This is a genomic window from Terrabacter sp. MAHUQ-38, from assembly GCF_014518425.1.
Classification (GTDB): domain Bacteria; phylum Actinomycetota; class Actinomycetes; order Actinomycetales; family Dermatophilaceae; genus Terrabacter.
Map to the genome: position 1 here is coordinate 114,318 of NZ_JACVCU010000002.1, position 461,373 is coordinate 575,690.

The 461,373-nt window shown below is 70.6% G+C and carries 421 protein-coding genes, 5 tRNA genes, 1 other RNA gene, 7 pseudogenes and 2 riboswitches (2 of these 436 running past the window's edge); of the genes and pseudogenes, 154 read left to right on the top strand and 280 right to left on the bottom strand.

The genetic code is table 11. The features are described 5' to 3' along the window. Positions 1–545 carry the 5' portion of a glycerophosphodiester phosphodiesterase family protein gene (locus tag H9I49_RS23775; protein ID WP_255523776.1) on the bottom strand. The gene continues 94 nt to the left of window position 1, outside the view, so the window shows 545 of its 639 coding nt (coding positions 1–545); the start codon lies at positions 543–545; its stop codon lies beyond the left edge, outside the window. 213 nt (positions 546–758) lie between these two features. Between H9I49_RS23775 and H9I49_RS07505 the strand changes: the two genes are divergently transcribed. Together H9I49_RS07505 and H9I49_RS07510 are read left to right on the top strand one after the other, a co-directional pair. Further along, entirely contained in the window at positions 759–4,670 is a 3,912-nt protein-coding gene (locus tag H9I49_RS07505; RefSeq protein WP_188029752.1) for a Pls/PosA family non-ribosomal peptide synthetase, read from the top strand. Next, on the top strand, positions 4,667–6,028 hold the full coding sequence (locus H9I49_RS07510) for a M1 family metallopeptidase (protein ID WP_188029753.1): 1,362 nt from the start codon (positions 4,667–4,669) through the stop codon (positions 6,026–6,028). Before H9I49_RS07505 ends, H9I49_RS07510 begins: the two co-directional genes overlap by 4 nt. Positions 6,029–6,076: 48 nt before the next feature. Here H9I49_RS07510 and H9I49_RS07515 read toward each other — a convergent pair whose 3' ends face one another. Together H9I49_RS07515 and H9I49_RS07520 are read right to left on the bottom strand one after the other, a co-directional pair. Further along, positions 6,077–6,724, bottom strand: a complete 648-nt coding sequence (locus H9I49_RS07515; RefSeq protein WP_188029754.1) for a 4'-phosphopantetheinyl transferase superfamily protein — start codon at positions 6,722–6,724, stop codon at positions 6,077–6,079. A gap of 49 nt (positions 6,725–6,773) precedes the next feature. Further along, on the bottom strand, positions 6,774–7,022 hold the full coding sequence (locus H9I49_RS07520) for a three-helix bundle dimerization domain-containing protein (RefSeq protein ID WP_188029755.1): 249 nt from the start codon (positions 7,020–7,022) through the stop codon (positions 6,774–6,776). Between the two features lie 215 nt (positions 7,023–7,237). Between H9I49_RS07520 and H9I49_RS07525 the strand changes: the two genes are divergently transcribed. Then, complete coding sequence (locus tag H9I49_RS07525; protein ID WP_188029756.1) at positions 7,238–8,707, top strand: glycoside hydrolase family 3 N-terminal domain-containing protein; 1,470 nt, start codon at positions 7,238–7,240, stop codon at positions 8,705–8,707. A 32-nt stretch (positions 8,708–8,739) separates the two neighbouring features. On the opposite strand, the gene H9I49_RS07530 is transcribed toward H9I49_RS07525, so the two are convergent. The 8 genes and pseudogenes from H9I49_RS07530 to H9I49_RS07555 all read right to left on the bottom strand — a co-directional run bounded on the left by H9I49_RS07530 (position 8,740) and on the right by H9I49_RS07555 (position 15,475). Then, the gene (locus tag H9I49_RS07530; RefSeq protein ID WP_188029757.1) at positions 8,740–9,309 is read right to left on the bottom strand and encodes a dihydrofolate reductase family protein; all 570 of its coding nucleotides are present in this window, start codon (positions 9,307–9,309) and stop codon (positions 8,740–8,742) included. Positions 9,310–9,653: 344 nt separating this feature from the next. Further along, a complete protein-coding gene (locus H9I49_RS23780) occupies positions 9,654–10,289 on the bottom strand; it encodes a transposase (RefSeq protein WP_370587470.1) in 636 nt (211 codons plus the stop codon). Between the two features lie 58 nt (positions 10,290–10,347). After that, complete coding sequence (locus H9I49_RS23785; RefSeq protein ID WP_370587471.1) at positions 10,348–10,656, bottom strand: transposase; 309 nt, start codon at positions 10,654–10,656, stop codon at positions 10,348–10,350. Next, entirely contained in the window at positions 10,649–10,792 is a 144-nt protein-coding gene (locus H9I49_RS23790) for a hypothetical protein (protein ID WP_255523777.1), read from the bottom strand. The genes H9I49_RS23785 and H9I49_RS23790 overlap by 8 nt, the downstream gene beginning before the upstream one ends. Positions 10,793–11,081: 289 nt before the next feature. After that, positions 11,082–11,856 (bottom strand): annotated as a pseudogene (locus tag H9I49_RS07540) (SDR family oxidoreductase). A gap of 166 nt (positions 11,857–12,022) precedes the next feature. After that, positions 12,023–12,841, bottom strand: a complete 819-nt coding sequence (locus H9I49_RS07545; protein WP_188029758.1) for a hypothetical protein — start codon at positions 12,839–12,841, stop codon at positions 12,023–12,025. 459 nt (positions 12,842–13,300) lie between these two features. Then, on the bottom strand, positions 13,301–14,659 hold the full coding sequence (locus H9I49_RS07550; protein WP_188029759.1) for an IS110 family transposase: 1,359 nt from the start codon (positions 14,657–14,659) through the stop codon (positions 13,301–13,303). 435 nt (positions 14,660–15,094) lie between these two features. Continuing rightward, complete coding sequence (locus H9I49_RS07555; protein WP_188029760.1) at positions 15,095–15,475, bottom strand: hypothetical protein; 381 nt, start codon at positions 15,473–15,475, stop codon at positions 15,095–15,097. A 52-nt stretch (positions 15,476–15,527) separates the two neighbouring features. Between H9I49_RS07555 and H9I49_RS07560 the strand changes: the two genes are divergently transcribed. Next, positions 15,528–16,118: a hypothetical protein gene (locus H9I49_RS07560; protein ID WP_188029761.1), complete on the top strand. Its 591-nt coding sequence runs from the start codon at positions 15,528–15,530 to the stop codon at positions 16,116–16,118. A gap of 9 nt (positions 16,119–16,127) precedes the next feature. Here the strand turns inward: H9I49_RS07560 and H9I49_RS07565 are convergent, their stop codons facing one another. Further along, on the bottom strand, positions 16,128–16,547 hold the full coding sequence (locus H9I49_RS07565; RefSeq protein ID WP_370587473.1) for an ATP-binding protein: 420 nt from the start codon (positions 16,545–16,547) through the stop codon (positions 16,128–16,130). Between the two features lie 252 nt (positions 16,548–16,799). Between H9I49_RS07565 and H9I49_RS07570 the strand changes: the two genes are divergently transcribed. Further along, on the top strand, positions 16,800–17,456 hold the full coding sequence (locus H9I49_RS07570; RefSeq protein ID WP_188029763.1) for a hypothetical protein: 657 nt from the start codon (positions 16,800–16,802) through the stop codon (positions 17,454–17,456). Between the two features lie 558 nt (positions 17,457–18,014). Then, positions 18,015–18,776, top strand: a complete 762-nt coding sequence (locus tag H9I49_RS07575; RefSeq protein ID WP_188029764.1) for a class I SAM-dependent methyltransferase — start codon at positions 18,015–18,017, stop codon at positions 18,774–18,776. Positions 18,777–18,851: 75 nt separating this feature from the next. On the opposite strand, the gene H9I49_RS07580 is transcribed toward H9I49_RS07575, so the two are convergent. Both H9I49_RS07580 and H9I49_RS07585 read right to left on the bottom strand, forming a co-directional pair. Next, the gene (locus H9I49_RS07580) at positions 18,852–19,454 is read right to left on the bottom strand and encodes a class I SAM-dependent methyltransferase (RefSeq protein ID WP_188029765.1); all 603 of its coding nucleotides are present in this window, start codon (positions 19,452–19,454) and stop codon (positions 18,852–18,854) included. 221 nt (positions 19,455–19,675) lie between these two features. Further along, a complete protein-coding gene (locus H9I49_RS07585) occupies positions 19,676–19,858 on the bottom strand; it encodes a hypothetical protein (RefSeq protein WP_188029766.1) in 183 nt (60 codons plus the stop codon). A 766-nt stretch (positions 19,859–20,624) separates the two neighbouring features. Here H9I49_RS07585 and H9I49_RS07590 point away from each other — a divergent pair. Next, the gene (locus H9I49_RS07590; protein WP_188029767.1) at positions 20,625–21,434 is read left to right on the top strand and encodes an LLM class flavin-dependent oxidoreductase; all 810 of its coding nucleotides are present in this window, start codon (positions 20,625–20,627) and stop codon (positions 21,432–21,434) included. A gap of 113 nt (positions 21,435–21,547) precedes the next feature. On the opposite strand, the gene H9I49_RS07595 is transcribed toward H9I49_RS07590, so the two are convergent. The 4 genes from H9I49_RS07595 to H9I49_RS07610 all read right to left on the bottom strand — a co-directional run bounded on the left by H9I49_RS07595 (position 21,548) and on the right by H9I49_RS07610 (position 24,823). After that, on the bottom strand, positions 21,548–22,090 hold the full coding sequence (locus tag H9I49_RS07595) for an AAA family ATPase (protein ID WP_370587474.1): 543 nt from the start codon (positions 22,088–22,090) through the stop codon (positions 21,548–21,550). Positions 22,091–22,199: 109 nt separating this feature from the next. Next, the gene (locus H9I49_RS07600) at positions 22,200–22,349 is read right to left on the bottom strand and encodes a hypothetical protein (RefSeq protein WP_188029768.1); all 150 of its coding nucleotides are present in this window, start codon (positions 22,347–22,349) and stop codon (positions 22,200–22,202) included. Positions 22,350–22,775: 426 nt separating this feature from the next. Then, a complete protein-coding gene (locus tag H9I49_RS24375) occupies positions 22,776–24,176 on the bottom strand; it encodes a HAMP domain-containing sensor histidine kinase (RefSeq protein ID WP_223128453.1) in 1,401 nt (466 codons plus the stop codon). Then, entirely contained in the window at positions 24,173–24,823 is a 651-nt protein-coding gene (locus tag H9I49_RS07610; protein ID WP_188029769.1) for a response regulator transcription factor, read from the bottom strand. The genes H9I49_RS24375 and H9I49_RS07610 overlap by 4 nt, the downstream gene beginning before the upstream one ends. A gap of 94 nt (positions 24,824–24,917) precedes the next feature. Here H9I49_RS07610 and H9I49_RS07615 point away from each other — a divergent pair, with 94 nt between their 5' ends. From H9I49_RS07615 to H9I49_RS07625, 3 genes are read left to right on the top strand one after another with little or no spacing between them, the layout of a single operon-like run. Then, on the top strand, positions 24,918–26,120 hold the full coding sequence (locus H9I49_RS07615; protein WP_188029770.1) for a hypothetical protein: 1,203 nt from the start codon (positions 24,918–24,920) through the stop codon (positions 26,118–26,120). Between the two features lie 17 nt (positions 26,121–26,137). Further along, a complete protein-coding gene (locus tag H9I49_RS07620; RefSeq protein ID WP_370587475.1) occupies positions 26,138–27,088 on the top strand; it encodes an ATP-binding cassette domain-containing protein in 951 nt (316 codons plus the stop codon). After that, positions 27,075–27,959, top strand: a complete 885-nt coding sequence (locus tag H9I49_RS07625) for an ABC transporter permease (protein WP_188029772.1) — start codon at positions 27,075–27,077, stop codon at positions 27,957–27,959. The genes H9I49_RS07620 and H9I49_RS07625 overlap by 14 nt, the downstream gene beginning before the upstream one ends. 156 nt (positions 27,960–28,115) lie before the next feature. Here the strand turns inward: H9I49_RS07625 and H9I49_RS07630 are convergent, their stop codons facing one another. After that, positions 28,116–28,445, bottom strand: coding sequence for a hypothetical protein (locus H9I49_RS07630; protein ID WP_188029773.1), 330 nt, complete (start codon positions 28,443–28,445; stop codon positions 28,116–28,118). A gap of 207 nt (positions 28,446–28,652) precedes the next feature. Between H9I49_RS07630 and H9I49_RS07635 the strand changes: the two genes are divergently transcribed. From H9I49_RS07635 to H9I49_RS07650, 4 genes are all read left to right on the top strand, one after another. After that, the gene (locus H9I49_RS07635; protein ID WP_188029774.1) at positions 28,653–28,973 is read left to right on the top strand and encodes a hypothetical protein; all 321 of its coding nucleotides are present in this window, start codon (positions 28,653–28,655) and stop codon (positions 28,971–28,973) included. Positions 28,974–29,056: 83 nt separating this feature from the next. Further along, positions 29,057–29,884 (top strand): membrane protein insertase YidC, encoded by an 828-nt coding sequence (yidC, locus tag H9I49_RS07640; protein ID WP_188029775.1) that lies wholly within the window; start codon positions 29,057–29,059, stop codon positions 29,882–29,884. A 170-nt stretch (positions 29,885–30,054) separates the two neighbouring features. Then, entirely contained in the window at positions 30,055–30,888 is an 834-nt protein-coding gene (locus tag H9I49_RS07645) for an SGNH/GDSL hydrolase family protein (protein WP_188029776.1), read from the top strand. A gap of 608 nt (positions 30,889–31,496) precedes the next feature. After that, positions 31,497–32,051: a nitroreductase family protein gene (locus H9I49_RS07650; RefSeq protein ID WP_255523778.1), complete on the top strand. Its 555-nt coding sequence runs from the start codon at positions 31,497–31,499 to the stop codon at positions 32,049–32,051. Positions 32,052–32,159: 108 nt separating this feature from the next. Here the strand turns inward: H9I49_RS07650 and H9I49_RS07655 are convergent, their stop codons facing one another. Next, complete coding sequence (locus H9I49_RS07655; protein WP_188030414.1) at positions 32,160–35,615, bottom strand: ABC transporter ATP-binding protein; 3,456 nt, start codon at positions 35,613–35,615, stop codon at positions 32,160–32,162. A 903-nt stretch (positions 35,616–36,518) separates the two neighbouring features. Here H9I49_RS07655 and H9I49_RS07660 point away from each other — a divergent pair. Further along, complete coding sequence (locus H9I49_RS07660) at positions 36,519–36,776, top strand: three-helix bundle dimerization domain-containing protein (RefSeq protein ID WP_188029778.1); 258 nt, start codon at positions 36,519–36,521, stop codon at positions 36,774–36,776. A gap of 553 nt (positions 36,777–37,329) precedes the next feature. Here H9I49_RS07660 and H9I49_RS07665 read toward each other — a convergent pair. Beyond that, complete coding sequence (locus tag H9I49_RS07665; protein ID WP_188029779.1) at positions 37,330–37,791, bottom strand: MarR family winged helix-turn-helix transcriptional regulator; 462 nt, start codon at positions 37,789–37,791, stop codon at positions 37,330–37,332. 66 nt (positions 37,792–37,857) lie between these two features. Here H9I49_RS07665 and H9I49_RS07670 point away from each other — a divergent pair, with 66 nt between their 5' ends. Beyond that, a complete protein-coding gene (locus H9I49_RS07670) occupies positions 37,858–38,226 on the top strand; it encodes a VOC family protein (protein WP_188029780.1) in 369 nt (122 codons plus the stop codon). Between the two features lie 853 nt (positions 38,227–39,079). Here the strand turns inward: H9I49_RS07670 and H9I49_RS07675 are convergent. From H9I49_RS07675 to H9I49_RS07720, 11 genes are all read right to left on the bottom strand, one after another. Next, complete coding sequence (locus tag H9I49_RS07675; protein WP_188029781.1) at positions 39,080–40,306, bottom strand: MFS transporter; 1,227 nt, start codon at positions 40,304–40,306, stop codon at positions 39,080–39,082. 28 nt (positions 40,307–40,334) lie between these two features. After that, on the bottom strand, positions 40,335–41,084 hold the full coding sequence (gene narI / locus H9I49_RS07680; RefSeq protein WP_188029782.1) for a respiratory nitrate reductase subunit gamma: 750 nt from the start codon (positions 41,082–41,084) through the stop codon (positions 40,335–40,337). Continuing rightward, entirely contained in the window at positions 41,081–41,770 is a 690-nt protein-coding gene (gene narJ / locus H9I49_RS07685; protein ID WP_188029783.1) for a nitrate reductase molybdenum cofactor assembly chaperone, read from the bottom strand. Before narJ ends, narI begins: the two co-directional genes overlap by 4 nt. After that, a complete protein-coding gene (narH, locus tag H9I49_RS07690; RefSeq protein WP_188029784.1) occupies positions 41,767–43,473 on the bottom strand; it encodes a nitrate reductase subunit beta in 1,707 nt (568 codons plus the stop codon). The genes narJ and narH overlap by 4 nt, the downstream gene beginning before the upstream one ends. Continuing rightward, positions 43,473–47,234: a nitrate reductase subunit alpha gene (locus tag H9I49_RS07695; RefSeq protein WP_188029785.1), complete on the bottom strand. Its 3,762-nt coding sequence runs from the start codon at positions 47,232–47,234 to the stop codon at positions 43,473–43,475. Before H9I49_RS07695 ends, narH begins: the two co-directional genes overlap by 1 nt. Before the next feature lie 98 nt (positions 47,235–47,332). Beyond that, the gene (locus H9I49_RS23800; RefSeq protein WP_255523779.1) at positions 47,333–47,929 is read right to left on the bottom strand and encodes an acetyl-CoA hydrolase/transferase C-terminal domain-containing protein; all 597 of its coding nucleotides are present in this window, start codon (positions 47,927–47,929) and stop codon (positions 47,333–47,335) included. Then, positions 47,850–48,299, bottom strand: coding sequence for a hypothetical protein (locus H9I49_RS23805; protein WP_255523780.1), 450 nt, complete (start codon positions 48,297–48,299; stop codon positions 47,850–47,852). Before H9I49_RS23805 ends, H9I49_RS23800 begins: the two co-directional genes overlap by 80 nt. A 166-nt stretch (positions 48,300–48,465) precedes the next feature. After that, positions 48,466–49,872 (bottom strand): wax ester/triacylglycerol synthase domain-containing protein, encoded by a 1,407-nt coding sequence (locus H9I49_RS07705; RefSeq protein ID WP_188029786.1) that lies wholly within the window; start codon positions 49,870–49,872, stop codon positions 48,466–48,468. A 217-nt stretch (positions 49,873–50,089) separates the two neighbouring features. Then, a complete protein-coding gene (locus H9I49_RS07710; RefSeq protein WP_188029787.1) occupies positions 50,090–50,890 on the bottom strand; it encodes a hypothetical protein in 801 nt (266 codons plus the stop codon). Between the two features lie 152 nt (positions 50,891–51,042). Continuing rightward, positions 51,043–52,185, bottom strand: coding sequence for a DUF6544 family protein (locus H9I49_RS07715; protein WP_188029788.1), 1,143 nt, complete (start codon positions 52,183–52,185; stop codon positions 51,043–51,045). A 157-nt stretch (positions 52,186–52,342) separates the two neighbouring features. After that, on the bottom strand, positions 52,343–52,786 hold the full coding sequence (locus H9I49_RS07720) for a hypothetical protein (protein ID WP_188029789.1): 444 nt from the start codon (positions 52,784–52,786) through the stop codon (positions 52,343–52,345). Positions 52,787–53,235: 449 nt separating this feature from the next. Between H9I49_RS07720 and H9I49_RS07725 the strand changes: the two genes are divergently transcribed. Further along, a complete protein-coding gene (locus tag H9I49_RS07725; RefSeq protein ID WP_188029790.1) occupies positions 53,236–54,606 on the top strand; it encodes an MBL fold metallo-hydrolase RNA specificity domain-containing protein in 1,371 nt (456 codons plus the stop codon). Between the two features lie 120 nt (positions 54,607–54,726). Here the strand turns inward: H9I49_RS07725 and H9I49_RS07730 are convergent, their stop codons facing one another. Beyond that, on the bottom strand, positions 54,727–55,035 hold the full coding sequence (locus H9I49_RS07730; RefSeq protein WP_223128456.1) for a 2TM domain-containing protein: 309 nt from the start codon (positions 55,033–55,035) through the stop codon (positions 54,727–54,729). Between the two features lie 164 nt (positions 55,036–55,199). Next, a complete protein-coding gene (locus tag H9I49_RS07735) occupies positions 55,200–55,592 on the bottom strand; it encodes a hypothetical protein (protein WP_223128457.1) in 393 nt (130 codons plus the stop codon). A 377-nt stretch (positions 55,593–55,969) separates the two neighbouring features. On the opposite strand from H9I49_RS07735, the pseudogene H9I49_RS23810 reads away from it, so the two are divergent. From H9I49_RS23810 to H9I49_RS07755, 4 genes and pseudogenes are all read left to right on the top strand, one after another. Beyond that, positions 55,970–56,606 (top strand): annotated as a pseudogene (locus tag H9I49_RS23810) (DUF4389 domain-containing protein); the annotation flags it as partial. Between the two features lie 897 nt (positions 56,607–57,503). Further along, the gene (locus H9I49_RS07745; RefSeq protein ID WP_188029793.1) at positions 57,504–58,022 is read left to right on the top strand and encodes a flavodoxin family protein; all 519 of its coding nucleotides are present in this window, start codon (positions 57,504–57,506) and stop codon (positions 58,020–58,022) included. A 128-nt stretch (positions 58,023–58,150) separates the two neighbouring features. Continuing rightward, positions 58,151–59,041 carry a universal stress protein gene (locus tag H9I49_RS07750; protein WP_188029794.1) on the top strand — a complete coding sequence of 297 codons (891 nt, stop codon included), beginning with the start codon at positions 58,151–58,153 and terminating at the stop codon, positions 59,039–59,041. A gap of 5 nt (positions 59,042–59,046) precedes the next feature. Beyond that, positions 59,047–59,487 carry a pyridoxamine 5'-phosphate oxidase family protein gene (locus H9I49_RS07755; RefSeq protein ID WP_188029795.1) on the top strand — a complete coding sequence of 147 codons (441 nt, stop codon included), beginning with the start codon at positions 59,047–59,049 and terminating at the stop codon, positions 59,485–59,487. A 57-nt stretch (positions 59,488–59,544) separates the two neighbouring features. Here H9I49_RS07755 and H9I49_RS07760 read toward each other — a convergent pair whose 3' ends face one another. From H9I49_RS07760 to H9I49_RS07780, 5 genes are all read right to left on the bottom strand, one after another. Beyond that, the gene (locus H9I49_RS07760) at positions 59,545–61,998 is read right to left on the bottom strand and encodes an HAD-IC family P-type ATPase (protein WP_188029796.1); all 2,454 of its coding nucleotides are present in this window, start codon (positions 61,996–61,998) and stop codon (positions 59,545–59,547) included. A gap of 116 nt (positions 61,999–62,114) precedes the next feature. Then, positions 62,115–62,822 (bottom strand): BON domain-containing protein, encoded by a 708-nt coding sequence (locus tag H9I49_RS07765; RefSeq protein ID WP_188029797.1) that lies wholly within the window; start codon positions 62,820–62,822, stop codon positions 62,115–62,117. 72 nt (positions 62,823–62,894) lie between these two features. Next, positions 62,895–63,590 carry a polysaccharide deacetylase family protein gene (locus tag H9I49_RS07770; RefSeq protein WP_188029798.1) on the bottom strand — a complete coding sequence of 232 codons (696 nt, stop codon included), beginning with the start codon at positions 63,588–63,590 and terminating at the stop codon, positions 62,895–62,897. Between the two features lie 216 nt (positions 63,591–63,806). Beyond that, positions 63,807–65,972, bottom strand: coding sequence for a multicopper oxidase family protein (locus H9I49_RS07775; protein ID WP_188029799.1), 2,166 nt, complete (start codon positions 65,970–65,972; stop codon positions 63,807–63,809). Positions 65,973–66,111: 139 nt separating this feature from the next. Then, on the bottom strand, positions 66,112–66,873 hold the full coding sequence (locus tag H9I49_RS07780; protein WP_188029800.1) for an SDR family NAD(P)-dependent oxidoreductase: 762 nt from the start codon (positions 66,871–66,873) through the stop codon (positions 66,112–66,114). A 259-nt stretch (positions 66,874–67,132) separates the two neighbouring features. Here H9I49_RS07780 and H9I49_RS07785 point away from each other — a divergent pair, with 259 nt between their 5' ends. Then, on the top strand, positions 67,133–67,645 hold the full coding sequence (locus H9I49_RS07785) for a DUF6448 family protein (protein ID WP_188029801.1): 513 nt from the start codon (positions 67,133–67,135) through the stop codon (positions 67,643–67,645). Positions 67,646–67,698: 53 nt separating this feature from the next. On the opposite strand, the gene H9I49_RS24380 is transcribed toward H9I49_RS07785, so the two are convergent. Continuing rightward, a complete protein-coding gene (locus H9I49_RS24380; protein ID WP_370587477.1) occupies positions 67,699–67,992 on the bottom strand; it encodes a cation transporting ATPase C-terminal domain-containing protein in 294 nt (97 codons plus the stop codon). Positions 67,993–68,009: 17 nt separating this feature from the next. After that, complete coding sequence (locus tag H9I49_RS07795) at positions 68,010–68,591, bottom strand: dsRBD fold-containing protein (protein WP_255523781.1); 582 nt, start codon at positions 68,589–68,591, stop codon at positions 68,010–68,012. A gap of 312 nt (positions 68,592–68,903) precedes the next feature. On the opposite strand from H9I49_RS07795, the gene H9I49_RS07800 reads away from it, so the two are divergent. After that, positions 68,904–70,493, top strand: a complete 1,590-nt coding sequence (locus tag H9I49_RS07800) for an AAA family ATPase (protein ID WP_188030417.1) — start codon at positions 68,904–68,906, stop codon at positions 70,491–70,493. Between the two features lie 19 nt (positions 70,494–70,512). On the opposite strand, the gene H9I49_RS07805 is transcribed toward H9I49_RS07800, so the two are convergent. Both H9I49_RS07805 and H9I49_RS07810 read right to left on the bottom strand, forming a co-directional pair. Then, complete coding sequence (locus tag H9I49_RS07805; protein ID WP_188029802.1) at positions 70,513–70,749, bottom strand: PLDc N-terminal domain-containing protein; 237 nt, start codon at positions 70,747–70,749, stop codon at positions 70,513–70,515. A 119-nt stretch (positions 70,750–70,868) separates the two neighbouring features. Continuing rightward, entirely contained in the window at positions 70,869–71,462 is a 594-nt protein-coding gene (locus tag H9I49_RS07810; RefSeq protein WP_188029803.1) for a hypothetical protein, read from the bottom strand. Between the two features lie 119 nt (positions 71,463–71,581). On the opposite strand from H9I49_RS07810, the gene H9I49_RS07815 reads away from it, so the two are divergent. From H9I49_RS07815 to H9I49_RS07825, 3 genes are all read left to right on the top strand, one after another. Continuing rightward, positions 71,582–71,944 carry a hypothetical protein gene (locus H9I49_RS07815; RefSeq protein WP_188029804.1) on the top strand — a complete coding sequence of 121 codons (363 nt, stop codon included), beginning with the start codon at positions 71,582–71,584 and terminating at the stop codon, positions 71,942–71,944. Positions 71,945–72,095: 151 nt separating this feature from the next. Then, complete coding sequence (locus tag H9I49_RS07820; protein ID WP_188029805.1) at positions 72,096–73,871, top strand: GAF domain-containing sensor histidine kinase; 1,776 nt, start codon at positions 72,096–72,098, stop codon at positions 73,869–73,871. A gap of 95 nt (positions 73,872–73,966) precedes the next feature. Beyond that, complete coding sequence (locus tag H9I49_RS07825) at positions 73,967–74,614, top strand: response regulator transcription factor (protein ID WP_188029806.1); 648 nt, start codon at positions 73,967–73,969, stop codon at positions 74,612–74,614. A 9-nt stretch (positions 74,615–74,623) separates the two neighbouring features. Here the strand turns inward: H9I49_RS07825 and H9I49_RS07830 are convergent, their stop codons facing one another. From H9I49_RS07830 to H9I49_RS07850, 5 genes are all read right to left on the bottom strand, one after another. Then, positions 74,624–76,195, bottom strand: a complete 1,572-nt coding sequence (locus H9I49_RS07830) for an FAD-dependent oxidoreductase (protein WP_188029807.1) — start codon at positions 76,193–76,195, stop codon at positions 74,624–74,626. Further along, a complete protein-coding gene (locus H9I49_RS07835; protein ID WP_370587478.1) occupies positions 76,192–76,641 on the bottom strand; it encodes a hypothetical protein in 450 nt (149 codons plus the stop codon). The genes H9I49_RS07830 and H9I49_RS07835 overlap by 4 nt, the downstream gene beginning before the upstream one ends. A 106-nt stretch (positions 76,642–76,747) precedes the next feature. Further along, positions 76,748–77,173, bottom strand: coding sequence for a DUF1003 domain-containing protein (locus H9I49_RS07840; protein ID WP_255523782.1), 426 nt, complete (start codon positions 77,171–77,173; stop codon positions 76,748–76,750). A 200-nt stretch (positions 77,174–77,373) separates the two neighbouring features. Then, on the bottom strand, positions 77,374–77,805 hold the full coding sequence (locus tag H9I49_RS07845) for a universal stress protein (protein WP_188029809.1): 432 nt from the start codon (positions 77,803–77,805) through the stop codon (positions 77,374–77,376). 269 nt (positions 77,806–78,074) lie between these two features. Further along, positions 78,075–78,563 (bottom strand): universal stress protein, encoded by a 489-nt coding sequence (locus tag H9I49_RS07850; protein WP_188029810.1) that lies wholly within the window; start codon positions 78,561–78,563, stop codon positions 78,075–78,077. Between the two features lie 260 nt (positions 78,564–78,823). On the opposite strand from H9I49_RS07850, the gene H9I49_RS07855 reads away from it, so the two are divergent. After that, entirely contained in the window at positions 78,824–79,744 is a 921-nt protein-coding gene (locus tag H9I49_RS07855; protein WP_188029811.1) for a CPBP family intramembrane glutamic endopeptidase, read from the top strand. A gap of 628 nt (positions 79,745–80,372) precedes the next feature. On the opposite strand, the gene H9I49_RS07860 is transcribed toward H9I49_RS07855, so the two are convergent. The 4 genes from H9I49_RS07860 to H9I49_RS23815 form a co-directional block, all read right to left on the bottom strand. Further along, entirely contained in the window at positions 80,373–80,753 is a 381-nt protein-coding gene (locus H9I49_RS07860) for a hypothetical protein (RefSeq protein WP_188029812.1), read from the bottom strand. A 135-nt stretch (positions 80,754–80,888) separates the two neighbouring features. Next, positions 80,889–81,575: a CPBP family intramembrane glutamic endopeptidase gene (locus H9I49_RS07865; RefSeq protein ID WP_188029813.1), complete on the bottom strand. Its 687-nt coding sequence runs from the start codon at positions 81,573–81,575 to the stop codon at positions 80,889–80,891. A gap of 202 nt (positions 81,576–81,777) precedes the next feature. Beyond that, a complete protein-coding gene (locus H9I49_RS07870) occupies positions 81,778–82,023 on the bottom strand; it encodes a PLDc N-terminal domain-containing protein (protein ID WP_188029814.1) in 246 nt (81 codons plus the stop codon). Between the two features lie 138 nt (positions 82,024–82,161). Further along, positions 82,162–83,268: a CBS domain-containing protein gene (locus H9I49_RS23815; RefSeq protein WP_370587479.1), complete on the bottom strand. Its 1,107-nt coding sequence runs from the start codon at positions 83,266–83,268 to the stop codon at positions 82,162–82,164. 65 nt (positions 83,269–83,333) lie between these two features. Here H9I49_RS23815 and H9I49_RS07890 point away from each other — a divergent pair. Then, a pseudogene (locus tag H9I49_RS07890) lies at positions 83,334–83,528 on the top strand (putative PEP-binding protein); the annotation flags it as partial. 57 nt (positions 83,529–83,585) lie between these two features. Here H9I49_RS07890 and H9I49_RS07895 read toward each other — a convergent pair. After that, the gene (locus tag H9I49_RS07895) at positions 83,586–84,065 is read right to left on the bottom strand and encodes a pyridoxamine 5'-phosphate oxidase family protein (protein ID WP_188029815.1); all 480 of its coding nucleotides are present in this window, start codon (positions 84,063–84,065) and stop codon (positions 83,586–83,588) included. Between the two features lie 443 nt (positions 84,066–84,508). Here H9I49_RS07895 and H9I49_RS07900 point away from each other — a divergent pair, with 443 nt between their 5' ends. Together H9I49_RS07900 and H9I49_RS07905 are read left to right on the top strand one after the other, a co-directional pair. Beyond that, positions 84,509–87,163 carry a cation-translocating P-type ATPase gene (locus tag H9I49_RS07900; RefSeq protein WP_370587533.1) on the top strand — a complete coding sequence of 885 codons (2,655 nt, stop codon included), beginning with the start codon at positions 84,509–84,511 and terminating at the stop codon, positions 87,161–87,163. A gap of 213 nt (positions 87,164–87,376) precedes the next feature. Next, on the top strand, positions 87,377–88,519 hold the full coding sequence (locus H9I49_RS07905) for a DUF2157 domain-containing protein (RefSeq protein ID WP_188029817.1): 1,143 nt from the start codon (positions 87,377–87,379) through the stop codon (positions 88,517–88,519). Between the two features lie 78 nt (positions 88,520–88,597). On the opposite strand, the gene H9I49_RS07910 is transcribed toward H9I49_RS07905, so the two are convergent. The 3 genes from H9I49_RS07910 to H9I49_RS07920 all read right to left on the bottom strand — a co-directional run bounded on the left by H9I49_RS07910 (position 88,598) and on the right by H9I49_RS07920 (position 91,940). Beyond that, a complete protein-coding gene (locus H9I49_RS07910) occupies positions 88,598–89,590 on the bottom strand; it encodes a polysaccharide deacetylase family protein (RefSeq protein WP_370587534.1) in 993 nt (330 codons plus the stop codon). Between the two features lie 443 nt (positions 89,591–90,033). Further along, positions 90,034–90,813, bottom strand: a complete 780-nt coding sequence (locus H9I49_RS07915; RefSeq protein ID WP_188029819.1) for a C40 family peptidase — start codon at positions 90,811–90,813, stop codon at positions 90,034–90,036. Between the two features lie 482 nt (positions 90,814–91,295). Further along, positions 91,296–91,940: a GyrI-like domain-containing protein gene (locus H9I49_RS07920; RefSeq protein WP_188029820.1), complete on the bottom strand. Its 645-nt coding sequence runs from the start codon at positions 91,938–91,940 to the stop codon at positions 91,296–91,298. Between the two features lie 178 nt (positions 91,941–92,118). On the opposite strand from H9I49_RS07920, the gene H9I49_RS07925 reads away from it, so the two are divergent. The 11 genes and pseudogenes from H9I49_RS07925 to H9I49_RS07975 all read left to right on the top strand — a co-directional run bounded on the left by H9I49_RS07925 (position 92,119) and on the right by H9I49_RS07975 (position 106,488). Next, the gene (locus tag H9I49_RS07925) at positions 92,119–92,661 is read left to right on the top strand and encodes a hypothetical protein (protein WP_188029821.1); all 543 of its coding nucleotides are present in this window, start codon (positions 92,119–92,121) and stop codon (positions 92,659–92,661) included. 20 nt (positions 92,662–92,681) lie between these two features. Beyond that, positions 92,682–93,893: an acyltransferase gene (locus tag H9I49_RS07930; RefSeq protein WP_255523785.1), complete on the top strand. Its 1,212-nt coding sequence runs from the start codon at positions 92,682–92,684 to the stop codon at positions 93,891–93,893. 113 nt (positions 93,894–94,006) lie between these two features. Further along, complete coding sequence (locus H9I49_RS07935) at positions 94,007–97,129, top strand: HAD-IA family hydrolase (RefSeq protein WP_188029823.1); 3,123 nt, start codon at positions 94,007–94,009, stop codon at positions 97,127–97,129. Next, entirely contained in the window at positions 97,126–97,815 is a 690-nt protein-coding gene (locus tag H9I49_RS07940) for a universal stress protein (protein ID WP_188029824.1), read from the top strand. Before H9I49_RS07935 ends, H9I49_RS07940 begins: the two co-directional genes overlap by 4 nt. Positions 97,816–97,916: 101 nt before the next feature. Then, the gene (locus H9I49_RS07945; RefSeq protein WP_188029825.1) at positions 97,917–98,972 is read left to right on the top strand and encodes a glycosyltransferase family 4 protein; all 1,056 of its coding nucleotides are present in this window, start codon (positions 97,917–97,919) and stop codon (positions 98,970–98,972) included. 250 nt (positions 98,973–99,222) lie between these two features. Next, positions 99,223–99,339, top strand: a pseudogene (locus H9I49_RS07950) (universal stress protein); the annotation flags it as partial. Between the two features lie 918 nt (positions 99,340–100,257). Then, positions 100,258–100,851, top strand: a complete 594-nt coding sequence (locus tag H9I49_RS07955; RefSeq protein ID WP_188029826.1) for a DoxX family membrane protein — start codon at positions 100,258–100,260, stop codon at positions 100,849–100,851. 179 nt (positions 100,852–101,030) lie between these two features. Next, entirely contained in the window at positions 101,031–101,285 is a 255-nt protein-coding gene (locus H9I49_RS07960; RefSeq protein ID WP_188029827.1) for a hypothetical protein, read from the top strand. A gap of 446 nt (positions 101,286–101,731) precedes the next feature. Next, a complete protein-coding gene (locus H9I49_RS07965) occupies positions 101,732–104,158 on the top strand; it encodes a heavy metal translocating P-type ATPase (RefSeq protein WP_188029828.1) in 2,427 nt (808 codons plus the stop codon). 246 nt (positions 104,159–104,404) lie between these two features. Beyond that, entirely contained in the window at positions 104,405–105,310 is a 906-nt protein-coding gene (locus H9I49_RS07970) for an ATP-binding cassette domain-containing protein (RefSeq protein WP_188029829.1), read from the top strand. 56 nt (positions 105,311–105,366) lie between these two features. Next, positions 105,367–106,488 carry an ABC transporter permease gene (locus H9I49_RS07975; protein WP_188029830.1) on the top strand — a complete coding sequence of 374 codons (1,122 nt, stop codon included), beginning with the start codon at positions 105,367–105,369 and terminating at the stop codon, positions 106,486–106,488. A 100-nt stretch (positions 106,489–106,588) separates the two neighbouring features. On the opposite strand, the gene H9I49_RS07980 is transcribed toward H9I49_RS07975, so the two are convergent. The 3 genes from H9I49_RS07980 to H9I49_RS07990 form a co-directional block, all read right to left on the bottom strand. Then, entirely contained in the window at positions 106,589–107,479 is an 891-nt protein-coding gene (locus tag H9I49_RS07980; RefSeq protein ID WP_188029831.1) for a universal stress protein, read from the bottom strand. Positions 107,480–107,571: 92 nt separating this feature from the next. Beyond that, the gene (locus H9I49_RS07985; RefSeq protein WP_370587480.1) at positions 107,572–108,750 is read right to left on the bottom strand and encodes a sensor histidine kinase; all 1,179 of its coding nucleotides are present in this window, start codon (positions 108,748–108,750) and stop codon (positions 107,572–107,574) included. Positions 108,751–108,818: 68 nt separating this feature from the next. Then, the gene (locus H9I49_RS07990) at positions 108,819–109,490 is read right to left on the bottom strand and encodes a response regulator transcription factor (protein WP_188029833.1); all 672 of its coding nucleotides are present in this window, start codon (positions 109,488–109,490) and stop codon (positions 108,819–108,821) included. 192 nt (positions 109,491–109,682) lie between these two features. Between H9I49_RS07990 and H9I49_RS07995 the strand changes: the two genes are divergently transcribed. Further along, positions 109,683–111,047, top strand: a complete 1,365-nt coding sequence (locus H9I49_RS07995) for a ferric reductase-like transmembrane domain-containing protein (RefSeq protein ID WP_370587481.1) — start codon at positions 109,683–109,685, stop codon at positions 111,045–111,047. Positions 111,048–111,238: 191 nt separating this feature from the next. Next, positions 111,239–111,574, top strand: a complete 336-nt coding sequence (locus tag H9I49_RS08000; protein ID WP_255523787.1) for an FMN-binding protein — start codon at positions 111,239–111,241, stop codon at positions 111,572–111,574. Between the two features lie 260 nt (positions 111,575–111,834). Here the strand turns inward: H9I49_RS08000 and H9I49_RS08005 are convergent, their stop codons facing one another. Further along, positions 111,835–112,764 (bottom strand): universal stress protein, encoded by a 930-nt coding sequence (locus H9I49_RS08005; protein ID WP_188029835.1) that lies wholly within the window; start codon positions 112,762–112,764, stop codon positions 111,835–111,837. A gap of 84 nt (positions 112,765–112,848) precedes the next feature. Further along, on the bottom strand, positions 112,849–113,220 hold the full coding sequence (locus H9I49_RS24385; protein ID WP_370587482.1) for a universal stress protein: 372 nt from the start codon (positions 113,218–113,220) through the stop codon (positions 112,849–112,851). Between H9I49_RS24385 and H9I49_RS08015 the strand changes: the two genes are divergently transcribed. Next, positions 113,177–113,689, top strand: coding sequence for a hypothetical protein (locus H9I49_RS08015; protein WP_188029837.1), 513 nt, complete (start codon positions 113,177–113,179; stop codon positions 113,687–113,689). The genes H9I49_RS24385 and H9I49_RS08015 overlap by 44 nt on opposite strands. Before the next feature lie 8 nt (positions 113,690–113,697). Further along, entirely contained in the window at positions 113,698–114,069 is a 372-nt protein-coding gene (locus H9I49_RS08020; RefSeq protein ID WP_188029838.1) for a hypothetical protein, read from the top strand. A gap of 231 nt (positions 114,070–114,300) precedes the next feature. On the opposite strand, the gene H9I49_RS08025 is transcribed toward H9I49_RS08020, so the two are convergent. Next, positions 114,301–114,888, bottom strand: a complete 588-nt coding sequence (locus H9I49_RS08025) for an erythromycin esterase family protein (protein ID WP_188029839.1) — start codon at positions 114,886–114,888, stop codon at positions 114,301–114,303. A gap of 241 nt (positions 114,889–115,129) precedes the next feature. Between H9I49_RS08025 and H9I49_RS08030 the strand changes: the two genes are divergently transcribed. After that, a complete protein-coding gene (locus H9I49_RS08030; protein ID WP_188029840.1) occupies positions 115,130–115,558 on the top strand; it encodes a GTP cyclohydrolase I in 429 nt (142 codons plus the stop codon). A gap of 710 nt (positions 115,559–116,268) precedes the next feature. Here the strand turns inward: H9I49_RS08030 and H9I49_RS08035 are convergent. Beyond that, positions 116,269–116,631 carry a DUF1622 domain-containing protein gene (locus tag H9I49_RS08035; RefSeq protein ID WP_188029841.1) on the bottom strand — a complete coding sequence of 121 codons (363 nt, stop codon included), beginning with the start codon at positions 116,629–116,631 and terminating at the stop codon, positions 116,269–116,271. Positions 116,632–117,276: 645 nt separating this feature from the next. On the opposite strand from H9I49_RS08035, the gene H9I49_RS08040 reads away from it, so the two are divergent. Further along, complete coding sequence (locus tag H9I49_RS08040) at positions 117,277–118,641, top strand: DNRLRE domain-containing protein (RefSeq protein WP_188029842.1); 1,365 nt, start codon at positions 117,277–117,279, stop codon at positions 118,639–118,641. 584 nt (positions 118,642–119,225) lie between these two features. On the opposite strand, the gene H9I49_RS08045 is transcribed toward H9I49_RS08040, so the two are convergent. Next, complete coding sequence (locus H9I49_RS08045; protein ID WP_188029843.1) at positions 119,226–120,581, bottom strand: alkaline phosphatase PhoX; 1,356 nt, start codon at positions 120,579–120,581, stop codon at positions 119,226–119,228. A 655-nt stretch (positions 120,582–121,236) separates the two neighbouring features. On the opposite strand from H9I49_RS08045, the pseudogene H9I49_RS08050 reads away from it, so the two are divergent. Next, a pseudogene (locus H9I49_RS08050) lies at positions 121,237–122,795 on the top strand (alkaline phosphatase). 373 nt (positions 122,796–123,168) lie between these two features. Here the strand turns inward: H9I49_RS08050 and H9I49_RS08055 are convergent. The 6 genes from H9I49_RS08055 to H9I49_RS08075 all read right to left on the bottom strand — a co-directional run bounded on the left by H9I49_RS08055 (position 123,169) and on the right by H9I49_RS08075 (position 129,491). Further along, positions 123,169–124,137, bottom strand: coding sequence for a TauD/TfdA family dioxygenase (locus tag H9I49_RS08055; RefSeq protein WP_188029844.1), 969 nt, complete (start codon positions 124,135–124,137; stop codon positions 123,169–123,171). 81 nt (positions 124,138–124,218) lie between these two features. Next, positions 124,219–125,157, bottom strand: coding sequence for an ABC transporter permease (locus H9I49_RS08060; RefSeq protein WP_188029845.1), 939 nt, complete (start codon positions 125,155–125,157; stop codon positions 124,219–124,221). After that, positions 125,157–126,053: an ABC transporter ATP-binding protein gene (locus H9I49_RS08065; protein ID WP_188029846.1), complete on the bottom strand. Its 897-nt coding sequence runs from the start codon at positions 126,051–126,053 to the stop codon at positions 125,157–125,159. Before H9I49_RS08065 ends, H9I49_RS08060 begins: the two co-directional genes overlap by 1 nt. 5 nt (positions 126,054–126,058) lie before the next feature. Next, positions 126,059–127,081, bottom strand: a complete 1,023-nt coding sequence (locus H9I49_RS08070) for an ABC transporter substrate-binding protein (protein WP_188029847.1) — start codon at positions 127,079–127,081, stop codon at positions 126,059–126,061. Between the two features lie 330 nt (positions 127,082–127,411). Further along, a complete protein-coding gene (locus tag H9I49_RS24390) occupies positions 127,412–127,483 on the bottom strand; it encodes a putative leader peptide (protein ID WP_370587535.1) in 72 nt (23 codons plus the stop codon). A gap of 34 nt (positions 127,484–127,517) precedes the next feature. Continuing rightward, positions 127,518–127,629: riboswitch (SAM riboswitch) on the bottom strand. A gap of 929 nt (positions 127,630–128,558) precedes the next feature. Further along, a complete protein-coding gene (locus H9I49_RS08075) occupies positions 128,559–129,491 on the bottom strand; it encodes a LysR family transcriptional regulator (RefSeq protein WP_188029848.1) in 933 nt (310 codons plus the stop codon). Between the two features lie 182 nt (positions 129,492–129,673). Here H9I49_RS08075 and H9I49_RS08080 point away from each other — a divergent pair, with 182 nt between their 5' ends. From H9I49_RS08080 to H9I49_RS08095, 4 genes are all read left to right on the top strand, one after another. Continuing rightward, on the top strand, positions 129,674–130,876 hold the full coding sequence (locus H9I49_RS08080) for a PrpF domain-containing protein (protein ID WP_223128461.1): 1,203 nt from the start codon (positions 129,674–129,676) through the stop codon (positions 130,874–130,876). 156 nt (positions 130,877–131,032) lie between these two features. After that, a complete protein-coding gene (locus tag H9I49_RS08085; RefSeq protein ID WP_370587483.1) occupies positions 131,033–132,235 on the top strand; it encodes a Bug family tripartite tricarboxylate transporter substrate binding protein in 1,203 nt (400 codons plus the stop codon). A 7-nt stretch (positions 132,236–132,242) separates the two neighbouring features. After that, positions 132,243–134,225, top strand: coding sequence for a tripartite tricarboxylate transporter permease (locus H9I49_RS08090; protein WP_188029850.1), 1,983 nt, complete (start codon positions 132,243–132,245; stop codon positions 134,223–134,225). Between the two features lie 65 nt (positions 134,226–134,290). Next, positions 134,291–134,671, top strand: coding sequence for a universal stress protein (locus H9I49_RS08095; protein ID WP_188029851.1), 381 nt, complete (start codon positions 134,291–134,293; stop codon positions 134,669–134,671). 1,215 nt (positions 134,672–135,886) lie between these two features. On the opposite strand, the gene H9I49_RS08105 is transcribed toward H9I49_RS08095, so the two are convergent. Next, positions 135,887–136,171, bottom strand: coding sequence for a signal peptidase I (locus H9I49_RS08105; protein WP_370587484.1), 285 nt, complete (start codon positions 136,169–136,171; stop codon positions 135,887–135,889). A 29-nt stretch (positions 136,172–136,200) separates the two neighbouring features. Here H9I49_RS08105 and H9I49_RS23820 point away from each other — a divergent pair. Next, positions 136,201–136,413, top strand: a pseudogene (locus tag H9I49_RS23820) (hypothetical protein); the annotation flags it as partial. A 23-nt stretch (positions 136,414–136,436) separates the two neighbouring features. Here H9I49_RS23820 and H9I49_RS08110 read toward each other — a convergent pair. Next, complete coding sequence (locus H9I49_RS08110; RefSeq protein ID WP_188029853.1) at positions 136,437–138,389, bottom strand: amino acid transporter; 1,953 nt, start codon at positions 138,387–138,389, stop codon at positions 136,437–136,439. Between the two features lie 1,235 nt (positions 138,390–139,624). On the opposite strand from H9I49_RS08110, the gene H9I49_RS08115 reads away from it, so the two are divergent. From H9I49_RS08115 to H9I49_RS24395, 4 genes and pseudogenes are all read left to right on the top strand, one after another. Beyond that, entirely contained in the window at positions 139,625–140,575 is a 951-nt protein-coding gene (locus H9I49_RS08115) for an ATP-dependent DNA ligase (RefSeq protein ID WP_188029854.1), read from the top strand. 214 nt (positions 140,576–140,789) lie between these two features. Further along, the gene (locus H9I49_RS08120; protein WP_188029855.1) at positions 140,790–141,200 is read left to right on the top strand and encodes an MmcQ/YjbR family DNA-binding protein; all 411 of its coding nucleotides are present in this window, start codon (positions 140,790–140,792) and stop codon (positions 141,198–141,200) included. Between the two features lie 242 nt (positions 141,201–141,442). Then, a complete protein-coding gene (locus H9I49_RS08125) occupies positions 141,443–141,646 on the top strand; it encodes a hypothetical protein (protein WP_188029856.1) in 204 nt (67 codons plus the stop codon). 8 nt (positions 141,647–141,654) lie between these two features. Further along, a pseudogene (locus H9I49_RS24395) lies at positions 141,655–142,383 on the top strand (tyrosine-type recombinase/integrase); the annotation flags it as partial. Between the two features lie 180 nt (positions 142,384–142,563). Here the strand turns inward: H9I49_RS24395 and rnpB are convergent. Beyond that, an RNA gene (gene rnpB, locus H9I49_RS08135) (RNase P RNA component class A) lies at positions 142,564–142,940 on the bottom strand. Between the two features lie 87 nt (positions 142,941–143,027). Continuing rightward, the gene (locus H9I49_RS08140) at positions 143,028–144,833 is read right to left on the bottom strand and encodes a GAF domain-containing SpoIIE family protein phosphatase (protein WP_188029857.1); all 1,806 of its coding nucleotides are present in this window, start codon (positions 144,831–144,833) and stop codon (positions 143,028–143,030) included. A gap of 68 nt (positions 144,834–144,901) precedes the next feature. Here H9I49_RS08140 and H9I49_RS08145 point away from each other — a divergent pair, with 68 nt between their 5' ends. Beyond that, a complete protein-coding gene (locus tag H9I49_RS08145; RefSeq protein WP_188029858.1) occupies positions 144,902–145,309 on the top strand; it encodes an ATP-binding protein in 408 nt (135 codons plus the stop codon). Positions 145,310–145,323: 14 nt separating this feature from the next. On the opposite strand, the gene H9I49_RS08150 is transcribed toward H9I49_RS08145, so the two are convergent. Next, a complete protein-coding gene (locus H9I49_RS08150) occupies positions 145,324–145,668 on the bottom strand; it encodes an STAS domain-containing protein (RefSeq protein WP_188029859.1) in 345 nt (114 codons plus the stop codon). A gap of 211 nt (positions 145,669–145,879) precedes the next feature. Between H9I49_RS08150 and H9I49_RS08155 the strand changes: the two genes are divergently transcribed. Continuing rightward, the gene (locus H9I49_RS08155; RefSeq protein ID WP_188029860.1) at positions 145,880–146,701 is read left to right on the top strand and encodes a hypothetical protein; all 822 of its coding nucleotides are present in this window, start codon (positions 145,880–145,882) and stop codon (positions 146,699–146,701) included. 67 nt (positions 146,702–146,768) lie between these two features. Here H9I49_RS08155 and H9I49_RS08160 read toward each other — a convergent pair whose 3' ends face one another. Then, positions 146,769–148,205 carry an RNB domain-containing ribonuclease gene (locus tag H9I49_RS08160; RefSeq protein ID WP_188029861.1) on the bottom strand — a complete coding sequence of 479 codons (1,437 nt, stop codon included), beginning with the start codon at positions 148,203–148,205 and terminating at the stop codon, positions 146,769–146,771. Between the two features lie 111 nt (positions 148,206–148,316). Between H9I49_RS08160 and H9I49_RS08165 the strand changes: the two genes are divergently transcribed. Both H9I49_RS08165 and H9I49_RS08170 read left to right on the top strand, forming a co-directional pair. Continuing rightward, positions 148,317–149,066 carry a peroxide stress protein YaaA gene (locus H9I49_RS08165; RefSeq protein ID WP_188029862.1) on the top strand — a complete coding sequence of 250 codons (750 nt, stop codon included), beginning with the start codon at positions 148,317–148,319 and terminating at the stop codon, positions 149,064–149,066. Position 149,067: 1 nt separating this feature from the next. Beyond that, complete coding sequence (locus tag H9I49_RS08170) at positions 149,068–150,162, top strand: SLC13 family permease (RefSeq protein WP_188029863.1); 1,095 nt, start codon at positions 149,068–149,070, stop codon at positions 150,160–150,162. 40 nt (positions 150,163–150,202) lie between these two features. Here H9I49_RS08170 and H9I49_RS08175 read toward each other — a convergent pair whose 3' ends face one another. From H9I49_RS08175 to H9I49_RS08210, 8 genes are all read right to left on the bottom strand, one after another. Continuing rightward, positions 150,203–151,390, bottom strand: a complete 1,188-nt coding sequence (locus H9I49_RS08175; protein ID WP_188029864.1) for an O-succinylhomoserine sulfhydrylase — start codon at positions 151,388–151,390, stop codon at positions 150,203–150,205. After that, the gene (locus H9I49_RS08180; RefSeq protein ID WP_188029865.1) at positions 151,387–151,800 is read right to left on the bottom strand and encodes a rhodanese-like domain-containing protein; all 414 of its coding nucleotides are present in this window, start codon (positions 151,798–151,800) and stop codon (positions 151,387–151,389) included. Before H9I49_RS08180 ends, H9I49_RS08175 begins: the two co-directional genes overlap by 4 nt. Positions 151,801–151,824: 24 nt before the next feature. Continuing rightward, positions 151,825–152,817: a reverse transcriptase-like protein gene (locus tag H9I49_RS08185; protein WP_188029866.1), complete on the bottom strand. Its 993-nt coding sequence runs from the start codon at positions 152,815–152,817 to the stop codon at positions 151,825–151,827. Beyond that, the gene (locus H9I49_RS08190; RefSeq protein WP_370587485.1) at positions 152,814–153,623 is read right to left on the bottom strand and encodes a zinc ribbon domain-containing protein; all 810 of its coding nucleotides are present in this window, start codon (positions 153,621–153,623) and stop codon (positions 152,814–152,816) included. The genes H9I49_RS08185 and H9I49_RS08190 overlap by 4 nt, the downstream gene beginning before the upstream one ends. Continuing rightward, positions 153,551–154,453: a Nif3-like dinuclear metal center hexameric protein gene (locus H9I49_RS08195; protein WP_188029867.1), complete on the bottom strand. Its 903-nt coding sequence runs from the start codon at positions 154,451–154,453 to the stop codon at positions 153,551–153,553. Before H9I49_RS08195 ends, H9I49_RS08190 begins: the two co-directional genes overlap by 73 nt. A gap of 1 nt (position 154,454) precedes the next feature. Beyond that, positions 154,455–154,527 (bottom strand) — tRNA-Val (locus H9I49_RS08200). A 33-nt stretch (positions 154,528–154,560) separates the two neighbouring features. Further along, a complete protein-coding gene (locus H9I49_RS08205) occupies positions 154,561–155,088 on the bottom strand; it encodes a peroxiredoxin (RefSeq protein ID WP_188029868.1) in 528 nt (175 codons plus the stop codon). Positions 155,089–155,118: 30 nt separating this feature from the next. Further along, complete coding sequence (locus H9I49_RS08210; RefSeq protein WP_188029869.1) at positions 155,119–155,535, bottom strand: DUF3052 domain-containing protein; 417 nt, start codon at positions 155,533–155,535, stop codon at positions 155,119–155,121. A 315-nt stretch (positions 155,536–155,850) separates the two neighbouring features. Between H9I49_RS08210 and aceE the strand changes: the two genes are divergently transcribed. Next, entirely contained in the window at positions 155,851–158,622 is a 2,772-nt protein-coding gene (gene aceE / locus H9I49_RS08215; RefSeq protein ID WP_188029870.1) for a pyruvate dehydrogenase (acetyl-transferring), homodimeric type, read from the top strand. Between the two features lie 163 nt (positions 158,623–158,785). On the opposite strand, the gene H9I49_RS08220 is transcribed toward aceE, so the two are convergent. Beyond that, entirely contained in the window at positions 158,786–159,736 is a 951-nt protein-coding gene (locus H9I49_RS08220) for a type IV toxin-antitoxin system AbiEi family antitoxin domain-containing protein (protein ID WP_188029871.1), read from the bottom strand. Between the two features lie 280 nt (positions 159,737–160,016). On the opposite strand from H9I49_RS08220, the gene argG reads away from it, so the two are divergent. From argG to fabF, 7 genes are all read left to right on the top strand, one after another. Then, positions 160,017–161,441, top strand: coding sequence for an argininosuccinate synthase (argG, locus tag H9I49_RS08225; protein ID WP_188029872.1), 1,425 nt, complete (start codon positions 160,017–160,019; stop codon positions 161,439–161,441). Positions 161,442–161,496: 55 nt separating this feature from the next. After that, positions 161,497–162,213: a class I SAM-dependent methyltransferase gene (locus H9I49_RS08230; protein WP_188029873.1), complete on the top strand. Its 717-nt coding sequence runs from the start codon at positions 161,497–161,499 to the stop codon at positions 162,211–162,213. Between the two features lie 91 nt (positions 162,214–162,304). After that, a complete protein-coding gene (locus tag H9I49_RS08235; RefSeq protein ID WP_188029874.1) occupies positions 162,305–163,618 on the top strand; it encodes a helix-turn-helix domain-containing protein in 1,314 nt (437 codons plus the stop codon). A gap of 46 nt (positions 163,619–163,664) precedes the next feature. Next, positions 163,665–164,594 (top strand): ACP S-malonyltransferase, encoded by a 930-nt coding sequence (locus tag H9I49_RS08240; protein WP_188029875.1) that lies wholly within the window; start codon positions 163,665–163,667, stop codon positions 164,592–164,594. A gap of 143 nt (positions 164,595–164,737) precedes the next feature. Beyond that, complete coding sequence (locus H9I49_RS08245; RefSeq protein ID WP_188029876.1) at positions 164,738–165,790, top strand: beta-ketoacyl-ACP synthase III; 1,053 nt, start codon at positions 164,738–164,740, stop codon at positions 165,788–165,790. 127 nt (positions 165,791–165,917) lie between these two features. After that, positions 165,918–166,166: an acyl carrier protein gene (locus H9I49_RS08250; RefSeq protein WP_026864933.1), complete on the top strand. Its 249-nt coding sequence runs from the start codon at positions 165,918–165,920 to the stop codon at positions 166,164–166,166. Positions 166,167–166,307: 141 nt separating this feature from the next. Further along, positions 166,308–167,558 carry a beta-ketoacyl-ACP synthase II gene (gene fabF / locus H9I49_RS08255; protein WP_188029877.1) on the top strand — a complete coding sequence of 417 codons (1,251 nt, stop codon included), beginning with the start codon at positions 166,308–166,310 and terminating at the stop codon, positions 167,556–167,558. A 97-nt stretch (positions 167,559–167,655) separates the two neighbouring features. Here the strand turns inward: fabF and H9I49_RS08260 are convergent, their stop codons facing one another. The 5 genes from H9I49_RS08260 to H9I49_RS08280 form a co-directional block, all read right to left on the bottom strand. Beyond that, a complete protein-coding gene (locus tag H9I49_RS08260; protein WP_188029878.1) occupies positions 167,656–168,864 on the bottom strand; it encodes an RtcB family protein in 1,209 nt (402 codons plus the stop codon). Positions 168,865–169,003: 139 nt separating this feature from the next. Further along, positions 169,004–169,378, bottom strand: coding sequence for a WhiB family transcriptional regulator (locus tag H9I49_RS08265; RefSeq protein WP_188029879.1), 375 nt, complete (start codon positions 169,376–169,378; stop codon positions 169,004–169,006). Further along, positions 169,375–169,914, bottom strand: coding sequence for an HNH endonuclease (locus H9I49_RS08270; protein WP_255523790.1), 540 nt, complete (start codon positions 169,912–169,914; stop codon positions 169,375–169,377). The genes H9I49_RS08265 and H9I49_RS08270 overlap by 4 nt, the downstream gene beginning before the upstream one ends. Positions 169,915–170,374: 460 nt before the next feature. Continuing rightward, the gene (locus H9I49_RS08275) at positions 170,375–170,890 is read right to left on the bottom strand and encodes a DUF3145 domain-containing protein (RefSeq protein WP_188029880.1); all 516 of its coding nucleotides are present in this window, start codon (positions 170,888–170,890) and stop codon (positions 170,375–170,377) included. 187 nt (positions 170,891–171,077) lie between these two features. Continuing rightward, on the bottom strand, positions 171,078–171,419 hold the full coding sequence (locus H9I49_RS08280; RefSeq protein ID WP_188029881.1) for a bifunctional 3-phenylpropionate/cinnamic acid dioxygenase ferredoxin subunit: 342 nt from the start codon (positions 171,417–171,419) through the stop codon (positions 171,078–171,080). Positions 171,420–171,551: 132 nt separating this feature from the next. On the opposite strand from H9I49_RS08280, the gene H9I49_RS08285 reads away from it, so the two are divergent. The 6 genes from H9I49_RS08285 (at position 171,552) to H9I49_RS08310 (ending at position 177,152) form a co-directional block, all read left to right on the top strand. Next, positions 171,552–171,628, top strand: a tRNA-Ile gene (locus H9I49_RS08285). Between the two features lie 575 nt (positions 171,629–172,203). Beyond that, the gene (locus tag H9I49_RS08290) at positions 172,204–173,598 is read left to right on the top strand and encodes a M23 family metallopeptidase (protein WP_188029882.1); all 1,395 of its coding nucleotides are present in this window, start codon (positions 172,204–172,206) and stop codon (positions 173,596–173,598) included. Positions 173,599–173,822: 224 nt separating this feature from the next. Further along, positions 173,823–174,551: an amino acid ABC transporter ATP-binding protein gene (locus H9I49_RS08295; RefSeq protein WP_188030426.1), complete on the top strand. Its 729-nt coding sequence runs from the start codon at positions 173,823–173,825 to the stop codon at positions 174,549–174,551. Positions 174,552–174,616: 65 nt separating this feature from the next. Then, positions 174,617–175,453 carry a glutamate ABC transporter substrate-binding protein gene (locus tag H9I49_RS08300; RefSeq protein WP_188029883.1) on the top strand — a complete coding sequence of 279 codons (837 nt, stop codon included), beginning with the start codon at positions 174,617–174,619 and terminating at the stop codon, positions 175,451–175,453. Positions 175,454–175,542: 89 nt separating this feature from the next. Further along, positions 175,543–176,220, top strand: a complete 678-nt coding sequence (locus tag H9I49_RS08305; RefSeq protein ID WP_188029884.1) for an amino acid ABC transporter permease — start codon at positions 175,543–175,545, stop codon at positions 176,218–176,220. Further along, entirely contained in the window at positions 176,217–177,152 is a 936-nt protein-coding gene (locus H9I49_RS08310; protein ID WP_188029885.1) for an amino acid ABC transporter permease, read from the top strand. The genes H9I49_RS08305 and H9I49_RS08310 overlap by 4 nt, the downstream gene beginning before the upstream one ends. A 165-nt stretch (positions 177,153–177,317) precedes the next feature. Here the strand turns inward: H9I49_RS08310 and H9I49_RS08315 are convergent. From H9I49_RS08315 to H9I49_RS08330, 4 genes are all read right to left on the bottom strand, one after another. After that, positions 177,318–177,390, bottom strand: a tRNA-Asn gene (locus tag H9I49_RS08315). A 106-nt stretch (positions 177,391–177,496) separates the two neighbouring features. Then, positions 177,497–178,015, bottom strand: coding sequence for a hypothetical protein (locus tag H9I49_RS08320; protein ID WP_188029886.1), 519 nt, complete (start codon positions 178,013–178,015; stop codon positions 177,497–177,499). Beyond that, the gene (gene dnaG, locus H9I49_RS08325; RefSeq protein ID WP_188029887.1) at positions 178,015–179,943 is read right to left on the bottom strand and encodes a DNA primase; all 1,929 of its coding nucleotides are present in this window, start codon (positions 179,941–179,943) and stop codon (positions 178,015–178,017) included. The genes H9I49_RS08320 and dnaG overlap by 1 nt, the downstream gene beginning before the upstream one ends. A 51-nt stretch (positions 179,944–179,994) precedes the next feature. Then, positions 179,995–181,224: a deoxyguanosinetriphosphate triphosphohydrolase gene (locus H9I49_RS08330; protein WP_188029888.1), complete on the bottom strand. Its 1,230-nt coding sequence runs from the start codon at positions 181,222–181,224 to the stop codon at positions 179,995–179,997. A gap of 160 nt (positions 181,225–181,384) precedes the next feature. Here H9I49_RS08330 and H9I49_RS23830 point away from each other — a divergent pair, with 160 nt between their 5' ends. Beyond that, on the top strand, positions 181,385–181,516 hold the full coding sequence (locus H9I49_RS23830; protein ID WP_255523791.1) for a hypothetical protein: 132 nt from the start codon (positions 181,385–181,387) through the stop codon (positions 181,514–181,516). A 69-nt stretch (positions 181,517–181,585) separates the two neighbouring features. On the opposite strand, the gene H9I49_RS08335 is transcribed toward H9I49_RS23830, so the two are convergent. Further along, on the bottom strand, positions 181,586–182,224 hold the full coding sequence (locus tag H9I49_RS08335) for a YdeI family protein (RefSeq protein ID WP_188029889.1): 639 nt from the start codon (positions 182,222–182,224) through the stop codon (positions 181,586–181,588). A 69-nt stretch (positions 182,225–182,293) separates the two neighbouring features. Between H9I49_RS08335 and H9I49_RS08340 the strand changes: the two genes are divergently transcribed. Next, positions 182,294–182,998 (top strand): hypothetical protein, encoded by a 705-nt coding sequence (locus H9I49_RS08340; RefSeq protein ID WP_188029890.1) that lies wholly within the window; start codon positions 182,294–182,296, stop codon positions 182,996–182,998. A 3-nt stretch (positions 182,999–183,001) separates the two neighbouring features. Here the strand turns inward: H9I49_RS08340 and dusB are convergent, their stop codons facing one another. Both dusB and H9I49_RS08350 read right to left on the bottom strand, forming a co-directional pair. Beyond that, complete coding sequence (gene dusB / locus H9I49_RS08345; RefSeq protein WP_188030427.1) at positions 183,002–184,240, bottom strand: tRNA dihydrouridine synthase DusB; 1,239 nt, start codon at positions 184,238–184,240, stop codon at positions 183,002–183,004. A gap of 30 nt (positions 184,241–184,270) precedes the next feature. Continuing rightward, entirely contained in the window at positions 184,271–184,999 is a 729-nt protein-coding gene (locus tag H9I49_RS08350) for an alpha/beta fold hydrolase (RefSeq protein ID WP_188029891.1), read from the bottom strand. 25 nt (positions 185,000–185,024) lie between these two features. On the opposite strand from H9I49_RS08350, the gene H9I49_RS24400 reads away from it, so the two are divergent. After that, on the top strand, positions 185,025–185,855 hold the full coding sequence (locus H9I49_RS24400; protein WP_188029892.1) for a sulfurtransferase: 831 nt from the start codon (positions 185,025–185,027) through the stop codon (positions 185,853–185,855). Positions 185,856–185,916: 61 nt separating this feature from the next. Here H9I49_RS24400 and H9I49_RS08360 read toward each other — a convergent pair whose 3' ends face one another. The 3 genes from H9I49_RS08360 to H9I49_RS08370 form a co-directional block, all read right to left on the bottom strand. Continuing rightward, positions 185,917–186,480: a HEAT repeat domain-containing protein gene (locus H9I49_RS08360; RefSeq protein WP_188029893.1), complete on the bottom strand. Its 564-nt coding sequence runs from the start codon at positions 186,478–186,480 to the stop codon at positions 185,917–185,919. Between the two features lie 84 nt (positions 186,481–186,564). Then, positions 186,565–187,764, bottom strand: coding sequence for a S1 family peptidase (locus H9I49_RS08365; RefSeq protein ID WP_188029894.1), 1,200 nt, complete (start codon positions 187,762–187,764; stop codon positions 186,565–186,567). 283 nt (positions 187,765–188,047) lie between these two features. Then, positions 188,048–189,442 carry a glycine--tRNA ligase gene (locus H9I49_RS08370; protein WP_188029895.1) on the bottom strand — a complete coding sequence of 465 codons (1,395 nt, stop codon included), beginning with the start codon at positions 189,440–189,442 and terminating at the stop codon, positions 188,048–188,050. A 79-nt stretch (positions 189,443–189,521) separates the two neighbouring features. Here H9I49_RS08370 and H9I49_RS08375 point away from each other — a divergent pair, with 79 nt between their 5' ends. From H9I49_RS08375 to H9I49_RS08395, 5 genes are all read left to right on the top strand, one after another. After that, positions 189,522–189,812 carry a DUF6703 family protein gene (locus tag H9I49_RS08375; protein ID WP_188029896.1) on the top strand — a complete coding sequence of 97 codons (291 nt, stop codon included), beginning with the start codon at positions 189,522–189,524 and terminating at the stop codon, positions 189,810–189,812. Positions 189,813–189,877: 65 nt separating this feature from the next. Further along, a complete protein-coding gene (locus tag H9I49_RS08380) occupies positions 189,878–190,843 on the top strand; it encodes a metal ABC transporter substrate-binding protein (protein ID WP_188029897.1) in 966 nt (321 codons plus the stop codon). Beyond that, positions 190,840–191,682 carry a metal ABC transporter ATP-binding protein gene (locus tag H9I49_RS08385; protein ID WP_370587486.1) on the top strand — a complete coding sequence of 281 codons (843 nt, stop codon included), beginning with the start codon at positions 190,840–190,842 and terminating at the stop codon, positions 191,680–191,682. The genes H9I49_RS08380 and H9I49_RS08385 overlap by 4 nt, the downstream gene beginning before the upstream one ends. Next, positions 191,679–192,719 carry a metal ABC transporter permease gene (locus H9I49_RS08390; RefSeq protein WP_370587487.1) on the top strand — a complete coding sequence of 347 codons (1,041 nt, stop codon included), beginning with the start codon at positions 191,679–191,681 and terminating at the stop codon, positions 192,717–192,719. The genes H9I49_RS08385 and H9I49_RS08390 overlap by 4 nt, the downstream gene beginning before the upstream one ends. Further along, entirely contained in the window at positions 192,716–193,171 is a 456-nt protein-coding gene (locus tag H9I49_RS08395; RefSeq protein WP_223128466.1) for a Fur family transcriptional regulator, read from the top strand. The genes H9I49_RS08390 and H9I49_RS08395 overlap by 4 nt, the downstream gene beginning before the upstream one ends. Before the next feature lie 133 nt (positions 193,172–193,304). Here the strand turns inward: H9I49_RS08395 and H9I49_RS08400 are convergent, their stop codons facing one another. Then, on the bottom strand, positions 193,305–194,084 hold the full coding sequence (locus H9I49_RS08400) for an isoprenyl transferase (RefSeq protein WP_188029898.1): 780 nt from the start codon (positions 194,082–194,084) through the stop codon (positions 193,305–193,307). A 33-nt stretch (positions 194,085–194,117) separates the two neighbouring features. Further along, positions 194,118–194,846 carry a DNA repair protein RecO gene (gene recO / locus H9I49_RS08405; protein WP_188029899.1) on the bottom strand — a complete coding sequence of 243 codons (729 nt, stop codon included), beginning with the start codon at positions 194,844–194,846 and terminating at the stop codon, positions 194,118–194,120. A 120-nt stretch (positions 194,847–194,966) separates the two neighbouring features. Between recO and H9I49_RS08410 the strand changes: the two genes are divergently transcribed. Continuing rightward, complete coding sequence (locus H9I49_RS08410) at positions 194,967–195,617, top strand: alpha-ketoglutarate-dependent dioxygenase AlkB (RefSeq protein WP_188029900.1); 651 nt, start codon at positions 194,967–194,969, stop codon at positions 195,615–195,617. A gap of 13 nt (positions 195,618–195,630) precedes the next feature. Next, positions 195,631–196,449, top strand: a complete 819-nt coding sequence (locus H9I49_RS08415) for a maleylpyruvate isomerase family mycothiol-dependent enzyme (protein WP_188029901.1) — start codon at positions 195,631–195,633, stop codon at positions 196,447–196,449. Between the two features lie 145 nt (positions 196,450–196,594). Here the strand turns inward: H9I49_RS08415 and H9I49_RS08420 are convergent, their stop codons facing one another. The 12 genes from H9I49_RS08420 to H9I49_RS08475 all read right to left on the bottom strand — a co-directional run bounded on the left by H9I49_RS08420 (position 196,595) and on the right by H9I49_RS08475 (position 209,476). Beyond that, on the bottom strand, positions 196,595–198,115 hold the full coding sequence (locus H9I49_RS08420) for a hypothetical protein (protein ID WP_188029902.1): 1,521 nt from the start codon (positions 198,113–198,115) through the stop codon (positions 196,595–196,597). A gap of 48 nt (positions 198,116–198,163) precedes the next feature. Next, complete coding sequence (gene leuA, locus H9I49_RS08425; RefSeq protein WP_188029903.1) at positions 198,164–199,897, bottom strand: 2-isopropylmalate synthase; 1,734 nt, start codon at positions 199,895–199,897, stop codon at positions 198,164–198,166. Positions 199,898–200,121: 224 nt separating this feature from the next. Then, complete coding sequence (locus H9I49_RS08430) at positions 200,122–200,937, bottom strand: hypothetical protein (RefSeq protein ID WP_188029904.1); 816 nt, start codon at positions 200,935–200,937, stop codon at positions 200,122–200,124. Between the two features lie 100 nt (positions 200,938–201,037). Then, positions 201,038–202,432 carry a hypothetical protein gene (locus H9I49_RS08435; protein WP_188029905.1) on the bottom strand — a complete coding sequence of 465 codons (1,395 nt, stop codon included), beginning with the start codon at positions 202,430–202,432 and terminating at the stop codon, positions 201,038–201,040. Beyond that, a complete protein-coding gene (locus H9I49_RS08440) occupies positions 202,429–202,581 on the bottom strand; it encodes a hypothetical protein (protein WP_188029906.1) in 153 nt (50 codons plus the stop codon). The genes H9I49_RS08435 and H9I49_RS08440 overlap by 4 nt, the downstream gene beginning before the upstream one ends. A gap of 55 nt (positions 202,582–202,636) precedes the next feature. Then, on the bottom strand, positions 202,637–203,584 hold the full coding sequence (gene era / locus H9I49_RS08445; RefSeq protein WP_188029907.1) for a GTPase Era: 948 nt from the start codon (positions 203,582–203,584) through the stop codon (positions 202,637–202,639). Continuing rightward, positions 203,565–204,878, bottom strand: a complete 1,314-nt coding sequence (locus H9I49_RS08450) for a hemolysin family protein (protein WP_188029908.1) — start codon at positions 204,876–204,878, stop codon at positions 203,565–203,567. Before H9I49_RS08450 ends, era begins: the two co-directional genes overlap by 20 nt. Positions 204,879–204,897: 19 nt before the next feature. Continuing rightward, on the bottom strand, positions 204,898–205,365 hold the full coding sequence (ybeY, locus tag H9I49_RS08455; RefSeq protein ID WP_188029909.1) for an rRNA maturation RNase YbeY: 468 nt from the start codon (positions 205,363–205,365) through the stop codon (positions 204,898–204,900). Then, a complete protein-coding gene (locus H9I49_RS08460; RefSeq protein ID WP_188029910.1) occupies positions 205,362–206,522 on the bottom strand; it encodes a PhoH family protein in 1,161 nt (386 codons plus the stop codon). Before H9I49_RS08460 ends, ybeY begins: the two co-directional genes overlap by 4 nt. A 13-nt stretch (positions 206,523–206,535) precedes the next feature. Beyond that, on the bottom strand, positions 206,536–208,071 hold the full coding sequence (locus tag H9I49_RS08465) for a peptidase S10 (RefSeq protein ID WP_188029911.1): 1,536 nt from the start codon (positions 208,069–208,071) through the stop codon (positions 206,536–206,538). Next, positions 208,068–208,427: a histidine triad nucleotide-binding protein gene (locus H9I49_RS08470; RefSeq protein WP_188029912.1), complete on the bottom strand. Its 360-nt coding sequence runs from the start codon at positions 208,425–208,427 to the stop codon at positions 208,068–208,070. Before H9I49_RS08470 ends, H9I49_RS08465 begins: the two co-directional genes overlap by 4 nt. Further along, a complete protein-coding gene (locus H9I49_RS08475; protein WP_255523793.1) occupies positions 208,424–209,476 on the bottom strand; it encodes a LacI family DNA-binding transcriptional regulator in 1,053 nt (350 codons plus the stop codon). The genes H9I49_RS08470 and H9I49_RS08475 overlap by 4 nt, the downstream gene beginning before the upstream one ends. A 216-nt stretch (positions 209,477–209,692) precedes the next feature. On the opposite strand from H9I49_RS08475, the gene H9I49_RS08480 reads away from it, so the two are divergent. From H9I49_RS08480 to H9I49_RS08490, 3 genes are all read left to right on the top strand, one after another. Then, on the top strand, positions 209,693–212,659 hold the full coding sequence (locus H9I49_RS08480) for a glycoside hydrolase (RefSeq protein ID WP_188029913.1): 2,967 nt from the start codon (positions 209,693–209,695) through the stop codon (positions 212,657–212,659). A gap of 145 nt (positions 212,660–212,804) precedes the next feature. Further along, positions 212,805–213,431 carry an RNA polymerase sigma factor gene (locus H9I49_RS08485; protein ID WP_188029914.1) on the top strand — a complete coding sequence of 209 codons (627 nt, stop codon included), beginning with the start codon at positions 212,805–212,807 and terminating at the stop codon, positions 213,429–213,431. Further along, entirely contained in the window at positions 213,428–214,612 is a 1,185-nt protein-coding gene (locus H9I49_RS08490) for a Gmad2 immunoglobulin-like domain-containing protein (RefSeq protein WP_188029915.1), read from the top strand. The genes H9I49_RS08485 and H9I49_RS08490 overlap by 4 nt, the downstream gene beginning before the upstream one ends. A gap of 45 nt (positions 214,613–214,657) precedes the next feature. On the opposite strand, the gene H9I49_RS08495 is transcribed toward H9I49_RS08490, so the two are convergent. From H9I49_RS08495 to hrcA, 3 genes are all read right to left on the bottom strand, one after another. Beyond that, positions 214,658–215,401, bottom strand: a complete 744-nt coding sequence (locus tag H9I49_RS08495) for a 16S rRNA (uracil(1498)-N(3))-methyltransferase (protein WP_188029916.1) — start codon at positions 215,399–215,401, stop codon at positions 214,658–214,660. Between the two features lie 19 nt (positions 215,402–215,420). After that, entirely contained in the window at positions 215,421–216,554 is a 1,134-nt protein-coding gene (gene dnaJ / locus H9I49_RS08500) for a molecular chaperone DnaJ (protein ID WP_188029917.1), read from the bottom strand. Between the two features lie 79 nt (positions 216,555–216,633). Further along, a complete protein-coding gene (hrcA, locus tag H9I49_RS08505) occupies positions 216,634–217,677 on the bottom strand; it encodes a heat-inducible transcriptional repressor HrcA (RefSeq protein WP_188029918.1) in 1,044 nt (347 codons plus the stop codon). A gap of 231 nt (positions 217,678–217,908) precedes the next feature. Here hrcA and H9I49_RS08510 point away from each other — a divergent pair, with 231 nt between their 5' ends. Further along, positions 217,909–218,793, top strand: a complete 885-nt coding sequence (locus H9I49_RS08510; protein ID WP_370587488.1) for a DUF3097 domain-containing protein — start codon at positions 217,909–217,911, stop codon at positions 218,791–218,793. A gap of 19 nt (positions 218,794–218,812) precedes the next feature. Here H9I49_RS08510 and H9I49_RS08515 read toward each other — a convergent pair whose 3' ends face one another. From H9I49_RS08515 to H9I49_RS08530, 4 genes are all read right to left on the bottom strand, one after another. Further along, a complete protein-coding gene (locus tag H9I49_RS08515; RefSeq protein WP_188029920.1) occupies positions 218,813–220,501 on the bottom strand; it encodes a CHAP domain-containing protein in 1,689 nt (562 codons plus the stop codon). 141 nt (positions 220,502–220,642) lie between these two features. After that, positions 220,643–222,127 carry an aldehyde dehydrogenase family protein gene (locus tag H9I49_RS08520; protein ID WP_188029921.1) on the bottom strand — a complete coding sequence of 495 codons (1,485 nt, stop codon included), beginning with the start codon at positions 222,125–222,127 and terminating at the stop codon, positions 220,643–220,645. A gap of 40 nt (positions 222,128–222,167) precedes the next feature. Continuing rightward, a complete protein-coding gene (gene hemW, locus H9I49_RS08525; protein ID WP_188029922.1) occupies positions 222,168–223,403 on the bottom strand; it encodes a radical SAM family heme chaperone HemW in 1,236 nt (411 codons plus the stop codon). 45 nt (positions 223,404–223,448) lie between these two features. Next, entirely contained in the window at positions 223,449–224,702 is a 1,254-nt protein-coding gene (locus H9I49_RS08530) for an MFS transporter (protein WP_188029923.1), read from the bottom strand. A gap of 99 nt (positions 224,703–224,801) precedes the next feature. Here H9I49_RS08530 and H9I49_RS08535 point away from each other — a divergent pair, with 99 nt between their 5' ends. Then, complete coding sequence (locus tag H9I49_RS08535) at positions 224,802–225,626, top strand: tyrosine-protein phosphatase (RefSeq protein ID WP_188029924.1); 825 nt, start codon at positions 224,802–224,804, stop codon at positions 225,624–225,626. Between the two features lie 10 nt (positions 225,627–225,636). On the opposite strand, the gene lepA is transcribed toward H9I49_RS08535, so the two are convergent. Then, on the bottom strand, positions 225,637–227,475 hold the full coding sequence (gene lepA / locus H9I49_RS08540) for a translation elongation factor 4 (protein WP_188029925.1): 1,839 nt from the start codon (positions 227,473–227,475) through the stop codon (positions 225,637–225,639). A 187-nt stretch (positions 227,476–227,662) separates the two neighbouring features. Here lepA and H9I49_RS08545 point away from each other — a divergent pair, with 187 nt between their 5' ends. After that, a complete protein-coding gene (locus H9I49_RS08545) occupies positions 227,663–228,766 on the top strand; it encodes a M48 family metallopeptidase (RefSeq protein WP_255523794.1) in 1,104 nt (367 codons plus the stop codon). Further along, positions 228,754–229,107, top strand: a complete 354-nt coding sequence (locus H9I49_RS08550) for a cupin domain-containing protein (protein ID WP_188029927.1) — start codon at positions 228,754–228,756, stop codon at positions 229,105–229,107. The genes H9I49_RS08545 and H9I49_RS08550 overlap by 13 nt, the downstream gene beginning before the upstream one ends. A 112-nt stretch (positions 229,108–229,219) precedes the next feature. Here the strand turns inward: H9I49_RS08550 and H9I49_RS08555 are convergent, their stop codons facing one another. From H9I49_RS08555 to H9I49_RS08570, 4 genes are all read right to left on the bottom strand, one after another. Then, positions 229,220–230,287 (bottom strand): ABC transporter ATP-binding protein, encoded by a 1,068-nt coding sequence (locus H9I49_RS08555; protein WP_188029928.1) that lies wholly within the window; start codon positions 230,285–230,287, stop codon positions 229,220–229,222. A 37-nt stretch (positions 230,288–230,324) separates the two neighbouring features. Next, positions 230,325–231,773 (bottom strand): ABC transporter permease, encoded by a 1,449-nt coding sequence (locus H9I49_RS08560; RefSeq protein WP_370587489.1) that lies wholly within the window; start codon positions 231,771–231,773, stop codon positions 230,325–230,327. Between the two features lie 128 nt (positions 231,774–231,901). Next, positions 231,902–232,942, bottom strand: coding sequence for an extracellular solute-binding protein (locus H9I49_RS08565; RefSeq protein WP_188029929.1), 1,041 nt, complete (start codon positions 232,940–232,942; stop codon positions 231,902–231,904). 143 nt (positions 232,943–233,085) lie between these two features. Continuing rightward, the gene (locus H9I49_RS08570) at positions 233,086–234,312 is read right to left on the bottom strand and encodes an MFS transporter (RefSeq protein WP_370587490.1); all 1,227 of its coding nucleotides are present in this window, start codon (positions 234,310–234,312) and stop codon (positions 233,086–233,088) included. 129 nt (positions 234,313–234,441) lie between these two features. Here H9I49_RS08570 and H9I49_RS08575 point away from each other — a divergent pair, with 129 nt between their 5' ends. Next, complete coding sequence (locus H9I49_RS08575) at positions 234,442–234,996, top strand: type II toxin-antitoxin system PemK/MazF family toxin (RefSeq protein WP_188029931.1); 555 nt, start codon at positions 234,442–234,444, stop codon at positions 234,994–234,996. Between the two features lie 81 nt (positions 234,997–235,077). Here the strand turns inward: H9I49_RS08575 and rpsT are convergent, their stop codons facing one another. Then, positions 235,078–235,338 (bottom strand): 30S ribosomal protein S20, encoded by a 261-nt coding sequence (rpsT, locus tag H9I49_RS08580; RefSeq protein WP_188029932.1) that lies wholly within the window; start codon positions 235,336–235,338, stop codon positions 235,078–235,080. Positions 235,339–235,610: 272 nt separating this feature from the next. Further along, the gene (gene holA / locus H9I49_RS08585; protein WP_188029933.1) at positions 235,611–236,570 is read right to left on the bottom strand and encodes a DNA polymerase III subunit delta; all 960 of its coding nucleotides are present in this window, start codon (positions 236,568–236,570) and stop codon (positions 235,611–235,613) included. Between the two features lie 65 nt (positions 236,571–236,635). On the opposite strand from holA, the gene H9I49_RS08590 reads away from it, so the two are divergent. Further along, on the top strand, positions 236,636–237,625 hold the full coding sequence (locus tag H9I49_RS08590) for a prohibitin family protein (RefSeq protein ID WP_188029934.1): 990 nt from the start codon (positions 236,636–236,638) through the stop codon (positions 237,623–237,625). 29 nt (positions 237,626–237,654) lie between these two features. Here H9I49_RS08590 and H9I49_RS08595 read toward each other — a convergent pair whose 3' ends face one another. After that, on the bottom strand, positions 237,655–239,895 hold the full coding sequence (locus H9I49_RS08595; RefSeq protein ID WP_188029935.1) for an ATP-dependent DNA helicase: 2,241 nt from the start codon (positions 239,893–239,895) through the stop codon (positions 237,655–237,657). A 68-nt stretch (positions 239,896–239,963) separates the two neighbouring features. Continuing rightward, entirely contained in the window at positions 239,964–240,626 is a 663-nt protein-coding gene (locus tag H9I49_RS08600; RefSeq protein ID WP_188029936.1) for a TetR/AcrR family transcriptional regulator, read from the bottom strand. An 82-nt stretch (positions 240,627–240,708) separates the two neighbouring features. Here H9I49_RS08600 and H9I49_RS08605 point away from each other — a divergent pair, with 82 nt between their 5' ends. Further along, on the top strand, positions 240,709–241,296 hold the full coding sequence (locus H9I49_RS08605; RefSeq protein WP_188029937.1) for a maleylpyruvate isomerase family mycothiol-dependent enzyme: 588 nt from the start codon (positions 240,709–240,711) through the stop codon (positions 241,294–241,296). A gap of 46 nt (positions 241,297–241,342) precedes the next feature. On the opposite strand, the gene H9I49_RS08610 is transcribed toward H9I49_RS08605, so the two are convergent. From H9I49_RS08610 to hflX, 3 genes are all read right to left on the bottom strand, one after another. Continuing rightward, the gene (locus H9I49_RS08610) at positions 241,343–242,437 is read right to left on the bottom strand and encodes a GNAT family N-acetyltransferase (protein ID WP_188029938.1); all 1,095 of its coding nucleotides are present in this window, start codon (positions 242,435–242,437) and stop codon (positions 241,343–241,345) included. Further along, positions 242,434–242,589 carry a hypothetical protein gene (locus H9I49_RS08615; protein WP_188029939.1) on the bottom strand — a complete coding sequence of 52 codons (156 nt, stop codon included), beginning with the start codon at positions 242,587–242,589 and terminating at the stop codon, positions 242,434–242,436. Before H9I49_RS08615 ends, H9I49_RS08610 begins: the two co-directional genes overlap by 4 nt. A gap of 72 nt (positions 242,590–242,661) precedes the next feature. Continuing rightward, on the bottom strand, positions 242,662–244,167 hold the full coding sequence (gene hflX / locus H9I49_RS08620) for a GTPase HflX (protein WP_188029940.1): 1,506 nt from the start codon (positions 244,165–244,167) through the stop codon (positions 242,662–242,664). 131 nt (positions 244,168–244,298) lie between these two features. On the opposite strand from hflX, the gene H9I49_RS08625 reads away from it, so the two are divergent. After that, positions 244,299–244,910 (top strand): class I SAM-dependent methyltransferase, encoded by a 612-nt coding sequence (locus H9I49_RS08625; RefSeq protein ID WP_188029941.1) that lies wholly within the window; start codon positions 244,299–244,301, stop codon positions 244,908–244,910. Further along, complete coding sequence (locus H9I49_RS08630) at positions 244,903–245,733, top strand: nucleotidyltransferase domain-containing protein (RefSeq protein WP_188029942.1); 831 nt, start codon at positions 244,903–244,905, stop codon at positions 245,731–245,733. Before H9I49_RS08625 ends, H9I49_RS08630 begins: the two co-directional genes overlap by 8 nt. On the opposite strand, the gene dapF is transcribed toward H9I49_RS08630, so the two are convergent. From dapF to miaB, 4 genes are all read right to left on the bottom strand, one after another. Then, complete coding sequence (gene dapF, locus H9I49_RS08635) at positions 245,673–246,524, bottom strand: diaminopimelate epimerase (protein ID WP_188029943.1); 852 nt, start codon at positions 246,522–246,524, stop codon at positions 245,673–245,675. The two genes, H9I49_RS08630 and dapF, sit on opposite strands and share 61 nt — an antisense overlap. A 1-nt stretch (position 246,525) precedes the next feature. After that, positions 246,526–247,491 carry a tRNA (adenosine(37)-N6)-dimethylallyltransferase MiaA gene (gene miaA / locus H9I49_RS08640; RefSeq protein ID WP_370587491.1) on the bottom strand — a complete coding sequence of 322 codons (966 nt, stop codon included), beginning with the start codon at positions 247,489–247,491 and terminating at the stop codon, positions 246,526–246,528. Between the two features lie 53 nt (positions 247,492–247,544). Continuing rightward, positions 247,545–248,156, bottom strand: coding sequence for a peptide deformylase (gene def / locus H9I49_RS08645; protein ID WP_188029944.1), 612 nt, complete (start codon positions 248,154–248,156; stop codon positions 247,545–247,547). Between the two features lie 153 nt (positions 248,157–248,309). Continuing rightward, on the bottom strand, positions 248,310–249,866 hold the full coding sequence (gene miaB, locus H9I49_RS08650) for a tRNA (N6-isopentenyl adenosine(37)-C2)-methylthiotransferase MiaB (protein ID WP_188029945.1): 1,557 nt from the start codon (positions 249,864–249,866) through the stop codon (positions 248,310–248,312). A gap of 230 nt (positions 249,867–250,096) precedes the next feature. Between miaB and H9I49_RS08655 the strand changes: the two genes are divergently transcribed. Continuing rightward, the gene (locus H9I49_RS08655; RefSeq protein ID WP_188029946.1) at positions 250,097–250,714 is read left to right on the top strand and encodes a YceI family protein; all 618 of its coding nucleotides are present in this window, start codon (positions 250,097–250,099) and stop codon (positions 250,712–250,714) included. Positions 250,715–250,822: 108 nt separating this feature from the next. Here H9I49_RS08655 and H9I49_RS08660 read toward each other — a convergent pair whose 3' ends face one another. From H9I49_RS08660 to H9I49_RS23425, 4 genes are all read right to left on the bottom strand, one after another. After that, positions 250,823–251,479: a regulatory protein RecX gene (locus H9I49_RS08660; RefSeq protein ID WP_188029947.1), complete on the bottom strand. Its 657-nt coding sequence runs from the start codon at positions 251,477–251,479 to the stop codon at positions 250,823–250,825. 2 nt (positions 251,480–251,481) lie between these two features. After that, the gene (recA, locus tag H9I49_RS08665) at positions 251,482–252,531 is read right to left on the bottom strand and encodes a recombinase RecA (protein ID WP_188029948.1); all 1,050 of its coding nucleotides are present in this window, start codon (positions 252,529–252,531) and stop codon (positions 251,482–251,484) included. A gap of 229 nt (positions 252,532–252,760) precedes the next feature. Next, positions 252,761–253,297, bottom strand: coding sequence for an O-acetyl-ADP-ribose deacetylase (locus tag H9I49_RS08670; RefSeq protein ID WP_370587492.1), 537 nt, complete (start codon positions 253,295–253,297; stop codon positions 252,761–252,763). Beyond that, the gene (locus tag H9I49_RS23425) at positions 253,294–253,539 is read right to left on the bottom strand and encodes a DUF3046 domain-containing protein (RefSeq protein WP_223128467.1); all 246 of its coding nucleotides are present in this window, start codon (positions 253,537–253,539) and stop codon (positions 253,294–253,296) included. The genes H9I49_RS08670 and H9I49_RS23425 overlap by 4 nt, the downstream gene beginning before the upstream one ends. Before the next feature lie 159 nt (positions 253,540–253,698). Between H9I49_RS23425 and H9I49_RS08675 the strand changes: the two genes are divergently transcribed. Continuing rightward, positions 253,699–255,315 carry a DUF3352 domain-containing protein gene (locus H9I49_RS08675; protein WP_188029949.1) on the top strand — a complete coding sequence of 539 codons (1,617 nt, stop codon included), beginning with the start codon at positions 253,699–253,701 and terminating at the stop codon, positions 255,313–255,315. Between the two features lie 58 nt (positions 255,316–255,373). On the opposite strand, the gene H9I49_RS08680 is transcribed toward H9I49_RS08675, so the two are convergent. The 6 genes from H9I49_RS08680 to rimO are packed head-to-tail and all read right to left on the bottom strand — an operon-like array spanning position 255,374 to position 260,604. Beyond that, positions 255,374–256,495 carry a dipeptide epimerase gene (locus H9I49_RS08680; RefSeq protein WP_188029950.1) on the bottom strand — a complete coding sequence of 374 codons (1,122 nt, stop codon included), beginning with the start codon at positions 256,493–256,495 and terminating at the stop codon, positions 255,374–255,376. Then, positions 256,492–257,430, bottom strand: a complete 939-nt coding sequence (locus H9I49_RS08685) for a serine hydrolase (protein ID WP_188029951.1) — start codon at positions 257,428–257,430, stop codon at positions 256,492–256,494. The genes H9I49_RS08680 and H9I49_RS08685 overlap by 4 nt, the downstream gene beginning before the upstream one ends. A 17-nt stretch (positions 257,431–257,447) precedes the next feature. After that, positions 257,448–257,750 (bottom strand): helix-turn-helix domain-containing protein, encoded by a 303-nt coding sequence (locus tag H9I49_RS08690; RefSeq protein ID WP_188029952.1) that lies wholly within the window; start codon positions 257,748–257,750, stop codon positions 257,448–257,450. 10 nt (positions 257,751–257,760) lie between these two features. After that, entirely contained in the window at positions 257,761–258,378 is a 618-nt protein-coding gene (locus tag H9I49_RS08695; RefSeq protein WP_188029953.1) for a CinA family protein, read from the bottom strand. Between the two features lies 1 nt (position 258,379). After that, complete coding sequence (pgsA, locus tag H9I49_RS08700; protein WP_188029954.1) at positions 258,380–259,141, bottom strand: CDP-diacylglycerol--glycerol-3-phosphate 3-phosphatidyltransferase; 762 nt, start codon at positions 259,139–259,141, stop codon at positions 258,380–258,382. After that, on the bottom strand, positions 259,138–260,604 hold the full coding sequence (rimO, locus tag H9I49_RS08705) for a 30S ribosomal protein S12 methylthiotransferase RimO (protein ID WP_188029955.1): 1,467 nt from the start codon (positions 260,602–260,604) through the stop codon (positions 259,138–259,140). The genes pgsA and rimO overlap by 4 nt, the downstream gene beginning before the upstream one ends. Before the next feature lie 28 nt (positions 260,605–260,632). On the opposite strand from rimO, the gene H9I49_RS08710 reads away from it, so the two are divergent. Continuing rightward, positions 260,633–261,853 carry a dipeptidase gene (locus tag H9I49_RS08710; RefSeq protein ID WP_188029956.1) on the top strand — a complete coding sequence of 407 codons (1,221 nt, stop codon included), beginning with the start codon at positions 260,633–260,635 and terminating at the stop codon, positions 261,851–261,853. 39 nt (positions 261,854–261,892) lie between these two features. Here the strand turns inward: H9I49_RS08710 and H9I49_RS08715 are convergent, their stop codons facing one another. Further along, positions 261,893–262,639, bottom strand: a complete 747-nt coding sequence (locus H9I49_RS08715; protein WP_223128468.1) for an ion channel — start codon at positions 262,637–262,639, stop codon at positions 261,893–261,895. 135 nt (positions 262,640–262,774) lie between these two features. Here H9I49_RS08715 and H9I49_RS08720 point away from each other — a divergent pair, with 135 nt between their 5' ends. Further along, the gene (locus tag H9I49_RS08720) at positions 262,775–263,224 is read left to right on the top strand and encodes a PPOX class F420-dependent oxidoreductase (protein ID WP_188029958.1); all 450 of its coding nucleotides are present in this window, start codon (positions 262,775–262,777) and stop codon (positions 263,222–263,224) included. Positions 263,225–263,240: 16 nt separating this feature from the next. Here H9I49_RS08720 and H9I49_RS08725 read toward each other — a convergent pair whose 3' ends face one another. Then, complete coding sequence (locus H9I49_RS08725) at positions 263,241–266,141, bottom strand: DNA translocase FtsK 4TM domain-containing protein (RefSeq protein WP_370587493.1); 2,901 nt, start codon at positions 266,139–266,141, stop codon at positions 263,241–263,243. A gap of 180 nt (positions 266,142–266,321) precedes the next feature. Next, a riboswitch (SAM riboswitch) is annotated at positions 266,322–266,447 on the top strand. 36 nt (positions 266,448–266,483) lie between these two features. Here H9I49_RS08725 and H9I49_RS08730 point away from each other — a divergent pair. Further along, positions 266,484–267,869, top strand: a complete 1,386-nt coding sequence (locus H9I49_RS08730) for an aminotransferase class V-fold PLP-dependent enzyme (protein WP_188029960.1) — start codon at positions 266,484–266,486, stop codon at positions 267,867–267,869. A 24-nt stretch (positions 267,870–267,893) separates the two neighbouring features. Here the strand turns inward: H9I49_RS08730 and H9I49_RS24405 are convergent, their stop codons facing one another. From H9I49_RS24405 to H9I49_RS08755, 5 genes are all read right to left on the bottom strand, one after another. Beyond that, a complete protein-coding gene (locus H9I49_RS24405; protein WP_188029961.1) occupies positions 267,894–268,988 on the bottom strand; it encodes an endonuclease/exonuclease/phosphatase family protein in 1,095 nt (364 codons plus the stop codon). A 1-nt stretch (position 268,989) separates the two neighbouring features. Continuing rightward, positions 268,990–270,675, bottom strand: coding sequence for a ribonuclease J (locus H9I49_RS08740; RefSeq protein WP_188029962.1), 1,686 nt, complete (start codon positions 270,673–270,675; stop codon positions 268,990–268,992). A gap of 66 nt (positions 270,676–270,741) precedes the next feature. Beyond that, on the bottom strand, positions 270,742–271,626 hold the full coding sequence (dapA, locus tag H9I49_RS08745; protein ID WP_188029963.1) for a 4-hydroxy-tetrahydrodipicolinate synthase: 885 nt from the start codon (positions 271,624–271,626) through the stop codon (positions 270,742–270,744). A 213-nt stretch (positions 271,627–271,839) separates the two neighbouring features. Continuing rightward, positions 271,840–272,319: a dihydrofolate reductase gene (locus tag H9I49_RS08750; protein WP_188029964.1), complete on the bottom strand. Its 480-nt coding sequence runs from the start codon at positions 272,317–272,319 to the stop codon at positions 271,840–271,842. Positions 272,320–272,346: 27 nt separating this feature from the next. Next, on the bottom strand, positions 272,347–273,159 hold the full coding sequence (locus tag H9I49_RS08755) for a thymidylate synthase (protein ID WP_188029965.1): 813 nt from the start codon (positions 273,157–273,159) through the stop codon (positions 272,347–272,349). Between the two features lie 130 nt (positions 273,160–273,289). On the opposite strand from H9I49_RS08755, the gene ilvA reads away from it, so the two are divergent. Continuing rightward, entirely contained in the window at positions 273,290–274,876 is a 1,587-nt protein-coding gene (gene ilvA / locus H9I49_RS08760; RefSeq protein ID WP_188029966.1) for a threonine ammonia-lyase, biosynthetic, read from the top strand. Here ilvA and H9I49_RS08765 read toward each other — a convergent pair. The 6 genes from H9I49_RS08765 to paaA all read right to left on the bottom strand — a co-directional run bounded on the left by H9I49_RS08765 (position 274,873) and on the right by paaA (position 279,938). Further along, a complete protein-coding gene (locus H9I49_RS08765; RefSeq protein WP_188029967.1) occupies positions 274,873–275,961 on the bottom strand; it encodes an NAD(P)/FAD-dependent oxidoreductase in 1,089 nt (362 codons plus the stop codon). The two genes, ilvA and H9I49_RS08765, sit on opposite strands and share 4 nt — an antisense overlap. Positions 275,962–276,044: 83 nt before the next feature. Next, a complete protein-coding gene (gene paaE / locus H9I49_RS08770; RefSeq protein ID WP_188029968.1) occupies positions 276,045–277,220 on the bottom strand; it encodes a 1,2-phenylacetyl-CoA epoxidase subunit PaaE in 1,176 nt (391 codons plus the stop codon). Continuing rightward, the gene (gene paaD, locus H9I49_RS08775) at positions 277,221–277,724 is read right to left on the bottom strand and encodes a 1,2-phenylacetyl-CoA epoxidase subunit PaaD (protein WP_188029969.1); all 504 of its coding nucleotides are present in this window, start codon (positions 277,722–277,724) and stop codon (positions 277,221–277,223) included. Next, positions 277,724–278,539, bottom strand: a complete 816-nt coding sequence (gene paaC, locus H9I49_RS08780) for a 1,2-phenylacetyl-CoA epoxidase subunit PaaC (protein WP_188029970.1) — start codon at positions 278,537–278,539, stop codon at positions 277,724–277,726. The genes paaD and paaC overlap by 1 nt, the downstream gene beginning before the upstream one ends. Further along, on the bottom strand, positions 278,536–278,889 hold the full coding sequence (gene paaB, locus H9I49_RS08785) for a 1,2-phenylacetyl-CoA epoxidase subunit PaaB (protein WP_188029971.1): 354 nt from the start codon (positions 278,887–278,889) through the stop codon (positions 278,536–278,538). The genes paaC and paaB overlap by 4 nt, the downstream gene beginning before the upstream one ends. Next, a complete protein-coding gene (gene paaA / locus H9I49_RS08790) occupies positions 278,886–279,938 on the bottom strand; it encodes a 1,2-phenylacetyl-CoA epoxidase subunit PaaA (RefSeq protein WP_188029972.1) in 1,053 nt (350 codons plus the stop codon). Before paaA ends, paaB begins: the two co-directional genes overlap by 4 nt. A gap of 102 nt (positions 279,939–280,040) precedes the next feature. On the opposite strand from paaA, the gene H9I49_RS08795 reads away from it, so the two are divergent. Genes H9I49_RS08795 through H9I49_RS08810 form a run of 4 tightly spaced genes read left to right on the top strand, consistent with a single transcriptional unit; the run spans position 280,041 to position 282,111 of the window. Further along, entirely contained in the window at positions 280,041–280,742 is a 702-nt protein-coding gene (locus tag H9I49_RS08795; protein ID WP_370587494.1) for an N-acetyltransferase family protein, read from the top strand. After that, positions 280,739–281,428, top strand: coding sequence for an AzlC family ABC transporter permease (locus H9I49_RS08800; RefSeq protein ID WP_188029973.1), 690 nt, complete (start codon positions 280,739–280,741; stop codon positions 281,426–281,428). The genes H9I49_RS08795 and H9I49_RS08800 overlap by 4 nt, the downstream gene beginning before the upstream one ends. 2 nt (positions 281,429–281,430) lie before the next feature. Continuing rightward, positions 281,431–281,739 (top strand): AzlD domain-containing protein, encoded by a 309-nt coding sequence (locus tag H9I49_RS08805; protein ID WP_223128537.1) that lies wholly within the window; start codon positions 281,431–281,433, stop codon positions 281,737–281,739. Positions 281,740–281,742: 3 nt separating this feature from the next. Continuing rightward, positions 281,743–282,111 (top strand): MmcQ/YjbR family DNA-binding protein, encoded by a 369-nt coding sequence (locus H9I49_RS08810; protein ID WP_188029975.1) that lies wholly within the window; start codon positions 281,743–281,745, stop codon positions 282,109–282,111. A 70-nt stretch (positions 282,112–282,181) separates the two neighbouring features. Here H9I49_RS08810 and H9I49_RS08815 read toward each other — a convergent pair whose 3' ends face one another. The 3 genes from H9I49_RS08815 to dapB all read right to left on the bottom strand — a co-directional run bounded on the left by H9I49_RS08815 (position 282,182) and on the right by dapB (position 285,642). Continuing rightward, positions 282,182–283,240: a hypothetical protein gene (locus H9I49_RS08815; RefSeq protein ID WP_188029976.1), complete on the bottom strand. Its 1,059-nt coding sequence runs from the start codon at positions 283,238–283,240 to the stop codon at positions 282,182–282,184. Between the two features lie 79 nt (positions 283,241–283,319). Further along, positions 283,320–284,183 (bottom strand): rhodanese-related sulfurtransferase, encoded by an 864-nt coding sequence (locus H9I49_RS08820; RefSeq protein WP_188029977.1) that lies wholly within the window; start codon positions 284,181–284,183, stop codon positions 283,320–283,322. A 670-nt stretch (positions 284,184–284,853) separates the two neighbouring features. Continuing rightward, the gene (gene dapB / locus H9I49_RS08825; RefSeq protein ID WP_188029978.1) at positions 284,854–285,642 is read right to left on the bottom strand and encodes a 4-hydroxy-tetrahydrodipicolinate reductase; all 789 of its coding nucleotides are present in this window, start codon (positions 285,640–285,642) and stop codon (positions 284,854–284,856) included. A 131-nt stretch (positions 285,643–285,773) separates the two neighbouring features. Here dapB and H9I49_RS08830 point away from each other — a divergent pair, with 131 nt between their 5' ends. Then, positions 285,774–287,387, top strand: a complete 1,614-nt coding sequence (locus tag H9I49_RS08830) for an FG-GAP-like repeat-containing protein (RefSeq protein ID WP_188029979.1) — start codon at positions 285,774–285,776, stop codon at positions 287,385–287,387. 159 nt (positions 287,388–287,546) lie between these two features. Here the strand turns inward: H9I49_RS08830 and H9I49_RS08835 are convergent, their stop codons facing one another. Further along, entirely contained in the window at positions 287,547–289,808 is a 2,262-nt protein-coding gene (locus H9I49_RS08835) for a polyribonucleotide nucleotidyltransferase (protein WP_188029980.1), read from the bottom strand. Between the two features lie 174 nt (positions 289,809–289,982). Next, complete coding sequence (rpsO, locus tag H9I49_RS08840; RefSeq protein WP_188029981.1) at positions 289,983–290,252, bottom strand: 30S ribosomal protein S15; 270 nt, start codon at positions 290,250–290,252, stop codon at positions 289,983–289,985. A gap of 233 nt (positions 290,253–290,485) precedes the next feature. Here rpsO and H9I49_RS08845 point away from each other — a divergent pair, with 233 nt between their 5' ends. Then, positions 290,486–290,641, top strand: a complete 156-nt coding sequence (locus H9I49_RS08845) for a DUF6131 family protein (protein ID WP_188029982.1) — start codon at positions 290,486–290,488, stop codon at positions 290,639–290,641. Positions 290,642–290,709: 68 nt separating this feature from the next. Here the strand turns inward: H9I49_RS08845 and lpdA are convergent, their stop codons facing one another. Then, complete coding sequence (gene lpdA, locus H9I49_RS08850) at positions 290,710–292,107, bottom strand: dihydrolipoyl dehydrogenase (protein WP_188029983.1); 1,398 nt, start codon at positions 292,105–292,107, stop codon at positions 290,710–290,712. Between the two features lie 183 nt (positions 292,108–292,290). Between lpdA and H9I49_RS24410 the strand changes: the two genes are divergently transcribed. Next, a complete protein-coding gene (locus H9I49_RS24410; RefSeq protein ID WP_223128469.1) occupies positions 292,291–292,602 on the top strand; it encodes a DUF3311 domain-containing protein in 312 nt (103 codons plus the stop codon). Next, positions 292,599–294,254: a monocarboxylate uptake permease MctP gene (gene mctP, locus H9I49_RS08860; protein ID WP_188029984.1), complete on the top strand. Its 1,656-nt coding sequence runs from the start codon at positions 292,599–292,601 to the stop codon at positions 294,252–294,254. The genes H9I49_RS24410 and mctP overlap by 4 nt, the downstream gene beginning before the upstream one ends. A gap of 114 nt (positions 294,255–294,368) precedes the next feature. On the opposite strand, the gene H9I49_RS08865 is transcribed toward mctP, so the two are convergent. The 12 genes from H9I49_RS08865 to H9I49_RS08920 form a co-directional block, all read right to left on the bottom strand. Then, the gene (locus tag H9I49_RS08865) at positions 294,369–295,505 is read right to left on the bottom strand and encodes an FUSC family protein (RefSeq protein ID WP_188029985.1); all 1,137 of its coding nucleotides are present in this window, start codon (positions 295,503–295,505) and stop codon (positions 294,369–294,371) included. 33 nt (positions 295,506–295,538) lie between these two features. Further along, on the bottom strand, positions 295,539–297,566 hold the full coding sequence (gene mrdA / locus H9I49_RS08870) for a penicillin-binding protein 2 (protein WP_370587495.1): 2,028 nt from the start codon (positions 297,564–297,566) through the stop codon (positions 295,539–295,541). Further along, positions 297,563–298,063 carry a rod shape-determining protein MreD gene (locus H9I49_RS08875; protein WP_370587496.1) on the bottom strand — a complete coding sequence of 167 codons (501 nt, stop codon included), beginning with the start codon at positions 298,061–298,063 and terminating at the stop codon, positions 297,563–297,565. Before H9I49_RS08875 ends, mrdA begins: the two co-directional genes overlap by 4 nt. Beyond that, positions 298,060–298,893 carry a rod shape-determining protein MreC gene (gene mreC, locus H9I49_RS08880; protein ID WP_188029986.1) on the bottom strand — a complete coding sequence of 278 codons (834 nt, stop codon included), beginning with the start codon at positions 298,891–298,893 and terminating at the stop codon, positions 298,060–298,062. The genes H9I49_RS08875 and mreC overlap by 4 nt, the downstream gene beginning before the upstream one ends. A gap of 4 nt (positions 298,894–298,897) precedes the next feature. Beyond that, positions 298,898–299,932 carry a rod shape-determining protein gene (locus H9I49_RS08885; RefSeq protein ID WP_188029987.1) on the bottom strand — a complete coding sequence of 345 codons (1,035 nt, stop codon included), beginning with the start codon at positions 299,930–299,932 and terminating at the stop codon, positions 298,898–298,900. 18 nt (positions 299,933–299,950) lie between these two features. Beyond that, entirely contained in the window at positions 299,951–300,379 is a 429-nt protein-coding gene (ndk, locus tag H9I49_RS08890; RefSeq protein WP_188029988.1) for a nucleoside-diphosphate kinase, read from the bottom strand. Next, entirely contained in the window at positions 300,376–300,795 is a 420-nt protein-coding gene (locus H9I49_RS08895; protein WP_188029989.1) for a DUF4233 domain-containing protein, read from the bottom strand. The genes ndk and H9I49_RS08895 overlap by 4 nt, the downstream gene beginning before the upstream one ends. 63 nt (positions 300,796–300,858) lie before the next feature. Further along, complete coding sequence (locus H9I49_RS08900) at positions 300,859–301,305, bottom strand: hypothetical protein (RefSeq protein ID WP_188029990.1); 447 nt, start codon at positions 301,303–301,305, stop codon at positions 300,859–300,861. Positions 301,306–301,364: 59 nt separating this feature from the next. Further along, entirely contained in the window at positions 301,365–302,756 is a 1,392-nt protein-coding gene (locus H9I49_RS08905) for a folylpolyglutamate synthase/dihydrofolate synthase family protein (protein WP_188029991.1), read from the bottom strand. Further along, positions 302,753–303,346, bottom strand: a complete 594-nt coding sequence (locus tag H9I49_RS08910) for a GNAT family N-acetyltransferase (protein ID WP_188029992.1) — start codon at positions 303,344–303,346, stop codon at positions 302,753–302,755. Before H9I49_RS08910 ends, H9I49_RS08905 begins: the two co-directional genes overlap by 4 nt. Further along, complete coding sequence (ileS, locus tag H9I49_RS08915) at positions 303,343–306,609, bottom strand: isoleucine--tRNA ligase (RefSeq protein WP_188029993.1); 3,267 nt, start codon at positions 306,607–306,609, stop codon at positions 303,343–303,345. Before ileS ends, H9I49_RS08910 begins: the two co-directional genes overlap by 4 nt. A gap of 352 nt (positions 306,610–306,961) precedes the next feature. Then, a complete protein-coding gene (locus H9I49_RS08920) occupies positions 306,962–307,267 on the bottom strand; it encodes a hypothetical protein (RefSeq protein ID WP_188029994.1) in 306 nt (101 codons plus the stop codon). 16 nt (positions 307,268–307,283) lie between these two features. Between H9I49_RS08920 and H9I49_RS08925 the strand changes: the two genes are divergently transcribed. The 4 genes from H9I49_RS08925 (at position 307,284) to H9I49_RS08940 (ending at position 311,609) form a co-directional block, all read left to right on the top strand. Then, a complete protein-coding gene (locus H9I49_RS08925) occupies positions 307,284–308,033 on the top strand; it encodes a M28 family metallopeptidase (protein ID WP_223128470.1) in 750 nt (249 codons plus the stop codon). Between the two features lie 61 nt (positions 308,034–308,094). Beyond that, positions 308,095–308,628: an NUDIX hydrolase family protein gene (locus H9I49_RS08930; protein WP_188029996.1), complete on the top strand. Its 534-nt coding sequence runs from the start codon at positions 308,095–308,097 to the stop codon at positions 308,626–308,628. Positions 308,629–308,990: 362 nt separating this feature from the next. After that, positions 308,991–310,865: a hemagglutinin gene (locus H9I49_RS08935; protein WP_188029997.1), complete on the top strand. Its 1,875-nt coding sequence runs from the start codon at positions 308,991–308,993 to the stop codon at positions 310,863–310,865. A 261-nt stretch (positions 310,866–311,126) separates the two neighbouring features. Further along, positions 311,127–311,609: a hypothetical protein gene (locus tag H9I49_RS08940; protein ID WP_188029998.1), complete on the top strand. Its 483-nt coding sequence runs from the start codon at positions 311,127–311,129 to the stop codon at positions 311,607–311,609. 158 nt (positions 311,610–311,767) lie between these two features. Here H9I49_RS08940 and H9I49_RS08945 read toward each other — a convergent pair whose 3' ends face one another. The 10 genes from H9I49_RS08945 to rimP form a co-directional block, all read right to left on the bottom strand. Then, entirely contained in the window at positions 311,768–313,759 is a 1,992-nt protein-coding gene (locus H9I49_RS08945) for a TIGR03960 family B12-binding radical SAM protein (protein WP_188029999.1), read from the bottom strand. Between the two features lie 72 nt (positions 313,760–313,831). Further along, a complete protein-coding gene (locus tag H9I49_RS08950) occupies positions 313,832–315,685 on the bottom strand; it encodes a long-chain fatty acid--CoA ligase (RefSeq protein ID WP_188030000.1) in 1,854 nt (617 codons plus the stop codon). Positions 315,686–315,839: 154 nt separating this feature from the next. Continuing rightward, positions 315,840–317,045: a rod shape-determining protein RodA gene (rodA, locus tag H9I49_RS08955; protein ID WP_188030001.1), complete on the bottom strand. Its 1,206-nt coding sequence runs from the start codon at positions 317,043–317,045 to the stop codon at positions 315,840–315,842. Beyond that, a complete protein-coding gene (locus H9I49_RS08960; protein WP_188030002.1) occupies positions 317,009–317,980 on the bottom strand; it encodes a bifunctional riboflavin kinase/FAD synthetase in 972 nt (323 codons plus the stop codon). The genes rodA and H9I49_RS08960 overlap by 37 nt, the downstream gene beginning before the upstream one ends. Positions 317,981–318,024: 44 nt before the next feature. Beyond that, positions 318,025–318,981 (bottom strand): tRNA pseudouridine(55) synthase TruB, encoded by a 957-nt coding sequence (gene truB, locus H9I49_RS08965; protein ID WP_188030003.1) that lies wholly within the window; start codon positions 318,979–318,981, stop codon positions 318,025–318,027. After that, positions 318,978–319,466 carry a 30S ribosome-binding factor RbfA gene (gene rbfA / locus H9I49_RS08970; RefSeq protein ID WP_188030004.1) on the bottom strand — a complete coding sequence of 163 codons (489 nt, stop codon included), beginning with the start codon at positions 319,464–319,466 and terminating at the stop codon, positions 318,978–318,980. Before rbfA ends, truB begins: the two co-directional genes overlap by 4 nt. A gap of 175 nt (positions 319,467–319,641) precedes the next feature. Next, on the bottom strand, positions 319,642–322,560 hold the full coding sequence (gene infB / locus H9I49_RS08975) for a translation initiation factor IF-2 (RefSeq protein WP_188030005.1): 2,919 nt from the start codon (positions 322,558–322,560) through the stop codon (positions 319,642–319,644). Positions 322,561–322,737: 177 nt separating this feature from the next. After that, complete coding sequence (locus tag H9I49_RS08980) at positions 322,738–323,118, bottom strand: YlxR family protein (protein WP_370587497.1); 381 nt, start codon at positions 323,116–323,118, stop codon at positions 322,738–322,740. Positions 323,119–323,156: 38 nt separating this feature from the next. Beyond that, the gene (nusA, locus tag H9I49_RS08985) at positions 323,157–324,206 is read right to left on the bottom strand and encodes a transcription termination factor NusA (RefSeq protein ID WP_188030007.1); all 1,050 of its coding nucleotides are present in this window, start codon (positions 324,204–324,206) and stop codon (positions 323,157–323,159) included. Next, positions 324,206–324,781 carry a ribosome maturation factor RimP gene (rimP, locus tag H9I49_RS08990; protein ID WP_188030008.1) on the bottom strand — a complete coding sequence of 192 codons (576 nt, stop codon included), beginning with the start codon at positions 324,779–324,781 and terminating at the stop codon, positions 324,206–324,208. The genes nusA and rimP overlap by 1 nt, the downstream gene beginning before the upstream one ends. A 132-nt stretch (positions 324,782–324,913) precedes the next feature. Between rimP and H9I49_RS08995 the strand changes: the two genes are divergently transcribed. From H9I49_RS08995 to H9I49_RS09015, 5 genes are all read left to right on the top strand, one after another. Then, positions 324,914–325,939, top strand: coding sequence for a hypothetical protein (locus H9I49_RS08995; protein ID WP_188030009.1), 1,026 nt, complete (start codon positions 324,914–324,916; stop codon positions 325,937–325,939). Beyond that, positions 325,936–326,904: an aminoglycoside phosphotransferase family protein gene (locus H9I49_RS09000; protein ID WP_370587498.1), complete on the top strand. Its 969-nt coding sequence runs from the start codon at positions 325,936–325,938 to the stop codon at positions 326,902–326,904. The genes H9I49_RS08995 and H9I49_RS09000 overlap by 4 nt, the downstream gene beginning before the upstream one ends. Before the next feature lie 112 nt (positions 326,905–327,016). Then, entirely contained in the window at positions 327,017–328,402 is a 1,386-nt protein-coding gene (locus H9I49_RS09005; RefSeq protein WP_255523797.1) for an MATE family efflux transporter, read from the top strand. Between the two features lie 34 nt (positions 328,403–328,436). After that, positions 328,437–330,440, top strand: coding sequence for a thioredoxin domain-containing protein (locus H9I49_RS09010; protein ID WP_188030011.1), 2,004 nt, complete (start codon positions 328,437–328,439; stop codon positions 330,438–330,440). Positions 330,441–330,504: 64 nt separating this feature from the next. Further along, entirely contained in the window at positions 330,505–331,287 is a 783-nt protein-coding gene (locus H9I49_RS09015; RefSeq protein WP_188030012.1) for a response regulator transcription factor, read from the top strand. 31 nt (positions 331,288–331,318) lie between these two features. Here the strand turns inward: H9I49_RS09015 and H9I49_RS09020 are convergent, their stop codons facing one another. The 7 genes from H9I49_RS09020 to H9I49_RS09050 form a co-directional block, all read right to left on the bottom strand. Further along, positions 331,319–331,747 (bottom strand): hypothetical protein, encoded by a 429-nt coding sequence (locus tag H9I49_RS09020; protein ID WP_188030013.1) that lies wholly within the window; start codon positions 331,745–331,747, stop codon positions 331,319–331,321. A 476-nt stretch (positions 331,748–332,223) separates the two neighbouring features. Beyond that, positions 332,224–332,931 (bottom strand): FAD:protein FMN transferase, encoded by a 708-nt coding sequence (locus H9I49_RS09025; protein ID WP_255523798.1) that lies wholly within the window; start codon positions 332,929–332,931, stop codon positions 332,224–332,226. Between the two features lie 62 nt (positions 332,932–332,993). Beyond that, positions 332,994–333,485: an FMN-binding protein gene (locus tag H9I49_RS09030; RefSeq protein ID WP_188030015.1), complete on the bottom strand. Its 492-nt coding sequence runs from the start codon at positions 333,483–333,485 to the stop codon at positions 332,994–332,996. 40 nt (positions 333,486–333,525) lie between these two features. Then, the gene (locus H9I49_RS09035; RefSeq protein WP_188030016.1) at positions 333,526–334,956 is read right to left on the bottom strand and encodes a ferric reductase-like transmembrane domain-containing protein; all 1,431 of its coding nucleotides are present in this window, start codon (positions 334,954–334,956) and stop codon (positions 333,526–333,528) included. Positions 334,957–335,066: 110 nt separating this feature from the next. Beyond that, complete coding sequence (locus tag H9I49_RS09040; RefSeq protein WP_188030017.1) at positions 335,067–335,849, bottom strand: TSUP family transporter; 783 nt, start codon at positions 335,847–335,849, stop codon at positions 335,067–335,069. After that, entirely contained in the window at positions 335,846–336,595 is a 750-nt protein-coding gene (locus H9I49_RS09045) for an HAD family hydrolase (RefSeq protein ID WP_188030018.1), read from the bottom strand. The genes H9I49_RS09040 and H9I49_RS09045 overlap by 4 nt, the downstream gene beginning before the upstream one ends. Beyond that, positions 336,592–338,358: a proline--tRNA ligase gene (locus H9I49_RS09050; protein ID WP_223128471.1), complete on the bottom strand. Its 1,767-nt coding sequence runs from the start codon at positions 338,356–338,358 to the stop codon at positions 336,592–336,594. The genes H9I49_RS09045 and H9I49_RS09050 overlap by 4 nt, the downstream gene beginning before the upstream one ends. A 374-nt stretch (positions 338,359–338,732) precedes the next feature. Here H9I49_RS09050 and mmsA point away from each other — a divergent pair, with 374 nt between their 5' ends. The 5 genes from mmsA (at position 338,733) to H9I49_RS09075 (ending at position 344,904) form a co-directional block, all read left to right on the top strand. Then, positions 338,733–340,367 carry a multiple monosaccharide ABC transporter ATP-binding protein gene (mmsA, locus tag H9I49_RS09055; RefSeq protein ID WP_188030020.1) on the top strand — a complete coding sequence of 545 codons (1,635 nt, stop codon included), beginning with the start codon at positions 338,733–338,735 and terminating at the stop codon, positions 340,365–340,367. Positions 340,368–340,439: 72 nt separating this feature from the next. After that, positions 340,440–341,735, top strand: coding sequence for a multiple monosaccharide ABC transporter permease (gene mmsB, locus H9I49_RS09060; RefSeq protein ID WP_188030021.1), 1,296 nt, complete (start codon positions 340,440–340,442; stop codon positions 341,733–341,735). A gap of 135 nt (positions 341,736–341,870) precedes the next feature. After that, entirely contained in the window at positions 341,871–342,974 is a 1,104-nt protein-coding gene (locus tag H9I49_RS09065) for a sugar-binding protein (protein ID WP_188030022.1), read from the top strand. A gap of 129 nt (positions 342,975–343,103) precedes the next feature. Then, positions 343,104–343,907 (top strand): methyltransferase domain-containing protein, encoded by an 804-nt coding sequence (locus H9I49_RS09070; RefSeq protein ID WP_188030023.1) that lies wholly within the window; start codon positions 343,104–343,106, stop codon positions 343,905–343,907. A gap of 148 nt (positions 343,908–344,055) precedes the next feature. Next, positions 344,056–344,904, top strand: a complete 849-nt coding sequence (locus H9I49_RS09075; RefSeq protein WP_188030024.1) for a GNAT family N-acetyltransferase — start codon at positions 344,056–344,058, stop codon at positions 344,902–344,904. An 89-nt stretch (positions 344,905–344,993) separates the two neighbouring features. On the opposite strand, the gene H9I49_RS09080 is transcribed toward H9I49_RS09075, so the two are convergent. The 4 genes from H9I49_RS09080 to H9I49_RS09095 form a co-directional block, all read right to left on the bottom strand. Further along, positions 344,994–345,839, bottom strand: a complete 846-nt coding sequence (locus tag H9I49_RS09080) for a GNAT family N-acetyltransferase (RefSeq protein WP_370587499.1) — start codon at positions 345,837–345,839, stop codon at positions 344,994–344,996. Between the two features lie 68 nt (positions 345,840–345,907). After that, complete coding sequence (locus H9I49_RS09085; RefSeq protein ID WP_188030025.1) at positions 345,908–346,576, bottom strand: uridine kinase; 669 nt, start codon at positions 346,574–346,576, stop codon at positions 345,908–345,910. Next, a complete protein-coding gene (gene ispG / locus H9I49_RS09090) occupies positions 346,577–347,737 on the bottom strand; it encodes a flavodoxin-dependent (E)-4-hydroxy-3-methylbut-2-enyl-diphosphate synthase (protein WP_188030026.1) in 1,161 nt (386 codons plus the stop codon). An 89-nt stretch (positions 347,738–347,826) separates the two neighbouring features. Next, on the bottom strand, positions 347,827–349,173 hold the full coding sequence (locus H9I49_RS09095) for a site-2 protease family protein (RefSeq protein WP_188030027.1): 1,347 nt from the start codon (positions 349,171–349,173) through the stop codon (positions 347,827–347,829). Positions 349,174–349,355: 182 nt separating this feature from the next. On the opposite strand from H9I49_RS09095, the gene H9I49_RS09100 reads away from it, so the two are divergent. Further along, the gene (locus H9I49_RS09100; RefSeq protein ID WP_188030028.1) at positions 349,356–350,273 is read left to right on the top strand and encodes a hypothetical protein; all 918 of its coding nucleotides are present in this window, start codon (positions 349,356–349,358) and stop codon (positions 350,271–350,273) included. A gap of 91 nt (positions 350,274–350,364) precedes the next feature. On the opposite strand, the gene dxr is transcribed toward H9I49_RS09100, so the two are convergent. The 11 genes from dxr to H9I49_RS09155 all read right to left on the bottom strand — a co-directional run bounded on the left by dxr (position 350,365) and on the right by H9I49_RS09155 (position 363,076). Next, complete coding sequence (gene dxr / locus H9I49_RS09105; protein ID WP_188030029.1) at positions 350,365–351,576, bottom strand: 1-deoxy-D-xylulose-5-phosphate reductoisomerase; 1,212 nt, start codon at positions 351,574–351,576, stop codon at positions 350,365–350,367. Between the two features lie 25 nt (positions 351,577–351,601). Further along, a complete protein-coding gene (locus H9I49_RS09110; RefSeq protein ID WP_188030030.1) occupies positions 351,602–352,123 on the bottom strand; it encodes a pyridoxamine 5'-phosphate oxidase family protein in 522 nt (173 codons plus the stop codon). 62 nt (positions 352,124–352,185) lie between these two features. Further along, complete coding sequence (locus H9I49_RS09115; RefSeq protein WP_188030031.1) at positions 352,186–353,451, bottom strand: SRPBCC family protein; 1,266 nt, start codon at positions 353,449–353,451, stop codon at positions 352,186–352,188. A gap of 136 nt (positions 353,452–353,587) precedes the next feature. Next, positions 353,588–354,604, bottom strand: a complete 1,017-nt coding sequence (locus tag H9I49_RS09120) for a DnaB-like helicase C-terminal domain-containing protein (RefSeq protein WP_188030032.1) — start codon at positions 354,602–354,604, stop codon at positions 353,588–353,590. A gap of 49 nt (positions 354,605–354,653) precedes the next feature. Further along, positions 354,654–356,123, bottom strand: a complete 1,470-nt coding sequence (locus H9I49_RS09125) for an NAD-dependent succinate-semialdehyde dehydrogenase (protein WP_188030033.1) — start codon at positions 356,121–356,123, stop codon at positions 354,654–354,656. Between the two features lie 60 nt (positions 356,124–356,183). Further along, positions 356,184–357,431 carry a saccharopine dehydrogenase family protein gene (locus H9I49_RS09130; protein WP_188030034.1) on the bottom strand — a complete coding sequence of 416 codons (1,248 nt, stop codon included), beginning with the start codon at positions 357,429–357,431 and terminating at the stop codon, positions 356,184–356,186. A 6-nt stretch (positions 357,432–357,437) separates the two neighbouring features. Then, positions 357,438–358,232 carry an ABC transporter permease gene (locus H9I49_RS09135; RefSeq protein ID WP_188030035.1) on the bottom strand — a complete coding sequence of 265 codons (795 nt, stop codon included), beginning with the start codon at positions 358,230–358,232 and terminating at the stop codon, positions 357,438–357,440. A 1-nt stretch (position 358,233) separates the two neighbouring features. After that, positions 358,234–359,148: an ABC transporter permease gene (locus H9I49_RS09140; RefSeq protein WP_188030036.1), complete on the bottom strand. Its 915-nt coding sequence runs from the start codon at positions 359,146–359,148 to the stop codon at positions 358,234–358,236. Further along, positions 359,141–360,256 (bottom strand): ABC transporter ATP-binding protein, encoded by a 1,116-nt coding sequence (locus tag H9I49_RS09145; protein WP_188030037.1) that lies wholly within the window; start codon positions 360,254–360,256, stop codon positions 359,141–359,143. The genes H9I49_RS09140 and H9I49_RS09145 overlap by 8 nt, the downstream gene beginning before the upstream one ends. Further along, positions 360,256–361,506 (bottom strand): PotD/PotF family extracellular solute-binding protein, encoded by a 1,251-nt coding sequence (locus H9I49_RS09150; RefSeq protein WP_188030038.1) that lies wholly within the window; start codon positions 361,504–361,506, stop codon positions 360,256–360,258. Before H9I49_RS09150 ends, H9I49_RS09145 begins: the two co-directional genes overlap by 1 nt. A gap of 121 nt (positions 361,507–361,627) precedes the next feature. Then, positions 361,628–363,076, bottom strand: a complete 1,449-nt coding sequence (locus H9I49_RS09155; protein ID WP_188030039.1) for a gamma-aminobutyraldehyde dehydrogenase — start codon at positions 363,074–363,076, stop codon at positions 361,628–361,630. Between the two features lie 113 nt (positions 363,077–363,189). Here H9I49_RS09155 and H9I49_RS09160 point away from each other — a divergent pair, with 113 nt between their 5' ends. The 4 genes from H9I49_RS09160 (at position 363,190) to H9I49_RS09175 (ending at position 366,471) form a co-directional block, all read left to right on the top strand. Then, positions 363,190–363,693 carry an Lrp/AsnC family transcriptional regulator gene (locus tag H9I49_RS09160; protein ID WP_188030040.1) on the top strand — a complete coding sequence of 168 codons (504 nt, stop codon included), beginning with the start codon at positions 363,190–363,192 and terminating at the stop codon, positions 363,691–363,693. Next, a complete protein-coding gene (locus H9I49_RS09165; protein ID WP_188030041.1) occupies positions 363,690–365,129 on the top strand; it encodes an aspartate aminotransferase family protein in 1,440 nt (479 codons plus the stop codon). Before H9I49_RS09160 ends, H9I49_RS09165 begins: the two co-directional genes overlap by 4 nt. Before the next feature lie 142 nt (positions 365,130–365,271). Next, positions 365,272–365,922 (top strand): hypothetical protein, encoded by a 651-nt coding sequence (locus tag H9I49_RS09170; RefSeq protein WP_188030042.1) that lies wholly within the window; start codon positions 365,272–365,274, stop codon positions 365,920–365,922. 177 nt (positions 365,923–366,099) lie between these two features. Then, positions 366,100–366,471, top strand: a complete 372-nt coding sequence (locus H9I49_RS09175) for a VOC family protein (RefSeq protein WP_188030043.1) — start codon at positions 366,100–366,102, stop codon at positions 366,469–366,471. A 21-nt stretch (positions 366,472–366,492) separates the two neighbouring features. On the opposite strand, the gene H9I49_RS09180 is transcribed toward H9I49_RS09175, so the two are convergent. Then, complete coding sequence (locus tag H9I49_RS09180) at positions 366,493–367,431, bottom strand: AEC family transporter (RefSeq protein WP_188030044.1); 939 nt, start codon at positions 367,429–367,431, stop codon at positions 366,493–366,495. A gap of 89 nt (positions 367,432–367,520) precedes the next feature. On the opposite strand from H9I49_RS09180, the gene H9I49_RS09185 reads away from it, so the two are divergent. Continuing rightward, on the top strand, positions 367,521–368,642 hold the full coding sequence (locus H9I49_RS09185; protein WP_188030045.1) for an LOG family protein: 1,122 nt from the start codon (positions 367,521–367,523) through the stop codon (positions 368,640–368,642). A 94-nt stretch (positions 368,643–368,736) separates the two neighbouring features. Here the strand turns inward: H9I49_RS09185 and H9I49_RS09190 are convergent, their stop codons facing one another. Continuing rightward, entirely contained in the window at positions 368,737–370,644 is a 1,908-nt protein-coding gene (locus H9I49_RS09190) for a propionyl-CoA synthetase (protein ID WP_188030046.1), read from the bottom strand. Between the two features lie 4 nt (positions 370,645–370,648). Beyond that, positions 370,649–371,986: an MFS transporter gene (locus H9I49_RS09195; RefSeq protein WP_370587500.1), complete on the bottom strand. Its 1,338-nt coding sequence runs from the start codon at positions 371,984–371,986 to the stop codon at positions 370,649–370,651. Between the two features lie 71 nt (positions 371,987–372,057). Here H9I49_RS09195 and H9I49_RS09200 point away from each other — a divergent pair, with 71 nt between their 5' ends. Beyond that, the gene (locus tag H9I49_RS09200) at positions 372,058–373,062 is read left to right on the top strand and encodes a GlxA family transcriptional regulator (protein WP_223128472.1); all 1,005 of its coding nucleotides are present in this window, start codon (positions 372,058–372,060) and stop codon (positions 373,060–373,062) included. Here the strand turns inward: H9I49_RS09200 and H9I49_RS09205 are convergent. The 12 genes from H9I49_RS09205 to rpsB form a co-directional block, all read right to left on the bottom strand. Further along, positions 373,018–373,626 carry an AAA family ATPase gene (locus tag H9I49_RS09205; protein WP_188030049.1) on the bottom strand — a complete coding sequence of 203 codons (609 nt, stop codon included), beginning with the start codon at positions 373,624–373,626 and terminating at the stop codon, positions 373,018–373,020. The two genes, H9I49_RS09200 and H9I49_RS09205, sit on opposite strands and share 45 nt — an antisense overlap. Before the next feature lie 140 nt (positions 373,627–373,766). Continuing rightward, the gene (gene rlmN, locus H9I49_RS09210) at positions 373,767–374,966 is read right to left on the bottom strand and encodes a 23S rRNA (adenine(2503)-C(2))-methyltransferase RlmN (RefSeq protein WP_188030050.1); all 1,200 of its coding nucleotides are present in this window, start codon (positions 374,964–374,966) and stop codon (positions 373,767–373,769) included. Positions 374,967–375,069: 103 nt separating this feature from the next. After that, on the bottom strand, positions 375,070–376,038 hold the full coding sequence (locus tag H9I49_RS09215) for a phosphatidate cytidylyltransferase (protein ID WP_188030051.1): 969 nt from the start codon (positions 376,036–376,038) through the stop codon (positions 375,070–375,072). A gap of 17 nt (positions 376,039–376,055) precedes the next feature. After that, positions 376,056–376,613, bottom strand: a complete 558-nt coding sequence (frr, locus tag H9I49_RS09220; protein ID WP_188030052.1) for a ribosome recycling factor — start codon at positions 376,611–376,613, stop codon at positions 376,056–376,058. 70 nt (positions 376,614–376,683) lie between these two features. Further along, complete coding sequence (gene pyrH / locus H9I49_RS09225) at positions 376,684–377,412, bottom strand: UMP kinase (protein ID WP_188030053.1); 729 nt, start codon at positions 377,410–377,412, stop codon at positions 376,684–376,686. An 82-nt stretch (positions 377,413–377,494) separates the two neighbouring features. After that, positions 377,495–378,622 (bottom strand): aminotransferase class V-fold PLP-dependent enzyme, encoded by a 1,128-nt coding sequence (locus H9I49_RS09230; RefSeq protein ID WP_188030054.1) that lies wholly within the window; start codon positions 378,620–378,622, stop codon positions 377,495–377,497. A 14-nt stretch (positions 378,623–378,636) separates the two neighbouring features. Then, the gene (locus H9I49_RS09235) at positions 378,637–381,339 is read right to left on the bottom strand and encodes a DUF4153 domain-containing protein (RefSeq protein WP_188030055.1); all 2,703 of its coding nucleotides are present in this window, start codon (positions 381,337–381,339) and stop codon (positions 378,637–378,639) included. Continuing rightward, positions 381,336–382,070 (bottom strand): response regulator transcription factor, encoded by a 735-nt coding sequence (locus tag H9I49_RS09240; RefSeq protein ID WP_188030056.1) that lies wholly within the window; start codon positions 382,068–382,070, stop codon positions 381,336–381,338. The genes H9I49_RS09235 and H9I49_RS09240 overlap by 4 nt, the downstream gene beginning before the upstream one ends. 27 nt (positions 382,071–382,097) lie before the next feature. After that, entirely contained in the window at positions 382,098–382,292 is a 195-nt protein-coding gene (locus H9I49_RS09245; protein ID WP_188030057.1) for a hypothetical protein, read from the bottom strand. A gap of 38 nt (positions 382,293–382,330) precedes the next feature. Next, complete coding sequence (locus H9I49_RS09250; RefSeq protein ID WP_188030058.1) at positions 382,331–382,921, bottom strand: antibiotic biosynthesis monooxygenase; 591 nt, start codon at positions 382,919–382,921, stop codon at positions 382,331–382,333. A 138-nt stretch (positions 382,922–383,059) separates the two neighbouring features. Continuing rightward, complete coding sequence (tsf, locus tag H9I49_RS09255; protein ID WP_188030059.1) at positions 383,060–383,890, bottom strand: translation elongation factor Ts; 831 nt, start codon at positions 383,888–383,890, stop codon at positions 383,060–383,062. A 58-nt stretch (positions 383,891–383,948) separates the two neighbouring features. Then, positions 383,949–384,893 carry a 30S ribosomal protein S2 gene (gene rpsB, locus H9I49_RS09260; RefSeq protein WP_188030060.1) on the bottom strand — a complete coding sequence of 315 codons (945 nt, stop codon included), beginning with the start codon at positions 384,891–384,893 and terminating at the stop codon, positions 383,949–383,951. Between the two features lie 286 nt (positions 384,894–385,179). Here rpsB and H9I49_RS09265 point away from each other — a divergent pair, with 286 nt between their 5' ends. The 3 genes from H9I49_RS09265 to H9I49_RS09275 all read left to right on the top strand — a co-directional run bounded on the left by H9I49_RS09265 (position 385,180) and on the right by H9I49_RS09275 (position 389,276). Continuing rightward, entirely contained in the window at positions 385,180–387,096 is a 1,917-nt protein-coding gene (locus H9I49_RS09265) for a DUF6541 family protein (RefSeq protein WP_188030061.1), read from the top strand. 278 nt (positions 387,097–387,374) lie between these two features. Continuing rightward, entirely contained in the window at positions 387,375–388,553 is a 1,179-nt protein-coding gene (locus tag H9I49_RS09270) for a pyridoxal phosphate-dependent aminotransferase (protein WP_188030062.1), read from the top strand. 183 nt (positions 388,554–388,736) lie between these two features. Further along, complete coding sequence (locus H9I49_RS09275; RefSeq protein ID WP_188030063.1) at positions 388,737–389,276, top strand: M23 family metallopeptidase; 540 nt, start codon at positions 388,737–388,739, stop codon at positions 389,274–389,276. A 3-nt stretch (positions 389,277–389,279) separates the two neighbouring features. Here H9I49_RS09275 and H9I49_RS09280 read toward each other — a convergent pair whose 3' ends face one another. From H9I49_RS09280 to rplS, 9 genes are all read right to left on the bottom strand, one after another. Continuing rightward, positions 389,280–390,221: a tyrosine recombinase XerC gene (locus tag H9I49_RS09280; RefSeq protein ID WP_188030440.1), complete on the bottom strand. Its 942-nt coding sequence runs from the start codon at positions 390,219–390,221 to the stop codon at positions 389,280–389,282. Between the two features lie 162 nt (positions 390,222–390,383). Further along, positions 390,384–391,481 (bottom strand): DNA-processing protein DprA, encoded by a 1,098-nt coding sequence (gene dprA, locus H9I49_RS09285; RefSeq protein WP_188030064.1) that lies wholly within the window; start codon positions 391,479–391,481, stop codon positions 390,384–390,386. Between the two features lie 27 nt (positions 391,482–391,508). Beyond that, the gene (locus tag H9I49_RS09290; RefSeq protein ID WP_188030065.1) at positions 391,509–393,071 is read right to left on the bottom strand and encodes a YifB family Mg chelatase-like AAA ATPase; all 1,563 of its coding nucleotides are present in this window, start codon (positions 393,069–393,071) and stop codon (positions 391,509–391,511) included. Beyond that, entirely contained in the window at positions 393,071–393,436 is a 366-nt protein-coding gene (locus H9I49_RS09295) for a YraN family protein (RefSeq protein ID WP_188030066.1), read from the bottom strand. Before H9I49_RS09295 ends, H9I49_RS09290 begins: the two co-directional genes overlap by 1 nt. 114 nt (positions 393,437–393,550) lie before the next feature. Next, a complete protein-coding gene (locus H9I49_RS09300) occupies positions 393,551–393,871 on the bottom strand; it encodes a DUF2469 domain-containing protein (RefSeq protein ID WP_030146655.1) in 321 nt (106 codons plus the stop codon). Then, a complete protein-coding gene (locus H9I49_RS09305; RefSeq protein ID WP_188030067.1) occupies positions 393,868–394,638 on the bottom strand; it encodes a ribonuclease HII in 771 nt (256 codons plus the stop codon). The genes H9I49_RS09300 and H9I49_RS09305 overlap by 4 nt, the downstream gene beginning before the upstream one ends. Positions 394,639–394,655: 17 nt before the next feature. Next, complete coding sequence (gene lepB, locus H9I49_RS09310; protein ID WP_188030068.1) at positions 394,656–395,549, bottom strand: signal peptidase I; 894 nt, start codon at positions 395,547–395,549, stop codon at positions 394,656–394,658. Next, positions 395,549–396,295, bottom strand: coding sequence for a signal peptidase I (gene lepB, locus H9I49_RS09315; RefSeq protein WP_188030069.1), 747 nt, complete (start codon positions 396,293–396,295; stop codon positions 395,549–395,551). The genes lepB (H9I49_RS09310) and lepB (H9I49_RS09315) overlap by 1 nt, the downstream gene beginning before the upstream one ends. 42 nt (positions 396,296–396,337) lie before the next feature. After that, the gene (gene rplS, locus H9I49_RS09320) at positions 396,338–396,712 is read right to left on the bottom strand and encodes a 50S ribosomal protein L19 (RefSeq protein ID WP_188030070.1); all 375 of its coding nucleotides are present in this window, start codon (positions 396,710–396,712) and stop codon (positions 396,338–396,340) included. Positions 396,713–396,941: 229 nt separating this feature from the next. On the opposite strand from rplS, the gene H9I49_RS09325 reads away from it, so the two are divergent. Further along, the gene (locus tag H9I49_RS09325) at positions 396,942–397,700 is read left to right on the top strand and encodes an ABC transporter permease (RefSeq protein ID WP_188030071.1); all 759 of its coding nucleotides are present in this window, start codon (positions 396,942–396,944) and stop codon (positions 397,698–397,700) included. Positions 397,701–397,706: 6 nt separating this feature from the next. Here the strand turns inward: H9I49_RS09325 and trmD are convergent, their stop codons facing one another. From trmD to smc, 15 genes are all read right to left on the bottom strand, one after another. Next, on the bottom strand, positions 397,707–398,891 hold the full coding sequence (gene trmD, locus H9I49_RS09330; protein WP_188030441.1) for a tRNA (guanosine(37)-N1)-methyltransferase TrmD: 1,185 nt from the start codon (positions 398,889–398,891) through the stop codon (positions 397,707–397,709). A 23-nt stretch (positions 398,892–398,914) separates the two neighbouring features. Next, positions 398,915–399,442 carry a ribosome maturation factor RimM gene (gene rimM / locus H9I49_RS09335; RefSeq protein WP_188030072.1) on the bottom strand — a complete coding sequence of 176 codons (528 nt, stop codon included), beginning with the start codon at positions 399,440–399,442 and terminating at the stop codon, positions 398,915–398,917. A gap of 128 nt (positions 399,443–399,570) precedes the next feature. After that, complete coding sequence (locus H9I49_RS09340) at positions 399,571–399,813, bottom strand: RNA-binding protein (RefSeq protein ID WP_142184219.1); 243 nt, start codon at positions 399,811–399,813, stop codon at positions 399,571–399,573. A 2-nt stretch (positions 399,814–399,815) separates the two neighbouring features. Further along, the gene (gene rpsP / locus H9I49_RS09345; protein WP_188030073.1) at positions 399,816–400,289 is read right to left on the bottom strand and encodes a 30S ribosomal protein S16; all 474 of its coding nucleotides are present in this window, start codon (positions 400,287–400,289) and stop codon (positions 399,816–399,818) included. Between the two features lie 196 nt (positions 400,290–400,485). Continuing rightward, complete coding sequence (locus tag H9I49_RS09350; RefSeq protein ID WP_370587501.1) at positions 400,486–401,370, bottom strand: GNAT family N-acetyltransferase; 885 nt, start codon at positions 401,368–401,370, stop codon at positions 400,486–400,488. 52 nt (positions 401,371–401,422) lie between these two features. Then, positions 401,423–402,511 carry an amidohydrolase family protein gene (locus H9I49_RS09355; RefSeq protein WP_188030075.1) on the bottom strand — a complete coding sequence of 363 codons (1,089 nt, stop codon included), beginning with the start codon at positions 402,509–402,511 and terminating at the stop codon, positions 401,423–401,425. Between the two features lie 37 nt (positions 402,512–402,548). Beyond that, complete coding sequence (locus tag H9I49_RS09360; RefSeq protein WP_188030076.1) at positions 402,549–403,430, bottom strand: alpha/beta fold hydrolase; 882 nt, start codon at positions 403,428–403,430, stop codon at positions 402,549–402,551. Positions 403,431–403,513: 83 nt separating this feature from the next. Further along, positions 403,514–404,488, bottom strand: coding sequence for a S1C family serine protease (locus H9I49_RS09365; RefSeq protein WP_255523799.1), 975 nt, complete (start codon positions 404,486–404,488; stop codon positions 403,514–403,516). Positions 404,489–404,609: 121 nt separating this feature from the next. Continuing rightward, a complete protein-coding gene (gene ffh / locus H9I49_RS09370) occupies positions 404,610–406,247 on the bottom strand; it encodes a signal recognition particle protein (RefSeq protein ID WP_188030077.1) in 1,638 nt (545 codons plus the stop codon). Positions 406,248–406,407: 160 nt separating this feature from the next. After that, positions 406,408–408,771, bottom strand: coding sequence for a [protein-PII] uridylyltransferase (locus H9I49_RS09375; protein WP_188030078.1), 2,364 nt, complete (start codon positions 408,769–408,771; stop codon positions 406,408–406,410). A 75-nt stretch (positions 408,772–408,846) separates the two neighbouring features. Next, entirely contained in the window at positions 408,847–409,185 is a 339-nt protein-coding gene (locus H9I49_RS09380; RefSeq protein ID WP_188030079.1) for a P-II family nitrogen regulator, read from the bottom strand. Next, on the bottom strand, positions 409,182–410,591 hold the full coding sequence (locus H9I49_RS09385; RefSeq protein ID WP_188030080.1) for an ammonium transporter: 1,410 nt from the start codon (positions 410,589–410,591) through the stop codon (positions 409,182–409,184). Before H9I49_RS09385 ends, H9I49_RS09380 begins: the two co-directional genes overlap by 4 nt. 250 nt (positions 410,592–410,841) lie before the next feature. Next, positions 410,842–412,053 carry a signal recognition particle-docking protein FtsY gene (gene ftsY, locus H9I49_RS09390; RefSeq protein ID WP_188030081.1) on the bottom strand — a complete coding sequence of 404 codons (1,212 nt, stop codon included), beginning with the start codon at positions 412,051–412,053 and terminating at the stop codon, positions 410,842–410,844. Between the two features lie 101 nt (positions 412,054–412,154). Continuing rightward, positions 412,155–412,331 (bottom strand): hypothetical protein, encoded by a 177-nt coding sequence (locus tag H9I49_RS09395; RefSeq protein WP_255523800.1) that lies wholly within the window; start codon positions 412,329–412,331, stop codon positions 412,155–412,157. Between the two features lie 139 nt (positions 412,332–412,470). Then, positions 412,471–416,049, bottom strand: a complete 3,579-nt coding sequence (gene smc / locus H9I49_RS09400; protein ID WP_188030083.1) for a chromosome segregation protein SMC — start codon at positions 416,047–416,049, stop codon at positions 412,471–412,473. A 546-nt stretch (positions 416,050–416,595) separates the two neighbouring features. Here smc and H9I49_RS09405 point away from each other — a divergent pair. Next, on the top strand, positions 416,596–417,225 hold the full coding sequence (locus tag H9I49_RS09405; protein WP_188030084.1) for an MSMEG_1061 family FMN-dependent PPOX-type flavoprotein: 630 nt from the start codon (positions 416,596–416,598) through the stop codon (positions 417,223–417,225). A gap of 21 nt (positions 417,226–417,246) precedes the next feature. Here H9I49_RS09405 and H9I49_RS09410 read toward each other — a convergent pair whose 3' ends face one another. Both H9I49_RS09410 and H9I49_RS09415 read right to left on the bottom strand, forming a co-directional pair. Continuing rightward, on the bottom strand, positions 417,247–417,549 hold the full coding sequence (locus tag H9I49_RS09410; RefSeq protein WP_188030085.1) for a chorismate mutase: 303 nt from the start codon (positions 417,547–417,549) through the stop codon (positions 417,247–417,249). Positions 417,550–417,567: 18 nt separating this feature from the next. Continuing rightward, on the bottom strand, positions 417,568–417,903 hold the full coding sequence (locus H9I49_RS09415) for an acylphosphatase (protein WP_370587502.1): 336 nt from the start codon (positions 417,901–417,903) through the stop codon (positions 417,568–417,570). A 108-nt stretch (positions 417,904–418,011) separates the two neighbouring features. Here H9I49_RS09415 and H9I49_RS09420 point away from each other — a divergent pair, with 108 nt between their 5' ends. Both H9I49_RS09420 and H9I49_RS24415 read left to right on the top strand, forming a co-directional pair. Next, positions 418,012–419,982: an acyltransferase family protein gene (locus H9I49_RS09420; protein ID WP_188030086.1), complete on the top strand. Its 1,971-nt coding sequence runs from the start codon at positions 418,012–418,014 to the stop codon at positions 419,980–419,982. After that, positions 419,979–420,917: an NAD(P)-dependent oxidoreductase gene (locus H9I49_RS24415; protein WP_223128474.1), complete on the top strand. Its 939-nt coding sequence runs from the start codon at positions 419,979–419,981 to the stop codon at positions 420,915–420,917. The genes H9I49_RS09420 and H9I49_RS24415 overlap by 4 nt, the downstream gene beginning before the upstream one ends. Positions 420,918–420,972: 55 nt before the next feature. On the opposite strand, the gene H9I49_RS09430 is transcribed toward H9I49_RS24415, so the two are convergent. The 3 genes from H9I49_RS09430 to H9I49_RS09440 all read right to left on the bottom strand — a co-directional run bounded on the left by H9I49_RS09430 (position 420,973) and on the right by H9I49_RS09440 (position 425,102). Further along, positions 420,973–421,806: an MOSC N-terminal beta barrel domain-containing protein gene (locus tag H9I49_RS09430; RefSeq protein WP_188030087.1), complete on the bottom strand. Its 834-nt coding sequence runs from the start codon at positions 421,804–421,806 to the stop codon at positions 420,973–420,975. Between the two features lie 4 nt (positions 421,807–421,810). Then, positions 421,811–423,736 carry a M3 family metallopeptidase gene (locus H9I49_RS09435; protein WP_188030088.1) on the bottom strand — a complete coding sequence of 642 codons (1,926 nt, stop codon included), beginning with the start codon at positions 423,734–423,736 and terminating at the stop codon, positions 421,811–421,813. Positions 423,737–423,806: 70 nt separating this feature from the next. Further along, positions 423,807–425,102, bottom strand: a complete 1,296-nt coding sequence (locus tag H9I49_RS09440; RefSeq protein WP_188030089.1) for a hydroxyacid-oxoacid transhydrogenase — start codon at positions 425,100–425,102, stop codon at positions 423,807–423,809. Between the two features lie 23 nt (positions 425,103–425,125). Between H9I49_RS09440 and H9I49_RS09445 the strand changes: the two genes are divergently transcribed. From H9I49_RS09445 to H9I49_RS09455, 3 genes are all read left to right on the top strand, one after another. Further along, positions 425,126–426,397 (top strand): NAD(P)/FAD-dependent oxidoreductase, encoded by a 1,272-nt coding sequence (locus H9I49_RS09445; protein ID WP_188030090.1) that lies wholly within the window; start codon positions 425,126–425,128, stop codon positions 426,395–426,397. Positions 426,398–426,461: 64 nt separating this feature from the next. Next, a complete protein-coding gene (locus H9I49_RS09450) occupies positions 426,462–428,219 on the top strand; it encodes a sodium:solute symporter family protein (protein ID WP_188030091.1) in 1,758 nt (585 codons plus the stop codon). Positions 428,220–428,232: 13 nt separating this feature from the next. After that, positions 428,233–428,559 (top strand): hypothetical protein, encoded by a 327-nt coding sequence (locus H9I49_RS09455; RefSeq protein ID WP_188030092.1) that lies wholly within the window; start codon positions 428,233–428,235, stop codon positions 428,557–428,559. A 35-nt stretch (positions 428,560–428,594) separates the two neighbouring features. On the opposite strand, the gene mutM is transcribed toward H9I49_RS09455, so the two are convergent. The 8 genes from mutM to H9I49_RS09495 form a co-directional block, all read right to left on the bottom strand. Continuing rightward, complete coding sequence (mutM, locus tag H9I49_RS09460) at positions 428,595–429,455, bottom strand: bifunctional DNA-formamidopyrimidine glycosylase/DNA-(apurinic or apyrimidinic site) lyase (RefSeq protein WP_188030093.1); 861 nt, start codon at positions 429,453–429,455, stop codon at positions 428,595–428,597. A 6-nt stretch (positions 429,456–429,461) separates the two neighbouring features. After that, entirely contained in the window at positions 429,462–430,280 is an 819-nt protein-coding gene (gene rnc / locus H9I49_RS09465) for a ribonuclease III (protein ID WP_370587536.1), read from the bottom strand. A gap of 52 nt (positions 430,281–430,332) precedes the next feature. After that, the gene (gene rpmF, locus H9I49_RS09470) at positions 430,333–430,527 is read right to left on the bottom strand and encodes a 50S ribosomal protein L32 (protein ID WP_045191645.1); all 195 of its coding nucleotides are present in this window, start codon (positions 430,525–430,527) and stop codon (positions 430,333–430,335) included. A 1-nt stretch (position 430,528) separates the two neighbouring features. After that, on the bottom strand, positions 430,529–431,104 hold the full coding sequence (locus H9I49_RS09475) for a DUF177 domain-containing protein (protein WP_188030095.1): 576 nt from the start codon (positions 431,102–431,104) through the stop codon (positions 430,529–430,531). A gap of 89 nt (positions 431,105–431,193) precedes the next feature. Beyond that, positions 431,194–431,682, bottom strand: a complete 489-nt coding sequence (gene coaD, locus H9I49_RS09480) for a pantetheine-phosphate adenylyltransferase (protein WP_188030096.1) — start codon at positions 431,680–431,682, stop codon at positions 431,194–431,196. A gap of 78 nt (positions 431,683–431,760) precedes the next feature. Continuing rightward, complete coding sequence (gene rsmD / locus H9I49_RS09485; RefSeq protein WP_188030097.1) at positions 431,761–432,342, bottom strand: 16S rRNA (guanine(966)-N(2))-methyltransferase RsmD; 582 nt, start codon at positions 432,340–432,342, stop codon at positions 431,761–431,763. A 1-nt stretch (position 432,343) separates the two neighbouring features. Further along, positions 432,344–434,584: an ATP-dependent DNA helicase RecG gene (locus tag H9I49_RS09490; RefSeq protein ID WP_188030098.1), complete on the bottom strand. Its 2,241-nt coding sequence runs from the start codon at positions 434,582–434,584 to the stop codon at positions 432,344–432,346. A 4-nt stretch (positions 434,585–434,588) separates the two neighbouring features. Continuing rightward, complete coding sequence (locus H9I49_RS09495) at positions 434,589–436,334, bottom strand: DAK2 domain-containing protein (protein ID WP_188030099.1); 1,746 nt, start codon at positions 436,332–436,334, stop codon at positions 434,589–434,591. 143 nt (positions 436,335–436,477) lie between these two features. Between H9I49_RS09495 and H9I49_RS09500 the strand changes: the two genes are divergently transcribed. Beyond that, a complete protein-coding gene (locus H9I49_RS09500; RefSeq protein ID WP_370587504.1) occupies positions 436,478–437,254 on the top strand; it encodes a fructosamine kinase family protein in 777 nt (258 codons plus the stop codon). A 167-nt stretch (positions 437,255–437,421) separates the two neighbouring features. After that, positions 437,422–437,610: a 50S ribosomal protein L28 gene (rpmB, locus tag H9I49_RS09505; RefSeq protein ID WP_020142801.1), complete on the top strand. Its 189-nt coding sequence runs from the start codon at positions 437,422–437,424 to the stop codon at positions 437,608–437,610. Positions 437,611–437,743: 133 nt separating this feature from the next. Here the strand turns inward: rpmB and thiL are convergent, their stop codons facing one another. Then, on the bottom strand, positions 437,744–438,712 hold the full coding sequence (thiL, locus tag H9I49_RS09510; protein ID WP_188030445.1) for a thiamine-phosphate kinase: 969 nt from the start codon (positions 438,710–438,712) through the stop codon (positions 437,744–437,746). A gap of 218 nt (positions 438,713–438,930) precedes the next feature. Between thiL and H9I49_RS09515 the strand changes: the two genes are divergently transcribed. Both H9I49_RS09515 and H9I49_RS09520 read left to right on the top strand, forming a co-directional pair. Further along, positions 438,931–439,164, top strand: coding sequence for an Lrp/AsnC family transcriptional regulator (locus H9I49_RS09515; RefSeq protein ID WP_030146698.1), 234 nt, complete (start codon positions 438,931–438,933; stop codon positions 439,162–439,164). A gap of 119 nt (positions 439,165–439,283) precedes the next feature. Next, on the top strand, positions 439,284–439,619 hold the full coding sequence (locus H9I49_RS09520) for a DUF3515 family protein (protein WP_370587505.1): 336 nt from the start codon (positions 439,284–439,286) through the stop codon (positions 439,617–439,619). A gap of 32 nt (positions 439,620–439,651) precedes the next feature. Here the strand turns inward: H9I49_RS09520 and H9I49_RS09525 are convergent, their stop codons facing one another. After that, entirely contained in the window at positions 439,652–440,791 is a 1,140-nt protein-coding gene (locus H9I49_RS09525) for a D-alanine--D-alanine ligase family protein (RefSeq protein ID WP_188030102.1), read from the bottom strand. 49 nt (positions 440,792–440,840) lie between these two features. On the opposite strand from H9I49_RS09525, the gene H9I49_RS09530 reads away from it, so the two are divergent. Beyond that, on the top strand, positions 440,841–441,923 hold the full coding sequence (locus H9I49_RS09530) for a PLP-dependent aspartate aminotransferase family protein (RefSeq protein WP_370587506.1): 1,083 nt from the start codon (positions 440,841–440,843) through the stop codon (positions 441,921–441,923). A gap of 51 nt (positions 441,924–441,974) precedes the next feature. Here the strand turns inward: H9I49_RS09530 and H9I49_RS09535 are convergent, their stop codons facing one another. Genes H9I49_RS09535 through H9I49_RS09545 form a run of 3 tightly spaced genes read right to left on the bottom strand, consistent with a single transcriptional unit; the run spans position 441,975 to position 444,214 of the window. Beyond that, entirely contained in the window at positions 441,975–442,367 is a 393-nt protein-coding gene (locus H9I49_RS09535; protein ID WP_188030104.1) for a YciI family protein, read from the bottom strand. Between the two features lie 48 nt (positions 442,368–442,415). Further along, positions 442,416–443,420: an NAD(P)H-dependent glycerol-3-phosphate dehydrogenase gene (locus tag H9I49_RS09540; RefSeq protein WP_370587507.1), complete on the bottom strand. Its 1,005-nt coding sequence runs from the start codon at positions 443,418–443,420 to the stop codon at positions 442,416–442,418. Next, positions 443,417–444,214 (bottom strand): lysophospholipid acyltransferase family protein, encoded by a 798-nt coding sequence (locus tag H9I49_RS09545; RefSeq protein WP_370587508.1) that lies wholly within the window; start codon positions 444,212–444,214, stop codon positions 443,417–443,419. The genes H9I49_RS09540 and H9I49_RS09545 overlap by 4 nt, the downstream gene beginning before the upstream one ends. A 113-nt stretch (positions 444,215–444,327) precedes the next feature. Here H9I49_RS09545 and cofC point away from each other — a divergent pair, with 113 nt between their 5' ends. Next, on the top strand, positions 444,328–445,206 hold the full coding sequence (cofC, locus tag H9I49_RS09550) for a 2-phospho-L-lactate guanylyltransferase (RefSeq protein ID WP_188030105.1): 879 nt from the start codon (positions 444,328–444,330) through the stop codon (positions 445,204–445,206). Positions 445,207–445,453: 247 nt separating this feature from the next. Here cofC and H9I49_RS09555 read toward each other — a convergent pair whose 3' ends face one another. The 3 genes from H9I49_RS09555 to leuC all read right to left on the bottom strand — a co-directional run bounded on the left by H9I49_RS09555 (position 445,454) and on the right by leuC (position 448,507). Next, positions 445,454–446,179 (bottom strand): HU family DNA-binding protein, encoded by a 726-nt coding sequence (locus tag H9I49_RS09555; protein WP_188030106.1) that lies wholly within the window; start codon positions 446,177–446,179, stop codon positions 445,454–445,456. Between the two features lie 285 nt (positions 446,180–446,464). Next, positions 446,465–447,058: a 3-isopropylmalate dehydratase small subunit gene (leuD, locus tag H9I49_RS09560; RefSeq protein WP_188030107.1), complete on the bottom strand. Its 594-nt coding sequence runs from the start codon at positions 447,056–447,058 to the stop codon at positions 446,465–446,467. Between the two features lie 3 nt (positions 447,059–447,061). Beyond that, complete coding sequence (leuC, locus tag H9I49_RS09565) at positions 447,062–448,507, bottom strand: 3-isopropylmalate dehydratase large subunit (protein WP_188030108.1); 1,446 nt, start codon at positions 448,505–448,507, stop codon at positions 447,062–447,064. 142 nt (positions 448,508–448,649) lie between these two features. On the opposite strand from leuC, the gene H9I49_RS09570 reads away from it, so the two are divergent. The 3 genes from H9I49_RS09570 to fgd all read left to right on the top strand — a co-directional run bounded on the left by H9I49_RS09570 (position 448,650) and on the right by fgd (position 451,680). Continuing rightward, the gene (locus H9I49_RS09570; RefSeq protein ID WP_045191628.1) at positions 448,650–449,402 is read left to right on the top strand and encodes an IclR family transcriptional regulator; all 753 of its coding nucleotides are present in this window, start codon (positions 448,650–448,652) and stop codon (positions 449,400–449,402) included. A gap of 236 nt (positions 449,403–449,638) precedes the next feature. Beyond that, a complete protein-coding gene (locus H9I49_RS09575; protein WP_188030109.1) occupies positions 449,639–450,598 on the top strand; it encodes a L,D-transpeptidase family protein in 960 nt (319 codons plus the stop codon). A 74-nt stretch (positions 450,599–450,672) separates the two neighbouring features. Then, positions 450,673–451,680, top strand: coding sequence for a glucose-6-phosphate dehydrogenase (coenzyme-F420) (gene fgd, locus H9I49_RS09580; protein ID WP_188030110.1), 1,008 nt, complete (start codon positions 450,673–450,675; stop codon positions 451,678–451,680). Here fgd and H9I49_RS09585 read toward each other — a convergent pair. Further along, positions 451,673–452,221 (bottom strand): DUF4188 domain-containing protein, encoded by a 549-nt coding sequence (locus tag H9I49_RS09585; RefSeq protein ID WP_188030111.1) that lies wholly within the window; start codon positions 452,219–452,221, stop codon positions 451,673–451,675. The two genes, fgd and H9I49_RS09585, sit on opposite strands and share 8 nt — an antisense overlap. Positions 452,222–452,294: 73 nt before the next feature. Here H9I49_RS09585 and H9I49_RS09590 point away from each other — a divergent pair, with 73 nt between their 5' ends. Beyond that, the gene (locus H9I49_RS09590; protein WP_188030112.1) at positions 452,295–452,927 is read left to right on the top strand and encodes a MerR family transcriptional regulator; all 633 of its coding nucleotides are present in this window, start codon (positions 452,295–452,297) and stop codon (positions 452,925–452,927) included. Between the two features lie 106 nt (positions 452,928–453,033). Here the strand turns inward: H9I49_RS09590 and H9I49_RS09595 are convergent. The 7 genes from H9I49_RS09595 to H9I49_RS09625 form a co-directional block, all read right to left on the bottom strand. Further along, a tRNA-Glu gene (locus tag H9I49_RS09595) sits at positions 453,034–453,106 on the bottom strand. Positions 453,107–453,197: 91 nt separating this feature from the next. Beyond that, positions 453,198–453,269: transfer RNA gene (locus tag H9I49_RS09600), tRNA-Gln, on the bottom strand. A gap of 58 nt (positions 453,270–453,327) precedes the next feature. Then, a complete protein-coding gene (locus tag H9I49_RS09605) occupies positions 453,328–454,083 on the bottom strand; it encodes an HAD family hydrolase (RefSeq protein ID WP_188030113.1) in 756 nt (251 codons plus the stop codon). Further along, on the bottom strand, positions 454,080–454,712 hold the full coding sequence (locus tag H9I49_RS09610) for a GNAT family N-acetyltransferase (RefSeq protein WP_188030114.1): 633 nt from the start codon (positions 454,710–454,712) through the stop codon (positions 454,080–454,082). Before H9I49_RS09610 ends, H9I49_RS09605 begins: the two co-directional genes overlap by 4 nt. Before the next feature lie 27 nt (positions 454,713–454,739). Continuing rightward, positions 454,740–456,359: a glutamate--tRNA ligase gene (gene gltX / locus H9I49_RS09615; protein ID WP_255523803.1), complete on the bottom strand. Its 1,620-nt coding sequence runs from the start codon at positions 456,357–456,359 to the stop codon at positions 454,740–454,742. A gap of 32 nt (positions 456,360–456,391) precedes the next feature. Continuing rightward, positions 456,392–457,171 (bottom strand): fumarylacetoacetate hydrolase family protein, encoded by a 780-nt coding sequence (locus H9I49_RS09620; RefSeq protein WP_188030115.1) that lies wholly within the window; start codon positions 457,169–457,171, stop codon positions 456,392–456,394. 43 nt (positions 457,172–457,214) lie between these two features. Then, entirely contained in the window at positions 457,215–458,678 is a 1,464-nt protein-coding gene (locus H9I49_RS09625) for a SagB/ThcOx family dehydrogenase (RefSeq protein ID WP_188030116.1), read from the bottom strand. A gap of 70 nt (positions 458,679–458,748) precedes the next feature. On the opposite strand from H9I49_RS09625, the gene H9I49_RS09630 reads away from it, so the two are divergent. Further along, positions 458,749–459,627, top strand: a complete 879-nt coding sequence (locus H9I49_RS09630; protein WP_188030117.1) for a 3-methyladenine DNA glycosylase — start codon at positions 458,749–458,751, stop codon at positions 459,625–459,627. 19 nt (positions 459,628–459,646) lie between these two features. Here H9I49_RS09630 and H9I49_RS09635 read toward each other — a convergent pair whose 3' ends face one another. After that, positions 459,647–460,057 (bottom strand): VOC family protein, encoded by a 411-nt coding sequence (locus tag H9I49_RS09635; protein ID WP_188030118.1) that lies wholly within the window; start codon positions 460,055–460,057, stop codon positions 459,647–459,649. A gap of 178 nt (positions 460,058–460,235) precedes the next feature. Next, entirely contained in the window at positions 460,236–460,796 is a 561-nt protein-coding gene (locus H9I49_RS09640; RefSeq protein ID WP_188030119.1) for a TetR/AcrR family transcriptional regulator, read from the bottom strand. Positions 460,797–460,926: 130 nt separating this feature from the next. Between H9I49_RS09640 and bioB the strand changes: the two genes are divergently transcribed. After that, on the top strand, positions 460,927–461,373 hold the beginning of the coding sequence (bioB, locus tag H9I49_RS09645; RefSeq protein WP_188030120.1) for a biotin synthase BioB. Its footprint extends 630 nt past the window's final position; the window shows 447 of its 1,077 coding nt (coding positions 1–447); the start codon lies at positions 460,927–460,929; the stop codon falls past the right edge of the window.

A 461,373-nucleotide genomic window follows, 5' to 3' on the forward strand; every position in this document is an offset into this window, starting at 1 on the left:
GCGCCCGCCTCGACCTTGGTCTCGATGTTCAGCGTGACCTGCTTGGCGTCGTAGGCCTTGACCAGGTTGAGAACGTCCTTCAGCTCGGCCATCCGGAAACCGGCGATCTGCTCCTGCTCCGGGAACTCGGGCAGCTGCTGGTAGCCGCAGTCCATGGTCTTGACCTGGGCAAGGGTGAGGTCCTTGATGTACTTGCCGACGTAGGGATATGTCGGGTCGCCCACCGTGACGGGCGTGGTGTCGCGACACTTCTGTGCGCTCACCCGGCGGTCGTGCGTGACGACGACCTTCGCGTCCTTGGTGACCTGCGTGTCGAGCTCGAGAGTGGTCACGCCCAGACGCATGGCCTTCGCGAAGCCTTCGAGGGACTCCTCGGTCGTCATGCCGATGCCGCCGCGGTGGGCCTGGAGGTCGAACTGGGTCTTCTGCGGCAGAACCCCGGGACCCGCCCCCACTTCTCTTGCGCTCGCCGGTGCTGTGCCCGCCGCGCCGGCGACGAGCGGGCCCGCAAGAGCCAGGGTGATCAGGAGCTGACGGACGTGCATCGGCGATTCCTCCGCTGGTCGGTTGCAACGGTTCGACGCTAGGGAGCCCGGCGTTGCTGAGGGTGCCCTCGACGCGGCTGTGCCGTGAACCCTTGCCGAACGCCGACGAACGTCGCGGGGCGGGACGTGGCGGCACCGTCCGTTCACCCAGCGGGTCTACCTTCCGGGTGTGGTCGGCGACGCGAGTGGCGTTGGGCCACTCGAGGAGTACGCGTGAACGACCCCTTGCTCGCTGGTGACCGCGCGGCGCCGCCGCGGACACTGATCGACGTCCTGGCCGAGGTCACGGCGCGCCATCCGGACGCCCCGGCGCTCGATGACACAGAGTCCGTCCTGACCTACACGCAGCTCACGGAGCGCGCTGAGCGCATGGCGTCGTCCCTCGCTGCGGTGGGGGTGCGCAGGGGCGACCGCGTGGGGGTGCGCATCCCGTCGGGCACGACCGACCTCTACGTCGCCATCCTCGGGATCCTGTACGCCGGGGCAGCGTACGTCCCGGTCGACATGGATGACCCGCAGGAGCGGGCCGACCTGGTCTTCTCCGAGGCCAAGGTCGCGGCCGTCGTCGGTGCCAGGCGACAGATCGTGACAGCAGCCGGCGCCACGACCTCCCGCCGAGCCGTGGGCACGTCGCCGGACGCCGGGCGTCCGCCGGTGACCGGCGACGACGACGCGTGGGTGATCTTCACGTCGGGGTCGACGGGCGTGCCCAAGGGAGTCGCCGTCTCACACCGCTCCGCTGCCGCCTTCGTCGATGCCGAAGCGCGGATGTTTCTGCATGACCAGCCCATCGGCCCCGGAGACCGGGTACTCGCCGGACTGTCCGTGGCGTTCGACGCGTCGTGCGAGGAGATGTGGCTCGCGTGGGGTCACGGCGCCTGCCTCGTCCCGGCACCGCGCAGCCTCGTGCGCACCGGGATGGACCTCGGCCCGTGGCTCGTGGCCCAGGACGTGACGGTGGTGTCCACGGTGCCGACGCTGGCGGCGCTGTGGCCTGCCGAGGCCCTCGAGCCGGTGCGCCTGCTCATCTTCGGCGGCGAGGCGTGCCCGCCGGAACTGGCTCAGCGCCTCGTGGGCCCGGACCGCGAGGTGTGGAACACCTACGGGCCGACCGAGGCCACTGTCGTGGCCTGCGGCGCGAGACTCGACGGCACGACACCGATCCGCATCGGGCTCCCGCTCGACGGATGGGACCTCGCCGTCGTCGGCCCGGACGACCGGCCGGTGCTGCCGGGAGAGACGGGCCAGCTCATCATCGGCGGGGTCGGTCTCGCCCGCTACCTGGACCCGGCCAACGACGCCGAGAAGTACGCGCCCATGCCCACGTTGGGTTGGGACCGCGCGTACCGGTCGGGCGACCTCGTGGTCAACGATCCCGAGGGACTCGTCTTCGTCGGCCGCGCCGACGAGCAGGTCAAGCTCGGCGGACGACGGATCGAGCTCGGCGAGGTCGACGCGGCGCTGCAGTCGCTCCCCCACGTGTCGGGCGCCGCGGCCGCCGTCAAGACGACGAGCGCCGGCACGCAGGTCCTCGTCGGCTACGTCGTGACTGACGACACGTTCGACCGGAGCGAGGCACTGGGCCGGCTCCACGAAGAGCTGCCCGCGGCACTCATCCCGGTGCTCGCCGTCGTCGACGACCTGCCGACCCGGACCTCCGGCAAGGTGGACCGGGCGGCGCTGCCCTGGCCACTTCCGGGCACTGGCGACGACGAGCCGACCGACCTCTCCGGCACGGCCGCGTGGCTCGCCGGGCACTGGGCCGCGGTCCTCGGTACCGACGTCCGCTCCGTCGAGGCCGACTTCTTCGACCACGGCGGCGGCAGCCTCACCTCGGCGCGGCTGGTCTCGATCCTGCGCGAGCACTACCCGACCGTCACCGTCGCCGACGTCCACGCCCACCCACGCCTCGGCGCCCAGGCCGAGCTCCTCGAGACGATGACGCCGACGGACGGCTCACCGATGGACCGGACCGTGCGCCGCATCCCGCGCCGCACCCAGCTGGTACAGACCCTGTTGTCCGTCGTCCTGCTCACGGTCAAGGGGCTGCAGTGGCTCGTGGGCCTGGCGACGGTCACCGAGCTGCTTCGGGTCGTCGATCTCGCTGACTGGTCGGTGCCGGTCTCCTGGTGGGCGCTCGCCGTGGGCTGGCTGGCGTTCGTCACCCCGATCGGCCGGATGGGCTTGTCGGCCTTGGCTGCTCGGGCCCTGCTGGCCGGCGTCCGGCCGGGCAGCTACCCGCGCGGCGGCAACGTGCAGCTGCGTCTCTGGGCGGCCGAACGTTTCGCCGACGCCATGGGGGCCGTGACGATGGCGGGCGCGCCGTGGATCGTCTACTACGCCAGGCTGCTCGGGGCCTCTGTCGGCACGGGCATCGACCTGCACTCCGTGCCGCCGGTCACCGGGATGCTGACCATCGGATCCGGCGCGAGCATCGAGCCGGAGGTCGACCTGTCCGGCTACTGGCTCGACGGCGACGTCGTGCACGTCGGCGCCGTGCACATCGGTCGTGACGCCGTGATCGGGGCCCGCAGCACCATCGGACCCGACGTGCACATCGGCCGCGGTGCCGTCGTCGAGGCCGGCTCGACAGTCCTGAAGTCCGTACGCCCGGGACGCGTCGTGGCGGGATCCCCGGCGGGACGCGTCACCCGCACCGGCGAGGACACCTGGCCCACCGCGCGTCCGGCCGATGCGCCGGCGTGGGTCGCCGTCTACGCGCTGTCCGGCGTCCTCCTCACCGTCCTGCCGTTCCTCGCCCTGGCGCCGGCCGTCGCGCTCGTGGGAGGAGCGGTCGCCCGCGCCACGAGCGCGGACCAGGCCGTCGCCACCGCATACGCCGCGGTCCCCGTCGTGACCGCGCTCGGCCTCCTCACCCTCGCCGCGATGACGATCGCCCTCGTCCGAGCACTGGGGCTTGGCCTGCGGGAGGGCTACTTCCCGGTGCGCAGCCGTGTGGGCTGGCAGGTCTGGGCCACCGAGCGCCTGCTCGACCAGGCCCGCACTCTCCTCTTCCCCGTCTACGCGAGCCTGCTCACCCCGATGTGGCTGCGGGCACTGGGCGCCAAGGTCGGGCGTGACGTCGAGGCCTCGACCGTACTGCTGCTGCCCTCGATGACGTCCGTCGCCGACGGCGCCTTCCTCGCCGACGACACGATGGTCGCGAGCTACGAGCTGGCCCACGGCTGGGTGCACATCGCGCCGGCCAAGATCGGCAGACGCGCCTTCCTCGGCAACAGCGGGATGACCGCGCCCGGTCGGCGTGTGCCCAAGCACGGGCTGGTCGCCGTACTCTCTGCAGCACCCGCGAAGGCCAAGGCCGGCTCCAGCTGGCTGGGCAGCCCTCCGGTGCGTCTGCGCCGCCCGCCGCAAGGCTCGGACGACGAACGGACCTTTGCACCGCCCCTGCGGCTCAAGGTGATTCGCGCACTAGTCGAGCTGTGCCGAATCTTTCCCGTCATGGTCACGGTCGCCATCGGAGTCGGCGTGCTCGTCGTGCTCGAGTGGCTCGCCGCGAGCGTAGGGCTTGCGGGCGCGGCCGCCCTCGGCGGTGTGGTGCTCGCCGCGGCCGGTGCCGTCGCAGCCGCGGTCACGACCGCTGCAAAGTGGGTCGTCGTCGGCCGCATCGGTGCCGTCGAGCATCCGCTGTGGAGCCCGTTCGTGTGGCGCAACGAGGTCGTCGACACGTTCGTCGAGATGGTCGCCGGGCCGTGGTTCGCCTGGACCGCGACGGGCACGCCCGCGATCAACGTCTGGCTGCGGACCCTGGGGGCTCGCATCGGCCACGGCGTCTGGTGCGAGACGTACTGGCTGCCCGAGGCCGACCTCGTCACGCTGGGTGACGGTGTGACCGTCAACCGCGGCTGCGTGCTCCAGACCCACCTGTTCCATGATCGAATCATGAGCATGGACACGGTCACGCTCGAGGACGGCGCCACGCTCGGCCCCAACGGGGTCATCCTTCCCGCCGCCACCATCGGCGCCGCCGCGACGGTCGGCCCCGGCTCTCTGGTGCTCCGGGGCGAGGCGGTTCCGCGTGGATCCCGGTGGACGGGCAACCCGATCGCGCCCTGGACGAGCAGCACCACCCCGGCGTCGGAGCCGGTCGGGAACCGCGCCCGATGAGCAGTGGCGTCACCCACGAGGTCCATGCACTCGCCGACCCGTACACGCCCGACCGGGGCGACCCCGCGTACGCGGTGACCCACTACGACCTCGACCTCGGCTACAAGGTCTCGAGCAACCGGCTCTCCGGGAGGGCCGTCCTGGACGTGGTCGCTCTCGAGGACGTGCGCCGCCTCGTCGTGGACCTCGTCGGCCTGCGCGTCCTCAAGGTCAGTGTCGGTGGGGCGGCCGCCCGGTGGACGCACCGCGGACCCCGCGTCGCGATCACGCCCCTCTCGCCGCTCACCCGGGGCGACCGCACCCAGGTGACGATCACGTATGCCGGCACGCCCGGTCCCGCATCGACGCGCTGGGGCGACGTCGGCTGGGAAGAGCTCACCGAGGGCGCGCTCGTCGCCGCCCAGCCCAACGGCGCGGCCACCTGGTTCCCCTGCAACGACCACCCCCGGACCAAGTCGACCTACCGGCTCGCCTTCGAGTGCGACTCTCCCTACGACGTCCTGGCCACCGGCGCGCTCACGTCCACGAGCGTGCGCGGGAGCCGGACCCGGCGCGTTTTCGAGCAGCACGTGCCGATGGCGACCTACCTGGCAACGGTGCACGTCGGGCGCTACGTCCGCCGGGACCTCGCGCCGGCCGCCGTGCCCGTCACGGTGGCACTGCCCGCGGCGCTGGAGCGCACCGTCATGCACGACCTGGGGCGCCTGCCCGAGATGACCCGCCACTTCGAGGACCTCTTCGGCGACTACCCGTTCCACGACTACACGGTCGTGGTCACCGCCGACGACCTCGAGATCCCGCTCGAGGCGCACGCGCTCGCCACGTTCGGCCCCAACTGGCTCGACGGCCAACGCCGGCACGAACGGCTCGTCGCGCACGAGCTGGCGCACCAGTGGTTCGGCAACAGCCTCACCACCTCGACCTGGGCGGACATCTGGCTCAACGAGGGGTTCGCCTGCTACGCCGAGTGGCTGTGGGCCGAGCACGCCGACGGGGTGCCCGTCCACGACAACGCCATGACGCACTGGGCGCGCCTGTCCCGGCTCCCGCAGGACCTCGTGCTCGGCGACCCGGGCCCGGACCTCATGTTCGACGACCGCGTGTACAAGAGGGGTGCCCTGACGGTCCACGCGCTGCGGCTGCACCTGGGAGACACGGCGTTCTTCGAGCTGCTGCGTGACTGGGTGGCCACCCACCGGCACGGCTCCGTCACGACGGACGCGTTCGTCGACCACGCCGAGGCACACGCCGTGCGCGCCGGCGCAGCGCGAGCCGCGGAGTCCGGGAAGGCGGCTCGCGACCTGCTCGAGACCTGGCTGTGGACCACGCGGCTGCCCGGGCTCCAAGCCCCGTCTTGAGCGAGACACTCGCCGAAGCCCCGACTCGGATGCCGGGCAGCGCGTCGGTCAGTGCAGGTGGACCTTCACGGAGACGGCATTCGTCACCAGCGCGACGGCGGCGGAATGCCATGCGTCCACGTCGGGGTCCAGGTCGAGTGCGAGGTCGATGACGTTGACCGGCTGCAGGCCGGGCACGACCACGACAGGCTTTCCCGGCGCAGGCGTGCGGACGCTCGCCGGGTCGACCCGCAAGCCCACGCCGAGCGCCTTGAGGGCGGCCTCCTTGCGCACCCAGGCCGTCGCGTCCGGGACGGCGTCCCGCTCGCGGCGGCGGCGCCCACGATCGTCGCTGTGCAGTGCGACCTCCTCGAAGCCCGCGAAGGCGACAGCATCGTCACGCTCGACATCCACGCCCACAGGTCCGGCGCGGCTCGTCGCCAGCACGACGACAGAGCGCGTGCGGCTGAGTGAGAGCCGCAGGGTCGGGTCGTCGATGAGCCGCGGTCGTCCGTGCTGCAGGCCACAGACGACACACGACCGGTCGAAGCGCAGCGCGGCCGGGTCGCGGCCGACGATCGGGCCGATGACCGTGCGCGCGAGGATGTGCAGCGCTGCGTAGGACCGGGCTGCGCCGGGGTCCGTGAACCGCCTCCACCGATCGCGCTCGACGTCATCGAGAACCCGGGTGCGCGCTCCCGGTTCGACGGCAGCCATGGACTCACGCGACTCGTGGACCCGAGCGACCCAGACATCGACGGCCGCGTCAGCCGTCGGGACCGACACCCGGCTCCGGCTCGGAGTCGCCCCGTGCGTTCTCGCGGATCGCGAACGACAGGCGGTCGCGCGCCGAGTGCTCGACGAGCAGCGGCACGAAGTCACGCACCCCACCCGTCAACTGCGAGTAGGAGACGCGAACCGCGGCCTCGACGACGTCTGCGTCGAGCTCGGGGAAGCGCTCTCGCAGGCGCTCCTCTACGTCCGCCAGGGCCCTCAGCTCGTCGGCGCGGCTCATGCGTCAAGGATGGGGGCGGTGGCGCAGCCGAGGCAAGCCTTGTCCGCAAGCGCACGGCGGCAGGCGGCCACACGCGGCGGCACGCGTAAAGGGGCCGACCGTGACGACGCCGATCGACCGGCCTGCGGGCGATGGATCGCTGTCCGGGACTGTGCGCGGCGGCCTACACTGGAAGAGCGTCGCGCTGAGTCCCCTTGAATGGTAGGTGGATCGCAATGCGTTCCCGCCCCGTGTCTCTCCTCGCGGCTAGCCTCGGCGCCGCCCTGGCCCTCGTCGGCGTCGGTGTGCTCGCCTTCCCCGCCGCCCCGGTCGTCTCGGCCAGTCCAGCCTCGCCCCCTTTGGTGGCCGCCGGCCCGGTGGCCCTCGCCCTGACGCCGGCGGCAGCGGCCCAGGCCGTCTACGACCGGATGACGACCGCACAGCGGATCGGTCAGCTCTTCATGGTCGGAGGTGCTGTGACCGGCTTAGGGTCAGCCACGACGACGGCGATCAGCACGTACCACGTCGGCAACCTGGTCCTCACCGGCCGCACGACAACAGGCACACCGCCGGTGCGGTACCTGACGGGTAGAGTCGACACCTTGACCACCGCCGCCGCGACGAGCGGGGTGCCGTTGTTCATCGCCTCCGACCAGGAGGGCGGCTACGTCCAGGTCCTCCAGGGGCCGGGCTTCTCGCGGATGCCGACCGCCCTGACTCAGGGCACGTGGTCCGACACGACGCTCACGGCATACGCCCGGACGTGGGGCACCCAGGTGATGCGCTCGGGCGTCGACGTGGACCTCGCTCCGGTGATGGACACGGTCGCGAAGAGCTTCGCGAGCCTGAACCGGCCCATCGGCTACTACCAGCGGGAGTACGGGTACACACCGACCGCCGTCGCCGACAAGGGCACGACCTTCCTCGAGGGCATGAAGGCGTCCGGTCTCGCGATGACGGCCAAGCACTTCCCCGGCCTCGGGCGCGTGACCGGAAACACGGACACGACCGCCGGGGTGACCGACACGGTGACCACCCGCACGTCTGCCGACCTCGTGCCGTTCCGGGCGGCCATCAGTGCCGGTGCGCGCCTGCTCATGGTGTCGTCCGCCTACTACGCGCGCATCGACGCATCGCACCCGGCAGCCTTCTCCCCCACGGTGATCCGCGGCATGATCCGCGGCGACCTGGCCTTCTCCGGCATCGTCATCAGTGACGACCTCGGCAACGCCAAGCAGGTGGCCGCGTGGTCGCCCGGCGCTCGCGCCGTCGGTTTCATCGGCTCGGGCGGTGACGTCGTCCTGACCGTCAACCCCTACGTGATCCCCGCGATGGTGAATGCCGTGACCGCGCGAGCCGCCTCCGACAGCGTGTTTCGTGGCAGGGTCCAGGCGGCGGTCCTGCGCGTCCTGACGGTCAAGGCGCAATACGGGCTGCTGTCGGCACGGCTGCCGATCACCGGTTACTTCGGTCCGCTCACGAAGACGGCCCTACAGCGCTGGCTCGGGATCACGCCGACCGGCATCTTCGACAGCGCGACGATCCGTGCCCTGCAGGCCAGGATCGGCGCCCCTGCCGTCGGCGTCTGGGGGCCGCGCTCGATGGCGGCCATGCAGAGCTACCTCGGCCTCTACCTCGACGGCGCCACGACGTGGAACACACGGACCGTCGCCGGACTACAGCGTTACCTCAACACCCAGCTCTGACGCGATCCCAGGAGGCTCTGCCGCATCGGCGCTCAGGATGCGACCGGTGGTCCGTCCAACACCGTGGGGACGTACTCGACCAGCTGGATCCGCCCGTCGAACGTGCGGCTGTCGACCATGTCGAGAGCGACGTCTGGGTAGCCGTCGTAGATTCGCTCCCGGCCGGTGGCTCCCGTGATGACTGGGAACATCACGACCCGGAACCGGTCGACGACGCCGGCTTTGATCAGCGAGCGGCACAATGTGAGGCTCCCGATGGTGCGCATCGACCTGTCGCCGGTGTCTCTCATCGTCCGAACAGCCTCGACCGCGTCGCCGGCGACCAAGGTCGAGCTCTCCCACTCCAGCGGTTCCGTCAGCGTGTTGGAGAAGACGATCTTGGACATCCCTCCCAGCACGTCGGTCCCCGGCTCGCCCTCCTTCGTAAAGGAGTACATGAGCCGGTAGGTGTTCGCTCCCATCAGGACCTTGTAGCTTCCTTCAGGGCTCTCAGCCAACCAGGCAAGGTACTCCGGCCCTTGCAGGCCCCACCAGCCCGGCCAGCCCTCCGCGGACGCGTACCCGTCGAGCGAGGTGATGAAGTCGACCACAAGCTCAGTCATCCGAATTCCCCTCTCTGTAAGCAGCCCAGTCTGCCTCCGGCAGCCACATCAGACCCGGTTCGCGTCAGGGGCAACCGATGCGTGTGAGACCTCGCGCGTCTTCGGGCCACCGCTGTCGGACGCCTCACCGGCATGGCCAGCACACCTCTGTCACGTGTTTCGGATCGTAGCCGTCTCGGCGTTCCGGCGATCCGTGATGCGGTAGGTCTGGGTCGTCAGTCCCTTCGTGATGGACTGCAAGTCGACCAGCTCGAGTCGGATTTCGGGGCCGGCCACCCGGGTCATGCCGCCTCCGATGCGGGACGGCCATCTAACTTGGTTACCGGATCTGGCTCCCCTCTGTGTCAAGACGCCGCCGGCAGGGCCGTTCTGGGGTGGGTGGTGGCGGGTCCGGGAAGTGGCTTGTCCGAAGAGTTGGTGTGGGGTTGTGAGCCGGCCGCGCTGGAGTCAGAGTCGTCACCCTGGTGCCCTCCCGGGCCCGTCGTCATGTGCCGGGCGGCGTCGGCGAGCATGGTGCGGTACACGATGTCGGACAGGCGTCGTTTCAGCAGCCGCATCGCTTCGTTCGATGTTTTGCCTCGGGCTTTGGTTCGGTCGAAGTAGGCGCGCCCTTCGGTCGGGTTGCGCAGCTGCACGGTGGCCATGATGTGCAGCACCCGGTTGATCTGACGGTTCCCGCCGCGAGAGAGCCGGTGCCGGGTGTGATCACCGGAGGACGCGTCGATGGGCGCGGTGCCGGTCCAGGAGGCGAAGTGGTTGTTGTCCGGGAACCGGGTGATGTCCCCGACCTCGACCAGTAACCGGGCTGCGCCGGAGGGGCCGATGCCGTGCAGGTCGGTCAGGGTCGTGCCCGTGGCTGCGAGTAGCTCCGTGAGCTCTTTGTCCGCGGCCTTCTTCCGGGCGTAGATCCGTTCGAGGTCGCCGACCAACTCGGCCGCGACCCGACGACGGGCCTTGCCGGCGACGTCGCGCGGGCGCACCGTCGCCAGGAGCTTCTCGCCTGCGCCGCGGACAGGTCCTTCTTCGCTCCGCCCGGAATCAGTTCGAGCAGAAGATGATGCAGCTGAGAGACCATCCGCGTGTGGTCCTCCCCCAGGGCCGGCGCCGGTCGGCCAGCACCCGCAGGACCGCCAGTTGCTCGTCGTTGATGACCGGGCGCAGCCCGGCCATCCGGACCCCGACCAGGGCGATGGAGTGCGCGTCCGTCGCGTCGGTCTTGCGGCCCTGCCCGGTCGCGAACATCCGTACCCGGGCGGACAGCTTCGGCGGGACATCGATGACCTGCTCACCGTCAGCGAGCAGCCGCAACGCGACGTGGCGGCCGATGCCGTTACACCCCTCAACCACCCAGACCCGCTCCGGACAGACCCACCTCGAGCATGGCCCGGTAACCGGCTTGGTCGGTGTCGAACCGGCCCCCACTCAGGACGGACTCCTCGGGGCCCATCACCTCGATCGTGACCGACGTCTTATGCGGATCCATCCCAATCACCACACGCCTTGATCCACGCTCGTGCACGTCCCTCTCCTTCATCGAACCGAAACTGGTCGTCGAGCCGGGAGGGCAACGCTGCTTCGAGCTGGGGCATACCCCTCTTGAGCCTCTCCTTGCCCTGGCGACGTCCGGGCTGCGCAGGCCAGATGAGAGCCACACCAGCAGGGTGAGCAGCCGAATTGAGAGCGACAGCCCGGACGCCTGGACCGAGCCTTGCCAGGCACCGATCCTGCGTCAATGAAACAAGCAGCCGATGAGCGGATGTGCATGCGTGTCGTCAGCAGCTGGTCTTGAAGCCGCCGTTGCTGTACAGGATCTGACCCGTGATCCACGACCCTGCGTCGGACATGAGGAAGCGGACCAGATCGCCGGTGTCCTGCGGCGAACCGAGCCGGCCGACGGGGGTCTGCTTCGTTCCCAGTTCACGGATCTCCGGTGTCATCCAGCCGGTGTCGATCGGCCCCGGGTTGATGACATTGGCACGGATTCCGCGCGGGCCGAGCTCGACCGCAGCGGCGATCACCACACGATCGAGGGCGCCCTTGCTGGCGCCATACGGCAGGTTGTCCACCGTGTGGTCGCTGGTGAGTGCGACAATCCGCGCGGTCACCTCCGTGGTCTGTAGGTCAGGGACTCGATCCGCGACAGCCTTGATGAGCAGCCAGGTAGCGCGAGCGTTGACGGCGAAGTGCCGTTCCCAGCTCTCGACGCTGGTGTCCAGGATCGAGCTGTTGACGCTCTCGCAATGTGACATGACCAAGCCCGCGAGATCACCATGGGCTGCCGCTGCCTGCACTAGCCGACCAGGCTCCTCGATGTCGGCCAGGTCTCCTGGGAATAGGTCGACGCGCCGCCCCAGTGCCCGGCATGCGTCGGCGACGCCTTCGGGGTCGTTTCCTTGGCGTTCGAGGCCTACGCGCTCGTCATAGGGGCGCCCAGTAGCTGATCGCCAGATCCCATCCGTCCCGGGCCAGAGCTAGCGCGATTCCGGCACCGATCGACCGCTGCCTGCCGACGCCGGTCAGTAGAACCGTCCCTCGCCCATCCGACATGGCGGCTCCCAATCACTGGCCGGGTAATGACATGGACAACCTCATCGGGCCGCAGCTGATCCCTGCAACTTAGTTTCCGGCCGATGCCCTCTTCTGCCGCGGTGAGCGTGAGCGTTCAGGTGCTTAGGCGCGGTGAGAGTCGCCGATCGGACCGGGCGGTCTTCGATTAAGCATGGGGAAGCCGCTGTTGCGGTTCCTCGAAGATGAGCATCGGCGGGGGCGGCGGTGCATGTCCTGGCAGGAACCAAGGCATCGGTTCAGGTGCCTGGGCCGGCAGGAGCGGTGACAGCGCCTCGAACACTCGCCGCACAGCCAGCTCGTCGTAGTCCTCGGGCCGCTCAGTCGCCTGCAGCCGTACAAGACCGTGAGGAAGCTCCCCTACCGAGAAGAGGCTCGCGCGCGCGTACTTCCGGTGGGCCTCGTCGAGTTGTTCCCATAGGTCCGGACGGACGAGGGTGAGCCAGTCGTACCCGCGCAACGCGTGACGTCGCCAGGCCTGGCGAGGACCCAGCGCCATGGGTAGGTGATCCTCCAGCATGGTCCCCGAGCCGGGAGTCATGGGCTCGCCGATCTGCCCATAGATCAGGTCGTGTTCGTCCGCAAACCTCGCAGCGACGTCCACGAGAGACTCGCGAGCAGCATCAGGCAGCCCTCGAAGGGAGCACTCCAGATGAACCTGCCGCCCCTCGAGCTGCTCCCCGGGATCGGCCGGCAACTCGTGCACGGCGTAGGACAGTCGGACCCGAACCGAGGCGGATAGGAACCAGTGCACGGACCCACCCGCTGGGTACCGGAACCGGCGGACCGCCTCCACGATGCTCTGCTCCCGCCTGATTTCTCGGGTGGTCACTGAGCCACTCGCCGAAAACTTCATCACGTGGCGGGTCACGCTCGGGACCGGGTACGGCTCGCTGCCCTCGGCGCCCTCCATGCCTTCGGGCACAGGAACGATGGCCGGCTCGGCAGTAGCAACCAACCGGTCCATGACGTCGGCCTCGACTCGCCGTACTCAGCTCTCAGCAACCTGCCAGGCGGTGTCATCCTTCGGTACACCGAACCAGAGCGACACAGCCAGACGCTGCAACCACCTCTGCGCAGATTCAGACTTCGGCACGGCGCTCCCCTGTCACAACTCCGGACATGCGGCGATCCTCTCAGCGACGGCTACTGAAAGAGCTTGAGCCGTTGACCGGACATCAGCGTGAGGTGTTTAGCGTCAAGGGCTGGGCGGGTGCCGGTGTCTGGTCGTCGGTCCCTGCATAGCGGTAATCGAGCTCGTGCTCGGCAGCGTGTGATCGGGTTGTGTCGACGACGGGACGGGGCGGCCTGTGATGTCCGACGAGATACCTGATGGTTCTCAATGCCGCGGAAGGCTCACCCCGCCCCAGCTCTTGAACGCCGGACCTCGCGTGAGGACGGGCGGGGCAGAGAGGCTCGAATCTCGTTAGGCCGCAGTCACTTCCTCCAAGGCTTTGGTGCCGTGCACGGCGATGGCCGGGTCCCGCGCCTGTTGGTGGACGACGACGGCGTACAGCTGTCGCAGGATCGCGCCGGCGACCGCGGTCTGGGCCTGGGTCGGGGTGAGGCGGTGGTGCTCGCGGCCGGTCAGGTGCCGGTAGCTGGCGGCGTACACCCGGTTCGTCTGCAGGCATCCCCACACCGCGCGCCAGGCCGCGACCCGCAGCCCGGGCCGTCCCGCGCCGGTAACCCTGGCCCGTCCGATGAACGTGCCCGACATCCGCTCGCGCGGCGCGAGCCCGGCGTGCTTGACCACGGCCCGGGCGGAGGTGAACCGGTGCAGGTCCCCGGTCTGCGCGAGGATCGCCGCAGCCCCGACCGGCGACAGCCCGTCGATGCTCGTGACCAGCCTCGTCAGGCCCAGCTCGTCGAGCACGCCCGTCATCCGCGCCTCGGTCTCCTCGAGCTTGGTTCGGGCCTGGTCCCAGTCCGCCAGGGTCCACTCGATGCGTTCGAACACCGCGGGACGATGCGCGAGGACCCCGGCGCCATCGTCGAGTGCCGCGAACAGGCGGCGCACGATCCGCAGGCACGGGCGGACCCCGCCACGACGGGCCACCTCGGCGCGCACGGCACGTTCGAACCGGGCCGGTCCGAGCCGACGAGTCCGGGCCAGGTCACCACCATCACGCCCGATCACCACGGCCATCGCCGCGACCCACGTGCTCGACCGGAACGGCCACTTCGCCGCCTCGAGCGCGGCCGGCCACACACACTCGAGCAGGTCCCGCACCGTCTGCACGCACGCCACGTGCTCCTCCAGCAGCTCCTCGCGGCGAGCCCCCAGATGCCGCAGCCGAGCCCACTCGGCGCTGGCCTCGTCGACCGGTTCGGGCAGGTAGCAGCGCAGCTGCGCCGTCAACCGGGCGATGAGCACGGCGTCCTTGTCGTCGGTCTTGTCCGTGGTCAGGTCCTCGGTCTTGCGCACCCACGACGACAGTGCAGGCTGCACGCACACGAACGACATGCCCCGCCCGGCCGCGAGCTGCGCCAGCACCATCCACCGGTGCCCGGTCGGCTCACACGCCACCGTCGTCCCACCGAACCCGGCCCTTGCCGCGCGTTCGCTCGCCCAGTCCAGAGCCGCCCCCAGGTCCCACGCCTTGCACCGGAACGTCCGACGCGCCAGGACCTTCGAGTCGTGGTCGGTCACCACCAGCATCTGCGTGCGGTCGGCCAGGTCGATCCCCACGATCGCGTTCGTGACCGGGACCGCCTCCCGCAGCCGGGAAAGGCGTGCGTTGCGGTTGCGATCCCCACGAGACACGCCACTACCGTTGTTCATGAACGTCCTCCTTTTCGCGCTGGGACACCAAGCCCGACAAGCGCATCAGGAGGACGTTCCCCACGCCAGACCCGACCGCGCAGAACGTCTTTCTATGCCGCTGTCCGCGCGTTCCCGTGCCACCAACGTGCTGAAACAAGACAGCTAGCTGAGGGTAGCCAGGAGTCTGGAGGTGTCTCGGGCCCCTCGACAGGTGCAGAGAACGCTCTGGGTTCGACCCGACATCTCCGCAGTCTCTCGAAGCGAACGGCCGTCGAGACACTCTCGGCTCGCGAACGTGAGTAGCGCGACGCGCTGCTCAGGAGTCTGTCGAGTGTTGCCGTGCCGACGAACTCAGGGAGCACGGGCAAGGTCGGTCGAGACGGATAGGCCATCCGCCTGCCCCTTACCGAGGGGATCAGTAGGAGCACAGCCGCCTGAGCCGCGCGAGGCCGGTCAAGACGTGAACCAGTCGTTCCTACAGCCAGTGGTCGTCCGCATCTGCTGTGCCTGTGACCAGACCCAATCGCAGACCGTCATCCTGACGCTCACACCATCGGCGATCCCACCTTCTGACACGCAGCCGTTGTAGACGATGTTGCCACCCCAGGCCCATCCACCCCCTTGGATCGAGGCATTCGCCCCGTCGCCGTCCCCACTGGCCATGTCGCAGATAACGAGTCGATTGTTCGAATCGTCGTACCAGCCGTAGGCCTTCCCGCTCGCCGAGAACAAGGTGTGGTCTGCTGCATGGGCCGGCGCTGCCATCGTCACCACCGTTACGGACGCCGTGGCCGCGGCCACGGCAACAGAGGCGAACTTCGAGACCAACTTCATGTGCTACTCCCTGTGATTGGTTGCGGGGGCGGGGGCACGCTCGCTGACAGAGGTGGACGGATGGCTGCGGTACGACCATGACCCCGGCGGGGAGCCTATCGCCTCCAGGAGCGCGTACTGCGGCTTCGAGTTCGGCTCACTGCTCACCGTCGACTACCGCGACGGCAGCAACGAGCCGGCCTACGTGGAGTCGGGGTTGAGCATCCCGGGCCTCGAGCGAGGGGAGATCCGGCCTGATTTAGAAATGGGATTCCCTCGTCCATCCGTCTACGCCCTCCAAGGCGCGCTCGCAGCGATGGAAAAGAGGCGTTCCGGCACGCTGACTCAAGACGCACTCTTATGCCGAAGTCAGCTGGAATCAGGGCTTCCACCAAGCCGGTCGTTTGGCCAGATCCCCACGCTGCAGGGCTGCGGCCAGGTGGTCCGTCACCGTGTCAGCAAGGAAGCCGAGCTCCTCTTCGGTCGTGGGCGGCGACTCAAGCAGATTCGCATCGTGCAAGCCGGCCTCCACAACCTCGTTGATGGCTACCCAGTCGTGATCAGTGCCCACAGCCAGATGATTCCAGACGAGCGCTGCGTCGACATCCGGATCTGCCGCTGCGAGGACGGCTACGCTCGTCCGACTTTGCCGCCGATCGGATGATCAGCCCCTTCACGAGTCCTGCCACTTGACCATCGTGATCGTCGTTCCCTGACCCGGCTCGCTCACGACCGTGAAGTCGTCCATGAGGCGACACATGCCGGGCAGGCCGAGCCCCAGTGCTCCGCAGCTGCTGAACCCCTCGACCATTGCCTGCCCCATATCTTCGATGCCGGGCCCGTCGTCGTGCGCGGTGACCTTGATCCCAGGCCGCGGCTGCTCGAGAAGCTGGGCGACGAGCTCTCCCTGTCCGGCGAAGCGGACGATGTTGCGGCACGCCTCCGAGACGGCGGTGGCGACGCCGGTGAGGTCGGTCTGCGGGAGGGCCAGGTCCGACGCGAGATCGCGCACCGCCGCCCGAGCCGCGACGATGTCGGCATCCGCCGTGATCACCAACCGCAGTCGCGTCAGGTGGTGCCGGGCGGCACTCACCGCTTGACCGGTTGGGTGTAGAGGGGGCATGGGGGTGACCCTCGTTGCTCAGGAGCGATTCGGACTTTCCTCGAGGGGGACCCCGCCCACGACCCCATACTCATACCCCGCCTCCGGCCAACGCAACGGAGACGGCGACACTGCCGCGCCGACAGTCGCCGTGCACACGAACGATCCTCGCCATCGGCGGCTGGCTCGAGGATCGGGACAGTGCCCTGGGGTCGTGCTCAGGGATCAGGAATTGGTGAACTCATGGGCCCGAACGGGCACGCGAGCTCCCAAGGTGTACTCGTACGCGGCATCCACAGGCATCACGAGCGTGCCACCGTCGACCTGGGTTGCCAGATCAAGCAGGCGAGGGGAAACGTCCGCTACTGCCGCGATCTGCTCGAGCCCGCTGGCGTCGGGTGCTGCATTCGCAGCTGCCGAGAGGTGATCGTGACTGCAGAGGCGGCCGACCGGGAAGCAATCTCGGGCTACCGTCCCGTCATGAGGCTGTCGAGCCGTGAGGAAGCAACGCGCGCCGGGGCGCTGGCTCTCGTCGCTGCGCTGAGCGGGTGCGGTGCCTTCACACCACATGGCTGCACTGCCATTGGCGCAGACCCCGGCGTCACCGTCACCCTCGCAGGCAACGGGTGGACGGTGCCACTCACCGTTGAGGTGTGCGTGACCGACAACTGTTCCTCCAGCCCTGCCGTCACCAGCACGGCGCACGCGATCTTCATCCGAAATACCGGCCTCACCTCGCGAAAGCCCACTGACGTCGTGATCACGGTCCGCGCTGAAGACGGCACCATCCTGGCGCCACCCACGCACTCCATCGTGAGCCCGAATGAGTTCCAACCGAACGGCCCCGGCTGCGAGCCGACGGTCTGGGTCGCCGCGGTCACCGTCACACGGCAGACGTAGACGTCCGCAATTGCTGCGTTCCGGCCCCGATCGCCGGTATGTGGGAGACTGCCATCGTGAACGAGGCCGACGACCACGAGGGCGCGGTCTGCCGCGAAGCCGATCGCGTGATCGATGGCCTTCGGGTCGGTTCGCCTGCCTACCCGATGGATTGCTGATGCGAATCCCTCGGCGTGCAAAGGTGATTGGCGTCATCGTCGCCGTGGCGATCGCGGGTTTCCTTGCGGCGGCTGCGAATTCGTCCACACCCGATGACCAGTGCAGTCGTCCCATTTCCGAGCGTGTCGGAGGTTGGGTATGCCCCAGTGGCGATCGGCCTGAACCCGTGAGCACTCACTCGACGTAAGAGGGCCTGCCGACGCCTCACGCCCGCGCGGCGCAACCCATGAGAGAGCCACACGACAAGGCGTGGGCAGCAGCGTATGCGAGCGACGAGCGCGGGAACCTGACGAGAGCCTGCGCAGCACCGGTCCTGCCGTCAATGAAACAAGTAGCCGCGATCCGCTCTTTGCTGATGTGCGGGGCCCCAGACACGCACGACTGGGCGACACTTGAGGCGTGCCGCTGGAGCATCTGCACCCCGATCGCGACCGTGCCGTGTCGTTCGGGTCGAGCGCCGGGGCCTATGACCGGTTCCGGCCCGGCTATCCGTCTGCTTTGTTCGACGACCTCTTGGCCACGCGCGTCAGCGCGGCTCTCGACGTGGGCTGCGGGACCGGCAAGGTCGCCATCGACCTCCTCGGGCGAGGCGTCCCCACGCTGGGCATCGATCCGGATCCTCGGATGGTTGATGTAGCCCGCAGACGCGGCGCTGTCGTCGAGGTCAGCTGCTTCGAGGATTGGGAGGATGCGGGACGCCGCTTCGACCTGATCACCTGTGGCCATGCCTGGCACTGGATCGAGCCGGCCAGGGGCTTGGACAAGGCCGTGCGGCTGCTGGAGAGGGGTGGACGTATCGCCCGGTTCTGGAACTTCCACGCCGTGCAGCCAGACCTGCTCGCCGAGTTCGAGACCATCTACGCCGACGTCGCCCCATCGATCACGGTCATCGGCCGCGACCCCAGCCACGATGACGACGCGCCCGATCCGTTCGCTACACACGCCGCCTTCACCGCCGCCTCGCCGCGCGTCTACCGGTGGCGCCGGCGGATGACAAGCGCCCAGTGGGCAGGCCTGGTCGCGACCTTTGCCGATCACCGGCACCTCGGCTCAGAAACGCTGGCGCGGTTGACCTCCGCGCTACAGGACGCGGTCGAACGCCAAAACGGCGTCGTGCGAGTCCATGGCGGCACCTACCTCCTGTCTGCCCGACGTCGCTGATGCACCAACACCGCCCAGCGGACATGCCGGTGACCGAGCTTCTCCGCCGATGTCGGTGCGGCGCCGCCAACGCCACTAGACGGCCCGGGCAGCGATGACCGCATGGGGACGTCGCTCCCCCTCCTGCTCCCGCTGCGAGCGTTCTACTTCCACGAACCCGACCGAAGCCAGCCGCCCAGCTACCTCGTCCATCGGCCATCGGTATGCCGTGATGACCTTGTGCTCGAAGGGCTCGCAGACCAGGCCTCTGAAAAAGCCCATGACCAGGGCACCGCCGGGCGTCAAGACGCGGCGGATCGCGGCCAGGACGCGATCCAGCTCATCGGGGTGGACATGGATCAGGGAGTACCACGCCAGCACCCCTGCCACCGAGGCGTCCGGGCGAGTCCCGTCGGCCATGAACCCCACCTCGAAGCGCGCCTCAGGGTAGGTCTGACGCGCGTGCGCGATGAACTCCGGCACCGGGTCGATCCCCGTCACGTCGCAGCCGGCAGAGCGTAAGAAGGCGGTCAGGTGCCCGGGCCCACATCCGGCGTCCAGAACCGGGCCTTCCAGATGACCCAGGTGTCGCTCGATCAGCAGCAAGTCGTCGGGGTGGACGATCTCCACCGATCCGAGCAGGTCGATGTACTGCTGTGCGAGTGAGGAGTAGGCGTGCCGGACATCGCGGGAGTTCACCGGGCACACCGTACTAACGGCGATCGCCAGTCCGCCTGGGCACGGTGGCTAACGCGCCTCTCGCTCATACCGCGGCTGGCGCGATCCACCTATCCGATCTGCGCGCAACTGGGGTCGCCGGTCCGGCAGACCCTCGACCTATGAGCTCTGGAGAAGGCGCGGCGAACGCCAACCATGCCCCCCTGTCCAGTGAGGTTCCCTCAACCATCTCAACAACGTCGTCAAACCTCGTCCGGCGTCTGCGTGGACTCGTGTCGGGTGCGCTCGGGGTCCTCGGTGCGCTCGTCCGACTCGGCAAGGATTGCGCAAGCCTGCATCTCGGGGTCCTCACTGCCCGCGGCCTGTTCCTCCGGCAGGAGCTCAGCGCGCGCTTCGATGCGGTCCTTGGCGGGTCCTTGGGTCATCGTTCGACGATACCCGGGGGACGTGCCCAGGCGCGCTCGACGCGACCCTCGCCCTCGAGCCCGGCGTCGAGGCCGTCGACAACCCCAGGAGACCCAGGCCACACGCGCAGAACGTCCTTTCTATGCCGCGATTCGCCCGGTCGTCCGGAGGTCTAGGGAGTCTCCAAGCTGGCTGCCCAGCTTTCGAGCATCGATGTTCTGAGCGGCGTGCTGCGCAGGAGACCGTCAGGGATATCACGAAGCGCAGCTGGCTCGTCTGGTGGAACGAGCGGCCACCGAGATCGACCGCTTCCGGGCCGGGCAGCTGGACGCGTTCGAGGCAGACGAAGCCCTTTTCCAGTACTCCCGCGCGGCGAAAGAGCCGTGGACGTTCTGCAACAGCGGGGACGTCGAGTAGGTAGCGCAGGACATCCGCGAGCAGGCACCGAGCCAGTGGTGGGAGCGCGGAGCACCGAGGCGACCCTGATCGAGCGTGCCCGACCTCCCGCGGCAGACGCCGCCTGGTACCTCTCCGGGCGGATCTTGATGTTGTCGCTGCCAGCCAGCGCCGGTGACCCTGCGAAGATGGCTACTCACGAGAACGTCTTGCTGCCCGCCCTTCTCCCACCCGAGTCAGACCGCCCCCACTTGCCGTGGCGGCGTACCTGACCGCGTTGAAAGGCCAGTGGCGTGTCCACACCGAGTCCGCCGCACACGCCTACCTAGCCTGGTGCAGCGGTCATCGCCTGCCAGACGGGCGTCCTACCTGTGTGAACGGAGTCCAGACATGACCAGACCGTTTCGATTCGGCGTCGTCGCCCCAGTGCTGACAGACCTGCCCACGTGGCGGGACCGCGTACGCCGCATCGCCGACAGCGGCTACTCGACACTGCTGATGCCCGACGTACCGCAATGGCAGCCTGCGCCCGCCCCTACGCTCGCGATCGCAGCCGCCCACACGGACCTGCGTGTCGGCACCTGGGTCTACGCCTCGCCACTGCGCCCAGCCTGGAGCACAGCGTGGGAGGCGCACTCGATGTCGGTGCTTACCGAGGGCCGCTTCGAGATGGGCATCGGCACCGGGCGGCCCGGCATCGAGGACGAACTTCGGGAGCTTGGCATGCCCGTGGCCCCACCAAGAGAGCGGTTGGCCCAGGTGCGTGAGACCGTGGCGAGGCTGCGAGATCTGGACGGCCCAGATGCTCACACGCCCGTAGTCATGACCGTTCGGGGACCGCACGCCCGAGCGCTGGCCGTCGAAGTCGCCGACACGGTTACCGTCGCAGTGCATTCGGGCGACACGCGCGCAGACGTCGCCCGCACGGCACGGGACCTCAGTGCAGCGCGCGACATCGAGCTCGCGCTCCACGTCCCCGTCGTCGGCGACGACATCGCCCCGTTCATGGCGTCCGTGCGAGACACCGATCCAGAGGCGCTGCGGAAGGCGGACTCGCTGGCCATACTCCCCGATGACCCAGGGGCAGCCGCCGAGGAGATCCAGCGGCGGCGCGAGGAGATCGGCTACTCCTACTTCGTCTTTGGCGCCGACTCCGCCGAGGCGTTGGCCCCGGTTGTCGCCGAGCTGGCCGGTCAGTAGTCCACGCAGCCTTGGGAGCCGTCACCGTGCGGCATACCGCCACTCGGTCAGGGTCACACGGCCGCCGAGCGCCAATCAGCCCCGCCGCGCGCAGACGAAGAGAGGAGCAGGCGTCAGGAGACCGACGGCGGCCAGCGATGTCCCCGCCACTCCTCCCATGTCGCGAACCCAGCCGGTGGGTCGTCCAGAGGTTCACTGCCGTCGAGTTCGCCTGGCGTTGGGACGTCGATGCTGGCATCCCACCCGACGAGTTCCTCCTCGGACATGTGCCAAGTCGTGTGTGACGCCTCGGCCAGGCGCTGGTCAAGTCGACTCCGCTGCTCAGCTGGGGTGAGCTCGAAGTAGCACATCTCGACCTTCGCGCCGAGGTCTGCTGCTGCGTGCCGCAGCGCGGAGCGCTCATCTCGACCCCAGAGGCCATAGTCGATCACGACGTTGTTGCCGAGTTCGAGGACGCGGAGGCCGATCTGGATCAGCCGCCCTTCGATCACGTCCTGGGCCGACGACGGATTTTCTTGCCCGTAGAGAGCTTTCACCCATTCGTCCTTGGTGAGACGAAGGGCCTTCTGCTCCACCTCTATTCGCCGCGCCGCAGTCGTCTTCCCGGTGCCTGGGAGTCCCACAGTCAAGAACAGTGTTGGTTGTCTCACGATCACCTCCTCTCCGGAGCGAACGCCCCATCGTCTGCTGACGTCCGACGTCACTGGAAGGCGAAGGGCGCCGGCGTATCGTGACGAGGTCCGGTCGGTCACCGATGCGCGGTTCTCAACCGGCGTGACCCTCGGGGTCTTCCTCGGGCTCGAACGTGCTGCCTTCACCGTCGGTGTTGCCGATCTCGACGCCGGTGGCTTCCTGGTCCTCAGCTCTTTCGTGCTCAGGCTGTTCGACGTCGGGATGGTTCGAATTGGCGCTCATCAGTCATGTCCTTGCCTCGATGTCGGTGTACCCCTCCAACATGCGGGATCCGTGAGGAGCCCACAAGAGCTACCGCGTGGACTGCGCTCCTGCTCCCGGGATGGGGTCACCGCCGCCGCACTCGTGGCAGGCAGCGCCTACCGGGGCCGGGCGACGCGCGTTGGCGCGGGGCGTTCCCGACCGCGTTCGACGATGCCGCCCCGTCACGTGGGACGAGGGGCGCGCGCTGACAAGACCCCGCTGCTGCCCGCAGGGCCGAGGGCGAGCCCCGGTCGAGAAGCGATCCGGCCTAGGCGACGGCCGTGCCCGCAAACGGCGTCGGGGTCGGGGACGCTGCACAGGACCAGGCTGGAGATGACGGCATCGGCGCTGGTGTCGGGCAAGTCGATCCGTTCGCCGACGAAACTGCTTCTGTACCAACCAGGCTCAATGGTTCGTCGGGAGGCGGACCACGGCTCGCAGCCCCGGGGCGGCGTCCTCGAGGCGCACGTCGCCCCCGATGCGCCGCAGCAGCGCCCGAGTGATCGACAGGCCGAGTCCGCTGCCCCCGCTGTCCCGGTCACGTGCCTCGTCGAGCCTCGTGAACCGGTCGAAGACCCGCTCCCGCTCGTCGACGGGGATGCCGTGGCCGTCGTCGGTGACGGTCACCTCGACCTGGTGGCCGACCGAGGTGGCGTCGAGAAGGACTCGGGTCCGAGCATGTCGGACCGCGTTGTCGACGAGGTTCGTCAGGGCTCGCGTCACATCGGTCCTCTGCCCCCGTGTCTGCAGTGGGCGACCGGCGAGACCGGGCGAGACGCGCACCGGGACGCGGGCGCCGCCGTAACGGCTCGCGAGGTCCGTGAGGAGCGCCGTGACGTCGACCCCGGCGGACTGGCGTGTCGCCGCGGCCGCGTCATCGGCACGCGCCAGGAGTAGGAGGTCGTCCACGAGCATCGTCAGGCGGTGCACGTCGGCGAGCAGCTCCGCCGGCAGGTCGCCGCCCTCACCGAGCCGCTGTGCCACTTCGAGCTGTGTGCGCATGCTGGCGAGCGGACTGCGCAGCTCGTGGGCCGCGTCGGCGACGAAGGCGCGCTGCTTGCGCCGAGCGATCGTGATCCGGTCGAGCATCGCGTTGAGGGTCGCCGCGAGGGCGCTGACCTCGTCACGGGTCGGTGGCACGGGCAGGCGCTCGCTCTCCGACGACGACTCGTCGATGCGCTCGGCACCGCGCCGGAGCGCCTCGACCGGAGTAAGGGCCGCGCCGATCACGCGCCATGCGATGACCGCCAGGACAGCGAGCAGCAGCGGAAAGATCCACAGCAACAGGGTGCGAAGGGTTCTCGCGCTCTGCTCGATGTCCCCGGTGGGCGCCGCTGCGACCACCGAGTACTCCCGGCCCGTCCGCACGGCCGGTCCCGCCGGGACCACCGCGACCTGTAGGCGGCCCGAGAGTCCGGACCGACTGCCCGGGACGATCACCTGCTCCCCCGCCAAGGCGCGCCGCAGCTCGTCGGGCGTGACGAGAGAGGTCAGCCGGTCGGCCGTCACGGACCCGGCAACCACCCGTCCTCGGGCATCGAGGACCTGGACGACCTGGGCCCCGGACACCGGGACCGGGTCGGGCGTGCGGCCCGAGTCGACGAGCAGGGCCACCTGCTGGGCGCTGGCCCGGGCCGTCCCCTCGATGGAGCGGCCGAGCGAGGCGCTGAGGACTGCGTAGAGCAGGAGGCCACCGATGAGGAGTGCGCCTGCGAGGCCTGCGAGGCCGATCAGCAGCAGCCGGGCCCGGATGCTCAGCCGGGCGAACCGGTGCCGCACCGACCGGTGGCGTGCGTCGACGGTCACGGCGCCATCCGGTAGCCGACGCCGCGGACGGTCTCGATGCGCGTCCTGCCCAGCTTGCGGCGCAGGTAGCCGATGTAGACCTCGACCACGTTGGCATCGTCGAGGTCCCCCCAGACCTTCTCGAGAAGGTCCTCCTTGTGGACCGCGGCGGGATACGCGCGGAGGAGGTGCTCGAGAACGAGGAACTCTCTCGGGGCCAGCGACACCTCCGAACCGTCGGCTTCGACGCGGTGGGCTGCTGGATCGAGCATTACGCCGGCGGCCGCGAGGACCGTGGGACGCGGCGCGGGGTCGCGGCGGAGCAAGGCTCGCAGCCGGGCCACGAGGACGACGAAGGAGAACGGCTTGGTCAGGTAGTCGTCCGCGCCGTAGTCGAGCCCGTCGGCCTCGTCGTACTCCCCGTCCTTCGCCGTGAGCAGCAGCACCGGCACCCAGTTCTCCTCGGCCCGAAGAGTCTTGACGACGGTGTAGCCGGACATGCGCGGCAGCATGATGTCGAGGACGACGACGTCGTAGGCGCCGAACCGTGCCGCCTCGAGCCCTGCCTGGCCGTCCCCGACATGGTCGACGACGAACCCCTCGGCCGTCAGCCCGCGCACGATGGCAGCGGCCATCCGGGCCTCGTCCTCCACCAGCAGCACCCGCACACCGCCACGATGCCACGGGGTGACGGCGACGCGCGGCTCCTCGCGGCTGCACGGTCTCAGTCGGCTCTCAGCAGGCAGGGCGCAGGATGGGGACATGAGCTTCTTCAGCGACCACCCCAAGGCCCGCTGGGCCCTACCCGTCGCGGCGGTCGGGGTCATCGGCGCCACGGCCCTCACCGTCAACCAGACGGCCAACGCCGACAGCGGACTACCGTCCCGCACCGCGGCCCAGCTGCTTGCCGACGTCCGCTCGGCGAACGTCTCCAGCCTCTCCGGGACCGTCGTCCAGACGTCGGACCTCGGCCTGCCCGACATCCCCGGACTGGGCAGCTCCGGACGGCCCGGATCCGCGAGCAGCTCGCTGACCTCACTCATCTCCGGCACGCACACCTGGCGGGTCTGGCTCGACGGTCCCACACGTCAACGGCTCGCCCTGGTCGGCAGCAACGGCGAGTCCGACGTCATCCACAACGGCACGGACGTCTGGCTGTGGTCCAGCGCCGACAAGTCCGCGGTGCACCACAAGCTGAGCACCGACCAGGTGCGTGCCGGCTCGGCCGCCGAGCACCTGCCGAGCGGGCTCCCGAGCGAAGTCCCCAGCACGCTGCCGTCGGGCGCTCCCCGCACCCCCGACGAAGCGGCCGCTGCAGCCTTGGCCCTGATGGGCAAGCACACCTCGGTGACGACGTCGGGCACGGCCTCGGTCGCGGGCCGATCCGCCTACGAGCTGGCCCTCACCCCGAAGGACAAGACGACCCTCGTCGGGTCCGTGCGGATCGCCATCGACAGTCAGGAACACGTCCCGCTGCGCGTGCAGGTCTACTCCAAGAAGCTGGCGAACCCTGCGTTCGAGGTCGGCTTCACGGCCGTCGACTTCGCGAAGCCCGACGCTCGGCAGTTCGCGTTCACGCCGCCGGCCGGCACCAAGGTCACCGAGTCCGACGAGATGGCCGCTCGCAAGGGCGACGCCAACGCCGGCCCGACCCCGATCAAGCCGCCCGCAGACGCGCTGGCCAGGATGCAGGGAGCGCCGACGGTCGTCGGCTCCGGGTGGAGCACGGTCGTCGTGGCCCCGTTCACCCTTCCGACCTCGCAGCAGGGCGCCGGCGGCTCCGCGGCTGACAGCACGGCCCAGCTGAACGGCATACTCAAGGCGCTCCCAACCACGTCGGGTGCTTGGGGCAGCGGGCACGTCCTCCAAGGCACGCTGTTCTCGCTCGTCCTGACGAACGACGGCCGCATCGCCGTCGGAGCAGTCCCGCCGGACCAGCTGTACAGCGCACTGGCAGCGAAGTGACCCAACCACTCGAACGTGTGCAGACGTCAGCCTCCGAGCGTGATCTCGCGATCGCGACCCGGGGGCTGACGAAGCGTTTCGGCGCTCGGGCCGCCGTCGACGGCATCGACCTCGTCGTGCCGCGGGGCTCCGTATACGGCTTCCTCGGGCCGAACGGCTCCGGCAAGACGACGACGATACGGATGCTGCTCGGTCTCGTTCGGCCGTCCGCCGGCACCAGCAGCCTTCTGGGGCAACCGATTCCAAAGGGTGCCCAGGCTGTGCTGCCTCGCGTCGGATCCCTCGTCGAGGGTCCCGCCTTCCATCCCTACCTGTCGGGCCGGGCCAACCTGCGGCGCCTCGACGCCGCCGACCTCGCCGCGGACCCGCGTACCTCGCGGCAGCGGATCGACGCCGCCCTGGACCGGGTCGGCCTCCTCGCGACCGCGGGCAAGCGCTACCGCGCGTACTCCTTGGGGATGCGCCAGCGGCTGGCCATCGCCGCCGCGCTACTCATGCCGCGGGAGCTGCTCGTGCTCGACGAGCCGACGAACGGCCTTGACCCACAAGGAACTCGCGAGGTTCGTCACCTCGTCGCGTCGCTGGCGTCGGACGGGACAACGGTTTTCGTGTCGAGCCACCTGCTGTCCGAGGTGGAACAGATGTGCACCCATCTCGGCGTCATGAGTGACGGTCGGCTCGTCACCCAGGGCTCGACCTTCGAGGTCCGCGGAGGGGCGGCCCCGACGGCTCGCGTCCTCACGGATCAACCCACCGTGGCGGCGCGGATCCTGTCCGAGCTCGGGCTCAACGGCGTCGAGGCGGTGCCTGGCGGGGTCCGTGGGACGCCGGACGGCGTCGCGCCGGAGAAGATCGTCGCGGCGCTCGTCGAGGGCGGCGTCGGCGTCAAGGAGTTCACCGTGACGAGTCCCAGCCTCGAGGACCTGTTCGTCTCGCTCACCGGGGAGGGTTTCGATGTCAGCGGCTGAGCCGGTTCTCGCCGACGTTCCCGAGAGGGGTCCGGGCGGTCGCGTTCCCCCGTCGAGGTGGCTGTCCGCACGCCTGCTGCGATCGGAGCTGCGGCTGATCGCCGGCCGCCGGCGCAACCAGATGGGACTGCTCGTCCTCGCCGCGGTGCCGGTCCTCATCGCCGTCGCAGTCCGGCTCTCGTCGCCGCGCGAAGGGCGCGGGCCGGACTTCCTGTCCTCGATCACCTCGAACGGGCTGTTCGTGCCGCTCGCGGCGCTCGGCGTCGAACTGGGGCTCTTCCTTCCCCTCGCCATCGCGATGCTCGCCGGTGACGCGGTGGCCGGTGAGGCGAACCTCGGCACGCTCCGGTACCTGCTGACCGTGCCGGTGGGACGGACCCGGCTGCTCGTCACGAAGTACGCGTCTCTCATGATCGGCGCCCTGTGGGGAGTCGCCGTCGTGGTCCTCGCCGGCGCCATCGCCGGGATCGCACTCTTCGGCACCGGACCGATGCTGACGCTGTCCGGCACCGAGATCTCGTTCGGCTCGGCGGTCTGGCGGGTGGTGCTGGTCAGCCTCTACATCGCTGCGGGGTTGGCCGCCCTCGGTGCCGTTGGGCTGTTCATCTCGACGCTCACCGAGCAACCGCTGGCCGCCACCGTCGCGCTCATGATCTTCACCATCCTGTCGTGGATCGCCGACTCGGTGCCGCAGATCTCCTGGCTGCACCCGTGGCTCCTCGTCGACCAGTGGATGGCGTTCGGCGACCTGCTGCGCGACCCGCCGTTCTGGGACAACATCGCCCGGGGTCTGTGGGTCGACGTGGCGTATGCCGTCGTGTTCGGGCTGCTCGCCTGGGCCCGGTTCGCGGGAAAGGACATCACGAGCTGACACGCCACTGGAACGGCGACCCCGTCACGGGCCACACCCCGGCTGCCACGACCTTCTGCCCGCGGGTCTCGAGCGCGGCCGCTTCGGCGAGGTGGGCCGACCGCGGAGAGCCTCCGCGTCGCGCGGTCGGCCCAGGTGCGGTGGTGCGAATGTCGGTCAGATCGTTGCGCGTGTCGCGTTGAGCGTGAGCGACATTTCATTGTGGAGCTGCCGCTTCTCGGTGAGCGGCGCCTCCGCGTAGCTTTCCGCCAACGTCAGAATGGCCCGGCCGACGTCGAGTATCGGAAACCTCACCGGCGGAGGAGGCAAGGGCATGAGCGCCGCGGCCGAGTGCGGCACCGCGACGGCACCAAGGGCGACGAGGACCATCACCGAGACGCGATGACGCAGCCGCGATGATGTCGCCTTCCTCGCGCCACTCATCCGGCTGCCTGCCGACATAGAGCTCGCACAACAAGTGCGCTGAGGTCGCGTCGTGATGTTCATCGGAGTCCACCTCCTGTGTCGCGAGAACTTCCGATCAACAGCCAATGTGAACCGCAGCTGGGTTGCCGTCTGTGCGCGCGACGACACAGCGATACAGCGGCCAGAGTCGGGCCGCTGCGCGGGGGCGGTGCGGCGCGCCGACCCGACCCGTGACGTACGCTCGTTGTGGATCGACGACCCGTCCGACGGACGACGAGAGGAGACGACGTGAGCGCCCTGCGTCAGCACGTGTCCTCCGTCGCCGAGCCGGCCTTCGTGGCGAGCGTCGCGCTGACGGTCGTCGTCCTCCTCGGGTCACTGACGGCGTCGTTCACGGACGCGGGTGTCGTTCAGGTCCTCCTCACCACAGCCGCGGTCGGTGTCCTCACCGCGGTGCTGGCCTCCGCCGGCCGGCATGTCGTCCAGCCGCTACCGGTGCGCGCCAACCCCACCGGGGTGGCCGGCGCCGTCGCCTCGTCGTCGGCGTACTGGTGCGCTCTCGACGCGCCGAGCTGCCCGCACCGCCCTCGAGCTCCGGGTCGGCACTGATCCCGTCCGCCGCCCACGCGGCGTCCGGGCCACTGCCCTGACCCATCCACGGCCCTGACCGGGCCCAGCCGAGGAGCTCATCCATGCCTGATCTGCTGTCCCCTGTCGTCCATGCCCTCGCCGCGGTCCTCGCGGCCACCCACGACGTCGCCTGCGCCCTTGGCCTCAGCCCAGGGTCTGCCGGCGCCTGGCTGTTCGCCGTGCTACTGCTCGTCGTCGCCGTGCGCACCCTCCTGCTGCCGGTGGCGCTGCACAGCGTGCGCTCGTCACACGCCCGCGCTCACGCCGCGCCCCAGCTGCGTGAGCTGCGCCAAAGGTATGCCGGCACCCGCGACCTCGAGCAGCTGAGCGCGATGCGCGTCGAGCAGAAGGCCATCCATGCCGAGCACGGCGTCTCGGCGTGGAGTCTCGCGCCGGCCCTGCTGCAGCTGCCGCTCTTCTACGCGCTCTACCGCGTCGTCTCCGACCTCACCGCCGGACACTCGGTGGGCGCACTCGACGCCGGACTGGTCGCGTCGACATCGGCGGCATCCGTCGCGGGCCTGCACCTGACGAGCCACCTCGGCACGATCCTCCGGCAGAACATCGCGGCCGGCCTCCTCATGATGGCGGTCGCCGTCGCGGCAGGGCTGCTCAGCCTTCTCACCCAACGCTGGTTCGTGCAGCCGATGACCGATGTGAACGACCTGCCCGCGAGCATGGCGACCGCCCAGCGCCTCATGCCATGGCTCGGCGCGGCGGGCGTCCTCGCCGCGGCAGCCTTCGTCCCAGCCGGGCTCATCGTCTACTGGCTCTTCAACAACGCGTGGACCTTCGCGCAACAGGGCCTCATCTGTCGCTTCGCCCCGACCCCCGGCTCAGCGGCAGCCGCTCGACGGGATGCGAGGCTGCTCGACGGCGCCAAGTCCTGAACCGCGGGCGACGCGGCATACAGGCCCGGCGTTGGGCGTCCGGCGTGGCAGTGGCCGCACGAGCCCACCCCGGCGGAATTACGTAGTGAACTACGTACCTTCCACGATGCAGCAACGCCCCCCGCCGACGACTCTGGAACCCAGGTTCGAGCAGCGACGAGGTGACGGTCATGGATGACTACCAAGCACGACGTCAGGGTGACGGGTCCGCGCCGGCGCCGCAGCAGGGCGCCCGCGACTACATCCGATTCGTCGCCTTGGGGGACTCAGCCTCGTGTGGCGTGGGAGACCTGACGCCCGACGGGTGGCGCGGCTGGGCCCGAATCCTGGCCGACTCGATAGCGACCGATCACTATGTCTCCTTCTGCAAGCTCGCCGTTCCCGGCGCCACGGTGGCCGACGTCCGGTGCCAGCAGCTCCCCCAGGCGCTTGACCACCGCCCGGTTCTGGCCTCCCTGGTGGTCGGGCTCAACGACGTCTTTCGTTCCACCTGGCACCCCGAGCAGATCCGCCGAGACCTGCTGCACTGCGCGGGTGAGCTGGCCCGTCAGGGCGCCCTTCTGATCACCGCCCGGTTCCACGACCACTCCCTCGTGCTGGGCCTGCCGCAGCTGCTGGCTCGCCCGGTGCGACGTCGGATCCAGGTCCTCAACGAGATCTACGACGAGGTGCACGAGAAGTACGGCGTGCTACAGGTCGACCTGGCCGCCGACCCGGCCATCTACTCCCGTGCGTTCTGGGCCGTCGACCGGCAGCACCCCTCCGAGCTCGGGCATCGACGGCTGGCCCGGCTCGCCGGCGAACTGCTCGTTCAGGAGGGCCTCGAGTTCAACCTTCCCTCGTTGACCTGCACCGGCAACCCTCCAAACCTCAGAGACTCTGCGCGCACTCTGGTTGCCGACGTCGCCCCCTGGATCGCACGCCGGGTCCGCGACCTCGCCCCCTGGTTCTTCCGCGAAGCAGCACGCCGCACCCGAGGTTTGCTCCCAAGGCCAACCATCTGAAGCTTGAGCTGCTCACGTCTGAACGGCTCAGATCAGACACAGGAGTCGGTCGTCGAGGCGCCCATGAACGCTTCAGGTCAGGGGCGCTACCAGCTCGTAGGGCGGTGCGAGGCGGTGACGGCGCCGATGGCAGCTCTGACCGGGATGCCGGAGTGGCTGACTGTCGCCGAACCAGAGACACACCAGGTCGTCTCCAGACACAGGGGCACTTCGGCCCTCCAACCGTGGTCGGTCCATTTCAAGGCTCCCGAGCCTGGCCAGATGGTCGAGGCTGAAGGGTGGCTCCAGGTCATGGCTCAGCACGAGTGGGCCTTACCCGTTCCCGACTCGCGGATGGACTGGCGCATCCGAGGCATACGGCTTCTCCGACATCGCATGGTGCCCGTCCCTGACGAGCAGACCGACGTCTTCACCTTCGGGCCCGTCGTCAAGGTCACCGAGCTCGAACGGTTGGACCCGGCAGCAGAGAGGCTCAGGGGTGCGCACCACCTGCTCGATCTCACACCGGCCCAGCGGACCCATCTTCGGCATCCGCTCGCCAAAGGCGCTGGGTGCGAGGCGCGTCCTCCCGCGGGCGCAAACCGCTGGCTGCAAAGCCGGCGCGGCAGATGGTGGCCACACCGGCGCGTGGGGCGCAGGATGTGATCGTGGAGACGTGGGACCCCTTGCGGGCGCGGCGAAACGTTCGGCAGTTCACAGAGCAGCCAGTCCCTGACGAGGCCCTCGACCGAATCCTCGAGGCTGGGCGACGGGCCCCATCGGCGGGCAACTGGCAGCCGTGGGACTTCGTGGTCGTCACGGACCGGGCGCAGCTGGTCGAGCTGGCGAAGGTTTGGCAGGGTGCAAGGCACGTCGCCGGAGCGGCGGCCGCGATCGCGATCGTCGCGCCGGATCCGCAGGACGATCGGCAGTCGGCTCTCCTCCAGTACGACCTTGGCCAGGCCACGTATGCGATGACCATTGCCGCGGCCGACTTGGGGGTCGGCACGGGCCACGCTGCAGCCACCGACCAGGACCAAGCCAGGGCCGTCCTGGGCTTTCCCGAAGGACGCTTCCTGGCCTACCTCCTGTCGGTCGGCTATCCGTCGGACAAGCCGTTGGCCGTCATCGAACGGCTGAACCGACGCCCCTTCGACGAGGTGGTGCACCGCGGAGGCTGGTGACCGGCCTGACGCCGCGCCCGCACCGCCGGGTCGCAACGAGCTGCCACCGTGTCACTCCCCGCGCGGCCGGCGTAGCGCCGCCGCAGCCGGCAGGTCGTGGCGCCAGGATCACCCGGCGAGGTGGCCCCACCTCTGGGAGAGCTCGCGCCACGGAGCGGCCTCGGCCACCCGGCCACCGTCGAGGACGACGACTCGGTCGGCTTGTGCCAGCGCGGCCGCCTTGCTGGTCGCACCGATGACGGTCGACCCGCCGGAGCGCAGCGCAGTCCAGAGCTCGATCTCGGTGGCCGCATCGAGCGCCGAGGACACGTCATCGGCGAGTAGCAGGTCAGCCTCGCAGGCGAGCGCCCGGGCTAGCGCCAGCCGCTGCACCTGTCCCCCCGAGAGCCGGACCCCTCGGTGGCCGACGAGCGCGTCGGGGCCGCCGGCCTCGGCGACGTCCCGTTCCATGCGAGCCGTCGCCAGGGCTGACTCGACCTGTCGGTCGGCGTGGTCGAGGGCGATGTTGTCGATGAAGGTGCCGGACAGCACCCGCGGCACCTGGGCGATGTGGGACACGCGGCCGGGCCGCAGCTCGACCTCGGGTTCCGCGAGGGCGCGGCCGTTCCAGAGGATCTGGCCGGTGTAGGAGGTCAACCCTGCCAGCGAGGAGAGCAGGCTCGACTTGCCCGAGCCCACCTGGCCGAGCAGGAGCACCAGCTCACCCGCCTCCACGATGAGGTCGACGTCCTGCACGCCGATGGTGCCGTCGTCGTGGACTGCGGTCAGACCTCGCAGGCTGAGCGTCCGCAACGGCTCACGCGGCCCCGGCTGCGGCTCGTCCGCCGTGCCGTGCACCAGGTCGGTGCCCGGCGGCAGGTCCATCAGGTCGCCACCACCGGCGAGCTCGCTCCTGGCGTTCATCCACGACCGCACGCCGGGCGCCTCGGTCACGACCGAGCCGGCGACCCGGCCGAACCAGTCGAAGCCGCTGACGGCGTTGGCGACGAGCAGAGTGATGGCGAGGGTCCACGTGCCGTGGAGGAAGCCCGCCCAGGCGGCGACGACACCGCCCTGGACCATGACGATCGGCACGCCGTCGAGCAGTGCCTGGACCCGGTGCTCGCGGACCGCCGCGTCGACCCGGCCGCCGTCGACCTGGCGCAGGTGCTTGTGCACCTGCGGGGTGGCAGCGGCGAGCTTGACCGTGCGGATCGACTCAAGGGCGGAGACCAGCGATCGCCCGAAGTTGGCCCGCGCCGTCGAGGCGGCCGCTGCAGAACGTCCGGCCACCGGTCGGCCGAGAGTCGAGGCCAGCGCCGAGGTGACCATCACCACGAGCAGGACCGCGCCGGCCAGCCACGTGCCGGCGATCATTGCCGTCATCGAGGCGACGACGAGGCCGTTGACGAAGTCGACCCAGCGGTCGGCGTAACGCGCCAGGCGGTCGGCATCCATCGTGCGAGCGACCACCTCGCCGGGAGGAGTGCGCACGAGCCGGCGCTGCGCGGTCTGGCCGGCGAGCACCGTGGCGCGCACCCGGAGCCGAACCTCGATCCACCAGTGGGGGTAGGTCCGGAATGCCTGCGACAGGACGAGCGGGCCGACGACGAGCGAGGCGACCAGGGCCGCGGTGAGCCAGCCGGGGTTGTGCCCGGCCTGCAGCTCGGTGACGACGAGCCCCCAGGTCCAGCCAGTGACGGCCCCGAACGCGCCGGTCAGCGATGCGGCGAGGAAGAGGGAGGCGCCCAGCAGACCCCACTGCGGCTGGATGCGCATGGCGTGCAGCACCTGCCGGGCCAGGCTCGGGGTCGGAGCCAACGCCGGGGGAGGCGGCGGGGTGGTGCTGCGACGCACCGAGCCGATCGCTGTGTCCTGGTGGGCGTGCTCCTCCAGGGCCACCTCGTGGGCGGCCGCCTCGAGCAGGCGGCGGAACGGCCCGTCGTCGGCGGCCAGCCCGCCGCGCGGACCCTGCTGGACGACGCGACCCGAATCGAGGACGGCCACCTGTTCGGCCCGCTCGGTCGTCGAGAGCCGGTGGGCGACGAGGATGCCCGTGCGCCCCGAGATCAGCCGGTCCGCAGCCCGGACCACCCGTGCTTCGGTGACAGGGTCCATCCGGGCCGTCGCCTCGTCGAGCACGACGACGCGCACGTCACGCACGAGCAGTCGGGCGAACGCCACGAGCTGCTCCTCGCCCGCCGACAGGGTCGTGCCGCCCGGGCCGAGCATGGTGTCCAGACCGTCGGGCAGCCCGGCCACCCAGTCAGTGAGGCCCAGCTCGGCGACCGCGGCCGCGACCTGGGCCCGGGACACGTCACCGAAGAGCGTCAGGTTCTCCGCGAGGGTGCCGGCGAGCACCTCGGTGCGCTGGGTGACGACGCCGACCGCGGCCCGTAGCTGCTGCAGGTCCAGGTCGCGGACGTCGACCCCGCCCAGCATCACGGTGCCGCGGGGCGGCTCGACGGCCCGCGACAGGAGCGAGGCGAGCGTGGACTTGCCGGATCCGGTGCGCCCGACGAGCGCGCAGGTATGCCCCGCCGGGACGATCAGGTTGACGTCCCGCAGCGCGAAGGTGCCGGTGCCGTAGCTGAACTCGAGGCCGCGGTATGCGACGTCGAGCGGCCCGTCAGGCAGTGGCAACCCGCCGGTCGGCTCCGCCGGAGAGGCGAGCATGGCCCTCAGGCGCAGGACCGCGCCGAAGCCCTCCTGCAGGTCGGGCAGGTGACGCGCCAGCATGTCGACGCCGCCGACGAACATCGTCGTGACGAGAAAGAGAGTGACCAGCCGGGCGGTCGACAGGTCGCCGGCGAGCACGACGCCGGTGCCGACCACTGCGACGGCGGCCAGCGCGCCGTGGAGCAGCCCGCCACTGCGCCGGGTGATCCGGACCTCGACCTCGAGCACCTTGTCCAGTGCCGCGTGGACGCGGGCGGCCATCTGGGCGTTGCGGCGCAGCACATGCGCCTGGCCCAGTGCGGTGCGCAGGTCGTCGCGGGCGGCGACGCCCTCCTCGGTGGAGGCTGCATGGTCGGTCCACGCCGCTTCCTCGACGACCTTGCGTTCGGCGACCTGCGGCAGCAGCCGGCGAACGACCCAGTAGGTCGCGAATCCTGTCAGGGGGAAGAGGAAGGCGGCGGGCCACCAGGCGAGGCTCGCGACCACCCACAGCGGCCCGGAGGCGAGGAAGGTGCGCACGGCCTGCCACACGCCCCAGCGCATCAGCTGGCCGACCTCCCAGGTGTCGTCGTCGATGCGGTCGAGCACCTCACCGACGGCCTGCTCGGACAGCTCGGAGAGTGGCTGGGCCATTGCGGCGTCGAGCAGGTCGGCGCGCAGCTTCCCCTCGGCACGGTCGCACACGCTCGCCCATATCGTCTTGGCGACCGTGTCGATGACCGCCCCGCCCACGACGCACAGCGCGAGCAGGACGACCAGAGTCGAGGTGGCGTGCTCGGCGAGCCGGCCGGCAACCATCGACCCGAGTGATGCCGCGACGGCACCCAGAAGGGACATCGTGAAGCACACGACCGTGAGCGGGCGACGGACCCGGCGCCAGTCGACCGGGGCGCGATCCACCGGCATCCCCGCACCCGGAAGGGCCCCGCCCTGGCTCGTGCCCGCTGCCTCGTCGTACCCCAGCTTGGTGATCGTCACAGTGATCGAACGCTACCCACCACCACCGACAGCGCGCCTCCCGTTTTCCGTCGCAGATCAGAGGCCTGAAATAGATGACTCGGCCGACCCGCGCGGGCTGTCGGCGGCACGAAGATCGCCATCCCGACACTGACCGGCCCGAGCCGTCAGGCGCCCATCGCCGGCCTGACCTTCTCCCGACGGCAGCACCCTTCGGACTCATCGGCCCCGACCGTGGCGCACTCGTCGCGGTCCGCGGGACTGGACCACCCGGACACAGTCGTCTACGTCGGCATCTTGCACGTGCTCCCCACTCTGGACACCTGCGCCGTCCTCCAGGGCGTGAGACCGAAGGTCGCCTGGCACCTGTACCTCATGGCACAACCCTCTGTCATGCCCGAGAAGATGATCGCTGCCGTCGCCCCTGAGTTCTTCGGATCCTTCCTCGATGCCTGGGATCCCACCAGAACGACGTTCACCATCCAGGAGCGCGACTACAAGGTCACCAGCTCCGTCCCGCCTCGACCGTGGCCGACTACCGCGCAACCGCCGGGATCGACCTCGACATGGACCTCGCCGACCGGGACGCAGATGATCCCCTCGACTCATCGAAGGACCCCAGGTCAGCCCCCGATACCGCACTCACCCCCCGCCATCGACTCAAGGTCGCCCGACTCGTCATCGACGGCGGTCGGCCGATCAGCGAGGTCACCGCCCGCTTCCAGTTGTTCCGGGCAGGCAGCGGCGCAGCTGTGGCTCGCAGCCGAGCAGGTGCAGCCGGTCCGATGACGACTTGACCGCTCGTTGGCCCGGGTCTTGCGACTGCGGGTTGTTAACGCTCACAATCAGCGGATGGATGACCGGCACGAGGCGGAAGCGTTACGAGCAGTCCAGCAACGGCTGAACGACGAGTTCTCGCTCCTGGGCGACGAGGTCGTCGAGGCGGCGATCCGGCTGGCCCATTCGCAGCTAGGCGGCCCCATCCGGGACTTCGTGCCCGTGTTGGTCGAGCGCATCGCTCGGGAGCGCCTTACTGAGCTGAGGGACCAGCCCTCGCCTGCGACCCCGGCGCCAGCCGCGCCGGCCCGCCAGTCGGTCCAACTGGTCTAGCACGCCCCTGGGCACCGGCCGACCGTGACCGGGTGGGTCGAGCGCCCTCTTGTCTGCAGAGGTCGCGTCCGCGGCCTTGGCGAGGAAGTTCATGACGCTGCTGAACCAGGCGGCTTTCCGACGACGTCTTCATGGGTCACCATCACACTCCGGATGGGCCGAACATCCTGTCGAGGAACGTCCGCCATGGCCACGCGAAAGATCATGTAGGCCGTCGCGCCCGGCACCATGCTGGCGCTGATGCCCGTCACCGGCGCGTCGGCACACGTTCACCTCATCACTCCGCTTCGGTGCACCGCGGCACCGGACAACGCCGGTGGCAACCAGACGAACACCACCCCGGCTTCCGCTGCCAACGGCGGTCCGATCAGCGGAGTGATCCCGATCAGCATGGGCGGTGCTGTACAACCACGCGAGCCGGAACACTTCGGCGTGTGCCGCTGAGTCCACTGCTCGAGTCTTCACTGCGGCTCACAAGTGCCTCGGCGGCCCTGCGCCGAAGGTAGGCCAAGAGCGTGGCCGGGGACACGGCAAGTCGCAAGTTCCGGAGCAGCTACGTCGCCGAGGCGGGCGGTTCTTTCAGCGAGGCGATGCACGTCGTGAGCAGGCGCCGCATCTGATCCTGTTCGTTGGCATCCAGATTGGTCAGCATGGCTTGCTCGACGCGGCGAACCGCGGCGCTGGCCATCTCGAGCTGGTGGCGTCCACGGTCGGTCAGCTCGGTCGGCAGGGCCCTGCCCACGGGTGCCCGCGCTGGGCGGATGACGAGTCCCTGACGTTCGAGGGCCTGCAGGAGCACATTCATGGACTGCCGGGTGACGAAGGCGCCGCGAGCAAGCTCGGAGTTCGACAGACCGGGTCGCTGGGCGAGCAGCTCCAGGCAGGAGTAGTGGGTGATCGTCATGCCAAGCGGACTCAGCACGGCCTCCAGGGCGGAGTGCAGAGCGCTCGCGGCCGCCTTCAGCATGTACCCGAGCGATGTGTCCAGCTCGATTCCCGGCTCGCTTTGACTCATGTCAGGAGTCTGACATACATTTTCTCATGTCAGACTCCTGACATACCCATGAGGAGGTTAAGAATCGTGGCCGTAACTGGACCCGACTTCATTTCACTGCAGGTGCGCGACCTGGAGCGCTCGGCCGTCTTCTACGAGCAGCATTTGGGGCTGAAGCGCTCCGAGGCAGGGCCGCCGCACGCCGTCGTGTTCGACACGAAGCCCATCGCGTTCGCTGTCCGCGACGTCGTCGCGGAGATCGACCTGGACGCGATCGCGCAGCCGGGCCAGGGGATGGCGCTGTGGCTGCACGCCCCCGACGCGCAGGGCATCCACGACGCCCTCGCCGCCGCCGGCACGACGATCGTCTCAGCACCTGTCGACGGGCCATTCGGCCGCACCTTCACGTTCGCGGACCCCGACGGCTACCAGGTGACCGTCCACGACCGCGCCTGAGCAGGACGGGCTGGTCTGCGGCGCGGCAGGCGCCCTGAGCGGGCTTCTCGCACCCGCAGGCCAGCCACCCAAGGAACCGCCTTGCCGTCCGGAGATCGTGTGTGCGGCCCAGGCCGTACGACGTCAAGGTGCTCACGCACGATCAGCGGACTTCGCGTTCGCGGTTCAGTGCAGCGACGGTTGCAGCGGGGCCGACCGCGCCGGCTTGACGTTGCGGAGGCGATCACCAGTCGCGGACCAGCGTGGGGGCGAGCCCGACGAAAGTGGATGGGTCGGCCGGTACGCCGGGGATCGCCGCGGGGCGACGCCTTGCTGCTGCCCATGGCGCCCCAGGCCCCTGACCTGCGGAAACGCCTAGTTGGCCGAGTTGGTCGCGCTGCCTGCAGATGGCGATTCTCGAACCTCTTGCGGACTTTTCGCGGACTGAGGGGCCGCAGCCGCTCAACAGAACATCGTCCACTCGAAGGGCACTCGGATCAGGTCTCAGACCACATCTGGCAGCGCCCAGGGCCGCCGCATGGGGCACGGCCCCGGTCGACCTGGTTCTGGCCTCCGTCCCTGGGGCAGCTGAGCGCCGAGGCCTGGGCACTCCCCCGTCCCCAGTACTTCACCCGAGCCGGGCAGCTCGCCTGCGATGGCCGTGGTCCGGCGCCAGACAGGACGTCCCGCGGTCGGGGCCAGGCCGATCACGGTGTGACGCCTAGGAGTGGCGTCGGCTCCCCACTCGAGGTCCCCGTCGTTGCCGGAAACCGCGCCGCCGCCGGACCCATCGGGGGCCGCGGTCCTGACTCCCGAACCACGAGCAGACCCCGCTCGTGGATCTCCAGGTGCCTGCACGCCCCTGTACCGTCGGTCAGCGTTGCTGCAGCGTCGCCCTTCTCGGCGCCGCGGTCCTGATGCCCACGTAGGTGAACAGGAGAGCACCCAGTGCCACCAGGCACAGCAGCGCGAGGCCGAACCCGTAGCCGGGGAACACCTTGCCGAAGGTGGCCCCCATGACCAGCGGCGGGAAGTAGCCCCCGAGACCACCTGCAGCGCCGACGAGGCCAGTGACCGACCCGACGCGCTCGGCCGGAGCCTGCAATGCCACCCAGGCGAACACGCCACCGGTGCCGAGGCCGAGGAAGAACGCGATCGCGACGAAGGACACCCCCGCCGGCACCTCCAGCGGAGGGCGGAACGCCAGCACGAGGGCCAGGACGGCGGTGCCGGCGAGTGAGATGCCGACGACCGTCCGTGGCCCGAGGCGGTCCGAGAGCATGCCGCCGACCGGACGCGCGACCACGGCTGCGATGGCGAATCCGGCGGTGCGGGTGCCGGCAGCGGTGAGGTCGAACGAGTAGACGTCCTTGAGGAACGTCGGCAGGTAGGTCGAGAAGGCCACGAACCCGCCGAACGCGACGGCGTACAGGAACGACATCTGCCAGGTGACCGGCAGGCGCAGGGCCGCCGCGAGCTTCGGGACCACCGGATCCGTGTTCGGCTTCCATACCGGCGAGTTGCGCATCGCCAACCAGCACAGGGCCGCGGTCGCGACGAGCGCGAGGGCCATGATGACGTGGGTGGTCGTGTAGCCGAACCACGTCACGAAGCGTGGGGTCAGGAACGCGGAGAGCGCGGTGCCGCCCATGCCGGCGCCGAAGACACCCGTGGCGAAGCCGCGACGGTCGGCCTCGAACCACGAGTTCACGAAGGGGATGCCGACCGCGAAGGTCGTGCCGGCGATCCCGAGGAAGAAGCCGAACAGCAGCATGAGCGGGAACGACCTTGCATTGCCGGCCAGCGCCACGAGCAGCACGAACGGCACGGTGATGAGCGTCAGCGCCGGGAACATGACCCTGCCTCCGTGACGGTCGGTCAACGCCCCGACGGGGATGCGTCCCACCGATCCGACGAGCACCGGCGTCGCCACGAGCAGGGCCTTCTGGGTGCCGGACAGCTGCATGGCGTCGGTGTACCGCACCGCCAAGGGGCCGACGAGGTTCCACGCCCAGAACGTCACGGCGAAGGCGAAGGTGGCCAGGGCGAGGTTCTTGGTCCGGTCACGGGGGTCGATCACGGCAGGGGCGGTGGCGCTCATCTGTTCCCCTCGGTTCTCTCGTCGGTCGTCACGGGCGTCGTTCGCGGTCGGACGTGCCCACGCTGGACCAGCCGGGCCGCGGAGAGCGCGAGCCCTGGCCGCGCTGGTCGCGTGACCGGTACACGATGTACGGACGGAAGAGGTAGTGCAGGGGCGCGGTGAAGGCGTGCACGAGGCGCGTGAAGGGCCACAGCGCGAACAGGAGCATGCCGACGATGGAGTGGATGTGGAACTGGATCGGGGCGGCTGCCATCGCAGCGTCGTCGGGCCGCAGGAGGAACACCGAGCGGAACCACGGTGAGACCGTCTCGCGGTAGTTGTGGGCTTCGTGGCCGGCGCCGACGCTGACGAGCGTGGTCCAGAGGCCGAGGAGGATGGCCGCGACGAGCAGGACGTACATCAGCTTGTCGTTCTTCGTCGTCGCCATGAAGACCGGGCCGGTCGTGCGCCGGCGGTAGACGAGGATGAGGATGCCCACGAGGGTGCAGACGCCGGCGATGCCGCCGAAGAGCAGCGCGTTGAAGTGGTAGAGGCCCTCGCCGACGCCGACGGCCTCGGTCCACGACTCGGGGATGACGAGCCCACCGACGTGGCCGATGAAGACGAGCAGGATGCCGAAGTGGAAGAGCGGCGAGCCGATGCGCAGCAGCCGCGACTCGTAGAGCTGCGACGAGCGCGTCGTCCACCCGAACTTGTCGTAGCGGTAGCGCCAGATCGTGCCGCCGACGAGGCTCGCGATGCAGAGGTAGGGCAACACGCCCCAGAGGAAGGTGCTCACGAGCGCACTCCTGTCGACGAGGTGGGGACCGGTTGCAGCGGGAGGAGTCGCGGGTCGTACGGGTCGAGACCGACCGCCTCGGTCGGCTGCGGCCCAGCCATCCCGACCATGGCCATGACAGCCGCGCGGTCGGTCGGCGACTCACCCGGCAGCGTGGCGCACACGGCAACTGCCGCCGCGGCATACGGACTCTGCTTCTCCTGCAAAGCGATTCGCAGCAGCTCGAGGCTGGCACGGTAGCCCTGCAGCAGCTCCGACCCGGCTGCCGCATCGGCGCACGCCGCGAACTCCAGGACCATGGGCAGGTAGTCGGGCAGCTCGCCGTGCGTGTCGACGACGAACCCGCTGCGCCGGTACGCCGTCTTGAACCGTCCCAGCACCTCGCCGCGTCGGCGCGTGTCACCGTCCGTCCAGTAGGACAGGTAGAGCGCGTGCTTGCGACTGAGGTCGAAGGTGTCGACGTACGCGCGTTGCAGGTCGGGCAGGGGCACGGAACCGAGGTGGTCGACGAGCGGGAACAGCTCCCGCGCACCTGGCGAGTCCCCTTGCTCCGCAAGGGCATCGAGCATCGTCGAGAGGGACCCGACGAGCTCGTCACGCGGGTAGTCGAGGCAGCGGGCCGCCACGAGGTGCACGACGCGGTGGTCGCTGGGGCGGCGGTCGGCCCGGCGTCGCAGCCCCATCATCGCTGCTCCTCCGCGGTGGTCGCCTCTCGCGGGGTGTCGGGGAAGAGCCCGTCGGGGGCGCCGTTGCCGTCCCAGTTGAGCAGGTTGACCCTTCCGCGCAGCTCTCCGCTCGCCGTCGTCGACGTCGGGGAGTCGCTGGTCTGGCGTTGACGCAGCGCGTTGAACGTCTCGACGGCTACGGGCGCGGGACGCCCGCTCGCCTCGCCGAACGGGCCGGACTCGTACATGCCCGGCCCCTCGTCGTAGTCGAGCGAGCAGCCGAGCTCCTCGAGCTCGTGGGCGCGCTCGACGTGGGCGCTCGGGATGACGTAGCGGTCGGCGTACTTCGCGATGGCCATGAGGCGGTACATCTCGTAGAGCGCCTCCTCGCTCATGCCGACGGCCTCGGGGATCGAGGGGTCGCCGTCTCGCCCGAGGGAGACGTCGCGCATGTAGGCGCGCATCGCCGCGAGCTTCTGCAGCACGGCGGTGACGATGTCGGTACGGCCCGCGGTGAACAGCTCCGCGAGGTAGTCGACGGGGATGCGCAGCGCCTCGATCGCACCGAAGAGCACGCCCTGGTCCTCAGCGTCGTGCCCCTGCGACGACAGCACGTCGACGATGGGAGACAGTGGCGGGACGTACCAGACCATCGGCATCGTGCGGTACTCCGGGTGCAGGGGCAGCGCCACCCGGTACGTCTTCGCGAGCGCGTAGACGGGCGAGCGCCGCGCGGCGTCCATCCAGTCGTCCGGTATGCCGTCGCGCCGGGCGGCGGCGACGACCTCTGGGTCGTTGGGGTCGAGCAGCAGGTCCAGCTGCGCCTCGTAGAGGTCACCCTCGTCCGGTGTCGTGGCCGCCTCGGTGACGCGGTCTGCGTCGTAGAGGAAGAGACCGAGGTAGCGCAGCCGGCCGACGCACGTCTCGGAGCACACCGTGGGAAGGCCGACCTCGATGCGCGGGTAGCAGAAGGTGCACTTCTCGGCCTTGCCGCTCTTGTGGTTGAAGTAGATCTTCTTGTAGGGGCAGCCGGTGATGCACTGGCGCCAGCCGCGGCACCGGTCCTGGTCGACGAGGACGATGCCGTCCTCCTCGCGCTTGTAGATGGCGCCGGACGGGCACGACGCCATGCACGAGGGGTTGAGGCAGTGCTCGCAGATGCGCGGCAGGTAGAACATGAAGGTCTGCTCGAGCTCGAACCGGACCTTGTCCTCGGATGCGCGACGCACCTTCTCGTTCAGCGTGGCAACGATCGGGTCGAGGTGGCCCATCTCGCTGGAACCGCCGAGGTTGTCGTCCCAGTTGGCCGACCACGTGATCTTGGTGTTGTCGCCGGTGATCAGCGACTTGGGTCGCGCGACCGGGAAGTCGTCGCCGAGGGGCGCCTCCACGAGCGTCTGGTAGTCGTAGGTCCACGGCTCGTAGTAGTCGGCGAGCTTGGGCTGCACGGGGCTGGCGAAGATGCCGAGCAGCTTCTGCACCCGTCCGCCGGCCTTGAGCTTGAGGTTGCCGCGGTGGGTCAGCTCCCAGCCGCCCTTCCACGTCTCCTGGTCCTCGTAACGGCGCGGGTAGCCCTGTCCCGGACGGGTCTCCACGTTGTTGAACCAGACGTACTCGGTGCCGGCGCGGTTGGTCCATGCCTGCTTGCACGTGACCGAGCACGTGTGGCAGCCGATGCACTTGTCGAGGTTCATGACCATGCCCATCTGGGCCATGACACGCATCAGTACGTCACCTCCTGCGAGCGCTTGCGCACCGTCGAGACCATGTCGCGCTGGTTGCCCGTCGGGCCCAGGTAGTTGAACGTGTAGGACAGCTGCGCGTACCCGCCGATGAGGTGGGTCGGCTTGACGAGGAGGCGGGTCACCGAGTTGTGGATGCCTCCGCGCCGGCCGGTCGCCTCGGACTTGGGGACGTCGATGGTGCGCTCCTGCGCGTGGTACACGTAGACGACGCCCTCCGGCATGCGGTGGCTGACGATGGCCCGGGCGACGAGCACGCCGTTGGCGTTGGTGCACTCGACCCAGTCGTTGTCGTGCACGTCGATGGACTCCGCGTCCTGCGGGCTCATCCAGACGGTCGGCCCGCCTCGTGAGAGCGAGAGCATGAGCAGGTTGTCCTGGTACTCCGAGTGGATCGACCACTTGGAGTGCGGCGTGAGGTAGCGGACGGTCACCTGCTTGGCCCCGTCGGCGCCGAGACGAGGTTCGCCGAAGAGGCGGTGCATGTCGAGCGGTGGTCGGTAGATCGGCAGCGCCTCACCGACGTCCTGCATCCAGTCGTGGTCGAGGTAGAAGTGCATGCGCCCCGTCAGCGTGTGGAACGGCTTGAGCCGCTCGATGTTGACGGTGAAGGGGGCGTAGCGCCGACCGCCGGTCTCCGAGCCCGACCACTCGGGTGAGGTGATGACCGGGACGGGCTGGACCTGCGTGTCGGCGAAGGAGATCCGCTTCTCCTCCGCACCCTCGGCGAGGTCGACCAGCTTCTTGCCGACCCGCTCTTCGAGGGTCCTGAAGCCCTGCACGGCGAGGTGGCCGTTCGTCGTGCCGGAGAAGGAGAGGATGGCCTCGGCCATCTTCGAGTCGGTGTCGATCGCGGGCCGGCCGTCACCTGCGCCGCCGAGCATGACGCCGTTCCTGGCCGCGAGCCGAGCCGTCTCCTCCTCGACTCGGTACGTGACGTTCTTGACGGTGAAGCCGAGCGAGTCGGCGAGCGGGCCCACGGTAGCGAGCTTCTCGGCGATCGCGGTGTAGTCGCGTTCGACGACCTGGAAGACCGGCATCGACTGCCCGGGCGCGCCCGGCGCGCCGCTCGTTCGCCAGTCGACGACTCGACCACCCGGCTGGGCGGTCTCGCCAGGCGTGTCGTGCATGAGAGGCACGCTGACGAGGTCCTTGACGACGCCGAGGTGGGTCTTCGACAGGTCCGAGAACCTTTGGGCCAGAAGGTGGAACAGCTCGAAGTCGCTCTTGGCCTCCCACGGCGGGTCGATGGCCGGGGTGAACGCGTGCACGAAGGGATGCATGTCGGTGGAGCTGAGGTCGTGCTTCTCGTACCACGTGGCCGCCGGCAGGACGATGTCCGACAGCAGGGTCGTCGACGTCATGCGGAAGTCGGCCGAGAGCAGCAGGTCGAGCTTGCCCTCGGGCGCCTCGTCGTGCCACCTGACGTCGGACGGCCTTGGAGCCTCTGGGTTCTCGCTGCCCATGACGTTGGAGTGGGTGCCCAGCAGGTGCTTGAGGAAGTACTCGTTGCCCTTGGCCGACGAACCCATGAGGTTGCTGCGCCAGAGCACGAGCGTGCGGGGCCAGTTCTCCGGTGCGTCGACGTCCTCGATGGAGGCCGTGAGCGTGCCGTCGTGGAGCGCACCGGCGACGTATGCCGCCGGGCTGGCAGCGGTGCCAGCCTCGACGGCGGCCTCGGCGTCCTGCGCCACGTGGAGCGGGTTCGTGCCGAACTGCGGGTAGAACGGCATCCAGCCCATCCGTGCGGACTGGGCGATGGTGTCGGCCGTGTGCTTGCCCGCGAGGTGCCCCTTGGCGAGGGGTGAGCTGAGCGAGCCGGCGGAGTAGCCGTCGTTGCGCCACTGGTCGGTGTGCATGTACCAGTACGCCGTGCCGATCATGGTGCGCGGCGGCCGGCTCCAGTCGAGCGCGTTGGCGAGCGAGATCCAGCCGGTGATGGGACGGCACTTCTCCTGGCCGACGTAGTGCGCCCAGCCACCGCCGTTGCGGCCCATGCAGCCGGTGAGCACGAGCAGGGACAGGATCGACCGGTAGGTGGCGTCGCCATGGAACCACTGGCAGATGCCGGCGCCCATGATGACCATCGAGCGGCCTTGCGACTGTTCGGCATTCGTCGCGAACTCGCGCGCGACCCGGATGCACTGCTCGGCCGGCACGCCGGTGACCTCGGCCTGCCAGGCCGGCGTGTAGGGCGTCGAGACGTCGTCGTAGCCGCTCGCCCACTCCCCCGGCAGACCGTCCCGCGGGACGCCGTACTGGGCGAGCATGAGGTCGAAGACCGTGGTCACGAGGTGCCCGCCGATCCGCCGTGCGGGCACGCCGCGGCGCAGCACCGAGCCGGAGCCGTCCGGCTCGACGAAGGCGGGCAGCAGCACCTCGACAGCGGTCGAGTCGGCGCCAGCCATCGTCAGGGCGGGGGTGACCCCGTCGAGGTCGAGGTTCCAGCGGCCCTTGCCGGAGTCGGCGTAGCGGAAGCCCATCGACCCGTTCGGCACGACCGGCTGACCCGTGGCTTCGTCGAGCAGCACCGTCTTCCAGGCGTCCTCGTCGGGTACGTGCGCGCCGTCGGCGGCCAGATCAGCAGCGGTGAGGAACTTGCCCGGCACGACGGCTCCGTCGCCGCTCTCAGCCGGCGCGGCGGCATACGCCCCCTCGGCGGGGTCGAGGCGCACGAGGAAGGGCAGGTCGGTGTACGTCCTGACGTAGTCGACGAAGAACGGGACCTCGCGCTCGACGAAGAACTCCTTGAGCAGCACGTGCCCCATCGCCATCGCGAGGGCCGCGTCGGTTCCGGCCTGCGCCGGCATCCACTCGTCGGCGAACTTCGTGTTGTCGGCGTAGTCGGGGCTGACCGTGACCACCTTCGTGCCGCGGTAGCGGACCTCGGCCATCCAGTGCGCGTCGGGCGTGCGGGTCACGGGGACGTTGGAGCCCCACATCATGAGGTAGGTCGCGTCCCACCAGTCACCCGACTCGGGCACGTCGGTCTGGTCGCCGAAGACCTGCGGGCTCGCGACCGGCAGGTCGGCGTACCAGTCGTAGAAGCTCGTCATGACCCCGCCGATGAGCTGGATGAAGCGGGTGCCGACGCAGTGCGACACCATCGACATGGCCGGGATCGGCGAGAAACCCGCCACCCGGTCGGGCCCGTACTCCTTGATCGTGTGCACGTGCGCGGCGGCCGCGATCTCGACAGCCTCGCCCCACGATGCGCGCACCAGCCCGCCCTTGCCGCGGGCGCTCTGGTAGCGGCGGCGCTTGTCCGGGTCGGTCGTGATCTCGTGCCAGGCCGCGACGGGGTCGCCGAGGCGGCCCTTCGCCTCGCGGTACATCTCGAGGAGGACGCCGCGCACGTACGGGTAGCGCACGCGCGTGGGCGAGTAGGTGTACCAGGAGAAAGCGGCGCCGCGGGGGCAGCCGCGCGGCTCGTACTCCGGGCGATCGGGGCCGACGGAGGGGTAGTCGGTCTGCTGCGTCTCCCACGTGATGATCCCGTCCTTGACGTAGACCTTCCACGAGCAGGACCCGGTGCAGTTGACGCCGTGGGTCGACCTCACGACCTTGTCGTGGCTCCACCGGTCGCGGTAGAAGACGTCGCCGGCCCGACCGCCCTCCCGGAAGACGGCGCGTCCGTCGGCGGACTCCTCCCACCGGGTGAAGAACCTCCCGGCCCTCAGCAGTGCTGCAGAGGCGGGCCCGTCGATGCCAGGCGATGCGCTCCCCTGGACTCGCTCAGCCACGGTCGGAACTCCTTCGTATGTCGGTTCCCGGACAGACAGCCGTGGAGCTCGGCATGACCAGCAGGATGGCACGCGTGTGACGCGTGTGACCAGATCTCCTACGGGCTGTAGTGCTCAATGTGGTCCTCCGATCGGCGCAGGGGTGAGGCGTTCGACCTCGTCCCATTCGGGGCCTCCGAGTTGAATCGCCGCAGCAGCAAAGGGGCCGTCTTAGCGCACCCGCGAGGTCGAGTCTCCGGCGGGCGGGAATGCAGCCACCAGTGCCAAAGGTCCCGTGCTGCACGGGGCTGCGAGGGATATCTCCGAAGCTGAGAAGCGCAATGGCCACAGGCAAACCTGCGGGCCCGAGCCATCCGGCCCCGCTGGTCTCGGCCGAAGAGTGGTGCGACACCGTGCTCGGTCACGACCGCGCTGGGCTGGAACGAGGTCACCGGCTCGTCGAGCAGGGGCACGATCGTCGACACGTCCGCCTTGGGATGCCAGCTGCGCAGGGCGATGAGGGCCTGCCCACCGCTGGAGTGCACGGCTCCGACGATGAAGTCGGTCTGACCGCCATGTCCGGAGTGGATCCGGCCCGCCACGCGCGAGGCGTTCGCCTGCCCGTAGAGGTCCACCTCAAGGGCCGTGTTGATGCTCGTCATCGCCGGGTTGGCGGCGATGAGCGTTGGGCTGTTCGTCTTCTCGGTGCGCAGCATCCGGATGCGCGGGTTGTGGTCGACAATGCTCGTAGAGCTCGGCCGAGCCGAACCAGAACGACGCCGTGACCGGACGATCCGGGTCGAGCACGCCGGCCCGCTCGAGCGTCAGCAGCCCGTCGGAGAACATCTCCGTCCAGACCCCCAGGCCCTGGCGGCCGGTGAGTCCGCCGATGGCGGCGTCGGGCACGGCTCCGATGCCCATCTGCAGCGTCGCACCGTCACCTACCCGCGCGGCGACCCGTTCGGCCACTGCCAGGCTGGCTTCGTCGGATGCCTGCGGGTCCCTCGACGGGAGCGGCGCGTCCACCTCCACCGCCATGTCGACCGACGCCTCGTCGAGCAGAGCGTCGCCGAAGGTGTACGGCATCGAGGGTTCACGAGAGCGACGACGAGTGCCCCACGGGCGCGACATGCATCGAAGGCCCAAGCCAGCACGTTGACCTCGGTGCCCAGGTTGAGTGGCCGTTCGCCGGTGGGGGCAGTGGACGGCAACCACTTCCGGCGGGGTGCTGGCTGTAACAGCAGCGCGGCCCTTACGCGGAGAGCCGTGACAGCTCGCTCTGCACGCCCGCAGCGATGCTGGCGTGCTCGGAAACGACCACGGGGTCGGCGACGACCGTGACGACGAGACGCCCCGCATAGGAGAGCACGTCGAAGCTCACGCCGACGTTCCCCGGCGTGACGGCCGCCGGCACGATGCCCGCCACGCGGTGCCCCGCGAACGACAGCTCTGTCGCGGGCCCGCGCACGTTCGTCACGAAGGTGTGCACGAGGCGCTGCCGGTCGATGAACGCCTGGAAGAGGCCGACACGGGCGAGCGCCCGGAACGCGACACCGAGGGGTGCGGCCGACGTGCCGCGCGCCGGGCCTCGGCGAGCTGCCGTGAGGGCGGAGATGCGCCGCAGCCGTTCGTCGCCGTCGGCGAGCAGCGGCAGGGCCAAAGGCACGACACCGGTCTCGTTGCCGAGCCGGTCGGCCGTCGCGGCACGTCGCGACGAGATGGGCACCGAGACGACGAGCTCGGTCAGCCCCTCCCCGCGCGCCTGCAGCGTCGATCGCATCGCGCCCGACACCGCGCAGAGCACGAGGTCGTTGACGGTGCAGCCGCGCCGGTGGGCGGCCTCGAGCAGGCCCTTCAGGGGAACCGTGGCGGTCGAGAGCCGGCGGCGTGCTCCGGTCGGACGGTCGAGCGAGGAGCGGACGGCGAGCCGCGTGCGGTGCGGGCCGCCCATGAGCTCCCTCGTACCGGATGCCGTACGGCGCAGAGTCGCGGGAAGGCGCCGCCAGGCCGCGAGCCGGGACTGCCACGCCTCGCGGGCCAACGAAGCTACGGAGGGTGCTGCCGCCGGGAAGGTGTCGTCCAGCGGGTCAACCTGGTCGGCGCCGTCGTCCGCTAGAGCGGCGAGCACAGCGATCCCGCCGAGCCCGTCCGCGAGGCAGTGGTGGACGACGAGGACGAGCGCCGCGTCGCCGTCAGGCAGCCCGGTGACCCAGCGGGCAGACCACAGCGGGCGGTCGCGGGGCAGACGGGTGCACACGACCGCCACGGCGACGTCGAGCAGGTCGCTTCCCGGGAAGTGCAGAGCGCCGGTCATCGGGACGTCATCTTCCGGGTGTGAGGGGGTGGCGGCCAGCCGGATCTCCTCGACCTGTCGCGCCACGTCGAACGCCGCGTCGTCGACCCACACCGGTCGCCCGCACCCGGGCGGCGTCCGCACGAGCCGTTGACGCAGGCGCCGTACCCGCGGGACGCGTGCCGCCAACACCGAGCGCACGGCCTCGACACCCACCGAGGAGCCGCCCTCGACGACGAGCACCGCGCCGATGTTCATCGGTGTCGGGCCGCGGTCGGTGACCAACGTCGTCAGATCGTTGGCACTGACGCGCTCGACCCGCCCCCGCTCCCCCGCAACCGTGTTCGTCGCGCTCTCAGTGGGCATGTGGGCACCCTTTCCGTGGCCCTCGTTTCCACGAGGGCACACGGCGGCCCCGCGGTAGCGGTTCATAACCGCGTTCGAGGCGGGGGCGTCAGTCAGGCGGCAATCAGGTATGCCGACCGGGTTGAGTAGGTCTGTCCCCGCACCCCCTAACGGGTCGGAGCGAGATCGGCGCAGTCTGCTGCGCCAGAAGTTGAGGCGTCGTTCGGGTCCTCGTACGTCATGCATCCCTGGACCACCACCCGGCTCGCAGCCATGGTGACGTCACGGCGCCGAGCGTGCGGCCGCCTCGCACCAGCAGCCAGGCCTCGACCGCGAACAACGCGGCGAACACGATGGTGAACACCGTGATCTGGGCGCCGACCTCGGCGTCGGTGTGCAGACCTGCCGCCAACGCGAAGGGCGTGACCAGCAACATCGATGCGGAGAGGATCAGCAGGGCGACGAGTATGACAGCGGCGAGGAACGGCCCTGCCGGGTGGTGTCGGCGTAGGAGTACCGCTGCGGCAAGGCACATCGGGATGATCCATGCGAGGTCGAGGACCCAGGTGGGGTTCGGCAGCTGCGAGAGGTGGATGTTCGGTGGCATGGCGTCGGGCCAAGCGGCGATGATCTCGCTCAACCACAACGCGCCGATGCCGACACCGCCGAGGGCGAGGAACCAGCCAGCCGCACGGAGCGGCGCGCGGACGAAGGCTGGCCGGGCAGCGACGACGTCGAGGCGTACCAGGCCGTCCAGCGTCGCGAAGCCGGCTAGAGCCAGAATCGACAGGTAGACCAAGAACATCGGGTTGAGCGGTACGCCGATCGACAGATGGGCATAGGAGTACGCCACCCAGAGGAGGATGCCAGTGGTGACGAGGTGAGCGCTGAGGGAGCCGGTCCGGGCGCGGCGGCTCGACCACAGCAGCAGCGGCACCGAGAACAGGGTGATGGCATCCTGCGCGCGCCACGTCTCGCGCGTCATGTCCGACACGAGCCGGTACGCGTGCTCGACGAGCAGCCCGTACCCGGTTGCCACGACCACCAGGGCGCCGAGGATGCCGAAGTACGCAGGCGGAAGGGGCTTCCCCTCTGCGCCCGACGCCTGCCGAGCCGCGCGGGTGCCGCCTGGAGTCTGCGTTGCGCGTCGTCCGAGATGCTCGGTTAGGCGGTTGCCGAGGCGGGGGTCCATCAGTTCCTCCGGTGATCTGCGTTGGCGAGGTGGCGCCTGACGCCACTGGGGGCCTGGCGGCCGACGTCGTAGTGGATGTCGTCGATCTGGAACTCCAAGTAGGCGAAGCGACCCTCCGGGTCAGGTGCGTCCCAGATCGCCTGTCCCGTGGTGGCCACGAGGCGTCCTTCGAACGCTGCGTACTGACCCACCGGGGTGGACCACCCGAGCCGCGTGAAGCTCTCGCCGTCGGCCGAGGCCCGCAGCCGGTCCTCGGACACGAAGTCAACGAGGTCGCCGTCCTCGTTGAACACCAGGACCGCGCTGACCTCCTGGTGCCCCAAGCCGAACGTCCCGCGGACGGCGTGCGAGTCGACGGCGTCCCAGGTGACGCTTGCGTCAGGCAACGCAGCAGGCGCCATGATGCACAGGTCGTTGAAGACGGTCACGGTCTCCGCACGCGTCATGTCCGCTCCCGAGGCGTCCAGAATGGGGACCAGAGAACAGAGCCGACCGCGCATCGTCGCGGCGCCGCCGCTGAACGTATGGAGGATGTCGACCGGTAGCCCGAGCATGGTCGCGTCCATGAAGAACAACCGACTCGGATCCGGCCCGAAAGTGTTGACCTGCTGTCCGGTGAACGACATCCACGCCTTGTCCGGTCCACCACGGATGCGCCCGTGTACTGTCGCCCGGAAGCTCGTGACCTTCGGCCGACCGACCGCACCGGCTCGACGCACGTACGTGGCCAACGGCTCCGGCAGTCTCGCCAATTCGCGCTCGGTCACCACGCCGCTCGATTGCAGACCGGTCAGCGCCTCACGCGCCTGTCGCGCGTACTCGGCCCTGAGGCTGGCAGGGCCGTCGGCCCGGTATCCATAGACGGCGGCGAGGAGCATCACCGCGTTGACCACGGTGCCGACCTTGGCGTCGGCCCAGCTCGTGACGACGACGGCCTGCGAGAGCAGCGCCGCGGCGGCGAGCGCCAGCCACCAGCCCCGAAGGCGCCTGGCGGCCATCACGCTCGCAGTGAGAACCAGCCCGGCCGCAGCCAGCCAGACCATCCCCGCGCCAGCGCTGGTCGGTCCGTCGAGCTCGTCCACCTCTGCCCAGCGCAGTCCCTTGGCGGCACCGATCAGGTGGATCAGACCATGCACCGCCACGAGGACTGCAAAACCCCAGCGCAACGTTCTTCGCATTGCCTTGTGACTCCTCTCTCAGATCTCGTCGAGCCGCGGTAGCGCCCCCAACTGACGGCATGACCGGGTGTACGCCCGCCGTTCAAGCCCCTAATGCGGGTTTGCGGGGCCGGTGAGACGTTCACTGCCTCCACTGCCTCCACTGCCCCAGTGCGTCGCGCCCCCAAGCGATCAGGCCGAGACCGACGACGACGTAGATGACGTGGAAGTAGCTCAGCTCGCGGATGAACGCCAGCTCCACGACGATCCACCCGATCAGGAGGAGCCCTTCGATCACTGCCGCGAGATCGGCACCACGGTGGGCCAGCCACGCCAGGACCGCGACCACCGTGGCCGGAACAGCCACGATCACGGTCAGCGCGATACCGCCGAGCACGGGACTCGCGAACGGCAGTCGCTCCTCCAAGTCCGGCGGCAAGCGCAGGAACCCGGACACGAGTCCCAAGGCCCCGGCATACGCGCCGACGGCGATGAGGACCGCGTAGACCGCGAGCGGGACGCGGCGCCCTCTTCCACCTTCACCTTTGACCGTATGGTCGCTCTGCTGCATCGTCCGGCCAACCATGACCGCCTCCCTCTCACGCCTCTCTCACCAACGTGCGCTGCGCATGGCGCGCTCCGGAAGGGGCGAACGTCCCGCCCGACCTCCACAGGACATCAATGCGGTTGCCGCCTGCGGTCGATGCCGGGGTCACAGCGATCACTTCACTACGGCTGCCCCGCGACCGTGGCGGGGGCGCCGAGGCCCCACTCGCACGCCTGCCGACACTGCCTGCCAGCAGAACGTTTGCAACGTAGACGGCCCATTGGTGCGGCCGGAAGGCGGTGGCGGTGACGCCAAGTGACCGCTCGGGCCCCAGGGGGTGTGGTGGCGGTGCTCCAGCCTGCAGGCCCTTGGACCCTGGTCGGCTCGTTGCCACCACGTAGCGTCATGGCTGACGGTCAGATATGACGACCACGAAGCACGACTCTCACCACGGCGGAGCCGGTGGACACCTACGCTGAGGAGCAGCCATGACCACACTCACGTTCCTGGGCGCAGCCGGAACCGTCACCGGCAGCAAGTTCCTCCTCGAGGACGAAGACCGACGGGTGCTCGTGGACTGCGGTTTATACCAGGGCGAGCGCCAGTGGCGCCGACTCAACTGGGAGGACCCCGGCGTGGAGGCCGGCGCCTTGACGGACGTCGTGCTCACTCACACCCACCTCGACCACTGTGGCTACCTACCGGCCCTCGTGCACCACGGCTACACCGGACCGGTCTGGGCCACGGCAGGCACGGCTGCATTGGCCGACATCGTGCTGCACGACGCCGCGAAGCTCCAGGAAGAGGACGCGGCCAACGCGCAGGCATGGGGTTACTCCAAGCACCACCCCCCACTCCCCCTGTACACGTGGACCGATGCCGATCGCGCCATCGAGCTGATGCGGATCTGCGAGTTCGGGAAGCCGACGACGCTGGAGTCCGAGGCCGTGCTCACCTTCGTCCGGGCCGGCCATGTTCTCGGGTCCGCGTCGGCACACGTCGCCCTCGGCGCCGCCAGTGTTCTCTTCTCAGGCGATCTCGGACGTCCCAGCCACCCCTTGCTGCTCCCCCGCGACCGACCGCCGGCGGCCCGCACCGTAGTGGTGGAGTCGACGTACGGCGACCGCGTGCACCCCGACGAGCATGAGGGACACCAGGTACTCGGCGACGCCGTGCGCCGGACGATCGGTCGTGGCGGCTCGGTTCTGATCCCGGCGTTTGCCGTCGATCGCACCGAGCTGGTCCTGTTGGCTCTGGCGCACCTCCGCAAGCAGCACGCGATCCCCGATGTGCCGATCTACGTCGACAGCCCAATGGCTCTGGCTGCGCTTGACGTCTACCAGCGGCCGGAGCACCAGGCCGAGCTGCGTTCTGACTCCCTGACCGCGCTCAGCGCTCTGTCCCGGCTCCGCACCGCGCGCACCTCCGAGGAGTCGAAGCGGCTCAACACGCCAGGCACACCGTGCATCATCGTCTCGGCCTCGGGCATGGCCACCGGTGGGCGCGTGGTGCACCACCTCCGCTCGCTGCTCCCCAACCCGCGGAACACCGTCGTCCTCACCGGGTACCAGGCTGCCGGCACTCGCGGGCGCCTGCTGCAAGAGGGAGCACGAGAGCTCAAGATGATGGGCCAGTACGTTCGAGCACGGGCTGAGATCGTCACTGACGAAGGCTTCTCCGTTCATGCGGACTCCGCCGAGCTCCTGCAGTGGCTCGGCCAGCTACCTGAACCTCCGAAAGCGGTGTACGTCGTCCACGGTGAGCCCCGCGCCAGCTCCGCGCTTGCCGATGCCATCGGCGACGTGCTCGATTGTCCGGTCGTGGTGCCGAGGCGTGGTGAGCGGGTGCTCGTCGACTAGGGCTCCTCGACTAGGCAGCCGCCGGCGCTCAGTTGCTCAGGTTGACCAGTGAAGCGTGTGCTCGGCCACACATGCGTTCGGTGAACAGTCGTCGGACTGCTCACCGAACAGTGCTCTGCTCTACCGCTGTGTGTGGCGCAGCCGTTCCATCTCCGCTTCGATCTGGCGTGGTCCCGGTGCGGGCGAAAGGACGTCCCAGGTGTGGAACGCCAGCCCGATGCCCCACCCGAAGATCGGGAACACGGGCCAGAAGAAGGCAGCACCCGTGACGTACCAGAGCGCAACCAAAAGCAGGTTGACCGTGAAGTACGCAAGGGCGTGCGCCATCAAGCCGCGCTTGTCCTCCAGCCGCTTGACGGCTTGTCGACGCAGCTCAGGCTCGTCGTCGACGAGCTCGGGCATGTGCTCCGGTGTGACTCTCTCAGTCATCTACGACACCTCCTCTCTCCCTTCAGCCTTACGTCGGCAGACGCCCCCGGCGGGGCCGAACGTCCCGCCATCAGGGCCTGCTGGCGAGTGAAGTCCGCGACACGACAGCGATCCGGCGTTGCACTGGACGCGTCGGGCGAGGGACGGAAAGGATTGGCATACCGTCAGCCTTGCGGAGGCTGCGGCCGCGGCGCCTCCGAGGCTCGCGCGAGGGCCATCAGGCCTACCAGGACGCCGATGCCGCTTCCCGCCATGCCAACCCCTATCACCCAGCGAGCGAGCAGATCCCAGTCAAAGCTGCTGTCGCCGAAGTCGAAGGGGAAGACCTGCCAGATGCGTACCAGCGCAGCGATTCCCACGACGTTCTGGGTGATGTCACCCAAGGCCTTGAACCACGGAGGGTCGCTCATGACATAGAGGGCGTTCGCAACAAGGCCGACCACGATCGACGCGTTGACGAGGCCGAGCACGCGTGGAGTGTCGCCGGTCAGGAACGGCACAGCAGTCCAGCCCGGCCACTCGTTGATGGCGAACAGCAGGCCCGCGTTGACCACCAAGCCCACGGTGTAACCCAGGCGACGGGACGCCAACGACGGACGCTGTCGGCGCCGCTGTGCGGTTGTAAGAGACGACATGGCGGACCCTTTCGTAAAGCAGCTCCCTCCAGCGAACAACCTTCAGCCACCCCGAAACAGGGACGAAGGTCCGCGCAAAGCAGCCACTGCCGGGGCCGCACGGCGAACGCACCTTCGTGCTGCCTTGAACCTGCTGCGTCCGCTCGAGCAGCGAGCTTCAAGGACGTCGATGTGATCGAGACATCAACCGGGTCGGGCCTTTCGGCCCTGATCCTGCGGTCGGTCGGCGATGGAACCTGTTGAGGAATGGGCCGATCGATCGACCAACGGAGGCGAAGACGATGAGCACATCAACGTATCCCGTGCACGTTCAGGCGCACCTGGATCCCGGGCTGAGCCGAGGGCTCTGGCTGGTGAAGTGGCTGCTCGTGGTGCCGCACTACGTTGTGTTGGCGTTCCTCTGGCTCGCGTTCGGCGTGCTCAGCGTGGCGGCCTTCTTCGCCATTCTCTTCACGGGGCGCTACCCGAGAGCCATCTTCGAGTTCAACGTGGGGGTGCTGCGGTGGACGTGGCGAGTCTCCTACTACGCGTATGGCGCCTTGGGCACGGACCGCTACCCTCCTTTCTCGCTCAAGGACGACCCCACCTACCCCGCACGGCTCGACGTCGACTACCCACAGCGCCTGTCGCGTGGCCTCGTCCTGGTCAAGTGGTGGCTCCTCGCCTTGCCGCACTACCTCATCGTGGGCGTGCTGATCGGCAGCGGCGCGTACGTCGTGGCACAGAGGTCCGGCCTCGACCGGACTCCCTTGGTGTGGGGCGGCGGTCTCATCGGTCTTCTGGTCCTGATCGCGGCCGTCGCCCTTCTCTTCACCGGTCGCTACCCCCGACCGCTCTTCGACCTGATCCTCGGCCTCAACCGGTGGGTCCTGCGGGTCGCCGGCTATGCGGCCCTCATGACAGACGAGTACCCGCCCTTCCGCCTCGACCACGGTGGCGACGACCGGGGCGCTTCCGAACAGCTCGCGCTTCCACTCAGCCCGACGACGAACCTCCCGGCACGGAATGCACCCGCGACCGCCGATCCGTGGACCGCGGGACGCGTGACAGCGCTCGTCGTCGGGGCGGCCGGCGTGATCCTGTCCGTCGGGCTTGCAGGTGCCGGAGGCGCCCTCGCCTACGCGGACACCGCCATGCGCGACAGCGGCGGCTACGTCATGAGCGGCAGCATGCGACTCAGCACCCAGACGTACGCGGTGACCTCCGCGAACGTCGAGCTGCACGCCGCCGACGTCTTCAGGGCGATCCCCGCTGACGCGATCGGCGACGTCAAGATCACCGTGACGGCAGCCTCGGAGAAGCCGGTGTTCGTGGGCATCGCACCGACCCGTGCCGTCCAGAGCTACCTTCACGGCGTCGCGCGGGCGCAGCTGAGGTCACTACCCGGCGACGCAGCGGGATACACCACGATGTCCGGGACCGCGCCCACCCGTTCACCCGCCGAGGCCCTGTCCTGGGCGGCGCAGAGCGCCGGCACTGGCACGCACTCCATGGTCTGGCCTGTCGAAGCCGGCGACTGGACGGTCGTGGTCATGAACGCTGACCGGTCCGCCGGAGTGGACGCGGCAATCGCCTACGGCGCAACCGTCCCCGCCCTGCGGTGGCTCGTCCCGCTCCTCCTCACGCTCGGCGCCACGGGCCTGCTGGTCGCCATCGCACTTCTCGTCGGCGCAATCGCCACGGCGGCTCGTTCCAGCGAAGCGAGCCAACGACCATGACCGGCCGCTCGGAGCGTTCAGGCATGTCTCGCTCGACTGACCACGCACCGGGCCGCACCCTTACCACTGCCCACCCGGGGCCGCGAACAACGGCCCCACCTGAAAGGAGCCGGACATGAGCCGTGCGATTGTCGTATTCGAGTCGCTGTGGGGTAACACCGAGAAGGTGGCCCGCGCGGTGGCAGACGGGCTCGCTGAGTCCATGGATGTCGAGGTGCTCGACGTCAGCACGCAACCCTCCCCTCCGTCCGATGACGTGGACCTCCTCGTCGCAGGCGGTCCCACCCACGCCTTCTCGATGACGCGGCCCCGCACTCGTGCGGACGCGCGCAGTCAGGGCGCCACCCAAGGATGCGAGGGCCCCGGGCTTCGCGAGTGGCTCGACGAGCTTCCGAGTGGTCGCCACCACCAACGGGTCGCGACGTTCGACACGCGCGTAGGCAAGGCGCGCCACCTCCCCGGGTCGGCGGCGAAGAGCGCCGGCAAGGAGGCGCGACGGCACGGGTACGAGACGGTGACTCGGCAGAGCTTCTGGGTGCGCGACGTCGCAGGCCCTCTCTTCGACGGGGAGCTCGAGCGGGCGACCGCGTGGGGTCGCGATCTGGCCGTGAGAATGGGTGAGCCGGCGAGATGACCGCCCGGCAAGCCCGCGGTGCGGCTCCACTTTCCGGGTCCTAGGTCCCAGCCGTTCAGGTGGGAGCGACCCGATGCTGGACGTACCGGCCGCGCACGTCGCGTGACCGACGATCTCAGGAGGACACCATGTCAACCCGACTCACCTCACGTCCGGTCGTGGTCGGCCTCGACGGCCGACAGCCGGGTCGCATCGCCCTGGACTGGGCCATCGATGAGGCGCGCTGGCGGCGTACATCCCTTCGCCTGCTGCACGCGACGCCGATGCCGCTACGCGGCCGCGCTCCGGAGCCCTCGTCCGAGGTAGCCGCGGGTGATGAGCAGAGCGCCCGCATTCTCGACGAGGCGGTCGACCGGGTGCGCGCCCTGTCACCGGCCACGCCTGTCTCCACGTCGACCGGGCACGGCAATGCCGCGGTCATGCTGGTAGAGGCTTCGAAAGACGCGTCGTGCGTCGTCGTCGGCGCACGGACGCGCGGCGCCCTGGCGTCTGCGTTCATGGGGTCCACGTCCGTCGACGTCGCGGCACACGCTGCCGCACCGGTCGTCGTCGTCCGGCAGCTGCCGGTGGTCCGGCCCAACCGTCCCGGTGTGGTAGTCGGCTCCGACGGGTCGGCGCTGTCGACGGCAGCCATCGCTGAGGGCTTCAGGCAGGCCGACGAGCGCGGACTGCCGCTCACCGTGGTGCACGCGTGGTTCCTCGACCCCGGCCTGGGCTTGGCGGCATTGCAGTCCGAAGACGCCCTGCGCGCGGCCGGCGATGCTGAGCACGCACTGGCGGCGGAGGCGCTCGCAGGGTGGTCCGAGAAGTACCCCGACGTCATGCTGCGCCACCACGTCATCAACGCCCACCCGGTGCAGGCCCTGGTAGAGCACTCGGACGGCGCGGAGCTCGTCATCGTGGGCAGCCGCGGGCGCGGGGGCTTCGGAGGCCTGCTCATGGGCTCGGTGAGCCAAGGAGTGCTGCATCATGCGCACTGCCCGGTGATGGTGGTCAAGGCGCCCGCAGACGAAAGGTGACCACCGTGAACGGCGACATTCTGCCTACCGACCACACCGGGCTGCAGGTCTTGGACACCGAGAGCTGCCTCGAACGGGTGCGGCGCACGCCCGTGGGTCGCATCGCGTTCGAGCTCGACGGCGAGATCGCCGTTCTGCCTGTGGTTCACACCGTGGACGGGCTCGACATCTGCTTCCGCACCGCGGGCAACGCCAAGCTCGAGATGGCGCTGGAGCACGACCGCGTGGCCTACGAGGTCGACCAGTGGGACCCGGATTCACACAGCGGGTGGAGCGTGCTCGTGCAAGGCACGGCCTCGATCGTCGACGACGAGGACGAGGTGCGTCGGCTCGAGCAGGTCTCGGGTGGTTCCTGGATCCCCCAACATCGGCAGGGCTACCGCTGGGTCCGTGTCCGGGCCCACACCATCACCGGGCGCTTGCTGGAGCCGCCCGCCGATGGATGACGCGCTGGGTGTGCGTGCCACATCGAGGGCCGGACGGGGCCGAGGCCGCGGCGCCGGTCAGTCTCGGACGTGGTGCGCGTGCCGGACCGACGGCGAAAGACGGTAGACCGCCTCCACCGCCGCCGCCCCCGCAGCACCGACAGCCAGCGAGCGCCACAGCATCGGCAGCGGCACGTCGAAGGTGAAGAAGCGTGCCGCGATCGGCAGGACGAACGCGAGCACGGCCAGCAGAACCATCGCGCCGACGAGCGCGACCTTCCACGGGCGGAACGGTCGCGCCAGCACGACGAGGATCCAGAAGAAGGCGAGGAGCAACGTGACTGTCGCGCCGCTCCCGGGCTGCCAGCACGCCACGTCGGCGACAGCCCCCACGCCGGCCTCGAGTCCGCACCGGTCAGCGAGCTGTTCACGGGACACACCGTGGTTGGCGCCGGCGAAGAGGTAGGACACGATGACCGCGAGGCCCGCTACCGCTCCCGAAGGCACGGCGAAGCGCAGAATGCGGCCGAGGAAGCCGGGCAGGTAGCGGCGCCTGTTGGGTCCCAGGGCGAGGAAGAACGCCGGGATGCCGATCGTCACCGCCGACACGAGCGTGAGATGGCGCGGCAGGAAGGGGAATGGCAGCGAGGCGAGAGCCGCGGCCAGGATCGCGACGAGGCTCATCGCGTTCTTCGCGACGAAGAGGTTGGCCACCCGCTCGACGTTGCCGATGACGCGGCGACCCTCCGCGAGCACGTCGGGCAGGTGGGAAAAGCGCCCGTCGAGAAGGACCAGCTCAGCGACGGCCTTCGTGGCCTGCGCGCCGTTACCCATGGCCACGCCGATGTCGGCGTCCTTGAGGGCGAGGGCGTCGTTGACGCCATCGCCCGTCATCGCGACGACGTGCCCGTCGGCCTGCAGCGCGTGGACGAAGGCCCTCTTCTGCTCAGGCGTGACACGCCCGAAGACGGTGTGCGCGGCGAGCGCTCGACGCAGGACATCTGGGTCGGCCGCGGCGTCGGGCAGGGTGCGGGCGTCGATCGGCTCGCCCACGTCGAGGCCGACCGCCCGGGCGACGGCCGCGACCGTGACGGGGTTGTCGCCGGAGATGACCTTGATGGCGACGTCTTGCTCCGCGAAGTAGGCGAGCGTGTCGCGAGCGTCCGGCCGCACCTGCTCGGTGAGCGTGACGAGGGCCGCCGGCACGAGGTCGGCGGGCAGCCTCGCGCCGTCGAGCTGCTCCTCGCTGCGGGCGAGCAGAACGACGCGGCGGCCGGAGTCGGCGAGGGCGGCCACGCGGACCCGGATCGCCTCGAGCGCCGCGTCGGTCGGCTGTGGGTCGGCGGCGAGCAACACCTCCGGAGCCCCGAGCACCCACGTCGAGCGCTCGGCGAAGCAGGCGGCGCTCCACTTGCGGGCAGAGCTGAACGGGATGGTCCGGGTGCGCTGCCAGCCCGGCGAGGCGAGCGCCGCGGCGACCGCGGTCAGGGTGCCGTTGGCATTGGGGTCATCCGCGAGGGCACCCAGAGCGCAGCGGATCTCCCCGAGCTCCTGTCCCTCGAGCGGCACGACGTCCTCGTACGCGATCTCGCCGACCGTCAGCGTCCCGGTCTTGTCGATGCACACGACGTCGACGCGCGCGAGGCCCTCGACTGCCGGCAGCTGCTGCACGAGGACGTCGCTCCGCGTCAGCTGTACCGCAGACAGGAGGAACGCCACCGACGTGAGCAGCACGAGGCCCTCGGGGACGAGGCCGACAACCCCCGCCGCCGAACGGATGACGACCTCCTGCCATCCCCGGTCGCCGACGGTGCGCCACTGCGACCAGAGCGCAATCGGCAGGGCCGTGACGATGACCCACGTGATGTAACGCAGAAGCCGGTTGACCGACTCTTGGATCTCCGAGTGGGTGCGGGTGAACTTCCTTGCGTCTGCAGCGATTTGGTTGACGTAGGCGTCCGCGCCGACCCGCCTGGCGTGGTAGCGGCCCGAGCCGGCGACGACGTTGGTACCCGACAGAACGTCATCCCCTTCGTCGTGCGCCACCGGGTCGGACTCGCCAGTCAGGTTCGCCTCGTTGAGCTCGAGGCCGGCGCTCGAGACGAGGGTCCCGTCGGCGGGCACCTCGTCCCCGGTGCGCAGCTCGATGAGGTCGTCCTGGACGACCTCGGTCGTGGGGACGACCCGCACCTGGCCCTCGCGCACGACCCGCGTCGTGGGCGCGTTGAGCAGGGCGAGCCGGTCGAGCTTGCGTTTGGCAAGGTACTCCTGGGTGGTGCCGATGGCGGAGTTGACGACGAGGACCAGCCCGAAGAGCCCGTCGGCGTAGGACCCCGTCACCAGAATGAGGACGAACAGCGCGCCCAGGATCGCGTTGAACCGGGTCAGCACATTGGCACGCACGATCTCGGCGATGGAGCGCGACGTCCGCTCGTCCAGCCGGTTCACCGCCCCGCGCGAGACGCGTTCCGCCACCTCGGCACTCGTCAGCCCCGTGGGCCTGGTCAGCGTCGCGTCCCCGTAGGTTGTCACCGAGCCATTCTCGTGGTGGGACACGAGTATGGCGGGCCTTCGAGCGACCGCATCGACGGCGTCGTCCCCATGGTGGGTGCTCTCGCTGCTGTCCCAGAGATGTCCGCGGCGGGGTGTCAACCAGAGAGCACCATGCTGGTCTCTCCCGGCTCGGGGTGCGACACATGCAGGTTGTTGCGGACGGCTGTGACACCCGGCGTCGACCATGCGGCATCACCTGCCTGTTCGAACTCGTCCCACGTGAGTACCGTGCCGGTCAGCTCGATCGTGGTGCCGCGCACCGCGACGTGGATGTTTGCGGCGTCGTCCTCGGCGTTGCGGAGCAGAGCCGCAAGGATCCTGCGTTTGGCCTCCTCTGCGGCCATGGGCAGCTCGGGCTTGATCTCTATGATGTTGTGGACCGACCTGACGCCCGGAGTGCTTCGAACCGCCCTGTCGGCCTCATCAAGCTGGTAGCGCCACGGAAGCGACCCGCTGAGCAGTACGCACCCGTCGTGGACGGCGAGGTGGACGGCACCCTTGGGGATGGTGGGGTGCGCAGCCATTGCCTTGGCGGCGGCACGGACGATGTCGACGTCCTCGCGACCGGAGGAGCGGTTCTTGACGACGAGCTCGTCCGCGACCCCCGTCACGCCCTCGACACGATATGCCGCGTCCAAGGCTGCTTCCTTCTGGGCATAGGTCTCGACCTCCCCTGAGAGCGTGACGGCGCCCTCGGTGACGGCGACGCCGACGTGGTCGGCATCGACGTCGGGCGACCACCGCAGCTCCTCGCTGACGCGGGTCTTCAGGCTGTGGTCGGTGCTGTGGAGTTTCTGGGTCATACCTTGAGCGTGCGACGGAAAGACCTTCCTGAGAAGGGACCAAGGGCCCGCACTCACCGCCCTGGGCAGGCTTCAGCAGGCCATCAGGCCGACGACGAAGCCCCGGGCGCGCAGTCGTGGGATGAGCAGGTCGAGAGCAGCGACAGTCTGGGAGCGGTCTCCACCGCCGTCGTGCAGCAGGATCCTGGAGCCACCACGCACGTTTGCGAGCACGCGGCTCACGATGCTCCACGTGCCAGGGCGCGACCAGTCGCGCGGGTCTACAGTCCAGAGGATCTGGCGCTGACCGCGGCTGGCGATGATCGAGGCGACGCGGGAGCTCGTGGCACCGTACGGGGGCCGGACACAGCGCGGCCGATATCCGAGCGCCCCCTCCATCTTGTTCAGCTGCCAGTTGACCCAGTAGTTGGACAGGTAGGTCAGGTTCGGGTGGTTCCACGTGTGGTTGCCGATGAGGTTGCCGTTCGCCCGGACTGACCGTGTGACCGATGGGTACCACGAGATGTTCTGCCCCAGCTCGAAGAACACCGCGCGCACTCCGTACTTCCGCAGGATCGAGACGACCTTCGGCGTCCACGTGGGGTGGGGGCCGTCGTCGAAGGTGAGGTAGACGGTGCCCGCGTATGCCACTGGAACGGCCTCGAGTGCGGTGCCCACCGGCGCGCGAGCCATCTGCGCCGCGCTCGTATCCGCCTGTCCAGCAGGCACGGTCACGACGGTCAAGGAGACGGCGACTGCCGTGAGTGCAGCTGTGAAGAAGGCTTTCATGATGTCCCCAGTCCACTACTCCCCTACTCCGATTGTTCGCCTCCTCGGTGGGCGGAACAGGGCCCTCCGTCCCGTCGTCCGTAACCTCGTGCCGGCGGTCAAAGGCACCGTCGTGCTGCCGTTCCTCTGGTCATCTCGCTGGTGGCAGCCGTCGGCGTCGTGGCCCTCGCGCGTGCGGGAGGAAGAGCCGTCGTCGTCGCGTGGTGTACTGCGCGTTCAGCCGCGGGGCTGTCCGGACTGGGACGGACCGATCCGGTACGGGCGCATCATCTCGTTGTCCTCGTGCTCGACGATGTGGCAGTGCCACACGTACTGGCCCGGTGTCGCGAACTGCGCCCGGACCCGGGTCACCTGTCCGGGGTAGGCGATCACCGTGTCCTTGACCCCGGTCTCCCACGCCTCGGGCGGGGTTACGGCTCCGTCGAGTCGCAGCGGCAGGATCACCTCATCCTCGTCGTCGAGGGCCAGGGCCTGGCGGTTGACCACCTCGAAGGCCACCTCATGGACGTGCATCGGGTGGGCATCGGCCGTGGTGTTGTAGAACTCCCAGACCTCCGTATCGCCGACGGCTGGGTTCTCGCTGGGCGGGTCCATCCAGAGCCGCTCGACGAGCGCCCCGGAATCAGCCGTGCCCAGCACGGCCTCCACGGGCCCCTCCACCTCCGCGCCCCCGGCATCGGTGCCGACGCCAGCCTTCTCGATCAGGGCCAGCGGACGGCTTCGCACCTCAGCCGGCAGGGACGTGAGCGCGGGCAGCTGCAGGAACTCGGGTGGGGTGGTGGGGTCCGGGCCGACAGCTGGCACGACCCGGAACTGCAGGAGCTGCCCGGTCGAATCCGGGTCGGCAACCTCGAACCCGTCGGGCGGATCGCCACCGGGCTCGCCGCCGCCGAACGGCTCGTCGGGGCCGACGTTGCGCAGCACGTAGTTCCCGACGGGCACGTCGGTGAAGTCGACGATGAGATCGGCGCGCTCGGCCAACGCCATGAGCAGTCGGTTCCCGTGGCCCGCAGTGAGGTTCACCGGTGCGGACAGGAACCCGCCCTCGTTGCCGATGACCCAGACCCGCACGCCGGGGATCTGGCTGAAGTCCAGGATGAGGAAGCGGGACTGGCAGCCGTTGAGGAAGCGCAGCCGGTAGCGCCGCTGCTCCACCCGCTGGAACGGCCACGTCGCGCCATTGGCCATGATCGTGTTGCCGAAGAACTCCGGGTTCCAGATCGGTGAGAACTCGCCTGTGGGGATGTAGTGGGCCACGAGGCCGTCGAAGAAGTCACGGGAGCTCGGGTAGAACAGCGACCCGTCGGCGTCGAACGAACGGTCCTGCAGCGCGATCGGGATCTCGTAGTAGCTCTTGTTCGACGGGAACCGGTCGCCTTCTCTGGGTGCCGGGCCCGGCAGGACTGCCGCCCTGCCGCTGCGGCTGTCCAGGACAGCCTTGTCGCCGTGCGGCCCGCCGCGGATGATGTAGAACCCAGCCGGCCCCGCGTAGACGTTGAGACGGGTCATGCCGAGGGTGTGGTCGTGGTACCACTTCGTCGATGCCCGATCCGGGTTCGGGTACTGGAAGGTGGCGAAGCCGGGCCCCCATGCCACGCCGTAGCGGGACTGGGCCTTGCCGGCGAAGAAGTCGTACCAGCTGCCGACGGTGGCGTAGCCCGCGGGGATGTTGGTGGCCGCCGGGAGGTACCAGGCCTCGGCGTACCCGTCGCTCTCGTCTCCCACGTGGAGCGATCCGTGGACGTGGGTCACCATCGGCACCGGTCCCGGGTATGGCCCGGGGGTCGCGGCGAACGCGGGCCGCGAGTCGCGGCCCGCGGGTCCGCCGGGTGGGTTGGCCCAGTGCAGCGTGGGATCGACGGGCAGCAGGTGTGGCAGGTAGCCACCATCTGGCCGGACCAGCTCGTTGACCCACTTCACCCGCACCGGTCGTCCCGTTCGGGCCTCGATCGTCAGCGACGGCGCGTGGTGGAGCAGGGTCCCGCGGCTGCTCTGGGCCGTAACGGGGCCGTATCCCCACACCGTGGTGGCTGGCAAGCCCGCCGGCAGGATCTGCTGCTGGAACTGGCGAACGGAGATCTCGTAGTAGTCGGCCGGCTTACCGCCTGGCAGGGTGAGCGTCGCTGCTCGTGGCATGACAGGCGGGATGAGCAGGGGCGTGACGAACTTGGGGATGGCGGAGGGATGCAGAGTGCCGCCGGGCACCTCGGCGAGCGCCACCTTCGTGCCGTTCGGCAGGTAGGCGTAGAGGACGAAGCCGAACCCGGCTCCTCCCGCCGCCCTGATGAATGTCCGCCGACTAAAGACGGAGCGTCCGTTGCCGAGCGGCCGTCCAGCGGCGGCCGCCACGGGGCCATCATGAGAGCCACCGTATGCGGCCATGGGATCTCCTCTTTCCGTGTGGTGGCTCACGGCGACCCCCAGGAGGTCGCGGCTGCTTGGAACAGGAGCGAGAATCGCCCGGGAGCTGTCGTCTGCAACGCCGTTGGTGCGACACGGCGCGCCGTGTCGCCCGGACCGCTCAACGGGCCAGGTAGCCGCCGTCGATCGGGTAGTACGCGCCGGTGGCGAAGGACGCGGCATCGCTGGCGAGCCACGCCACGAGCTCAGCGACCTCATGGGGTTCGCCGATGCGCTGGAGGGCATGTTGCCCGGCAAGGACCTGCAGCGTTGCCTCGTCCAGGTTGCGCTCCAGCAACGGCGTGCGGATGAAGCCGGGGCCCACCGCGTTCACCCTGATCCCGTCGGCGGCATGGTCCCAAGCCGCCACCTGCGTGAGACCGACGACGGCGTGCTTGGCCGCCGTGTACGCGCTCGCAGTCGGGAAACCCACGGCACCCAGGATCGACGCCATGTTGATGATGGAGCCGCCGCGCCCGCTCGCTTTCATCGCTCTGATAGCGGCACGCTGGGTGTAGAAGACGCCGTCGAGGTTCACGCGGATGACCTCCCGCCAGGCCTCATCGCTGTAGTCACCGCTCGTCAGGGCGGCGCCGCCGATGCCCGCGTTGCAGACCGCGACGTCGACGTGGCCGAGGGCGCTGAGTGTCCCAGCTATCGCGGCGTCCACCGAGGCCGGGTCGCCCACGTCCACCACCACGCCGTGTGTCCGACACTCGACAGCGTCCAGCTCCTTGAGCACCAGCTCGATCTGGTCCCAGTCCTGGTCCCAGATCGAGATGTCAGCGCCCGAACGAGCCATCGTGCCGGCACAGGCACGTCCGATGCCGGACGCCCCACCGGTGATGACAGCAACCTTGCCTCCGAGACCGTATGTGTTCATCGTGCCCTTCCTCTCTGCGTCAGCCACCACTCTGCGACGGCATGAAGCGGCGGGGCAGGGCCATTGGTCCCTCGTGCACCCAGCGGCAGCCACCTCCAGGGAGACGCCGACACGGGTTGTCCGCCACCACGAGCTCCTCGCTCCGGGTGCGGCGTCTTCTCAGGACCAGTGGCCCTCCCGCGACGCAGGATCGGATGCCAGGCTCGGTGAATGGCGTAGGGCCGCTCTCGATGCATCGCGACGACACCTGGAGGAGACCATGCCCCCGCACTGTGACACGTTGGATGGGCCGGTGGTGGTTGCTGCCCGCCAAGCCCTTGAGTCAGGCGACCTCACGAGGGTCCTTCCGTTCGTACCGGAAGCCGCCGAGGAGGAGGTGCGGGACACCTTCCTGGCCACGCTTCGCGTGCGCCCGATGGGTGTCGACGCGCGAGACCTGGCCGACCGGCTGTTCTTCGAGACGGTGGTTCGCCTCCATCGCCTCGGCGAGGGTGAGCCCTACACGGGGGTCAAACCGGCGGGTCAGCCGGAGGGGCCGGTGATCCCGCTGGCCGAGGAAGCTGTCGAGTCGGGCTCCGCCCAGCAGGTGGCCGCATTCCTGACCCGCGTGCTCGAGACCGAGCTCGATACGCGGCTGGAGCAGGTCCGCGAGCTGCGCGAACGCCGCGGCCGCTCGGTGCCGGATGACCGCCGCTACGTCGAGGCGATGCTTGGTTTCGAGGTGTACACGCACCACGTTCTCGAGGCCATGCACGGGTCGGCCCACGGGTGAAGCTCGTCATGCCGGTCGTGAAGGCGGCCGGACTCGACCACCAGCCCGCCACCTCAAGCCAGAGGCGAGCGGAGTTTCGGCAGTGGTCGTGGGCCGCGTAGGAGCGCTCGGCTGTCCGCCGGCTGAACCGCGAGACCTGCGCCGGCGAAGGAGTGGGTCAACAGGTTGAGCCACAAGATCTGGGCGGGGAGCAGGAGCAGCGGCACTCCGAAGAATGGGCCCGAGCAGCATGAGGACCACTTCGGACCCACCACCGGAGTTCGGTCCGACGAGGCGCAGGCGAAGGGCGGCCACGGCGGCCGAGAGCCGCGGGGGCTGCCCTCGGAGACGGTGCCAGTTGCAGCCACGGCACCTTGCTACCCCGTCATGTGGCCTCCAGGGTGACGTCGTGCTCACCGGTGAACTGCTCGATGTCGCCTGCCGCCGTGGCGAGGAGCTCGTCCGCCAGCCGCCGCAACGCCCTGGCAACGGCTACCTCGTCCCCGATCTCCGGAACCGTGGGGTCGCCAGGGCTCCGGTGGCTGTGGCCCGCCGCAGTGAGGTGGCGTTGAGAGTCAGCCAGCAGAACCACTTTCGCGTCGGTGTCCTCGTCTGACTCGAAGATCGTGATCCGCACCTGCCAGTCGCGCACTCGGCGCCACTCGTGGGTGGTCGCAGGTTGTGGCGTGGCGGCTGTGAGTGGCGCGGTGCTGGAAGACGCGGGCGGGCCGGCCTCAACCGGCACCGGCGCGTTCTGCTCTCGCACCGAGGCGCTCGCTTCCTGCGGTCCGATGCGCAGGACGGAGCCGTGTCCCGGGAAGAACAGCCCGACGTGGCCATCACTCCAGCGGACGAGGAACGGCGGTGTGCCGTCCGGACCGCGCGCCTCGAGGACCTCCCCGTCGTGTAGCGGCGCCGAGACGGTGGGAGGAGCGAGGATGATGCGGTCGCCGACATGCGCTTTCATGAGTGCCTCCATGGGTGCGAGCGCTCAGTCATGCGGGGCCTTGTCCGGGCGCCGAGCTGGCGCTGGTGTTCTCTGCCGACGCCAGTCTGAGACCGTGCGAGCCCCGACTGCAGGGCCGTAGGTCCCGCGACCCGGAATGTGCCCAGCCACGCGGCGCCGAGAGGCGGGGACGCGGCGGGCCTTCCTGCAGGCCCGACGAAGGTGCGTGCGCCCATGGCAGGGACGAAAGCCCCTGATCAGTCTCGGTCAAGAGAGAGCAGGCTGGGGGTGTCAGAGCTTGAGTGTCGGTACGGCGCCGAGGAGTGAGGCGTGATGAGTGACTGGGGTGCGACGGTGCGCGAGACCCACTCTGCGGTGGTTCTGCTGATGGGCGAGCACGCATACAAGATCAAGAAGCCGGTCGACCTGGGCTTCCTGGACTTCACGACGCGGGCGTCGCGTGAGCACGCGTGCCACCGCGAGCTGGTTCTCAATCGACGGATGGCTGCGGATGTCTACGAAGGAGTGGCCGACGTACTCGGGCCTGACGGCCGACCGTGCGAACACGTCCTGGTGATGCGGCGGATGCCTGACGAACTGCGGTTGAGCACATTGGTTGACCAAGGTGTCGACGTGACCGCCGCACTCCGGCACCTCGCCCGAGATCTAGCCGCCTTCCACGCGACCGCAAGGACGAACAGCGAGATCAGCGCCTGCGGGGCCCCCGACGCGCTCCGAAAGCGTTGGCTGGACAACGTCGGTGCCCTACGACGTCTGGGCGTCACCCTGAATACGCCTGTTGAGCCTTGGATGACCGACCGCATCGAGCTCCTGGCGCTGCGTTACCTGGCCGGTCGGGAACCGCTGCTGCATTCACGCATGGCGGCACGTCATGTCCGGGACGGTCATGGCGACCTGCTCGCCGACGACATCTTCTGCCTCCCTGACGGTCCGCGGACGCTGGACTGCCTCGACTTCGACGACCGGCTCCGCTGGATGGACGTTGTCGACGATGTGGCATCTCTGGCCATGGACCTCGAGCGCCTCGGGAGCCCCGCTGCCGCCATGACCCTGCTGCGCTTCTACGAAGAGTTCTCCGGGGATCGGCAACCACGCAGCCTGCAACACCACTACATCGCGTACCGAGCCGTGATGCGCGCCAAGGTGGCCGCCATTCGGGCGGCTGAGCGAGGTGGTGGCGACGACGAATCCGCTGAGACGAGGCGGCTGTGCGCCATCGGTTTGGACCACCTGGAGAAGGCCAAGGTTCGTCTGGTCCTCGTCGGCGGATCCCCCGCCTCCGGCAAGACGACGCTCGCCGAGGCCTTGGGTGCTGCAATGCCCGCCGCGGTCCTGTCGAGTGACCGCGCACGCAAGGAGCTGAGCGGGATGTCGCCGAAGGAGCATGCGCCCGCGGCATTCCAACAGGGCATCTACCGGCCGGAGACAACCGGCGAGACCTACGCATGGCTAGCGGACCACGCTCACGCCATGCTCGCGATGGGTGAGAACGTCGTGGTGGACGCATCGTTCGCCGCGGACGTGCTACGCGTGCCGTTCCGCAAGGCATCGGCGGACTCCAACGCCGATCTCGTGGAGCTCTGCTGTCGGCTCCCGGATGCGGTACGCGAGGCACGATTGACCTCGCGTGCAGCCTTTCCCGACGACCTCAGCGACGCCGACCTCGCGGTCGGCCGCGAGCTCCACGCCTTGGCGGACCCCTGGCCAGAGGCGGTGGAGGTGCCGACCGGGGGCTCCGGGGCCAACGCCGTCAGGTCGGCGTTGCTGTCCGTCGAGGGGGCAGCACGTTCCCAGTCCACGCGGACGGAGTCCAGCCACGTCGATGCGGGTCTGGAAAGTCACCGGGCTCAGCGGCGGACGGATCCGTCGTGGGGAGCGTGCCGTACCTCTCCCCCACGATGACGCGTTCAGCACTGGTGCATTAGTCCAGCGGGAGCAGGTTCGGGCGGCGACGGCCGAACACGAAGTAGGCCAGAGGTCCCACAGTGTTGACGAAGGTGGCGCAGGCCCATGCCCAGCCGGGTCCGTTGAGTTCTTCCGGCCGACGGTGACGCAGGTCTCGGAGAGCGACAAGCTGAAGACCCACCTGCACGACTGCTCCGATCACGACCCAGCCACGCTGCGGGTTGCTCAGGTCACCCCAGGACTTCTTTCTCATGATGCCTCTCCTCCACGGGCCAACGGACGATCCTCGACCAGCGGTCCGGGAACTGGCCCCGCCGTGCCTGCCTGCGACAAGAGGCCCGAGCCAAGTGGACCCGGACCTCTGTGGCTTGGTCACTTGAGGACGGGGAAGCGCTGGACCAGGTGCAGGCTCTCCCAGGCGCGACCGAGACCGAACGTGTGGCCGGCCTTCCCGAGCAGAAGCAGGACCAGCACCAGGGCGTAGATCAGGTGGTCATCCATGAACGGGTTGTTCTCGGGCCAGAGCGCCGCACTCCACATCATCAGCATCAGGGCAACTCCGGAAACGGTCGCGATGCGCATGCAGATGCCGAGCATCAGCGCGGCGCCGATGCCGGCCAGGGCGACCATGAAGAGCCAGTTGGCCCAGGCAGCGCCGGCAAAGCTCTGGTAGAAGTCCGCCAGCGGCCCCTTCGTCCCGAACTGGAGGAAGCCCAACGTCGGCGATCCTTCGTTGATCCAGGCCGCGGGGCCGAAGGTGTCGACCGCGCCCGTCTCGGGATCCCGACCCGTCGCGAAGCCGAGGGCCAGCAGCTTGTCGAGGAAGGCCCAGGCGAAGATCCAGCCCAGGGACAGACGTGTCGCGGCAGCGACATAGCGGAAGGCCTGGCTCTTGGGAACGGCCGCGCTCTCTTCCGCGAGAACGTCCTGCCCGGTGGTCGGCGTGTGACGGGCGATGGTGCTCATCGTCGTCTCCCTTCATGTGACTCAGTCGATGGTGCGTTGTTGGTCGTGCGTCCCACGATCGGGCGGCTCACGTCGTCCGTGTAGGGACCAATGGCCCGCGTTGAGCTGGATTCCACGACGTGAAGTGGGCACCGCGCACGTGCAGCGCAGTAGGCGGCGACGGGGGCCGGTTCGTCGAGGGCGCTCGGACGATCCGCTGCCACAACGAGCCCCACGGCTCCCCGAGCTCGGGCGACGAGTACCTCGCAGGGATCTCTGCTCGGCGTCTCGAAGGTCGCGTGGATCCGGGGTCTTCCCTGCAGCGCCCTCAAGGCAGCCTCGAAGATGGCGGTATCCGCTTCGGCACGGTCGTGCGGCTGCAGCCCTTCAGGCAGCACCTGTACGAAGCGCACCGCCACACGGAGCTCGCGCGCCAGACGTACCGCCTCGAGTGCGACCTCATGGGCAGACCCGTCAACGCCGAGGCCGGCCACGACCTCTGAGTAGAAGCCGGGCCTCGGACGGGCCTTCCGCGGCACTGGAACATTCCTCACCTGCCAACGGTGACTGGGTGGCGGGCGACCGAGCTGGGCCAACAGTCCCGGACTCGTGTCCGTCTTTTGTCCGTCGGGTCTGACCGAGGCTCGGTCGCGAGTGCCAGCAGCGGCCTATCCTCGAAGCGTGGCATCGGAGACCAGTTCAGGTCGCGGCCCGCGGCGGTGGGCCGACGGTATGTCGCTGCACGTCGACGACCTCATGGAAGAGCTTCGGTCCAGGGCGGATGCGGCGCAGCGGTCTCATGCCCAGTTCGAGGAGCTGCTCGACGCGGTGACCGCCATCAGCGAGGACCTGGAGCTGTCCGAGGTCCTGGGACGGATCGTGCGATCCGCCTGCGCTCTGGTCAACGCCCGCTACGGGGCCCTTGGCGTCCTGGGTCCGGACGGCGAGCACCTCATGGAGTTCATCACCCACGGCGTGAGCGCGGAGGAGCGAGCGCGGATCGGAGATATTCCCTCCGGGCACGGCATTCTCGGCCTCCTGATCCGAGACCCGCGTCCACGGCGGTTGTCCGACATCGGCGCCCACCCCGACTCAGTCGGCTTCCCGCCGAACCATCCGCCGATGACGAGCTTCCTGGGTACTCCTGTACGGATCCGCGACGAGGTCTTCGGCAACCTCTATCTCGCTGAGCGTCAGGGCGAGAAGGAGTTCTCGGAGGCCGACGAGGCGATGCTGGTGGCACTGGCCGGGGCTGCCGGCTTCGCCATCGAGAACGCACGCCTCTATGAGCGCAGCCGGCAGCAGCGGATGTGGGCACAGGCCATCGGCGAGCTGACCCAGAGCCTCCTGGAGAGCGCGGACGAGGACACGGCCCTGATGCTTCTGGTGGAGCAGGTCGTTCATCTCTCAGAGGCCCAGGTATGTCTGGTGGCCCTACGCGACGAGGAGGGCGCGCCCACGCGCGTGCGAGCTCTGCACCGTCGTGATGAGGCCGCGCCGCAGCCTGGATGGAGCAAGTGGCCCCCGCTGGAGACCCGGGAACACTGGTCGCAGGTTCTGGGCTCAGACCAACACCTCCTGTTGATTCCCGGATCACAGGGCGGCGCGACCGGACGCGTACCAGCAGATCTGGCGCAGCTGGCCGGGCTTGCCGCAGCCGGGCCGACAGCCCTGCTGACCATGTCCGCCGGTCGCGGCGACATCGGCCACCTGATCGTGCAGTGGCCGGCGGGGCACGAGGACTCCGCGGCGCAGGGGATGCCGGCGCTGTCCACTTTCGCGCAGCAGGCGGCGCTCGGGCTCGTAGCCTCCCGGGCACAGCACGACCGCCAGCTGCTGGCGATGCTCGAGGACCGGGACCGGATCGCGCGCGACATGCACGACCACGTCATCCAACGTCTCTTTGCGACGGGACTGTCCCTGCAAGCCGCGGCCAGACTGGCGGTCCACCCCGTGGTGAAGTCGCGATTGGACGAGGCGGTGGACAGCCTCGACGAAGCCATCAAGGTCATCCGCTCCACCATCTTCGAGCTCCACACGATGGCCGCAGATCGCACCGTCGAAGAGGAGCTCGCAGATGTGGTGACGTCGTACGCCGGCAGCCTCGGGTTCACCCCCCTGCTCGAGGTTCACGGAAAGCCGGAGCTCGACGACGCAGGCCTGCGGGCGGACCTGCTCGCCGTCGTGCGGGAGGCGCTCGCCAACGTCTCGCGGCACGCCGGCGCGAAGTCTACGACGGTGGTGGTCAGCTTTGGAGCCTCCTTGCGGGTCGAGGTCACCGACGACGGTGTCGGCGTCGCCGTCACTGGCCGCCGCAGTGGGCTGGCGAACTTGAGCCAGAGGGCAACGTCGCGTTCGGGAACTCTCCGGTTGGCGGCCGCTGAGCCGAGCGGAACCCGCCTCGCCTGGGAGGTGCCCTTGGCAGGCTGAATCCATGGGACCTACGTCCCGGGGCGAGCAGCCCGTCGTGTCTAGTGTCAAGGCCTCATGTGGGTTCGCGTCGATGAGCGAGAGGTGAAGTGGCTGTGACGATCAGGGTGTTTCTGCTGGATGACCACGAGATCGTCCGACGTGGGCTCCGGGAGCTGCTCGAGGACACGCCGGGCTTCGAGGTCGTCGGCGAGTCCGGGCTTGCCCAGGAGGCGGCGAGGCGGATCCCCGCCATCCGACCCGACGTCGCGGTCTTCGACGTGAGGCTCCCCGACGGCTCGGGGATCGAGGCATGCCGCCAGGTCCGCTCCGTTGATCCCTCCATCGCAGGTCTGATCCTCACCTCCTTCGACGACGACGAGGCGTTGGCCACCGCAGTCCTCGCCGGCGCCTCGGGCTTTCTGCTCAAGAACATCAAGGGCCACGGCCTCGTCGAGGCGATTCAGCGGGTGGCGGCCGGAGAGAACCTGCTCGACACCGCACGTGCCCGTCGCGTGCGCGCCAGTTGGAGGAATGGTCAGGAGACCGACCCGAGGCTCAGGGCGCTCAGCCCACAAGAACGCCGAATCCTCGATCACGTGGCTCAGGGCTTGACCAACCGCCAGATCGCGGACGCCATGTCGCTGGCCGAGAAGACCGTCAAGAACTACATCACGTCGGTCCTGTCGAAGCTCGGGATGGAGCGGCGCACCCAAGCAGCCGTCTATGTCGCCACCCACCAGCCGCCGGAACGCACCGGCTGACGGTGCCCTCTACATCGGTAGTGCACCCACGAGGCGGAGCCAGCATCGGAGCTGGCGGTCCAGCACGCCGCAGCGGAATCCGACGTAACCGTCGGGCCGCACTCCTACGGCGCCGCGGCCGTCGCGGTCCCGAAGTCGGTGAACGTGGACCAGTGGGCCCGTTGGCAGCGTTCCGAGAACCGCAGTCTCCCAGCTGGCCTCGCGTTCGAGCAGGACGTGGACGCCCGGCGTTGCCGTCAGCTCGTGGAGGCGCACGGGGCCGCTGGCAGTGACCACCTGCTGATCCGGCAGCCGGTACCCGGGTCGTGGCCAGCGGCTGGTGCTGCGGACGCCATCCTGGGACAAGGGGCTGTGCGGGTAGCGCACGAAAGGTTGCGCGAGCATCCTGACCCCTGCCGCCACCAAGGGTCTCCGGTGTAGCAGTGGTGGAAGCAGAGGAGCGGCGTACGGCAGAAGCCCGGCGCGGAACAACCTGGCGGCCGGGTGGGGCGACGCCTCACCGAAGAAGATGATGTGTGTCAGGGCAAGGACCTGATGGGCGGCTCGACGGCGTTCCTGCTCGTACGAGCGGAGCAGCTGCTCCGGTGCTCCACTGGCGGAGGCGAGTCCCAGCTTCCAGCCGAGGTTGACGGCGTCGAGGATCCCGTTGTTCATCCCCTGCCCTCCGGCCGGTGAGTGGGCGTGCGCGGCGTCGCCGGCCAGGAACAGCGGGCCGCGACGGAACCTGCTGGCCACCCGGTGTTGGAGCGGCACCCGGGCAGACCAGCGAACGTCGTCGACGGTCGCTCCCAGGCGTGACTCGTCAACGAGCCGGCGCACTTCGTGCGGCGGTACGGCGGGCCCCAGCTGTCCGAACGCCTCGTTGGGTCCTGGGTTCGCGGGGCGCGTGGCCAGCAACCGCCAGGTGGCGGCGCCCTCGCCGAGCGCAAAGAGGAACGCCGGCCCCGAAGCTCCCACCGCGACGTGGAGAACGCCGGGCTCGAGGGGTCGGCTGAGCTCAACGTCGGCGAGGACGGCCTCCACCCTGTACGGCGCACCCCGCCAGGCCGCCTGGATGAGACCGCGCACCGTACTCGACTGCCCGTCGCACCCCGCGACGAACCGGCAAAGGTGATGCTCAACCCGATCGTCCGAGGTGCGAAGGGCGGCGGAGACCAGGGCCTCGCCCGCTGGCCGGGAGCCCAGTCCCACGAACTCGACGCCCCAGTCCACGCGGACACCGCGTTGGTACAGGGCGGACGACAACACCTCCTCGATGTCAGCCTGCGGAAGGAGCGTCAGGTGGGGGAAGGCGGTGTCAGGAAGATCGACCTGGCCGAGTCCCACCTGCACCACTCGCCCGCCAAGGTGGAGCCGCACCTCGGGGGCGGTGTCCGCGCGGTCGAGGAGTGCGGACGTGACGCCGAGCGGACGCAGGCACTCGAGCGCTCGGGCGTGGAGCATCATCGCTCGGGAGGGCTGGAAGGGATGTGGATGGCGATCGACCACCCGCACGCTCGCACCGTGCGCGTACGCCTCGAGGGCGGTCGTCAGGCCGGTTGGGCCGGCCCCCACCACCAGCACGTCCGTGGCGGTGGTCATGCTGCGGCCACGAGAACCCACCACGCGTCGTCTGGGGTTCGTGGTGTCTGCATGAGCGCCGGGTCGGCAAGCACGTCATCGCGATGCAGGCCAGGCAGCACCTGGTAGCGGATCGAGCCCGGGACGCTCACCAGCTCGAGCACCCGCCAGAGCGCCGACGCATAGTCCTGCGCCCGCTGTGGCCCGTCCCACTCGTAGAACCCCCGATAGACGCCGAAGGCGTCATGGGCACACCAGAGCTTGGACACGTACCCGGGGAACCCCACGAAGAGCGGCGTGTTGAGAAGGCTTTCGGCTTCGAAGAGACGATGCGCCGCGCCACGCACGAGGCGCAGCTTGAAGGCGACCACCAGAACGCAGGGCTCCGCGGCCGCGCCGCGCGAGACCGTTGTCTCCCGGTAGACGCGCGCACTGCCGCCATCCGCGAAGCGCAGGACCCGGCCCACATTGCCTCGTGGGAAGTGCACCTCCCTCCGCAAGAGCATCACCAGGCTGGTCCCCACACAGCGAGCCACCGCCCGCCAAGCTCGGCCCCTCGGGGCCGGTGTCGACTCACCGATCATGGTGTTCCCTCTCCCCCTCATTAACGACGGGCGGGCGCAGATCTGCGGGACCATTGCCGCTCCAGGGACGCCCTTGACCTTGCCCTGTTGGAGCGCTCGGAGCGCTACCGCGAGCGCCCACTTCCTGCTGTGAGCCTTCCGCCGTGCGGACCATGTGCTGGTACAGCACGGTGGTGAGTGCGTGGATCTGGCGGGTGAGCTCGGTGTTGGTCTTGAGCTCGAGCTCCGACTCCTGGAAGTCGTGGTCGGCCTTCGCCTGCTGAAATGCGGCCTGCCGGTTCTGGCCGATCATCACGAAGGTCGAAAGGAAGATCGCCTCGAGCGAGACAACGAGGGTCAGGGTCGGCCACGGGCTGCGTTCGAAGACCACCATCCAGACCGCGAACACCCCGGCGTGGATGTAGACGAAGGGCATCGACCCGGCAAAGCGGGTGATGCGGTCAGCGAGACGTAGGTGCGGGCTCGCAGACCGGTTGCGCTGCTCAGCATCGACGACCGGATGTCGCCGGTCGGTCTCGGGCCGCGTCCCAAGTTCCGGAGTCGCATGCTGTCGTGTCGCCCTGCGCGAGGTCAGATTCGGTGGGTCCATGGCATCCTCACATCGAGGCTTCGTCGTCACCGCACGACGACGACGGTGCAGCCGCTGTGATTGAGCACATGCCGGCTGGTGGACCCCAGCAGCATGCCGAGGAAGCCTCCGTGGCCCTGTGCTCCCACCACCAACATGGCCGCTCCTTCCGAGAGGGTGATGAGCTGTTCGGCCGGGTGACCCGCGATGACCTTGGGGGTCACGTCGATGTCGGGGTGCCGCTGGCGCGCCTCGGTCACGAACTGACTCAGCGTCTCCTTCGTGGTCCGCTCGGGATCCACCGCGTCGAATGCCGCGGTTCCGAGCAGAGGGTCAGTGGTGACGGGAAAGACGTTCCAGACGGCGACCGCCAGCACGTGGTGCTTGCGCAGGCTCGCTTCCTCGCACGCCCAGCGCAGTGCTTCACGACTCTCCTTGGATCCGTCGATGCCGACGACGATGGTTCCCGCCTGGGTCATTTCAAACTCCTTCGTGTCGAAGATGCGCAGCTCCAGAGAAGGCAACGACGAGGGCGTGGCACCAACGGCTCCCCTGGCTGTCGGGGAACACGTGCCATCGCGACGAGGTGGCGCGGTCGCCGCCAGGCTGCTCGCACGCCGAGACCAGCACCTTGCGGCATTCGGGTGGCCCGTCCACGCCGACGATGACTGGGTGGCGTGACCGGCGGTCGGCCGGGCGGGCTGTGGTTCCCGCGACGCACGGTTCGGCCATGGCTGCGCTCCGACCCTCATCGCACGATGACGACGGTGCAATGACTGTGGGAGACCAAGTGCTGACTCACTGAGCCCATCAGCATGCCAGTGAACGCTCCGTGTCCGCGCGCGCCGACGACGATCAGGTCGGTGGTCTGCGAAAGGCGGATGAGCTCCTGTGCCGGATGGCCGTGAAGCAGCCGACGCAGGATGGTTACCTCGGGAAACTCGGCCTCGGCCTGCTCCGCCATGTCGTCCAACATTGAACGGACGGGCGCGTCAGGGTCGTCAGCGTCGGCGAGTTCGTCCCATGGCGATGCCCCGATCATGAGGTCGTCGGGCAGTGGGGCCAGGGCGCGCACACAGACGGCGAGCACCTCGCGAGCACCGGCCTTCGCATGCTCACACGCCCACGAGAGGGCCAGAGCACTGGGTTTCGAACCGTCGACTCCGACGACCACCGGCGCGACGGAAGGGGTGGGATCCCGGTCCGCGTTGGGCCGGTGCCTCTGGGGGTGAGTCATGTCCTGGTCCCTTCTCGCGGCTGGTACGAGGCAGTGCGTTGGTAGTACCAGCGTGACGAAAAGGACCGCTTCAACGTTAGGTCCATTGGTCCCGAGACCCAGGATCAGCGTGCCCCAACAGGCCGGCCAAGAGGAGATCCGCGCGGCGCTTGGCCACTTCGCGCTCTGCGGTGAGCCACGTGGCACGGGACCTTTGGGACTGTTGCGTGGCGGCCGCCTGCCGGTACTCCGGAGTGAGACGACATCCGAAGGAGACCCCCATGAACGCCCTTCCATACAAGTTGGCGTGGCCCTCGTTCCTCATTCTTGCCCTGCTCTTTCTGAGCACGGGCAACGGCACGTTGTACGGCATCGCCGTACCGTTGACAGCTCTGGTCATCGCCCTGCTCGTGCCGGGTGCGCGGCCTGCCACGAAAGGCGTCATCGACCGCCAGGACCTCGCGGTCATCGGCGCTCTCTACATCGGCGTGGTGGCCACGTTCTTCGTCGCGTTCCGGGTGTTCACCCAGGACCGCGTTCTCGGCCTGTTCCTGACCTTCGCCGCAGGCATGCTCCTCGGCGTGGTCGGTCCGATCGTGTACACGGTGTGGGTGCGTCACCGGCCACTGGAAGACCTCGGCCTGTCACGCCGACAGCTGCGCCCAGCCATCGCACTGGGACTCGTCCTCGGCGCCGTCCAGTACGCCATGACCCTGTGGGGCTACCCCCTGCCCCAGCCCGTGGGTTGGGTACCACTGCTGGTGCTGTCGCTCACGGTGGGCTTCTTCGAGGCGGTGTTCTTCCGCGGCTTCGTCCAGACCCGCCTCGAGGGCAGCCTTGGGCCCGTCGCCGGTGTCGGCGGCGCCTCCGCGCTCTACGCCGCGTACCACGTCGGCTACGGGATGGGCATCGGCGAGATGCTCTTCCTGTTCGGGCTCGGCGTCGCCTACGGCGTCGCGTTCGCGGTCGTCCACAACGTCGCCGTTCTCTGGCCGTTGCTGATTCCGCTCGGCTCGTTCTACAACAACATGGAGTCTGGCGACATCAGTATGCCGTGGGCCGCCATCCTCGGTTTCGTCGACGTGTTGGCGCTGATGGCCACGGCGGTGTGGCTGGCCGCGAGGCACCAGCGGCGTGCTACCACCCATGTTGCGGGTGGCCGGCGCCTGCCGCCGCGGACGGTTCCCAAGGTCCGCGACTAAGGCGGGCAACGAGCTCCTCGCCCGAGGCGGAGCGGGGGCATCGAGTCCGCGGACCCGTGCAAGCGAAGCATCCGTGCCGGGGCTCCCAACCCCGGCACATGAACGCCCCGGCACCTGCACCGAGTGGGGGACCAAAGGCCCTGCGCGGCCCCTCCCGCAGACGGCAGATTCGCAGGCATTGGTCAGGCCGGTGTGCAGCGTGAGCGGGTGTGGCTGTCCGCACCCGAGTTGTCCGTGTGGCTGGTGCGTCTGGAGCTCCGCCGGAGAGCTCGCGGGATTCCTTGTCCCGCGGTCGCCGCAGTTCTGATCGCGTCGGCACCAGCTCCGGTGGCCGTGCCGGTCCTGGTGGCAGCCGTCGGACTCGAGGGTGCGGTCCTTGGCTTGGCCCCGGGAAGGGCGCTCCTCCCGGTACTGCCAATCCTTAGCCTGCGTCATTTCGTGGCGGGAACCACGTCCGCTGCGGCGCTCGCGTACGCGCTGGCCATCGCTGCCTCAGTCCTGGCTGGACCGTCGCGGGCGCCATCGGCTCTTGCCACGGGACGATCCGGGTGCACCGAGGTGCACCCGGATCGCACGCGGCCCGACTGTGGGTCTGGGGCCGCTCGTGGACCCTCAACGGGTCCGCCGGTCAGGCGTGGGTCGCCGGTGCGTCGTGCGCGTGCACGAGGCCGGCGTGGTCGACGATCTCCAACAGCCACACGACGAGGATCGAGCCCATGAACACGGCGAGCAGGACCTCTGCGACGGCAGCTTCAGCCAGAGCCAGAGCTACCAGTCCGAGGACCAGCGAGACGGCGGCAACGCCGGTACCCACTTTGCCCACTCGGTCAAAGGCGTCGCCGCTCCTCAACACGAGAAACGCGACGGTGCCCAGAACCAGACCGATGCCGGACATTCCTCGAGGGTCCTGGACGAACGGCATCTCGCCGTTGACCAGGTAGCCGACGTATGGGACGCCGATGGCGATGACCAAGACGGTCCCGACCAGGTCTTTCAGCTTCAGTCTCATGAATCACACCTCCTTCCACCTTCAACTCTTGCCCACGCTCGACCCGAGCAGCAGAGGCAAAGGTCTCGCTCGCGGTGTGATCGTCGAGACACAAGGGAGTGCTCGAAGCACCCGCTGGCCGGAGGACCACCTGGCTTACAGCAGAACCACGACGAGGTTCATGGCTGCGTGCAGCACGATGGGAGGGTAGAGGCTGCCCGTCAGGGCGCGCGCATAGCCGTAGACAACGCCCCACACGGCGGCGTTCAGCACCTGAACTGCGACAAAGGCGATGGGCACGCCCACCAGAGCGTTGGCAGCGTGCAGCAGGCCGAAGGCCAAGCCGCTCGACCACACAGCGAGCGTTGTGGCAACGCGGTCGCGGTACAGGCGGCCGAACGCCGCGCACAGCACGGCGAAGACGGCCCCGCGCCACATGGTCTCCTCAACGAGGGGAACGGTGACGACCTCTGTGATCAGCCACTCGTTGCCGCTGTAGGGCGTGGTGCTGCCGCTCAGGAGGAGGTAGCCACCGACGATGCCGCAGTTGGCGACCAGGATGAGCAGGAGTAGTCGCCAGTGACGGCGAGTCCGACCAACCCGAAAGCCCAGAAGGCGAGGTCGCCAGACAGCCACGGCCAACAACGGGACGATCAGATGCGCGCGAGAGATCACGCCGTACAGCGTCGCCGGCCACGCAGACGCACCCACCGGAGGGAAACGGGCCGTGACGAGGTGGTTGAACCACTGGTCGAGAAACACGAAGCCGGCAGAGAAAGCGGCCAGCCCCACGATGACCATCAGCGCCTTCGAGGCCGGACGCGTTCGGATTGCCACGTTCATCCCCAGTCCTCACGGCTCGGGAGCACACTGCTTCTTCGGCATGATCGCCGGTGGCGCACGGCCAGCGGCTTCTCGGCTGCACCGGGGCACTTTGCTGGGCCGGTGCACTTCCGGGTCGTGTTCGCCGCGCCGCGCATGCTGCGGTCCTGCTGCTGGTCGGCACCCGTCAACGTCGACCGCCCTGCGCGGCGAGCGTGCCCCGTCAAGGCCCAACGGCGCCCCCGGGCTGCTTGCGCCCTCGCGTGAAGTACGCGATCGGCCCGACCCAGTTGATCGCGATGATCGCGGCCCACTTCGCCTTGTTGCCGTTCACCTCGCCCGGGTCGCGGCGGGCCAGGTCGACCCACGCCGTCACCGCCAGTGACAGCTGCACACAGCCGCCCACAAGCACTGCCGTCCGCTGCCGCCTGCTCAGATCCGACCACTGCTTCTTCCTGCGCTTGGTCATCGTTCCTCCCGGATGCCGTGTTGTCCCCCGTCCGGCTTACGACCAGGCACCCGGCCGCGGGGCGGTGCCGGCGATCAATCCCAACGACTGCGTCTGTCCCGCAACCCAGGCGGATCTCGCGGCGCGCACCTTGCCAACTTACGGAGCCGGCTGTTCGACGACCACCACGCGCCGCACCCCGGGAGCGGTCTGGGCGATCGCGGCCGCGAGTCGCGTCTCCCTTCCTGGCCGCGGTCCACGAAGAGTGACCACACCTTCAATCACTTCGACGTGCCACTCCTCGTGCCCGATCCGCGCGAGGTCATCGACGACCCGCTCCTCGATCGCCACGTCCGGTGTGGTCAGCGCACGAAGGAGGTCGCTGCGGCTGATGACACCCACGAGACGACGGCCGTTGACGACAGGAAGGCTCTTCCAACCCGTGTCGGCGAGTAGATCGGCCACGTGCCCCGCATCGCTGGTCTCCTGGACCGTGACCGGGTCGGGCGTCATTACGTCGTCGACCAGGCGGTGCCACGGCTCGGCCGGTTCCTCGACAAGCCGGAGGTGAGCCCTCGGGTCGGGCGTGATGCGCTCGCGCAAGATGTCCGCCTCGCTGAGGATGCCGACCACGTGGTCCTGAGGATCCACGATGGGAACAGCGGAGATGTGCCGCCCAGCCAGCAGCTGGACGGCTGCCTCGAGCCGTGAGCCTGCCCGGAGGCTCGTCGCAGGGGATGTCATGAGTTCACGGACGAGCACGGCGGCCTCCCAACACGCGCGGCTGCTCTGCTGCAACCACAGGTCAAGTCTCCGTTGGCCCGTCATGAAGTGGTCAGGGCCGAAGGTCCCGTTTGGCTGGACCTTCGACATCGGGAGCCGGGCGTCTCTGGATCTCTGGTGCTCAGGACGGGCCGTGGGTTCCGATACGGGCACGAAGGCGTTCTCCTCCTCTTGGCTGTTGTGCAGACGGCAGATCGCGTAGAGCCCGTACAGCAGCCGCCGAAGCTCGATGATGTCCTCCGGCTCGACGTCGTCTCCGAGGTCATCCACCAGACGCCTCAGGCGGCCAACCTGGTGCACGATCTCGGCATGCGTCCGGCTCAGGGCCGCGGTCGCGACCGACCCGCCAAAGGCGCGAGCCACGATTGGCACCAGCAGCTCCTCGTCGGCTTGCTCGTGCGGGATGAGCTCGGTCTCCAGCCTGGCGAGCAGGTCCCGAACCGCGGCCACGTCAGGGTCGTGCGTCGACAGCGTGTCTGCCACGGTCCGGATCTGCTCGACCAAGGCCACCACGGCGTCATGTCCGGGGCGCAGTCTCCCTGCGGTCGCGTCACACCAAGCCGGACCTCGGACTCGGAGTGTGCGGGGAGCATGCCGGTGACCCTGAGTCCATCCGCTGCTTCGCACGCGCGGGCCTCGACTATGTCTCGTGCTCAGCTCCGCGGCTGGTCATAGCCCGCCTGGAAGCCGGCCGGGCCGCCGTCCTGGAGTCGTCGTCAATCGGCACCAGCGTCAAGAGGTGAGCGCCCAGCGCCAGTACGCCAAGCAGCGGCGGCCGCGAGCACGCGGCCGGGTTGGTGTCATCCCGGGAGTGCTGAGCGCGTCGGACCACCCTGTATGTGGATCCGGCGGCCGGTCACCGCGCTGGCCTTGATCCTGATGAAGCGCGCCTTGGCTCCCTGCTGCCACGGGGCCAAGGACAATCCCATCGCGTCGATCACCTCGTCCGTCTCGCGGATCTCGCTGCCGACTCCGTGGACGACGACACTCCAGGCCACGGCTTCCCTCGCGTCGTAGCCGTCCGCCTCGAAGGCCACCGCTCGATTCGCAGCGGCCGAGAGCTTCCTTCCGGCGTCGGTGCGAAAGACGACCGTGCCGTGGTCGACCACATAGTTGATCGGGAAGATGTCCGGCTCCCCGTCCACCACCACCGCGAGCCGTCCGACGGTGCCCCGCCGCAGCAGGTCCCAGCACTCGTGTCGGTCAAGAAGCTCTGTGTGCTCAGGCGTGCCGGAAGGTGTCTCCTTGCGGGCAGTGCCCTGGACGTGGTTGTCGGCCATGTTTGAGCGTTCCGCGCGGGTCCGGCTTGCGGCAGGGCCGAAGGTCCCGCTCGCCCGGGTTGTGCTTGCTTCCGGCGCCGGGTGCGGCGTCCCGCCCGGGACCAACGACCCTGCATCTCAAGGACCAGGGCGGCGAGGATGGCTCACAACGACCAATGCGGTGACGTGCACATGGACAGAGGACGGCCTCGGCGGCAAGACCGCCGGAATCACCGGCGGGGCCTCAGGTACCGGCGGCCCAGCTGCCCTCGTCAGGGCGCACTCTGGCGCGGACATCTCGACGCCTCCTTCCCGACACGCACCTACCACTCGATCGTCGGCGGCGACCTCGCACAGAAGTGGGACGCCGGGGACGCGCCACTCGCACCGAGAACCCGTTGAACGGACCAGAGGAACAGTCCATGCACGATCCACCGTCCATCCGGCGGGAACGAGACCGGCCGATCGTCCCCCCGCCGACCCGGACAGCGCGGCCGGCGCAGTCCACTCATGACGGGACCACCACCGGCCCGGCGCCGTCTGCGCATGCGGGCCTCACCTCCGCCGCTGTGGCCCGTGCGCGGTCGGTTCATGGACCCAACCTGCTGCCGGCACCGCCTACGCGCCATCCCCTTTGGTGCCTCGTGCAGCAGTTCACCCACCTGTTCGCCGCGATGCTGTGGGCGGCTGCGGGCCTGGCGCTGCTGGCCGGCATGCCGCAACTTTCCATCGCAGTGGTCATCGTCGTACTGGTCAACGGGTTCTTCGCGTTCGCGCAGGAGTACCGAGCTGACAGGGCTGCAGCACGGCTGCGCGAGCTGGTGCCTGCCCGGGCCACCGTCGTTCGCGACGGTCGGCCCTCCACGGTGCTCGTGGCAGACGTGGTCCCGGGCGACCTCGTCGTGCTCACCGCGGGTGAACGGATCTGTGCAGACCTGACGCTCGTCGAGTGCCATTCCCTCTCCGTCGACGCATCGATGCTCACGGGCGAGAGCGTTCCCGATCGGCCATTGGTCGACGACCGAGTGTGGTGCGGCACGTTCGTCGTCGAGGGCGAGGCGCATGGTGTCGTGACCGCCACGGGCTCGCACACGAGGTTCGCGGGCATCGCGGCCCTGACCCTGAGCGCCGAGCCGGGCACGAGTCCCCTGACCTTGCAGCTGAGGCGTGTCGTCCACACAGTCTCGGGCCTCGCCGCCGTCGTCGGTGTCTGCCTCTTCGCGGTGGCCCTTCTCCTGGGCCTCGCGCCGTCCGCCGCGTTCCTCTTCGGACTCGGAGTAACGGTCGCACTGGTACCCGAGGGACTGCTCCCCACGGTCACCCTGTCACTCGCCAGAGCTGCGCAGCAGATGGCCCACCACCGCGTCCTCGTCCGTCGCCTCGAGGCGGTGGAGACCCTCGGCGCCACGACCTACATCTGCACGGACAAGACGGGAACGCTCACCCTGAACCAGATGTCCGTGGTCAAGGTGTGGACGCCGACGAAAGGTGACGAAGCGTTGGACGCTGCGGGATACGACCCGACGACACCGCTCGGCCACCAGCCGGGATCGGCCGCAACCGCGGCCCTGAATGCAGCCGCGAGCTGCGTGCGGGGCCGCAGCGTGCAGGCACCCACGGGCGAGTGGCGGCCGCACGGTGACCCCATGGAGGTCGCGCTGGACGTGGCCGCCCGACGGAGCGGTCACCCTGCCGCCCCAACCGCCCAGATACCGCGACGACTGCCCTACACGGCGGCCCGGCGACGCTCATCCGTGGTGCTCCTTGACGAGGCGGGGCCTCGGGTGGTGACCATCGGCGCCCCCGAGTCAGTGGCCGAGATCCTGACCCTGCCGCCGCGCGAGCTGTCCACGGTGGTCGATGAGATGGCACGCGAGGGCCTGCGGGTCATCGCAGTCGCCACGCGCGCCGCACCCGACTGGCGCGACGCGGCTGACGCCGATCTGGAGCACGGTCAAACCCTGCTCGGAGTAGTTGGGCTGGAAGATCCGCCACGCCCCGACGTCTCCGCCGCGGTGGCACGCTGCCAGCGGGCCGGCATACGCATAGCCGTCATCACCGGCGACCACCCTGCCACGGCTCTTGCCATCGCCAGGCAGGTCGGCCTGGCGGACCCTGAGACACCGGCATTGACCGCTGCGGAGCTGCCCACCGACTCCTCGGAGCTGGCCGAACTGCTCAGTCGACCTGGTGGACTCGTTGTGGCGCGCGTCAACCCTGAGGACAAGCTCCGCATCGCCCAGGCACTGCGCGAGCGGGGCCATGTCGTTGCGATGACCGGAGACGGCGTCAACGACGGTCCGGCCCTGCGCGCCGCCGATGTCGGTGTGGCGATGGGGGCGTCGGGAAGCGACGTGGCGAGGGAAGCCGCCGACATCGTGCTGCTCGACGACCACTTCGCGAGCATCGTCGACGCCATCGAGCTGGGCCGGTCCACGTTCACCAACATCCGCCGGTTCCTCACCTACCACCTCACCGACAACGTCGCGGAGCTCGCGCCGTTCGTGGTGTGGGCGTTGTCGACCGGGCAGTTCCCCCTGGCCATCGGGGTCATGCAGGTCCTCGCCCTGGACATCGGCACGGACATGCTGCCGGCGCTGGCCCTGGGTGCCGAACCACCCCATCGGGGTGCCATGGACGGGCCAGTTCGCCGCTCGCGTCTGATCGACCGAAGCGTGTTGACCCGCGCCTTCCTCATCCTGGGACCTGCGGAGGCCGTGGGATCGCTGGCCACCTTCGCGGCCGTGCTCTGGTCCGGCGGTTGGTTGCTGGGTGCTGTGCCCGAGCACAACCTGCTCACGGCAGCCTCCGGTGCTGCCTTCATGGCCATCGCGGCGGGTCAGCTCGCCAATGCCGTGGCATGCCGCAGCGCCACGATGCCGGCGTGGCACCGCTCTGGTCGCACCAACCGTCTGCTCGGCGCCGCCCTCCTCGCGGACGCAGCAGTGTGCATCGCCTTCGTCACGGTTCCGCCGCTGTCGGCAACCCTGGGCGGCACGTGGCCGCCCGCCCTCGGTCTGGTCGGCGCGGCCGCGACGGCAGGACTTGTCGTGCTCGTCGACAGCCTGCACAAGAGACACCGTGCCGTCGGACGGGAACGAGGCGGCAGCTCCGGCTGAAGCCGGCTGGGACACCGGGCTGCTGTCGAGCCGTACTCGGCCGCCGGCAACGACGCCAACAAGGCGACCCGCTATCGTCAGCCATCGAGTGCGGCCGGGAGCAGCGTCGTCCGCATCGGGTGCATCTCGCGGACTCGAGCAGCCCAGGACGGTATGGCGGTAGCAGGCCCAACGGCCCTGTCGCCGACACCGGACCGAACCGATCGTGCACCTATGGGTACCAGGCACTCGCATGCAGCCATCGGCGATCTGGAGCAGCGCCTCGAGACGTGGGTGCGCCACGGGCTCATCACCCCGGAGCAGGCCAGCAACATCCTTGCCGTCGAGCACGGTGCCGACCTCGAGGGCGTTCGGCCCACCGCCCCTGAGACCGAGCCGTGGGGCCCTCGAAGGCCGGCCTCCACCACCGGCGTCTCGCTGGCGGGGGCAGGTTTGCCACCGACCAGCTTGGTGGCTGAGGCACTCGGCTACGTCGGCGGCATCCTCATCGTCATCGCGGCAGGGGCCATCACCGGACAGTATTTCGACGACCTCGGACGGCCAGGGCGCCTCGCCCTCACCGGTTCGGCTGCGCTGGCGCTGCTGTGTGCCGGATACCTCGTGCACGTGAACCCGGCGCGGCCCGCGGCAGGACGACTTCGCTCGGTGCTCTGGGTGCTGACCGTGGCCGCCACCGCGTTCTTCATCAGTCTCCTGGCCGACGAGACCTTCGGTTGGAATGGTGAGGAGGTGGCGTTCGTCGCCGCGTCGGGAGCGGCCGCGGTTGGGCTGGAGCTGTGGCGCCGACACCGATGGATGCTGCAGCAGCTCGCCGTGGTGGTCACCCTCGCCGTCGCCCTGGGTTCCGGCGTCGCGGCCTACCTGGGCGGTGATGTGGCCCTGTCAGGGATGGCCATCTGGGGACTGGGCGGGAGCTGGCTCATGCTCGGCTGGGCGGGCCACGTGCAGCCGCGCCACGGCACCGACCTGCTGGGTGGGGCCGCGGCGACCGTGGGCTCACAGCTGACCATGAACTACGACTGGGGCGCCGCCCTCGCACTGGCGACCGCCGCCGCACTGGTGGCGATCGGCGTCCGTCTGCGGGCGCTCGTCCTGCTGGCGGTGGGCTCGGTTGCCACGCTGCTCGTGGTACCCGGCGTGATGCAGCGCTACTTCCCTGACACGCTCGCCGCACCCCTGGCGGTTCTCGGCGCCGGCGTCGTCCTGGTGTTCGCGGCGCTGGCCACGGCAACGAAGTGGCGCCGACACAACCCCCCGAAGCGAGAGCGTGCTCCTCTGTCCGGACTGGGCTGGATGCCGATCGTCGGTTTCGCGGTCGGGGTCGCCTGCGGCGTTGTGCTGTTGTCGCTGACCTGACCGCCATCGCGCATGGTCAGTGACGTCGTCGAGACACCGGGGGCCACACACGGCACCGTCGATTCCTGCCGCTCCCCCTCAGGTAGGTCGCAGCTGGCTCAAGGTCACGAACCCGTACCCCGCGGAGCGGGCTTCGGCAATGATCCTGGGCAGTGCATCGGCATCGAGGGTCGATCCGTCGGGAGCGGCGCCCAAGTGCATTAGCACGATGGCGCCCGAGGAGCGTGCGGCGGCGACCCTGTCGGCGATCTGCCCCACCGAGATCCCTGCGGCCCGGCCCTTCCACCCCAAGGTGTCGACCGTCCAGCCGACCGCCACGTAGCCCATCGCGGTGACAGCCGCCAGGGTGCGGCGGTCGTAGTCGCCGTAAGGGAAGCGGAACAACGGTCTCGGGTCCTGGTCCGTGGCCTGCAGGATCGACGTTCGGGCGGACGTGACCTGCCGTCTCAGCGCCGCATCGCTCAGCTGCGGAAGGTGCGGGTGCGTGTACGTGTGGTCACCGACGATTCCGTGACGTACCAGAGCCGCCGCAGCGGACGGGTGCCGGTCAGCGAACTCTCCGGTCAGGAAGAAGGTGGCCTGGACGTGTTCGCGAGTCAGGGTGGCGATCACCGACGTGACAGCCTCGGCTCCGGACCCACCGTCGAATGTCAACGCCACCACCTTGCGTGACGTCGGCAGCCGGGACACCACGCTGCCCCTCACCACAGGAGCTGTCGAGTGTGTTGGAGTGGCCGCCGGCGAGCTCGCCGTCGCGACGGGGAGTGTCGTGCTCGTCTTCGGTAGCGGAACGGGGGTCGATCTCACGGTCGTGCTCGCAGCTGTGACCGTGGGGACCGAGGTCGCCGCGGTCCGTGTCGCCGTGAGAGATGCGTGGGTCTGGGCACGCGTGGCCGACGGAGAGCCGGCGGGCGGCGCGGAGGGCGCCGCACAGGCTCCGGCCACCGCCAACGCCAGGACCAGCGAAGCGAGCGGGTGGTACCTCACTCCCCCAGCCTGCGCAGCGTCAGTCCCGGCCGCCAGGGCACAACGTCCCGCCCACAGGGCAATCGGCCTCAGCGACCGCAGCACGGCTCGCAATGGCGAAAACCCTTTGCCACCAGCGATCCAGTGGGACCTAGGTCCTCGGACGGACGCGCAGTCCCGCCGTAGCGTGAAGCCAGGGGAACCGCCGGCCCGGCGTCGGCGGCCGACGTCGTGAGGTGCGCCATGTCAGAGATCGAACGCAGCCGCATACGCAAGGAAGCCGCCGACGCGGTCGTGTCGAGGCCGCCGAGACCCTCCGATGCGCGAACCGACTCCGCGCTGCGGCGGTACCTGGGCATCGCGATGTTCGAGACGCTGCGCGCGCGCCGGAAGGATGCTGCCAGGAAACCAGCACCACCCTCCGACAAGGAGACGCGAAAGCCCCGGTCATGACAAGCCGGGTCGACAAGATCCAGTCCCGGTATCCGTCCTCGGCGCGGTACCCGTGGCCGTGACCTCCCAAGGCGAACCGCGAGGGCGGGGCGCGGTCAGGGTAGGTATCGGCGCGCGCCCGCAAACTCGGCGGCATACGACTGAGTCGCGACCGGGACGGTCTTGACGGTCTGTCCGGTCCCGGGCGACTGCACCATCTGCCCGGAGCCGGCATACACCGTCACATGGTGCACGTTGCCCGAGGCCGTCGCGTAGAAGAGCAGGTCGCCCATCGAGGTCGCACCAGCGGGTACTCGGCGACCCCTCACGGCCTGCGCGCCGGCATCGCGGGGGATCACCACGCCGTGGACGCGGTAGACCAGCGAGGGCAGCCCCGAGCAGTCGAAGCCGAACCCAGAGCGCCCCGCCCACAGGTAGGGCAGCCCGGTGAACGACTGCGCAGCCTGCACGATCGAGACCCCCGTGGCTCGCGACGCAGGAGCTGTGAGGCCGTGCAGGACCACGACAGCCGGGTCGACCCGCCGCACGGCACCGCCGGGAAGCCCCACCCGCAGCCAACCATCGAGCCTCTCCAGCACTGGCAGGCGCGTCCCATAGCTCACCTCGACCACCCTGCCCGCAGCCGAGGTGTCGGCCCGCAGCCAGGCGGTCCGTGCCACCACGGTGGCGAGCTCCTTCGTCCGTGGCGGAGCCACGGCACTGAGCTGTCGCGTCGGCACCCATCCCGGGTATCCCCTCGCGTCCAGTGGCGTCGGCTGGTCGGGGACGACGACCTTGGCCCACCTGCCGCTCACTGCCGTGACCAGCACTCGGTCGCCCAGCAGAGCCTGGGTGTCCGCCCGGCCCTGGAGACCTCGGCGGTCGGCCAAGGACATGGCGCGAAGCCACCCGCTGATGTCGGCCGGCGAGCGAAGTGCCGGGTCGTCGACCGCCCGCGGTGAGGACGACGAGCGCCACAGGGTCGCGACCGAGACGGTGACCCATGCCGGACGACCAGCGCGGGGACCGACAGGGGGCGTCGGGCGAGGCGTCGATGGAAGCGGCGTGCCCGGGCCAGTGGTCGTCGTCCCGCCGGCCATGCTGGGAACCCGCGTCATGGCCGTCGCACGAGTCGTGACGGTGCGCGCCGGGAAGGTGGACGAAGTGGCTTGGGGTGATGTGGGGACGGCAGTGGTCGGCTGCGACGATCCGGTCGGGCGCGGGGGTGATGTTGCGCAGCCGGACAGCGCCAGCGCGGAGGCGATGGCGGCCACTGCTGCAGCGACCTTCAGGCTCACCAGCCCACGATGGCGCCAGTGCCGCACCTCGAAACAGAGCCAGAGGTCCTCGAACACGCCGCCGCGCCGCGGGGGTCCGCTCAGGCCGGCTCGACCGGCTGCCGCAGGATCGTGCGGAGCCGCTCCGGCGCGCTGCGCCTGGGGTCTCCCAGGTACACCTCGTGGTGCCGCCCGCGGGCGCGCATGCCGGCCGTCGCGATCGCCTCGTGGAGGCGGCGCAGCGAAGGTGCCTCGGCGGCATACGGACCGATGTGCAGAAGCTGCGCGCAGCGGCCCTCCTCCCAGGTGTGCAAGGCGACCCGGTCCAGGGCGGCCAGGTCCTTGGTACGCGCCTGCGCCATGGCCTCGGCGACGAGGGCGGCGTCGATCGGCTCGGGCTGCATGATCATGGCCTGCCAGCGCCAGCGGTCCCGGTCGGTGTCGGCCATGCTGCCCTGGCCGCGCGCCACCGCCTCGACCAGTGCCTGTTGGCCGTCGTCGTCGCCGACCCACCACAGCGCCTCGAGCGGCATGACCCGCGGTGCCTCACCGATCGCCTTCTTCACGAGGAAGTGCACGCCGTAGCTGACCGCGTACAGCGCCTGGATCGCCGCAGCGAACGCAGGTCCCTCGGGCGCGCCTTGACCGGGGACGACGACGAAGGCCATCTGCGGCACGTCGACGAACTCGACCGTGTCGCGGCGTGGTTTGTAGAGGCCGTCGATCGCAGAAGCCGTGGTGGTCATGGGACCAGACTCGTGTACGGGGGTGGCCGGGCGCCCGAGGCGAAGGTCCCTCCTCCGCGTTCGAACTTCGTGGGGACCAAGGTCTCTGCCGCGACGCGCCACTTCGGGGCTACGTGTGAGGTGAGGCGTGAAGGAGATGGTGATGGTGTCGCGCACCACGTGGGCGGGGTTCAGCATCATGGCTGCCTTCGGCGGCTTCGTCGTGCTCATGCTGGCGGGCGAGTCGATCCTGGATCCGGGCGGCTGGAGGTCAGCCGGCCTGATCGGCTCCTGGTTGGTGCCGCTGATTGTTTTGTGTCTGCTCGGCTACTACCGCCCGGAGATCGGCCTGCCGGTGCTCGCGGTGGCGGCGCTCGCACCCGTTGCCTTCGGAGTACTGCTCCTCCTCGACTACGACCGCTGGCGTGAGTTCGAGGACTCCGTCGGCCCGGTGTCGCTCGTACTGTCTCTCGTGGTCGACATCGGACTGGCCTGTGCGGGCCTGCACCGCCCATGGGCGGCGGGCTGGCTCATGCTCGCGGTGACGATCGTTCCGTTGATGCTGGCGGTCATCGGGGCCGGAGAGGACTGGCGCCGCGCGCTCACCATCGGCGTGGCCCTGCTGCCCATGGTGCTCTCGGGAGCGCTGTTCGTCGTCGCGGGTCGGCGGCGGGGCACTGACACTGCTGGCAGCCCGGCCATCGGCGTGGATCGGCTCGCGGATCGAGCCGGAGGTCGCTGAGTGCAACGGAGGCCACGGTCATGACAACCGCGAGACGGCCCCCCTGTGGCGCGAGCAGCTCCCGCGACGCCACGGCTGTTCCTCAGGGTCCTCGGCCTGCCTCTGCCAACCATTCGCCGCGGCGACCGCGGCTCGCCTACGCCGACAACCTCAAGGTCGCCCTGGTGGCCGGTGTCGTCCTCGCGCACGTCTTCCTCGCATGGAACGGGCTGGAGGGCGCCTGGGTTCTCAGTGAGCCGACAGTGCGTGAGCCCTTGTTGAGCATGCTCCTCCTCGCGACTGTGATCGGCGTGTCGTTCGGAATGCCACTGTTCTTCATGGTTGCTGGTTTGTTCACGCCGGGGTCGTTGCAGCACAAGGGGATCCGCCGATTCCTGCGCGACCGCACCATCCGGCTGCTGGCGCCCAGCATGGCCTTCGTACTGCTCCTCACGCCGCCCATCGAGTTTGTCGACTCGAGCAATGCTGGTTTCCGTGGCAGCTTCTGGGACTTCGTTCCGCGCGCCTGGTGGCCGCTTCCGCCCGCTCCCGGTCCGACGTGGTTCCTCGGCGTGCTGCTGCTGTTCTCTGTCGGGTATGCCGTGGTGCGGCGATATCGTCCGGCGCGCCGGGAGGTGACTGGTCGGCTCACCGGACGGCCGTTGATCGGGATCGTCGTCGTCGTTGCCGCGGCGTCGTCCGTGGTGCGGATCTGGGCGCCGTTCGGTGAGGAGCGCTGGCACCTCGCGCTAGGGCAGGCGCCCGGATGGGTGGCGGGGTTCACCCTCGGCGCGATCGCCGGTGAGCGTGGCTGGTTCGACCGCCTAGACCCGGTACTCGTACGCCGGGTGCGGCACACCGCGTGGCTGGCCATGGCGGTGTGCGCCGGACTCGTGGCGTTCCTGACGACCGCCGGCCACAACGAGGACGCGTTCGGTGGCGGTGGGACTTGGCAGTCGCTGGCGTTCGCGCTCGTCGAGGCCACCGTGCTGGTCACCGTATCGGTGTGGGCGGTCGACGCGTTCCGGCGGCGCGCACCCAGGCAGGGACCACTGGCCGGGTGGCTCAGCCGCGCGGCATACGCGACCTTCCTCGTGCACCAAGCAGTCCTGGTCGTGCTCATCCTCGCCAGCCGGCACCTGGCCTGGCCCACGGAGGCGAGGTTCGTACTGGTGGCGGTGACGGGAGTGACGCTGTCCTTCGCAGTGGGCGCGGTGCTTCTTCGAGTTCCACGGGTGGGACGGGTGCTCTGAGCACAGGCGGTTCGCCGACGTGGGGCGGAGGCGTGACCCGCGCCGAAGGCGCCTGCGCAGATGGGGGACCTTGGGCCCTCGCGGCCTCCACGGCACCGTGGGATGAAGGTGGCGTGGCCGTCCTCTCAATTCCGCTCGCGGTTTCCGGTGCCGTGTGCGACCTCGACGGTGTGCTCACCGACACCGCCGGCCTGCACGAGTTGGCCTGGGCAACCACGATGAACGCGTTCCTCCGCGAGCACTGCCGACCCCGTGAGGGCGACCGGCGTCCCTTCAGCCACGACGACTACCGGACGCACGTCGATGGGCTTCCCAGGGAGGACGGCGCCCGCGCCTTCCTCCGCGCCCGCGGCTTGGAGGCAGAGCAGGCAACGGTGGCCCTGCTGGCAGCACGGAAGGACAGGCACTTCGAGGAGCTCCTGCAGGAAGCTGCACCTGGCCCTCTGCCGGGAGCCGTGGAGCTCCTTCGGGCGCTCCGGGCCCGGGGAGTCACCCTCGCCGTGGCGACCTCGAGCCGGCACGGCCGCGACGTGCTCCGCGCAGCCGGTCTCAGCGACCTTGTCGACGTCGTGGTGGATGGTGCCGACGCAGCACGTCTCTCGCTGCCCGGCAAGCCGGATTCGACCGTCTTTCTCCACGCCTGCCGGATGCTGGAGTTGGCCGCCGACCGCTGCGTGCTATTCGAGGACTCGCGGGCGGGAGTCCTCGCTGCGCGATCCGCCGGCTTCCGCCTGGTCGTCGGAGTCACGCCGGACCCCGGCCCCCTCGAGGAGGCCGGTGCCAGTCTCGTCGTGCCCACTTTGGCCGGGCTGGAGATCGAGCGGTCGCCGGCCGATGTGACGTGGGCGGCCGTGGTGCTGGACGCGGACGGACTCGCCCCCCTGCTTCGGGCACGTCGCAGCCGCGTCACCGGGGCGCTCACCCGACTGGCCCGCAGTGGCGTGCGCGTCTGCACGGGGCCGCTCGAGGCGGCCCTGGAGCGTTTGCTCGACGACGGGCTCGGGCCCGGGCTGGTGCTTGCGATCCTCACGCCCGATGCCGCGGTGACCTGGTGGCGACGCCCGCGGCCCGCAGGCGGTGAGCGCCTCCTCGTCGTTGCCCCGGTGAACGGCGACGAGGTCTTGGCGCTCCTGACCGAGCGCCACCGGCGCCGCCACCGCGTCCCGGGCATCGATGAGGACCCCGCCTGGGTCATCCGAGAGGTCGGCACAGATCCCATGCGGCACCGTGTCACCGAGGCCCTCTTCACACTCGCGGAAGCCGGCATCGGTCTACGTGGTGCGGTCGAGGAGGCGCCGAGGGGCTCGATGCCAATGGTCCTTGGGGCAGGGGTCTACCACGGCGTCGGATCCAAGGAGCACCTTCTGCCCGGCCCGATCTGGACGGGCCTTCGACTCACCCCTCCACCCGGTGAGGACGTGCGTATCCTCGACCTGCGAACGGGCGTCCTGCTCCGCTCGGTGCCCGGTCCTGACGCTGAGGTCCTGCGAACCGCTCGATTCCTGAGCGCCGCCCAGCCCGGTCGTGCAGCGATGCGTGCGGAAGGGACGATCGATGTCCTGGCCGCAGGCCCCCCGCTGCTGCTGCCCGAGGATGGGGCCGGCAGGAGCAACCGACGGGGAAGGGTCCGTTGGGCGACTGTGGCCGGACGCCGCGGCGGCATCACCGTCGCCTGCGCGCAGCGACAGGCGCGCGACTCGGCGGGCCGACGCACCGTCGAACGCCTGGTCGCCCAGTCAGCGTCGGGCGACGTGGCGCCGAGGCCCGACGAGCTGGCCGACCAGGTGGAGGCATTCCGAGAAGAGACGTTCGACGTGGCGCTGGCCGCTCACCGGCGCGCCTGGGCCACCCGCTGGCGCGCGTGCGCGATCGACCTGCCGGACGAGCCGGACATCGAGCTCGGCCTGCGATTCGCGCTCTTCCACCTGTGGGGCGCGGCAGGCGCCTGCGGCGAGAGCGCCGTGGGGGCACGCGACCTGAGCGGGCCAGGCTACGCAGGCCACGTCTTCTGGGATGCTGACGCGTTCGTCCTGCCGGCGCTGGTCACGATGTGCCCACCGGCCGCGCGAACGATGCTCGAGTACCGTCTCCGGCGGCTCCCCTCTGCCCAGGCCCGCGCAGCCCGGGAGGGCTACGCAGGCGCGCGATTCCCTTGGGAGTCAGCCTCCTCGGGGGACGACGTCACTCCTCACCACGGGCATCTCGGCGGACGTCGGGTGGCTGTGCTGACCGGCGCCGAGGAGGAGCACATCACGGCCGACGTGGCATGGGCGGCGGACTGCTACGCCCGCTGGTCCGGCGACGACGCCTTCCTTGCCGGTGCCGGTCGCCCTCTCGTCATCGAGACGGCGCGCTACTGGGCGTCACGCTGTCGCACCTCGAGCGACGGCACCGCTCACATCGAGGGCGTGATCGGTCCTGACGAGTACCACGAACACGTCGACGACAACGCCTTCACGAACGTCATGGCCCGCTGGAACATGGTCCGCGCCGCCGACCTCTGCGAATCCGAGGATCGACCCACCGAGGAGACCCGGCGCTGGCGCGACCTCGCGGGCCGACTCGTAGACGGCTGGGATCCGCGCCACGGCCGCCACGAGCAGTTCCGCGGCTACTCCAGCCTCGAGCCGCTGCTGGCCGCCGACCTCGGGCCGGTGCCTCTGGCCGCGGACGTCCTGCTCCCGCCCGAACGCCTGGCCCGCACCCAGCTCGTGAAGCAGCCTGACGTGCTCATGTTGCACCACCTCCTGCCACACGCCGCGCGTCCCGGCTCGCTTGCGGCTGATCTCGAGCACTATCTGCCTCGCACCGTGCACGGATCCTCGCTGTCGCCAGCCGTCAGCGCATCCGTGCTGGCTCGCTCCGGCCGTCCCGACGAGGCATTGACGCTGCTCCGGACGGCGGTCCGAATGGACCTTGACGACACCACCGGCATCTCGGCCGGCGGCCTCCATGTCGCCGCTATGGGGGGTGCCTGGCAAGCCATACTCACAGGATTTCTGGGGATCGACGTACGGGACGGCGTGCTCAACATCGCTCCTCAGCTGCCGGCCTCCTGGCGCCGGGTCGGGGTGCGGTTCCGCTGCCTGGGCCGGCACGTCGATGTGTACGTCACCGGTGCAGAGATGACCGTGCGGGTCGACGGTCCCCTCGCCGTACGGGTCGGCGCGGAACCGGTCGTACTGACGGATGCCGACCACTTCCTGACCCAGCGATGGGACAGAGGTGCGACATGATCGATGTCATCGCCGTGCGCGGCGCCGGAGACCAAGGAAACGCCGTGGTACGAGTGAGCGAGGCGCTCGCCGGGTGTCTCGGCACCCACACGTGTCCGGGCTCTTCGGAGCACGCGGAAGAGTGGCCGGCCAACGCGGTTGCCGTCGTCGGCAGGTCCGACCCGGACGCGCCGTGGCTGCACCTCGCGCGGTCGGTGCGGCAGCCGATCGTCGTCACGCCCTCCGGGGTTCCCGAGGACTTCGAGGTGCGGCGCGTGCTCCTCCCGCTGGACGGCACGGCGGAGGCCGCACATGCCGTAGAGACCGCCGTCGCGCTCCTTTCGGGCGCTGGGCTGGAGCTCGTCGCACTCCATGTCTTCGAGGCCGGCAACGTGCCGCCGTTCTGGGACCAGGTCGGTCACGAGGAGGACGCGTGGGAGCAGGAGTTCCAGTCACGGTTCCTGCCCGGTCAGGACATTCGCGTCGTAGCCAGGAGCGGTGTTCCGGGCGCACTCGTCGCTGACGTCGCTGCCGACGAGGGGGCCGACCTCATCGTTCTCGGCTGGTCCGCACGTCCGGTCGGTGGCCGGGCCCGCACCGTGCGAAGCACCGTCGAGACGACCCGCGTTCCGGTCATGCTGGTGCCGCTGCCCCGGCCCGACGGGACCATCGGCCCTTCCGGCACCGACCAGCGCGGCGCTCAATGACCTCATGACGTACGAGCCCGTGCAGGACTTCACCGCCGCGCTCGCGCCGCACAGCCGGTGCCCGCATCGCGAGTCCGGTGCGGTCGAGATGGTCGGCTGACATGCGCATCGGAATCATCGCGCCGCCGTGGCTTCCGGTCCCTCCCTGCGGATACGGAGGCACCGAGCTCGTGGTCCACACCCTGGCCAAGGGCCTGCTCGAACGCGGACACGACGTGCAGCTCTTCACGGTCGGCACCTCCACCTGCCCGGTGCCGCGCCAGCACCTCTTCGACCGCCCCGCCCAACCCCTTGGCGACGTCGTGGCGGAGGCGGCCCACGTCCTCGCCGCCTACGAAAACCTCGCCGACTGCGACGTGGTGCACGACCACACGGTCATCGGTGCCCTCGTCGGCGCAGCGATGGGCGCGCCACCCGGCGCCGTCACCAACCACGGACCGTACACCCCGCTGAGCCGGCGCATCTTCGCCGCGGTGGCCCGCCACGCCGCCGTCGTCGCCATCTCCCACGACCAGGCGAGGTCGGCGCCCCCGGTGCCGGTGACCGCGGTGATCCACCACGGTCTCGACCTCGCCGACTACCCCAGTGGCGCGGGCGACGGCGACTACCTGCTCTTCGTGGGCCGCATGTCGCCCGAGAAGGGCGCCCACCGCGCCCTCCGCATAGCCCGCCGGGCCGGCTGGCGGCTCGTGATCGCGACCAAGATGTGGGAGCCACGCGAACGCGCCTACTACCTCGAGCAGGTCGAGCCGTTGCTCGGCCCCGACATCTCGGTCGTCCACGACCCCGACCCGAACCGCAAGGTGGACCTCCTCGGTGGTGCGCACGCGATGCTCAACCCGATCACCTGGCCCGAGCCCTTCGGGCTGGTCATGATCGAGGCCCTGGCCTGCGGCACCCCCGTCCTCACCTACGCGCGCGGCGCCGCCCCCGAGATCGTCGACCATGCCGGCACGGGCTTCCTGTGCGTCGACGAAGCCGACATGACCCGGCGCGTCGCCGACGTCGCGACTCTGCAGCGGCAGGACTGCCGAGCGGCCGTCCAGGCACGCTTCTCCATGGCCCGCCTCGCAGAGGACCACGAAAGGCTGTACGCGGCGTTGTTACGTTCGCGCGGGGATCCTCCTGCCGTCACCCCCGTGGCCTGCCCGGTCTGAGTCTGCAACAGGTGCGGCACCCCTGCGCCACCGACCCGCGCCCCGCGCGTCGTCGAGATATGGCCGAAGCTCAGTAGGTGCCACCTCCCCGCGCTGTCAGACTCACCCGAGCGGGAGGTGTCGGTAATGAACCTGACAAGCCGCGAGACGTGGACCTTCCCCACCTTCTTGCAACTCTTCGCCTCAGCCGAACAGCCGTACTGCAGAGGAAACCCCGGGCGGCGGTCCGCATCACGGCAACGAGCAGGCGGGCCTCCTGGTCGTGGGCACGCGGGGGCTCGGTGGCTTCAAGCGACCGCTGCTCGGTTCCGTCAGCCGGGCCGTCATCCACTCCGCCAGGACGCCGGTACTTGTCGTACGCCAATGACGCCAACAAGATGTGCGCAGCGTGCCCATGAGCTCGACAGGTGTGCCGGGCGTCTCGACATGGATGCTTGCGGCGCGTACCCCCGGGTCGCGAAACCTCGGCCGCGTGGACCCCGCCCGTGGCCGGGTCTGCGGCCGGGGAAAGGACATGCTGGGTGCGTATGTGAAGTGCCTGGGGCCGCGCGCTGCTGGCCGAGCTCGGTTGCTGAGGTCGGCGGCTTAAGTGTCGGGCTTCCCATGCTTCCAGGAAAGCCCGGCCCGGAGGCCGTGGAGTTCGAGCCGGCGATAAGCGGTTCGACCTGCCCGTGCCCCCGACGCTGATCTGTCGGCCGAGGACCCAGCTCCGCGGCCCCCGCGAAGGGGACCTTGGGCCCGGACACCATGACGGCGCCAACCCATGCTGGGGGAATGAGAAGAAGTCACCGCGCGGCCGTCGTCCACCTAGGGACAGCCATCCCCGAGGTCGTCGCAGGGATTGTGAACGACGGCTCTGCTGGTGACGTCGCGACTGCTGCGGTGAGCATCGCGCGGCAGCTACGTGGGCGCGTGCGATTCGTCCACGTGCTCCCCGACAAGCTGACGGGCGACCCGCGCGCCGAGGTGGAGTCCGCGATGTTCAGCAACGTCCTGCGAGCACTGCATGGCCAACCGCGGGTCCAGGCCGCGTTCGAGGCGCCCACTGGTGACCCCGTCAAGGTGCTCGTCGAGCGAAGTCGCGCCGCGATCCGGTTGGTCGTGGGAGCGGACCGGCCACATCCAGACGCCCGCCCCGAGCCGGTCGCGGCGTACTGCCTCGCTCATGCCCGATGCGCTGTGCACGTGGTGCCACTCAGCGCAGATGCAGGGCCCTTGGTCCCTGACGCAGACGCGCCGAGCGCATGAATCCTTGCATCACCGATTCCGACAATTGGAGACCACCATGAGCACCGTCACCAGCAAGAGAACACGCGCCGGACAGGACTTTGCAGCCGCCGACCGGCCGGACATCCAGACCCGCCCGGCCTTCAGGTATGTCGCTGCCGCTACGCGGCTGGCTCTGGGCTGGGTCTTCCTGTGGGCATTCCTGGACAAGCTTCTAGCCCTTGGCTTCGCCACCGGGCGCGACGCCGAGACGGGCGCGGTCGACAGGTTCGGTCCGGCTGCCTGGATCAACGAGGGCTCCCCCACGCTGGGTTTCCTCAAGTTCGGCACCAAGGGCCCGTTGGCCGACTTCTACCAGAGCTTCGCCGGCGCAAGCTGGGCGAACTGGATGTTCATGCTCGGTCTTGCCGGCATCGGCATCGCTCTCGTCCTCGGCATCGCCATGCGGATCGCAACCGTCGCCGGCGTCGTCATGCTGGTGATGATGTGGAGTGCAGCGCTCTGGCCCGACAACAACCCGTTCATGGATGACCACCTGGTCTACGCGCTGGTCCTGGTCATGCTCCTCCTGGCGAACGCCGGCAAGACCTTCGGTCTCGGCCGCGCGTGGGAGCGGTTGCACCTCGTCCAGAAGTACCCCGTCCTGAAGTAGCAGGCGGACGCCGAGGGCCCGAGCTGCTCGGCTCGGGCCCGAGTCCTGACCGCTGCCACGGAGGATAGAACGTGGTCGACCTACTGCTCGAGCCTCAGATCCGGAGGACCTTCGACCCTGGGCATCACGACGGCCAGCGGACAGCCTTGGCGCAGGACCGATGAGATGAGGTGGTCCCGGTGATGGACTGGGGATACATGGGGTCGGGCAGCGCGGTGATGGTTCTCGTCTGGGTCGTTGGCCTGCTGCTGGTCGTCGGCGTCGTAGCGGTCGTCGTCGCCTTCGCGGTGCCACGGGAGCACCAACCTACGACGCCAGATGAGCGAGTCGAACCGCATTCCGAGGCCGAGGCCGCGCTCGAGCTGCGCTACGCGCGCGGTGAGATCGACGCGACAGCCCTCCTCCAGGCGCGAGCCGTCCTCCGGCAGCGATGACCGGGCGCAGGAGCGACTTCCGTGACACCGGTATGGCAGCCCGTCGTCATCGGTGTCGATGACGGGCCCACGCGAGCCGGGCCGCGCTGCCCTGGGCGATCGAAGAGACCACCCGCCGCAACCTGCCACTTCACATCCTGCACGCCCGTAGATTCCCGCCGAGCCGGCGCCTCGACGGACTCCGCCCGGGGGCGCCGCCATAAAACCGACGGTCGTCGCGAACGTAGTGGACCGTGCCCACGCTCTGACCCCTTGGCTCGACGTCACCACCGAGCTCTCCGACCTGACGCCGCCCTTTCGCCAAGCAGGTGGACCGTTGACCTGTCACCGCTACGAACGACGCGAGAAGCGGAGAAGTCATACTTTCCGGTCCTCGTGTCCTCTGCGGCGTCGCGCGCGGGACCTTCGGCCCGGCGGCCTCGCCGCGCACGTTGTCATGATCGAGTGTGAGCTGGCTGCGGGACCGCCTCCCACTCGCCTTCTTCGCGACCTCGGCCGCGCTCCTCGTCGCGGGCATCGTCGCACAGTTCGCGCGCGCCCAAGGTCTCGCTCATGGCCTGTGGGTGACAGGCTGCGTTCTCGGACTGGTGGTCTCGGTCGCGACCACGGCGCGTGCCGTGCGCGATCGGCAGCCGACCGTCGACGTCATCGCCGTGCTCGCCCTGGCTGGTGCCCTGTGGGTCGACGAGCCCTTCGCGGGGACGATGGTCGCGGTCATGCTGGCCACCGGGCAGCTGCTCGAGGCCAGAGCCGCACGTCGCGCACGACGCGAGCTCAGCGTGCTGGTTGCACGAGCCCCCCGTCGAGCCCGCCGTCGAACCGAGGACGGCATCACCGACATCCCTGTCGAGCAGGTGCGGCGGGGGGACCGGCTCGTCGTCGCGTCGGGCGAGGTCGTGCCCGTCGACGGGCGACTCGTCCTGACGGGCACGTTCGACGAGTCGGCACTCACCGGCGAACCCATGCCGGTCGAGCGCCCCGCCGGCGACGACGTTCGAAGCGGCGTCGTCAACGCGGGGTCACAGACCGAGGTCGTCGCGACAGCGGAGGCCGCCGAGTCGACGTATGCCGCCATCGTCCGCCTCGTCGAGCAGGCTCAGGCCGCGTCGGCTCCGTTCGTCAGGGTCGCCGACCGCATCGCCGTGCTGTTCGTGCCCCTGACCATCGGCGTGGCTGCCTCTGCCTGGTTGGCGAGCAGCGACCCCGTCCGTGCCGTGGCGGTGCTCGTGGTCGCCACTCCGTGCCCGCTGCTGCTCGCGGTTCCGGTGGCGATCATGTCCGGCCTGTCGCGCACCGCTCAGCTGGGTGTCGTGGTCAAGGGAGGGGGCGCCCTGGAGCGTCTCGCTGCTGGACGGGTCGTCCTCTTCGACAAGACGGGGACCCTGACGAAGGGACGGCCGACGCTCGCCTCGATCGTCACCGTCGCGGGCCCTGCCGAGGGTGCGACAGGTGTGGACGCCGACGAGCTGCTGCGGCTCGCGGCGTCGCTCGACCAGGTTTCGCCGCACGTCCTGGCCAGCGCCATCGTCACTGCAGCCAGGACACGCGGGCTCGCGCTCGACGCACCTCGCGACGTGGTGGAGGAGCACGGCTACGGTCTGCGCGGCCGCGTCGGCGACCGCGAGGTCCGGCTCGGCAAGGCATCGTGGATCGTCACCGGTCAGCAACCGGCGTGGGTGCGACGAGTCCGGCGTCGGGGCGATCTGGACGGTTCGCTCACGGTGTACGCCGCCGTGGACGGCATACCGGCAGGCGCGTTCCTCCTGGAGGACCCCATCCGTCCCGATGCCCCGCGCATGGTCCGGGCCCTGCGCGAGGCAGGCATCGAGCGAGTCGTGCTGGTCACGGGGGACCGGGCCGACGTGGCGCAGTCCGTCGGACGAGTCGTGGGCGTGGATGCTGTTCTCGCCGAGTGCGACCCAGGGGCGAAGCTGGCGGCGATCAGGGCAGAGGCGGACGGATGGGCGGCCGGGGGCGAGTCCTCCGAGGGCCTGGTGACCGCAGGGACCGGCGCGGGTCTGCGGACCTCTGGCCGCCAGACCGGCCACCGGCGTGCTGGCGCGCCCGTCGTGACGATCATGGTCGGGGACGGGGTGAACGACGCGCCCGCCCTGGCCGCCGCCGGGGTCGGCGTGGCGCTCGCCTCGCGGGGGTCGACCGCGTCGTCGGAAGCGGCAGACATCGTCCTCACCGTCGACCGCGTCGACCCGATGGCCGATGCGATCCTCGTGGCACAGAGGGCCCGGCGCATTGCCTTCCAGGCGGCGGCCGTGGGGATGGGGCTGTCCCTCCTCGCGATGGGTGTCGCCGCGTTCGGGTGGCTGCCGCCGGCCGCCGGCGCGGTCGTGCAGGAGGCGATCGACGTGCTCGCCATCGGTGTCGCGCTGCGTGGCGTGCTGCCGGGCCGGATCCACACGATAACGATGTCCCCGGCGGATGTCGCGACCGCACGGAGACTGCGTCCCGGACATGACGCCGTGGTGGCCCTGGTCGAGCAGATCCGGACCGTGGCAGACACGCTGTCGACGCACGGTTCTGACGTGGCCGCGGTCCGCGACCTGCTCGCGAGGCTCGAGACCGAGCTCGTCCCCCACGAGCATGCCGACGAGGAGCTCCTGGTTCCCATCGTGGCTCGCGCCCTCGGCGGGTCGGACGCGACCGCGGCCTTGAGCCGGACGCACGCCGAGATCGTGCACCAGGTTGGCCGCCTGAGGCGCCTGGTGGATGATCTCGGCCACGACGTCGACCCCGAGGACATCATCGAGCTACGGCGGCTGCTGTACGGGCTCTATGCGATCTGCCGTCTGCACAACAGCCAGGAGGAGGAGAGCGCCTTCGCGCTCGTACCCGATCACGCGGCGGTCCGTCCTTGACCGTCGCGGACGACGAGGGGCCAGTCCTTGCGAGTGCAGAACCCGGGCCTCCGCGTGTCGGTCCGACTCACCGCAGTTGCCCAGAGCCGCGAAGGGACCTTCGGCCCTGATGGGGGCACCTCGCCCCCACCAAAGTGGGTCGTGGCAGATGGAGGAACGATGGCCAGTCATGGCCCTCATCGTCGGCCTGGTTCAGGCCGAGCGGGCACAGCGGCGGGTCCGCGGCATGCGCGCCCTGATCTCGACGTGCTCGATGTCAGTCACGCCTTCGGCGACCGGGTCGCGCTCGACCATGTCTCCTTCGGCGTCGTCCCAGGCGTGATGACGGGCCTCCTCGGGCCCAACGGCGCCGGAAAGACCACGCTGATCCGAATCCTGCTGGGCGTGCTCCAACCCCAGCAGGGCGCAGTCCAGCTCCGTGCAATGCCCGTCACAGACGCCGCACGTCGCACCTGGGGGTACATGCCCCAAGAGCGCGGTCTGTACCCGGCCATGAAGGTCGGCGAGCAGACGGTCTTCTTCGCGCGCCTGCACGGTCTCTCGCGACGCGTGGCAGAGCAGAAGTCCCGGCAGCTCCTCGACGAGCTGGACCTTGCGGATCGGTGGGACGACCGGACCGACAAGCTGTCCGGTGGCCTGCAGCAGCGACTGCAGCTGGCCACGTCCCTCGTACACGACCCTGAGGTCATCGTGCTCGACGAGCCGTTCGCCGGCCTCGACCCGGTCGCTGTGGCAGATCTGTCGGAGAGCCTGCGGCAACGGACCGCCGCCGGGAGCACGGTGCTGTTCTCAAGCCACCAGCTCGACCTCGTCCAAGATCTGTGTGAGGACATCGCGATGATCGAGCACGGCCGACTCGTGCTACTCGGCAAGGTGTCCACGCTCCGAGCCTCCTCCGGCCGCCGGCAGCTGAGACTCCACCTGGACCGCCCCGATCGAGCCTGGCTGCAAGCCTTCCCGGAGGTCCACGTCGTGAGCGACCAAGCCGACGAACTACGTCTGGGCATCGCACCGGGGACCGACCCGCTCGACGTGCTCGACGCCGCCCGGGCCGCCAGCCGTGTCACGGACTTCGGCCTCGACCTGCCCACCCTGTCTCAGCTCTTCCTCGATGCCGCCCACGCGCGCCCGGACCGAGAGCTGGTGTCGTGATGCGCGCCTGGTGGTCGGGCACGCGTCTCGTCTGGGAACGGGGTTTGGTCGAGAATGTGCGCTCGAAGACCTTCAAGATCGTCATGGTCTTGCTGCTGCTTGCGTCCGCAGCGGCGGTGATCCTGCCTCAGCTGCTGGCCGGTGGCGTCACGACCTACACCCTGGCCACCGTCGGGAGGGCACCGGCGAGCTTGGTCGCGGCCTTGGATGCCGCACAGGTCAAGGGCGACTTCACGGTCGAGTACCTGGCGCGCGGCGGCGTCGAGGAGGTGCGCGCGGCGGTCCAGGCGGGTGACGCGACGGTCGGGCTGGCCGACGAGATCCTCTACGTCGCTGCCGGTGACGCGGGCACCTTCCCGGTCGTCGTAGCCCAGGCCGTCGTGCGCCTCGAGGTCGCAGACCGGCTGACCCGCGCGGGGCTCACCCCGCGGCAGGTGGCCGACCTCCAGTCCGTCCAGCCGCCGAAGCAGGTCACGGTTGCGCCGGTGGCCGACGAGAAGCGCGCCGCCGTGGGGTTCGCCGTCGGCATCTCGCTCTACATGGCGCTGCTGTTCGGTGGCAGTGCGATCGCGACCGCGGTCGCGCAGGAAAAGGCAAGCCGCATCTCGGAAGTGCTGCTGGTCGTCCTGCGCCCCAGCCAGATCCTCGCAGGCACCGTACTGGCGGTCGGTACGGTGACGTTGGCCGAGATCCTTGTCCTGGCGACCCCCGTGCTCGTCGCCATAGGGGTCCGCGACGACCTCGGCCTCCCGGCCGTAGCTGCGGGCGACATCGCTCTTGGACTGGCGTGGTTCGTGATCGGCTTCGGGCTCTATGCATTCCTGTACGCCGCGTGCGGCGCACTCGTCAACAAGGTCACCGAGGTGAGCAGCGCGGTGATGCCCATCGTCATGATCATGCTCGCTGCCTACATGGTGTCCATAACGGTGACGACGCACGACCCGACGAGCCCGTGGAGCCTCGTCATCGCGGTGTTCCCGCTCACATCCCCCATCGGCATGCCCTTCCTGTGGGCCTCGGGGGAGGCCAGCCCACTCCTGCTCCTCTTCTCCATGATGCTGGCGATCCTCAGCGCCGCCGGCGTCATCTCGCTGGCCTCGACCGTCTACCGGCGTGGCCTGCTGATCACCGGCCGCCGCGTAGGCGTCCGAGAGGTGATCGCCAGACATCGGGATTGAACCACCGATCGGAGAGCTCGGCGGGACCCAGGCTGTCTCAAGAAATCGGCTGGGCGGGCAGCCGCCCGCCGCCTCAGCTCCCAGCCGGCTTGGCGACTCGTCATTGGCGCACGACAAGGACCGGCGTCTCGGCGTAGTGGATGACGGCCCGGCTGACAGAACCGAGCAGCAGTCGCTTGAAGCCACCGAGCCCACGCGTGCCCACGACCAGCAGGGCCGCCTGCTCGGCTGCGTCGAGCAGGGCAACTACGGGGTGTGCCTCGATGACACTGGTCCGCACGGCCACGTCGGGGAACGACTCGCGTACCGCCGCAGCGGTGGACTCGACCCACTCGCGAGCAGCCTTCTCGTAGAACGCGATCTCGTCGGGTAGCACCTCCACGCCACCCGCCGGTCCGGACGCCCCGGTCAAGCTCGGCAGCTGCCACGCACCGACGATCTGCAGCGGCGCAGCCCATTGAGAGGCAGCCGCTGCGGCCCGGCGAGCCGCCCCCAGGCCGCCTGGGCTGCCGTCAGTGCCGACGACCACCGGACGGTCAGGCGCTGGCACGACCAGATCACCCCGCGGCACGACGGCGACGTCGCACTTGGCGTGAGCCGCGACCGCGAAGGCGACGGAGCCCGTGATGTACTCACGCGCCTTGCCATGTTCGGGATGCCCGACCACGACCAGTGAGGCGTCGCGCGACTGGTCCACCAGCGCGCCCGCCGGATGACCCCAGATCGTGACCGTCGCAACGCGCGCCTCCTCGAGCATCTTCTCGGCCAGGAGGCGCCCGTCGGCCACAACGCGGCTCGCAGACTGCGACGGGTCGCGCGGCGGGACGCCGCCCGCACCGACGCCGCCGAACGGAAGCTGCACGTAGAGCTTCGCCGTCACGATCCGTAACCGCACGCCGCGCCGGTCGGCCTCGTGGGCCGCCCACTCGACCGCGCATTCTGCCCCGGGACTCCCGTCGAAGCCCACGATGATGTCCGGTGCCGCCTTCATGATCGAACCTCCTGTCCCTGGTACCACCCTGTCGCGGGCGCGCGCACGGCAGGCAGGGACGAAGGTCCCGGGTCAGCGCAACAACTGGGCGCTCATCCCTTCCTGGTGACGGGTCCACCCTCGGGTCCCGTCCCGCATCGGAACGGCAGGACGATGGTGAAGGTCGCTCCTCCGCCCGGGGTGTGGGCGACCTCGAGCCGGCCCCCGTGTGAGCGCACGACCTGGGTGACGAGAGCCAGCCCGAGCCCGACGCGCCGCCGGCTCCCCTCGTCCGCGGATCGGGCGAACCGCCGCGTCAGTCGGCCGACCTCCCTGGGGTCGACCCCGGGCCCGTGGTCGATGACACCGACTCGAGCCCCGTCCTCGTCATGAGCCACCCCGACTGCCACCTCGGCACCTTGCGGCGAGTGGGAGATGGCGTTGTCGACCAGAGCCACGATGGCCCGCCGCAGACCGGTCTGCACGCCGGGCACCTCCACCTCAGCACCAGCGTCAGGCGCGACGAGACGCACACCGGACTCGGCGGCATACGGCTCGAGCGACTCGACGACGTCGAGGGCGAGCCACCGGAGCGCGACGGAGTCGGTGGAGACCGACGACGCCTCGAGCTGGGCGGACAGGAGCAGGTCCGCCACCACGTCACCCATGGCGCCGGTGTCAGCCACGAGGCGGTCGACCTCGGCTCGGAGCTCAGGGGTCAGCCCGGGACCGAGGCGCCGCCTCAGCAGCTGGGCGCGCATGCTCACGACGGCGAGCGGCGTACGCAGCTCGTGGCTGGCATCCGCAACGAACTGCCGCTGCAGGTCCAAGGCGTCGACCAGAGGTCGTACGGCCCGCCGGCCGGCCAGCCAACCGATGAGCGCCGCGAGAATGACCCCCGCGGCCCCGGCGAGAGCAGCGGACCAGATCAGCCGCACCTCCTCGGCGTGGTGCAGCGAGATGTCGTACACGGCGACGTACGTCGTGCCGTTGCGATGGGCCACCCACGCCGGATAGCCCCGACCCCCCGCACGAAGCCCGGTCTCGCCCGCCGGCCCGTCAGCCGCCTGGAGCGTCGGGCCGAGGAGCTCGCTCGGCATGCTCTGGCTCGCCTCGTGACCCGCGGCCTGGCTGGCCACGATCCAGATTCCCGGCGGCGCGTCGACCACGTCATCGGCCGTGGCGGCTGCCGTACGTGTGCGGTCCGTGATCTCACCGAACTGCTGCCGGTCGAAGACGACGCCCGTCGCGAGGATGGCGAGGAGCACGACGACCGCGGTGGACAGAGCCACCCAGAGTGCAGTCGACCGGGCTGCGTGCCGAACGAGGTCCCGGTCGCCGGTGACCTTGTCGCCGGGCATCATGAGGCGCCCAACCGATAGCCGACGCCGTGCACCGTCGCGATGACGTCCTTGCCGAGCTTGCGCCGCAGGTAGTACACGTACGTGTCGACAGATCCCGGCGTGTCCGCGTGGTCGAAGACGCGGTCGAGCAGCTCGTCCCTCGTGAAGACTCGGGAGGGGTGGCGGGCCAGGACCTCGAGCAGGAACGTCTCCTTGGTGGACAGCAGGACCTCGCCCGCCTCACCGCCCACGACCCGGTGCTCGGCCAGGACGAGGCGGCGCGAGCCGACGGCAACCTCGGCCGCCCCTGCGCCGAGCGGGCGAAGCAGCGCCCGGAGACGGGCGAGCAGCTCATCGATGTCGAAGGGCTTGATCACGTAGTCCTGCGCACCTGCGTCAAGTCCCTCGACGCGGTCGGCGACCGCCCCACGTGCCGTCAGCACCAGCGCCGGTGCGGCAACTCCCCTGGACCGAAGCCGACCCAACAGGTCGACGCCTTCCACCCCCGGCAAGCCACGGTCGAGGACGAGCACGTCGAACTCTCCCGTGAGGCCCTGGTGAAGACCGGCCTGGCCATCACGCGCCCGGGTGACGTCATAGCCCTCCTCCCCGAGGACCTGGGCGAGCATGGCGGAGAGGTCCGCGTCGTCCTCGACCAGCAGAAGTCGGCGACGTGCCTGCTCAGTCATGGACACACCATCTCCCAGACGCCTCATAAGTTTCTGAGATCCCTTTCCGACGATGGCCGGGTGAGCGACGCCCTGTCATCCCATCGCACCGTTCGTCCCCGAACGCCGGACTCGGTCCGCGCGTCACTGCGCCGCGGCGCGCGTTTCCGCCAGTGGCGTGCTCGCACAGGTGACCTGCTCGAAGCAGCCGCCGTGATCAGCCTCGTCGCGATCGTCGTCGAGTACCTCGCGGGCGGAGGCAGCCACGACATCGTCAGCGGCGCGGCGAGCACCAGCCTCATCGCCGTGTCCCGGCTCACGGGTCTCGTCGCGATGGACCTGCTCCTCATCGAGCTGCTCCTCGCCGCCCGAATCCCCTGGGTCGACCGCGTCTACGGGATGGATCGGGCCCTGGTCGCGCACCGCGTCCTGGGCCGCATCACGGTGCCGTTGGTCCTCGTCCACGTCTCGACGCTCGTCGCCGGGTTCGTCATGCGCGACCACCTCGGACCGGTCACTGGCCCGGTCATCGAGTCGCTCCGGCTGGCCACGAGCGGCAGCGACCTTCTCTTCGCCTCGGTCGCCACGTTGCTCCTGTGTGTCGTGGCCACGACGTCCGTGAGCATCGCACGGCGCCGCCTCTCCTACGAGTGGTGGCACGTCGTTCACCTCACGGCGTATGCCGCCGTCGTCCTTTCCATCCCCCACCAGCTCTCCCTGGGCTCGGACTTCACGCGGTCGGCCTGGGTGCATGACTGGTGGATCACGCTCTACGTCGTCGTTGCCGCGAGCGTCCTCTGGTGGCGTTTCGTGGTGCCGCTGCTGCGCAGCCTGCGCCACGGCCTGCGCGTCACCCGTGTCGTTCCGGAGGGCCCGGACGTGTGGTCCGTGTGGGTGCGCGGTCGCCACCTCGCCCGACTGCCCGTGCGGGCCGGGCAGTACTTCGGCTGGCGCTTCGTCACGCCCCGACTGCTCCTCAGCGCTCACCCGTGGTCGGTGTCGACCGCCCCGGACGGGCGGCACCTGCGCATCACGGTGCGTGACCTGGGCGACCACTCCAGCGCACTGCGCAACCTGCGCCCCGGCACTCCGGTGCTGATCGAGGGTCCGTACGGGGCGTTCACGACCGAGGGCCGGACGCGAAGCCGGGTGCTCCTCCTCGCCGCAGGCATTGGGGTCACCCCGATCCGAGCCCTGCTCGAGGAGCTTGTCGAGGGAGGGCAGGTCCGCCCGGGTGACATCACCGTCGTCTATCGGGCGAACGACGCGTCGCAGCTGACCCTGCGGGAGGAGCTCGAACGCCTCGTTGCGCCAGGCGGGCACCGGCTCCTGCTCCTCCTCGGCCCGCCCGTCCCCGGCTCGTGGCTTCCTGAGGCCTGGCATCCGGTCGAACCGGCCGCGCAGGCCGAGCCGGGTACCGACGCCGACGTGAGGCGACTCGCAGCGGCCGTCCCCGGGCTGGCGGCGCACGAGGCGTACATCTGCGGACCGACCGGCTGGATGCGACTCGCACATCGCACGCTGAGCGAGGCCGGCATCCCGCGGGCACACATCCACGACGAAAGGTTCAGCTGGTGAGGAAAGCGACCGCCACCGTCATGACGCTCGCCAGCACGGCCGCTATCGGCGCGGCGTGGCTTGTCGGTCTCAGCCCTGTGCGACCACCGGGCGCGGGCCTGCGTGCCGTCGCAGGAGATACGCGCCTTCTCGGGACGAATACCGGCGAGCAACTCGCGGGACGCTCCTCGAGCAGGGCCAAGAGCGGGAGCATGCGGTCGACTCCGTCGCGAGCCGCCTCCACGGTGACGCCCACCGCTGCGCCACGGTCGGGTCACGTCGACGGCCCACCGGTCGACACACAGTACGGAACGGTCCAGGTCCGCGTGGGCTACACGGGCAGGCGGATCACCCGTGTCACCGCGCTCCACCTCACCGACAGCTCCGGGACGTCGGTGTCCATCAGCGCGGGGGCCGAGCCGATCCTGCGCCGCGAGGCGCTGTCGGCGCAGTCCGCTCAGATCGACGTCGTCAGCGGGGCGACCTACACGAGCGAGGCGTACAAGCAGAGCCTGCAGGCCGCCATCGACGCCGCGCACCTGGGCTGACCGGCCTCGACACCGCAAGGGCCGAGGGAGCGCTCACGGCCCCAACTCCATCTCGTGCGACCGCTCCTCGCCGACAGCGACGGAGTCGGAGATGGAGCTTCGTGGTTACGACCACTACACGGATGTGGCGACGGCCTCGACCAGTCGCCCCATGCCGTCGAGCCGCCCCATCGCACTCGCGGTCGATCCTGTTCCTCATGCATCGGGGGCAGCGGAGAGGTGGAGGTCGGTACGACCGCCGGCCTCCACCGGCGCGTTCGTCAGAGGGTGGATAACGGCGACAGGACAAGGGCTCTGCGCAAGACCCCCTGTGACACAGAACCCTCGACCAGCCCCGCGAGAGACCCGCGTCCACGAGTTCCGACGACCAGCAGGCACGCGTTCTCGCTCAGACGTACAAGCTCCTCGACGGGGTGCCGTTGGACCACATGCCGGCGAACATCGACGGTGGGAAACTCCTCCCGGAACCCCGCGATGGACTCGGACAGCAGCGCTCGTTCCTGCAGGTCCAACACCTCACGGTCCACGGCCCGCGCATTGGAAACGTCTGCCGCCTCGACACCGTCGAGCTGCCACGTGTGGACCACGGTGAGTCCGAGGTCGCGCATCGCGGCCTGCTCGAAGGCGAACCTGACCGCACCCGTGGAGTGGTATCCGTCGACTCCGACTATGACTCTCGGGTCAGGAAGTGTGCGCGTGGCAGCCTCGCGGACCACGACGACAGGGCAGTGCGCATGAGCCGCGACGTGGATCGAGACCGACCCGAGGAGGATGCTCCTCACGGCGCCGAGGCCACGCGCTCCCAGCACGACCATGCCTGCCGTTCGCGAAGCCTCAACGAGCGCTCCAGCGGGCGTGGAGGGCTCCGGCCTGGTCGTGATGACGAGGTCGGGGTGCAAGGTCTGGGCCGTCGTGGCGGCAACGGCGCATGCGCGCTGCGCCACTGACTCCGTCGCCTCGGTGAGAGTGGGGGGCAGCGCGGTTCCCGCGAATGCGGCGCCGGCGACGGGATGGTCCGGGGAGTATGCATGCAGGATCTGTAAGGGAACGTGTCGACGGGCGGCCTCGTGAGCCGCCCACTCAAGAGCGAGACTGCTCTCGCGGGACGTGTCGATGCCTACCACGATGCCAGCCTCGGCGATCTTCTCGTGGTCCAGGGTCCTCCAGCTCCACAGGAACGTGCACTCCACGATCGCTCCTCCGATCGACGGCCAAACAGGGCAGTTGGTCCCGCTTCTTCTGCCGAGTCTTCTGCCGACAACGAGTCGCAGGCGTCATGACTCGGCGTGGCCTGAACGGACGACGGCCACGGGGCAGTGCGCTCGCGTGAGGACGTCTTGGCTCACCGAGCCGAGCAGCCTGCCGCGGACCAGCCGAGCCCACCGATGGCACGTCTGGCACAGGACCACGAGAGGCCCTACGCCGGGTTGCCGTGTTCGCGCGAGGGCCACTGCGCCCCGACGCCCGCAGTCCTTGCGGTCTGACGACGCACGAATGGGGTCCGCGGCCGGCCCTCGCCTGCGCGTCGCCGAGGCCGGGCCGAAGGTCCCTAGTTGCCACCTCCCCTCGCTGTCAGACTCGCCGGAGAAGGAGGTTGCCGGGATGAACCTGACCAGTCGCGAGACGTGGACCCTGATCCACGGCATGGTCCTGGGTGCGCTTTTTCTGTTGGGATTCGCCGGAGGTCTGGAGGCGTTGTACAGCCTCCGGCCCAACCTGTTGTCCCCTGTCGGCGTGCACGACCGGCTCCATCGCGCCCGAATTGGTGTCGTTGCCATGGCCGTCGCGGCCTGGGGCACCGTCCTGACCGGCACATGGGTCGTCTACCCGTGGTATCGGGAGCGGACGCCGGGCAGCCCGAGGTCGATCCTGCTGGCCGATCCTGAGCTGCAGGACTGGCATCACTTCGGCATGGAGTGGAAGGAGCACATCGCCTGGATGAGCCCCATTCTCGCCACCGTCGTCGCGTTCATCGTCATCTACTACGGCACCGGCCTGGCCCGCCACGACAGGGTGCGCAGGACCACGATCGCACTCTTCGTGCTGGCGTTCACGTTCGCGGCGGTGGCCGGCCTGTTCGGGGCCCTCATCACGAAGGCCGCACCCCTCACCTAGGAGTTCTGATGGCAACCAACTCTCACACCGACGTGCTCGGCGAGGAGTACCACGCAGCACAGAAGCCCGAAGGGCCTGTCTCAGCCGCGATCCTCGCCGGCGGTGTGGGCGCGCTCACGCTCGGGGTCCTCACGACCCTGGCCGAGGCGTCGACGGGCATCAGGGACTTCCTGAACGTCTACGACCCGGTAGGTCCGCTCTCCGGCAAGACGATTGGGGCGGTGGTCGTCTGGCTCATCGTCTGGGTCGTGCTGCACGTGATCTTCCGCGACCGGGCGTTCGAGTCCCGCACGGCCCTGACGGTGGCGCTCGTGCTCATCGCCCTCGGCGTGCTAGGCACCTTCCCCACGTTCTTCCAGTTGTTCGCACCAGCCGAGTAGCGGCACTGCGGACGGGTCCTGGTGCCGCGAACGTTCCCAGCACGTGTCCTTCTCCCCGCCCGAGTCGTCCGTCTGGCGACGCTGGGTTTGTGTGGGGCTCCGCCGGAGAGCTCGCAGGATTCATGACACCGGGCGGGCTTCAGGGCCTTGGAGCCAAGACGTAGTCGGTCTGGCCCGACGCGTCAGTCCTCTGCCCCCCGTAGGGCAGCGACCTAAGAGATAAACCGCTCTTCAGAAGCCGGTCGGCTCCGTCTCGTACTCCGGCTCCACGGGACGACCCTCATGGTGCAAAGGCCTGACGGCTTGCATGTCCTCGAACCACACGAGTGCGTCGTAGCGTCCGCCCATCCGGGTCGGGACGTAGTTGCCACGCTCGCGGCCCGGGTCGTAGACGACGCCGATCGCCCGGTGGCCGGCCCAGCTGGAGAGCCACCGGCTGGCCCGGTCCTCGCCGAACACCAGGACAGCCGGCTCGCCGAGCGCCTCGTGCAGGAGATCCTCGTGCGAACCGGCCCGGGCCGCCGGGACGATCATGACCTGCTCGGGCGCGCCCCAACCTGCACCTGCCAGCACCTGACCCCGGTGACCGGCGAACCCGACGAGGGAGACGCCAACGTCATGATGGCGCTCCCGCAGCAGCTGGCCGACGTTGACCATGCCCTCGCCGGCCATGTCGGTCGCACGAGCGTCACCGACATGGGTGTTGTGCTCCCAGACCAAGCCCTTCGAGGTCGACCCCAGGTGGCCGGTGAGTCGGTCGACCGTGTCAGCCATGTGGTGGTCCCGCACGTTCCACGAGCTGCGGTCCCCGCGAACCATGGCCCGGTAGTACTCCTCGGCCCCTGCCGCGACCTCGGCGTTCTGGCCGCGTCGAACGCCGCCTCGTCGCCCACCCGCTCCTTGGCCCGCCTCCTGACCTCGACGAGGAGCGCCACCACGTCGGCCTCGCACGTCTGGGGCACGAGCCGGGTGCTGTAGGAGTAACGGTGGGGGTCCTCCCGATACGGGACGAAGCAGTGCCAGGCGCGCGCCGCCGCACTTGGCGCGCGCCCTGGCTCGGATGGTGATACGAGAGCCACTGAGCGTCGACGCGCTGCCGAATGAGGCCGGCTGTCAGGACCTCATCGTCTGCAAGGGGATCACGTTCCGGGCCTTGTGCGATGAGCACATGATGCCCGTGTCGGGGGTCGTGCATCTGGGCTACATCCCGAACCAGCTGCTGCTGCCCACCACGGGAGCAGATGCGGTGGTGGGCTACTTGTCGCGAGAACCACAATCCCCGCCGCAGCTGGCGTCACAGGCGTCCCAGTGGATCGACCGGGAACTACAGCCGCTGGGGGCCGGCGTCATCGTGCACGCGGACCACTCCTGCGACAGCGAGCGAGGCACCGACGCCGCATCAGCCACGGTGTCCTCGAGCCTTCTCGGTCAGCTGCGTGTGAGCGCGGTTCTGCGTGCTCACTTCATGGCATTGACAAGTTCACGCTGACTTGTGCTTCTCGCGCCACAGGCTCCACGGCCACGATGCGATGTTGAGACTTCGGACACGGTCCCATGTCGTCGTCGCGTTGAGCAAGGCACGCACGTGCGGCCACGCGACGCGAGGCCCCCGTTGCAGAGCCGGGTTACTCGTCCTGCGCAGCCCAGCTTCTCGCTGCCGGGTTTGTAAGCCACGCGCGCGGCCGCGGCACACCCGGCGAAGTATCCCGTTCGGGCGTTGGCCGCTCCAGCCCGACGACAGGCCCTCATGTCGCGTCACGACCCTGCGGAAGCCTGGTCGTGCCCACGGGCACGCTTGGCCAAGGTGTGCACCGAAGGTGCGACGAAGGACGCAGACTCACGGAGGTGGAGGGACCACCGCCACGCCATGAGGCATGGTTTCGCGCTCGTCATCACCGCCGGAGAGGGGGCGACTCCGGGTGGGGCTCGGCGTGTGGACGGCGCCGCGAGCCCGCAGAGTGTGAAGGCCACGGCCAGCGGCACCGCCGCCGCATGCCTACCCAGGGAGCGCGCGCTGAACCGAAGGGCGGACGGCGCCACTCCGGCGCGCCTTGTGGGAGGGGTCTAGGCGGCGCCGCCACCGGAGCGCTTACCCACCGGACCGGGAATCTCCCGACCGTGGCCAGGCATCAGGTGCCGCGGGAGGCGTGGACTCGGTCGCCCAAGTTGCCCAAGCGCGAGGAGGTAGTGGCACTGCCCCTAGCCCTCGCTCGGCTCCGAACCGACCGGCGTCTTCTGCCACGGCCAGCGCCCGGTGATCTCGAGCTCGAGGGAGAAGCTCAAGAAGGTCCTGATGGCCACGATGAGTGACAGGACGAGCACGCTGGCAAGCGTCGGTGTGACGGCGACCGTGCGGATGATGTCAGCCGCGACGAGCAGCTCCAGGCCGAGCAGAATGGACCGGCCCAGCTGTTGTCGGAACCGCCGGTACACGTCCGGCTGGTGTGTTCGCGCGCCCTGTGCTGCGCGAATGGCTGCGACAACCGCGCCGATGACCAGGACGGCCACCCCGGCGGTGTCTATGACCTTGCCCGCCAGTTCCACTCCCTCGCTGAACTCCACGCAGCACCCCTCTCGGATCGTCAGTTCTCACGGATGCTGGTTACCCGGATCGCCGGAACGTACCAACACACTCAGGGGCCGAGCGCGAGGAACCAAGGGGTGTCCGTGGAACTCCTCATTTGCACTTCATGGCAGGCCTTGCGGTGGTTTGCGCGATTGGCTGCGGTGGGTCTCGTGGTGCTCCCGTCGGGCCGGACAGCAGAGTCAATGGTCCACCGGCTCAGTTGCCTTACCTCCACGACATCTGCGCCAGGCGGGCGTTCAGGGCGGGATACCGAGCGTCGCGGCACGGTCGCAGCGAAGCGCACGGACGACTCTGAACGGGCGCGACTGCGCCCGAATGAGACTCGAGAGGTGAGTGTCAGATTTCGCGGGGGAGGTCCTGCCGCCCTGCGAGCACTCATACGTCCGGGCGCGTCGCGATGAGGTGACCTACGGGCCCGTTGGTGAGGCAGAGTGTCAATGCTCCTAGCTTGCGGTGCGCCCCCGCGCCCCAGCCGGCCACCACTGTGACGAGAAGGGCAATCCGCTGTGACCTCTCGCCGTACTCGCAACGCCCTCCTGGCCCTCGGAGCCGCTGTCTCCGTGTCCGTCGCCGCCGCAGCGCTACTCAGGGTCGTGGCGCCCAGTGACCTATCCGCCACCATGACCTTCATCCCGAGCGCCGACACGTACGTCGACAGCCTCCACCCGACCGCCAACTTCGGCACCTCGACCCAGCTCGGCGTAGACAAGTCTGAGGTCAAGAACCTGTTCCTCAAGTTCGACCTGTCCGCTGTGTCGGGCACCATCACCAGCGCCAAGCTGCGCCTGCATGTAGACGACTCCGGGAGCGCCGCCAGCTCCATCGGTGGGACCTACAAGCTGACGAGCAACACCACCTGGATCGAGACCGGACCGACCTACAACCACCAGCCGGCCATCGACGGCGCACTGCTCGGGACGCTAGGGACCGTGGGCCGCAGCACCTGGGTCGAGCTCGACGTCACCGGCAAGATCACACCGGGCGGCGCCCTCAGCATCGCCGGCTACTCCACAAGCACCAACGGTGCGGACTACGACTCGCGCGAGACCGGCGCGACCGCCCCCCAGTTGGTCATCGCAACGGACACACCACCGGGCACCACGGCGCTGGCGACAACCAGTCCCCCGCTGGCAACCACGCCGCTGGCGACCACCACTCCACCGCCACCCCCGCGTCCGACCACCTCGACGGCGCCGCCCTCCGGGGACCCGGTCCTGGTCGGTGCCGGTGACATCTCGGACTCCGGCACCGGTGACTCGGCGACGGCCGCGCTCATCAACAGCATTTCCGGCACCGTGTTCACGATGGGCGACAACGTTTACGACAGTGGCACGGCATCCGAGTTCAGCACCTATTACAACCCCACCTGGGGGAAGTTCAGGGCGCGCACCAAGCCGGCGCCCGGCAACCACGAGTACCACAGCGCGGGCGCGGCCGGCTACTTCGGCTACTTCTTCGGCGGCCAGGCCGCCGGCAACGAGTACTACTCCTACGACCTGGGCAACTGGCACATCGTCTCGCTGAACTCCGAGATCGCCCACAGCGCCGGATCCGCCCAAGAGACCTGGTTGCGTAGCGACTTGGCGAACAACACCAAACCGTGCACCCTGGCCTACTGGCACAAGCCGCTGTTCACGTCCGGCGCCAACCACGCCCCAGACACCTCCCAACGGGCACTATTCCAGGCGCTGTATGACTCCAACGCCGACGTGGTTGTGACCGGCCACAACCACCAGTACGAGCGCTTCGCCCCGATGAACCCGACCGGCGGCGCGGACACGAACCGCGGCATCCGGCAGTTCGTCGCCGGCATGGGCGGCGCCAGCCACTATTCCTTCGGCACCATCCAACCGAACTCCGAGGCCCGCAACAGCGACACCTACGGCGTCCTGAAGCTCACGCTGCACTCCAACAGCTACGACTGGCAGTTCGTCCCTGAGGCCGGCAAGACCTACAACGACAGCGGCACCACCGCCTGCCACTGAGGGTCTGGTCAACGTCCCACCCGGGTCCCTGGCCCCCGCGGCAAGCGAGTCGGTCGTTGTCGTGGTGCGGCAGGTCGAGGGGCTGGGTGTCGGGCTGGCCAACCGGTCGACGGGTGCGCTGGGCCCGAATCTCGCTGACTGGTGGACGGGGGTGCAGGCTCGGCAGATGCATGAGCCGGACGCGCGACGAGGTGTCAAGCTCTGCGGTCGGATCTGTGAGGCGGGCCCTCCGAACCGCTACGGGATCCGGAGCAACGTGGTCGGGCTGCCCTCGAACTCGCCCACACATCCGACGTCAACCTGGAGATGAACCAACGGCCGATGAATCCAGCACTTCGCTCAAGCCGCTCACGAGCCGCGCCCTCAACCAGCACGTCGAGGCCGACTCCTGGACTCCGGCTCAGCTTGCCGCGGGCCTGCATCCGCTGCCGGCTGAGGCTTCCTCGAACCGCGACACCAGGCCGTCGACCACGTGCAAACGCCGACCCGAGGCCTCATGGCCCCGGGTCGGCGCTCTAGGTCTCCCGGCCACCTCATGTCACCGGAGCACGGCCCTGCGGCGAACTACCGCACGCCGGATCGGACTACTTCCACGGTCCGGTGACCGCGAAGGTGTAGCCGTCGCCCTGGATGCAGGCGAACAGGACCTCGCCGTCCTGGGTGAAGGTCGGGCCGGCGAACTCCATCTCGCTCACGTCGTTGCGTGCCAGCGCGTACGCCGCGCCGGCCGTGGTGACGCCGACGAGATGCTGGATGCCTTCGCCGTCCTCGGCGAGGATCAGGCCGCCGTTGGGGTCAAGCGCGATGTTGTCGGGGCCGTCGTAGTTCGTGTCCGCCGCCGGGTCGGGGTTGACCCCGAAGATGCTCTTGAGAGTCACCGTCTGGTTGCTCGGGTTGTAGAACCAGACCTGGCCGTCGTGCTCGTTCTTGCTGCCGTCGCTGGCGCGGGCGAAGCTGGCGACGAAGTAGGCGCCGCCGTCACCCCAGTAGGCGCCTTCGAGCTTGCGGCTGCCGGTCACCTGTCCAGCCGCGAACTGCTTGCGGACCGAGGTGGTGGTGGCGAGGGGGTCAGGCACGTCCACCCACGTGACCTTGTACGTCGTGCCGACCTGGGTGGCCTCCGACAGGTCGGCGATCTCGCGGGTGCCCTTGGTGCAGAGCATCGCCTGCAAGGTGCCCGCCGTGTCGCCGCCCTCGGACAGAGCCAGCGCGCGGAGCGCACCCTTGCCGGGCTCGAAGCCGGCCGGGGGCGTCCAGCGGTAGTACAGGCCGTGCGGGCCATTCGCGTCCTCGGTGAGGTAGATCGTCCCGTTGGCCGGGTCGAGAGCGATGGCCTCGTGGGCGTAGCGGCCGAGGAACTTCAGCGGCACGGGATGAAGGTTGGCGTCGCGGTCGAACGCGTCGACCTCGAAGCACCATCCATGGTCTTCGAGGAGCGCGCCGCCCTTGCGCTGCTCGGTCTCCTCGCACGTGATCCAGGTGTTCCACGGGGTCCGGCCGCCGGCGCAGTTGTTGTGCGTGCCGGCGATGCTGACGTACTCCGAGACGCGGTTGCCCTTCTTGTCCATGACTATGGTCGTGGTGCCACCGCGTGCACCGGGGTCGAACGTGAGGCCCTCGAGCGCGGGGACGCCGTAGGTCTCGCTGCCACCGATCTCGTGGTTCTGGACCATGGCCCAGTTGTCGCGGCTCTCGAACACCGCCGCGCCGTCCGGGTCGCTCGGCGACGGCTGGCCGCTCTCGAGGAGCGTCTCGCCGGCCTTGGCGATCACCTTGTATGAGAAGCCCTGCGGCAGGGAGAGGATGCCGGCCGGGTCGGGCACGAGAGCGCCGTACCCAGCCGTACGGCGGGCGAGAGCCTTCGCCTCTGGGGCGGCGATGGCGTCGATGCTGCCGGCGACGGCTATACCGAGGCTGGCGAATGCACCTGCTCGCAGCATGCCGCGACGGGAAATGGACGAGTCCACGTAAACCTCCGGTGTGGTCGTTGGGCCTCCCATTCAAGTCACACGTCCCTGACGACAGCGGTTCTTTGTGCGACGAGTCGGCGAACAGCGGGCGGCTGGGGGGCGACGGCGATCTGGCCCCCCTCGTCACCCGCCGCGAGACCGAGGTGCTGTCGCGGCGAACATGCGTTCGCTGATGGCGGGCAGGCGGGACCGCGGCCTTCGAGGGCAGCCATCTTCACCCTGCGGTGGCCAAGCTGACCGTGCTCCAAAACGCTCGCTGTTGGAGCAGCCGTTTCCATCGCAAGCGCGGCCGAGCAGCTGCGTCGATCTTCAGCCGCTCGGCTGCTTCCGGCCCCGGCCGCGCGAGGCGCCAGGGGGCCAGTCAACTCCCAGGCGTTGAATGGGGCGCTGGGATGATCTCACCTGAGGCTCGTGGGTTGCGCCACCGACAGCACGCGGCGGACCCCCATCGATGGCCGGTGAGTGCCGCGGGTGCTTCGAGCACGGCGTCTGCCGGCTTAAGACGGGCTCGACGATTGCGCGGGCCACCGTAGAACGAGCATGCGTGGCTTGTGAACCAAGGCTTCGCCGAACCGGTGTCTCGCGGTTGCCCGGCGTCCACCACCGCCCGTGCAGCGTGGTGGCCATGAGTCAACTGAACCGCCGCACCTTCGTATTTGGCACCGCAGCCAGCGCGGGCCTGCTCGGTCTGTCCCGAACCGCCGGGGCTTCGGCCTCGCCCGCGCTGGTCGTGGCCGGACGATCGGCCCTGACATCCGGAGTCATGTCGGGCGATGTCACCTCCACCGGGGCGACCGTGTGGGCGCGCTCGGACCGGCCAGGTCGTCTGGTGGCCCTGGTCCACGGAGCGGGCGGCTCCAGGCTGCGGATCGGTGGCCCCGTCGCCACGCCCGACACAGACCTCACGGCGAAGCTCGACCTGCAGGGGCTCGCTCCCGGCCGCGAGCACACGGTCACGCTCGCCTTCGAGAACGAGGACGGGCAGCTCGGCGAGCACGCTGACGTCCGTTTCAGGACCGCGCCCGCCGGACCGGGCGCCACGAGCTTCGTGTGGACCGGCGACACGTGCGGGCAGGGCTGGGGGATCAACCCCGACCTGGGTGGCTTCACCGCCTATGCTGCGATGCACGCGACCCGCCCTGACTTCTTCCTCCACTCTGGTGACACGATCTACGCCGAGGGCCGATCGCCGAGCAGGTCGTCGAGCCCGACGGACAGGTCTGGCGCAACATCGTCATCCCGGAGGTGGCGAAGGTGGCCGAGTCGCTCGCCGAGTTCCGCGGCAGGCACCGCTACAACCTCATGGACGAAAATATCCGGGCCATGTACGCCGAGGTCCCGGTCGTCGCGCAGTGGGACGACCACGAGACCCACAACAACTGGTACCCGGGGCAGGTCCTCACCGACGACCGGTACACCGAGCGCCGGGTGGACGTGCTCGCCACCAGGGCGAAGCGGGCCTGGTGGGAGTACCAGCCGATCAGCAACCGGGCCTCGGTGCCCCGCCCGACCGCTGCGGGCACCCCGGGCCGGATCTACCGGAAGCTGTCGTACGGCCGGCACCTCGACGTGTTCTGCCTTGACATGCGCACCTACAAGGACCCCGACACGACGGGACTCGAGCCGGTGCAGACACACATTCTCGGCCCCGAGCAGACCGACTGGCTCATCCGCGAGGTGGCGGCCTCCAGGGCCACGTGGAAGGTCATCGCGAGCGACCTCCCGCTGGGGCTCGTCGTGCCCGACGGCCCGGTCAACCAGGAGTCGCTCTCCAACGGCGACCCGGGCACGCCGCGCGGCAAGGAGCTCGAGATCGCTGCCGTCCTCAGCTCCTTCAAGCGGGCCCGCGTGCGCAACACGGTGTGGCTCACCGCCGACGTCCACTACTGCGCGGCGCACCACTACGACCCCGCCCGCGCCGCCTTTGCTGACTTCGAACCCTTCTGGGAGTTCGTCGCCGGGCCCATCGCCGCGGGCACGTTCGGGCCGAACACGCTCGACGGGACCTTCGGCCCACGGGCCGACTTCGTCAAGGCGGCCGACTACCCCAACCAGTCGCCCCGTCACGGTAACCAGTTCTTCGGGCACGTCGAGATCGACGAGGACGGTCGGTTCCGTGCGTCGCTCCGCAACGCCCGTGGGGAAGTGCTCTACTCACGGACCCTGGACCCCGCGCCGAGATGACGGTGTCCCCGAGGCGCCCGCGACTTAACAGGACTGAATGGGACTAGGACGGGAAATGGCCTCTCAGGGCCCGAAGGCTCTGACCGGCGTTCCGCAGGCGAATGGCGTGGCGGTGTGATTTGAACCCACTGTGGACTCACCCCCACATACGCTTTCGAGGTCTGTGCAACGGCGTTCACCAACGATGCGGAGCGTCGTGCACGCCCGCACGGGCCGCACTCGGACGTCCCTGAACAAGCCCGACTCGGCCGGAAATGAGACTAGTACTGAGACTACGGCTGGCTGACCGGGGGCGCCCCTTCGATGGTGGATGCGACGGTCGACGTGCCGGGCACGGAACGCGCACCCGGTCACATCGGACCGTGACTTGTTGTCAGACGGCGCTCGCCGCGCGTTCCGCTGCCGTGTAGTGCGATGCGTCCCCCTTCACGGCTCGGCTCGGCTCGCCGGCGGCGTTGACCGGCACGTCACCAGCCACCGTGACACGGTGCAGCAGGCGCGGCAGGTCGTCGTAGTTGTCGACCGCGTAGTGCTGGGTGATGCGGTTGTCGAAGATGACCAGCTGGCCGGGATGCCACGAGACGCGCACGAGGTGATCGGGCTTCGTGACGTACGCCTGCAGCAGCCGCAGGATGTCACGCGACTCGGTCACCGACAGGCCGACGAAGCGGCGCACGAACCCACCGATGAACAGCCCCCTCTCCCCCGTCTCCGGGTGCACACGCACGACCGGGTGGTGGGTCTCGAACGCGATGGACTGGAAGACCTCCTGGTAGCCCTTCGACTTCTCGTCGAAGGCCTCGACGGCCTTGTCGGCGTAGTCGTACTCGTTGGTGTGGACCGCCCAGAGCTGGTCCGCCAGGTTGCGTAGCGGCTCCGGCAGGGCGCGGTATGCGGCCGCCGAGCTGGCGATGAGCGTCTCGCCGCCGTACTCGGGGACGGTGTGGCTCACGAGCGTGCTGATCGCCGGGGGTGCCTGGACGAAGGTGACGTCGGTGTGCCACTGGTTCGCGCGGCCGCGCTCGCTGTCGACGGGCAGCACCTGCGGTGCGCCGTCGACCGCCGGGACGGTCGGGTGAGCCGTCGTGAGCGTGCCGAAGTAACCGGCGAACCGCTGCTGGCCCGCGTCGTCAAGCGGGGCGTCGCGGAAGACGAGGGCCTTGTGCTCGAGCAGTGCGTCGCGGATCCCTGCGATGGTCGCGGCGTCGAGGTCCTGGGTCAGGTCGACGCCGGACACCTCGGCGCCGATGTGGGCGCCCAACTTGCGGACGGTCAGCTGACCCGCGGGCCCTGCATCCGGGGCGGACGCGGTCGTGGTGCGGTCGGTGGTGGTGCTGGTCATGATTCTTCTCCTTCTTAGGGTGGGTGGTCGTGCGGGTTCGCTTGGGCGGCGCTCGGGTGGATGAGTGTTCGGTTGGCGTGCTCAGCGGGTGGGCGCGAAGGTACGCCAGCGGGAGAAGTGCGCCTCGAGACGGACCAGGCCGACATTGACGGCGAGCCCGAGCAGGGAGACGGTGAGGATCCCTGCGTACATCTGCGGGATGAGGAAGCTGCTCTGGGCGTTGACGATCTGGAAACCCAGGCCCGCCTTGGCCCCGACCATCTCGGCGGCGATGAGCACGAGGATCGACGCCGTACCTCCCATCCGGATGCCGGTGAAGATCGTCGGGACGGCCGACGGCAGGATCACCTTCTGGAAGAGGCGGAGCTGTGAGAGGCCAAGCGAGCGGGCAGCGCGGATCAGCAGGGGATCTACCGTGGTGGCACCGGCGATGGTGTTGAGCAGCACCGGGAAGAAACTCGCGTAGGCGACGATCGTGATCTTCGACGTCTCGCCGATGCCGAGGAGCAGGACGAACACCGGGAGCAGAGCGAGCGCTGCGGTGTTGCGGAAGAGCTCGAGCAGCGGGGTGAGGAACGACGCGAGTCCGCGGTACCAGGAGAGCGCGAGGCCGAGGGTGATGCCGGCCGTGACGGCGATGCTGAAGCCGGCGACCGACCGCGTCAGGCTGGCCGACAGGTGCTCCCACAGTTCCCCGGTCGTGATGGCGTCTCGCAGGGCCAGGAGCACGTCGTGTAGTGGCGGGAGGAACACGCGGGTGTCCTCACCGAGGAGGAACTGTGGCACGAGCTCCCACGCAAGCAGGAACAAGACGATCGCGGCAGACCGCCAGACGGCCACCTTGACCGCGCGGAAAACCTTTGAGAGCAGAAACTTTCCGGCCGGACGTCCAGGCTTGGCCGGATCCGGGGCGCCGTCGCTACGTGCCGGTGCGCCGTCGGAGTTCCGCACCCGCGCGTCCTCCGGGGCCGCAGCAGCGTCGGTGGTCGGGACGGAGTCGATCGTGGGGGTGGTGGTCATCAGGCTGCCCTCTCGGTGCCATCGGGCTGGATCTTCTGGTGGCCGGCGCGCTGGGCGCTGGCCACCTCGCCGTGCAGCAGCTCCCAGAGGCGGTGCCGGTAGGCGACGAACTCAGGTGTGGAGCGCAGGTCACGCTCGGCGCCGATGGTGCGGTCGCCGAGGTCGATGTCGACGATCGCCTTGAGCCGACCCGGCCGCGAGCTGAGCACCGCGACACGCTGGCCGAGGTAGACCGCCTCCTCGATGCCGTGAGTGATGAACACGGCCGTCGTGCCGGTGGCGCTCCAGATCCGTAACAGCTCATCCTGGAGCTGCTCACGAGTCTGGGCATCGAGCGCCGCGAACGGCTCGTCCATGAGCAGGATCCCGGGCTCGTGAGCGAGGCTGCGTGCGATGGCGACCCGCTGCTTCATGCCCCCGGAGAGCTCGTGCGGGTAACGCTCCTCGAAACCGCCGAGGCCCACGAGGGCGAGATACTCCCGCGCCCGCTCCAGCCGCTCCTCCTTGCCGAGCCCCTGGCGGCGGAACTGCGGCCCTTCCAACCCGAAGGCGACGTTCGCGAGCGCAGTGCGCCACGGGAAGAGCGCGTACTGCTGGAACACGATGCCGCGGTCCAGGCCCGGCCCGGAGACGGGCCTGCCGTCGACGAGGACCTCGCCCGTAGTGGGTTCGCTCAGCCCGCCGAGGATGTCGAGCAGCGTCGTCTTGCCGGACCCACTCGGCCCGACCAGGGTGAGAAGCTCCCCCGCCGCCACGTCGAGGGTGATGTCCTCGAGCGCGCGCAGCACGCGGCCGGACGGGGTGTCCTTGGCGGGGCGGACCTGGAAGTCCTTGGTCACGGCCCGCAGGGAGATGCGGGGAGTCGGCGGGTTTCCTTGGTGCTGTTGGGTGCTCACCGGGGTCACCGGGCCTCGCCGAGCCCGTTGAGCTCGTTGGTGTAGTAGGAGGTGGGGTCGAGGGTCTTGCCGTTCAGGAAGCCCTTCTCCTCCAGCCAGGCACCCCAGCGCGTGAAGTCGGCGTCCGTGACGATGCCCCGGTCGGTCAAGCCGACGCTCTTCCAGTACTTGAGGTTGTCCGTCTTCTCGTGGCGGCCGCGCTTGTCGATGATCGCGGTGAACCGGGCGATGACCTGCTCACGCGGGGTGGTGCGCTCCCATTCGATCGCCTTGGCGACTCCGGTGACGAAGTCCTTGGCGGCGTCCGGGTGCTCCTTGATGAAGTCGTTCCGCAGGACGTACTGGCCGCCGTTGAAGGAGCCGAAGAGCTCGTGGTCGCTGAACAGTCGGCGCAGACCGCCCGCTTCGACGGCGTGGTCCTGCAGGACGCTGCCGAGCGTCCCGACGTCGACCTGGCCTCGGCGCAGGGCCTGCTCGGTGTCGTTGGGTGGCACGACGACGAGTTGCACCTGCTTGACCTCCTCAGGGGTGAGGCCGTTCTTCTTGAGCCAGGTGTTGATGACAGCTTCGCTGTGGGCACCGAGCGTGTTGACGGCCACCTTCTTGCCGATGAGGTCGCGCGCTGTGCGGATGGGGCTGTCGGCCTTGACGTAGAAGCCGTTGAAGGTCTTCGCGTCCTCGCCGTAGTAGTTGATGACGGCCTTGACCGGCGCGCCGGCCGAGATCAGCTTGACGACCGCGCCGGCGAAGGCGCCGCCGAAGTCGGTCTGGTTCGTCGCCGCGGACTGGATGTCCTGAGGGCCACTGATGGTGTTACCCACCCAGTTGAGCCTGACGACCTTGAAGTAGCCGAGGTCCTCGGCCAGCTCGGGGAGGGTGACCGAGTTGGCCGAGCCCTGGTAGCGCAGCGTGACCGGGCCCGAGTCCTTCTGCTGCGCTCCAGAGGCCGAGGAGCAGGCCGCGGTCAGACCGGCGACGAGGAGGGGGATCGCAGTGAGGGCGAGAGCCTGGGAGGGCGTCTTCTTCATGTCGGTGTGTTTCCTTCTGTGCGGGAGTGGACGGGGGGGCGTCGGTGGGTGAAGTGGGGGGAGGGCTGGTTCACGCCGACTGGACCACCAGGGGCAGCCGAGATGAACTGCGCGCTGCGAGGGCGTGCCGAGGCGACTGCCGTCCGGGATGTCGGGGCAGGAATACTCCGCGTCAGCCGCAGAAGGTCAGCAACCTGCGGCGGAAGTGGCTAGGCGCGGCCGAGGGCGCTCAGTGGACCGACGCCGTCAGGATGTGCCAGTCGGGCGAAGACGCAACCCGACGACGTCAAGCAGTACGAGATCCCTGATTATCGTCGAGGGCAGGCCCTCTCAGGCGCGACAGAGGGCGCTGCTCACGCGCCGCAGGTCGACGTGGCGTCGGCCAGTGAGCAGGAGATTCATGAGCCGTCCTCGGAAGAGACTTGAGGTTCAAGGAGCCTCGCGCTTGCGACCACCGGTCGGCGGCCGCCATGTCATCACCCGGAGCACCCCGCCGCGATGGAGGGTTGCCGTCAGCGAGCCGGGGCTTGGAACTGGATCTCGTGACCTGTCGACGACACTAGCGGGAGGAGCCCAACACCTACTAGTCGCATAGGAAATGTTCTCTCATGTCGAGACACCAATGCAGAAGGGAGTAGCAGGGTGCGTTCGACTCGTGGTGCAGATGCCAGCCGCTCGTCACCCCCACAGCCGCCGGCCCGTGCGTTCGGCCCGTGCCTCCTGCGGATGAATTCGCGCACGAGAGTGCCGACGTGGCCCAGCGCGGCGGACTGGGCGTCGGACCAAAACCGCGATCAGAGCTCCTAAGTGGATGGTTCGGTCCCGCCGACCGCAGCCGCGCGGCCACAGGTCGTCGCGCTGCGCGCGGCATGAGCTCGAGCGTCCCGGGGTTGATCCGGTCCCAGACTGCCGCCGCGACGCTGGTGTGGACCATCGGGTTGCCGAGGGTGAGCGTCCAGGCGCATTGTTCCGCAGCGCCTTGCGAGGTTAAGACCTCACATGGGCGTTGGCGATGGCATTGACACGACCGAGTGAGTTACCCCCACACGCTTTCGAGTTCTGCTCCTGCGCGTTCGCGGCGGTTCACCGAGCAACGCCCACGCTGCGACGACTCCAAAGCGAACCCTGCCGAACGAAGGCGACGGCGCCCGAATGAGACTGGAAATGAGACTACGGCCTCACGCGCGACACCCCCAGAGTGGCAAGTAGAGGCCGCGCAGAAGCAGACCACCTTCTGCGGCTTGAGCCGCGCGCCTCTGGAGCATTTTCGCGACAGTCTTAGAGTCCGAAGCTTCCAAAGCACCGGCCGAATCCCGCTCTGCGCCAATCTTCGTCACGAAATGCGCACAGTGAGTCACCGGCTCTCGACGTCATCCGTCTGCGACCGGACGACGTCACCGGATCGAGAGCATCAACCCGGCCAGGAGCCGTGTTGGGAACTGACCCACACGCTTTTGAATGGCCCACGCTCGGTCGCTCATGCGGTGCCGACGCCACCTCTTGACTGGTCCTCGTACGTGGCCGCGATCTCTGTCAACACCTGGTGAAACGCCATCTCTGTCGCCGCGCGAACTCGGTCCTGGCGGTGGGCCACGAGCACACGCCGGCTGGGGGCAGTGTCTCCGAGTGAAAGGATGCGAACGCGAGGGTGCTTGTTGACGACGGCAGTACGCGGCGCGAGCGCGATCCCGAGTCCGACGCTCACCATGGCCTGCGCTTCTTGGTAGTCGTTGGCACGGAAGGAAATCTGTGCCTCGAAGCCAGCTGCAAGCGCGCTACGGGACAGGACTTCGACGACCGGATGCTGGTTCGAGCGGATGATCCAACGTTCGCTCGCCAGCGCAGCCATGTCCACCTGCTTCTTGCGGGCTAGGGGGTGGTCAACGGCCACGATGAGCACCGTCGGATCGGTGAAGAGGGGGGTGATGGACAACTGACTCGCCTCGACCCTCCCCCATTCGTAGTCCCACAGCAGTGAAAGGCCAACCACGCCCTCCTCAAGCATCTCGATGAGCTCGGACTCACGGGCGCTTCTGATGTTGAGCTGAATCGACGGGTAGAGCTGACCGAAGCGCTTCACGGCAAGCGGGAGGAAACTGCTGCCGACCGTCGGAAAAGTGCCGAGTTCGAGGCTCCCGCGACGCAGTCCAGCGATGTCACGTAGATCGCTCTCGGCAGCCGCCATCTGTCGGAATACCTTGCGTGCGTGGACGGCCAGGACGTGCCCGGCCTCGGTAGGCACCATCCCTCGAGCATGTCGCTGGAGCAGCGGCATCCCAACTTCGAGCTCAAGGCGGCGAAGCTGTTGCGAGAGCGCGGAGGGCGTATAAGCCATGGCTTCTGCGGCTGCCGTGACCGAGCCGTGCTCCACCACGTGGAGGAGCACTTCGAGACGTCGCAGGTCGAGCACCGCCAGTCCTTTCACTCATGCTTAATGGTCCTGAAGTGGTGGAAGCAACCACTTCAGTCTTACCACGCGTGCGTGCGCGCAGCCCGTCTGCAGGGTGCGAAACGAGCGGGGAATGCCGGTGGCACGCGCTCAACTGCATTCCTGCGACAGCAAGTTAAGCACTGGTTAAGGGTCGTGTAGAAATGAGCGCTGGTGCTATAGGTCGCGCGTCCTCCAATCTGGGTCGAACCCCAACTCGACCCAGGAGGACCAGCGTGACGACCATCCCAGCGACGTGGATGCGTGGCGGAACGAGCAAGTGCTGGGTCTTTCGTCGGGAGGACCTCCGGGTACCGGGCGTCGACCTCGACGAAGTGCTCCTCGCACTTTTCGGCAGCCCGGATTCGCGGCAGCTGGACGGCGTCGGCGGTGCGACGTCGACGACGAGCAAGGCCGTGATCCTGGCCCCGTCCGAGCACGAAGACATCGACGTCGAGTACACGTTCGCGCAGGTTGGCATCGAGGAGGCGAAGGTCGACTGGGGTAGCAACTGCGGAAACTGTTCCGCCGTGGTCGCTCCCTACGCCGTGCGTAGCGGCTGGGTTGCGGCGACTGGGGATCGAACCAGCGTGCGCGTGCTCAACACGAACACGAACCAACTGATGGTCCAGCAGGTGGCTACCAGCGCCGGCGGCTTGGATGACACTCCCACGACGACCATCCCCGGGGTCGGTCGGCCGGGCGCCCGCGTCGACCTCGGATTCGTGTCACCCGCGGGTCGTAGCACGGGGGCCTTGTTTCCTTCTGGTGAGCGGAGCGACCTTCTCGTTGCGGGTGGCCGCGGCATCAGCGCCACGCTTGTGGACGCCGGGGCCCCTGTGGTCGTAATTAGGGCCGAGGACGTCGGGCTGAGCGGCACCGAGACTCCGGCCCAGCTCGACGAGCAGAGGGACCTGCTCTCAACCCTCGACGAGCTTCGCCGAGCCGGAGCGGTAGCCATGGGCTTGGCGTCAGAGACTCAACTGGCCGAGCGCGCGATACCGAAGCTCGCGCTCATAGCGGCCCCCGTCCGTGACCCGCAGGCGAAGGGCGCGGACCTCGTGGTCCGCATGCTGTCGATGGGTAAGGTCCATCCCGCTCTTCCCATCACGGGCAGTGTGGCCCTCACCCTGGCCGCTCGCGTGCCGGGCACGGTCGTGGCGGACCTGTTGGCCGACGAGGGCTGGTCTGCCAGTGACGAGTTCGTGATGCTCACGCCGGCGGGCACCGTCGCAACGACCTACTCCGTCGTGGACGGACAAGAAGTGGTCTCCGCCGTGCGCACCTATCGGCGCCTGGTCGAGGGCCACATCGAGTTGCCCCTGACTGCCGTTCAGGCGCAGGACTTGGAGTCCGCCAGCGCCTAGTGCGCGCGAGCGCCTAGTGGGCGCCAGCGCCGCTCACCCTCCTTCCCACTCCGCAGACCACCCGGCACAGCGCCGTCCGAGAGAAGGTCGAACCCGATGAACCGCCCTGAACACATCTTGCCCCGCACAGGTGGCGACGAGCAGGCTGATCCCGAGGTGACCAGTCAGGCACGCAAGGCGACGGCCCTGCGAAACCATGAGGATCCCGCCGTCGCGGACGACGAGTCCGGCGACGATCTCCCCCTCCCCACCCGCCGAACGGCGTTGAGCGTCATGGGTGGGTTCGCCGTCCTTGCTGCGGCGGGCACGCTGCTCGGCAGCGACCTGCTCCATCCGCCGGCATCGACTGCAGACGGCGACTACGCCGGCGAGACCGTCGAGTTCCTCATCCCCTTGGCCGAGGGCGGCGGGACCGACACGTGGGCACGGTTCATCGGCACCCAGCTCACTCGCGCCATCCCGGGCTCCCCCGGCTTCGCTCCCACGAACGAGTCCGGCGGCGAGGGCATCACTGGCACCAACCACTACGTCAGCTCAGCGAAGCCGGACGGCACCGAGGTGCTCGTCAGCACCGCGACGACGGTCGTGCCGTGGCTCCTGAGGCGGCAAGCCGTGCGCTACAACTTCACCGACCTCGTCCCGATCCTGGCCAACGGCACAGGAGCCGTCGTCTATGCCCGCACGGCGGCAGGCGTCGCCGGCCTCAAGGACCTCATCGACCGACCCACCCCGCTGAAGTTCGGTGGGATCGCCGCAACCGGCCTCGACCTGACCACCCTGCTCGCGTTCGACCTGCTCGATATGGACATCAGCGCCACCTTCGGCTTCGAGGGCCGCGGCCCGGTCAACCTGGCCCTACAGCGCGGAGAGGTCGACATCGACTACCAGACGACCTCGTCGTACTCCTCCGCCGTCAAGACCCTGCTCGAGGAGAAGAGCGCCGTTGCCCTCTTCTCACTCGGCCAGCTCGATGAGAACCGCGAAGTCGTCCGCGACCCCAACTTCAAGGACCTGCCCACCGTCGTGGAGGCCTACGAGACCCTTCACGGAACCGCTCCGAGCGGCCCCAAGCTGGACGCGTACAAGACCGTCCTGGGCGTGACCTACACGTACCAGAAGGCTTTGTGGGTTCCACCGGACACACCTGCCCAGGCGGTCGAGCTCATGCGCTCGACCGCGGAGAAGCTCGGAGCGTCACCGGCCTTCCAGAAAGCCGCAGACAAGGTGCTCGGTGGCTATCCACTCGACGCCGGAGCCGACCTGCGTCAACGGATCCGGGCCGCGTATGCCGTCAGCCCCCAGGTCCGCAGCCACGTCGTAGAGCTGCTCACCTCCACCTACAACGTCAAGATCGATTGAGGCCGCCATGTTCGACGCCGCACTGAGTGCCCTCCAGTCCCTCGCTCAACCCTCCCTGCTGATCATGCTCCTGGTCGGCGTGGCCGCAGGCCTCGTCATGGGGCTCATCCCCGGCCTCGGCGGCACGGGCGCCGTCGCCATCCTGCTACCCGTGACCTTCGGAATGGAGCCAGCACAAGCCTTCGCCCTGCTCATCGGGGCCCTCGCCGTCGTCCACACCTCCGACACCGTCTCCGCGGTGCTGCTGGGAGCGCCGGGCTCAGCTTCGGCCAGCGTGACGATGCTGGACGGGTACGCCATGGCGCGCCGAGGACAGGCCAAGCGCGCCTTGTCGCTTGCCTTCCTCAGCTCCATGGCAGGTGGCTTGATCGGCGCCCTCGGTCTCACGCTCGCCATCCCGCTCGCCCGGCCCCTCGTGCTGTCGTTTGCGAGCCCGGAGCTCTTCATGCTCACGGTTCTCGGCGTGTCACTGGCCGCGGTCCTGTCACGCGGGAACGTCGTCAAGGGGATCCTCTGCGGTCTGCTCGGCCTGCTGCTGGGCATGGTCGGCACATCACCCACCACGGCCGAAGAACGCTTCACTTTCGGCAGCCTCTTCCTCGGCGACGGCCTGTCCCTCGTCGCGGTCGCGCTGGGCATCTTCGGCCTCGCCGAGATCGCCACCCGCGTCGGTCAACGTCGCACCAGCCGCAACCTCATCACCCTCGGCGGTGGCTGGGGCACCGGCATCCGAGAATGGCTCACGTACTGGACCCAGGTGATCCGCGGGTCCCTCATCGGCATCTGGGCCGGCGTCCTTCCCGGAGTCGGAGCCACCGCCGGCACCTGGCTGGCATACGGCCAGGCCGTCGCCACCGCCAAGGACAAGCGCACCTTCGGCAAGGGCGACCCACGCGGCATCGTCGGCCCCGAAAGCGCGAACAACTCCGTTGAGGCCGGAGACCTCATCCCCACATTGCTCTTCGGCATCCCTGGAGGCGTGCCGTCAGCAATGCTTCTCGGGATGCTCTTGACCTACGGCATCCAGCCTGGCCCCGCCATCGTCACCGAGCACCTCAATCTTCTGTACCTGATCATCTGGTGCTTCGCCATCGCCAGCATCGTGGGTGCGTTCCTCTGCTTCCTTGGGACGCCGACCCTGGCCAAGCTCACCAAGGTGCCCTTCGCCGTCCTTGGCCCTGGCCTGCTGGTCGTCATGCTTCTCGGGGCCTTCCAAGGCGGCGGCCAGATCGGCGACCTGTGGGTGATGATCGCCCTCGGATTTGTCGGCTGGGTCCTCAAGGCGACCGACTCCCCTCGAGCACCGTTCCTGATCGGGTTCGTCCTGGCCATCCCCATGGAGCGCTACTACTACCTGACCGCCACACTCAATGACGGGCTGGGTTGGATGTCGCGGCCTTGGGTCCTGGTGTTCCTCGCGGTGCTCATCGGCCCCGCTCTGTGGGCTCTCGTCAAGTGGGCGCGCAGGCGTCGCAACATTGCCAGCGACGACGGGCACGGCATCGCCGCCGCACTACTGCACGACGACGATGAGGGCGAGACGGACGGCCTGCTCAAGAACTCGCCGTGGTCGCTGGCGGTCGCCGTCGGCTCCGTCACCGTGTGCGCCGCCGCACTCGTGGCCAGCACGGGCTTCTCCCCGGAAGCCCAACTGCTGCCGCGCCTGGTTTCCGTCGCCGGCATCCTTGTTGGCGTGGTGCTCCTGATCCAGGAACTGCGTGCACGACAGTTCTGGACGCGCGGGCGTACAGCCGAGCGGCTCACGGTGCGGACGGCTGTACGGACATTCACCCTGATGATCGGGTTCCTCGCCCTCGTCACCCTCGTTGGCTACCTGGCGGCCGTACTGGTCTTCGTGCCGGCGTATCTGCTCTTCGTGGCACGAGCACGCACCCGCACCACGGTCATCTACACCGTCGTCCTCGGCGCGGCGCTGATCGCACTGCCATCCCTCATCCCAGTCGACCTGCCCACCGGCCTCCTCGGGTGAGACCCCGCGACCAACGCCGCAACCCGAACACAGATATGCCACCTCTCCGAGCCAAGGAGCACCCCATGACCATTGCCGTCGTTCACTCAGCAACCCCGCCTGGCCGCGCCGCACTCCTTGCGGGAGCCCAAGAGGCACTGCTTCGCCTCGAGGACCTCGTCATCGCAGTGGCGGCCGGCTCCGGACCGGTGACCGTCGAGGAGGTCCGAGAGCAGCTCGGCCCCACAGCGAACCAGCTCGACGAAGAGGGGCTCACCATCGGTATTGGGCACTCGCAGCTCAGCGACCCGAGCGATGCAGTCGTCCAGATCGCACAGGAAAACGACGCGCGGCTCCTCGTGCTGGGCCTGAGACGCCGCACCCCCGTCGGCAAGCTCATCATGGGAAGTCTCGCCCAACGCATCCTGCTCGAGGCGACATGCCCCGTCCTCGCCGTCAAGGCGTGACCCGGCACACCTCGACATGAGGGGCCCGTCAAGTGCTCATGCGAACTGAACGCCCGCTGGGTGGCTTGGCACCCATTGCGACCGCGGGCGCCTCGGGTGGGACCCGCAGTTGGTCGAGCCCTTTGGCGTCGAAGAGATCAAGTCACTCGTCCTGAGAGCTCCGCCCGGCGCAACAGGGCCCTGGGTTGTCGACGCGGCGCTCATCCTCATCGCACCGCCCATCACCTGGCTCCCGGCAAGCCTCACAGCCGTTCGACGTACGCCGTGATGGCGTCTGGAATCTGAACTGCATGCACGTCGCGACTGGCTGTGCCCATGATCAGGGAGTGGACGATCTGCCGATACTGGATCGGCGGAGTGTGGCGTCACAGACGCGCGGTGTCTGCGCCCGCGACCGTCATCGATCGGTGCTGCGCATCGAGGGAAGGCTCACCGTCGACGGTCATTTGGCGAGCCAGATGCGACTCCAGCGAGAGGAGTCGGTTGTTCAATGTGCACCTCGTGTCGGCCCACGTCGAGACCACGAGCCGTGGTTCGACGGTTGGACCCGCGCTCGCTTGCGCTCACCTTCGCTGCGGCAATCCTGAAAGGTATCGAACGCCTGTTCGACATTGCGCGACACTGGACCTATGGCCGGCGGGATGGGACGAGGGAAGCAGCACCCCATCCCTTTGCCGACGCCGGCACGCCCACACTGCTGGGTCGATGGACCTGCTTCCGCGCCCGGGCCGCATCCGGGGCTCATCCTCGACTGGACTCGACGAGACGACGGCTGGTGGGGCTTCGTCGCATACGTCATCGAGGACGACGAGGCCCTGGCGCAGCAGTGGCTGCCCGCCCGACTCCTGACCGCGGCGCGTTAACCAACCAAGGGTGACCCCGGACGGGCCGTAGCGCCGAGACGACGGAAGGATCACCACATGCGACACCCAGTAAACGCCAGCGCTCGTCAGCGTTTGCTCGAGGCCCAGCGGGCCGAGTCCGATGCACTCCGTGAGGTGGAAGCGAACACGAAAGCGCGCGAGCGAGTCCTGAGCCGCCTTGCCCAGGCAGACGCCAAGCTCGTCCGGGCGCAACGAACTCTCGTGCGCACCTCTGGTCACGGCCGCGCGGCTCTGCTGCTGGGGATGGATGAAGCGGCGCTTCGTCGCGAGCTCCGTCGGGCCGACCCGGGCGACGAGCCGGCGGAGTCCTCGACGACCTGCTGAACGGACGTCAGACCGAGGGCCACCGAACGGTCATCATTACCGAGTCCTCGAGTGCCTTCCATGCGTGAACCACGCCGGGACCCCACAGCACATAGTCGCCCTGCCGGGTCAGCTCCACCTCACGATCCGGGAGCCGCTGGAGGAACCGTCCCGAGATCAAGATGAGCATCGACGTCCGCGTTTCGCCGGTGGTCCACTCGGCGCGTTCCTCGCCCGCAGTATGCGTGCCCCACTTGATCTCGACGTCACCCGTGCTCGCCACGGAGTCCGGTGGCTCGATGAAGTTGCCCACCAACCAGCCCCGGTGCTGCGTCCCGTCGTCGAAGGCGTTCCCCGTCGCGATGCTCGCACGACCTCGTCGTCGTCTTCATCCCCGAGTACGTCGTCGACCGCTGGTGGGAGGGCATCCTGCACAACCAGAGCGCCCTGCGGCTCAAGCTGCGGCTGCTCACCCTGCCCGGCGTCGTCGTAACCAGCGTCCCGTACCACCTTGCGGCCGACACCGAGGAGCACGCGGAGGCCGCTCGCGCATGAGGTCTCGAACCAGGACGGCCGCGTCAGCCGCCGACGTGGATGTGCGGACGTCGGCTCTCCTCGGGCTCGGCGCGGCGCAGGATCTCGTGCACGAGCGGTGGGACGTCGCCCTCGCCGGCAATGAGGAATCGCAGCACGTTCTGGCCCGGGGCCTTCTGGCTCCACTCGAAGTACGCGTGTGGCGGCTTGCTCACCCGGTCGCGGACGTCGAGCAGCACGGCGGCCAGGACATTCGGCACCGAGGGCCCGGTCGCGCGAAGCACGCGGTGGCCGCCGACCACCTCGGACGTCACCAGCACGGTCGTCTCAAAGTCGCTGGCGTCGCTGATTTCGACCTCGAGGAAGATCGTGCTCTGCCGGGCGTTGAGGTGGTTGAACATCCGGATCTCCAGCGACTTCTCGCGGTACTCCTCCCGGTCCCCGGCCTGGCGCTTGTTGGCGATGAAGCGCATCGGCTGCGGGCCGGCGGCAGCGTCGTCGAGCATCGCTCGGGCACCGTCGTCGTAGACCACCTGCAGCACGCGCAGCTCGGTGGAGCGGGCGATGCGGGACCAGACGCTGATCACGACGATGAGGGCGATGAAGACGCCGGCGATGAGCAGGCCCTCGGGGCGGTCGACGATCGTGACGGCGAACGTGTACACGAACACGGCGCTGACGCCGGCGAAGAACACGGCGGTGCCACGGTGGCCCCGGCGCAGCTCGGCCAGGAACACGGCGATCGCCGCGGAGGTCATCAGCGCGAGGACGCCGGTGGCGTAGGCGCCGGCCTGCTGGTCGACGCTCGCGCCGAACGCGAGGGTCACCACGGCCGCGATGAACGACAGGACCAGCACGAGCGGGCGGGTGGACCGCGCCCAATCCGGGGCCATCCCATAGCGAGGAAGGTAGCGCGGCACGATGTTCAGCAGCCCGGCCATGGCCGATGCCCCGGCGAACCAGAGGATGCCGATCGTGGCCGCGTCGTAGACGCTGCCGAACGCGTCACCGAACAGCTCGTGCGCCAAGTACGCGAGCGCACGCCCGTTGGCCTCGCCGCCGGGCTCGAACAGCTCGTGCGGAATCAGCAGCGTCGTCACCAGGGAGCTGCCGAGCAGCATGACGCTCATGATCAAGGCCGCCGTGGTGAGCAGCTTCTTCGCGTTGCGGATCCGACCGGCCGGGTGGGCCTCGGTGTCGCGCGCGTCGCCCTTGACGAGGGGCATGACGACGACGCCGGTCTCGAAGCCGGACAGCCCCAGCGCCAGGGCGGGGAACACGAGCAGGGCCGCGCCGATGATCCCGAACGGGGCAGCGTGAGCCGAGGTCATCGCCGTGGCCCAGTCGCTGAACGCCGTCGGGTGATCGCCCAGCTCGACCGCGGCGCGGGCGATGACGACCAGGCTCAGACCGAGATAGGCGACGACGAGCACCACGGCGACACCGATCGCCTCCTTGAAGCCCTTGAGGAACACTCCGGCCAGGGCGACGAGCAGCGCGAGGGTCACGGCCACGTTGCGACCCTCGAGCGCGTGGTGCAGGTACGGGTTCTCGATCAGGTGCGCAGTGGCATCCGCTGCCGACAGGGTGATCGTGATGATGAACCCGGTGGCGACGAACCCGATGAGGCACAGCACCAGCACCTTGCTCGGCCAGTACGACAGCAGCCGTTCGAGCATCGACAGGCTGCCGTCGCCGTGCGGGCTCTCTTCCGCGACGCGGCGGTACATCGGCAAGGCGGCGAAGACCGTGATCAAAACGAGCACCAGCGTCGCCACCGGCGACAGCGCCCCGGCGGCCAACGCGGCGATCCCGGGTTGGTAGCCGAGGGTGGAGAAGTAGTCGACGCCGGTCAGGCACATGACGCGCCACCACGGCTGCACGTGCGCCTTGGCGGTGGCCTCACGTTCGCTCTCGTAGTAGCCGCCGGTGTCGGCCTCGTCGGCGTCAAGCAGCCACCTGGTGAACGGGGTGCGCTCGCGCTGTTGCGTAGTCACAGCGCGCGAGTCTAGGGCCGCGGACAGACCGTTCGACCATGTTGGGTGTCCACAACGCGTCAGAACGAGTCGTCAGGTCGCCAACAACCAGCCTCGGGCCCATCCGCAATCGAGGAGCGGCCGTGATCGAGAACGCCATCGTCACCCTCGCCGGCCTCGCCGTACTTGCCTACCTGGTCTATCTCCTGTGGCACGACGGCCGGCCTTGAGGGGCCGGAAACGGACCACCCGGTGAGACCGAACGCCCACAAGCGCACACTGGCGGAGGCAGCCAATGGCGTCGGCCCCTAACCTGAGACGCTAGCGCAGAGGGCTGGCAGATCGCTCGGCGCAAAACGCCTTCCAACGCCACGCTTTGCACGGTCGCGAAGATGCGTCTATCCGCCGCGAGCTGGGCGCACTCCTTTGGGGCCGGTGTGCTGGATGCGGTGGTATCCCGTGATTGCGGCGGACGCCGTCGATGGGGTGATCGCGAGGTGCGGTTGGCTATGCGGCATCGCGGGACGGGGGATGCGGGTGGCGCTGGCCTCGATGCTCCTGCACCTGCCGGCGGCCTGGTGGTCAGACATCGCAGCCGCGCGTACCGTCTCGTGGATGCGCGGGATCCCCATCGGGACCATTGCTGTCGTCATTGCCATGTCCGCGTGCTCGTCGACGCCGGATTCGGAGCCGATGGAGCGCACGTCGGGTGGCGGCCAAGTGGTCACTGTCGGGGCCTCCGGTATGGACATTGAGTCGCGCCTCACGACACCCACAACGACCTCGGAACGCGACGGCTCGTTCGTAGAAACCTTCACGATTGACCCCTCGACCCCCGGCCAGCACTTCGCAGTGAGGACGCGCCACACGCCGGGCTCTCGGGCCGCGGGCGACGTCAAATGCTGGATCAGCGTGGACGGGCGATTGGTCTCGGAGAACGCCGACAGCGGAGGATTCGCTATCGCGTCTTGTTCTTGGTAGACGCGGGCGGCACCCGGTCCGGTGGTCGCGAATCCCACCACGGTCGGCGGCTACCAGATCACCGGGTTGTTTGTCATCGTGGTCACACTCTCTCCAGGCCCTCGGCGCAAGCTGAAGGAAGCGTCACACCGCCGCGTACGAGGCCGCGGTGACCGGATGGGCTCAGTGGATCGTGCGTGGGCAGCAACATCTCCCCGGGAGCTTGAGTTAGGACGTTTGGGTGCTGCCGTATCAGCCGCCATCCCCCAGCAGGGAAATGGTGCAGGGTGGAAGACATGGGTGTGGTGTCGTTACAAGCACCGGTCGCGTTGGCGCGGCTCGTCGATGACCTCGTCCCTTCGGGAGCCAGAGATCTGGTGTGGGAGCCGAAGTGGGACGGCTACCGAGCACTGGTCGGTGGCGGACGCATCTACTCGCGCAACGGCACCAACCTCACCGCGCTGTTCCCTGACCTCACCCCCGTCCTGGCCGCGCGACTGCCCGACGACCTCGTGCTCGATGGAGAGCTCATCGCCTGGGACCCGGCTGCCGGTCGGCTGGACTTCGAGGGACTGCAGGCCCGCATGACGGCCGGGCGCCGGATCCGCGCGGTCGCCGCGCGACGGCCCGCGCAGTTCGTCGTCTTCGATGTGCTCGCCGCTGGGACGCGGGACCTGCGAGGGCGGCCACTGCGGGAACGACGTGCCCTCCTCGAGGCGGCTCTGCGCGGCATGGCTTCTCCCATCGTGCTCTGCCAGCAGACTGACGACCTCGCGCTGGCTCGGGAGTGGTTCCGCACGCTGACGGCGGGTGGCATCGAGGGTCTGGTCGGGAAGGACGCCGGCGGCACGTACCCGACGGTGCCGGGTCAGCGAGTCTGGTGGGAGGTCAAGGCCAAGCAGACGCTGGACATGCTCGCGATCGGATTCACTGGGGACGCGCTCTCTCCGAGCGCGTTGGTCCTCGCGTTCCCCGGTGACAGCGAGGACGGTCAGCCGGTCACCGCCGGCTCGACGACCTCGCTGTCCCAGGCTGCCGGCCGCGGATTAGCTCCCTTGCTGCGTCCTACCGGCGAGACCTTCCAGCGCTCCTTCGCTTGGGGCTCAGCGGCACCCACCCAGGTGACGGTCGTCGAGCCGTTCGTCGTTGAGGTGGAGGCTGACGCCTCGGCTGCCGACGGTGTCCTGCGGCACGCTGTGCGGCTGCACCGCGCAAGACCAGACATCGACCCCGCAGAAGGGAGTTGACGCCGCGGTGTCCCGGACGCAGCTGATCGAGCGGCGACCGCGCACGTATGCCGTGCAGGTGGGCTGTCGGGGTCGGCGTCAGTGGGAGATGTCGCCCTCGAAATGAGCGCCCTGGTTCGCGCTACATGCGGGACCGTCCCCCCATGACGGCATTGGCCAGTGGGGATGCACAGGACCGCGACCACCTGTCGGCAGGCGCTGGCAGACTCGGGGCGTGTCCAGGCCGCCGCGCATCGAGCCCTCCGGCGACGTCGTCGCGCGCATCGGCTCCACTGCCCTGGCATTGCCCGACGCGTACGAGGAGGACGCCTGGACCGGCGTACGGTGGCGGGTCCGGAACAAGACCTTCGCCCACGTCCTGGTCGCCCAGGAGGGTTACACGTCGGCGTACCGCGACGTGACCGGGGTGACCGCACCGACCACGGTGCTGACCTTCCGGTCATCCGGCGCCGAGCTGTCGGCCCTGGCCAACGCCGGGCCGCCGTTCTACCAGCCGCCGTGGTCGCCCACCGTCGTCGGCATGGTGCTCGACGACGACACCGACTGGGACGAGGTCGCCGAGCTGGTGACCGAGAGCTACCGGTTCTGCGCACCCCAGAAGCTGAGGCACCGACTGGATCCCTGACCTTGTGCGGTCTGTAGGTCTGGAAGCCGTGACCCAGTGCGTCTCTTCCCGCCGCGCTTGGGCACTCGAGTCAGAGGTCCTCCGCGTGTCCGCCTTCCGCGCCTGCGTCGGGTTCACTCCCTCGAGATTGGCCGCCCACTTCCTGTACCGACAGTGCCCCACACCGGTGGTGTGCTGTACCTGGCCGACGACGTGACGTCTTGGGTGGCTGAGCAGTACGCCGATCAGCGCTAGTCGCCGCGATGGGCAACATCGCTCGGCGGCCTGACGGCAAGTGGCGCGCCCGCTACCGCGACGCATCCGGGCGCGAGCGGACGAAGCAGTTCGTTCGCAAGGTCGACGCCCAGCGCTGGCTCACGAGACCAGCCAAGCGCTTCTCGAAGGTCGCTACGTCGACCCTCAGGCCGGCCGCATCACGCTTCAGGAGTACGCGCACGAGTGGCTGAGCCGGCAGGTGCACCTACCGACGACGGCGGATCAGATGGCAGGCGTGGTCCGCCGCTACATCGACCCTCACCTCGGCGGCATGCGACTCGCCACCATCCAGCCGGCCGACATCCAGAGGTGGGCCAAGCAGCTCAGCCAGACCCTGGCGCCGTCCACCGTCGGGGTGGCACACCGCATCCTGTCCGGCATCCTGAAGTCCGCCGTCGCCGACCGGCGGATCGTCTCCAATCCCTGCACCGGGACCAAGCTGCCCAAAGTCACGAAGCCCAAGGTCCAGCCGATCACCGAGGACCAGCTTGCCGCCATTGTCCAGCACATGCCCCGACGACATCAGGCCCTGGTCATCCTGGCCGCCGGCACCGGCCTGCGCCAAGGCGAGATCTTCGGCCTCACCGTCGACCGCCTCGACCTCGAGCGCCGGACCGTCCTCGTCAACCGACAGCTCATCAACGTCAACGGCCGCGAGCCGTTCTTCGGGCCACCCAAGTCACAAGCCAGCGTCCGGGTCGTCCCCCTGCCGACCGTCGTAGCCGACGCCCTGCGAGCTCACCTGCAGGCCTACCCCTCGACCACCCTCGTGTTCACGAACAACGTCAGCGCCCCGCTACGTCGATCGGCGTTCTGGACCGAGTGGAACCGCGCGCTCAAGCACGCCGGCGTCCCACCCATCCGGTTCCACGAGCTGCGCCACTACTACGCATCGCTACTCATCCGGCACGGCGAGTCGGTCAAGACCGTCCAGGCCCGATTGGGCCACGCCAGCGCCAGCGAGACTCTCGACACCTACAGCCACCTCTGGCCCGACAACGACGAGCGAACCAGAGCCGCCGTGGACGGAGTGCTTCGAAATTTTGCGGACTATTTGCGGACTGACGGAGGTGACGAAACACATCACCGCAGGTCAGAGGCCCAAAAGTGGATGAGTCGGCCGATACGCCGGGTTCTGTTCCGCGTCCTCGTTACCGGTGACGCGGCGACGGCCATCCATCTAGGCCGACCATTGCTGGCCGGCTCGAGCGTCCTACCCGCGCACTCGACCGGGCCGGTCTCGCACGTGCGCTGTCTGGACTTGCTCCGGGTGGGGTTTACCGAGCCGCTCCAGTCACCTGGAGCGCTGGTGGTCTCTTACACCACCGTTTCACCCTTACCGGCTGCCGAAGCAGCCGGCGGTCTGATCTCTGTGGCACTGTCCCGCGGGTCACCCCGGGTGGCTGTTGGCCACCACCCTGCCCTGTGGAGCCCGGACGTTCCTCGGCAGGGCCGAGGCCCTGACGCGACCGTCTGGCCGACTCATCCGCACACCAGCATAGAGGCGTATGCCGTGTGCTCCCAACGCGCGACAGTGCGGGCAGAGCTGCCGGCAGCTGTGTGCGCTCGGCCTCAGTCGCCGCGGCGGAACGCGACGACCGCGACGTCGTCGTGGCGGTCGGGGTCGGTGACGGCCTCGAGCAGCTCGCCCAGCACGTCGTCCAGGTCCGCGTCCGGATCCACGTTCGCCAGGAGGTCCTCGGCGGCATCCTGCAGACGCTTGAGGCCGATGTCGATGCTCTCCCCCCGCCGTTCGACCAGCCCGTCGGTGTACAGCACCAGCAGGTCGCCCTCGCAGAACGGCATACGGGCAGTGGGACGCTCGACGAGGCCCAGTCCGTGCACCGGTGAGCCGTCCTCGGTGACGTAGCGGCTGTGCCCGTTCTGGAGGAGCAGGGGCGGCGGGTGGCCGGCTACGGTCATCGACAGCGAGTCGTGGGCCGGATCGAAGAGAACGTAGGCGGCGGACGCCATCTGCGTGGGCGGCTCGGCCGCCATGAAACGGTCCATGGCGCGGGCCAGCGCACCGGGCTCCGGGTCCTGCGTCGCGAGCACCCGCGCGGCCGACCGCATGCGGGAGCCGGCGACGGCTGCATCGACACCCCGGCCCATGACGTCGCCGACGACGGCGACGACACGCCCGTCCTCGAGCACGGTGACGTCGTAGTAGTCGCCACCGACCTCGGTGCGACCGGCCTGGCGGTACATGGTGCCGAACCGCCAGCCGGACAGCTCCGGCATGTCCTGCGGCAGCAGCGTCGCCTGGAGCACGGAGGCGACCCGCCGCGTCTGGGAGTAGAGGTCGGCGTTGTCGATGGCGAGCCCCGCTCGGCGCGCGAGGTCCTCCGCGAAGGCGACGTCGTCTGGGGTGTAGCGCCGGCCCGACTCGGCGGCGACGAAGGTGAGCACGCCGAGGACACGGTCGTTCGCGAGGAGCGGCACGGACATCGCGCTCTGCAGCCCGAGCTCGCGTGCGACGCGCAGGTGCTCCTCGTCCCGCGCGCCCGCGACGAGCATCTCGTCGGTGACGACCTCGATGAGCAGGCTCTGACCGGTGCGCGCGACCTGCGCCGCGCCGCCGGGCCGGTCGGGGTCCGGCGGCCACCGCGTCTCGAGCTCCTTGGCGAGCTGCACCTTCTCCGGGTCGACGTGCGCGACGGCGAGCGTACGCAGGACCCCGTCGTCGACCATCTGGACCGAGCACCAGTCGGCGTGCGTGGGCACGGCGAGCGACGCGACCTGGCGCAGCGTCTGGCGGTAGTCGAGCGACGCGGCGAGCGCCTGCGAGGCGTCCGCGAGGAACTCCAGCTGGGCCGCCCGTGCGGCGCTCTGCTCCTCGGCGCGAAGGCGCAGCATCGTCTGGGCGCACATGTCGCTGAGCACCCGCAGGACCGAGAGCTCCTCCGGGTCGGGTGGACCCACACGCCCGTCGAACCGGAAACCCACGGCACCTACCGCGTCGCCGGTGATGGGCGAGATGAGCGGCAGCGTGACGGAGGAGCGTTCGCCGCCGTCGGCGTCGAGGCGCGGGTAGCGCTCGAGCATGTCCTCGCGGCTCGTCAGGACCAGGGTTTCGCAGGAGCGGACGGCGTCGGTCAGCGGTGTCGACACGTCCAGGTCGAAGGTGGCCCATCGCTGCGCCTGGCTGGCAGACAGTCCGTGGGTCCCGATGGTGCGCAGGCGCTGCGTGCCGTCGCGCACCGCCAGCACGGCGCGCGATGCCCCCATCACCCCCGAGGCCCGTTCGGTGATGACCTCGGTCAGGTCGTCCATCGTTGTCGCCGAGGCGAGGTGCGCGGCGATCCGCGCGAGGGCCGCGAGCCGTGGCGCGGCCTGCGAGGGCGCGGGAGTGCCTGCGTCCCGATCGGTCGCGTCCATGGGGCCATCCTTACAGTCGCACACGGCTCACGTCCCACAGATGGGTCAGAAGTGGCACCATGGCAAGGGTGGGCACGTCCACGATCGACGGCGAGAACGAGCTGGGCCGAGTCGAGTTCGGCCCGGAGGACCTGCGTGCCGTGCGCGACGTGGTCCGCACCATCGCCGGCGACCGCATCCCGGAGCGGGTGAGCGATGCCGTGCTGGCAGTGCACGAGCTGGCGGTCAACAGCATCGTGCACGGGGGCGGCCACGGCGTGCTGCACATCGACGAGACCGCCGACGCCCTCGTCTTCACCGTCGAGGACGCCGACGGCACGGGCACGGTGCCGGAGGTCCTCCGAGCCGCCGACCACGCCACGGGCGGCCGCGGCCTGTGGATCGCCCAGCGCCTGAGCGACCGCCTGACCATCGACGCCAACCCCACGCGTACGCGCGTGCGGCTGCATCTCGCCCTCGCGCCGACGGCGATCTGAGGTAGGCAGCCGACCTACGCGTGACGCAGCGAGGGGCCGCCGGCTGTCTCCTCGCCATCGGTGACGACATCGATGACCTGGTCGAGGTTCATCAGCCGGATGAGCCGCAGGGTCACGCCCGCGCTGACGAGCTGCAGGTGGGCCCCCGCCGCCTGGACGCGGTGGTAGAGCCCGATGATGGCGCCGAGCCCGGACGAGTCGAGGAAGGTCACGCCGCGCAGGTCCACGACCACCTGCGCCCCCGTGACCAGCTCGAGGGCGTCGAACGCCCTCCGGACGTCGGGCACGGTGTACGTGTCGACCTCGCCCTGCAACCGGGCAACTGTCCTGCCCTCCCCGATCGAGACCGAGACGTCCACGAAGGTTCCTCTCGACGATCCTGCGCTCTGCTTACCGTAGAACGATCGGGCCGGATTCGTCACGACTTTCACCTCGGCTGGGCGGCCCGGAGGCATGCCGCACGCGGCGACCCACAACGTGATGCCGGTCACGTCCGTCGCCGAGTGTCAACGAACAGTGCGGCTCGTTCGTCGTGCAAGGGAGACGACGACCGCGACCGACCTCAGGAACATGACGCACCAGAGCACAGACGACCTGCCCGACACCAGACCCCTCACACCCGGGGACGCCGACCCCGCCGCCGAGTCGCACCCGGACAATGGCCACCCGGACCGTGACCACCCGGACCGTGACCCGGACGCCCGACCCAGAGCGAAGCTGCTCGACCTCTCCCTCACCCAGCTGCTCGGCGGGTCGATGGCGGCTGCCACCGCGGCCGCACTCGGTTCCCGGCTGGGGGTCGTCGGCACCATCGCCGGCGCCGCGGTGCTGAGCATCGTGTCGGCCATCGCGGCCAGTCTCTACACCAACTCGATGGCGCGAGCCAAGGACGCCGTCGTGCTCGTGCGCTCGCGTAGCGGCGCAGTCGCGCTCGTCGACCAGCGACGGTGGAAGCGGCCCGACCGGGCCACGACCCGGCGCGTGCTCGCCGCCACGGCTGCGGTCTTCGTGATAGCGGCGGCCTTCCTCGCCGGTCTCCAGCTCGCCACGGGCGCCCGGGTGACGGGCACCGACCTGGGTGGCCGCACGTCGGGCCAGGTGGTCGTCGACGATGCCCGAACCGGCACGGGCGAGAAGCGGGACAGCGGCTCGACCGACGCCGAACCGCCCGGGTCCTCCACCGAGACCTCCACGGCGCCGACGCCCACCGCGACGACCGGCACCCCGGCGCCCGTGGAGACGACACCCGCCACCGGCACCGACCCGACGGCCGACACTCCGGGCGCCGAGGCGACGACTGCCGCGCCGGAAGCCACTCAGGGCGCCGGCACCGTGACGACGCCGGCCGGTGAGGCGTCCGCGACGACGGAAGCCGGTGGGACCGGCGGCTGACGGCTGGTCCCCTCCGCCATTTGAAGCCGCTACCCGATCCGGTCTCGCATCGCTCCGGGCGCGTGGCTCAGGCGAGCGACAGTGAGATGGTCCCGGTCGTGATGTCAGTGGCGTCGACGCGAAGGGTCACCGTCTCCCCCGCCTTCGCCGAGCCGGAGGCCTTGGCGACGACGGCCAGCTCGATGAGCTGGACCACGACACCCTTCTGGTTCTCGTCGACGACGACCCCGTCGAGTGTGCGGCCGACGTAGGGGTGCAGCTCGGCCGCCTCGACGGCGTCGGTGCAGGACCGCTCCACTCCGTTGGTGCGGCGGTCGGAGGCCGTCATGGCCTCGGGCAGGGTCGGGAGCGCCTCACGCACCCAGGCGGGCACCTCACGCCCGGCCGAGAGCGCCTCGCAGACGACGAGCCCGAAGCGGTCGACCAGGCGCCTCAGGGGCGCGGTGACGTGCGCGTACGGGTTGGCGACGGCCGAGTGCTTCGGCTGATCGGGAAGGGCCCCGTCAAAGGGCGTGTAGCCGGCACCGCGGAAGAGCGTCGTCGCCTCGTGGATGAGGGCGAGGTGCCGCGGGTTCGTGTGGTCGAGGGAGCGCAGCAGCTCGCCGTACGACAGGTCGTCGGGCCAGCCCACCCCCGCGGCCGCGGCCCGGCGACGGAAGCGCTCGAGGTCACGAGGGTCGGGCGGCGGCATGGTGCGCAGGATGCCGACATTGCCCCTGAGCATGAGGTCCGCGGCGCCCATGCCGGTGAGCAGGGAGATCTGGGCGTTCCAGTCCTCTGAGGCGAGCAGAGGGCGGAACGAGACGCGGAAGCGGCCGTCCTCGTCCTCCGCGACCTCCTGCTCGGGCATGGGCAGCGTCGCACCGCCCCGCTTGCGCTCGAGCAGCACCCGCTTCTCGCCCACCTCCTTGAGCAGGACGAGGCACTCCTCGGCGGTGCCGGCATCGACCTCCTTCTGCACCTGCTCGTAGTCGTACCGGCGGACGCTGCGGACCATGGCGCGGTAGACCTCGACGGCCGTGCCCTCACCGTCGGCGGCGAGCGTCATGTCCCAGACGAAGGCGGGGCGCACCTGCCCCGGCAGCAGGCTGGCGGCACCCTCGCTCAGCTCGCTCGGGTGGAGCTGAACGCGAGCGTCGGGGCAGTACACGGTCTGGCCGCGACGGCGGGCCTCCGCGTCGACGGCTCCCCCGGCCCGGACGAAAGCCGGCACGTCGGCGATGGCGTAGCGCACGCGGTAGCCGTCGCCCTGGCGCTCGATGCACATCGCCTGGTCGAGGTCCATCGAGGTCGGCGGGTCGACGGTGATGAAGGGGACCGCCGTCTCGTCGCGGTCGGGCAGCTCGGCCGCATCCGCGGCGCCGCGGGCCTCGGCGACCACGTCGGGCGGGAACGCCTCCCGCACCTCGAATTCCCGGCGGATCGCCTTGAACCGCGCCGCAAGCTGCTGTGCCACGTCGCCGGGCGGCGTTGCCGGGCGGAACACGATGTGTCGCTGGGGCATGGCGCCACCCTACGCACCGGACGCCCGCGTGAGGGTGCGCGCCGGGCGCTCTGCCGCGCGTCACGTGAGAGGGATGGGACTTTGATGTCCGGTTTGCCTAGGCTGGCGCCCGTGCTCATCCTGCTCCCGCCGTCAGAGGGCAAGAACCGGCCCCGGCGGGGACGGTCGCTCGATCTCGGCACGCTCTCGTTCCCGGAGCTGACGCCGCTTCGGGAGGCCCTCGTCAGGACCGTGGCCCGGGTCAGCGACGAACCGCATGCCGCCCGCACCCTCGAGGTCAACCCGAACCTCCTCGACGACATCGCGGGCAACGTGCATCTCGCCAGCGCGCCGACCGCGTCCGCGTCGAGCATCTACACCGGGGTGCTCTACCAGGCGCTCGACCTCGACTCTCTCGATCCGGCCTCGAAGAGGCGGGCGAACCGCTGCATCGTGGTCGTGTCGGCCCTGTTCGGTGCGCTGCGCCTCGGCGACCGGGTTCCCCCCTACCGCGTCAACATCTGCAGCACCCTCCCCGACGTCGGCTACCTCTCGAAGGAGTGGCGCCGGGCGCTGCCCGAGGCGCTCGACTCCGCCGTGAAGCCGCGTGAGCTCGTCGTCGACTGCCGGTCGAGCACGTATGCCGCCGTGTGGCGTCCGCAGGGCGAGCGCGCCGAGCGCTGGGTCCACGTCACGGTGCCGGGGGCGTCGCACATGGCAAAGCACACCCGTGGCCTCGTGACGCGCGAGCTCGTGCAGGCCGAGGCGCCGCGTACGCCCCACGGTCTCGCCGAGCGCCTGTCGGAGCGCTTCGAGGTCGAGCTCTCTCCCCCGCCGCGCGCGGGCCGGCCCTGGCAGCTCGCCACGAGGCCGAGGCCCTGACGTGCTCCTCGACCTCGCCCAGCTCGTCGAGCGCGTCGCGCCGATCCTCGTCTTCCTCGTCGCGATCACGCTCGTGGCCGAGATCTGCGACCTGGCGGGGCTCTTCGACGTGGCGGCGCACTACGCGGCGCGGGTGGCGCGGGGCCGGGTCCTGGTGCTGTGGCTGCTCATCGTGCTCCTCGCCGTTGCGAGCACCGTCCTGCTCAGCCTAGACACGACCGCGGTGCTGCTGACACCAGTCGCGATCACCGTGGCTCGTCAGGTCGGCGCGCCGGCCCTGCCCTTCGCGATGACGACCCTGTGGCTGGCCAACACCGCCTCGCTCCTGCTGCCGGTGTCGAACCTGACGAACCTCCTTGCACTGCATCCCTTCTCGGACCGGGGCGTGGGAACGCTCGGCTACATCGAGCTCATGGCGGTGCCGGCCCTCGTCGCAGTCCTCGCGACCGTCGCGGTGCTGTGGCTGCTCCACCGTCGACAGCTCGACCGCACGTTCCGGACCCCGCCGCTCGCTGAGCCCCACGACAGGATGCTCATGCTGATCGCGGGCGGCGTGTGCGCGCTCCTGGCTCCGGCATTCGTCATCGGTGTGCAGCCGGCTCTGGCGGCTGCACCGGCCGCTGTCATCCTCCTGGCGGCGACCTACTGGCGGGCACCCGTGCTGCTCCGCCGCATCCGGATGCCGTGGCTGACCGTCATGGGCATCTGCGTGCTGTTCCTCGTCATCGACGCGGCTCTGCGCCTGGGGCTGGAGGCATGGCTGCGCACCGTCATGGGCCATGGCACGGGGGCCGGCGACCTGTTCCGGGTCAGCGGCATCGGCGCACTGGCCGCCAACGGCATCAACAACCTGCCTGCCTACCTGGCACTCGAGCCCACCGGCGCCGACTCGCCGGCGCGGCTCGCTGCCCTGCTGATCGGCGTCAACACGGGTCCGGTCGTCACGATGTGGGGCTCGGTCGCGACGCTCCTCTGGGCGCAGCGCTGCCGCTCGGCGGGCCTCGGCGTCGACGTCGCGCACATCGCGCGCACCGGCGCACTGTGCGCGCTCACGGTCGTGACCGCGGCGACCCTTGCCCTCGTCGCCACGACCTGACGGGTGGGCACACCCAGGTGGTCGCGGCCGGGACGTGCCGTCAGCCCAGGGCGCGGCGCAGGTCGTCGACGAGGTCGCGGACGTCCTCCAGGCCGATCGACACCCGTAGCACGCCGTCGGTGATGCCCACGGCGGCGCGAGCCTCGGGGGCGAGGCGACGGTGCGTCGTCGTGGCCGGGTGCGTGATGAGCGACTTCGAGTCGCCGAGGTTGTTCGAGATGTCGATGACCTGCAGGGCGTTCATCACCGCGAAGGCGTCGTCCTTGCCACCGTCGAGCTCGAAGGTGACGACCGTGCCGCCGGCGAGCATCTGGCGTTTGGCGAGGTCGTGCTGCGGGTGCGACTCGAGGAAGGGGTGCACGACGCGCGTCACGCGCGGGTGCGACTCGAGGAACCGGGCCACCTCCAGGGCGCTGTCAGCCATCCGCTCGACGCGCAGCGACATGGTCTCGAGACCCTTGACGAGGACCCACGCGTTGAACGGCGACATCGAGGGGCCGGTGTGCCGCATGAGGTTCTGGACCGGGCCGTCGATGAACTCCTTGGGCCCGAGGATCGCGCCGCCGAGCGTGCGACCCTGGCCATCGATGTGCTTGGTGGCGGAGTACACGGTGATGTCGGCGCCGAAGTCGAGAGGCTTCGAGAAGACGGGCGTGCCGAAGACGTTGTCGACCACGACCTTCGCGCCGGCGGCGTGGGCCAGCTCGGTCACGGCCGCGATGTCGACGAGCTCCTGCATCGGGTTGCTCGGCGTCTCGAAGAACACTGCCGTCGTCGGCTCGGACAGGGCCTCGCGCCACTGGTCGAGGTCGGCGCCGTCGACGAACACCGTCTCGACGCCCCAGCGCGGCAGGATCTCGTCGAGGATGACGAAGCACGACCCGAAGAGCGCCCGGGACGACACGACCCGGTCGCCCTGACCGAGCAGAGCCGCGAGGGCGACGAAGACGGCCGCCATGCCGGAGCCGGTGGCGAAGCACGCCTCGGCACCCTCGATCCGACGCAGCCGCTCCTCGAACATCGTGACGGTCGGGTTGCCGTAACGGGAGTAGACGAACCTGTCGGTGTCGCCCTTGAAGGCCGCCTCTGCGTCCTCGGCCGAGTCGTAGACGAAGCCGGAGGTCAGGTAGAGCGCCTCGGCGGTCTCCTCGAATCCACTGCGGGACAAGCCTCCCCGCACCGCAAGGGTGTCGGGCCGCCAGCCCTGCGTCATGTCCTCGCCGCTCATCCCTGCACCCACGGCAGGCCCGCGACCTTCCAGCCGGACACAGCGCGGTGGCCCTGCGCGTCGTGCGGGCCCTCGAAGCCCTCGCTGACGTTGTGGGCACGTGCCCACCCCTCGCGCGTAGCGGCCTCGGCGGCAGAGATGGAGCGGACGCCGGAACGGCAGATGAAGTACACCGGCGCATCCTTGGCCACGCCGGCAGCCTCGAGGTCGGCGGTGAAACCCTCGTTGACGCTGCCCTCCGGGAACGTCTGCCACTCGACGAGGACGACCTCCTTGCCGATCTCCGCGAGGTCGGGCAGGCCGACGTAGGCCCACTCGGCCCTCGTGCGCACATCGACGAGCACCGCACCGGGCTCGTCGCGCAGGGCCGTCCAGGCCTGCTCGGGGGTCACGTCACCGGCATAGCTCATGCGTCGAATATCGCACAGCGTCCGTCAGGCGAGATGGTCGGTCCGATTGGTGAAAGCGACCGACGCCGACCCGTCCTCCCAGACCTCGACCGCGGTCAGGCTGCCCGGTGCCGTCGCGAGCGCCCAGAAGCGTTCCACCGGTGTGCCGAGCACGTCGGTCAGCACCGAGAGGACGCCTCGACGGCTCGTCACCGCGACCACGGTGCCCCCCGATGCGACGAGCCCGCGGTATGCCGTGCGCACCGTCTCGTCGGCGCCTTCGCCGGGTGCCTCGCCGAGCCAGTCGCCACTCGTCGTGGCCTCGCTCTCGAGCGCTGCTGCGAGGGCGGAGGTGACGCGTGCGCCCATGCCGTCGATGGGCCCGACGACGGTCGTGCCCGCGCCGACGAGTCGCCGGACCGCGGTCACGATGCGCGGGACTGCAGCGTCGTCGAGCGGCGCCTGCACCAGCAGGAGGCGCAGCGGTCGTGCCGCAGCCGCCACGTCCGAGCGGGAGCCCGCTTCCGAAGCCGACTCGGCCGACCCCGCCGGCTCGGCCTTCGTCGTCGTGTCGTCGACGAGGACGCGGTGCACGGACGTGCCGTCCATCGCGTCGTTGCTCAGGGCGTCGGCGGCCTTGTTCTTCTCGCGCGGGACCCACTCGAAGTCGACCGAACCCCCGGCCTCGGAGATCGCGGCGCACAGGTCACGAGCCTCGAGAGCGAGGCGGCGCATGTCCTCGTGCTTGATCTTCCAGCGCCCCGACATCTGCTCCACGACGAGCTTGGAGTCCATCTTGACCCGTACCGTCGCCCCGGGGTCGATGTCGAGGACGGCACGGAGCCCGGCGATGAGGCCGGAGTACTCCGCCACGTTGTTGCTGGCCGTGCCGAGGGGCTCGGCGAGCTCGACGAGGACGCGGCCGGTCGTCGGGTCACGGACGAGGGCGCCGTAGCCGGCGATCCCCGGGTTGCCGCGCGACCCGCCGTCGGCCTCGACGACGAGCCGGCGGCCCGTCGCTCGAGACACAGGGCTCACAGACCTGACTCGCCCGTGCGGATCATGATGCGTCGGCACTCCTCGCACCGCACGACCTCGTCCTGTGCCGCGCGGCGGATGCGGTCGAGGTCGACGTTGTTGAGCTCGAGCCGGCAGCCGCCGCAGCGGCGCTGGCGGATCTCGGCCGCCGCCATGCCGCTGCTGCTCGCCCGGATCTTCTCGTAGAGCGCGGCGAGGTCCTCGCCGACGCCGGCGACGATGTCGGCCCGGCCGGAGCCGACCTTCACGGCCTCGGCCTCGAGCTCGGCGAGCGCGGCGTCGCGCTCGGCCTCGAGGGTCTCGAGGCGCTGCACCAGCTCGGCACGCCGGGACTCGAGCTCGGTGACGCGGGCGCCCAACGACTCGGCGCGCTCCATGACCTCGATCTCGATGTCCTCGAGCTCAGCCTGGCGACGGGCCAGCGACGCAAGCTCGTGCTGGAGGGCCTGGAGGTCCTTCGCCGTGCCCTGTCCGGCGTCGAGCCTGGACTGGTTGCGCGCGGCACGGTCGCGGACGAGCTGGACGTCCTGGTCCGACTTCGTCAGCTCGCGCTGGACGTCTCCCGCCGCGGTACGGGCGTTGACGATCTCCGTCTCCAGTGCCCCGAGCTCACGCCGGACCGCCTCGACCGCAGGCGTCTGCGGCAGCGTGGCCCGGGCATGCGCGATCTGGTCGAGGCGCGTGTCTATGGCCTGCAGGTCGAGCAGGCGCCACTGGCGGGACGGGTCGGCTTTCAGGACACACCTCCGGTTTCGGGTGCCACGCGGTCGGCCCGCGCGGCGTTCGCACCGACGACGAACGTCCACGGCTCGGTGCGGATTGCTGAGACTCTGGCCTCGACCCTAGTCGCTCCGGGGTGCTGCTCCAGCGCCGAGAGCAGCCGCTCACGACCGCTCCCCAGCCACAGCGACTCCGTGGCCCAGTGCCCCGCGTCGACGAGGAAGGGTGGGCCCCCGCGAGCCTCCTCCCGCGCCTCGAGGACCGGGTGGTGTCGCAGGTCGGCCGTGACGTAGACGTCGGCCCCGCTCGCCCGCACGTCGTCGAACCGGTCGTCGCCCGAGCCGCCCATGACGGCGACGGTGCGAACCTGCGCGTCGGCGTCGCCGCTGACGCGGATGCCGCCCGCCGTCGCCGGCAAGGCCGCGGCGACGACCTCGGCGAACTCGGCCAGACGCATGGGCGCGGCCAGCTCACCGACCCGCCCGGCGGCATACGCACCCTCGGTGCACAGCGGTCGCTGGCTCCCGAGGCCGAGGGCTTCGGCGAGGACGGTCGAGACCCCGGGATCGGCCACGTCGGCGTTCGTGTGGCCCACCCAGAGGGCGATGCCTGCTCGCACGAGCCCCGTCACCGACGCGCCCTTGGCGCCCGTGGTGGCGACGGAGTGCACGGCGCGCAGCAGCAGGGGGTGGTGCGTCACGAGCAGGTCGGCGTCCCACGCCCGCGCCTCGTCGATGACCGCGAGCGTCGGGTCGAGCGCGAAGAGGATGCGGCGTACCGGCTGGTCGAGGTCGCCCGCCACGAGCCCGACGCGGTCCCACTCGGCGGCGCTCTCGAGGGGGTAGAGCGACTCGAGCGCCGCGACGACGTCGCGCAGCGTCAGGTCGGCAGAGACGTCGGGGGCGGGATCGTCCACGTGGGCCCGGCCGGGCTCGAACCGACGACACCCGCGGTGTAAACGCGGTGCTCTACCAACTGAGCTACAGGCCCTCACGCGCCGGCCGTTGTCACCGGCGGCGGCGGTCAGCCTACGGCATCGCGCTGGCTCGCGCGGAGTGCCGCGAGCGCCTCGCGGTATGCCGTGAAGTCGCGGCCCTGCCCGATGCCGCGGACCTCGGTCCAGACGATGCGCCCGTGCGGGTCGAGCAGGAAGGTCCCGCGCAGTGGGAAGCCGTCCTCGTCGTTGAGGACGCCGTAGCGCCGGGCGACCTCACCGTGCGGCCAGAAGTCGGACAGGAGCGGGAAGAAGTGGCCCTCCGCGTCGGCCCACACCCGCAGCGTGTACATCGAGTCGCACGAGACGGCGAAGACCTGGATGTCGTCGTCCTGGAAGTCCTCGAGGCTGTCCCGGATCTCGCGCAGCTCGCCGCGGCAGATGCCGGAGAACGCGGCCGGGTAGAAGACGACGGCGGCGTTCTTGACGTCGCGGACCGAGCTCAGGCTGACGTCGACGCCGTACTGGTCGACGAGGGTGAAGTCAGGTGCCAGGTCGCCGACTCCCAGGGGCGTGGAGGCCTGAGCCGACTGCTCGGCCTGGTGGGCGTTCGTCATGACGGCCAGTGTGTCACCAGCCGGCATGGCTCAGCGGCGCGGTCCTTTCGGCGGCATCAGGCGGGTGGCCGCCCATTCCCGCGCGACGTTGACCTGGCCGCCCGTGACCAGTCCGGCGGTCGACGCGGCTTCCTCGACGTCGCTCGCGTCGACGTGGCCGGGGCGGCCGGCCTTCGGCGTGAAAAGGACGATGAAGCCCTTGTCGAAGAGCTTGGTCAGGCCGTCGACCAGCATGTCGACGAGGTCGTCGTCACCGTCGCGGTACCAGAGCACCACCCCGTCGGCGCCGTCGTTGAAGTCCTCGTCCTCGAGCTCGGATCCGATGACGTCCTCGAGCTCGAACCGCAGGTCGTCGTCGACGTCGTCGTCATAGCCGAACTCCTGGATGATCTGCCCCTGGGCAAATCCGAGCTTGCTGAAGGACGCCGCTCCCGCGGTCTCGCTCACTGTCACCGGTCCTCTCGGTCATGGCCGTGCGGCCTCATGCTCGTCTGCGGCACCCGTACCCGTCTCGGGCCTTCGTCGTGGCGTCGGCGCCACGACCTCAGTGCACAGGCTCCGACGCTACCGCGCATTCCCGGTCCCATGCGCGCACTACGCGCGGGACGTGCCCGGCGGGGCCGGACGGCATACGACATGGCGGCCCGTCCCGGTGCTGGACCCGAGTGTGACCACCACCACGGTTTGGTAGAGGATGGTTGGGAGCAGCGGCGTGGCCGACCGGTCACGCGCGCGGCGAAGCGACGAGAAAGGACCCACGACGTGGCTTCCGAGGCCGGACCGATCCTCAACGGCATCCCCAGTCAGCTCCCGGACATCGACCCGGACGAGACGCAGGAGTGGATCGACTCCCTCGACGCCGTCCTCGACGAGAAGGGCCGGACGCGGGCGCGCTACATCATGCTCAAGCTCATCGAGCGAGCGCGCCAGCAGCAGGTCGGCGTCCCGTCCCTGACGGCGACCGACTACATCAACACCATCCCGCCCGAGCGCGAGCCGTGGTTCCCCGGCGACGAGGACGTCGAGCGCGAGATGCGCCGCTACATCCGCTGGAACGCCGCGATCATGGTGCACCGCGCGCAGCGCCCCGGCATCGGCGTCGGCGGGCACATCTCGACGTACGCGTCGGCCGCGACGCTCTACGAGGTGGGCATGAACCACTTCTTCCGCGGCAAGGACCACCCCGGCGGCGGCGACCAGATCTACTTCCAGGGCCACGCCTCGCCCGGCATGTACGCCCGCAGCTTCCTCGAGGGCCACCTCACCGAGGCCGACCTCGACGGCTTCCGGCAGGAGAAGAGCCACCTCGTCGACGGCTTGGTCAAGGCCGTCCCGTCCTACCCGCACCCGCGGCTGCTCCCGGACTACTGGGAGTTCCCGACGGTGTCGATGGGCATCGGCCCGATGAACGCGATCTACCAGGCGCAGTTCAACAAGTACCTCCACAACCGCGGCATCAAGGACACCAGCCAGCAGGACGTGTGGGCCTTCCTCGGCGACGGCGAGATGGACGAGCCCGAGTCGCGCGGCCTGCTGCAGCTCGCGGCCAACGAGGAGCTCGACAACCTCAACTTCGTCATCAACTGCAACCTGCAGCGGCTCGACGGCCCGGTGCGCGGCAACGGCAAGATCATCCAGGAGCTCGAGGCGTTCTTCCGTGGCGCCGGCTGGAACGTCATCAAGGTCGTCTGGGGCCGCGGCTGGGACCCGCTGCTCGCCGCCGACCGCGACGGTGCGCTCGTGCACATCATGAACCAGACGAGCGACGGCGACTACCAGACCTTCCGCGCCAACGACGGCAAGTACGTCCGCGACCACTTCTTCGGGCGCGACGCGCGCACGGCCAAGATGGTCGAGGGCTGGACCGACGACCAGATCTGGTGGGACCTCAAGCGCGGTGGCCACGACTACCGCAAGGTGTTTGCGGCCTACCAGGCAGCGCGAGCCCACACCGGCCAGCCGACCGTCATCCTCGCGAAGACGATCAAGGGCTACGGCCTCGGCTCGCACTTCGCCGGCCGCAACGCCACGCACCAGATGAAGAAGATGACGCTGGACGACCTCAAGGCCTTCCGCGACAGCCTCCGCATCCCGATCAGCGACGAGCAGCTCGAGGCCAACCCGTACCAGCCGCCGTACTACCACCCGGGCCGCGACAGCGAGGTCATCAAGTACTCCGTCGACCGTCGCCAGAAGCTCGGTGGCACGCTGCCGAGCCGCCGTGTGCAGTTCGAACCGGTCAAGCTGCCCGGCGACGAGGCGTACACCCAGGTGAAGAAGGGCTCGGGCAAGCAGGAGGTCGCCACCACGATGGCGTTCGTCCGCCTGCTCAAGGACCTGTTGCGCGACAAGGAGTTCGGCCCGCGCATCGTGCCGATCATCCCCGACGAGGCGCGCACGTTCGGTATGGACGCGTTCTTCCCGACGATCAAGATCTACAACCCCAACGGGCAGAACTACACGCCGGTCGACGCCGAGCTCATGCTCGCCTACCGCGAGAACTCCAGCGGCCAGATCCTGCACCTCGGCATCAACGAGGCGGGCTCGCTCGCCGCGTTCACGGCGGCCGGCACGTCGTACGCGACGCACGGCCAGCCGATGATCCCGATCTACGTCTTCTACTCGATGTTCGGGTTCCAGCGCACGGGTGACTCGATCTGGGCAGCCGCCGACCAGATGTCGCGGGGCTTCCTCATCGGCGCCACGGCCGGGCGCACGACGCTGACCGGTGAGGGCCTGCAGCACGCCGACGGTCACAGCCCGCTCCTCGCGGCGACGAACCCCGCGGTCGTGCACTACGACCCGGCGTACGGCTACGAGATCGCCCACATCATGCAGGACGGCCTCCGGCGGATGTACGGCGAGGGCAACACGCCCGAGGAGTCCAACGTCATCTACTACCTCACGGTCTACAACGAGCCGATCCAGCAGCCGAAGGAGCCCGAGGGCGTCGACGTCGAGGGCATCCTGCGCGGCATGCACCGCATCTCCGAGGCCGACACCGAGGGCTGGACTCACGAGCCGCCGCGGGCGCAGATCCTCGGCTCGGGTGTCGGTGTGCCGTGGGCGCTCGAGGCGCAGCAACTGCTCGCAGACGACTGGGGCGTGGCCGCCGACGTGTGGTCGGTGACCTCGTGGAACGAGCTGAGGCGCGACGGCCTCGCCGCCGACGAGCAGGAGTTCCTCTCCCCCGACGCCGAGAAGCGGGTCCCGTGGGTCACCCAGTGCCTCGAGGGCACGCAGGGCCCGGTCATTGCGGTGTCCGACTACATGCGCGCCGTCCAGGACCAGATCCAGCAGTGGGTCCCGGGCACGTTCGCCTCGCTCGGCGCCGACGGCTTCGGCTTCTCCGACACCCGCCCGGCCGCACGTCGCTTCTTCCACATCGACGGCCCCTCGGTCGCGGTGCGGACGCTGCAGCAACTCGCCAAGGACGGCAAGGTCGACGCCGACGTGCCGCGCCGCGCGGCGGAGAAGTACCAGCTCGACGACGTCACCGCCGGTACGTCCGGCAACGCCGGCGGCGAGAGCTGACGCCACCCGTTGACGTGTGCCGCTGGGCCCGGTTCTCCTCGGAGGCCCGGGCCCAGCGCCGTCCCCGCCGCCGCCCCCACTCGCGCGTCGCACGGACTGCACTTCGGCCCACGACCCGCGCCGCGCCCCGCCGCGCGTGACACGAAGCGCAGCTCGTGCGACATCACGCCGCCCGTGACAGTGCGTCGAGCACCCGAGCACGGACCCGCTGTGGGTGGTCCAGGTCGGCCCAGACGAGCCGCACGACGATCCAGCCCTCGCGGCGCAGGGCGTCCTCCCGGCGCTTCTCGTCGAACAGGACCTCGGGCCGGCCGTCGGCGTACTTCACGGCGCCGTCGAACTCCACGACGACTCGCGTGCGAGCGATCCGGAAGTCGACGCGGAAGAGTCGGCCGTCCGCGACGATCTCCACCTGCGGCTCGGGCTCGAAGCCGAGTGCCCGCAGCAGGTAAGCGGTCCGCGTCTCACCGGGTGACTCGTGTCGTCCGTCCGCATGAGCCAGGGCGCACCGGACGGGACCGATACCGGTGTGCGTCCGGAAGTCGGCCACGGCGCGCACCAGCTCCTCGGGCGTCGTGAGCGCGGACCGCAGCGCCGAGTCCGCAGGCACGAGTGCGCTCTCCGCACCACCGAGGAGCCCAGCCTGGACGATGGCGAGCGGTACCGGCATCGCGGCGGGCCTCAGGTCGTGAGGACGTGGCGTGGCCAGGCGGAGACCGCCGACCGACCGATGGATGACGACTCCAGGGCGCCGCACGGTCACGCTGCGCCGACGGACCGGGCCCGACTCACCGGCGATGGTCTCGTCGACGGCTGAGGTCAGGTGGACGGCCGTGAGGTCCGCTCGGAACGTCGGGATGCGGCGGCAAATGAGCAGCGAGTGGTGGCTGATCACCGCCCGAGCTCGGAACTGGCGTCCCAGTGCGAGACTCGTGAGCCGGTGGCGCTCCTCTCCCAGCGGTGGGTCCCCCTCCACCACGGCGTACCAGCCGCGGCTGAGCCGGACCAGTCGCCCGGTCGTGCAGAGGCGCCGCAGGGCATGCCGGTCGAGGCCCTGACGTGCGGCGTCGGCCGAAGAGAAGATGCCGTCGGGTCCTAGGAGGTCCAGGTTCATGTGCACACCGTCGGCCGGGCGTGGGGTCATGTCTGCCCCTGACCCGCGAGCTGTGGGCAACGAGGTCGCCCCACCGAGGGGATGTGGATCGGCCGCCGAAGCGGCACCGGGCGCACGCGCGACAAGACGGTGCACGGGCCGCACTTGCACCCGCGCGGCTGTCGTTCCCCCTACAGGCGGCGGGCCGAAGCGCGGCACGTCGAGGGGGCGGCACGGCATACGCCGAGGGCAGGGCGGGCCGGTTGGATAGGTATGCGCGGCTGTGCATATACTTGCATCCGTGTCCAAGGTACTGACCTCCCTCCCTGTCGGTGAACGAGTCGGGATCGCCTTCTCCGGCGGCCTCGACACCTCCGTGGCTGTTGCCTGGATGCGTGAGAAGGGCGCGGTGCCGTGCACGTACACGGCCGACCTCGGGCAGTACGACGAGCCCGACATCGACTCCGTCCCCGGCCGCGCGGGCCAGTACGGCGCCGAGATCAGCCGCCTCGTCGACTGCAAGACGGCGCTCGTCGAGGAGGGCCTGTCGGCCATCGTGTGCGGTGCGTTCCACATCCGCAGCGGCGGCAAGACGTACTTCAACACGACGCCGCTCGGCCGCGTCGTGACGGGCACCCTCCTCGTGCGGGCCATGCAGGAGGACGACGTCTCGATCTGGGGCGACGGGTCGACCTTCAAGGGCAACGACATCGAGCGGTTCTACCGCTACGGCCTGCTGGCCAACCCCAGCCTGCGCATCTACAAGCCGTGGCTCGACGCCGACTTCGTCACCGAGCTCGGCGGACGCCACGAGATGTCCGAGTGGCTCACGGCCCGCGACCTGCCCTACCGCGCCTCCGCGGAGAAGGCGTACTCCACGGACGCGAACATCTGGGGCGCGACGCACGAGGCGAAGACGCTCGAGTTCCTCAACGAGTCCATGGAGGTCGTCGAGCCCATCATGGGCGTCCGGTTCTGGGACCCGTCCGTCACGATCGAGACCGAGGACGTCACGGTGCGCTGGGAGCGCGGCCGTCCGGTCGCCATCAACGGGCAGGAGTACGCCGACGCGGTCGCCCTGGTCGACGCAGCCAACACCATCGGCGGGCGCCACGGCCTCGGCATGAGCGACCAGATCGAGAACCGCATCATCGAGGCGAAGTCGCGCGGCATCTACGAGGCGCCGGCCATGGCCCTGCTCCACCTCACGTACGAGCGGCTGCTCAACGCGATCCACAACGAGGACACCATCGCCAACTACCACGCCGAGGGTCGTCGCCTCGGCCGCCTCCTCTACGAAGGCCGCTGGCTCGACCCGCAGTCGCTCATGGTGCGCGAGTCGCTCCAGCGGTGGGTCGCCTCGGCCGTCACCGGTGAGGTCACCCTGCGTCTGCGCCGTGGTGACGACTGGTCGGTCGTCAACACGACGGGCCCGGCGTTCAGCTACCACCCGGAGAAGCTCTCGATGGAGCGCACCGAGGACGCCGCGTTCGGCCCCGTCGACCGCATCGGCCAGCTGACCATGCGCAACCTCGACATCGCCGACTCGCGCGCCAAGCTCGAGCTGTATGCCGCCCAGGGCCTCCTCGGCAGCCACGCCACCGAGCTCGTCGGCCAGCTCTCCCCCGGTGGGGCGGCGGCCATCTCGGCCAACCCCGCGGCCGTCGAGATCGACGAGCAGGACGACGCGCTCGACCGCGCCGCCATGGAGTTCGGCACCGACTGAACGACGGCCGCTTCGACGCGGCATTCGCGCTGCGACGTGGCTAGGGTTGCCGGTCATGGACCAGAGCAGCCACCTCACCGAGCACGCTCGGGTCGCCGAGCAGTACGCGTCGACCGACAACCTGCGCACGCGCCGCGAGGTGTGGGGTCCGGGACCAGCCGGCGTCTCGCCTGTCGACGTCCTGCGGACGACCGTGGTGGCGGCGCAGCCGACCCGGCTCGTCGAGATCGGATGCGGCACCGGGCAGTTCGCCCGCTCGGTCCTCGACGAGGCCCCGGGCATCGAGTACGTCGCCACTGACCTCTCCCCGGCGATGGTCGACGCGACTCGGGAGCTCGGGATCACCGCCGAGATCGCGTCGGCCGACGTGCTGCCGTTCGGCGACGACACGTTCGACGCCGCGGTCGCCGCGTGGATGCTCTACCACGTGCCTGACCTCGACGGCACGCTCCGCGAGCTGCGTCGGGTGCTGCGCGACGGCGGCACCCTGCACGTCGCGACGAACGGCGAGCAGCACCTGTCCGAGCTGTTGCGCGAAGCGGGTGGTGAACCGCTCGTCACGCAGTTCACCTCGGAGAACGCTGCCGAGGTGCTCGGCCGGCACTTCGAGCACGTCGCTCAGCGCGACGTCGAGACGCGGGCCGGCTTCCCGGACCACGCGGCCGCCCAGGCGTACCTCGCGAGCTTCGCACCACACCTCGCCGAGACCCTGCCGTTCTTCGACGGACCGAGGACGTATGCCGGGCACACCTCCGTGCTGACGGCCCACTGACGAGACCCGGGCGCCGCCTGAGGGTGGCGCCGTCACGCCCGTTTGTGAACGGCATACAAAGCAGTGGGCGGGGGGCGCCTAGGCTGGCCACGTGAGCACGCGGTCGCGGCAGCACCCGAGCGAGGAGACCTCGCGCGCCGTCGAGCGCAGCGCGGGCGACCTCGCGACCCTCGCGTCGCGCCGGATGGAGGAGCATCTGCGGTGGTATCGCGAGCTCTCGGCCGAGGAGCGTTCGCAGGTCGGGCTCGTCGCGCAGGCCGGCATCTCGCAGTTCATCGCCTGGTTCCACCAGGAGGAGAGCCACGCGCCGTCGGCGATCTCGATCTTCGCCAACGCGCCGCAGGAGCTGACCCGCTCGGTGAGCCTGCGCCAGACCCTCGACCTCGTGCGGACCGTCGTCGACGTCGTCGAGTCGCGCGTCGAAAGCCTCGCCGGGCCGGGTGACGAGCAGCTGCTTCGCGAGTCCGTGCTGCGCTTCTCGCGCGAGATCGCGTTCGCGGCGGCCGAGGTGTATGCCGGCGCGGCCGAGGCGCGTGGAGCGTGGGACGCCCGGCTCGAAGCCCTCGTCGTGGACGCCGTGCTCCGTGGCGAGGCGGACGACTCGATGCAGTCGCGGGCCAGCGCGCTCGGCTGGGGCGACGTCGCCGACGTGACCTTCGTCGTCGGCAGCACGCCCACCGCGCAAGGCGGTGCCGTGCCCGCCGTCGACGACCTGCGCCGGTCGGTCCGCCAGCACCACGTCGAGGCGCTCGCCATCGTGCAGCGTTCGCGCCTCATCGCGATCCTCGGCGGCACCCGGGACGCGACCGGCGTCGTCGAACAGGTCGCCGACTGCTTCGGTCCAGGTCACGTGGTCGTCGGCCCGACCGTCCCGCATCTTTTCGCCGCGGGGCGCTCAGCAAGGGCCGCACTCAGCGGCCTGTCCGCCGCGGCCGCGTGGCCGGACGCCCCCCGGGTGCTCGAGTCCGACGCGGTGCTGCCGGAACGCGCCCTGGCCGGCGACGCGCCCGCCCGGCGCATCCTCGTCGACCGCATCCACCGGCCCCTCGCTGGGTCGGGCCACGCTCCCCTCCTCGACACGGCGACGGCCTATCTCGAGAGCGGCGGCTCGCTCGAGGCATCGGCGCGGGCACTCTTCGTGCATCCCAACACGGTGCGCTACCGCCTAGGGCGCATCTCCGACGTCACCGGCTACGACCTGTCCACGCCGCGCGAGGCCTGGGCGGTGCGCATCGCGCTGGCGCTGGGGCGGCTGTCGGCCACCTCGACCCCCACCGGCCCAGTGGGTATGCCGACCGTGACGTCGTCGGTCGCCGACCCGACACGCCGGGGCCACGGCCAGCCCGGCCCGACCGAACCCTCCGTTTTGGAGGATTCCTCCAAACTATCCTCGTCGACTTCGTGACATTCGGTGGCGAGGTCCTCACCGGTAACCCGGAAAGGTTGAGCACGTGCTAGCGATCGTCTGCCCTGGACAGGGCTCCCAGACCCCAGGCTTCCTCACCCCGTGGCTCGAGCTCGACGGCGTGCGCGAGCACCTGACGGTGCTGGGCAAGGCCGCCGGCCACGACCTCGTCGTCCACGGCACCGAGTCCGACGCCGACACGATCAAGGACACGGCGGTCGCCCAGCCGCTCATCGTCGCGGCCGGCCTCGTCACGGCCGCCGCACTCTTTCCGACCCCCGACGACCTGTCGGCCACGGGCGCCGTGGTCGCCGGGCACTCGGTCGGTGAGCTGACCGCGACGGCCCTCGCCGGCGTCGTCACCGACGAGCAGGCGATCTCCCTCGTCGCGACGCGCGGACGCGCCATGGCCCAGGCCAGCGCCGTCACCCCGACCGGCATGGCCGCCGTGCTCGGCGGCGATCCCGACGAGGTGCTCGCGACGCTCGAGAAGCACGGCCTGACCCCCGCCAACATCAACGGCGCCGGACAGGTCGTCGCCGCGGGGACGCTCGAGCAGGTGGCCGCCCTGCGTGACGCCCCGCCGACGAAGGCCCGGGTCATCCCGCTCCAGGTCGCGGGCGCGTTCCACACCCACCACATGGCCCCCGCGGTCGAGGCCCTCGCCGCCGCGGCGGCCGACGTGACGCCGGCCGCGCCCACGGTCCGGCTGCTGTCCAACGCCGACGGCGCCACGGTGGACGACGGACCCGACGCGCTCGACCGGCTCGTGCGCCAGGTCAGCAACCCGGTGCGCTGGGACCAGTGCATGGAGACGATGCTCGCGCTCGGCGTCACCGGCCTGCTCGAGCTCGCTCCGGCCGGCACCCTCGTCGGACTCGCCAAGCGCGCGATGCCCGGCGTCGAGACCCTCGCCGTGAAGACGCCCGACGACCTCGAGGCGGCCCGCACCCTCGTCGAGGCCCATCGCGCATGACCATCGCCCGCACGACTGGCGCGCCGACCCCCACTGGGGGCAGGCTCGTGGTGTGGACCCCGGCCGACGGCCACCCCGGCTGCCCCGGTTCGCTCCTCCGCCGATCCCCCACCACCTGACCCCCTCACTCGAGAAGGCCTCACGTGACCTCCCCCAGCACCGCTCCGGCACCCAAGGGCACCGGCACCCTCGTCGACAACGGCGCCCCCCGCCACTCGAAGATCATGGGTGTCGGCGCCTACCGCCCGGCCCGCGTCGTCATGAACTCCGAGATCATCGACAAGATCGACTCCAGCGACGAGTGGATCCGCGAGCGCTCCGGCATCATCAGCCGCCACTTCGCGGCCGACGACGAGAGCGTCATCGACATGTCCGAGGCCGCGGCGCGCCAGGCCCTCGAGCACGCCGGTGTCTCGGCCGAGCAGATCGGCTTCGTGCTCGTGGCGACCGTGACGCACCCCTACCAGACACCGGCCGCGGCACCCGAGCTGGCCTCGCGCCTCGGCTCGACGGCGCCCGCGCTCGACATCTCCGCCGCGTGCGCCGGCTACTGCTACGGCGTCGCCATGGCGAGCGACATGGTCAAGGCCGGCTCGGCCGACTACGTCCTCGTCGTCGGCGTCGAGAAGCTGAGCGACTTCACCGACCCCTACGACCGGGGAAGCGCGTTCATCTTCGGCGACGGGGCCGGCGCATGCGTCATCGGCCCGAGCGACACCCCGGGCATCGGCCCGACGGTGTGGGGCTCCGACGGCACCCAGCGCGACGCGATCACGCAGCGGCAGGCGTGGACCGACCTGCGCGAGTCCTGGCAGGACGCCCAGTCCGACAAGAACGTGTGGCCCGCGATCGGCATGGCCGGCCAGACCGTGTTCCGCTGGGCGGTCTGGGGCATGGCGCCCGTGGCCCAGCAGGCCATCGACAAGGCCGGCATCAAGGCCGACGACCTCGACGCCTTCATCCCGCACCAGGCCAACATCCGCATCATCGACGCGATGGTCAAGCAGCTCAAGCTGCCGGCCGACATCCCCGTCGCCCGCGACATCGTGACGACGGCCAACACGTCGGCGGCCTCGATCCCGATCGCCACCACCCGGATGCTCGCCGAGAAGGAGATCCCGAGCGGCGGCCTCGCACTGCAGATCGGCTTCGGCGCCGGTCTGGTGTACGCCGCCCAGGTCGTCGTGCTGCCCTGAGCGGGGCCCGGAGCCGGCCCCAAGCAGCCACAGCTCCCGCCGGTCCCGACGGGTCATTCGGGCCACGGAACGACATCCGCTTCGGATGGCAGATGCAGACACCAACGAACACACAAGGAGCAGACAGATGGCTCAGTCCGAGCAGGAGATCCTCGAGGGTCTCGCCGAGATCGTCAATGAGGAGACCGGCCTCGACACCGCGTCCGTCGAGATGGACAAGTCCTTCACCGAGGACCTCGACATCGACTCCCTGTCGATGATGACGATCGTCGTCAACGCCGAGGAGAAGTTCGGCGTCCGCATCCCCGACAGCGAGGTCAAGAACCTCAAGACCGTCCGCGACGCCGTCACCTTCATCGGCAGCGCACAGTCCTGACCACGGGCTGACAGAACGCACCGTATGCCGTCCGGCCCGCCGGGCAGCGACCCCGCCGGACGGCATACGGAGTCATCCAGCACCACCCGCACCAACCCGCACAGCCAGCACCACCACATCGACTCAGAGGAGCACGTCACCATGACGAGCAATCGCGACCGACGCGTCGTGGTCACCGGTCTCGGCGCCACGACGCCCTTGGGCGGCACTGCCACCGAGACGTGGGAGGCCCTGCTCGCCGGACGGTCCGGCGCCCGCCCGATGGACTTCGACTGGGTCTCCAAGTACGAGCTCCCGGTCACCTTCGCGGCGACGATCGCCACGAAACCCGAGGAGGTCCTGGCCAAGGTCGAGACGCGCCGCCTCGACCCGTCCAGCCAGTACGCCCTCATCGCCGCGCGCGAGGCCTGGGCCGACGCCGGCAAGCCTGAGGTCGACCCCGAACGCCTGGGCGCCGCCATCGGGTCCGGGATCGGCGGTGTCTGGACCCTCCTCGACCAGTGGGACAACCTGCGCGAGAAGGGGCCTCGCCGCGTCTACCCGCTGGCCGTCCCCATGCTCATGCCCAACGGCCCGGCGGCCGCGGTGTCGCTCGACATCGGTGCCCGCGCCGGTGCCCACACGACCGTCAGCGCGTGCGCCTCGGGCGCCGAGAGCATGGGCTACGCCATCGACATGATCCGCACCGGCCGCGCCGATGTCGTCGTCGCGGGTGGCACCGAGGCAGCCGTGCATCCGCTCCCGATCGCCGGGTTCGCCGCGATGCAGGCGCTCTCGACGCGCAACGACGAGCCGGCGAAGGCGTCGCGCCCCTATGACACCGGCCGTGACGGTTTCGTGCTCGGTGAGGGTGCTGCCGTCATCGTCCTGGAGTCCGAGGAGCACGCGCGGGCCCGTGGGGCTCGGATCTACGCCGAGCTCGCGAGCGTCGGCATGTCGGCCGACGCCCACCACATCACGGCCCCCGAGCCCAACGGCTCCGGCGCGTCCCGCGCGATGCTGTACGCCGTCGAGCGCGCCGACCTGTCGCCGACGGACATCATCCACATCAACGCCCACGCGACCTCGACGCCCGTCGGCGACGTGGCCGAGTACAACGCGATCAAGCGGGCCTTCGGCGACCACACCGAGAACATGTCGGTGACGGCGACGAAGTCGATGACGGGCCATCTGCTCGGTGCCGCCGGCGCCCTCGAGGCCGTCATCACGATCCAGTCGGTCTACAACCGCCTCGTGCCGGCCACGATCAACCTCGACGACCAGGACCCCGAGATCCCGCTCAACGTCGTCACTGGTGACCACCAGAAGCTGCCCGACGGCGACATCGCCGCCCTCAACAACTCGTTCGGCTTCGGCGGCCACAACGTCGCCCTCACCATCCGCAGCATCTGACGAGTCGGCAGGCAGCCCATCGGGCGAGCTTGCCGCAGAAGGCCACTCGGTCGTGGGGCACCACGACCGAGTGGCCTTTCTCATGACGCGGGCCCGTCTAGCCCTTGACGCAGAGCAAAGTCGTGAGTCGTGCGACGACCTCGACGAGCGGGCTCGGCCCCGACGCCTGCGCCGCGATGACGGACTCGAGATCCTTGTAGGCCGAAGGGATCTCGTCGATGACGCCGGCGTCCTTGCGGCACTCGACGCCCGCGGTCTGGGCCCGCAGGTCCTCGACCGTGAACTGCCGCTTGGCCGCGTTGCGGGACATCCGGCGACCCGCGCCATGGCTCGCGGAGCAGTACGACGCCTCGTTGCCCACGGCGCGGACGACGTACGAGCCCGTCCCCATCGAACCCGGGATGAGACCGAGGTCGCCGACCCCTGCCCGGATCGCACCCTTCCGCGTCACGACGACGTCGACGCCCTCGTAGCTCTCCTCGGCGACGTAGTTGTGGTGGCACCGAACCGGCTCGTCGAAGGCGACGTGGGGGAAGTGGCGGACGACCACCTCCCGCGTCGTCGCCATCATCACCTCACGGTTGAGCGCGGCGTAGTCCTGGGCCCAGTAGAGGTCGTGGAGGTAGGCGCTCATCTCACCGGTGTCTGCGAGGAAGACCGCCAGGTCACGATCGGGCAGCCCCAGGTTGTGCGCGAGCGACCGGGCCGTGGCGATGTGCCGCTCGGCGAGCTCCTTGCCGATGTTGCGCGAACCCGAGTGCAGCATCAGCCAGATCCGGCCGTCGTCGCCCTCGCAGAGCTCCCAGAAGTGGTTCCCTCCGCCCAGCGAGCCGCACTGCGCCAGCGCCCGGTCCCGACGGTCGGCGACCTTCGGTGCCCGCAGCTCGGCGAAGCGAGCCATGAGCCGGTCGAACCGGGTCGCCAGTGCGGCGTCGCGCCGGAGCACCGGAGCCGTGCCGTCGTTGGCGTTCCAACCGACGGGCACGACCGCCTCGATCGCCGAACGCAGCGGACCCAGGTCGCTGGGGAGGTCCTCGGCCGTGAGGTTGGTGCGAACGCCGGTCATGCCGCACCCGATGTCGACGCCGACGGCTGCCGGAGAGACCGCGTCGCGCATGGCGATGACCGAGCCGACCGTGGCTCCCTTGCCGAGGTGGACGTCGGGCATGACACGGACGCCCTGGACCCACGGCAGCCGGCTGATGGTGCGCAGCTGCTCGAGGGCGGCGTGCTCGACCTGGGCCGGGTCGGCCCACATCAGGGTCTGGGCCTGCGCGCCCGGGAGCGCGACAGGGAACGTGGTCATGGTGCCCATCCTTTCGTGGGGCCGGACGGGCGGTCGCCGTCCGGCAGGAGCTCACGGAGCTGAGTGCGTGGGGTGAAGCAGGGGTATGCCGGGCGGCAGGCGGGCGTCGTGAGCCGACCACCCGGCATACCTGCTCTGGTCAGGCGCTGCGCGCCGTGTCGTGCGGTGAGGCGCGGACGTTGCCCGGCAGATCGGTCGTGGGCCGTCCCTTCGCGAGGAGCTCCCCACCCCACACGCCCCACTCGCGCCGCTCACGAGCGACGGCCCTACACGCGTCGGCGAGCGGACAGGTGCCGCACACGGCCATGGCGCGCTCGGCCTCGGCCCGGGTGGCCGGCCAGAACAGCTCCGGGTCCTCGGCGGCGCACTGCGGCACTGCGCCGTCCAGGTCGAAGGGATGCTCCGACGCGGCGCGGAAGATCCACGCGTCGAGCCCCTGTTCCGCTCGCGGCGCCGGTCGGAGGCCGACCTGTCCGAGGGACTGGGTGCGAAGGGTCGTGCGGTTCCTGGTCATCTGGCGGGCTCCTTCCCGGCTCTCGAGGCGTGTGTCGTGATGGGTGTCGTGATGATGGGTGGGTGGACCCCAGAGCCCCCGGCGCCACGGGCGAAGTGCAGCTGCACCCGGGTCGGGACGTACGGGTCCCAGCGCACCGGCATACCGGCCTCGTCAGGCGTCCGGTCGCCCTTGCGGGCGTTGCAGGGCTCGCAGGCGGCGATCGCGTTGGCCCACGACGTCGCGCCGCCCCGCGACCGCGGCAGCACGTGGTCCATCGTCGTCGCCGTGAAGCGGCCGCAGTAGGCGCACTGCCCTCGGTCACGGAGCAGGACCCCCTCGCGCGAGTAGGTCGCCCGCGTCCGCGAGTAGAGCCACTTCTGCTCGACGTACCGCACGAGCCGCACGACGAGCGGGACCCGATACGGTCCGAAGAGCTCCGTCTCGTGGACCTCGACCGGCGTGGCCACCCCTCGCCAGATCATGCCCACGGCGTGCCGCACCGAGACCCGGTGCAGGAGGGTCTCGTCGGCGTTCCACACCTCGACCTGCGTCATGACCGAACTCTCCTCTCCGTGTCGTCCTGTCGGTACGTCCTTGTCATGCAACGAAAAAAGCCGCCGACCGGGACATCCCGGTGGGCGGCTCGATGCACGGGAGCCGATCAGGCTCGGCGCACGTCAGCGAGGTCGCGGCTGGGGATGCCGATGGTGGGCCCTCGGGTGCCGGCGGCACTCACCTGGCAACGGGTAGGCCACGTCGGCGAGGCACAGGCTGCGCTTCGCTTCGGTGATGTGTGCCGCTGCCATGGCTGGGCCCTTCGTGGAGTCGGTGGATCCGGGGTCGTCTGTGCGGCAGCGGATGCTGCGCGCCGGGATGATGATGACACGTGGACGTCTGTGTCGGCCCACGGTTTTCCGTGCCGCGTCGAGCGACGAGGGCCCGGGAGCACGAACCGCCCGGGCCCTCGTCGCCTCGCCCGCCGCGCTGGAGGACGCGGGTCGAGACGTCGGCTGGTCAGCCGACCTTGTGCAGCCAGCGGACGGGGGCTCCGTCGCCGGCGTAGCGGAAGGCCTCCAGCTCCTCGTCCCACGGGACGCCGAGGAGCAGGTCCATCTCGTCCTCCAGCGCCTCGGCGTCACCGCGCGTACGCAGGATCGCCTCGCGGAGACGGTCCTCCGGCACGACGGCGTCGCCCGACGCGGACGTCATGGCGTGGTGGATGCCGAGTCGCGGTGTGTAGGACCAGCGCGAGCCGTCGCAACCCGGCGAGGGGTCCTCGGTGACTTCATATCGCAGGCCGTCCCAGCCGCGCAGGGCACTGGCGATCTCCGCACCGGTGCCGGGGGCGCCGGTCCAGGACAGCTCGGTGCGCACGTGTCGGGGCGCAGCGGGCTGCGGGATCCAGTCGAGCGTCACCCGCTGGTCGAGGACGGCCTCGATCGCCCACGTGATGTGCGGGCACAACGCTGTAGGGGCGCCGTGTACGAACAGCACCCCACGTGTCATGGTGCGCGGCATCGCGACAGACATCCGAACCTCCTGAAGTTGCAGGGACGTCTTCCCCAACGCCTGCCACTTCTCGTGCTCCGGTGGTCTGCCCGGTCATGCCGGTCATGCGTGCGCGACGACGCGCACCTGCCCATTGTGCACCATCGGGCACACGCGCACCAGCAGTCTCAGTGACCGATATGTCCGGTTGTGGTGACGACGACGGAGCTCAGGCGCCCCGTTCCACCCCGGGGAAGAGGTAGACGTCATCTCCGCGGACCTCGACCTTGTGCGTCCGGACAGGCCTCGTCGCCGGCAAGCACATGGGCCGGCCGTCGGCGAGACAGAACCGCGTCGCGTGGAGCGGGCACTCGACCTCGCCTGCCTCGACCCAGCCGTCGGCGAGCGAGGCGTCCTCGTGCGAGCACGTGTCATCGAGCGCGTAGTAGGTGCCGTCGTCGTCGCGGAAGAGTGAGATCGGCTCGTCCGTTGCCGTGACGTCGGTGTCGAGCACGAGGGCTTCGCCCGGCTCGACGTCGCCGACCGCCGCCACGCGGATGCCGTCGCTCATTCTTCGTCCTCACATGCTGCCGGGTCATCGTCCCCCGCGAGCCTAGAGGGTGGCCGGAGGCCGGCGACCTCGACCCCCGGTCGCTCGCTAGACTCCGAGCGACCTCACGCCGACCGCGGTCGGCCGGGGTCCGGGGCAGTAGCTCAGCCGGTCAGAGCAGCGGACTCATAATCCGTCGGTCCAGGGTTCAAGCCCCTGCTGCCCCACCACCGCCGTGCCTGGCGTCGCCCGATGCTTGACGCGTCCAGGGACGTCCGCCGGCCCCCGGGAAACGGATCGGGGTGGGTCCCGCCGACTCCCCCGGCAGAACCCACCCCGTCACTCCCCACCCGGTCCCCCCGACCGGTTCCTGCTGCCGACCCTTCCCCCCACGGTTCGGCCGGTCCTCCCCCTCGATGCCAACTCTGCCGCCCGCACTGCAAGATGGACACCCCGGAACCGATGACGTTTCCGCAAGACTTCCGCAAGAGGCCGGAGGTATCCGTCGCGAGCCTCGTCCGGGGCCACCGGGTCCGCACGGTGGGACCGGTCTTCAGCGCTCGATTCCGAGGAGTGGACCACGAGGGTTCGGACATTGACCACATCCACCACATGAGTCACAGTTTCCCGACCGTTTTTTGCCGGAACGGCCCCTGAGTCAACGGGCCGACCTATGGTGGTCGAGACCGGGCGGCCGGAACGTGGGGTCCAGCCGATAGTCCGGTTGCGGCGGCGAGTCCGCCCGAACGTCTCGACCGTGACAACGACTTTGGACAACGACTTGCCTCGAGGGGGTGGCCTACAGGTGCGTGACGCTGAAGAGCGCAACGGTCCGCTCGTCCTGAACATCAGGATGAGCGGTCGTCTCGTGCCGTTCGCCACCATGCTGATGCTGTTCGCGCTGCTCCCGTTCCTCGGGGGCAGCACCCCGCAGACGCCGCGGGCATCCGTGCTCCTGGCCGCCGGCTCCCCCGCAGTGCAGGAAGCCGTCGACGCCATCGGCGAGGCCCGCGACGTCCTGTCGGACTCGACCGTGAAGGGCGGGCAGACCGCCCCACCCCCGGCCCTGTCGGCGTTCTCGAGCGCCATCGGTGGGGGCCTCTTCATGTTCCCGGCGATCAGCTTGACCCCCGCGACCGCACAGGCCATCGCCGCGCCGCTCGTCCACAAGCCGCTCTTCATCCACCCCGTGCCCGGCGGCGAGACGTCGGGCTTCGGTCCTCGGGTCCACCCGGTCCTCGGCCGTCCGATGTTCCACACCGGCATCGACCTGGCCGCGACCTGCGGCACGCCGATCCGCGCGGCCGCCGCGGGCACGGTCATCTACGCCCGCGTGTCCAACTCGTGGGGTGGACGCACGATCATCCAGCACAGCCCCACGCTCAAGACCGCCTACGGTCACCAGTCCAAGTTCCTCGTCACCGAGGGACAGGTCGTCGAGCAGGGCCAGGTCATCGGCCTCGTCGGCACGACCGGCTGGTCGACAGGGTGCCACCTGCACTTCGACGTGATCGTCAACGACCGCTACGTCGACCCTGCCCCGTACCTCGGCTTCCCGCCCTCTGCCACCGCCTCCGTGCCGTATGCCGTGGTGCCGCACCTCGTGTTGGACGAGGGCGGCCGGGTGGTCCGCACTGTCGAGGACGGCGACGTGCCGATCCCCGATGCCACGGAGGCCCCGTCGACTCCGACGGGCACGCCGACCACGACGCCGACGACGAGGCCGAGCACCACGCCGACCACGTCCCGCCCGACCGCGACGCGTCCGCCCACGACGACCACGACGGCAGCGCCGCCGACGACCGTCCCGACGACGACGACCACGACGACCGGCGCGCCGCCGACCACCACGCAACCGCCGACCACGACGACGGTCACGGACCCGCCGAGCACCACGGAAGCGCCGACCAGCACGACGAGCGCGCCGCCGGAGACGACCGACCCGCCGACGACGACGGAGCCCGTGGCCCCGGCGTCATCAGCTGACCCAGAGCCCACTGCGTCGGCCACCGCCACCGCCACGGCGACCGCCACTGCGACCCGGGTGCTCAAGACGGCCACCGAGGTGGCGACCGCCACCGAGACGGCGACGAGCGAACCGACGAAGGCGCCGGTCGAGACCAGCTCGAGCGAACCCTCGAACGAGCCCGCGAGTGAGCCGACGGGCTCATCGACGGCCGCAGCCGAGGGCGGCGCCTGACCCGACCTGCCCGTCGGGCACGCTGACCCGCGCAGACCCGCCCGATTTGCCGAGCTCGTCACCCGTTCAGGTCACGGACGGCGTCCGGGGTCCTCACGATTCGGGCACATCGGCGCGCTTGGATGCCGAGCACCCGCGCGAGCCGATAGGTTTCGCGAATGGACGACGTGAAAACCGACACCGCGGCCACGAGCGATCGGACCCCCGCCACGCCTCGTGACCCAATGGTCGTCATCGAGGGCGTCAACAAGCACTTCGGTGACCTGCACGTGCTGCGCGACATCAACCTCACCGTCGGCAAGGGCGAGGTCGTCGTCGTCCTCGGTCCGTCCGGCTCGGGCAAATCGACGCTGTGTCGTGCCATCAACCGGCTCGAGACCATCGAGGCCGGCACGATCACCGTCGACGGCAAGACGCTGCCCGAGGAGGGCAAGCCGCTGGCCCAGCTGCGCGCCGACGTCGGCATGGTGTTCCAGTCGTTCAACCTCTTCGCGCACAAGACGATTCGCGACAACGTGACACTCGGTCCGATCAAGGTCCGCAAGAAGTCCAAGGCCGACGCCGACAAGCAGGCCACCGACCTGCTCAAGCGTGTCGGGGTGGAGGCTCAGGCCGAGAAGTATCCCGCGCAGCTCTCGGGCGGGCAGCAGCAGCGTGTCGCCATCGCCCGCTCGCTGGCCATGGGCCCCAAGGTCATGCTCTTCGACGAGCCGACGTCGGCCCTGGACCCCGAGATGGTCAACGAGGTCCTCGATGTCATGGTCGGCCTCGCCAAGGAGGGCATGACGATGATCGTGGTGACCCACGAGATGGGGTTCGCCCGCAAGGCCGCCGACCGCGTCGTCTTCATGGCCGACGGCCAGATCGTCGAGGTCGGCACGCCGCAGGAGTTCTTCACGCACCCCAAGAGCGAGCGCGCCAAGGACTTCCTCGGCAAGATCCTCACTCACTGAACCACCAACGACAGGGAGCGGCGCGCATCCCGCGCGTCGTGAGCAACCACCAGGGAGGAACCCACATGAAGGCACGACGACTCGGAGCCGTAGCTGCGGCCGCGACGCTGGCGCTCACGCTCGCCGCGTGCGGCTCCGGCAGCGGCGGCGGTGGGGGCGCAGGCGGCGATGGCGGCCTCAAGGTCGGCATCAAGTTCGACCAGCCCGGCCTCGGCCTCAAGAAGGGCACCGAGTACTCCGGCATGGACGTCGACGTCGCCAAGTACGTCGCCAAGGAGCTCGGCACCTCCGAGGACAAGATCACGTGGGTGCAGGCCCCGAGCGCCCAACGCGAGAACCTCATCTCCACGGGACAGGTCGACTTCATCGTCGCGACGTACTCCATCACCGACGCGCGCAAGGAGAAGGTCAGCTTCGCCGGCCCGTACTTCGTCGCCGGTCAGGACCTGCTCGTGCGCGCTGACGACTCCTCGATCACCGGGCCCGACAGCCTCAACGGCAAGAAGCTCTGCTCGGTGAAGGGCTCGACGTCCGCGCAGAAGGTCAAGGACAAGTTCGCCCAGACCGTGCAGCTCCAGGAGTTCGGCACGTACTCCGAGTGCCTGCCGGCTCTGGCCACCGGCGGCGTCGACGCACTGACGACCGATGACGCGATCCTGGCGGGCTTCGCCGCCCAGCCCGAGAACAAGGGCAAGTTCAAGCTGGTCGGCAAGCCGTTCTCGGTGGAGAACTACGGCATCGGCCTCAAGAAGGGCGACACGGCGCTCTGCCAGAAGATCACCGACGCGATCAAGAAGATGCAGAGTGACGGCTCGCTCGACAAGGCCATCTCGGCCAACCTCGGCCCGGCCAACTACAAGCCGGGCCCGGGCAACCCGCCGACCCCGGCCGCCTGTTCCTGATCGACCCAGCCGGAGCGCCGGTCGTGCGGGCCACCCACGGGTGACCGCACGACCGGCGACGGTGTGACTCTCCTGCGGAAAGGGACGTAGTGCTCGACATCTTCGAGAAGTACGCGGTTCTCGGCGCGTTCTGGATGACCATCAAGCTGACCTTCTTCTCCGCCATCGGAGCTCTGGTGCTCGGCACGGTTCTCGCCGTGATGCGTGTGTCGCCGGTCGCCGTCCTCAGCCGACTCGGGGCCTTCTACGTCAACACGGTGCGCAACACGCCGTTGACGCTGCTGGTGTTCTTCTCCCTCGCGGGGCCCTACTACATCCTCCAGATCAGTCTCACCGACCGGCAGTCGCCGACGGCGATCGTCGACAACAACATCCGGTGGGCCATCGTCGCCCTCGTCGTCTACCACGCTGCGTTCGTCTGCGAGGCGCTGCGCAGCGGCGTGAACACCGTGCCGGTGGGACAGGCGGAGGCGGCGCGCTCGATCGGCCTGACGTTCACGCAGAGCCTGCGCGAGGTGATCCTGCCGCAGGCCTTCCGCGGGTCGATCGCCCCACTGGGTTCCGTGCTCATCGCGCTGACGAAGAACACGACGGTCGCATCGGTCATCGGTGTTGCGGAGGCGTCACTGCTCATGAGCGAGATCTTCGAGAACGAGACGGCAAGCGTTTCCGTCTTCCTCGTCTTCGCCCTCGGGTTCGTCGTCCTGACGCTGCCGGTCGGCATCCTCTTCACCTCGATGTCGCGTCGCCTGGCGGTGAAGCGATGAGCGCCCAGAACGTCCTGTTCGACGCCCCCGGCCCGAGGGCACGACGTCGCCATGCGCTCCTCACCCTCCTCGGGTTCGCCCTCGCCGTCGTCACCATCGGCCTGGTCCTCTGGAAGTTCCAGGCGCAAGGTCAGCTCGAGGCCTCCATGTGGACCTCGCTGTTCACGGCCGACGTGTGGACGGCATATCTCATCCCCGGCCTCGTCAACACGCTCAAGGCGGCGGTGATCTCGATCGTCCTCGCCATGGCGTTCGGGCTGCTCTTCGGCATGGGTCGGCTCTCGCACCTGCGGAGCGTGCGCTGGATCAGCGGCATCGTCGTGGAGTTCTTCCGGTCCGTTCCGGTGCTGCTGATGATGTACTTCACGTACTTCTACTACTCCAACAACGGCGTCTTCACCAACGAGATCAACCCGCTGGCCGCCGTCATCACGGGCCTGACCCTCTACAACGGCGCGGTCATCGCGGAGCTCGTGCGCTCCGGCGTCTACGGCCTCCCCAAGGGTCAGTCGGAGGCCGGTCTCTCGATCGGCCTGACGCCGGGCCAGACCCTCCGCGCGATCCAGCTCCCGCAGGCGCTGACGGCCATGCTGCCCGCCCTCGTCGGCCAGCTCGTCGTCATCCTCAAGGACAGCGCCCTCGGCACGGCGGTGCTCTACCCCGAGCTCCTGCAGGCCGCGCGCGACATCGGCACCGGCTACAGCAACACGATCCCCGCCTACGTCTTCGTGGCGTTGATCTTCATCCTGGTCAACTACGCGTTGACGCTGCTGGCCGGGCGCGTCGAGCGGCGGCTCAACCGTCGCGGCCGCGGACCGCGCAAGGCCGCCGCGGTCACCGGCGTCGTCGGTGTGGGCACGGTCGACAACCCGACCGACGGGCTGGGCGGCACGGGCGTCTACACCGGCGACCCGGGCAGCCGGGGCGTCTGACCGGCGCTCGACGAGCAACGACGAAGCCGCCGGCCGCCCGCGAGGGGTGGTCGGCGGCTCTGGCATGCGGCCCGCCATGGGTGACGCCCGCGTGCTGCTGAGGCGTCCTGACGGCACACGAGAAGGGCCCCGGCACCAGTGGTGTCGAGGCCCTTGTCCTTGGAGCTCCCCCGATTGGACTCGAACCAATAACCTGCCGGTTAACAGCCGGCTGCTCTGCCAATTGAGCTACAGGGGAATGCTGCTGGGAAACCATAGCAAAGCAACTGTCGCGACACTAAATCGGGGTTCACCCCGTCGCGCGGACAGCTGTCCGGTCCGTCAGGCACTCGCGCTCACGAGGCTCACAGGCCGACTTCGGACCGCAGCCGGGCCAACCTCTGGGCGGCCTCACGGGCCACCTGCGGGTCGCCCAGGTCGGCCCCTCTGCCCGGGATGGTCTGCTCGAGAAGGGCGCCCGTGGCGAGGTCCTGACGGATCACGACCCGCACCGTGCGACGGTTGGCGGTGCGGAACTCGTCGGCCAGCACGACACTCGCCTGTAGGCGCTCCCTCAGCGCCTGCTGGAGCAGGGAGGGCTGCGTCAGGCGCCACTGGGCGGGCGCACCGCGGTCGACCCACGTGACCGTGAGCAGTGACGACTCGGCCTGCCAGGTGCCGGACTCCGCCTCGTGCCACGGGCGACGCCAGACGAGGGTGTCGTCGGCCCCGACGAGGACGAGGTGGTGGGTCGTCGCGACGACGTGGCCGCCGGTCTGCTCATCGCGGCCCCAGGCGAGCACCTGCTCCGCGCCCTGGAGCGGCACCGCGGCCCGCGTGCCAACGGGCAGCGCCGGTCGACGCCGCTTCTCGAAGAGCGGCATCAGCCCATCCCCGCCTTGATCGCGGCGAGCTCGCGCTGGAGTGTCTGGAGCTGTGTCCCGAGCTCCCGCATGCGCTCGGGCGCCGGGGTCTCCGCGTGGTCGAGGCGCCGCATCTCGCTCATCGCGTCGGCGATCTGGCGCGTCAGGGCGATCGTGCGGACGCGGTCGAAGAGCTCGTCGACGTAGCGCGACGTCGGCAGGCCGGTCGAGGTGTCCATCCGGGTCGGCAGGGTGTCGACGGCCAGCTCGCTGACGAGCCCCGCGACCGGAGTGGGCGCGGCTTCCGTGACGGCGGACGTCCAGGCCCGGACGTTGCCCCTGTCGCCGGCGCCGTGGGCGATGCGGATGCCGTCGAAGACTGCCCGGTGGGCTGGCGCGGAGAACGACTCCGGCGTCAGCAGGTCGACGGCGTCGCGCTTGAAGACGGTGGGGAACTGGAGCAGCACCTGCAGCAGCTGACGTTCGGCGAGCACGACGGGGTCGCGCCGGTCGGGCACCGGCATGCCGCCTGCGGCCTCGTCTACGCTCGGCTCGACCGCGTCGTCTCGACCGCCGCGGTCGGCACCGGCTCTGGTTGCGTCGTCGACCCTGATCCGGCCCGCACGGGACACCTCAGTCGCGACCTGCTCGACGTCAAGCCCGAGCATGCCCGAGACCTCCCGCGTGTACTCGGGCTGCAGTGACCGGTCGCGGATCGAGGCGACGATGGGGGCGACCGCGCGCACCGCCTGGATGCGGCCCTCGGCCGTCGCGAGGTCGAAGCGCTTGATCGTCGTGCGCACCGCGAACTCGAACATCGGGACGGCGTCCTCGATGAGCGCCTGCACGGCCGGGTCTCCCCCGGCCTGGCGCAGCTCGCACGGATCCTTGCCTGACTTCTCGACCGCGACGAAGGACTGCGAGGTCCACTTCTCGTCGTCGGCGAACGCCCGCATCGCCGCCTTCTGGCCGGCCGCGTCGCCGTCGAACGTGAAGATGACCTTGGCGGGTGCGAGCCCGGCCTCGTCGCGCATGAGCCGGCGCAGGATCTTGGTGTGCTCGGCGCCGAAGGCCGTGCCGCACGTGGCGACGGCGGTGTCCACCCCGGCGAGGTGGCACGCCATCACGTCGGTGTAGCCCTCGACGATGACGGCCTGGCGCCCCTGCGAGATCTTCTTCTTGGCGAGGTCGAGGCCGTAGAGCACCGCCGACTTCTTGTAGATCGGCGTCTCGGAGGTGTTGAGGTACTTCGCCTCGATGCGGTCGTCGTCGAAGATGCGGCGGGCACCGAAGCCGACCGTGTCGCCGGTGATGTCGCGGATCGGCCAGACCAGTCGGCCGCGGAACCGGTCGTAGAGGCCACGGGCCCCGCGCCCCGCGAGGCCGCCGGTGACGAGCTCGTCGTCGGTGAAGCCCTTGCCGCGCAGGTGGCGCACGAGATCCTCACCGCCGCGGGGCGCGAAGCCGATGCCGAACTGCCTGACGTGGTCGCTGTTGAAGTCGCGGGCCCGCAGGAAGTCGCGGGCCTGCCGCGCCGGACTGCCGGGCGCGAGCAGGAGCTCGGTGTAGTACTCCTCGGTCACCCGGTGGGCCTCGATGAGCCGGCTGCGACGACCGAGTCCTTCCTCGCGGGGACGGGTGCCGTCCTCGTAGCGCAGCTCCATGCCGAGCTTCTGCGCGAGCCGTTCGACGGCTTCGGAGAAGGTCAGGTGGTCGACCTTCTGGACGAACGAGATGACGTCGCCGCCCTCGCCGCAGCCGAAGCAGTGCCACGCCCCGACTGCCGGCCGGATGTTGAACGACGGTGTCTTCTCGTCGTGGAAGGGGCACAGTCCCTTGAGCGAGCCCGGGCCGGCGGAGCGCAGTGTCACGTGCTCGCGCACGACGTCCTCGATCGACGACCGCGCCTTGACGGCCGCGATGTCATCGCTGTTGATCAGCCCCGCCATCTGCCTCCTGTCGCTGCTCGCGATTCTAGGTCGTCACAGGCCAGGCCCCCGTCACCGGCACCACTGCCTGTGGAGGGCGAGGGCGCGCACGTCGGTCAGCGAGGCGACCTGGTCGACGACGACGCGCAGGCGCTCCCCGTCGTCGACGGCGGACGCGTGGTCCACGCGGAAGGCCACGTCGAGCCGCTCCTCGGGCCGGGCGGCATACGCCTCCACGAGCGCGCGCACGACGTCCCGCTGCTCCGACATCACCGTGAGCCGCTCGTCGGTCGTCATGACGAAGTGGTTGGCGATGGCCTTGAGGGCCGTGCACTCGGCACGTGTGTCGTCGGGGACGACGAGGTCGGCCTCGAAGCGGCACAGCTCCCCCGGGCCGTGCCTGGCGCGCGTGGCCTGCTCGACCACGAGCACGAAGTGCCCGATGAGCCGGCTCGTCATGTCCTTGAGCCGGGCTAGATCGCTGCGCGAGCCGTCGTATGCCGTGGGGACCACGCCCGAGGCGATGATGCGTTCCAGCGCGGCGCCGAGTGCGTCGGGGCCGAGGTCTGGCGCGTAGCTCTGGCTCGCGACGGCAATGACGTCGGCGAGGTCGCGTGAGTGCAGGACTCGCGGGTCGATCCAGCCCGAGGCGATGGCGTCCTCGACATCGTGCACCGAGTAGGCCACGTCGTCGGACCAGTCCATGACCTCCGCCTCGAGGCACCGCCTGCGCGGCGCGGCGCCTTCGCGGATCCAGTCGAAGACGGGAAGGTCCGAGGGGTACAGGCCGAACTTCGGCGTCCCGTAGGGACCGTGTCCGCGCGCCCACGGGTACTTGGTCGTGGCGTCGAGGCTCGCTCGCGTGAGGTTCAGTCCTGCCGGCGTGCCGTCGACGTGGGAGCGCTTCGCCTCGAGCCGCGTGAGCAGGCGGAGCGTCTGGGCGTTGCCCTCGAATCCCCCTATGCCGGAAGCGATCTCGTCGAGAGCCGTCTCGCCGTTGTGGCCGAAGGGCGGGTGGCCCAGGTCGTGCGAGAGACAGGCGGTGTCGACGACGTCGGCGTTGCAGCCGAGGGCCGCGCCGAACTCGCGACCGATCTGCGCGACCTCGAGCGAGTGCGTCAGGCGGTTGCGGACGAAGTCGTCGTGGCCGGGGGCGAGCACCTGGGTCTTGGCCGCGAGCCGGCGCAGGGCCGACGAGTGGACGACCCGGGCCCGGTCACGGGCGAAGTCGTCGCGGTCGGCACGCTTCTGGGCAGGGTCCTCCGCGACCCACCGCTCCCGATCACGACCCTCATAACCCACACCGGAACTCTATGTGGCGCCGCGACTTCAGCCGTGGTGCCGCACCCGGTCGGGACCGGCACATCGACCGTGGCGTCCGGAAACCGCGGCGCGCGCGGGTCGCGCCGGGGCGCATACTGAGCCATGGAGCCGTCCAGGCTTCCGACCCGAGGAGCTCGCCATGGGCGACAAGTCACCGAAGTCCCACATGTCCACGAAGGCCAAGTCGCTCAAGGAGAAGCGTGCCGACAAGCACGCCAAGGCCGCCGCCAAGGACCACACAGAGATCATCCCGCCCAAGGGCAAGCGCTGAGCGCGCCGCTCATCCCCACGAGACGGTGACTCCGGTCCGGGCGCGTCAGGCCGCGGCGGTGGCCCGTCGTCAGCCGAGCTCGTCGCGCATGCGGCGCACCCATGCCGGCTCGGTGCCGTATCGCTGGCCCTTGACGAGGCGCAGGTTGGCGCAGTCGTCGATGAGCTCGGCCATGCGCTTCTCCCGCGTCGCCTCCTGCTTCGCCGTGACGACCCAGTTCGTCACGACCTTGCGGTACGACGGCGTCGCGCCGTCCCAGAAGGCCGACGCGCGCGCGTTGGCCCGCAGGCGGGCCTCGTACTCGTCGGGCCAGACCCGGTCGCGGTTCTCGTAGGCATAGACGCCGGAGCGGTCCTCGCGCCGCTTCTCGAAGGCGGCGAGCCCGGCTGCGTGCATGCGTCCGGCAGCGGTCAGCTCGGCGACGGCGTTGATGTTGATGGTGCTCCAGTTGCTGCCGGGCTTGCGAGGCGTCCACCGCTGGCGCACGGCGTCCTCGTCGATGCGCTGGGCGACCGAGTCGATCCAGCCGAAGCACAGGGCCTCGCGGACGGCCTCGGCCCACTGCAGCCCTCGCGGCTCGACGTGCTTCTTGTTGAGGCCCATCCACAGCTCGGTAGCGGTGTCATGGTTGGCGTCGAGCCAGGCCCGGAAGTCGTCTGCGTCGTCGAAGAACATCGCCGGCCGCTCGGCCGACCCACCCTGTCGCATGGTGCGATCCTGCCATCCGGCGGCGACACCGCCCACCGGTCGCGGGAGCGGTGCTGCGAGGATCGGCGCGTGACCGACCGCATCACGCTCGCCGCCCGCAGCAACGCCCTGTGGTGCGATGTCGTGGCGCGCTCGCACGGTATCGCGACGACGACCGACGCCGACGTCTGGACCGCGTCGACCCGCACGCCGCCCTACTACCCGGACGCGGTGACCCTCTCTCCCACGGTGGGTGAGTACGACGTGCTCGCGAGGGTCGACGACTCCGAGGGCTGCTCCGTCAAGGACTCCTGGGCGCGGCTCGACCTGTCACTCGAGGACTTCGCCCGGATCGTCGTCGGAGAGTGGGTGTGGCTGGACCCGTCGACGACCGTGCGCCGGACCGGCGGGGCCACCTGGCGCCGCGTGACGACCCCCGCCGGCATGGCCGCCTGGGCGAAGGCCTGGGCCAGTGACCCGGAGGCCGAGGCGGTGCTGCGGGCGACACTGCTCGACGAGCCCGGCGTCCACTTTCTCGCCGCCCGGCCGGCCGACGACCCCGACGGCCCCGTCGTCGCGGGAGCTGTCGTCCACGTCACGGGCGAGGTCGCCGGCATCGGCAACGTCTTCACCCGGAGGGGTGACGAGGACGCCGTGTGGGCCGCAGCCGCGGCCGCCGCCCGTGAGGTCGCCGGCGGCCTGCCTCTCGTCGGGTGGGAGGCCGGCGCGAGCCTTGATGCGGCCGTGGCCACCGGGTGCGAGCGGCTCGGACCGCTCAGCGTCTGGCTGAAGTGAGCGTCAGCCGCCGCTGACCGACAGCTCGGCCTCGGCGATGGTGCGTCGGTGCTCCTCCGACAGCTCACGCGACTCGAGCCACCGGTCCGGCAGGGCCACGTGGCGCGACGAGCCCGCACGGCCGCGCTGCCCCTCGGCAGCCTCTCCCGGCCAGGGCGCATCGGGGTCGAGCGTCACGAGCAGCGCGTCGAGCGCCGCCATCGAGTCGACGAGCGCGAGCGAGTTGCGGATGGTCGACCCGGCCGGGAAACCCTTGAGGTACCAGGCGATGTGCTTGCGGATGTCGCGGCACGCGCGTTCCTCCTCGCCGTAGAAGTCGCAGAGGTATGCCGTGTGCGTGCGCAGGGTGTCAGCCACCTCCCCGAGGGTCGGCGTCACCCGCGCCGAGGTGCCTGCGAATGCCGCGGCGAGGTCGGTGAAGAGCCACGGGCGTCCGAGACAGCCACGCCCGACCACCACGCCGTCGCAGCCGGTCTCGCGGACCATCCGGATGGCGTCCTCGGCCGACCAGATGTCGCCGTTGCCGAGCACCGGGATGGTGGTGACCGTCTCCTTGAGCATCTTGATCGCCGGCCAGTCGGCGGTGCCGGAGTAGGCCTGCGCCGCCGTGCGGCCGTGCAGCGCCACCGCGGCGACGCCCTCGGCCTCGGCGGTGAGTCCGGCGTCGAGGAAGGTCAGGTGCTCGTCGTCGATCCCCTTGCGCATCTTGACGGTGACGGGGATGTCACGCTTGGCGCCCTCCTCCACCACCGCCCCGACGATGGCCTTGAAGAGGTCCTTCTTCCACGGGAGCGCTGACCCGCCGCCCTTGCGCGTCACCTTGGGCACGGGGCAGCCGAAGTTGAGGTCGATGTGGTCGGCGCGGTCCTCGGTGACGAGCATCCGGGCCGCGGCACGCGCGGTCGCGGGGTCGACGCTGTAGAGCTGGATCGACCTGGGGTTCTCGTCCGGGTCGTGCTCGATCAGGCGCATCGACTCGGGGGTGCGCTCGACGAGGGCGCGCGAGGTGATCATCTCGCTGACGTAGAGGCTCGTAGCCCCGCTCGCCCGGTCGCCCGACGCGGTCGCGGCCCCCTCGTTGCCGTACTCGCGGCACAGGCGGCGGAAGGCGCGGTTGGTGATGCCGGCCATCGGTGCGAGCACGACGGGCGACTCGATGACGTGGCGACCGATCCGCAGCGGGGGCAGCACCGCGCCCGCCGCGCCCGCCGAGCCTGCGGCGGACCCGGTCGCAGGGGTCATCACATCGGTCACGCGCCCGATTCTCCCCGATCAGGCGCGTGGAGCCGAATCGGTGACCCGGCGGGCGAAGCGCAGCAGAGCCTGGGCGAAGGCTTCGGGCTGGTCGAGGTTGGACAGGTGGCCGGCCCTTCGAACGAGCTCGGTGCGGGCGGTCGGGCACACTCGCAGGAAGGCCCGCGTGCCGATCCGGAACTGGTCGAACTGGCCGTTGAGCAGGAGCACCGGACAACCGACGCGCGCGAGCGTGGACGGCCGGCAGTGCGTCATGACCTCGCGCCACGCGGCCGGCGTCGGGGCGAAGTAGTAGCCGCCCGCGATGACGGGGTCGATGCGCTCGGCCGGGTAGAGCCGGTGCAGCACACGGTCGTTGACGCGAGTCATGCGCTCCGGACCGAGTCTGTCGGTCAGGGCCGCGACGCCGCGGTACACGGCCGCCCCCGGACCGGTTGGGGTGGCGCTCGCCCCGGCCAGGACGAGTCCGGCGAGCGTGTCGGGGTGGGCCGCGGCATACGCCATCGCGGCGTAGCCGCCCAGCGAGTGCCCGACGAGCACGACTGGGGTCCCCGGCGGGACGGCACCCACCGCTTCGCCGATCACCTCGACGCAGCGCGCGATCGTGAACGCCTCGCCCGCACGTGCGCCGTGGCCGGGAAGGTCGACGAGCGTGAGGTCGACCTCGTCGCGCAGCAGCGGTACCTGGGGGGCCCACTGCGTGCTCGACAGGCGCGAGCCGTGGACGAGGACCAGGTGAGCACGCACAGGGCGAGGATGCCACGATGGCCCGGTGACCCACCTCATCACCGCCGCGCAGCTCGCCCACGAGATCGAGGAGGTCGTCGTCCTCGACGTCCGCTGGGCACTGTCGACGGCGAACACCCCCGCCGGACGAGAGGACTACGACGCCGGGCACGTGCCGGGCGCGTTCTTCGTCGACCTCGACACGGAGCTCGCCGCGCCGGCGGGCGAGGGTGGTCGGCACCCGCTCCCGGAGCCCCGTGTCGTCGAGGCCTTCCTGCGCCGGGCCGGCATCACGGAGCACAGCCGCGTGGTCGTCTACGACGGCCAGGACTCGTATGCCGCAGCGCGGGCCTGGTGGCTGCTGCGCTGGGTCGGCGTCACCGACGTCCGCGTCCTCGACGGCGGGTATGCGGCATGGGTGTCGGCCGGGCTGCCGATCTCGACAGAGGAGCCGCTCGACCGCCACGGCGACATCGTCGTGCGGAGCGGGCAGCTGCCGACGCTCGACGCCACCGGGGCCGCCGCGCTCGCCCGCGACGGTGTCCTCCTCGACGCGCGGGCCCCCGAGCGATACGCCGGCGAGACCGAGCCGATCGACCCCGTGGCCGGCCACGTGCCGGGCGCGGTCAACAGCCCCACGACCGAGTGGGTGACGGCCGAGGGCACCTTCCGGCGCGACCTGGCCGAGCACTGGACGCGGGTGCGCGCCGGCCGGGAGGGACCGGTCGGTGTCTACTGCGGCTCGGGCGTCACGGCCGCGCACCACGTGCTGGCGCTGGCGGAGCTCGGCGTCGACGCCGTGCTCTACCCCGGCTCGTGGAGCGAGTGGATCCGCGACCCTGCGCGCCCCGTCGCGAGGGGGCGCACGCCCGGCTGAGCAGTCCGCGGCCGAGTCACGGCTCGCTCCGGCTGCGGGGCGGGGCCGGCGTGGAGGCGGCTCAGAGCCGGCGGTCGAGGCGCCGCGCCAGCGTGCGCAGGGCCCGGTCGGCGGCCGTGCGCACCGACTCCTCTGCGTCGTCGAGAGCATCGTGCAGGGCGAGGGCGTGCTCGGCCTCGCCGACCACGCCGAGCACTCGCGCGGCCGCGGCGCGCACGCGGGGCAGGCCGTCGTGGACGACCAGGGCTGCACACCGGTCGCCGGCCGCGCCGACCTCCCAGCGCGCCGCCACCTTGGCGCACATCTCGCGGACGCGCCAGGCCGGATCATCCAGTCCCGCAACGACATCGGCACTGCACGCGTCGTCCCAGACGTAGAGCAGGGTGCGCGCCGCCCAGACCCTCGACCAGTAGATCGTGTCCTCGTCGAGGTGGTCGGGCGATCCCCATCCGTCCACGGCGGCTCCCCCTACCCAGTGCGCGTCGGGGAGGTCCGTGTCGCCCCACGTCGCCCGGCGTGTGAGCAGGTCGGCGCACCAAGCGGTCAGGACGTCGTCGCCCAGGGCGTCGGCCGCCGCACGCGCTCGGTCACCGGGAGCGGCCCGGAGCACCTCGTCGTCGACCATTCCGGAAGTATGCCGCCGGTCCGCGACAACCGGCCGGCGGCGGGGCAGAGGATCCGCCCTCGCGCGCAGCCGGTCGAGCGGACCTCAGGAGGTCTTGAGGGTCAGGCCGTACGCCGAGATGATCTCGCCGACGGGCTGGAAGTAGGCGACGTTCGGCTGGCCGACCTTCTGACCGCAGACCGCGTTCGGGCCGTAGCCGGCGCCGCCGCTCGTGACGCCCTGCGCCGTCGTGCTCGCCATCCAGGATCCACCAGAGTCGCCTCCCTCGGTGCACGTGTTGCTCTGCGTCAGGCCGCCGACGGTGCTGTGGCTGCCGTCGGCGTTCGTGTAGTTCACGGTGACGTTCCTGGCCTGGACCGAACCGCACGTCCACCCGGTCGTGCGACCGGACTTGCAGACGGCCGTGCCGACCGGGGCGTTCGAGTAGCCGGTGACGCGCCGCGCGTTGAGGCCGTTGTAGAGGTCGACCGCGCCGATGCCGGTCCAGCCGGACGTCAGGGACGAGTAGGCGTAGTCGTTGCCCGGGAAGGAGTAGGCCTGCGTCGTGCCGAGCGTCGTGCCGTTCTTGCGGAAGGTCTGGTAGCCCTCGCCGCAGTGGCCGGCCGTGATGAAGACCTGCGAGCCTCCACGCGTGGCGTTGAAGCCGAGCGAGCAGACGTAGCCGTTGAACTCGATCTGCTGGCCGCCGTAGACGTTGGCCTGCGTCGTCGCCCGGGCGTTCGTGCCCTTCACCGTGACGCCGTCCAGTCCGGCCACGTCCGCGCGGACCTCCGAGACCCGCGCGGTGGGAACGGTCAGGACGACCTGGTTCGTCACCGGGTCGGCGTACGACGAGACGACGTCCGAGCCGGCGCGGGCACGCGCGGAACGCTGGGCCGAGGCCAGCTGAGCCGTCGAGCGCTCGACGACCTTGGCAGTTGCGCCGGCCGCACGCACCGTGGAGCCGGCGGCGGTGTCCACGACATTGACGACGAGCGCGCCCGACTCGGCGTCGATGTAGGAGCCTGCAGCGCGACGTCCGAGCAACCGCTCGAGCGACGTCGCGGTCCGGGCCTGGCCGTCCTGGGCGTCGACGCGCTCACGCGCCTCGGGGAGCGAGATGCCTCGGTCCGCGGCGAGCCAGTGGGCCGCCATCTCGGCAACGGACAGACCCGCGTCGGTGGACGCGCGAGGCTGCGGCGAAGGGGTGTCGTCCGAGAGGATCGAGGCCTGGGCCGGCATCGCGGTGATCGCGGTGGCGATCGCCGCGGTGGCGGCCAGGGCAGTGAGGCTGCTGCGGGTCATGGGCGCGGTTCTCTCCTGGTTCGGGCTCGGCGGCCGCCGTGCGTTCGCTGACGACGAACCTACGAGAGGTCGCTCCAGACCGGTTCAAGGACCCCCTCCGGTTTGCTGTCGGGTTTGGTCAAGAGAGGTTCTCGAATGCACGGACATCGTCAGACGCACTGCCCCGAGATGCGAGCGGCCTTGGCGGGGAGAGCATCCGCGCGCGGATCCTCTCACCCGCATGCACGTATGCCGTCCGCCCGAGGTGGGCGGACGGCATACGGGAGGTGCTTGGGGGCGGTGCTCAGCAGCCGACGAGGCGCTGCGCGAGCCAGCCCTCGACCTTCTCGAGCGAGATCCGCTCCTGCGCCATCGAGTCGCGCTCGCGGACCGTGACGGCGTGGTCGTCGAGAGTGTCGAAGTCGACCGTGATGCAGAACGGCGTGCCGATCTCGTCCTGGCGGCGGTAGCGCTTGCCGATGGCGCCCGCGTCGTCGAAGTCGATGTTCCAGTGGCGGCGCAGCGTCGCAGCGAGGTCGCGCGCCTTCGGCGACAGGTCGGCGTTGCGCGACAGCGGCAGCACGGCGGCCTTGACCGGCGACAGACGCGGGTCGAGGCGCAGCACGACGCGCTTGTCGACGCCGCCCTTGGTGTTCGGCGCCTCGTCCTCGGCGTACGCGTCGACGAGGAACGTCATGAGCGAGCGGGACAGGCCGGCTGCCGGCTCGATGACGTACGGGGTGTACCTCTCCCCCGTCGTCTGGTCGAAGTAGACGAGGTCGGTGCCAGAGTGCTTCGAGTGCGTGCCGAGGTCGAAGTCGGTGCGGTTCGCGATGCCCTCGAGCTCGCCCCACTCGGAGCCGGTGAACCTGAAGCGGTACTCGATGTCGACCGTGCGCGTCGAGTAGTGCGACAGCTTGTCCTTCGGGTGCTCGAAGTGACGCAGGTTCTCGGGGTTGATGCCCAGGTCGACGTACCAGCGGGTGCGCTCGTCGATCCAGTACTGGTGCCACTCCTCGTCGTCACCCGGCTTGACGAAGAACTCCATCTCCATCTGCTCGAACTCGCGGGTGCGGAAGATGAAGTTGCCCGGCGTGATCTCGTTGCGGAAGCTCTTGCCGGTCTGGGCGATGCCGAACGGCGGCTTCTTGCGCGAGGCCTGCATGACGTTGTTGAAGTTGACGAAGATGCCCTGGGCCGTCTCGGGGCGCAGGTAGTGCAGGCCGGACTCGTCCTCGATGACGCCGAGGTAGGTCTTGAGCATCATCTGGAAGTCGCGCGGCTCGGTCCACTGGCCCTTGGTGCCGCAGTCGGGGCACACGATGTCGGACATCGGGATCGAGTCGGGGTCCTCGAGGCCCTTCTTCTCCGCGAGCGCTTCCTGGAGGTGGTCCTGGCGGCGGCGCTTGTGGCAGTTGAGGCACTCGACGAGCGGGTCCGTGAATGTGCCGACGTGGCCGGAGGCGACCCACGTCTCGCGCGGCAGGATGATCGAGGAGTCGAGGCCGACGACGTCGTCGCGGCTCGTCACCATCGCCTTCCACCACTGGCGGCGGATGTTCTCCTTGAGCTCGACACCGAGGGGGCCGTAGTCCCACGCAGACCGGGTGCCTCCGTAGATCTCACCACTGGGGAAGACGAAGCCCCTGCGCTTGCAGAGGCTGACGACGGTGTCCACGGTGGATGTCTGCTTGGCCATGCGGGACAGGTTATCGGGCTCGTGCCCGTCCGTTTGCCGCGCGTCCGGTGGATGCGGCGGCGTCCCCTAGGCTCGTCGGGTGGCACTGAGCTTCCGTTCCCGTCTCGAGCACGCGTCGTACCCATGGGTCGAGCGGCTCAACGCCGTGCCCCGCCCCGTCGCCGTGGGTGTCCTCGTCGGCCTGCTCGCCGTCGGCGTCCTCGCCCCGCGCCCGTGGGCGGGCATCGCCTTCCTCGTCGTGTCGGCGTTCGTCGGCTGGCTGCTGTTCCTCACGTGGCAGCGCCTGACGCTGCCGGAGCGGCTCCTGCGTGCGGCTGTGCTGGTGCTGGCCCTCGCGATCGCGGTGGTGCGGATCGTGCCGGCCGGCTGAGCCTTCGCTCGCCCTTCGACGGGTCGGTTTTGACAATCATTCTCACTTTGCGTGACGATGGGCGCATGACCCCCCACGCCGCCCGTCGCCTCGTGCCCGCGTTCGCCGCCGCCACCGCCCTCGTCCTGACCGCCACGGCGTGCGGTAGCTCCTCGGGGGCCGCCTCGGACGCACCCTCCGCGCCAGGGGCCGCTGTCGTGACGTCCTTCTACCCCATCCAGTTCGCGACGCAGCAGATCACCGGCGGCGCGCTTCCGGTCAGCGTCCTGACGAAGCCGGGCGCCGAGCCGCACGACCTCGAGCTCGCGCCCCAGGACATCGCCGCGATGACGACAGCCCGCCTCGTCATCTACGCCGACGGGTTCCAGCCGGCGGTCGACGAGGCGATGGCGGAGGTCGACCCGGCCTCGGTGCTCGACGTCGCCGACGCCGCGCAGCTGACCCTGACCGCGGCCGAGGAGGGCCACGAGGGCGAGTCCGCCGAGGAGCACGAGGGACACGACCACGGCGGCAACGACCCGCACTTCTGGCTCGACCCCCAGCGCTACGCGGCGGTCGCCAAGGCCATCGGCACCCGGCTCGCGACGGACGACCCCGCCCACGCCGCGGCATTCTCGAGGAACACCGCGGCATTCGTCGAGAGGCTCACGACACTCGATGCCGAGCTGAGGACCGGGCTCGCATCGTGCCGCTCGAAGGTGCTCGTGACGAGCCACGCCGCCTTCGGCTACCTCGCCCAGCGGTACGGCCTCGAGCAGCACGGCATCACCGGCATCTCGCCCGAGGGCGAGCCGAGCGCCGCCGGACTGAAGCAGATCTCCGACCTCGTGCGCAGCAAGGGCGTCCGGACGATCTACCAGGAGACGCTCGTCGAGCCGCACTTCGCCCAGACCGTCGCGGGCACCACGGGTGCGACCGTCGCGACCCTGGACCCACTCGAGGGCATCACGGGCGAGTCCGCCGGCAAGGACTACTTTGAGGTCATGCGAAGCAACCTCTCCGCGCTCCAGAAGGGTCTGAGCTGCTCGTGACAGCCGGCCCGGCCCCCGCCGCAGCGACGTCGGCGGACGTCGCCATCGACCTGCGCGATGCCGCCTTCGGCTACGGCGAGCGGGCCGTGCTGAGCGATGCGAACCTGACCATCCGGCGCGGCGAGATCGTCGCCGTCGTCGGCCCCAACGGGTCAGGCAAGTCGACCCTGATGAAGGGCATCCTCGGGCTGAACGAGCGCGTCGCCGGCACCGTGACCCTCTTCGGCGTGCCGAGCCACGAGCTGCGCGACCGCGCTCGCCTCGGCTACGTGCCTCAGCGGCACACCCTGTCAGCCTCGGTGCGCGCCACGGCCGAGGAGATCGTCTCGACGGGCCGGCTCCCCCGGATCGGCTGGCTCGGCCGCCTCCGCGGCACCGACCGGCAGATCGTCGCCCGCTCGCTCGAGGTCGTCGGCCTCGGAGACCGCGCCGCGACCGAGGTCAGCACCCTGTCGGGCGGCCAGCAGCGCCGGGTCCTCATCGCGCGCGCGCTCGCGGGCCAGCCCGACGTGCTCATCATGGACGAGCCGACCGCAGGGGTCGACGCCGCGAACCAGCACGTGCTCGCGGATGTGCTCGACCGCCTCGTCGAGCGGGACGTCACCATGGTCATCGTCACCCACGAGCTCGGCGCCCTCGAGCGCCTGCTCACGCGCATCGTCGTCGTCGACGCCGGGCGCATCCGCTTCGACGGCACACCCCACGAGTACGCCGCCGCGCGCGACGCCGTCCACCACGACCACGACAGCCACCACCACGACCTCGAGCTCGACTCCGACCGCGCGTTGCTCGCGCGCGGGCCGCTCGACGCCACCCACACCGACGGGAAACGACCGTGAGCGACCTGCTGTCCGTGGACTTCATGCAGCGGGCGCTCATCGCCGCCCTGCTCGTGGGCACCGTCGCCCCGATGGTCGGCATCTTCCTCGTCCAGCGTCGCCTCTCGCTCATCGGCGACGGCATGGGCCACGTCGCCCTCGCCGGCGTCGCCCTCGGCCTCGTCACCGGCTCGGCGCCCGTGCTCACCGCGCTCGTCGCGGCCGTCACCGCGGCGGTCGTCATCGAGCTGCTGCGCACCCGCGGCCGCACCAACGGGGACGTCGCGCTCGCCGTCATCTTCTACGGCGGCATCGCCGGTGGCGTGGTCATCATCAGCAGGTCGCCGGAGGGCACGCCGGCCAACCTCATGAAGTACCTCTTCGGCTCGATCCTGACGACCCAGCGCGGCGACCTCTACGTCTTCGCCGGCCTCGCGGTCCTCATCGCCGTGACGACCTGGGCACTGCGCCCCAGGCTCTTCGCGGTCGCCAACGACGAGGAGTACGCCCGAGCCGTCGGCATTCCGGTGCTCCCGCTCAACATCGTCCTCGCGGTCCTGACCGCGACCACCGTCGTGGTCGCCATGCGAGTCGTCGGGCTGCTGCTCATCAGCGCGCTCATGATCGTGCCCAACGCGGCGAGCCAGCTCATCGCGCGGTCCTTCAGCAGCGGGCTGCACTGGGCCATCGCCTTCGGCCTCGTCTCCTCCGTCGGCGGCGTCGCGCTGTCCTACCCGCTCAACACACCCTCCGGCGGCACGATCGTCCTGCTCGCCGTCGGGCTCTTCGTCGTGACGGCCGTCGTCACCAGCATCACGTCCAGGCTCGGCGGCCGGCGACACGCGGTCGCGGAGACCCACCCGCACGAGCACGGCGCCGAGTGCGGCCACCCGGCCGTCACCCACGGTGACCACGTCGACTACCTCCACGACGGTCACCTGCACGCCGCACACGAGGGCCACTACGACGAGCACGGCGCGCCAGGCGGGCCCGCCGACACGCACGCCCCCGACACCACAACGGCCACGACCGCCTCGACGAGAGGAACGAGACCATGACGCCCGAGGCGAGCAGCGTGAAGAGCTCCGACGGCACGAGCACCGGCGGGCCGGGCGGCTCGCGCAAGCCGACGCGACAGCAGGCCGCCGTCGCGGAGCTGCTCGAGCGGTCCGACGACTTCACGTCGGCCCAGACCGTGCACGCACGGCTGCGCGACGCCGGGGCCGGCGTCGGGCTGGCCACCGTCTACCGGACCCTCCAGTCGATGGTCGAGGCCGGCACCGTCGACGTCCTGCGCACCGACGACGGCGAGGCCGTCTACCGCGCGTGCTCGACGCACCATCACCACCACCTCGTGTGCCGGGCGTGCGGTCGCACCGTCGAGGTCGAGGGGCCCGCGGTCGAGAAGTGGGCCGACAAGGTCGCGAGCGACCACGGCTTCACGGGCGTGACGCACACGCTCGAGATCTTCGGCACCTGCGCCGACTGCGCCGTCGCCGAGGATGCCTGACCTGCCAGGGCTCGTTGTCTGGTCCCGAACGACCGGGACGGGCCGACGCGACCGCTACGGTCCGACGCCACGCGAACACCGGTGCCCGCAGTCCGTGAGGGTGGCTCGGGACGTGAGGGTGGCTCGCCGGCTGTCAGGCGCGCGCGGTGGGCGTGTCGACGGCTCCGCCGTAGCGGCGGTCGCGCGCGACGTACTCCTGCACCGCGGACCACAGGTCACGCCGGTCGTAGTCCGGCCAGAGCCGGTTCTGGAAGACCATCTCGGCGTACGCCGACTGCCACAGCAGGAAGTTGCTCGTGCGCTGCTCCCCCGACGACCGCACGAACAGGTCCACGTCGGGCATCGTCGGCTCGTCGAGGTAGCGCTTGATCGTCTTCTCGTCGACCGAGCCGGGTCGCAACCGACCGTCCTTGACGTCGTGGGCGATCCGCTGCACCGCGTCGGCGATCTCGGCGCGGCCGCCGTAGTTGACGCAGAAGTAGAGGGTCAGCCCGGTGTTGTGCTGCGTCAGCTCCTGGGCGACCTCGAGCTCCTTGATCACCGAGCGCCAGAGCCGGGGCGTACGACCGACCCAGCGCATGCGCACGCCCCACTCGTGGAGCTGGTCGCGACGACGTCTGATGACGTCGCGGTTGAAGCCCATGAGGAAGCGCACCTCCTCGGGCGACCGTCGCCAGTTCTCGGTCGAGAACGCGTACGCCGACAGGTGGGTCACGCCGATCTCGATCGCACCCGCCACGACATCGAGCAGCGACGCCTCGCCCGCCTCGTGACCCTTGGTCCGCGGCAGGCCGCGGGCGTTGGCCCACCGGCCGTTGCCGTCCATGACGATCGCCACGTGCTTCGGCAGGAGGTCGGCCGGGATCGACGGCGGTGTGGCTCCGGACGGGTGCGGGAAGGGCAGGACGGTCATGGGTCTCCGTTGGATGGTGAGTTCGCTGGTGGCTCAGGCACGCTCGACGAGGCGCAAGGACCGCAGCCCGCGCTCGATGTGCCACTGGAGGAAGGCGGAGACCAGGCCGTTGCCCTGTCTGCGGTGCCGCTCGTCGCTCGCGTCGGCCACCTCCCAGTCACCGGTGAGCAGTGACGCGAGCAGCTCGAAGGTCTCCGGGGCGGGCGCGCTCGACCCGGGCGGACGGCATACGGAGCAGACGGCGCCGCCGGTCTGCACGTTGAACGCCCGGTGGGGGCCCGGTGCGCCGCAGCGCGCGCAGTCGACGAAGCTCGGCGCCCAGCCGGCGACCGCGAGCGAGCGGAGCAGGTACGCGTCGAGGACGAGCCCCGGGTCGTGCGCCCGTTCGGCGAGCGAGCGCAGGGCGCCGCCGAGGAGGAGGTACTGCTGGGTCTGCGGCTCGTGCTCCTCGGTCAGCTGGAGCGCGGTCTCCAGCATGGAGGTCGCACACGTGTATGCCGTGTAGTCGCGGGCGATCGCATCGCCGTAGGGCGCCAGGGTCTCGGCCTGCGTGACCGTGTCGAGGTTGCGGCCCTCGTAGCACTGCACGTCGACGACCATCCCCGGCTCGAGCCGGGAACCGAAGCGCGACTTCGTCCGCCGGACGCCCTTGGCGACGGCACGGACCCGCCCGCGCGTGCGCGTGAGCATCGTGATGATGCGGTCGGCCTCGCCCAGCTTGTGGGTGCGCAGGACGATCGCCTCGTCACGGTAGAGGGGCATGGGGCCATTCTCCACCGAGCGCGCGGCCGGACGGCACCGCACGCGCCGCCTCACGCGAAGTGGCTCGGCAGCTTCACGTCGAGTCGAACACGCGTTCGACATCTGGGTTATCGTGGGGGCATGGACCTCAACCTGCAGGGGTCGCTGCTCGACCTCACGGACGAGATGACACTGCGCGACGTCGCCACCGATCTGACCCGCCACGAGCTCGGTCGCGGGGCATGGGTCGACGTGCGGGCCGGCTGGCTCGCCGCCGGCGACGAGCTGTTCACCGTGCTCCTGCGCGACGTGCCCTGGCACGCGGAGCGGCGCCAGATGTACGACTCGGTGGTGGACGTGCCGCGCCTCACGAAGTTCTACGCCGCCGGGGAGCAGCTGCCCCACCCGATACTCGTGGAGGCGCGCGATGCCCTGAGCCGCCACTACGCCGCGGAGCTCGGCGAGCCGTTCGTGACCGCCGGCCTGTGCCTCTACCGGGACGGTCGCGACAGCGTCGCCTGGCACGGCGACCGCATCGGCCGCTCGCGCGAGAGTGACACGATGGTGGCCATCCTCTCGCTGGGGTCGGCGCGCACGCTCGCCCTGCGCCCACGTGACGGTGGCGCGATCCCCGGCTCGACGACAAAGAGCTTGCGCTATCCCCTCGGGCATGGTGACCTCGTCGTGATGGGCGGCTCGTGCCAGCGCACGTGGGACCATGCGGTCCCGAAGACGTCGGAGCCGATGGGGCCGCGCATCTCCGTACAGTTCCGTGTAGCCGGCGTCCGCTGACAGGAGATCCCGTATGCCGTCCAGCCGCTCAGGTGGCCACCTCCCCTTCCTCGACCACCTCGCGGCCGACTCGGCCCGGTTCCGGGAGGTGCTGGCGACAGCCCCCGCGGGCGACCGGGTGCCCACCTGTCCCGACTGGGACGCCGACGACCTGCTGTGGCACCTCGGCGAGGTGCAGTGGTTCTGGGGCGAGATCGCCGAGCGAGGCCTGACCGACTCGGCCGACCTCGAGGCGATGAACGCCGACCGGCCCGAGCGGCCGGTCGACCGCGCAGGTCTGCTCGAGTACTACGACCGGTCGAGCGAGCGACTGCACCGCGTGCTGTCCGGCCTGCGGCCCGAGACCCCGTTGTGGATGTGGGCCGACGACAAGTCCGCCGGCTACATCCAGCGTCGGCAGGCGCACGAGGCGCTCATCCACCGGCTCGACGCCGAGCTCACGGTCGGTGCCCGCAGCCCGATCGACTGCCGGCTCGCCGCCGACGGTGTGGACGAGGCACTGCGGGTCATGCGCGGCTACGAGCCCGAACCCGGGCTGACGCACGAGGCGACCGGACCCGCCGTGACCATCGCGACGGTCGACGCCATGCATGCGTGGACCGTGACGCCGGTGCGCATCACGGGCACCGACGAGGACGGTGACGAGGTCGACGTCCAACGGTTCCTCGTCAGCGACGGGCCCGACGCGGACGCCGCTGCCGAGATCTGCGGCTCGGCTGCGGACCTCGACTGCTGGCTCTGGAACCGCCCGGTCGAGGGGGACATCACCCGAGAAGGCGAGGCCGGCGCCCTGGCCGCCGTCGACGCCGTGCTCGGCGGCTCGATCGACTGAGCAGGCCACGCGTCGGCCTCTCTGGCGTGGTGCGTGGTTCCGGCACGGGTGCGTGGGAGCCGCGCAGGTGACGGCTGCGTGGCGCACTTCTGGGGCGAACGCACACTCGCGAGGCCATCGCGCGCCTCGGAGCGCAACGGCGGCGTCAGGCCGCGCGACGACCTGCGCGCGGGAGCGAGCCGTGCACGGTCGCGGCCAGTGCCACGACGAGCGGCACGAAAGCGAAGAGGTAGCGCGAGCGACCCTGCAGCACGAGCGTGAAGGCGGCGATCCCGAGCACCGACAGCGCAAGGAGCAGCGTCTCGCGGCGGTAGGGGGCCCGGAGCAGACCGACGCCGGCCACGAGCAGCAGGGCCAGCCAGAGGGCCTGGGTCAGGTCGGCCCGCATCGCATAGCCCGACCCGTGGAACCCGTTGACCTCGTGGACGATCCCCGTGACCCCGGTGGCCGGAGCCAACGTCCCCGGCAGCGAGTCCGGCCCCTCTCCCCACGCCCAGAACATCGCGTCACCCCAGTTCCAGGCCGCCTTGCTGCCGTAGAAGGCGAGCGTGCCGCCGAGGCCGCGCTCGGTCCACCGGTCGCCGAGGAAGCCCACGGCATACGCGCGCATCTCGGCAGGGGTGCGCCCGGCCAGCGCGTCGACCATCTCGCGCGAGTACGCACCGTAGTTGACGACACCGGTGGGCGAGCGCTGTTCGTCGGCGCCGAGGGCGACCCACCAGACGATCGGCGGGGTGGCATCGGGGTCGATGCGTGCCTGGTCGACGCCGGAGACCGAGGTCGCGGCGGCCGACAGCGCGGCCCCGAGGCCGACGAACACGACCATCGAGACCGCGCACGCGGCGATGACCCCCACGCGCCGGCCCGGCGCCAGGTCGTGGTCGAAGATCCCGATGACGGCGGTGAGCACCACCGCGATGACGATGACGACCGGCGTCGTCTTGATGGCGTAGCCGACGGCGAGCGCGGCGACCGCGAGCACCCACAGCACGACCCTGCCGTTCCGCGGCCCCGGCGCGAGCGCAGCGACCGCGAGCGCGACTCCCCCCACGACGAAGGGCATCGCGTAGAAGTCGGTGTACGGCACGGCGAGCCACGGGCTCGTGCCGATGAGCGCGAGTGTCGCGAGCTGTGCGGCGAGAGACGGACCCCACCCCGCCACGCGCACGACGAGGAGGTGGACGGCATACAGGGTCACACCGACGCAGATGCCGTTGAGCGGGATGAGGACGGCATCGGGCGCCAGCGAGAAGCGTTGTGCCACAGCGACACCCGTGCGGTCAATCGCGAGGAGGGGGAGGTTGTTCGGGTAGAGGGAGAGGTAGGCGTAGTCGGCGTCTCCCAGCGGGCGACCGCCGTGCAGGGACCGCGCCAGGTCCATGACGACACGCGCGTCCCAGCCGTAGCGGTAGCGCGTCATGAGACCGAGGAACGTCGCGGCCACTCCCCCGCCAACGGCCACGACGAACGGCAGCCAGCGGTTTTTCGCCCACCGCGGGAACCGCACGACACCGGCGAGCAGGACGAGGGCCGCGCAGACGGGCACGACCACCTGCCAACGGTGCCCGACGTTCACCGGGCGTGGCGCGACGAGGCCCACAAGAGCGACGGCGACGAGCGAGACCCCGGCCAGCCTGAGCAGGGCTCGACCGACCGGGGACTCCATGGCGCCTGACGCTACCTCACGGGTGAGGGCCCCAGCCGGGGCGTCCGGTCAGGCGTCGCGCTCTGCCCGGTTGACGGCCGACACGATCGCCTTGATGGACGCCGTGACGATGGACGGGTCGACACCGACGCCCCAGAGGACCCGCTCGCCGACCGCGCACTCCACGTACGCCGCCGCGCGGGCGTCGCCACCGGCGGACAGCGCGTGCTCGGCGTAGTCGAGGACCCGCACGTCCGGCGTGCCCTCGATCGTCGACAGCGCGTCGACGAAGGCCGCGATCGGGCCGTTGCCGGTGCCGGTGACGGTGACGGGCTCGCCACGGTCGGTCACGGTCGCCTCGATGGTGCTCGCACCGTCGACGGTCGAGTCGGTGACGACGTTGACGAGCGCGAAGCGGCCCCAGACCTTCTCGGGGTTCGGGAGGTACTCGTCCTGGAACCTCGCCCACAGCTCCGCGGGAGCCACCTCGCCGCCGTCCTGGTCCACACCCCGCTGCACGACCCCGGAGAACTCGATCTGCAGCCGGCGCGGCAGGTCCATCTGGTGCTCGGTCTTCATGATGTACGCGACGCCGCCCTTGCCGGACTGGCTGTTGACGCGGACGACCGCCTCGTAGGACCGGCCGAGGTCGTGCGGGTCGATCGGCAGGTACGGGACGCCCCAGACGAGGTCGTCGATGCTCGTGCCCTTCTCCTTCGCCTCGGACGCCATCGCCTCGAAGCCCTTCTTGATGGCGTCCTGGTGCGAGCCGGAGAACGCGGTGAAGACGAGGTCGCCGCCGTAGGGGTGGCGCTCACCCACGGGCAGCTGGTTGCAGTACTCGACGGTGCGGCGTACCTCGTCGATGTCGCCGAAGTCGATCTGCGGGTCGATGCCCTGGCTGAAGAGGTTCATGCCCAGCGTGACGAGGCAGACGTTGCCGGTGCGCTCGCCGTTGCCGAAGAGGCAGCCCTCGATGCGGTCGGCGCCGGCGAGGTAGCCCAGCTCAGCCGCCGCCACGCCGGTGCCGCGGTCGTTGTGGGGGTGCAGGCTCACGACGATCGACTCTCGCCGTTCGAGGTGGCGGATCATCCACTCGATCGAGTCGGCGTAGACGTTGGGCGTCGCCATCTCGACCGTCGCCGGCAGGTTGACGATCATCTTGTGGTCCGGCGTCGGGTCGATGACGTCGACGACCGCGTTGCAGATGCGCATGGCGAAGTCGAGCTCGGTGCCGGTGTAGGACTCCGGCGAGTACTCGTAGTACACCTGCGTGTCGGGGATGGTCTCCTCGAGCTTGCGGCACAGGCGCGCGGCCTGGACGGCGATGTCGATGATGCCGTCCTGGTCGAGGCCGAACACGACCTTGCGCTGGAGCGCGGAGGTCGAGTTGTAGAAGTGGACGATGGCCTGCTTGCTGCCGCGGATCGCGTCGTAGGTCCGCTCGATGAGGTGGTCCCGGCACTGGGTCAGCACCTGGATGGTCACGTCGTCTGGGATGTGCCCACCCTCGATGAGCTCACGACAGAAGTCGTAGTCGGTCTGGCTCGCCGACGGGAACCCGACCTCGATCTCCTTGTAGCCCATCTTCACGAGGAGCTGGAACATGCGCAGCTTGCGCTCGGAGTTCATCGGGTCGATGAGGGCCTGGTTGCCGTCGCGCAGGTCGACGGCGCACCAGCGCGGGGCCCGGTCGACCCGCTTGGTCGGCCACGTGCGGTCCGGGAGGTCGAACGGCAGCTGCTCGTGGAACGGGACGTACTTCTGGAACGGCATTCCCGACGTCTGCTGGGGGTGGATCATCTCTTCACTCTCTCGTCTGCGTTTCGCTCGGTGTCCGGCCGGACACGGGAAACTCCGCGACGAGGAGGGCCGGGATCAGGCCTCGTCGCGGCAGAGAAGGAGGAGGCTCACCGCACGCACGGCATCACCGTATGCCGCACGGCCCGGTCGCGTCCACCCCTCGGGACCGCCGCCCGGATCCTGAGACTCGGGTCTCGTCCGCGGACGCCCCTGTCCGCCGCGCCTCAGCGGAACCGCGGCCGCAGCCAGCGCGCGTAGCCCAGCCGTCGCCACACGTACGGCGACGCCCACCAGCCGACGACCAGCACCACGGCGACCACCACGACATCGGCGAGCGGCGGAAGGGTGGTCGGTGCGGTGAGGCCGAGGACACCGCCGGCGAGGCAGGCGGCGACGAGGAGGGCGGCAAAGTGAGCCCACATGACCCGCGCCGACACGCGAAGGTCGTGGGCATAGGCCTTGCGCCGCAAGGCGATCGCGTCCTCGACCGTGGCGAACGTCATGGCGGTGGGGCCGTGTCCCGCGACTGCCAGCACGTGGCGCGCGTGCTCGTGCCACAGCCACTCCACGCCACTGACCCCGGTCGGGTCGTCGACGTGGACCACCCGGATCGAGCGGCCCCTGCCGGGCACGTGGGACCGCCGGATCTCCTCGGCCACCACCATTCCCCGTCGGGCCCGCGCGAGGTTGCGCGGCCAGGCGGGCCGGTGGTCCCACTCACGCACGGTCTCGACCAGCTGCCCGTCGGCCGTGAGAGTGGCCAGGCGCACCGATGGCGAGCCCCAGAACCACGACACGTCGGCGAGCGTCGTCTCGTCCGGCGAGGCGACCGCCGTGGCGACGTCGGGAAGGTGGGCCTCGAACGTGACCCGGTCCTGGGCGGCATACCCCTTGAGGACGCTCTCGAGGCGCCTCGGCTCGAGCTCGAAGGCGACGCGTCCGAGCCGCACCCAGCCCAGCTCCTCGAAGGCCGTCACCACCTCGGGGTACGGCGTGACGGCGTCCGGGTGGTTCGTCACGTCCGTGTACGTGTACCGCACCCGCGGCTCCCTCCTCTGTCGGGCCAGGCGGCCCCAGCTCCTCGGCGAGATGACGTCAGGGGTCCTTCGGCGGACGTGTGGCCTTCGGCCAGAACCGGCGTCAGTCCCGGGGCACGTCCCACATCGGGTCGCCCGACTCCGCTGCTGCCTGGCCGCGCGTGCCCGGAGGGTCGATGACCCCGAAGTTCATGTCGTCGCGGTCCGGCCCCACCGCGGCCCAGCCACCCTCGAAACCTGCGGGGAGCGGCCCTCGCGTGCCCGAGTCACGCTGGGCGCGTGCGTCGCCGGGCCCCAGCCCGCGCGACCGCCAGACCCGCGCCTCCGACGCGACGACGTCGAGGTCGGTCCAGGCACGCGCGTCGGACGGCGAGAAGCCGGTGGCGACCCAGCGGGCTCGCACCCGACGGGAGATGCCGGCGGCGTCGTAGGCGAGCGCTTCTTCAGGGGTCACCGTCGGGTCCGCGATGGTGAGCTCGCGGGCCTGCCTCGAGTCGAACCCGGCATCACGCCAACGCAGCGCCCGCGGCAGGTCCTCGGCCTCCCATACGGCGAGGTCCTCCGGCGTGATGCCCGCCTCCAGCCACGGGGCGACGTCCGAGGGCTGACGGTCGAACATCACCGAGGCCAGCCGCCAGACGGGCGCGTCGGCGGGCAGGCCGATCTTGCGCCAGGCCACGACCCGACCAACCGCGTCCTCCGGGGTGCGGCCGAACATCGCCATCACCTCACCCCACGCCAGCGCCTGGCGCCGCGAGAGCTGCGCGCCGCCGTCCGCCAGCTCCCTCTCAAGCGTTTCGACATGGTCGGGCCCGAAGCCGAGCGCCACCCAAGGGTCGACGTCCGGATCACTCTGCGCGACACCGCGCCACGCGCGAGCCGCGTCCGCCTCGGGTCCGCGCCAACGGGCCCAGGCCTGCTCCTCCGTGCCAGCGAGGACGCGCTCCGCCGCGCGCATCATGCCCACGGCGTCCCAGCCAGTCCCCTCGGCGTCGCGGGCGTGCCGGATCAGGAGCAGCAGGCTCCCGATCCGCGTGCCCGGCCACGGCGAGCGGAGCAACCAGAGCCGGCTCTTGGGAGGCGGCGGCAACCCGACCGAGCGCGCGAGGCGAGCGAGCTCCCAGCGCGCACGCTCGGGGTTGTGCGTGTCCGGCTCGATGAAGCTCTGATGGTCGCCGTGCGACACGACCCCGTAGGAAGGCAAGCGGTCCGGCAGCCAGCGACGGTGCGCGGCGGGCCAGACGGCGGGTATCAGACCGACGTCCGACCCGAGCTCGAGGGGTGACAGGGGCGCCCAGCCCGCGGCGGCGAGCTCCTGGACCTCCGGCAGGTCGTCGGCTCGCGGCCACTGCGACCGACCGCCTTCGGGCGCCGGCAGCTGTTCCCCGCTCTCGAGCGCCGCGGCGATGGTCGCGAGAGACGGCGGTAGCGGCGCCAGGTCGACCTCCGCGACCACGGGCGGCTCCGAGCGACCCCACGGGTCCGCGGCGTCGGTCACCGGGCAGGTGCGCTGCCGGGCTCGTCGGCCGCCGACACGTCGTCGCGCAGGTCGCGTGCGTCGGCGATCTGTTCCTCGGGCCGCGGGGGCACCGTCTGGTCGTCCTCGAGCACCTCCAGCTCGTGGTCGTGCGCAACCGCCTCCGACATGTCCGCCTCCTTGCCCGTTCGTATCCCGAGTCTAGGACCGAAGACCGCCGGAGGGTCAGAACCCGAGGCGCTGCAGCTGTTTGGGGTCGCGCTGCCAGTCCTTGGCGACCTTGACGTGCAGGTCGAGGAAGACCTTCTGGCCGAGCAGCCCCTCGATGCTCTTGCGAGCGTTGGTGCCGACCTCGCGCAGCCGCGAGCCGCCGCGGCCGATGACGATGGCCTTCTGGCTGGGACGCTCGACGAAGACGTTGACGCGTACGTCGAGGAGCGGCCGGTCCTCGGGACGGCCCTCGCGCGGCACCATCTCCTCGACGACGACCGCGAGCGAGTGCGGCAGCTCGTCGCGCACCCCCTCGAGCGCGGCCTCACGCACGAGCTCGGCGATCATGACCATCTCCGGCTCGTCGGTGAGCACGCCGTCGGGGTAGAGCTGCGGGGATCGGGGCAGGTACGACGACAGGACGTCGCGCACCTCCTCGACCTGCTCGCCCGAGACGGCGGAGCACGGGATGATCGCGTCCCACTCCCCCAGCTGGTCGATCGCGATGAGGTGCTCGGCCACGCGCTCGCGGTCGACGGCGTCGGCCTTCGTCGCGATGGCGACGACGGGGCGCCGGCGCACCGAGCGGAGCTCCGCCAGCTCCCTGGCGATGAACGAGTCGCCCGGCCCGATGCGCTGGTCGGCGGGGAGGCAGAAGCCGACGACGTCGACCTCGAGCAGGGTCGCTCGGACCAGGTCGTTGAGCCGCTCGCCGAGCAGGGTGCGCGGCTTGTGCAGCCCGGGGGTGTCGACGAGGATCAGCTGGGCGGTCGGGGTCGTCGCGACGCCGCGGATCGTGTGCCTCGTCGTCTGTGGCTTGGAGCTGGTGATCGCCACCTTCTGGCCCACGAGGGCGTTGGTCAGCGTGGACTTGCCGGCGTTGGGTCTCCCCACGAGACAGGCGAACCCGGCGCGGTACGCGTCGCTGCCGCCTGCGGTCGGGTCAGCGTCCTGGGTGCCCATGGGCGTCCTCCGTCTCGTGGTGCAGGACCTCGTCCTCCGGCACCTGCGCACGGTGCACGATGACCGACGCGACGCGGTGTCGGCGTCCGGCCATCCGTTCGGCCGTCAGCTCCAGCCCAGCGACCGTACCGGACGACCCGACGATCGGCACCCGCCCGATGACCTTCGTCAGCAGGCCGCCGACGGTGTCGACGTCGTCTTCGTCGATGGTCACGTCGAAGAGCTCGGCGAGGTCGTCGATGTCCATCGAGGCCGGCACACGCAACGTGCCGTCCTCCAGCTCCTCGACGCCGGGCGCCTCACGGTCGTGCTCGTCGGCGATCTCGCCGACGATCTCCTCGATGATGTCCTCGATCGTGATGAGCCCGGCGGTGCCGCCGTACTCGTCGACGACGATGGCGAAGTGGTTCTGGTCGCGCTGCATCTCGCGGAGCAGGTCGTCGACCGGCTTGCTCTCGGGCACGAAGTGCATGGGCCGCATCACCTCGGTCGCGAGATGGCGCCCGTCCTCCGGGGCCGCGTTGAGACGGCGTGCGACGTCCTTGAAGTAGAGCAGGCCACGCACGTCGTCGCTGTCCTCGCCGACCACCGGGATGCGCGAGAAGCCCGAGCGCAGGAACAGCGACATCGCGCTGCGCAGCGTCTTGTCGGCGTCGAGCACGACCATGTCGGTGCGCGGCACCATGACCGCCCGGGCGACCGTGTCACCGAGCTCGAAGACGGAGTGGATCATCTCGCGCTCGTCGGCCTCGATGACCTCGGAGTCACCGGCCATGTCGACGAGGTCGCGCAGCTCCGACTCGGTCTGGAACGGCCCGTCGGTGTAGCCCTTGCCCGGCGTGACGGCGTTGCCCAGCACGACGAGCAGCTTGGCCACCGGCCCGAGGACCCGGCGCAGGCCGACGGCGAAGGGTGCACTCCACAGGGCGACCGTGTCGTAGTTCTGTCGGCCGAGGGTGCGCGGCGAGACCCCGACGACGACGAAGGAGACGACGGCCATGATCGCGATGCTGATGAGGGCCCGGCTCCACGTCGACTCGACCTGGCCCGCGACCGCGAGCGTGACGAGCACCGCCGCGGTGGCCTCGGCCACGACGCGCAGGAACGCGATGACCGACAGGTAGGCCGGTGAGTCGCCGACGACCGTCATGAGCGACTTGGCTCCGGACCGTCCCTCGTCGAAGAGCTCCTGCGCGCGCACCCGCGACATCCGGAAGATGGCGGCCTCGGAAGCCGAGAGCAGGAACGCCACGACGATGCTGATGAGGGCCGGGAGGGCGAACTGCGGAAGCATGTCGTTCTCTCGCTCGCCGTCAGGCGCTGGGGCGGTTGCGCGTGGCGAGGAACGTCAGCAGGAGCTGGCGTTGCAGCTCGAACATCTCGCGCTCCTCGTCGGGCTCGGCATGGTCGTAGCCGAGCAGGTGCAGGATGCCGTGCGTCGTCAGCAGGAGCATCTCCTCGACGGGCGCGTGCCCGGCCTCGAGCGCCTGCTTCGTCGCGACCGACGGGCACAGCACGATGTCGCCGAGGGTGCCCTCCTCGGGCTCCTGCCCCTCGCGTCCGGGGCGGAGCTCGTCCATCGGGAAGCTCATGACGTCTGTGGGGCCGGGAAGGTCCATCCACTGCACGTGGAGGACCTCCATCGCGTCCTCGTCGACGAGCTTGATGCACAGGTCCGCCTGGGGATGCACGCGCATCTGCTCCATGACGTACGCGGCACAGGCGAGCAGCTCCAGCTCATCGACCTCGGCGTCCGTCTCGTTGAGGACGTCGATGCTCATGCGAGGTCCTCCTGCGCGTCGGGTTGGGCCGGGGCGGATGGCGTATGCCGTGCGGCCGACCTGCCGGCCCCGCCCGAGCTGGCCCCGACGTCCCTGGCGAGGCGCCGGGCCCGCTTCTGGGCGCGAGCGTCGTCGCGCTCGTAGGCGTCGACGATGGCGCTGACGAGCCGGTGCCGGACGACGTCGTGCGAGGTCAGCTCGGCGAAGTGGATGTCCTCGACGTCGCCGAGGATCTCGCGCACGATCTTGAGGCCGGACTTCGTGCCGCCCGGCAGGTCGACCTGCGTGATGTCTCCGGTGACGACCATCTTGGAGCCGAACCCGAGGCGGGTCAGGAACATCTTCATCTGCTCGCTCGAGGTGTTCTGCGCCTCGTCGAGGATGATGAACGCGTCGTTGAGGGATCGGCCTCGCATGTAGGCCAGCGGCGCGACCTCGATCGTGCCGGCAGCCATGAGCTTGGGGATCGTCTCGGGCGACACCATGTCGTGCAACGCGTCGTAGAGCGGACGCAGGTACGGGTCGATCTTGTCGTTGAGCGTGCCGGGGAGGAAGCCGAGGCGCTCGCCGGCCTCGACGGCCGGCCGGGTGAGGATGATCCGGTTGACCTGCTTCGCCTGCAGGGCGGCGACGGCCTTGGCCATGGCGAGGTAGGTCTTGCCCGTACCTGCCGGCCCGATGCCGAAGACGATGGTGTGCTGGTCGATGGCGTCGACGTAGCGCTTCTGGTTGAGCGTCTTGGGTCGGATCGTGCGGCCGCGGTTGCTGACGATGTTCATCGTGAGCACGTCTGCGGGGCGCTCGACGGTCTGGTTGCGCAGCATCGAGATGGAGCGCTCGACGGCGTCACGGTTGAGCGGCTGGCCGGTCTCGACGATGACGAGCAGCTCGTCGAGGAGCGAGTCGATGATCTCGAGCTCGCCGGCCGGGCCGACGAAGGTCATCTCGTTGCCGCGCACGTGGGTGTCGACGAGGGGGAACTGGCGCTCCATCGTGCGCAGCAGCTCGTCTCGGGGACCGAGGAGCGTGACCATCTCTATCGGCGGTGGGATCTGGCGCGTCAGCACCGGCGCTTCGCCTCCGGCGTCGGCGCCACGGGGGCGCTCGGGGGTCTCGGGAGTGTCGGACTCGGATGGTCGGGGTTGCGCGTCATTCATCGTGGTGACGAGTCTACGTGGCGCGGCCGGAGCTCCTCACCACGAATTGGGCAAGGTCGTCGCTCTGCTGGATGCGCGACGGCTCGTGGACGTACATCATGTGGCCCGCCTCGTAGTAGGCGTGCTCGATGTCGGCCAGGCGGTCGGCGGGAATCTGGAGGTGGGCGACGACGTCCTCGGCCGCGAAGTGCGGCGTCGCCCCGTCGTAGTACCCGTACGCGATGTGCACCTTGAGGTGCGGGTTCTGGCGCATCGCGCGCTCGAGCTTGGGTGACACGTCGACCGGGCGACCCTCGAAGTCCTTGAAGGACCACGGGTGCACGAGCCGCGAGATCTGCTCGTAGTGCAGGTCGCTGCCATAACCGAGCTCGTCGCGGACGTAGTGGTTCCACGCCGCCGCATAGGGCCCGGTGATGGCGTCGTGGGACGGGTCGGCGTCCATGTTCTCGGCGATCGCCGCGGCCGCCGGACCGGTGAAGCGCGCGTCGAGGCGCCCGACCGAGAGCCGCTCGTCACGGAGCAGCTCCGTGAAGTAGCGCCAGTGCTCGATGCGCAGGTCGGCGCGGTCCACGTAGTCCTCGGTCAGGCCCGACAGGCGTGCCAGCGTCGAGACCGCCTCGGCGCGCTCCGCCGTGGTCAGCCGGGAGCCGCGCGACAGCACCCACGGGTAGTCGCGGGCGGCATACGCCTCCGCCTCGTCGAGGACGGTCCGCAGGGACCGGCGTCCGTGCCTGCCGTGGTAGTGCGCCACGGCCGCGTAGGTCGGCAGGTAGAGCGCGTGGGCGCGGTCGTTGCGCTGGTTGTCGAAGTCGACCGAGCTGAGGTCGAGCACGCTCGAGATGAGGATCAGGCCGTTGAGGTACATCCCATAGCGCGCCTGGAGGTGCTCGGCCAGAGCGGCGCCCCGCAGGGTGCCGTAGGACTCGCCGGCGACGAACTTGGGCGACATCCACCGCCCGTTGCGCGAGGTCCAGAGCCGGATGAGCTCGGCGACCGACTCGACGTCCTTCTGGTAACCGTGGTACTCCCCCGGCTTGCCGCCCTCGACGGCACGGGAGTAGCCGGTCGACATGGGGTCGATGAACACGAGGTCGCTCACAGCGAGCAGCGACTCGGCGTTGTCGACGAGGTCGTACGGCGGCGGCTCGAGCGCGCCGACGTCGCCGCTGACGACGCGGCGCGGGCCGAGGAGGCCGAGGTGCAGCCAGACGCTCGAGCTGCCGGGGCCACCGTTGAAGGCGAAGGTGACCGGGCGTGTGCGCGCGTCGGCGTCGTCGAGGACGTAGCTCGTCATCGACAGCTCGGCGCGTGCCTTGTGACCCGCGAACGTCCCGTCCTTGTGGTCCTCCTCGCGCAGGACGATGCGGCCCGCCGTCGCCGTGTAGCGCAGGCGCCGGCGACCGACCTTGAGCGTGTGGCGGGTCGTCACGAGATCGTCGACGGGCTCAGCCGGTTTCGCTTCGGCCTCAACCGGTTTCGGCTTGTCGTCGGTCGGCGCAGGTGTCGTCGGGCTCTTCTCGTCCGCTCCGGGAGAGGGCTCGACGCTCACACCATCCTCCCCTCGGTGAACGCCGTGCCCGCGAGCACGTGCACGTGCGCGTGAAAGATCGTCTGCCCGGCCTCGCTCCCCGTGTTGACGATCATCCGGTACGCGTCAGCGACTCCCTCCCGGTCGGCCACCTGCGCCGCGAGCCGGAACACGTCCGCGAGGTCCTCGTCGGACGCCGTCGCGAGCGCGCCCACCGTCGGCTCGTGGCGCCGCGGCACGACGAGGACGTGGATCGGGGCCGCTGGTCTGATGTCGCGGAAGGCGATCGAACGCTCGCTCTCGGCGACCAGGTCGGACGGGACGTCGCCTGCGGCGATCTTGCAGAAGAGGCAGTCACCGGGGGTCTGCGAGGTCATGACTGCACCCTAGGCACGTCGGCCCCGGGCCGCACCCGTGCTCCCGGCGCGGCGGTGCTCGAGCGCACGACGAGCCGCGTCGGCACGAGCGTCGTGCCCGACGTGGGCCCGGTGCCGCGCACCTGGCCGAGCACGCGCTCGACGCAGAGACGGCCGATCTGCTCGAAGTCCTGACGCACCGTGGTCAACGGCGGGATGAACGACGCCGCCTCGGGCACGTCGTCGAAGCCGACCACGCTCACCTGCTCGGGCACCCGTAGCCCGCGCTCGTGGAACGCCCGCAGCAGCCCGAGCGCCATCTGGTCGTTGGCCGCGAACACCGCCGTGCAGGTCGGCTCGTCGGCGAGCCGCAGCCCGATCTCGTAGCCGGACTGCGGCGTCCAGTCACCGTGGAGCACTGGAGGCAGGTCGCGACCCCGCGCCAGGAGCTCGGCGCGCCACGCGTCGCGACGGCGCGCGGCGGCATACGAGCTCTCCGGCCCGGCCACGTGCCAGACGGTGCGGTGCCCGAGGTCCAACAGGTGCGCCGTCGCGGACGCCGCCCCCGCGGCCTGGTCGGTGTCGACGACGGGATGCCGGTCGCCGACGTCGTCCGAGTCGGCGACGACCACCTTGAAGCCGGGCGGGTACGGCGCCGGGGCGTCGCTCGCCAGGTGCGTCTCCATGATCGCGACCACGGCGTCGACGGCGAGCTCGCCTGCTCGGGTGAAGGCTCCGCGAACGGCGTCCTGCGACGGCGCGTTGACCGGGATCAGCGTCACGGCGTAGTCGTGCACGGCCGCCGCCGCCACGATCCCCTCGAGCGTGCGGACGTTGCCAGTCGTGGAGAGGGTGAAGGTCATGACACCGATGGCGCGGAACTCGCCGCGCTTGAGGGCGCGCGCCGCGCTGTTGGGCCGGTAGCCCAGCTCCTCCATCGCGCGCAGCACCGTCTGGCGCGTGCTCTCGACGACGCTCGTCTCACCGTTGGACACGCGCGAGACGGTCTGCGCCGACACGTTCGCGAGCCGGGCCACGTCGGCCATCGACACCGCTCGTCGCTCCGCCATTCACCCTCCTCCGACCGCAAACCCCGTGAACCAACCCGTGCACCACCCGGAACCGTTCATATCGTGCCAGTCGCGGCGAGACGGTCTCTTGACACCCGACCCACCGGGCTGGGACGGTGACCGTGGCCGATGTTTACGCAAACATACCCTCCGCCCAGGACGATGTTGGCGCAACATCCCGGACCGCCATCGACGCCGTTCCAGGAAGGCACCACCATGAGATCCCGTCCCACCCGGGCCGTCACCGGCGCGCTGACCAGCGTCACGGTCGCCGTCGGATCCCTCCTCATCGGGACCGGCGCCGCCGCCGCTCCCGCGCTCTCGGACTCCTCCCCCAGCTCGTCCCCGGCCGCGGCGGACACGATCCCGTCTGTTCGTGTCACACCGGATCCCTCGTACCAGCAGGCCGCCTTCGAGGGCTGGGGGACGAGCCTCGCGTGGTTCGCCAACGCGACCGGCAACTACCCCCCGGCCGTCCGCGACAAGCTCGCGGACCTCATCTTCGGCAAGGACGGCCTGGCCCTCAACATCGCCCGCTACAACATCGGCGGCGGGAACGCCCCGGACGTCAAGGACTACCTGCGCCCCGGCGGCGCCGTGCAGGGGTGGTGGAAGGCACCCGCCGGCACGACCCGCACCGACGTCGACTGGTGGTCGGCCGACGACCCGGCCGACTGGAACTGGGAGGCCGACCAGACCCAGCGCTGGTGGGTCGACCGGATCAAGGGCGAGATCACGAAGTGGGAGACGTTCAGCAACTCCCCGCCGTGGTTCATGACCGAGAGCGGCTACGTCTCAGGCAACTTCGACGCCTCCAAGGACCAGCTCAAGCAGTCGAGCATCGCTGACTTCGCGGGCTACCTGGTGCGTGTCACCGAGCACCTGGAGAAGGCGCACGGCATCACCGTCGACACCATCGACCCCTTCAACGAGCCGAACACCAGCTACTGGGGCACCCAGCTCGGCGCGGACGGCCAGCCGACCGGCGGACGGCAGGAGGGCGCCCACATCGGGCCGGAGCTCCAGCAGAAGGTCATCAAGGCGCTCGCCCCCGTGATCGCCGCGTCGTCGACGACGGCCGCGATCTCCGCGATGGACGAGACCAACCCGGGCACGTTCGTGCGCAACTGGATGTCCTACCCCGCGGAGGTGACGGCAGCCGTCAGCCGGATGAACGTGCACACCTACGGCACGGGGCAGCGCACCGCCGTGCGTGACCTGTCCAAGTCCGACGCCAAGCCGCTGTGGATGTCCGAGGTCGAGGGCGACTGGGGCAACGGCCAGGACTTCGCCGACATGGCACCGGGACTCGGCCTCGCACAGCAGATCACCGACGACCTGAGAGAGCTCGAGCCGTCCGCCTGGGTCTTCTGGCAGCCGGTCGAGGACTACAACAACATGGCGCCGGGCGGCGAGGGCAGCCGTGGCGGCAACTGGGGCGAGGTCCAGCTCCCGTTCGACTGCACCGCGGAGGACACGCTGGACACCTGCGCCATCCACACCAACCAGAAGTTCAACACCGCCCGCAACTTCACCCACTTCATCCGGCCCGGTGACCATGTCGTGAAGGTCAACGACACGAGCACGGTCGGCGCCGTCCGTCCCGATGCCCGCACCGCGACGCTCGTGCACACGAACAAGACGTCCGGTCCGCGTGACGTGCGCATCGACCTGTCGAAGTTCGGCACCGTCGGGCCGGCTGCCACCGTCACGGCCTTCGTCACCGACGCGTCGGGGGCGCTGCAGGAGAAGGCACCCGTGCGCGTCCTCGGCACGTCGGCCACGGTGCGGGTCCCCCCGCACTCCGTCACCACCCTCGTCGTCTCCGACGTCCGCGGTGTGGCCAAGGACGCGTCCGCGATCCAGGACGGGCACCTCTACCGGTTCGTCGGCGTGCAGAGCGGCAAGTCACTCGACGCCGAGGAGACGGGCCTCTCGATCCGCACGACCGACGCCACCACCGGCGACCAGCTGTGGACCGCGACCCACGTCACCGACGGCGTGACGAACCGCGAGCGCTACCAGCTGCGGGCTCTCGACGGACGTCAGGTCGCGCTGCGGGCGGCAGGTCTCGTGCTCGAACCGGCGCAGGAGGCGCCCGACGAGGCCGCGCAGTGGTACCTGTCCACCACCGGCGACGGCACCTACACCCTCGCCAGCGCCACCGGCCCCGCCAACATCGAGGTGGGCGGCGAGGCGACCGCCGACGGGTCGGCCGTCGACGCCTGGCAGCCGAACGCGAACAACAACCAGCGGTGGCGCCTCGCCGACGAGACGGTGACCGGGGTCGCCGACGTCAAGCTGTTCACCGTTCCCGGCGTCGCCCCGACCCTGCCCGCCACCGTGACTCCCTCGCGCTCCGGCGGCGGCGGCGCGGCCATCCCGGTCCAGTGGCGCTCGGTACCGTCGGTGCTCTGGGCGCGGACGGGCACGGTGTTCGTCTTCGGCACGGCGACCGACCCGGCGACGGGTCGGGAGTATGCCGCTCGCGCCGTCGTCACCGTCGACACCGTCTCGGCGACCCGGCCGGCTGCGGCCAAGACGTACGTGGGCGGCGTCCCCGCCCTCCCGTCGACCGTCTCAGCGGTGTCCGACCGGTATGCGGTGGACGTCAACCTGCCCGTCGTGTGGGACACGTCGGGGACCACCTACGACCACGTGGGCGAGGTGACCGTCCCGGGGACCGCGACCCTCCCGGGCGGGTCCACGCTCCCGGCGACTCTCGTCGTCACCGTCACCGAGCCGGTCGAGGCCAACGTGGCTCTCGCGCCCGGCACGGTCGCGACCGCGACCTACACGGAGCCCGGGTACTCGGCGCAGGGCGTCGTCAACGGCGACGTGACCGACAAGGCGTGGTCGAACTGGCGCTCCGGGACGCAGCGTCCCGGCGACACCCTCACGGTGACCCTCCCCACGCCGGGTGACGTGACCCGCGTGGTGACCCGCTTCTACCAGGACGGCGGCAACGTCAGCTACGCCAAGACCCTTCAGGTCGAGGCCCTCGTCGACGGCGCCTGGAAGCCGGTGTCCGGTGTCGTCACCGTGGACGCCACCGGCGCGGCGGCGCCAGTGGTCTCGGTCCCCGTGACGCCGGTGCGGGCGAGCGCCGTCAGGGTCGTCATGACGGCCGACAGCTACATGACGGTCAGCGAGGTGGAGGTGTTCGCCAAGGCTGCCGCCTGACCTGCGTCTCCCCCGTGCGCCCGAGGGCCACGGCACTCCTCTCGCGAGTGCCGTGACCCTCGGTCGTCGCGTTCGCGACATTTCGGCGCGGATGCGTCAACCTTCGGGTCCACGTGCGCGTCTGTTGTCCGTGAGAACGTTGAGTATGCCGGCCGGCCAGCTCAGTGACCCAGGAGCCTCCGGGTCCGCGCGCCCTGCTGCGTCGGGTCAGCCGGGGCCCGCCCGCGGCTGGTTCGGTGGCGACCTGCCGACCGACCCCGACGTCGGCATCAGCGAGCTCTACCAGGCGCACTGGCACCGCCTGGTGCGACTCGCGTGGCTGCTGCTCCGTGACCAGCTCGCGGCGGAGGACGTGGTCCAGGACGCGTTCGTCGCCACGCACCGCAACTGGGACTCCATCCGGGAGGGAGGCCGCGTCGTCGGCTACCTTCAGACCGCCGTCGTCAACGGCTGCCGCTCCGTGCAGCGCCACAACGTGGTCGTCGACCGGCAGAACCTGCGTGACGCGGCTGCTGCCGACGCTCCCGGCCGCGGCAGCCACGGCAGCGCCGAGACCCAGGTCATCCACGCCTCCGAGCGCGACGCCCTCATGAACGCCCTGCGCAGCCTGCCCGGCCGGCAGCGCGAGGTCCTCGTGCTGCGCTACTACTCGGACCTCTCCGAGGCCCAGATCGCCCAGATCCTCGAGATCTCCCCCGGCGCCGTGAAGACCCACGCACACCGCGGCCTGACGGCCCTGCGCCAGACCATCGACCCCAGGGAGCTGTCATGAACACCGACCCGACCCGACCGGGTGGCCAGTCGCCCGACGAGGAGCCGGTGGTCATCGGCGCCGGCCTGCGCCCGGTTGAAGACCGCCTGCGCCGAGCCCTCGACAGCGAAGCCCGCCGCATCGACCCGACCGACCGCCTCGGCGTGATCCTGACCGAGGCTCACGCGTACGACTCCCGCGGCGTGTCCGGCCGCCGCCGGCGCTGGCTCGCACCCGCGGCCGCGGCGGCGGCAGCGGTCCTCGTGGCGGGCACGCTGTGGGCCGTGAACCGGCCCTCGACGCAGACCCCGCCCGTGGCCGCGACGTCGACCGACACCGGGACACCGTCGACGAGCGCCTCGACCGACACCTCGAGCGGGAGCCCGTCGACCAGTCCGTCGACCGTGCCGACCCAGACCGCGACCGGGCCGACGACGAGCATTGCCCCACCGGCGACGGAGTACCCGTCGGTGCCGGTCTACTACCTCGGGCCTGTCGTCGCGGGCAGCGACGACGTGCGGCTCTTCCGCGAGTTCGTCCGAGCGTCCGCGACCGGGGCGTCGGGTGCGGAGAGCAAGACCCGCGCCGCGCTGGCCGTCGCCATGGGAGACCCGCCACGGTCGTCGTCGTACGTGTCGGCGTGGGCCGGCGTGCGTCCACTGTCCGTCTCGATCGACGCCGACCGGATCGCGGTGACGCTGTCGGGCGGCCTGCCGAGCGGCGCGCCTGTGTCGGCCGAGCTCGCCGTGCAGCAGCTCGTCTGGACCGCGCAGGCCGCGGTGGGTCAGGGCGCCCGACCGGTCATGCTCTCGGTCGAGGGTGGTGGTGAGCTCGCTCCCGGCGTCGCCTCGGGCCGTGAGCACCAGCGCCCCTCGGGCGCGGCGGCCGTCTACGACGTCCTCTCGCCCATCTGGGTCGACGAGCCGGCCCGCGGCGCGGTCGTCAAGGCGGGCGAACGGCTGACGGTGAAGGGCGTCGCGAGCACCTTCGAGGCCAACGTCGAGTGGGAGCTGCTCCGCGACGGTCAGTCGGTCGAGAAGGGCTTCACGACCGCCGCTGAGGCCGCGCCGGCGCGCGCCGCCTACAGGTTCGAGACGACCAAGGACCTGTCTGCGGGCTCCTACGTGCTGCGCGTCTTCTCGAGCAGCGCCAAGGACGGCTCCCTCGAGTTCGAGCAGAGGGTCCCCTTCACCGCACGCTGAGCCACCAGGAGGATGCTCTGGCGCTGCGCGCGCCTGCGTATGCCGTCAGCGCCAACGGGTGCGCGCGCTGAGCACGGCGAGGGCCGCCGGACCGGCGGACGACGCGCGCAGGATCGACGAGCCCAGCCGAACGGCCCGGGCCCCGGCGCCCGTGAGCGCGTCGACCTCGCGGTCGGTGATGCCGCCCTCCGGTCCGACGACGACGAGCACGTCGCCCGACTCGGGCAGGTCGACCGCTGCCAGCGGCTCGGCGGCGTCCTCATGGAGCACGAGTGTCAGAGCCGACCGGCCCACCCTCGCCACGAGGGCCTCGAGCCCGACCGCCGGTGACGTCACCGGGGCGCGGGCCCGGCGGGACTGCTTGGTCGCGCGCGTCACGACCGACCTCCACTTGGCAAGCGACTTCGCGGCCCGCTCGCCGCGCCAGACGACGACCGATCGCTCCGCCTGCCACGGGACGACCTCGTCGACTCCCAGCTCGGTCGCGGCCTCGACGGCCTGCTCGTCGCGGTCGCCCTTGGCCAGGGCCTGGACGAGGACCAGCCGGGGCGACGGCTCCGGCTCGTCGACGACCTCGAGGACGGTCCCGCGCACCCAGCTCCGGTCGACCTCGGTGGCCTCGATCAGGACCCGGCGACCGGCGCCGTCGGCGACGAAGCACCGTTCACCGGGCCGAATGCGCACGACCGCCGCGGCGTGGCGTCCCTCGTCACCGTCGAGGAGCAGTGGCGACCCGACCGCGGCCGCGGCGACCGAGGACGGCTCGCCGAGGAACAGCTGGTGGGTCATCGCTGGCTCACCGGCGCGATCACTTCTCCTTGAAGGCGTCGCGCAGCTTGCCGAAGATGCCCTTGTTGGCCGGCGTCAAGCGACCCTCGGGGCGCTCCTCGCCGCGCAGCGCGGCGAACTGGCGCAGCAGCTCCTCCTGCTCCTCGGTCAGCCGCGTGGGGGTCTGGACCGTGGCGTGGACGAGCAGGTCGCCGCGGCCGCCGTGGCGCAGGTGCGTCACGCCGAGGCCGCGCAGGGTCAGGACGTCGCCGCTCTGCGTGCCCGGCTTGATCTCGAGGTCCTCCATGCCGTCGAACGTGGACAGCTTGAGGGTCGTGCCCAGCGCCGCGGCCGCCATGGGCAGCTCGATGCTGCAGTGCAGGTCGTCGCCGCGGCGCGTGTAGGTCTCGTGGTTGACGACGCGGATCTCGACGTAGAGGTCGGCCTTGGGCCCGTTGCCCGGGCCGACCTCACCCTCACCGGTCAGCTGGATGCGCGTACCGGTGTCCACGCCGGCCGGGACCTTGAGCTTGAGCGAGCGCCGCGTGCGCACCCGGCCGTCGCCGGAGCAGTCGTGGCACGGGTCGGTGAGCGTCGAGCCGTAGCCCTGGCAGTTGACGCACGGCCGCGAGGTCATGACCTGACCGAGGAAGCTGCGCTGGATCTGCTGCACCTCGCCGGCGCCGTGGCAGATCGGGCAGGTCTGACGCCCGGTGCCCGGCTCGGCGCCGTCGCCGCCACAGCGCGTGCAGCCGACGGCCGTCTCGAGGTTCAGCTCCTCCTCGGAGCCGAAGACCGCCTTCGAGAGGTCGAGGTCGAGTCGCACGAGCGCGTCCTGCCCGCGCTGGACCCTCGGCCGGGGGCCGCGTGTGCCGGCTGCAGAACCAGCACCGAAGAACGCGTCCATCACGTCGCTGAACGAGAAGCCTTGGCCCGCACCGAAGCCCGCGCCGCCTCCGCTGGCGAACGGGTCGGCGCCCATGTCGAACGACTGGCGCTTCTGCGGGTCGGAGAGCACGTCGTAGGCCTGCGACACCCGCTTGAACTCGTCCTCGGCCTCCGCCCCGGAGTTCACGTCCGGGTGCAGCTTGCGGGCGAGTCGACGGTAGGCCTTCTTGATGTCCTCCTGGCTCGCGTCGCGCGAGACCCCGAGGACGGCGTAGTAGTCGTTCAAGCTCGAGTTCCTTTGGTACGTAGTGCGTTCGGTTCCGGCGCGGCGGTGCCGCGGGCGGGCTGGCCGGGTGGGGTCGGGGTCAGGTGGCCTGGTTCTCGTCGAGGATCTCGGACACGTAGCGCGCGACCGCTCGGACCGAGGCCATGGTCGTGGGGTAGTCCATGCGAGTCGGGCCGAGCACCCCGAGGCTGGCGACACGCTCGGAGCCCGAGCCGTAGCCCATCGAGACGAGCGAGGTCGTCTGCAGGCCGGTGACGGGGTTCTCGGAGCCGATGCGTACCGACACGAGGTCGGGGTCGTCGCCCAGCTGGCCAAGCAGGCGCAGCAGGGTGACGTGCTCCTCGAGTGCCTCGAGGATCGGGCCGATGGTGCGCGGGAAGTCGGTGCCGGCGCGGGCCAGGTTGGCCTGGCCGGCGAGGACGACACGCTCCTCGCGCTCCTCGACGAGGGCGTCGCCGAGCGCGGAGACGACGGCTGTCAGCCCTGCGCGCTCGGCATCGTCGACCTCGTCGACGAGGCGACGCAGCTGGGTGGCCGCGACGGTGAAGGGCACGCCGGCCGCGACCTCGTTGATGCGGGTGCGCATCCACGAGACGAGGGCCTCCCCCTCTGCGTCGACGAGCGAACGCCCGATGTCGACGACCCGCTGCTCGACCCGGCCTGTGTTGACGATGAGCACGATCATCAGGTGCGCGGCGCCCAACGGGACCAGCTCGATGTGTCGCACCGTCGAGCGCGTCAGCGATGGGTACTGGACCACGGCGACCTGGCGGGTCAGGCTCGCGAGCAGCCGGACGGTGCGGTCGACGACGTCGTCGAGGTCGACGGCGCCCTGGAGGAACTGGCTGATCGCGCGCCGCTCCCCCGGACCCAGTGGCTTCACGGCACTGAGCCGGTCGACGAAGACGCGGTAGCCGGCGTCGGTGGGCACGCGCCCCGCCGACGTGTGCGGCGCATGGATGAGGCCCTCCTCCTCGAGCAGGGCCATGTCGTTGCGCACGGTCGCGGCGCTCACCCCGAGGTGGTGGCGCTCGACCAGGGCCTTGCTGCCGACGGGTTCGGAGGTCTGGACGTAGTCCTGCACGATCGCACGCAGCACCATCAGCCTGCGGTCCTCGCTCATCGCGTCCCTCCTCACGTCTCTGGCACTCTCCGTTGACGAGTGCCAAGTCTACGTCGTGGGCGGCAGATCTCCGATTTCATCCAACCGCATGCCGGGACGGCCCCGCCGCGCCCGGGTCGACGTGCCCACTCGATCGGGCCGCGGGTGACGGTGCCCCCTCGAGTATCGGGTGGGCACCTTCACCCGCGTGGCGGCTGCGCCAGCGGTGCCCACACGGCATACCCTCCCGTGGTGCCTCCCATCGACCGTTACGGATCCGACGTGCTGAGCGGTGACTGGCGCGCGCCGAAGCGCGGCCGGTCGGTCCCGACCCCGGCAGAGCGCGACCTCGTCGTCGAGGAGGTCGAGACCGGCTGGGTCGGCGCCGTCGTGCGCGTCGAGAAGGCGGGCGGCATGCACGTCGTCCACCTCGAGGACCGGCGCGGTCGCACGAAGGCGTTCCCGCTCGGGCCGGGCTTCCTCGTCAACGGCGCACCGGTGACGCTCACCCCGCCGACCGCGTCGGCGACAGCTGCCCTCGCCGACGCGCGTCGTGCGGCGTCCCGCACGGCCAGCGGCTCGGTCGCCGTGCATGATGCGCGGGCGAAGGTGGCAAGCGGATCACGCATCTACGTCGAGGGCCGCCACGACGCCGAGCTCGTCGAGAAGGTGTGGGGTGACGACCTGCGCGTCGAAGGCGTCGTGGTCGAGCTCATGGACGGCGTGGACGACCTCGCCGGCATCATCGCCGAGTTCCAGCCGGGCCGCGGGCGCCGCCTCGGTGTGCTCGTCGACCACCTCCTGCCCGGCACGAAGGAGGCGCGCATCGTCGAGCAGGCTCGCGCGCTGCCGGGGCTCGCGCAGCACGTCAAGATCCTGGGCCACCCGTACGTCGACGTGTGGCAGTCCGTGCGGCCAGAGCGGCTCGGCCGGCAGCAGTGGCCGATCATCCCGCGCGGCACCTCCTGGAAGCACGGCATCTGCGCCGAGCTCGGCTGGCCGCACGCGAGCCAGGCCGACATCGCGAACGCCTGGAAGCGCATCCTGGGGACGGTGCGCTCCTACGCCGACCTGGAGCCGACGCTCCTCGCGAGCGTCGAGGAGCTCATCGACTTCGTCACCGAGCCCAGCGCCTGAGCCCGTCGCGTCCGGGATGCTACTTCTTGAGGTAGCCCTGGACGTCGACGACGAGGTAGGCCGCCGCGGTCGTGTGCACCGTCACCGTCCCGTCCGCCCCGACCGGGACGACGACGGAGTTGACCCGCGTGCGCCCGGAGGCGACTGTGACGTTCGGCGAGCTCGGACGGGTCGTCCCACTCGTGTACGTCGTCACGGTCGTCGTGGCGAGCGGCGCGATGGGCGTCACCGTGAGCGAGACGGCACGAACCCCTACGGTCGGCACCCCTCCTCGGCCGAGGACCGGAACCGAGACGGTGCCGCCGGCGGCGACGCGTCCGTTCGGGGCTCCCAGGCCCGTGCGCGTGTCGAGCAGGCGACTCGGGGTGACGGCGACGTGATCCGCGCCCGTCTTGAACCAGCCGACGACGTCGACCAGCAGGTCGGTCTCGGCGGTCGAGTTGATCGTCACCTTGCCGCCGGTGCCGAGTCGTGAGACGACCATGCCGCTCATCGAGACGGCTGGGTCGAAGCGAAGGTGCGCCGTCACGGGGCGCGCTGCGCCGGTCGGGTATGCCGTCAGCCACCCACCGGCGGAAGGCGTTGCCGCGGAGAGGCTGAGCACGACGGCCGAGGCGCCCGTGGCCGGGACGATCCCGGCTCCGGCGACGGGCAGGTCGATGCTCCCACCGGCTGGCACGCGGACCTGGGCCGTACCGAGGCCGGTGCGGGTGTCGAGGACGCGGGTCGGCGTCACGGGGACGAGGTGACCGGTCGTCGGGTACCACCCGACGACCTCCGCCACGAGGTTCGTCGTCGCCGACGTGTAGAGGCGCACCCTGCCGTCCGTGCCCAGTCGGGCCGGCACGAGCTGGCTCAAGGTCGCTGCGGAGGTGTACGACAGGCTCCGGGTGCCGGGGCGCGTGACGCCGGAGGGATAGGTCGTCAGGTAGCCGTCGGCCCCGGGCGCCGCGACCGTGACGTTCAGCAGCGCGGTGCCGATTCCTCCCGTCGGGATGCCGGCCCGCCCACTGACCTGCAGGGCGATCGACGTACCGCCCGCGACCTTCGCTGCGGGCGCGCCGAGACCGGAGCGGGTGTCCAGCAGCCGGGTCGGGGTCACCGGCCGGTAGACGTCGGTGTCGATGACGGTCGTGCCCTGGTCGCGCAGGTGGATGAAGCCGTTCGGCCACTTGCCGCCGGTGCGAGTCACCCGGCGCCACTTGAACTCCCCGCCCCAGTTGTCCTCCGAGATGATGATCTCGTCTGCCGAGATCACCCGCTCGACATAGGCGACGTGTCCCGTCGAGGAGAACGAGGTGTTCCACCACGCGACCGAACCGACCGCAGGGTCGTCGTTGGTCTGGCTCGGGAACGCCGGTCCCCAGTTGTAGGCGTTGCCCGACAGGGTCGACGGCCTGGTGTTGGGCAGGCCGTTCTTGACGAGCCGGTAAGCGACGTAGTTCGTGCAGTTGTGGCCGGTCGACTGCCGCCACCAGCTCGTGGCGGCGTTCTCCTTGTAGCCAGAGTGCGGGTAGCCCGCCGACTGGCAGGGGTCGTAGCCGGTGCACAGGACGATCCACTCGGCGGAGCGGGCCGGGCCGGCGAGTCCCACAGTCGACACGAGGAGCGTGACGAGCGCGGCGAGCAGGGCCGCAGCGCGTCGCTGCGGTGCCCGATGGGCGTGGCTCGTGCCGCCGTCGACCTGGGGGCGAGGCGCCAGTGGCATGTGGGTCTCCCGTGATTGCCTGGATGCTTCCGGCAATCTAGGACAATCAGGCCAGGTGGTTACTGGTTTCCCAGAAATCCCATGCGACACACGCAGCGAGTTGCGGGACTTTCGCTCACAGGCGTGCTAATGACACGGCTGTCATTCGACGCATCGGCGGCCGCCTCGTCGGCCACCTCGTCGGCCGGGCGCCACCACTCCCTCGATGATCCGGCGCTTGACGACCGTGAAGGGGGGCCGCACGACCGCCGTCGTGTCGGGCCGCGTCTGCAGCGACAGCACGGGCTTGGCGTGAGAGAAGAGCTCGATCGAACGCTCGCCGTGGTAGGCCCCCATGCCGCTCGCGCCGACGCCGCCGAACGGCAGCCCGTGCACCGACAGGTGTGCCAGCGGCACGTTGAACCCCAGCGCCCCCGAGGACGTGTCGCGCACGAACCGCCGACGCACCTCGTCCGACGCCGTGAAGACGTAGAGCGCCAGGGGCTTGTCACGACGGTTGACGAAGTCGACCGCGGCGTCCAGGCCGGCGACCTCGACCAACGGCAGCACCGGCCCGAAGATCTCGTCGCGCATGATCGCCGCACCCGGATCGTCCGGGTCACCCACCTCCACGACCGTCGGCTCCAGGTAGCGGGTGCCCGCGTCGGAACGCCCACCCGTGACGACCTGCGCCGGGTCGATGAGGCGGGTCAGCCGGTCGAAGTGGCGCGCATCGACGATGTGCCCGTAGTCCGGCGAGTCGGCTGGGTCGTCGCCGAACGTCTCCCGGATCGCCTCCACGAGAAGGGGTTTCAGCGCGTCGAGGGTGGCACGGGCGCCGAGGACGTAGTCCGGCGCGACGCACGTCTGGCCGGCGTTGGTGAACTTGCCCCACACGATGCGGCGGGCAGCCACGGGCAGGTCTGCGTCGTCGGACACGTAGGTCGGCGACTTGCCGCCGAGCTCGAGCGTCACCGGGGTCAGGTGGCGGGCGGCCGCCTCGAGCACGATCCGACCGACGGCACCGTTGCCCGTGTAGAAGATGTGGTCGAACCGCTCGGCGAGCAGGGCCGTCGTCTCGGGCACGGCGCCCTCGACGACGTGAACGGCGTCGCGGTCGAGGTGCTGGGGCACGAGGCGGGCGAGCACGCGAGATGTCGCCGGGGCCAGCTCGCTGGGCTTGAGCACGGCCGTGTTGCCCGCCGCCAGCACGCCGACCAGGGGCGCGAGGCACAGCTGGACGGGGTAGTTCCACGGCGCGATGACGAGCACCACCCCGAGCGGCTCGCGGACCACTCTGGCCCGGCCGGGCACGAGCGAGAGGGGCACGCGCACGCGACGCGGTGCGGTCCACGAGCGCAGGTGGCGCAGCGTGTGGTCGATCTCGCTGACGACGAAACCCGTTTCGGTGACCCACGACTCGGTGGCGCTCTTGCCGAGGTCCGAGTGCAGCGCCTGGGCGAGCTCGTCCTCGTGCTCGACGAGGAGCCGCCTCAGGGCGTGCAGCTGGGCGACGCGCCACTCACGCGGCTTCGTGACGCCTGCGTCGAACGTACGACGCGCCGCGGCGACGACCTCGGCGACCACCTCGCCGACACTCGGCGTCGGGGTGGCAGGCTCTGCCGGCGTCGACACGGTCTGGCTCATGGGGCCCTTCCTGATCGGTTCGGCACGACTCCTGCCGCCGCTAGGCGGCGAGCAGACGGTGCACCACGGTGTCCGCGAGCAGCCGCCCGCGCCGGGTCAGCACGAGCCGTGCGTCGCGCAACGCTGACGGGCCGTCGAGCAGCCCGTCGGCGATGAGGCCGGCCACGGCCGTGCGTCCCGATCCTCGCAGATCCGAGACCGGCAGCCCGTCGACGAGGCGTGTGCCGAGGAGCACACGCTCGTCGTAGCGCTGCTCGTCGCTGAGGGTCTCTCGCGCGTGCGCAGGCGACTCTCCCGCGGCCAGCCGGGCGGCATACGCGCTGGGGTGCTTGACGTTCCACCAGCGCACGCCACCGACGTGGCTGTGTGCGCCGGGGCCGATGCCCCACCAGTTCGTCCCGGACCAGTACGCGACGTTGTGCCGGCAGCGGGCGCCTTCGGACCGCGCCCAGTTGCTCACCTCGTACCAGCCGAAGCCGGCCGCCGACAGCAGCTGGTCGGCGAGCTCGTACTTGTCGGCCTCGTCGTCGTCCTCCGGCGCGGCGACGACGCCACGACGCACCTGGGCGGCCAGCTTCGTGCCCTCCTCGACGACGAGGGCGTACGCCGAGACGTGGTCGGGCTCCAGGGCCACGGCCGCCTCGAGGCTGCGCCGCCAGTCGTCGAGCGTCTCCCCCGGCGTGCCGTAGATGAGGTCGACGCTCACCTGCATGCCGGCATCCCTCGTCGCTGCGACGGCGCGCGCGACGTTGTCGGGGTCGTGCGTGCGTTCGAGCGTGCGCAGTACGTGTGGCACGGCAGACTGCATCCCGAGGGAGACGCGGGTGAACCCGCCGTCGGCGAGCTCGCGGAGCGACTGCGCAGTCACGGAGTCGGGGTTGGCCTCGGTCGTCACCTCGGCGCCGGCAGCCAGGCCGAACCGCCGGCGTATGCCGTCCAGCACCCTCACGAGGTCCCCTGACCGCAGCATCGTGGGCGTGCCACCACCGACGAAGACGGTCGACACGGAGGGGGACCTGTCGCCGAGGACCCGCTGCGCGAGGTCGAGCTCTCGCACGGCGGCATCGGCGTAGGTGTCGATCCCGATGCTCGCGCCGGGGCCACCGAGCTCGGTCAGCGTGTAGGTGTTGAAGTCGCAGTAGCCGCAGCGCACCGCGCAGAACGGCACGTGGACGTAGATGCCGAGGTCCGTGGACGCGAGGTCGGCGAGCGCCGCTGCGGGGAGCTGACCCGACGTCGGCGCCGGGTCGCCGTCGGGAAGGGCGGAGGGCGGCATACGCCCATTGTCTCAGCCGTGACGGCGCGCCACGGCCACGCCCGCTCAGCCGGAGTGCGTCGTCACGCCGTAACGGGCCCTGGAGGCGAGGGCCCAGCGGGCCGCCGGGACCGACGCGAGCGCGATGACGACCATGAAGGCCGCGAGCGCCAGCCACCCCGTCTCGCCGAGGTCGACGCAGAAGTACGTGACGACAGGAGGGCCCACGACGGCGAGGACGCTGAAGCCGAGGCCGGCGAAGCCTTGGTACTGGCCCTGCCGCTCGTGCGGTGCGAGCCCGATCTGCAGGCCCCACTGGCCGCCCGACCCGATCATCTCGCCGACGACGTGGACGAGCGAACCGGCCACGAGCGCGGTGACCGCGAGCCACGGGTTGCCGCGGTCGGCGAGGGCCACGAGGGCGAAGCCGCCCGCGATCCACCACGCCCCCCGGACCAGCGCACGCGCCCCCGCCTCGACGGAGTCGGCGCGCCGCGACAGCCGGACCTGGAAGAGGGCGACGGCGGCGGTGTTGATGATGAGCAGGATCGCGACCATGACCGTCGGCGCCGACGTGCGCGCGGAGATGTACAGCGCGAGGCCGAGCTCCATGACGAAGAAGTGGAGCGAGAAGAGCCCGGTGATGATGGTGATGACGACGTAGGGCCAGTCGCGGATCACCGCGAGCCGAGGCTCCCCGGCCGCGCGCTCGTGGGGGGCGATGTGCGGCAGCCGGCTCGTGTTCCATGCGGCGAAGCCGGTGAAGGCAGCGTTGAGGAAGAAGACGCCGACGTAGGCCCAGGGCTCGTCGATGACGAGGGCGGCACCGCCGAACACGGAGCCGAGCGCAAGCGCGGTGTTCGTGACGGCGCGCAGGTAGGCCTTGAAGAGCACTCCCCGGCCGCCGGTGGCGAGCTGGGCGATGACGCCCTGGTTGACGGCGCCGGCGCCACGCTCGAAGAACGCGAGGACGCCGAGGAGCAGGGCGAGCGCCCATGGGCTGCGGGCGAATACGGGCGGGGCGCTGAAGAGTGCCGCCCCGACCATGAAGCCGGTCAGCACCTGGCGCGGCCCGCGCGTGTCCCCGAGGTGCCCGGCAGGGACCTGGACGATGATGCCGACGACCGCCGAGACCGACATGGCGAGCGCGACCTCGGTGGCGCTGAACCCCACCTGCCGGGTGAAGTAGAGGGCGCTCGTCGTGAGCACGGCTCCGGCACCGAAGCGGTTGGCGAACGAGCTGAGCGCGAGGATGCGCAGGTCGGGGTCCACCGGTATGCCGCGGCTGGTCAGCGGTGGGTTCGTCGTCGTCACCGACACGGCTCGCTCCTTCGGCTCGGCAATTCTCTTGACATCAAGATATCTGACGGTAGGCGGGTCACGACAAGTCCTTTTACGGCTTCGCCTAGGGTTGGAGGGGTGTACCGCCCCAACTGGATCGAGCTCGACGGCGTCGTCAACATGCGCGACCTGGGAGGCATGGTGACAGCAGACGGTGACATCGTGCGCCCACGCCGGCTCTTGCGCTCCGACAACCTGCAGGACCTCACCCCGGCCGCGGTTGACACGCTCGTGACCCGCTACGGCGTCAGCGACGTCGTCGACCTGCGCACCCACGTCGAGGTGGCCAAGGAGGGCGAAGGGCCGCTGTGGGCGGTCGACGGCATCATCCACCACCACCACACGCTCTACCGCGAGGACACGAGCGAGTCCGGGATCCCGGCTGCCGAGCGGGCCCTGCCCTGGGAGACCGACGAGCGGCGACAGGCGGCGGCCGCGGCGGCACTCGACGAGGAGCATCGCCCGAGCCACGACGAGTTCTGGTCGGAGCACTACCTGTCCTACCTCGCGACGCGTCCCGACTCCGTCGTCGCGGCCCTGCACGCCATCGCCGGCAGCCAGGGTGCAGCCATCGTCCACTGCGCCGCCGGCAAGGACCGCACCGGGACCGTCGTCGGTCTCGCGCTCAAGGTGGTCGGCGTCCCCGACGATCTCGTCGTCGCGGACTACGCGGCGTCCGCCGAGCGGGTCGAGGCGATCATGGGCCGCCTCCGGGCGAAGGCCGCCTACGCCGAGAACCTCAAGAACAAGACGGTGACCCAGCAGTCCCCGACGACCGACACGATGCGGAGGCTGCTCGCGACCCTCGACGAGCGCCACGGTGGTCCGCTCGGCTGGCTGAGCACCCAAGGATGGACGGGACGCGACACCGAGACGCTGCGCCGGAAGCTGCTCGCCGACTGAGCTGTCCGCGCTACTTCTTGGCCTTCTCGCCGTCGCTCGACAGGGCAGCGATGAAGGCCTCCTGCGGCACCTCGACCCGACCGACCATCTTCATGCGCTTCTTGCCCTCCTTCTGCTTCTCGAGGAGCTTGCGCTTGCGGCTGATGTCGCCGCCGTAGCACTTGGCAAGGACGTCCTTGCGGATGGCCCGGATGTTCTCGCGGGCGATGATCCGTGATCCGATTGCCGCCTGGATCGGCACCTCGAACTGCTGCCGCGGGATGAGGTCCTTGAGCTTGCCCGCCATCATGACGCCGTACGCGTACGCCTTGTCCTTGTGGACGATCGCGGAGAACGCGTCGACGGACTCCCCCTGGAGCAGGATCTGCACCTTGACGAGGTCGGCGACCTGGTCGCCGTCGGGCTCGTAGTCGAGGGACGCGTAGCCGCGGGTCCGCGACTTCAGCTGGTCGAAGAAGTCGAAGACGATCTCCGCCAGGGGGAGCGTGTAGCGCATCTCGACCCGGTCCTCGGACAGGTAGTCCATGCCCCGCAGGGTGCCGCGCTTCGTCTGGCACAGCTCCATGATCGCGCCGACGAACTCCGACGGCGCGAGGACCGTGGCGCGGACGATCGGTTCGCTCACCTCGGCGATCTTGCCCTCGGGGAACTCGCTGGGGTTGGTGACGTGGATCTGCTTGCCGTCGTCCATGGTCACGTCGTAGACGACGTTGGGCTGCGTCGAGATGAGCTCGAGCCCGAACTCGCGCTCGAGGCGCTCCCGGACGATCTCCAGGTGCAGCAGGCCGAGGAAGCCGCAGCGGAAGCCGAAGCCGAGCGCGGCCGACGTCTCGGGCTCGTAGACGAGCGCGGCGTCGTTGAGCTTGAGCTTGTCGAGGGCCTCGCGCAGGTCGGGATAGTCGGAGCCATCGATCGGATAGAGCCCGGAGAAGACCATCGGCTTGGGGTCGCGGTAGCCGCCGAGGTCCTTCGTGGCCGGCTTGCTCGCGTTGGTGACGGTGTCGCCGACGCGCGACTGGCGCACGTCCTTGACGCCGGTGATGAGGTAGCCGACCTCGCCGACGCCGAGGCCCTTGGAGGGCACCGGCTCGGGGCTGATGACGCCGATCTCGAGCAGCTCGTGCGTCGCCCGAGTCGACATCATGACGATCCGCTCGCGCGGGTTGAGGTTGCCGTCGACGACGCGGACGTAGGTGACCACGCCGCGGTACGTGTCGTAGACCGAGTCGAAGATCATGGCCCGGGCCGGCGCGTCAGCGTCACCGACGGGGTGCGGGAGCTTATCGACGATCGTGTCGAGCAACGGCTCGACTCCCTCGCCGGTCTTGCCGGACACCCGGAGACAGTCGTCGGGGTCGCCACCGATGAGCTTGGCCAGCTCCTCGGCGTACTTCTCCGGCTGCGCGGCCGGAAGGTCGATCTTGTTGAGCACCGGGATGATCGTGAGGTCGTTCTCCATCGCGAGGTAGAGGTTCGCGAGGGTCTGCGCCTCGATGCCCTGCGCCGCGTCGACCAGGAGCACGGCGCCCTCGCACGCCGCGAGCGAACGCGACACCTCGTAGGTGAAGTCGACGTGGCCCGGGGTGTCGATCATGTTGAGGCAGTAGGTCGTGTCGTCGACCTCCCACGGCATGCGCACGGCCTGGCTCTTGATCGTGATGCCGCGCTCGCGCTCGATGTCCATGCGGTCGAGGTACTGCGCCCGCATCGCGCGCGAGTCGACCACCCCGGTCAGCTGCAGCATGCGGTCGGCGAGGGTCGACTTGCCGTGGTCGATGTGCGCGATGATGCAGAAGTTGCGGATCAGCTCGGGCGGCGTTGCGTGGGGCGCAAGCGCGGTACGGGCCATGGGCGACACGGTGGGACGAACCTCGCAGAGTCAGGGTGACGGGTCGGTGGTGCTGGTCTGTGGTGCGGGCTGGCCTGATGGCCCCGCCGCGATCAGCACAGTCTCCCATGCTTTGGGGGTGCGCCGCTCACGCCCTGCGCCGCTGCCTGCCCGTCGGCGAGGGCCGCGGTGACGCACAATGGCGCCCATGCGCGCCCAACCCATGCAGGTCCTCCCCGTGGCCCCGGGGTCGCACGTCCCGTTGCGCCGCCACGTGCGGCACCCGCGGGAGATCCTCACCCTCGTCATCGCGATCATGGTCTCCCTGCTCCTGCTCCTCGCGGCGATCGCCGAGGTCACGGTCGCGATCGACCAGGAGCGTGCGCCCGACGTCTACGCCCTCGCCCTCGTCTTCGCGCCGCTGCTCGTGTGGTTCGCGCGCGGCCAGCTCTGGGCGCTCCAGCGTCTCAACGGGATCAAGCTGACGGCTGAGCAGTTCCCGGAGGCGCACGCGATGCTCGTCGACGCCGCAGGGCGCTCCGGCATGTCGTACGTGCCCGACGCCTACGTCGTGCTCGGCAACGGCGTGATCAATGCCGCCGCGTCCGGACACGGCTTCCGTCGGTTCGTCGTCGTGCACAGCGACCTGCTGGAGGTCGGCGGCGCGGCGCGTGAGCCGGACGCGCTCCGGTTCGTCATCGCGCACGAGGTGGGGCACATCGCGGCCGGCCACACGAGCTACTGGCGCATTCTCGGCACCTTCGCGTCGCAGTGGATCCCGCTCGTCGGCTCCACCCTGAGCCGCGCCCAGGAGTACACCGCGGACAACTACGGGCATGCCCTGGTGCCGCACGGCGCCCGGTCGGCGATGGCGACTCTCGCCGGGGGCAAGTACCTCGGTCGGTCGGTCGACGTGGACGCGATGGCCGACCGGGCCGTGACCGAGCCGGGGTTCTTCGTCTGGATCTCCAACGCCACCGGCACCCACCCCGTCCTGCTCTGGCGCATGCACGCACTGCGCGACCGGCGTCGGCCCGGCAGGCTGCTCTGGCGCCCGAGGGAGCCGTGGTTGTGGGGACCGGCGCCGGCGCCGGGGGCGTACGCCCTGCCTGCCATGGTCGGCTTCTCCCCCACCCCGATGCCGGAGGCCGCCCTGCCCGACGTCCCGCTGCCGCCGGCGCTCACACCCGTGTCGAACCCGGCCGTGCCCGTTCGACGTGACGGGGAGGGCCCGGAGTGTCTGGCGGAGACCCATGCGACGCGCACCGACCCGACCAGCCCGACGAGAGAGGACGAGCGATGGAGACCCTGATCAGCCGCGCCGACGGGCGCGAGGACGGCGAGGACTGGACCGAGAACTACGAGGAGCTGCCCGGCGGGGCCGGCATCAGCATCATCCTCGAGTCGACGACCAAGGAGGGTGTCGGGCCGCGGCTGCACCAGCACCCGTACGCGGAGACGTTCATCATCCGCCGCGGGTGGGCCACGTTCACCGTCGGCGCGGGCGACGGGGCGCGAGAGCTCGTCGGGCGGGCGGGTCAGGTCCTCGTCGTCCCGGCCGACACGCCTCACCGCTTCCGCACCGGGCCCGACGGCTACGAGGCGGTGCACGTCCACGCCAACGAGCGTTTCGTCACGGAGTGGCTCGAGTGACCTGGGCGTACGCCGTCCGCTCCACACCGAGGCGATGGGGCCGACCGGGCCGCAACCTCCCGCCGAGGCGACCGGGCCCGACCGGGCCGACCGGGCCGACCGGGCCCGCCGCTCAGTGGGCGTAGGCGAGCGCCGGCCCGATGACGCGCACGGCGACGTCGTCGCCCGGCCGCAACGGGGCGACCGTCCGGGCGGTCACCCGCACCGCCGGGACGACCCCGAGGAGGGTCAGCCGGACCAGGGTGTCGTGTCCGTGGAAGACGACGTCGTCGACGTGCGCCCGGTGGCCGTCGCGCTCGAGGCGCGCGTCGACCCGGATCTGCTCCGGCCGCAGCGCCGCCAGCACCGGTCCGTCGGCCGCGGTGGCGCCGTGCAGCGGCAGCCGGCCGAGCGCCGTCTCGACGATGTCACCCGACTTCGTCCCCGGAAGCTCGACGAGGTCGCCGACGAACCGCGCGACGCCGAGGTCGAGCGGGCGCTGGTAGACCTCGACGGGACTCGCGTGCATGAGCACCCTGCCCTGGTCCATGACGGCCACGGAGTCCGCCATCGACAGCGCCTCCTCCTGGTCGTGCGTGACGATGACCGCCGTGGCGCCGATGGCGTGCAGCACCGAGCGCACCTCGCCGCGCACCTGGGCGCGCAGGCCGGCGTCGAGGGCGGAGAACGGCTCGTCCAGCACGACGACCTCCGGGCTCGGAGCGAGGGCCCGTGCCAGCGCGACCCGCTGCTGCTGGCCGCCCGAGAGCTGGTCCGGCCGCCGGTCACCGTGGCCGGCGAGCCCGACGAGGTCGAGCATCTCGGCCACCCGGTCTTTTGCCGCTGCGTGACCCAGACTGCCTCCCGGCCTCCCTCGACGGCCTGCGGCGAGGCCGAAGCCCACGTTGGCCGCGACGTCGAGGTGCGGGAAGAGGGCGCCCTCCTGGGGCACGACGGCGACGCCACGCCGCTCGGGTGGCACGTGCTTGCCGGGCCCCTCGACGAGCCTGCCGTCGACGGAGACGGTGCCGCGGTCGGGACGGACGAAGCCGGCCACGACGCGCAGCAGCGTCGTCTTGCCACACCCGGACGGCCCGAGGACGGCGGTGAGCCGACCCGAAGCAAGGTCGAGGTCGACCTCGTCGAGCGCGGTCGTCGCACCGAAGGACTTCGTCACGCCTCTCAGGGTCACGTCACTCATCGGGCACTCCTCGGATCGGCTTGGAGCACAATGCCATTCACAGGTCCTCCGTCGCAGCCAAACGGCCCTGCGCGTGCATGAGCCAGAGCGTCGGCGCGACGGCGAGCACGACGAGGGCCAGTGCATAGGGGGCGGCGGCGGCGTACGCGGCGACGCCGGTCTCGGTCCAGAGACTCGTGGCGAGCGTGTTGGCACCCGTGGGCCGCAGCAGGAGCGTCGCCGGCAGCTCCTTCATGATCGTGAGGACGACGAGGGCCGTGCCGGCGGCGATGCCCGGCGCAGCGAGCGGCAGCGTGACCCGTCGCAGGACGTCGAGCGGGCTGCTGCCGAGCGACCGGGCCACCTCCTCGACGCGGGGCGAGCTCATGGCGACGGCCGCTCGCACGGCCCCGACGCCCGCTGGGAGGAAGAGGACGGCATACGCGATGAGCAGGAGCGGTGTGCGCTGGTAGATCGGTTGGGCGACGCGCACGCCGAAGAACACCAGCGCCAGTGCGACGACGATGCCCGGTAGCGCGTGCCCGGCCCAGGCCGCGAGCTCGATCGCCGACGACGTGCGGGAACGGTACCGCGCGACGAGGACGCCGACCGGCACCGCGAGCGCCATCGTCACGAGGGCACCGAGCACCGCGAACAGGATCGTCGTGCCTGCGCTGGTCACCAGCCGCCCGGCGTCGATGCCCGCCGACAGCCCCGTGGCGAACCAGTAGAGCAGGGAGGCGACCGGGAAGACGAGGGCGAGCCCCAGCACCGCGAGCACGGCCACCGACGAGAAGGCGGCGGCCCAGCGGCCAAGACGGATCCGGTCGCTGCGACGCGAGACGCCGGACCCGATGCGGGCCTGCTCGAGACCGCGACGGGAGCGGCGCTCCCCCAGGGCGATGAGCACGGTGAGGACGACGAGGAGCAGCGAGAGGACCGCGGCCGGAGTGCGGTCGAAGCTCGCGCGGTACGACGTGTGGATGGCGCGGGTGAAGACGTCGTACTGCAGCAGGGACACGGCACCGAAGTCGCTCAGTGTGTACAGCGCGACGAGCAGAGCACCCGAGGCAGCGGCGGGCCAGGTCTGGCGGACCGTGACCGACCAGAAGGTGCGCCACGGGCCTCTGCCGAGACTGCGCGCCACCTCCTCCTGCGCCGGGTCGACGCCGCGCATCGCGGCCGCGACGGGCAGCAGGACGTACGGGTAGGTGCACAGCGTCAGCACGATCGCCGCACCGACGAAACCCCGTGCCCACGGCACGGCGGCGATCCACGCGAACGCCGCGACGTAGCTCGGGACCGCGAGCGGCAACGCGGCGAGCGCCCCGACCCAGCGCCGCCCGGGCAGCGACGTGCGAGTCACCAGCGCCGCCACCCCGACACCGATGACGAGACACAGACCGGTGACGACCACGACGAGCCCGAGACTCCGGCCGACGAGCTCGATGGTGCTGGGCCGCAGGAGGATCCGTCCGACGCGGTCACCCGCCTCGACGGCGCGCACCACGAGGTAGCCGAGTGGCAGCAGCGCGAGGAGTGCCCCCGCGAGAGCGGGGACGACGAGCCACGCCGGTGGCCGGCCGCCGGTGCGTGCGGTCCGGTCCGCCGTGCGCGCGCGGACGGACGTGAGGGTCAGCTGAGTCCGACCTCGTCGAGCAGCTCGAGCGTCTTGTCGAGGGACTCGAGGCGGTTGAGGTCGAGCGCGAGCCCGTCGAGCTCCTTCAGCGGGGGTAGGTCGCTCGGCACCTCTGCGCCCTCGACGACGGGGTACTCGAAGGTCTTCGAGGCGAAGTAGGCCTGCGCCTTCGGGCCGAGAAGATACTCGACAGCCTTGAGGGCGGCGGCCTTCTGGTCGGTGCCCTTGAGGATGCCGACCCCTGCGACGTTGATCAGGGCACCCGGGTCGTCGCCGTGGAGGAAGTGCAGCTTGGACGTCACGGCAGCCGCGCCCTTCTCGGCGACCCGCTCGTACCAGTAGTAGTGGTTGATGAGCGCCAGGGCGACCTCGCCCTTCTCGACACCGTCGAGGGCGACGATGTTGTTGTCGTACGCCTTCGGCTCGTTGGCTTTGAACTTCTCGAGCCATGCCTTGGCCTGGTCCTCGCCACGCGTGACCCGCAGGGTCGTCACGAACGCCTGCCACGACGCGTTGGTCGGTGCGAAGCCGACGCGACCCTTGTACTTCGGGTCGAGCACGGCATCGATCGTCGTCATCTGCTCGACCTCGGGCGCCTTCCGCGGGTCGTAGGCGATGACGCGCGCCCGGGCCGAGGTGCCGACCCAGCGGTTGCTCTTGTCGGCGAAGCCGTCCTGGACCTTGCCCACGACGGAAGCATCGAGCGGGTCGAGTCGCCCGGCGGCCGCGAGGGCACCGAGCGCGCCGGCGTCCTGGCTGAAGAAGAGGTCGGCCTGCGTGCCGTCGCCCTCCTCGAGCAGCTGGGCGGCGAGCTCTGCGGAGGTCGCGTAGCGGACGCCTACCTTGACGCCGGTCTCCTTCGCGAGGTCGTCGAGCAGGCCCTTGACGAGCGTCTCGTTGCGGCCGCTGTAGATGACGAGGTCGGCGCCCTCGGTCTTGTCGACGACGGTGCTGCCGTCACCACAGCCGGTGAGGGCCAGCACGGCCGCGGCGGTGAGGGCGGAGACAAGAAGGGGCAGGCGGCGGCGACGGTTCACCAGAGCTCCGTGGGTCGGTCGGTCGGTGGTCAAGGCGGACCGGTGTCGTGGTGCAGGTGTGAGTTGCGCCGACCTCGGTCCCCTTAGGCAAGGCTCACCTTATTTGAGACCCGGGGTGCCGACAAATCCCAACGACGGACCTCTCAGGCGCCGGAGGTCGCGCAGACCCGCTGTGTCGACCGGTCCGGCTGGACGCCGCCGGTCCCCCGCCGCTCCAGGACGGCCGAGGCCACCGCGACCCCGACCCCGAGCACGGCGAGCCCTGCGCCGACGAGGCTCGGCGCGCCGTAGCCCCACCCGGCCGCGAGCACGATCGAACCGAGCCACGCGCCGAGGGCGTTGGCGGTGTTGAGCGTCGAGTGGTTGAGCGCCGCCGCGAGGGACTGCCCCTCGCGGGCGACGTCCATCAGGCGCGTCTGCAGCAGCGGGACGACGATCGAGGGCAAGAGGCCGAGCACGAACACGAGGACGAACGCGAGCCACAGCGTGCGGGCCGCCGTGCCGAAGACGGCGAGCAGCACCGCGATGAGGCCCAGCGAGACGATGATGCCCTTGAGGACGCCGACCCGGTTCGCCACGCGCCCGCTGAGCACCATGCCGGACACCATGCCGATGCCGTATGCCGCGAGGACCCACGGGATGTAGCGATCCTCGAGGCCTGCGAGCTCGGTCATGGTCGGCGTGATGTAGGAGTACATCGCGAACATGCCCCCGAAGCCGACGGTCCCGATGAGCAGGGCGAGCCACACCTGGCCACGGCGCAGGGCCCGCATCTCCGAGCGCATCGACTCGTGACCGCTCGGCGGCTGGTGCGGCAGCCAGATCGCGATGGCCGCGACCGTGGCGGCGGCGACGAGGCCGACGAGCACGTAGGGCAGGTGCCACGAGAACCGCTGTCCGAGGAGCGTGGCGACCGGCACCCCGACGACGTTGGCGACGCCGAGGCCGCCGAGGATGGCGGCCACGGCGGACGTGCGGCGCTGGTGCGACACGAGGGAGGCCGCGACGACCGAACCGATCCCGAAGAAGGCCCCGTGCGGCACACCGGCGAGGAAGCGGGCGGCCATGACGGTCGGGTAGGTGTCGGCGGCGAGGATGGCGAGGTGGGCGAGCGCGAAGAAGGCCATGAGGCCCATGAGCAGGCCCTTGCGCGGCGCCTTCGCCGCCACGACTGCGATGAGCGGCGCCCCGACGACGACGCCCAGCGCGTACGCCGACACGTAGTGTCCCGACGTCGCGATGTCGACCCCCGTGCCCTCGGCGATCTGGGGCAGCAGGCCCATCGTCACGAACTCGGTGGTGCCGATCGCGAAGCCGCCCAGGGCGAGGGCCAGGATGGCGAGGGTGGTGCGTCTGGCGGCGGGGCTCACGAGGTGTTCTCCGGGTTCCATCGATGTCGGCGTGGGGGGCGCTGGCTGCGCCGAGGTGGCGTGGTGCGGATCGCCGTCGACCCGGTCTCGGACGACAACGGTAACGGTGCCCCGACTACGGTGATTCCCATGTCCACCACCTTCGAGCGCCTCGTCGGCCGGCTGCGTGGTCTCGTGCGCGGCGCGTCGAGCCCGGCCCCGCCGTCGGCACCGTCCCCGCGCACTGTCCCCGGGCGGGTCCCGACCCGCCGTGGCGCGGGCGCGGGCGGTGGCACGGCATACCCGGGTGACGTGACGACGCTGCCCGACACCACGTACGCGCCGCAGCCCGACGGACGGCCCGACCCGGGCGAGATCGTGTGGACCTGGGTGCCCTACGAGGAGGACCACAACCGCGGCAAGGACCGCCCCGTGCTCATCGTCGGCCGTGACGGCGGCTGGCTCGTCGGCCTCCCGCTCACGAGCAAGGACCACGACCTCGATGCGACGCAGGAGCGCCGTTCGGGACGTGAGTGGGTCGACATCGGCTCGGGTTCGTGGGACCGGCAGGGCAGGCCGAGCGAGGTGCGGGTCAACCGGCTCGTGCGGGTCGACCCCGACGGGGTGCGTCGAGAGGGCGCAGTGCTGGGGCGGGAGCGCTACGACGAGGTCATCGCCGCGGCCCGCGCCCTCCACGGGCACTGAGCCCGCGCCCGTGCGCTCCGAGACGCAGAGCGGGCCCGCCACCGCGAGGTGACGGGCCCGCTCACGCGAGAGGTGGGTGCGTCAGAGCGACGCGACCTTCTTGGCCATGGCCGACTTCTTGTTGGCGGCCTGGTTCTGGTGGATGACACCCTTGGAGACAGCCTTGTCGAGCTTCTTCGAGGCGGTCTTGAGGGCGTCGGCGGCCGCGTCCTTGTCGCCGGAGGCGGTGGCCTCGCGGACCTTTCGGACCCAGGTGCGGAGCTCGCTCTTGACGGCCTTGTTGCGCTCGGTGCGCGTCTGGTTCGTCTTGATGCGCTTGAGCTGCGACTTGATGTTTGCCACGTGTGTTCTTTCGTTCGGTCGGATGGTTGCCGTTAGAGGGCGGCAAAGCTGCTCGGGACCGGGCGTGGGGACACCCTGCGTGAGCGGCTCTGGATGGTGCTGCATGCGCGCACGACCTGAGCGCGCACGCGAAGGTCAAAGTTACCAGCGGGTGGCACCCGCGACCAAACCGGCCGTACGCCGCCCGGACCCTGGCCCGGCCCCCTCTCGTGCCGGGACCCCCGGTGGATCCGGTGGCCGTTCAAGGCCCGCCGACCAGCGCGGCGAGGACGTCAGCGCGCCGCCCGCGCGCGGGACACGGTCAGGATCGCCCGCTCGACGGCATACACCGGGTCGCGACTCCCGCCCTTGACCTCGAAGTCGGCCGCGGCGACCGCCTGGACGGCGACGGCCAGACCGTCGGCGCTCCAGTGTCCGACCGCGCGGCGGGCCTTGTCGATCTGCCACGGCGCCATGCCGAGGGACTTGGCGAGCTGCGCCGAGCTGCCTCGGCCGGCCGCGCCCACCTTGATCAGCTGACGCAGCTGCGACGCGATGACGGCGACGATCGGGACGGGGTCGACGCCCGTCGCGATGGCATGACGCAGCAGGCGCAACGCCTCTCCGGACTGGCCGGCGATCGTCGCGTCGGCGACCCGGAAGCCCGTGGCCTCGACCTTGCCGCCGTGGTAGGTGTCGACGACGGCGTCGTCGACGGTGCCCTCGGTGTCCGAGACGAGCTGCGAACACGCGGCCGCCAGCTCACGCAGGTCCTTGCCCACCGCCTCGATGAGGGCCCGGACGCCCTCACTGGTGATCTTGCGCCGGGCCGCGGCGAACTCCTTCATGACGAAGTCGGTCTTGTCGCGGTCGGACTTCACCGCCGGGCACTCGATGACGCGGGCACCGGCCTTCTTCATCGTGTCGAGGACCTTCTTGCCCTTCATGCCACCACCGTGGGAGACCACGAGGCTGACGTCGGGGTCGGGCGTCGCGAGGAGGGAGAGCAGGTCGAGCTGGAGCTCGTCCGGCGACTCGTGCAGGTCGGGCACGACGATGCACTTCGCGCCGCCGAAGAGGGACGGGCTGGCGTGCAGCTGCAGGGCACCGGACTCGTAGGTCGCGGGGGCGATGCGGATGACCTCGGAGTCTGCCTGCCGGGCGGCGGTGACCACCGCCGAGACCGCGCGCTCGACGAGCACGTCCTCGGGGCCGGTCACGAGCACGAGGGGCGGAACGGCCGGGTCGGTCATGGCGTCAACTGTGCCATGCGGGCCCGACAGCCGCGCCCGCCCCGTCCCCGTCGGAAGTGAAGGTCATGTTCGCCCTCGTCCTCTCCGTCCTGCTCGTCGTCGCCGGCCTCGTCCTGTTGCGCCTCAAGGACCACCCGAAGAAGCTCAGCCGCTGGGCCGTCGTCCCGTTCGGCATCGCCGTGGTCCTCGTCGCGGGCGCCTCCTACTTCCGGCTCGACGCGGGCGAGGCCGCCGTGACGAAGACCTTCGGCACCGTCGGCGACGAGGCGATCAGCGCCACCGGCATCCACCTCAAGGCCCCGTGGCAGGACCTCATCACGTTCGACATCCGCAACCAGACGATCTCGTTCGACGAGGACGGCGGCCGCGTCTCGACCGTCACGAGCGACAACGCGACCGTCGCGTACGACGTGACGATCCGCTACTCGCTCAACCCCGGCAAGCTGCCGGAGATCATCCGCCAGTACCCCGACCAGGACACCTTCATCGCCCGGGCCGTGCTGCCCGGCGTCTCCTCGGTGACGAGGGACGCACCGACCACCTTCACTGCGGCGACGGTCCGCCAGTCGCGCGCGTTGCTCGCTCAGCGCATCACCGAAGGCCTCGAGAAGCGCCTCGGCGAGGTCGGCGTCACGGTCGAGCAGGTCGACCCGCGGGCGATCACTCTCGACCAGAACGTGCAGGCCAACTACGACAAGGTGCAGAGCTCCCTCGCCAACGCCGAGGCCGCGAAGGCGGACCTCCAGACGGCCCTCGCCAAGGCCGAGATCACGAAGACCGAGGCCCAGGCGACCTCCGACGCCGACCAGATCATCCGCTGCGGTGCGACGTCCACGCAGGTCAAGGAGGTCATCAACGGCAAGGAGGTGACGGCGGTCAAGGTCGTGCCCGTCACGTCCGACAAGTGCCAGAACCGCCTCAACGAACAGGTCCTCATGAGCAAGTACATCGACATGCTCCGCGAGCACGGCGACTCGCTCATCGTCGTCCCGCAGGGCACCGAGAACCTGCTCCAGCTCCCGGCCGTCCCGGGCTCGCCCTCGAAGTCCCAGTAGCCCCGCACAGCGCGTCGGACGCGGGGCTGTCAGTCGAAGAGCGCGCCCGAGGCGAGCCTGAGACCGAGCTGCTCCACGCGGGCCGCGATGGTCTCCTCGGGCAGCTCGAAGTGCTCGACGAGCTCTTCGAGCTGCATGCCGGACTCGGCAGCATCGCGCAGCTCCTCGTCCTGCTCGTCGGTCCATGCGTGCCCGGACGTCACGGCACTGCGTGACGATGCCGTGACCGGCGGGGGGCCTGCGACCGGCCGAGGGTGCTCGGTGCCGTCGGCATCGGCACGTGCACCGGTGAGGGAGCGCAGCGCCGGCTCCTCGACGGCGACGGGCGGCGGGGCCGTGGAGTCGAGGCGCGCGAGCGCCGCCAGCACCATCGCCTTGTCGGTCGTCGGGTAGAAGGGCGGCAGCGAGCGCTGGAGGAACCCGGCATACCGCGCCGTCATCATCCGTGAGTCGAGGAACGCCACGACGCCACGGTCGTCCGCTCGGCGCACGAGCCGTCCGGCGCCCTGGGCGAGCCGCAGCGCGGCATGGGTGGCGGAGACCGCCATGAAGCCGTTGCCGCCCATGCGCGCGATGGCCTGAGAGCGCGCGGACGCGAGCGGGTCGTCGGGCCTTGGGAAGGGGATGCGGTCGATGATGACGAGCTGGCACGACGACCCCGGCACGTCGACGCCCTGCCACAGGGTGAGCGTGCCGAACAGACAGGTCCGGGGCTCACGCGCGAACTGGCGCACGAGCGTCGTGATCTGGTCCTCGCCCTGGCACAGCACGGGGATGTCGTCGCCGAACCTGGCGCGCATGATCTCGGCCGCCGTCTGGGCCGCGCGAGTCGAGGAGAAGAGACCGAGCGTGCGGCCGCCGGCCGCACGGACGAGCTGCTCGATCTCGTCGAGTGTGTCGTCGCCCGCACCGTCGCGCCCGGGCGGTGGCAGGTGCGCGGCGACGTAGGCGATGGCCTGCTTCGGGTAGTCGAAGGGGCTCCCGACGTCGAGGCCGTGCCACGCGGGTGCGCCGTCGCCGCGCAGGCCGATCGTCCCGGCGACGGCATCGAAGGTGCCGCCCAGCTCGAGCGTCGCCGAGGTGAGGACAACCGTGCGCTCCTCGAACACCTTGTCGCGCACGAGCATCGCGACGCTCATCGGGGCGACGCGCAGCACCGGCCCGCGCCGGGGGTCACGGTTGAGCCAGACGACGTCGAGCTCGCGCTCCTCGAGGATGCGTTCGGCGTTCTCGTGGACCTCGTCGACGGCCGCGCGCGCGACCTGGCGGGCGCCGTCGGCCTCCTGTCCGGGTGGCGGCTTGAGGTCGCTCTGGACGGTGCGGGCCGTGTCGCGCACGCGCGCCAGGGCGAGGCCGACCGAGTCGGGGACGCCGAGCATCCGCCCTTCCTCGATCGGCTCGAGCGCGGCCGCGAGCAGCTCTCCCGCCTCGTCGAGGGCTGCGGTGTTCTCGGACATGCGGCCGGCTCTCTTGGCGGCCGTCATGACCATGGAGCCGGTGAGCTCATCGGTGATGGTCGCGGTCACGCGGTCGACGAGCTCGTGCGCCTCGTCGACGACGAGGACGTCGTGCTCGGGCAGCATCTGGCGACCCTCGAACGAGTCGATGGCCATGAAGGAGTGGTTGGTGACGATGACGTCGACGTCCTTGGCCGCCTCGCGGGCGCGTTCGACGAAGCACTCGCTGACGAGCGGGCACTTGCCGCCCATGCACTCGTGCGCGGACACGGACACCTGTCGCCAGGCTCGCTCGGAGACGCCCGGCACGAGCTCGTCCCGGTCGCCGGACCCGGTGGTCGACGCCCACTCGCGCAGCCGCACCACCTCCTGGCCGAGCCGGCCGACCGACGCGTCGACCTGCCCGACGGACAACAGCCCGTCCTCCTCGTCGGGGAAGCCGCCCTCGAGCTTGTTGAGGCAGACGTAGTTGCGGCGTCCCTTGACGAGGGCGTAGGTGGGGCGGCGACCGAGTACGGGGGCGAGTGCATCGGCGACGCGTGGCATGTCGCGGTCGACGATCTGCGCCTGGAGGGCGAGCGTGGCCGTCGCCACGACGGCCGGCTTGCCGGCCTCGAACGCGTGCGCGACCGCAGGTACGAGATAGGCGAGCGACTTGCCGGTGCCCGTGCCGGCCTGCACGAGGAGGTGCTCGTCTGCCTCGATGGCCCTGGCGACGGCCTTGGCCATCTCGATCTGCCCGGGCCGCTCGACGCCACCGACTCCCGACACCGCAGCGTGGAGGAGGTCGTCGAGCGCGGGTCGCTGGGCCATTGGGTCAGGGTATGCCGCAGCACCCACGGCGCGTGCCACCTGTCCCCGGCGTCTGCTCGACTCGGCTGTCAGTGGCTGCGGTCCCAGCGTTCCCGCAGCTCGGCGCTCGTCGGAGGCGGCACGTCGGGCAGCGGCGTGCCACCGGACCGAAGGCCGTCGAGATGGAGGGCGAGGTAGCGCCGGCGGAGCTCGCGGGTGCGCGCGTGGTCGTCCACGCGTACGGCGGTCAGCTGCTCCAGGAGCATGGGGACGTCAGCGGAGCCCACGTCGGAGCGAAGGTCGCCGGACTCGTGGGCCCGTCGCACGATGGCCTCTACGAGAGTGCCGCCGCGCCCTGCCAGTGCGCGGAGCTCGTCGGTGGAGGTGAAGGTGCCGGCGAGGCGCACGGTCAGGGCGTGCACGTCCGCGTCGACGACGGCACGCAGGAACGTCTCGAAGGCCTGCCAGGCATCCCCCTCGTCGGACGTGGCCTGCTCGGCGAGCGCCACGAACTGACGGAGTCCGTCGCCGCACACGTGCTGGAGCAGCTCGTCGCGACCGGCATACCTGCGGTAGAGGCCGCCGACACCCACCCCGGCAGCGTGGGCGACGGTCGCCATAGACGCGGTCGGGTCACGCAGGAGCACCGCGCGGGCGGCTTCGAGGATCGCCTCGTCGTTGCGGGCGGCCTCGGCCTGGCGTCCTCGGCGGGGGCGGTCGGAGTGGACGGGCGGGACCTCCTCGGCAGGCATGGCTCGACGGTAGCACTTGATCGGAATGCAGCGTTCCGATAGCCTGTAACGGAACGCTTCATTCCGATAGAAAGGCGCGATCATGCAGACCACCTCGTCGACCTGGACGATCCTCGACTCGGCGCACGCCGCCCTGCGCTCCGCGGTGGCCGGCGTGGACGACTGGTCGCGCCCCACGCCGTGCGAAGCGTGGACCGTCGCGCAGGTCCTCCAGCACGCCGCAGGCGACCAGCAGGCGTACGCCGCGACCCTCGGTGAGGGCGCATTCCCCTCGTACGACCCGTTCGCGCCCTCGGGGGCCTTCGACGGCGACGCACTCGAGCTGATCGAGCCGCCCCTTGCCGCAGCGTCGCTGGCGTTCTCGCGGATCGCAGCCGACGCCCCCGCCGTCGCCGTGCCACTTCCCCAGGGTTCGCTCACGGCACCGATCGCGGTCGGAGCAGCCGCCCTCGACGCCGGTGTGCACGCGTGGGACATCGCCGTCGCGACGGGTCAGCCGTCGCCGATCGACGACGAGCTGGCGACGCGGCTGCACGCGGTTGCCCTCGTCATCGTCGAGCCGCTGCGCGGGTTCGCCTACGCCGACGTCCTCCGAGGCGACGACGCGGGCGCGCTCGGGACGCTGTTGCGCTACCTCGGCCGCGACCCGCACTGGGCTCCCTCGCTCTGAGTCGTGGTCGACCAGGTGCCCTCGGCGATCTAGTGAGCTGTCGCGATCAGGCGCGCTCCCTGGCGATATTGCCCTTCGGGCGCAGTGGTCCCCCGTCGACGCGACGGGCCATCGCGACGTCGTCGCGGTAGTCCGTCGCGCTGAGGCGAAGGCCCCGAGGGACGCGTCCGACCTCGGCCCACCCCGCGCGCGCGTAGAAGTCACCGAGACCGAGCCCATCGCGGTAGTCGAGGCGCAGCAGCTCCACCCAGGGCAAGTCCTGACGCGCGATCGCGACCATGCCGCCGAGCAGGATCCGCCCGAGGTTGCGGCCGTGTGCGGCGGGGTCGACCATGAGGCGCTTGAGCCCGGCCACGTGGGTGTACGGGAAACCCCGCGAGTGCTCCCAGAACCCGAACCCGCGCAGCTTGCCGCCCGGGCCCCGCAGCAGGCACAGAAGGGACCGGTCGGCCCGGACGTCGTCCAGGTGAGTCTCGAGCGCCGTCGCGACCTGGTCGCGCGGCGCCTCCGGCAGGAAGCCGACGGAGCCGCCCGCGTCGTTCACGTCGACCCAGAGGCCCAGCAGGGCGTCACGCAGAGGGCTGTCGATGGTCTCCGGTTTCGCCACCCCCACGGTCGGCGCCTCGAAGTACGCCATCGGCTCGCCGTCCGGCTCATCCTTGAGCAGTCGCGTGCCCACCTGGGTGAGGCCGGCCGCCGCGGCGGTGCGCAGCGATGCCTCGTTGACGGTGTCGACCATCGCCGTCACGAGGGCCTTCGGGCGGTGCTCGGCGGCCCAGGCGACAACGGCGCGGGAGATCTCACGACCCAACCCCACACCGAGCCGGTCGTGGGCCAGACGGTAGTACAGGTTCAGGGCAGAGGCGTCAGAATCCTTGTGACGCAGGCCCGCCCATCCGATGACCTCACCCGCGGCGCGGTCGATGACGGCGGCATACCCAAGGTTGTGCTGCTCCCAGTCGCTGAGGTCGTCGGCGAGCCGCTGTCCACAGCGCTCTGGGGTCGGCATGCTGGCCGGCGAGTGGGCGTACGTGCGCGGGTCGGTGTGCAGCCGCACATAGGCGTCGAGGTCATCGGGGCGAGGACGACGCAGCACAACGCGGTCGCACGTGACCCAGACCTCCGAGTCGGCGTCGCTCACGGGGCCTGTCGCTCGGGTGCGCGGGTCTCGCAGACGGCGAGCGGCGCGCCGTCGCAGCAGGGCTCGATGTAGAGGCACTTCGGGCAACGGTTGTGCGCCTGCTCGGCGTACATCTGGGTGCCGCAGTAGGGGCACGGGATCTCGAGGGCCATGCCTTCATCCTCCCTGACGCCGAAGACGCCCGGCAGGTGACCCGCCGGGCGTCTCGCGTGCTGCCTGTACCGTCAGCTGGCGATGACGACGTATGCCGTGAGGTCGGCCTCGATGGTCGGCGTGACCTTCGCGCGCACCCGGGTGCCGTCGGCGACGTGCTCGCTCTCGAGGATCTCGGCCTCGTCGTGCAGACGCGAGATGAGGTCGCCGCGGTCGTACGGCACGAGCACCTCGACCTCGATGTCCGGCTTGGGCAGCTCCTGGTCGATGAGGACGCGCAGCTCGTCGAGCCCGGCGCCGGTGCGGGCCGAGACGGTGACGCAGTGCCTCTCGTGGCGGCGCAGCCGGTCGAGCACCTCCGGGTCGGCGATGTCGGCCTTGTTGATGACGATGATCTCTTTGATCTGGTCCCCGCCGACCTCGGCGAGTACCTCACGGACGGCCGTGATCTGGCCCTCGGGATCGGGGTGCGAGCCGTCGACGACGTGCAGGAGCAGGTCGGAGTCGGCCACCTCCTCGAGCGTCGAGCGGAACGCCTCGACGAGCTGGTGCGGCAGGCTGCGCACGAAACCGACGGTGTCGGCGAGCGTGTAGACGCGGCCGTCCTCGGTCTCGGTGCGCCGCACCGTCGGGTCGAGGGTGGCGAAGAGCTGGTTCTCGACGAGCACGCCGGCGCCGGTCAGGCGGTTGAGCAGCGAGCTCTTGCCGGCATTCGTGTAGCCGGCGATCGCGACCGACGGCACGCCGCCGACGCGGCGCGACTGACGACGCGTGTCGCGGCTCGTCTTCATGCCCTTGATGTCGCGGCGCAGCTTGGCGATCTTCGTGTTGATGCGGCGACGGTCGAGCTCGATCTTCGTCTCACCGGGTCCGCGGGATCCGATGCCCTCACCGCCGGCGACACGGCCACCGGCCTGCCGGGACATCGACTCACCCCAACCGCGCAGGCGCGGCAGGAGGTACTGGAGCTGGGCCAGCTCGACCTGGGCGCGGCCCTCGCGGCTCTTGGCGTGCTGGGCGAAGATGTCGAGGATCAGCGCGGTGCGGTCGATGACCTTGACCTTGACGACGTCCTCGAGAGCACGGCGCTGGCTGGGGGCGAGCTCGCCGTCGCAGATGACGGTGTCGGCGCCCTCGGCCACGACGATGTCGCGCAGCTCGAGCGCCTTGCCCTTGCCGAGCCACGTCGCGGGGTCGGGGCGCTGGCGACGCTGGATGACGCCCTCGAGCACCGTCGAACCGGCCGTCTCGGCGAGCGCTGCCAGCTCACGGATGGAGTTCTCCGCGTCGGTGGCGGTGCCCTCGGTCCAGACGCCGGCCAGCACGACCCGCTCGAGGCGCAGCTGGCGGTACTCGACCTCGGTGATGTCCTCGAGCTCGGTCGAGAGGCCCTGCACGCGACGGAGCGCGGCGCGCTCCTCGCGGTCGAGCTGCTCGCCGTCGTAGAGGGGGTATGCCGTCTCGTCGGTCTCGTCGAGCCCCGCAGCCAGCGCGTGGGCGCGGGTGGCGAAAAGGTCGCGCTCGCGGTCTGCGCCGCGAGCTGTGTCGCTGGGGTGGTTCGTGTGGTTGCTCGTCATGTTCTCCCTATGGTCCCACCCCTACAACGCCACGAGCCACTCGTTTGTGCCCGAAAGCCGGCCCTCGAGGTGTCCGCTAGGCGCGACGGTGCCGGACACCTCGCGAGCTGCGGGCCGATACGGTGGCGGTGATGAGCGAGCCGACCGACCACTACTTCAGCGCCGAGCCGGCCACGCCGGAGGAACGCCGCACGATCGAGGTCACCCTCGAAGGGCATCAGCTGACCCTGACGACGGCGCGTGGCGTCTACTCCCCCGACCGGCTCGATCCGGGAACGGCCGTGCTCCTCTCGCGAGCACCGGACCCGAGCGCCACGGGCCACCTGCTCGACATCGGTTGCGGCTGGGGCCCGATCTCGATCGCGCTCGCCCTCCGCTCCCCCGCCGCCCGGGTCTGGGGCGTCGATGTCAACCGTCGCTCCGTCGAGCTGGCGCGCGCCAACGCCCTGGCCTCAGGAGTGAGCACGGCCACCTTCTGCGAGCCCGACGACGTCCCCGACGACGTGCGCTTCGCGACGATCTGGTCCAACCCCCCGATCCACGTGGGCAAGGCCGCGCTGCACGGCATCCTCGGGCGGTGGCTCCCCCGGCTCACCGCCGACGGCGCCGCGTATCTCGTCGTGCAGAAGCACCTCGGCTCCGACTCGCTCCAGAAGTGGATCAACGCGCAGGACTGGGGGCTGAGGTGCACGCGCCTGTCGTCGGCCAAGGCGTTCCGCATCCTCGAGGTGCGCCGTGCCTGACGTCGGGACCGCCGTGGAGGACTCGCGCGCCCTCGTCGCCCTGTGGTTCCCCGAGGCCCGAGCGGCGTGGCTCGGTGGCAGCGTCATCCTCGGGCAGGACACGCCCGGCTCCGACCTCGACGTGACGGTGCTGCTCGCCGGCCCGCCGGCGCCGTTCCGGGACTCGAGGCGCTACCGCGGGTGGCCCGTCGAGCTCTTCGTCCACACGGAGACCTCGCTCGACTTCTACGTCCGGCGCGACGCGAGGAGCGGACGGCCGACGATGCCTCGCCTCGTCGGCCGCTCCGAGGTGCTCGTCGACACCGACGGTTCGGGCCGGCAGTGGCAGGCGACGGCACGGGCCCTGCTGTCCGCGGGTCCGCCGCGGCTCGCCGGTGACGACCTCGCGTCCCTCAGGTATGCCGTCACGGACGCGATGGACGACGTGACCCACGCGCATGACGCCCACGAGCGGCTCGTCACCGCCACGATGCTCGCCGACGAGGCTGCACGCCTGCTCCTGCACGGGGCCGGGCACTGGTGGGGTCGCGGCAAGTGGGTGGTCCGCGAGCTCGCCGATCTCGACACGCGCGACGGCAGCGACTGGCGCGCGCGCCACGAGCAGGGGCTCGTCACGGCGGCGGGCGGCGACGTGTCACTGCTCCTCGCCTTCGCCGACGACGTGCTCGCGCTGCACGGCGGCCCGCTCTTCGAGGGTCACCGCCTCGCCGGCACCGATCCCGCGACCGACGCCGACGAGGTCTCCGGGCAGCGTGCGAGGAGTCAGAGCGGGAAGTCCCCGTCGGCGACGAGAGCCGCCGGGCCGGCGAGCTCGACGCGCTGACCGGGCAGGGGCGTCACGGTGAGGCGGCCGCCCGGCACGTCGACTGTCCACGGCGAGTCGTCCTCCACGCCGGACCAGAAGCGGGTCGCGAGTGCCGCGGCCGCGGCACCCGTGCCACATGACCGGGTCTCGCCGACGCCCCGCTCGTGCACGCGCATGGCGATGTGGCCCGCACCGACTGCACGCACGAACTCGACGTTCGCGCCGTCGGCGGCCTCGGGGTGCAGCTGCGGCGCCTCGCCGAGGTCGAGGTTCTCGAGGGTGATGCCCTCGGGCAGCATGACGACGGCGTGGGGGTTGCCGAGGTCGAGAGAGAGTGCCGGCACGGGCTTGCCGTGACGCGGCTTCACCATGACGTCGAAGCCGTCACGACGGGCTCCCTCCTCGTCGACGAGCCGCCACGGACCGAGGTCGACGGCATATCCGTCCTCGACGACGCGGACGGTCTTGACGCCCGCACGGGTGGCGATGGCGAACGTCGACCCGAACGCGAGACCCTCGCGGCGAAGGTACTCGGCGAAGACGCGCGTGCCGTTGCCGCACATCTGCGCGAGCGACCCGTCCGCGTTGCGGTAGTCCATGAACCACTCCGCCTCGTCGGCCTGCGCCCGCACGAGGTCGTCGGTGGCGTGGGCGGTGCGCACGACACGGATGACGCCGTCGGCGCCGAGACCAGCGTGCCGGTCGGCGATGCGCTGCACCTGGGCGGGCGTGAGCTCGAGCGAGCCCTCGAGGTCGGGCACGAGGACGAAGTCGTTCTCCGTGCCGTGGCCCTTCGTGAAGCGCGTCATGTCAGCCATTCTCCGGTATGCCGTGTCGCGCGGTGACATCCGCCCCGCGCACCGCGTCGAGGGCCCGGTCGAGCATGTCGTCCGCGAGGGCGTCGAGCCAGACGATGCGCGGGTCGGGACGGAACCAGGACTCCTGCCGACGCGCGTAGCGACGGGTGGCCTGCGCGGTCTCGCTGCGCGCCTGGTGCTCGTCGAGAAGGCCGTCGATCACCGCGATGGCCTGGTTGTAGCCGATCGCCCGGCTCGCCGTCACGCCGTCGCGCAGGCCCGCGCCGAGTAGCCGCTCCGTCTCGGCGCGCAGACCGGCGTCCCACATCCGATCGACGCGATGCACGATGCGCGCGTCGAGAACGTCCCGGTCCACCCTGAGCCCGAGGACCACTGCCGGAGAGACGAACTCACGTTTGGGCATTGACGCGCTGAACGGTCGCCCGGTGACCTCGACCACCTCGAGGGCGCGCACGACACGTCGGACGTTGGCCGGCAGGATCACTGCCGCGGCCTGTGGGTCGACCGCGCGCAGCCGCTCGTGCAGCGCCGCGGGGCCGATGACCTCGGCCTCGGCCTCGAGTTGGCGGCGCAGCTCCGGGTCGGTGGGCGGGATCTCGAGCCGGTCGAGCGCAGCGCGCACGTAGAGGCCGGATCCGCCGACGAGCACGGGACGGTGGCCCCGCGCCGCGATGGCGGCGAAGTCGTCGCGTGCCGCGGCCTGGTAGGCGGCCACGCTCGCCTCCTGCGTCACGTCGAGCACGTCGAGCTCGTGGTGGGTGATCCCCCGTCGCTCGGCGATGGGCAGCTTGGCCGTGCCGATGTCCATGCCTCGGTAGAACTGCATCGCGTCGGCGTTGACGACCTCACCGGTCAGACGCTCGGCGAGGTCCAGCGCGAGGTCGGACTTGCCCGTTGCCGTCGCCCCGACGACGGCGACGATCGGCAGGACAGCCGACGCGAGCGGCTCAGCGCTCACGGCAGGACCACGGCACGTGGGAGGGGGACGTCGCCGACAGTCGCCGCCGCCACTCAGCCGACGAGCTCGTCGGCGTGCTCGTCACTGTCGTCATCGTGGCCGAAGGGGTCGCGATCCACACCCGGGAGCCACGAGCTGCCGGGCTTGCCCCAGCCGTTGCGCTTGACCGCCTTGCGGGCCTTCTTCGACTGCCGTTCGTCGAGCCGGTCGACGTAGAGCGTGCCGTTGAGGTGGTCGTACTCGTGCTGCATGCAGCGGGCGAACCACCCGGTTGCGTCGAACTCGACGCGCATGCCGTCGACGTCGACCCCCACGACATGGGCGCGTTCGGCGCGCTTGAGCGGGAAGGCCTCGCCGGGCACCGACAGGCATCCCTCGGTCTCCTCGTCCGGGTTGGGCCGCTCCTGCGGGACCTTCGAGGTGGTCACCGTCGGGTTGATGACATGCCCCTGCTCCGGCACGCCGTCCTCGTTGGCCATCCTCCAGATGAAGACTCGCAGCCCGACGCCGATCTGCGGGGCGGCCAGCCCCACCCCGTTGGCGGCGACGTTGGTCTCGTACATGTCGTCGACGAGTGTGCGCAGGTCGTCGTCGAACTGCGTCACGAGGGCGGCGGCCCGGTGCAGCACAGGCTCACCGGAGATGACGATGGGGCGCACGGTCATGCGACAAGTCAAGCACGACGGGCATCGCGGGCCCGAATCGCCCACCCTCCCAGCACCGAACGCGGCGTTCGGTCTCGAACTCGGTGTTCCACCAGCGCGTTCGGGCCCGGCCCGGGCGTTCGGTTCGAAGCAGCGGGGCAGGTCGACGCGTCATCAGTGCGCGGCGCAGGCCGGGGGCGCGGGCGCCGACTGGGTCGGGCGGCCGATGGAGGGCATGCCGAGGCTGACGGCCGGCTTGCCGGTACCCTGCGGTGCGTCCTGGAGCGCGGACCACGCGGCACCGCCGGGAGTGCGCCGGACGGCGTACGTGCCACCCTCGACACCGGAGTCGGCGACGAGGTGGTGCGGGGCGCCGTAGGTGACCCGCACCGTGACCACATCGCCGGGGCGGGGGACGTCAGCCCCCTGCGGCACCGCGAAGTGGACGAGTCGGTTGTCGCGGGCCCGACCCGACAGGCGCTTCGTCTCGGAGTCCTTGCGCCCCTCGGACGGGGCGACCAGCACCTCGACCTCGCGGCCCTCGAGCGCCCGGTTCTCGGCCCAGCTGACCTCCTCCTGGACGGCGATGAGCCGGTCGAAACGCTCCTGGACGACGGACTTGGGGACCTGCTCGTCCATCGTGGCGGCGGGCGTGCCGGGGCGGATGGAGTACTGGAAGGTGAAGGCGCTCGAGAAGCGGGACTCGCGCACGACGTCGAGAGTGCCCTGGAAGTCCTCCTCGGTCTCGCCCGGGAAGCCGACGATGATGTCGGTCGTGATCGCCGCGTCGGGGATGTGCTTGCGGACGTTCTCGATGATGCCGAGGAACTTCGCACTGCGGTACGAGCGGCGCATGTCCTTGAGGACCTTGTCGGAGCCCGACTGCAGGGGCATGTGCAGGCTCGGCATGACGTTCGGGGTCTGCGCCATCGCGAGGATGACGTCATCGGTGAAGGCGGCCGGGTGGGGGCTGGTGAACCGGACGCGCTCGAGACCCTCGATCTCACCACAGGCGCGCAGCAGCTTGCCGAAGGCGAGGCGGTCGCCGAACTCGACACCGTAGGTGTTGACGTTCTGGCCGAGCAGGGTCACCTCGACGACACCCTGGGCCACGAGAGCCTCGATCTCGGCGAGGATCTCACCCGGCCGGCGGTCCTGCTCCTTGCCCCGCAGGCTCGGCACGATGCAGAACGTGCAGGTGTTGTTGCAGCCGACGGAGATCGAGACCCACGCGCTGTAGGCGGAGTCGCGGCGAGTCGGCAGGGTGGACGGAAAGACCTCGAGGCTCTCGAGGATCTCGACCTCGGCGCGCTTGTTGTGCGCGGCGCGGTCGAGCAGGGCCGGCAGGGAGCCGATGTTGTGCGTGCCGAAGACGACGTCGACCCAAGGCGCCCGCTGGACGATCGCGCCACGGTCCTTCTGCGCCATGCAGCCACCGACGGCGATCTGCATGTCTGGGTTCTTCTGCTTCGCCGGGCGGAGCTGGCCGAGGTTGCCGTAGAGCTTGTTGTCGGCGTTCTCGCGCACGGCACAGGTGTTGAAGACCACGACGTCGGCGACATCGGGTCGCTCCCCTGCCGGCAGGCTGGCGAGGTCGACGTAGCCTGCTGTCTCGAGCAGGCCCGCGAGGCGTTCACTGTCGTGGACGTTCATCTGGCACCCATGGGTGCGCACGTCGTACGTCCTGCGCCCGGCGGCGGTGGGCATCTGCGCGGAGTTCTGCGTTGTCATGGCACCGACAAGGGTACGGCGTGCGGGCCCGTGCCGCGGCAAGGTGCCGCCCGGCGTCACCCCTTCGCCCCCGCGACGAGGGGCCAGAGTCGGGCGAGTTGCCGGAAAACCTGCGTGGCGGCCCGGGAATAGGTCCCCACCCCGGTCCGTTGACGTGGGTGCTTGACAGTTCAACCAGTTTCAAGCATCATAGTTGTTGAAAGTTCAACCACTACTCCGAAGGACACATCATGGGACTGTTCAACCGCACCAAGGACCAGGCCGTCACCGAGGCCCCCGCTGAGGCCACCTCCGTCGCCGTCGACGACATCTCCGGCGACTACACGATCGACCCGAGCCACACGCGCATCGGCTTCTCGGCCCGCCACGCCATGGTGACGAAGGTCCGCGGCCACTTCGACGAGTTCGAGGGCACCGCCCACGTCGACACGACGACGCCGGCCAACTCCTCGGTCTCCGTCACGATCCAGGCTGCGAGCGTCACGACCGGCAACGAGCAGCGCGACGGCCACCTCAAGACCCCCGACTTCTTCGACATCGCGAACCACCCGCAGATCACCTTCGTCTCGACGAACGTCGAGCGCGACGGCACCGACTGGGACATCACCGGTGACCTGACCATCAACGGCGTCACGAAGTCCGTCACGGTCCCGTTCGAGGAGACCGGCTCGGCCAAGGACCCGTTCGGCAACACCCGCGTGGGCTTCGAGGGCGGCATCACCATCGACCGCACCGAGTGGAACCTCTCCTTCAACGCCGCGCTCGAGACCGGCGGCGTCCTCGTGAGCGAGAAGGTCAAGCTCGAGTTCGATGTCTCGGCGATCGCTCTGGTCCCGTCCCAGGCCTGAGCGCGACCGAAGCACCCGAGGGGTGAGGACCACACGGTCCTCACCCCTTCGTGGTCTCCGCGACGTCGGCACCGTCATCGCCCGACGTTCGGCAACGCTCCCTGACGTTCAGTCGCGCTGGTGCTCGGGCAGTCCGTCGATCGCGTCGCGGACGACCCGCCACGCCAGCTCGCCCGGGTAGCCCTTGCGTGCGAGCATGCCCGCAAGGCGCCGGGCCTGGACGTCAGGCGCGAGACCGCGCATCGTGCGCAGCTTCTTCGCGACGAGCTGCTCGGCCTTGACGCGTTCGTCGCCGGCGCCCACCTGCCCGAGCGCCTCGTCGGCGACCGCCTGGTCGATGCCCTGTTTGCGCAGCTCATGGGCGAGGGCGCGCCGCGCGAGTCCCTTGCCGGACTGCCGCGATCGCACGAGCATCTGCGCGTAGGCCTCGTCGTCGACGAGCCCGACCTCGGTCATCCGGTCGAGGACGCGAGCCGCGATCTCGTCGTCACAGCCTCGCTGCCGCAGCTTCTTCTCGAGCTGGGCCCGGCTGCGAGGGGCCATGCTCAGCTGACGCAGCACGATGGCCTTCGCGACCGCGTCTGCGTCTGCCTCGGGGACGACTGCCTGTGGGTCGTCGGGCGGGGGCGCCCAGTCGGGCCGCTCCCCCGATCCCGATCCCCATGCACCGCCGGCCCGGGCCCCGGCGACGCCCTCCGCCTCTGCGAGGGCGGCCGCAGCGCGAGCCAGGCGGTCGTTCACGGTCTCCTGGTCGGAGGCGCCCATGATCAGAAGTCGACGGGCACGTCCGAAACCTCGGCCGGCTGGTCGACGCGCGGCCCGACGCCGAGCTTCTCCTTGACCTTCTTCTCGATCTCGTCGGCGAGGTCGGGGTTGTCCTTGAGGAAGTTGCGGGCGTTCTCCTTGCCCTGGCCGAGCTGGTCGCCCTCGTAGGTGTACCAAGCGCCCGCCTTGCGGACGAAGCCGTGCTCGACACCCATGTCGATGAGGCCGCCCTCGCGGGAGATGCCATGGCCGTAGAGGATGTCGAACTCCGCCTGCTTGAAGGGCGGGGAGACCTTGTTCTTGACCACCTTGACGCGGGTGCGGTTGCCGACGGCGTCGGTGCCGTCCTTGAGGGTCTCGATGCGACGCACGTCGAGGCGCACCGACGCGTAGAACTTCAGCGCCTTGCCACCGGTGGTCGTCTCGGGCGAGCCGAACATGACACCGATCTTCTCGCGCAGCTGGTTGATGAAGATCGCGGTCGTACCGGTGGAGTTGAGCGCGCCGGTCAGCTTGCGCAGCGCCTGGCTCATGAGCCTGGCCTGGAGGCCGACGTGGCTGTCACCCATCTCGCCCTCGATCTCGGCGCGGGGCACGAGCGCGGCGACGGAGTCGATGACGATGATGTCGATCGCACCGGAGCGGATCAGCATGTCGGCGATCTCGAGCGCCTGCTCCCCCGTGTCGGGCTGGGACACGAGCAGCGCGTCGGTGTCGACACCGAGCTTCTTGGCGTACTCCGGGTCGAGGGCGTGTTCGGCGTCGATGAAGGCCGCGATGCCGCCGGCCTTCTGTGCGTTGGCGACCGCGTGGAGCGCCACCGTCGTCTTGCCCGAGGACTCCGGGCCGTAGATCTCGACGACCCGACCGCGCGGCAGACCGCCGATGCCGAGCGCGACGTCGAGGGCGATCGACCCGGTGGGGATGACCTCGATCGGCGGGCGGACGTCGTCGCCCAGTCGCATCACGGCGCCCTTGCCGTAGCTCTTCTCGATCTGGCCCATCACCGAGGAGAGGGCCTTGTCCTTGTCCTTTGTCTGCACCGATGCCATGTCGGTCACCTATCTGCCGTCTACGCTGCGGTCGTCTACCTTCGACCCGGGTGACGGCTCGTCCTGAGAGATCCGCTGTCGGGTCAGACGCTAGGTGCCGGCGCCGACATCGGGATGGACCACGAGACGGCCTGTGGACGATGCGGGTGGTGGCGCAGGACCTGTGGAGAACAGTACCGAACACCTGTTCGAAGTCGATGCGACACGCCGACCAGCCGTCCGATCGACCTCACCCCGCAGGCGCGACGCCCTCCAGGGGCCGGTGGAAGGCGGTGTACGCCGGCTCGGAGAAGAGCCAGAAGCGTGCCTCCCGTACGTCGCGGTGGCGGTCGAGCGCCTCCACCAGGGAGCGCACGGCGACGTCGGCGGCCCGCTCGAGGGGATAGCCGTGGACACCGCAGGAGATCGCGGGAAAGGCGAGGACCGCACACCCGGCCTCATCGGCGACCTCGACGCAGCGGCGGTAGCAGCTCGCAAGGAGGCCGGCCTCACCGTGGTCTCCCCCGCGCCAGACCGGGCCGACGGTGTGGATGACATGGCGGACGCGGAGCCGACCAGCGCCCGTGATCTTCGCGTCGCCGGTGTCGCAGCCGCCGAGCCGCCGGCACTCGGCGAGCAGGCCCGGCCCCGCGGCGCGGCGGATCGCACCGTCCACGCCGCCTCCCCCGAGCAGCGAGCTGTTGGCCGCGTTGACGATCGCGTCGGCTGTGTCGTCCGTCGTGATGTCGCCGCGCCGCAAGGTGATTCGCGCTCGAGCGAGGGTCACGGACGTCCGGCCTGGCCGCCCTGCGCGCCGCGCGCGACCCTCGTGTCGCGCCCCAGCCGACGCTCGGGAGGCACGTCCATGTCGATGCACAGCGCGTCCCACACGTCGCGCGGCGCCTCGCCGTCGGCGAGCGCCTGGAGCACCGTCCGGTTGCCGAGGGCACCGAGCACGTGGTCGCGGGCGAGCGACCCGGCGTAGGCCGCGCCGAACTCGTCTTCCATCAAGGTCCAGAAGTGGCTCATCCGCACTCCAGCAGTCTGCCACCGACAGGGCCGGAACCCGCTCGCGCAAGGCCGTCGTCGGAGCGTTGTCGCAACCGCCCGCGAACGTCCGACAGGGCCGGTATCGTCCTCTCGTCCGCCCACCGACCTGGGACGCCGAACTCTTCAGGGGAGCACACCATGACCGACGCCAGCAACGGACCCTCTCTCGGTTCCGGCCACGGATCCGACAGCGGGCCCACGACGCCCATGCCGCGGTACGACTACCCGGCAGCGACGGGAGAGGCAGCCCCTCCGGGCGCCGCGGGCGTGGCCCTTGCCGACGAGCCCCCGGTTCCCGCGGCCGGCGGCCGCAAGCGGACCGGGGTCCTCGTCGCCGCGCTCGTCACTGCCCTGCTGGTGGGTGGCGCAGGGGCGTACGCCTACCAGACGCTGAGCGGCAGCGGATCCCAGCCCTCCGACGTGCTGCCGGGGGACGCATACGCGTACGTCCGCCTCGACATCGACCCGTCGGCCGGCCAGAAGGTCGCCGCGGTCCGCTTCCTCGGCAAGCTCAAGGACGTGCGCAACACCCTCGGCAGCGACGACCCGCGCAAGAAGCTGTGGGAGGTCGTCACGAAGGACGCGGGCAACGACTGCGTCGCGAAGTTCGCCTACGACACGGACATCGCGCCGTGGCTCGGCGACCGCGTGGGCGCCGCCCTGCGCCCCGGTGGCACCGCGGAGAAGCCCAATGTCGCCGTCGCCATCCAGGTCAAGGACGAGGCGGCGGCCAAGGACAGCCTCACGCGGCTCTTCGCGTGCGACAAGCACGACGACACCGAGCTGCGCATGAAGGACGGCTACGCGATCATCACGCCTCCCGGCGTCGGTGACGCAACCCTCGCCGCGGCGGCCAAGGGCACGCTCTCCCAGAACACCGGCTTCACGGAGGACATGACCGCCCTCGGCGAGCAGGGCGTCCTGTCTGCGTGGTTCGACATGAGCACAGGCTTCAAGGAGATCCAGAAGCTGAGCGGCGACACGAGTCCGGCACCCATCGGCGACACCAAGGGTCGGGTGGCGGCAGCGCTGCGTTTCGACGCCGAGTACCTCGAGCTCGCGGGTGTCGTCCGCGGCGGCGACCCGAAGATGATGGCGAAGGGTGACGGGGCCGAGCTCGCCAACCTGCCGGCCAACACGATGGCGGCACTCCACGTCTCCGGGGCCGAGCAGTCGATCGATGCGTCGTGGCCGCAGCTCGAGAAGCAGCTGAACACCCTCGGCGCCATCGGCGGCGGCCAGACGGACGTCCTCGCCGAGATCGAGCGCGACCTCGGCATCAAGCTCCCGGACGACCTCAAGGTCCTCCTCGGAGGCTCGTTCACTGTTGCGGTGCCCGACCAGGACTTCAAGAAGGACGCCTTCGTCATGGGCGCCAAGGTCGTCTCGAGCGACGCCAAGCGTGCGGCCAAGCTGGTCGGTCAGCTGACCGACGCGGCCATGGGCGGTGGCGATGCTCTCACGACGCGCGTCGAGGGCGACAAGGTCTACGTCGCGACGACGCCCGACTACGCCGACGACCTCAAGGCCGGCGGCAGGCTCGGCGACGCCGAGGGCTTCAAGGCCGCGGTCGGCGACGTCAGCGGCTCCAACGCCGTCCTGTTCCTCGACCTCGACAAGCTGGAGAAGACCTACATCGGCGAGCTCAAGGGCGAGGAGAGGGCCGTCGTTGAGGGCATGCGCGCGATCGGTCTCAACAGCTCGAGCGCCGGCAACGGTGAGGCGGCGTTCACGCTCCGGGTGCTCGCCAACTGACGTCGGGTCCCGCATCACGAAGGCCCCGCTGCCGCGGGGTCCTTCGTGATGTGTGCGGTCAGCTCTGTGAGGCGAACCCGGAGATACCGAACCCGGAGATACCGAACCCCCCGATGCTGGGCACCCGAATCTCGTCGCCGCGGTAGTCGATACCCCCGACGACGGGTGACCGATGTGACCACCAGGCAGCATCGAGGTCACTCACCTCGGTCGTGGGCTCGGCCGCCACGAGGGCAGCAGCCGCACCGACGCCGACGTGGCTCTCCATCATCGAGCCGACGATGGTCCCCAGCCCGGCGTCGTGCGCACGGCGCAGCATGTCGCGTCCGACCGTGAGTGACCCGCACTTGGCGAGCTTGACGTTGACGAGGTCGGCCGCGCCGAGCCGGATGACCCGCTCGAGGTCGTAGGGGCCGTAGCAGGACTCGTCGGCCATGATCGGCAGGCCCACGCGTTGGCGCACCCACGCGAGGCCCTCGACGTCCTCGGCGACGACGGGCTGCTCGACGAACTCGACGCCGAGGTCCGCAACCTCGAGCGCTCGGATGACCTGCACGGCTTCCTCGCGCGTCCAGCCCTGGTTGGCGTCCAGCCGGATCGCGACGTCGGGACCGACCGCGTCGCGCACCGACGCGACGCGCTGGACGTCGGTGCTCGCGTCGGTGCCGACCTTCATCTTGAGGGTGCGGAAGCCGGCCGACACCCGCTCGCGCGCGGTGTCGGCAAGGGCGTCGGCTGCGCCGGCCGAGAGCGTGACGTCCGTGGTCAGCCGATCAGGTATGCCGTCCGGGCGGGTCGAGAGCAGGGCCGCGACCGAGATGCCCTCCGCCTGGGCGACGAGGTCGTGCAGAGCCGCATCGACGGCGGCCTTGGCGCCGAAGTTGCGGGCCACGCGTCGCTGGACGAGGTCGCCCGCAGCGGCGAGATCATCGCGGTCGTCGAGGGGGCGCCCGGCCACCGCCGGGGCGAGCATCGCCTCGATGCAGGCCGTGGCACTCGCGAGCGACTCTCCCGTCACCTGCCAGACCTGCGGTGCCTCTCCCCAGCCGGTGCGGCCGTCGCTGTCGGTGATCGTCACGACGACGGTGTCGGTGGTCTCCGTGCGGCGCAGGGCCGTGACGAAGGGCGTGTGAAGCGGCACCGACGACGAGGTCGTCACGACGCGCTCGATCGTGGTCACGCCGGCTTCACTCCGCTCGTCGGGGTCGTCGGGGTCGTCGGGGTCGTCGACGCGTCATGGCGCGCGGCGGCATACGGCTCGCTCGTACCGTCGGGGTGCGTGGCGCGCCAGACGTCGCGGGCGATACCGGCCACGAAGGCCGCGGCATCGGACTCGCCGAGGTCGATCGTCGTGCACACCGCCAGGACGAACGGCTCCTCCCCCTCGGGTCGAACGAGCGCCACGTCGTGCGAGACACCGGGGACCCAGCCGGACTTGCTCGCGGTGGGCGTGCCGGGAGGCAGGCCGCCCGGCACCTGGTCGAGGTGCAGCTGGCCGGCCAGCAGCTCCTCGACGGGGCCGAGCACGGCCTCGCCGCCGAGGTCGGGCTCGCGCCGGCCGACCGCTGCCATGAGCAGGCCGAGGTCCGCGGCGGTCACCGTGTTGGTGATGCCGGCCGCTCGCGCGCGGGCGTCCTCGATGCCACGCCCGACGACGGTGGCCGACGAGCAGCCGGCGAGGCGCAGCACGGTGGCGACCTCGCCGAGGCCCACGACGTCGACGAGCAGGTTCGTCGCGATGTTGCTCGAGTGGGTGATGGCCTGCTCGGCCAGCTGACGCAGGGTCCGAGTGCGGCCGATGGCCGCCCACGTCACGGGGTCCTGGTCCTCGGTCTCGTCGAGGTCGAACGGCGAGCCGTCGAGCACCGACGCGAACGTCCCGCGGACCGGGATCTGCGCGTCGAGGTCGAGCTCACCCCTCACGACGCGACGGAAGGCCGCAACGACGAGCGGCAGCTTCATCGTCGAGGCCGCGTAGTGGGCAGCGTGCGCCTCGTGCTCGTAGCGGGGGCGGCCGTCGAGGTCCCCCAGCCACACCGAGAGGGCCGCGCCCTCACCGCCGTGAAGAGCGGCTCGGTCAAGGCGTGAGTCGAGGTCCGAGAACGGCGGGCGCACGCTCGAACGGTAGACGATCAGGCCGCGGAGGCAGACACCACGTCGCCCGACGGCACGGGCAGCGCGACGGTGAGGGCCAGGCCCTCGCTCTCGGCCATCCGGCTCGAGACGTCGATGAGGACCTGTGACAGCGGCAGGTCGAGTGCACCGCAGATCGAGGCGAGCAGCTCGGAGGAGGCCTCCTTCTCGCCACGCTCCACCTCGCTGAGGTAGCCGAGCGAGACCGATGCCGTCGCGGAGACCTCACGAAGGGTGCGGCCCTGGGCGCGCCGGCGCTCCCGAAGGACGTCACCGAGCTCGCGTCGCAACAGTGTCGTCATGCCGTCCTCCTCAGGTCGCTGGTCTCGTGCGTCCGGGTGCCGGGCCGCCGTCGAGCGGGTCCGACAGCCCTACCGTACCCCCAGGGTCCGCCGCCGGCGCAGGAGTTGGGGACGTGGCGCCCGTCTCCTGCACCGCGAGCCGCAGCACCGCGGCGACGGTCGCCGACCGGATCTCGGCCCTGGTCCCGTTCAACTCCAGGGAGCGCGTCGCTGTTCCCGACGGGCCGGCGACGGCGACGTGGACCGTGCCGGCGGGCTTCCCCTCCGAGGGGCCGGGACCCGCGACGCCCGTGGTGGCGACGCCCCACGTCGCGCCGAGTCGCCGCCGCACGCCCTCTGCCATCGCGACGGCGACCCGGGGGTCGACGGTGCCGGCTGTGGCCAGGAGGTCGGCGGGCACGTCGAGGAGGGCCAGCTTGACGTCCGCGGAGTACGCGACGACGCCGCCGAGGAGCACCGCGGACGCGCCGGGCGTGTCGGCGACCGTCGCGGCGACGAGGCCGGCTGTGAGCGACTCGGCGCACGCGAGGGTCTCGCCGCGCTTCGTCAGGTGCGCCACGAGGGTCGCCCCCGGCGTCCCCCGTCGGGCACCTGGCGGGTCGCTCGTGCCGGTGGCGTCCGCGGCCACGTCAGTCGCGGTTCAGGGTGGTCTCGGTGGCACCGGCCTCGGTCGACGTGGCGTGTGCTGGAGCGTCGTCGGCCGGTGGCGGCGTGGGCTGGCCTGCAACCCGAGCGGCGCGCGCCTCGCGCTGCGCGGCGCGTGTGGCCCGACGCGCCCTCGTGCGTTCGCTGGTCTCGCGGAGCCGCGCGGCCTTGAAGACGTAGTCGACCCCGCTCAGCACGGTCATGACGAGCGCCGCCCCGAGGAGCACGTGGGCGGCCGTCGTGAGCACATCGCCGAACGGCCACTCCCACAGCGGCAGCGTGAGCGAGCCGAGCGCGAGGGTCTGGAGCATCGTCTTGAGCTTGCCGCCGCGGCCGGCAGGCATGACGCCGTGGCGGATGACGACGAAGCGCAGGACCGTGATGCCGATCTCGCGCACGAGGATGACGACCGTCACCCACCACCAGATCACCCCGAGCGCGGACAGTCCGATGAAGGCGGTGCCGGTCAGGGCCTTGTCGGCGATGGGGTCGGCGACCTTGCCGAAGTTCGTGATCTCACCGCGACGCCGGGCCAGCTTGCCGTCGACACCGTCGGTGACCGCGGCGAACGCGAACACCACCCATGCCCAGAACCGCCACCACGGCTCGCCTCCGCCGTCCTGGAACAGCAGCACGCCGTAGACCGGCACGAGGAGGAACCGCAGCACGGTCAGGGCGTTGGGCAGGTTCCAGTCGGTGGGCCGGGGCGCCGGCCCCTCCCCCCGGTGAAAGGTCTGCGGAGTCATCGCGGCTCCGCGACGAGGTCGATCCCCTCGGTGCCGACGACGACGGCGGACACGAGGTCACCGACCCGTGGCCTGGGCGCGCCGTCGGGCACGCGGACGGTCGTCACGCCGTCGACGTCCGGGCCCTGGAAGGCCGCGCGGCCCACGACGGACCCGTCCTCGTCGTCGATCTCCTCGACGAGGACCTCGACACGCTCGCCGACACGCTCCTCGGCGCGCTGCGTGTTGAGCTCCTCGACGAGGCGGGTGAAGCGGTCGAGGCGCTCGGCGACGACCTCGGGGGCCAGCTTGCCGGCATACGACTCGGCCTCGGTGCCGTCCTCGTCGGAGTAGCCGAACACGCCCACGACGTCGAGGCGTGCCACGGTGAGGAAGGCCTCGAGCTCGTCGAGGTCGGCCTCGGTCTCGCCGGGGAACCCGACGATGACGTTGCAGCGGACGCCGGCCTCGGGTGCGTCTGCGCGCACCCGGTCGAGCAGCTCGAGGAACGACGCGCGCGAGCCGAAGCGGCGCATCGAGCGCAGCAGCGGCTCGGAGGCGTGCTGGAAGGAGATGTCGTAGTACGGCACGACACCGGGGGTGTCGGCCATGGCGCGCAGGAGCCCCGGGCGGATCTCGGCCGGCTGGAGGTAGGAGACCCGGACGCGCTCGATGCCCTCGATGGCGGTCAGCTCGGGGAGCAGCTTCTCGAGCAGCCCGAGGTCACCGAGGTCCTTGCCGTACGACGTGGAGTTCTCGGAGACGAGGAACAGCTCCTTGACGCCCTGCTGGGCGAGCCACCGCGCCTCGGCGACGACGTCGGCGGGACGGCGAGAGACGAAGGCTCCGCGGAACATCGGGATGGCGCAGAACGAGCAGCGGCGGTCGCATCCGGAGGCGATCTTGAGCGGCGCCCACGGACGGCCGTCGAGCCTGGCGCGGATGACGCGTGGGCCCGACGCGGGCACGCGTGCGTCGTCGGGCCGGTCCGCGTCTCCGTGGCCGGGCAGCGCCACCCCGGCGGCCCCCTGCTGCCGCTCGACGGGGGTCACCGGGAGCAGCGCGCGCCGGTCTCCGGGCACGTGGCTCTCGACGTGGCCGCCCGCGAGGATCGTCTGGAGGTGCGAGCTCATGTCGCGGTACGAGTCGAAGCCGAGGACGGCGTCGGCCTCGGGCAGCTGGTCGGCGAGCTGCTTGCCGTAGCGCTCGGCGAGACAGCCGACGGCCACGACCTTCTGGGTGCGGCCGCCGTCGCCCTTGAGGTCGGACGCCTCGAGCAGCGCGTCGATGGAGTCCTTCTTCGCCTGTTCGACGAACCCGCAGGTGTTGACCACCGCCACGTCGGCCTCGGCCGCGTCGTCGACGAGACGCCATCCCTCTGCGAGGAGACGGCCGGCCAGCTCCTCGGAGTCGACCTCGTTACGGGTGCACCCGAGGGTGACGAGTGCGACGCTCTTGTCGACGCTCGGGTGGGGTGGGGTCATGCGTCCACTCTAGATGGCGGGGTGTTCAATGGCCGACATGCTCGCAAGCACCCCCCTCGAACCGACCGACCCGCTCGCGAGGGCCCGGACGGTGCTACGTGAGCACCCCCTCGTCGACGGGCACAACGACCTCCCGTGGGCAGCTCGCGAGCTGGCCGGCTACGACTTCGAGACGCTCGACGTGGGCAGTCGGCTGACGACGACCCAGACCGACCTGCCGCGTCTGGCTGAAGGTGGTGTCGGCGGGCAGTTCTGGTCGGTCTTCGTGCCGAGCACCCTCCAGGGCGACTCGGCCGTGACCGCGACCCTGGAGCAGGTCGACGCCGTGCACAGGATGATCGCCACGTACGCCGACCGCTTGGCCCTCGCGCGCACCGCCGAGGAGGTCGAGCGGGCCGCCGCGACGGGCCGCATCGCCTCACTCCTCGGGGCGGAGGGTGGGCACTCGATCGGCTGCTCGCTCGCGACGCTGCGCCTGCTGCACGTCCTCGGCGTGCGGTACATGACCCTGACGCACAACGACAACACGCCGTGGGCCGACTCGGCGACCGACGTGCCGGCCGTCGGCGGGCTCAGCGAGTTCGGCCGCGAGGTCGTGCACGAGATGAACCGGCTCGGGATGATGGTGGACCTCAGCCACGTCGCCGTGTCGACGATGCGCACCGCGCTGGAGACGGCCGACGCGCCGGTCATCTTCAGCCACTCCTCGGCGCTCGCGCTGTGCGACACACCGCGCAACGTCCCGGACGACGTGCTCGCGACCCTCCCGGCCAACGGCGGCGTGTGCATGGTGACGTTCGTGCCCGAGTTCGTCTCCCCCGCGACCGCCGAGTGGCGGGTCGAGGCCGCGGCGGCGGCCGCGGAGGTCGGCATCGACGCCAAGGACTGGGAGGCGTTCGGCCGCTTCACGGCGACGTGGCAGCGCGAGCACCCCAAGCCCGACGCCACCATCGAGCAGGTCGTCGGCCATCTCGAGCACGTGCGCGAGGTCGCCGGCATCGACCACGTCGGCATCGGCGGCGACTACGACGGCACCGACACCTTCCCGATCGGGCTCGAGGACGTCAGCGGCTACCCACGCCTCGTCGCCGCACTCCTCGAGCGCTCGTGGTCGGAGCACGACGTCGCGCGGCTCGTGCGCGGCAACACGCTGCGCGTCATGCGTGACGTCGAGGCGGTGGCCCGCGACCTCCAGACGACGCGGGCCCCGAGCCTGCGGACGTTCGCCCAGCTCGACGGCACGGGCTGAGCGCGAGGCGGCCACACGGCACACAACCTCGCCGGCGGCCTACTGGCGGAAGCGCGCGATGGTGAGCCCGACGAGACGGGCGACGACGAGCGCGACGTAGAGCATGCCGGCGATCTGCTGCAGCAGGACGAACGCCCGCGCGTGCGGCTCCACCGCGTAGATGTCCGACAGGCCCGTCGAGGTCATCGTCGTGATCGACAGGTAGAGCAGCTCGAACCACGAGCGGGTGCCGGGATCGACCTCGCCGTAGATGGTGAAGGAGTGCGGCCAGATGAGCTGGACGGCGACGTAGAGGTAGGCGAAACCCCACGCCACGATGGTGAACGTCGCCCCCGTCGCGTAGAGCTCGTCGCGGGTCACCCAGTTGTCGGCGAACATGTACCGGAGCAGGCCGTAGCCCGTGTAGACGTAGAAGAGGGCGTGGAGCACGGCGCTCCAGAACCCGACGACCACGCTGTCCGGCCAGACGGCCTCGGCCACGGTCAGCGCCACGACCGGCCCACCGAGCACGACCGCGACCCAGGTGAGGGCGGGCGTGGCGCGGACGGCGCGCACGGCGAGGAAGAGCACGACGAGCCCGATGAGACCGAAGATCGCCCGGCCGGTCTCGCGGACGTCGTCGGTGCGCGTCTCGATGAAGGGGTAGGCCAGCAGCGCAGCGAGCTGGGTGAACAGGAGCAGGGCGCACGGAAGCTCGACGATCTTGCGCCGCAGGCGGTCGATCCGCGACGGCGGCCCCGCTCGACGCGGTGATGACGGCCAGAGCTCCAGCGACGCACTCACCATTGGGACTCTAGTGCGGATACCGGTCGAGGAGCGGGCACTCGTCGCCGGCGAGCCGGGCCCCCGCCGGCCGGGAGCAGTCGGCGCAGCGCGTCGAGGGGCCGGGATGAGATCGCGCGTCGGCGCGGTTGAGGTGACATGACGACCGACACGAACCGCCCTGCCACCGCCCGCGTACCGACGAGCCACGCCGACCTGCTGGAACGACCGCTCTTCGCCCACCTCGCCACGGTGCGGCCGGACGGCGCGCCCCAGAGCAGCGTCATGTGGTTCGACTGGGACGGCTCCCGACTGAGGATCACGCACACGAAGAGCCGGCAGAAGTTCGCGAACCTCGCCAAGGACCCCCGGCTGTCGTTCTCCATCGCCGACCCCCACGACGGCTACCGCTCCCTCGAGATCCGTGGAGTGGTCGAGGACGTCGCCGACGACGACGAGCGGGCCTCGTTCTACAAGGGCCTGCAGCACCGTTACGGGATGGACTACGACGTCGACGACATCCCGGTGCGCGTCGTCATGACCATCCGGCCGACGAAGTTCATCGCCACCGAAGGCGGCGGCATCGTCGCCACGACACGAGCCGACTGAGCCGGCGGCCGGTGGCTCAGTAGCGCTCGCGGCCGCCGCGGTCGGTGAGGTTCCAGGCGTCCTCGGACTCCTCGTCGTCCTCGTCGACCGTCCGCGTCATGTCGCCGGGCGTCCACGACGCCGGCACGGCCGTCGTCTCATCCTCGTCGAGACGACGCTCGCCGCGCTCCGCGACGATGGAGGCCGTCCGCTGCGGCGCTGGGTCCACGTCGTCAGGCTCGTAGGCCGCTGCGGTGTCGGGACGCTCGATGACGACAGGCGGGGGAGCATACGGCTGCGCGGGTTCGACGATGTCGTCGATGTCGGCGGGCTCGTTCGGGTGCGGGACATCCTCGCCGCGCAGCAGGGCGAGCGTCTGCGTGAGGTCGTCGGGCCGCACGAGGACGTCGCGCGCCTTGCTGCCCTCGCTCGGGCCGACGATGCCTCGCGACTCGAGCAGGTCCATGAGCCGGCCGGCCTTCGCGAAACCGACCCGCAGCTTTCGCTGGAGCATCGACGTCGAGCCGAACTGCGTCGTGACGACGAGCTCGGTCGCCTGGAGCAGGACGTCGAGGTCGTCGCCGATGTCGTCGTCGATCTGCTTCTTGGGCGCCGCGACGGTGACGTTCTCGACGTAGTTGGGCTTGAGCTGGGTCGTGACGAACTTGACGACCTCATGGATCTCCGACTCATTGACCCACGCGCCCTGCACGCGCATCGGCTTGCTCGCACCCATCGGCAGGAAGAGCGCGTCACCCTGCCCGATCAGCTTCTCGGCGCCGGGCTGGTCGAGCACGACGCGGCTGTCGGCGAGCGAGCTCGTCGCGAACGCCATGCGCGAGGGCACGTTGGCCTTGATGAGACCGGTGACGACGTCGACCGACGGTCGCTGCGTGGCGAGCACGAGATGGATGCCTGCCGCGCGGGCGAGCTGCGTGATGCGCACGACCGACTCCTCGACGTCGCGCGGGGCCACCATCATGAGGTCGGCGAGCTCGTCGACGACGACGAGCAGGTACGGGTAGGTCGTGATCTGACGCTCCGAGCCAGGCAGCGGCTTGACCTTGCCGGCGCGGACCGCCTTGTTGAAGTCGTCGACGTGCTTGAAGCCGAACGCCGCGAGGTCGTCGTAGCGCTGGTCCATCTCCTTGACCACCCAGGCGAGGGCCTCCGCGGCCTTCTTGGGGTTGGTGATGATCGGCGTGATGAGGTGCGGGATGCCCTCGTACGCCGTGAGCTCCACACGCTTCGGGTCGACGAGGATGAGGCGTACCTCCTCCGGCGTCGCACGCATGAGGATCGAGGTGATCATCGAGTTGACGAAGCTCGACTTGCCCGAGCCGGTGGCGCCCGCGACGAGAAGGTGCGGCATCTTCGCGAGGTTGGCGATGACGTAGGCGCCCTCGACGTCCTTGCCGACACCCATGACCATCGGGTGCTCGTTGCTGCGCGCCGTGTGGCTGCGCAGCACATCTCCCAGCGAGACGTTCTCACGGTCGAGGTTCGGGATCTCGATGCCGATGGCCGACTTGCCCGGGATGGGGCTGAGGATGCGCACGTCGGCCGAGGCGACGGCATAGGCGATGTTCTTGGACAGCGCGGTGACGCGCTCGACCTTGGTGCCCGAGCCGAGCTCGACCTCGTAGCGGGTGACCGTCGGCCCGCGGGTGAACCCGGTGACGGCGGCGTCGATGTCGAACTGGTCGAAGACGCCGGTCAGCGACTCGACGACGCGATCGTTGGTCTCGCTGCGGGTCTTGTGCGCCGGTCCCGGCGTCAGCATGGCGTGGTCGGGCAGGCGATACGTGATGTCGCCCCCGAGGCTCAGCTGCTCGACACGCGCCGGCATCTCCGACATGGGCGGCGGGATGAGCTCGGCCTTGGGGCCGACCTTGCTCGTGTCGGGCGCACCGAGGGTCTTCGGGTCGGTGGCGTCGATGACCTTCTCCCCGGCCGGACGCGGCGCGAGCACGCCCGGAGCGGTCGGACGCTTCTCGCCCGGGCGCAGGCGTGTCGCCTCCTGGTCCTCGAGCGCCTTCTGCGCGGCCTGGCGGAACGCCTCGTCGCCGTCGCGCTCCGAGAGGTCGACGGCCTTGCGCCGCGCGCGCTTGACCGCGGCTGCGGGGGCGTCGTCGGGGGCGGGCTCGTCGTGGTGGCCGCGGTCGATGACGAGGGCGCGCAGCTGGCGCAGCCGCGCCGGGATCATGTTGACCGGGGTGGCCGTGATGACGAGCAGGCCGAAGACGCCGAGCAGGACGAGGAGGGCGAGCGCACCGTACGTCGAGACCGCCGCGGCGAGCGGGCTCGAGGCGAGGAATCCGAGGATGCCGCCTGCCGCGCGCATGCCCTCGGCACCGTCGGGCGGGTTCGGGATGTCGTCCGCCAGGTGCGCCAGACCGCACGCGGCGAAGGTCAGGGCGATGGTGCCGACGACGATGCGGTTGGTCGTCGCCTCGTCCTGCGGCGCCCGCAGCATGCGCAGGCCGAGGGCGAGCAGCACGAGCGGCACGGCATACGCGACGCGTCCGAAGGTGCCGGCGAAGACGGCGTGCACGACCTGCCCGAAGGTGCCGGACACGCCCCACCACTCACGGGCGGCGACGACGACGGCCAGGGCGATGAGGGCGAAGCCGATGCCGTCGCGGCGGTGCTCCGGCTCGAGGTCAGCAGCGCTGTGGCCGACCCGGCGGACCGCCCCCCCAGCCAGGTGCGAGACGCCCATCCACGTGTTGCGCATGGCGTTGAGCGGGAACGGAAGGCCGCCGTCGCGGGTCTTGGAAGCGGCCTTGGACGCCGGCTTGCGCGCCGCGGGCTTGCGCTGGGCGGGCCGCGTCGAGCGTGCTGCGGGCGGGCGGGAGGAGGCACCGCCCGTGGACGCCTTGGCGCGTGTTGCCGCGGCGGTGCTCGGTCGCTGGCTGCTGGACGGACGTGACCCCATGTTCGCACCGTACGTCAACGTCCCGCTGAACTCACGTGTCACACGCGCAACATGGCCGACCAGCTCCTCGGCACCCGGACGGTGGCCGCCCGCGGGATCGGCCGGACGGCGTCTCAGATCGCGACACCGCCGGGTCGATGGGTGGACAGTCCCGGGCGGCTCGCCCTATCGTCGTGGCCAGGTCATGAGTGCCAGCGACAAGCCCCGGCTCGCTGGCCAGCAACCCTCCTCCGCGGTGGGGTGCTCCGGGTGACGACCAGGTCGACCTCGAACCGCTTCTGCGATCGAGGCCGGCAAGCGCGGACCCGCATCCGGTGGGTCCCAGGACCCAGGAGCACTGTCATGTCGGTTCTTCCCACCACGTCCCTCTGCGGCGGCGCGCCGGCGCCCGTCGTGCGGACCCGCGCCCTGCACGTCGTGCCCGAGGCTCGCACGCTGCCCGCCATCGTCGGTGCGGACCTCAGGGTCCCGACGCTCCACGGCGAGGTGGGCTACGCCAACCTCGACCATGCCGCCTCCACGCCGGCGCTCGAGACGGTCAAGGCCGCGGTCGACCGCGCGCTCGAGACGTACTCGTCGGTGCACCGCGGAGCCGGTTTCGCCTCGCGCCTCACGAGCGCCTGGTACGAGCAGGCCCGCGCCGAGGTCGCCTCGTTCGTCGGGGCACGCGAGGACGACACCGTCGTCTTCACCCGCACGACGACCGACTCGTGGGCGCTGCTGTCCAAGGCGCTGCCGAGCCGCACGACGGTCTTCGTCTTCGGCACGGAGCACCACTCGACGCTGCTGCCGTGGGGCCGGTACCGCACGGTGCGCCTGCCCGTCCCGCAGACGGTCGAGGACGCGTACGCCCTCCTCGAGGAAGCCCTTGACGACCACCCGTCGCGCAACCGCCTCGTCGTCATCGCGGCCGCCAGCAACGTGACGGGTGAAGTCTGGCCGGTCGAGCGCCTCGCGGCCCTTGCACACGCGCACGGCGCCCGGATCGCCGTCGACGCAGCGCAGCTGTCCGCGCACCGCACCATCGACCTGACCGCGTGGGACGCCGACTACGTCGCGTTCTCCGGGCACAAGACGTACGCGCCCTACGGCGCAGGGGTCCTCGCAGGCCGCTCCGACTGGCTCGACACCGGCAACCCCTACCTGCTCGGCGGTGGCGCCACGCGCTCGGTGAGCGAGGAGGGCACGACGTGGGCCACCGGCCCGGCGCGGCACGAGGGCGGCAGCCCCAACGTCATCGGCGCAATCGCCTTGGCCGCCGCGTGTGCGACGATCAGCCGCCACCGCGAGGCCATCGAGGCCCACGAGGCCCGGCTGCTCGAGCGTCTGCAGCAGGGGCTCGGCGAGGTCCCCGGCGTCGAGGTGCTGTCGATCTTCGGTGACGAGAGCGACCGCGTCGGGGTCGTCGCGTTCACCATCGATGGCTGGGACTCCTCGCTCGTGTCGCAGGTCCTCTCGGTGGAGCACGGCATCGGCGTGCGTGACGGCAAGTTCTGCGCGCACCTGCTCGTCGACGAGCTGCTCGAGGACCCGTGGGGCGAGCGCTCGGCCACCGCGGTGCGCGCCAGCCTCGGCCTCGGCAGCACCCTCGAGGGCGTCGACCGCCTCGTCGCGGCCGTCTCTCGTCTCGTCGAGCAGGGCACCGACGCCGCGTGGACGCTCACCGAGACCGGATGGGCCGTCGACGGCACCGACCCCCGCGACGTCGAGGTCGAGCGTCCCTGGTGACGCCGCTGGGCGAGTGACCCCGAGTCAGCGCGGGGGCAGCGAGTAGCTGGCCCAGACCGCGGCGTGGTCGGTGCCGTTGAACGCCACCTGTCCGGCCGAGACGAGTGTCAGCCCGCGGCTCAGGACGTGGTCGATCTGCACGACGGGCGGCAGCCGGTTGCCGGCGAAGGGCCACGTGCGCACCCACCCCTGGCCGTCGGTGGTCTGCGCGTCGGCGAGCCCCGAGGCCAGCTCGCGGAAGCCCGGGTGGGCGAAGCTCGCGTTGAAGTCGCCGGCCAGGACGAGGAGCTCGTCGCCGTCGAGCCGCTGCTTCCACGTCTGGAGCGACCGGAGCCCCGCCCGCCACTCGTCGGTGTCGCCCCGGAGCGGCGCCATGGGGTGGGCGACCTTGAGCCGCACCGAGCCGTTGGGTACCGTCACGTCGAGCTCGGGCTGGACGCTGGGAGTGCCCTCGACGGCCGGGTCGGTGGCCAGGCTGCGCACCGACAGCGGGTAGCGCGACAGCACCATCGTGCCGGTGAAGGTGTCGGCGCGTGCGAGGCCCTCTCGAGCCGTGAAGTAGTCGCCGGCGCCGGACGCGTCGAGCCGGCGCATCATGGCGGGCGTCGCCTCGAGGACGACGAGCACATCGACCGAGTGGTAGCGGACGGCATCCATGAGCTGGCTCGCGTTGGCACGGCCCGCCCAGACGTTGGCCGACATGACGGTGAGGTCACGGTCGGCCTTCGGCTGCGACGACGCGAAGAACGCCGGTGCGGCGATGCCGGCCGCGACCGCGAGCGCGACGACGACCGGTACCAGCATCCACCAACGTCGCAGCAGCAGTGTCGCGACGGCGAGAAGCCCCAGCCCGATGGCGACGAAGGGGCCCGCCGTCTGGAGCACGACCACGACGTATGCCGTCGAGTCCAGCCACCGCAGCGCCCCGACACCCGCGAGGACGACTAGGGCGAGCCCGATGGCCACGTCAGCGAGCCGGCGCAGCCGACGCTGCAGGCGCGCCACCCGAGCGGCGTCTCGCGCCGCATCGTCGTCGCGCGCGGAGTCGTCGAGCACAGGCTCGCCGGTGGCCTCGGTGGGGTCTGGACCGGCCTCCCCCGGGGCCGTCTGGACGCTCACGTCAGGCCTGCAGCACGACCGGGATGATCATCGGCCGGCGCCGGACCTTGCCGCCGACCCACGAGCCGACGGCTCGGCGCACGACCTGCTGGAGCTGCTGGTCGTCGCGCACGCCGTTGGCCACGGCCTCCTCGACGGCCCGCTCGACCTTCGGGATGACCTGCTGGAAGATCTCCTCGTCCTCGACGAAGCCGCGGGCCGTGATCTCCGGACCGCTCGCGATCTTGCCGGTCGCCGCATCGAGCACGACGATGCACGTGATGAACCCCTCGTCGCGCAGGATGCGGCGGTCCTTGAGCAGCGCCTCGTCCGCGCCGCCCACACTGCTGCCGTCGACGTACACGTAACCGCAGTCGACGACGCCGACCACGGACGCCTGGCCGTCGACGAGGTCGACGACGACGCCGTCCTCGGCGAGCACCACGTTGCGCTCCGGGACGCCCGAGGCGACCGCGAGCTGGGCGTTGGCGTACATGTGGCGCCACTCCCCGTGGACCGGCAGGACGTTGCGCGGCTTGACGATGTTGTAGCAGTAGAGGAGCTCGCCGGCGCTCGCGTGCCCGGAGACGTGCACCTTCGCGTTGCCCTTGTGCACGACGTTGGCCCCGAGGCGCATCAAGCCGTTGATGATGCGGTAGACGGCGTTCTCGTTGCCGGGGATCAGGCTGCTCGCGAGGAGCACCGTGTCGCCCGGGCCGACGTCGATGCGGTGGTCGCGGTTGGCCATCCGCGACAGGGCCGCCATCGGCTCGCCCTGCGAACCCGTGCAGATGAGGACGAGCTCGTCGTCGCGCAGGCTCTCGATCTTCTTGATGTCGATGAGGATGCCGTCGGGCACCTTCAGGTAGCCGAGCTCGGCCGCGATGCCCATGTTGCGCACCATCGAGCGGCCGACCATGGCGACCTTGCGGCCGGCCTTCTCCGCGGCGTCGAGGACCTGCTGGACTCGGTGCACATGGCTGCTGAAGCAGGCCACGATGACGCGGCGCTGCGCGTGGCGGAACACCCGGTCGATGGCCGGCGCGATCTCGAGCTCCGGGGTCGTGAAGCCGGGGACGTCAGCGTTCGTCGAGTCCGTGAGGAAGAGGTCCACGCCCTCCTCGCCGAGCCGGGCGAAGGCGCGCAGGTCGGTGAGGCGGCCGTCGAGCGGCAGCTGGTCCATCTTGAAGTCACCCGTGTGCAGCAGCGTGCCGGCCTCGGTGCGCACGAACACCGCGAGCGCGTCGGGGATCGAGTGGTTGACCGCGACGAACTCGAGGTCGAAGACGCCGACCCGCTCGCGCTGCCCCTCCTTGACGGCCATGGAGTAGGGCCGGATGCGGTGCTCCCTCAGCTTGGCCTCGACGAGGGCGAGGGTCAGCGTCGAACCGATGAGCGGGATGTCGCCCTTGAGGCGGAGCAGGTAGGGCACGGCGCCGATGTGGTCCTCGTGCCCGTGCGTCAGGACGATGGCCTCGATGTCGTCGAGGCGGTCCTCGATGTACGTGAAGTCCGGAAGGATCAGGTCGACTCCCGGGTGGTGGTCCTCCGGGAAGAGCACGCCGCAGTCGATGACGAGGAGCTTGCCCTTCGTCTCGAGGACGGCCATGTTGCGGCCGACCTCCCCGAGCCCGCCGAGCGCGACGACCCGCAGGCCGTTGTCGGGAAGGGCGGGGGGCGTGGTCAGCTCAGGGTGGGGGTGGCTCACAGGGTGTCCTGTCATTCGGTGGAGCTGCCGGGCCGTCGCGGGCTCCGGTCAGAGGTCATGGGGCGGTCATCCGACCGCCGAGAGCGCCTCGCGGACGAGTGCGGCCTGTGCCTCGTCTGCCTCGACCAGGGGCAGGCGAACGGCCGCCGACTCGATGAGGCCCTGGGCGAAGAGGCCGGACTTGGCCATGATCGCGCCCTGGGTGACGTTCATGACGGCGTTGACGATCGGGGCGAGGCGCCGGTGCACCGCGCGGGCGTCGTCCCACCGGCCCTCGACGACGGCGTCGGCCATCTCCCGGTATGCCGTCGGGGCGACCTGCGAGGTGACGCCGACGAAGCCGACCGCGCCGTTGACGAAGTGGGCGAGGTTCATCGCGTCGTCGCCGGAGTACCAGTCCAGGCCGGTGACCTGCATCATCTCGCTCGCGAACCACAGGTCGCCGCGGGCGTCCTTGACGGCGGCGATGCGCTCGTGCTCGGCGATGCGCAGGTAGGTCTCGCGGGCGATCGCGATGCCGGACCTGCCGGGGATGTCGTAGACCATGACGGGCAGGTCGCTCGCGTCGGCGAGCGCCGTGAAGTGGGCGACAAGGCCCGCCTGCGGGGGCTTGTTGTAGTACGGGGTGACGGCGAGGACCGCGTCGGCGCCGGCCTTCTGCGCCAGACGCACCGACTCGATGCTCTTGGCCGTGTCGTTGCTGCCGGCACCGGCGACGATGACCGCGCGGTCGCCGACGGCCTCGATGACAGCCCGGAGGAGCTCGTCCTTCTCGTCGGCGGACGTGGTCGGCGACTCACCGGTCGTGCCGGAGACGACGATGCCGTCGTGCCCCGCGTCGACCAGGTGGGCAGCCACCCGCTGTGCGGCGTCGAGGTCGACCGAGCCGTCAGCCCGCATGGGCGTGACCATCGCCGAGAGAACACGTCCGAGTACGGGTGCGGCAGCCATGGGGCCAAGGTTAGCGCCAGTGTCCGGCGATCCTCCCAGCGCGCCCACCCACGTCCCCGCACGGACATCCGACGTGTCGCTCCCGGGGGAACACAGAGGGCGAGGCACTACTCGCTCGGGGGTCCGAGTAGTGCCTCGCCACCCACTACATCGCGGCCGTTCGGGTGGCGTTACACGCGAGTAGCAAGTTTCTGCGGCGGAGGGCCGACGAGCTCATTCCCGGCGCTCGTACGTCACCCACGCGAAGCCGTCGCGCCCGTCCCGGGCCGTCTCGACCCAGACGACCGGGTCGATCTCGGGGAAGGTGACCGAGCCCTCCGGGGACTGGTCGACCTCGGTGACGAGGAGGCGGGCGGCATACGGCATGGCCTGTCGGTAGACCTCTCCCCCGCCGACGACGAAGACCTCGTCGGCGTCCCCCACGCGGGCGAGCGCCTCGGGCAGGGAGTGCGCGACCTCGACGCCGGGGTGGCCCCAGTCGCGCTGGCGGGTCACGACGACGCTGCGCCGGCCGGGCAGGGCGCCCATGGAGTCGAAGGTCCGCCGTCCCATGACCATGGGGTGGCCCATCGTCGTGCGCTTGAAGAACTTGAGGTCCTCCGACAGGTGCCAGGGCATGGTCAGCCCGTCGCCGATGACGCCGTTGCGGCCGACGGCGGCGATGAGCGTGACGTTGCGGAGCACCTCGGTCATGCGGCCAAGACTTGCAGACCCGTCGGGTCAGACGGCGATGGGTGCCTTGATGCCCGGCTCGGCGACGTAGTCGAGCAGCTCGAAGTCGTCGAGGTCGAACTCGTCGATGTCGTGCTTGTCGGGGTTGATCCGCATCGTCGGCAGGGCGTGGGGCGTGCGGGTCAGCTGCGTGCGGGCCTGCTCGAGATGGTTGACATACAGGTGTGCGTCGCCGAGGGTGTGCACGAACTCGCCGGGCGCCAGGTCGGTCAGCTGGGCGACCATCTGGGTGAGCAGGGCATAGGACGCGATGTTGAACGGCACTCCGAGGAAGATGTCGGCGCTGCGCTGGTAGAGCTGGCACGAGAGCCGGCGCCGGCCGTCCGGCCCGGGCGGCGAGACGTAGAACTGGAACATCGTGTGGCACGGCGGCAGCGCCATGTCGTCGACGTCGGCGACGTTCCACGCCGAGACGATCAGCCGGCGGCTGTCGGGGTTGGTGCGGATCTGCTCGATGACCTTGGCGATCTGGTCGACACGGCGGCCGTCGGGCGTGGGCCACGAGCGCCACTGGTAGCCGTAGATCGGGCCCAGGTCGCCGTCCTTGTCGGCCCACTCGTCCCAGATCGAGATGCCGCGCTCCTGGAGCCAGCGCACGTTGGTGTCGCCGCGCAGGAACCACAGCAGCTCGCCGATGATCGAGCGCAGGTGCAGCTTCTTCGTCGTCAGGGCCGGAAAGCCGTCGGCGAGGTCGAAACGCATCTGGTGGCCGAACACGCTGAGCGTGCCCGTGCCGGTCCGGTCGGACTTCTCCTGACCGTTGGTCAGGACGTGGTCGAGGAGGTCGAGGTACTGCCGCACGCCCGCAGCCTAGCCCCGCGGCCCGACAGTCCCACCTAGGTGCTCGGGTGCGTGCGGCCCGGCGCGTGGGTGCGTCTCGTGCACTGGTCCCTGCGCACGTGAGCAGTGAGGCGGCCCTAGGCTCGATGGCATGTCGAGCGTGCCCGTGCAGGGCGGCACCGCGGCGGCGGGGGCAGCAGGCGCGGAGCACCTGCGAGAGGTCCTGCGCGCCCCGGTCTACGAGGCCGCAGTCGTGACGCCCCTCGAGGTGATGGAGTCGCTCTCGACGCGCCTGGGCAACACGATCGAGGTCAAGCGCGAGGACCGTCAACCGATCCACTCGTTCAAGCTGCGCGGCGCCTACACGTTCATGCGGCAGCTCGATGACGCGGAGCGGGCACGTGGCGTCGTGGCCGCGTCGGCCGGCAACCATGCGCAGGGCGTCGCGCTCTCGGCCGCCCTCCTCGACATCGAGGCCGACGTCGTCATGCCGGTGACGACCGCTCCGATCAAGGTCGACGCTGTCCGTGCGCACGGGGCTCGTGTGGTCCTCCACGGCGACACGTTCGACGAGGCCAAGGCCGAGGCCCTGCGGCTCGCCGTGGAGCGCGGACGGACCTATGTCGCGCCGTTCGACGACCCGCTCGTCATCGCGGGGCAGGGCACGCTCGGGCTCGAGCTGCTCCAGCAGGACGCGCACCTCGACCGCATCTTCGTCCCCGTCGGGGGCGGCGGCCTCGCCGCCGGCGTCGCCACGCTCGTCAAGTACCTCATGCCGGCCGTGCAGGTCATCGGGGTCGAGCCCGACGACGCCGCGTGCCTCACGGCGGCCCTGGCCGCCGGCCGGCCGGTCGAGCTGCCCGAGGTGAGCAGGTTCGCGGAGGGCGTCGCCGTCAAGCGCATCGGTGACCGCACGTTCGAGCTGTGCCGTGAGCACCTCGACGACGTCGTCACGGTGAGCTCCGACGAGATCTGTGCGGCGATCAAGGACATCTTCGAGGACGTGCGTGCCGTCGCCGAGCCCGCCGGAGCCGTCGCCCTCGCAGGGCTCAAGAAGTACGTCGAGGAGAAGGACATCCGCGGCGAGCGCCTCGCCCACGTGCTCTCGGGCGCCAACGTCAACTTCCACACGCTGCGCTACATCTCCGAGCGCGCGGAGGTCGGGGAGCACCGTGAGGCCCTGCTCGGCGTGACGATCCCGGAACGGCAGGGTTCCTTCCTCACCTTCGTCGAGGCCCTCGCCGGGCGGGCCGTGACGGAGTTCAACTACCGTCTCGACGACACCTTCGAGGCACGGATCTTCGTCGGCGTGCGCCTGGCCCGCGGGCTCGCCGAGCGGGCGGAGATCATCGCCGAGATCGCCATGGCCGGTTACGAGGTGGTCGACCTCTCGGACGACGACACCGCCAAGACCCACGTGCGCTACATGATCGGCGGGCACCCGCCGCAGTGCCGCGAACGGGTCTACTCGTTCGAGTTCCCCGAGCACCCGGGCGCCTTGCTGCGCTTCCTCACCGAGCTCGGCACCCGCTGGAACATCACGATGTTCCACTACCGCAGCCACGGGTCCGACTCGGGGCGCGTGCTCTGCGCGTTCGAGGGCGTCGACGACAACCCCGCGGAGGCCGACGACTTCCTCCGGCACGTCGAGGACCTCGGCTACCCGTGCAAGGACGTCACGTCGAGCCCGGCGCTCTCGTACTTCCTGCTGTCACGTCCGCGGCATTCGGCGATCTAGGCGACGGCCTCTCGGCCGCGCGCGAGCTGACGCCGGACGGCCCTGGCTGCCGCCCGTCCGGCACGGTTGGCGCCGATGGTCGACGCCGACGGTCCGTAGCCGACGAAGTGGATGCGCGGGTCAGCGGTCGACGTCGTGAACGTGTGCTCGTCGAAGGGTGCGACGAGCCGTATGCCGCCGAGCTCGCTCCTGAGGTGGAGGGGCCGCAGGTGCCCCACCGTCGGGCGGAAGCCGGTGGCCCAGAGGATGACGTCAGCGCGCTCGAACGAGCCGTCCGGCCACCGCACGCCGTCGGGCTCGACTCGGGCGAACATGGGCCGCCGTGCATAGGCGCCGAGCTCCGCGGCGCGCTCCTCCTGCGGGCGGAGCATGAGGCCGGTGACACTGACGACGCTGCGGGGTGGCAGGCCCTGGGCGACGCGCTCTTCGACGAGCGCGACTGCCTGGCGACCGACGTCCCGCGTGAACTCGCTGGTGCGCCAGACCGGTTCACGTCGTGTCACCCAGATGGTGTCCGCCACGGGCGCGAGCTCGCCGAGGAGCTGCACCGCCGACGCTCCTCCGCCCACGACGACGACGCGCCTGCCGGCGAGCTCGTCGGGCCCTCGGTAGTCGACGGTGTGCAGCTGTCTGCCCCGGAAGGTCTCGATGCCCGGGTAGTACGGCACGAAGGGCGTCTCCCAGGTGCCGGTGGCGTTGACGACCGACCGGGTCAGCCACGTTCCGCTGGTCGTCCCCACCCGCAGGACGCCGTCCGGGTCGTCGTCGACGGGTGCGACGGAGGTGATGCGCACCGGCCGTACGACCGGCAGGTCGAAGTGCCGCTCGTACTCCGCGAAGTAGCGCGGCACGAGCACGTTGGCGCGGTCCCCCAGCGCGTGCTCGGGGACGGCCATGCCGGGCAGCTCGGCGATGCCGTGGACGTCCGCCATCGTGAGGCTGTCCCACCGGTGCTGCCAGGCGCCGCCCGGGCGTTCATTGGCGTCGAGCACGACGAACGGCTCGGCCCCGAGCCGCTTCAGGTGGTGCGCTGCCGAGAGACCGGCCTGACCCGCCCCGATGACCACGACCTCGACCACGTCCACGCCCCGAACAACACCGTCGCGTCACTCCGTGTTCCGTGCGGCGCTGCAGCCCGGCCGTCCTCCGAACGAGGGCCGAAGGAGGCTCAGGCGTCGTAGTCGAGGCTGACCTCGTCGGTCACCGGGTGGCTCTGGCAGGCGAGGACGATGCCGGCCTCGACCTCCTCGGGCTCGAGTGCGTAGTTGCGGTCCATCCGGACCTCGCCCGAGACGAGCCGGGCCCGGCAGGTGCCGCACACGCCGTTCGTGCACGAGAACGGCGCGTCGGGCCGCGCGCGGAGGGTCGCGTCGAGGATCGTCTCCTCGCGGCTGGGCATCGGGATCACAGTCGTGCGCCCGTCCAGGTTGACGGTGACCGTGGCCTCCGGCGGCGCCGAGTCGTCGACGACGACCTTTCGCTTCGGCTCCGTGCCGTCGTCGACGTGGAAGATCTCGTGGTGGATGTGGTGGGCGTCGACCCCGCGCTCCGTGAGCAGGGCCTCGGCTCCGGTGACCATGCCGAACGGGCCGCAGAGGTACCACTCGTCGACGGACTCCACGGGCAGCAGCGCGGCGAAGATCGCCGTGAGCCGCTGCGGCTCGAGGCGTCCGTGGAACAGCTCGACGTCCTGGGCCTCCCGCGAGAGCACGTTGACGAGGTGGAAGCGACCCGGGAAGCGGTTCTTCAGGTCCTCGAGCTCCTCGAGGAACATGATCGAGCTCGTCCGCCGGTTGCCGAAGAGCAGCGTCGCACGGGAGCCGGGCTCCTCCTCGAGCGCGCTCGTGAGCAGGGAGATCACGGGCGTGATGCCCGAGCCCGCCGCGATCGCGACGTGATGGCGAATGCCGTCCGGCTGGGTCGGGCACGTGAACGAGCCCAGCGGGGTCATGACCTCGACGACGTCGCCCGCGGTGACGATGTCGTTGAGCCAGTTCGACATGCGGCCCTCGGGCACGCGGGCAGCCGCCACTCGCAGGGTGCGCCCGGTCGGGTCGGCGAGCCGCGACTGGCAGATCGAGTAGGACTGGCGTACGTCGTCGCCGAGGATCGTGGCCCGCAGCGTCAGGTGCTGGCCGGGATCGAAGGCGAACTCGTCGACGAGCTCGGGGGGCACCGCGAAGGTGACGGCTACGGACTCGTCGGTCAGGCGCTCCACCGAGGCGACGGTGAGCGGGTGGAAGCGCGCCCGGTGCCGGCCTGCAGACGGCGCCGGAGCCGGCCCGGGTGAGGTCGTCGGCAGCTCGGAGGGCACGGCGGCGGGAGGGGTCGTGACGTCGGTCATTCAGATGGCCTTGAACTCGTCGAAGGGCTCGAGGCACGCGTTGCACCGGCGCAGGGCCTTGCACGCGGTCGAGCCGAAGTGGGCGATCTCGCTCGTGTCGGTGGAGCCGCACCTCGGGCAGGCGACGACGTGCCGGCTGAGGGTCACCGCGACCGGCCCAGGCGTCTCCCCCACCACCGGACCGGGTGGCGCGATGCCGAACCGCTCGAGCGCGGCCCGCCCCTCGTCGGTCATCCAGTCGGTCGTCCAGGCCGGCGAGCGCTGCGTGCGGACGTCGGCGGCATACCCCTGACGCCGGGCCTCGAAGACGATGCGCGACGCGATCGCCTCCATGGCCGGGCAGCCGCTGTACGTGGGGGTGATCGTCGCCACGACGGTGTGGGTGTCCTCGTCCACCTCGACGGACCGGAGGATGCCGAGGTCGGCGATGCTGATCACGGGCACCTCGGGGTCAGGGATGCGGGAGATCGCTTCTGCGACAGGCGATTCCACAGCCATGAGCATCACCAGGTCGCGCCGGGGTGAGAGCGGGCGATGTGCTGCATCTCAGCGAGGAGGTAGCCCATCGGCCGCGAGTGCACCCCGTCGCGGCCGCCGCGCGAGCGCCACGGAGAGTCGTTCGGCAGGGTCAGGGTCGCCTCGTCCACGACGCGGCCCGCCCGGGCCACGACGGCATCGTGCAGGCTGGACGGCAGCACACCCACGCCGAGCCCTGCCGCCAGGACCGACGCCTCGTCGTCGTCGAAGAGCTCGGCGAGGTAGGGCAGGACGCGCTCGAGCGCCGCCTGCATGCGGCGGTGCGACTCGTCGGTGCCGTCCCCGAGGCGCACGACCCACAGCGAGGCGTGGTCGAGGTGGTAGCGGACCTCCTTGAGCGCCTTGCCGGCGACCCCCGCGAGGACGTCGTCGGCGGAGCCGGCCAGCGCAGTGTGGAGCTCGACCTGGCGGGCGGAGAACCACAGCAACCGCGCCATCTCGTCGGCGAAGTCACCGCGCTCCTGCTCGACGAGGTGGACGTTGCGCCACTCGCGCTCATCGCGCTGCATCGCGTAGTCGTCCTCGCCGCGGCCCGTGCCGTCGATGGAGCCGACGTAGGGGTAGAGCGCGCGTGCCTGGCCGAGCAGGTCGAGCGCGATGTTGCCGAGCGCCATGTCCTCCTCGATCTGCGGGGCGTTGGTCATCCACTCGGAGAGACGCTGGGCGTAGACCATCGCGTCGTCGGCCAGGCCGAGCAGGTATGCCGCGTAGGGCTTATGGTCGCCCGCATGGTTCTCGGCCGCTCCCGGAAGCGCTTCCTGGCGGGTCGCGTTGTCGCTCATAGGTACTCGACATCCTCGGGCACGTCGTAGAACGACGGGTGCCGATAGACCTTGTCGGCGGCCGGGTCGAAGAAGGAGTCCTTCTCGGCGGGACTGCTCGCCGTGACGTCGTCGGCGCGAACGACCCAGATCGAGACGCCCTCCTGGCGCCGGGTGTAGACGTCGCGTGCGTTGCGCAGAGCGAGCGTCGCGTCAGGGGCGTGCAAAGAGCCGACGTGCACGTGCGACAGGCCGCGCTTGCCGCGGACGAAGACCTCCCAGAGCGGCCAGCTGCGCTCCTGGTGGGCAACCTCGGCGGGAGCCTGCGGGTCGTGCGAGTCGGTGCGGGGCGGGTTGGTGGCTCCGCTCACGCGGCACTCTCCTTGGTCCTGGCGGCCTGCTTGGCGGCATAGGCGTTGGCGGCTTCACGCACCCAGGCGCCCTCCTCGTGGGCGCGACGGCGGTGCGCGATGCGCTCGGCGTTGCACGGGCCGTCACCGCGCAGCACCTGCCAGAACTCATCCCAGTCGATCTCGCCGAAGTCGTAGTGGCCGCGCTCGTCGTTCCAGCGCAGCTCCGGGTCGGGCAGGACGACGCCGAGCTTCTCCGCCTGCGGCACCATCATGTCGACGAACCTCTGGCGCAGGTCGTCGTTGGCGAACCGCTTGATCCCCCACGCCATCGACTGCTCCGTGTGCCCACCCTTGGTGGCCTCGCCGGTGTCGGGCGGGCCGAACATCGCGAGCGCCGGCCACCACCAGCGGTCGGCCGCGTCCTGGGCCATCGCCTGCTGGGCCTCGGTGCCACGCATGAGGGTCCACAGGATCTCGAAGCCCTGCCGCTGGTGGAACGACTCCTCCTTGCAGACGCGGATCATCGCGCGCGCGTAGGGGCCGTAGGAGCACCGGCAGAGCGGCACCTGGTTCATGATCGCCGCACCGTCGACGAGCCAGCCGATGGCCCCGCAGTCGGCCCACGTGAGGGTCGGGTAGTTGAAGATCGAGGAGTACTTCTGCCGGCCGTCGTGGAGCCGGTCGAGCAGCTCCTGGCGGTCGACACCGAGGGTCTCGGCGGCGCTGTAGAGGTAGAGCCCGTGGCCGGCTTCGTCCTGGACCTTCGCGATGAGGATCGCCTTGCGACGCAGCGACGGGGCCCTGCTGATCCAGTTGCCCTCGGGCTGCATGCCGATGATCTCGGAGTGCGCGTGCTGGGCGATCTGGCGGACCAGCGTCTCGCGGTACTTCTCGGGCATCGCGTCGCGGGGCTCGATGCGCTGGTCGGCCGCGATGAGGGCATCGAACTCGTCACCGACGCCGCCTCGACTGTCGCGCTGGTCGTCGTGCGCCGCAGCCGCGTCGTAGACGGCGGTCTCGGCCGCGTTCAGCGGTTCGTTCGGGTCGATGACGTCGTTGCCATACATGAGTCCAGTATGCGAGATGGGCCCGAGGGCGTCCAAAGCCGGGTCCACCGTCGACCGTGGGGAGGCGGCCGCGGGGTCCCCGTCGCCTGAGAGGATGCCGTGGTGGCACACGAACACGAGCACACCAACGGGCACGCCCCCGACCATCCGCACGGGCACGGGCACGACCACGGACACAGCCACCTGCACGAGGCCGGGCCGGTGGCGGACGCGTCGGTGCGCGTGGCGCGGGTGTCCGATGCCCCGGCCGTCGGGCTCGTGCAGGCGGTCGTGTGGCGAGAGGCGTATGCCGGCGTGCTACCCGACGAGGTCGTGGAGCAGTTCGACCCACGTCCCTTCACGAACGCCTGGCGTGCCTCGCTCGGTGACGCGCCCTCGCCCGACCACCTGCTGCTCGTCGCGTGCGCCGGCGAGCAGGTCGTCGGCTTCGCCGCGGTCGGGCCCTCCCCCGACCCGGACGGCGCCGAGGCCGCCGAGCTGCTCGTCCTCGGCGTCCACCCCGACGCCCGCCGCCAGGGCCACGGCTCGCGCCTGCTCAACGCGGCCGTCGACACGGCCCGCGGACGTGGCGCCGGCATGCTGACGGCCTGGGTCCTCGCCGACGCCGACGAGACACGCGGCTTCCTCACGTCGGCAGGTCTCGAGGCCGACGGCGCCCACCGGGAGCGGGTCGTGTCCGAGGAGGGCCGCACCGCGCGCGAGGTGCGGCTGTCGGCGACCGTCGTCGACGCCGAGGAGCACGCCGGCGACCTGACCGCGGACGGAGTGGGGGCCACCGTCGACGAGGGCTCGGAGCGGGCGTGACCGCAGCGGCGGACCCGGGGGCGCGCCGCGCGGTCGTGCGGCAGAGCCTCTCGGTGGGCGTCGCGACCGGCGCCTACGGCATCAGCTTCGGCGCGCTCGCCGTCGCGGCGGGGCTCGACACGTGGCAGGCGATGGCGTTGTCGCTGCTCATGTTCACGGGCGGGTCGCAGTTCGCCTTCGTCGGGATCATCGGGGGCGGCCTGCACGCGGCACCGGCCGCGATCGCGGCCTCGTCGATGCTCGGCATCAGGAACGGCCTCTACGCGCTCGAGCTGGCCCACCTGCTCAACGTGCGCGGCGGCCGGCGGGTCGCGGCCGCCCACCTCACGATCGACGAGTCGACGGCGGTCGCCGTGGCCCAGGACGACCCGCGGACCGCGCGCCTCGGGTTCTGGCTGACGGGGCTCACGGTCTTCGCCCTGTGGAACCTCACGACACTCGCCGGGGCGCTCATCGGCAACCTCATCGGCGACCCGCGCACCTATGGCCTGGACGCCGCCGCGTGCGCGGCCTTCACCGCGTTGCTCTGGCCGCGGCTGCGCTCCCGCGACGGGGTGGCCATCGCCGTCCTCGGTGCCGTCGTGGCGGTCGTGCTCGCGCCGACGATGCCGCCCGGCATACCGGTCGTGGCGGCAGCGGCGGCGGCGCTGCTCGCGTGGCGCACGCCGAGGAGGGAGCGCCCGTGAGCATGTGGACGGCGCTGATCGTCGCCGCCGCGATCGCCTTCGCGCTCAAGCTCGCCGGCCATCTCATCCCCGCGCACCTGCTCGACGGGCCGCGCGTCCGGCGCCTCACCGGCGCCCTGCCGATCGCACTGCTCGCGGCGCTCGTGGCCACGCAGGCGCTCACCGGCCCGGGCGGCACGTTCGTGCTCGACGCCCGCGCGGCGGCGGTCGGCGTCGCGGTCGTCGCGCTCGTGCTTCGCGCGCCCTTCATCGTCGTCGTCGTGCTGGGGGCCGCGACCGCGGCGGTCCTTCGAGCGATGGGATGGTCGTGAACCGTGGCTGACGCGGACGACGTGCGCCGGGTCGCCCTCGCCCTCGCCGGGGTCGAGGAGATCCCCAGCGACGGGTTCGACTTCCGGGTCGGCAACAAGGGCTTCGTCTGGTCCTACCCCGAGCGGCGACCGGGTCAGCGACGCGTGATCCGCAGCGACATCGCGGTCCTCTACGTCGGCGACGAGGCCGAGAAGCAGGCGCTCGTGCTCGGTGAGCCCGAGCTCTTCTTCACCACGCCCGCCTATGACGGCGTGTCGCTCGTCATGCTCTGGCTCGACCGTGTCGACGGCGAGCGGCTCGAGGAGCTGGTGACCGACGCATGGCGGATGCGTGCACCGGCCGAGCTGGTCGAGGGCACCCAGGACACCTGAGCCGGCAGAGGCCGGGGCCGCCCGTGCGCGGTCCCCGGCCTCCGGTGACATCGGACGACGTCCAGCGAGCTCAGTCGAGGATGCCGCCCCCGTACAGACCCGTCACGTCGCTCAGAGACGAGTAGTGCAGGTGGTCGATCGGGTTGTCGGGGTCGTCGAGGCCCTTGTTGTACGTGTAGGCAGCGCTCTCGAAGCCGACGTAGAGCCGGTCGCCCAGAATCGTGACGCCCTGGTTCATCGAGGGCGCCCGGAAGCAGTACGAGTTGCCGTCGGACAGCGAGTCCTGTCCCCGTGGCATGACCCAGAGGTTGCCACGGTCGTTCCGCCCGTAAGACGTCGAGAAGATGACGTGGTTGGCAGTGACTGCCACACCCTGGGTCTTCTTCGGCGCGTAGACCTGCGTCGAGCTGACGTAGGAGATGGCCCCCGTGCTACTGCTCGTCTGCACGTAGCCGTTGAGGTGCTGGGAGCTCGACTCGTCGAAGTCACCGGCCCAGAGGTGGCCGTCGCCCGTGCCCATGAAACCCACGACGTAAGAGGACGCACGGTTGTAGTCCCGGGCGTAGACCGTGTTGGTGTTCGCTCCCTGGAGGGCGTCACGGACCTTGCTCAACCGGTACCCCCGGATCTCGGACTCGCTGCCGACGTAGAGCCAGCCCTTGTACACGCCGATGCCGCCGACGTGTCCCTCGGCGATGAGCATGCGGCCGAGCGAGGTGCCGGAGCGGGACCCGCCGATGACGACGCCCCAGACGCCGCTCGCCCCGTCGGTCGTGCCGTCGCCGTCCTCGTCCTTGTACGCCGAGACGAGGATGAGGTCCTCGCCCGTGCCGTCCCAGTTCGGCCAGGCGGCGATCCCCTGCGGCACGTAGTGCTCGTCCAGCAGGCCCGCCGGGATGGGCGCGCCGGGGTGGAAGCGCCGCGTCGTCTGCGACGAGACGTCGACCCAGTCGTAGACCCGGCTCGCGGACGGTCCGGCGTAGAACTGCCCGCTGGTGCTGCGGGTCGTGTAGCAGAGCGGGTCATCGTCGTCGTCGGCCCGGGCCGACGTCGTCGTGACGACGAGGGTGCTCGCCACCATCCCGATGATCCCGATTCCTGCGAGTACGCGTCGTCGAAGCGGTCCCATGATCACACTCCCCTGTCGGTGCGCGACCCCTGTGTCGCGGCTGAGGTCAGGCTAGACCCGGGACGCACGTATCGGGGGTTCAGGCGTGGGAGTCGCAGGCAGGCTGGAGGGGACGCCCGGGGAGGTCCTCCCGGTTGTGCATGCGGCTCGTCGGGACGCCACAGACGTGGCACTCGGCGAGGTGCACGGCCTGGTCGCTGAAGCCCACCGTCATGCGCTCGTCGAAGACGTAGAGGTGGCCCTCCCACAGGCCGCTGTCACCCCGCTGCTCGCCGTAGCGCACGATGCCGCCGTCGAGCTGGTAGACCTCCTCGAAGCCGCGCGAGCGCATGAGGCTGGTCAGCACCTCGCACCGGATGCCGCCCGTGCAGTAGGTCACGACCGGTCGCGACCGCAGGTCGTCCCACCGGCCGGCGTCGAGCTCGCGGACGAAGTCGCTCGTGTGCCGGATGTCGGGCAAGACGGCGCCGCGGAACCGGCCGACCTGCGCCTCGACTGCATTGCGTCCGTCGAGCAGCACGACGTCTTCACCACGCTCCGCGACGAGGGCGTCGAGCTCGTCGGGGGTGAGGCGCGTACCGCCGCCGACGACGCCGTGCTCGTCGACGACCACCTCATCCGGGACGCCGAACGACACGATCTCCTCACGGACCTTCACGACGAGGCGCGGGAAGTCGAGGCTGCGCCCCTGCTCGTCGAGTCCGGTGCCGTCGCTCCACCTCACGTCGATGTCGCGGAACAGCGCGTACTCCCGGGTCGAGCGGAGATACGCCTTGAGGGCCGTGACGTCGCCACCGACGGTCGCGTTGATGCCGTGACGCGACAGCAGGATTCGCCCACGGAGCCCGAGGCGCTCGCACAGGTCGCGCTGCCACAGGCGCAGCGCGTCGGGGTCCGCGAGCGGCCGGAACGCATAGAAGAGGACGACCTTCGGGATGGCCACGGGTGCGATTGTCTCCCACGCATGGCGGTCGCCGTCGGTGAGGTCAGCTCAACGCCTGGTCCGCCACCCGAACGATGTCCGCGCGAGCGCCGAGCACCCGGGCGGCGGGGCCCTGCCCTGCCCGCGACTCCGCGGCAGTCGTTACGAGAAGCGTGCGGGTCCAGAGCCCACCGAGCTGCCCGGTCGTGCCCAGCGCCTTTGCCTAGTGCGGTGACCATCCGATCTGCATACCGTTCCGAGGCGAGGCCGAAGAGTCCCGGCACGCTGGCGCCGAGGCGGAGCGTCAGCCGCGCCCCCGGAGCCGTCTGGACGAGGACCTCGACCGGCGGCCCGTCGAGCCGCACCTCGAGCTGGTGCTCGCCCGGACCGCTGGTGTGAGCGCTCCACATGTCGAGCGCCGGCATCGGTGCGGGCACCGTCGATCGCGGGTCACCCAGACCGGCACCCGCCAGCTCGACCGACGGCGCCACCTGTCCCACCCGCAGGACCCGCGCCGAACCGACGTAGCTGGCCAGGTCGACCGGGTGTGCCGCAGCCAGGAGCACCGGCCCTCGGTCGGTCGAGGCGCGCACGTGCAGGGCGCACGGACGTGTGCCGTCGGCTCGATCAGAGCCTGGGTGTCGCCCGGAGCCTGTGAATTCGGTTGTCCACAGGACCGATTCGCCACGTGTCAGTCGATGCCGAGGTAGTGCTCGAGCCCGACCGTCAGGCCGGGGTGGTCGCCGACCGCACGCACCGCGGCGATGACGCCAGGCATGAAGCTGCCGCGGTCGAACGAGTCGTGCCGAAGGGTCAGCACCTCCCCCGCGTTGCCGAGCAGCACCTCCTGGTGCGCCGTGAGACCACGCAGGCGCACCGAGTGCACGGGTATGCCGTGCACCGTGGCCCCGCGGGCGCCGTCGGGATCGTGGGTGGTCGCGTCGGGCACCGCCGCGACGCCGGCCTCGGAGCGGGCACGTCCGATCACGTCGGCCGTGCGAGCCGCGGTTCCTGAGGGCGCGTCCACCTTGGCCGGGTGGTGCAGCTCGATGAGCTCGACGGACTCGAAGAACGGCGCAGCTTTGGCGGCGAACGACATCATGAGCAGGGCGCCGATCGCGAAGTTCGGCGCGATGAGGACCCCCACGTCGGCGCCGCTGCTGGCGGGCGGTGCCTCGACGAGCTGCTCTCGCAACGCGTCGAGCGCCGCATCGTCCCAGCCGGTCGTGCCGACGACCACGTGGACGCCGCGCTGGACGCAGTGGGCGACGTTGGTGGGCGAGGCTCCCGGGACCGTGAGCTCGACAGCGACGTCCGCCCCAGCCAGGTCACCCAGCTCGTCGCTCGAGCCGTAGGTCCCGACGAGCACCAGCCCGTCAGCCGCCTCGACCGCCTTGACGGCCTCGGAACCCATCCGGCCGTTCGCGCCGATGACGGCGACCTTGATGTCGCGGGACGGCTGGGGTGTCGAGTCGCTCACGCCCGCCAGCCTAACGAGCCGGCCCGGCCACGCGACGGCGCGGACGGCATACGGACCCGTCGCGAGAAAATGAGGCTGGGAGTCCGCTGGGAGGAGGCGCACACTGGAGGAACTTGTAGGAAGTGGTCTCCATGCTCGTCCCCCCACCCGGCCCCAGCCTCCGCGGCCGACTCCGTCGCCTGGCCCTGGTCCCTCTCAGCGCCATCGGGCTTGCGCTCGGCCTCCTGGTTGCACCGAACGCCCAGGCCGCCGTGATGTTCGGCCACGACATCTCCTGGCCGCAGTGCGCGACGACGCAGGGCGGCTTCGGGTTGCCGATGCCGCCCGAGAGCACGCAGTTCGTCATCATCGGGCTCACGAAGGGGCTGGCGTTCACGGAGAACCCGTGCGTAGCCTCGCAGGTCCAGTGGGCCAAGAGCCGCTCGAAGCCGAGCCACGGGTACGCCATGGCCACGTTCCCGACGACGACGCAGCTCAGCACGTACAAGGCGTCCGGGCCGTGGTCGTCGAGCACCCGCGCCGGGCAGCTGTCCAACGTCGGCTACGCCGAGGCGAAGTATGCCGCCGCGACCCTGAGCCGAATCGGCTGGCGCCCTCCCGTCGTGTGGATCGACGTCGAGCCGCGGCCCAAGCAGCCCTGGCCGACGGGCACGACGCTGCGTCAGGCGGAGAACCGCTACGTCGTCGAGGGCCTGATGCGCGGCCTGCGTGACTCGGGCTACGCATACGGCTTCTACTCGTACACGAACGGCTGGAACGAGATCGTCGGCTCGTGGCGCCTGCCCGGTGTGCCGGTGTGGGCCACCGCCGGACGGCTCGACTACCCCACCGAGGCGCTCGACAGGTGCACGCAGCCGAGCTTCTCAGGGGGCCGCGTCTACCTCTCCCAGTGGTACGACGACACGCGTGACTACGACCGCACGTGCGAGCCGTATGCCTTCACGGCGCTCGGCGTGCCACGCGCCTCGCTGTCGAACAGCACGGCCGACGTCAACGGGGACTGGAACAACGACGTCCTGGCTCGATGGACGTCCACCGCTGCGCTGAGGCTCTATGCCGGCACCGGCACCGGCAGCCATGCAGCGAGCGTGCAGATCGGGACGGGGTGGGGCTCGTTCAACGTCCTGGACACCGTGGGCGACCTCAGCGGCGACGGGGACCTCGACGTGCTCGTGCGGGAGAGCGCGACGGGCTACCTATGGATGTACAAGGGTGACGGCAAGGGCGGTTGGCGTCTGCCGCGCGTCCGCGTCGGCACCGGCTGGGAGATCATGAACGCCATCGTCGGGGCGGGCGACTTCAACGGTGACGGCCGCATGGACCTCGTCGCGCGACGAACCTCGTCCGGCGCCCTCTACCTCTACCCCGGCAACGGAACCGGAGGGTGGTTGCCCCGGGTGACGATCGGCTCGGACTGGAACCGCTTCAGCGCCGTCGTCGCACCGGGTGACTTCAACGGTGACGGCCGGGCCGACCTGCTGGCGCGCGAGCGCGCGACCGGCTACCTGTGGCTCTATCCGGGCACCGGGTCGGGCAGCCTCGCGACACGCGTGCTCCTCGGGACCGGCTGGAACGGCCTGACCGCGATCATGAGTCCCGGGGACTTCAACGGCGACCGCACCTCGGACGTGCTCGCGCGCGACGCCGGTGGCCAGATGTGGCTGTACGGACGCAACGCCGCCAACACGTGGAAGCCGCGTGTCCTGGTCAGCACCGGCTGGAACATCGTCAACGCCATCTTCTGAGGCGCCACGGGTCAACCGACAGGACGTTCCGGGGCCTGCCTGCGATAGCCGCCTCACAGCACGGTCTGCGGCCTGTCGGTTGACCCAGGAACGACGGAGCGGCCCGCCACCCCGACGGGGTGACGGGCCGCTCGTGACGATCCGGGACGGACCTACCGGTCAGACCTCCGCGGTGGCCTCGGCCGCCGCGGCGTCGGCCGGAGCGGCCTCGGCGGCGTCGCCCGCACCCTCGGGAAGGACCGCGGCGAGGCTCAGCTTGCCGCGCGGGTCGATCTCCTTGAGCTCGACCTGGACCTTCTGGCCCACCTTGACGACGTCGTCGACGTTGTCGATCCGCTTGCCACCGACGAGCTTGCGCACCTCGGAGATGTGCAGCAGGCCGTCCTTGCCGGGCAGCAGCGAGACGAACGCGCCGAACGTGGTCGTCTTGACGACCGTGCCGAGGAAGCGCTCGCCGACCTCCGGCATCTGCGGGTTCGCGATGGCGTTGATCGCCGCGCGAGCCGCCTCCGCCGAAGGACCGTCGACCGCACCGATGAACACCGTGCCGTCGTCCTCGATCGAGATGTCGGCGCCCGTGTCGTCCTGGATCTGGTTGATCATCTTGCCCTTCGGGCCGATGACCTCACCGATCTTGTCGACGGGGACCTTCACCGTGATGATGCGCGGGGCGTACGGGCTCATCTCGTCGGGCACGTCGATGGCCTCGGCCATGACGTCGAGGATGTGCAGACGCGCGTCGCGGGCCTGGGTCAGCGCGCCGCCGAGCACCGAAGCGGGGATGCCGTCGAGCTTCGTGTCGAGCTGGATGGCCGTGACGAACTCCTTGGTGCCGGCGACCTTGAAGTCCATGTCGCCGAAGGCGTCCTCCGCACCGAGGATGTCGGTGAGCGCGGCGTACTGCGTCTCGCCGTCGACGGTGTCGGACACGAGGCCCATCGCGATACCGGCGACCGGGGCGCGCAGCGGGACACCGGCGTTGAGCAGCGACAGGGTCGAGGCACACACCGAGCCCATGGACGTCGAGCCGTTGGAGCCGAGGGCCTCGGACACCTGACGGATCGCGTACGGGAACTCCTCGCGGGTCGGCAGCACCGGCATGAGCGCACGCTCGGCCAGGGCGCCGTGACCGATCTCGCGGCGCTTCGGCGAACCGACGCGGCCGGTCTCACCGGTGCTGTAGGGCGGGAAGTTGTAGTTGTGCATGTAGCGCTTGCGCGTGACGGGGCTCAGCGTGTCGAGCTGCTGCTCCATCTTGAGCATGTTGAGCGTCGTGACACCCATGATCTGGGTCTCGCCACGCTCGAAGATCGCCGAGCCGTGCACGCGGGGCAGGACCTCGACCTCGGCGCCCAGGGCGCGGATGTCTGCGAGGCCACGGCCGTCGATGCGCACCTTGTCGCGCAGGATGCGCTGGCGGATCAGCTTCTTCTGGACCGAGCGGAAGGCGGCGGACACCTCCTTCTCACGACCCTCGAACTGCTCGGCGAGCTGCGCCTTGACGGCGGCCTTGATCTCGTCGAGGCGGTCCTCGCGCTCCTGCTTGCCGGCGATCGTCAGCGCAGCGGTCGTGTCGGCCTCGACGGCGCTCTCGACGGCGGCGTAGACGTCGTCCTCGTAGTCGAGGAAGACGGGGAACTCCTGCACCGGCTTGGCCGCCTCGGCAGCGAGCTGGGCCTGGGCGTCGCACAGCTGCTTGATGAACCTCTTCGAGGCCTCAAGGCCCTCGGCCACGACCTCCTCGGTCGGCGCCTGCTTGCCCTCGTTCTTGACGAGGTCCCAGGTCGACTCGGTCGACTCGGCCTCGACCATCATGATCGCGACGTCGTCACCATCGGGACCGGACACGACCCGACCGGCGACGACCATGTCGAAGACCGAGCGCTCGATGTCGGAGAAGTTCGGGAAGGCGACCCACTGGCCGTCGATGAGCGAGACGCGCACGCCACCGATGGGGCCCGAGAAGGGCAGGCCGGAGATCTGCGTCGACGCGCTCGCGGCGTTGATGGCGAGCACGTCGTACTGGTGGTCGGGGTTCAGCGAGAACACCGAGATGATGACCTGGACCTCGTTGCGCAGGCCCTTCTTGAAGGTCGGGCGCAAGGGGCGGTCGATGAGGCGGCAGGTGAGCACGGCCTCGGTGGATGGGCGACCCTCGCGGCGGAAGAAGCTGCCGGGGATCTTGCCGATCGCGTACATACGCTCTTCGACGTCGACCGTCAGGGGGAAGAAGTCGAACTGGTCCTTCGGGGTCTTGCCCGCGGACGTGGTCGACAGCAGCATCGTGTCGTCGTCGAGGTATGCCGTGACGGCGCCGCCGGCCTGGCGGGCCAGGCGGCCGGTCTCGAACCGGACCGTGCGGGTGCCGAAGCTGCCGTTGTCGATGACGGCTTCGGCGAAGGTGATGTCTGGACCCTCCATGAAAGGGGCCCTCGCTTTCTGTTTCTCATGTGCCCGCGCACATCGTCGTTGTGTGCGTGGTTTTCCTTCTTCGGGCCGGACGGCCCTGGTGCGGGGGTCGACGGGCGTCGGCTGCCCGCACCTATGACGAAAGGCGGTCCCCGCAGAACGCGGTGACCGCCTTTCGTCACGAACTCATCGACGCAGACCGAGTCGCTTGATCAGCGCACGGTAGCGCTCGATGTCGGTCGCCTCGAGGTAGCGCAGCATGCGCTTGCGGCGGCCGACGAGCAGGAGGAGACCACGACGGCTGTGGTGGTCGTGCTTGTGGGCCCGAGCGTGCTCGGTGAGGTCCTTGATGCGCTGCGTCAGCATCGCGATCTGCACCTCGGGGGAGCCGGTGTCGCCGTCCTTCGTGGCGTACTCGGTCATGATCTGCTTCTTCACGTCAGTGTCCAAAGGCATGGATGTACCGACTCCTTCTCATCTCGTTGCGCGGTGCTCCAGGGCATGTCCACCTGGGCGCTATCGATCCGCGGCCGGTCTACGGCACCCCCAAGGCTAACAGCGTGACCAGCCGCGCCCTAATCGAGTCGTGTGCCCCTGCCGCCGTTTGCGGCCGGGTGTTACCCGTTGCATCCACCCGGGTATGGCTTTCGATGCTAGTGATCACCTCATCGAAGGAGCGAAGCGACACCATGATCGTTCTCGGACTCATCCTGCTGCTCATCGGCTTGTTCGCCAAGATCAGCATCCTCACCACGATCGGCATCGTGCTGCTCGTCATCGGGGCGGTCCTGTTCCTGCTCGGTGCCACGGGTCGCGCGGTCGGTGGCAGGAAGCACTGGTACTGATCGCTTGCGCGACAACCGCACGTGACGACGCCCCCGCGATCCTGCGGGGGCGTCGTGCTGTCCGAGGCTCAGAGGTTGATCATGTGGCCGGCGATGCCCTCGACGGCCTCCTTCATGGCCTCGCTCAGCGTCGGGTGGGCGAAGACGTTGCGGGCGACCTCGTCGGCAGTGAGGTCCCACTGCTGGGCGAGCGTGAGGGCCGGGAGCAGCTCGGTGACCTCCGGGCCGATCATGTGGGCGCCGAGGATCTCGTTGTGCTCCGCGTCGGCCACGATCTTGACGAAGCCCACGCCCTCGGCCATGCCGCGCGCCTTGCCGTTCGCGGAGAACGGGAAGCTCGCCGTCTTGACGTCGTACCCCTTCTCTCGAGCCTGCGCTTCGCTGTAGCCGAACGACGCGATCTGTGGCTGGCAGAAGGTGGCCCGCGGGATCATGTCGAAGTTGATCTCCATGGTCTCGGCACCGGCGATCGTCTCGGCGGCGACGACGCCCATCGCCTCGGCGGTGTGGGCCAGCATGAGCTTGCCCGTGACGTCGCCGATCGCGTACACGTTGGGGACGCTGGTGCGCCCTCGCGCGTCGACCTCGATGGCGCCGCGGTCGGTCATCGTCACCCCGAGGTTCTCGAGGCCGAAGCCCTCGATCCGAGGGGCGAAGCCGATCGCCGACAGCAGGCGGTCGGCCTCGAGCACCTGCTGGTCGCCGCCGGCCGCAGGGCTCACCGTGACGCGTACACCAGAGCCGGTGTCCTCGACGCCCTCGACCTTGGTGCCGAGCAGCACCTTCACGCCGAGCTTCTTGTACTGCTTGAGCAGCTCCTTGGAGACGTCGGCATCCTCGGTCGGCACCATCCGGTCGAGGAACTCGACGATGGTCACTTCGACACCGAAGTTCTTCATGACATAGGCGAACTCGACGCCGATGGCGCCCGAGCCCGCGATGATGATCGAGCCCGGCAGGTCGGCGTCGAGGATCTGCTCCTCGTACGTGACGACGTTCTTGCTGACCTGCACTCCGGGGAGCATCCTGGTCACCGAGCCGGTGCCGATGATGAGGTTGTCGAAGGTCACGGTGCGCTGGGACCCGTCGTTGAGCGCGACGTCCAGCGACGTGGCACTCGTGATGGTGCCCCAGCCGTCGATCTCCTCGATCTTGTTCTTCTTCATCAGGTAGTGCACGCCCTTGGCACTCGCCTCCGCCACCCCGCGGCTGCGCGAGTGCGTAACGGCGTAGGACATCGTCGCGTCGCCGTCGATGCCGAACGTCTTCTTCTCCTGCGTGATGATGTGCGCGATCTCCGCGTTGCGAAGGAGCGCCTTGCTGGGGATGCAGCCCACGTTGAGGCACACTCCACCCCAGTACTGCTTCTCGACCACGGCGACCTTCTTGCCGAGTTGGGCCGCGCGGATCGCCGCGACGTAGCCACCGGGACCAGCACCGAGCACAACGACATCGAAATCAGCCATGCGCGACACCTTATCCGTGGGCAGTCGCAGTCAAGGACGCTGCCCGGCCCGCGGGCGCGACGGCGGCGGCAACTGGTGACAGACTGCAAGTCCGGGTGTCGCACGACACATGTGGGCGCCGCGCAAGGGTATGTTCCGCGAGGACGGCCGGGTCGGTCCGGCCCTGACCAACGGAGGTCATGCGTGAGTCACGCACCGCACCACCACTACAACGCGCCGCCGGCGAACAAGGGCCTGCTGGCCCTCGCAGGCGTCCTTATCGCAATCCCTGTCGTGGCACTGCTGCTCGTGGGCACCTACGCCAAGGAGGAGCCCCGGCTCGGCGGGTTCCCCTTCTTCATCTGGTACCAGTTCCTGTGGGTCTTCCTGTGCTCCGGGATGACCTACGCCGCCTACCGGATCGTGCTCAAGGCGCGCCCCCACCGGCCGATGAGCACCGAGGGTGACGAGTACCTCGACGGCGAGGACGACGGCTACGGCGGTGAGCGCCGATGACCTCGCAGACCGGAGTCAACGGCGTCGCACTGGCCGTCCTCATCTTCTTCTTCGTCGTCGTCGCGGCGGCCGGCTTCTGGGCCGCACGCTGGCGTCGCCCGACGAGCATGGAGAGCCTTGACGAGTGGGGCCTCGGCGGCCGTTCGTTCGGCACGTGGATCACGTGGTTCCTGCTCGGCGGCGACCTCTACACGGCCTACACGTTCGTCGCCGTGCCTGCCGCGATGTACGCCTTCGGCGCCGTGAACGGGTTCTTCGCCGTGCCCTACACGATCGTGCTCTACCCGATCATCTTCGTGTTCATGGCCCGCCTGTGGTCGGTGTCGCACCGGCACGGCTACGTCACGCCGGCCGACTTCGTCCAGGGCCGATCAGGCTCGCGAGCGCTCTCGCTCGCCGTCGCCGTCACCGGCTTCCTCGCGACGATGCCGTACATCGCCCTGCAGCTCGTCGGCATCCAGGCGGTGCTGGAGGTCGCGGGCGTCGGAGGCGCCGGCAACTGGGTCGCCAAGGACCTGCCGCTCTTCGTGGCCTTCCTCGTGCTCGCCCTCTACACGTACACGTCCGGGCTTCGTGCTCCCGCGATCATCGCCTTCGTCAAGGACATCCTCATCTACCTCGTCATCATCGTGGCGGTCATCTACCTGCCCTCCAAGGTCGGTGGGTGGGGCCACATCTTCGACGCCGCCAAGGAGAAGATGACGACGACGACCAACGCCGCGACGGGCAACAAGAACGTCTTCATCCCCGGGGAGAAGGCCTACTGGGCCTATGCCACCTTGGCCCTCGGGTCCGCGCTGGCGCTGTTCATGTACCCGCACTCGATCACGGCGACGCTCTCGGCCAAGAGCCGCAACACGATTCGCAAGAACGCCGCGATCCTGCCGGCCTACTCGTTCGTGCTCGGCCTGCTCGCGCTCCTGGGATGGGTCGCGATCGCAGCCGGCACGAAACCCGTCGGCCTCGACGGCAAACCGAACGCACAGCTGGTGATCCCGCAGCTGTTCGAGGACACCTTCCCGTCGTGGTTCGCGGGGGTCGCCTTCGCGGCCATCGCGATCGGTGCGCTCGTGCCGGCCGCGATCATGTCCATCGCCGCGGCGAACACCTTCACGCGCAACGTCTACAAGGCCTGGCTGAGGCCCGACGCCACCGTGGAGCAGGAGGCGAAGGTCAGCAAGGTCACCTCGCTCGTCGTCAAGGCGTTCGCGCTGGTCTTCGTGCTGACGCTCGACAAGAGCAACGCGATCAACTTCCAGCTCCTCGGCGGCATCTGGATCCTCCAGACGTTCCCCTCGATCGTGTTCTACCTCTACACCCGGTGGTTCCACCGTCGTGCCCTGCTCATCGGGTGGGCCGTCGGGATGGTCTACGGCACCATCGCGGCATACGGGGTGACCAACAAGGCGACCGGTGCGCCGTTCGCTGGGTCGGTCGCTTCGATCCCGGTCATCGGTCAGCTCGGCTACATCGCGCTGACGGCCTTCGCCATCAACGTCCTCGTCGCGGCTGTGCTCACGCTCGCCTTCCGCGCCGGCAAGGTCGACGAGGGTCGCGACGAGACCATCCCGGCCGACTACTTCGCCGACGCGGGCGACCCGCGCGTGGAGAAGCTGCCGGTCGGGCCGCACGAGACGACCCCCTCCGTCTGACCCAACCTGTCGAGTGGGCCATCGCCCGCCCGCCGGCACACGAAAGTGCCCACTCGACGGTTGGGGGCAGGTGAGAGTGCCCACCCACGCGCCACTCGGCGCCGGGGACTCATGTCAGGTGTCGCGGGGGCGTTCGGGTGGAAGGGCCGCGATGGCCTGGTCGACGTCGAGCCCGGTCACCTGAAGCAGGTCGACGACCGTCGACCGGATCTGGGCCAGCACCGTCTCGGTCGCCAGGCTCGGCGTCCGCGGCACCTCCCCCGTGCCTGCAGCGACGACGAGCAGCGCTGAGCGGCCGATCTCGGCTGACGCGTTCTCCGACAGGGCCCGACCCATGACGTCGGTGGCGCCGGCGAGCTCGAGCAGCAGCGTCTCGTAGCCCGGCGGCAGTGACTCTCCGCGGCCGACCGCGACCGTGACCCGGCGGACCAGGACGCGGGTGCTGCGCATGGCCCGGTCGAGCGGCTCGACGAGGTCGACCATCTTGCGGACGCCGACCGCGTGATGGCGCTTGAACGGCGATGACGTCAGCACCGACAGGCCCTCGTCGGCCGCGGCCCGCAGCTCGCGCAGCAGGGACTCGGTGCCACGGGCCGACGCGAGCACCTCGGCGGCGAGCTCGACGTCGCCGTCGTGGGCGCTCGCCGCAGCTCGGCGCAGCAGCTCGCCCATCTTGCGCACCGCCTCGGCCGCGGCGACCCGAGGCCGTCGCAGAGGCGCCTGAGGCACGACCGTCGCTGCCACGAGCGCGATCCCGCCACCGATGAGCGCGTCGGTCCACCGCGTGAAGGCCTGCCCGGGCGAGGCGACGAGGGCCGCGATGACGATGCCCTGCACGGCCGACTGGGTGACCACGACGGGCCCCCCGTCGAGCAGCGTGGCCAAGCTCATGGACACGAGGACCACGGCCGTGATCTGCCACGGGCCGCTCCCCGCCAGGTGCACGAAGACGTCGGCCACGAAGACGCCGACCGCGACGCCGACGGCCACCTCGAGTACACGTCGCAGCCGCTGGCCGTAGGACATGCCGAGGCAGACGACCGCGACGATCGGCGCGAAGAACGGCGACGCGTGGCCCACCACGGTGGTCGCGACCCACCACGCGACCCCGGCCGCGACGGCGCACTGCACCAGCAGGAAGCCCCGTGCCCGCAACCGCTCGAACCGGGTGCGCGCACTGAGCCGGCTGCGGTCCCAGGCCCGGTCGAGAGCCTCGACGACGGGGGCGTCGCTCCTCAGGTAGTCGTCCACGCTCGCGCCTCTCGGGTCGGGTGTCCTCGTGGGCTAGAGCCCCAGGGCAAGGATCGCATCGAAGATCTGGCGCACGGCAGGGGCCGCGACCTTCGAGCCCGACCCGCCCTGGGCGACGACGACCACGACGGCATACCTCGGCTTCGTGGTCGGGCCGTAGCCGGCGAACCACGCGGTCGCCTGCTTGCCGAAGACCTCCCCGGTGCCCGTCTTGCCGGCGAGCGGGTAGCGGTCCTGCGGGAAACCCGCGAATGCCGTCCCGGCCGAGCCGCCGGGTCGCGTGACGTCACCGAGGGCGTCGCGGACGTACGCGAGGACGTCGCGTCGCAGGGGCACCGTGCCGACCCGCTTGGGGCGGATCGGTGCCGAGGCCCCGGCCGGGGTGCGGAAGGCGGCGGCGACCTGCGGCTGCCAGAGCGTGCCGCCGTTGGCGATCGCGGCGTAGACGCCCGCCAGCTGCAGGATCGTGACGGCGGTGTCGCCCTGACCGATGGAGAAGTTGACGGCGTCGCCAGCGCGGTACTGGTAGCCGGCGGTGCAGCTCTCGGTGGCGAGGCGCTCGAGGTAGTCGGCGCGGGCGCGGTCGGTGCGCGCGACCTCGGGGTAGCCCGCGCCCGCGCGTCGGCAGGACTCGTCCTTCGTGGCCAACCAGTACGCCTCCTTCCACGCGCGGTCGGGCACTCGACCGTCCGCCTCCCCCGGCAGGTCGACACCGGTGCGACGACCGAGCCCGAACGCCTTGGCCATCGCCACGAACGGGTCCGCGGCCGAGACCGGCGCAGCGAGGCCGCCCTGCTCGAGCCATGCGGCATACGCGAGCCGGTAGAAGACCGTGTCGCACGAGACGACGAGCGCTGTGTGGAGGTCGATGGGTCCGTAGTCGCGCGACTCGTAGTTGTTGAAGCGGCGACCGCCGATCGAGACGCTCGGCGAGCAGTCGTAGCGGCCGTCGAGCCTTGCACCCGCGTTGACCGCGGCGGCCACCGAGACGACCTTGAAGGTGGAGGCGGGCGGGAACGTCTCGGCGGTGAGGCGCGACCGCAGCGGCGTGCCCACGCGGGCGTCGCCGAGGCGGGCAAGGTCGGCGCCGCTGATGCCGCCGGCGAAGACCGACGGGTCGTAGGAGGGGTAGCTGGCCGCTGCGACGACGGCGCCGCTGGTCACGTCGAGCACGACCGCGGCGCCCGTGTCGGCGCGCTGCTTCTGGGCTCGCGCCGAGGCGATCGCCCGTGCGAGGGCGGCCTCGGTGCGGGCCTGCAGGCGGGCGTCGAGGTGTGTCACCACGTCGCGGCCGGGCACGGGTGCCTTCGTGGTGACGGTGTCGGTGACGATGCCGCGCGGGTCGATGGCGACCACGGTGGTGCCGTTGCTGCCGCGAAGCACCGCGTCGTACTGCGCCTCCAGACCCGAGCGACCGACGACGTCCTCGGGGTCGAGGCGGCCCCCGCTGCGGGTCACCTCGTCTGCGTCGGCACGCGCGACCCAGCCCAGCAGGTGCGAGGCGAGCGCGCCGGCGGGCCGCGGGTAGCCCCGAGTCGGCTCGGTCGTCACGGCCACCCCGGGGAACTTCTCCGGCTGCTCGACGAGGGTCAGGGCTCGTCTGGCGTCGACCCCCGTTGCGACGGGGATCGGGACGTAGGGCGAGCCGTTGAAGCACGCGGGGGCCGCAGGTGCGCCCGCCGTGCCGCACAGCATCGTCTTGCCCCACAACCGGTCGAAGGGCAGCCCGAGCGCGGCAGCCACATGCGAGACGAGCGCCCGACCGCCGTCGGCGGACTCCACGAGAACCGACCGCTCGAGCGTCACGACGGTGTCGAAGGTGTTGCCGGCGAGGGGCGTGCCCGACCGGTCGAGGATACGTCCGCGGACGGCGTGGTCGGTGACGGTTCGGGTGTTGACCGTGCTCGCTGCGCGGACGTGCTCGGGACCCTGGACGAGCTGCAGCTGCCCGAGTCGGCCGAGGAGCAGGCCGAAGAGCGTCACGAGGAGCACGAGCACGACCCCCGCGACCCCCAGTCGAGGTCGGGCGGGCCCGCGCGCCCCCGACCGCAGCGGCCTCACCCCAGCCTCCGCCGCACGAGCGCACGGTCGAGCGCGACGAACGCCGGCAGGAGCAGGACCCCCACGGCGACCGTCGAGGCGAGCCGCATCACGCTGCCTCCCAGGTCGACGCTGCCTTCGGCGAGGACCGCCGAGGCGAGCCGGCCCACGAGCACCACGCCGGCCGCCGCCAGCAGGGCGGCCGGCGCGCGCAGCCGTGAGCGCGACGCCGGGCGCCGGAAGAGACCCCCGACGAGGCCACCGACCATCATCACGAGCGGGGCGAGGCCGAGCGGGCTGCCGACCGGCGGCACGAGCTCGGCGACCCAGCCGGCGAGCAGGCCGGCGAGCGCTCCGTGAACCGGCCCGCGCAGCACCGCGGTCGCCACGACGCCCACGAGCACGAGGTCGGGCACCCAGCGCGGTGCGACGCCGAGCCGGGGCAGCAGCGTCGCCGAGAAGAGCGCCGCCACGAGGACGTATGCCGTCCGCAGCACTCCCAGCAGCGTCGGCCTCACTGGGCGCGCCCCGTCGCCGTCGACTCCGTTCTCGGGACCGCACGCGTGGAGGGGACGAGCACGGCGACGATGTCGATGGCGTCGACGTCGACGGCCGGGCGCACGGTGGCCGCGCGCGCGACCTGCCCGCGGTCCGGGTCGACGGCGGTCACGGTGCCGACGCGGAGCCCGGCGGCGTACGGGGTCTCGTTCACGCTGCCGAGCGTGCGCACGACGTCACCGACCACGGGTGTGGCCGGCGCGATGAGCGAGAGCCTCAGGGAGCCGCGAGGACGGGGCTGCGAGTCGCCCGGGGCCGGAGACGACACCGTGCCGAGCGTGCCGGTCGGCCCGACCCGCACGGCGACGACGGAGCCGGTGCTGCCCAGCACCTGCACGTCGCTCGTCCAGGGCGTCACCGTGACGACCCGTCCGACGAGCCCGTCGGCGGACACGACGCTCGAGTCGGCGCGAACGCCGTCGCGCGAGCCGGCGTCGAGCGTGACACTGCGACCGCCGAGTGGGCTGAGCACGGTCGCGACGACCCGGGCGGGGACCAGCGTCCGCCCCGTCGTCTGGTCGGAGCCGAGGAGCTCACCCAGGCGCCGGGCCTCGTCGAGCTGCCGCTCCTGCTCGGCGACAAGGCTGCGCAGCCGGACGTTCTCGCGCTCGACCGCGTCGATCTCGTCGCGCGGCGCCCCGGAGAGGGCACGTTGCACAGGACCGAGTGCGAGCCCACCCACCCGGCGGACGCCGTCGGCGGCGGCCCACCCGGCGAGGTCGGCGACGAGCAGCGCGAGGGTCAGCGAGGCCAGGACGACGAGGAGACGGCGACGGGCATACGGCTGCATGCGACTAGAGGCGGTGGTCCCCGACGAGGACCCGCTCGAGGCTCGCGAACTCGTCGACGCACCGGCCTGCGCCTCTGGCCACGGCACGCAGGGGATCGTCGGCGACCTGGACGGGCACGCCGAGCTCGTGGCGCATGCGCTCGTCGAGGCCGCGCAGGAGCGCCCCGCCGCCGGTCAATGTGATCCCGCGGTCGAGGATGTCGCCCGCCAGCTCCGGCGGGCACACGTCGAGGGTCGCACGGACCAGCTCGATGATCTGGAGCACCGGTGCCTCGATGGCGCGACGCACCTCGACCGAGCCGACCTGCACCGTCTTCGGCAGACCCGTGACGAGGTCACGCCCGCGCAGCCGGGTCGTCAGCTCCTCGCGAAGCGGGAAGACCGAGCCGACGGCGACCTTGACGTCCTCGGCGCTGCGCTCGCCGAGGAGGAGGGAGTACTCGCTCTTGACGTGGCTCACGAGCGCCTCGTCGATCTCGTCGCCGGCGACCCGGAGCGAGCTCGACGTCACGATACCGCCGAGGCTGATGACGGCCACGTCGGTCGTACCGCCACCGATGTCGACGACCATGCTCGCCGCGGTCTCGTAGACCGGCAGGCCCGCACCGATGGCGGCCGCCATCGGCTCCTCGATCATGTACACGCGCCGCGCCCCGCACCGGGTGGCGGCGTCCTCGAGAGCCCGGCGCTCGACGCCGGTGACCTCGCTGGGCACGCACAGCACCATCCGTGGGCGGACGAGACGCGACGTGCGCACCTGGTCGATGAACCAGCGCAGCATCCGCTCGGTCTCGTCGGCGTCGGAGACGACCCCGTCGCGCAGCGGCCGCACGGCCCGGATCGTCCCGGGCGCCCGGCCGAGCATCTCCTTGGCCCGCCCGCCCGCGGCGACGAGGCGTCCGGTGCCGACCTCGACCGCCACGACCGACGGCTCCTCGACGACGACCCCGCGCCCACGGACGTGGATCAGGGTGTTGGCGGTGCCGAGGTCGACCGCGAGGTCACGCCCGAGAGGGCGTAGCCGCGGTCGCGAGGTCATGCCGCGATTGTGCCCCGCTCAGCCCTGCAGATCGGGGAACCAGATGCCGATCTCGCGCGTGGCGGACTCGGGCGAGTCGGAGCCGTGCACGATGTTCTGCTGGACCTTGAGGCCCCAGTCGCGACCCAGGTCGCCGCGGATCGTGCCGGGCGCGGCGTCGGTCGGGTTGGTCGCACCGGCGAGGTTGCGGAAGCCCTTGATGCAGTCCTGGCCCTCGATGACGGCCGCGGTGACCAGGCCCGAGCTCATGAAGTCGACCAGGGGCTCGTAGAACGGCTTGCCCTCGTGCTCGGCGTAGTGCTCGGCCAGCTGGTCACGGGTCGGGGTGAGGATCGACAGGCCGACGAGGGAGTAGCCCTTCGCCTCGATGCGACGCAGCACCTCCCCGGTGAGGCCGCGCTTGAAACCGTCGGGCTTGACGAGGACGAGGGAGCGTTCGATGGTCACCCGTCCACCCTATCGGCCGGTTCGCCCTCGCCCGATCCCGCTTCGCGCCGGGCCATCTCGGCGTCGACCTGGGTTCCCTTGACGAGACAGGTCACCCACAGGGCGAGGAAGAAAAGCCCCACGACGAGCATCATCGGCACCACGAGGGCACTGAGCAGCGTGAGGGCCTGGACGACCCACCCGAGCGTGACGCCCCACGGACGCCGCATGAGCCCGGCCGCGAAGACGCACAGCGCGCCGAGCCCGAACCCGACGAGCAGGTATGCCGTGCTGCGGGGCCCTCCGTCGTCGGCGGCGCTGACGCCGCGCGCGACCAGGGCTCCGAGCAGGATGCAGATGGACTGGCCGCCGAGGACGGTGGCGAGCATCCGCCACGTGAACTTGCCGGTCCGGCCGTAGAAGGTGATCGTGCGCATGTCGTGGGGTCTCGCCTCGGCTGTGTGAGTCGTCTCGTGCGGTTGCTGGCTGGAGCGGGACGCTCAGTAGTTCTGGCTCGTGTCCCAGGTGCGGATGATCGCCTGCGCCTCGGAGTCGCTCGCGCCGGTGGCCTCGGCGTAGAGGCTCATGGCCTCCTCGCGGCGACCGGAGAGGATCAGCTCGCTGATGCGGGCCCGGGCCTCGTCGGTGAGGCGTCCCTCGGTGTACGACGCCGCTGCGTCGCGCACGCCGGGGCCCTGGCCGGGCACGAACCAGCTGTCGACCGCCCGCTTGGCGTCGGCGAGCGGCGCGCCGGTCGCCTCGCGGTAGATCTTGATGGCGTTGATCTTGTGCCCGGCGCTGATCTCGCGGCTCACCTTGGCCCGGACGCCGTCGGTGAGACCGACGAGCGGGCGTCCAGGGTCCTTGCGGCCCATGACGCGGCCCCAGAGGACGACCGCCACGGCGATGACGGCGAGGATGAGGATGAGCTTCACCATGGGGTGCATGAGCTCCAGCCTAGGCGGGGGTCGGTCGGGGTCCGGTGGGCGACGTCGGTCTGCGGCGGTCAGACGTCGGTCTTGCCGAGGAGCATCCGCACCTCGCCCGCCGTGATGACCGAGCCGGTGGCGACGACGCCGCCGCCCATGCCGTCCGCCTCAGCGAGCGTCACGGCCTGTTCGAGGGCATCGGGGAGGTCGCGGACGACGGTCACGCGCGACTCGCCGAAGAGCTCGACGGCAAGCGCGCCGAGCCGCTCGGGGGACATGGCACGTGGCGAGGAGCTGCGGGAGATGACGACGTGGTCGAGCGCGGGCTCGAGCACCTCGAGCATCCCGACCGCGTCCTTGTCGGCGACGATGCCGATGAGGCCGACCAGCTTCGTGAATGCGAAGGCCTCCTCGATCGCGGCCACGAGCGAGCGTGCGCCGTGCGGGTTGTGCGCGGCGTCGACGAGGACCGTGGGCGAGCGTCGCACGATCTCGAGTCGGCCCGGCGAGGTCATGGTCGCCATGGCCGCCGTGAGCACGTCGGCGTCGACGGGCTGCTCCCCGCCACCGATGAACGACTCGACGGCGGCAACGGCCGTGGCGAGGTTGCTGGCCTGGTGGGCGCCGTGCAGTGGGAGGAAGAGGTCGGTGTACTCGCCCGCGAGCCCGCGCAACGAGACCTGCTGTCCGCCGATGGCGACCTCTCGGGCCAGGACGCCGAAGTCGTTGCCCTCGAAGACGATCCGCGCGCCACCGACCTCCTCGACCCGATCGAGCAAGACGCGCGCGACATCCTCGTCCTGCACGCCGGAGACCGTGACCGAGTCGGGCTTGATGATGCCGCTCTTCTCCTCCGCGATGGCCACGACGTCATCGCCGAGCAGGTGTGTGTGGTCGAGGTCGACAGGCGTGAACACAGCCACCTGGGCATCGATGACGTTGGTGGCGTCCCAGGACCCGCCGAGGCCGACCTCGATGATCGCGACGTCCACGGGCGCGTCGGCGAAGGCGGCATAGGCGATCGCGACGAGGACCTCGAAGAAGTTGAGCCGGCGGCCACCGGACTCGAGGGACTGCGCATCGACGATGTCGATGAGGGGTGCGACGTCGTCGTAAGCCGAGATGAACTTCTCGCGCGGGATCGGCTTGCCCGAGAGGGTGATCCGCTCACGGATGTCGTGCAGGTGCGGCGAGGTGAAACGCCCGGTCGACAGGCCGCTCTCGCGCAGGATGGAGTCGATCATCCGGCTCGTCGACGTCTTGCCGTTGGTGCCCGTGAGGTGGATCGAGGGGTAGGTGCGCTGCGGGTCGCCGGCGAGCTCCATGACGGCGCGGATGCGCTCGAGGGAGGGACCGACGTCGTTCTCGGGCGCGCGAGCGATGATCGCCTCCTCGATCTCTCGCATCCGCTTCATCTCCTCGAGGTTGCGGGCGGCCTCGAGGGCGCCGGCGTCGCCACGTTCGCTCATGCTGTCTCCTCCTCGCCGAGCTCGCGGGCCATCCACACGCTCTCCGGCATGCCGGAGCCGCCCGACTCGCGATGTGTCTCGACGAAGCCGTGACGCCGGTAGAAGCGAGCCGCCAGCTGGTTGCCCTCCATGTAGGACAGGATGATCCGGTCGTGCTCTGCCTCTCGCGCACGGTCGACGACGGCGTCCATGAGGCGGGACCCGATGCCGTGCCCGTGGTAGTCCGGAAGGACGTAGAGCTTCCACATGACGAACGCGTCGTTCTGCGTGCCGAACGTCGCGACGCCGACGACCTCGTCGTCCTTGACGGCGACGAGCGTGCGGCCCTTGCGGATCGAGTCGGTCACGACGTCGCTCGTCCACCACTTCGCGAGGCCCATCGCGACGTACTCCGGCCCGGCGATCGGCTCGTAGGTGGCGAGCCACGTCCGGTGGCCCACGGAGAGCACGCCCCCGAGGTCGTCGCCGACGGCGCCACGCACGACGACGCCGTTCTCGTCGCGGTGCGCGGCCCTCCCGTCGTGGGTGCGATCCGGCTCGTCGCTCCCCTGCGGGCCCTCGAGCTCGTCCTCGCGGTTCGTCGTGGTCATCGCTTCACCACCAGGATCGTCGCGTCGTGGTTGTCGCCGACGACCACCTGCGTCAGCGACCCGGGCAGCCCGTCGGGCAGGCGGTGCTCGGGGCCTGCGGACGCGAACTGGGTCGCGAGCGTCTCGCCGACGATGAGGTCGCGGTGCGTCACGGTGGCCTCGAAGACCTCGGCACCACCTTGGATGGTCAGGCTGATGCGGTCGCTGACGTGCAGCCCGGTGTCTCGACGCGCCTGCTGCACCGCGCGCACGAGGTCGCGGGCAAGCCCCTCGGAGGCCAGCTCGGCCGTCACCGTCGTGTCGAGGACGACGAAGCCGCCCGACGGGAGCATCGCCGTGGCGGTGGCCTCGGCGGCGTCGCCGGCGACGACCGTCTCGAGCGTGTACTCGCCCTCGACGAGCTCGAGGCCACCCGCGGTGACGGTTCCGTCGGCGTCGACCGACCAGTCGCCCGTCTTGCTGCCCTTGATGGCGCGCTGGACGTCCTTGCCGAGCCGCGGCCCGGCGGCGCGTGCGTTGACGGACAGGCGCCGGCTCACGCCGAAGTCGGCCTCGCCCGCCGTCTCGACGTCGACGAGCCTGAGCTCCCTGACGTTGAGCTCGTCCTTGACGATGGCGGCGAACGGCTCCAGGCCGGCCGGGTCGGACGTGACGACCGTGAGCTCGGCGAGTGGCAGGCGGGCGCGGAGGCCACGGGCCTTGCGCACGCTCGAGGCCGTCGAGCAGACCTCACGGGCCCGGTCCATGCCCACGACGAGCTCGTGGTCGGGCGGGAGGTCGTCGGCCCGGGGGTAGTCGGCGAGGTGCACCGAGCGCTCCCCCGTCAGGCCGCGCCAGATCTCCTCCGTCACGAGCGGCAGGAGCGGCGCGATGGTGCGCGTCACCGTCTCGAGCGCCGTCCACAGGGTGTCGAAAGCCGCGAGGGACCCGTCGGTCTCGCCACCCCAGAAGCGGTCCCGCGACCGGCGGATGTACCAGTTCGTCAGGACGTCGAGGAAGGCGCGCATCGTGTCGCAGGCGGCGGCGATCTCGTACGCGTCGAGCTGCTCGGTCATGTCACCGACGAACTCGCGCAGCTTGGCCAGCAGGTAGCGGTCGAGCACGTCCGTCGACTCGGTGGACCACTTGGCCTCGTAGCCCTCGCCGCCGCGCGCGGTGTTGGCGTACAGCGCGAAGAACGACCATGCGTTCCACAGCGGGATCATCACCTGCCGCACGCCGTCACGGATGCCCTGCTCGGTGACGACGAGGTTGCCGCCACGCAGGATCGGGCTGCTCATGAGGAACCAGCGCATGGCGTCGGCGCCGTCGCGGTCGAAGACCTCGCGCACGTCGGGGTAGTTGCGCAGCGACTTGCTCATCTTCTGGCCGTCGGAGCCGAGGACGATGCCGTGGCTGACGCACGTCTTGAACGCGGGCCGGTCGAAGAGCGCCGTCGCGAGGATGTGCAGGGTGTAGAACCAGCCACGGGTCTGCCCGATGTACTCGACGATGAAGTCGCCCGGGAAGTGGTGCTCGAACCACTCGGCGTTCTCGAACGGGTAGTGGACCTGGGCGAAGCTCATCGAGCCCGAGTCGAACCACACGTCGAGGACGTCCTCGACGCGGCGCATCGTCGACCTCCCCGTCGGGTCGTCGGGGTTCGGACGCGTCAGGGTGTCGATGAACGGCCGGTGCAGGTCCTTCACCTCGACGCCGAAGTCGCGCTCGAGCTCCTCGAACGAGCCGTAGACGTCGGTGCGCGGGTACTCGGGGTCGTCGGACTGCCACACCGGGATCGGGCTGCCCCAGAAGCGGTTGCGCGAGATCGACCAGTCACGGGCGTTGGCGAGCCACTTGCCGAACTGACCGTCCCTGATGTGTGCGGGCGTCCACTCGATCTCCTGGTTGAGCTCGAGCATCCGCTCCTTGATCTTCGTGACCTCGACGAACCACGAGGACACCGCCATGTAGATGAGCGGCTGCCGGCAGCGCCAGCAGTGCGGGTAGCTGTGGTCGTAGGTCTCGCGGCGCAGCAGCACCGTCTCGGGCGTGACCGAACCGGTCGCTCCCTCGCCCCGCGTGGTCGCCTTGAGGTGGTCGATGATGTGGGCGTTCGCGTCGAAGACGTGCATGCCCTCGTAGTCGGTCACGGGGTAGGTGAACCGGCCCTCGGCGTTGACGGGCACCACAGGCGCGATGCCCTCGCGGTCGGTGACGAGCTTGTCCTCCTCGCCGAAGGCGCCCGCGCTGTGGACGAGGCCCGTGCCGTCGGTGGTCGTCACGAAGTCGGCCTCGACGACGCGGTGCGCGCGCTCGTGGCCCGCGTAGTACGTGAAGGGCGGGGTGTAGGAACGCCCGAACAGCTCGGCGCCCTTCAGCCGCTGGACGATCCGCCCTTCGGCGTCCTCACCGAGCTCACGCTTGTAGGCGCCGAGACGGGCCTCGGCCACGATGAAGCGCTCGGTCGTGCCGGTGGCGTCGGACTCGACGACGACGTAGTCGATGTCGGGGTGGACCATGATCGCGAGGTTGGCCGGCAGGGTCCACGGGGTCGTCGTCCAGACGAGTGCGAGCTCGCCGGTCTCGAGGCGCAGGCCGACGGTGACGGCCGGGTCCTGCCGCATCTGGTAGACGTCGTCGTCCATGCGCAGCTCGTGGTTCGACAGGGGCGTCTGGTCGTTCCAGCAGTACGGCAGCACGCGGAAGCCCTGGTACACCAGCCCCTTGTCGTAGAGCTGCTTGAACGCCCAGATGACCGACTCCATGTAGCCCGGCTCGAGCGTCTTGTAGTCGTTGTCGAAGTCGACCCAGCGCGCCTGGCGGGTGACGTAGTCGCGCCACTCGCCGGTGTACTTCAGGACCGAGCTGCGGCAGGCGTCGTTGAACGTGTCGATGCCGAGGTCGACGATGTCCTGCTTCGTCTTGAGCCCGAGCTGGCGCTGAGCCTCGAGCTCGGCGGGCAGCCCGTGGGTGTCCCAGCCGAAGCGGCGCTCGACGCGCTTGCCGCGCATCGTCTGGTACCGCGGCACGATGTCCTTGACGTAGCCGGTGAGCAGGTGGCCGTAGTGCGGCAGGCCGTTGGCGAAGGGCGGGCCGTCGTAGAAGACGAACTCGTTGTCGCCGTCGGTGCCCGGCTCGCGGCCCTCGACGGACGCGATGAACGTGCCGTCCTGGTCCCAGTACCGGAGGAGGCGCTCCTCGATCTCGGGGAAGCGCGGGTTGGACGGGACGCCGAGGGCGCGTCCGGCGTCGTCGTTCGTGGTGACCTTGGGGTAGGTCATGCTCGTGGTCTCCTGCGTTCGCGTCTGTTGGTCGCTCGTCACTTCCACGAGGACGACGTGCTCCTGCCGGAGGCTGCCGCGGTACCACCCCGCTTGCCGCACGTGCCCGCCCGACGGGGCAGACGGCATACGGCCGCTCTTGTCGAAGGCTGTGACGGGCCCACCCGTCCGGGTCTAGTGGGAGCTCGCGCTCTGTTCTTCCGGAGGCTCACCGCTGATGACGGTTCGAACGCCTTGTGGGCGCCAGTCTATCCTGTCCGCCCGCCCTGCCTCCCAGGCGCGGCGCCCGTGGCGTGGTCGCCGGTCGTCGCGCATGGGCCGACGGCGGGACGACCCGAATCAGCGCGGTGGATCACCGGCACCCGGCGCCGGTGATCCACCGCAGCGTCGGGTTAGCGTGGGTGATGCGCCCGCGACCCACCAGCCTGCTCGTGGCTGTGGTCCTCGTCACCGCGACCGCGTGCACGAACCCGTCGCAGCCGGGCTCTCCCCGGGTGACCCCAGCCTCCTCCTCCGCCTCGTCCACGCCAGCGTCCTCGACCTCAGCGTCACCCACCTCGGCGCCCACGTCCACCACGGCCCCGCGCGTGACGCCCGGTGCGGCGGCTCCCGTGCCGCGCACGGAGCCGTTGGACGTGGACCGGGTGCTGGGTGGCATTCGGGCCCTGTCGGCCATGGGACCGCGCGACGCCGCCGGACCGACCGGCGACCGGGCCGCCGCCTACGTCGCAGGACAGCTCCGCGCAGCCGGCTACCGGGTCAGGCTGCAGCCCTTCCGGGTCCCGGCGGGAGTGTCGTGGGGCATCCGGGTGCCCGCCGGTTCGACGGTGAACGTCGTCGCGGACCCGCCCGGCTTCGACGCTCGCGAGCCACACGTCGTCGTCGGTGCCCACCTCGACACGGTGCCGCAGTCTCCCGGGGCCGAGGACAACGCGTCCGGGCTCATGGTCATGGCCGAGGTCGCCCGGATGACGCGTCAGCAGCCGGGCGCGTTGCCGGTGCGCTTCGTCGCGTTCGGTGCCGAGGAGGCTCGCGGGCCGAGCGGGACCGGGTACGCGTTCGGCTCGCGCCACTTCGTCGCGGCCCTCGACGCGACCCACCGCCGCGCCGTCCGCGCGATGGTGGCGCTCGACCGGGTCGGGGTCCGGTCCGGCGCCGTGCCGGTCTGCTCCGGAGGCCGAGGAACGCCGGCACTGGCCCGGGCCATCCGCGCCGCGTCCCCGAGGGCCACGGTGACCCGGGGGTGCACCAACCGCGCCAGCGATCACGTGTCGTTCGAGGCCGTCGGCATCCCAGCCGCGCGCATCGGCAGCGTGCCGTACCCCGCGTACCACTCGGAGCGCGATGTGCCGTCCGTCGTCGACCGACGCCAGCTCGCCCGTTCGGGGGCGGTCGTCTGGGCGTGGATCCGGTCGCTCCGCTGACCGACGCGCCGCGTCACGGGCCGAGCCGGGGCGATCGGGGGACGTTTGGCAGGATGAGGCCATGAACGACGTGGAGACGACCGGTGCGTGGCTGAGCCGCGAGGACCTCGACAACGCGCGTGACCGGCTCCCCATCCTCTACGTCCACGCAGTTCCGGTCCGGGTCGACGACCGGGGCGTCGTCACGCACGTCGGGCTTCTCCTGCGCGCCGACAGCGACGGTGGCATCGGCCAGGAGGTCGTCGGGGGCCGGGTGCTCTACCACGAGCGCATCCGCGACGCGCTGACCCGCCACGTCGAGGCAGACCTCGGCCCGATGGCCCTTCCCCGCATCCCGTTGTCGCCCCAGCCGTTCACGGTGGCCGAGTTCTTCCCGACACCGGGCGTCACGCCGTTCCACGACCCTCGGCAGCACGCCGTCTCGCTCGCCTTCGTCGTCGCCGTCATGGGCGACTGTCGACCCCAGCAGGACGCCCTCGACCTGTCGTGGGTGACGCCCGAGGAGGCCGCATCGCTGGCGGCGCGCGGCGAGATGCCTGGCTCGCACGGCGTCCTCGTGCGCCAAGCCCTGGCACATGTCGGATTCCCCGTATAGTTCGCCTCTTTTCGCGAATTCGCCTGCCATGTGAGGTGTTTCGGGAGCGATCCCGGGATTTGCCGCGCATAACGGACCACTTCCTGCATTCGCCCGCGAGTGACCTCGCCTCCCCCTAACGTCGACAGTTGGGTAGCCACCAGCACGGCCGACGAGCCAGGGCGGGCTGCCTCGTGAAGCACTCGGGGGCGAGGCGTCAGGCACCGACCCAGCGGTCGGTGGTTACCCCCCGCACCGCAGTGATGCGGGTCCTCCACCACACCCTGGAGAACTTCATGACTGTACTCATCGCCACTCGGGGGAGGTCCAGCAGAGGGCCTGGCGCGACTCAACGACGAAGCCTACGAGGGAAACTTCTCGCAATGCTGGCAGCCATCGCGTTGCCCGCCGCGATCCTCTCCGCCCCGGCCGCCCTGGCCGGGACCGTACCCCCGTTCAGCATCAACGGCACGGTTCCGGGCGCTGACGCGGACCAGACCCTCGACGACCCGGAGGGCAACGTCAAGGAGCTGGGTCCGCTCAACTCCAACACGACCAAGATCGGCGTCATCCACAGTGACGCGGTGCCGACGCTCGGCCTGACCAACCCCAACGGGCAGGTCGACCTGCGCCAGGCCTTCCTCGGGACCGCCAGCGACACCGACGGCGACGACTGGCTCTACTTCGCGTGGGAGCGCGACAACAACACCGGCAGCGGGTTCATCTCCTTCGAGTTCATGCAGGACCCGCCACCCGCAGCATGCGGTGACTACTCGGGCAGCCAGGACAGCCTCATCGCCAGCTGCAACCCCTGGGCCAACCGCCAGGCCGGCGACTTCATGATCCTGTGGGACCAGCAGGGTGGCAGCAAGGACCTGTTCCTGCGCACCTGGTCCGGTACCGCTCCCAACCTCGTCCTCGGTGCACCCGTCCAGCTCAACGCCAATGTCTCGGCGGCCGAGTACAGCGCTGACGGCTTCTTCGGCGAGGCCGCGCTCAACCTCACCGACACGGTGTTCGGCGGCAGCAACGCCTGCCGGTCGTTCGCCAACGTCATCCCCAGCACGGTGACCGGCAACTCGGACACGGCTGACTACAAGGACACCGTCCTGCAGCCCGTCACGCCGATCGGCAACTGCACCTCGACGACCGTCACGACGCCCAAGGACGGCGCCGGGGCGAGCATCCCCGCGGGCGGCCTCTCGATCGGTACCGGTGTGGTCTCCGTCAAGGACTCGGCTGTCGTCGCCATCCAGGGCGGCACCGCCACCCCGGCCGGCTCGGTTGCGTTCTTCCTGTGCAAGGTCACCTCGCCCGCGCTCTGCGACACCGGCGGGACGAGTGTCGGCAGCACCAACCTGAGCGGAACCTCCTACCCCGTCACGGTGGTGTCTCCGACGGCATACGTCACGTCGGCGGGGCGGTACTGCTGGCGCGGCGTGTTCAGCGGTGACCCCGACAACGCCATCAGCGGGTCGAGCGACTCGAGCGCGACCGAGTGCTTCACGGTCAACCCGGTCACGCCCACGCTGTCGACCACTGCCGGCGCCGATGTCCTGCTGGGCAACCCGGTCACCGACACCGCCACACTCAGCGGAACGGCGACGCAGCCGGCCAACCCGGTGATCAACCTCACGGGCACGGCCGGTGCTGCCGCTGGCGGGACGATCACGTTCAAGCTCTACGGCCCCAGCGACACTGGCTGTGGAACCCTCGTGTTCACGTCCTCCACGTTCGCGGTCAGCGGCAACGGCACCTACGGGCCGGCGTCCTTCACCCCGACCGCTCCGGGCAGCTACCACTGGGTGGCGGAGTACAGCGGCAACCTGCCGAACACCAACTCCACCAACCACAACACCGCCTGCACGGACACCAACGAGGACGTCGTCGTCAACACGGCCCCGTCGAGCATGACGACGGCCCAGAGCTGGGTCCCGCGTGACTCTGCGACGATCAGCGCCGGCGCCGGTGGTGCCCTCGCCGGAACCGTGTCGTTCGCGCTCTACGCGTCGAGCGACTGCGCTGTCGGCGGCGACTCGCCGATCTACACCACGACCCGACCCGTCTCCGGGGCCTCCCCGCAGACCGTGTCGACCGTGGACTCCGCCACGCAGCCGGCGGCACAGACGGCCTCCGGGTCGTACTCGTGGTCCGTCGCCTACTCGAGCACGAACAGTGCCCAGCGGAGCATCCCGGCCAGCTGCCACGAGACGTCGGCACTGACCATCACCAACGGGGGCACGGTCAGCAGCCCCTGACCGGGTGACTCCCCAACCATGAGCGATGTGGTCCGGCGAACTCGTTCCCGGACCACATCGTCCAACCGGTCTGCATCCCACAGACGTCTTGAGTCTTTTCCCGACACGAGCGACGTAGGTCGTCGCGCACCTGCTGCCACTCCGCAGTGGTGCGGCGTCGGCGGGTGTTCCCCCCTCAAGCGCGACACGGCCACCAGGACCGCGGTCGCCTCAGACCCGAGTCGGGGGCTCGGGCACCTCCACCAGGGAAAGAAGCACCACATGAAGATCACCAAGTCAGTGCTCGTCGCGATCATCGCGTTCGTCGCGGCACTCGTCATGGCCAGCCCGGCATCCGCCGTCGCAGCCAAGTTCCACTCCGTCAGCGCGTCCGTCAGCAACTCGGGCGCCCTCGTCGTCGCCTTCGACGAGCGCGGACTGGGCGAGGGCAACATCGACTACACGCTCACCGCCGACTCCACGGCCGTGTACGCGTGCATCAACGGCGGCGGCAACCACCCGCAGGCCGCGAACAAGGAGACCGTCAACGGCGAAGTCAGCGCCGCAGGCAGCTTCGAGTCGAAGAACGGTCGCGTCCAGGCCAGCCTGTCCGCCGGCCCGATCTCGGCCGGAGCCTTCACCTGCCCGGGCGGACAGCGGCTCGTGCTCGCATCGGTCTCGTACACCAACATCGTCCTGACCGACACCACGAACGGGACCTCGGTCTCCGTGAGCGGGGTCGCCCGGACCTTCTTGGACGTCTGAGCACCATGGTCGGCGCGGTCCGGCGAGCGCCTGCTCGTCGGACCGTGCCAGAGGCCGGGACTACGAGGCACCCCCAGCAGCCGTATGCCGCACCGCCCCTCCCCCGGGTCCGCGGCATACGGCCTCGGGAGAGCGGCCACCCTGACCGCGCTCGAGCGTCAGTGCTGGTGCTCGAGCAGCTCCTGACGGCCAGAGCCCAGGACGGTCAGCGGGAGCAGGGTCTTGCCCGTCGGCCCGATCTCGATCTCGGTGCCCATCTGCGGGCACACGCCGCAGTCGAAGCACGGCGTCCAGCGGCAGTCGTCGACCTCGGTCTCGTCGAGGGCGTCCTGCCAGTCCTCCCAGAGCCAGTCCTTGTCGAGACCCGAGTCGAGGTGGTCCCAGGGCAGCACCTCGGACTCGCCCCGCTCACGCGTCGTGTACCAGGCGAGGTCGACCGGCGTGTCGGCGAACGCCTCCTCGGCGCACCGCATCCAGCGCTCGTAGGAGAAGTGCTCGCTCCACCCGTCGAAGCGGCCGCCGTCGCGCCACACGGCCTCGATGACGCGTCCGACGCGGCGGTCGCCACGTGAGAGCAGGCCCTCGACGATGCCGGGCTGTCCGTCGTGGTAGCGGAACCCGATCGAGCTGCCGTAGCGCTTGTCGGCGCGGATCGCCTCGCGCAGCTTGAGCAGCCGTGCGTCGGTCTCCTCGACGCCGAGCTGCGAGGCCCACTGGAACGGCGTGTGCGGCTTCGGCACGAACCCGCCGATGGAGACGGTGCAGCGGATGTCGCGACGGCCCGAGACCTGGCGACCGGTCTCGATGACCTTCTTGGCCAGCTCGGCGATCTGGAGGACGTCGTCGTCGGTCTCGGTGGGCAGACCGCACATGAAGTAGAGCTTCACCTGCCGCCAGCCGGCGCGGTACGCAGCAGCGACGGTGTTGATGAGGTCCTCCTCGGACACCATCTTGTTGATGACCTTGCGGATGCGCTCCGACCCGCCCTCCGGCGCGAAGGTGAGGCCCGAGCGGCGGCCGTTGCGGGTCAGCTCGTTGGCGAGGTCGATGTTGAAGGCGTCGACGCGCGTCGACGGCAGCGAGAGCCCCGTCTGGGTGCCTTCGTAGCGGTCCGCGAGGCCCTTGGTGAGGTCGGCGATCTCGGAGTGGTCGGCCGAGCTCAGCGAGAGCAGGCCCACCTCCTCGAACCCCGTCGCGGCGAGCCCGCGTTCGACCATCTCGCCGATGCCGGTGATCGACCGCTCGCGCACGGGGCGCGTGATCATGCCCGCCTGGCAGAAGCGGCAGCCGCGCGTGCAGCCGCGGAAGATCTCGACGGACATGCGCTCGTGCACGGACTCGGCGAGCGGCACCAGCGGCTGCTTCGGGTAGGGCCACGCGTCGAGGTCCATGACGGTGTGCTTCGCGACGCGCCAGGGCACACCGTGCGCGTCGGGCGACGGCGCGACCCGCTGGATGCGCCCGTCGGGCAGGTAGGACACGTCGTAGAAGCCGGGCACGTAGACACCGCCGGTGCGGGCGAGGCGCAGCAGCACCTCGCGGCGCCCGCCCGGACGGCCCTGCGCCTTCCACTCCCCGACGATGTCGGTGACCGTGAGGACCGCCTGCTCGCCGTCCCCGACGATGGCCGCGTCGATGAACTCAGCGATCGGCTCGGGGTTGAACGCCGCGTGACCCCCGGCGATGACGATGGGGTCGTCGACGTCGCGGTCGGCCGCGCGCAGTGCCATGCCGGCGAGCTCGAGCGCGGTCAGCATGTTGGTGTAGCCGAGCTCGGTCGAGAAGCTGACGCCGAACAGGTCGAAGTCGCGCACCGAGCGGTGGCCGTCGACGGTGAACTGCGGCAGGCCTGCTTCCCGCAGCTGCGCCTCCATGTCGGGCCACACGGCATAGGTGCGCTCGGCGAGGGCGTCAGAACGCTCGTTGAGGACCTCGTAGAGGATCATGACACCCTGGTTGGGGACGCCGACCTCGTAGGCGTCGGGGTACATGAGCGCCCAGCGCGTGGTGAGCTCCTCGCCGCCGGGGGCGTGGCCGCCGACGTTCCAGTCCTTGACCGTGGAGTTGAGCTCACCGCCGACGTACTGGATGGGCTTGTTGACCCGCTCCAGCAGGGGCTCGAGGGCGTTGAACAGGGACTCTCCAGGCATCCGTCCATGGTAAGGGTTCTCGGGTTCGGCGCGCGTCGCGCCTGGACTGACGAGCGAAGCGAGCCAGACAACTCAGTACATGGCGTCGAGCTCGGCGCGGTGCTTCTCCGTGACGGCCTTGCGGCGCAGCTTCATGCTCGGCGTGAGGTCCCCCTCCTCGATCGTGAGGTCCTTGTCGAGGATCGTGAACTTCTTGATCGTCTCCCAGCGGTTGAGGCTGTCGTTGAGCCGGTCGACGTAGCCCTGGACGAGCGCGCGCGCCTGCGGTGAGGACACGACCTCCGCGTAGGACGCGCCCTCGAGCCCCACGGTCGGCGCCCACGCCGCCATCGCGTCCGGGTCGAGGGTCACGAGCGCCGTCGCATAGTTGTGGCCGGCGCCGTGGACGAGGAACTGGCTGACGAACGGGCACAGGCCCTTGAAGCGCGCCTCGATCTCTGCCGGGGCGACGTACTTGCCGCCTGAGGTCTTGAAGAGATCCTTCTTGCGGTCCGTGACGTAGAGGTAGCCCCGGTCGTCGATGCGTCCGATGTCGCCCGTGTGGAACCAGCCGTCCTCCGTGAGCACCTCGGCCGTGGCCTCCGGGTTGTTGTGGTACCCGCGCATGACACCGGGGCCCCTGACGAGGATCTCGCCGTCCTCGTCGGCGATGCGCACCTCGGTGCCGGGCAGCGGCCAGCCGACCGAGCCGTACTGGTACGAGCCGTGCTGGGGCTGGTTGACGGTGGTGCCGGACGACGTCTCGGTGAGGCCGTATCCCTCCTGGACGAGCAGGCCGACGGAGCCGAACCACCGGGCGACGTCGGCGTTGAGGGGCGCGGAGCCGCTGATCATGAACCGGACCCGGCCGCCGAAGCGCTCCTGCACCTTGTGCAGGACCAGCTTCGTGGCGAGGTCGTGCCGGCGCCTCAGGCCGGGCGACGGCTCCTCGCCGCGCGCCCGGACGTCGCGCATCTCGCCGCCGACCTCGAGGGCCCAGTCGATGAGCTTCTTCTTGATGCCCTTCTCTCCGGCGAACATCAGCATGATGCGGCCGTGCGCCTTCTCGAAGATGCGGGGCGGGCCGGCCATGAAGGTCGGCTTGACGATGCCCATGTTGTCGACGATCTTGTCGACCCGGCCGTCGACGGCGGTCGGGAACCCGATCTGCAGGCCCGTCGCGATGAGCATCTTTCCGAAGACGTGCGAGAGCGGCAGCCAGAGGAACTGGAGGTCGTCCTTGGTCAGCGTGCCGATCGCGTCGATGACCGCGCCCTCGTAGACGACGCTGTCGTGGACGAGGCGCACACCCTTGGGCCGACCGGTCGTCCCGGACGTGTAGATGACGACGGCGAGGCTCTCCGGGGTCAGCTGGTCGATGCGCGAGTCGACGAGGTCGGGAGTGGCCGCGAGCCACTCCTTGCCTCGTCCGGCGAGCTCGTCGGTGGTGATGACCCAGCCGTCGTCGCTGGCGGGCCCGGTCAGGGAGACGACCTGGCGCACGCCCGGGATCTCGGAGCGGACCTGCTGCAGCTTGGCGACCTGCTCCTCGTTCTCGGCGAAGACGATGCCGCTGCCCGAGTCGGAGAGGATGTACGCGACGTCCTCGGCGATCGTCGTCGGGTAGACCGTGGTCGTGGCCCCACCCGCGCAGATGACCGCGAGGTCGGCGAGGATCCACTCCACCCGCGTCGTCGCCGCGATCGCGACCCGGTCCTCCAGCTGCACCCCGAGGCTGATGAGGCCGGCCGCCCACTGCTCGACCGTCTCGTAGGTCTGTCGCCACGTGAGGGTGGTCAGCTCGGTCGACCCGTCGGCGAAGTAGAGGTAGGCCGGCGAGTCGGGCGTCTCGCGCACCCGGTTGCGAAAGAGCGCACCCACGCTGGGAGCGCGACCGTCGAGGACGTCCTGGTCGACGTCGCGGTCGGCAAGTGCCTGGAGGGGCATCTGAACTCCTTTGTCACTGCGGCCGCTCGTCATCGGCGTCTGCGCGCGCCCGCCATGCCCGGATGATGTCAACAATCGGACTGCCAGTCACGCATTCGCCGGCGTTCCACATCGAACTGTGACCCGTGGGTAACTTCATCGCGCCCGGGCGGCATCACGGCCGGCCGAGCGGACGTGCCCGGAGGCCGACGGTCCGCCTGCGCTGCGACGCCGACGCGACGTTGCCGACGAGTCCCAGCGCGATCCACGACGCGATGAGCGAGGACCCTCCGCTCGACACGAACGGCAGCGGCAGCCCGGTGACCGGCATGAGACCGAGGTTCATCCCGATGTTCTCGAAGGCCTGGACCCCGAACCACACCGCGACACCGATCGTCACGAGGCGCCCGAACGCGTCGGCCCGCCGCGCGACGACGACGCAGCGCACGACGATGAAGCCGATGAGGACGACGAGCCCGGCGGCGCCGATGAAGCCCAGCTCCTCCCCCGCCACCGAGAAGACGAAGTCGGTCTCCTGGAAGGGGATGAAGCCACCCTGCGTCTGCCGGCCCTCGAAGAGGCCCTGGCCGCCGAGTCCGCCGGAGCCGATCGCGATGCGCGCCTGTCGCGTCTGGTAGCCGATGCCCTGAGGGTCGAGCGACGGGTCGAGGAAGGCGCGCAACCGGTTGCGCTGGTACGTCGAGAGCACCGGCGTGAGGAAGGCCGCCGCGACGACACCGGCGCCGGCGACGAGCACAGCGAGCGTCCACAGCAACGGCGCACCCGCCGCCGCGATGATGACGACCGACATCGCGACGAGGACGAGCGCAGAACCGAGGTCGGGTTGTGCGAGCACGAGCACGACCGGGATGCCGGCGACGACCCACGCGAGGGCGACGTCGCGGTGCGGCTGGCGAAGCCGGCGTTCGGACCGTTCGGCGAGGAGCATCGCGAGACCGAGGGCGAGGGCCACCTTCATGAGCTCGGAGGGCTGCAGGCTCAGTGCGCCGGGCAGCCGGATCCACGACCGCGACCCGTTGACCGTGGTGCCCAGCGGCGAGACGACCGCGGCGAGTCCGAGGACCGCGAGCACGTAGACGACAGGTGCCGCCGCCCGCACCGCCCGTACGTCGAGGCGAGTGACCACGACGGCACACGCCACCCCGATGAGCAGGGCGACGAGCTGCTTGAGCGCGGCCGTGTCCCCGGCGCCGGCCCGGGTCGCCGACCACACGAGCACGACCCCGACCACCGAGAGGCCGAAGGCACCGATGAGCAGGCCGAGGTCGACCCGGAGCCAGGACGACCCGCCGGCGGTGCGGCCGCGCAGCCGGCTCCGTGCGGCTAGGACGGGACGATCGCCGAGAGGATCTCGCGACACCGCTCCACGTCCTGCGTCATCTGCTCGACGAGCACCTCGATCGAGTCGAACTTCAGCGTGGGTCGCAGGTGCGAGACGAACTCGACGGCGACGCGCTCACCGTAGAGGTCGAGGTCGGTGCGGTCGAGGACGTACGCCTCCACGCGACGCTGGTGGCCGTCGAAGGTGGGGTTCGTACCGACCGACACGGCGGCGGGCAGGGTGCGGTCGGGGTCGCCGTCAGCGAGGTCGAGACGCACCAGCCACCCGGCATACACACCGTCGGCGGGAACGAGCCCCTCGTGGTCCTGCGACAGGTTGGCCGTCGGGAAGCCGAGCTCGCGGCCGCGGTGGTCGCCGTGCACGACGGTGCCCGTGACGCGGTGCGGGCGCCCGAGCATCTGCGCGGCGTGGTCGACCTTGCCGGCGAGCAGCTCGGCGCGCAGCTGCGTCGAGCTCCATCGGGCTCCCTGCGCCTCACCCTCTCCGATGTCGTCCAACGCGATGACCTCGAAGCCGTGGACCTCGCCGAGCTCGCGGAGGGTCTCGACGTCGCCCGAGTTGCGCACCCCGAACCGGGTGTCCTTGCCGACGACGACCGCCGCCACGCCGAGGGCCTCGACGAACGTGCCGCGGACGAACTCCTCGGGCGTCTGCTGCGCGAACTCGCGCGTGAACTCGATGACGAGGACCGCGCCGAGACCGACGGACTCGAGCGCGTCGAGGCGCTGGCCCAGCGACATCACGGCGGCGGGCGCACGGTCGGGGTAGAGCACCGCGATCGGGTGCGGCTCGAACGTCACGGCGACGGGCAGCGCGTCTCGGGCGGCGGCCTCGCGCACGACGCGCGTCAGGACCTCCCGGTGCCCGCGGTGCACCCCGTCGAAGTTGCCGAGGGTCACGACGGTCGGGCCGAGGTCGGCCGGGATGTCGTCGAGTCCGTACCAGCGCTGCACGGCGACCACTGTAGTGGCCGGGTCGGAGGGGTCGTGCACGCCGGTCAGGCCCCCGGGCCGGAGGTGGCGAAGACCACCTTGGCGCGAGCGATGGCCCGCGTCTCGTCGAGCACCGCGACCAGACGCCCGTCGGGACCGATCGCCGCCACCGCGTCGGCACCCGCCGAGCCGGTGAACGCGCTGGCGATGCGCTGGCCGTGTCCGAGGCGCACGGCATCCGCCGCCGACACCTCGTGCACGGGTAGCTGGGCGCGGGCCGCGTCGGCGATCGGCAGCAGGGGTATGCCGTCCGGTCCCTCGGCCTCGGCGGCCGCGGCCAGCGCGTCGAGGGGGATGGCCGCGTCGAGGGCGAACCGGCCCACCCGCGTGCGCCGGAGCGCCGTGAGGTGGCCGCCGACCCCGAGCGCGGCTCCGAGGTCGCGCGCGAGGGCGCGGACGTACGTGCCCGACGAGACGTCCACCTCGACGTCGACATCGACGACGTCGATGGCGGGCCCGACCTCGACAGGGGCGCTGCCCGGTCGCACGGACCGGACGTCGAAGCGGCTCACGGTCACAGGCCGAGCGGGCAGCACGACGTCGTCGCCCTGACGAACCCGGGTATAGCTGCGCACGCCCTTGACCTTGATGGCGCTCACCGAGCTCGGCACCTGCTGGATCTCTCCCGTCAGGGCGGCCACGGCGCCCGGCAGTCGCGCCTGGAGGTCGTCGAGGTCGTCGATGCCGAGCGCCTGGGTCGTCTCACCCTCCGCGTCGTCGGTGAGGGTCGACATCCCGAGACGGATCGTCGCGGCATACGACTTGTCGCAGCCGACGAGGAAGGTGAGCAGCTTGGTGCCGCGCTCGACACCGAGGACGAGCACCCCGGTCGCCATCGGGTCGAGGGTGCCGGCGTGGCCGACCCGACGCGTGCCGCAGAGCCGACGCGCGCGGGCGACCACGTCGTGGCTCGTCCACCCCGCCGGCTTGTCGACGACGAGCAGGCCCCCGGAGCGGGTCATCGGGCGTCGACGTCCGCGTCCACCTCGTCGAGGGACTCCACGGACACGCCGTCGTCGTCGGTGCGTTCGACCGGCTTGCGGTACGGGTCGGGGTCACCGGCGGGCTTGGCGTTGGCGGCGGCGCGGGCCAGCTCGGCGTCGCGGGCACGCGTCTGGGCCACGAGGTCCTCGAGGTGCGCGGCGCCCTCGGGCAGCGCGTCGGCGATGAACTCGATCGACGGCGTCAGGCGGATGCCGATGCCCTTGCCGACGGCGGACCGGATGCGGCCCTTGTTGGCCTCGAGAGCGTCGGCGGTGGCCGTGCGGTCCTCGTTGCTGCCGAAGACGGTGTAGAAGACCGACGCGTGCTGCAGGTCGCCCGTGACACGGGCATCGGTGATCGTGACGAAGCCGAGGCGTTCGTCCTTGACCCGGAACTCGAGGTACTCGGCGACGATGACCTTGATCCGGTCGGCGATCTTGCGGGCGCGGGCGGGGTCAGCCATGGCTACCTCTGCTTTCGTGTGACGTGCGGCCGGACGGATCCGACGTGGTGATTCACCCTAGTAGCGGGCCGCAGGGCCCGCGCATTCCCATGCGGACGCCGCGGGTCGGGTGGTGGCCCGCAGACGCCGGACGGCGCCGACCCCGGAGGGATCGGCGCCGTCCGTCTCATGGAGCTCAGGCGCGAGGCTTCTCGCGCATCTCGTAGGTGGCGATGAGGTCACCGAGCTGCAGGTCGTTGAACGACCCGAGGTTGATACCGCACTCGTAGCCCTCGCGGACCTCCGTGACGTCGTCCTTGAAGCGGCGCAGACCGGCCACCTCGACGCTCTCGGAGACGACGACGCCGTCGCGCGTGATCCGCGCCTTGGAGCCGCGCTTGATCTCGCCGCTGCGCACGATCGAACCGGCGATGTTGCCGAACTTGCTCGAACGGAAGATCTCGCGGATCTCCGCCGTGCCGAGCTCGACCTCCTCGTACTCCGGCTTGAGCATGCCCTTGAGTGCCGCCTCGACCTCTTCGATGGCCTGGTAGATCACCGAGTAGTAGCGGATCTCGACGCCCTCACGCTCGGCGTAGTCGGCGTTCTGGCCCTCGGCCCGGACGTTGTAGCCGATGATGATCGCGTTCGAGGCCATCGCGAGGTTGATGTTGTTCATCGTGATGGCACCGACGCCGCGGTCGATGATGCGCAGGTCCACGTCGTCGCCGACGTCGATCTTGAGCAGCGCGTCCTCGAGCGCCTCGACAGAACCCGACACGTCACCCTTGAGGATGAGGTTGAGGGTCTCGACCTTGCCCGCGGCGAGGGCCTCGTTGAGGTCCTCGAGCGAGATGCGCTTGCGGGCCTTGGCCAGGCTCGCCTGACGGTCGGCCGCTTCACGCCGCTCGGCGATCTGGCGGGCCGTGCGGTCGTCCGGCGCCACGACGAACGTGTCACCGGCGCGCGGCACCGAGGAGAGGCCGAGCACCTGGACCGGGCGGGAGGGCCCGGCCTCGTCGACGTTCTTGCCGTGCTCGTCGAGCATGGCGCGGACGCGGCCGTACGCGGAACCGGCGACGATGGAGTCACCGACGCGCAGCGTTCCGGTCTGGACGAGCACCGTCGCGGTGGCACCGCGGCCACGGTCGAGGTTGGCCTCGATCGCGACGCCGCGCGCCTCCTTCTCCGGGTTGGCCCGGAGGTCGAGCGCCGCGTCGGCCGTCAGCAGGACCGCCTCGAGCAGGCCGTCGATGTTCTGGCCCTGCTTGGCCGAGACGTCGACGAACATCGTGTCGCCGCCGTACTCCTCGGCGATGAGGTTGTACTCGGTCAGCTGCTGGCGGACCTTGGCCGGGTTGGCACCGTCGACGTCGATCTTGTTGACCGCGACGACGATCGGCACGTCGGCCGCCTGGGCGTGGTTGAGCGCCTCGATCGTCTGCGGCATGACGCCGTCGTCGGCGGCGACCACGAGGATCGCGATGTCGGTGACCTTGGCACCACGGGCACGCATGGCGGTGAACGCCTCGTGACCCGGGGTGTCGACGAACGTGATCGCTCGCTCGAAGCCCTCGTGCTCCTTGTGGACCTGGTAGGCACCGATGTGCTGGGTGATGCCACCCGCCTCGCCCGCCGCGACGTCCTCGTTGCGGATGGCGTCGAGCAGGCGGGTCTTGCCGTGGTCGACGTGACCCATGACGGTGACGACCGGAGGACGAGCCTCGAGGTCCTCGTCCTCCTCGCCCTCGATACCGGTCTCGAGGTCGATGTTGAAGGAGTCGAAGAGCTCCTTCTCCTCCTCCTCCGGGGAGACGACCTGGATGTCGTAGCCGAGCTCGGCCCCGAGCACCTTGAAGGTGTCCTCGTCGAGCGACTGGGTCGCCGTGGCCATCTCACCGAGGTGGAAGAGCACCGTGACGAGCGACGCCGGGTTGGCGTTGATCTTGTCGGCGAAGTCGGTCAGCGACGAGCCACGACGCACACGGATGACGGTCGAGCCGTCACCGCGCGGGACGGTGACGCCACCGATCGACGGCGCCTGCATCTGCTCGAACTCCTGGCGCTTCGCGCGCTTGGACTTGCGTCCACGGACGGGACGACCGCCGCCGCGGCCGAAGGCACCAGCCGTGGAACCACGACCGCCTCCGCCGCGGGGACCGCCGCCGAAGCCGCCACGGCCCCCGCCGGGACCGCCGCCGGGGCCGCCGCCGGGACCGCCGGGGCCACCGCCGAAGCCACCACGGCCACCGCCGGCACCCGGGCCACCACGGCCCGGTCCACCGGCCGGGCGCTGACCCGGTCGGGCGACGGTGCTGCGCTCCGGCATCATGCCGGGGCTGGGACGCGGGCCACCGGGACGCGGCGCGCCACCGGGAGCACCGGGACGACCGCCCGCGGGCGCACCGGGACGCGGGGCGCCACCGGGACCACCCGGACGCTGGCCCTGGCGCTGCTGCGGACGCGGCATGCCCTGGCTCGAGCTGAACGGGTTGTTGCCCGGACGGGGACCCGCGTCGCCACCGGGCCGCGGCGCACGGGTCTGGCCCATGCCCTGGCTCGGCGCGAACGGGTTGTTGCCCGGACGGGGCTGGCCGGGGCGCGGTGCCGGGCGCGGGGAGGCCGGGACGCCGGAGGTCTGCCGACCACCGTCGCGGCTGGACTGCACGGGGGCCGGTGCCGACGCCGCGGGGGCGGCGGGGGCCGGCGCCTTGGGCGCCGGAGCGGCCGGTGCGGGAGCTGCCGGTGCGGGAGCAGCCTTGGCGGGTGCCGGGGCGGCCTCGCGGGCGGCCGGCGCTGCGGGAGCGGACGGCGCGGGCGCCGACGCTGTGCGTGCTGCGGGGGCGGGCGCGGCCGGGGCCGACGGCGCCGGGGCAGCCTTCTGTGGCGCGACGGGGGCCGCGCTGGGGGTGGCGGCCCTCGGGGCCGCCGGCTTGTTGCCGCCGCCGGAGCGCAGTTCCGCGGGGAACGTCTCCTTGATCTTGCGGACGACTGGGGGCTCGATGGTCGACGATGCCGACCGGACGAACTCTCCCTGGCTCTTCAAGTGTGCGAGCAGGGTCTTGCTCTCGACTCCGAGCTCCTTGGCGAGCTCGTAGACCCGGACCTTAGCCACATCTCTCCTGTTCCTGGTCCGGCCTGAACAGGAAGTGGCCGAACCGTGGGTTATTGCTGGGGCTTGCTCATCGCTGAGTACTCATCGGGTGCTCATAGCGTTTCAACCCGCCTTGTGGTTCGTTGACTGATCTCTGACTGTGCCTGCGTGTCCGCTCAGGGACCGCGCCGGCTCTTCCTACGGGTGGTGCATGCCGAGGTGTCGTGCGACCGCGCTCACGTCGACCGCGGTCTGCAGGCGCAGGGCACGTCCGAACGCCTTGCGGCGCACTGCCAGCTCGAAGCACTCCGGCGTCGGGTGCAGCCATGCACCACGTCCCGGCATCCGATGTCGCGGGTCGGGGCGGAGCGTGACCGAGGACGAGTCCTCGGCACCTCTGTCCGTCACCGCGACCACTCGCAGCAGGGCCGACCAGCTATCCGATCCTCGGCATCCCACACAGGTGCGGGATGGCTCAGCACGGAGTCCAGTCCGGTCGGCCACAGACGAGTCTACCGCGTCTGGGCCCTTCGCCGCTCCACGGGGTGCCCGCAGGTGCCTTCCGGCGTGTGCCGGCACGCCTCCGGCCCGCGCCTGAGGACGGTCCTCGTGGGCGCTCAGAGGTCGTCGGGCGCGACCTCGACGCCACCGCCGGGGGCGCCGGCGGCCTCGGTGTCGGGCCGGATGTCGATGCGCCAGCCAGTGAGCTTGGCCGCGAGGCGGGCGTTCTGGCCCTCCTTGCCGATGGCAAGGCTGAGCTGGTAGTCGGGGACGATGACGCGTGCGGTGCGGGCGGCCGCGTCGACGATCTCGACGGACTGCACCCGCGCGGGCGACAGGGCCGCCGCGACGAACGAGGCAGGATCCTCGGAGTAGTCGACGATGTCGATCTTCTCGCCCCGCAGCTCGGTCATGACGGCGCGGACACGGGCCCCCATCGGGCCGATGCAGGCGCCCTTGGCGTTGACGCCGGCGACCTTGCTGTGGACCGCGATCTTCGTGCGGTGCCCGGCCTCGCGGGCGAGCGCCGCGATCTCGACGGTGCCGTCGGCGATCTCGGGGACCTCGAACTTGAACAGGGTGCGCACGAGGTTGGGGTGGGTGCGTGACAGTCCCACCTGGGGGCCCTTGGGACCCCGCTTGACGCTGACCACGAAGCAGCGCAGACGCTCGCCGTGTCCGTAGCGCTCCCCCGGCACCTGCTCGGCGAGAGGCAGGATGCCCTCGACCGTGCCGAAGTCGACGAGGACGTTCCGGGGGTCCTGGCTCTGCTGGATGATGCCCGAGATGACGTCGCCCTCACGGCCCTTGAAGTCGCCGAGGATCGCCTCGTCCTCGAGGTCGCGCAGCCGCTGGACGATGACCTGCCGCGCGGTCGAGGCCGCGATGCGGCCGAAGCCCTCCGGCGTGTCGTCGAACTCCGGCCCGGGCTCGCCGCGCTGGGGGCGTTCGCTCTCGTCGGTCTGCGGGAGCAGCTCGCCCTCCTCGCGGGCCCAGACGATGACGTGCCCGGTCTTGCGGTCGAGCTCGACCCGGGCCAGCCGCTGGCTGCCGTCGGTGCGGTGGTAGGCCACGAGGAGCGCCTGCTCGATGGCCGGGATCAGCACGTCGAGGCTGATGTCACGCTCCCGTTCGAGGGCGCGCAGGGCGGCGAGGTCGATGTCCATCAGTGGTCCCCTTCCAGGGCGGACGTCTCGTCCGGGTCGTCGTCGGTGGCGACGGTGTCGTCGCCGGTGTCGGCCCGCTTGAACTCGACCTGCACGATGCCACGCTGCACGGCATCGAGGTCGAGCGTCACCTGGCGGGCCGGGGTCTTCTTGGTGGCCGGGATCTCGAGAGTGAGCGAGTCGGAGCCGACGGCCGTGAGGCGGCCGGTCTCGGAACCGGCCTGGTGCGTCACCTCGACCAGGCGTCCGACCTGACGGCGGAACTGGTCGCGGGAGCTCAGCGGGCGACCGACGCCCGGCGACGACACCTCGAGGACGTACGGGGCCTGGCCCATGACGTCGCCTGCGTCGAGCTCGTCGCTCACCGCGCGGGTGGCGTCCGCCACGACGTCGAGCGAGAGCGGCGGCACGGCACTCACGTCGTCGGTCACGTCGAGGTCGCTGATGTCGGCGTCGACGAGCACGCGCACGAGACGTCGCTTGCCGGCAGGAGACACGGAGACGTCCTCGACGACCAGCCCGAGGGGCGCGAGCACCGGCTCGAGCGCCGCTCTGATCTCCTGGGCCGTGCTCATCAGTCGACGCCTCCTGCTCTTCTCGAATGTCCGGTGCCGACGCCCCGAGGGGCGGTCCGGCACCGCGTGTCCTCCACTCTATCGGCGCCGGCGGGTGGTCGCAGACCGCCGGACGCGTGCGAAGATCACGCCATGGACGGCGACACCCGTGGGCTCGGGTCACGGGTGATGGCGGGACTCGGGCAGCCGCCCCGGCGCCTCTTCGTCGTCGGCGGCGGTGCGGCCGCCCTCGCGCTCCTCGTCGACCGCGGGCTGCGGCTCGATGTCCCACAGCCTCCCCCGCCCGTGCCGACCCGTCGCCCGGCCCCCGACGAATCGCTGCTGCTGTCGGCCGTCGCCGGGTTGACGCGGCTCGTCGCGGCCGAGACCGAGGTCCTCTCGGGTCCCGAGGCCGGCGCCACGGTGCGACGGCTGCGCGAGGTCAGCCGTGAGCAGCTGCGCGTCCTGCGGGGCCGGCTGACCAACGCCGGCGTGCCCACCACGGTCATCGACGCGGCGGCCGCTGCTCGTCCCGCGCCAGTGACCACCTCGACCGGCGCCACCACCGGAACGCCGGCGCCCGGGTCGTCGCCCACGTCGACCGCGCCGGCGGCCGCCGACCCGGTGCGCACCCGCGACGAGCTGGCAGCGCTGCTCGACGCGATCGGCCCCGCAGAGTGGACGGCGCTGGCGAGCGCGACCGCGGCGACGCGCGAGCTGCTCGTCGCCGCCTACGCCGCGCGGTTGGCCGGGGCCGTCCTGCTCGGGCACGACGTGGCGGTCCTCGACTCCCCCAGCCCGGTTCGGCCGGCGATCGTCGCCCGCACTCAGCCGCTCGTGTACGCGTTCGAGGTCGTGGCCGCCCAGAGCACCGGCGAGCAGCGTCGTTCCGCGGAGTCGACCCTGGCCGCGTTGTCGCACCTCGAGGTGGCCGTGTCTGGGGCGACGTCGACCACGCCGGCCGGATGGGCGCTGCCGTTCCCGGTCACGTCGCCAGCCGACGCGCGCCGCCTCGCGACCGTGACACTCGCGTCGGCCGTGGACGCCGGCCCGGAGCTGGTCGGCGTGAACGCCTCGCCCGCGTCCCTCGAGGACGTCGCCCGGTGGGGCGCCAACGTCCAGGCCCTTGCGGTGGACTGGGACCTCCCCCTCGCCGCCTTCCCCGGAGCCGCGTCGTGACCTACGACCCCATGTACGACCTCATCCCTGCACACTTCGCGCACGAGGTCAGCGGCCGGCCGTCGACGGGCTACGTCTCGGGCGAGGACTGGATCGACGACCTGCCCGGCCTCATCGCCGACCTCCTCGCCGAGTGGGAGCTCGAGCCCGTCGGGCGCCCGAGCAGCGGCGTGTGTGCCGTCGCGATCCCCGTACGCCTGCTCGGCACGGGTCGCGACGTCGTCGGCGTCAGCGGTGAGGGCATCCTCAAGATCACCTGGCCCCATCCCGAGGCGGCCACCGAGCACCTGGCCCTGCAGGCCTGGAACGGGCACGGCGCCGTGCGGCTCGTCCGGGCCGACCCGTCACGCTTCGCCCTGCTGCTCGAGCGCCTGCACACCCGCGACCTGAGCCGCGTCGACATCGACGAGGCGTGCGGCGTCATCGGCGACCTCCTCCGGGTGCTGCGTCGTCCGGCGCACCCGCGCATGCCCGGCCTCACGGCATACGCCCTGCGTCAGGCGGACGAGCTGCGGGCTGCCCCACCCGTGCTGCCGCGCCGCTACCTCGACCAGGCCGCCGCCCTCGCCACGGAGCTCGCAGAGCGAGGAACGGCAGAGGAGCGCCTGCTCCACACCGACCTGCACTACACGAACGTCCTTGCGGCGTATCGCTCTCCGTGGTTGGCCATCGACCCCAAGCCGATGGCCGGGGACGCGGCGTTCGAGGTTCCGCCCTCCCTGTGGAACCGGACCGACGCGCTCGGCACCGGCTCGCAGGTCCGGTGGTCGCTCCGCCGCCGCCTCGAGATCATCTGCGAGCGCGCAGGGATCGACGAAGGCCGGGCCCGCGCGTGGACGATCGTGCGCGTGGCGGACAACGCCGTCGACGCCGCCGCCAGCGCCTCGGGCGACGCGACGTCGCAGGCCCGCGCCCACGACGAGGTCAGCCTCGCGGTCACGATCATCAAGGTGATGAACGACTGAGCCGTGCGCTCGTCCGCGCGTCGGCACCGCCGGATCAAATCGTTTCGATATTCGATCTCGAAACATCTACTCTGGGTCGGCACACCTTCTCGCTTTCGTGAAAGGCACCCGTATGCCTCGCCCCGCCATGCCCACCCGCGACCGTCGCTCGGCCCCGCCGACGCCGGCTCGCGAGATCGCGCGCATCGCTGTGCCGGTGAGCATGGAGTTCGTCCTCATGCTGGTGCTCAACTTCGTCAACCAGATCGTCGTGGGCAGCCTCGGAGCCACCGCCATCGCCGCGGTCGGCTTCTCCAACAGCCTCACGTTCATCCTCGGCGTCACCCTCGGCGCACTCGGCACGTCCGTCGCGATCCTCGTGGCGCGGGCCGTGGGTGCGGGCCGCCGCGAGGCGCTCGACCACACGGTCACGGCCGCACTGGTCGTCGCCCTGGGGCTGGGAACCGTCGTGTCGCTCGTGCCGTGGCTGTTCGCCGATCACCTGCTCTCGCTCGTCGGGGCGTCACCCTCGGTCGCCGCCGCCGGCACCGACTACTTCCGGCTGACCGTCCTCGCGACCCTGCCCGTGATGGTGAGCGCGATCCTCTCGGGCGTGCTCCGTTCGGCGGGGCGGCCGTCGAGCCCGATGGTGGCGACCCTCATCACGGTCGTCGCCAACTCCACGATCGCGTACTCACTCGTCACCGGCCTCGGTCCGTTCCCGGAGCTCGGGGTCGCGGGCGCCGGGTGGGCCACTCTCGTCACCGGCGTGGTGAAGACGCTCATCCTCGCCTGGATGGTGTTCGGCCCCCGACGCACGGTGGGCTGGTGCCTGCCCGACAGCCGGGCCCAGTGGCGGGCCGTGGTCGTCGCGCTCTTCGTGCTCGCGCTCCCCCTCGGCGTCACCGAGCTGTTCTGGACCGTCGGCACGTTCCTCTACAACGTCGTCTTCCAGCAGCTCGGCGACGAGGCGCTGGCTGCCGCCCAGATCGTCACGACGCTCGAGGGCATCTTCATCGTCGGCAGCATCGGCCTCATGGCCGCGACGACGACGCTCGTCGGCCGCTCCGTCGGCAGCGGCGACATCGAGGAGGCCGTGGCCTGGGTCCGCCGGGTCAAGCGCGCGGGCATCGGCACGGCCGCCGCCTTCGGCGTCCTCTTCGGCGTGTCGGTGCTGCTCCTCGAGCCGCTCTACGGCGAGGCCGGCCCCGACGTGCGGCTCATGGCCGGCGTCGGCATCCTCATGAACGCCGCGTTCCAGGTCGTCAAGGTGCGCAACATGATCATCGGCGCCGGCGTGCTCCCCAGCGGCAACGACGTCCGTGGCGTGATCCTCGGCGACGTCGTGGGCGCGTTCCTCGTCGGTCTGCCGCTCGCGATCCTGCTCGGCCTGCACACACCGCTCGGCTACGTCGGGATCTTCGCGGCCCGCATCGTCGAGGAGCTCGCCAAGCTCGCGATCTTCGCGTACCGCGCGCGCCGCATCCGTTGGGAGACGCTGGTCGCCCAGGCGGCCTGACGTGCACGCCGCGGCGGTCGCCTAGCGTGGAGGCATGAGCAACCGCCTCGCCGACGCGACGAGCCCCTACCTGCTCCAGCACCGTGACAACCCGGTGCACTGGCAGGAGTGGGGCGAGCAGGCGTTCGCGGAGGCCCGCGAGCGCAACGTGCCCATCCTGCTCTCGGTCGGCTACGCCGCGTGCCACTGGTGCCACGTGATGGCTCACGAGTCCTTCGAGGACGAAACCGTTGCGGCGGCGCTCAACGAGGGCTTCGTGTCCGTCAAGGTCGACCGGGAGGAGCGGCCCGACATCGACGCCGTCTACATGTCGGCCGTCACGGCGACGACGGGCCAGGGCGGCTGGCCGATGACGGTGTTCATGACGCCCGAGGGCGAGCCGTTCTTCTGCGGCACGTACTTCCCACGGGACCACTTCCTCCGCGCCCTGGCCGCCATCGGCGAGGCCTGGCGCACGCGCGAGGACGAGGTACGCGCGTCGGGCACACACATCGCCACCTCGCTCGCCGGCGCGCTCCGACCGCCGACACCGTATGCCGTGGAGCCGGCCGCGCTCTCGAGCGCGGTCGAGCGGCTGGCGCGTCAGTTCGACCACGCCGCGGGCGGATTCGGAGGTGCGCCGAAGTTCCCGCCCTCGATGGTGCTGGAGTTCCTGCTGCGCCACCACGCGCGCACGGGTGACGAGCTGTCGCTCACCATGGCGACGCGCACCCTCGAGGCCATGGCGCGCAGCGGGATGTACGACCAGCTGGCCGGGGGTTTCGCACGCTACGCCGTCGACGCCGCATGGGTCGTGCCCCACTTCGAGAAGATGCTGTACGACAACGCACTGTTGCTCCGTGCGTACACCACGTGGTGGAAGGTGACGCGAAGCCCCTTGGCGGAGAGGGTGGTCCGCGAGACGGCGGAGTTCGTGCTCCGCGACCTCGGCACCGAGAGCGGAGGCTTCGCGTCGTCGCTCGACGCAGACGCGGCCGGGGTCGAGGGCCTGACGTACGCGTGGACCCCAGCCCTGCTGCGCGACACGCTCGGCGAGGACGCCGAGCAGGCCGCCGCTCTCTTCGTCGTCACGCCGGAGGGCACGTTCGAGCACGGGGCGTCGACGCTCCAGCTGCCGGCCGACCCGGATGACGCCGCCTGGTTCGAGCAGGTGCGGTCGCGACTGCTGGCGGCCCGCGCGCAGCGACCGCAGCCCGGTCGCGACGACAAGGTCGTCACGTCGTGGAACGGCCTCGCCATCGCCGCCCTGGCCGGGGCGGGTGCGACCTTCGACGAGCAGGGTTGGGTCGAGGCGGCGCGGCGTTGTGCGGCGCACCTGCTCGACGTGCACACCGTCGACGGCGAGCTGCGGCGGGCGTCGCGGCGCGGCGTCGCCGGGTCGGCCCGTGGCATCGCCGACGACCACGGCAACCTCGCCGAGGGGCTGCTCGTGCTGCACCAGGTGACGGGCGAGGTGCGCTGGCTCGACGCCGCGACGCACGTTCTCGACGCGGCACAGGCCTTCGCCGCCGACGACGGCGGCTTCCACGACACGGCCGAGGGAGCCGAGACGCTCTACCTGCGACCACGGAGCGCCGCCGACAACGCCGAGCCGGCGGGCCAGTCGGCACTCGCCGGAGCCCTCGTGACCCTCGGGGCGCTGACCGGAGACGCCGCTGCTCTCGACGCCGGCGCGCGGGCCGCGGCCGCGGGCCTCGGCCTCGCCGTCCGCGAGCCGCGGTTCGGCGGGTGGTCGCTCGCGGTGGCGGAGGCGCTCGTCGCCGGACCGCTGCAGGTGGCGGTCGTCGGCGCCGGGGCCCGGGCGGACGACCTCGAGGCACTGGCCCGCCGGTCACCGAGCCCCGGGCTCGTCGTGGTGCGTGGTGAACCGGACGCCCACGGCATCGCGCTCCTGGCCGGGCGTCCCCTCGTCGACGGCAACCCGGCGGCGTACGTCTGCCGCGGGATGGTGTGCGAGCTGCCCGCGACGATCCCGACGGCGCTCGAGGAACAGCTGGGCGGCTCGGGCAGACCGGGCGGTCCGGATGGACCGGCGTGAACGGCACGCCGCCACTCCAGCCGTTCTGACGGGTCAAACCCGAACATTCTGCAACAATCACCGCATGAGCCCCACGCGTACTGCCGTCGTCGTCGAAGACGACGACGACATCCGCGAACTCATCACGCACAGCCTGACGATGCAGGGCTTCGAGGTCTCGGCCGCCGCATCGGGTCTGGCCGGCGTCGAGCTCGTCGTCGCCACCGACCCCGACCTCGTGACGCTCGACCTCGGCCTGCCGGACCTCGACGGCATCGAGGTGTGCCGCCGGGTCCGTGACGTCAGCCAGGCCTACGTCGTCATGATCAGTGCCCGCACCGACGAGATCGACCGCCTCATGGGCCTCGAGATCGGCGCCGACGACTACCTCACGAAGCCGTTCAGCCCGCGCGAGCTGCAGGCTCGCGTCAACGCGATGTTCCGTCGGCCGCGGGCGGGCCGCGTCAACGGCTCCGACGCGGCCTCCGACGGCGCAGAGCCGACGTCGGTCGCGGCCGATGCGCCTGCCGACGAGGCGTCCGGCGCCACGCACACGCTCGTGCGGCACGGGCGCATCGAGGTCGACCTCGAGGGCCGCGTCGTCACCGTCGACGGCAACGAGGCCGACCTGACACGTACCGAGTTCGACCTGCTGACGACGTTGATCAGCGCTCCGCGGCGGGTGTGGTCACGCGCAGTCCTGCTCGACAGCCTCTGGGGACCGGGGTGGAGCGAGGAGCACCTCGTCGAGGTCCATGTCGGCAACCTGCGCCGCAAGCTCAGCCGGCTGGGGCCGGCGGGCCACCGGGCGCCGATCCGCACCGTGCGCGGCGTCGGCTACCGCATGGAGGAGCCCGACGCGTTCTGAGCGCGACGTGCTCGAGGAGCACGAGGTGGGGTCAGGCCTGCCCCTGCGCCGCGGCGCCGTCGAGGTGCGAACGCAGCGCCAGCCGCCCGCTCGTCGCGAGCCCCGGCAGTTCGGCTCCGCGCTCGCGGGCGACGTCGGGCTCGCCGCGCCGCACCGCGTCGATGACGCAGAGCACGGCCGACTCGAGACGGACGAGACCGACCGTGGCGGACGAGACGCGCAGACTCAGCAGCACGTCCATGGCCGCCACGTCGTCGTGGCTCTCGAGGGCGGACGCTGCGCGCGCCAGCCGCGTGTCGAGCATCCGCAGGTAGGTGTCCGCGATGGAGCGAGCGAGGTCGTCGCTCTGCAGCTCCGACGCCAGGCGGGTCAGCGCCGCCGGGTCGAGCTCGTCGACGGGGAGTCCGGGACAGGCCGGGCCCACGACCGCCTCAGCGGACATGACGAGCGCCGGGGACACCCGACGCACCCCGCCTGGGCGCCAGGGCACCGAGGCGACGCACGTCAGCCGGGCTCGGGATGGGTCGGCCTCCCACCAGACGACCCACCCCGGCCCGGTCTCCTCCCCCCGAAGAAGTCCTCGAGTGGGCCCGCCGTCCGGGAAGGGCGCCGCGACCGCGCACCGGCACTGCAGGGTCAGTGCTGATGGTGCTGGCCATGGCGCGCTCCTCCCCGGATCGGCGGGCACTCGCCCGAAGGTTCTCTGTCGGCGACCGGTCCCCCGACCGTTTCGCCGATGAGTTGACTCTGCAGGGCCAACTGCAAGTCGCAAGGCTTGTCGCACGCAGGGTTTCCGCAAGAAAGGCGCAAGGGCCGCGGCACGCGGACCGAGCTCATGCCAGCGCCCTCGGCCGACGTCGGCCACGTCATCGGCCTGCCGGCTCTCGTCTCGTGGTCACCCGAGCGCGTCGCGACGACACACGAGACGTCGTCGTGTCAGTGAGCCGTCCAGACGTAGCCCGTCGCCCGCGCCGCGAAGGCGTCTCTCGTCGCGTCACCGCCGACGAAGAGCGCGGTCGCCCAGATGTCGGCCCACAGGAGGGTCGGGCCGGTCACGGTCACCGATCCCGGTCGACCGACGAGCTCGCGCGCTACGGGGTCGTAGAGGTGCGCTCCCCTTGCGGCCGTGCCCGAGGTCGCGACGGCGCCACGGGTCAACCTCAGGGTGCTGGCGATCTGTCGCGCGTCACGGGGGTTCTCGATGCCGACCCGCCACGCGATCGCGTCCGGACCCTCGGTCGGCACGTCGGCGTGCGCACCGATGAGGATGTCTCCGCCGGCGTTGACGCAGAACGACACGCCGTCCAGGGCGTGCAGAGGTCGCGACGCGAGGTCGACAGCCCATCCCTTCACGAGGCCGGTAGGGTCGAAGGCGAGGTCACCGGCGCCGGTGGGCAGCATCGTCGTGAACGCCCCGCAGGTCAGGACCTCAGCCTGCTGACCGATACGGAGCGACTCCTCGACGAGGGCGCTGCACTGCGACAGCTCGACCTCTCCGCGACCCAGCCGCACGACGTCCGAGTCGTCGCGGTACGTCGAGAAGACCGAGTCCATCTCACGCAGGATGCCGTACGCCTCACCGACCGCCGTTCGCGCCACCTCGCCGTCGACGGCGTGGCCACGCAGGTGGATGCTGACCGGCATCCCCATGACGTGTTCGACCCACGCCCGGCGCGGGAGGGGTCTGGTCGTCGGTGCCGGCCGGTTCACAGGTTGGCCTGGTCGATGGCCGACTGGAGGGACTGCGTGTAGCCGTCCCACGTCACGGTCGCCCCGGAGACGACGTCGATGTCGGCCGACTGGGCCGACACCGTCTCCTCGTTGTAGACGGGGACCGCCCGCGAGTTGATCATCTGGTCGTGCCGGTCCTCCATCGGCACCTGCAGCACCTCGGCCGCGGTGATCGTGCCGTCGGCCACCGTGATCCGCACCTGGACGTTGCCGAAGCGGGTCATCACGGCCTCGCCCGCGTACGCCTTCGCCGTGGCCGCCGTGGCCGACGTGGCCGACGTGTCGGTCGCGTCGGCGGTGTCGGTCGCACCGGACGAGGACCCGATGCTCCCGGATGCCTTGCTGCTCGCGGTGACCTGCCGGGTCTCGGCGGCCACGACGGCAGTGGAGCTGCGGGAGGTGCTGTAGCTGAAGAGGAGGACGAGCACCGTCAGGGTGCTCATGGCCCAGAGGACGATCCGGCGCATGGGGTTCTCGATTCGCGGGTGGGTGCGTGGTGGTGGGAGGTCAGTAGCTGAAGCGTTCGTGGTGGACGGCCTCGCGGGGCACCCCGGCCTCGTGCGCGGCGGCGATGACGGCGTCCATCCACGCGGGGTTCCCGCAGACGTAGACGTCGCGTTCGGCGATGTCGGGGACGATGCGGGTCATGGCCTCGACGTCACCGAGGCTGCTCGAGTCGGCGGGCAGCCAGCTGCTCCGCTCGCGGTTGCGATGGCCGACGACCGCGACGACCCTGCCGCCCCGGGAGCGGGCGAGGTCGAGCAGCTCGTTGCCGAGGACGATGTCGGCGTGGCTGCCGACGCGGTAGATGACGACGACGCCGTCCTTCGCCGTCGGCGCGGCCGGAAGCTCCTCGAGGATCGCCCGTAGCGGGGTGATCCCGATGCCGGCACCAATGAGCACGGCCTTGCCGCTGGTGCGCACCCCCGTGTGGAGGCGGCCGTACGGGCCCTCGAGAAGGACCTTCGTGCCGGGTCGCAGGGTGGCGAGCCGGGAGCTCGACCCGCCGACCGCCTCGGCGGTGATGCGCAGCGTCCGGCCGTCGGGCGCCGCGGACAGGGAGTAGGGGTTGGCCCGCGTCCAGCCCGGTCCGTCGAGGAACCGCCACTGGAAGAACTGGCCCGCCCGCACCCGGAGCAGGTCGAGCCGGCGCCCCGTCATGACGACGGACGTGACCGTCGACGACTCGGCGACGACGTGCGAGACGACGAGCCGGTGCCGCCGGGACCGGATGAGCGGCAGGCCGACGCGGAAGACGAGCACGGAGATGAGCGCCACGGCATACAGGCCCCACCAGAAGCCCGTGGCGAGACCGTTGGTGTTGAAGTCCTGCCCCGTCCACAGCTGGTGCGGGAGCGCGAGGCCGCCGCCGAGGTAGGCGTAGAGGTGGAGCAGGTGCCACGACTCGTGGCGCAGGCGCGCCCTCGCCTTTCGCACCGAGGTGACGACGACCATGACGAGGGCGACCGCGCCGGCGAGGGCGAGCAGCATTCCCGGCGAGTGCAGCACCTCGTCGACGAACGTCCCGATGACGCCGAGGTCGGTGCCGGCGCTGTAGCCGAGGATCGTCAGGGCTATGTGGGCCAGCATGAGGTTGAACGACGTGAACCCGACGAGCCGGTGCACACGGGCGAGCTCGTCCTGGCCCCAGGCCTGCTCGACGACCGGGATGCGCGCCATGAGCAGCACCTGCAGCAGCATGAGCACCGAGGCGAGCAGCCCACTGAGGTGGCCGAGGTTCGTGAGACTCTCGCCGGCCGACCCGAAGGCCGTGAGTCCGCCCCCTGCGACCCACAGGGCCACGACGAAAAGGGTCACGGCCCACGCGAACGCCGCCGTGGCGTCACGCCACCACCGTGGCGTGGGTTCTCGCGAGCGGTCCTGGGCGGCATCCGGCAGCTGCAGGTCGCGGCGCTCCGGGAGGGCGAGGCTCGTCATGCCGTCAGCGTCGAGCGGCTACCTGTGCGAGTGCTGTGCCGGGCGGATGCCAGTCGTATGAGCGTTCGGTCGCGACGCACCGGCCCGGGTACGGGCCAGCGCCCGGGTGGTCAGGGCCACCAGCCGAGGAGACTGCCGCCGATCTTGACGATGAAGGCGCTGACGATGGCGACGAAGACGGCGCGCACGAAGCCGCTTCCCCTCGCGACGGCGGTGCGCGCCCCGAGGTAGCCACCGAGCAGGTTGGCCGCCGCCATGACGACACCGACCTTGACGAGGACCAGACCCATCGGCGCGAAGACTGTCAGCGCACCGAGGTTCGTCGCGAAGTTCGCGATCTTCGCCTTCGCGCTCGCCTCGAGGAAGTTGTAGCCGAGCAGACCCACGAGGGCGAACACGAGGAAGCTGCCGGTGCCCGGGCCGAGCGCGCCGTCGTAGGCGCCGATGACGAACCCGGTCAGCATCGCGAGGACCGTGTGGCGGGCCCCGTGGAACCGTCGGATCGACTCCTTGCCCAGGTCGGGCCTGAAGAGCGTGTAGGCGCCGACGACGACGAGCAGCACGAGGATGATCGGGTTGAACGCCGCCTTCGGGATGTGCAGCCCGATGAGCGCGCCGCCGAGGGACCCGACATAGGCGACGCCCGCCATCGGCAGCGCGGTGCGCAGGTCGGGACGGACCCTGCGGTAGAACGTGATCGAGCTCGTCGTCGTGCCGAAGATCGAGGCGAACTTGTTCGTCGCGAGCAGCTGCGCCGGTGACGCGCCCGGCAGGCCGACGAGCAGCGCCGGCAGCTGCACGAGCCCCCCTCCGCCGACGACGGCGTCGATCCAACCGGCGACGAACGCCGCGAGCCCGAGGAAGGCGAGGGTCGTCAGGGTGGGGTCGTTCACGCGCTCGGGCCCTGGGCCTGCGCGTTCCACGACTCGACGATCGTCAGCACGTCGCCGAGCTCGTGGGCGATGGCATCGGGTGTCGCGTCGTGGGAGACCTGCTGGTCGACCGGGATCGTGGAGTGCGGCACCCAGATCGCGCGCATCCCGACCTGCTGCGGCCCGTGGACGTCCTCGTAGGACCGGTCGCCGACATACGCGCACTCCTCCGGCGCGACGCCGGCCTCACGCGCGGCATACGCGAAGATCTCCGGCTGCGGCTTCACCCACGGCGTCTCGCTCGAGTAGATGTCGACGTCGATGAGGTCGAGCACGCCGTCCCGTTGGAAGATCGACCGGTGGTACGCACGGTCCCACAACGTGTTCGAGAGCACCCCAACGCGGATTCCCTTGTCGCGCAGAACTTTCCACAGCGGGCCGATCTCCGGTGCAGTGAGAGTGTGGGGCTCCCACAGCTCGCGGTATGCCGTGAGCGCCTCGTCTGATCCGGGGTGGCCCTCGGCGATCCCCACCGACGCGAGCAGCTCGTGGAGCCGCGCGCTCCCACCGCCCCGGCGCCCGCGCGTCCACGCCGCGCCCTCCGCCTCGCAGATGGCCGCGACGAACGCGTCCAGCGCGTCACCCGTGTGTCCGAGCCCGGCGGCATACGCCCCCCACGTCGTGTGGAAGTCGACCTCGTGCCACGGCGTGATGGTGCCGCCCCAGTCGAAGAAGACCGCCCGCACCGGGCGGCCGGCGGCCCTCACGAGCGCTCGACCTCCGCGGTGACCTCGGCCGTGAGGGCGGCGACGACGTCGTCGACGGCGACCTCGCGGCGCTCGCCCGAGCGACGGTCCTTGATCTCGACCTTGCCCTCGGCGAGGCCGCGGCCGATGACGAGGATCGTCGGTACGCCGATGAGCTCGGAGTCCTTGAACTTGACGCCGGGGCTCACGCCCTTGCGGTCGTCGACGAGGACCGACAGGCCCTGGACCTCGAGCTCGCGGGCGATCTCCTCCGCCTTGACCACGAGGGCGTCGTCCTTGCCCGCGGCCACGATGTGCACGTCGACCGGCGACAGCTCACGCGGCCAGATGATGCCTGACTCGTCGTGGTTGCCCTCGACGACGCAGGCCACGGCACGCGAGACCCCGACGCCGTAGGAGCCCATGACGACCGTCACGAGCTTGCCGTTCTGGTCGAGCACCTTGAGGTCGAGCGCCTCGGCGTACTTCGTGCCGAGCTGGAAGACATGGCCCATCTCGATGCCGCGGGCACCCGACAGGACGTGGTCGCACTGGGGACAGGGGTCGCCGAAGCGGACCTCAGCGGCCTCGACGGTGCCGTCGCCGGTGAAGTCGCGACCCACGACGAGGTCGATGACGTGGCGACCCGGCTCATCGGCGCCCGTGACCCAGCGGGTGCCCTGGGCGATGCGCGGGTCGAGCAGGAAGCGGATGCCCGTCGTGCCCTCGGTGCCGAGCGCGCGGGGGCCGATGTAGCCCTTGGTCAGACCGGGGTGTGCCGCGAAGTCGGCCTCGGTGAACGCCTCGATCTCGGCGGGCTCGACCTGCGCGCCGAGGCGCTTCTCGTCCACCTCGCGGTCGCCGGGGAGCCCGATGGCGAGCGGCTCGCGCGTGCCGTCGGGGTGCTTGAGCATGACGACGACGTTCTTGAGGGTGTCGCCGGCCACCCACGGCCGGTCCTCGCGCGGGAAGCGCTCGTTGAGGTGGTCGACGAGCGTCGCGATCGTCGGGGTGTCCGGCGTGTCCTCGACGTGCGCGGCGGGAGCGTCCTCCCACCCGACCGGGCTGGGAGCCGGCACCCTGACGGCCTCGACGTTGGCGGCATACCCGCAGCTCGTGCAGTGGACGTAGGTGTCCTCGCCGACCTCGGCGGTGGCCAGGAACTCCTCGCTCCTGCTCCCGCCCATGGCGCCGGCCATCGCCTCGACGATGACGTAGTGGAACCCCAGGCGGTCGAAGATGCGCACGTACGCGTCACGGTGCGCCTGGTAGCTCTTGTCGAGCCCGGCCACGTCGACGTCGAAGGAGTAGCTGTCCTTCATGACGAACTCGCGACCCCGCAGCACGCCGGCGCGGGGGCGGGCCTCGTCGCGGTACTTCGTCTGGATCTGGTAGATCGACAGCGGCAGGTCCTTGTAGGAGCTGAAGAGGTCCTTGACCGTGAGGGTGAACATCTCCTCGTGCGTGGGACCCAGCAGGTGGTCGGCGCCCTTGCGGTCCTGCAGGCGGAAGATGTTGTCGCCGTACTCGGTCCACCGGCCGCTCGCCTCGAAGGGCTCCTTCGGCAGCAGCGCCGGGAACAGCAGCTCCTGCGAGCCGATGGCGTCCATCTCCTCTCGGACGATCTTCTCGACGTTGCGCAGCACCCTCAGGCCGAGCGGCAGCCACGTGTAGACACCCGGGCTGACGCGGCGCACGAAGCCCGCGCGGACGAGCAGCCGGTGGCTCGGGACCTCTGCGTCCGCCGGGTCCTCGCGAAGGGTGCGCAGGAACAGGGACGACATGTGCAGGACCACCGGGACTCCTCGTGTTTGGTGCTCGTCGTGGTGCTGGTCGGACGCACGCGGGCCACGCCTGCCGAGGCAAGGCGCGAGTGCGGAACCTGGGAAGGATATCGGCCCAGCGCTCGTGCCCGGTTGGCACGTTCCTTGTCCTGTTCCTGTCCGGTCAGGACAGGAACAGGTCACTTCCTTGACCGCTCCGCCGGGCACGTGTTCAGTGAGCCTGCCGCTCGACAACGATGTCAGCTCGACGGCAGATCGTGACGTCCTTGTGACGACACGACGCGCGGTGTTCGGCCACGCGAGCAGGAACCGTGAGCAAGAATCGGGAAGGGCCTTCGCGCCTCCGCACACCACAAAGGAGTGTTGACGACCAGATGAGCACCCCCTCCAACTCTGCTCCTGGCTCACCGAGCGGCGACGTCCCGAGCGGCACGAGTCCCACCGCCAACGTGATCCTCGAGATGCGGGACATCACCAAGGAGTTCCCGGGCGTCAAGGCCCTCTCGAACGTGTCGATGGTCGTGCGCCGCGGGGAGGTACATGCGATCTGCGGCGAGAACGGCGCCGGCAAGTCCACGCTGATGAAGGTGCTGTCGGGTGTCTACCCGGCCGGCACCTACGACGGCGAGATCCACTTCGAGGGGCAGCTCTCGGAGTTCCACAACATCCGCGACAGCGAGCACGCCGGCATCGTCATCATCCACCAAGAGCTCGCCCTCATCCCCGAGATGTCGATCGCCGAGAACATCTTCCTCGGCAACGAGACGGCCAGTGGTGGGGTCATCGACTGGATGGCGACCCGGGTCAAGGCACGCGAGCTGCTCGCCCGCGTCGGGCTCGAGGAGGAGCCGGACACCAAGATCCGCGAGATCGGCGTCGGCAAGCAGCAGCTCGTGGAGATCGCCAAGGCGCTCTCCAAGGACGTCAAGCTGCTCATCCTCGACGAGCCCACCGCGGCCCTCAACGAGGGCGACTCGCAGCACCTGCTCGACCTCATCTCCGGGCTGCGCTCCAAGGGCGTGACCTGCATCATGATCAGCCACAAGCTCAACGAGATCGAGCAGATCGCCGACTCGATCACCATCATCCGCGACGGCAAGTCGATCGAGACCCTGCGCGTCAAGGAGGACGGTGTCGACGAGAACCGCATCATCCGCGGCATGGTCGGCCGGGACCTCGAGTCCCGCTTCCCCGACCACACGCCCCAGCTCGGTGAGGTGTTCTTCGAGGTGAAGAACTGGACGGTGCGCCACCCGAGCGTCCCCGACAGGCTCGTCGCCAAGCACAGCGACTTCTTCGTGCGTCGCGGCGAGATCGTGGGCTTCGCGGGCCTGATGGGCGCGGGTCGGACCGAGCTGATGCGCAGCCTGTTCGGCCGCTCCTACGGGACGTACGTCGAAGGGACCATCGTCAAGGACGGCCGCGAGGTGAAGCTGCGCACCGTGTCGGATGCGATCGAGGCCGGGCTCGCCTACGTGACCGAGGACCGGAAGACCCTGGGCCTGAACCTGCTCGACGACATCAAACGGACGACCGTGTCGGCCCGCCTCAGCCGGATCACGCGTGGCTTCGTCGTCGACGAGCGTGAGGAGTACAACTACGCGGAGTCCTACCGGAAGTCCTTGCGCACCAAGGCTCCCAACGTCGACGAGGGCGTCGCCAAGCTCTCCGGCGGCAACCAGCAGAAGGTCGTCCTGGCGAAGTGGCTCTTCACCGAGCCCGACCTGCTCATCCTCGACGAGCCGACCCGGGGCATCGACGTCGGCGCCAAGTTCGAGATCTACGGCATCATCCAGCGCATGGCCTCGGAGGGTAAGGGCGTCATCCTCGTCTCCTCCGAGCTCCCCGAGCTGATCGGGCTCTCCGACCGGATCTACACGATCAGCGAGGGCGCAGTCACCGGTGTGCTCGACCGCGAGCAGGCCGACCAGGAGTCGCTGATGAGGCTCATGACGCGCCGCACCCACGGCGGCTCCCACGCGACCGACGCGCCACGCGCGAGCGCCTGACGCGGCCGCGGCCGCGCCCGCTCCCCCACCACCTCCCCCCATCCACCCCGACACAGAGCCAGGACTGCACCCATGGACAAGGTCAAGAAGATCTTCGGCGGCGACACCCGTCAGCTCGGGATGATCTTCGCCCTCGTGGCGCTCATCATCTTCTTCCAGATCTGGACCGCCGGACTGACCCTCACTCCGGACAACGTCATCAACATCTTCCAGCAGAACTCCTACATCCTCGTCCTCGCGATCGGCATGGTCCTCGTCATCATCGCCGGCCACATCGACCTCTCCGTCGGGTCGGTCGCCGCGTTCGTCGGCATCTCCGTGGCCATCGCGATGCGCGACTGGGGCCTCAGCTGGTGGATGGGGATCCTGTTCGGCCTCGCCCTCGGCGCCCTCGTCGGCGCCTGGCAGGGACTGTGGACGGCCTACGTCGGCATCCCTGCGTTCATCGTCACCCTGTCGGGCATGCTGCTCTTCCGCGGCGCGAACCAGTACGTCGGCAAGTCGAACTCCGTACCGGTCTCGGACGACTTCCAGGTGATCGGTGGCGGCTACCTGCCTGAGGTCGGGCCCGACACCGGCTACAACAACCTCACGGTCCTCATCGGTCTGCTGCTCGCGGCCGGCGTCGTCTACGGCAGCGTCCGCAGCCGGCGCGCGCTCGTCAAGCTGGGTGCCGACGTCGAGGAGGCGTGGGTCATGTGGACTCGTATCGCGCTGATCTGCGCGGCCATCATCGGCGCGACCCTGCTCTTCGGCTCGGGACGCCCCGGCACGTCGTTCCCGATCGCCGGCATGATCCTCGCGCTGCTCGTGCTGCTCTACGGCTTCATCTCCAACCGCACGGTCATCGGCCGGCACATCTACGCCGTGGGCGGCAACCGCCACGCGGCCGAGCTCTCCGGCGTCAAGAGCAAGAAGGTCAACTTCCTCGTCATGATGAACATGTCGATCCTGGCCGCCCTCGCCGGCATGATCTTCGTGGCCCGCTCGACCGCGTCCGGCCCCGCCGACGGAGTCGGGTGGGAACTCGACGCCATCGCGGCCGTCTTCATCGGTGGCGCGGCCGTGACCGGTGGCGTGGGCACCGTCGTCGGGTCGATCGTCGGAGGCCTTGTCATGGCGGTGCTCAACAACGGCTTGCAGCTCAAGGGGATCGGCGCCGACGCCACCCAGATGATCAAGGGCCTCGTGCTCCTCGTCGCGGTCGCCTTCGACGTCTACAACAAGTCGCAGGGCCGAGCCTCGATCATCGGCCTCCTCACGAGGAACTTCCGTGGCGGTCGCCCCGGCGGCGACGACGCGCCCCCGCCGCCGTCCGCCGCCGTCGAGACCACGCCGACGAGCGAGACGATCCGTCAGTCCACCTGAGTGTCGGTGGGCTCGGCGAGCCCACCGTCCCGGCTGACGCCGACTGACAGCACGAAAAGACCCGGTCAGGGCACCCGGCCCGAGACCGAGCAGGATCCGCGTTCGCCCGGGACGCGATGAGAGGAAAGAGAACACATGCGTACCTTCACCAAGGTGCTGGGCGTCACGGCTGTGGCCGCCCTTGTTCTGGCCGGTTGCGGTCGGAACAGCGACACCGGCACGACGCCGGGCGCCTCCAACGGCGGCTCCGCCGCGGCGGGCTTCCCCGCCAACGCCCTGATCGGCGTCGCCCTGCCGCAGAAGACCTCCGAGAACTGGGTCCTCGCCGAGCAGCTGTTCAAGGACGGCCTGTCCGCCGCCGGCTTCCAGGGCGACGTGCAGTTCGCAAACGCCGGCGTGTCCGAGCAGCAGAACCAGATCCAGGCCATGGTGACCAAGGGCGCCAAGGTCATCGTCGTCGGCGCCATCGACGGCTCGCAGCTGGGCAGTCAGCTCAAGGCCGCCAAGGACGCCGGCGCCATCGTGATCGCCTACGACCGCCTCGTGAAGAACACGAACGCCGTCGACTACTACGTCGCGTACGACAACTTCAAGGTCGGCGAGCTGCAGGGCCAGGCCCTGCTCGACGGCATGGCCAAGAAGAAGGCCAACGGCCCTTACAACATCGAGCTCTTCGCCGGATCGCCCGACGACGCGAACGCCCAGGTCTTCTTCGACGGCGCGATGAAGGTGCTCAAGCCCAAGATCGCCGACGGCACGCTCAAGGTCGTCTCGGGCCAGACCAACTTCAACCAGGTCGTCACCCAGGCCTGGAAGGGCGAGAACGCGCAGCGGCGCATGGACACGCTCCTCTCGGCCAACTACACGAATGCCGACATCGACGGCGTCCTGTCGCCCAACGACAACCTCGCCCGCTCCATCATCACGTCGGTCAAGGCAGCCGGTAAGCCGGTGCCGGTCGTCACGGGCCAGGACTCCGAGGTCGAGTCGGTCAAGTCGATCATGGCGGGCGTCCAGTACTCCACCATCAACAAGGACACGCGCAACCTCGTCAAGGACACCATCGCGATGGTGACCGCCCTCCAGAAGGGCCAGCAGCCGAAGGTGAACGACACCAAGTCCTACAACAACGGGGTCAAGGTCGTCCCGGCGAACCTGCTCCCGCCCGTCATCGTGACCAAGGAGAACGCCGCCGAGGCGTACGCGAACGACCCGACGCTCTCCGCGCTCACGAAGTGAGCTGAGACCGCCCGGTCCCGCCACGAAGCGAAGGCCCGCCCCCCTCTTGGGGCGGGCCTTCGTCGTCCCGCGGAGGAGCAGAGCTGGACAGGGCCGCATCGCCGTGCGGCCCGGGCGTAGCGTCGCGCCATGACGGACGTCTACCTGCACGGGCACCACTCCAGTGTCCTCGCGTCCCACGGGGTGCGGACGGCCGCGGACTCGGCGGCATACCTGCTGCCCCACCTGCGCGACGGCCTCCATGTCCTCGACGTCGGGTGCGGCCCGGGCACCATCACCCTCGACCTCGCAGAGGCGGTCGGCCCCACGGGTCACGTCATCGGCATCGAGAACGTCACGGGGCCGCTCGCCGAGGCCGGCCGCAACGCCGCCGCACGCGGTGACGCACGCACGCGGTTCGAGCTGGCGGACGTCATGGCGCTCCCGTATGCGGCCGCGTCCTTCGACGTCGTCCACGCCCACCAGGTGCTCCAGCACCTCACCGACCCCGTCGGCGCTCTCCGCGAGATGGCGCGCGTCACTCGACCCGGCGGCCGCGTCGCGGTTCGCGACGTCGACTACGCCTCGATGGTGTGGCACCCGGCGTCCGCGGGCATGACGCGCTGGCTCGAGGTGTACCGCCGGCTCGCGCGGCTCAACCACGCCGAACCCGATGCCGGGCGACACCTCGTCGCCTGGGCGCACGCCGCCGGGCTCGCGCGCCTGACGCCTTCGGCGTCGCTCTGGACGTACGCGACGCCTGAGCAGTGCGCGTGGTGGGGAGGCGTCTGGGCGAGGCGGACGCTGCAGTCGACGTTCGCGACGCAGGCCGTGGAGCGCGGCCTGCTGACCGAGGACGAGCTGACGGAGGTCAGCGAGGCGTGGCGAGCCTGGTCGGTGCACCGGGACGCGTGGTTCGCGATGACCCACGCCGAGATCCTCGCCACGGTCTGACTCGGGCCCGGCTCAGGGATGCCGGTGGCGCTCAGCGGTACGGGTAGGGCTCGGCTGCGGCCGGGTGCTGCCGCGCCGCTGGGCGCCGCCGGCCCCTGTGAGGACAATCCGGTCGCCGCAGTGGCAGTCGCTTTGCCAGAGTGGCCGTATGCCGTCCCGTGCACTCGCGTTCGCCCTGATCACTGCGCCGGCCGAGGCCAGAGCAGCCTTCGCCCGCCTCGTCGAGCGTGAGCCGGAGGCCCTCAGCGTCATCGCGAGCGTCACCGACGGCCTCGTCGTCGACCCCACGCGTTACACCGGTCCACGGTGGTGGGCCGGACGGGACGTGAGCGGCAGCGTCGTGGCCGCGTTCATGCACACACCCCCGCACCCGCTCCACATCGCTCTCGCCACGTCTGGGCAGGCCCGGGACCTCGCGGCCCTGCTCGCCGAGGAGGGAGACGCGCTGCCGGGCGTCGGCGGCCTGAGATCGCCCGCCGAGGCCTTCGCGGACGAATGGGTGGCTCGCACCGGCGCGAGCGCCTCGGTGGTCATGGAGGTCGGGCGGTTCGACCTGCCGACTCGGCCGCGCGTGCCGTTCCCGGTGCCCGGAGCGTTCCGCCTGGCCACCGAGGAGGACGCCGGGCTCGTCGAGGACTGGCACCAGCAGTTCTACGAGGTGATCGAGGGCCACGGGGCACGAGCGGCATCGCTGGACCGCCACATCGCCCAGCGACGCGTCGGGCTCTGGGAAGACGACGGTCGGCCGGTGTCGATGGCCTACGCGTCCCCCGCGAGCGGCGGCGTCACCCGGATCGCCGGCGTCTGGACTCCGCCGGCCCTGCGCGGCCACGGGTACGCGAGTGGTGTCGTCGCCGCCCTGAGCAGGGCCCGCCAGGACGCAGGTGAGGCGTGCATGCTCTACACCGACCTCGCCAACCCGACGTCGAACGCGATCTACCGGGCCATGGGCTACCGCCGCGTCGGCGACAGCATCAGTATCGCCTTCAGCGCGTGAGTCCCCCGGCGCGCAAGGCAATGGCGTCCTTGCCGAGCGAGGCGTTCGTCGCAGTCTGCATGCCACCCACGCCAGGCAGCTGCCGGCGACTAGAGCAGGACCGTGGTGAAGGCACCGACCTCGCGGAAACCACAGCGTGCGTAGGTGGCTCGCGCCGCCACGTTGAAGTCGTTGACGTAGAGCGACACCTCGTCGGCGAGCCCGTCGAGCACCTGCTCGAGGACGCTCGCCATGGCCGGCACCGACAGCCCCTGCCCCCGCAGCCGAGGGTGGAGCCACACTCCCTGCACCTGGGCGCACCCGAGGGCCAGGGAGCCGACGTCGGCCTTGAAGACGACCTCGCCGTCCTCGACCTTGACGAAGGTGTGCCCGGCGCGGACGAGCGAGGAGATGCTCGTGCGGTAGCCGCGGTCGGAGCCGAAGTACGGCGGATAGCCGATCTCCTCGGTGAACATGTGGGCGGCCGCGGGGAGCACGAGGTCGACCTCGTCGAGGCTCGCCGGCCGGACGTCGGGGTCGAGGTCGACGCCGAGGTCCGATGGGCGCCTCCGCGTGGTCAGGAGGGGCTGGTGCGTGCGGACGGCCCGCACCGGACCCCACGTCGGGCCGAGGCGGTCCCACAGCCCGACCACCTGGGGCGTGGGCCCGAAGATCGAGGCGCACTGCCGGCGCATCCTGGTGATCCGCGCCGCCACGGCCGTGAGGCCGTCGTCGTCGAGCTCGACGGGCACGACGTTGGCACTGACCCAGGCCAGGCCGCGCAGCTCGCCGTCGTTCCAGTGCCCGAGCAGCGACCCGGGCGACGAGCGCAGGGAGCCCTCGGCGATGCGCGCCGCGACGAACACGTTGGCCACCCGGTCGCGCGCGCAGACCTCGAGCGCGACGTCGTGGTCGGCAGCCGACAGCGGCCGCACGGGGAGGCGTTGGCGGAGCACCTCCCAAGAGTGCCTGCCAGCGGGCCGGGTGTCACCCCGGCGCGCCTCACGATGCCGTCACGGCCTCGTCAGGGAGCCACGTACAGCACCGGTGAGTCCAGGTCGGTGTTGTCGACCACCCAGCCGGCGCGGCCGCGAGGGTCGGCCTCCGCGAGGTAGAGCAGCTGGCCACCGACGTAGCGATGGTTCGACTCGGCGTCCGGGTCGGGGTCGTGCCCGTCACCGAACCGGGCGTTGCCGCGTGGCACCGAAACGGCGAAGGGCACGTCGACCCAGATGGTCGCATCCCACACGTCGGTGAGCTCCGGCCGCTGGAGGAAGATGCCGTCGACGAGGAGCACGGTGTCGACGCCGACCGCGACGGGGTCCGGATGGACGGCACGGTCGGCGACGACGTCGTTCACGGCCGGCGTCACCGGCTCGCCGCGCCGGAACGGCTCGACGACCACGTGCCGGAACGCGTCGTAGTCGTAGGAGTCCTCGTAGAAGGTCTCCGGTCCCCGGCCACGCGCCACGCGCTCCGCGCGGGGCCGGTGGAACCCGTCGATCGAGAGCCGCAGCACGTCGCGTTCGCCGGCCAGCACCTCGGCGAGCTCGTCCGCGAGCACCGTCTTGCCCGCGCCGTCGACGCCGTCGACGGCCACGGCGACCCGCTCACCCGGCCGGAGCGCCGCGACGCGGTCCGCGAGGTCGCGCAGGACGACCCACCTCTGCGTCGACGGGGCTGGCGGTCGCACTCAGCCGACGGTGACGCTGGGGGCCCCGGCCGACTCCTCGTCGATCGGCTCGCCCATCTCCTCCGCGAGGCGCATGGCCTCCTCGATGAGGGTCTCGACGATCTGCGACTCCGGCACGGTCTTGATGACCTCACCCTTGACGAAGATCTGGCCCTTGCCGTTGCCCGACGCCACTCCGAGGTCGGCCTCACGGGCCTCGCCCGGGCCGTTGACGACGCAGCCCATGACGGCGACGCGCAGCGGTACCGTCATGCCCTCGAGGCCGGCCGTCACCTGGTCGGCGAGCGTGTAGACGTCGACCTGCGCCCGGCCGCACGAAGGGCACGAGACGATCTCGAGCCGGCGGGGGCGAAGGTTCAGGCTCTGGAGGATCTGGATGCCGACCTTGACCTCCTCGACCGGAGGGGCCGAGAGGGAGACGCGGATGGTGTCGCCGATGCCGCGCGACAGCAGCGCGCCGAAGGCGGTGGCGGACTTGATCGTGCCCTGGAAGGCCGGACCGGCCTCCGTGACGCCGAGGTGCAGCGGCCAGTCGCCGCGCACGGCGAGCAGCTCGTAGGCACGCACCATGACCACGGGGTCGTTGTGCTTGACCGAGATCTTGAAGTCGTGGAAGTCGTGCTCCTCGAAGAGGCTCGCCTCCCAGACGGCCGACTCGACGAGCGCCTCGGGCGTCGCCTTGCCGTACTTCGCCATGATCCGCCGGTCGAGCGAGCCCGCGTTGACGCCGATGCGGATCGAGACGCCGGCATCCTTGGCGGCCCGCGCGATCTCCTTGACCTGGTCGTCGAACTGGCGGATGTTGCCCGGGTTGACGCGCACGGCCGCACAGCCGGCGTCGATCGCGGCGTAGACGTACTTCGGCTGGAAGTGGATGTCGGCGATGACAGGGATCTGGCTCTTCCGCGCGATCGCGGGCAGCGCGTCGGCGTCGTCCTGGCTGGGGCAGGCCACCCGCACGATGTCGCACCCCGAGGCGGTGAGCTCGGCGATCTGCTGGAGCGTCGCGTTGATGTCGGTCGTCGGCGTCGTCGTCATCGACTGCACCGAGACCGGGAAGTCGCTGCCGACGCCCACCTTGCCGACCTGGATCTGGCGGGTCCGGCGCCTGGGCGCGAGGACCGGCGGGGGCGCGGACGGCATACCGAGGGAGACGCTCATGCCCGCCATTATGTCCCGCGCCGTTCAGGGCGTATGCCGTCGGGCGGGCTCACCGGCCGCACCTGACGCGGCGTTCACCCGAAGAGCGCTCAGCCGAAGAGCCTGATCGGCTTGACGATGTCGGCGTAGATGAGCAGCACCGACATCGTGATGAGCACGAGGGACATGCCGTAGGCGACGGGCAGGCCCTTGGCCACATCGACGAAGCCCGGGTCGGGCCGGTTGCGCAGGCGCGCATAGCCCTTCTTGACCGCCTCCCAGATCGCACCGGCCACGTGACCGCCGTCGAGGGGCAGGAGCGGGATGAGGTTGAAGACGAAGAGCGCGAGGTTGAGCGAGGCGATGAGCAGGATCAGCTGCGCGATCTTGACCCAGTTGCCGCCCTCGTCGGCCGGGATGTCGAGGGCCGCCACCTCGCCACCGATGCGCCCGACGCCGACCACGGAGATGGGGCCGTTGGGGTCGCGCTCCCCGGAGCCGAACGCCGCCTGGACGACGCCCGTCATCTTCTCGGGGATCTTGACGATGATCCCGGCCGTGTCGACGAGACGGTCCCACACGAACCCGGGCGCCTGCGCGATCGGGGTCTTGACGAGCTCCTGCCCGGGTGTGATGCCGGCGAAGCCCATGGAGGCGAGGACGGGCTTGCCGTCCCGCGCGACCGGGTCGCCCTCGTCGTCATAGGTGGCGCGCTCGAGGACGGCGGGCTTGATGTCGATCGACACCCGCTGGTCGCCGCGCTGGACGACCCACGTCATCTGCCGGCCCTTGCTGTCGCGGATCGCGGCGGCGACCTGGTCCCACTTGGTGACCGGGGTGCCGTCGACCGAGAGAATGCGGTCGCGTTCCCGGAGACCGGCCGCCGTCGCCGGGGCGGCCGGGTCGCCCGGCTGGCACTTCGGCTGGGGGACCTGGAGCGTCGGGGCCGTGGTCGGCACGCACGGCGAGAGGGCGCCGACCTTCGGGGCCACCTGGGGCAGGCCGTACAGCGTGATGACACCAGTGATGAGGGCGGCGGCGATGATGAGGTTCATGATCGGGCCGCCGAGCATGATGATGACCTTCTTGCCCGGGCTCAGCTTGTAGAACACGCGGTCCTCGTCGCCGGGCTTGACCTCCTCCATGGAGTCCGCCCGCGCCTGGTCGACCATCTGGCTGAAGCGGCCGGTCGAGAGGGTGCGCAGCTCGCCGGGCTTGTCACCGGGGCGCGGCGGGAGCATGCCGATCATGCGGACGTAGCCGCCGAGCGGGATCGCCTTGATGCCGTACTCCGTCTCGCCGCGGCGTCGCGACCAGACGGTCGGGCCGAAGCCGACCATGTACTGGGTCACCTTGACCCCGAACTTCTTGGCCGGCACGAGGTGGCCGATCTCGTGCAGCGCGATGCTCAGCGCCACGCCGACGACGACGACCAGGACCCCTAGGAAGAACAGCACGGATTCATTGTCACATCCACCGCGCCCTTTCCCGGTTCGATGTATTGCCGCGGCCTCTGGCCCGCGGCAATACATCGACCCACAGGTTCTCGTGGTCCACACCCACCAGGTGCGGCGCAGGCTTGTCCACAGGTGGTCGGATCAACCCGCACGGGACGCGGAACGCTGGTGACCCTGTCGCCATGGATCGCACTCGACGACGACGGTTGGCGAGCGACCTGGCAGAGGGCCAAGACGGCGTCGCCTCGCGTTCGCAGCTGGCGTCTCTCGGCATCTCACGTCATGACATCGGCTACGAGGTCGATGGCGGTCGCTGGCGGCGGTACGGACATCAGACGGTCGCCGTGCACACCGGTCCGCCTTCGGTGCTGGCCCGGTGCTGGGCAGCGGTCTTCGAGACGGGCGCCAGCATCGCTGCCATCGACGGGGCGACAGCCCTGCAGCATGCCGGCCTCAAGGGCTACGTCGACGACGACATCCATGTCTCAGCCGTCCACAACCACAACACGAACAGGCTCCGGGGAGTCAAGATCCACAAGGCGATTCGACGCGTGACGGGCGAGCTCGTGGAGGCCGGCCTGCCTCGCACGCGCCCCGAGGTGGCCGCGATACGCGCTGCACACTGGGCAGCATCCGATCGACAGGCCGCCCTCATCCTGCTGATGACGGTCCAGCAGCGCCTGACCACTCCGGCGCGACTCGCTGCGGCCCAGCGGCTCGTGCGCGGACGCACTCGTCGGGCGTTCATCCGCGCGGTGGTTCGTGACATCGCGTTCGGCGTGCAGAGCCTCGGTGAGCTCAACTTCGGTCGCCTGTGCCGGGCTCGAGGGCTGCCGGAGCCGTCGCGGCAAGTCGTGCGCCAGACGCCGGGTGGGCGCATCTATCTCGACGTCGCCTGGGACGGCTTCGACCTCGTCGTCGAGATCGACGGAGCGCAGCACCGCTGGGGCCTCGCCGTCATGAACGACAACCTCCGACAGAACGACGTCGCTCTCTCGGGCGAGCGCGTCCTCAGGGTCGACATCATCGGGCTTCGCCTCGAGACCGATCGCTTCTTCGAGCAGATCGAGCGCGGTCTTTCACAGCGCCGCGCCGCCTGAGCCTGCCCACACCTCCCGGTTCGATGTATTTCCGCGGCCCCCAGGCCTCGGAAATACATCGAACCGGGGAAGGGGGGACGTCGGGTGGGGGTCAGGTGGCGAGCGTGACGAGGGCGCCGGCGGTGGCGCGGGCCCAGGCGTCGGCGGCGAGGACGTCATCTAGCGTGAGGTCACGGACCGCGGATGCCGGCTCGGCGGCATACGCGTCGATGATCCGCGAGACCGTGTCGACGATCTCGACGAAGCCGAGGCGACCGTCGTGGAAGGCGTCGACGCACACCTCGTTGGCGGCGTTGTAGACGGCCGGCCACGTGCCGCCGGCCTCCCCCACGCGACGAGCGAGCGCGACGGCCGGGAAGGCCTCGTCGTCGAGCGGCTCGAAGTCCCACGACTGCGCCTTCGTCCAGTCGACGGGCACGTCGGCGTCGGTGACCCGCTCGGGCCAGCTGAGGCCCAGAGCGATGGGCACGAGCATCCGCGGCGGCCCGGCCTGCGCGATCGTCGAGCCGTCGACGAACTCGACCATCGAGTGGATCATCTGCTGCGGGTGCACGACGACGTCGATGCGGTCGAAGGGGATGTCGAAGAGCAGGTGGGCCTCGATGACCTCGAGGCCCTTGTTCACGAGGGTGGCCGAGTTCGTCGTGATGACCCGGCCCATCGCGAAGTTCGGGTGCGCGAGGGCCTGCTCCGGGGTGACGTCGGCCAGCTCGGCCCGCGAACGCCCCCGGAACGGCCCGCCGCTCGCGGTGACGACGAGCCGTCGCACCTCGTCGGCACGCCCGCCGCGGAGGCACTGGGCGATCGCCGAGTGCTCGGAGTCGACGGGGACGATCTGGCCGGGCGCCGCGAGCGTCTTGACCAGGGGGCCACCGATGATGAGCGACTCCTTGTTGGCGAGCGCAAGCGTCGTGCCGGCCCGCAGGGCCGCGAGCGTCGGCTCGAGACCGATGGCACCGGTGATTCCGTTGACGACGACGTCCGCCTCGCGTCCGGCGAGCCGAGTGCTCGCGTCGGCTCCGACGAGCAGCTCCGGGTCGTAGGCCGTCACGCGGGCCTCGTCGGCCGCCCTCGCGATCGCGACGGTGAGCTCGTCCTGGGACCCGCCCGCCACCGCCACCACGGGGACGCGAAGGGCGACGGCCTGCTCGGCGACGAGGCCGAGGTTGCCGCCGGCAGACAGCCCGGTCACCTCGAAGCGGTCGGGGTTGCGACGCACCAGGTCGATGGCCTGGGTGCCGATCGAACCGGTCGAGCCGAGCAGGACGATGCGGCGGCGCAGCCGCGCCGGGGTCTCAGTCACCCCGGCATTGTTCCGCAGCCGACGCTCAGGCGGTCACTCCCCTCGCCCGGAGCAGCTCGTCGCGCTTGAACGCGTAGGCGACGGCCCACGTCATGCGCAGGCGGTACATGCGGATGTCGTCGCCCCAGCTCCACGGGCTGCTGCCGTAGTAGGCGGTCCAGTGCGCCTCGACCTCGTCGCGCTCCGCCCCGGGCGGCATGAGCACGGCGTAGCCGTGGCTGAAGAGCGCCAGGTCTTCTCCGTCGATGTGCGCGACGCTGACCGCCGGGCGCTTCTCGAGGTGACGCGCCTTGGCCGACGAGCCGTCGGTGCTGAACGTCCACGTGCCGTGCAGGAAGTGGCCGTCCAGGGCGCTGATGCGGGGCTCGCCCGACGCGGTGACGGTGGCGACGGACAGCACCTTCATCCCGGTGAGCAGGGCGGTGAGCTGGTCGGCCGACAGGGTGCGTTCGTCGTTGATGATGCCGCGCAGATGCCCCGTGGACCTCGCGTGCGACTCGTCGAGCAGTGTCTGCAGTGCTGCGACCTGGTCAGGTGTCTCGAGCATCTTCCGACGCTAACGCCGAGTGCCGACACCGGGGTCGTCATGGCTGCGTGACCCGCGGGCCGTCACCACCACTCGATGTCGGTCGGAAGCCAGAACGCGTCGCCGCCCCACGCGAACCACCCGCCCACCTCGTAGCCGGCGGCAGGCGCGGCCACGTGTGGTGGCGGGAGCAGGACGCTGGAGGGCACGGACGGTCGGGTCGGCATCGCCTCGCCGGGCCTCCCAGGAACCGGGGCGCGCACGGCGTCGCGTTCCGCCTCGCCGGGTGGACGGAAGTCGGTCCGCGCGTCGCGCTGGGGGCCCACGCCCGCCTCGGCGAGGTTCTTGACCACCGCGAGCCGGGTCCGCATGAGTGCCGCGATCCCGGAGCTGTCGACGACACGTCCTGGCCCCGACGGGAGCCACCCGGTGAAGGTCTCGGTCAGCCGGCTGCCGACATCGGTCGCCTCGACGGTCGTGACGACGTCGGTCTCGTGCGACGCCGTGACGTCGCGCTCGACGAGGCGCGCGGGCGCCGTCGACTCCACGACGAGCGAGACCGAGCCACCTCGGCGTCCGTCGTCGTGACGGTGCACGGCGAGCACGTGCTCGCGGCCCGGCTCGTCGGCGAGCTCGAGTCGGACGAGCCGCTCGACGCTGGGCTTGAGCAGCTGCTCCGAGCTCGGGGCCGCGAGAACCTCCCACAACCGGTCCGGCGTCACCGCCACGTCGATGGTGGCGGTCTCGTGGACCGACGTCACGCCCGGGGTCCCGGCGACGGCGGCCCCGTGACCGACGAAGCCACTCGCTGTCGTGCGGTCGACCGGAGCGTCGGCGACGACGTCACGGGTGCGTTCCCGCGGCGTCCCCTCGACGTCGGCCTTGAGCCCCAGCAGGGCGCGCGCCATCCAGGCCCGGGCGAACTCCGCCACGGGATCGGTGGGTATGACGCCGTCGAGCCGCTGCGCGACGACGCAGCCACCGTCGAGCGACTCGAGGGTGGTCGTGAGCGTCAGACCCACGGCGCCGTCCGACGATGTGCACACGACGCGGACGCCGGGCTCCACGTCGACGACGCTGCTCAGCCCGACCCACAGCCGTCCGTTGGACCGCCGCCAGATCCCCGCGAACTCGGGCAGCCGGTCCGGGCTCGAGCTCGGCAGGGCGAGCACCCGGACGCAGTCGACGCCGAGCTCGGATCCTGGACCCGGCGAGACGAGGTGGGGCCACACGACGTCGGGCGTCCGCTCGACGAAGACGCGGTGTCCGACGTCCCGGGGCACGACGACGGGCCCCGGGACGTCGCGACGGCCGGCGCGCTCCGGGAAGAGTCCGCGAAGTATGCCCACGCCGGGCAGTCTTCCCCAGCAGGCCCGTCACGTCATACGATTCGCCGTTTTCCGAGCCCGTATGCCGGCACGCGACCTCTCGCGCGAGGTCACGTCGGCGAGCACTCGGCCACCCGGCATACGTCCGGCGAAGGGGTCAGGTGACGAAGACCCGGTCGTCGATGAGGCGCTCGGTGACCTCCTGGCCGTCGGTGTGGAAGCGGCCGTGCTCGAAGTCCTTGGCGAACTCGAGCTCGACCTGCGCCTTGCCGTGCCGGTTCTTCTCGAGGCTGACGACCGACCAGCCGCGGAACCGCTGGATGTTGCCGAGGTTGTAGACGAGGTGCTCGCGCGAGACGACGTCGACCTTGTCGTTGACGATCATGACGACGTCGGCCTCGAAGGCGAGCGCCGACGTGCCGCGCAGGTCGTGGGTGCGCATGCGGTGGCCCGAAGCGAGGGCCTCCTTGTCGGCGGCCGAGATGGCGACGACGGGCACGCTCGCCGACAGCGCGAGGTCCTTGAGGCCCTCGGCGACCGCCGTGATCCGTTCGTCCTCGCCACCCCGCTCGTCGGGAACCTTCTGGATGTAGTCGAGAAGCACGAAGGGCGCCTCACCGGTCGCCTCGGTGACGCGGCCGACGGTCTCACGGACCTGGTCGAGTGTCGTCGACGCGCCGGACGACTCGTGCAGCTGGAGGCGGTCGCCGTAACCCACCAGGGCGGCATGGGCCCGGGCCCCGCCGGCGAGCCCGGACAGCACGGTCTCGAGCGAGTGTCCCTGGACTGCGGTCTCGAGGGCGTGCCGTACGTCGAGCACGCCGGCCACCTCGCCCGGGTCGCGCTCGGCGGCCTCCATCGAGATGAGGCGCTCGAGGAGCGTGTGGCTCTCGTGCTCGTAGGAGAAGACGAGGGCGCTGCCGCCGGCGGCCACGACGTTGCGCGCGAACTGGAGCCCGATCGTCGTCTTGCCGTGCCCGGCGGGCCCGCCGAGCAGGACGAGCTCGCCCGAGCGGAAGCCACCGGTCAGCACCGTGTCGAGCGCCGCAAAGCCGGTCGACCACACCTTCGCCCCCGCGGGCGCGCCACGACGCAGGACCTCGTCGGTCTCGCTCAGCAGGGCGCCGAGCGGGCGCAGGGGTCCCGAGTCACGACGGCCGGCAGGTGTCACCATGCGCAGATTGCATCACAGGCCCCCGACGCGCGGGCCGGAACCGCAGATGTCAGAGGGCGATCCCGACGTACTTCGTCTCGAGGTACTCCTCGATGCCCTCGAACCCGCCCTCACGGCCGACGCCGGAGGCCTTGACGCCACCGAACGGCGCCGCGGGGTTCGAGACGATGCCCTGGTTGACCCCGACCATGCCGTACTCGAGCGCCTCGCTCATAGCAATCGCGCGCGAGAGGTCACGGGTGAAGAGGTACGCGACGAGGCCGTACTCGGTGTCGTTGGCCAGACGGATCGCCTCGGCGTCGGTGCGGAAGGTCGTGACCGGGGCCACCGGACCGAAGATCTCCTCGCGGGCCATGTCGGCGTCGGTCGGCACGTCGGCGAGGACGGTCGGCTCGTAGAACCAGCCGTCGCCGTCCGGGGCCGTGCCTCCGACGAGCACCTTGGCCCCCTTGGAGACGGCGTCGTCCACCAGGGCCGACACCTTGTCCCGAGCCTTCTCGTCGACGAGCGGGCCGACGTCGACACCCTCCTTGGTGCCCTTGCCGAGCGTGAGCGCGCCCATCCGTCGGGCGAGCTGGGCGCTGAACTCGTCGGCGAGGGACTCGTGCACGTAGAAGCGGTTGGCCGCGGTGCACGCCTCGCCCATGTTGCGCATCTTGGCGAGCATCGCCCCGTCGACGGCCCGGTCGACGTCGGCGTCCTCGAAGACGAGGAAGGGGGCGTTGCCGCCGAGCTCCATCGAGACGCGCAGGACGCCCTGCGACGCCTGCTCCAGGAGTGCGCGGCCGACCTGGGTCGAGCCGGTGAAGGTGAGCTTGCGCAGCCGGGGGTCTCGGATGAGCGGCTCCATGACGGCGCCGGTGGTCTCGTGGCTCGTCATGACGACGTTGAGCACGCCGTCGGGCAGCCCGCACTCGCGCAGCAGCTCGGCGAGGGCGAGCATCGTCAGCGGAGTCTGGCTCGCAGGCTTGACGACCATGGTGCAGCCGGCCGCGATGGCCGGGCCGATCTTGCGGGTGCCCATCGCGAGCGGGAAGTTCCACGGCGTGATCATGAGGGTGGGCCCGACCGGCTGCTTCATCGTCATGAGCCGGGTCGCGCCGTTCGGCGCCGTCGACCAGCGCCCCGAGATGCGGACCGCCTCCTCGGAGAACCACCTGAAGAACTCGGCGCCGTAGGCGACCTCGCCGCGGCTCTCGGCGAGCGTCTTGCCCATCTCGAGCGTCATGAGCATCGCGAACTCGTCGGCCCGGGCGGTGATCTTCTCGTATGCCGCCCGCAGCAGCTCGCCACGGTCGCGCGGTGGTGTCCTGGCCCAGTCGGCCTGGGCCGCGACGGCGGCGTCGAGCGCCGCGCGCCCGTCGGCGACGGTGGCCGAGGCCACGTGGGTGAGCACCCGTCCGGTCGCTGGGTCGTCGACCGCGATGGTCTCGCCCTCACCGCCGTCACGCCACTGCCCGCCGATGAGCAGGCCCTTGGGCACCGAGTCGATCACTGACGTCTCCGTCACCGCTGTCATGCCTGAAACCCTAGTCCTCGTTGTCGATTCGGGGTCGTGTGGTCGTCGGGACCGACGTGCTCAGCGCTCGTCCAGCCCCCAGGGCGAGCCGTAGCCCTCGGGCTTGGGTGCGGCCAGCAGCTCGAGGAAGGGGACGGCGTCGAAGGCCTCCGGGCCCAGCACCCCCGCCCCCTGCCACGTGCCGCGAGCGAGCAGCTCGAGCGCCACGACGGGGTTGACGGCGGTCTGCCAGACGACGCACTGGGCGCCGTAGCTCTCCATCGCCCAGGCGTTGTCGACGACGTGGTAGAGGTACGTGCGGCGCGGACGGCCGTCCCTGCCGGTGCCGGTCACGAAGAGGCCGGCGCACGTCTTGCCGCTCATCCGCGGGCCGATGGTCGCGGGATCCGGCAGGACGGCGGCCACGACGTCCCGTGGGGAGACCTGCACACCCTTGACCGTGATCGGCTCCGTGCGGTCGAGGCCGAGCGTGTTCAGCACCCTGAGGATCGTGATGAACTCGTCGCCGAGGCCGTACTTGAAGGTGACCCGCTTGGCGTCGACCCATCGAGGCATGAGGAGCACCTCCTCGTGCTCGACGTTGACGCACTCGACCGGACCGATGCCCTCGGGGAAGTCGAAGACCTCCGGCTCGCTGAACGGCTCGGTGGTGAACCAGCCGCGGTCCTTCTCCCAGATGACGGGTGGGTTGAGGCACTCCTCGATCGTGGTCCACATCGAGAAGCTCGGCGCGAAGATCTCGTTGCCGTCGTCGTCGTGGACGACGAGGTCGGCGCCGTCGCGCGTGCCCAGCTCGTCGATCTGCTCGAACAGGTGGTCGGCGGCATACCTGGCGAAGACGTCGGAGAGGCCGGGTTCGACGCCCATCCCGACGAGCGCCAGGCGGCCCGCGGCCTCCCACTCCCGTGCGGCGGCGAACTGTTCGTCGCCGAGCTTCACGCCGGTCTCCTCGTGCGGTCGCTTCGGGTGACGCTGCGACAGGCTCATCGCCATGTCGAGGTAGTCGGCCCCGGCGGCCTTGGCCCCGTGGAAGATCGGCATGTTGAACTTCGGGTCGACGGCGTTGAACACGTGCGTCGCGCCGTGTTCCCGCACCAGCGCCGCCACGGCGTCCGCCGACGAGGCGTCGACCTGCGCGGTGACGAAACGACTCTCGCCCGGATGCCGGTCACCGACTGCGGCGACGGTGCGCTGCGCCCGTGTGAGGTCGTAGTCGGAGACGACCCACCGCTCGAAGAAGTCCCGCTGGGCCGCGATGCGCGCGGCGGCGTCACCGACCCCGCCGGAGCCGATCATGAGGACGCGCATGGGCGATCAGGCCACCTGTCTGTTGCGTCGGCTCGACAGCACCTGGCCGATGATGACGACGACGAGGGCGACGAGGAACATCACCGTGCCGATGGCGTAGACCTGCACGGGCACCCCCCGGGCGGACGCGCCCCAGACGTACATCGGGAACGTGATCGAGCTCGGGCTCGCGTTGAAGTTCGTGATGATGTAGTCGTCGAAGCTGAGCGAGAAGGCGAGCAGCGCGCCCGCGGCGATACCGGGCGCGGCGAGCGGCAAAGTGACCCGCAGGAACGTCTGGAACGGGTTCGCGCCGAGGTCCGCCGCCGCCTCCTCGAGCCGCGGGTCGAGCGTCGCGACGCGCGCCTTGACGGCGACGACGACGAAGGACACGCAGAACATGATGTGCGCGATGAGGATGGCGCCGGTTCCTGACGGCACCCCCAGCATGAGGAACAGCGTCAGCAGGCTCGAGCCCATGACGACCTCGGGCGTGGCCATCGGCATGAAGATGAGCAGGTTCGTCGCCGACCGCCCCCGGAAGCGGTAGCGGCCCAGGGCGAAGGCGATCATCGTCCCGAGAACCGTGGCGACGAGCGACGCCGTGACGCCGATGCGCAGGCTGAGCCCCAGCGACTCGCAGATCCCTTGCGCGCCACAGGGACTGGTCCACGCCTCCGTGGAGAACTCGTTGAAGACGTAGTTGTACTTCCCCCTGGGGTTGTTGAACGAGAAGGCCGCGACGATGACGTTCGGCACGAGCATGTAGATCAGGACCGCAAAGGCCGCGAAAGCCACGAGGTGTCGTCGGATCCAGGCCATGTCAGAGCAGCTCCTCGGTGCCGGCCTTGCGCACGTACACGGCGACCATCGTGACGATGACGATGAGCAGGATGAACGAGAGCGCGGCGGCCAGCGGGTAGTCCAGCACCCGGAGGAACTGGCTGTCGATGACCGAGCCGATCATCGTCGTCTGCGTGTTGCCGAGCAGGCGTGCGTTGATGAAGTCGCCCGCGGCCGGGATGAAGGTGAGCAGCGTGCCGGCCACCACGCCGGGCAGCGAGAGCGGCCACGTGACGCGCCGGAACGTCTCGCGCGGCGACGCGTAGAGGTCACCGGCGGCCTCGAGCAGGCGTGGGTCGAGGCGCTCGAGCGACGCGTAGAGCGGCAGGATCATGAACGGCAGGAAGTTGTACGTCAGGCCCATGATCACCGCGAACTTCGACGACAGCAGCGAGTCGTTGGCCGTCAGACCCACCCACTGGAGCAGGTCCGTGACGCGGAGCGTGCGCGCCCACTGCGTCACGAACCAGTCGTCCGAGAGGATCGTGCGCCACGCGAGGGTGCGGATGAGGAAGCTCGTGAAGAACGGCGCGATGACGAGGACGAGGACGATGTTCTTCCATCGGCCGGCCTTCTGCGCGATGAAGTAGGCGAGCGGGTACCCGAGCAGCAGCGCGAGCAGGGTGGCCACGCCGGCATAGAGCAGCGAGCGCAGCATCTGCGGCCAGTACCGGCCGAGAGCCTCGGCGTAGATCGCGACGTTCCCCGTGAACGCGTAGCCGTCGTCGACGTTGCCCTCCTGCAGCGACTGCGAGCCCAGCGTGAGCATCGGCAGCACGAAGAACACCACGAGCCACAGCAGTCCCGGCAGCAGCAGCGCGTAGGGAACCCAGGTGCGCCGTCGGTGGCTCGGCGCGACGGCCGACCCGGTGGACAGGACGGCGGTCTCAGCCATGCTCCACCAGCTCGGCCCCGGCGTCGGCGGCTTGCGATGCGTCGAGGGCGAAGCCGTGCTCGGCCGCCCACGACACCGTGACGTTCTCGGCGAGACCCGCCCGTGCTGACCCGTCGTTCTGCTGGACGACCGTGAGCTCCTGGCCCCAGGGCATCTCGACGATGTACTGCGTCGCCACGCCCGTGAAGGAGACGTCGCGCACCACGCCGCGCAGGTGGTTCGGGCCGCCCGACTCGCCGAGCCGCAGCTTCTCCGGCCGGACACCGAGCCAGACCTCCGAGGCCCCGTCGGGCAGGTGCGAGCGCGACACCTCGAGGTCGGCGTCGTGCGAGCGGACCGTCACCACCCCGTCGGTGCCGCCGAGGTTGACCGTGGCCTTCAACAGGTTGGACTGACCGAGGAAGTTGGCGACGAACGTGGAGCGCGGCTGCTCGTAGAGCGTGGCGGGGTCGCCCAGCTGCTCGATGGCGCCGGCGTTCATGACTGCGATCGAGTCGGCCATCGTCATGGCCTCCTCCTGGTCGTGGGTGACGTGGATGAAGGTGAGGCCGACCTCCTGCTGGATGCGCTTGAGCTCGATCTGCATCTGGCGACGCAGCTTCAGGTCGAGCGCACCGAGCGGTTCGTCGAGCAGCAGCACGTCGGGGCGGTTGACGAGCGCCCGGGCGAGGGCCACGCGCTGCTGCATACCGCCGGAGAGCTGGGTGGGCTTCTTCGAGGAGACCTGCCCCAGCTGCACGAGCTCGAGAGCCTCGTGCGACTTGGCGCGGAAGTCCTTGTCGCCGCGACGTCTCAGGCCGAATGCGACGTTCTCGAACACCGTCATGTGGGGGAACAGGGCGTACGACTGGAAGACCGTGTTGACGTTGCGCTGGTAGGCCTTGGTGGCGGTGATGTCACTGTCCCCGATGAGGATCCGGCCCCCCGTGGGCTCCTCGAGGCCGGCGATCATCCGCAGCGTCGTCGTCTTGCCGCACCCGGAGGGCCCGAGGAGCGCGAAGAACGAGCCCTGCGGGATCGTCAGGTCCAGCGGGTGCACCGCGGTGAACGTCTCGAACGACTTCGTGAGGGCGACCAGACGGAGGTCGCCCTTGCCTGCCTCGCCCATCACGCGGTCGTCAGGGCGGAGAAGAGCTTGGTGTACTTCGTCTCCTCGGCAGCGGTGAGGGGACGGAACACGTGGGCCTTGGCGAGCACGTCTTCGGTGGGGAACACGAGCGTGTTGTTGCCGAGCTCGGGATCATCGGCGACCAGCGCCTCCTTGGTGCCCGCGACGGGTGGGATGTAGTTGACCCACGCGGCGACGTCCTTGAAGACCTTCGGGTCGTAGTAGTAGTCGATGAGCTTCTCGGCGTTCTTCTTGTGCTTGGCAAGCGCCGGGATGACGAAGTTGTCGGACCAGAGCGTGTACCCGGCAGCCGGCAGCGTCAGGTCGAGCTCCGGGGTGTCGAGCTTGAGGGACGCGACGTCACCCGACCAGGCGACGCAGGCGGCGATGTCGCCCTTGCTGAGGCCGTCGGTGTACTCGTTACCGGTGAAGCCCTTGAGCTGGCCGGCGTCCTTGGCCTGCTGGATCATGTCGATGGCTGCCTGGAAGTCGGCGTCCGTGAAGCTGGCCGGGTCCTTGCCCTGCTCGAGCATCACGAGGCCCATCGTGTCGCGCATCTCGGTGAGCAGCGTGACCTTGCCCTTGAGGGCGGGGTCGGTGAGCAGCTGCGTCATCGACTCGACCTTCTTGCCGCCGGTCGCCTTCGCGTTGTAGCCGATGCACGCGAACCCGGCCTGCCAGGGCAACGAGTAGAGCCGCCCCGGGTCGAACTCGACGTTCTTGAAGTTGGCTTCGAGGTTGCCCGCATTGGGGATGTTCGCGAAGTCCAGCTTCTGGATGTAGCCCTGCCGGATGAGGCGGGCCACCATCCAGTCGGTGCTCACCCAGACGTCCCGGCCCGTGTCCTGGCCACCCTCGAGCAGCGGTCGCACCTTGGCGTAGAACTCGTCGTTGTCGAGGTAGTCCTCGGTGTAGTTGACCTTGATGCCCGTCTTCTTCATGAAGGCCTCGAGCGTGGGTCGCGACTTCTCGTCCTCGGACACGTCGATGTACTCGGTCCAGTTGGACCAGTTGACGACCTTCTCGGTGTCGGACATGTCCTGGGCTGCCGCAGCCGTCTTGGCCGGCGTCGTCCCGGTGGCGCCCGTGCCCGCCGGGGTGGGGTTCTTGCCGGCCGAGCCGCAGGCGGCGAGGAACGCCGCCGCGCTGACGCCGGCGGCGCCCATCATGGCCGAACGTCGCGACACGAGGCCGCGCAGCAGGGCCGCCCGCAGGTACGGGTTGTCGGTGTCGAAGCTCTTGTCGTTCATGGTCATTGACTCCAGGGGTTCGATTGGGCCGGCTGTGGAGGGATCGACGCTGACCCGTTGGTGCTTGATCGGTGAAGCCTGACCGGCACCGGCGTCGCCGCCGGTGCCGTGGGGCGTGGCGTCAGGACTCGATGTTGGCCATCACGTGCTTGACGCGGGTGTAGTCCTCCAGTCCGTACATGGACAGGTCCTTGCCGTAGCCGCTGTGCTTGAAACCCCCGTGCGGCATCTCGGCGACGACCGGGATGTGGGTGTTGATCCACACGCAGCCGAAGTCGAGCTTCTTGCTCATGCGCATGGCCTTGCCGAAGTCGCGCGTCCACACGCTCGAGGCCAGGCCGTACTGGACACCGTTGGCCCAGGCGAGGGCCTCGGCCTCGTCGCTGAACTGCTGCACGGTGATGACCGGGCCGAAGATCTCGGTCTGGATCTGTTCGTCGTCCTGGCGCAGGCCGGCGAGGACGGTGGGCTCGAAGAAGTAGCCTTCGCCGAGACCCTCGGCGCGGTGGCCGCCCGCGGCGATGCGCGCATGGTCGGGCAGCCGGTCGATCATGCCGCCGACGTGAGCGACCTGGTTCGGGTTGTTGACGGGGCCGAAGAGCGCGTCCGGGTCGTCGGGCCGGCCGACCTTCGCCGAGCCCTTCGCGTACTCGGCGAGCGCGGCGACGAAGTCGTCGTGGACCCGCGGCCCGGCGAGCACGCGGGTCGCAGCGGTGCAGTCCTGTCCGGCATTGAAGTATCCGCCGATGGCGATGCCCTCGACGGCCGCCTCGAGGTCCGCGTCGTCGAAGACGATGACCGGGGCCTTGCCACCGAGCTCGAGGTGGACGCGCTTGAGGTCGCGCGAGGCGCTCTCGGCGACCTGCATGCCCGCACGCACCGACCCGGTGATGGCGACGAGGGCCGGCGTCGGGTGCTCGACGAGCATGCGGCCCGTCTCCCGGTCACCGGTGATGACGTTGAAGGTGCCCTCGGGCAGGAACTCGGAGGCGAGCTCGGCGAGGAGAAGGGTCGTCTCCGGCGTCGTGTCCGACGGTTTGAGGACGACGGTGTTTCCCGCGGCCAGGGCCGGGGCGATCTTCCACATCGCCATCATCATCGGGTAGTTCCACGGCGTGACCTGGCCGACGACGCCGATCGGCTCGCGCCTGATGAAGGACGTGTGACCCTTCATGTACTCCCCCGCGGACTTGCCCTCCAGGACGCGGGCGGCACCGGCGAAGAACCGCAGCTGGTCGAGCATCGGAGGGATCTCCTCGCTCCGGGTCAGCGCGTGCGGCTTGCCGGTGTTCTCCCCCTCGAGGCGCACGAAGTCGTCGGCCCGGACCTCGATCGCGTCGGCGAACCTCAGCAGGGCTGCCTGGCGCTCGCCGGGGGTCGTGTCGCTCCACGTCTCGAACGCGGTGGACGCTGCGGCATACGCGCGGTCGACGTCGGACTGGCTGCTGACGGGGGCCTTGGCCACGACCTGCGCGGTGGACGGGTCGACGACGTCGGTCGTCGCGTCGCCGTCCGGGTCGACGTACTGGCCACCGATGAAGTTGCGGAGCTGGCGCGGCTGCGAAGTCATGCGGGAATGCTAAACACATACCTTCGCAATCGTGAAGACTTGGCGCGATAAATCTTCGGAATCAGTTGTGCGGGGACTTGCCAACATCGCGTTCCACAGGTCACTATCGGCGCATGACGACCATCCGAGGCGTAGCCAACACCGGGGGCGACGGTGCCAAGAAGCCCTCGGTCAACCTCGACGACGTGAGCAAGACGATCATCGAGCTGCTCCAGCACGACGGTCGCAAGTCGTACGCCTCGATCGCGCAGCAGGTGGGGCTCTCCGAGGCCGCGGTGCGCCAGCGGGTGCAACGCCTGCTCGACGCCGACGTCATGCAGATCGTCGCCGTGACGGACCCGCTGCAGGTGGGGTTCCAGCGCCAGGCGATGGTGGGGCTGCGGGTGTCCGGTGACATGACGCCCGTCGCCGACGCGCTCAGCGAGATGGACGAGGTCTCGTACGTCGTCACCACGGCCGGCAGCTTCGACGTGCTGGCCGAGGTGGTCTGCGAGAACGACACCCACCTGCTCGATCTGCTCACGACCCGCATCCGCCCCCTCCCGGGTGTCACGGCCACTGAGACGTTCGTCTACCTGAAACTCAACAAACAGCTCTACAACTGGGGTACACGATGAGCATCAACCCGAACCAGGTCTGGGAACCCACGTCTGACACCCGGACCCCGACCGGAGCCCTTCACTCGGAAGCCGCTCGCGACCACCTGTGGATGCACTTCACGCGCCACTCGGTGTTCGAGGAGAAGGAGGGCGGCGGACTCGGCCACTCGGTCCCCATCATCACCAGGGGCGAGGGCTGGAAGATCTGGGACGACCGAGGCAACGAATACATCGACGGCCTCGCCGGCCTCTTCGTCGTGCAGGTGGGCCACGGCCGCGAGGAGCTCGCCGAGGCAGCGGCCAAGCAGGCCAAGGAGCTCGCGTTCTTCCCGCTGTGGTCCTACGCCCACCCCCGGGCGATCGAGCTCGCCGAGCGCCTGGCCAGCCAAGCTCCCGGCGACCTCAACCGCGTCTTCTTCACGACGGGCGGCGGCGAGGCCGTCGAGACGGCCTGGAAGCTCGCCAAGCAGTACTTCAAGCTGACCGGCAAGCCGACGAAGCACAAGGTCATCTCGCGTGCGGTCGCCTACCACGGCACTCCCCAGGGGGCCCTGTCGATCACCGGCATCCCGGCTGCCAAGGAGATGTTCGAGCCGCTCGTGCCGGGCGCGCACAAGGTCCCGAACACCAACATGTACCGCGCCCCCGAGCACCTGCGCGACGACGAGAAGGCCTTCGGCCGTTGGGCCGCCGACCGCATCGCGGAGGCCATCGAGTTCGAGGGCCCAGACACGGTCGCCGCTGTCTTCCTCGAGCCCGTGCAGAACTCCGGCGGCTGCTTCCCGCCGCCTGCCGGCTACTTCGAGCGGGTCCGCGAGATCTGCGACGAGTACGACGTCCTGCTCGTGTCCGACGAGGTCATCTGCTCGTTCGGTCGCATCGGCTCGATGTTCGCGTGTGACGACTTCGACTACGTGCCCGACATGATCACGTGCGCCAAGGGCATGACGAGCGGCTACTCCCCCATCGGCGCGATGATCGCGAGCGACCGGCTGTTCGAGCCGTTCAAGCACGGCACGACGTACTTCCCGCACGGCTACACGTTCGGCGGCCACCCGGTGTCGGCCGCGGTCGCCATGGCCAACCTCGACATCTTCGAGCGGGAAGGCCTCAACGACCGCGTCAAGCAGAACGCGCCGGTCTTCAAGGCCACGCTCGACAAGCTGCTCGACCTGCCGCTCGTCGGTGACGTCCGTGGCGCCGGCTACTTCTACGGCATCGAGCTCGTCAAGGACAAGGCCACCCGCGAGACGTTCAACGACGCCGAGTCCGAGCGGCTGTTGCGCGGCTTCCTCTCCAAGGCTCTCTTCGACGCCGGCCTCTACTGCCGTGCCGACGACCGGGGCGACCCCGTCATCCAGCTCGCCCCGCCGCTGATCACGGGCCCGGAGCAGTTCGACGACATCGAGTCGCGCCTCCGCTCGGTGCTGACGGAGGCCGAGAACCACCTATGACCTGCGCCGCCGGACCACGGAGGGAGCACGAAGCCCCGTGCGCGGGTGGCTTCGTGCGTGGTCGGGCCCTCGGTGGAACGCCCGAACGGGCCGTTCGTTGGGTAGGTATCCGACAGTGCGACGCCGACGCAAGGAGAACGACATGGGATTCCTCGACAAGCTGCTCGGGCGCGAGCCACAGCAGCGCCCCAGCCAGACACCGACGGGCCAGCCCTATGCGGTGCCGCCGCCCCGGGGTGGCGCCTCGAGCGAGGACGAGCGGGCCATCGCGCGCTACAAGTACCTCCTGCGCACGGCGGACCCGGAGGACATCGAGAAGGTGCACACGGAGGCGTTTGCCAAGCTGACGCCGGAGCAGCGCCAGATGGTGCTGCAGCGCCTCGACGAGGACCTTCCGGAGGGTGAGCGCCCACGCAGCGACCAGCCGGCCGACCTCGCCCGGAGCGCGACGAGGGCCGAGATGAGCCGGCCCGGCTACCTCCAGGGCGCGTTCGGCGGCGGACGCCCCGGCGGCATGGGCATGGGCGGCATGATCGCCGGCTCGATGCTCGGAACCATCGCCGGCGTCGTCGTCGGGTCGGCCCTCGCCGACATGATGCTCGGCGGCTACGAGTCCTCCCCCGAGGCCCAGGAGGCCGGCGACGGAGGCGACGCGGGCGGCGATGCCGGAGGCGACGCGGGCGGCGATGCCGGCGGGGACGCCGGCGGGGACGCCGGCGGATCGGACTTCGGAGACTTCGGCGGCGGCGACTTCGGGGGCGACTTCGGGGGCGGCGACTTCGGCGGCTTCTGACCCCGCACGACCGCACCGGACGCGGCGTTCGGTTCCGACGGCTTCCGCCCCGGCGGCGCCTTCGGAAACGGGCGCCGCGTCCGCCGCGGCGCACGTCGGCAGGCTGTCGGTTTCGTCCAAGACGACGTGCCGCTCGCCTGCGAGGGTGGACCCACACCACCGACGAAAGGCGCCTCCATGGCCATCGCTGCCCTCAAGATGCTCACCCTCGACAGCTCCGACGCGCGACGTGACGCCGCCTTCTGGTCGACCGTGCTCGGCTGGGACCTTGCCCACGTGCAGGACGAGTACGCCATGCTCTCCGGCCCCGGAGGTGTCGCGCTCGGTCTCGGGACGGTCGAGGACCACGAGCCACCGGCCTGGCCGAACGAGCGCGGCACGAAGCAGTTCCACCTCGACCTCGCGGTCGACGACCTCGACGCGGCGACCGACGAGTGCGTCGCGGCCGGCGCGACGCTGCCCGACGAGCAGCCCGGCGATACGTGGCGTGTGCTGCTCGACCCGAGCGGTCACCCGTTCTGTCTCACCCAGTCAGCCAACTGGGGCTGAGACCGGGGCTGAGACCGGGGCTCAGACGCCCGTGACCCAGTGGAAGAGGGCGGCAATGGCGAGGATCACGGGCACGGACGCGAAGGTGCTCACGAAGATGACGTCGCGAGCGAGGTTGACCTCGCGGCGGTAGTGGACGGCATACGTGAAGATGTTCTGGGCCGTCGGCAGCGCAGCTGTGACGACCACGGCGAACAGTGCCTCGCCGCGCAGCCCCAGCGCGAGGCCGATGCCCAGCGCGACAGCCGGCATGAGCAGGATCTTCAGCGCCACGATGGACCACACGTGGTCGGCGGACCGGCCGGCCGCGGGCCGCGGCCCACGGCGCAGGGAGATGCCGAACGCGACGAGCATGGACGGCACGGCCATCGCACCGAGCAGGTCGACGGGCCCCGCGACGACACGCGGCAGGTCGATGTCGAAGACGGCGATGAGCAGACCTGCGACTGCCCCGAGGGTGATCGGGTTGCTGAACATCCGCCGCAGGCTCCGACCGAGCCCCGGCGGCTCGCCGCGAGCGTCCCTGTCGAAGAGCGCCATGGAGAGCGGCGTGATGATGAGCAGCTGCATGAGCAGGGTCGGCGCCACCCATGCGACGTCACCGAGCACGTAGAGCGCGATGGGGATGCCGAGGTTGCCCGCGTTGACGTATGCCGCCGAGAGGCTCCCGACGAGACGTGACCCGAGCGTTCCTCCCGCCCAACGGAATCGGGCCACAAGTAGGTAGACGCCGACGATCACGGCGAAGCTGAGGAGAGAGGTGACGAGGTTCGCCGAGAGCACGGCGTCGAGTGAGGTGCGCTGCATGACGGTGAGCAGCAGGGCCGGCGACGCGACGTAGAACGCCAGACGGGAGAGGTTGACCTGCGCCGAGTCGTCGAGGATGCGCCGGTGCGCGAGGAGCCACCCGACCGCGACGATGACCGCGATCGTCGCGAATCCCTCGAGCACCCCGACCATGTCGCCGATCCTGTCAGCGCGTCGACCAGCAGCGTCACCGGGGTCCGATCCTCGATCACGGGCGATGACGGCGAGGCAGGATGGGGCGCATGGAGATCGAGACGCTGCCCGAGTTCGACGACCACCTCGCGTCGGACGCGCCCCTGCGCGGGCTGCGGCTGCAGGACCTCGACCTCAGGGACTACGGCGAGCGCCTTGCGGCCCGGGGCGACCTCACCGGCCTGGTCGTCCTCGGCGGCACGGTGCCGGTGCCGGTGGCCGAGGTGTTGTTGCGCGGCGGAGCCATCCTCTTCCCCGGCGTCGCGGATGCCCCGGTCGACCCGTGGCGTGGCCTCTACCTTCCGTCCGACCTCTACGCCGGGATCGAGCACGGGTACGCGTCGACGCCCGACGCTCGCACGTACTCCTGGTTCGTCGACGCCAGGCTGCGCACCGACGCGTACTGCACGCTCGTGCGCGCCATCCACGACGACTCGGTCACGGACGAGCTCGACGAGTTCGTCGAGGGCCGCTCGGTCGTGGGCGTCATGGGCGGCCATGGGCTGCAACGGGGCTCGGAGTCGTATGCCGACGCCGCCCGGCTCGGTCACGTTCTCGCCGATGAGGGTCACCTCGTCGCCACCGGTGGCGGGCCCGGCGCCATGGAGGCGGCGAACCTCGGCGCCCTGTGTCGCAGCGCCGACGCCCTCGACGAGGCCGTGGCGCGCTTGGCGGCGGTGCCGAGCTTTCGTCCCGACGTCACGGCGTGGGCCGCGACAGGCCTTGCCGCACGTCGCGTCGTCGTCGGTGACGAGCCGTCGGCGTCCCCCGAGACGCTGGGCCCGTCGGCGCGCTCGCTCGGCATCCCCACATGGTTCTACGGCCACGAGCCGTCCAACGTGTTCTGCGACGCCATCGCGAAGTACTTCTCCAACGCGATCCGGGAGGAGGGACTGCTCGCCCGGTCCAACGCGGGCATCGTCGTCCTCAACGGCGCGGCAGGCACGGTCCAGGAGATCTTCCAGGCCGTGACGCCGCTCTACTACGCGCCGGAGGGTGCGCGACTGTCGCCCCTCGTCCTCGTCGGCCGTCGCCACTGGACCGAGCGCGTCCCGGTCTGGCCCGCCCTCACGACGATCGCTGCCGGTCGTCCGATGGCCGGGGCCATCCATCTCGTCGACTCCGTCGACGAGGTCCTGCCCCTGCTGTCTCCGCCATCCGACCGCACCTGACGCCCACCGGACGCGACCCCGCAACACACCGAGCAGCCTGCAACCCACCGGGGTCGGACGCCGGTGCGTTGCGGGCCTCCCGGTGTGTTGCGGGTCAGGGGCTGCGCAGGACCGGGGCGAGGGCGTCGAGCACCGAGGTGTCCTCGATCGTCGCCGGCACGGCCGGCGTCCTGCCGTCGGCCATCTCGCGCATCGTCTTGCGCAGGATCTTGCCGGACCGCGTCCTGGGCAGCCCGGCCACGATGTCGACCCGCTGGAGCGCCGCAACCGCACCGACCTCCGACCGGACGCGGGCCACGAGCTCGCGCGCGATCCGCTCGCCGTCCGACTCGGCGTCGATCCCGGACTTGAGCACGACGAGCGCGCGGGGCACCTGGCCCTTCAGGTCGTCGTGCACCCCGATGACTGCGCACTCGGCGACGGCTTCATGGCCCGCGAGCGCAGCCTCGAGGGACCCGGTCGACAGACGGTGCCCCGCGACGTTGAGGACGTCGTCGGTGCGGCCCATGACGAAGAGGTAGCCCTCCTCGTCGAAGTAGCCACCGTCGCCGGTCAGGTAGTACCCGGGGTGCGCCTCGAGATAGGAGCTGACGTACCGGTCGTCGTCGCCCCACAGGGTCGGGAGCGTGCCGGGAGGCATCGGCAGCTGGATGCAGATGGCGCCCTCGACACCGGGCTCGACCGGCTGCCCACTGGGGTCGAGCACCCGGACGTCGTAGCCGGGGACCGGCACGGTCGGCGAACCCGGCTTGATGGCCAGCAGCTCGATCCCCTTGGGGTTGCACGCGATCGGCCACCCGGTCTCGGTCTGCCACCAGTTGTCGATCACCGGCTTGCCGAGCGCCGCGGTCGCCCACTCGTAGGTGTCGGGGTCCAGGCGCTCGCCGGCAAGGAAGAGCGCGCGGAAGCGCGACAGGTCGTGCTCGGCAACCTTCGACGCGGTCGAGTCGTCCTTCTTGATCGCCCGGAATGCCGTCGGCGCGGTGAACAGGCAGACCGCGCCGTACTCCGCGATGACCCGCCAGAACGCCCCGGCGTCGGGCGTGCCCACCGGCTTGCCCTCGTAGAGCACCGTCGTCGCGCCCGTCAGCAGCGGCGCATAGACGATGTACGAGTGCCCGACGACCCAGCCGACGTCGCTCGCGGTGAACATCGTCTCGCCCGGTGCCACGTCGTAGAGGTTCGCCATCGACCAGCGCAACGCGACGGCATACCCACCGCTGTCGCGGTAGATGCCCTTGGGCTTACCCGTCGTGCCCGACGTGTAGAGGATGTAGAGCGGGTCGGTGGACGCGACGGTGACGCATTCGCTGCCCTCGCGCGCGGCGTCGCTCGTCTCGAACTCGCCCCAGTCGAGGTCGCGCTCACCGAGGTCGGCTCGAAGCTGGTCGCGCTGGAGGATGACGCAGCGCTCGGGTCGGTGCGAGGAGCGGGCGATCGCCTCGTCGAGGAACGGCTTGTACGGCACAACGCGGCTGGGCTCGACACCGCATGACGCCGAGAGCACCACCTTCGGTGCTGCATCGTCGATGCGCGCGGCGAGCTCCTGAGGGGCGAAGCCGCCGAAGACGACCGAGTGGACCGCGCCGATGCGCGCGCATGCGAGCATCGCGATGACGGCCTCCGGCACCATCGGCATGTAGATGACGACGCGGTCCCCCTTTGCGACACCGAGCCCGCGCAGGCCACCGGCCACCGCGCGCACCCGCTCGAGCAGGACTGCATACGTCAGGGTCGCCTTGCTGCCGGTCACCGGCGAGTCGTAGTGGATCGCGGCCTGGTCGCCGCGGCCGGCGGCGACGTGCCGGTCGAGGGCGTTGAAGCACACGTTGAGCTCGGCGTCCGGGTACCAGCGGTAGAACGGCGGCCTCGAGTCGTCGAGGATCCTCGTCGGGGGTGTCACCCAGTCGATGGCCGCCGCCGCGTCGCGCCAGTAACCCTCGGGGTCGCGCAGGCTCGCGTCGTAGATCCGTCGGTATGCCGTCGCAGCACCATCGCTCATGCGTTCACTCTGCCGTCGCGCCCTCCCTGACACCAGAGTCCGTGCGCCCAGGTGACGCATCCGGCAGCCGAGCGGTCCGGATCGAGACGCACATCGCGGTGGCCGCGAGACACAGCGCGCCTGCGACGTACCAGGCGAGGTCGTAGGTGCCGAGCTGGTCGCGCACGAGCCCTGCTCCCAGCGCCGCCACGGCGGCGCCGAGCTGGTGCGAGGCGAAGACCCACCCGAAGACGATCGGCGCGCGCTCGCCGAACGCGCTGCGGCACAGGGCGATCGTCGGTGGCACGGTCGCGACCCAGTCGAGCCCGTAGAACAGGATGAAGGCGAGCATGTTGACGTGCATGTGGTCGCTGAAGAGCGAGGGCAGCAGGAAGAGGGAGCCGCCGCGGAGCGTGTAGTAGGCCGCGAGCAGGATGCGGGAGTCCACACGGTCGGTGAGCCACCCGGAGAAGACCGTGCCGACGATGTCGAAGACCCCCACGAGGGCGAGCAGGCCGGCGGCGGTCGTCGTCGGCATCCCGTGGTCATGCGCGGCCGGGATGAAGTGGGTGCCGACGAGCCCGTTGGTCGACATGCCACAGACGGCGAAGCTCCCGACGAGGAGCCAGAAGACCTTGGTGCGGGCGGCGTCGCGCAGGGTCGTCAGGGCCAGCTGGACCGGGTGCCCGGTCGGCCGGGACGGCCGCCCGACCGGAGTGCCCTGGGCAGCTCCGTAGGCCGTCAGGCCGAGGACGCTGGGGTGGTCGTGCAGCTTCCACAGCACGAGCGGGACGACGGTGAGGGACACGGCTGCGGTCGCGACCGCTGCGGAGCGCCATCCGTGGTGCTCAGCGAGCCAGGCGAGGCCGGGCAGGAAGACCAGCTGTCCCGTCGCGCCGGCCGCGGTCAGCACGCCGGTGACGAGTCCGCGACGGGCGACGAACCAGCGTCCGGCGACGGTGGCCACGAGTCCCATCGACATGGCCCCCGTGCCGAGCCCGACGACGACTCCCCAGCAGAGGACGAGCTGCCACGAAGACGTCATCCAGATCGGCAGGAGGGAGCCGACACTGACCAGCAGCAGCGCGACGGCGATGACGCGCTGGATGCCGAGCCGCTCCATGGTGGCTGCCGAGAAGGGGGCGGCGAGGCCGAAGAGCACGAGGTTGACCGAGACGGCCCCTCCGATGACGCCCATGGGCCACCCGAACTCCTCGTGGAGCGGCGTCATGAGCACACCCGGTGTCGAGCGGAAGCCGGCGGCGCCGATGATCGTGAGGAAGGTGACGACGGCGACCCACCAGGCGGGGTGCAGGTGGCGGGTCGTCGAGGGCGCGTCGGCGGAGCGGTCGGTGAGGGTCACGAGCCAACTGTGCGGCATACGGGCGGCGGGCGACGAGTGGCCCGGCGGACATCATGTGCAAGAATCTGGCCATGGCACTGACCGCCGGCCGGCCCCACGTCGTCGTCGTGCTCGCGCTCGACACCGTCATCGCGTTCGAGCTGGGGCTCCCCCACCGGTTCCTGCGGGCCGGCGCCCTCGACCCGGGCTGGCCCGGGCCGCCGACGGGAGCTGCACCTCCGTACGACGTGCGCATGGTGACCCTCGACGACGGCCCCGTGACGACGTCGGCCGGGTATGCGGCCCTCCCGACCCACTCGAGGTCGGTGCTCGCCGAGGCCGACACGATCGTCGTGCCCGGGATCAACGGACCCATCGTCGAGACCGGTGTGCTCCCCGACGAGCTGTGCCGTCTGGCGGCCACGGCCAACCCGGACGTGCGGTGGCTCTCGATCTGCACGGGCGCCTTCGTGCTGGCCGGGCTCGGGCTGCTCGACGGCCGTGAGGCGACGACGCACTGGTGCCACGTCGAGGCGTTCGAACGCCACTTCCCGCAGGTGCACCTCAACCCGGACGTGCTCTACGTCGACCACGGCGACGTGCTCACGTCGGCCGGCAACGCCGCCGGCATCGACCTGCTCCTGCACGTGCTGCGCTCGGACCTCGGCACGGAGGCTGCGAACCGCGTCGCGCGCGGAGCCGTCGTCGCGCCGTGGCGGGCCGGCGGCCAGGCACAGTTCATCGACCGTCCGGTGCCTGACGAGTCCGAGACCGGCACCGGGCCGACGCGCGCCTGGGTGCTCGAGCGGCTCGACGAGCCGATCAGCCTCGCCGACCTCGCGCGGCACGCGGGGATGAGCGTGCGCACCTTCACCCGGCGGTTCCGCGAGGAGACCGGTGAGACGGCCGGGACGTGGCTCGTGCGGGCGCGCGTCGACCGCGCCCGGCACCTGCTCGAGACGACCGACCTGCCCGTCGACCGGGTCGCGGCCCAGGCCGGCTTCGGCACCACGGCCTCGCTGCGACAACAGCTCTCGGCCGCTGTCGGCCTTTCACCCGTCGCCTACCGCCGCACCTACCGCGCTGAGCCCGCCTGAGCCGGGCGACCGTCTGCTCACCCGAGCTCGGAGGGAGGCTTCGACGACGATGCGACCGGCTGTCTCGCTCGCGGTCAGCGCTGCGGTGTCGAACCACCATCCGACGTCGCCGAGCTCGCGCCTCATGTCGGCCTCCAGGGCTTCGTAGCCGTCGAAGTCGAACCGCTCGAGCGGGTCTCTGGTCGTGTTGCGGTGCCGGCAGGCCTCGATGCCCGGTGCGAGGACGACGAACAGGACCTCACGACCTCGGAGGAGGGAGACGAAGAAGTCGAGCTGTGCGCGTGAGGGAATCACCCTGTCGATGACGGGCGTGAAACCGGCGTCGGCGAAGTTGTTCGCCAGCGTGCACAGGTTGCGGTTGCACAGCTCGACCTGCCGACTCGCCTCGTCGGCAGGCTCGCCGAGGGCCCATACGTGCCCGCTCACGACGAGCCTGCTCATCTCGTCGCCGTCGAGCCGAGCGGACCGCGACAGCCGCTCGGCCACCAGCCTGGTCACGGTCGACTTGCCGGCCCCCGGCATCCCCGTCACGATCAGACAGCTCGGCGTCTCATTGGCGACCACGGAGCAATCCTGTCAGCGTGCCTCGTGTGTCCTCCACCGGGTTTCGGCGCGCAACGTGACCTCTCCGGGGTCACGTCCGGCACCGCCCAGCGGCATGTCGACGGTGGATTGAGGGGCTTGGAGTGACGAGCCGTGGAGCGTCAGGCGGTGGAGGCGGCGAGCTGGCCGCAGGCGCCGTCGATGTCCTGCCCACGCGTGTCGCGGACCGTCGTCGGGATGCCGTGGGCGCGCAGCCGCTCGACGAAGTTCTGCTCCACGCCCGGGCGCGAGGCCGTCCACTTCGAGCCGGGCGTCGGGTTGAGCGGGATCGGGTTGACGTGGACCCAGCCACGACCTCGGCGGTTCAGCTTGTCGCCGAGCAGGTCCGCGCGCCAGCCCTGGTCGTTGATGTCGCGGATCAGGGCGTACTCGATGGAGACCCGCCGGCCCGTCACCTCGTAGTAGCGGTGGGCGGCATCGAGCGCCTCGTCGACCGACCAGCGCGTGTTGATCGGCACGAGCTCGTTGCGCAGCTCGTCGTCGGGAGCGTGGAGCGACAGGGCCAGCGTCACCGGGATGCCCTCGGCGGTGAGCTTGTCGATGCCCGGCACGAGACCCACCGTCGACATGGTGATGCCGCGCGCCGACATGCCGAGCCCGTCGGGGGCGGGGTCGGTGAGGCGGCGGATGGCCCCGATCGACGCCTTGTAGTTGGCGAGCGCCTCGCCCATGCCCATGAAGACGACGTTGCTGACGCGCAGGGGCGCCTCGCGGTCATCGTCTCCCCCGCCGGCGAGCTCGCCGCGACGCAGCGCCCGTGCGGCCCAGACGACCTGCTCGACGATCTCGCCCGCCGACATGTTGCGGGTGAGCCCGGCCTGGCCCGTCGCGCAGAACGGGCAGTTCATGCCACACCCGGCCTGGCTCGAGATGCAGATCGTGACGCGGTTGGGGTAGCGCATCAGCACCGACTCCACGATGGCGCCGTCGTGCAGGCGCCACGCGTACTTCATCGTCTGCCCGTCGTCGGCGACGCGCTGCACGATGGGTGTGAGCAGCGTCGGGAGCAGGTCTGCGACGAGCTCGGACCGCACAGCCTTGGGCAGGTCGGTCATCTGCTCGGGGTCGTCCTCGAGCCGCTCGAAGTAGTGCGTCGACAGCTGCTTCGCGCGGAAGCCCTTGTGGCCCAGGGACTCGACGGCCTCCTTGCGCTCCGCCGGCGTGAAGTCCGCGAGGTGCCTGGGCGGCTTTCCGCGGCGAGGCGCCGTGAAGGTCAGCTGCCCCGGCTCGGGACGGGTGGTCGTCGGCTCGGGCAGGGCGACGGGCGCTGGGGCGGACGCGGGGGCAGGAGTCTCAGTCATGGCGGGTCCATTGTCTCAGGTGCAGTCAAAACGACCCCGAATGCCGTGGGCCGACTCCCAGCACACCGCGCCAACCCGGCCCCGGCGAGACTCGCGCGGCAGGTCAGACCGGTCTCGAGGCGAGGAGCGTCAGCACGGCCCAGACGATGGGGGCGACGACCACGAGCGAGTCGAGACGGTCCATGATGCCGCCGTGGCCGGGGAGGATGTTGGACATGTCCTTGATGCCGAGGTCGCGCTTGATGAGGGACTCCATGAGGTCGCCGACCGTGGCAGCGATCGCCACCCCGATGCCGAGGGCGATGCCGATCCACCAGGCGTGACCGAGGAAGAAGTGCACGGTCAGCGACCCACCGACGATGCACAGCAGCACCGAGCCGGCAAAGCCCTCCCAAGACTTCTTGGGACTGATGGTGGGCGCCATGGGGTGCTTGCCGAAGAGGACGCCCGCGGCATACCCGCCGACGTCGCTGCACACGGTCGTGATGATGAAGACGAACATCCGCCCGACGCCGTCCTCGGGAGCGAGCAGGAGCGCGGCGAAGCCGACCAGGAAGGTCGGGTAGGTCGAGATGAAGACGCCGCCGAGCACGTCACGCCCCGCGCCGTCGAGACGGCCGGTGCCGCGCCAGAGGACGACGGCGAGGCAGGTGATGGCCCAGGTGAGCACGAGACCCTGCGGGCCGTACACGTAGGCGGCCCAGATCATCGCCGCCGTGCCGACGAGCGGCGGCACCAGCGGGGCCTCGACGCCTGCCTGCCGCAGGGCGGCGCGCAGCTCCCAGAGACCGATGCCCACGGCGACGGTGACGACCGGCAGGAACGACTCCTTGCGCAGCAGCAGGGTCGCGACGATGACGACACCGAGCCCGAGGCCCACACCGATGGCTGCCGGAAGGTTGCGACCGGCCCGGCTCTGCTTCGCCTCGATGACCTCCTCGGCCGGCAGGCCGGCGAGGTCGTCGAGGGTCGGGTCGTACGGCACGGGGTCGAGCGGACCGGGCGCCCCCTCGTCGGGGTGACCGCCGGGAGGGGGATGCCCGGCGTCCGACGGCGGGTCAGTCGTCATCATCGGGTCGAGCATCGAGGTCAGACCTCGAGCAGCTCGGACTCCTTGGCCTTGACGAGGCCGTCGACGAGGTCGGTGTGCTTCTTCGTCAGGCCGTCGAGCTCCTTCTCGGCACGCGTGCCGTCGTCCTCGCCGACCTCGCCGTCCTTGACGAGCTTGTCGATGTCGGTCTTGGCCTTGCGGCGGATGTTGCGCACCGAGACGCGCGCGTCCTCCGCCTTGCCGTGGGCGAGCTTGATGTACTCGCGCCGGCGCTCCTCGGTCAGCTCCGGCATGACGCACCGGATCTGGTGGCCGTCACTGCTCGGGTTGACGCCGAGGTCGGAGTCGCGGATCGCCTTCTCGATCTCGTGCATCGCCGACTTGTCGAACGGGATGACGAGGATCGTGCGGGGCTCCGGGTTCTGGAACGAGGCCAGCTGCTGCAGCGGGGTCGGGGCGCCGTAGTACTCGACGGTCAGCTTGTTGAACAGACCGGGGTTGGCGCGGCCGGTGCGGATGCCCGCGAAGTCCTCCTTGAGGACCTCGACGGCCTTGTCCATCTTCTCCTCGGCCTCGAACATCGTCTCTTCGATCATGGCTCTCTGACTTCCTCGTCCCTCGGTCGTGGGGTGGTGCGGGGTGATGCGAGTTCGTGGCTGCGCGCGGTCAGGCGTTGGTGACCAGCGTGCCGATCTTCTCACCGAGCAGCGCGCGCGTGATGTTTCCGGCGCCCTCCATGCCGAAGACGACCATGGGCAGCTTGTTCTCCATGCAGAGGCTGAACGCCGCCGCGTCGACGACCTTGAGCCCCTCCACGATCGCGTCGTTGAACGTGACCGTGTCGAGCTTCTTGGCGTCGGGGTTGGTGCGCGGGTCGGAGTCGTACACGCCGTCGACGCCGTTCTTGGCGATGAGCACGGCGTCGCACTTGATCTCGAGGGCGCGCTGGGCGCTGACCGTGTCGGTGGAGAAGAACGGCATACCGGCGCCGGCACCGAAGATGACGACGCGCCCCTTCTCGAGGTGACGGATCGCGCGGCGCGGGATGTAGGGCTCGGCGACCTGCTGCATCGCGATCGCGGACTGCACGCGTGTCTCGACGCCCTCCTTCTCGAGGAAGTCCTGCAGGGCGAGACAGTTCATGACGGTGCCGAGCATGCCCATGTAGTCGGCGCGCGTGCGGTCCATCCCGCGCTGCTGGAGCTCGGCGCCGCGGAAGAAGTTGCCACCTCCGATGACCACGGCGACCTCGACGCCACCGTGCACCGCGTCGGCGATCTGCTTGGCGATGCCGGCGACCACGGCGGGGTCGAGTCCGATGCGGCCGCCACCGAAGACCTCACCGGAGAGCTTGAGAAGGACCCGGTGGAACGGGGTGGTCTGGGCGTCGGTCATGGCGCGGGGCCTCCTCGTGGGCAGCGTTCCAGCGGTCGGTCGATCTTTCCACATGCGACCGGCATCGGCCGCATCGAGGTGGTCAGGTGGCGAGCAGGGAGGTCAGGGCCACGGCCAGTCGCGCGTAGTCGTCCTCGTCGTTGTACGGCGCCGCAGCGAGCCGGACGTAGCCGCGGCCGCCGAACGACACGGGCGGCACCACGAACCCGGCCGCGTGCAGGCGCTGCCACAGGGCCTCGGCCGCCTCTGGCGTCTCGCCGACGCCGTCCGGCAGCGCCACGAGCCGCAGGCACGGGGCCGAGGGTGTGCCGCCGAGCGGGTCGGGTGTGCCCAGTGCCGTCCGCACGTGCTCGGCGCCCTTGAGGAGCAGCACGGCGTTGCGCTCGACCTGGTCCCAGCCGCCGAGGTCGCGCCAGGCGGCGAGACCGTCCGGAACGGCGACCCACGCCGAGTGGTCGACGGTCCCCTGCAGGTCGAAGCGCTCGGGAAAGGGCAGTCCGTGGCTCCACGACGTGACGAGCGGCCGCAGCCGGTCCCGGTGCTCCGGCGCCACCCACAGGGTCGCGGCGGCGCGCGGCGTGTAGGCCCACTTGTGCAGGTTGCCGGCCCAGAATGCGACTCCGAGCGCCTCGACGTCGAGGCCGGGAAGAGCCCCGGGCACATGGGCCGCGTCGACGAGCACGGGCACGGGTGCGACGGCGGCTGCGACCTCCGCGACGGGCAGCTCGAGGGCCGTCGGGGAGGTGATCTGGTCGATGATGACGAGCCGGGTGGTGTCGGTCATCGCCGCGGTGAAGGAAGCGACGACCTCGTCCGGATGCACGTCGAGGGGGAACGCCGCCGTACGCAGCGTCGCTCCGCGCGCCTCGACGGAGAACCCTGCCGTCAGGTAGCCGTGGTTGCTGACGACGACGTCGTCACCGGGCCCGATCTCCAGGCCCTGCAGGACGACTCCGACGGCCTCGGTGACGTTGCGCACCAGCGCCGTCGAGTCGGGAGACACCCCGATGAAAGAGGCCGCTCGGGACCGCGCCTCGGCCAGCGCCACGGGCAGCTCGTCGCGGAAGGCCCGCATCGGCGCCCCCTCGATGCGGGCGCGCGCCCGGTCCTGGGCCACGCGCACCGCTCGGGGCACGGCCCCGAACGCTCCGTGGTTGAGGTGGGTCAGGGCCGGGTCCAGCTCGAACTGCTCGGCGATGTCGCGACGCACCCGGTCATCCTGCCTCACCCGCCGATGCCCTGCCTCAGCGCCGTCGAGCAGCTGGCCTCGTCGAAGCCAGGGAGCGGGTCGGCGCCGAGCTCTCGGGCCCGGGCGCGACCGAGGTTCCAGGCGAGGGCGTCGTCGTCGGTACGTGGGAGGCCGCGCGCTCTGACGATGCAGGCGGACAGGTCGCGAGGCAGCCCGGACCGGATGGTGGGTGCCGCGTCAGTGCCGAGCGTCGAAAGGTAGCTCACGTCGAGCTTGCCGGTCGTGACGTAGCGGTCGATGTTGCGCTGGGCGACCCACGCCTCGGGGTTGACGAACCCGCCCAGGAGGAGGAAGAGCGCCGCCGACAGCAGGGCCGCGCGCGGAAGCCACCATCCGGAGAGCCTGACACCCGCGACGATGACGAGCACGACCAGAAGCCCCAACCACAGCTCGAAGCCGTCGACGAGGACCCGGAGCACCGTGAAGCCGTATGCCTGCTGGTAGAGGTCCATGCGGTGCAGGGCGGATGCCACGACGACGAGCGTGAGGCCGCTGAGCGCCCCGAGCGCGACACGCAGGACGACACGGTCGCGCGGTGTCCCCTGCGGTGCCTTGCGCACGGCGAGGGCGACGGTCGCGAGCGTGAGCAGCGTTGCAGCCGTGAGCTGCCCGAATCCTTGGTGAACGTACTCGGCGTAGGTCAGGCCCGTCGTGCGCTGGACGTACTCGTGTCCCCCGAAGAGCGCAGCGGCCTGGGCCACGACGAACGCGACGAAGATTGCCACGACGAGTCCCACGGGCACGACCCACTCCCAGGTGCGTGCCACCGGACGACCCGCCGGGAGGGCAAGGCGCTGGACCTTGGGCGGGTTGAGCGCGACGTACGCCGCGGCGAGCGTCGCCCCGCCCACGACGAAGCCGACGAAGGACCTGAAGATCAGGCTGTCCCAGGCGAACTCGGGCACGATGGCGTTCGCCCATGACCCGAAGATCGCGTCGCCCGAGGCGAAGAGACCGCCGAACACGACCAGGGCGACGAGCGAGATCGCCGCGGTGCGCACGACGGGCCACACGATGCTGACGCGGCTCGTGGCGGCGATCGTGCGACCGAGCAGCGGCAGCCCACGCAGAGCCGACAGGGGCCACGACGCGAGGCCGGCAACGACGGAGAGCAGCCCCCTCGCGTCGGTGAGCGCCGTCATCGTCAGGACGATGCCGACCAGGACGGCGAGCACCATGAGCCAGTCCGTGTCACGGAGCACCGCCAGCGACGCGAGACCGACGCACACGACCGTCGTGACGACGGTCCACGTCGAGAGCCGCTGCCGCGACGTACGCCAGATGACGGCGCCGGCCGTGAGCAGGACGAGGAAGAGTGCGAGTCCCATGTTGCGGTAGGGCAGCACGATCGCGGACAGCACGCCGACCCCGACACACGCGAGGAGCAGACGCACCTGCGGCGCGAGGCCTGCCTCGGGCCAGAGGTCGCCGAAGATCGAGTCCAGCACGGGCTTCGGGGCTCCCACGGGGACGCCTCCGAATGCCGTCGGGCTCGTAGGGTCGCCGGGCGGCGCGGGGGGCCGTGTGGGACCAGCAGCGGCGGGGATCGGGACGGGCACTACGGCCTCCTCGGTGGCGGGGCTCGGACGGGGGCTGGTTCGGGATGCGGCGGCATACGTCGGCGGTGTCGCCGGTGTCCGCGGCGTCGCTCCCGTCCTTGGTGCGGGCGCCGTGGGCTGTGGTGTGCGGGGCAGGACGACGCGCAGCCGGGCACCGTGCTCTCCCTCGGGCGGCGCGACGGCCGTGATCGAACCGCCGTGCAGCTCGCACACCCAGCTGGCGATCGCGAGGCCGATGCCGGTACCTCCGCCGGCGTCGTCGCCCGAGCCGAAGCGGTCGAAGATCCGGCCGGCGTGCGCTGGTGGGATCCCACTGCCCTCGTCGGCGACCAGGAGCCACCAACGGTCGGGCCCTTCCTCACCGGCGCTCACGGTCACGCGGCCCCCTGCCGGCGTGTGCCGGTCGGCGTTGTCGAGCAGGTTGGCGAGCACCTGGTGCAGGCGCGCCGCATCGGCGGTAACCTGCAGGCCCGGCGGCACGTCGACGACGTGGACGGTCCCCCGACTCGAGACGCCGGCCTCGGCGACGGCGCGCTCGACGAGCTCGCGGACGTCGACCGGGGCCAGCGCGAGCGGCACGCGGCCGCCGTCGACGCGGCTCAGGTCGAGCAGGTCGCCGACGAGGGCGCCGAGGCGCTCGGCCTGGGCGAGAGCGGTCCGCAGCACGGCGTCGTCGGGGCGGATGACGCCGTCGACGAGGTTCTCGAGGAGCGCCTGCTGGGCCGTGAGCGGCGTGCGCAGCTCGTGGGACACCGTGGCGACGAGCTGCCGGCGCTGCCGGTCGGCGTCGGCGAGGTCGGCCGCCATCGTGTTGAACGCGGCGCCGAGGGTGCCCACCTCGTCCGCCGAGGTGGCGGTGACGCGCGAGGAGTAGTCGCCGGTGGCCATCCGCGACGCCGCCGCGGTCATCTCGCGCAGCGGCGAGGTCATGCCGCGCGACAGCCACTGGGTCACCCCGAGGGCGGCGACCACGGTCACCGGAATCGTCAGCCAGGCCGGGACATCGGCCCGGTCGCCGATCTCCGCGACGAGGACCGCCACGAGGATGCTCACCGCGACGAGCAGACCCAGCTTGACCTTGATCGAGCGAATGCCGTCCAGGGGCCGGTCGGTGTTCACGTCTCGTCGACCTTCCCGGTCTCGAGGGCGTAGCCCACGCCGTGGACGGTGCGCACGCGAAGACTGCCGACCTTGGCCCGCAACGACTTCACATGGCTGTCGAGGGTTCGGGTTCCGGTGGCGTCGGCCCAGCCCCAGACCTCGCGCATGAGGTCGTCGCGGCCGCGTACCGCGCCCGGCTCGGCGGCGAGCGCCAGGAGCAGGTCGAACTCGAGCGGTGTCAGGTGCACCTCGCTGCCCCCCACCGAGACGCGGCGCGCGCCGCGGTCGACGGTGAGGTCCCCGACGGCGAGCACCGGAGGCTGCTCGGCAGCGAGCTCGCGGGCCCGCTCGACGCGGCGCAGCAGAGCACGGATGCGAGCGACGACCTCGCGCATCCGGAAGGGCTTCGTCACGTAGTCGTCGGCGCCGACGCCGAGTCCGACCAGCAGGTCCGTCTCGTCGGCCCGGGCGGTGAGCATGAGGACTGGAACCGGGCGCTCGCCCTGGATGCGGCGGCACACCTCGAGCCCGTCGAAGCCGGGCAGCATGAGGTCCAGCACGACCAGGTCGGGTGCGTGCTGACCGTGGGCTTCGACGGCGCCGGGCCCGTCGAACGCCTGGACCACCCGAAAGCCCTCGGCGACAAGGCGATCGGTGACGGCCTGGTTGATCGTCGGGTCGTCCTCGACGACGAGGAGCGTCGCTGGTGCAGGCGCGCCTGACGGTGCTGCAGTGTTCCCCTGACTCATGCCCTGAGCCTAGAAGCGGGTCTGCGGTCAGCGAGGGTGCGACGTGTGGAGATCCTGTGAAGGTGAGAGCAGCTGCTCGTCCTGCCAGACGAGACCCACGGGGATGACCCGCGGCGTCCCGTCGGGGGCGACGAAGGCGATGCGTGCGAGCGGGGCATCCGGTCCCAGCAGCTCCTGAGCCGCCGGGTGCTCGAGCCGCGCGCGGATGGTCGTCGAGTCCATGACCCGAAAGCCACGCCGATGCAGGACCGCGGTCGGCGTCAGGCGCGCAACCAGCGCGCGAAGAGCTTCGTGACGAGGGGCAGGAAGGCGTACGTCATCCACGGCGTCGCCACGAGCGTCGTGACGAGGACTCGCAGCACGACGGGCCAGTGCTCGCTGAACGGCATGAGCAGGTAGGTCAGGGCGAGGCTCGTCGGGAAGAAGGCGACCCAGATGACGCTCGCCTGCTTCCACCTCGGCGGAGCCGCTGGGCCCGCCGGACCCGCGTCCTGCACCGAACGGGACGCCGGCTCGTCGAACCAGCCCTCGATACCGGTGCGGTACTCCGTGCGGCGGTGCTCGACGAGGTCGGCGGCCGAACGCAGCCACCGGATCCGCTCGGGCGACCGTTCCCACGCGTCGAGGTGGGCCCGTGAGCCGAAGCGGTACAGCATGTGCCAGTCCTCGGCGCCCGAACGCACCCAACCGGCCCCGAGGAAGCCCTCGAAGCGCTCGGCCATCGACGTCCCTGCATGGACCCACGCCTGCATGAGCAGCTCGTCCTCGGGCGCGACGCGTCGCGTGATCGACACGGTCAGCGGCCCGTCGGTCGCCGCCCCTTCGACCGGGGCGTCGGTCTGCGTGCTCATGGATCCTCCTGGTACTGCAGGTCCGTCGTGCTGGACCTGGCCGGAATGCAACGATGCCGGCCGCCCCGAGGGGGCGACCGGCATACGTCGTCGTGATGCGCGGTCTGCGCTACGAGAGCGGTGCAGTGAGGTCAGGCCTCACTGGCCGACGCGGAAGCGCGCGAAGGACGTCGCGGCGGCGCCGCCCTCCTCGAGCACCTTCGCGACGGTCTTCTTCGGCTCCTTGGCGAACGGCTGCTCGAGCAGGACGTTCTCCTTGAAGTAGCCGTTGACGCGACCTTCGACGATCCTCGGGAGCGCAGCCTCGGGCTTGCCCTCCTCCTTGGCCGTGGCCTCGGCGACGCGACGCTCGTTCTCGACCGTCTCGGCCGGGACCTCGTCGCGCGTCAGCACGGTCGGGCTGAACGCGGCGATGTGCATCGCCACGTCGCGGCCCACGGACTCGTCGCCACCCTCGAGCGCGACGAGCACGCCGATCTGCGCGGGCAGGTCGGGGCTCGTCTTGTGAAGGTAGGAGACGACCTTGTCGCCCTCGAGGCGCGCCACGCGACGAACCTCGATCTTCTCGCCGATGGTCGCGTTGGCCTCGTCGAGCAGCTCCTGGACGGTCTTGCCGTCCTCGAGCGTGCTCTTGAGGAGCGAGTCGGCGTCGGTGGCCCCGGCGGCGACGGCCTGCGTGAGGACCTGGTCGGCGAGGGCGATGAACTTCTCGCCCTTCGCGACGAAGTCGGTCTCGCAGTTGACCTCGACGAGGGTGCCGACGCCGTCGGTGGCCGAGGCCGCCACGAGGCCGTTGGAGGCCGAACGGCCCTCACGCTTCGTGACGCCCTTGAGGCCCTTGACGCGCAGGATCTCGACGGCCTTGGCGCGGTCGCCCTCGGCCTCGTCGAGCGCCTTCTTGACGTCCATCATGCCGGCGCCCGTCTGCTCGCGCAGCGCCTTGATGTCAGCGGCGGTGTAGTTCGCCATGCTCTGTATCGCTCTTTCGTCAGATGTGGATGACTCGAAGTGGCTGCGCCGGAAGGGCTCAGGCCCTCTCGGCAGCAGGCTCGGCAACCGGCGCCTCAGCGGCCTCGGGCTCGACGACCTCGGCGGCCTCCGGGGCGGCCTCGGCGACGGGCGCCTCGGCGGCGGCCTCGGCGGGGGCCTCGGCGGGGGCCTCGGCAGCGGGGGCCTCAGCGGACTCCACCGTCTCGGTGGCGGCGGCGGCCTCGGCGTAGAGCTCGCGCTCCCACTCGGCCAGCGGCTCCTCGGCCTGCGCGTCGCCACCGGACTTGCCGGACGAGCGCTGGACCAGACCGTCTGCGACGGCGTCGGCCACGACCCGCGTCAGCAGCGTGACGGAACGGATCGCGTCGTCGTTGCCGGGGATCTTGTAGTCGACCTCGTCGGGGTCGCAGTTCGTGTCGAGGATGGCGATGACCGGGAGGCCGAGCTTGCGGGCCTCGTCGACGGCGAGGTGCTCCTTCTTCGTGTCGACGATCCACACGGCCGAGGGGACCTTGGACATCGTGCGGATGCCGCCGAGGGTCTTCTCGAGCTTGTCCTTCTCGCGCTTGAGGATGAGCAGCTCCTTCTTCGTGTAGCCCGAGCCGGCCACGTCGTCGAAGTTCAGCTCCTCGAGCTCCTTGAGGCGCGTCAGGCGCTTGGAGATCGTCTGGAAGTTGGTGAGCATGCCACCGAGCCAGCGGTGGTTGACGTACGGCATGCCGACGCGCGTCGCCTGCTCGGCGATGGGCTCCTGGGCCTGCTTCTTCGTGCCGACGAAGAGGATCGTGCCGCCGTGGGCGACGGTCTCCTTGACGAAGTCGTACGCGTTGTTGATGTACGTCAGCGACTGCTGCAGGTCGATGATGTAGATCCCGTTGCGCTCCGTCATGATGAAGCGCTTCATCTTGGGGTTCCAGCGACGGGTCTGGTGCCCGAAGTGGACGCCGCTCTCGAGGAGCTGGCGCATGGTGACGACGGCCATGCCGTGTTCTCCCTAGTTCCGTTGTTGTCAGTTCTTCGTGGGCGGTGCACCGCTGGGCGCTCACGTGCGAGCACGTGAACACCGCACGGCGTACGGCTTCACTCCTGGCGCCTGACACACCCCGCCCCACGCTGCGGTGGGGACTGCTGTGGTGTGACCCGGTCCGGCGGACCGGCAGAAGACGCGCGAATTTCGGTCCCGCGCGACGAGCACACGTGACCGCAGACCATCGTACGGCCTGACCCGGGTCGTCGGGAAATCGGGGCGACCCGTCACAATGGCCCGCATGGCGCACTGGGTGGAGACGGTCCCGGCCTTCGTGGTCCTCTCGCTCGTGCTGTTCCTCCCGGGCTGGCTCATCGTGCGCGGGCTCGGGGCCAGGGGGCTCGAGGCGCTCGCGGTCTCCCCTGCCGTGTCGGCCGGGCTCATCGCCGCCTTCGCGACCGTCGCGCAGCGCCTCGGCATCGCGTGGGGGCTGCTCCCGCTCGTCGCCGTCACGGCCGCCAGCGCCGCCGTCGCGCTCCTGGTCATGCGGCTCGTCGGCCGACACGACCCCGATCTCGGCGCGGCCCGTCGCTTCCTCGGGCGGCCCCGCCCTGACGCCGTCGTCGCGATCCTCATCGGGGTCGCGCTGGCCCTCGCGACGATCCTGCCGGCGATCGGGCGCCCCGACGAGCTCGTCGACAGCCCGGACGCCGTCTACCACCTCGACCGGATCCGGACGTTCGTCGAGACCGGCAACCTCTCGATCGCGAACCCGACGTTCTATCCCAACGGGTTCCACGCCTGGATCGCGACGAGCCTGCTGCCATGGGTCGCCGACGTGCTGCCGGGGACCAACGTCGCGACCATCGTGCTCGCTGCCGTGGTGTGGCCGCTGGGTGTCGTCGCCCTCGTGCGCCACGCCCTCGGCACGTCGCGTCTCGTCACGTACGCCGCCGGGTTCGCCTCCGCAGCCTTCATCGCCTTCCCGACGATCCTCCTCGGGTGGGGCGTGCTGTGGCCGAACCTCATGGCGACGGCGTTGACCCCGGGGGCGCTCGCCCTCATGTTGCAGGCGGCGCGCTCCAAGCGGCTCGGGCAGTGGCTCGGCTTCGCGGCCGCGATGCCCGGCCTGGCCCTGATCCAGCCCAACGCCCTGGTGGCCCTCGTGCTCTTCGCGCTGGTCTGGTTCGTGGCCGCGCGGCTGCGGGCGGGCCTGCTGCGACACCTCGGCTGGGGGGCGGTCGGGCGTGACCTCGCGGTCGTCGTGGTGGTCTGCGTCGCCGGGCTCGTGGCGGCGCCGGAGGTGTCGGCCAGGCTCGCGTCGACCCAGTCCTACGAGTGGAAGAACCGCGTCTCGATCTGGACGGCGCTCGTGGAGGTCGTCGGAGGCAGGCTCCAGATCCCCGACGTCCTCTGGGGTCTCGTCGCGCTCCTCGCCCTCGGCATCGCGTGGATCGCCCTTCGAGCCCGGGCAGCGCTACCCGTCGTCGCGATGTGGGCGGCCTGCGTCGCGCTCTACGTCATGGCCGCGTCGTCGACCGAGCCGTGGACCGCCCTGGTCACGGGCTACTGGTACAACGACAAGGTCCGGCTGGCCTCGCTCGCCGCGGTGCCCGGCGTCGTGCTCGTCAGCGCGGCAGCGCCCATGCTGCGCGAGCTCCTTCGCCGCGTGCCGCTGGTCGGGTCACGGGCCCTCATCGCCGGGCTCGTGGCCGTGCTGGTCGTGCCGGTCGCGACCCTCGGGCTCAACGGCGGCACCCGCAGCCGGCTACTCACCGACTTCTTCCGGCCGAGCGACCCGAAGAAGGTCATCCTGTCGTTCGAGGCGCAGGACTCGCTGCGCCGACTCGCCGAACGGATCCCCGACGGGCAGGGCGTCGTCGGTCGGCCCGAGAACGGCTCACCGCTCATGTGGGCCCTCTTCGGCACGAACACCCTCTACCGCTCGATCCCGATCCCGACGGCCGGCGACGAGATCGTCATCGGCACCGGGTTCAACGACCTCGCACACCGGCCCGACGTCTGCCAGGCGCTCGCGCGCCACGACATCCGCTGGGCCATCGACTCCCCGCACGTCTACTGGCTCGACCGGCCGGAGCGGTCGTCCGGCCTCAAGGACCTCGCCCACGTGGACGGTCTCGAGCGGGTCGCGACCGACGGCGACTACACGCTCTACCGCGTCACGGCCTGCGGGCTCGGGGCCGGGCCGGGCGCCTGACCGGGCGCGCCGCGTACGCGAAGAACCCAGCGCCATACCCATTTCCGGACAGCTCGTAACACTTCGGACCCGGCGAGCGATGGTGAGGCTGGAGATCCCACCGGACCCCCTGACCAGGTGGGATCTCCGCACACTGGCGCCGGCAAGACCCTCCACACACGCCGGGCCGCCGTGAGAGCCCCCGCCCCTGCCCGGGCGGGGGCTCTGTGCTGCCCGGGCGTGCGACGTGCCCGGGCGGCGACGTCCTGGGCGCAGTCGGGGACTCGTAGGCTCGGGCCATGAGCTCGCCGCTGATCTCGCGCATGCAGCCCTTCGGGACCACGATCTTCGCCGAGATGTCGGCGCTCGCCGCGCGGACCGGCAGCATCAACCTCGGCCAGGGCTTCCCGGACACCGACGGGCCGGCGCAGATGCTGGCCGCGGCGAAGGCGGCCATCGACGGCGGTCGCAACCAGTACCCGCCCGGTCCCGGCGTCCCCGAGCTGCTCGAGGCGGTGGCCGCCCACCAGGAGCGCTTCTACGGCATCCGGCTCGACCCGGCGTCGCAGGTGCTCGTGACCGCCGGAGCCACCGAGGCGATCGCGGCCGTCGTCCTCGCGCTGTGCGAGCCGGGCGACGAGGTGGTCACCTTCGAGCCGTACTACGACTCGTATGCCGCGACGATCGCCCTCGCCGGAGCCACGCGCCGTACGTCGGTGCTCCGCTTCCCCGACTTCGCGGTCGACGAGTCCTCGCTCCGGGCGGCGTTCTCGGCGCGGACCCGCCTCGTGCTGCTCAACACGCCGCACAACCCCACCGGCAAGGTCTTCACCCGCGCCGAGCTCGAGCTCATCGCGAGCCTTGCCCGGGAGCACGACGCCTGGGTCGTCACCGACGAGGTCTACGAGCACCTCGTCTTCGACGACGCCGAGCACGTGCCGATGGCGACGCTGCCCGGGATGGCCGAGCGGACCATCACGATCAGCTCGGGCGGCAAGACGTTCTCGGCGACCGGCTGGAAGGTCGGATGGCTGACGGGCCCGACCGAGGCGGTCACCGCGGCGCGTACGGTCAAGCAGTTCCTCACCTACGTCGCCTCGGGTCCCTTCCAGCCCGCCGTGGCGCTCGCGCTGGGGCTCGGTGACGAGGTGTATGACGGCCTGCGCGAGTCGCTCCAGGCGAAGCGTGACCTGCTGTGCTCGGCGCTCGAGGCCTCCGGCCTGTCGGTGTCGCGGCCGTCGGGCACGTACTTCGTCATCGCCGACGCGGCGCCGCTCGGGGCGGTCGACGGGCTCGAGTTCGCCCGCCGGCTGCCCGAGATCGCCGGGGTGGTCGGCATCCCGGTGTCGGTCTTCCACGACGACCCCGACGCTGCGCGGACGCTGGTCCGGTTCGCGTTCTGCAAGAAGGACGAGGTCCTCGTCGAAGCGAGCCGCCGCCTCGCCGCTGCGGGAGACGTCTCGGTCCCCCTCGAGTAAAGCGCAGCCCGTCGCTGAGCACCGTCCGAGTCGAGTGAGGGCACGGTCCCGGTCCGGTCGACCGCTCCGTCCCTCCGGTCAGGCGCCGGCCCGCAGTCCACACCTCTTGTGGCGTGGCGTCGACCATCCACAGGCGGCGGCCCCGTGCGCCCGCCGGGAGTCCGGGTCGACGAGCATGGCGCCATGTCGATCGGTTCAGCGCTCCTCGGTGCGGTTCTCGCCGTGGCCTCCGTGACGAACGCCGCCGCCCTCCCGGTCGTGCCCACCGGCGCGTCAAAGGCGGGTGGGCTGCAGGTCTCCGGGGCGCCCACCGGAGGTCGCTGGGCATGGCCGCTCGACCCGGCGCCCGAGGTGGTGCGGCAGTTCGACCCGCCCGACCAACCGTGGCTGCCCGGCCACCGCGGCGTGGATCTCGCCGCTGCCGCCGGCCAGTCCGTCCTCGCGCCGGCCGACGGTCAGGTGACCTGGACCGGGGTCATCGCCGGCCGCGGCGTGGTCGTCGTCGGCCACCCCGGCGGGCTGCGCAGCACCTTCGAGCCGGTGACCGGCGCGCCGGTGACCGGCACTCGAGTCGCTCGCGGGGCGCGCGTGGGGTCGGTGGCCACTACCCCGGGTCACTGCGTGCCGCGGACCTGCGTGCACTGGGGTGTGCTTCGCGGCGAGACCTACCTCGACCCGTTGTCGTTCGTCGGCCGGGCGCGGATCGTCCTGCTCCCCCTCTGACGCTCAGGCGCGCGGGTGGGCCTGCTCATAGCTGCGCCGCAGCCGGTCGACGGAGACGTGCGTGTAGACCTGGGTCGTGGCGAGGCTCGCGTGGCCGAGGATCTCCTGGACCATGCGCAGGTCCGCGCCGCCCTCGAGGAGGTGGGTGGCTGCGCTGTGGCGCAGACCGTGCGGCCCGAGGTCGGGGGCGTCCGGCAGGTGTGAGAGCAGCTCGTGCACGGCCGACCTGACCTGCCGTGCGTCGACTCGACGACCGCGACGACCGAGGAACAGGGCCGGCCCGGAGTGTGCGCCGGCGAGGCGCGGGCGCACCGCCAGCCAGGCCTCGATGGCGAGACCGGCCGGGAGGCCGAAGGGCACGATGCGTTCCTTGGCCCCCTTTCCCATGACCCGCACGACCCCTTGGGCGAGGTCGACGTCGTCGACATCGAGCCCCGCGAGCTCGCCGACGCGGATGCCGCTGGCGTACAACAGCTCGAGGACGGCGCGGTCGCGCACGTGGATCGGGTCCGCGTCGTCGGCGCGGGTGGCCGCCAGCTCGAGCAGCTCGGTCGCCTCACCCTGCCGGAGGACGCCCGGCAGGGTCGAGTGCCGCTTCGGGGCGACGAGCCGGAGCGACGGGTCGCTCGGGATCCGGCCCGTGTGCTCCGCCCACCTGAGGAAGGTCCGGGCCGAGGCGGCGCGACGGGCCAGCGTCGCGCGGGCGGCGCCGGCATCGGCCTGGACACCGAGCCAGGCGCGCAGGTCACCGATGCGGAGGTCGGACACCTCGTCGATCCCCCGTGACGCTGCGAAGGTCAGCAGGTGCCGGACGTCGCCGAGGTAGGCGCGGCGGGTGTGCACGGAGCGCCCGCGCTCGGCGCCGAGGTGGCGGGAGTAGGCGTGGAGCAGCTCCGAGTGCTGCTCGAGCACGTCGGGTACGGCCTCCGCTTCGGCCTTCGCCACTTCCGTCACTCCGGCACCATCGCAAACCGCGTGGCGCAAGGCAAGCAGTGCAGTGCCCCAGACGCTGGGTGCGCCGGTGTCCAAGCTCGTCACTCGGGTCCTTCGGGGCTCAGGCCGGGGACACCGCCCAGCCCCGGCCAGCCCCGGCAGGCCCGCCGACCCCTACCCGGATCGTCGTTGGGGGCGCTTGCGCCATGTGCCCGCGGACTCCGACACGAGGCCGAGCCGCTCGAGCCGTCCCAGGGCGGCGCGCACCGTCAACGGTGCGTGCGCGGACGAGCGCACGATGGCGTCGAGGGTCAGGCCGGACCGGAACGGCACCGCATCGAGGACCACCGTGTCGACGGGCGGCAGGTCGTCCTCCGGGCGGCTGGGCGCCCGGGCCGGCTCGCACGAGTCGACGCCGAGGTCGCCGACGAGGTCGATCACCTCGTCTACCGACGTGACGAGCACAGCCCGCTCCTCGCGGATCTCCTGGTGGCACCCGGCGGACGTCATCGACGTGACAGGTCCCGGCACCGCTCCGACGGGCCGGCCGGCCTCGATCGCGTGCTTGACCGTGTTGCGGGACCCGGAGCGCAGGTCCGCCTCGACGACGATCGTGCCCCGGGTCATCCCGGCGATGAGCCGGTTGCGTGAGAGGAAGCGGGTCTTCATCGGTGCGGAGCCGGGGGCGACCTCCGAGACGACGAGCCCGTCCCCCGCGATCCGGGTGAGGAGGGCGGCGTGGCCCGACGGGTAGGGGCGTTCGACGCCACCGGCGAGGACGGCGACCGTGGCCCCGTCGACGGCGAGAGCGCCGCGGTGAGCGGCTCCGTCGATGCCGAAGGCAGCGCCCGAGACGACGGCCCAGCCACGCCGGGCCAGTCCGGCGGAGAGATCCGCGGCGAGCTGCTCGCCGTACGCCGTCGCCGTTCGCGAACCGACGACGGCGACCGAGCGGTGGACGGTCTCGGCCAGGTCGAGCGCCCCGCGGACCCAAAGGCACCACGGCGGCACCGAGATGGAGTCGAGACGTTCGGGCCATTCGTCGTCACCGGGGACCACCACACGGGCACCGACCTTGGCTGCGATGTCGAGGTCGCGTTGCGTGTCGAGCGCCGCGACCCTGGCCCGGAAGCGGGACAGACGCCCGGCGCCGGCGCGCACGCGGTCGAGGGTCTCCGCCGCGCCCACCGTGCGGACGAGCCGGTCGACCTCGGCGTCGCAGGGCTCCACGACCCGCGAGAGGGCTGCCCGCGCGAACCGGTCAGCATCCACGGCACACCTCCACCCGAACTCGATCGCTCACGCGGCCACCCCCGCACGGTGACGCAGCGACAAGGCGAGGTCGACCTCCTCGCGTCCGGGTCTCTGGAGCCCCATGAGGTCGGCGATGGTCCAGGCGCAGCGCAACGTGCGGTCGTAGCCGCGCAGGGTGACGGCGCTGGTCTCGAGCGACCGGTCGAGTGTCGTCGTCGCCGAGGCGGGCAGCCGCCATGGTCGGCCTCGCAGTACCGAGCCCGGCACGTCGGCGTTGACCCCACGGCGGCGCTCGAGCACCTCACGCCAGCGCTCCCCCTGCGCCGCACGGGCAGCTGCGACCCGTGCAGCGACGGAGGCGGTCGTCTCTCCGGCGGACGCGCCCGCCATGGACAGCCCGGGAGGTTGCACATGCACCTGGAGGTCGACCCGGTCGAGCAGCGGGCCGCTCAGCTTGCCGAAGTAGGAGCGCCGCATCATCGGCGTGCACGTGCAGTCGAGCCCCTTGCCCCACCCGTTGCCGCACGGGCAGGGGTTCGCGGCGAGGACGAGCTGGAAGCGGGACGGGAACGTCACCGTCTCCTGTGCGCGGGCTATGGAGACGAGGCCGCGCTCGAGTGGCGTGCGCAGCGACTGGAGCACGCCCTTGTCGAACTCGGGGGTCTCGTCGAGGAAGAGGACACCGCGGTGGGCCTGCGTGATGGCGCCCGGACGGATGCGGCCCGAGCCGCCCCCGATGACCGCGGCCTGCGAGGCGCCGTGGTGCGGCGCGACGAACGGCGGGTGCGTGATGAGCCGGACGTCGTCACCCGACCCGAGCGCGCCGAGCACCGAGTGGATGGCGGTGACCTCCATCGACTCGGCTTCGTCGAGCGGGGGCAGCAGTCCCGGCAACCGCTCGGCGAGCATCGTCTTGCCCGCGCCCGGCGGGCCCGCGAGCAGGAGGTGGTGTCCTCCGGCTGCTGCGATCTCCAGGGCTAGCTTGGCGTCCGCCTGGCCGACGACCTCGCTGAGGTCTCGGGCCTGCTCGGGCGGAGCCGGCTCGTGGAGCGGCACGCGCACCTCGTCGACCGGACGGCCGTTGCCGAGCGTGTCGTAGCGACGGACCAGCTCGGTCACCTCGGCCACGGGGTGCACCCGCACACCGGCGACGAGCCGCGCCTCGCCCGCGTTGGCGACGGGTACGACGACGTGCCGCACTCCCGCGAGTGCCGCAGCATGGACGAGCGGCAGCACGCCGGGCACCGGACGTACCGTGCCGTCGAGCCCGACCTCGCCGATGTGGACGACGTCTCGCACGACGTGACCGGGGATGTGCTCCATCGCGGCCGCAACCGCCACGAAGATGCCCAGGTCGAAGCCCGTGCCGATCTTGCGCTCGCCCGCCGGCGACAGGTTCACCGTGACGCGGCGCTGGCTCACGACCATCTTCTCGATGAGCGCCGCTGCTGCCTTGATCCGGTCGGACGACTGCTTGACGGCCGAGTCCCCGAGCCCGCTGATCGCGAAGCCCGGCAACCCGCTCGTCACGTGCGCCTCCACCTCGACGACGAACCCGTTGACGCCGCGGAGCCCGACCGAGCGCGTGCGCCCCAGCCCGACACCCATCAGCACACCCCGCGCAGGTGCTCGAGCCGGGCCCGGCCGGACCGTGGCCGCAGGATCGAGATGACGTCGATCCGCAGGGCGAGACCGCGCGCGGACTCGGTGTGCTCGTCGCGCCACAGCCCGGCGAGGCGCCGCAGCCGGCGCTGCTTCCTCCACGTCACGGCCTCGAACGGTGCCCCGAAGGCCTCGGTCGTGCGGGTCTTCACCTCGCAGACGACGAGGTCGCTGCCGTCGCGGGCGACGACGTCGATCTCACCGCGCACGCACCGCCAGTTGCGGTCGAGGATCGTCAGCCCCTCGGCGGCGAGGTACCGGCACGCGAGGCGTTCGCCGTAGTCGCCGAGGGCGCGGGTGGAGAGGTCCATAGCGGCCACCCTCCCGGCGCCGCCCCGGGGACGACAGGCCCCGGCGCGAGGCTGTGGACGGCATACGTCCTCGGTCAGGGGATGTGGACGACGGTGGCCGGGAACCCCACGGGCTCAGGAGAAGTCGCCGCTCTCCGGCAGCTTGATGTCGGGCTTGGGCAGCTCCTCGACGTTGACGTCCTTGAACGTCACGACCCGAACGTTCTTGACGAAGCGGGCCGGCCGGTAGATGTCCCACACCCACGCGTCGGCCATCGTCACGTCGAAGAAGACCTCACCACCGTCGCTGCGCACCTTCACGTCCACCGAGTTCGCGAGGTAGAAGCGCCGCTCGGTCTCGACGACATGGGTGAAGAGGCCGACGACGTCGCGGTACTCCTTGTAGAGCTGGAGCTCCATCTCGGTCTCGTACTTCTCGAGATCTTCCGAACTCACCTGATCGCCGTCCCTGTCTGCTCTGCCGTGATGGCCACCGGAGCGAACGTCTCCGTCCCCTCATTCAACACCTCGACCGGTGTGTCGGAGTACACGCCGGGCAGACGCCACGAACGCCGGTGCAGCTCGCACGGCCCGAGCCGTGCCAGCGCATCCATGTGCTCGGGAGCCGAGTACCCCTTGTTGAGCGACCAGCCGTATGCCGGGTGCTCCTCCGACAGCGCCACCATGAGCCCGTCGCGCTCCACCTTCGCCAGCACGCTCGCCGCCGCCACCGACGAGCACTTCAGGTCGGCCTTGATCATCGTCGTGACCGGCGGTGTCGTCGGCGCGGCCTCGTCGGCGAAGGCCAGCAGCCCCACTTCGGAGGGCGCCGTGAGCCAGTCGTGGTTGCCGTCGAGGATGACGAGGTCGGGCACGACGCCGAGCGCGTCGAGGGCGCGCTTGCCCGCGAGGCGCAGTGCCGCCATGATGCCGATCTCGTCGATCTCGTCCGCGCTCGCGTGCCCCACGGCGTAGGCGACCGCCCACCGCTGGATACGTGGCACGAGGCCGCGGCGGGCCCGCTCGGTGAGCAGCTTGGAGTCCTTGACGCCGATCGGGGCCGACCGCACCTGCTCGTCGATGACGACGACGCCGACGCTGACGGGCCCGGCGAGCGCGCCGCGGCCGACCTCATCCATGCCGGCGAGCAGCCGGTGCCCCGAGCGCTGCAGGGCACGCTCGACCCTCAGCGAGGGCTTCTTGGACGGGGCGGTACGAGGCACGGGCACTCCGGGTGGCTTCAGCTCGCGACCTTGGTCGTCGAGGCGCTCGGCTTGCCGCCCGGTGCCGGGTTGAGCGTGGACTTGCCGGTGGGCCGGGTGCTGGGCGTCGTCGGCGAGGGCACCTCGGCGAAGGTCCGCTCGGGCACGCCGAGCCACGTCACGTGGTCGATCGGCCACACGACGAAGAGCGCCCGACCGACGATCTTGTCCATCGGCACCGACCCGGTGGCGCCCGTGCCGTCGTCGTGCCACCGGCTGTCGGAGGAGTCGGAGCGGTGGTCGCCCATCACCCAGACGCGTCCGGCCGGCACGACGATGTCGAACTTCTTGCCCTCGCTCGGCGCGTCGCCCGGCTTGACGTACGGCTCGGTGATCTCGACGCCGTTGACCTTGATCTCGCCCGAGTCGCCATCGGCCTCGACGTGGTCACCGGGCAGCCCGATGACCCGCTTGATGAGGTGGTTCTCGGAGTCCTCGGGGAGCAGGCCGACGAACACGAGCGCGTCGTGGAACGGCCCGCCGACGGTGCTCCTCACCCCACCGGCACCGCCGAGCCAGGGGCTGGGCACACCGGGGTCCTCGAAGACGACGACGTCACCGCGCTTGAGGTCGAAGGGCCCGGGCGTCAGCTTGCTCACGATGACGCGGTCGTCGCGCACGAGGGTGTTCTCCATCGAGCCCGACGGGATGTAGAAGGCCTGGAAGAGCCAGGTCTTGACGATGAACGAGAGCGCCATCGCGAGGACGACGACGATGACCAGCTCCTTGATCCCGGCGAGGAGCGTGGCCCCGAAGCCGCGGGGCTCGTCCTCGAAGTCCTCGTCGAGGTCGTCGAACTCGTCGGGCTCGTCGGTGTCGTCAGCAGGGCGCCCGCGCGTCGGGTCCTCGGGGCGTCCGGTGTACTGCGACATCACTCACCATTTCGTGGGGCGGGGGCAACGTGTCCTGGGTCGACCGGTCCGAGCCGATCGAGCGGCCAGTATCGCACCCAGACCTTGCCGATGATGTCCCGCCCGGGCACCATGCCGCCACCCGGCTCGCCGAGGTGGGCGCGGGAGTCGGCGGAGGCCCCGCGGTTGTCGCCCATGACCCAGAACCGGTCGGCCGGGACGGTCACGTCGAAGGTCGTGGCGCTCGGCCGCTGGCCTGCGGCCAGGTAGGGCTCGGTCACGGCGACGCCGTTGACCTCGAGCCGTCCGTCCGGTGCGCAGCAGCGCACGTGGTCGCCGGGCAGACCGATGACCCGCTTGACGTAGTCGGTCGGCTGCCCCTTGCCCGCCAGGCTCTCGACGGCCTCGGTGATCGTCTGGAGGACCCCACGCTCGGGCACGTCGAGGTTGAACGCCTCCGAGGCGTCGAACACGACGATGTCGCCGCGCCGGAGCTCGTCGGGCGACGTCGTGCGGTCGACGAGGATCCGGTCGCCGACGAGCAGGGTGTCCTGCATCGACTCGCTCGGGATGCCGAACGGCGTGACGAAGAAGGCTCGCACCACGACGATCCCGAGCAGGAAGAGCGCCGGCCCGAGCAGCCAACGATGCCGGCGTGCCGCGGCGTACGCCGAGGACGGGCGGGCCGACGACGACGAAGGCGCGGTGGACCCCGGCTCTGGGGGCGTCCCGGACGTCGTGTCCGGGACGGCCCGCTCGGGGTCCACCGCGCCTCGCGTGGTCAGACGGATGTCTGCGTCAGCAGGTCGTCAGCTCTTCGAGTCGGCCTTGGCCGGCACCGTCTCGCGCTTCTCGCGGATCTTGGCCGCCTTGCCGCGCAGGCCACGCAGGTAGTAGAGCTTCGCGCGACGCACGTCACCGCGGGTGACGACCTCGATCTTGTCGATGATCGGGGTGTGCAGCGGGAAGGTGCGCTCGACGCCGACACCGAAGGAGATCTTGCGGACGGTGAAGGTCTCGCCGACACCACCGCCGTGGCGACGGATGACGACGCCCTGGAAGACCTGGACACGCGAGCGCGTGCCCTCGATGACCTTGACGTGGACCTTGAGCGTGTCACCCGCGCGGAACTCGGGGATGTCCGAGCGCAGCGACGCGGCGTTGATCTCGTCGAACGTGTGCATGATGCTTCGCTTTCCTAGGCGCCACAGGCCACCTCGTCACAGATGTGGGTCACGTCCGTCGGGCCGCGTGGGCCACCGGGAGGACTGCTGTCCCGAGATGGTGACCCGACTCCCCCTGTGGCAGGGGCCGTCGTGTAGCGGACGCAAGGAGCAAGTCTGCCAGAGCACACGGCATACCTGAAATCGGCGACAGCCGAAGAACGGGGCCGAGGGGCCTAGCGTGGCCCCCGTGGACGTCTCCCCCGGCTGGCCCGTCGGCCTGTGCCTCGTCATCCTGCTCGCCATCACCGTCGTCGCGAACCGCCTCGGCGGCATCGGTCTCGGGCGGCAGTCGGTGGTCGCCGGCGGGCGCGCGATCCTGCAGCTCTCGCTCGTGGCGCTGGTGATAACCGCGGTCGTCGGCTCGCTGTGGCTCTCGTTCGTCGCGGTGGTCGTCATGTTCGCCATGGCGGTCGCGACCACGTCGAAGCGCGTCGGGGCCCCGCGCATGTGGCCGTGGGCAGCGGCAGCGATGGCCTGCGGCGTGGTGCCCGTCGTCGGCATCGTCCTCGCGACGGGAGCCGTGCCCCTGACCGGGGTCGCCGTCATCCCCGTCGCGGGCATCGTCATCGGCAACACCATGACCGTCCACACGCTCGTCGGCCGACGCACCTTCGCGGCGCTGCGCGAGGAGCACGGGCAGTACGAGGCGTCGCTCTCGCTCGGCCTGACCTCGGACCAGGCGATCGACGAGATCATCGCTCGTCGAGTGCCCGAGGGCATCGTCCCCAGCCTCGACCAGGTGCGTACGTCAGGTCTCGTCACCCTGCCCGGGGCCTTCATCGGCGTCATGCTCGGCGGCGGGAGCGCCGTCCAGGCGGCGACAGCACAGGTGCTCGTGCTCTTCGCGATCATGGCGACGCAGTCGATCACCGCAGGCGTCCAGGCTGCGCTGATCCGCCGGCGCAGCCTGCTCCCCGACGACCTCGGTGTCGCTCTCGTGTCGTGACGCCGGTCAGCGGTGGCGGCGCTTGACGAGGGTGACCGCCCCGGGGATCGGCGCGGGTGCGTCGACGAGGCGGTAGCCGGCCTTCTTGTACATCCGGAGGTTGTCGGCGCTCTTCGCCCCCGTGTTGAGCGAGAACGTCCGTATGCCGTCCGGCGCGGTCGCCTCGGCGTGCTCGAGGAGGCGTCGGCCGAGTCCGCGACCCTGCAGGTCGGGGGCGACGCAGAGCCGGCCGATGAACCAGTCGTCGTCGTGGCGCGAGGTGCGGACGGCACCGACGAGGCGGCCGGCACTGCGGGCGACCCACGTCTGCGTCGTGTCGAGGCTCGCCCGCACGTCGTCGAGGCTCTCGCGCAGCGCCGGGATGTCGAGGGTGTCGTTGGCCACCGCCTCCTGCACCCAGCAGGCCCGCATGAGCACGTGCAGCTCGGGCACGTCACCGGGCGTCGCGGCGGCGATCTCGACAGCGGTGCCGGCGAGGGAGGCGTGCGAGGCATGGAGCAGGTCGGGTCGACGCGCGGCCGTGCGGGCGAGTCGCTGCTCGAGGCGCCATGCCGCGATGGCGGCGTGGTTGCCCGACAGGAGGACCTCCGGCACGTCGCGGCCGTTCCACGTGCGCGGCTTCGTGTAGATGGGGTACTCGAGGAGGCCGTCCTCGTGCGACTCCTCGACGAGGGACTCGGCGTTGCCGATGACGCCGGGCACGAGCCGGCCGACGGCCTCGACCATCGCGAGGACGGCGACCTCACCGCCGTTGAGGACGTAGTCGCCGAGGCTGACCACCGAGACCTCGAGTCCGAGCTCCTCGCGCGCATGCTCGTAGACACGCTCGTCGATGCCCTCGTAGCGGCCGCACGCGAACGCGAGCCACGGCTCCTGCGCGAGCTCTCGCGCGAGCGCCTGCGTGAACGGCTGCCCGCCCGGCCCCGGGACGATGAGGTGCGGCCTGGCCCCGGACGGGTTGTCCAGTGCGAGAACGTGGTCGAGCGCCTCGGACCACGGCTGCGGCTTCATGACCATGCCCGCTCCCCCGCCGTACGGGGTGTCGTCGACGGTGCGGTGCCGGTCGTGGGTGAAGTCGCGCAGGTCGTGGACGCGCACGTCGAGCAGGCCGTCCTCGCGTGCCTTGCCGATGAGTGAGAGGTCGAGGGGGGCGAGGTAGTCGGGGAAGATCGAGACGACATCGAGCCGCATGGCCCGACCCGGGTCGGGCACGGTCACTCGGTGCCCTCGCGGTAGAGGTCGAACAGCCCGGGCGGCGGGTCGACGACGACGTGGTCGTCGGCGACGGTGGGCACGATCCGCTTGACGAACGGCACATAGGCCGTGACGCCGTCGGTGAGCGTGATGACGAGGCGGTCCTGCGCGGGACCGATCTCGAGACCGCTCACGGTGCCGAGCAGCTCGCCGCTGGTGTCGCGCACCTCGAGCCCGACGAGGTCCTCCTCGTAGAAGGCCTCCTCCTCCACCTGAGGCGCCGACTCGGGCAGCACGAGACGCGTGCCGCGCAGGCCCTCGGCGCCGGTGCGGTCGGGGATCTCCTCGAAGGTGAGCAGCCAGATGCCGCGGTGCACCCGCGTCGAGGCGATGGTGAGGGCCTTGGGGACGCCGGAGCCGGACTCGGCCTCGGTCTCGATGACGGTGCCGACCGCGAAGCGCGTCTCGGGGTCGTCCGTGTGCAGCTGGACCGTGACCTCTCCCCGCAGACCGTGGGGCTTGCCGATGCGCGCGAGGACGACGTTCATGAGCCGAATCCTCTCAGGTTTCGCGACGCCCGCGGGACCGCCATCCGGGACGGGGTCGGGGACGCGAGAGGGGCGCCCCGGCCGGAACCGGGACGCCCCTCTCGAGGACTCCGACGAGTCGGTGGCGCTCAGCGCACGCGGTCGGTGTCGACGATGTCGACGCGCACGTTGTTGTTGCCGGCGAGGGCCCCCACGACGGTGCGCAGGGCGCTTGCCGTGCGGCCGGAGCGGCCGATGACGCGTCCGAGGTCATCGGGGTGGACCCGGACCTCGAGCAGCTCACCGCGGCGCAGCTCCTTGCGACGCACGACGACGTCCTCGTCGTGGTCGACGATGCCCTTGACGAGGTGCTCGAGCGCCTCCTCGAGCATGCTCAGGACTCGTTCTTCTCGGCGTCGGAGGACTCCGCGGGAGCCTCGGTCGCCTCTTCGGCGGCCTTGGGCTCGTCAGCCTTGGCCTCCTCGGCCTTGGGGGCCTCGGCCTTCTTGGCAGCCTTCTTGCGCGGCGTGGGGCCGTCGGTGCCGGCGTCGCTCTTGCCACCGGCGGCGGCGACAGCAGCCTCGTAGAGGTCCTTCTTCGGCGTCTTCGGCTCCTTGGTCTGGAGCTTGCCCTCGTCGACGATCTTGATGAGGGCGGCGACGGCCTCGGTCGGCTGGGCGCCCTGGCTCAGCCAGTACTTCGCGCGCTCGAGGTCGAGGTCGATGAGCGACGGCTGCTCGGTGGGGTGGTACTTGCCGATCTCCTCGATGGCACGGCCATCGCGCTTGGTGCGCGAGTCCATGACGACGACGCGGTAGAACGGGGCACGGATCTTGCCCATGCGCTTCAGACGGATCTTGACGGCCACTGTGGCGGTCTCCTCAATCGGGTAGTGAGCGCGGCAAGACCGGCCATGAACCAGCCGGGGAGCCGACGCTCGTGTGTAGGCGTCCGGTCCAGCCGAGAGGGGCCGGACGGGTACAGCCCTCCATTCTGCCAGACCCGAGGGGATGCTCAGGACACGTCCCCGACCGCGACGTCTACGCGGGACGTCAGGCGCGTGCTCAGGGGTGCGGCGTCGCTGAGGCGTGCGCCGCACGGACGGCGAGCGCGTGGCGCACGACCTCCTGCTTGGGGACGTCGTAGGCCGCGTCGAGGACGGGCACTGCCGATGGGTCGAAGCCCGCGCGGGCCAGACCCATGCGCACCTCTGGGCCGGTCAGACGGCTCTCCACGACGCCGCCCACGGGCGACGCGCGCAGCAGCTCGAAGAGCGTCGCCGGGCTCTCGACCGTCGACGAGGAGTAGAGCGGGATGCCCAGCTCGGCGGCCACCGCCGCAGCCAGGCTCGTGCCGCCGTAGCCGCCCGCGCCCGAGACGACGCACGCGATGCGCCGGTGGCCGTGGGCCCGGTAGGGCGCCGCGGGCCAGTCGGTCGAGAGCATCGTGAAGCGCTCGTGGTCGCGCCAGGCGCGTCGCCCGTCGGGCCCGGGCAGGTGCAGGAAATGGCGCGAGAAGCCCTCGTGGACGAAGCCGAGCGAGCGGACGAGCCCGGCCGAGCGGTGGTTGGACGGCTGGATGTTGGCCTCGACGCGGTGCAGTCCCATGCCGAGCGGCGGGTCGGCGAACACGAGGTCGAGCGTGAGGGACAGCCCCTCCGAGAAGAGGCCGCGGCCGGCATACGGGTCATAGGAGTCGTAGCCGACGGTCGCGCTGCGGAAGGCACCCTCGACGACGTTCGCGACGTTGATGCGGCCGACGAGGCCGTGCGAGCCCTCACGGTCACGGGCGTGCACCATGAACGTGCGGTACGTCGGGCCCTGGTTCTCCAGGACGATCGGCAGGTTGTGCGGGTTGGGCATCGCGAAGTCGGCGAGCCGCCGCTCCGAGAGGGTCACCGCCTCGGCGTATGCCGCCGCGTCGCCGGCGGTGGGCGGGCGCACCTCCACGCGATCGCCTACCGCGGTCAACGGCGTACCGGCGGGTCCGGCGGCGCCCAGGTCACCGGACAACGCGGCCCCGCAGGACGATGCCGAGCGGGTCGGCGACGGCGGCGACGTCGTCGCGCGGGTCGGACGCGTAGACGACGAGGTCGGCGTCCTCCCCCTCGACGATGCCGGGCCGGCCCAGCCACTCGCGCGCGCCCCAGGTCGCGGCGGAGACGACCTCGACGTTGCTGAGTCCGGCCTTCGTCAGCTCGACCATCTCCTGCGCGACAAGACCGTGCGGGAGGCTTCCGCCGGCATCGGTGCCGACGTAGATCGCGACGCCGGCCTCGTGGGCCGCGCCGATCGTGGCGTACCGCCGCTCGTGGAGGTCCATCATGTGCCGGTGGTAACCGGGGAACCTCTCACGGGCCGGGGCCGCGAAGGCCGGGAACTGGGCGATGTTGACGAGGGTCGGCACGATCGCGATGCCCTGGGCCGCGAAGGTGTCGATGGAGTCCTCGCGCAGGCCCGTGGCGTGCTCGATGCAGTCGATGCCGGCGGCCGCGAGATCGCGCAGCGACTCCTCGCCGAAGCAGTGCGCCGTGACGCGGACGCCTTCCTCGTGCGCCGCCGCGACCGCGTCGGCGACGACCTCCCGAGACCAGCTCGGCGCGAGGTCGCCCACGTCGCGGTCGATCCAGTCGCCGACCAGCTTCACCCAGCCGTCGCCGCGGTGTGCCTCGAGCCGGACGTGGCGGACGAGCTCGTCCTCCTCCACCTCGTGCGCGTAGTTGCGCAGGTAGCGGCGGGTGCGGGCGATGTGGCGCCCGGCGCGGATGATCTTCGGCAGGTCCTCGCGCTCGTCGACCCATCGCGTGTCGCCCGGCTGTCCCGCGTCGCGGATGAGGAGCGTGCCGTGGTCGCGGTCGGTGACCGCCTGCCGCTCGGCCTCCTCGCGCGGCACCTCGCCGTGCGGTCCGAGCCCGACGTGGCAGTGGGCGTCCACGAGACCGGGCAGCACCCACCCCTCGAGGGTCTGGACGTCCGATCGGTCGGCGGGTGGCGTGAACGAGATGCGTCCCCCTACGACCCACAGCTCGTCGACGACCTCGTCGCGCCCGACGAGCACGCGGCCGCGGACATGGAGCACCGGTGCACTCATGGCACCGACCCTAACCTCCGACCTGCGATCGCCGTTCTCAGGCTGCGGCCAGTCGGAGCGTCGTGAGGATCTCGGTCCAGTGCGGCATCAGGGTCGCGAGGTGGCCGGCACCCTCGCGCACGACGAGGGTCGGCCGGGCGAGCCGGTCGCGGAGCCACCACCCGTGCTGGAGCGGCACGAGCTGGTCGCGCTCGCCGTACCAGAGCCACACCGGCGCCCGCACCGACGACAGCTCGAAGTCCCAGCCCGCCGAGAAGGCCAGCGAGTCGCGGGAAGCGCCCCGGAAGGTCGGCACCGCGTCACGCAGGTCGCTCGCCCAAGGCTCGAGCATCTCCGGTGGGAACGCGGATCGCTCGGCGTCGGGCGCCATCGCCGAGAACCCGTCGACGACCTCGGCGTCGCTCGTGCCGGGCGAGGTGTCCGGTGGCGGCCCGAACTGCTCGTCGTTGAGCGCCACCGCCGCCGCGATCTCACCCGCCCGGGCGAGGCGTACGGCCGGGTCGTCGGCGACCCGCGGGTCGAGCTCGGCGAGCGGCCCGACGCCCGCGACGACGCCCACGGCGCGGACACGGTCGGGGGCGAGCGCCGCGGTGGCGAGCGCGTAGGGCCCGCCACCCGACGCGCCGAGCGTCGCGAAGGAGTCGGCACCGAGCAGGTCGGCGAGCTCGAGGGCGTCTCGGGCGACGCTGGTCAGCGTCGTGACGGCGTCGCTCGAGGCTCCGTAACCGGGTCGGGAGAACGCGACGAGGCGCACGCCGGCACGACGAGCGGCGCCGTCGCCGAGCGCCGCCTGGAGCCGACCTGCGGGCGTGCCGTGGAAGTACACGACCGTCGTGCCGTCCGGGTCACCGCCCATCCACGTGTCGAGGCGTCGGCCGTCTGCGAGCTCGTGCCAGCCGAGCCCCTTGCTCGTGATCACGTCACCGAGCGTATTCCCGCACGGGCCCACGTGACCCGGACGCCGACCGGCTCTCGAGATCAGCTGAACGCTCGGGTCGCCCGTCAGCCGCGAAGGAGGCGGGGCACCGCGAAGACGTCGACAAGGGCGGATCCCCGCAGCACGGTGACCTCCATCGTGCGCCCGATCGCCTCGTCGAGCAGGATCCGCTGGAGCGACTGGGCGTCCGACAGCGGCATGCCGTCCGCGGCGACGACGACATCGCCCCGCATGAGGCCGGCCTGTTCGGCCGGGCTGCCGGAGACGACCTGGGCGATGCGCAGCGCGGTGCGCCGGCCGAGGCGCGCCGCGACCTCGTCGGACACGGGCACGGGCGCGGTCACGAGGCCGAGGTAGGCGCGGCGGACGTGGCCGTCCTCGACGAGGGACTCGATGATGTGCCTGGTCGTCGCGTTGATCGGTACCGCGAGGCCGAGCCCGACCCCCGCGACGGCCGTGTTGATGCCGACGACACGTGATCGCGAGTCGGCGAGCGCCCCACCGGAGTTGCCCGGGTTGAGGGTGGCGTCCGTCTGGATGACGTCTTCGACGAGGCGGGTCACGGTCCCCGACCGGGTCGGCAACGACCGCCCGAGCGCGCTGACGACTCCTGCGGTGACGCTGCCCTCGAGCCCGAGCGGGTTCCCGATGGCGACCACGACGTGCCCGACCTTCAGCCGGTCGGCGTCGCGGAACTCAGGCGGGGGCGGGATGGGCTCCTCGGCGCGAACCACGGCGAGGTCCGAGAGCGGGTCCGCGCCGACGAGGTGGACCCGCACCGAGGTGCCGTCCGAGAAGTGGGCGGTGCCCCGGTCGACGCCCTCGACGACGTGGGAGTTGGTCAGGAGCAACCCTTCGGCGGTGAGGGTGACGGCCGAGCCCCCGCCCTCGACCGTTCCGGCCCGTCCCGCGCGGCTGACCCGCAGGCTGGCGACGAGCGGGATGAGGCGCTCGGCGACCGAGCTCACGGCACGGGAGTAGGCGTCGAGGACGTCGTCGGCGCGCGGCTCGTCGGCCGACGGCATCTGGAAGCGGGCCATCGGACCTCCTCGCGGTCCCGGGCCGCCCACGACAGGCAGCCTCAGCGTTGACAGCGAACGGCGTCCGACCGGCATTCCCGACGGGCCGTCGGGTTCGCCGGAGGCGAACAAGGCAGAGGCGTCAGCGACCGCCGCCGAGGAACTTCTCGAAGCCCTTGGGCAGGTTGGAGGGGTCGAAGCCGGCCATGGGGTCCTCGTCCGAGGCGGGCGCCGAGCCGTTGCCGCTCCCGGGCACGCCGAACGCGTTCTGCGCCGAGGCCGCACGACCCGCCGCTGCCTTCTCGGCGGCCGCGCGCTCCTCCGCGGCCCGCTTGGCGGGGTTGCCGCTCTTGCTCTTCTTGCGCTGCGGCTGCTGCTTGGCGCGCTTGCCCGTGCCTGGGATACCGGGCATGCCGGGCAGGCCACCGCCACCACCGCGCGCGAGCGACTTCATCATCTTCTGTGCCTGGCCGAACCGCTCGAGCAGCTGGTTGACGTCCATGACGGTGACGCCGGAGCCCTTGGCGATGCGGGCCCGGCGCGAGCCGTTGATCTGCTTCGGGTGCGTTCGCTCGAACGGGGTCATGGAGCGCACCATCGCCTCGACCCGGTCGAACTCGCGGTCGTCGAAGGCATCGAGCTGGTCGCGCATCCCCTGCATGCCCGGCATCATCTTGAGCATCGACTTCAGGGAGCCCATCTTCTTGATGGCGCTCATCTGCTGGAGGAAGTCCTCGAAGGTGAAGTCCTCCTCCGCCAGGAACTTGCGCGCCATCTCGTCGGCCTGGCGCTTGTCGAACGCCTTCTCGGCCTGCTCGATGAGGGTGAGCACGTCACCCATGTCGAGGATCCGGCTGGCCATGCGGTCGGGGTGGAAGACCTCGAAGTCGGTGACCTTCTCACCCGTCGAGGCGAACATGATCGGCTCGCCGGTGATCTCGGCGACCGACAGGGCGGCACCACCGCGGGCGTCGCCGTCGAGCTTCGAGAGCACCACACCGGTGAACGCGACGCCGTCGTGGAAGGCCTGTGCGGTCTCGACCGCGGCCTGGCCGATCATCGCGTCGATGACGAAGAGCACCTCGTCGGGCTGGATCGCCGAACGGATGTCGGACGCCTGCTGCATGAGGTTCGTGTCGACGGCGAGCCGGCCTGCGGTGTCGACGATGACGACGTCGTACTGCTTGGCACGAGCCTGCTCGATGCCCATCCGCGAGACTGCGACAGGGTCGCCGAACGAGCGGGTGCCCTCGCCGGAGTCGAGCACGGCGTCGTGCCCGCCCATGTTGCCGCGCTCGGGCGCGAACACCGGTATGCCGGCGCGCTCGCCGACGACCTCGAGCTGGGTGACGGCGTTGGGGCGCTGGAGGTCGGCCGCGACGAGGATCGGCGTGTGGCCCTGGTCCTTCAGCCACCTGCCGAGCTTGCCGGCGAAGGTCGTCTTTCCGGAGCCCTGCAGGCCCGCGAGCATGATGACGGTCGGCGGCTGCTTCGCCAGGACGAGCTGACGCGTCTGCCCGCCGAGGATCGCGACGAGCTCCTCCTGCACGATCTTGACGACCTGCTGGGCGGGGTTGAGGGCCTGGCTGACCTCGGCACCGAGGGCGCGCTCGCGCACCTTGCCGGTGAAGCGCTTGACGACGGGCAGCGCGACGTCCGCGTCGAGCAGGGCGAGCCGGATGTCGCGGATCGTCGCGTTGACGTCGGACTCCGTGAGCCGGCCCTTGCCGCGGAGGTTCTTGAACGTTGCGGTCAACCGGTCAGACAGGGATGCAAACACCCGGCAAGGCTATCCGCTCCGCGGCGTGGGGCCGACCGGGCGCCGTCCGCCGGGCACCGACCTCCCGGCCGATCGGGTCAACCGACCGGACGCTCGCCCGTGCCCACGCTCACGCAGGCCCGGCGGACCGGCCGGTTCCGGTCGGTTGACCCGCCTGCGGTCAGGCGCCGTCGCAGGTGTCGATGATCATCGCCACGGCCTGGGCGGCGCGCGCCGGCGCGAGCTGCCCGCCGCCGAACTCCGTCACGTAGAACGTGTCGAGGGTCTGGCCGGCATACGTCGCGATGTGCGCCGACCGGACCGACAGCGACGCCCGGGCGAGCGTGATCCCGATGTCCTGGAGCAGCCCGGGCCGGTCCGTGGCCCGCACTTCGATGACGGTGGCCGTGTCCGATGCGCTGCTGATGACCATGGCGCGCGTCGAGTCGACGGAGCCGGATCCGGGGCTTCGGACGCCGGCCGACTTGCGCCGCTGCAGCTTGCCGAGCGGCGACCGGTCGCCGCTCGCGACCCTGGTGAGGTCGCGGGAGATGACCTCGGGCAGCGGCGTCTCGTTGCCCGGTGAGTCGACCCACCACTCGTTGACGGCCACGCCGTCGACGGTGCGCACGATGGCCGAGCGAACGACGAAGCCGTGCGCGGCGAGCAGGCCGGCCGTGTCGGCGAAGAGGCCGGCGCGGTCGCGGTCGATGATGTCGACCCGGTGTGCCCCACCGAGCGACGTGACGGTGACGTACGGCTCCCCCGAGGCGACGCGGTCCAGCGCGTCGTCCGAGAGCGGAAGCAGCTCGATCGGCTCCACCACGAGTGGGCCCTCCTCTTCGGTCCGGTCGGCGAGTGCCGCCCGACAGGCGTCGTAGAGGCGAGTGACGAGACCGGCTCGCCAGTCGCTCCAGGCCTTCGGGCCGGCGGCTGACGCGTCCGCCTCGGTGAGGGCGCGCAACAGGTCGAGCGTCGTCGCCGAGCCGTCGACGGCCTCCGAGAGGGCGGCGATGGTCGCCGGGTCCTCGGGGTCGCGTCGGGTGGCGAGGTCGACCAGGGTCAGGTGTTCGCGCACGAGTCGTACGACGGTGCGACGGTCGGCGTCGCTGACGCCCATCCGCAGCAGGGCGACGTCGGCGAGGTCGGCGCCGGTCACCGAGTGGTCCTGCGATCCCGGCACCTTGCCGATGTCGTGGAACACCGCTGCCAGCATGAGCAGGTCGGGGCGGGCGACGTCGCGGACCATTCCGCTCGCCGCGACGACCGTCTCGACGAGGTGGCGGTCGACCGTGTGGCGGTGTACGGCGTTTCGCTGCGGACGGCTGCGCACGGCCTTCCACTCGGGGATCCACCGTTCGATGACACCCGCGAGGTCGAGGCCCTCCCACACCGTGACGAGGCCTGGTCCGGCGGCGAGCAGGTCGGCGAAGAGGTTGCGGGCCACCTCGGGCCACGGTTCGGGCAGCGGGGGCGCTTGCGCCGCAAGGTTTTTCAATGTCGTCGGAGACAGGGGTATGCCGCCCCGCGCCGCAACGACCGCCGCACGGAGCGGCGTGACCGGGTCGGATGACAGGTCGGCCGAGGGCCCGAGGACCGCCTCGCCGTCGTGCCGGTAGAGGCCGTAGCCGAGCGGCGAGAGCTGCGGGCGGCGCGGGCCGACGCGCAGCGTCCTCGCGCGCTGGGACTGCATGGCCCGGCGCAGGGTGCCGTCGACGGCATACGCGATGGTGCGGGCCGACGTCGACAGGTCGGTGAGCAGGTCGTCGGCGTCGGTGTAGCCGAGCAGCGCCGCGCACGCGTCCTGGTCGTCGCGCGTCAACCGGTCCCGGCCACGGCCGGTGACGACGTGGATGGCGTCACGCACGTCGAGGATCCGCTCGTATGCCTGGTCGACCTCTCCGTGCGGACGGTCGGTGAGCCAGGCGGCCGTGAGGGCCCGCAGCACCGACATGTCGCGCAGCCCGCCGTGGGCCTCCTTGAGGTCCGGTTCGATGAGGTGGGCGAGGTCGCCCTGCCGCGCGTGGCGGGAGACGACCGACTCCTGCATCTCGCCGAGGCGCGTGCGGGCGTTGGCCCGCCAGTCGTGCGCGACCGTCGAACGGGCGGCGTTGACGACGTCGGCGTCACCCGCCACGTGCGTCAGGTCGAGCAGGCCGACCGCCGCCGAGAGGTCGTCGGACGCGACGGCGCGGCAGTCGGCAACGGTGCGCACGCTGTGGTCGAGCCGCACGCCGGCGTCCCAGACCGGGTACCAGAGCTTGTCGGCGAAGGCCCCGACCTCCTTGCCCGACAGGCCTCGTGGGTGGTGCACGAGGACGAGGTCGTAGTCGCTGAGCGGCCCACCGTCACCGCGCGCGAGCGAGCCGACGGCGGCGAGCGCGACACCCTCGTGCCGCCTCCCCGCGCAGGCGTCGCGCCAGAGCTCCTGGAGCCACCCGAACCCGAACTCCGCGAGCGCCCGGCGGCGGGTCTGGCCCGCGCCGGGCGTCGCGAAGGTTCGGGTGCCGGCGAGGTCCAGACGTCGTGAGGTCACATCCGTCATGTCAGGTCTCGCCGTCCCCTTGAGTTGCGTGTGTTGTGTGGTGCTGTGCTGCGAGCGGTCGGTGCCGGTCGGTGCTCAGAGAGCCTCGACGCCGCGCTCGCCGGTGCGGACCCGCACCACCTCGTCGACCGGGACGGACCAGATCTTGCCGTCGCCGATCCGGCCGGTCTGGGCGGCCTTGAGGATGACCTCGACGACGTCCGAGGCGTCCACGTCGTCGACGAGGACCTCGAGGCGGACCTTCGGCACGAAGTCGACGGTGTACTCGGCGCCGCGGTAGACCTCGCTGTGGCCGCGCTGGCGGCCGTAGCCGCTGGCCTCGCTGATGGTCATGCCGGCCACGCCGAAGGCCTCGAGGGCCTCCTTCACCTCGTCGAGCTGGTGGGGCTTGATGATGGCGGTGATGAGCTTCATGCGTTGGCTCCTTCGACCTGCGCAGCGGTGACGGCGGGACGCGTGGTGCGGCCGCCGGAGGCGGGGAACCCACCGATCTCGTACCCGGACTCGGCGTGGATGGCCTGGTCGATGCCCTCGGACTCCTCGTCCTCGCTGATCCTCCAGCCGAGGGTGGCCTTGAGGGCCAGCGCGATGACGTAGGTCAGGACGAAGGAGAGCACGAGCGAGATGACGGCGATGAGGATCTGCAGGACGGTCTGCTGCCAGCCGCCGCCGTAGAACAGGCCGGTGGACGTGGCGAGCAGGCCGGCGCCCACGGTGCCCCAGAGTCCGGCGACGAGGTGCACGCCGACGACGTCGAGCGAGTCGTCGTAGCCGAACTTGTACTTGAGGCCGACGGCCACGGCGGAGAGAGCACCGGCGACGACACCGAGGATGATCGAGCCGACCGGCGACAGCGCACCACAGGCGGGGGTGATCGCGACGAGGCCGGCGACGATGCCGGACGCGGCACCGAGCGAGGTCGCGTGACCGTCGCGGACCTTCTCCACGATGAGCCAGCCGATGGCGGCGGCGCACGTGGCGACCGTGGTGTTGAGCCACACGGACGAGGCGACGCCGTCAGCGGCGAGCTCCGAGCCGGCGTTGAAGCCGAACCAGCCGAACCACAGCAGGCCGGCGCCGATCATGACCAGCGGCAGGTTGTGCGGACGCATGGCGACCTTGGCGAAGCCGAGACGCTTGCCGACGACGAGCGCGAGGGCGAGGCCCGCCGCACCGGCGTTGATGTGCACGACCGTGCCACCGGCGAAGTCGATGGGGGCGAAGGTGGCCTTGCCGTCCGTCAGGCCGAACAGGGCCGCGGAGAGGCCGCCGTCGACGTTCGAGAGGAGGCCGCCGCCCCACACCATGTGGGCGATCGGGAAGTAGACGAGCGTGACCCAGATGACCGCGAAGGTGATCCAGGTGCCGAACTTGACGCGGTCGGCGATGGCGCCGCTGATGAGGGCGACCGTGATGACCGCGAAGGTCAGCTGGAAGCCGACGTAGATGTACTCGGGGATCCAGACGCCGACACCGAACGGGTCGATCAGGCGCGCGCCGTCGTCACCCGTGAGCTGGCCGAGGCCGAAGAGGTGGAAGGGGTTCGCGAAGATGCCCGCGATGTCGCTGGTGCCCTCCTGGAGGTTGCCGAACGACATCGAGTAGCCCCAGAGCACGTAGACGATGCCGACGACCGCCATGGCGCCGAACGACATCATCATCATGTTGAGGACGGACTTGCTGCGGGTCATGCCGCCGTAGAAGAGCGCGAGACCCGGCGTCATCAGGAGGACCATCGAGGACGCGATGAGCATGAATGCGGTCGCGGCTTCGTTGATCACTGGTGGTTCTGCCGCGAAGGGCATCAGTGCTGTTGTCATGCGCAGGAGTCTGGGGACGGGCCGTTTCACCTGACGGCTCCGTTTGTTACAGCCATGTCAACAACCTCAGGGCGGTGTTAGCGGATGGTTTCGGCCACCGGGGCGGTCCGGATCGTGGGACGGCGCGCTCGTGCTGCCGCGCCGCCGGTGCCGCCGGTGCCGCCGGTGCACGTATGCCGTCCGGCTGAGCCGGACGGCATACGCGGTGGTTCTGGGGCGCGGTGGTGCTGGGGCGCGACGGCGCCGGAGGTCACATGACGATGGCGTCGACGAAGGCCTCGGGGTCGAAGGGGGCGAGGTCGTCCGGGCCCTCGCCGAGACCGACGAGCTTGACCGGCACGCCGAGCTGGCGCTGGACGGCCACGACGATGCCACCCTTGGCGGTGCCGTCGAGCTTGGTGAGCACGATGCCCGTGACGTCGACGGCCTCGGAGAAGACCTTGGCCTGCTGGAGGCCGTTCTGGCCGGTCGTCGCGTCCAGCACGAGCAGCACCTCGTCGATCTCGCTCTGCTTCTCGATGACGCGCTTGACCTTGCCGAGCTCGTCCATGAGGCCGACCTTGTTGTGGAGGCGTCCGGCCGTGTCGATGATGACGACGTCGACCTCCTCCTCGATGCCGGCCTTGACCGCGTCGAACGCGACGGCGGCGGGGTCGGCGCCGTCCTTGTGCGAGCGCACGGTGGCGACGCCGACGCGAGCGCCCCAGGTCTCGAGCTGGTCGGCCGCGGCCGCCCGGAAGGTGTCGGCGGCGCCGAGCAGCACCTCGCGGTCCTCGGCGACGAGCACCCGGGCGAGCTTGCCCACGGTCGTCGTCTTGCCGGTGCCGTTGACGCCGACGACGAGGATGACGGCGGGGCGGTCGCCGACGCGGCTGCTCGCGATGCGTCGGTCCATGCCGGGCTGGACGAGCGCGAGAAGGTCCTCACGGAGCCAGTCGCGCACGGTGGCCTCGTCGGTCGTGCCGTCGACCTTGACCCTGGTGCGGAGCGACTCGACGAGCTCGGTGGTGGCCTCGACGCCGAGGTCGGAGCTGATGAGGGTGTCCTCGACCTCTTCCCAGGCCTCCTCGTCGAGGCGGCCCCGCGAGAGGAGCGCCAGCAGGCCCTGGCCGATGGTGGAGTTGGAGCGGGCGAGACGCGCCCGCAGTCGCTGGAGACGTCCGCGGGCCGACTCGGGGCGCTCGACGGCCGGCTCCGGTGGCACCGTCGGAGCGGGTGGCGCGGGCGCCTCCTCGACCTCGGCGGGGGCGCCGGGTGTGGCCGGTGGCGTGACGGTCTCGGTCGACTCGGTCGGTGGGCGGCGGTCGAGGTCCTCGGCAGGCAGCCCCGGCGCGGCGCGCGGCGCCTCGCGCTCCAGGGTGCGGCCACGGCCGCGCACGAGGCTGACCCCGTAGGCGACCGCGCCGGCGAGGATGGCGACGCCGATGACGACATAGATCAAGACGGTGTCCACGTCAGCCATCCAACCACGGCCTGCGAGGGCGACCGTCGCGTGCCGGACACGGCTCAGCCACCGGCGCGGGCCGGTGGCTGACGGGTGTGGGCAGGAGGCCGGGCGCGGGTCTAGTGCGTGCGCGGTCGGCGCAGGGCGCTCGAGCGACGCCGTGCCGACCGGGCCACCCCTTCCCCCTTGGTGGTGAGCAGGTCTCGGCCGCCGCGATGCGCGGGCACCGCCACGACGCCGACGACCGCGACACCGAGCACGGTGACGACGAGCATCGAGATGACCAGAAGAAGCATGTGACAAGAGTGACTGATGTGGCCCCTGTTACGCAAATACCACAGTGTGACGATTTGGCAACCCCAACAGGCCACCCTCCCTCGCCGCGTATGTCGCCGTTTCGCGCGCTCCGGCTGGGAGCGCGCGAATCGGGGGCGGTCAGGCGGGCTGGTCGGCGACGTCGCGCAGGCGCTGCGACACGACGGTCGTCACGCCGTCACCGCGCATGCTGACGCCGTAGAGGGCGTCCGCGATCTCCATCGTCTTCTTCTGGTGCGTGATGACGATGAGCTGCGAGCTGTCGCGCAGCTCCTCGAAGAGGGTGATGAGACGCCCGAGGTTGGCGTCGTCGAGGGCGGCCTCGACCTCGTCCATGATGTAGAAGGGCGAGGGGCGCGCCTTGAAGATCGCGACGAGCAGCGCGACCGCGACGAGGGAGCGCTCCCCACCCGAGAGGAGCGAGAGGCGCTTGATCTTCTTGCCCGGCGGGCGCGCCTCGACCTCGAGCCCGGTCGTCAGCATGTTGGACGGATCGGTGAGGACCAGCCGGCCCTCACCGCCGGGGAAGAGCCGCTGGAAGACGCGCTCGAACTGGACCGCTGTGTCCTCGAACGCCTCGGCGAAGACCCGCTCGACGCGCTCGTCGACCTCCCGGACGATGTCGAGCAGGTCGCGCTTGGAGTTCTTGAGGTCCTCGAGCTGCTCGGTGAGGAACTTGTGGCGCTCCTCGAGTGCCGAGAACTCCTCCAGCGCAAGCGGGTTGATGCGTCCGAGCGCGCCGAGCTTGCGCTCGGCCTGGCGCAGCCGCTTCTCCTGTGCCTCGCGCACGAACGGGATGGGCTCGGGCTGCGGCGCATCAGGATCGGCATCGGGGTCGGGCACGGCCGGCACGAGCTGGTGCGGGCCGAACTCCTCGACGAGGTCGGACGGTGAGATCCCCAGCTCCTCGACGGCCTTCGTCTCGAGCTGCTCGATGCGCAGGCGCTGCTGGGCGCGGGCGACCTCGTCGCGGTGCACGCTGTCGGTCAGCTCACGCAGCTCGGCCTGCAGGGCCGAGATGTCGCGGCGCACGACCGCGAGCTCGGCGTCGCGCTCGGTGCGCTCCGCCTCTCCCGCGGCACGCGCCCGCCCGGCCTGCTCGGCGGACTCGGCGAGCAGCGCGTGCGCCCACGTCGCAGCGGTCCGCACCGCCTCGGCGACGGCGGCCTCGCGCTGCCGGCGGGCGCGCTTCTCGGCGAGCCGCTCGCGGGCCTGCTCCTCGTGGCGGGCGCCGCGCTCGAGCGCGTCGGCGCGGTCCTTGAGGGCGCGGGCCCGCTCTTCACGGGTGCGCAGGGCGAGGCGCAGCTCCGTCTCGGCGGCGCGGGCCTCACGGGCCACGGCCTCGAGCCGGTCGCGCTCCTCGGTCGACGGCTCGTCGACGAAGTCGCCCTCGCCGCTCGCAGCCTCGAGCCGTTCGAGGAGGGCGGCGTGCTCGGCCTGGTCGGCTTCGAGGGCGGTCGTCGCGTCGGCGATGGCCTTCTCGGTGCGCTCGACCTCGGCGCGCGCGGCCCGCAGCGTCTGGCCGAGCGAGCCGAGCTTCTCGGCGATGGCCGCCATCCGGGCGTCGCTCTCGTTGAGCCGCTCGAGCGCGGCCTCGACGGAGTCGGCGAGCTCGACACGAGCCGCTTCGGCACCGGCGAGCCGGAAGCGGGCCTCCTCGCCCTCGCGCACGGCCCTGGCCATCGCGTCCTGAGCGTCGTCGAGCGCGGCCTGCAGCTCGATGAGGCTCGGGGCGGCGTTGCTGCCACCGCGCACCGCGCCGGGCGCGTAGACGTCGCCGGAGCGGGTCACAGCAGTGACACCGGCGTGGCGGCGAACGAGTGTCTTGGCGGCTGCCGCGTCGGGCACGAGCGCCACGCGCTCGAGGACCTGGTCGACGGCGGGACGCACGGTGTCGGGGCAGTCGACGACCTCGCGCGCCCACCGGGCATCCCCCGACAGGGCGGGCCACGAGGCATGGTCGACGCGCGTCGCGGACTCGGAGACGAGCAGGCTGGCGCGCCCGGCGTCGTCGTCACGCAGCGCGTCGAGTGCTGCTGCTGCGGCATCGAGCGACCCGACGGCGAGGGCCTCGGCCGCGGACCCGAGGGCCGCGGCGACGGCGTTCTCGAGCCCCGCCTCGACAGTCACGAGGGAGGCGACGGAGCCGAGGATCTCGTGGCCGTCGTCGGCGGCCGCGAGGAGGGCAGCAGCGCCGTCCTTGCGGCGCAGGCTGAGGCCGAGGGCCTCGACTCGGGCAGCGGCCGTCGTCCGGGCACGCTCGGCCTCGGCCTCGGCCTCCTTCCAGCGGGCGAGCTCGGCATCGGCAGCCTCGAGGCGCGCAGCGGCCTCCTCGTAGGCGGTGTCGAGACCCTCCTCGCCCTCCTCGTCCTGGGCGACGCTCGCCTCCAGCCTAGAGAACTCGCGCTCGGCCTCGGTGGCACGGGCCTGGCCCTGCTCGACGGTGCTGCGCAGACGACCGATCTCGGCCTCGCGGGCCTCGATGCGAGAGGCCCTGGCGCCGACCTGGCCGCCGAGCTTGGCCAGTCCCTCACGACGGTCGGCCGCGGCACGCACCTCGCGCTGGAGGCGTGCAGTCTCCTCCGCGTGGCTGCGTTCGGCGTCGGTGCGGGCCAGCACGGCCGCCTCGAGGGCGGCCTTGGCCTCGGCGATCTCCTCGAGCAGGAAGCTCTCCTGCTCACGCACCTCGGCGGCCTGGGCGCGCAGCTGCTCCGGGTCACGGCTCTGGCCGGCGGGCTCGGGCTCGTCGTCCTCGCTGAGCAGGCGTACGCGTTCCGCGGCGAGGGACCGCGTCGCCGCCATCCGCTCGACGAGCCGCCCGAGCGACACGTACTCGTCCTGCGCCTGGCTGAGCGCCGGGCGGGCCGCCTCGGCAGCGGCCTCGAGCGAGGCGAGGCGTTGGGCGAGGTCGGCGATGGCCTCCTCGACCTCGGTGCGGCGCTCGATGAGGGCCGACTCGTCGGCCACCTCCTGCTCGAGCGTCGACGTCAGCTGCACCAGGTCGTCGGCGAGCAGGCGCAGCCGGGCATCGCGCGCGTCGGTCTGTATGACGGCAGCCTTGCGCGCCGTCTCGGCCTGCCGGCCGAGCGGGCCGAGCTGACGGCGGATCTCGCCCGTGAGGTCGTGCACGCGGGTGAGGTTGGCCTCCATCGTCTCGAGCTTGCGCAGCGCACGCTCCTTGCGCTTGCGGTGCTTGAGGACGCCGGCCGCCTCCTCGATGAAGCCGCGCCGCTCCTCGGGGGTCGCGCGCAGCACGGTGTCGAGCTGGCCCTGACCGACGATGACGTGCATCTCGCGGCCGATGCCGCTGTCGGAGAGCAGCTCCTGCACGTCGAGCAGCCGGCACGGGGTGCCGTTGATGGCGTACTCCGACCCGCCGTTGCGGAACATCGTGCGCGCGATCGTGACCTCGGTGTAGTCGATCGGCAGCGCACCGTCGCTGTTGTCGATCGTCAGCGCGACCTCGGCGCGGCCGAGCGGGGCCCGGCCCGAGGTACCGGCGAAGATGACGTCCTCCATCTTGCCGCCGCGGAGCGACTTGGCCCCCTGCTCGCCCATGACCCACGCCAGCGCGTCGACGACGTTGCTCTTGCCGGAGCCGTTGGGGCCCACGATGCACGTGATGCCTGGCTCGAGGCGCAGGTGGGTCGCCGAGGCGAAGGACTTGAAGCCCTTCAGGGTGAGGCTCTTGACATACACGAACGTGGGGTTCCTTTGGTGTCCTGCCGGCGACGATCCCGGTCAGCGTACTAGCCGAGGGCCGACACCCCGGGGAGGCGAGCGCGGGCCGGGTCGGGCGGCATACGGCCCTCGGGTGGCGGGCGTGAGCACGGTCGACCACCTCGTGATCGCCGCACCGGATCTCGCCGGGGGCGCCTCGCATCGGGACCGGCCCTCGTCCACTGGGTCGTGCGCGTCAGCTCCCTCGACGGGGAGCCGGACGTCGTGGAGCTGCGTCGTGGGAGCAACGAGTGGCCCTCACGGTCCCACCAGATGGCCGTATGCCGCAGGGCGGCCTCGCGCCCTCGCGCATCCACTGGCGCACCCCGCATCCGCCGCCCCTGCTGCCCGACAGGGGGATCCGGCTGCTGGAGCTTCGACTCACGACACCCGGCACCGGGGCCCTGCGCCCACTCCTCAGCGGTGTCGGCAGGGCCGTGACGGTCACCGAGGGGCGGCCCGGATGTCCGCGACCTTCCGCACCTCGTCAGGCGAGGTGACCCTCGGCGGCCCTACAGTCATCGGGTGAGCGATCCCCACACCATCACCACGATCGAGCGGCTGCTCGAGGTCTATCCCACGGCACCCGTGGCGAACTCCCTCGCCAAGGAGTCACCGCGCATCACGCCGAGCCAGGCGCGGATCATCGGGGCAGCGCCCTTCGTCGTCGTCGCGACCGTCGGTGAGGGTGGGCTCGACCAGTCGCCGCGGGGCGACCACCCGGGTTTCGTCGTGGTGCGCGACGAGCGCACGCTCGTCATCCCCGACCGGCGCGGCAACAACCGGCTCGACACCCTGCGCAACGTCGTCGCCGACCCTCGCGTGGGCCTCATCTTCCTCGTCCCGGGCCTCGGCGAGGAGCTGCGGGTGCGCGGCACGGCCGTCGTGTCGACCGATCCCGTCGAGCTGGCGCGCCACGAGGTGAAGGGGGCGTTGCCGGCATCCGTCCTCGTGGTCACCGTGGAGCGCGGCTACTTCCAGTGCGCCCGTGCGATCAAGCGAAGCCGCTTGTGGGACAGCGAGTCCCGCGCCGACCGGGCGACGCTCCCGACAGCCGGGCAGATGACGCGCGAGGCGGGCGGGTTCACGTCGGACGCGGAGGCTGCGGCCTACGATGTCGCCCTCGACGAGCGGCAGAACGCGACGCTCTACTGACCGTCGCGCCGAGCCGGCGGCTCACTCGCCGCCGTTGGCGATCCGCTCGTGGTGGTGGATGACCTCGGCGATGATGAAGCCCAGGAAGGACTCCGCGAAGACCGGGTCCAGGCCGGCGTCGTCGGCGAGCGCCCGCAGGCGCGCGATCTGGCGCTCCTCGCGCGCCGGGTCGGCGGCGGGCAGATGCTGTTCGGCCTTTAGCTTGCCGACCTGCTGGGTGCACTTGAACCGCTCCGCGAGCAGGTGGACGAGCGCCGCGTCGATGTTGTCGATGCTGCTGCGCAGCCGGGTCAGCTCGGCCGGGACCTCGGGCTCGTCACTCACGCCGCCAGCCTAGGTGCGTCAGCGTTCGACGAAACCGGAGATTCCGTCCCTCGGAACACCCCGCTGCACGACGACGCTGTCGACGTAGCCGGGCCGGCGTGTCGTCGTGGGGTGCTCGCGGAGCAGCTCCTCGAGCCGCGCCACGTCGGTCGCGCGCCCCTGGGCGACGACCTCGACACGTCCGTCGGCGGTGTTGCGTGCATGACCGACGAGACCGAGCTCGAGCGCCTGGGCGCGCGTCCACCAGCGGAAGCCGACACCCTGCACCGTGCCCCGGACGAAGATCGTCACTCGCACCACTGCCTCGTCCCTGTCGTCAGCGTCCTCAGGAGCGTGCTCGTTCGTCCCAACCACCCCGACACCGTATGCCCGCGTGGCGCCGCAACGTCGTCCCCAGCCGTACCTATGCTCACACCAGGCACAGCGGTGACTCCACTCACTGCAGCCCACGGAAGGAGCGACGTGACGACGTCGGCGATTTCTCGGGCGGCTGGCACCGGTCAGACCGCAGACACGACCTCGGGGGGCGTCCCCCGGTCGGGGCGTGCCCGGCAGAGCCGGATCGAGGGCCTCGACGGACTGCGCGCCCTCGCGATCACCGGTGTGCTCGTCTACCACCTCAACGCGTCGTGGCTGCCCGGCGGCTTCCTCGGCGTGGACGTCTTCTTCGTCGTCTCCGGCTTTCTCATCACGACCCTGCTCGTGCGGGAGCACCACCGCACCGGCCGCATCGCGCTGTCCCAGTTCTGGGTGCGGCGCGCGCGCCGCCTCGTCCCGGCCCTCGTGCTGTGCGTCCTGACGAGCGTGCTCATCGCGCGGCTCGTCAGCCAGGACCTCCTCGTCGACATCGGCCGGCAGCTGCTCGGTGCCCTGACGTTCTCGACGAACTGGACCGAGATCGGCGCCGGCTCGAGCTACTTCGACCAGACGGCCCCACAGCTGTTCATGAACTTCTGGTCGCTCGCGGTCGAGGAGCAGTTCTACCTCGCGTGGCCGCTCGTGGTCCTTGCTCTGCTCGCCGTGGCCGGCCGGGTGCGCGTGGGTGTCGCCGTCGCGGTCGGCACCGCGTCCTCGCTGCTCATGGCGCTGCTCTTCACCCCGGGCCTCGACGCGACGCGCGTCTACTACGGCACGGACACCCATGTCATGGGGCTCATGGCCGGCGCCGCGCTCGCCTTCGCGTGGGCCAGCCCCAGCCTCGCGCTCTGGGTCGCACCCACGCGCTGGGGGCGGCTCGGGGCGTATGCCGTCCCTCTGGCCGGCGTGGTCCTGCTGGCAGAGATGGCCCTCCTCGACGAGCAGTCGACGCTGACCTTCCGCGGCGGCATCGTCCTCGCGTCACTCGCCACGGCAGTGCTCGTCATGGGCGTCATCGAGAGGCGACCGGACGGCGTGAGCGCGTTCCAGCGCCCCCTGCGACACCCGGTGGCGAGCTGGGTGGGGGCCCGTTCCTACTCCATCTACCTGTGGCACTGGCCCGTCATCCTGCTCGTCGCCCTCGACAACCCGTCGGCCCCGGGCACGATGTCGCACCTGCTGACCCGGCTCTGGTGCGTGCTCGTCACTCTTGCGCTCGCCGACCTGACGTTCCGGTTCGTCGAGACGCCGTTCCGCACGCTCGGCTTCCGGGGCGTGGTGACGAGCGTGCGGAGCCGGCTGTCCGCGCTGACCCGGCGCGCGAAGCAGGTGGCCGGCAGCGCCGTCGCCGCGCTGGCGGTGGCGACCGCCGTCATCGTGGTGACCGCGCCGGACCAGAGCGTGACGGCCAGGATGCTCGCCGAGAACGAGGCGTCGGCGCGCGCCGACTCGATGACCGACTCGCCGGCGGGGCACTCGGGCAGGTCCGGCCCGCCGCCCGGGGCCACGGCGTCCACCGACGCCCGGGCGACGGCCACCAAGGCGTCGTTCACGATGCCGAGCGGCCCCGAGATCGACGCATACGGTGACTCGATGATGGTCGGCAGCCTGCAGGCCATGCGCTACTACTTCCCCGGCATCCGCATCGACGCGAAGTCCAACCGACGCTGGTCCGACGGTCTCGCAGAGGTGACCGCGCGCGGCGGCGGCAACCGTCGCGCCGTCGTCCTCGCCTTCGGCACCAACGCGGGCGTCGACGAGGCGGACGTCACAAAGGTCCTCGACGCGCTCGGCCCCCGGCGGATGGTCGTGCTGGTCAACGTCATGGGCCCGTTCGCCCGGGTCGACACCGACAACGCGGCCTTCGACCTCATCGCCCGCGACCGTCCCAACGTCATCGTGGCCGACTGGGCCGACGCCATTCGTGCGCACCCCGACCAGGTGCAGTCCGACCGGGTGCACCCGACGATCAAGGGTGCCCACCTCTTCTCCAAGACGGTGCGTCAGGCGCTCGCCGACCTCTCGGAGCGCAGCACCGGCAAGAAGGTCGTCCTCAAGGAGCTACCGATCCCGTGACGAGCGGCCCCACACCCGGACCCACCCCGCCACCGACCGCCGCACCCACGTCGGGCTTCGGCCTCGAGGTGCAGTCGATCCGCACCATCGGCATCGTCTCGCCGGGAGCCATGGGCTCGGCGCTGGGACGTGCCTGGTCCGCTGCCGGGGCCCGGGTCGTGGCCACGGTCGCGGGTCGGAGCCAACGCACCGTGTCCCTCGCCGCGGGTCTCGAGCTGCTCCCCCACCTCGACGCCGTGGTGGCGGCCAGCGACCTGGTGGTGTGCATCTGTCCCCCGGCCGCCGCCGACGACGTGCTCGACGCGGTGCTCGCCGCGGCCCGGGCGACAGGGGCGCGGCCGCTGCTGCTCGACGCCAACGCCGTCTCCCCCGACCGCGTCACCGCGCTTGCCGTGCGGGCGGCGGACGCCGGCCTCGACCTCGTGGACGGCTCCGTCAGCGGCGGACCACCGACACCGCACGGCGACACGATGCTCTACCTGTCCGGAGCCCGCGCGGACGAGGTCGCCCAACGGCCGGCCCTCGGTCTGCGCCGACGCGTCGTCGGTGACCGACCGGGTCCGGCCTCGGGCGTCAAGATGTGCACCGCGTCGATCTACAAGGGGACGACGGCACTGTGGGCGCAGGCCCTGCAGACTGCCGACGCGCTCGGGGTGCTGCGCCACGTGCTCGACGACCTTGCCGAGGAGCTCCCCGAGCAGGTCGCCGATGCCGGTCCACGGATCGCCGCCGCCACGGCCAAGAGCGCACGCTTCGTCGACGAGATGGAGAGCATCGCGCAGACGCAGGGCGCGGCCGGCGCATCGGAGGAGCTCTTCAGGGGCATGGCCGCGGTCTACCGCCGACTGTCGGTCACGCCGCTCGCGTCCCTGAGCCCGGAGGACGCGGCCGCAGTCACGGAGCTGCGCGACGTGCTGGCCCGGCTGCGGCACTGACCACGCACGCGCGGATCACTCCGCCGATCACTCCGCGGATCACTCCCCGGGCGGCTCAGGTGGCGACGACCTCGTCGCCGACCCTGATCCTCGCCCCTGCTGCGAGCGGCAGCACCGGCGTGAGCCGGACACCGAACCACGTCGCGCCGTCCCACCTGCGGTGCCGGGCGAGCGTGCGGATGGGCTCCTTGCCGGTGCGAAGGTCCTGACGGTCGATCGTCGTCATGACGCAGCGGTCGCACACCATGGTGTGCCGGTAGGTCACGGCGCCGATGCGGACCGACGTCCAGGCGTCCTCGGCGAACGGCTCGCAGCCGTCGACGACGACGTTGGGCCGGAACCGCTCGTGACCCAAGGGCTCCACGGGCTGCTCGCCACGTTCGAGGGCCGTCTCGAGCAGCCAGTCGTTGAGGCGGCGCAGTGAGGCCTCCGACGTGACGTGGAGCGGCGCTGCGTCGGACAGCGAGTTGCGGTCACCCTCGACGCCGCCCATGTCGGGCCGGATCGGACGGACCGTCGTGTCGTCCTGCCACACGAGGCGCAGCGGCCTGCCGACCCGCGACGAGAGCCATTCCGCAGCCGCGTCGCCTGCCGGCCGCGCGCTGTCCTGGCCCGAGAACGACACCGTCACCGGCTCAGCGTCGCGCGGCGGCTCGACCACCAACGGGTCGCCACCGGGCGCGACGAGACGTACAGCCCCGCCGTCGAGCGGCTCGGCCCGTAGCCCGAGGAGCCCGTGTTCCTCGCGTGCCGTCACCTTCGTGCCGTCAGGGTCGACGACGGCCCAGCGCCGGTCGCCCCGCAGCCCCCGCTCCTCGACGACGGCCTCGGCGAGGGCGACGCCCCCGAGGGACTTGACGGGGTACGCCGTCAGCGCCGTGACCGCCACGCCGTCACTCGGCGAGCCAGGCGGCATACGCGTCGAACGTGTACGGACGGCCGAGGAAGCTCTCGACGAGGTCGGCGGCGTCGAGCCGACCACCCTGCGCGAGGACCTTGTCACGGTAGGCGCCGGCGACCTCGGGGTCGAACAGGTCGCCGCGGTCGAACGCGGAGAACATGTCCTTGGCGATGACGAGCGACCACATGTAGGTGTAGTACGCCGAGCTGTACCCGTCGAGGTGCCCGAAGTGGCACTGCATGTGCGTGCCCTCGAGGTACGGGAAGACGGAGTAGCGGCCCATGAGCTCGCGCAGCCGCGCCGTCAGGTCGTCGGTCTCGTTCACGTGGAAGTCGTAGGACAGCGCGGCGTAGAACATCTGCGTCCGCGCGTCGTAGCCCTTGCCGAAGTCGTCGGCCTTCCGCATCGCCTCGACGAGGTCCGCGGGGATCGTCTCGCCCTCGGCGTTGCGTGCGAAGGTCGCGAGCACGTCGGCGTCCCACGCCCACTCCTCGAGCATCTGGCTCGGCGCCTCGACGAAGTCCCACTCGGTCGCGACCCCGGAGAACCGCACCCACTCGGTGCGGCCGGCGAGCACGTGGTGCACGAGGTGGCCGAACTCGTGGAAGAGCGTCACGACCTCGTCGTGCTCCATCAGCCCCCGGTTGAAGTTGCAGACGAGCACGCCCTCGGCGAGCTGCGTGCCGGCGACCCCGCGGGCGAGGTCGAACTGGGCTGCGTGCTTGTACTTGCCGTCGCGCGGGTGCAGGTCGAGATGGATGCGCCCGATCCGCTCACCGTTGAACGACACGTCGTAGGTCGCGACCTCCTCGTGCCAGGCGCGGGCGTCCTCGCGCGCGACGGGCGTCCACTCGAGGCCGAAGAGGCGGCCCGTGACGTCGAGCAGGCCCTGGCGCACCGACTCGAAGGGGAAGTAGGTGCGAACCCGCTGTGCGTCCACCGCGAGCTGCTCCTTGCGGACGAGCTCGGCGTAGTACGCCACGTCGGCGCCGTCGATGTCCGTCGCGTCGGGCCGGTCCTGGCGCAGCCGATCGAGCAGCACCGCCTTGTCGCGCTCGGCGCTCACGGTCGACAGCTCGGTGATGCGGTCGATGAACTCGGCGATGGCCTTGCCGTTGCCGATCATCTTGACCTCCGCGTCGTAGTCGGCCCACGAGTCGTAGCCGAGCAGGGCGGCGTGCTCCCGGCGCACGGCGAAGATCTTCTGGAGCACGGCGTCGTTGGCGGGCCACGCGATCGTCAGGAACTGGGTGACGAGGTCGCGTCGGGCCTGGGCGTCGTGCGCGAAGGTGCGGAACGGCACGACGTCCGGATAGTCGGTCGTGACGGTGACCAGACCGTCCTCGCCGACCTCGTGGGCATCGACCCAGTCCTGCGGGAGCCCGGCCAGGCGGTCAGGCGTGACGCGGATGCTGCGGACGTCCTCGCGGATGTTCTTGCTGAACTCCTGGCTGAGCAGGATGCTCTGCTCACTCAGCTCGCGCAGCCGGTCGCGCGTCGCCTCGTCACGGTCCACACCGGAGCGGCGGAAGTCGCGCAGCGTGCGCTCGAGGACGCGTGCCGCGTCCGGGTCGAGGCCGGTGCCGTCGAGACCCGCGAAGACGGCGTACAGCTCGGTGTCGAGGCCGAGGTCCGTGTCGAGCTTCTGCACCTGCTGGGCGACGCTCTCGGCACGGTCGCGGACGGCCTTGTCGGGGTGCACCTCCGAGAAGAGCGAGCCGACGGAGGCGGCGTTCGAGAGCGCCACCTGGGCGTCGTTCCAGACCCGGAGCACCTCGAGGGTGTCCTTCGGTGGGTCCGTGCGCAGGCCGTCGACGAGCGATCGGGCCAGCGCGAGCTGCTGCTCGCCGCGGGCGCCGACCCAGTCGAGCCAGTCGCTGTCGAGGGGCAGGGGCAGGTGCGTGGGCTCCGTCGTCACAGACGGCACTGTATGCCGTCCAACGGGAGCTCACGCCCGCAGGCGGCCTGCGCGCGTGGTCGACACCTCTCTACGCCCAGAGGTGGAGCGAACGCGTGATGATCGCCGCCAGGGCGTCGGCGCCGACCTCGCGGGGACTCGTCGCGAGAAGACGCTGCTGCTTGAGCGCGCCATCCACGAGGTCGTCGACGTCCCCCTCGTCATAGCCGACGGCCGCGAGCCCGTTGGGCATGCCGACGTCGCGCATGAGGTCGACGAGAACCCCGGGCAGCACGTCCCGCGGCTCGGCGCTCCAGCGCGGGCCGTGGCCGGGATCGAGCAGCCGAGCGGCGGCGAGGTGACGGTCCGGGTCGGCCTCGAACGTCCATCGGAACGCCTCCGGTGCTGTCAGCGCCACGGCCATGCCGTGCGGCACCATCGGCTCGTCGCCGGGGTAGCCCTCGGGGTGGAAGTCACGGACGCGGCCGGCGACCGGATACGCGATCGCGTGCGGCACGTGTACGCCGGCGTTGCCGAAGCCGAGGCCCGCGAACGTCGCTGCGAGCGCCATGTCGCCGCGGGCCGATTCGTCGGAGCCGTCGCGCACTGCGGCCCGGAATGCCTTGGCCAACAAGGACATCGAGCGCTCAGACCAGAGGTCCGAGATCGGGTTGCTGCCGCAGTAGGGCACGCGCTCCGCCGGCTGCTTGCGTTCGTAGCTCGTGTAAGCACGCGCGGTCCAGCTCTCGAGCGCGTGGCACAGGATGTCCATCCCGGCGCTGGCGGTGACGCCGGCGGGCTGGGTGGCCGTGAGGCGCGGGTCGACGACGGCGAGCGCCGGACGCAGCCGGGCATGGCTGATCCCCGTCTTGACCTTGAGGGAGAGCACGTCGAGGACGCAGATCGTCGTGCTCTCGGCTCCCGTCCCGGTCGTCGTCGGCACCGCGACCAGCGGTGCCAGGGGCCGGCCCGGCGCCAGACCGGCCCCGACCGGCAGGTTGACGTAGTCCATGAGCTCGCCGCCGTCGGTGAGGATCAGGTCCACGGCCTTGGCTGTGTCGATGGCCGAACCACCGCCGACCGCCACGAAGCCGTCGAAGGGTCCGTCGGCGCGGGCCCGCTCCACCGCGGCGAGGAGGCTGGCATCGGTGGGCTCGACGTGCGCCGAGTCGTGCACGACGGCCTCGAGACCGGCGGTGCGGACGCCGGCAGCCACCCGGTCCGGCCAGCCGGTCGCGAGGACGCCGGGGTCGGTGACGACGAGCACGCGTGTCGCGCCGAGCACGGTGAGGTCGTGGCCGACCTCGTCGGCGGCGCCGGGACCGAACTTGAGCTGCGGCGCTCCGTAGGTGAACACGGCCTCCGGGCTCGCGGGCAACCACGTCATGCGACCACCCTAGGGTGGGAACCATGGAAGCCCAGGAGAGCGGGATCCTCGTCGTCGGCGCCGGACAGGCAGGCATCTCGCTCGTCACGGCGCTGCGCGAGCTCGGGGACCTGACACCCGTGGTGCTCGTCGGCGACGAGTCCGAGCCGCCCTACGAGCGACCACCGCTGTCGAAGAGCTACCTGCGCGGCGAGCACGACCGCGCCTCGCTCGTCTTCCGGGACCGGTCCTGGTTCGCCGAGCACGGCGTCGAGCTCGTCACGGGTGACGCGGTCGTCGATCTCGAGCGCGAGACCTCGGGAGGGCGCGCCACCACCGCGTCGGGACGAGTCATCACGTTCGAGCGTCTCGCGCTGACGACCGGTGCGACGAACCGGCTCCTGCCCGTCGACGGCGCCACCCTCGACGGTGTCCACGCGGTGCGCACGCTCGCGGACGCCGACCGGCTCGCGCCCGAGCTGGCGCGTGCGCGCCGGGTCGTCGTGGTCGGTGGTGGCTTCATCGGGCTCGAGATCGCTGCCGGCGCACGCACGCTCGGCAGCGAGGTCACCGTCGTCGAGGCGACCGACCGGCTCCTCGCCCGTGCGGTGACCGCCACCCTGTCCGAGTTCGTCCGCGACGCGCACGAGCGACGGGGCACGCGGATCCTTCTGGACGCCAGTGCAGTCCGTGTGCACGGCGACGGATCGCGTGCGGCGGGCGTCGAGCTTGCCGATGGCACGACACTTTCCGCCGACGTCGTCGTGGTCGGCATCGGTGTGGTGCCGCGTACGGAGCTCGCCGAGCGGCTGGGGCTCCGCGTCGATCCGCAAGGCATCGTCGTCGACGCGCATGCCCTCACATCCGACGGCGTGACAGTGGCCGCGGGCGACTGCGCCGTCGGCCCGAATCCCTTCACCCGTGGGCTGCCCGGCCCTACGCGCCTCGAGAGCGTGCCCCACGCGACCGACCAGGCGCGCGCCGCGGCCGCGACCCTCGCCAGCCACCCGACGGCATACGACCAGGTGCCGTGGTTCTGGAGCGACCAAGGTGACCTCCGCCTGCAGATGGCCGGGCTGTCAGCTGGCGCGGACCATGTCGTCGTCCGGGGCGACGTTGCGGCAGAACGCTTCTCGGTGCTCAGCTACCGAGAAGGACTGCTCGTCGCCGTCGAGTCGGTCGGGAGCAGCGCGGACTACCTTGCCGTGAAACGCGCACTCGAGAAGGGCATGACGATCGAGGCCGAGGCGGCCGCAGACCCAGCGGTCCCGCTCAAAAGGCTCATCACGAGGGCACACGCCGCCCCATCGTCCTGACGCGCCGGGCCCGGCACCCTGCGCTAGCGTGAATCGATCGATGCCCAACGAAGGGACTGATCGCATGCACGCACTGGCGGGTCTGCCGACTGCGGACACCCTGATCGACGCCAACGTCGTCGACTACTTCATCATCGCGCTGTACTTCGTCTTCGTCCTCGGCATCGGGGTCATGGCGAGGCGCGCCGTCTCCGACTCGATCGACTTCTTCCTCTCGGGCAGGTCGCTACCGGCCTGGGTCACCGGTCTCGCCTTCATCTCGGCGAACCTCGGTGCCGTCGAGATCATGGGCATGTCGGCCAACGGGGCCGAGCTCGGCATCTCGACCGTGCACTACTTCTGGGTCGGTGCCATCCCCGCCATGCTCTTCCTCGGCGTCGTGATGATGCCGTTCTACTACGGCTCGAAGGTGCGCTCGGTCCCCGAGTTCATGTTCCGGCGCTTCGGCACCGGTGCCCACCTCGTCAACGCCCTCAGCTTCGCGCTCGCCCAGCTCCTCATCGCCGGCGTCAACCTCTACCTGCTCGGCTCGATCGTGCACGCGCTGCTGGGCTGGCCGCTCTGGGTCGCGCTGCTCGTCGCGGCCGCCATCGTGCTGTCGTACATCACGCTCGGCGGCCTCTCGGCGGCGATCTACAACGAGGTTCTCCAGTTCTTCGTCATCGTCGCGGCACTGCTCCCCCTGACCCTCATCGGTCTGCATCGCGTCGGCGGCTACCAGGGGCTCAAGGACAAGGTCGCCGAGTTCGCGGCATCGGCGCCCGCCTCGGCAGCGGTCCCGCCTGCCGGGCAGCAGCTCGAGTCGTGGCCCGGCCAGGCCCTGTCGGGCTTCGACTCGCCGGTCTGGTCCATCGTCGGCATCGTCTTCGGCCTCGGCTTCGTGCTCTCCTTCGGCTACTGGACGACGAACTTCGTCGAGGTCCAGCGCGCCATGGCCTCCAACTCCATCTCGGCCGCGCGCAAGACCCCGATCATCGGCGCCTTCCCCAAGATGTTCGTGCCGTTCATCGTCATCCTTCCCGGCATGGTCGCCGCCGTCCTCGTCAAGGAGATCGCCGAGCTCAAGGCCGGCGGCTCGCCGGCGGGCGGTGCGTCCGGAGAGGGGGTCAAGTACAACGACGCCTTGCTGCTGCTCATGCGTGACGTGCTGCCGAACGGCCTGCTCGGCGTCGCCATCGCCGGCCTGCTCGCCGCGTTCATGGCCGGTATGGCCGCCAACATCTCGGCGTTCAACACGGTCTTCAGCTACGACCTGTGGCAGCGCTACATCCGCAAGGACCACTCCGACGACTACTACCTGCGCATCGGCCGGCTCGCCACCGTGGCCGCGACGGTCATCGCCATCGGCACGGCTGTCGTCGCAAGCTCCTTCAGCAACGTCATGGACTACCTCCAGACGTTGTTCGGCTTCTTCAACGCGCCGCTCTTCGCGACGTTCATCCTCGGCATGTTCTGGAAGCGGATGACGGCGACCGCCGGGTGGGTCGGACTGTCGGCCGGAACCCTGTCGGCCGTGCTGGTGGCCTTCCTCACCGAGGACGCCTTCGGAGACGTCAGCCTCGGCGTCATCCCCATCGGCGGCCAGGGGGCGGCGTTCCTCGCGGCGTCGGCGGCCTTCGTCGTCGACATCGTGCTGAGCATCGTCGTGTCACTCCTGACCCAGCCGAAGCCCGCCTCCGAGCTGCGCGGCCTCGTCTACTCCGAGACACCCAAGGAGGACCTGGTCGACCCGCACGAGTCGCGTCTGCCGTGGTACCAGCGCACGATCCCGCTCGCCGGCGTCGCGCTCGTCCTCGTCATCATCCTCAACCTGGCCTTCTGAGAGGAGCGCCGACATGACCGACCCCGAGCTCACCGCGCCCGACCCCGACGACACCAGGCTCACCCGGCACACCGCGGGCGCCTTCGACATCCGCAACTTCATCGGCGCCCTCATCGGCATCTACGGCGTGGTCCTGACCCTCATGGGCCTGTTCGGCGACAAGGCGTACGAAAAGACGGGCGGCGTCAACGCCAACCTGTGGGCGGGCCTCGTGATGCTCGTCGTGGGTGCGGCGTTCATGACGTGGGCGCGCCTGCGGCCGATCATCGTGCCAGATCACGTGGGGCGCGTGCTCGACGACCCGACGCGTCCCGCACCGAGGCGGCGCGGCGGCCACTGAGCCGCGGCACCTTCTCGGCCCGCCCGCTCCGGACGTCAGGACTGGCGGTGTCGCCGCGGTCGTGGCTGGCAGACGGGACACGAGAACGACGAGCGGTTCATGAACTGCTCGCGGCGCATCGTCGCGCCGCACCGGTCGCACGGGGTGCCAGCGCGGCCGTAGGCGTGCAGCGACCGGTCGAAGTAGCCGCTCGCCCCGTTGACGTTGACGTAGAGCGCGTCGAAGCTCGTCCCGCCGTGCCCGAGCGCCTCGGACATGACGTCGCGGGCGTGGTCGAGGATGCGGGCCAGTGTCGGCTTGGTCAGCGCCGAGCAGAGGCGCTCGCCGTGCACCTTGGCGCGCCACAGAGCCTCGTCGGCGTAGATGTTGCCGATGCCCGAGACCAGGGACTGGTCGAGCAGGGCGCGCTTGACGGCGCTGTCACGCTGCTTCATGCGGCGCACGACGGCCGCCTGGTCATAGGACGCCTCGAACGGGTCGGGCGCGATGTGGGCGACCGACTCGGGGATGCCGTCGCCTCCCAGCGGTGAGAGCGCGAGCCCGCCGAAGGTGCGCTGGTCGACGAACCGCAGCTGTGGTCCGCCGTCGGCGAAGTCGAACCGGGCGTGGCAGTGCTTCTCGAGCGGTGCGTCCGCCGGCTCGACGAGCATCTGCCCGCTCATGCCGAGGTGGACGATGAGGGCGTCCTCGCCGTCGAGGGCGAGCCAGAGGTACTTGCCGCGGCGGGAGGCCGCGGTCACGGTGACGTCGTGGAGGCGGGCCGCGAGGTCAGCGGGTCCGGGATCGTGGCGTCGGGCCACTCGCACGCCGGTGATGCGGGCGCGGGTCACGTGCCGGCCCACGACGTGGCTCTCGAGGCCACGCCGGACGACCTCGACCTCGGGAAGCTCGGGCACGCCCGCTCAGGCCCGGCTGGGGGCCTCGGGCGAGGCCGGCGACGTGCGGCCGCCGCTGGACCCGTTGGACGCCGTCTTGGGCGCGGCGGAAGCAGCGTCGGACGCACCGATGGACGGGCCGTCGGAACGGCGCTCGTCGAGCGTGTGCCACGCCTCCTTGGCGGCCTTCTGCTCGGCTTCCTTCTTGGAGCGGCCACGGCCCTCGCCGAGGACCTCCTCGCCGACGACGACGCGGGCGTGGAACTCCTTCTCGTGGTCGGGGCCCTGCTCCCCCACGCGGTACTCCGGCGACCCGAGCGCGGCACCGGCAGCCATCTCCTGAAGGCTCGTCTTCCAGTCGAGGCCGGCGCCGAGCGTCGCGGCCTCCTCGATGAGCGGGTCGAAGTGGTGGTGCACGAAGCGCGCGGCGTCGTCGATGCCGGCGGACAGGAACACCGTGCCGATGAGCGCCTCGAGCGTGTCGGCGAGGATCGAGGCCTTGTCGCGCCCGCCCGTGGCCTCCTCGCCCTTGCCGAGCATGACGAACTCGCCGAGGTCGAACGTGCGCGCGACGTCGGCGAGCGCCCGCATGTTGACGACCGCCGCGCGCAGCTTGGCGAGCTGGCCCTCGGCGAGGTCCGGGTGCTCGCGGTACAGCGTCTCGGTCACGACGAGGCCCAGCACCGAGTCACCGAGGAACTCGAGGCGTTCGTTGTTGGGCAGTCCGCCGTTCTCGTACGCGTACGAGCGGTGCGTCAGGGCACGCAGCAGCAGCGGCTCGTCGATGTCCTGGCCGACCACCTCATGGAGGTGGGCGATCAGAGCATCGACGGGCCGCTGCGGCACAGCGGGAACACCCCCAGCGTCAACGTCGCTCACGGGGCTGCTCACGGGGTGATCAGGCCTGGTGCTCGGTGCGCTCGGCGACGGCGTAGTGACGGCCCTTGTACGTGCCGCACGACGGGCACGCGATGTGCGGCTGGGCCGCGGCACCACACTGGGGGCACGTGGTCAGCGTCGTCGGCGTTGCCTTCCAGTTCGCGCGACGCGAACGGGTGTTGGAGCGCGACATCTTCCGCTTCGGGACAGCCACGTCAGTTCCTCTTCTCTTGCGGGTCGTTCCCCAGCAGTCCGCTGAGGGACGACCACCTCGGGTCGATCACTTCATGTTGGTGGTCCGGGTCCTCCGCGAGGTGCATCCCACACTCGGAACACAGCCCCGGGCAGTCCGGCCGGCACACTGGCTTGAACGGCAGCGCCGGCACGACAGCGTCCCGGAGCACGGGCTCGAGGTCGATGAGGTCACCGACCAGCTCGTGCACCTCGTCCTCGTCCGAGTCGGCTCCCACCTCGTGGTGGTGCGCCGCCCGGTCGGCGTAGGCGAACAGCTCCTGGAAGGTCCCGTCGACAACGAGCTCGACAGGATCCAGGCACCGCACGCAGGCGCCGGTCGCCGTGCCACTGACCGAACCCGTCACGAGGACGCCCTCCACGACGGACTCGAGCCGCACCTCGACCTCGACCGGGGACCCGGGCTTGATCGAGATGACGTCGGTGCCGAGGTCGTCGGGCAACGTCACCGTGCGCTGGAGCTCCTGCATCGTGCCCGGTCGCCGGTTGAGCTCCCTGGTGTCGAGCACCAGTGGAGAACGGGGATCGGGACGGTCCATGACTCCTGCGCACAGTAGATGGTTCGGTCCGCGCCAAGACGGACGTGGACCGACGTCCAAGGCTACCGGAGGGGGACCCCGCGCCCAAATCAGCCCAGGCGCTCCCGCAACGCGGCCAGGACGGCGTCCGGGACGAGGCCACTCACGTCGCCGCCGTAGCGCACGACCTCCTTGACGAGCGAGCTCGACACGTGCTGCAGCGTCGGGTCGGCCGCGATGAAGAGCGTCTCGACGCCGGTCAGGTGGTGGTTCATGTGCGCCATGGGCAGCTCGTAGGAGAAGTCGGTGCCCCCACGCAGGCCCTTGACCATCGCTGCGGCACCCACCTCACGGCACACGTCGACGACGAGAGTGCCGCCCCACGAACCGATGCGGACGTTGGGCAGGTGGCCGACGGACTGCTCGATCAGCGCCGTGCGCTCCTCGATGGTGAACGTCCCCTTCTTGCTCGGGTTGTGCAGGATCGCGACCACCACCTCGTCGAACAGCCGGCTCGCCCGGGTCACCACGTCGACGTGCCCGTTGGTGACAGGGTCGTAGGAACCGGGGCACACACACCGGCGCGCGTCGCTCGTCACGCGCCCAACCTACCGTCCGGGCGCTCGGGGACCCCGCAGCCGAGGCCCCGGCCGCCGCGCGGGTCGTCGGCGGCGGTCTCACGCGACGACATCGTTGGGCCGAGGCTCGGCGAACCACATCGTCGTCTCCCCGTAGCGCTTCTCGCCCGACAGCTCGAGCCCGCCGGGCCAGGTCGGCTGGGGCGACCGGCTCGAGCGCTCGACCACGACGAACGCCTCGGGCGCGAGCCACTCCTTCTCGACGAGACATGCCAGCACGGCAGCCAGCGACTCCTCCGAGACGTCATAGGGCGGGTCGAGCAGGACGAGGTCCATCCGGGCACCGGCCGGGGGCCCGGCCGCGAGAGCTCGTTCGACGGTGTCGGTGAGCAGCCGCACGTGAGGGTGCCCCACGACTCCGACGTTGGCCCGGATGACCTTGGCGGCGGACTTGTGCGACTCGACGAGCAGCACGAGGGCGGCGCCGCGGCTCGCTGCCTCGAGCCCCAGTGCACCCGAGCCGGCATACAGGTCGAGCACGTTCGTGCCATCGAGCAGCCCGCGGTGCTCGAGGCGGCTGAAGAGGGCCTCGCGGACTCGGTCGGACGTCGGTCTCGTCGACGAGCCAGGGGGCGTCTGGAGCCTCCTGCCGCCGGCGCTGCCGCTGATGATGCGCGTCATCTCAGCCCCGTTCGAGCCAGGCGGCCTGGTCCTCGTCGAGGCGCGTCGCGACGGCGGCCGCGAGCGCCGGGTGGGCCCGCAGGTCAGGGTCGTCGCCGACGAGTGCGAACGCGTCCTCGCGGGCATCGGCGATGATCTGCTCGTCCTCGACCCGTCCGAGCCGCAGGTGGCGCACCGAGTTGCCGCGCCCGCTCTGACGAGCGCCGAGGACGTCTCCCTCGCGGCGCATCACGAGGTCGGCCCGGGCGAGCTCGAAGCCGTCGTTGGTGGCGGCGACCTGGTCGAGGCGCTCGACAGCACGCTCGCCCGCGCCCTGGGTCATGAGCAGGCAGAGTCCCGGCACCGAGCCACGGCCGACGCGGCCGCGCAGCTGGTGCAGCTGGGAGATGCCGAACCGGTCGGCGTCGACGACGACCATGACGGATGCGTTGGGCACGTCGACGCCGACCTCGATGACTGTCGTCGCGACGAGGACGTCGATCTCGCCGGCCGAGAAGGCGCGCATGGTCGCGTCCTTGGCATCCGCGTCCAGGCGGCCGTGGAGCACCTCGATGCGGAGCCCGTCGAGGGCCGGCGTGGCGCGCAGCGTGCTCAGCATGGCGTAGACGCCGGTGAGCTCACGCTCGGGAACCTCACTGTCGTCGTCTCCGCCCCAGTCGTCCCACCCGGCGTCCTCGTCGGACGAGTCGCGGCTGCCGGCCGCCCCAGTGATCGCGTCGTGGTCGACGTCGCCGATGCGCGGGCACACGACGTACGCCTGGTGTCCCTTCGCGACCTCCTCGGCCACCCGCCGCCAGGTGCGCTCGACCCAGCCCGGCCGGTCTGCGTCGACGACGTGCGTCGCGATCGGGGAACGGCCCTTGGGCAGCTCGCGGAGCGTCGAGGTCTCCATGTCGCCGAAGACGGTCATGGCGACCGTGCGTGGGATCGGCGTGGCAGTCATGACCAGCACGTGTGGCGGACGGACCCCCTTCTCACGCAACGCGTCTCGCTGCTCGACGCCGAAGCGGTGCTGTTCGTCGACCACGACGAGGGCGAGGTCGGCGAACTGCACGTGCTTCTGGATGAGCGCATGCGTGCCGACGACGATCCCCGCCTCGCCCGAGGCCGCGTCGAGCAGGGCGCGCCGGCGGACACCGACGCTCTGGCTGCCGGTGAGCAGGGCCACTGTGGTGCCGAACTCGGCGCCGCCGAGCATTCCGCCCTGAGCGAGGTCGCCGAGCATCGTCGTGATCGACCTGTGGTGCTGTGCGGCGAGGACCTCGGTGGGCGCGAGGAGCGCTGCCTGGCCACCCGCGTCGATGGCGGCGAGCATGGCGCGCAGCGCCACCACCGTCTTGCCCGAGCCGACCTCGCCCTGCAGGAGCCGGTGCATCGGACGGTCGGACGCCAGCTCGGACGCGAGCACCTCCCCGACCTCGAGCTGGCCCGCCGTGAGCTCGAACGGCAGCCGTGCGTCGAAGGCGGCCAGCAGCCCGCCGGGCCGTGGGGGCCGGGGCGTCGCGAGCTCGGACTCGGCGGCCTTGCGGCGCTGGGCGAGAATCGTCTGGAGGACGAACGCCTCGTCGTACTTCAGGCGCTCGAGCCCCCGAGAGGGAAGGTCGTCGACGGCGGGCCGATGGACGAGCTCGAGGGCGACCGCACGGTCGACGAGACCGCGCGCTGCGCGTACGTCGTCGGGCACCGGCTCGCGGATGCGGTCGACCGTGTCGAGGGCCGTGTGCACGAGCTTGCGCAGCCGAAGGGAGTTCAGCTTGCCCGTCGTGGAGTACACGGGGACCCGGTGCGTGCGGTACCACTCGACGGCGGCCTCGCCCTGCTCGTCGTCCTCGAAGAGCTCGTACTCCGGGTGGGTCAGCTGCAGGCGCCGTCCGTAGGCGCCGATCGTGCCGACGAAGAAGCCGCGCACGCCGGGGAGGAGCTTCTTCTCGTGGCCGTACGCGTTGAAGAACGTCACGTCGAGCTCGTTGCCGCGGTCGTCGCCGATGACGACGGTCAGCATCTTGCCGCGTCGGTTGCGCATGGCGCGCGACGACGCGCGTTTGACCTCGGCCACGACGAGGACGTCCTCGCTGACGTGGACCGACGACAGGTCGGTGAGCTGGCCGGGCCGGACGTAGCGGCGCGGGACGAACTCGAAGAGGTCTCCGACGCTCTGGATGCCCTTGGTGCGGGCGAGCTGCTCGGCATCGGGCTTCTTGAGCAGCTTGGTGAGGGGCGAGTCCTCGGTCAGGGCGGGCACGGCGTCACTCCACCCCGAGCAGCACGGAGTAGACCGCCTGCCCGCCGTCGATGAGGGAGACCTCGATGCCGTGGTGGGCGCCGCGCGCTTCGGCGGTGACGGCGTCGAGCAGGCCCTCGGGCGCGTCGAGCCCGGCGACGACGGTCACGAGCTCGCCACCACTGCCGAGGAGGCGCCGCACGACGTCGCGTGCGACGTCGAGCTCGTCGGAGCCGACGATGACCACGTCGCCGTCGACGACGCCCAGGACGTCGCCCGGACGACAGGGTCCGCCGCTCGTCAACGCCACCCGGTTGGCGACCGTGACGCCGCCGTGGCGCGTCGCGGACGCGGCCGCCTGCATGGCGAGCACATTGGAGGCCGACGGCGCGGTCGGCTCGAACACGGCGAGGGCCGCGATGCCCTGCACCGCGGTGCGCACGTGCACGAGGTGGGCCTCGATGCCGTCGTCGGCGACAGCCCGGACCGCCGCCGCGGCGGCGAGGAGGGTGTCACCGTCGTTGGGCAGCACGACGACGCCGGAGGCCCCCCGGGCGTGCTGCTCGCGGATCGCGTCGATGAGGCTCCCGGTCGAGGCGCGGCGACCCGGGCCCGAGCGCACGACGACCGCGCCGGCCTCCTCGAACAGGGCCTCGAGCCCCACACCGGCCGTGCACGCGACGATCGCGGTCCCGGAGGGTGGGGACGCCGGGTGCCCGTGGGTGTGGTGGGGGCGGTCGTCGAGTCGGTGGTTCTCGGTCAGCCGGGTGATGCGGACGCGGTGCGGCCGGCCCGCGTCGATACCGGCCTCGACCGCGGCTCCGGCGTCGTCGACGTGGGCGTGGACGTTCCACTCGCCGTCGCCCCCGACGACGAGCACGGAGTCCCCCAGCTCGACGAGGCGGTGGCGCAGGGCCTCGACGGCGTCGTCGTCGCAGTCGCGCAGCAGGTACATCACCTCGAACTCGGGGATGGCCCGGTCGTCGTCGACGACGGGGCGGGCAGCGGTGAGCGCGGCGCTCGCCGCGTCGGGTCGCAGCCGGGCGCGGCGGTCGGCCGAGTCGGAGCCGGAGCTGGCGCGCTGCCCGGCACAGACGCGCTCGAGGCACTCGAGGAGGACGACGAGACCGGCGCCGCCGGCGTCGACGACCCCGGCCCGGGCCAGGACCTCGAGCTGCTCGGGCGTGCGCTCGAGGGCCTCACGTGAGGCCTTCAGGGCAGCGAGCGCGACGGCGTGGACGCCGACGTCGGGGTCGCCCGAGGCGGCGTCCTCGCCCGAGGCGGCGTCCTCACCCGAGACGGCACGGGTGGCCGCCTCGGCCATCGCACTGGCGACCGAGAGGATCGTGCCCTCCTTGGGGTCGGTCACCGCCTGCCGCGCCCGCGACTCGGCATGCCGCAGCCCCTCGGCGAGGACGCGTCCGCCGATCTCCGCAGACCCGGCGCACCCCTCGGCCAACCCACGGGCGAGCTGGCTGAGGATGACGCCGGAGTTGCCCCGCGCCGTCCAGAGCAGGTGCTTGGCGAACACCGCGAGCAGCGCGTCGGCGGTCATGACGTCCGCGGCGGCGAGCGTCCTCTCGACCGCACCGTCGAAGGTCAGGTAGAGGTTGGTGCCCGTGTCCCCGTCTGGGACCGGGAACACGTTGAGCGCGTCGATCTCGGCACGACGGGCAGCGAAGAGCGAGCGCGTCAGCACGGCCCACCGGCGCACGGCGACGAGGTCGAGCACGGTGAGGGGCCCGTCGGGCGGCGGCGCGGCGCCGGGCATCGGTCCTCCTGGCTCGTCGTGCTGGAAATCGGGCTCGCCGATGCTCGGCAGGCTAGCGCCTCCCCCAGACGGTCGCATGCACCGGACGGGGTGCCCGCTTCTCGAAGCCCTCCCCGCGGCCGGGTCGGACTACCTTGGGCCCTGTGTCGAGCGCCTCCACCACCTACCACCGCAAGTCGTGGCCCAGCGCCCCGCCCGGCTTCTACGAGGTCGAGGCCGCCGGCCTGCGCTGGCTCGCCGAGGCGCAGCCACTCGGTGGCGCACGTGTCGTAGAGGTCCGCGACATCGGTCCCGACCACATCGACGTGGCTCGTCTCCACGCGGCCCGGCCCACTCCCGAGGCTGCTGAGGCTCTCGGGCGCGGCCTGGCGGTCACGCACGGCATGGGCGCCCCGGCGTTCGGTTCTCCCCCACCCGACTGGACGGGTGACTCGTGGATCGGGCGGCAGCCCCAGCCCAACCACCCGACCGCGACGTGGGGCCTGTTCTACGCCGAGCAGCGGGTGCGTCCGTTCGTGCGCCGCGCCGTCGACCGTGGCCACCTCGATGCCGCCGGGGCCCGGGTCGTCGACCGGGTCTGCGACCGCCTCGCGTCCGGCGACTTCGACGACGACCTCCCACCCGCCCGCATCCACGGCGACCTGTGGTCGGGCAACGTCGTGTTCACCCGCGACGGAGCGGTCCTCATCGACCCGGCGGCGCACGGCGGGCACGGCCTCACCGACCTGGCGATGCTCGCCCTCTTCGGCTGCCCCGGGCTCGACCTCATCGGCGCTGCGTACGCGGAGGCCGCGGGCCTGACGCCGGGCTGGCGAGCGCTCATCGAGCTGCACCAGCTGCACCCGCTCGCGACGCACGCCTCGTCCCACGGCCAGCCGTATGCCGTCCAGCTCGTCGACGCGGCCCGAGCCTTCGTCTGAGGCGCCGGAGCCGGCGGCCCGGCCGTTTTGTCGTCCCGGCGGCTCGTCGGCTACTCTTGACCGGTTCCCCCCGTACACCTCGGGGTGACGTGCGCCCTCGCGTGCGTCGGCCCCGTCTCAGTGGTGGAGCTCAGCACTTCGTCAACATCGAATTTCAGGAGATACCCGTGGCTGCCAACTGCGACGTCTGCGGCAAGGGACCGAGCTTCGGTCACAACATCTCGCACTCGCACCGCCGCACCAAGCGCCGCTGGAACCCCAACATCCAGCGCGTTCGGACGCTGGTGGACGGTGTGACGCCGAAGCGACTCAACGTCTGCACCTCCTGCCTCAAGGCGGGCAAGGTCGTTCGCTGAACGTCCCTCACCAACGCTGAAGGCCGGTCCCTCGGGACCGGCCTTCTTCGTACCCTCTGGACTGCCGAGTCGAGGCGACTCCTCGCGCCCGGGCGCGACGGCATACCTCGAACCGCTGGGGAAGCGGCAGCCGTCACGCGCCGCTGAAGTGGTCCCAGCCGGTGTGGCTGACCACCCGTCCGGCGACGAGGATCCCCGGCTCCTCGCCCGCCGCCGGCGCGCGGACCTGTCCGACGGCGCGCCACCCGTCGGGCAGCACACCGGCCGGGAACGTCGCGAGGAGCGAGTGCTCCTCCCCGCCGGCAAGCACGCAGTCGAGCGCGGCCTCGGCGCCCAGGGCGTCGGTGAGCACCTCGACGAACGGCGCGAGGTCCGCGGGAGCGAGGTCGATGACCACGCCGCTCGATCGGGCGATGCGGCCTCCGTCACGGAGCAGTCCGTCACTCAGGTCGAGCATCGACGTCGCTCCGGCGGCTGCGGCCGCCGGGCCGGCGGCCAGGGGCGGCTCGGGGCGGCGCTGGCGGGCCACCGCGTTCGGGTGGCGGTCGGCGTGACCGGCCTGCAGCAGGCGCAGCCCGGCGTCGGCGAGCCCCAGCGACCCGCAGACGGCGAGCACGTCGCCGTCGCGCGCCCCCGAGCGGAGCACGGGCTCGCCGTCGAGTCGGCCGAGCGCGGTCACGGACACCATGACGACGCCGGCGGGAGCGGACGAGAGGTCGCCGCCCAGCACCGCGACTCCAGCGGCGACGCAGGCCTCGGCGACACCGGCCACGTGGTCGAGGACCCACTCGAGCGACAGCTCGGGGTCGGCGACGAGCGTGACGAGCACGCCGGTCGGGTGTCCGCCCATGGCCGCGACGTCGGCGAGGTTCTGGGCGATCACCTTGTGACCGATGTCGGCACCCGAGGACCACGCGTCGAGCCAGTCACGACCGAGCACGACCGTGTCGGTCGTCGCGATGGTGCGTTCGGAGGTCCGCAGGACCGCGGCGTCGTCACCGGGCGGGACGAGCAGCTCGTCGGTCACCCCGAAGGTCGGCAGGATCCGTCCGAGCAGCTGGTCCTCGTCGAGCGACCGCAGCGGCGTGCCACCCGTCATCATCGGCCCACGCTGGAGCCGCTGCCGGTTCGGCACGGATCACACACCCTTTCGGTGACGGCCGCTTCACGGGCCCGGTTTCCATGGGACGTGAGGCCCCATGGCAAGGTAGCGTCAGGGCACGGTCGCAGTCACACTGAGGCCTGCCGTTCCGACCGGTCGTCCGACCCCACCAGCGTCTCGGGCGACCGTCCAACGATCGACACACAGTGAGGTGACACGTGGTTCAGGCGTACATCCTGATTCAGACCGAGGTCGGCAAGGCCGCGAGCGTGGCGGAGCAGATCGCCGGGATCTCGGGCGTCACTCTGGCCGAGGACGTGACCGGCCCCTACGACGTCATCGCGCGCGTCGAGGCCTCCAACGTCGATGACCTCGGCCGGCTCGTCATCGCCAAGCTCCAGGACGTCCCGGGCATCACCCGCACGCTCACCTGCACGGTCGTGCACGTCTGAGGCCGACCCTGACCAGACGTCAGCACCTCTCGACGGCGGCGCTCATCAGCGCCGCCGTCGTGCTGTCCGCGTGCAGCCGGCCCCCCGAGGTCGCCCTCGCACCCCAGGCGTCGGCGCCCGTGTGCGCAGCTGCCCGGTGGCCGGCCGACGTCAGCGGCCACCAGCGTGTCCCGACGCAGCCCGAGCACGGCTCCGTCGCAGCGTGGGGCGAGCCCGCGATCATCGCCCGGTGCGGCCTCGACCCGCTCGGGCCCACGACCGACGGCTGCGTCACCGTCGACGGCGTCGACTGGGTGGTGCGTCCGCTCAGCGACGGCTCCGCAGCCACGACCTACGGCCGTGACCCCGCCATCGAGGTCCTCGCACCGGCGCGGTACGGCGCGGTGCCCCTGCTCCTGCCGGCCTTCACGAGCCTCGCGAAGACGCTGCCCGGGAACGGTCGCCGCTGCACCTGACGCGCACCACGCGTATGCCGTGCCGCTTCGTGTCAGCGCAGGCCGGTGCGCCGCTCGAGCGCCAGCGAGATGAGCTCGTCGATGAGGTCGGGGTAGTCGAGGCCCGACGCCGCCCACATCCGCGGGTACATCGAGTGCGGCGTGAAGCCCGGCATCGTGTTGATCTCGTTGACGATGACGCGGCCGTCGTCGGTGTAGAAGCAGTCGACGCGGGCCAGCCCCTCGCAGCCGAGCGACTCGAAGGCCTCCGCCGCGAGTCGGCGGACCTCCTTGCCGACCTCCTCCGGCACGTCGGCCGGGCAGCTGAGGTCGACGTCCGCCTCGGCGAGGTACTTCGCCTCGAAGTCGTAGAAGGAGTGGTTGTCGTGCACCGCGATCTCGCCGACCTCGGAGGTGCGCGGCCCGTCGAGGCCGTGCCCCTCGAGGACGGCGCACTCGATCTCCCGACCCGCGATGCCGGCCTCGACGAGGACCTTGGGGTCGTGCAGGCGAGCGGCCTCGATGGCGGCCGCGAGGTCGGCCGGGTCATCGACCTTGGTGATGCCCATCGAGGAGCCCGCCCGGGCGGGCTTGACGAAGACCGGGTAGGACAGGCCGGCGCAGGCGTCCATCGCGGCGGTGGGGTCGGTGCGCCAGGCGCGGTCGGTGATGACGGCATACGGCCCGACGGGAAGTCCGTGCCCGGCGAAGACGACCTTCATGTAGTGCTTGTCCATGCCGGCGGCGGAGGCGAAGACGCCCGAGCCGACATAGCGCACGTCGGAGAGGTCGAGGAAGCCCTGGAGCGTCCCGTCCTCACCGAACGGACCGTGCAGCAGTGGGAAGACGACGTCGACGGTCCCGAGCTCCTGTGGCGGCTGCCCTGCCTCGAGCACCGTCAGCGCGGTCTCCCGCGTCGACAGCGGCAGGACGACGTGCGCGTCGCTCGGCTCGACCTCGGGCGTGCGGCCCGCCGTGAGCTCGAAGCGGGACGGGTCGTCGGCGGCGAGCACCCACTGGCCGTCGCGAGAGATGCCGATGGGCACGACGTCGTACTTGCTGCGGTCGATGGCTCGCAGCACGCCCGCTGCGGTGGCGCAGGAGACGGCGTGCTCGGAGGATCGTCCTCCGAAGACGATGGCGACGCGCGGGCGGCGGCTCGGCTGGTCGGGCTGGGGCTGGTCCGTGGTCATCAGACGAGACTCTATCCGGAACCCGCGGGGCCGCTCGTACGCTGAGGACGTGGCCTCAGACGCGGATCAGCACCTGCACGTCGAGACGTTCCTCGTATCGGCGGGCCGTCCCGACCGCTCGGCGGGCTCCTCGGTCAACGTGCCGGTGGAGCTGACGTCGACGTATGCCGCTGACGGCCCCGTCAACTACGCCCGCTCCGGCAACCCGACGTGGAACGCGTTCGAGGAGGCTCTCGGTGGTCTCGAGCGCGGCCGCGCCCTCGTGCACGCCTCAGGCATGGGAGCCATCTCGGCGGCTCTCTCGCTCGTGCCCGTCGGCGCCACCATCGTGGCGCCCGACCAGACCTACAACGGCACCGGTGACCTCCTCGTCTCCCACGAGAAGGCCGGCGGCACCGTGGTGCGTGTGCACGCTGCCGACACGGCGCGGTTCCTGGCCGCACTGGAGTCGGCCGACCTGGTGTGGATCGAGTCCCCGACGAACCCGCTGATGGACGTCACGGAGATCGACGTCGTCCTCGCCCGGGCGCGCGAGCTCGGGGTGACGAGCGTCGTCGACAACACGCTCTCGACGCCGCTGCTGTGCCGCCCGCTGGAGCTCGGTGCCGACGTCGTCGTGCACTCCGTGACGAAGTACCTCTCGGGCCACAGTGACGTCGTCCTCGGCGCGACCGTCGTCCCCGACACCGACCGCGGCCGCGAGATCGGCGAGCGGCTGCTGCGTCACCGGACGCTGCACGGCGCCATCGCGGGACCGCTCGAGGTCTTCCTCGCCCTGCGTGGTCTGCGCACCCTGTCGCTGCGGTTCGAGCGGGCGAGCGCGACCGCGGCTGAGCTCGCCCGTCGCCTGGCGGGGCACCCAGCGGTCTCGCGGGTGCGCTACCCCGGCGCGGGCGCCATCCTGTCGATCGACGTGGCCGGCGACGCCGACGCGGCGGAACGGGTCTGCGACGCCACCCGGCTGTGGCTGCACTCGACGAGCCTCGGTGGCGTCGAGTCCCAGGTCGAGCGCCGCCGCCGCCACCCGACCGAGTCCGAGCAGGTGCCGTTCAACCTGCTGCGCCTGTCGGTCGGCATCGAGCACGTCGACGACCTGTGGGCCGACCTCGACCAGGCCCTGCGCGCCATCTGACGACACCGTGCGGTCCAGCCCGCTGCTGCACAGGGTGGGCAGCCCGGCCCGTCAGTCGTCGGGCATCGACCGGCGGTCCCCGACCCGGCGCTCGGCGAACGGGAACGCCAACGAACCGGCACGCACCCACCACTCCATGACGTCGTATTCGAGGCGCCCTGCCATGACGGACGGGTCACCGTCCGACAGCCGTGCGGCGTCGACCGCGTCACAGGCAAAGATCGACATCCCGCGGTACGTCGGGTCGCTCTGCTCGTCGAACGGCCCGTTCACGACCAGTACGCCGCGTCGCACCAGCTCGGCGCGGTAGGCCAGGTGGCGTGACTGAAGGGCGTCGAGGTCGTCATCGGACAGGTTCGGTGCCCTCATCGGCCGGCGAAGGACCACGACCGTGTAGACGTCGAACGCGTCGGGAACGTCGGGAACGTCGGGATCGGATGGCATTGGTTCGCTCCTCGTACGCTCACGGCTCGATGTGAACGACTCACGCGCTCAGTGCTTCTCGGCCTTGAGGTCGCGCGACATGAGGCGAGGGCCGACCTCGGTCGCCGAATGGCCGTCACGGATGACGGCGACGACCTGCTCGCAGATCGGCATGACGACATCGTGCTGCTCGGCGAGCGTGAGGATCGACTCGCACGACTTCACGCCTTCGGTCGTCGTGCGCAGCTCGGTGGTGGCCTCGGCGACGGTGCGCCCCCGACCGAGCCGCACCCCGAAGGAGTGGTTGCGCGAGAGCGGCGACATGCAGGTGGCGATCAGGTCGCCGACACCGGCCAGCCCCATGAAGGTCTGCGGGTGCGCGCCGAGCGCAAGGCCCAGGCGGGTCGTCTCGGCCAGCCCGCGGGTGATGATCGTGGCCTTGGTGTTGTCGCCGAACCCCATCCCCTCGGCCATGCCCGAGGCGAGCGCGACGACGTTCTTCGTCGCACCGCACACCTCTGCGCCGATGACGTCGGTGTCGGTGTACGGGCGGAAGTAGGGCGTCGCGCAGGCGCTCGCGACGAGCTCGGCGGTCGCCATGTCGGTGCACGCGACGACGCCCGCCGCAGGCTGCTTGCGGGCGATCTCGGGCGCGAGGTTGGGACCCGACACGACGACGATGCGGCCCTGCTCGACGGACGCGGCCTCGGCGATGACCTCGCTCATGCGCATCGTCGTGCCGAGCTCGACGCCCTTCATGAGCGAGACGACGGGCGCCCCCGCCGGGATCGCGGCACTCCACTGGGAGAGGTTGGCACGCAGCGTCTGCGACGGGACGGCGAGCACGACGATGTCGGCGCCGTCGAGGGCCTCGTCGGCATCGGTCGTGGCACGGACCGACGGCGGGAGGTCGAGCTCGGGCAGATAGGCGTCGTTGCGGCCCGCGTTGATCGCGTCGGCGACCTCCGGGCGCCGCGCCCACATCGACACGTCACAGCCCGCGTCGGCGAGGATGACCCCGAACGCGGTGCCCCAGTTGCCGCTGCCCATGACTGCGACGCGCGTCGTGCTCACGGCTGCTCCTCGCCGTCGTCCGTGCGCTTGCTGCTCCCGGCGTCGTGCTGCCGCAGCGGGTCGCCGGTCTCGGGGAGGCCGCGGCGGCGGGGGTCGAAGCGCTCGGTCGGCCGCTTCTCCTCGCGGAGCTCCTCGAGCAGCACGGTGATGCATTCCATGAGCCGGTCGGTCACCTCGCGCAGCACCTTCGTGTCGATCGGGCGTCCGTAGAGGTCGGACAGGTCCACTGGCGGGCCGGCATACATCCTCATCGTCTTGCGCGGGAGGATCGAGGGGCGGTGGCCGTAGGGCGGCAGGATCTCCTGGGCACCCCACTGCGCGACGGGGATGAGCGGGCAACGGGTCTCGAGCGCGACGCGTGCGGCGCCCGTCTTGCCGCGCATGGGCCAGAGGCCAGGGTCACGCGTGATCGTGCCCTCGGGGAAGATGCCGACCGCCTTGCCCGCCCGCACGGCCTCGACGGCGGCGCGGTAGGAGTCGGCAGCGGCGACCGAGTTGCGGTAGACCGGGATCTGTCCGCACTTCCTGAGCAGCCAGCCGACGACCGGGATCGCGAAGAGGCTGTCCTTGCCGAGGAAGTAGGCCTCGCGGCCACTGTCGTACATGAAGTGGGCGAACACGAGTGGGTCGGCGTACGAGATGTGGTTCGGCGAGACGACGAACCCGCCCTCGGCCGGGAGGTTCTCCAGCCCGCGCCAGTCCCGCTTGGTCAGGCCCATGAGCAGAGGGCGGAGCATGAACGCCACGAACCGGTAGGCCCACGGCAGCCGCCTCGAGCGCACGCCGGCTGTCACAGTCCACGTCCTCCTCGTCGTGCGCACGCCGGTCGACGTCGCTGGGCTTCATCTTGTCCACCTCACGGCGCGGTGTCGAGCAGCGCGGCGGCGAGTGGGACGATATGGCCAGCATGACGACCTCCTCCGCGGCACCTCACGAGCCCCTCGTCTCCGACAGGGCCGTCGACTGGCACGTGGTCGTCCCCGTCAAGGACACGGGGCACGGCAAGTCGCGCCTGGCCCGCGCCGTGGGCTCCGACCGGGTCGAGCTCAGCGCCGCGATCGCGAACGACACGCTCGCGGCGGTCCTCGATGCCGTGGGCCCCGACCGGCTCGTCCTCGTGACGGGGGACGTCCGGCTCTCGGCCGCCTGGCGCGCACGTGGCGCGCACGTCGTCATCGACCCCGGCAACGGCCTCAACGCCGCGGTCACCGAGGGTATGCGGTACGCCGGCCCGGGTGCACAGGTGGCGGCCCTGCTCGGCGACCTCCCGGCTCTCGATGCGGCGTCGCTGGAGGCGGCTCTCGCGGCGGCCGGCGACGCGGGCGAGTCGTTCGTGCCCGATGCCGACGGCACGGGGACCGTCATGCGGTGCGGGACGGGGTTCACGCCGAGGTTCGGCGCAGACAGCGCCTCGCGCCACGCGGCCGACGGCGCTGTCCTGCTCGACCTGCCGCTTCCCCGGCTGCGCACCGACGTCGACGACGCGAGGAGCCTCTCGCAGGCCCGCCGGCTCGGGCTCGGGCCGCAGACACGCGCCGTGCTCGAGCACCGGGCGTCTGGTTGGATCAGGAGCATGCAGGCATCGGTTCACCGCTTCGACCCCGAGACGCACACGGGGAGCGTGCTGCGCGACGACGGCGTGGAGCTCCGGTTCGAGGCCGCCGCGTTCGACGCCAGCGGGCTGCGGCTGCTGCGGGTCGGCCAGCGGCTCACGATCGACGTCGTCGACGACCATGTCGTGGGCCTGCGCATCGTGGGGGTCGGCGCCGGCCAGGCCATCCACTGACGCGGCGCCGTGCCGCGTTGACGGGGCGTTGACGGGGCGCTGACTCGGCCCTGACTCGGCGCTGACGCATCGCTGGCGCGGCGCGCATGTGACCCGGACGTGACCCGCTCGCGGGGGGCGCCGGCACGACGTAGCGGGCGTGCGCGCCCGCGGCCGGGCACGGAGGTGGGCCCGGCCGTCAGCGGCCGAGCCCACCTCCGTGTCGCACACCGTCACGGCCCTGTGGAGTGTGACGGCGGGGCGACGGTCACCTCGAGGCGGTCTTCCTGGCGGTCGTCTTGCGCGCGGTCGTCGTCTTGGCGGCGGCCTTCGTGGTCGTCTTCTTCGCGGCGGCTCGGGCCGGGGCGGCCTTGGTCGTGGTCTTCTTCGCAGCGGCTCGGGCCGGGGCGGCCTTGGTCGTGGTCTTCTTCGCGGCGGCCCTCGCCGGAGCGGCCTTGGTCGTCGTCTTCTTCGCCGCAGCCTTGGCCGGAGCGGCCTTCGTCGTCGCCTTCTTCGCAGCGGCCCTCGCCGGAGCGGCCTTCGTCGTCGTCTTCTTCGCCGCAGCCTTGGCCGGAGCGGCCTTCGTCGTCGTCTTCTTCGCAGCAGCCTTGGCCGGAGCGGCCTTGGTCGTCGTCTTCTTCGCCGCAGCCTTGGTTGCCGGAGCCGCCGAAGAGCCGGCGGAGGCGCGTGAAGCGGCGGACTCGGTCTTCGAGAGCTTCTTGGCGCCGGAGACGACGTCCTTGAAGTTCGTGCCCGACCGGAACTTGGGGACGCGGGTCTTCTTGATCCGCACGGTCGCCCCGGTCTTGGGGTTGCGCCCGGTGCGCGCGGCGCGGTCGGCGCGCTCGAAGGTGCCGAAGCCGGTGATGCCGACCTTGCCGCCCCTGGCGACCTCGCGGATGACGACGTCGAGGAATGCCTCCAACGAGTCGGATGCGACCTTCTTGCTGCCGAGCTTGCTCTCCAGCGCGTCGATCAGTTCTGCCTTGTTCACGTCTTCCCCTCCAGAGGACTGTCGGCGTCAGGCGACCCGACGATATGCGTCCGGAACCGGTCCGGCTACCTCCTGACGTTAGGCCGACTCGCCCTGCGCGTCCATCACCAGTCACTGGGTTTTTCGTTGTGTCGCAAGGACTTTGACGTCCCGACAACCCGCCGGCTGGCCAGTCACTGGCCGAACGCGAACGTCCGGATTGTCCGCAAACGAAAGCGGATCCCATTGCGCCGCAATGGGATCCGCTGTCTGGTCATCTCGTCTGAGGCGTCGGACCGCTGGGGATCAGGCTGGCGTGGTCACCGGTTTGTGGCTCGGACGCGCCGACTCGAAATCTGCGACGAGATCCTCGTGTCGCAGGGTGAGTCCGATGTCGTCGAGCCCCTCGAGAAGGCGCCAGCGGGTGTAGTCGTCGATGTCGAAGAGGGCCACGATCTCGCCGGCGTGGACGGTGCGGCCGACGAGGTCGACGGTGATCTCGGCGCCGGGGTTGTTCTCGAGGTACTTCCAGATCAGCTCGACATCGTCCTGCGCGACGATCGCGGTGAGCAGTCCCTGCTTGCCGCTGTTGCCGCGGAAGATGTCGGCGAAGCGCGAGGAGATGACGACGCGGAAGCCCCAGTTCATGAGGGCCCAGACGGCGTGCTCGCGACTCGACCCCGTGCCGAAGTCGGGCCCGGCGACGAGGACGGAGCCGTCGGCATACACGGGGTTGTTGAGGACGAACGACTCGTCCTTGCGCCAGGCGGCGAAGAGGCCGTCCTCGAAGCCGGTGCGCGTGACGCGCTTGAGGTACTCCGCCGGGATGATCTGGTCGGTGTCGACGTTGCTGCGGCGCAGGGGGACGCCGACGCCGGTGTGCGTCTCGAACTTCTCCATGGCTCAGGCCTCTCCGGTCGTCGCGGACGCGAGCTCACCCTGGGGCTGGCCGGCGGTCTGCAGGTCGGCGGGGCTGGACAGGGTGCCCCGGATGGCGGTCGCGGCCGCGACGAGCGGGCTGACGAGGTGAGTGCGGCCACCCTTGCCCTGGCGGCCCTCGAAGTTGCGGTTGGACGTCGACGCGCTGCGCTCCCCCGGCGCGAGGGTGTCGGGGTTCATGCCGAGGCACATCGAGCATCCGGGCAGTCGCCACTCGGCGCCGGCCTGGGTGAAGATCTTGTCGAGCCCCTCGGACTCGGCCTGGAGTCGTACCTTGGCCGAGCCCGGCACGACGAGCATCCGCACACCGTCGGCGACGCGGTGGCCGCGAACCACGTCGGCAGCGGCACGCAGGTCCTCGATACGGCCGTTGGTGCACGAGCCGACGAAGACCGTGTCGACCTTGATGTCGCGCAGCGGCGTGCCGGCCTCGAGGCCCATGTAGGCGAGCGCGTTGGCGGCGGCGAGGCGGTCGCTCTCGTCGGCGAACGACTCGGGGTCGGGCACCGAGTCGGAGAGCGGTAGGCCTTGCCCGGGGTTCGTGCCCCACGTGACGAACGGCGTGAGAGCGGAGGCGTCGAGATCGACCTCGGCGTCGAAGACGGCGTCGTCGTCGGTGCGCAGCGCGGTCCACTCGGCGACGGCGGCGTCCCAGTCGGCGCCGGTCGGCGCATGGGGGCGGCCCTCGAGGTAGTCGAAGGTCGTCTGGTCGGGGGCGATCATGCCGGCGCGGGCGCCGGCCTCGATCGACATGTTGCACACCGTCATCCGCGCCTCCATCGACAGGGCCTCGATGGCCTCGCCGCGGTACTCGATGACGTAGCCCTGACCGCCGCCGGTGCCGATCTTGGCGATGACTGCGAGGACGATGTCCTTGGCGGTGACTCCGGCGGGCAGCTGTCCGCGGACGTTGACCGCGAGGGTGCGGAACGGCTTGAGCGGCAACGTCTGGGTGGCGAGCACGTGCTCGACCTCGGACGTGCCGATGCCGAAGGCCAGGGCCCCGAAGGCGCCATGGGTCGAGGTGTGGCTGTCACCGCAGACGACGGTCATGCCGGGCTGGGTCAGACCGAGCTGGGGGCCGACGACGTGGACGATGCCCTGGTCGGCGTCACCCATGGGATAGAGGCGGACGCCGAACTCCTCGCAGTTGCGGCGCAGCGTCTCGACCTGGATCTTCGACACGGGGTCGGTGATGGGGCCGGGCGTCGTCGGGACGTTGTGGTCCTCGGTGGCGAGCGTCAGGTCGGGCCGGCGGACCGGTCGCCCGGCGAGGCGCAGCCCGTCGAAGGCCTGCGGGCTGGTGACCTCGTGGAGCAGGTGCAGGTCGATGTAGAGGAGGTCGGGCTCCCCCTCGGCGCGACGTACGACGTGTGCGTCCCAGACCTTCTCGGCCAGTGTCCCTGCCATGACTTCCCTCCGCGGCGGCGTTCCCTGTGTCGAGCGCGTGCGCCATCGAGGACCTGGTCGCGACATCGCTCTTGGGCAAGCGTGAACCTTTTGTGGGCCCAGTGGATTGACGTCTCAGTGCCTGAGACGTCAGTATCAGTGCATGGACAACTCTTCTGGAGTCGGTGTTCTCGACAAGGCCGCCACGGTGCTCGGCGCCCTCGAGGCGGGTCCGGCCACCCTCGCCCAGCTCGTCGGCGCCACCGGACTCGCCCGTCCGACGGCCCACCGTCTGGCGGTCGCTCTCGAGCACCACCGACTGGTCTCACGCGACATGCAGGGCCGCTTCGTGCTCGGCCCGCGCCTCGGCGAGCTGGCCTCTGCCGCGGGCGAGGACCGCCTCCTTGCGGCGGCCGGTCCCGTGCTGGGTGCCCTGCGCGACCACACCAACGAGAGCGCGCAGCTCTTCCGCCGGCAGGGGGACCAGCGCATCTGCGTCGCGGCCGCCGAGCGGCCGGTCGGCCTGCGCGACTCGATCCCCGTGGGCGCGACCCTGTCGATGCTCGCCGGCTCCGCCGCCCAGGTGCTGCTCGCGTGGGAGGAGCCCGACCGGCTGCACCGCGGGCTGCAGGGCGCGGCCTTCACGGCCACGGCGCTGTCCGGCGTGCGCCGTCGCGGCTGGGCCCAGAGCGTGGCCGAGCGCGAGGCCGGGGTCGCATCGGTGTCGGCCCCCGTGCGCGGCCCGTCCGGTCGCGTCGTGGCGGCCGTGTCGATCTCGGGCCCCATCGAGCGCCTGTCGCGCCAGCCCGGCCGTCTGCACGCCGCGACCGTCGTCGCGGGAGCCAACAAGCTGACCGAGGTCCTCCGCCGCCACCACGCGATGCAGCAGCAGCAACAGCAGCAGCAGAACGCCTGACACCGTCGGCCGAGGCGCCACCGGAGCACGTCCAGCAACACAGCGTTCGCGCCGCCCCGTCCATCGTCGTGCGGGCCCGCGAGGCCGTCCGGAGCCCGTCGAGGACCGGACATTGCACAACAGATCGGTCACGATCTGTATCAGCACCCCCACTCGGACAACCTTTTGCAGGGTGGCCCCGTCACCCTCAGTGCAGCGCACCAGCACAGGCACGTCGGGTTCAGACAGGGGTCACGATGCACCGAGCCAGCTCTCCGTTCCGCTTCACGGGCGGTCTGCTCCGCGCCCTCACCCTGACGGGCGCCCTCGCACTCCTCGCAGCCACCGCCGCCTGCACCCCCGACCCAGGCCCGGGCGTCGCTGCCACGCAGGTCGGCCAGACGTCGCAGGGCTCGGGCACGAGCGGCACCCCGCAGCCGAGCGTCCCCACCACGGACCTCCCGACGACGGGCCTCCCGACGACGACAGCGCCGCCGACGACCACCCCGGCGCCCGCTCCCCCGAAGCCCTCCCCCACGACCGAGAAGCCGGCGCCCACCCCCGTCATCGTGCTGCGGCAGGGTGACACCGGCCCGAAGGTCCGTTCGCTCCAGGCGCGGCTGCGCCAGATCGGCTGGTTCGACGGCGACGTCAGCGACCGCTACGGATCCCGCACGGCGGCATCGGTGCGGGGCTTCCAGACCAAGCGGGGGTACGACGCCACGGGCCTGCTCGACGAGCACACGTGGGACAAGCTCGTCTCGATGACCCACCGACCGACCGCCGACGAGCTGGCCAACGTCAAGCCCGACCCGGCGACGCCGCCGCCCGGTTCCGTCGCGTGGGATGTCGACGAGCGCTGCATGACGGGCCGTGTCATGTGCGTCAGCAAGTCCACCCGGCGCCTCACGTGGGTGGTCGACGGCGTGCCGCAGTACGGCTTCGACGTGCGCTTCGGCAGCGACGAGCTGCCCACGCGCGAGGGCGTCTTCTCCGTCTACAAGAAGAAGGTCGACGTCATCTCGAACCTCTACCACACGCCGATGCCGTACTCCATGTTCTTCTCGGGCGGCCAGGCCGTGCACTACTCCTCGAACTTCGCCCGGCTCGGCTACTCCGGCGCCTCGCACGGCTGCGTCAACGTGCGCAACAAGCCGCTGCTCATCCAGCTCTACAACGAGGTCCGGATCGGCGACAAGGTCGTCGTGCACTGGTGACCGCCGGCTGAGGCACACCGGGCGCGCCGTCCTAGGCTGGCGGGGTCACTCCCCCACGACCCCGAGGAGTTCGCGTGCTCAAGGTTGGTTGGAAGGCGTCCGCGGAGCAGTTCGGTCCGCGCGACCTCGTCACGTACGCGGCCCGGGCCGAGGAGGTCGGGCTCGACTCGGTGTTCATCTCCGACCACTTCCAGCCATGGCGGCACCGCGACGGGCACGCGCCGTTCGCGATGAGCTGGCTCGCCGCCGTCGGCGAACGCACCGAGCGGGTGCTGCTCGGCACGTCCGTCATGACGCCGACCTTCCGCTACAACCCTGCGGTGGTCGCGCAGGCGTTCGGCACGCTCGGTGCACTGAAACCCGGCCGGATCGTCCTCGGCATCGGAACGGGTGAGGCGCTCAACGAGGTGGCGGTCGGCGCATCCGGGTCGCCGTGGCCCGAGTTCAAGGAGCGGTTCGCGCGGCTGCGCGAGGCGGTCACGCTCATGCGGAGGCTGTGGACCGAGGAGCGAGTCGAGTTCGAGGGCGAGTACTACCGCACCCACGCCGCCACGGTCTACGACCGCCCGGAGCAGCCGATCCCGGTCTACGTCGCCGCCGGCGGCCCACTCGTCGCGCGGTATGCCGGCAGGTCGGGTGACGGGTTCATCTGCACGTCGGGCAAGGGCCGGGAGCTCTACGAGGACAAGCTCCTGCCGGCCGTGGACGAGGGGCTCGAGAAGTCAGGGCGCACCCGCGACGACATCGACCGAATGATCGAGATCAAGCTGTCCTACGACCGCGACGCGGCGCAGGCGCTGCACAACGTGCGCTTCTGGGCGCCCTTGTCCCTCAGCGCGGACCAGAAGCACGGGGTCGACGACCCGGTCGAGATGGAACGCCTCGCCGACGAGCTCTCCGACGAGGAGATCGCGAAGCGCTGGATCGTGACGAATGACCCGGCCGAGGCGGTCGAGGCCGTGCGCCAGTACGTCGACTGGGGCTTCAACCACGTCGTCTTCCACGCTCCTGGCCAGGACCAGGGCCGGTTCCTCGAACAGTTCTCGGCCGACGTCCTGCCGGGGTTGCGCGAGCTCAGCTGACAGCGTCCACGGCATCGGCGCCGAGCCCGTCACTCCGGACACCCGGGACGGCCCGTGCGAGCCGGGCGTGCGCGCGGCGGGTGCGGTCGTGCGTCGTTCCGAACGCCTTGCCGAGGCCGGTGGGCGGCATGCCCAGGTAGAGGCTCTCGTGCGCGCCGGCCGGGACGGCATACGTCTCGTGCCAGAGGCCCACGGCGCCGGTCGCCATGCGGCTTCGCCGGTAGAACGCCGTCCACGCGGGCCGGTGGCGCCGCTCCGCGTCGTTGGCATAGGCGTAGATCGACTCGACGTCGCGCCAGTACTGCACGACCGTCGTTCCGCGGGCGCCGACGAGGCTGCGGGCCTCGAGGAAGCCCGGGTCGGGCCGGTCCCCGCACTCGGCGGCGGCCTTTGCGACGTACAGCTCCGCGAGCATCCCCGGCATCGCCGTGAGGACCGGTACCCAGAGGTCGGGTCGCCACGGCTGGTTGATGCGCATCCCGATGAGGAAGACGGCGAGGTCGCCGTCGTGGGTGTGGCTGGTGTGTGCGAAACCGGTCATGACACGCCTCTCGGATAGTTCGACTATCCAATTTTGGAGAGTCATACTATCCAAAGTCAAGAGAGGAACTTCCGTGCGCATCTCCGAGCTGTCCGACCGCACCGGCGTCACCATCCCCACGCTCAAGTACTACCTGCGGGAAGGGCTCCTGCATGCCGGAGAGGCCCAGAGCGCGACCCGGGCCGTCTACGACGACAGCCATGTCGAGCGGGTGCGGCTCGTGCGCACCCTCATCGACGTGGGGCGCCTCTCGATCGAGCGGGTGCGCGAGGTCGTCGACGCACTCGAGCACCCGCCGCCGTCACGGCACCAGCTGCTCGGCGTCGTGCACGAGGCTCTGCGTCCCCACCCCGCCCCGGAGCCACCCACGACGGAAGCGGTCGACCGCGTACGGGCGCTCGGCGCTCCCGGCTGCGACGAGTCGCTCGCGAGCACACAGCTCGCCCAGGCACTGTCGGCGGCGGCCGCCGGTGGCTGGGTCGTCGAGGACGCGACGCTCCGGGTCTGGCAGCGGGCCATGCACGCCGTCGCCGAGACCGACGTCGCCGAGGAGCTGGGCAGCATCGCACCCGCGGATGCCCTGCGCCACGCCATCGTCGGCACCGTGCTCACCGACCCGGTGCTGCTCGCGCTGCGCCGGGTCGCCCAGGAGGCCCTGAGCGCCGAGCGCTTCGGCTCGGCCGACCCGGAGGACGGGGTGACGTAGCGGGCCGACGTAGCGGTGGCTCGCCCGGACGACGTGGGCCCGGGAACGACAGAAGACCCCGGTCCAGTGGACCGGGGTCTTCCTCTGCTCCTCCGAGCAGTTCACGTAGCCCCGACGGGATTCGAACCCGCGCTACCGCCTTGAGAGGGCGGCGTGCTAGGCCGCTACACAACGGGGCCGTGAGCGGTGCCGAGCGGACTCGGCACGAGAAGAAACCTTACCGTGAAGGCTGGATTTCTCCGAATCGGCTCACGTGACCGTGAGCCAGAGCTGGGGTACCAGGACTCGAACCTAGAATGACGGAACCAGAAACCGTAGTGTTGCCAATTACACCATACCCCAAGGGGTTTCACTCCTCGCTGGCCTTGCAGTCAGCTACGGGGTGAACCGAAGAGGAATACTACCGGTCCCTGCGCGGAGGCCCAAATCGGTGGTCGATGGCCTCCGTGACCTCGTCGAGAGCATGCACGGTGGCCACGGCCTCAGAGGTCCCTCGACCGCCCCGGTCGAGCCAGATGGCCCGCAGCCCGGCTGCCTCGGCGCCGAGAACGTCCCACTCGAGGCTGTCGCCGATGCAGACCACGCGGCCCGGAGGAGCATCGAGGAGCCGGCACGCCTCGAGGTAGACGCGCGGGTCGGGTTTGCCGAAGCCGAGCGTGTCCGTGGTGACGACGACGTCGAAGCGCTCGACGAGGTCCAGGGCCTCCAGCTTGATACGCGTCGGCGCCGACGCGGAGTTGGTCAGCAGGGCGACGGGCAGCGCGGCGCGCTCGGCGGCCGCCAGCAGGTCGGCCACGTCGGGGAACAGGCGCTGGGCGCTCCTGAAGGCCGGCGCGTACGCGTCGTCGAACGACCGGTGGGCATCACCCGGGACCTCCAGGCCGAACGCCGTCGCGACCTCGGCGAGGCGCCGTGCCCTCATGACGTCGAAGTCGACGTCGCCGGACGCGTAGCGCGGAAACCATCGCTCGGGGTCGTCGTAGTAGCGCTGGGCCATCGCGCGGTGGTCGTCCTCGGCGCGGTGCGGCCAGATGATCGCGGCCGCGTACGTGCCCGCCTCGACCATCGCCCGGCGGGTGTCGACGATGGTGTCGTCGACGTCGAGGAGCAGAGCCTGCGCCCCGTCGAGAACGGCCTCGAGCCGAAGCGCGCTCACGCGACCGCCTCGACGCCGAAGAGCGGCAGGGCCGGTGCCACGCCGTCGACGACGACGCCGTGGGCCTGTCCCGAACCGACCCACATCGCCCGGTCGAGGCGCACGTGCTGAAGCGTCTCCCCCGAGTGCTCGAGGACCGACCGGTGCGTGTCGCGGTAGCCGAGGGCGCGCGAGACCCCGAGCGACGACGCGTTGTCGACGACGGCCGAGCTGACGGCCGCCTCCGCTCCGAGCGGGCCGAAGGCGAGCGCCAGCACCGCGGCCCGCATCTGCTTGCCCAGTCCCCGGCCCCGCGCCGACGTGACGAGCCACGACGACGAGTCGACGGTGCGGTCGGCGCGCCAGTCGGGCCCCTCGAGCCACTGGACCCCGACGAGCTCCCCACGGGACCGCACCACGAAGGGAAGGGCCCAGTCGTCGGTCGACCACAGGCCGAGCGCGCGCCAGTAGCCCTGTGCCAGGACAGCCCGGCGGTTCGCACGGTCGTCGAGGCCGGCATACCGCGTGGCGTGAGGGTTCAGCTCGACGTCGTCGGGCAGCGCCGCGGCGAGCACCCCCAGCTCACTCTCGGTCATGACGCGGAGGTCGAGGTCGGCGGTGCGCAGGTGGATGCCGTGCACGGGCCACACGTCAGCTCCCACAGGTCAGCCGACGCCTCAGACCGAGTCGCGCAGCGCGCGCAGGCGGCCGAGCGTCGACGTCTTGCCGAGGATCTCCATCGACTCGAAGAGCGGCGGGGAGATGCGCGCACCCGACACGGCCGTGCGCAGCGGCCCGAAGGCGAAGCGTGGCTTGATGCCGAGCCCGTCGACGATGGCCGTGCGCAGCGCCTCCTCGATGGCGGCGGCGTTCCAGGCGCTGCCCGTGCCGAGGACCCCGGGTCCGTGGTCGTCGACGTCGCCGAGGACCTTCAGGGCCGCGTCGAGCACGGCGGGGGCGTCGTCCTTGAGCTGGGCGCGGGCGTCGTCGTCGATGACGAGCTGGTCGTCGGCCACGAAGAACGGGCGCACCAGCGCCGGCGCCTCGGTGAGCAGCGCGATGCGGGTCTGGATGAGCTCGGCGATCGCCTTGAGGCGGGCCAGCTCGCCGAGAGACTGCGTCTCGCCGAGGATGCCCTCGGCCACGAGGTGGGGCAGCAGGCGGCCGGCGAACTCGCCGACCTCGAGCGACCGGATGTAGACGCCGTTGAGCCACTCGAGCTTCTTGAGGTCGAAGATCGGCCCGATGGGGTTGACCTTGGCCCAGTCGAAGGTGCGGCTGAAGTCCTCGAACGTGAAGACTTCGACGTCGGTGCCCTCGGCGTCCTGCTGCGGCGGATAAGCAAGCAGCGCAAGGAAGTTCACCAGCGCCTCGGGCAGGTAGCCCTGCTCGCGGAACCAGGTCAGGCGCGCCGCGGGGTTCTTGCGCTTTGAGATCTTCGACTTGTCGGTGTTGCGCAGGAGCGGCATGTGCGCGAACGCCGGTGGCTCGAGCCCGAGCCACCGGTAGAGCAGGACGTGCTTCGGCGTCGAGCTGATCCACTCCTCGCCGCGCACGACGTGGGTGATCCCCATCTCGTGGTCGTCGACGACGACGGCCAGGTGGTACGTCGGGAAGCCGTCGGCCTTGAGGATGACCTGGTCGTCGGGGCGCGGCGCCGACACCTTGCCCCGGATGACGTCGTCGAAGACGAGCGGCACGTCGTCGGGGATGAGCATGCGCACCACGGGCGACTCGGTGAAGCCGGGCAGCGTCGACCGCTCCTCGCGGGTCTTGCCGACGCACAGCCGGTCGTAGCCGGTGGGCTGCTTCGTCTTCTGCTGGACCTCGCGCATCTGGTCGAGGCGCTCCTTCGAGCACCAGCAGTAGTAGGCGTGGCCGTCCTCGATGAGCCTCTCGACGTAGGGACGGTAGGTGTCGAGCCGCTCCGACTGGCGGTACGGCGCAAAGGGACCGCCGATGTCCGGGCCCTCGTCCCAGTGGAGCCCGAGCCACGCGAGGGTGTCGTAGAGCTGCGCCTCGCTGTCCTCGCGGAAGCGCACGCGGTCGGTGTCCTCGACGCGGAGGACGAACTGGCCGCCCTGCTGCCGGGTGAAGGCGAGGTTGAAGAGCGACATGTAGGCGGTGCCGACGTGCGGGTCGCCCGTCGGGCTCGGCGCGACGCGGGTGCGCACCGGACCACTGCCGTCGGACGTGCTCCGCCGGGCCTGGCCTGCCGGGCGGACCTCGACCTGCGCGTCACCCGGGGCGGCCCCGGGAAGGGAACTGGACGGCATACCTGATGTGTTGTCGCTCATGGTGCGACCAGCGTAGTGGGCGCCCAGAAGTCTCAGCGACGCACGAAGGTGTTGGTCAGCGAGCCGATGCCCTCGATCTCGACGGTGACCTGCTGGCCCCCCTCGACGAGGCCGACACCCGCGGGGGTGCCGGTGAGGATGATGTCGCCGGGGAGCAGGGTGAACGCGGCCGAGGCGTACTCGATGATCGCGCCGATGCCGTGGATCATGTCGGCCGTGGAGCCGTCCTGGCGCACCTCCCCGTCGAGCGTCGTGACGATCGAGACGTCGGCGGGGTCGAGCTCGGTCTCGACCCACGGACCGAGCGGGCAGCTCGTGTCGAAGCCCTTGGCGCGCGCCCACTGGCCGTCGGAGCGCTGCCAGTCGCGGGCCGTGACGTCGTTGGCGATCGTGTAGCCGTAGATGCACTCGGCAGCCTTCTCGGCCTTGACGCCCTTCGTGATCGTCTTGATGACGACGGCGAGCTCACCCTCGTAGGAGACCTCGCGGCTGCCCGCCGGCAGGACGACGGGGTCGAACGGTCCGACGACGGAGGTGTTGGGCTTGAAGAACATCAGGGGCTCGGCCGGGGCCTCGCCGCCCATCTCCTTGGCGTGGTCGGCGTAGTTCTTGCCGATGGCCACGACCTTGGAGCGCGGGATGACCGGTGCGAGGAGGCGCACGTCCTCGAGCATGACCGGCGGCTGGCCGCTCGGCTGGATCCCGATGTAGAGCGGGTCGCCCGCGAGCGGCGTGATGACCTCGCTGCCGGGGTCGCCCTGGACGATGCCGTATGCCGGGTCGTCCCCGGTCGTGTACCTCGCGATGCGCACGGGCCCCAGCCTACGACGACGCCCGTCGACCGCCCGTGCCCGGTCAGCGCGGCCAGACGATGGTGACGTCGGCCGGCGACCCGGGCAGCCCGCTCGGGCGGGTGCGGTACTCCGGCACGCCCACGCACGTCCACAGCAGGCCGGCGACGTCCTGTCCGAGCAGGTGGGCCAGGTCGGAGTCGCGGAACGTCATGCCCGACGCAGCGGCCCCGAGGGCGTACGCCATGAGGTGGAGCCGGCCCTCGGCGAGGCCCGACATGAGCTGGACCTCGCGGTAGTCGTGGTCGTCGAGCCCGGCCAGGTCGGTGCCGCTCATGACGACGAACGACGCATCGCGTGCCAGTCCCTGCTCCAGCGCGGCGGTGAACAGCTCGGCGCGCACGGCCTGCTCCGGGAGGGGGCGTACCGGAGTGGTGACCTCGGGCCAGAGGTGGATGCCGGTGGGCACGTCGTCGACCCCGCTCACGCCCACCCAGTGCGGCACGGTGACCCCGCGCAGCGAGGCAGCCATCGCGTCGAGAAGAACGTGGTGCGGGAGGGAACTGTCCGGGTGCAGCCGCCGGATCGAGCCCTTGCTCACGACGACGGCGTCGACGCTCGGGCCGGGGTCCACCGCGAGGAGCCGGACGGGGCCGCCGCGCTCCAGCTCGGGACCGAGCTGCGCCTGCTCCCCCGCCCGCTGCGCTGCGGTGACGAGCGGGAACTCGAGACCGTCCGCGTCGTGGTGACCGGGAAGCGGGTCGCCGGTGGGGTGCACCGCGGGTCGTCCGGGGCCGAGAGCCACGAGGGCCACGGGGAACTCGTGCACCCGGTCCGCGCCCACGAGGGCAGCCACCTCGGCATCCGGGAAGGACGTGAAGAGGCGGGCGGTGAGACCAGCCGAGTCGGCGAGGGCCAGCAGCTGCGCGAGCATCGTGCCGGCATCCCAGTAGATGTGGCGGAAGCCGCGCTCGCGGTATCGCCAGCCCGTGCGCCACGGCACTCCGGTGACGACGATCGTCGGCGCGTCGCCCGTGGGTGGCGGCCCGACGACGACGAGCGTGTGCGCCTCGGGGTCGTACCAGTGCAGGCCCGGTTCGATCCCTTCGGCGGCCCCGCCGCGCGGTACGGCCACGTAGAGCTCGAGCGGGAAGCGGGCGCCCGCCGACCCCGCGGCGCGGAAGAGGACGACGCCGCCGTCGGGGCGGGTGGTCCGCCGGGTCACTCCGGACGACAGGTAGAGCAGCCGCGCCAGACCGGGGAGGTCGAGCGGGGACTCCTCGATCGCGGCCGCCCCGGAGAGCACCGCGGTGGCCGGGGCCGGCGACGCCGGCAGGTCGGCCGGCAGGAGGATCCGGTGCAGGTCGTCGTCGTAGTCCTTGTAGGGCCGGGGTCGCCGGGTCACGTCGTTCGGGACGAAATCCTGCACGAGGCGGTCGTCGTCGGGGACCTCGGTCCACTCACGGTCGGCTGAGTAGCAGGTCAGGCGGTGCAACAGGTGGGTGGGCCGCTCGTCATCCGGTGCCATGAGGTCATCCTGCCTTCGAACGGCCCGTGCGCGGTGGGGTCGGGCGGCTCCGATCGCCTACCCTCGTGGGGTGCAGGTCCTGGGTGAGCCGCAGTGGCGCGAGCGGACGGCGGCGCACGAGGCGCGGGTCGATGCCGCGACCGCCGCGCACCTGTCCCGCCGACGTGACCACCGCACGCACCCGGTCGAGGACTTCCTCTTCACGTACTACTCCTTCAAGCCCGCCCAGCTGCGCCGCTGGCACCCGGGGGCCGGGGTCAGGCTCGAGGGCGCGGCTCGGGCGCCGCACCGCGACTGGCGCTTCTACGCCGTCGAGGGTGACCAGGCGCGGGTCGACACCGACGCCTTCCAGGCCGCCCGCGGGGATACTGTCCGGTTCGTGCGCGACCTGCTCGTGCGCACGGCAGGACGGCCGGCGCGGTTCGGGTGCTTCGGCCTGCACGAGTGGGCCATGGTCTACCGCCTCGACCCCTCTGACGTCCGCCACTCGGGGTGGCCGCTGCGCCTCGGGCCGGAGGGCACCGACACGGTCGTCGAGAGCCACCAGGTCGCGTGCTCGCACTTCGACGCGTACCGCTTCTTCACCGCGGACGCCATGCCCCGCAATGCTCTTCGCCCGACGCGGGAGAGCCAGTCCGAGCTCGAGCAGCCGGGCTGTCTGCACGCCGGGATGGACCTCTACAAGTGGGCGCACAAGCTCGTCCCCGCCATCCCGAGCGACCTCGTCATGGACTGCTTCGAGCTGGCGCGCGACGTCCGGTCGCTCGACATGCGCGCCGCGCCGTACGACCTGCGCGAGCTCGGCTACGAACCGGTCGCCATCGAGACACCCGAGGGCAAGGCGGAGTACGCCGCGGAACAGCGCGGGTTCTCGGTCCGCGGCCAGGCCCTGCGGGCCCGCCTCGTCGAGGCGATCGACGCGGTCACCAGCCAGGCGGCGCGGCCCTGACCGTCCACCACCTGGCGCGTCACCGGTCCTCGGCGGACTCGGCGTCGTCGGGGTCGAGGTAGAGGCAGAACGGGTGGCCGGCAGGGTCGAGCATGACCCGGACGTCCTCCTGGGGCTGGTAGGCGGCGACCTGTGCGCCGACCTCCACGGCATACGCCGTCGCGGCCTCGAGGTCGTCGACCTCCAGGTCGAGGTGCAGCATCATCAGCGGCCGGCCCGCCTCGCTGGGCCACACCGGGCGCACGTAGTTCGGCTCCTGCTGGAAGGCGAGGTTGTAGCCGGACGTCTCGTCCGGGGCGAGAGTCGCCCAGCCGGGGCTGTCCTTGTAGAGCGTCCACCCGAGGAGGCGTTGGTAGAAGTGCGCCAGGTCCGACGCGTCGGGGGCATCGAGCACGACACCGAACCAGTGCTTCTTCGTCCGTAGCGGCATCGCACCAGTGTGCCCGCGCAAGGGATGCAATCGGGCGGTGCGCCGCATGTATCAGCGCGGTGCGGCCACGCACTGTCAGGTGTCGGCGAAGGTTCGGGCACGCGCGCCGACGACGTCCACCCCGTCAGGGGGTGGTGCTGGGCGGGGCCCGGGCCGCCCAGCACGTCCACGTCCGCGCTCAGTCCCGTCCCGTCGCCAGGCCGCGCACGATGACCGCCATCCCGATCTCGAACGCCTTGGCATCGCTGGTCGGGTCAGGGGTGGGCAGCTCGGGGTCAACCTGCGCCATGAGCGCCCGGTTCTGCTGTGCCGCAACGGAACCGAGGATGTGGTGGAGCACCAGCGTGGCCACCTCCTCGCGCTCCGACGGGGTCGCGCCGGCGTCGTGGACCAGGCGCGCCAGGTCGCGGAGGGGACGCGCCGAACCTGGCTCGACGGCATACGCGAGGGCGACGACGTCGGCGGCGTCGGGGACCCGCAGCAGCGCCTCACGGATGGCGACGGCAACACCCGTCAGGGCCTCGGCCGGAGGGCGGTCCGTCGGCGGCTCCGGGATCTCGGCCAGGAGCACGTCGGCCACCTCGACGAGCAGCTCCTGCTTGTTGGCGACGTGCCAGTAGAGCGCTCCCGGGGCAACGCCGAGCTCCCGGGCGAGCCTGCGCATCGACAGGTCGCCGAGCCCGTAGCGGCGCAGCAGGTCGACCGCGGTCGTCACGACCTGCTCCCTGGTGAGTGCCATGGTGCGCTCCCCTGCCTCCCTGCCGCGGCGACCCGAGACGGACCCCACGTTGACACCCGAGCGTACCCACTCGGCATACTGAACGGCGTTCAAGTTGAACACCGTTCAACGCCGCGCGCAAGGAGCCTCCATGACCCGCCGATTCGACGACCTCGCCGACGCCGTCCTGGCCGGCACCCCCGCCACGCCGGACGAGGCGATCGACGTGCTGCGGACGACCGACGAGGAGCTGCTCTCGATGGTCGACGCCGCGGCTCGCCTGCGCCGCAAGCACTTCGGCAACACGGTCAAGGTGAACTACCTCGTCAACCTCAAGTCGGGCCTCTGCCCGGAGGACTGCCACTACTGCTCACAACGGCTCGGCTCGCAGGCCGACATCCTCAAGTACACGTGGCTCAAGCCGGACGAGGCGATCGAGCAGGCGGCCGCGGGCCTGCGCGGCGGCGCGACCCGGATCTGCATGGTCTCGAGCGGGCGCGGGCCCACGGACCGCGACGTCGAGCGCGTCGCCGGCATGGTCGGCGCCCTCAAGGGCGAACATCCCGACGTCGAGGTGTGCGCCTGCCTCGGGCTGCTC

Bases quoted from the DNA above. Each gene is read 5' to 3' on its own strand.
- H9I49_RS08180 (WP_188029865.1), bottom strand. From the start codon at position 151,800: ATGAGCTATGCCGGTGACGTGACCCCCGAGCAGGCCTGGACGGCCCTG.
- H9I49_RS08070 (WP_188029847.1), bottom strand. From the start codon at position 127,081: ATGAAGAAGACGCCCTCCCAGGCTCTCGCCCTCACTGCGATCCCCCTC.
- rimM (WP_188030072.1), bottom strand. From the start codon at position 399,442: ATGAACGTCGTCCTCGCGCGCATCGGCAAGCCCCACGGTCTGCGGGGA.
- rplS (WP_188030070.1), bottom strand. From the start codon at position 396,712: ATGCACACGTTCGACGAGATCAACGCCGCGTCGCTGCGCTCGGACATC.
- hflX (WP_188029940.1), bottom strand. From the start codon at position 244,167: ATGACGAGCAACCACACGAACCACCCCAGCGACACAGCTCGCGGCGCA.
- dapF (WP_188029943.1), bottom strand. From the start codon at position 246,524: ATGACGCGCTTCACGAAGGGCCACGGCACGGAGAACGACTTCGTCCTC.
- H9I49_RS07745 (WP_188029793.1), top strand. From the start codon at position 57,504: ATGAGCCGTGCGATTGTCGTATTCGAGTCGCTGTGGGGTAACACCGAG.
- rlmN (WP_188030050.1), bottom strand. From the start codon at position 374,966: ATGACTGAGACTCCTGCCCCCGCGTCCGCCCCAGCGCCCGTCGCCCTG.
- H9I49_RS09160 (WP_188030040.1), top strand. From the start codon at position 363,190: ATGACGACCATCCGAGGCGTAGCCAACACCGGGGGCGACGGTGCCAAG.
- H9I49_RS07550 (WP_188029759.1), bottom strand. From the start codon at position 14,659: ATGAACAACGGTAGTGGCGTGTCTCGTGGGGATCGCAACCGCAACGCA.
- trmD (WP_188030441.1), bottom strand. From the start codon at position 398,891: ATGCGGCTCGATGTCGTCTCGATCTTCCCCGACTACCTCGCCCCCCTC.
- narJ (WP_188029783.1), bottom strand. From the start codon at position 41,770: ATGATGGGGCTGCGACGCCGGGCCGACCGCCGCCCCAGCGACCACCGC.
- H9I49_RS08160 (WP_188029861.1), bottom strand. From the start codon at position 148,205: ATGCCCCAGCGACACATCGTGTTCCGCCCGGCAACGCCGCCCGGCGAC.
- H9I49_RS07810 (WP_188029803.1), bottom strand. From the start codon at position 71,462: ATGAGCACCATCGCCCGTCACACGCCGACCACCGGGCAGGACGTTCTC.
- H9I49_RS08440 (WP_188029906.1), bottom strand. From the start codon at position 202,581: ATGTCGGAGGCGGTTGCGCACGACCACGAGCTGGAGGTGCTCGAGGAC.
- H9I49_RS08470 (WP_188029912.1), bottom strand. From the start codon at position 208,427: ATGACCTCGCAGACCCCCGGTGACTGCCTCTTCTGCAAGATCGCCGCA.
- H9I49_RS07525 (WP_188029756.1), top strand. From the start codon at position 7,238: ATGCGTTCCCGCCCCGTGTCTCTCCTCGCGGCTAGCCTCGGCGCCGCC.
- H9I49_RS09245 (WP_188030057.1), bottom strand. From the start codon at position 382,292: ATGGACTCGACGACCATCCGCGCGCGGCTCGAGCACCCGGCGGCTCAG.
- H9I49_RS23830 (WP_255523791.1), top strand. From the start codon at position 181,385: ATGGGCGACAAGTCACCGAAGTCCCACATGTCCACGAAGGCCAAGTCG.
- H9I49_RS09005 (WP_255523797.1), top strand. From the start codon at position 327,017: ATGCCTCGCCCCGCCATGCCCACCCGCGACCGTCGCTCGGCCCCGCCG.
- H9I49_RS08600 (WP_188029936.1), bottom strand. From the start codon at position 240,626: ATGCCTGCCGAGGAGGTCCCGCCCGTCCACTCCGACCGCCCCCGCCGA.
- H9I49_RS07800 (WP_188030417.1), top strand. From the start codon at position 68,904: ATGAGTGACTGGGGTGCGACGGTGCGCGAGACCCACTCTGCGGTGGTT.
- H9I49_RS09250 (WP_188030058.1), bottom strand. From the start codon at position 382,921: ATGAGCACGCAGACCGACGCCCCGGTCGAAGGGGCGGCGACCGACGGG.
- mreC (WP_188029986.1), bottom strand. From the start codon at position 298,893: ATGCAGCCGTATGCCCGTCGCCGTCTCCTCGTCGTCCTGGCCTCGCTG.
- H9I49_RS08030 (WP_188029840.1), top strand. From the start codon at position 115,130: ATGGTGATACGAGAGCCACTGAGCGTCGACGCGCTGCCGAATGAGGCC.
- H9I49_RS07855 (WP_188029811.1), top strand. From the start codon at position 78,824: ATGAACGCCCTTCCATACAAGTTGGCGTGGCCCTCGTTCCTCATTCTT.
- H9I49_RS09130 (WP_188030034.1), bottom strand. From the start codon at position 357,431: ATGCGCGTCCTCATGATCGGCTCCGGCGGGGTCGGTGACGCCGCCGCG.
- H9I49_RS08095 (WP_188029851.1), top strand. From the start codon at position 134,291: ATGACCATTGCCGTCGTTCACTCAGCAACCCCGCCTGGCCGCGCCGCA.
- H9I49_RS09110 (WP_188030030.1), bottom strand. From the start codon at position 352,123: ATGCTCGAGACACCTGACCAGGTCGCAGCACTGCAGACACTGCTCGAC.
- H9I49_RS23800 (WP_255523779.1), bottom strand. From the start codon at position 47,929: ATGCTGCGCACCGAGAAGACGAACAGCCCAACGCTCATCGCCGCCAAC.
- H9I49_RS08845 (WP_188029982.1), top strand. From the start codon at position 290,486: ATGATCGTTCTCGGACTCATCCTGCTGCTCATCGGCTTGTTCGCCAAG.
- H9I49_RS09440 (WP_188030089.1), bottom strand. From the start codon at position 425,102: ATGACGTGGTTGCCCGCGAGCCCGGAGGCCGTGTTCACCTACGGAGCG.
- H9I49_RS08265 (WP_188029879.1), bottom strand. From the start codon at position 169,378: ATGACCAGGAACCGCACGACCCTTCGCACCCAGTCCCTCGGACAGGTC.
- H9I49_RS08475 (WP_255523793.1), bottom strand. From the start codon at position 209,476: ATGGCGGAGCGACGAGCGGTGTCGATGGCCGACGTGGCCCGGCTCGCG.
- H9I49_RS08920 (WP_188029994.1), bottom strand. From the start codon at position 307,267: ATGCCACCCAGCACCCGGTCCACGTCCAACGGCTCCGTGCGCGGCACG.
- H9I49_RS08550 (WP_188029927.1), top strand. From the start codon at position 228,754: ATGGAGACCCTGATCAGCCGCGCCGACGGGCGCGAGGACGGCGAGGAC.
- H9I49_RS08925 (WP_223128470.1), top strand. From the start codon at position 307,284: ATGGGACCGCGCGACGCCGCCGGACCGACCGGCGACCGGGCCGCCGCC.
- rpsB (WP_188030060.1), bottom strand. From the start codon at position 384,893: ATGGCCGTCGTCACCATGCGCCAGCTCCTCGAGAGCGGCGTCCACTTC.
- lpdA (WP_188029983.1), bottom strand. From the start codon at position 292,107: ATGGCTGATTTCGATGTCGTTGTGCTCGGTGCTGGTCCCGGTGGCTAC.
- H9I49_RS09100 (WP_188030028.1), top strand. From the start codon at position 349,356: ATGGATCGCACTCGACGACGACGGTTGGCGAGCGACCTGGCAGAGGGC.
- rsmD (WP_188030097.1), bottom strand. From the start codon at position 432,342: ATGACGCGCATCATCAGCGGCAGCGCCGGCGGCAGGAGGCTCCAGACG.
- H9I49_RS07830 (WP_188029807.1), bottom strand. From the start codon at position 76,195: ATGACCACCGCCACGGACGTGCTGGTGGTGGGGGCCGGCCCAACCGGC.
- H9I49_RS08365 (WP_188029894.1), bottom strand. From the start codon at position 187,764: ATGACCCGCAGCAGCCTCACTGCCCTGGCCGCCACCGCGGCGATCGCC.
- H9I49_RS09290 (WP_188030065.1), bottom strand. From the start codon at position 393,071: ATGGGTGTCGGGCTGGGGCGCACGCGCTCGGTCGGGCTCCGCGGCGTC.
- miaB (WP_188029945.1), bottom strand. From the start codon at position 249,866: ATGACAACGCAGAACTCCGCGCAGATGCCCACCGCCGCCGGGCGCAGG.
- H9I49_RS09625 (WP_188030116.1), bottom strand. From the start codon at position 458,678: ATGGCACCGGATGACGAGCGGCCCACCCACCTGTTGCACCGCCTGACC.
- H9I49_RS09525 (WP_188030102.1), bottom strand. From the start codon at position 440,791: ATGACCACGGACCAGCCCCAGCCCGACCAGCCGAGCCGCCGCCCGCGC.
- H9I49_RS07675 (WP_188029781.1), bottom strand. From the start codon at position 40,306: ATGAGCGCCACCGCCCCTGCCGTGATCGACCCCCGTGACCGGACCAAG.
- H9I49_RS07665 (WP_188029779.1), bottom strand. From the start codon at position 37,791: ATGAGTCAAAGCGAGCCGGGAATCGAGCTGGACACATCGCTCGGGTAC.
- H9I49_RS07865 (WP_188029813.1), bottom strand. From the start codon at position 81,575: ATGAACGTGGCAATCCGAACGCGTCCGGCCTCGAAGGCGCTGATGGTC.
- H9I49_RS09445 (WP_188030090.1), top strand. From the start codon at position 425,126: ATGGAAGCCCAGGAGAGCGGGATCCTCGTCGTCGGCGCCGGACAGGCA.
- H9I49_RS07590 (WP_188029767.1), top strand. From the start codon at position 20,625: ATGACCAGACCGTTTCGATTCGGCGTCGTCGCCCCAGTGCTGACAGAC.
- H9I49_RS08400 (WP_188029898.1), bottom strand. From the start codon at position 194,084: ATGACCGTCCTGCCCTTCCCGCACCCGTCCGGAGCCACACCGCCGTCG.
- H9I49_RS08025 (WP_188029839.1), bottom strand. From the start codon at position 114,888: ATGGTTCGCGGGGACCGCAGCTCGTGGAACGTGCGGGACCACCACATG.
- leuC (WP_188030108.1), bottom strand. From the start codon at position 448,507: ATGGCAGGGACACTGGCCGAGAAGGTCTGGGACGCACACGTCGTACGT.
- H9I49_RS08175 (WP_188029864.1), bottom strand. From the start codon at position 151,390: ATGAGCGGCGAGGACATGACGCAGGGCTGGCGGCCCGACACCCTTGCG.
- H9I49_RS08380 (WP_188029897.1), top strand. From the start codon at position 189,878: ATGACCCCCCACGCCGCCCGTCGCCTCGTGCCCGCGTTCGCCGCCGCC.
- H9I49_RS08725 (WP_370587493.1), bottom strand. From the start codon at position 266,141: ATGGGGTCACGTCCGTCCAGCAGCCAGCGACCGAGCACCGCCGCGGCA.
- rpsO (WP_188029981.1), bottom strand. From the start codon at position 290,252: ATGCCTTTGGACACTGACGTGAAGAAGCAGATCATGACCGAGTACGCC.
- H9I49_RS24385 (WP_370587482.1), bottom strand. From the start codon at position 113,220: ATGCCGTGGATCAGGGTCCACGTCTCGCGACTGGTCAGGTTCATCCCG.
- H9I49_RS08115 (WP_188029854.1), top strand. From the start codon at position 139,625: ATGGGTGTGGTGTCGTTACAAGCACCGGTCGCGTTGGCGCGGCTCGTC.
- H9I49_RS07850 (WP_188029810.1), bottom strand. From the start codon at position 78,563: ATGACTCACCCCCAGAGGCACCGGCCCAACGCGGACCGGGATCCCACC.
- H9I49_RS07805 (WP_188029802.1), bottom strand. From the start codon at position 70,749: ATGAGAAAGAAGTCCTGGGGTGACCTGAGCAACCCGCAGCGTGGCTGG.
- H9I49_RS07555 (WP_188029760.1), bottom strand. From the start codon at position 15,475: ATGAAGTTGGTCTCGAAGTTCGCCTCTGTTGCCGTGGCCGCGGCCACG.
- H9I49_RS07730 (WP_223128456.1), bottom strand. From the start codon at position 55,035: ATGACTGAGAGAGTCACACCGGAGCACATGCCCGAGCTCGTCGACGAC.
- H9I49_RS09120 (WP_188030032.1), bottom strand. From the start codon at position 354,604: ATGGTGACACCTGCCGGCCGTCGTGACTCGGGACCCCTGCGCCCGCTC.
- H9I49_RS23790 (WP_255523777.1), bottom strand. From the start codon at position 10,792: ATGGATCCGCATAAGACGTCGGTCACGATCGAGGTGATGGGCCCCGAG.
- H9I49_RS08080 (WP_223128461.1), top strand. From the start codon at position 129,674: ATGAGCGCTGGTGCTATAGGTCGCGCGTCCTCCAATCTGGGTCGAACC.
- paaC (WP_188029970.1), bottom strand. From the start codon at position 278,539: ATGAGCGACAACGCGACCCGCCAGGAAGCGCTTCCGGGAGCGGCCGAG.
- H9I49_RS07795 (WP_255523781.1), bottom strand. From the start codon at position 68,591: ATGAAAGCGCATGTCGGCGACCGCATCATCCTCGCTCCTCCCACCGTC.
- H9I49_RS08020 (WP_188029838.1), top strand. From the start codon at position 113,698: ATGGCAACCAACTCTCACACCGACGTGCTCGGCGAGGAGTACCACGCA.
- mctP (WP_188029984.1), top strand. From the start codon at position 292,599: ATGACCTCGCAGACCGGAGTCAACGGCGTCGCACTGGCCGTCCTCATC.
- cofC (WP_188030105.1), top strand. From the start codon at position 444,328: ATGACGACCTCCTCCGCGGCACCTCACGAGCCCCTCGTCTCCGACAGG.
- H9I49_RS09075 (WP_188030024.1), top strand. From the start codon at position 344,056: ATGCCGTCCCGTGCACTCGCGTTCGCCCTGATCACTGCGCCGGCCGAG.
- H9I49_RS08590 (WP_188029934.1), top strand. From the start codon at position 236,636: ATGTTCGCCCTCGTCCTCTCCGTCCTGCTCGTCGTCGCCGGCCTCGTC.
- H9I49_RS09295 (WP_188030066.1), bottom strand. From the start codon at position 393,436: ATGGACCTCTCCACCCGCGCCCTCGGCGACTACGGCGAACGCCTCGCG.
- H9I49_RS09200 (WP_223128472.1), top strand. From the start codon at position 372,058: ATGGCACTGACCGCCGGCCGGCCCCACGTCGTCGTCGTGCTCGCGCTC.
- yidC (WP_188029775.1), top strand. From the start codon at position 29,057: ATGCCTGATCTGCTGTCCCCTGTCGTCCATGCCCTCGCCGCGGTCCTC.
- H9I49_RS09180 (WP_188030044.1), bottom strand. From the start codon at position 367,431: ATGGTCGGGGTGCTCGAGGGATTCGCGACGATCGCGGTCATCGTCGCG.
- H9I49_RS08055 (WP_188029844.1), bottom strand. From the start codon at position 124,137: ATGACCAGCACCACCACCGACCGCACCACGACCGCGTCCGCCCCGGAT.
- H9I49_RS07520 (WP_188029755.1), bottom strand. From the start codon at position 7,022: ATGAGCCGCGCCGACGAGCTGAGGGCCCTGGCGGACGTAGAGGAGCGC.
- H9I49_RS08490 (WP_188029915.1), top strand. From the start codon at position 213,428: ATGAACACCGACCCGACCCGACCGGGTGGCCAGTCGCCCGACGAGGAG.
- H9I49_RS07705 (WP_188029786.1), bottom strand. From the start codon at position 49,872: ATGCCCACTGAGAGCGCGACGAACACGGTTGCGGGGGAGCGGGGGCGG.
- H9I49_RS07955 (WP_188029826.1), top strand. From the start codon at position 100,258: ATGAGCACCGTCACCAGCAAGAGAACACGCGCCGGACAGGACTTTGCA.
- H9I49_RS09025 (WP_255523798.1), bottom strand. From the start codon at position 332,931: ATGCCGGTCAGCATCCACCTGCGTGGCCACGCCGTCGACGGCGAGGTG.
- H9I49_RS09270 (WP_188030062.1), top strand. From the start codon at position 387,375: ATGAGCTCGCCGCTGATCTCGCGCATGCAGCCCTTCGGGACCACGATC.
- leuA (WP_188029903.1), bottom strand. From the start codon at position 199,897: ATGATCCACCCCCAGCAGACGTCGGGAATGCCGTTCCAGAAGTACGTC.
- narH (WP_188029784.1), bottom strand. From the start codon at position 43,473: ATGCGTGTCATGGCCCAGATGGGCATGGTCATGAACCTCGACAAGTGC.
- H9I49_RS08125 (WP_188029856.1), top strand. From the start codon at position 141,443: ATGGGCAACATCGCTCGGCGGCCTGACGGCAAGTGGCGCGCCCGCTAC.
- paaA (WP_188029972.1), bottom strand. From the start codon at position 279,938: ATGTATGGCAACGACGTCATCGACCCGAACGAACCGCTGAACGCGGCC.
- H9I49_RS08950 (WP_188030000.1), bottom strand. From the start codon at position 315,685: ATGCCCCTCCAGGCACTTGCCGACCGCGACGTCGACCAGGACGTCCTC.
- H9I49_RS08460 (WP_188029910.1), bottom strand. From the start codon at position 206,522: ATGAATGACGCGCAACCCCGACCATCCGAGTCCGACACTCCCGAGACC.
- def (WP_188029944.1), bottom strand. From the start codon at position 248,156: ATGACCGTGCGCCCCATCGTCATCTCCGGTGAGCCTGTGCTGCACCGG.
- H9I49_RS07930 (WP_255523785.1), top strand. From the start codon at position 92,682: ATGACAACCGCGAGACGGCCCCCCTGTGGCGCGAGCAGCTCCCGCGAC.
- H9I49_RS08410 (WP_188029900.1), top strand. From the start codon at position 194,967: ATGGACCTCAACCTGCAGGGGTCGCTGCTCGACCTCACGGACGAGATG.
- ispG (WP_188030026.1), bottom strand. From the start codon at position 347,737: ATGAGCGTCTCCCTCGGTATGCCGTCCGCGCCCCCGCCGGTCCTCGCG.
- H9I49_RS08280 (WP_188029881.1), bottom strand. From the start codon at position 171,419: ATGAGCGACGGCATCCGCGTGGCGGCGGTCGGCGACGTCGAGCCGGGC.
- H9I49_RS08260 (WP_188029878.1), bottom strand. From the start codon at position 168,864: ATGACCACGTTCCCTGTCGCGCTCCCGGGCGCGCAGGCCCAGACCCTG.
- H9I49_RS08300 (WP_188029883.1), top strand. From the start codon at position 174,617: ATGAAGGCACGACGACTCGGAGCCGTAGCTGCGGCCGCGACGCTGGCG.
- leuD (WP_188030107.1), bottom strand. From the start codon at position 447,058: ATGGAGAAGTTCGAGACGCACACCGGCGTCGGCGTCCCCCTGCGCCGC.
- H9I49_RS08615 (WP_188029939.1), bottom strand. From the start codon at position 242,589: ATGGCCCTCGAGATCCCGTGCCCCTACTGCGGCACCCAGATGTACGCC.
- H9I49_RS07920 (WP_188029820.1), bottom strand. From the start codon at position 91,940: ATGACCACCACGGCTTCTGCGATCGACGGCCTCTACAAACCACGCCGC.
- H9I49_RS09375 (WP_188030078.1), bottom strand. From the start codon at position 408,771: ATGACGGATGTGACCTCACGACGTCTGGACCTCGCCGGCACCCGAACC.
- H9I49_RS08335 (WP_188029889.1), bottom strand. From the start codon at position 182,224: ATGCGACAGGGTGGGTCGGCCGAGCGGCCGGCGATGTTCTTCGACGAC.
- H9I49_RS08720 (WP_188029958.1), top strand. From the start codon at position 262,775: ATGACGACCGACACGAACCGCCCTGCCACCGCCCGCGTACCGACGAGC.
- H9I49_RS09535 (WP_188030104.1), bottom strand. From the start codon at position 442,367: ATGCCATCCGATCCCGACGTTCCCGACGTTCCCGACGCGTTCGACGTC.
- H9I49_RS07870 (WP_188029814.1), bottom strand. From the start codon at position 82,023: ATGACCAAGCGCAGGAAGAAGCAGTGGTCGGATCTGAGCAGGCGGCAG.
- H9I49_RS07530 (WP_188029757.1), bottom strand. From the start codon at position 9,309: ATGACTGAGCTTGTGGTCGACTTCATCACCTCGCTCGACGGGTACGCG.
- H9I49_RS07510 (WP_188029753.1), top strand. From the start codon at position 4,667: ATGAGCAGTGGCGTCACCCACGAGGTCCATGCACTCGCCGACCCGTAC.
- H9I49_RS07845 (WP_188029809.1), bottom strand. From the start codon at position 77,805: ATGACCCAGGCGGGAACCATCGTCGTCGGCATCGACGGATCCAAGGAG.
- lepA (WP_188029925.1), bottom strand. From the start codon at position 227,475: ATGGCCCGTACCGCGCTTGCGCCCCACGCAACGCCGCCCGAGCTGATC.
- thiL (WP_188030445.1), bottom strand. From the start codon at position 438,712: ATGATGACGGGTGGCACGCCGCTGCGGTCGCTCGACGAGGACCAGCTG.
- H9I49_RS08940 (WP_188029998.1), top strand. From the start codon at position 311,127: ATGAAGATCACCAAGTCAGTGCTCGTCGCGATCATCGCGTTCGTCGCG.
- H9I49_RS09030 (WP_188030015.1), bottom strand. From the start codon at position 333,485: ATGCGCCGGATCGTCCTCTGGGCCATGAGCACCCTGACGGTGCTCGTC.
- H9I49_RS08900 (WP_188029990.1), bottom strand. From the start codon at position 301,305: ATGCACCCCATGGTGAAGCTCATCCTCATCCTCGCCGTCATCGCCGTG.
- H9I49_RS08750 (WP_188029964.1), bottom strand. From the start codon at position 272,319: ATGACCGAGGTGCTCCGCAACGTCACGCTCATCGCCGCCGTCGGCCGC.
- H9I49_RS08575 (WP_188029931.1), top strand. From the start codon at position 234,442: ATGTCCACCACCTTCGAGCGCCTCGTCGGCCGGCTGCGTGGTCTCGTG.
- H9I49_RS09185 (WP_188030045.1), top strand. From the start codon at position 367,521: ATGGAGATCGAGACGCTGCCCGAGTTCGACGACCACCTCGCGTCGGAC.
- H9I49_RS08270 (WP_255523790.1), bottom strand. From the start codon at position 169,914: ATGACGCAGGTCGAGGTGTGGAACGCCGACGAGACCCTCCTGCACCGG.
- H9I49_RS07785 (WP_188029801.1), top strand. From the start codon at position 67,133: ATGCCCCCGCACTGTGACACGTTGGATGGGCCGGTGGTGGTTGCTGCC.
- H9I49_RS09475 (WP_188030095.1), bottom strand. From the start codon at position 431,104: ATGGACCGTCCCGATCCCCGTTCTCCACTGGTGCTCGACACCAGGGAG.
- H9I49_RS07905 (WP_188029817.1), top strand. From the start codon at position 87,377: ATGGGTACCAGGCACTCGCATGCAGCCATCGGCGATCTGGAGCAGCGC.
- H9I49_RS08910 (WP_188029992.1), bottom strand. From the start codon at position 303,346: ATGACCACGACGAACCGCGAGGACGAGCTCGAGGGCCCGCAGGGGAGC.
- H9I49_RS08220 (WP_188029871.1), bottom strand. From the start codon at position 159,736: ATGAACCTGGACCTCCTAGGACCCGACGGCATCTTCTCTTCGGCCGAC.
- paaD (WP_188029969.1), bottom strand. From the start codon at position 277,724: ATGCTCATGGCTGTGGAATCGCCTGTCGCAGAAGCGATCTCCCGCATC.
- mmsB (WP_188030021.1), top strand. From the start codon at position 340,440: ATGGACAAGGTCAAGAAGATCTTCGGCGGCGACACCCGTCAGCTCGGG.
- rimO (WP_188029955.1), bottom strand. From the start codon at position 260,604: ATGACCCCACCCCACCCGAGCGTCGACAAGAGCGTCGCACTCGTCACC.
- ybeY (WP_188029909.1), bottom strand. From the start codon at position 205,365: ATGAGCATCGACGTCCTCAACGAGACGGACGCCGAGGTCGATGAGCTG.
- H9I49_RS07625 (WP_188029772.1), top strand. From the start codon at position 27,075: ATGTCAGCGGCTGAGCCGGTTCTCGCCGACGTTCCCGAGAGGGGTCCG.
- H9I49_RS09395 (WP_255523800.1), bottom strand. From the start codon at position 412,331: ATGCTTCTTCTGGTCATCTCGATGCTCGTCGTCACCGTGCTCGGTGTC.
- H9I49_RS09380 (WP_188030079.1), bottom strand. From the start codon at position 409,185: ATGAAGCTCATCACCGCCATCATCAAGCCCCACCAGCTCGACGAGGTG.
- H9I49_RS08555 (WP_188029928.1), bottom strand. From the start codon at position 230,287: ATGAGTGACGTGACCCTGAGAGGCGTGACGAAGTCCTTCGGTGCGACG.
- H9I49_RS08675 (WP_188029949.1), top strand. From the start codon at position 253,699: ATGACCGACGCCAGCAACGGACCCTCTCTCGGTTCCGGCCACGGATCC.
- H9I49_RS09340 (WP_142184219.1), bottom strand. From the start codon at position 399,813: ATGCTCGAGGAGGCGCTCGAGCACCTCGTCAAGGGCATCGTCGACCAC.
- H9I49_RS08415 (WP_188029901.1), top strand. From the start codon at position 195,631: ATGCCGTCCAGCCGCTCAGGTGGCCACCTCCCCTTCCTCGACCACCTC.
- rimP (WP_188030008.1), bottom strand. From the start codon at position 324,781: ATGAGCACGGCCCAGGAGATCAGAGCGGCGCTCGAGCCGGTGCTCGCG.
- pgsA (WP_188029954.1), bottom strand. From the start codon at position 259,141: ATGACTCCGCAGACCTTTCACCGGGGGGAGGGGCCGGCGCCCCGGCCC.
- H9I49_RS08885 (WP_188029987.1), bottom strand. From the start codon at position 299,932: ATGACCTCGCGACCGCGGCTACGCCCTCTCGGGCGTGACCTCGCGGTC.
- H9I49_RS08655 (WP_188029946.1), top strand. From the start codon at position 250,097: ATGGGACTGTTCAACCGCACCAAGGACCAGGCCGTCACCGAGGCCCCC.
- H9I49_RS08450 (WP_188029908.1), bottom strand. From the start codon at position 204,878: ATGCTTCCGCAGTTCGCCCTCCCGGCCCTCATCAGCATCGTCGTGGCG.
- H9I49_RS09450 (WP_188030091.1), top strand. From the start codon at position 426,462: ATGCACGCACTGGCGGGTCTGCCGACTGCGGACACCCTGATCGACGCC.
- H9I49_RS08310 (WP_188029885.1), top strand. From the start codon at position 176,217: ATGAGCGCCCAGAACGTCCTGTTCGACGCCCCCGGCCCGAGGGCACGA.
- ileS (WP_188029993.1), bottom strand. From the start codon at position 306,609: ATGACCTACCCCAAGGTCACCACGAACGACGACGCCGGACGCGCCCTC.
- H9I49_RS09170 (WP_188030042.1), top strand. From the start codon at position 365,272: ATGGGATTCCTCGACAAGCTGCTCGGGCGCGAGCCACAGCAGCGCCCC.
- dapA (WP_188029963.1), bottom strand. From the start codon at position 271,626: ATGGCTGCCGCACCCGTACTCGGACGTGTTCTCTCGGCGATGGTCACG.
- H9I49_RS08480 (WP_188029913.1), top strand. From the start codon at position 209,693: ATGAGATCCCGTCCCACCCGGGCCGTCACCGGCGCGCTGACCAGCGTC.
- H9I49_RS09275 (WP_188030063.1), top strand. From the start codon at position 388,737: ATGTCGATCGGTTCAGCGCTCCTCGGTGCGGTTCTCGCCGTGGCCTCC.
- H9I49_RS08595 (WP_188029935.1), bottom strand. From the start codon at position 239,895: ATGGCCCAGCGACCCGCGCTCGACGACCTCCTCCACGCTGCGGTGTCG.
- H9I49_RS08495 (WP_188029916.1), bottom strand. From the start codon at position 215,401: ATGACCCACCAGCTGTTCCTCGGCGAGCCGTCCTCGGTCGCCGCGGCC.
- H9I49_RS07750 (WP_188029794.1), top strand. From the start codon at position 58,151: ATGTCAACCCGACTCACCTCACGTCCGGTCGTGGTCGGCCTCGACGGC.
- H9I49_RS09385 (WP_188030080.1), bottom strand. From the start codon at position 410,591: ATGACAACAGCACTGATGCCCTTCGCGGCAGAACCACCAGTGATCAAC.
- H9I49_RS09050 (WP_223128471.1), bottom strand. From the start codon at position 338,358: ATGTCGTCCCTGTTCCTGCGCACCCTTCGCGAGGACCCGGCGGACGCA.
- H9I49_RS07980 (WP_188029831.1), bottom strand. From the start codon at position 107,479: ATGAAGGCGGCACCGGACATCATCGTGGGCTTCGACGGGAGTCCCGGG.
- H9I49_RS07585 (WP_188029766.1), bottom strand. From the start codon at position 19,858: ATGACCCAAGGACCCGCCAAGGACCGCATCGAAGCGCGCGCTGAGCTC.
- H9I49_RS08230 (WP_188029873.1), top strand. From the start codon at position 161,497: ATGGACCAGAGCAGCCACCTCACCGAGCACGCTCGGGTCGCCGAGCAG.
- H9I49_RS08090 (WP_188029850.1), top strand. From the start codon at position 132,243: ATGTTCGACGCCGCACTGAGTGCCCTCCAGTCCCTCGCTCAACCCTCC.
- H9I49_RS07940 (WP_188029824.1), top strand. From the start codon at position 97,126: ATGATCGATGTCATCGCCGTGCGCGGCGCCGGAGACCAAGGAAACGCC.
- H9I49_RS08730 (WP_188029960.1), top strand. From the start codon at position 266,484: ATGTCGGTTCTTCCCACCACGTCCCTCTGCGGCGGCGCGCCGGCGCCC.
- H9I49_RS08060 (WP_188029845.1), bottom strand. From the start codon at position 125,157: ATGACCACCACCCCCACGATCGACTCCGTCCCGACCACCGACGCTGCT.
- H9I49_RS09135 (WP_188030035.1), bottom strand. From the start codon at position 358,232: ATGGCCTGGATCCGACGACACCTCGTGGCTTTCGCGGCCTTTGCGGTC.
- H9I49_RS07570 (WP_188029763.1), top strand. From the start codon at position 16,800: ATGGGCCCGAACGGGCACGCGAGCTCCCAAGGTGTACTCGTACGCGGC.
- H9I49_RS08835 (WP_188029980.1), bottom strand. From the start codon at position 289,808: ATGGAGGGTCCAGACATCACCTTCGCCGAAGCCGTCATCGACAACGGC.
- H9I49_RS08935 (WP_188029997.1), top strand. From the start codon at position 308,991: ATGCTGGCAGCCATCGCGTTGCCCGCCGCGATCCTCTCCGCCCCGGCC.
- H9I49_RS07840 (WP_255523782.1), bottom strand. From the start codon at position 77,173: ATGCCCTTCGTCTACATCCACGCCGGGGTGTTCGCGGTCTGGATGGTG.
- H9I49_RS09585 (WP_188030111.1), bottom strand. From the start codon at position 452,221: ATGACCGGTTTCGCACACACCAGCCACACCCACGACGGCGACCTCGCC.
- H9I49_RS07775 (WP_188029799.1), bottom strand. From the start codon at position 65,972: ATGGCCGCATACGGTGGCTCTCATGATGGCCCCGTGGCGGCCGCCGCT.
- H9I49_RS09070 (WP_188030023.1), top strand. From the start codon at position 343,104: ATGACGGACGTCTACCTGCACGGGCACCACTCCAGTGTCCTCGCGTCC.
- H9I49_RS08205 (WP_188029868.1), bottom strand. From the start codon at position 155,088: ATGACGAACGCCCACCAGGCCGAGCAGTCGGCTCAGGCCTCCACGCCC.
- H9I49_RS09570 (WP_045191628.1), top strand. From the start codon at position 448,650: ATGGACAACTCTTCTGGAGTCGGTGTTCTCGACAAGGCCGCCACGGTG.
- H9I49_RS07650 (WP_255523778.1), top strand. From the start codon at position 31,497: ATGGTGGCCACACCGGCGCGTGGGGCGCAGGATGTGATCGTGGAGACG.
- H9I49_RS09065 (WP_188030022.1), top strand. From the start codon at position 341,871: ATGCGTACCTTCACCAAGGTGCTGGGCGTCACGGCTGTGGCCGCCCTT.
- pyrH (WP_188030053.1), bottom strand. From the start codon at position 377,412: ATGACCGACGCCCAGACCACCCCGTTCCACCGGGTCCTTCTCAAGCTC.
- H9I49_RS23805 (WP_255523780.1), bottom strand. From the start codon at position 48,299: ATGCCGTACACCTTCGGCGACGCTCTGCTCGACGAGGCGTCGGTCGAC.
- H9I49_RS07990 (WP_188029833.1), bottom strand. From the start codon at position 109,490: ATGACTGAGCAGGCACGTCGCCGACTTCTGCTGGTCGAGGACGACGCG.
- H9I49_RS08605 (WP_188029937.1), top strand. From the start codon at position 240,709: ATGCAGACCACCTCGTCGACCTGGACGATCCTCGACTCGGCGCACGCC.
- H9I49_RS08830 (WP_188029979.1), top strand. From the start codon at position 285,774: ATGCTCGTCCCCCCACCCGGCCCCAGCCTCCGCGGCCGACTCCGTCGC.
- H9I49_RS08710 (WP_188029956.1), top strand. From the start codon at position 260,633: ATGGCCGACATGCTCGCAAGCACCCCCCTCGAACCGACCGACCCGCTC.
- H9I49_RS08815 (WP_188029976.1), bottom strand. From the start codon at position 283,240: ATGGGACCGCTTCGACGACGCGTACTCGCAGGAATCGGGATCATCGGG.
- H9I49_RS07895 (WP_188029815.1), bottom strand. From the start codon at position 84,065: ATGGCCGACAACCACGTCCAGGGCACTGCCCGCAAGGAGACACCTTCC.
- H9I49_RS09140 (WP_188030036.1), bottom strand. From the start codon at position 359,148: ATGGCTGAGACCGCCGTCCTGTCCACCGGGTCGGCCGTCGCGCCGAGC.
- H9I49_RS08515 (WP_188029920.1), bottom strand. From the start codon at position 220,501: ATGCCACTGGCGCCTCGCCCCCAGGTCGACGGCGGCACGAGCCACGCC.
- H9I49_RS08360 (WP_188029893.1), bottom strand. From the start codon at position 186,480: ATGGTCGACGACGAGGTGCTCCGGGCCGCTCCCGGTGACCGAGCGCGT.
- H9I49_RS09125 (WP_188030033.1), bottom strand. From the start codon at position 356,123: ATGACAGCGGTGACGGAGACGTCAGTGATCGACTCGGTGCCCAAGGGC.
- H9I49_RS09265 (WP_188030061.1), top strand. From the start codon at position 385,180: ATGGCGCACTGGGTGGAGACGGTCCCGGCCTTCGTGGTCCTCTCGCTC.
- H9I49_RS08805 (WP_223128537.1), top strand. From the start codon at position 281,431: ATGTGGACGGCGCTGATCGTCGCCGCCGCGATCGCCTTCGCGCTCAAG.
- H9I49_RS07860 (WP_188029812.1), bottom strand. From the start codon at position 80,753: ATGAGACTGAAGCTGAAAGACCTGGTCGGGACCGTCTTGGTCATCGCC.
- H9I49_RS08995 (WP_188030009.1), top strand. From the start codon at position 324,914: ATGGACGGCGACACCCGTGGGCTCGGGTCACGGGTGATGGCGGGACTC.
- H9I49_RS23425 (WP_223128467.1), bottom strand. From the start codon at position 253,539: ATGAGCCACTTCTGGACCTTGATGGAAGACGAGTTCGGCGCGGCCTAC.
- H9I49_RS08140 (WP_188029857.1), bottom strand. From the start codon at position 144,833: ATGGACGCGACCGATCGGGACGCAGGCACTCCCGCGCCCTCGCAGGCC.
- holA (WP_188029933.1), bottom strand. From the start codon at position 236,570: ATGACCGACCCGGCCGTTCCGCCCCTCGTGCTCGTGACCGGCCCCGAG.
- H9I49_RS08420 (WP_188029902.1), bottom strand. From the start codon at position 198,115: ATGGAGTCCCCGGTCGGTCGAGCCCTGCTCAGGCTGGCCGGGGTCTCG.
- H9I49_RS07720 (WP_188029789.1), bottom strand. From the start codon at position 52,786: ATGGTTGGCCGGACGATGCAGCAGAGCGACCATACGGTCAAAGGTGAA.
- H9I49_RS07770 (WP_188029798.1), bottom strand. From the start codon at position 63,590: ATGAAAGCCTTCTTCACAGCTGCACTCACGGCAGTCGCCGTCTCCTTG.
- H9I49_RS08715 (WP_223128468.1), bottom strand. From the start codon at position 262,639: ATGGTGAGTGCGTCGCTGGAGCTCTGGCCGTCATCACCGCGTCGAGCG.
- recO (WP_188029899.1), bottom strand. From the start codon at position 194,846: ATGCCCCTCTACCGTGACGAGGCGATCGTCCTGCGCACCCACAAGCTG.
- H9I49_RS09575 (WP_188030109.1), top strand. From the start codon at position 449,639: ATGCACCGAGCCAGCTCTCCGTTCCGCTTCACGGGCGGTCTGCTCCGC.
- H9I49_RS07645 (WP_188029776.1), top strand. From the start codon at position 30,055: ATGGATGACTACCAAGCACGACGTCAGGGTGACGGGTCCGCGCCGGCG.
- tsf (WP_188030059.1), bottom strand. From the start codon at position 383,890: ATGGCGAACTACACCGCCGCTGACATCAAGGCGCTGCGCGAGCAGACG.
- lepB (WP_188030068.1), bottom strand. From the start codon at position 395,549: ATGTCGCAGTACACCGGACGCCCCGAGGACCCGACGCGCGGGCGCCCT.
- H9I49_RS07765 (WP_188029797.1), bottom strand. From the start codon at position 62,822: ATGACCCAGAAACTCCACAGCACCGACCACAGCCTGAAGACCCGCGTC.
- H9I49_RS09035 (WP_188030016.1), bottom strand. From the start codon at position 334,956: ATGACGAGCCTCGCCCTCCCGGAGCGCCGCGACCTGCAGCTGCCGGAT.
- H9I49_RS08370 (WP_188029895.1), bottom strand. From the start codon at position 189,442: ATGGCCAAGCAGACATCCACCGTGGACACCGTCGTCAGCCTCTGCAAG.
- H9I49_RS07925 (WP_188029821.1), top strand. From the start codon at position 92,119: ATGGCTGCCTTCGGCGGCTTCGTCGTGCTCATGCTGGCGGGCGAGTCG.
- H9I49_RS07600 (WP_188029768.1), bottom strand. From the start codon at position 22,349: ATGAGCGCCAATTCGAACCATCCCGACGTCGAACAGCCTGAGCACGAA.
- mmsA (WP_188030020.1), top strand. From the start codon at position 338,733: ATGAGCACCCCCTCCAACTCTGCTCCTGGCTCACCGAGCGGCGACGTC.
- H9I49_RS08905 (WP_188029991.1), bottom strand. From the start codon at position 302,756: ATGAGCGAACGTGGCGACGCCGGCGCCCTCGAGGCCGCCCGCAACCTC.
- H9I49_RS07660 (WP_188029778.1), top strand. From the start codon at position 36,519: ATGGATGACCGGCACGAGGCGGAAGCGTTACGAGCAGTCCAGCAACGG.
- H9I49_RS08015 (WP_188029837.1), top strand. From the start codon at position 113,177: ATGAACCTGACCAGTCGCGAGACGTGGACCCTGATCCACGGCATGGTC.
- truB (WP_188030003.1), bottom strand. From the start codon at position 318,981: ATGACCCGCTCCGGGGGCCTGCTCGTCGTCGACAAGCCGGCGGGGTGG.
- H9I49_RS09635 (WP_188030118.1), bottom strand. From the start codon at position 460,057: ATGCCGCTACGGACGAAGAAGCACTGGTTCGGTGTCGTGCTCGATGCC.
- ilvA (WP_188029966.1), top strand. From the start codon at position 273,290: ATGTCGAGCGTGCCCGTGCAGGGCGGCACCGCGGCGGCGGGGGCAGCA.
- recA (WP_188029948.1), bottom strand. From the start codon at position 252,531: ATGGCATCGGTGCAGACAAAGGACAAGGACAAGGCCCTCTCCTCGGTG.
- H9I49_RS08295 (WP_188030426.1), top strand. From the start codon at position 173,823: ATGGTCGTCATCGAGGGCGTCAACAAGCACTTCGGTGACCTGCACGTG.
- H9I49_RS08320 (WP_188029886.1), bottom strand. From the start codon at position 178,015: ATGCCGCTCTTCGAGAAGCGGCGTCGACCGGCGCTGCCCGTTGGCACG.
- H9I49_RS08895 (WP_188029989.1), bottom strand. From the start codon at position 300,795: ATGCGCACGATCACCTTCTACGGCCGGACCGGCAAGTTCACGTGGCGG.
- frr (WP_188030052.1), bottom strand. From the start codon at position 376,613: ATGATCGAAGAGACGATGTTCGAGGCCGAGGAGAAGATGGACAAGGCC.
- H9I49_RS08000 (WP_255523787.1), top strand. From the start codon at position 111,239: ATGCGGTCGACTCCGTCGCGAGCCGCCTCCACGGTGACGCCCACCGCT.
- H9I49_RS07630 (WP_188029773.1), bottom strand. From the start codon at position 28,445: ATGAACATCACGACGCGACCTCAGCGCACTTGTTGTGCGAGCTCTATG.
- H9I49_RS08690 (WP_188029952.1), bottom strand. From the start codon at position 257,750: ATGACGACACTGTTGCGACGCGAGCTCGGTGACGTCCTTCGGGAGCGC.
- dnaG (WP_188029887.1), bottom strand. From the start codon at position 179,943: ATGGCGGGGCTGATCAACAGCGATGACATCGCGGCCGTCAAGGCGCGG.
- nusA (WP_188030007.1), bottom strand. From the start codon at position 324,206: ATGGACATCGACCTCGCCGCCCTGCGCGCCCTCGAACGGGAGCGTGAC.
- gltX (WP_255523803.1), bottom strand. From the start codon at position 456,359: ATGAGCGACAACACATCAGGTATGCCGTCCAGTTCCCTTCCCGGGGCC.
- dusB (WP_188030427.1), bottom strand. From the start codon at position 184,240: ATGACCCCTGCGACCGGGTCCGCCGCAGGCTCGGCGGGCGCGGCGGGC.
- H9I49_RS09365 (WP_255523799.1), bottom strand. From the start codon at position 404,488: ATGGCCCGCTTCCAGATGCCGTCGGCCGACGAGCCGCGCGCCGACGAC.
- rbfA (WP_188030004.1), bottom strand. From the start codon at position 319,466: ATGGCTGACCCCGCCCGCGCCCGCAAGATCGCCGACCGGATCAAGGTC.
- H9I49_RS08625 (WP_188029941.1), top strand. From the start codon at position 244,299: ATGAGCGAGCCGACCGACCACTACTTCAGCGCCGAGCCGGCCACGCCG.
- H9I49_RS09165 (WP_188030041.1), top strand. From the start codon at position 363,690: ATGAGCATCAACCCGAACCAGGTCTGGGAACCCACGTCTGACACCCGG.
- H9I49_RS09155 (WP_188030039.1), bottom strand. From the start codon at position 363,076: ATGACTTCGCAGCCGCGCCAGCTCCGCAACTTCATCGGTGGCCAGTAC.
- H9I49_RS09495 (WP_188030099.1), bottom strand. From the start codon at position 436,334: ATGCCCGGCGCCGCGCCGCCGCCCGACGGGCCCCTCACCGTGCTCGAC.
- H9I49_RS08155 (WP_188029860.1), top strand. From the start codon at position 145,880: ATGACGCACCAGAGCACAGACGACCTGCCCGACACCAGACCCCTCACA.
- H9I49_RS07780 (WP_188029800.1), bottom strand. From the start codon at position 66,873: ATGAACACATACGGTCTCGGAGGCAAGGTTGCTGTCATCACCGGTGGG.
- H9I49_RS08275 (WP_188029880.1), bottom strand. From the start codon at position 170,890: ATGTCTGTCGCGATGCCGCGCACCATGACACGTGGGGTGCTGTTCGTA.
- H9I49_RS09355 (WP_188030075.1), bottom strand. From the start codon at position 402,511: ATGAGTGCACCGGTGCTCCATGTCCGCGGCCGCGTGCTCGTCGGGCGC.
- H9I49_RS08660 (WP_188029947.1), bottom strand. From the start codon at position 251,479: ATGGGCGCCTCCGACCAGGAGACCGTGAACGACCGCCTGGCTCGCGCT.
- H9I49_RS09010 (WP_188030011.1), top strand. From the start codon at position 328,437: ATGAGCAACCGCCTCGCCGACGCGACGAGCCCCTACCTGCTCCAGCAC.
- H9I49_RS08045 (WP_188029843.1), bottom strand. From the start codon at position 120,581: ATGCTGCGAGCAGGTGCATTCGCCAGCCTCGGTATAGCCGTCGCCGGC.
- era (WP_188029907.1), bottom strand. From the start codon at position 203,584: ATGGGCACCCAGGACGCTGACCCGACCGCAGGCGGCAGCGACGCGTAC.
- fabF (WP_188029877.1), top strand. From the start codon at position 166,308: ATGACGAGCAATCGCGACCGACGCGTCGTGGTCACCGGTCTCGGCGCC.
- H9I49_RS07545 (WP_188029758.1), bottom strand. From the start codon at position 12,841: ATGGACCGGTTGGTTGCTACTGCCGAGCCGGCCATCGTTCCTGTGCCC.
- H9I49_RS07725 (WP_188029790.1), top strand. From the start codon at position 53,236: ATGACCACACTCACGTTCCTGGGCGCAGCCGGAACCGTCACCGGCAGC.
- H9I49_RS08930 (WP_188029996.1), top strand. From the start codon at position 308,095: ATGAACGACGTGGAGACGACCGGTGCGTGGCTGAGCCGCGAGGACCTC.
- H9I49_RS08040 (WP_188029842.1), top strand. From the start codon at position 117,277: ATGACCTTCATCCCGAGCGCCGACACGTACGTCGACAGCCTCCACCCG.
- H9I49_RS07615 (WP_188029770.1), top strand. From the start codon at position 24,918: ATGAGCTTCTTCAGCGACCACCCCAAGGCCCGCTGGGCCCTACCCGTC.
- H9I49_RS07915 (WP_188029819.1), bottom strand. From the start codon at position 90,813: ATGTCCTTGGCCGACCGCCGAGGTCTCCAGGGCCGGGCGGACACCCAG.
- H9I49_RS09190 (WP_188030046.1), bottom strand. From the start codon at position 370,644: ATGAGCGATGGTGCTGCGACGGCATACCGACGGATCTACGACGCGAGC.
- ftsY (WP_188030081.1), bottom strand. From the start codon at position 412,053: ATGGCTGACGTGGACACCGTCTTGATCTATGTCGTCATCGGCGTCGCC.
- H9I49_RS09145 (WP_188030037.1), bottom strand. From the start codon at position 360,256: ATGGGCGAGGCAGGCAAGGGCGACCTCCGTCTGGTCGCCCTCACGAAG.
- H9I49_RS07655 (WP_188030414.1), bottom strand. From the start codon at position 35,615: ATGCCGGTGGATCGCGCCCCGGTCGACTGGCGCCGGGTCCGTCGCCCG.
- H9I49_RS09015 (WP_188030012.1), top strand. From the start codon at position 330,505: ATGAGCCCCACGCGTACTGCCGTCGTCGTCGAAGACGACGACGACATC.
- H9I49_RS09640 (WP_188030119.1), bottom strand. From the start codon at position 460,796: ATGGCACTCACCAGGGAGCAGGTCGTGACGACCGCGGTCGACCTGCTG.
- paaE (WP_188029968.1), bottom strand. From the start codon at position 277,220: ATGACCGACGTCACGACCCCTCCCGCCGCCGTGCCCTCCGAGCTGCCG.
- H9I49_RS08250 (WP_026864933.1), top strand. From the start codon at position 165,918: ATGGCTCAGTCCGAGCAGGAGATCCTCGAGGGTCTCGCCGAGATCGTC.
- H9I49_RS08485 (WP_188029914.1), top strand. From the start codon at position 212,805: ATGCCGGCCGGCCAGCTCAGTGACCCAGGAGCCTCCGGGTCCGCGCGC.
- H9I49_RS08395 (WP_223128466.1), top strand. From the start codon at position 192,716: ATGACGCCCGAGGCGAGCAGCGTGAAGAGCTCCGACGGCACGAGCACC.
- hemW (WP_188029922.1), bottom strand. From the start codon at position 223,403: ATGCCGCCCTCCGCCCTTCCCGACGGCGACCCGGCGCCGACGTCGGGT.
- H9I49_RS08945 (WP_188029999.1), bottom strand. From the start codon at position 313,759: ATGCCTGGAGAGTCCCTGTTCAACGCCCTCGAGCCCCTGCTGGAGCGG.
- hrcA (WP_188029918.1), bottom strand. From the start codon at position 217,677: ATGAGCGAGGACCGCAGGCTGATGGTGCTGCGTGCGATCGTGCAGGAC.
- H9I49_RS09240 (WP_188030056.1), bottom strand. From the start codon at position 382,070: ATGAGTCAGGGGAACACTGCAGCACCGTCAGGCGCGCCTGCACCAGCG.
- H9I49_RS09455 (WP_188030092.1), top strand. From the start codon at position 428,233: ATGACCGACCCCGAGCTCACCGCGCCCGACCCCGACGACACCAGGCTC.
- H9I49_RS09150 (WP_188030038.1), bottom strand. From the start codon at position 361,506: ATGAACGACAAGAGCTTCGACACCGACAACCCGTACCTGCGGGCGGCC.
- H9I49_RS07945 (WP_188029825.1), top strand. From the start codon at position 97,917: ATGCGCATCGGAATCATCGCGCCGCCGTGGCTTCCGGTCCCTCCCTGC.
- H9I49_RS09215 (WP_188030051.1), bottom strand. From the start codon at position 376,038: ATGATGACGACTGACCCGCCGTCGGACGCCGGGCATCCCCCTCCCGGC.
- H9I49_RS09175 (WP_188030043.1), top strand. From the start codon at position 366,100: ATGGCCATCGCTGCCCTCAAGATGCTCACCCTCGACAGCTCCGACGCG.
- H9I49_RS08545 (WP_255523794.1), top strand. From the start codon at position 227,663: ATGCGCGCCCAACCCATGCAGGTCCTCCCCGTGGCCCCGGGGTCGCAC.
- H9I49_RS07515 (WP_188029754.1), bottom strand. From the start codon at position 6,724: ATGGCTGCCGTCGAACCGGGAGCGCGCACCCGGGTTCTCGATGACGTC.
- H9I49_RS08520 (WP_188029921.1), bottom strand. From the start codon at position 222,127: ATGAGCCAGACCGTGTCGACGCCGGCAGAGCCTGCCACCCCGACGCCG.